This is a genomic window from Stenotrophomonas maltophilia group sp. vghtpe118 (assembly GCF_052605195.1).
Genome location: NZ_CP199672.1, coordinates 2,037,610 through 2,485,687, shown reverse-complemented (window position 1 = coordinate 2,485,687; position 448,078 = coordinate 2,037,610). Strand labels below are relative to the sequence as shown.

Sequence of the window (448,078 nt, the reverse complement as noted above, 5' to 3'; positions counted from 1 at the left end):
CAAGAGCTATCGTGTGCTGGCGGGCGCACGTGGCAACGCGGGTGACTGGAACTGGGAAACCGCATTCGCCAGCGCTGGTACCCACTCCACCACCTACCAGACGATCAACGTCAACACCAAGGGTTTCGAGAAGGCGTTCGGGCCGTACACGATCGATCCGGGCACCGGTCGGGTGATCATCTCCGACCACCCGGCGTACAAGTTCGGCGAGATCAGCGAAGCCAACGCCGCGTTGATCCGTGAAGCGTTCCCGACCTTCGACATCCAGTCGTGGACCCGCCTGCATACCCTGGACGGCAAGATCGAAGGACCGCTGTTCCAGCTGCCGGCGGGCGAGATGCGCGCCGCGTTCGGCTTCAACGCCAGCCGTGAGACCTTCTACACCCCGGGCAATGCCGATGCGGCCAATGGCCTGATCACCCAGCAGGGCGGCTCGTGGTTCGACGGCAAGCGCAACACCTACGCGCTGTTCGCCGAGACCGTGGCGCCGATCACCGACAAGCTGGAAGTGGATGCGGCGGTGCGCGTGGACAAGTACCCGAACTTCAGCGCCAACATCGCGCCGAAGATCGGCTTCAAGTACCAGGCGTTCGATCAGCTGATGCTGCGCGGCACCTATTCCACCGGCTTCCGCGCACCGAGCCTGGCCGAGTCCGGCAACGGCGGCGTGTTCGCCCAGCTCGGTGGCTTCCGTGACGAACTGCGCTGCGGCGAGACCAACGCCATCGCCAACCTGCTGCTGAAGTCGCAGCGGCCGGGTGACGTCGACCTCGGCAAGACCCTGCTGAACGTCGACTGCAGCCGCACCGTGGCGCGCATGACCCAGCCGAACAAGGACCTGAAGCCGGAAAAGGCCAAGATCGCCACCCTCGGCTTCGTCTACGAGCCGGCAACCTGGCTGTCGGTGTCGGCCGACTACTGGTTCATCTACCGTGACAACGAAATCGTCGCGCCGGACTATCGCCGCATGGAAGACATCATCTCGATGTCGCGCTCGCCGATCACCGACAGCGACCGCGCCAACCTGGCGCAGCTGGCGGCAATGTGCGCCGATCCGGCCAGCGGCGTGAGCTGCCCGGCCACCCTGCCGGGCTACTCCGCCGGTAACGTGGCCAGCGTGGTCGGCCAGTACAAGAACCGCGGCAAGACGCTGATCGACGGCTTCGACATCGACGCGCGCAGCCGCTTCTCGCTGGGCGACTGGGGCAACCTGAACATCGGCCTGGCCGCCACCATCGCCAACCGCAACCGCTTCTACATGGACGCCGAGAACGGCTGGTACTACGGCGACGTGGTGGGCTACTACAACAATCCGCGCCTGCGTGCCACGCTCAATGCAGACTGGACCTACAAGCAGGTGACCACCAGCATGTTCGTCAACTACGTGGGTGGCACCAAGTGGGCTACCGACCAGATCGACGAAGAGAGCAACAACAAGGAAACCTGCACCGGCGGCTACCTGGCCCTGCAGAAGAGCAAGTGCGATGGTGCACCGTCGTGGTGGACCGCCAACATGAGCGTCACCTGGCGCCCGGACGATGCGTGGAACCTGAGCTTCACCGTCAAGAACCTGTTCAACCGCCTGCCGTTCTACGATCCGAACAGCTTCCTGGGTGACTCCAGTGACTACGCCACCATCTTCGGCCGTGGTTACAGTGTGACCATCGGCTACCGGTTCAAGTAATTCCGTTTGCGTGACCTGGCGTGCCGGCTGCGGCCGGCACGCTGCCAAGAGGAGAGATGTCTGCCATGAAGCGTAGGGAATTCATCGCGGCCAGTGCCGCTGTCGCCGCCAGCAGCCTGCTGCCGCAGACCCCGGCATGGGCACGCGGGCGCAAGGTGCGCCTGGCCATGATCGGTACCGGCATGCGCGGGCTGGTGCTGCTGAAGGAGCTGGTGCGCCGCGACGACGTCGAAGTGGTTGCCCTGTGCGACGTCGAGCCGATCATGCTGGGCCGTGCCACAGAGATGGTGGCGAAGGCCGGCAAGCCCGCGCCGAAGACCTATGGCCAGGATCGTGATACCAACGCGTGGAAGCGCCTGCTGGAACAGAAGGGCATCGATGGCGTGATCATCGCCACGCCGTGGGAGTACCACGCACCGATGGCGATTGCCGCCATGCAGGCCGGCGTGGCCGTGGGCTGTGAAGTGGTGGCCGGCATCACGCTGCAGGACCACTGGGACGTGCTGAAGACCCAGCTGAGCACCGGCACCCCGTACATGCTGCTGGAGAACGTCTGCTACCGCCGCGACGTGATGGCCGCGCTGCAGATGGTGCGCCAGGGCCTGTTCGGCGAACTGGTGCATCTGCAGGCCGGCTACCAGCACGACCTGCGCGGCGTGAAGTTCAATTCCGGCGACCCCAACCAGCCCTACGACAGCGGCGTGGAGTTCGGTCCGAAGGGCTGGAGCGAAGCTCGCTGGCGCACCGAGCATTCGGTGGAACGCAATGGTGAGCTGTACCCCAGCCACGGCATCGGCCCCTGTGCGATGTACACCGGCATCAACCGTGGCAACCGCTTCACCCACATCAACGCCTTCGCGACCAAGGCACGCGGCCTGCACGAATACACCGTGGCCAAGAGTGGTGGCACCACCCACCCCAGCACCCAGGTGAAGTTCAAGCTCGGCGATATCGTCACCACCACGCTGGCCTGCGAGAACGGCGAGACCATCCTGCTGCAGCACGACACCTCGCTGCCGCGCCCGTATTCAATGGGTTTCCGTGTGCAGGGCACCAAGGGCCTGTGGATGGATGTGAACCATTCGATCCACATCGAAGGCCGCAGCCCGCCGCACCAGTGGGAAGAGTTCAAGAAGTACCAGGACGAGTACGAGCACCCGCTGTGGAAGCAGAATGCCGACACCGCCGCCAGCGCCGGCCACGGCGGCATGGACTGGTTCGTCATCCATGCATTTGTTGAAGCGCTGAAGGCCAAGGCACCGATGCCGATCGACATCTACGACGCAGTGACCTGGAGTGCGATCACCCCGTTGAGCGAGCAGTCGATCGCCAACAGCTTCCAGACGCTGGAGTTCCCGGACTTTACTGCTGGTGCGTGGAAGACGCGCAAGCCGATCTTCGCGTTCGACGGTAAGTATTGAGGTTTACACCCTTCCACGCTGTGACGGAGACGCCGGGCACTGCCCGGTGTTTCTGTTTCTGGAGGCATTCGCCTTGTAGAGCCGAGCCCACGCTCGGCTGAATTTCCGACACGCTCCCCCCCCTGCATCAGAAAACTCTGAAATCCGACCCACTCCACACTTTCTGACTTGAATGTGTAAACGACATCGGAGATAACGTCCCCCATGCGGTCAGACCGCATTCCGGACCAGGGACGATCCGAAGCATGACGTGGTGAGGCAACCGCCCCACGTTCTCGTTCCTGCCGGTGCTGTGTTTGTCCAGGAAGGAGAACAGGGATGTTGGAACGACTGAAGACCATTTCGTGTGCCGCACTGGCGATGATCGCGCTGGGGAGCTTGGCTCCTTGGGCTGCGCAGGCGCAGGAGGTGCAGAAGAAATGGGAGAGCTACCTGTCGATGGGCCAGCCGCGAGCTACCGAAGCGGCGGTGCAGAAGGACATCAAGTCGCTCTTTTCCCAGTACGAAAAGGACAAACCCTTCAATTGGCATGTCAAACGCCAACGCGTCCTTGGAAAGAAGGTCATCTACGATTACCGGGTGAGACCCGAGAAGATCGTTACTACCGACTGGGTCTACATCCACTCAGGGCAGGAGTACTCATCCGAAGATCAGATTCGTAGCGTGATCCTCGCTACCCGCGTCAGCGACCCGCAGTGCCCGGCGACTTCACTCACGGAGGATCCTTGGGTGGAGCTCCTTGGACTTGGCAGGGGCGACGACGGTAGCGTCACCAACGAGGAGAAGAATTTCCATTACACCTTGAACTTCTATCATCAGAGCACTCAAGAATGCTCGTCGATAGTGGGGTGGGAGCATGTGCGCCGGGCCAGAACGGCGCTTTGTCCGAATCGACCGTCCCTGACGTGGAATGAGGCCCTGCAGATGTGCTCTCTGGTCCAGCAGGACGAGCCGCACATGTCGCCCATGCTCTCCTACACAAGCGGGCCGCTGCCGCCGCAGCAGTGTCCTGTTGGTAACCCGTGTGATCCGACCACTGGCGATAAATCCCAGCCTGAGCCGGATTTCAATCTAGGATGGGTGAGCTTCCAACGCCACTATCACTCCCTGACAAGCACGGCGGGCGGCGCGTTGGGCACGGGCTGGACCCATTCCCACAATCTGCGGCTTACCGCAGGCGTAGACGATTCCACCTTCCCTCCCAGCTCCGAACTGAAAGTTGGGCTGATCGGCGCCGATGGCGGGCAGACCGCATTCCAGAAAGTGGGGGCAAGCTACGAAGCCATGGACGGAAGCGGCGATCGCGCGGTCCAGCAGGGCACCAACTGGCAACTTTCACGTGCCGGAGAGCGCATCTATTTTGATGCTGATGGCTTGATGCAGCGCCGTGATTTCGAAGACGGTACTTCGCTGACCTATGCACACGACAGCCGCGGTCGCCTGCTCAGCATCACCCATTCAACCGGTCGGCGCGTGGATGTCCAGTACCTCGCGCCGGGCGACGATTCACTGATCTCGGCCCTGGTAATCGCCGGCCAGCCTGTGGTGAGCTACGCCTATTCTCCGGCCGGGGAACTGATCACCGCGACCTATGCCGACGGTGCCAGCCGTACGTATCACTATGAGGACGCCCGCTTCCCGGGCTACCTGACCGGCGTGACCGCCGAAGACAGCCAGCGCTACAGCTGGTACGGCTATGACACGCAAGGGCGAGTCACCTGCAGCCGCCATTCCGGCGATTGCAGCCAAGCCGACGTGGGCATTGATGGCGTGCGCCTGGAGTACACCCCGGCAGGCACCACCATCGTCACCGACGCACTAGGCAAGCAGAGTACGTACGCATTGACCGCCAGCGGCACCAGTGGCCTTCCGCGCAAGGTCAATGGCATCACCGAGAGCAACGGCAGCATCAGTCGCACCTATCTGCCCGAGGGCACCGATTTCCGGCGTCGGCTGCAGTCGGTGACCGATCGCCGTGGCGTTGTTACCAACTACGCCTATGCGGAGGCCAGCGACGCTGCCGCAGGTGCTGTCAGTGTGACCACCACCACCGAAGCGGCCGGTACTCCGGATCAGCGCGTCAGCGAAACGCGCGTGGCCATGGACAGCAATCGGCTGGTGCAGCAGGCCATCGGTAACCGTGAGATGCGCATCGCACGCAATGCGCGCCTCCAGCCAACCACCATCACCGTGCGCGACAGGGTGACCGGTGATACCCGCATCACCACGCAGACCTACTGTGAGGCCGAAGGGCCGGAGTGCCCGCTGGTGGGACTGCTGCGTAGCGTGGATGGCCCACGCAGTGATGTGGCGGATGTGTCCACCTATGCCTACTACACTGCGGACGACGCGGGATGCGCGGCCAATGGTGCCTGCAGTTATCGCAAGGGCGACCTGCGCAGCGTGACCAATGCGCTGGGCCAGACGGTCGAGACTCTGGCCTACGACGCGTTCGGACGGCCGTTGTCGGTCAAGGATGCCAACGGCGTGGTCACCGACTACACCTACCATGCGCGCGGCTGGCCGACCTCGGTCACCGTGCGCGGTGCCACCACAGCCGAGGATCGGGTGACCCAGATCAGCTACTGGCCGACCGGCCAGGTGCAACAGATCACCGAGCCTGACGGCAGCAGCGTTACCTATGTCTATGACGCCGCCCAGCGGCTGACGGACATCGCGGACAGTGCGGGTAACACCATTCACTATGCGCTGGACAACGCCGGCAACCGCCTCAAGGAAGACACGCTGGATACTGGCGGAACCCTGCGCCGTACCCTGGCACGGACGTTCAACACGCTCGGCCAGTTGACCGCGCTGAAGGATGCGGGCAACCACGCCACCGGCTTTGCCTACGATGCCAACGGCAACCCGCAGACGGTCACCGACGCCCTGCAGCGCGTGACCAGCCAGCAGTACGACCCGCTGAACCGCCTGGCCCAGACCCTGCAGGACGTGGGTGGCGTGGCGGCGGAGATCCGCAGCCAGTACAACGCACTGGACCAGGTCACCCAGGTCACCGACCCGAAAGGTCTGCATACGACCTATGCCTACAACGGGTTCGGTGACCTGACCGGGCAAGTCAGCCCAGATAGCGGCGCCAGCAGCTACACCGTGGACGCGGCTGGCAATCGCAAGACGGCCACCGATGCACGCGGCGTCACCGCCACCTATCACTACGATGCACTCAACCGCCTGATCGGCATCGCCTATCCGGACCCCAATCTGGACGTGGGCTACAGCTATGACGTTGCGCCGGCCGCCTGTGCCGCCGACGAGCGCTTCGCCAAGGGGCGCCTGGGGCAGGTGCTGCACGCCAATGGCAGCACCCAGTACTGCCATGACCGTTTCGGCCAGGTCACCCGCAAGGTGCAGACCGTCAACGGCGTTGCCAGTACGCTGCGCTATGCGTACAGCAAGTCGGGTCGCCTGACGGCATTGACGTATCCCGATGGCAGCGTCGCCGACTACGTGCGCGATACTCAGGGGCGCATCAGCCAGATCGGCCTGACCCGGCCCGGCCAAGCCCGCCAGATCGTGGTGAACAACGTGACCTACGCGGCCTTCGGCCCGGCGACCGGCTGGACCTATGGCAACGGCCGCCAGCTGCAGCGTCCGCTGGATCTGGACTATCGCCCGCAGGCGGTGCATGACCCGGCGGCAGGCGGCCTGTCGCTGGGCTATGGCTATGATCCCGTCGGTTCGATCACCGAGTTGAAGAACGGCACAGGCTCGACGGTGCTGGCCAAGTACGCCTACGACGCGCTGGGTCGCCTGACCCAGACCCAGGACGGCGCGACCGGCACGCCGATTGAAACCTATGCGTATGACGCCACCGGCAATCGCACCGCGCTGACCACCTCGGCAGGCACTGCCAGCTACACTTATCCCGCAACCAGCCATCGCCTGACTGCTGTGGATGGCGAGGCACGCAGCCATGACGCAGCGGGCAATACCACCAGCATTGGCAGCAAGGCGTTCACCTACAACGATGCCAACCGCATGAACGCGGTGAAGCAGGGTAACGCCACACTGGAGAGCTACGGTTACAACCATCGCGGCGAGCGCGTGCTGCGCACCCCGGCTGGTGGCGATGCGCAGGTCACGATCTATGACGAAGCCGGGCAGTGGGTTGGCAACTACTCGGCGACCGGGCAGGCGCAGCAGCAGGCCATCTGGCTGGACAACTATCCGGTAGCGCTGATCAATGTGCCGGCTACCGGCGTGCCTGAACTGACCTACGTGCAGCCGGATCATCTGGGTACGCCGCGCGTGGTGATCGATCCGGTGCGCGATGTCGCGATCTGGGAGTGGAGCAACAAGAGCGAAGTGTTCGGCAACCAGATTCCGAGTGCCGACCCGGATGGCGATGGTGTGGCATTCGAGCTGGCACTGCGCTTCCCGGGCCAGCAGGCCACGGATGCGAGTGGGTTGTTCTACAACTACCAGCGTGAGTATGAACCAATGGTGGGGCGGTACTCGCAGAGTGATCCGATTGGTTTGGTTGGAGGCATCAGTACTTATTCATATGTGAGTGGGAACCCTGCGTCTGCTTTGGATCGTCTTGGCTTACAGTCCGGTGCAGCTCGGGCTATGCGATTGCCACCTCCAGCGTATCGGCCTGGAAGTGGTTACCAGCAGTGGAATCCTGACCTCCCGGGCTATGGGGAAGGGCAAGCTCCTGCGCCATACATTGATATGAGTCCGATCCACTCGCCAATCGATGCTTTCATTGGTGCGACGGTAAGTTTGCCAGTAATCGTGGATGCTCTCGCCAACCTCTACTTCAGCAAGAAAAAGGACGGTGCGCGATCCAAGCCTACGAACTGTCCAGTAGGAACACTCCCTATAGACACGGCCAAAAAATCCTTCGGGCTTGATCATGGTGCCGTTGAAACCATTAAGGAAGGTTCCGCTGCTAGCCCGACGCACTGGACTGGTATAGCCCCAAATGGCGATATTTGGGTTGGGACGCAGGACGGCAAAGGTAGAATGGAGGGGAATATTAGTGATTATGGTTTTGGGAGGTGATGCGTGAGTGGTCTTTTGGTGAATATTTCACTTAGGTTTTTCCATCCCTCTGTTTCTGCTGAATCCATTAGGGAGGAAATTGGTTTGGAGTCCCGCTTTGCCCGCAGTGCAGGTGAGCCTAGACCAGCTCGGCAGGGTGAGGATCAGCAGCTCTATGAATTTACCTATCTATCTATTCCTCTCGCGAGGAAGGTGAATGTCGAGTTGGATGAGGAGATCTCCCGTTGGTGCGATTTTCTGATAAACAAGCGTGAGTTCATTGGCCACATCACAGATACGGGAGGGAGGGCAGAATTCTATATCAGCATCTTTGTGGGCGGACTTGGCGGATTTGAACTGGATCGTGCAGTTCTCACCAGAGTCACAACTTTGGGCCTCGGTTTGGCGGTGGAAATTTACCCGCCTTCGGGCGACGAGACGTAGAGCGCCTCGGGTGCGCGGTCGAATCGGCTGCATCGGGAATGTGGTCGGCAGAGGGGATGTCATCTATCTCCCCCTGGATCCAGATGCGGTTCTGGAGGGGGAGGTCTTGGAACTGGCCGCACTGTTCAGGAGGTATCGGATTCCACTGGCCCAGCTGCGAACGCTGGAGGCAGGCAGGTACTCTCGAGCGCTGCGCGATGCCTTGCGCGAGTAGGGCGCCAAGCGGGAGGCAAGGTGCATGAGCTCCCGCACTCCTCCACAAAAGAACGCGATCGAGCTGCACGCCCTCGGAGAGGTACAAGATGAAAGCCAGGCAGATTCTTCGGTACGGGCTGGCCTACGCGGTGTCGTGTGGAGCACTCTGGCTGTTCCTGCACTTTGTGGGCAGGGCGCTTTACGCCTTCGACTCACATCAGGTTTTCTTCTGGTTGTATGCCGTCAGCCTTTTGTTGCTGGGAATCTGCGCACGGGTTCCCGCCGCGGGCCGCCTTACGATCAGGCGGCTTGCCCAGGGGGCTGGCTTGGGGCTGCTCGCGGGCCTTCTGGCCCAGGTCGTGGTGCTTGTACTGGAAGCCTATAGATTCAGCGGATTCAGCCGATCGCTGCTCTGGCAGGTACTGGTTTCGCTGACGGTGATGAGCGTCGTGCTGCTCACGCCGCTCTGGGGCGTAGTGCTGGTTGCCCTCACTGCCGAACACCGCCGCGACAACCACCCACGTCAGGCCTCGAAGCCATGAAGCACCTGAACGCCTTTTGCCTCGTGGTTGCACTGACATCCTGTGCGGCGCATCCGAGCCGCACCACGAAGTGTCCGCCGGCCCATTTCACCTACGTCGGCACCGAGAGCGTCGACGGACTGACCTACGGGCGCTTCCAGGTCACCCACAATGCTGATCAGCCGCTTCAGCTGTGGGTGGATGAGAGACGCAGGTTGAACCCAAGGACCGCTCGCGCAGAGATGAGGCGCACAGGCGAGGATGCCTGGCGGCCTTACAACGTGATCCTTGAGGAAATCACACCGGGAGCGATCGGGCTGTCGATCGGGCAGGATGAACAGCAGAGCGTTCTGTTCGATGGTGATGGCCTGTTCCTGCCCGGCGCATCCAGCGCGGGCGCGAATTACTCCATCGTGGTACAGGACGCTGCCGGTTGCGAGCATCGCTCGGCAACGTTCATTCCCTGACATTTCTGGCGGCGCGCCGGCCAGGCAACGAAGGAAAAATGGCGCGCCCGGAGGGATTCGAACCCCCGACCAATGGCTTCGGAAGCCACTACTCTATCCGGCTGAGCTACGGGCGCGTTGTAGAACCGCCGCGCCGTCGGCCAGTGCCGGGGCGGGCATCGCACCGCCATGAAGCGGTGCGGGACGGGCATTCTATCCAGTTTCGCCGAACAAATCTCCCCCCACCGGCAAAGCCCTGCCAGAAGGGCAGGAGTATCCTATCGCCATGGCTGATACCCCCCTCACTTCGCCGCAGTCGCCGGCGACGCCGCGTTGGCGGCATTACTGGAGTCTGATGCGCGCTGATCGCCCGATCGGCACGTTGCTGCTGCTGTGGCCCACGTGGTGGGCGTTATGGCTGGCTGCCGGTGGCCTGCCGCCGCTGTGGACGCTGTTCGTGTTCACCGCCGGCGTGTGGCTGACCCGCTCGGCCGGTTGCGTCATCAACGACTACGCTGACCGCTGGCTCGACCCGCATGTGGAGCGCACCAAGGCGCGGCCGCTGGCCACCGGCGCGATCAGCGGCCGTGCCGCGCTGGCGTTGTTCGCCGTGCTGATGCTGGTGGCGTTCGGCCTGGTGCTGACCCTGAACGGGCTGACCATCGGCCTGAGCTTCATCGGCGTGTTCCTGGCCGCCAGCTATCCGTACCTGAAGCGCTACACCCATCTGCCGCAGGTCTACCTGGGCATGTCGTTCGGCTGGGGCATCCCGATGGCGTTCGCCGCCGTGCAGGGCGAGGTGCCGATGCTGGGCTGGCTGCTGTATGCCGGCAACATCCTGTGGTCCACCGCCTACGACACCTGGTATGCCATGGTCGACCGCGAGGACGACCTGAAGATGGGCTCGCACTCCACCGCGATCCTGTTCGGTGATCTCGATCTGGTCATCCAGGGCGTGCTGTACGCGCTGTTCCTGGCCACCATGGCGCTGGTTGGCGTGCGCGGCGGGCTGGGTGGCTACTACCTGGCCGGCGTGGCCGTGGCCACCGCGCTGGTGGTGTACGAATTCTGGATCTGCCGCAACCGCGAGCGCGGCCCGTGTTTCAAGGCGTTCCTGCACAACAACTGGGTCGGCGCCGCGCTGTTTGCCGGTATCGCCGTGGACCTGGCGCTGCGTTGAGAAGCGCAGCCGAGCGTGGGCTCGGCTCTACAGCTGACAGTGCTTCTGTAGCGCCCGAGCCCTTGCTCGGGCGGCGGCGCACAGCGCCGGGCCTTCCGCCACCTACGACCAATAGGTGGCTGACAGCCCACACCCCACCGCCCAGAATCGATCCATCGAACCTGGGAGGGTAGGCGATGGCCTCGACGGCAGCAGTACAGGACGGCTGGATGGCGCGCGCAGCGCTGCGCTCGGCGGCCTGGGCGGAAAAGTGGTTCCCTGACGCGTACGTGTTCGCGGTGCTGGGCGTGGTCATTGTCGCGCTGGCCGCGATGGGCTTCGGTTCGACCCCGCAGGCCACCGCCAGCGCCTTCGGTGACGGCTTCTGGAGCCTGATTCCCTTCACCATGCAGATGGCCTTCGTGGTCATCGGCGGCTACGCCGTGGCCACCGCGCCGGTGGTCGCACGCTTCATCGACTTCCTGGCCCGGGTGCCGCGCACCGGTCGCGGTGCGGTGGTGTACGTGGGCCTGGTCAGCATGCTCGCCTCGCTGCTCAGCTGGGGCTTCTCGCTGGTGTTCGGTGGCCTGCTGGTCCGCGCGCTGGCCCGTCGCACCGAACTGCGCATGGACTACCGCGCCGCCGGTGCGTCGGCCTATCTCGGCCTGGGCGCAGTGTGGGCGATGGGGCTGAGCTCGTCGGCCGCACAGTTGCAGGCCAACCCGGCCAGCATGCCGCCGGGCCTGGTGGAGATCACCGGCGTTCTGCCGTTCACCGAAACCATCTTTCTGTGGCAGTCGATCGCCCTGACCGCAGTGCTGATCCTTGTCTCGCTGCTGATCGCCTGGCTGACCGCGCCTGCAGCCGGCAGTGCGCGTACCGCCGAGGAATTTCCCGGCGCTGCGCAGGCCGAGCCGGAACCGCTGCAGCGACGCACGCGCCCAGGCGAATGGCTGGAATACAGCCCGTTGCTGACCGTGCTGCTCTCGCTGCTGGCGTTCGGCTGGCTGTTCAACGAATTCGCCAACAAGCCGGTGGTCACTGCCATCGCCAACCTCAACACCTACAACTTCCTGTTCATTTCGCTGGGCCTGCTGCTGCACTGGCGCCCGCGCAGCTTCCTCAACGCGGTGGCCAAGGCGGTGCCGAGCACCACCGGCGTGCTGATCCAGTTCCCTCTGTACGGCGGTATCGCGATGATCCTCACCCACGCCGCCGGTGGTGACGGGCAGACCCTGGCGCACCGGCTGTCGAGCCTGTTCGTGCACGTGGCCAGCACCGATAGCTTCGCGCTGGTAATGGGCGTCTACTCGGCGGTGCTGGGCTTCTTCGTGCCGTCCGGTGGCGGCAAGTGGATCATCGAGGCGCCGTACGTGATGCAGGCCGCCAACGAACTGAAGGCGCACCTGGGCTGGGCCGTGCAGGTCTACAACGCGGCCGAAGCGCTGCCGAACCTGATCAATCCGTTCTGGATGCTGCCATTGCTGGGCGTGCTGGGGCTGAAGGCACGCGACATCGTGGGCTTCACCTTCATCCAGTTGCTGGTGCACATCCCGCTGGTGCTGGGCCTGTTGTGGCTGCTGGGCATGACCCTGGCGTATGTGCCGCCGGTGATGCCATGAGTGCAGGGCTGGCGTCCGTGCGCGAGCAGGACGCCAGCTCCGTTCAGCGCGTGTTTCCAGCAGAGCACGCCATGAATGCGCGCAGTCGGGCTGACGGCATGAGCACATGCCGAACCCATATGAATCCTTCATCGGCTTGTGCCGCAAGGGGCATTGCCCGTTCATTCACGCGCGTACACACCGATGTAGCCGCCCACCAACGCGCGATTAACTCTTCGCTGCAGACGATGGTCCCGTCCACCGCATTCCGCGTGTGGCTTTGGAGATCGGACATGGCACAGCAGAACCAGAACCCGAACCAGAAGCAGCAGGGCCAGCAGAACCAGCAGGATCAGCAGCAGGGTCGTGGCCGCGACCAGCAGCAGCAACAGCAGCAGGAACAGCAGCAGCGCAGCCAGCGCAACCAGCAACAGGGTGGGCAGGACGAGGAGGAGTGACTTCGGTACCCACTTCCTGTGATGCGCGAAGCCCCGCCCCGTGCGGGGCTTCGCTTATTCCAGCACGCCAATGCGTTGCAGCACCGGCGCTGCTGACATGTCGTTCGGATTGGTGCCCGGCTGATCCTGCGGCACCTCCATGCCCATGCCGCGGTAGAGATCGACCCAGTGCTGTGCGATCTGCCCGGTCTTCGGGTTGCGGAAGTTCATCGGCTGCAGTGCGAACACATGATGCGCACGGAACGCGCGCTCGATGAAGTCCGAGCAGTAGTAGCTGTCCTCGTTCAACACGTATGACGTGTTGTAGGGTTTGCCCAGCATCGTGCGTGCGGTCGCGATCGCATCCTTGATGGCAGCCTGCTGCGATGCGTGCAGGCGATAGACCACGATCTGCCGCTGCTTGCCTCGGGCGTCCTCGCGGAACTGATCCAGCGCCTGCCGGCGCGAGCCTTTCTCGTCCGCATGCAGTACCTCCCAGCCGTCTGGCGCCGCAGCGACCAGGGCCACGTGATCGAAGCTGAGGGCGCCCTGCTTGCCGGTGGCATCGTCGATGGCCGCGCTCAGGCCGGCATGGCCGGCGGTGACGAACAGCAGATCGCCTTCCCGGACCTCCAGCGCCGCCACACCACCTGGCCACAGCATTGGCAGCAGCAGGGAGAGGGCAAGCAGGAATGCGCGCATGGGGCCAGGATCGAAGCGTGTGCGGCGTAGTCTAACGGCTGCTGCGATGACGTTGATTTCAGTATTAGTGTGATATTAGTCTCAATTCAGCATGTCGGGATATTCCTGACAGCGGATGTTGAAACTGAATTGACCGAGGCATGGCTATCCTTGCCTCCCTACCGCGCCGGAACCGCGCGCGACCGCCCGGAATCAGGAGGATCCCGTGAACCAGCTCCGCCCCGTTGCCCTGCTTGCGCTTGCCCTGGGGCTTGCGCTGTCCGGCTGCAAGCCTGCGCCCCAGGCAGCCCCCGCTGACGCCGCCGCACCGGCTCCGACCAGCACGGCCGGCGCCACGGCGCCGGCCACGCCGGTTGCCGCAGCCCCGGCAGACGCGTCTGCCAGCTGCCCCCATCCGGTCTTCGACGACTTCCTCAAGCATTTCGGCAACGAGATCGCGCTGCAGGAAACGTCCACTGCCGATCCGCTGCTGGACAGCCACATCGACAGCGAAGCCGAGCCGGAGCCACGCAAGGTGGAGGAGAAGGTGCCGCTTGCCAAGGTCGAATGGCCGGTGATGCCGGACCCGGCCACGCTGCAGCGCCAGGGCCGCGAGATGCAGGTCACCCGCCTGCCCGATGGCCAGGTACAGGTGCAGATGCGCACTCCCGATACCAGCGACCAGCAGATCTACACCTTTGCCCAGAAGCCGTGCTGGCAACTGGTCAAGCGTGAGGACGAATCGATCTGACCCCTGAGCAACCGCCTGCGGGCGGTCGTGTGATTTACCCAAGGAGCCCCGCATGCGTCTGTCTCCCGTTGCCCCCGTACTGGCCCTGATGCTTGCTGCCTGCAGCGGCCCTGAGGCGGCTGCACCGGCGGCCCCTGCTTCCACTGACCCGGCAGCGACGCCGGCCGCACCTGCGGCTGCCGTTGCGGACCATTCCACCTCTCTTACGCGCGACGAGACCGGCATGCATATCGATTGCCAAGGCACCCGCCTGCACCTGGCGGCCCAGCCCACCCAAGACACGGACGCTTCCCGGCTGACCACGCTGGAAATTGAAAAGGACGGCGCACGCCAGGCCATTGCTGCGCCCAAGGAGATGGACGGCTATACCGCCGTTGGCCTGGCCTGCGTGCAGGACCGCAGCGGTACGCCGTACTTCGTCGTGCAGTACGGTGAACTGCCGTTCGGCTGCAGCTTCTGCGAGTGGTACTACCTGTACGACGCCAGTGGCCGCCAGTTGACCCACAGCACACCGCCGCTGCGCGGCGCGGAAGGCGAGGAGCAGGAGCCCAACAACGACGAGTACGAGAAGTTGATCGACTCGCTCGGCATCAAGCACCCGGAGGTGAACTACATCGAAGACTGAGCGCAGCGGCAGGACGTCGCACGCGCGCTGTGAACGCAGCACTGCAGTACCGCAGTACCAGAAGTACCAGGAGCAGTACCCCTTAAGGAAATTCCCTTTTTCATAGAATGGATAGCACAGACATGGCAGACATCTACCAGGACATGGTCCAGCCCCGCGGGGCGGCCTACAGCAGTGACCGCATCAAATCGTGGAGCCACTACCGCGAGCCGATCGACCAGAGCGACGGCCGCCTGCATGGCAACTCCCGCCGGTGGGGCGATGCGACCCCGGAAGTACAGTCACGGGTGATCGACACGATCATCGAGTCGGCGCGCGAGAAGGGCCTGACCCCGCGCGAAACCGCGCACGTACTGGCCATCGCCCGCGTTGAATCGGGCTTCAACCCCGATGCCGCCGCTGGCACCACCTCGGCCTCGGGCCTGGGCCAGTTCATCGACAAGACCGGCAACCACTACCACCTCAACAACCGCAACCGCTTCGACGTCGGCGCACAGTCCGACGCACTGGTTGACCATTACATCGATAACCGCACGCTGGCGCACAAGCGCGGCCAGGGTGAGGAGTACATCTACAAGTACCATCACGACGGCCCGACCCGTGATTACGGCGGCCTCGCCCTGTCTGAAAAGAAAGTGATGCCGTACGTGGACAAGTACGAGCGGTTCGTGGAGCAGCGCCTGGGACTGACCCACGGCCAGTCCCAGGGCAGCCACGCGGCCCCCGCCGTAGCTGCGGCCACGCACGCGCAGGCCAAGCCGGCAGCGGTGCATGCCGAAGGCCAGACCCGCACCTTCGAGCAGACGATGCAGGTGATGCTGCCCCCGCAAAACGGGGTCAAGCCGCACATTACCGGTGAGTTCGGCGAACACCGCGCGCACAAGCCGCACGGTGGCACCGACTTCAACTATGTCGGCGGCCAGCACGGCCGTAATCTGCAGCACCCGACCGTCAACGCGCCGATCTCCGGAACGGTGACGTTCGTCGGTGGCGACTACGGTACGGTGAAGATCAGGGATGCACAGGGCAACTCGCACGAGATCCTGCACCTGCAGTCGACCCAGGTGAAGGAAGGCCAGCCGATCAAGGCGGGTGAGCCGATCGGTACCATGGGCGGCCGTGGCCCGGGCGGTGCGGGTCAGTATGCCCAGCACGTGCATTACCAGTTGAAGGATCCGCACGGCAAGCTGATCAGCCCGCAGGACTTCTGGGACCACGGCAAGCTGAAGGAAACCGGCAAGGGTGGCCATTCGCATGACGCCGACCACAACGGTGTGCTGCGCCAGGGGGCCAAGGGCGAGGAAGTGACTGCGCTGCAGAAGGAACTCAACCGCCTGGGCGTGCGCGACGGCCAAGGCAACCCGCTGAGCGAGGACGGCAAGTTCGGTGCCAATACCAGGGACGCACTGATCGCCTACCAGAAGCAGCACGGGCTCTCCGCCGATGGCGTGGCGGGTCCGGCGACGCTGGGCAAGCTGGCCGAAGGCCGCAGCCATGCCGAGGCGGCGCCGAAGGGGCCGCAACTGGGCGACAAGGCGCATCCGGATACGCCGCTGCACAATGCGATCCGCGGCCACATGCCGGGCATGATCTGCAACGAGATGAGCGCGCATGTGACCGCCCAGGCCAAGGCCGCCGGCATCGATTCGCCGGAAAAGCTGCAGGGCGTCACCGTGCAGGATGGCAAGGCCTTCGTCGTGGGCACCGTTCCCGGCTTCCGTACTGCGGTGGACATGACCCAGACGGCACCGAGCCTGCAGGAGACCAGCGCTGCAATGCTGGCCAAGCACGAGCCTTCGCAGCAACACGTGCAGGACGAGCAGCAGCGGGTGGCCATGGGCCGTTAACCACTGCGTGTGAAGAAGTGTGTGGTAAAGGAGGCCGGCCGGAGTAATCCGGCCGGCTTTTCCGTTCATGGGGCAAGGACATACACGGATGCCGTTTCGCATGATGCACAGCACCGCCATTGCAAGGCACGGCGTCCACATGAGCCGGGTGCTGCGGTGGCGCAACGCATGGCAGTGGGGAGGGCTGGCACTGCTGCTCTGGCTGTTGCCACTGCCAGTGCTGGCGGCGGTCCCGATTCCGGCACTGGACGACCCGGTGGTGGACACCGCCAACGCGCTGTCCGCCAGCACCCGCGCAACGCTGCGCGAGCAGGCATTGCAGCTGCAGGCACGCAAAGGCGCGCAACTGCAGGTGCTGGTGGTGCCCAGTGTTGGCGATGACGGCATCGAAGCCTTTGCACAGCGTGTCTTCGACCAGTGGCAGCTGGGCCGCGCCGGTGTCGATGACGGGGTGTTGCTGCTGGTGGCGGTGCAGGACAGGCGCGTACGCATCCAGACCGGCTATGGCCTGGAAGGCACCATTCCCGATGCCTATGCCGCGCGCATCATCGACAAAGCGATCGTGCCGCGCCTGCGCGAAGGAGACCTGGACCAGGGCATGCTGGATGGCAGCAAGGTGCTGGTGGCGCTGATCGATGGCGAGCCGCTGCCGGCCCAGGAGGATTCATCCGCACGCAACCTGTTGCCAGCGGATTGGCGCACAGGGGATTCGGTCGTTGCCCTGACGTTGCTGGTGGGGTTCCTGGCCGGTCTGTGGCGATCACCGCCACGCCTGCTGGCCACCAGGACCGAGGCCGAGTTCAGCGGTAAGCGCCGTGAGCGGCGGCGCAAGGCACTGGCAGCCAATGCGGCAATGCCCAGGCCGAAACGGCCGACATTGCCTGCCTGGGGCAGACCGTTGCTGGTAACGGCAGTGATGGCCGCTGGGTTGGTTTCGGCGACGCTGCTGCTGCCGCGGCATGTGCTGCCTGCGCTGTTCTTCGTGCTGTTACCGGCCGTACCGGTGGCGGCGCTGCTGGGGTGGTGCTGGCGTCGCAGCCGTGGTGTGCGCATCGTGCTGTCCGGCATGTTGGCCGTCAGTATCGGTTTCTTCATGGTGATGCTGGTCCGTGGTCAGTTGCCGCCCAGCCTTGCCCTGCACACGTTGCTGAACCTGGCGGTCGCCATTGCCGCCATGCTGGTGTTCTTCCTGGTGCAGGCCGGCCGCGCGCGCTGGCGGAAGAACCGCAACAGCTTCGCCGTGCGCCTGGTGGTGCTGGTGCTGTTGACCGGCGGCTATGCGCTGGGCGCGCTGCTGGCCATCGACCGGGCCGGCGACGAGAACGCACGCGTGTTGGCGACGATCGTGTCCTGCGCAAGCACGCTGTTCCTGTACTTCATCTGGGTGTTCACCCTGCTGCCCGGCGAAAAAGCACGCAGCGGACAAAGGTCGTCCCAAGGCTACCGTTCCTCGTCCAGCACCTCGTCGTCGAGTTCGTCCTCGAGCAGTTCCGGCGGCTGGTCCGGTGGCGGTGGTCGCAGCGGCGGCGGCGGCGCTTCGGGCAGCTGGTAGCTCAGGCCGCCCACACCCGCCAGCCCAGCGCCGCATCGCGCAGCTCGCCGCTGCCGCTCACATCACTCACCTGCAGCTGCACGCCCTGCGCATTGGGCAGGTCCTTCTGCTCGGGGAACCAACGACGGTCGGCGGCGACGATGATCAGCAGGCCCTCGTCGTCGCCCATCGGCGCGAACTGCGGCGACGGCGGGCTGATCGGCTGCAGGCCGAAGCGCTGGCTGGACTGTTCGCGCACCGCATCGACATCGTGGCTGGGCAGGCCAACCTCGCTCAGGCAGGTCAGCTCGCTGCCATGGAACACGCCTTCGCGCGCGCTGGCCGGCAAGCGACGGCGGCCGATCAGTTCAAGGATCAGGCCGTCCGGGCCGGTGAAGTACACCGACTGCGACTGCCAGCTGCTCTCCAGCGCGAAGTAATCCAGGCCCTCAGGATTACGTTGCAGCGGGGTACGTTCGCGCAACCAGGCCATCGCCTCGCCGAAGCGGTTGTCCGGTACGTTGAAGGCCAGGTGCACGCCACCGACGGGGTGATCACCCGCCGCCTGCAGTTCGATCGTGCTCCAGCCGATGTGCACATGGTTGCCGACCACGCGCTGCTGCAGCACATCGTGGAAATACGCGGCGACGGTGGCGACGTCGGACACCGGCAGGGTGAGGTGAAGCAGGCGCATGACCGATTCTCCATGGACGCGCTCACTGTAGCGCTGGGGACTGCCCGGCGGCCACTAGCGCAGTGACTGGTTGAAGAATCGTATTGCGGCGTCCACTGCCTGCGCGTGGGTCTGCGCCTTCGGCACCGATGTGCTGCACAGGTCCTGCAGCCGCTGTTGTCCGGTCGGGGTGCATGCGGCGAGGAAATCGTAATGGCCGACACCGGGCAGCACCTGCAGTGCAGCGCCCGCAATCGCCGCACGCGCAGCCTCGCCATTGGTCTGTGGTGGCGCGACCGTGTCCGCTTGGCCCAGCACGACCGACACCGGCTGTTCCAGCGAGGAGAGCTGCTCGGGCGCAAAGGCCTGCACGATTGCCGGCGCCAGCAGGAACACCGCGCGCACGCCGGGAATGGCGCGTGCGTCGTTGGCGTGGGACATCCATGGCGATAGCTCGGGCGACGCCGCAGCGGCAACGCGCGCCTCCATCGTGTGCGTTGCCGCCTCCTGTTGGGGCCGGCAGACGCCGTCATCCGGATGTGCGGTACAGAAGTCCCGCAATCGCTGCAGGTCCGGTCGCGCACCGGCTGCCAGCAGCGCGGTGTAGCCACCGGCCGAGAAGCCGGCGACCCCCAGGCGCTCAGGATCGACATGCGGGCCCAGCACCGGATCAGCTTGCACGGCCGCCAGTGCGGCACGCAGGTCATCGGCGCGCAACCAGGTCAGAAGGCTGCCGGGCAGGGTCATGGTGTCAACGCCGTTGTTGCCTGGATGATCCACCGCAATCACCAGATATCCGGCCCGCGCCAGCGCCGTGCCCAGCCAACCCATCATGCGCGCGCTGCCGCCGTTGCCATGCGAGAGCAGCAGGGTCGGCAGGCGATCTCCCGCGACCGGCGCATCCTTGGCCGACCGGCCGACGTGGAACAGCGGCGCGTCGGGTGGACCGATGGTCAGCGCGCTTTCGCGGCTGCCGGCCTGTGCCGGATACCAGACCGTGTAGCGCAGCGCGTCGCGGTGCCCTGCGTCGCGCACGGCGGCGCTGGCCAGCGTCGTCGTGCCGTGGCGCTCGCCGGCGACGCCGCTTTCGCGGGCGGCGCCGGTGATTGTAAACGCCATCAGCATCGCTCCCAGCACAGCAGCGGTCATGCGCATCTTCAACTCCTTGTCAGTGGTGACGTTCTTCCACCGGCAGCCAGATCTCCACGCCGCCGTTGCCGCTGTGCTCGTCGAACCGGGCGTCGTAGCGCTCCAGGTCCGGCGCATCGGCAAGGCTCAGGTTGGACGCAGGGAGATAATGATCCAGCAACCAGAACCAGGTCGAGCGGATGGCCGAGATGTGTCCGCCGTGCCAAGCCACCAGGTAGCGGCGCGCCGGGATGTCCACGCGTCGCCAGTGCGCAGGCACGCTCGGCACCGTGCTTGCCGGTAGTGCCGCAATGTAGTCGAAGCCACCATCGTCATCACTGTTGCAGCACACGCCGAAGCTGACCGGTGCCGGCGTCGGCCACTCGCGGTTGAGCTGGGCCCATTGGCCCGGAATCGCGCCGCTGCTGTCGCGGGTATGCCGCATGCCGACGCCTGCCAGCTGGAACGCGGGCGTATCGAGCAGCCGGGGGGCTTCAATGCAGGCTGACGGGGCCTCGTCCAGGCGGATCGCCTGCACCAGCGTCAGCCCATCGGTGCCCTGTTCGCGTACCCGTTCCGGTGTCTGCCCGAACTGTTCGCTGAAGGCACGGGTGAAGGCAGCATGGGTGGTGTAGCCGGCCCCCAGCGCCACCTGCAGGATGTCGCCCGCGCCGTTGGCCAACCGCTGCGCGGCAGCGGTCAGGCGGCGCCCGCGAAGGTAGCGCACCACCGAGGTGCCGGTGCGGGCCTGGAACAGGCGTGACAGATGAAACGGCGACAGGCCGGCCGCAGCGGCGATGTCGGCCAGCGCCAATGGCTGGTCCGCATGGGTTTCGATGTACCACAACGCCTTGCCTGCCGCGCTCATCCTGCCGTTCCCCGCATCCAATGCCGGCACAGTAGCGGATCGGCAGGCGCGGCGTTTAGCAGTTCTTGCGCTGCCGGGGCTTTGCGTCTGCCTGCGTACCGGCAACAATGCGTGCTTCATGGACGTGATGGGGGGCAGGGAGATGCGATCGACGACGGGGGATGCCAGGCCAGCGGAGCCCGGCCGATGATCGAGATGATCGAAATGCTGCTTGCCCTCTGGGTACTTCCCAGTCTGTTGACCCTGGCGCTGATGCTGCTGATGTTGTTCGGCGCGCCACGGTGGCGCGGCAACCCCTGGGTGTACCGTGTCGGCTTCGCGTTGCTGGGTGGGTTTCTGACACCGACGTTGTTGGGGGCCGGTCACGGTGGGTTGCCGTGCGCGACTATCGGCGGGCTGGTGATGATACTGACGCAGCTGCAATGGATCGGCGATCTGCAGGTCGACTTCATGGGGATCGGGATTCGCAACAGGGGCATCTGGATCATGTCCACCCCCGCCTTGGTGGTGTTCGCCGCCATGATGTTCGTTCCGCTGCGAACGGCACGGCCGGCCCGATTCGGCTTTGGCGACGACGCCAACGGCTAGCCGCTGTGTGCGGGGTGGGGCGTGGGTCTGCATTGCCACCCATGCATGGCGTGGATCTACGGATGAGTCCTGGCAGGGGCCAACCTTGGTTGGCGCATCAAGCTGTCGTACTGACGTCATGCCTCCTTCACACATCGCGCCGAGACTGCGCGCCTTGTCCAGGCCTGTTGTGTGCGCACAGGTGCTGGCCCTGTCGCGCCCTCCCGGAGCCCTGCCGTGCATCGTTCGAAGCTTTCGCGTTCCATCCTCCTTGCCCTTTGCATGGCCAGCGCAGGAGGCGCGATTGCAGCGGAGGCCGATGCGGTCGATGCCGCCGGCGGCAGCCGCGCCGTGCCCACCCAGCTCGATGCGATGCTGGTCACCGGTACCCGCGCGTCCAACCGCACCCAGTTCGAAACGCTGGCGCCGGTGGACGTGTTCACCAAGGAAGACATCAGGTCCGTTGAATCCACCGACCTGAAGGACGTGCTGGCGCAGCTGGTGCCATCGTTCGTGGTGCAGCGCCTGCCGATGGCGGACGGCCAGGTGTTCGTGCGCCCGGCGACGCTGCGTGGCCTGTCGCCGGATCAGACCCTGGTGCTGGTCAACGGTCGCCGCTTCCATCGCAGCGCGCTGCTCGGCAACCGCGGTGCGCAGGCCGCTGATCTGGCACAGATTCCCACCAGCGCGATCAAGCGCATCGAGGTGCTGCGTGATGGCGCGTCGGCGCAGTACGGCTCGGACGCCATCGCCGGTGTCATCAACGTCATCCTCGAGGATGGCCCGGGTAGCGAGATCACCGCCGGCTATTCGCAGTACGCGCAGGGCGACGGTGCCTCGCGCGATTTCAGTGCGCGCACCGGTTGGTCGCTAGGCGACTATGGCAGCCTGGTGCTGTTCGCCGAATCGTCCAACTCCGACGCTACCTCGCGCACGCGCCAGCGCCCGGACGCGATCGCCTTCCAGGCTGCACATCCGGAGCTGGACGTGCCCAATCCGGTACAGCGCTGGGGCCAGCCGGAACTGGAAAGCCACCGCGTCGGCTTCAACGTGAAGGCCCATGCCAACGACACGCTGGAGCTGTATGCGTTCGGCCTGTACAGCCACAGCGATGGCGTCAGCGATTTCAACTGGCGCAACCCGGACACCACCACCGGCGCCTATCGCACCACCGCCATCTTCCCGGGCTGGAACCTGCGCTCGCTGTATCCAGTCGGCTTCAGCCCGCAGTACGGCAACGTGCAGAACGACCTGCAGCTGGTCGGTGGCCTGCGCGGCGAGATCACGCCGAAGCTGCGCTGGGATGTCAGCGCCTCGTATGGCCGCAACGCCATCGACTATCGCCTGAAGAACTCGATCAATGCCTCGCTCGGCCCGGCCAGCCCGACCGACTTCGATCTCGGCCGCCTGACCCAGACCGAGAAGAACGCCAACGCCGACTTCAACTACGAGTGGGACGTGGCCGCGCTGTCCCAGCCGATCAACGTCGCCTTCGGTGGCGAGTTCCGCCAGGAGACCTACCAGGTGCGCGCCGGTGATCCGGCCTCGTACGCGGTGGGTCCGGGCGCGGCCGCGGGCCTGGAGGCCAACTCCAATGGCGCGCCGGGCTTCTCGGCCAGCCAGGCCGGGCAGTGGAGCCAGCGCAGCAAGGCCGCCTACGTGGACATGGAAGTGCCGCTGGGCGAGCGCTGGAGCATCGGTGCAGCCAGCCGCTACGAGGACTTCTCCAGCTTCGGCAGCACACTGGACGGCAAACTGTCGGCGCGCTTCGCGATCACCCCGGACGTCGCCCTGCGCGGCACCGTGTCCACCGGCTTCCGCGCGCCGACGCCGGCGCAGCTCAACACCACCAGCACCACCCAGGGGTTGGATACGCGCACGCTGCAGATCTTCACCAGTGGCCGTCTGTCGCCGAACGATCCGCTGGCGCAGCTGCTCGGCGCCAGGCCGCTGAAGCCGGAAGAGTCGCGTACCGCGTCGCTGGGCCTGACCTGGCGCACCGACCTGGGCCTGTCCGGCTCGGTGGATGTCTACCAGATCAAGCTCAGCGACCGCTTCAGCCAGTCGGCCAGTTTCGCCATTCCGGCCGGTACTGCCAATCCGCTGGGCTATACCTCGGTGAACTATTTCACCAACGACTTCGATACCACCACCACCGGCGTGGACGTGGTCGGCAACTACCTGCGCGACCTCGGCGCCGGCCGCATGACGCTGACCCTGGCCTACAACTACAACCGCACCCGCGTGGACAACGGCAGCACCTCGGTGGCCACCAACGAGACCCAGCGCGTGCTGTTCGAGGATCGCCTGCCCGAGCACAAGGGCAGCCTGACCGGCAGCTGGGACATCGGCGCCTGGTCGCTGATGGCACGCATGCGCTACTACGGCGCCTGGACCGATTCCAGCGGCAATGCAGTGGGCGATATCTACCAGCGCTTCGGCGCGATGAGCTTCCTCGACCTGGCCGTCGGCTATCGCATCAACGAACATCACAGCCTGCGCGTCGGTGCCGACAACGTATTCGACCGCTATCCGGACGAAGCCACCTTCCAGGCCAGTCGCGGCCTGGTCTACTCGCGCAACGCGCCATACGACACCGACGGTGCCAACCTGTACGCACAGTACCGGCTGAGCTTCTGATGGACCCGGCCCGCCGCTCCCTGTTGCGTGCCGGCACCTTGCTGCCGGTCGCAGCCGCACTTTCTTCACTGCCGGCCATGGCTGCCACGCGTTACGCTGCGTCCATGCAGATTCCCGCAACGACCGCGGCGCCGGACGTGCTGGCCCGCGATGAAAACTACTGGGCCGCCGTGGCCAGCCACTTCGATGTCACCGACGAAGTGAACCATCTGGAGAACGGCTACTGGGGCGCGATGGGCCGCGAGACGCTGGCCAGCTACCAGCGCCACACCGCGGAAGTGAACCGAGGCAATGCCTGGTATGGCCGCCGTGAGTTCCCGGCGCAGTACATGGCGGCGCAGCGGCAGGTGGCCGAACTGCTGGGCGTGGGCGCCGACGAGATCGCACTCACCCGCGGTGCCACCGAGGCGATGCTGGCGCTGATCGGCGGCTACAACCGCCTGCAGCCTGGCGACCAGGTGCTGTACGCCGACATCGACTACGACAGCATGATCGGCGCGATGCGCTGGCTGCAGCAGCGCCGCGGCGTGCAGGTCGAGCGCATCGCGCTGCCGGCCGTGCCCGACCATGCGCAGATCCTGCAGGCCTACGAGGCCGCGTTCGCGCGGCTGCCACGCCTGAAACTGATGCTGCTGACCCAGGTCAGCCATCGCCATGGACTGGTGCTGCCGGTGGCCGAAATCGCCGAACGTGCGCGCGCACGCGGCATCGACGTGATCGTTGATGCAGCACACGGGTTTGGCCAGATCGACTACGCGGTGCCGCAGCTCAAGGCCGACTTCGTTGGCATCAACCTGCACAAGTGGATCGGTGCACCGGTCGGCGTCGGCGCGATGTATGTGCGCAAGGGCCGCGTTGCGGACCTGGAGCCGTACATGGGCGAGACCGACGATGGCCGCGTGGGCAGCCGTGTGCACACCGGTACGGTCAACTTCGCCGCTTACCTGGCGCTGCCGGAAGCGATCGCGCTGCACCAGCGCATCGGCGCGGCCAACAAGCAGGCGCGCCTGCGCTACCTGCGCGAGCGCTGGACCGTGCCTGCGCGGCAGATGGCGCATATCGAAGTGCTGTCGTCGCCTGATCCGGCGCTGGCCAGCGCATTGGCCAGTTTCCGCCTGCGCGGCCACACCTCGGTAGAACAGAATCAGGCACTGCAGAAGCGCTTGCTGGATGAGCATCGGATCTTCACCACCCATCGCGATGGCCTGGAGTCGGGCGCCTGCGTGCGGGTGACACCGTCGGTGTTCACCCGGCCGGCGCAGATGGATGCGCTGGTGCAGGCTCTCGCGGCCCTGGTCTGACCCTGCTTTGGTAGGTGCCAACCTTGGTTGGCACATTCCCACTGTGCGGTGAAACCTTCCGCCGGCCAGCGGCCGGCACTACCGACCGGGTAGGGGCCGACCGTGGGACGGCACATCACCCTGCTTTGGTAGGTGCCAACCTTGGTTGGCACATTCCAACCGCACCGGGGAATCGTCCGCCGGGCAGCGGTTACCGCTCGATCGCCGGCAGCGCGTTCGACAGCAACCGGTCAATCCTTCCGTTGATGCAGAACTGTAGTGCCGAACATCGTCTGAGCTCTACAGTCGCAACGCACACCAATCCCCCGGCCGGCCAGGAGAGCCAACCGGCCAGGGGCACCACTCAACGCCTTACTTGGTCTCTTCCCACTGCACCACGTCCGGCTCGGTGGCGCGGATACCGGCGGTGGACAGCAGCCTGGTGGTCGCATCCAGCGCAGCGTTTACCGACGGGTACTCCACGATGGCCTGGCCCGAAGCCTTCGACACCTTCACCACGGTGCCACCGGTGGCCGTAGCCGCGCGCTGGGCCGAGGCTGCATCGGTGAAGAACACCTTGACCCGCGACGTCGCCACTACCGGCGCGCCGTCACGGGAGACCGCTGCGGCGAACTTGCCGGCGCCGGCATCGGCAGGTGCCGCCGTTGCGCCATCCAGCGAGCGCTTGGTGCGCGAACTGGTGGTCGCCGCCGCCTGCGGGGTGATCGTGAACTGGCCGCCGCTGGCCTGCTTCACGGTGGCCGAGGGGGACAGTTGGAATCGCGTGCCGCCCACATCGAACGTGCGGCCGGTAGCGGACGCCTTCAGTTCCTGCGCATCCACGGTCGACAGGGTCCTGGCTGGAGGGGTCTGCCCCGAGCTCTGCGCCCAGGCAGGGGAGGTCATCGCCGCGAAGGCGAGCGTGCTCAACAGAATGGTGGTCTTCATCATCAGTGCCCCAGAACGCGGATCTTGAAGAATTCGAGGTTGCCGCGCGATGCTGCGGTCGCGGCCTGCCCCATGTCGGTGACTTCCAGCGTCCAGGTGCCGCTGGCATTCTCATCCAGGAAGGCATTGCTGGACAGGAGGTCCCAGCTGGTGAAATTGCTCTGCGCGCCACCCGTGCCCGAACCGATCGCGGTGAACGCCGGTTGCACCACGCTGCGGGTGCCGCTGGGCGACACAAGCACGAACTGCAGCTGGCGCGTGTTGCGGTGGTTGACCCGGAAGCCCAGCTGCACGCTTTCGATGTTGCGCGCGCCGTTGGCCAACTGGAAGGTCAGGCGTGCGGCGGCAGCCGAGGTGTTGCCGATGGCCACGGTACGCGTCGTGTTGCGCCAGCCGCTGTCGACCAGCGGGCCCAGCGACTGGAAGTTCTCGGCCACCTGCACTGCACGCGCAGCGTTGACCACGCCGAAGCCATACCAGTTGCTGTAGGCACGGCCGGCAGCATTCACCGTCCAGCCCGGCACCAGCGTGCGCCCGTCGGCCAGCGTCACCGCCGGCTGGTTCGGGTGGTTGCGGGTGGCGGTGGTGGCCAGGATGTACTTCACATCGCGATAGGACAGGTTCGGATTGGCTTCCAGCACCAGTGCCGCCACGCCCGATACCATCGGCGCCGACGCCGAGGTGCCGTTCATCTTGGCGGTGTAGTTGCAGGTGCTGTCGATGGCCGACAGATTGCTGTCCAGGGTGTTCTGGCGGTTGGTGTTCTTGTTGCTGCCCTGCGCGCACCCGGTCACGTCGGTGGTGACGATCGCCGGGTCGTATGCGCGCGCCACCAGGCCGGGCGCAAACTGTGCCTGCAGGCCGTACTCACCACCAAAGGCCGACACCCACAAGGCCGAGCCGGTGGAGGAGTAAGACGAGCGCACGCCATCGGCGCGCACCGCGCCTACCGTGATCACGTTGAACAGGTTGTTGCGCGGATCACGGCCGGCCGGCACGCAGCCGGTGTTGCGGTTCTTGGTGTCGGTGGTGCAGACATCCTGGGTCTGGCTGATGGAGGCATTGTTGAAGTTGTTGCCGGCCGACTTCACGTAGATGCCGCCGCGGCCACCGCGCGTACCCGACAGTGCCTGCTCGTACGACCGTATCGTGTTTTCGCTGTACGCCAGCGGCAGGTTCGGATTGCCCGGGCCGGCGCCCCAGCTGTTGTTGAACACCTGCACGTCGGCCGATTCCGCGCCGTCCCACCAGGCGTACTCGATGTTGCTCTGCTGGTTGCCCAGGGCCGAGCGCGAAATCGGGTTGAAGCCCTTCAGCGTCGCCGCCGGGGCTACGCCGCGCACGCCCAGGTTGTTGGCGCCCACCGCACCGGCGATACCGCCGACCATGGTGCCGTGGTTGTCGACATCGGGATTGGTCGGGGTGGGGTTGTTCGAGCCATTGGTGAAGTTCTTGCCGGCTACAGCGGCCACGTTGGCCGCAAGGTCCGGGTGCGCGATCTGCAGGCCGTCGTCGACGATGGCGATGGTGACGCCCTGGCCACGGATGCCATTGCGGAACAGGCCATCCACGTTCAGGTCGTTGCCTGCCACCGGCAGTGTGTCAGCCGGGACCGTCTGCCCGGTGTTGAGCAGGTGCCACTGTATCCCCGCCAGTGGATCGGCCTGTTGGGCCTGGGCGGTGACGGCCAGGCTGCCCAGTACCAGGGCAGTGGCGAGGGCCAGGCGCGCAGAGCGCGGTGGCGCGGAGCGTTGCGTGTGTCGCTTCATACACGAATCCTTCTGTTGTGAATCGGCATGGCAGGACGGCGGGGCGGAACTGCCCCATCGCAACGAGCCAAACGCGACACAACGAACAACCCCCTACCTCTTCACACCCGCAATGTGCGAATGTGCCAATTGCGTCACAAACGCTTAGTACGTCAAGTTATGACGGGGCACTCGAATGCCTTCACGCCATCATCGCGTGCTTGCTTCGAGGTACGGGAAACCTGGGTAATCGCATGCAGGTGAAGTCACACATGAAGAAGGCACGCCAGCGTGCCCGTGCACGCGCGGACCAGACTCCGCTCTCGGTTGCCGTCATCCGCAAGGTGGTGCTGTCCGTGCATACGCGCAGCCACGACTATGGCGACGATGCCGATATCGCCGAGTTGCTGCCCGAACTGGCAGCATTCGGCATCACCACGGTGAAACCGCTGCGCCTGCTGATGAAGAAATACCGTCGCGCACTGCTGCAGGAGGAACGGATCGTCATGCGACGCGCAGAGACGCTGCATCTGCGCACCGAGTGGCGGCCCGGTGGCATAGACGTGCATGCCAACACCAGCCGCTACGCCATCGGCGGCCTGGTCCGCACCAGCATGGAACACGAATTCGGCTTCGAGACGATGCTGCCCTTCCACGAGGTGCGCGAGGACGAGCCCGCGTAGCGCGGTGCCTGCCCGGTGGGTGTGGAAGCCCCGCCGGGGCATCATCGCGCGCCCTCACATCGCGCTGTGCTACTACAGCCCGTGCACCCTTCCGCACGGAGCACGATGATGGTCAATCCGCTCGCCCAGGCCCATCGCGGCCTCGGCACCACACTGTTCAGCCTGTTGAACCCGATACCCTTCGGTTTCTTCGTCGGCGCACTGATCTTCGACGCGATCTACCTCAACAGCGCCGAGGTGATGTGGGGCAAGGCAGCCGCCTGGCTGATCACCTTCGGCCTGCTGATCGCCATCGTGCCGCGCCTGATCAACCTGTTCGCGGTCTGGCGCCGCAACGGCACGGCCACCCGCATCGACCGCATCGACTTCTTGCTCAACCTGGTCGCGGTGGTGCTGGCCATCTGGAACGCCTTCGTGCACAGCCGCGATGCGTACGCCGTTGCGGTGCCGGGCACGATCCTGTCGGCGCTGACCGTGGCCCTGATTGCCCTGGGCCTGATCCTGCTGTCACTGCAGCCGCCGGTGCTGCAGGGAGGTCGTCATGGCTAAGCACATCCTGCCCACCATGGGCGCCCTGGCGCTGGCCGTGATGCTGTCGGCCTGCGCCGGCAAGGCTGAATACCATCCCGCCGACCAGTCGGGCCCGCAACCGCCACTGCCCAAGCCGGCCAACTTCCTGATGCCGCCGATGCAGGTGCCCAAGGGCGTCGGCTGGGCTGATGGACAGACCCCCACGGTGGCCGAGGGCCTGAAGATCGAACGCATCGCCGCCAACCTGCAGCATCCGCGGCGGCTGCTGACCCTGCCCAATGGCGATGTACTGGTGGTGGAGGGCAACGGCCCCGGCGAAGAACCGGTCACCACGCCCAAGCAGTGGATCGCCGGCAAGGTGAAGGCGCGCTCGGGCAAGGCCGGCAAGGGCGGCAACCGGGTCACCCTGCTGCGCCGCTCGCCGGGAACGAACACCTGGACCCAGCATGTCTACATCGAGGGCCTGCATTCGCCGTTCGGCATCCAGCTGATCGGCGACACGCTGTACGTGGCCAACACCGGCAACATCATGCAGTACCACTACGTGCCCGGCGAAACCCGCATGTCCGACAAGGGCCGCGAGTTCACCGACCTGCCTAGCACCATCAACCACCACTGGACCAAGGAACTGCTGGCCAGCCGTGATGGCCGCAAGCTGTATGTGGGCGTGGGCTCCAACAGCAACATCACCGAGAACGGCCTGGCCGTCGAATACCGCCGTGCGGTGGTGCTGGAAGTGGATGTGGCCACCCGCGGCAGCCGCATCTACGCCTCGGGCATCCGCAATCCGACCGGGCTGGACTGGGAGCCGAGCACTGGCCAGCTGTGGGCCGTGGCAAACGAGCGCGATGAGATCGGTGCCGACCTGGTGCCGGACTACCTCACCTCGGTGAAGGAAGATGGCTTCTACGGCTGGCCCTACAGCTACTACGGCCAGCACGTGGACGAACGCGTGCAGCCGCAGCGGCCGGACCTGGTGGCCAAGGCGATCGTGCCGGACTATGCCATCGGCTCGCACGTGGCACCCCTGGGCCTGTTGTTCTACACCGGACAGGCACTGCCGGCGCAGTACCACGGCGGTGCCTTCATCGGCGAGCACGGCAGCTGGGACCGTTCACCGCTGAGCGGCTACGAAGTGGTGTATGTACCGTTCAAGGACGGCAAGCCGACCGGGCGCCCGCAGACCGTGGTGAGCGGCTTCGCCTCAAAGGACGAGAAGACCCTGATGGGCGCACCGGTGGGCATGGCCATGGACGCCGAGGGCGCGCTGCTGGTCGCCGACGACGTGGGCGACGTGGTGTGGCGGGTGTCGGCCAAGTAATTCTGTAGAGCCGAGCCCATGCTCGGCTTACGTGCGCAGCGCGGGGTTTCCGCGTACAGGTTGAAGAGAAGCCGAGCGTGGGCTCGGCTCTACAGTTCCGCGGTACTGCTGCGGAACCCGCTGAACACCGATTCCGCAGCAAATCCCACGCCGCCCAGCAGCACGCCGAAATACACCACCGTGGCCACCACGAAGCCGTAACCGGCCGCCACCGCCGCACCATCGCGCTGGATGAAGCCAATCGCAAACGACATCAGCGCCAGCGCCGGCAGCGTGTTGCTGAAGGGAATCGGTCCGGCCGGCGCCATCAGCAGCAAGGTCGCGAACACCAGCATCAGGTTGTTCAGGCGCATCATCTTCTTCGAGCGCACCATCACCGCAAGCCGCATCGGCCGCGACAGCCGCTCCATGCGGTGCACCCATTTCAGCGCACGGCTGAGGTTGGCCTTCAGCTTGTCGGTGGCGATCTCGCGGCGGGCCAGCTTCTGTGGCACCCACAGCGGGCGGTTGCGCACCCGGCTCAGGCCGATCAGCAGGATCGAGGCGCCAAACACCGTACTCAGCCCGGGAATCGACACCGGAATGATGAAGATGGCCGAGAGCAGGATCACGATCAGCAGCAGGCCCTCATCGCCCAGCGCGCTGAGCAGGGTGCCGACGCTCACCTGGTCGCCGGGCAGCTCGTCGATCATCTGTTCGATCTGCTGGGCCAGGGGCGCGCTGTCATTGGTTTCGGGGGCACGGTAGGTCATGCGTCGCAAGGTTCTCCAGGGAAGGGCGGTCAACGGGCCGTCCTGCGGTGGGGGACGCACAGGCTCCCGCAGTATCCCGGCCAACGTGGGCAAAGAGGTGAACCGGGCATGAGGGGGTAAACTGGCGTGCCCCGCACGAGTTGAACGCAATGGACATGGGCCGCCGGCAATCGACCATCGAACTGGTCGCCATCGACATGGATGGCACGCTGCTGGACACGTCGCACCAGCTCACCGCACGCGCTCGGCAGGCCATCGCGCAGGCGCGCGCACTGGGCGTGCACATCGTGCTGACCAGTGGCCGCCCGGTCCCCGGCCTGGCGCCGTACCTGCACGAGCTCGGCATCAACGGCAACGACGACTACTGCATCGCCTGCAATGGCGGCCTGGTGCAGCGCATCGGCACGCGCGAAACCGTGGTCGAGTATCCGCTCAGCTTCGACGACTTCCTGTTCTGCGAGCAGGTCGCCCGCGACCTGGGCGTGCACTTCCAGGCGCTGGACAGCCGGCGCATGTACACGCCCAACCAGGACATCAGCTACTACACCGTGGCCGACTCGCATCTCTCGCGGATGCCGCTGTCGTACCGCCGCGTGGAGGACATGGATCCATCGATGTCCTTCATCAAGCTGATGATGATCGACGCGCCGGACGTGCTGGATGCCGCCATCGCGCGCCTGCCGAGCGAACTGACCGAGCGCTTCGCGGTACTGAAGAGCGCGCCGTTCTTCCTGGAAGTGTTCGACCACCGCGCCGGCAAGGGCCCGAGCCTGCAGAAGCTGGCCGAGCACCTGGGCATCGACCGTGCCAACGTGATGGCCATCGGCGACCAGGAGAACGACCTGACCATGCTGCAGTACGCCGGCACCAGCGTGGCGATGGGCAATGCCATCGACGCGGTGAAGGCGGTGGCGCGGTTCGAGACCAGCAGCAATGCCGATGAAGGCGTGGCGCGCGCCATTGAGACCTACGTATTGCGTTGAGGCGCCAAGCGGCGCTCAGCGCCTCAGGCCCAGCACGCAGTGCGGAGCATCGCGCTGGCTGCGGACGATGATCTCCTGCGCTCCTACGGTGAGCGAATGGTGCTGCTCGTGGTTCCGCGCGATCAATGGCGCACCATGGCTGGGTGGATAGATGAATGGCTGCAGGGTGTAACGCATAGCCAACCGCTCCAGTGGGAAGCATGGCGTATCCACGAACGTGACGAACAGAAGGCGGATTTCATCGTCCTTGCCGCGTATAACGCGATACTCCACGTTATCGATGGCAAAGCCATCGGCGGTCAGCATCGGCTGTGACCGGTAGATGCGCGGTCCTGCATCCTTCTCAAATGAAAACGGCGCGATGATGCCCAGCTCATGCAACTGGGCCGGGCTGATCGGCGACGGCGTGGTGACGAGCGCGTCGATCAGGACATCCAGACGCTGTGGGGAACGCACTTCAACTCTGTCGTGCGATAGCGCAGTTTCCATGCACGAAAGCGACATCATGCCAACGGTGGCTATTGCTTTCCAGGTGGTCCAGCGGATCATCAAGGCTCCTGTCAATCTGGAATCGGGTATCTGAAGATACCGGACAGGACGATACCCGCGTATAGCCGCGCTGTACCACCGTGCAATAGCGAATGCGGCAGTGCGATGCAAGAATTTCGCACGTCGAAATCACTCCATCGAATTTTGAGGCAGAGGATCGTCTTCCTCTGCTGACCGTCGCGCACCGCGCCGTCACTCCCTCAACGCAATCGCACCGCCAGCCAGGGTACCGACACCGGTGCTGCAACGCGCTGGGCGTGCGCCTGCGCCGCTCTCTCCCTGCACCTGGATCTGCCCATGAACACCCCACCCACGACGCGCCTTGCCCTGGCCATCATCGCGGCCATCACCACACCTGCGTACGCCGCAGAAACGCACGACGCCGCGCTCGACACGCCCACCACGCTCAACGCCCTGCAGGTCATCGCCACACCGCGCGGTGCGGCCGTGGCACCGACCCAGGTGGTTGGTCCCAACCGCTACATCATCAAGGCCGAAGACCTCGACGCGATGGTCACCGGCAACAACGGCTTGGCCATGCTCAAGCAGGTGCCGGGCGCCAGCTACACCGCCACCGACGGGCTGGGCCTGGATATCTCGGCCACCAGCCTGTTCGTGCGCGGCTTCCACATGAATGAAATGGGCATCACCTTCGAGGGCGTGCCGCTGAACGACAACGGCTTCCTCTCGCTTACCGGCACCAGCGTGGTGAACGTGGGCGTGCCCGATGGCATCGGCGCGATCACGGTCAGCCCTGGCGGCGCACCGGTCGGCGTGTTCTCCAGCAGCGTCAACGGCGGCAGCCTGGAATACCGCCTGCGCGACCTGCAGGACACGCCCAGCCTGCGCGTGAAGCAGGGTGTGGGCAGCAACAACACGTTGGTCACCACCGTATCGGGGCAGACCGGCCAGCTCGGCGAGCAGGGCCCGAAAGTGCTGGTCGACCTGCAGCGCGTGTCCGCCGACAAGTATCAGGGCGAGGGCACGCAGAATTTCCTGCGCGGTGACCTGAAGCTGCAGCAGGACGTCGCCTGGGGCGATGTCACCGTGTTCCTGTCCGACAGCAAGGCCAAGGTCTGGGGCTACAACAACATCTCCTTCGACATGATCCGCAAGCTGGGCTGGAAGGCCGACATCTTCTATCCCGATTATGCGTGGGCCTGGTACGTGGCCTCACCGGAGAATGCGGACCAGTCCTGCGGCGCCTACACCTGCGGTGAGCTGTCCGAACTGATTCCGTACGACACCGGCCAAATCACCCGCGACCGCGTTTCCTCGATCAACCATCGCTTCCAGATCACCCCGGCACTGAGCGGCAACGTGCAGCTGTACAACGCGAACAGCCACACCCAGGCCACGCTGGCCGACCCGACCGTACCGTCACCCAACGGCGCACCGTTCTCCGAACAGGTGCAGACGCCGCGCCTCAACCGGCTGGGCGGCATGGTCAACGTGCAGTTCGAGACCGGCGCGCACACCTTCACCGCCGGTTTCTGGCAGGAGAAGAGCAAGGCTGCCGCCAAGACCGAGTGGTACCAGCAGCCACTGCTGGGCGAGGGCCCGCCGCTGAAGGCCACCGGTCCGTTCGATGTGTACGGCCCCGCGTTCAAGACCGACAACGCATCGAGCTGGGTAACCCGCTCTCGCCAGTTCTACCTGCAGGACGACATCGTGTTGAACGACACGCTGAAGCTGGGTGTTGGCTTCAAGGCCGTGGACTTCCGCACCCGCGGTGGCGGCCTCGGTGATGCCAGGGATCGTCCGGTGAACGGCACGCTGCGCGCGAAGAGCAACTTCCTGCCGCATGTCTCGCTGTTCTGGAGCCCGACCGAATCCACCGATGCCTTCATCGACCTGGCCAATACCATGAACGGCTACCGCGTGGCCCAGCGCGGCAACATCGGCTACACCGCCTCGGCGTGGACCATCACCGACCAGGAGGAGTTCGACCGCGTGGCCGGCACGCTGCGCCCGGAGAAGAACTGGAACCTTACCGTGGGCGCATCGCATCGCTTCGACCGGCTGACGATTACCGGCGACGTGTTCTACAACGACATCCGCAACCGCCTGCTGTCGGCCGCCATCGGCACCCAGTTCGCGCAGATCAACACGGTTCGGCTGATGCCGAAGATGCACGTGATCGGTGCCGACCTTGGCATCACCGCCGACCTGAGCGATCACCTGCAGTTCTACCAGGGCGTGGCCGTGGCCCGTTCGTACTACGACAGCGATTTCGCGGTGGGTGACACGGTGTACCCGATCAAGGGCAACGCCCAGCCGGGCTACCCACAGATCTCGCTGGTCAGCGACCTGTCCGCCCACTTCGGTGACTGGCGTTTCGGTGCCACCAGCACCTCGTACCTGCGCCAGCCCTTCACCTACGAGAACGACATCCGCGTGCCCACGTTCTGGCAGGTCAACACCTATGCTGCGTATCGATTCGGTGCGGACAGCCCAGTGCCCGGGCTGGAGCTGCGGCTGGACGTGAGCAACCTGTTCAATCGCCACAACATCGGCACCGCCACTATCGCCGGCTCGTCGTTTTCGGGGGACTACCAGACTCTGCAGCGCAGCGCGCCACGGCAGCTGATGTTCAGTACCTCGATGGCGTTCTGACCCCCTAGAAACGCCCAAACCCCGCCTTGCGCAATCAACAGGGATTTTCTGGCGGCGACGCAAGGTTCCCACAATGTTGCTGGGTCATCCTGTGCGCATGGCACAGCAGACCCCGCCAACCCGGTTGTTCGGCATCCGAGGCCCAGGACGGCCCCGGCAGGCGCCGTCCGTGGCACCTGTGATCGACCTGCAGGCCGAGTACCAGTTCTGGCACGTCTACGAACGCGTGGTCCGCCCGCTGCCCGGCGGTGGGCTGCGCCGGGCCTGGCTGGTGTGCCAGAAGGTGTATCGCGACCGCTGGCAGCACCCGCACGACAGCGACGAGGCGGCGTTGTCGCGGGTGTTGTTCGGCGACAACATGACGGCTGGCCGGGCATCGGAGCTGGCGGAGCTCCATGCGCTGGTCAGCCGTCGGGTGGCGTTGCTGGCGAAGCGGGGACGGGTGCATTCGGCAGCCTGATGCCTGCCCTTGGTGGGGTCGACTGTTAGTCGACCGCTCTTCGCATCTACCTCTCAGAAGGCCGCGCTTCGCGCGAGAGTCGACCAACGGTCGACTCTACCAATAGCCAACCCGACCGGCATTTCTAAGGCTTTCCCCGATCCAACTGCCGATACCCGATCGCCTCAGCCAGATGCGCGGTCTGAATACCCTCACAACCCGCCAGATCCGCAATCGTGCGCGCCACGCGCAGAATCCGGTACATCGCACGTGCGGAAAGCTGCAGACGCTCGATGGCCTGTTCAAGCATGTCCTGATCGCCCTCGCTCAGTCGGGTACACGCCCGCAGCGCCGCTGGCGGGAGATGCGCATTGAGCCCGCCACGCGCCTGCTGCCGGGCATGGGCGGCTTCCACCCGTGCACGTACCGCAGCACTGGGCTCACCCAGTGGCGTGCTCTCCCGCAACTCCACTGCGTCCATACGCGCCACACTGATATGCAGGTCGATGCGGTCCAGCAGCGGGCCAGAAACCCGCGCACGGTAGCGGTTGATGCGCTCATCACTGCACAGGCAGCGGTTACTGCGGTCGCCGGCCCAGCCACAGGGGCAAGGATTCATCGCAGCCACCAGCTGGAAGCGCGCCGGGTACTGCACGCTGCGTGCCGCGCGGGCGATGCGGATGTGGCCGGATTCCAGCGGCTCTCGCAGGGTTTCCAACGCACTGCGGTTCCACTCTGGTAGCTCATCCAGGAACAGCACGCCGTGATGGGCCAGCGAGATCTCGCCGGGGCAGGGCGGATTGCCCCCACCCACCAGCGCCGCCGCACTCGCGCTGTGGTGCGGCGCCCGGAACGGACGCTGTCGCCAGCGCCGCGGGTCCAGCCCTTCGCCACTCACCGACGCAATCGCGGCCAGCTGCAGCGCCTCGGCTTCCTCGGTGTCCGGCAACAGGCTGGGCAGGCGTGACGCCAGCAATGTCTTGCCGCAGCCAGGGCTACCGATCAGCAGAAGATGGTGACCACCCGCTGCGGCCACTTCCAACGCACGACGTGCGTGCGCCTGCCCGCGCACGTCGGCCAGATCGGGCAGTGGCAACGGTGTCGTGTCCACGCGCTCCACGGACGGCAACAGACGCGGATTGCCCAACCCGGCGCAGCACTCCAGCAGCGTGCGGGCCACGCGCACATCGGCGTGCTCGGCCAGGGCCGCCTCGGCGGCATTGCCCGGCGGCACCACCAGGATGCGCCCGGCATCAGCCGCCGCAATCGCCGCCGGCAGCGCGCCGGCCACCGGCCTCAGCTCGCCGGTCAGGCCAAGCTCACCCAGGAACTCGTATTGCAGCAGCGACTGCGGATCGATCTGGCCACTGGCTGCCAGAATGCCCAACGCGATGGCCAGGTCGTAACGCCCGCCTTCCTTGGGCAGGTCAGCGGGCGCGAGGTTGAGCGTGATGCGTCGCTGCGGAAAGTCGAAGCGCGCGCAAAGAAGGGCGGCACGCACGCGCTCACGGGATTCACGCACGCTGGTCTCGGCCAGGCCGACAATCTGGGTGGCGGGCAGGCCACCGGAGAGATGCACTTCCACCCGCACCAGCGGGGCATCGACCCCGGCGCGGGCACGGCTGTGGACCAGCGCCAGGCTCATGTGTGGTTTCCTGCGGAGGGGCGCTTGATGGTGCGGCAGGCGTTCCGCGTGGGATATCGGGGATTTCAGGTGAAGCGGCTAGGGGGATTCCGGCAGACCGTTGGAGTGCGCCTGCGCGCTTCATAGCGGCCGGTGTCCGCGATCGAGTGTCGGAACTCAACCGATATGACGTGGAACAACGCCGGGGAATAGGCCGTTGCCGCTCGCCCGGGCCGGCCTTTCACCTCACTGTATCTGCGCCCAGGAGACTGCGGAAATCCAAGAAAATTCCCCATGAAGTGCTTTTCGTACAGGCATTTACATTTCACCAGAACTACACACATTTACTTGAAGGTAAGCAAAAGGGGCGCTAAAATTCACCCAACACACCCGCCAAGCCTCTGACGCGCTAGTTCGCGACATGCTCAAATTGGCGGGTTTTTTTTGCCTGCTGATTGGAGTCGGGATGACCCGCTACCGCAAACCGCCCCTGTCGATTCAGGAACAGTTGGATCTGCTCCAGCAGCGCGGGCTTGCCATTGGTGATACCGCCAATGCCAATCGATACCTGCAGCGTGTCGGCTACTATCGTCTTATGGGCTATCTCTACACACAGCGCATGCCCGGTAGCGACAATTTCCGCGATCAAGCGACATTCGAAGAAGCGATAAGCCTCTATGAGTTCGATAGAGCGCTTAGAGACCTGGTGATGGAGGCCGTCGGCCATATCGAGGTCGCAACGCGGACCGTGCTCACGTACCACTTTGCGCATGCGAGCGGCGCCTTCGGCCATCTGGAAGCGTGTAATCTGACCTTCGCTGGACAGGAGCATGCAGATTGGCTGGATGGCGTCGAAAGTGAAGTGGTGCGCTCCAGGGAGACGTTCATTCGGCACTACCGGGACAAGTACACCTCACCGGCGTTTCCCAAAGTACCGGTTTGGATGGCAACGGAAGTCATGTCGCTGGGGTCGCTCTCCCGCCTCTACAAAGCGCTTCGTACCCGTGAGCAGAAAGCTGTTGCGGGTGAGATGGGCCTGGCAGCCCCCGTCTTCGCGAACTGGCTGCATGTCACCAGCGTGGCGCGAAACGTCGTTGCACATCACAGCAGGCTTTGGAACAAGGAGCTCGGTGTTTCGGCGGTTCGTCCTCGGTCGGCGGGATGGTCTGAACATGAGGCACCGTATGCGCCGAACCGCTCCTTCTTTCTGTTGCTCCTGCTTCGCAAACTTCTGGAAGCGACAACCGCTGATTCCAAGGATTGGCGTGAACGTGTCGATGCCCACCTCGCGGCTGGCCTGACGAACGAAGTTCGAGTGAAGAGCCTCGGGGCTGCGGCAGGATGGCAGGGGCACCGCCTGTGGCGCGGGTGAGACCAGGAGTCGCCTTTGCTGTCGAGAGAGCTTTCGGTGGCTTCGTGTTATGGATGGCCGGTCGGGGGGATTCTCGTCAATCGCGGTGCGGCGCCCCAAGTAGACACCGCTGCTCATCAGGCATCGCCCCATTGAAGCGCCCAAACCGCGCCTCAACCCACGAAGGCCCCGCACTTTCCACCAGCAACCGCCCCTGGCTCTGATGCAGATCCAGCCAGCGCTCGAAGCTGGTGCGCAGACGCTCGATGTCCGGCGCCCGCCACCGTGCATCGGCGGGCATGCGGATCAGCACGCGCGAGGGCGCATTCTCCACCTCCATCACCAGCACGCGCTTGCATCGGATCTCGAAGGACGTTGCTCTGGCATGGCGTGTATGCAGTTCAAAACCCTCGTGGGCCTTCGCGGTCACGAAGCCGAGCGCATCACTGTGCAGCAGGCGGTAATCGTCCGGCTGCAGCTTCTGGTAGGCCCACACCTGATCGCTCGCAGGCTCAGGCCACTCCACCCACATCGCGCCGATCACCGCGATGCACACCGCCGCAGCGGCAAGGCCGTGCATCTTCATTCGTCACCCCGCACACAGGCAGAAAGGTCCGCGCCATAAGCGCGCTCAGTCCTTGGGTCGCATCCGCTCGTGGATGAAGGCGGTCAGCGCGAGATCGGCCATCACCAGCCCCTCCATCACCCGGTCGCCCACGTACTGCTCCGGCTCGCCGTTCTGGCGCGTGCGCTCGGCCGCCAGCAGGATCTCCTGCACGATGCGCTGGCCGGTGAGTGCGCAGTCGGCGTCGGACAACGCCATCTGCCGGCTGCGTAGATGGTGCCGCTCGGGCCAGGGCTGGCCGTCGGCCGCAGCGCCCGCACCGATGGCGTGCAGGATGGCGATGAGGCTGTTGGGGTCCAGCGCGGGCGCGGGTGACGGCGCTTCCTGGATCGGGCGCGGGGGCGGGGAGTGCGGTGTGGTCATGGCGGGCTCCGTGCAAGCAGGCGGACGCCGCCACCGATAAAGGTGGCGGGCAGAGCGTGGCTCGAAAACCGGATGTTGGGAACCGGCGGGTACAGGACCCCCACGCCCCGCCCGCCATAGCCGGCAGACGGATTGCCAGCCGGCACCACGCGCGGTGGTGCCGGCTGGCAAGCGCAAACTACTTCCCAACAAAACGGGCTTTCGAGTCCCGACCACCGATGCACGGTGGCGCAGTAACGATTACCTGCTTTTGTTCGGAATGCCAACGGGTAGGGGTCAATGCCGCCAAAACCCGAGACGTTTTTGGCATTGTCGCATAGCGAGGAAAGCGGCGAGAGCCTTGGCGTGCTTGGCGCAGCGGCACTTCTGGGACGGAGTCGTCAGAACCTTCCGCCAGAGACGCAGGGAGCGGCAAATGCGACAGCATTGGTCCGACGGTCGCTGATGGATGCCACGTATTTCGCCTCTATGCGTGAGTGACTTTCTGCCTATTGACCCCGCGGGGCGCCACGCAGAATCTGACTACCGCTGTAGTCACTCAGAACTGTTCTGCCCGCAGCAGGAAGGTTCTGCGGCGTTTGAACGGACTCCACCCACTGGCGCAGGCCGCTACAAGGATCACTTTACGTGTTACGCCGCAATCGACTTCTTCTGTCTGCGGGTCTGCTCCCGCTCCCGTGGTTCCTGTTCTGGACCAGCGTTGCCGCCGTGTTCGCGCCGGGCTACAACCCGCTTGCACAGCACGCCAGCGAGCTGCTGCAGGCGCCGACGCTTGCAAGCATCGGCGCCAGGATTGCCGCCATCGGCTCTGGCGTAGGCTTCGTGGCGTTCTCCATCGGGGTATGGCGGGAGTCCGGTCGCCGGATTGCCGTAGGCGCGATCTGCTGGATGGTATTTGGCATCTCCATGCTGACCAACGGGCTCTGGCCCATGGGCCATCCGATGCACGGCTTTTACACCATCGGTATCGCCAACATCATTGCACCGGCGATGTCACACATCGAGTTGAGTGCATGGTCTGCCAACCGAAGGGCGTACGCCGTGACCGCTGTGGTGAGCATCGGGGGCATCGTCTATCTCTGGTTGAACGTGGTGGGAGCGGACCCGGAGGGGTTCAGGGGATTGACCCAGCGCGTGTTTTCGTCGATCAACTCGCTGTGGCCGTTCTTGGTTGCGCTGTACCTACTGCGAAGGGATTCAAGCGCGCTGAAGGCGCAGCCGGCGCTTTGATGGAAAGGCATTCTGGTGTACGGACGGCGTGCAGCGCACTCCCCGCGAGTTCCTGGGCGGGCCCCTTAGCTGGAACCCACCCAGTACCAAAATTGATCAATTCAGTTCATAGCGCTCTTCGATTACGGCGAACAGCTGGGCAGCCTCTTCTTCGGCGCGCCTGTTCTCATCGGCTGCAAGGGGCACCAATTCGATTCCATCCTCTCCCCCAACATACGCTGGCCCGCCCACATCGTCGTCGTACGGCCCACCGTATTCGTCGATCGCTTCAAATCGATCCTGGCTCAGGTCTCGACCCAGCATACGCGAGAGATGTATCCAGACCCAAGCGCGGAACGGCGTCTCGTTGTGGTTTTCAATAAGTGTACGCATGGCAGATAGGTCTCCCGAGCGCGCGCGTACGGCCAGCCATTGATGGGCCAGCTCGGGTCGACCATTCGCATCGGCCAAGTCAGCCATTTCATATGCATCCATATCATCCGACGGCTCAAGCTCGAGCACACCGGGATCTCCGTAGCGCTCCGCTGTGAGCAACAGCGCACGCCTGTCCTTGCCCCGTGCCGCCTCAAGGAGGTGGTACCGATGCTTGGTCACGACCTGAATGAAGCTGTCTACGCCGTCGGCGATCTCTGCGAAACTCACGGGCTCGGTCGACCACTGGCCACGTCGGCGCAGCTCCCGACCGAAACGGTCGCCGTCTTCTTCTGACAGATCGCCATACGCATCGAGTACGTACGCAGTTGCCAAGTGCGCTGCGGGAACGCCCCGCGCCGCGGCTGCCTCCAATCCCTCGAGCAGCAGAGGGAGCTCGCCGCGCAGCGCATCAAAGTCTTGCAGGATGCGGCTGCTCAGGATGGTCGAGATCCAAGTGTCGACGACAGGCGACTCCCGCTCGTCGATCTCCATCCACTCCTCTTCATCGCTTGCCAGCGCTGCAATGATCTCGTCAAAACGGACCGGTGCGTAGCCGGATGCTTCGAGGAAGTTGGCTAAGCACGGGGCCACGCGCTTTGCCTCCTCGGGTGAGATCCCAAACTGCAGACATCGCTGGATGATCCTGCCTTCATCCGCCACGAGCCCGGTGTCGCGCCAAGCGACGTCGCACCATGCGGCCTGGTGATGGAAGGCTGCATGGGTAGAGAAGCCAGCGGCGGCCGCCAGCAGTTCGTGGACTTGGCTACGGGTAAGCGACGTACAGCCCTGCGCCCGAAGGTGCGCATGGACAAGAAACGCATATTGCTTGATGGTCATGACTCATCCTCGACGGCCAAGCCGATCCGGGGCTGGCGCACACGTTTAAGTCCCCGGCAGCTGGCCAGAAGTAGAGTCGATCATGGGTACGGCCTGTTTTTGCTCGTGTGCAAGCAAGGCGGGCGCCGCAGTCAGCGTATGCCCTTTGCTACAGGAATTACAAGGGCTCGCTAGAACTTCTTCGTAGGTCCCTTGAGCGAAATTCTGGGATTCCCAAGCTGGGACTGCGCCCATGACTCCAGTGGACCTACTGGCCTCTGGGGCCTATCGCGACTATCTACTCGGCTTTGACGCGTACGTGAAGAAGCAGCCCCTCAAGTATGAGGCACTGATCGAGCCGATCATCGTCCGTGTGCAGGTAATGGGGAAGGGATTGGTCGATGTCCGCATCTGTGCTGGCTTGTTAGCCGGGCGGCAGCCGGCCTAAGATCGTGGTGTATAAGGGTGGAAAGTCCCCATACGCTGCCTTGTGGGTAAGTAGCACAACCGGACCCAGGGTCCTTCTATTGGGTAGTTCACCGCCAAGGAGGAGGCGTGGCGATCAACAGAACAAGCACACTAATTCACTGGAACTACTTCCTCGCGTTGGAGGAAGACTTGGATCGGCTCGCCCGGTACGTTGATCTATCGGGCCAGAACGACGGCACCTTTTCCATTGAGATAGCTCGTCTGTTTCTGAGCGCTAGTGCCGAGGTCGACGTCGTCCTCAAGCAGATAGCCTTAAAGCACAATCCAACCTCAAAGGCTTCGAGCATCAACGCTTACTACCCGGATATCGTGCCGCATTGTCCAAATTTTATTGGCTTTAGCGTCCTTGTTCCTCGGTATGGTCTTACGCTCAACCCATGGACAAGCTGGACGGCCAATACACCGCCGTTCTGGTGGCAGGATCACAATAAGGTAAAGCATCACCGACACAACCACTTCGACAAGGCCACGTTGAAGAACTGCCTAAACTCCGTCGCAGCACTCTTTGTCAGCGTTATCCACCTATATTCTACTGAGGCCGCGCAAGGAGGATTGCTATCACTTCCTCGCATTCTTAACGTGGATGATGCGCATTTCGGTGGGACAAGCATGGGCCGCTACGGGCATAGCTTCCGTTACAACGTGACTTAGCGGCTAAAGAGCTCATTACTGCCGAAGCCGCTTCGCAGCTGGGCCTGAGCTCTGCTATTAACGATCGCTTCCGGTTGATAGCTGACCTTGCGTCGATGAGGCGTGTGGATTGGAAGAGATTCCGAAAGGACAATTGGATTCCAATGGCCGCATTCGATCATTCCCTGGTAACCCTCAGATTCTTCGGAGACGACCTCCTGCCTGAAGAAGTCAGTGCCTTGCTCGGGGCGACTCCAACCGCATCGCATCACAAGGGCCAGGAACTCAGAGGCAACCAATCAGGCACCGTGCGTATCGCCAGGACCGGCAGCTGGCGACTTGATGCGGAGCATCGTGAGCCTGAAGATCTGGAGGCTCAGATCTTCGAGATCCTCGATCAGCTCACCGGCGATCTCGCCGTATGGCAGTCATTGGCACGGTTCCGGCCTGACTTGTTCTGTGGTCTCTTCATGGGCAGCAGCAACGACGGTGTCTCGCTTTCACCCCGCGCGCTGCTCGCATTGGGAGAGCGCGGCATTGAGCTCGGGCTGGACATCTATGAAGCCGATGAAGAGGTGTGCAACGCCCAACGCCAGTAGGTCATCAATTGATGATCTCCCCACTGCCCGAAGCAACAAACGCCTTCAACTGCCGAACGAACTCCGAGTCATACAGCTCCCACTCCACAATCTCCCCCACCACCCGCAACGGCTGCGCACTCCGATACGACCGCGTCGGGTTCCCGGGAAACTTCTTGTTGGTCACGTTCGGGTCGTCTTCAAACGGCCCGGTCGGCTCCACCACATACACACGCGGCCGCCCTTCACCGCGGGCCATCTCTGCAGCCAACCCGGCGCCCTTGGCAATGGTGGTGAAGTAGATGTGGTTCATCACCACACTGTCGCGATAGTTGGAGCGGAAGCCCGCGCTGAGCAGCTCGCCCACCGCCAGATCAGCGCGGGTGCCGTGATAGAACGGCCCGGCGATCTGGTCGCAGGTGTCATGCGAAACGGGTGTCCATTCGGTGTCCTGCGCCATCGGCACTGCCCCTGCGTGTCCTGCCGGATCGACAGGCCGGCGAGTCTAGGGCGCCCGGTGGGCCTTGCTGCAAGGCCCCATCCGGGAAATAATCTGTAAACGGGAGGCGCAGTGCGCCTCCTTTTTTCATTCTGCGGCGCCGCGCCCTTCCAGCTCGCGCACGGCGGTTTCCAGTGCGTCCAGCTTCTGGCGGGTCTTCAGCAGCACGGCGCGCTGCACTTCGAACTCCTCGCGGGTGACCAGGTCGAGCTTGGCCAGGCCGGCGTGCAGCGCGCTCTTGAAGGTGGCCCGCAGTTCCTCGCGCGACTCGCGCAGGCCCGGCGGCACCAGGTCGCTGAGGCGACGGGCGAGATCATCGAGTTGATTCAGGTCGATCATGGGGAGGGGGCCGTGGGGTAACAGCCGGTTCGATCTTCAGCCCGCCGAGTTAAACCACGCATGAAACCTTGTGATGGCTTCCTCAGTCCATTCCCTAGGACTTTTCGAGCACAAAGGCAGTGGCTGGCGGGGCTTGTTAGGAAAAGGGCTACAGGTCATTGACCGGGCGTACGATGCGCGCAACAGGATTTCGACGCTAACGTTCCCCGATAGGAACGGAAGCCAGACTTGGAGTTACGCCGCAGATGGGCTTCCAACACAGGTAGTCACGCTCGCCAATACCAATCAGAAGGGGACAGTCACTGTCGGTCTCAGCAAGGTCGACAGCCCAAAGACGGGGGTGCAGGTGATCGCCCAAGAAGATCAGCACGATATTGATACGGCGGAGCGTGGACGCGCCGCGGCCACCAGTGATGAGGTTCGTGCCACAGAGCGGAGTGCTTACGGCACGGAGGCGGTTGTTGCTAAAGGCCTTGGGATCAACATCAGCAAGGGTGAACAGGCCAAGGGGGGAGGGTTCTGTTGCAAACTGGGAAGCGCGTCAGCCCAAGACCGAGAAGGACAAATGACTATGAAATCTGCGTCATTGGTGCCCATGCTGGGCCTGCTGCTATCTGCATATGCCAGTGTAGGGGCGGCAGCGGTAAAAGACGATCCTTATGAAGAAGTGCTGTGTGCCATCACTAAGAATCCCGGCAAATATGATCGGGATGAGGTCGTGTTGTCAGCTCGATATGTAACGGATAACCGCCACGAAGAGGTTCTGCGCAACTCCCGCTGTAGCGATGGCGCACGAATCCTCGATATCGGCAAGCATGGGGCCGCCAGTTCGGTCGCACGTTTTTACGCCGAACAGAAGCGCATATGCCTGGAGCGTAACAGTCCTGGCCTGTGCAATGTCTCTGCCAGCGTGCAGGTGTCCGGCCGGATTCGGCTGACGCAGGATCGTGCCGTGTTCGATCTCGAGGACGTGAGGCACTTCGCGTTTGACGATGAGCGGTAGTCTGCTTTTCGCCTCGCTGTCTGGCGAAAGTGGCGTCAACTCAAATCTGATGTCGAGCGCCTTTCCAGCTCACGCACGGTCGCTTCCAGTGCATCCAACTTCTCGCGGGTCTTCAACAACACAGCACGCTGCACTTCAAACTCTTCGCGCGTCACCAGGTCCAGTTTGGCCAGCCCCGCCTGCAGCGCGCTCTTGAAGGTGGCCTGCAGTTCCTCGCGCGACTCGCGCAGGCCCGGCGGCACCAGGTCGCTGAGGCGGCGGGCGAGGTCATCGATTTGGTTCAGGTCGATCATGGGGTGCTCCGTGGGGGTGGGCCCGTGCATCCGGCGCGGGCAGGCCGTTCGCACACAAGGATACTGCTGGCACCCACTGCCCGGACAGGCCGCAGCGGCTTCGCACGGGCCACGTTCAGGCGCTATCCTCCACGCCGGAAGACAGGAGATAGACGATGAAGATGGTCATGGCGGTGATCAAGCCGTTCAAGCTCGACGACGTGCGCGAAGCACTGGCCGAGCGTGGGGTTACCGGCATCACGGTGACGGAAGTGAAGGGCTTTGGTCGCCAGAAGGGCCATACCGAGCTGTACCGTGGCGCGGAGTATGTGGTCGATTTCCTGCCGAAGGTGAAGCTGGAAGTGGCGGTGACCGATGACCAGGTGGAGGCGGTGGTTGAGGCGATCGTGAAGGCCGCCGGCACCGGCAAGATCGGTGACGGCAAGGTGTTCGTGTACGACCTGGGCAGCGTGGTGCGTATTCGTACCGGTGAACTGGACGCTGACGCGTTGTAACCCGTTTGGCGGGATGTTGTAGAGCCGAGCCGATGCTCGGCTGCATTTCGCGCGATGCAGGAACAGCAGCCGAGCGCGGGCTCGGCTCTACAAAGAGCGGTAACGCGGTCGAGCGAGCTCGACCCCTACCGCCGCTTGGCCCACTTGTAGAACCGCTTCCAGCCCTGGCGCACCGCGGCGACCCAGCCCGGGTCGGCCACCAGCGCGGCCTGCGCGGCACTCGGGGCCTGGCCGGTTACGCGCTGGCGGATCTTCAGCAGGTTCTTCATGTCGCTGCGGCTGAGCTGGCGGCTGAGTGGGTTGCGGCGCAGCCAGCGCGGTACGCGCCAGGCCGAGGTGAAGTCCAGCAGCACCGGCACGCCGCCGCTGACCACCACGTTGGTGCCATGCAGGTCGTTGTGGGTGATGCCGGCGGCGTGCAGGCGGCTGAGCGCGTGCTGCAGCTGCTCGAACACTTCATTGCCGACGGCCTGCGCGGTGCTGAGCGTCTGGCCGGGGATGAACTCCATGCCCAGCGCCAGGCCGCCCAGGGTGCCGAGCAGTGCGGGGGCATGCTTCCAGCCGCCGAGGCGCTGCAGCATGCGTGCTTCACGGCGCACCATCAGCCGCGCGATCAGCGAAACGGGGGTGCCGCGGTAGCGGGAGTAGTCCTTGATGACCGCCTCGCGCCCGTCCAGGCAGGTGCGGTAGACATCCGGGGCCAGGAAACGCTCGCCGCGCTTGAGCAGCAGCGGGGAGGCGGCGTCATCGCCGCAGGAAGAGGATGGCAGGGCAGGAAGGTGCATGTCGGGGTCTCGGACGACCCGGTGGGTGGCGCAAAGCGTCAAGCGAACCGGTGTTACAGGGAGTTACTAAGTTTTCGTTAATTTTAGTACTCGCCAGTTCGCTATTCCACGATTTGTCGGAGAAATGTCGGGGCCGTGGCTGGAACAGTTCGTCGCGCAGAATCGGACAATTCTGTCTCACTTATTCCAGTTGGCCTTTAGTATCAACCGCTTGCGCGCTCAGCCCTGCGCCTCGTCCACAACCGGCTGAACGCGGCGCACGGGCAACTTGACCCCGGCGCACGGCCTGCCGACCATAAGCTGTTAGCCCGCGACATCGGCGGCCGCCCCCCTCCGGCACGTCCCCGTCCCCTGCCGCGTTCCCCACCGGTGCTGGCCGCCTGGCCGTGCATCGCCCCGTTTCCCGTTCCGGCCGCGGCTGGAGGAAAGTGCTTTGATCATCAAAATCGTCATTGCAGCGCTGTTCGTGGCCTGCGTGCTGTACATCCACTTCCGTGGCAAGGTCCGCGCGCGCTGGTCGCGCCAGCTGCTGGACCACTCCAGTTTCATGGCCCCGATCAACGTGGTCATGTACATGTTCTCGAAGGTGCCGACCACGCCGTTCCTGGACCCGGGCAAGGAGTTCCCGCAGCTGGAGCCGCTGCGCCAGAACTGGCAGATGATCCGCGACGAGGCGCTGGCGCTGCGCGACGCGCAGAAGATCGCCGCCTCCAGCACGTTCAACGATGCCGGCTTCAATTCGTTCTTCCGCCGAGGCTGGAAGCGCTTCTACCTGAAGTGGTACGGCCCGTCGCACCCGTCGGCGAAGACGCTGTGCCCGAAGACCACGGCGCTGATCGAGTCGATCCCGGATGTGCGTGCGGCGATGTTCGCGCAGCTGCCGCCGGGCAGTGAGCTGCGCCCGCACCGCGACCCGTTCGCCGGCTCGCTGCGCCTGCACCTGGGCCTGAGCACGCCCAACGACGATGCCTGCTACATCGAAGTGGACGGCATCAAGAAGAGCTGGCGCGACGGCGAGTGGATGATGTTCGACGAGACCTACATCCACCATGCGCACAACGAGACCCAGCAGGACCGCGTGATCCTGTTCTGCGACATCGCCCGCCCGCTGCGCTTCGGCCTGCCGGGGCTGTTCAACCGCGCGGTGGCGGCCACGCTGCTGGCCGGCGGCGCCTCGCCCAACCTGCCGGGTGACCCAACCGGTGGCGTCAACAAGGCATTCGGCAGCGTCTACAAGGTGCGCCTGAAGGCCAAGGCACTGCGCGAGCGCAGCGTGGTGGCCTACCAGCTGATCAAGTGGGGCCTGGTGGTGGCGGTGATCGCGGGTATCTGGGCGCTGTAACTGTAGAGCCGAGCCCATGCTCGGCTTGGTTTACCGCAACCTGTCCGAAGAGCAGCCGAGCGTGGGCTCGGCTCTACAGAAAGCAGAAAACCCGCGCTGTCGCCAGCGCGGGTTTTTGTTTGGATCAACCCTTCAATGCAGCCTGCACGAACGGCGGGGTCACCAGTACGCCGGTGTGCAGCGCGGCGGTGTAGTACAGGGTGTTGAAGGCCTTGGCGGCCGAGTCGGCCTGGCGGAAGTCGAAGCTGCTGTCGCCCTTGCGCGCCATGGTCACGCTCCACCAGCCGGTGGGGTAGCACGGCTGCGGGAACGGCAGGGTCTTGAACGAACCGAAGCCGGCCTTGCCCATCTCGGTGCGCATTTCGTTGATCAGCGCCAGCTGCATCAGCGGCGACTCGGACTGCTGCACCAGGATGCCGTCGTCCTTCAGGGCCTTGAAGCAGCTCTCGTAGAAGGCCTTGTTGAACAGGCCCTCACCCGGGCCGACCGGGTCGGTCGAGTCCACGATCACCACGTCCACGCTGCCGGCCGGGCAGTTGGCCATGTAGGCCACGCCGTCGTCGAACAGCAGCTCGGCGCGGGCGTCGTCGTTGGAGTCGCACAGTTCCGGGAAGTGCTTGCGCGCCATCACGGTGACCTGCTCGTCGATATCGCACTGGGTCACGCTCTCCACGCCGGTGTGCTTGAGCACTTCGCGCAGGGTGCCGCAGTCGCCGCCACCGATGATCACCACGCGCTTGGGCGCGGCGTGGGTGAACAGCACCGGGTGGCTGATCATCTCGTGGTAGAAGAAGTTGTCCTTGCTGGTCAGCATGATGGCCCCGTCGATGGTCATCAGGTTGCCCCAGTCGGTGGTCTGGAAGATCTCGATCTTCTGGAACGGCGACTGCACCTCGTCCAGCTTGCCGGTGATGCGGTAGCCGATGGCCGAGCCGGTGCGCTCGAAGTGTTCGATGTACCAGTTGTTGCTGTCAGTCATGGGAAAACAGTCCTGTTCGGAGGGGTGGAGCCGGGCTGGCGGGCGGGGCCGCGTGGCACAGATGCCACATCCGGACGGATCGGCCCGTTCAGGTTGGAACCTGTCACGGGCGCGGGCGCGCATGATAACGAACCTGTGGGCACATAGGCGTTATCATGCCCCCCCTTTTATTGCCAACAAGGCCGACTGAAATGACCGATTGGTCCCTCGACCAAGCCCGCAAGACCTACTCGATCCCGCATTGGGCGGACGGTTACTTCGACGTGGATCAGGCCGGGCACATGGTGGTGAGACCGACCGGGGCGGACGGCCCGGTGGTGTCGCTGCCCAAGGTGGTCGACGCGGCGCGGGCGGCGGGCGCCAAGCTGCCGCTGCTGGTGCGCTTCCCGGACATCCTCGGCCAGCGCCTGGGCAAGCTGCAGGCGGCCTTCGCCCAGGCCCAGCAGGACTGGGAGTACAGCGGCGGCTACACCGCCGTGTACCCGATCAAGGTCAACCAGACCCGCGGCGTGGCCGGCACCCTGGCCAGCCACCACGGCGAGGGCTTCGGCCTGGAAGCGGGCAGCAAGCCCGAGCTGATGGCCGTGCTGGCGCTGTCGCGCCCGGGCGGGCTGATCGTCTGCAACGGCTACAAGGACCGCGAGTACATCCGCCTGGCCCTGATCGGCCGCAAGCTGGGCCTGCAGACCTTCATCGTCATCGAGAAGCCGTCCGAGCTGAAGCTGGTGCTGGAAGAGTCCAAGGCGCTGGACGTGAAGCCGGGCCTGGGCGTGCGCATGCGCCTGGCCTCGCTGGGCGCCGGCAAGTGGCAGAACAGCGGTGGCGACAAGGCCAAGTTCGGCCTGTCGCCGCGCCAGCTGCTGGACCTGTGGAAGTCGCTGCGTGACACCGAGTACGCCGACTGCCTGAACCTGCTGCACTTCCACATGGGCTCGCAGATCTCCAACGTGCGCGACATCGCCAACGGCATGCGCGAAGCCACCCGCTACTTCGTGGAGCTGTCGCGCCTGGGCGCGAAGATCACCCACGTCGATGTGGGCGGTGGCCTGGGCGTGGACTATGAAGGCACCCGTTCGCGCAGCTTCTGCTCGATCAACTACGGCCTGCATTCCTACGCCAGCAACATCGTGCAGCCGCTGGCCAATGCCTGCGAAGAATTCGGCCTGACCCCGCCGCGCATCGTCACCGAGTGCGGCCGCGCAATGACCGCGCACCACGCGGTGCTGATCGCCAATGTGTCGGAAGTGGAAGAAGCGCAGGAAGGCCGCGTGCCGGACCAGCACGACGACGAGCCGGCGGCGATCCGCCACCTGCGCGAGATCCACGACGAGCTGGACGTGCGCCCGGCGGTGGAGCTGTTCCAGGAAGCGCAGCATTTCCATGCCGAAGGCCTGGCCAGCTACGCGCTGGGCCAGATCGACCTGCCGCAGCGCGCGCGCATCGACGATCTGTTCTACGCCATCGCCCACGGCGTGCGTGCGCGCCTGAGCTATGACGAGAAGAGCCATCGCCCGGTACTGGATGAACTGAACGAGCGCCTGGTCGACAAGTACTTCGTCAACTTCAGCGTGTTCGAATCGATCCCGGACGTGTGGGCGATCGACCAGGTGTTCCCGATCGTGCCGATCGAGCGCCTGGATGAAACCCCGGACCGCCGCGGCATCATCGCCGACATGACCTGCGATTCGGACGGCATGGTGGAAACCTATGTCGAGAACGAGAGCCTGGACAGCTCGCTGCCGCTGCACAAGATGAAGCCGGGCGAGAGCTACCGCATCGGCTTCTTCATGGTCGGCGCCTACCAGGAAATCCTGGGCGACATCCACAACCTGTTCGGCGATACCGACGCGGTGGAAGTGCTGGCCGATGCCGATGGCTATGCCATTACCCAGCAGCGCCGTGGCGATACCACCGACGTGATGCTGGACTACGTGGGTTACCGCCTGGACGAACTGCGGGCGACCTATGCGCAGCGCGTGGCTGCAGCGCAGCTGTCGCCGGAACGCGCGCAGGAACTGTCGGACGCGCTGGAAGCCGGCTTGACCGGTTACACCTACCTGTCTGACGAACCGCTGGTCTGATGGACAGCGCCGGGCTTGCCCGGCGCTACCGTTGCGATGAGCGCGCGCGCGATCTTCCACCTGTTCCTGCATGCCGCCGTGCCAGCGTTGCTGGCATCGCTGTTCTGGCGCAAACGCTTCGCCTCGGCGTGGTTGTTGATGCTGCTGGGCTGGATCATCGACCTGGACCATCTGCTGGCCGACCCGATCTATGCACCGAACCGCTGCAGCATTGGTTTCCATCCGCTGCACACCGCACCGGCCATCGCGGTCTATGCGGGCCTGTGCGTACCGAGGAAAACGCGGTTGTTCGGCATCGGTCTGATCATCCACATCGTGCTGGACGCAATTGATTGCTGGTGGATGCATCACCGTTGATGCTTGATGCACGGCGACCGGTCGGATTGGCGCTTGGTAGAGCCGGCCGCTGGCCGGCTTCCGCAGGGTGTTCCTGGTGACCACGTGGTTGCCGGCCAGCGGCCGGCACTACCCACCGTCAGGTTGGTCGTTTCACCCCACCGGCAGCCACAACGTCGCGCGCAGGCCCAGCTGTACATTCTCCAGCGCCACGCGTCCGCCATAACTGGCGGCGATATCGCCCACGATCGCCAGCCCCAATCCACTGCTGCCCACGCGCTCATCCAGCCGCACGCCACGCTGGGTGACCCGTTGCAGGGCGTCTGCGGCCAGGCCGGGGCCGTCGTCGCGGACCTCAATGCGCAACTGGCCGTCGTCGGCTTCCGCGCTGACCTGGACCTGCCGCTGTGCCCAGCGCCCGGCATTGTCCAGCAGGTTGCCCAGCATCTCCTCCAAGTCCGCACTGGCACCGGCGAACTGCAGCGCCGGTTCGATACCGGCCGCCGTGAACGTGATGCCACGTTCGCCATGCACGCGTGCCATCAGCCGGCACATCGCCTGAGCGACGGCCGCCACGCCGGTCCGCTGGCGATGGTCGGCGGCCAGTCCTGCAGCCAGGTAACGGTCGACACTGGCCTGCATACGCGCACTCTGCTCGCGCACGGTGGCCCGCCAGTGCGCGCCATCGCCGTCGGCTTCGGTGGCCAGTACGCTCAGCGGGGTTTTCAGCGCATGCGCCAGATCCTGTGCACTGGTGCGTGCGCGCGCGACCATGCGTTGCTGGTGGTCCAGCAGCGCGTTGAGTTCTTCCCCCAGCGGTGCGACTTCCGCGCCCAGCCCTTGGGTTTCGATGCGCTGCGCATCGCCGCGCCGTACCCGTTCCAGCTGCGCACCGAGGCGATGCAGTGGGCGCAGGCCGAAGTGCACCTGGCTGGCCAGCACCGCCAGCCAGGCGGCGACCAGCACGCCCAGCGCGATGGCGGTGCGCTTGCGGAATGCAGCGACATCCGCATCCAACGCACTGCGATCAGTGGCAACCACGGCCACGAACGGTTCGCTGGCGCGTGGCAGGCGCACCTGCTGCACGCGTGCGCGCAGGGATTGCTGCAGCGGCCCGGGCAGGTTGCGGGTGGCCGGCCCGGCAACCGGCGCCGGCAGGGTTTCATCCCACAGCGAGCGTGACTGCAGCAGCACGCGGCCATCGGCACCGGCGATCTGCCAGTAGGCACCGGAGAACACGCGCTGGAAGCGTGCGTCATTGGGTTCCTGGCGCAGGCGCAGCTGTCCGTCCGCATCCACTTCGGCCTGCGCCAGCAGGGTCAGCATGTCCTGCTGCAGTTCGTGGTCGAGGCGGTCGCGCGCGCTGCGCTTGAACAGCTCGCCCAGCAACGCGCTGGCCAGCAGCGAGACCAGCAGCAGGCCGACGCCGCCGGCCAGCAGCAGGCGCCGTCGCAGCGATGGTTGCCGGCTCACGGCGCGGCCAGCCGCCAGCCCTGGCCGCGCACGGTCTGGATCAGGTCGATGCCGAGCTTGCGTCGCACGCGTCCGAGCAGCACGTCCAGTGCATTGGAGTCCGGGTCGTGGCCACCGTCGAACACCTGATCGCCCAGCCGGTCGCGGCCGATCACCTGTCCGCTGTGATGGATGAAGTAGCTGAGCAGGCGGAACTCCTGCGGACTGAGCGGCAGCGCCTGCCCATCCAGCTCAAAGCGGCCGGCGTTGACGTCCAGCTGCAGCGGGCCGCAGTGCAGGCGCGGGCTGGCGTGGCCATGGCTGCGACGGATCAGTGCACGCAGCCGCAGCACCAGTTCGTCGGCCTGGAACGGTTTGGTCAGGTAGTCGTCGGCGCCGGCATCGAAGCCAGCCAGCTTGTCGTGCCAGCGCGCCCGCGCGGTCAGCACCAGCACCGGAAAGCTGCGGCCATTGCCGCGCCAGCGCTCGATCATGCTCAGTCCGTCCAGCCCGGGCAGGCCCAAGTCGACGATGGCGGCCTGCAGGTCTTCGACCTGGCCGATCTCCTCGGCCTGGCGGCCGTCAGCGACCACCGCCACCACATAGCCGGCCTGTTCCAGCAGGGGCACCAGGCGCTGTGCCAGTGCGGCATCGTCTTCGGCCAACAGGATGCGCATCAGTCGTCGAGCTCCGTCTTCAGCAGCTTTCCGCTGCGCGCATCATAGTCCAGCTCCACTACTACGCCGTCGCCGCGCAGGATCTCCACTTCGTAGACGCCGTCGTCCAGCTCCACTTCCAGGAGCTGGCCCGGGTAGCGCTTGAGCGCATCGCGCACCACGCTTTCCAGCGGCACGTAGCGGCCCTGCTGCACGGCACGGCGCGCGACCTGCTGCGCCGGGTCCTGTACGGGCGCGGCGGCGATCGGGGAGCCGGCCAGGGCCAGCAGCAGGGGCAGGGTGGGAAGCATGCGGGTGCAGAAAGAAAGAAGGAGGGGTTCAGGCGCGAGTGTGCCGGGGATGACTAACAGCCGGCTAACAGCCATGGCTAAGGCGCTGTTAACCGAGGCATGCATCGTGGCGTTGCCGGGATGGTCCGGCCACGAACACGAACAGGAGAACCCCCATGTTGAAGTCGCTCACCCTCGCCACCGTTGCCCTGCTGGCCATTGCACCGGCCGCACAGGCCGCACCGCTGGGCATGGCCCAGGTCGAACAGACCCTGCGCAAGGCCGGCTACACCCAGATCCACGAGATCGAACGCGATGACGGCCTGTGGGAAGCCGACGTGAGCCGCGCCGATGGCCGCTTCAGCGAAGTCTACGTGGACCCGAAGACCGGCGAGATCTTCGATGAGCACAGCGGCCGCGCGCTGCTGACCACCGAGCAGGTGCTGGCACGGGCGCAGTCGCATGGCCTGCGCGAGATCCATTCGCTGGAACGCGATGGGGCGACCTGGTCGCTGGAAGCCCGCAATGCCCGCAACCAGAAGGTGGAGGTGCGCCTGAGCGGTTACGACGGCCGCATCCTGCACAGCGAGCGCGATGGCTGGCTGGATTGACGTTGGCCTCTGTAGAGCCGAGCCCATGCTCGGCTTTGCGGCCAACCGTAGCCGAGCATGGGCTCGGCTCTACAGAGGCTGGCCTACCAGCCGTACGGCGGCGGGTAGTCCCAATAGCCCGGGCCGCGGCCGTAGTAGCCGCCATACGGGCCGAAGAAGCCCGGGCCCTTGCCCTCGCTCACATGGATGTTGAGGTTGACCCCGTGGGTCTTGCCCTCATCGGTGGTGTAGTTCTTGCTCAAATTCAGCGTGGCCGCGTTGTAGTGGCTGTTGCCGCCGTTCTTCGAATAGCCGATGCCGGTGGTGAAGCTGCCGGACACCTTGACCTTGTCGTCGGTGACGTCGGCGATCTTCGCGTCGTCGTGCACGCGCGGGCCGCTCTTGTCGCCGTAATAGGTGCCCGGCGGGTCCTGCTGCAGGGCCGGGTCGTTGAGGTAGCGCAGCGGCGCCTGCGGCAGCGTCAGGTCCAGGCCGGCAGCCTGCGGCGCGGTAGCGCCAGCGGCGGACTGGGCCAGCACGGTTCCCGGCAGGGCCAGGCACAGCAGCAGGGTCAGGGGGCGGATCATGACGGCGCTCCAGCGGACAGGTGGCCGCGCAACACGCGGCGGTACAGGCCGACGCTAGCAGGGGTTGCTTGAATGATGCCTGTCGGCGCCGGATTGGGGTAGAGCCGGCCGCGGCCGGCTGCAGGTCACAACCGCCCGAACCCGAACAGCCCTTCCAGCGCATGCTTGCGCCGCTCGATCCGGGCCCGCAGCAGCTGGGCGCCGATCATCGAATAGGTGATGCCGTTGCCACCGTAGGCCATGGCGAAATGCACCCGCGGGCCCCACTGCGGGTGCGGGCCGAAGAAGGGCAGGCCGTCGGCGGTTTCGGCGAAGGTGCCGGCCCAGGAAAAGGCGGGCACCGGGTCTAGGCGCGGGAACCAGTGCAGGAGCTGATCCATCAGCTTGTCGGCCTTGCGCTGCACGCGCCGGTCGCGCCGCGCCGGGATATCGATGGCGTCGTCCAGGCCACCCACCAGCAGGCGGCGGTCGCCGGTGGCGCGCAGGTACAGGTACGGGCGTGCGCTCTCCCACACCATCGTGCGCTGCAGCCGGCCCAGCGTGTCCGCATCGATCGGGTCGGTGATGAAGGCGTAGCTGCTGCGGTTGCGCGCGACCCGCTGTTCAAGCCAGCGCTGGTTGGCGTAGCCCATCGCCAGGACCACGTGGCGGGCGCGGACCGTGGCGCCGGCCTCGGTCATCGCGGTTACGCCCTGCGCGCCAGGCTTCAGCGTGTGCAGCACGGTGCGGTCGTGCACATGGCCGCCGCGGCGGCGCACTCGTTTGAGCAGGCCGTAGGTGAGGCAGTAGGGATCGACCCGCGCTGCCTGGCGGGTCAGCAGGGCGCCGCCGGCGTCCACGTCGAAGCGTTCGCGCAGGGCTTCGCGGTCCAGCCAACGCGCGTCCAGTCCAATATCACGGCGTGCAGCTCCTTCGGCCATCAGTCGCGGCACGTCGCGCCGCCGGCTGGCCAGGTACAGGCTGTCCATCTGGCGGAAGTCCACCTCCTTCAGCCCGCGTGCCACTTCAGCCAGTGCCGGGATCGCGTCAGCACAGGCAAGGTAGGCCAGGGCGGCGGCATCCTTGCCATAGCGCTCGGCCAGTTCCAGCAGATGGGTATCGATCTCATACTGCAACAGCGCGGTGCTGGCCGCCGTGCTGCCCCAGCCGATGTCGCGCTGCTCGATCACCGCCACCTCGTGGCCGTGGGCGGACAGTTCGTCGGCGATCAGCGCACCGGTGATGCCGCCACCGACCACCAGCACGTCGCAGCGCAGATCCTGCTTCAGCGGGGGAAACGCCTGCAGCAGTCCGTTGCGCACTGCCCACCAGGGGTAGCCACTTTTCAGGTCCATGCGTGGTCGTGCTCAGGCGGTGGGGTGGCCGGTATGCGGGGTCTGGATCAGTTCGGACAGATCGAAGCCCTGTAGGCGGGCCGCGGCCAGATAATGGTCCTGCACGGTCGCGTCCAGGCGTGGCTCGCGCGCCAGCAGCCACAGGTACTTGCGATCCGGGCTGCCGACCAGCGAGACGCTGTAGTCCGGGGCGACCTGGATCACCCAGTAGTCGCCCTTGGCGAACGGCAGCCAGCGCAGGCCCTTGGGCAGGAAGCTGACTTCCAGGCGCGCGCTGTCGTTGTCGACGGCGCAGGCCTCGCCGGTGGCCTCTTCGATCTCGCCATCCATGCGGCAGCGGTTGGTGACGCCGACGTTGCCGTTGTCGAGCAGGGTGTAGTGCGCCGATACATCGGTGCAGCCTTCCGGCTCGTGGCGCATCGGCAGGCGCGCGATCTCGTACCAGGTGCCCAGGTAGCGCGGCAGCTTGAGGTCGGCGACGGTCTTCAGCGGCGGGTGCTCGGTCATCGGTCATCGTGGCAGGGGCGGGCCTCCACGATGCCGATGGGCTCGCCATGGGCGGGTGAAGCCGGGGCGATGGCCGCGTCCAGAACGATCCGTCGCCGATGCGACGTGCCTGTTGTCACCGGCATGGCGGTATCCTGCCGCCAGCGCCGTGTTTTCCTGATCCAACCGAGGTGGAGGTGCCGATGTACCAGGTGATCCTGTTGAAGAGTGAATCCGCGTTCGCGCGCGAACAGTGGCCGCAGGTCGACGACCTGGTCGACTACGAGGGCGTCAGCTACAGCCTGCGAGCCGGCCCGCGCCAGCCACTGCCGACCGACCACGAGTGGCACCCGGTGGCGGTATATGCGCCCGATGAGATCACCGAGGAAGAGTTCCAGGACTGGTACGCGCTGCAGCAGCCGACCGTGGAAGAGCTGCGCCTGAAGTACTGATACTGCTGCACGTCCCCCATCCGCCGTTTACCGCCTGTGCCGTATAGTCGCGCGCAGGCGCGGTGGTCCGCGCGAACCGGTGTGGCTGCGTGTCTTCTTTCCTGCGATCGATCCGTGCACGGGGGCCCTGGTGGGTCCTGCTGCTGTGCACTGCCTTCCTGCTGTCCGCGCCGGTGCTGGCACAGGAGGAGGACCCCACGCCCAAGCAGCAGCTGGCGGACATCGATTCGCGGTTGAAGGATGTCGAGCGCAAGCGTGGCGATGCGGAAGCCACCGAGACGCTGGCGATGCTGTCCGAGAATGCCTCGCAGGCACGGCGTGACGCCGAGGCACTGGAAAAGGCACTGCAGCCCCAGCTGGATCGCATCAACGAGCAGCTGGCGCAGCTGGGAACGCCTGCCGAGGGCACCACGGAGCCGCCGGAGCTGGCAGCGCAGCGACGGGCCATAACCAGGCAGCGCGACGGGCTGGCCGCGTCGGTGGCCCAGGCCAAGGCCAGTGCCGTGCGTGCACAGCAGCTGGCGACCGACATCGAACAGCAGCGCACCGCACAACGCACGGAAGAACTGGGCCAGAAGGTCGCCTCGCCGCTGTCGCCTGCGTTGTGGAGCAAGGTGGCCGAGCGTCTGCCGATCGATATCGCGCGCGTTGCGCCGTTGGCCGAGCAGGGGCGTGACGCGCTGGTCGCCGGCATCCGCGCCCATGGCTGGGGCACGCCGTTGCTGGGCCTGCTGGCCGCGCTGGTGATGATGTTCCCGCTGCGGTTGTGGCTGCGCAGGCTGGGGCGGCAGTTCGCCGCGTCCGAGCGCGCGCCTGATGGACGACTGCGCCGGTCTGGCCTGGCGATGTGGCTGCTGCTGGTGGGCACGCTGCTGCCCGGTTATGCGGTAGTGGTGCTGATGGCGGCGCTGGATGCGATCGATGCCATCGCGCCGCGCCTGCAGGTGGTGGCTGACGGCCTGGAGACCGCCACCTTCCGTGCGGCCTTCATTGCCGCGCTCAGCGCCTGCCTGCTGGTGCCCAAGCGCCCGTCATGGCGGCTGTTGAACCTGGACGACACCGCCGCGCTGAAGCTGCGCAAGTATGCCTGGGGCGCGGCGGTGCTGGCCTGGCTGAGCACGGTGCTGGTGGCCCTCGACCAGGCTACGCGCACCAGCGACGTCACCACGGTGGCGTTGGACGGCCTGATTGCCCTGACCTACCTCGGCCTGATCATGGCCATGCTGGTGACCCTGGCGCGCCTGCATCGGCGGCAGACCGCCGAGGCCGAGGCCAAGCTGGAAGCACAGGCCGATGGCGTGGGAGCAACCACGCCCGTGCGCCGCAGCAGCTGGCTGGTACTTGCCCGAGTAGCGGGCAACATCGCGGTGGTGGCCGCCATCGTTGCCACGTTGCTGGGCTACCTGAATTTCGCCAAGTTCGTGAACCAGCAGCTGATCGGCGGCAGCATCGTAGTGCTGGCCGCAACCCTGCTGTTCAAGTTCGTCGATGACCTGAGCACCTGGATGCTCAACGCCGACAGCAAGGTCGGCCAGACCATCCTGCTCAGCACCGGCCTGAGCGTATCGCGGCTGGAACAGGCGGGCGTGCTGCTGTCGGCGGCGTTGCGCACCATCGTCGTACTGATCGCGCTGCTGGCGTTGGTGGCACCGTTCGGCAACATCGGCGCGGTGGTGGAGCGCTTCTCCTCGCTGTTCACGTCTGGATTCGACATTGGCGGAACCAAGCTGGAGCCGGTGCGCATCGTGCTGGCGGTGCTGGTGCTGCTGGCTGGCCTGGCCGTTACCCAGCTGGTACAGCGCTGGCTGACCGACACCTACCTGCCCAAGACCGAGCTGGACCTGGGCGCGCGCAATTCGGTGAGTACCGTTGCCCGCTATGTGGGGATCATCATCGCGGTGATCTGGGCGCTGAGCGCGATGGGGCTGCAGCTGAGCAAGCTGGCCCTGCTGGTCAGCGCGCTGTCGGTGGGTATCGGTTTCGGCCTGCAGGTGATCACCCAGAACTTCGTCTCCGGCCTGATCCTGCTGGCCGAGCGGCCGGTGAAGATCGGTGACTGGGTGAAGCTGGGTGACCAGGAGGGCGACATCCGCCGCATCAGCCTGCGTTCGACCGAGATCCAGGTGGGCGACAAGTCGACGTTGATCGTGCCCAACTCCGAGCTGGTCACCAAGACCGTGCGCAACATGACGATGGGCAACAACCAGGGCCGCATCCAGATCCAGTTCGCGGTGCCGCCCAGCACGGATGTCGGCAATCTGCGGCAGGCGCTGCTGGATGCGTACACCGCGCACACGAATGTGCTGAAACAGCCGGCACCGACGGTCTACATCGACAGCATTGCCGGTGGCCAGATCACCATCAACAGCTTCGCTTACGTTGCCAGCCCGCGGCAGGTGTACGCCACCCGCAGCGACCTGTACTTCAGCCTGCTGCAGATCCTGGCCGAGCGGAACATTCCGCTGTCGACCCCGACCGACATCCACATCATCCGCGATCCGCAGTAGTGCCGGCCGCTGGCCGGCAAGCTCAGCAGCAACAGCAACAGCAACAGCAACAGCAACAGCGTGCATTCCGTGGGATGGCGGGGCGGTGCCGGAGTGCGGGGACGCCGTGAATCCTTCCATGGAGGCTTGGCAGCCGCATCCATGCGGCTGACACCCCACACTCCGGCACCGCCCCGCCTTCGACAGATTTCCGCGATCTGTTGGAATTGCTTTTGGGGTCAGATCCGTTTTCCGGAGGAAAACGGATCTGACCCCAGATTGATTTCGATATCTGACAAAAGTGTCGACCAAGGTCGACACCTACCGACAGCACACGGAATCTGTCAAAGGTGGGGCGGTGTGGGTTGGCAGGACCGTTGGCGCCATGGATGGCGCCATCGAGCCCCATGGACGGGTTTACGGCGTGTCCTGCCAACCCACACCGCCCCGCCATCCCACGGAATGCCAGCTGTTGCTGTTGCTTCTGAGGTTGCCGGCCAGCGGCCGGCACTACCACGGGCGGCAGGGCGCAGCCCTGCAAATAGCCCTACCCCCGCGGTCGGCTGCGCGAGGGCACCAGTGCGAATGTATCCACCGCCAGCTTCTCGGCGTGGTTCAACCACGCGCGGATCTCCAGATCGTCCACTTCGTGATCCAGCCCGAACGACACGTTGATCTTGCCGTTGGCATCGGGCTGCACCCACTGCTGGGCCAGCACCACCTTGCGCTGCGAGGACACCGCTTCGATCCAGAAGCCGCGGTCCGGGCGAGTGCTCGCCACCAGTTGCAGCATGTACTGGCCGGCACGCGTACGGCGTCCCTTCTGGGTGATCATGTGTGCCTGGCGCACGCTCGGGCGCGGGCCCTGGAGCGTATCCAGCGGTGCATCCACCGCGATGCCACCGCGCAGGTCGTTGTCGCGGTACAGCTTGATGCCATTGTCGCGGTTGACGAGCAGGGCGCACCAGTCGCCGTCGGCCGAGCCGTCCTCGAACGCGGTACAACGGTCGACGTAGGCCAGGGTGTTGTCCGGGTTGGCATCATCGAACTGGCGCGAGGTGTTTTCCAGATACACGGACTTCAGGCCCCAATCCTTGTCGTACTCCAGCAGCACCGGCGGTTGCACGTGCTGCAGGCCAACGACCACCTGGTCATCGCCATCGATCTTCAGCTCGCGGGTCGGCTGGCCCAGCCACAGCGAACGGGCGAAGGCCAGGTACTGCGGGTAGTCGCGGCCATTATCGCGGCGTGCGGCCACGCTGGCGCTGGGCGCGCGCTGCGGGTCGATCAGCGAACGGCCAAAGCCCATCGTCTTCAGGTTCGGGTCCAGCAGGCTGAGCAGGGTCGCACCGGAATCCAGGGTGGTGCCAGCGTCGGCACTGAGCTGCTGCGGGGCAATGCCGTCGCCAAGGAACAGCAGCAGGTTCTCGCGCTTCTGCTTGGCCAGCACGTGGCTGAGATCGTTGGGCATCGCCAGGTGGTCGGAGGCGATCACGATCAGCGTGTCCTTCCCATACGGGCTGGCCTGGATGCGCTCGACCAGCTGTGAGATCAGGCGGTCGGTGCACTTGAGTGCATTGAGCAGGCCGATGTTGCCGTACCCGCTCCGGTAGCGCTCGCCCTTGCACGACACCGGCAGGTGGCCCGCCGGGTGGTGGGTGTCCATGGTCAGCGTGGTCAGCATGAACGGTGAACCGGCGCGCGAGAGCTGCTCGAAGCGCTGGTAGGCGGTGTCCAGCAGCACGTCGTCGTGCACGCCCCAGGCCGAGTAGTGGATGCGGCCGATCTTCTTCTGCTGCTTGAACCATGCCAGGTCATGCACTTCGTCAAAGCCATGGCTGGCCAGGAACTGGCCCTTGCCAGCGAACTGGCCGTTGGCGCCGCCCAGGTAATGGTTGGTGTAGCCCTGCTGCTTCAGGTAGTCGCCCAGGCACACCGCCTTGGGCAGGAAACTGCCCATGCGGTCCATGCTGTTCTCGTCGCCCTGCGAGGTGGTCAGCGGCACGCCGCACATTGACGACACCAGGCCGGCGATGGTCCAACCGCTGCCTTCGGCCGAGGCCAGGCCACGCACGTCAAGCGACTTGGACGCCAGGCGGTTGAGGTTGGGCATCAGGCCGGGAAACACGGCCTCGTCCAGATAGGTGCGTTCCAGGCTTTCACCGTAGATCCATACGATGTTGCGCGGGCGCTGCAGCGGTTGAGTCGGCACCTGGTACTCGGGGGCGATACGGGCGAAATCGACCGGGCGCAGCTGCTGGTAGAGGCGTTGGCCGTCACGGGCCAGCGGGCTGATCAGGATCGTGGCCACCCACACGGTCGCGAAGCCGGCGAACAGCGCGCCACCGTGGCCGGGCCGGCGCCAGCGCTTCACCCGCGTGGCAAACAGCGGCAGCAGCGAGACCAGCGCCAGCACGATGAAGCCGGCGATGTAGCCCTTGAAGTCGGAGACACCAGCGCCTTCCATGTCGGCGCCGAGGTGATAAAGCGTGGCGGCGTTGAGCCCATCACCGGACAGCTTGTCGATCAGCCACCACGCGCTGAGCATCAGCAACAGCAGCGAGAATGCACCGGCCTTCCACCACACCCACTTGTCGGACGCGAGGAACAGCCAGCACAGCAGCAACAACGACAACAGCAGTATCCAGAGCATAGGCAGCTTCGGCAGTGACGGGGTGGTGGCGATGGACGTCGTACCGACGCGTGTCCATCCGACCGGCGCTGCTGCAAGCACATCCACATGACAGGCCGATGACCCGATAGTGCATGCACGAAGCTGACTGAAATGTTTGTTGAAAGGATGCGCGTGCAATCACGCCGCGAAGGTAAAACGAGCGTGAAAGGCTTCGTTGGATTGCATTAAAAACCGCATGAATACGCGGCTTTTCGCCAAAGCATCAGCGGTGCCCGCGTTCCTCGCGCGCCCGTGCGCGACGATCGAACAGCAATGCACTGGTAACGATGCCCAGCCCCAGCACCACGCCGATCAACAGCAGTAACAGTGCGATGAGGGGATAGCCGAACAGGTGCCAGCCGGTGTCGATCTTCATCATCATTGCCGCAGCCATGATCAACGCGGCGCTGATGATGCCGGCCGCCACGCGGTTGGCGATCTTCTGCAGGTTCTCCATCAGGCGTGATTCTTCCAGCCCGGTCACCTTCATCTGCAGGCGGTTCTCGGCCAGCAGCGCCATGATGTCCGACAGCTTGCGCGGCCCGTCGCGCAGCAGCTGCTGCAGCTCCATCGCCTCGCTGGCGATGTTGGCCGCCGACAGGGATTTCTTCAGGCGCGCGCGCATCACGTGCTGCAGCTGGCGCTCGACGATGCGCCGCGTGTCCAGCTCCGGCGCCAGCAGCCGGCACACGGTTTCCAGGTTGAGCAGGGCCTTGCCCAGCAGGCTCAGTTCCGGCGGCGTGCGCAGCCCGCAGGCAGTGGCGATGCGCACCATGTCCAGCACCACGCGGCCTTCGGAGAAACTGCCACTGGCGGCGTAGCGCGCGATCAGCTGGCCGGTCTCGCGCAGGTAGCGCTCTTCGTCGAAGGCCTCCAGCCGCGTACTGATGCTGATCAGATCGTCGGCCACTTCTTCGCCGCGGCCATCGACGGCGGCGAACAGGATCTTCAGCAGCCGCTCGCGCAGGCGCGGCGGCATGTGCGCGACCATGCCCAGGTCGAAGATCGCCAGCCGGCCATCGGGCATCACCCGCAGGTTGCCCGGGTGCGGGTCGGCATGGATCTCGCCATGCACGAAGATCTGGTCCAGGTAGCCGCGGATCAGCGCCGCTGCCAGCGGATCCATGTCCTGCTCGGTGCGGCGCACGCCAGAGATCGCATCCACACGCACGCCGGTGGCGAGCTCCATGGTCAGCACGCGCTGGCTGCTGTAGTCCCAGATCGGCTGCGGTACCCACAGGCGGCGGAAGGGCCGCAGATGCCGTCCGAAGCGGGCCAGGTTCTCGGCCTCGGTGTGGTAGTCCAGCTCCTGCATCAGGGTCTTGGCGAACTCGTTGAGCCAGTCGCGCAGGCGCACGCGGCGGCCCACCTGGGTCAGATGATCGGCGGCCAGCGCAAAGCTGCGCAGCGCTTCCAGGTCCGAGCGCAGCTGCGCGGCCACTTCAGGCTTCTGCACTTTCACTGCCACCTGGCGGCCATCGTGCAGCACCGCGCGATGTACCTGCGCGATCGACGCACAACCCAACGGCTCGGGATCGAACGAGGCAAACAGCTTGTTCACCCCCACCCCCAGCTCCTGCTCGATGATGGCGTGGATGCGCTCGACCGGGATCGGCGCCACCTTTTCCTGCATGCGTTCCAGGGCGGTGGCGAACTCCACCGGCACCATGTCCGGGCGGGTGGACAGCATCTGGCCCAGCTTGACGAAGGTCGGCCCCAGGGCCTCCAGGTCACTGACGAACTGTTCCGGGTTGCCATCGGCGGGCACGTCGGCCTGGTTGCTGGCGGCGTCCAGATTCATGCCGGAGAACACGCCCGAATGGCGGTAGCGCAGCAGCAGGCGCAGGATCTGGCTGCGCCGGTTCATGCCTTTGACCAGCGGAGGATTGCCATTGGCGGTGGGCGGATTGCTCAAGCGGAACTCCCATGCGGCAAGGACGGTAGTGCCGGCCGCTGGCCGGCTATGTCCGGATTCGGCAGTGTCGCCGGGGGAAGGTGGGCATGCGGTGAACCCCGCAGCTATCGCAGAGGCCGGCGGATCGGTCAGAATCCGCTCATTCCCATTCTTGGACGCCCCATGGCCGGTGCCAGCCTGTTTGCCCTGCTCGACGATATCGCCTCCCTGCTCGACGATGTCTCGGTCCTGACCAAGGTCGCGGCGAAGAAGACCGCCGGTGTGCTGGGCGACGATCTGGCGCTGAACGCGCAGCAGGTGACCGGAGTCAACGCCAACCGCGAACTGCCGGTGGTCTGGGCGGTGGCCAAGGGCTCGCTGGTCAACAAGGTCATCCTGGTGCCGGCGGCGCTGGCGATCAGTGCGCTGGAAGCCTGGCTGCACAGCCGCGGCTGGAACGTGCCGCTGATCGTGCCGCTGATGATGATCGGCGGTGCCTTCCTGTGCTTCGAAGGCGTGGAGAAGCTGGCGCACCGCTTCCTGCATTCCTCCGATGACGATGCCGAGCGCCAGGCCGAACGCCGCAAGGCGCTGGCTGACGCGCAGGTGGACATGGTCGCGTGGGAGAAGGACAAGGTGAAGGGCGCGATCCGCACCGACTTCATCCTTTCGGCCGAGATCATCGTGCTCACCCTGGGCGTGGTCGCCACTGCGTCGTTCACCAACCAGATCCTCACGCTGAGCGTGGTCGCACTGGCGATGACCCTGTTCGTCTATGGGCTGGTGGCGGGCATCGTCAAGCTCGATGACGTTGGGCTGTACCTGTCGCGCAAGGGCGGTGCCATTGCCGCCTTCGGTCGCGGGCTGGTGGCGTCGGCGCCGTGGCTGATGAAGTTCCTGTCGGTGGCCGGCACCATCGCCATGTTCCTGGTCGGCGGCGGCATCCTGGTGCACAACGTGCCGGCCCTGCACCACGCGGTGCAGGCGCTGGGCGGCGAAGGGCAGTGGGGCTGGCTGGTGAGCGCGGTGGGCAACATGGTGGTCGGCATCATCGCCGGCGCCATCGTGCTGGCAGCGGTGACCGGGTTCCAGAAGCTGCGCGGGAAGTGATCTGTAGAGCCGAGCCCACGCTCGGCTGCTCTACGGCGCTGCGCGCCGCCGTCCGAGCATGGGCTCGGGCGCTACAGCGTCCGCACGCTGGATCATCAGCCCGCTTGCACCCGGTTCTTGCCCTGCCGCTTGGCAGCATACAGCGCGTCATCGGCGCGCCGCAGCAGGGTTTCGGTATCGTCACCGGGCTGCCACTGCGCCAGCCCGGCGCTGAAATGCACCGGCACGCGCTGGTCCTGCACGGTCAGCACGCGATGGGCCAGCGAGCGCTGCAGGCGCTGCACCGTGGCCATGCTGTCGGCGCCCTGGGTTTCCGGCAGCACCAGCACGAACTCGTCACCGCCCAGCCGTGCGATGCCGTCGGTGGCGCGCAGCAGCAGCTTGCACACGGCCACCAGGTGCTGCAGCAACGCATCGCCACCGGCATGCCCGTGCGCGTCGTTGGTCTGGTGGAAATCATCCAGGTCGATCACCGCTACGCCCAGCGGTGAGTTGTTGCGCGCGGCTCGGGCCAGCTCGCGCTCCAGCAGTTCGTCCAGGCCACGGCGGTTCAGCGCCTGGGTCAGTGGATCGATGCGTGCCAGGTCACCAGCGGCGCGCAGTTCCTGCTCCAGCTCGGCAATGCGCTGCTCTGCACGCTCCACTTCCTGCCGCGCATTGGCCAGGTGATCGCGGGCCTGTGCGGCCTGCTGCTGCACTTTGCCGGTATCGCGCATCACCTCCTGCAGCAGCTGGTTGAGGTCGGCGATGCTGCGCGCCTCGCGCAGCTGCAATGCGTAGCTGCCAATGCGGTCGTGATACTCGCCGGTACTGGTCGCCATGCCGTCCATGCGCTCGATGAACTCGCCCATCAGCCCACGCATCGCCGCCTTCGAATCGTCGATGCCCTGGCGCAGCAGACCCTGCTTGTAGATCACTTCGCGCAACTCGGCGCGGGTGCGCTCGACTGCCTCGGCTTCCAACGGACCGTCCAGCAACTGGCGCACCGCCGCGATCTGGCCCTGCAGCCAGCTGCGGTCATCCAGCAGCTCGCTGACGTTCTCCAGCAGCAGCGCGAACAGCTCCAGCAGCAGCGCCTGCTGCTCCTGCCAGCTTTCGGCACGCACGCCGACCTGGTGGCCAAGTTCGCGCACGCCCTGTTCGATTGGTTCCAGGGCCGTGCCCGGCTGCCATTGGCGCAGGCGCAGGGCCAGCGCCTGCGCCTGCTCGCGCAGGTCCGGGTCGTGCTGCAGCAGGGCCACCACCGCACCGCCCAGCAGCAGCCGCAGCTGCTCGGACAGGCGCAGGCTTTCCGGCTGCCCGTCCGGCGAATGCTGCTCGATGGTACGGATGTACTTGTCGATCAGCTGCCGCATCGCGCGCCCATAGCGCGGCCAATCGGCGCTGGCCTGTGCCGACTGCAGGCGGTCGCCCATGTCGCCCAGTTCGCCGGGCAGGGTGGCCATGCCGTTGGCGAACGCCGCCAGCAGCGGTTCCGGCGCATCGGCGCCCGCGAACAGCTGCTGCAGGGCCACGCCACCGCCGCCCTGCAGCACCACGCGGTCACCCCGCCCATCGTCCACGACCGCGCGCACGCGTGCCGGCGGCCCAAGGGCGGTACCGGGGGCAGGGCGGTGGTCGGGCTGGTCCGTCATGGAGCGAATCCTGGGGCTGGCAGGGACTGGTTCCAGCATATCGGCGCGGCCGCCGAGGGCTTGAACGGCTAGGATGGGCGACAGGATGCCGCAGTGGAGGTGGTGATGCGCGTGATGTTGCTGGGGGCGACCGGCCTGGTCGGTGGGCTGACCCTGCGCAGGCTGCTGGACGACCCGCGCTGCGGCGCCGTGGTTGCCCCGACCCGCCGCCCCCTGGCGTTGACTCACGGGAAGCTGGAGAACCCGGTGCTGGCATTCGAAGCGTTGCCCACTTCGCCAGAATGGGCGCGCGTTGACGCGGTCATCTGCGCGCTGGGCAGCACCATCGCCCAGGCCGGCAGCCGCGAGGCCTTCCATCGCATCGATCATGACTACCCGTTGGCGTTCGCACGCCTGGCAAAAGCACAGGGGGCGCAGACCTATGTGCTGAATTCCGCAGCCGGCGCCAACCCACAGTCGTCGATCTTCTACAGCCGGGTGAAGGGGGAGCTGGAGCGGGACCTGCGCGCGCTGGGCTTCAATTCGTTGACCCTGGTCCGCCCAGGGCTGATCGGGGGCGAGCGCAACGAGGTGCGTCGTGGCGAGCGCCTGGCGCTGACGGTGCTGGGCGCTTTGGGGCCGGTCTTGCCGCGTGCGTGGCGGATCAATCCGGCCACCGAGATTGCCAGGGCGCTGGTCGAGGCTGCGTTGGCCCCGCAGCCGGGCGAGCACGTGGTGGCGTCGCGCACGCTGGTCGGCTGATGTCGCGAGCGCTGCGCCTGACCCAGCTGCTGCAGCTGCTGCGCCGTCATCGACGGCCGGTGGCCGGGCAGGCGCTGGCCGAAGCGCTGGGCATCAGCCTGCGCACGCTGTACCGCGATATCGAGACCCTGCGCGAGCAGGGCGCCGACCTGCGTGGCGAGGCCGGCGTCGGTTACCAGCTGGCACCCAGCGATACCTTGCCTCCCATGACCCTGCCACCGGCCGAGATCGACGCGCTGGTGCTGGGCCTGCGCTGGGTCGCCGCGCGCACCGAGCCGGCGCTGGCCGAGGCCGCACGTGATGCCCTGGCGCGTATCGCCCATGTGTTGCCTGCGGCACGCCGCGAGGCATTGCGTGACAGTGGCCTGCGCGTGGGACCTTCGCGTGCTGCGGCCAAGGTGCCGGCAGCACGCCTGCAGGCTGTGCGCGAAGCCGTGGGATCGCAGCAGCGCCTGAAGTTCGCTTACGAGGATGCGCACGGCCAGCGCAGCGCGCGCGTCGTCTGGCCGTTCGCGCTGGGCTACTTCGATGAGGTGCCGATGCTGGCGGCGTGGTGCGAGAGCCGCGAGGATTTCCGCCATTTCCGGCTGGATCGCATCCGCCAGGTGCGTGTGCTGGAGGACTGCTACCGCGTGCCGCGCGCCACCCTGCTGCGGCGCTGGCAGAAGGCCCAGGGCATCGCGCCGGACTGGCTGGATCGCTCATAACCACAGCAACAGCCGAGAGCGGGGGGTAGAGTCGACTCTACCGGTAGTCCCCTCTACTGACAGAATGTGTCAGCAGGCCCATACCACCATGAATGCTCCCAACAACGGAGCTTCCCCATGTTCACACCCAGCACCCTGCTGCAGTACGTGCACGACGTCGCCACCAGCGCAACCTTCTACAGTGGCATCCTCGGCAAACCACCGGTTGAACAGTCGCCCGGCTTTGCGCTGTTCCTGCTCGGTGATGGTGCCGCACTCGGCCTGTGGCAGCGCGATGACGTGCAGCCTCCGGTGTCCGCGCAGGCCGGTGCCGCCGAACTGGCGATGGTGGTCTCCAACCCCGACGCCGTGCAGCAGATGCACGATGCGTGGCGCGCACTGGGCGTGCAGATCCTGCAGGCACCAACAACGCTGGAATTCGGCCACACCTTCGTCGGCGCCGATCCGGATGGTCATCGCCTGCGTGTGTACAGCCGTGCCGAGGGTATGGTCGCGCGCGATTGATCGCAGGCGATCTGTAGCCGAGCCCATGCTCGGCTTGCTTCTTGCCTTCATCCACGCATGACGTGGATACATTGCAACGCAGCCGAGCATGGCTCGGCTCTACAGTAGAGCGGCACAAAAAAACGCCGGGCATTGCCCGGCGTTTTCTCCAAGTCATGTGCCAACCAACGGTTGGCACCTACCGGTCAGGTGGCCGATCAGCTGACCAGCGCCAGGTCGTCCATCATCGCGCGCAGGAAGCGGGCGGCTTCGCCGCCGGTCGCCGCGCGGTGGTCGAAGGTGACCGACAGCGGGATTACCTTGTGCGCTTCCACGCCGCCCATCACCGGGGTCATCTGGTGGCGGGCACGGCCGGCACCGACGATGGCCACGCACGGCGGCACCACGACCGGGGTCGCGTAGCGGCCGGCGAACATGCCGAAGTTGGACAGCGAGATGGTGTAGCCGCTCAGTTCCGAGGCGGCGATCGAACGCGATTCCACCTGCTCGCGCAGGCGGTTGACGCCTTCGCGGATGCCGCGTGCGTCGAGCATGTCGGCATTGCGCAGGGCCGGCACGAACAGGCCGTCGTCGGTGTCCACGGCGATGCCGATGTCTACCTGCGCGTGCAGGGTGCGGGTCAGTGCTTCACCGTCGAACCAGGCGTTCATGGCCGGCACCTTCTGCGCGGCAACGACAATGGCGCGCACCAGGCGGGCGGTGACGTCGTTGCCCGGCAGCCAGGCGTGGATGTCGGCGTCGTCGTTCAGCGTGGTCGGCACGACCTTGCTGTGCGCATCGGCCATGACGCGGGCCATGTTGCGGCGCACGCCCTTCAGCGGTTCCGGCTGGCCCTTGGCGACCACGCCCGGCGGCTGGGTGCGCATCGGCTTGCCGGCGGCGGACAGCGGGGTGCGGGCTTCGCTCTGCACCGGAGCAGACACCTGCGCCGGGGCCGGCGCGGCATACGCGGCAGCAACCGGTGCCGGGGCGGCGCCGAGTTTGGCGGTGCCGTTGGCGGCGGCCTGCTTGACGTCGGCCATGGTCACCGCGCCATCGGTGCCGGTAGCGGCCACGCGGCTCAGGTCCACGCCCAGCTTGCGCGCCATCGCACGCACGGCCGGCACGGCCTTGACGCCACCGACGGCCAGTGCTTGTTCGGCGTGCACGGCGTTGGAGCTCTGCATCGCGCCGACCACGGTACCGGCGTCGTCACGCTCGGCAGCGGCGGGCTTGGCTTCTTCCGCGACCACCGGTGCGGCTGCGGCAGGCAGCGGCGGCGGGGTCGGCGCCGACGGTGCGGCGTGGCCATGGCTGTGGCCGGTGTCCTGGCCATCGGCACGCTGCGGCAGGTTCGGGTCCAGTTCGAAGCTGGCCAGCACCGAGCCGGTCGGGATGATGTCGCCGGCGCCGCCGGACAGCTTCAGCACCTTGCCGGAGAACGGCGAGGGCACTTCCACCACGGCCTTGGCGGTCTCCATCGACACCAGCGGCTCGTCCAGCTTGATCACATCGCCTTCCTTGACGAACCACTCGACGATGGTCGCGTCCGGCAGGCCTTCGCCCAGGTCGGGCAGGTTGAAGTTCTTGGTCTGGCTCATTTGCAGTTCTCTTCCAGCAGTTCCAGTTCGCGGGCCGGCAGCCAACCCGTCGCGCCATTGGCGCGCTCGGACCACCACCACCCGCCGTGTTCGTGATGAAGCTTCACCATCTCGCCGCTTTCCACATCCAGCTCGCGGGCGTCGTAGTCGCACAGGGCTTCGGCGCGACCCTCGTCCAGCAGCTGCAACCAGGCGATGGGCGCCCATCCAGCGCGCCCATCGTTGGTGCGTACCCAGGCAAACGCCGGCCATTCCTCGTCACGTACACCTACTTCGACGATCTGGCCGGTGTGGAACCGGAGCGGGTTGGGATACTGGCTGCGGTAAGCCCCCAGAAGGCGGGCCCGCATGTCAGCCGGCCGCCACCGCGCGCTTGGCCGCCGCCACGATCCGCTCAACGCTCGGCAGGTACTTCATTTCCAGGCGGAACAGCGGAATGTGGGTGTCGTAGCCAGTGACGCGCTCGACCGGGGCCAGCAGGTCGTAGATCGATTCCTCGGCCAGGCGCGCGGCGATCTCGGCGCCGAAGCCCGCGGTCTTCGGGGCCTCCTGCACGATCACGCAGCGGCCGGTCTTGGCCACCGATTCGGCGATGGTGGCGAAGTCCAGCGGGCGCAGCGTGGCCACGTCGATGACTTCGGCACTGATGCCTTCGCCGGCCAGCTTGTCGGCCGCCTCCAGGGCTTCCTTCACCTGCGCGCCCCAGGTCACCAGGGTCACGTCGGTGCCGTCGCGCAGCACGAAGCAGACGTCCAGCGGCAACGCTTCGCCGTCGTTGACGACCACTTCCTTGTACTGGCGATAGATGCGCTTGGGCTCCATGTAGATCACAGGATCCGGCTCGCGGATCGCAGCCAGCAGCAGGCCGTAGGCACGCTGCGGCGACGACGGCAGCACCACGCGCAGGCCCGGCACGTTGGTGAAGATCGCCTCGTTGGCTTCGCTGTGGTGTTCCGGCGCGCGGATGCCACCGCCCCACGGCACGCGCAGCACCATCGGGCAGTGCAGGCGGCCACGCGTGCGGTAACGCAGGCGTGCGGCGTGGCAGACGATATGGTCGACCATCGGGTACATGAAGCCGTCAAACTGGGCTTCGGCCACCGGCTTCATGCCCTGTGCGGCCAGGCCGATGGTCAGGCCGGCGATGGTGGTTTCGTCCAGCGGGGTGTCGAGGATGCGGTCCGAGCCGAAGCGCTGCTGCAGGCCGGCAGTGGCGCGGAACACGCCGCCGTTGACGCCCACGTCCTCGCCCAGCACCAGCACCGACGGATCGTGTTCCAGTTCCCAGGCCAGGGCCTGGGTGATGGCTTCGATGAGGGTGATCGGGGTGGTGGTCATGCTGTCATCTCCGCGCGCGACCGCAGCGCTGTCGGCGGCGTTGGTGTGCGCGCCGGGCGCGCCGTTCTTGATCTCATCCATGGCGCTTCTCCAGGGCGATCGCCTGGGCACGCTGGGCCAGCAGGTCCGGCGGCGGATCGGCATACAGGAAGTCGAACATCGCCTCGACCGGCTGCACCGGCGTGTTGAGGTACAGGTTCACTTCCTCGTCCACGCGCGTGCCGCACTCGGCGACCCAGGCGGTTTCCTCTTCTTCGCTCCACACACCGGCGTTGATCAGGTACTTGCGCAGGCGCAGCATCGGCTCGCGCTGCCAGGCATCCTTCACTTCGGCGTCGTCGCGGTAGCGGCGCGCGTCATCGGCGGTGGTGTGGTCGGACAGGCGGTAGGTCATCAGTTCCAGCACGGTGCCACCGTCGCCGGCCAGCGCACGTTCGCGCGCCTGTTCCATTGCCGCCAGCACCGCGATCAGGTCGTTGCCGTCCACCTGCAGGCAGTGCAGGCCGCCCGCCAGGCCCTTCTGCGCCAGCGTTTCGGCACCGGTCTGGGCCGAGCGCGGCACCGAGATGGCCCAGCCGTTGTTGACGATGCACAGGATCAGCGGCAGCTTGTAGGCGCCGGCCGAGTTCAGTGCCGCGTAGAAGTCGGTCTTGGAGCTGCCGCCGTCGCCGCACACCGCCACGGCGATCTGCGGTTCCTTGTTGAGCTTGAACTTCAGCGCAGCACCTGCCGCATGCAGGCACTGGGTGGAAATCGGCACGCAGAACGGGAAGTCCCTGGCCGCGTTGCCGCCGTAATCGTTGCCGCGTTCGTCGCCGCCCCAGTACATCAGCACGTCGTGCGGGCGCACGCCACGCATGAACATCGCGCCATACTCGCGGTACGAAGGCGCGAACACGTCGTCCTTCTGCATCGCCGCGCCGATACCCACGTGCGCGGCTTCATGGCCCAGGCAGGCGGCATACGTGCCGAGCTTGCCGGTGCGCTGCAGCGCGATGGATTTGCTGTCGAACGTACGTACGAACAGCATCTGCTTGAACAGCGGTACCAGCACCTTGGGGTCGCGCAGCGACGCGGGCAGGTCGTCACGGACGAGCGTGCCGTCCGTGTCCAGGTACTGCAGGTATTCGATCTTGAATTCAGCGGCAACCGTCATTGCGTACTGCACCTTCGACAGAGAAGTTACAAATGATATGAATCGCCATGTTAAGGAACGCGTACGGAATAGCCTTCCTGCGCCGCAACACGGAGATTCCCCGTTTTACCCCTGCCGGCGGGTGGGGGGCCAATAACAACAACGTATTCAGTCGTTGCTGCAAAGCATCAGAATACGCCTCTGGCTGACCGCCCGTACAACGGCGCAGACGGTTCCACGCGCAGGCCCGGCATCGGCCGATGCTCCACGGCCAGCCGCACGCCCCGGTATGGACCGGGCGGCTGCCAGCGCGGCGGCAACGCGCTACCCTTGCCGCCCCCGATCTGGTCCCGCCCATGTCCGTCGACAACAACCAACGCGATCTCGAAGCCGGCATCCACACCGACCTGCAGGGACGCCTGACCTACGGCGGCTACCTGCGGCTGGACCAGCTGCTCAGCGCGCAGCAGCCGCTGTCCAGCCCGCCGCACCATGACGAGATGCTCTTCATCATCCAGCACCAGACCTCGGAGCTGTGGCTGAAGCTGCTGGGCCATGAGCTGCGTGCCGCAATCGGCTTCCTGCAGCGCGATGAAGTCTGGCAGTGCCGCAAGGTGCTGGCGCGCAGCAAGCAGGTGCTGCGCCAGCTGACCGAGCAATGGTCGGTGCTGGAAACGCTGACCCCGTCCGAGTACATGGGCTTCCGCGACGTGCTGGGCCCGTCGTCGGGCTTCCAGTCGCTGCAGTACCGCTACATCGAATTCCTGCTGGGCAACAAGAACGCGCAGATGCTGCAGGTGTTCGAGCATGACCCGGCCGGGCAGGCGCAGCTGCGCACCGTGCTGGAGGCGCCCAGCCTGTACGAGGAATTCCTGAAGTACCTGGCCCGCTTCGGCCATGCCGTGCCGGCGGTCTACGAGGCCCACGACTGGACCCAGCCACACGTGGCCGACGACGCATTGCAGCCGGTCTTCGAGCGCATCTACCAGGACACCGACCGCTACTGGCGCGAGTATGCGCTGTGCGAGGACCTGGTGGATCTGGAGACGGCCTTCCAGCTGTGGCGATTCCGACACATGCGCACCGTGATGCGGGTGATCGGCTTCAAGCGCGGCACCGGCGGTTCGTCCGGCGTGGGCTTCCTGGCCAAGGCGCTGGAACTGACCTTCTTCCCCGAGCTGTTCCAGGTGCGCACCAGCCTGCAGGCCGTGCCCCCGGCAGCGCTGGGCTGATCCCCATTCAGCTTGGTTCCCGGCCCGCGGCTGGATCGTTTCAGATGCAAGTTCAGGGAGCAGGCTGCCACCTGCCTCAAACGGCGTGTATTTGACGTGAACGCCAGAAGTCGGTGATCCTCGCGCGTTGCTCCAACTGCACAGCGGACGTGCTCGTCATCCACCGAACCAGGAAATCCGCATGAGCGTAAACGCCACTGCGAACACCCCAGAGCCGGCACTGCCGGACTTCAAGACCACGCTGGGCCACCCGCGCCCGTTGTGGATGCTGTTCATGACCGAGTTCTGGGAACGCTTTGCGTTCTACGGCATCCGCTGGGCGTTGGTGCTCTACATCGTTGCCCAGTTCTACAACGGCAGCGCTGCCGGTGAAGGCGACGCCAGCCGCATCTATGGCGCCTACCTGGCCCTGGTGTACGCCGCGGCCATCTTCGGCGGCTACGTGGCCGACCGGGTACTGGGCTACCAGCGCTCGATCCTGACCGGCGCGATCATCATGGCCGCCGGCCTGTTCATGATCTCGCTGCCGCAGGAGCACATCTTCAAGCTCGGCCTGGCCACGATCATCGTCGGCAACGGCCTGTTCAAGCCCAACATCTCGACCATGGTCGGCAAGCTGTACGGCCTGAAGGACGAGCGCCGCGATTCGGGCTTCACCATCTTCTACATGGGCATCAACATCGGCGCGATGATCGCCCCGGTGCTGACCGAGTACCTGGCCCGCAAGGTGTTCGGTACCGATGCGATGCCGTCCTACAAGGTCGTGTTCATCGCCTCGGGCGTGGGCATGCTGATCTCGCTGGTGTGGTTCTACATCGGTCGTGCCGGCCTGAAGGGCATCGGCGCACCGCCGGCCGGCGCTGAAGGCTTCGGCCGCATCATCATGGTGCTGGCCGGTGCCGTGGTCGCCATCCCGGTCGCGTACTTCCTGCTGGCCACCGGCGCCACCGCGCTGGCCTGGATCCTGGGCGCGATGTTCACGGCCCTGGCCGTGCTGCTGCTGGTCGAGGGCATCCGCGAGGGCAAGGTGCAGCGCGACCGCGTGATCGCGATGCTGATCATCTTCGCCTTCAACGTGATGTTCTGGATGTTCTTCGAACAGGCCGGCAGCTCGTTCACCTTCCTGGCCGAGAACATCGTCAACCGCCAGTTCGGCGACTGGACCTTCCCGACCGCGTGGTTCCAGTCGGTCAACTCGGTGGCCATCATCACCCTGGCCCCGGTCATCGCCTGGATCTGGGTGGCGATGGGCCGCGCCAATCCGTCCATTCCGCGCAAGTTCGGCCTGGGCCTGCTGTTCAACGGCGCCGCCTTCGCGCTGCTGATGTTCGCCCTGTCGCAGATGGTCGTGGACGGCAAGATCCCGTTCTGGACCCTGTTCATGGTCTACGTCATCCAGTCCGTGGGTGAGCTGTGCCTGTCGCCGATCGGCCTGTCGATGGTGACCAAGCTGGCCCCGGTGCGCCTGGTCGGCTTCGGCATGGGTGGCTGGTTCCTGTCCACCGGCATCGGCAACAACCTGTCGGGCATCTTCGCTGGCGTGGTCAGTGGTGAAGGCGGCATGACGGTCGAGTCGGCCCTGAAGGGGTATACCTTCGGGTTCTGGGCCCTGATCGGCTCCGGCGTGGTGCTGTTCCTGATCGCCCCGCTGATCAACAAGCTGATGCACGGCGTCAAGTAATGATGAGAGGGTAGAAGGCATGCGTAGCAAGCTCGGTGGTGCAATGGTGGTGGTCTGTGCGGCGCTGATCGGCGCCTGTTCCCAACCGCAACCGCCTGCCACCGCCGAGCCCACGCAGCCGCTGGATACCCGACCCACCGAGCCACCGGTCGCTGACCCCAGCGAACCGGTGGCCTCGGGCAACACCCCGGTGGCGGCAGATATCGCCGCCATCGCCGGGCTCGGTGCGCAGTTCGACCCGGCCCGCAACCCCGCCGATGACCTGGCCACCGCCAAGGTGGAAGCCCAGCGCGGCAAGAAGCGCATCCTGCTCGAGATCGGCAACGCCGCCTGTGAGCGCTGCCGGGCGCTGGATGATGTGGTGGAAGGCAACGGCGACCTGCGCCGCTTCCGCGACGCCCACTACGTGTGGGTGAAGGTCAACGCCAGCGACGAACAGCCCAACACCGCCTTCTTCGCCCAGTTCCCGGTGATGGAGCGCGACTACCCGCACCTGCTGGTACTGGACGCCGATGGCAGCCTGCTGGTCTCGCAGGCCACTGCTGAGCTGCGCAAGGGCGAAGCCTTCCAGCCTGCGCGGGTGAGCGCGTTCCTCAAGCAGTGGGCACCTGACCGGTAGTGCCGGCCGCTGGCCGGCAGGGTGGGGAGGGGCCGGCCGCTGGCCGGCACTGATGCCGGGTCGCATCCACGCATGGCGTGGCTCTACTGCGCGCGCCGTCACACTCCCTGAATCGGCATCTCAACTTCGCAACGCGCTCGCCGTTACCGGCAAGGACCTCAGTCGACATCCCGTCGATGCTACCTACCGGAACGCCCATGCACAGCGACCACGCCGAACGATTGCCCGAACCTGCCAGCCACCTGGCCGAGGGTGGGGCAGGCGAGGGCGTGACTTTGCCGGCGCAGGAAACCCTGTTGGACGACGCCGGCACCGGCGAGGACACCGTCGAACTGGCCCCGCCGCGCCATCGCCTGCCGCAGATCGCGCTGCCCGATAACGTGGTGCTGAAGGGTGCGGTGCAGAAACTGGTCGAGCAGAAGGCGCGGCTTGATGCGCTGGCCGCCGAAGGCCAGCTGGCCGGGCTGCTGCCGCCGGAATGGCAGGGCCATGGCGCGCGCGCGATCGAGCTGTCCACCTTCATCCAGGGCGTGCTGCCGTTCCTGCAGACCGGGGAGCGTGGCGAAACCGCGCCTGCCCGTCTGCCGGTGCGGCACGTGCTGGGGGATGACAGCCGATGGGGCCTGGAGGATGTCACCGAGCCGAAGTCGTTGGCGTGGTACCTGGCCAGTGACGAGCGCGCCACGGCGGGCAGCAAGGACGTGGCGGAGGCGTACCTGGTGGGTGCGCTGGGCCTGGCGTGGATGCAGGAAGGGCGCAGCCGCCCGGGCTTCCTGCGTGCGATGGGCCAGGACAGTCTGGCGGCGCGGGTGACCATGCTGGGTTATCCGCCCGCCAACGAACTGGCGCTGTACAACGTCACCGCGCAGGGACAGCCGCAGATCTGGTGCGTGCATGGCCGCCGCCGCATGCGCCCGCTGGTGGCGCCGTGGCTGAGCGTGCCGCTGCTGACCGCTTACGGCGTGCCGGCCCCGGTGGCGTGGCCGTCCAGCTTCCCACCGGTGGAGGCCGTGGCCGAACTGCTGGCGACCGCCCGCCTGGGGCGCGCGCTGCCGGAAGTGGATCTGGGCAAGGTGGTGGCGAAGATCGCCGAGGATGCCGCGTCCGACGCCTGGCAACCGGTCAGCCTGCTGCAGCTCAATACCTGGTCACCGCGCTGGCATTTCTTCCTGGGCACCTTCGTCGGCCTGCCGTCGCTGCTGCTGGTGGCTGCGGCGCTGGCGCTGCCCGGGGCCGTCGAAGCCGCCACGGTTGCCGCCTCGCTGGGCTTCGCCGGCGGCGCCATCGCAGCACTGGCCGTGCCGTGGATCCACGCACGGCGCAAGCACTTGAGCTGAAAAAAGGGGACGGAGGGGATTAAGTCGTTTCAGGCACACCTGTGCTCATTACGACTTAATCACCTCCGTCCCCTTTTTCGTTCACACCCCTTCGCCCATCCGCTCCAGACCTTCGCCGGCCAGGCGCAGGATCAGCTTTTCCAGCAGTTGCTCTTCCTCGTCGCTCAGGACCGACATCAGCTTGCGGGTGATCTCGATCACCATCGGCGCGATGGTCTCGTACACTTCGAAACCGGCGGCCGACAGCGCCAATACCGAGCGGCGGCGGTCGTCGCCATGCGTCTCGCGCTTGATGAAGCCGCGCTCCAGCAGGCGGGCCACGGCGCGGCTGACCGCCACCTTGTCCATCGCCGTGCGGTCGGAGACCTCGCTGGCCGAGGAGCCCGGGTACAGCGCCAGGATGGTGATCACCCGCCACTCGGGGATCGCCAGACCGTAACGATCGCCGTATAGCTTGGCGATGTTGCCGCTGACCCGGTTGGACAGCACGCTCAGCCGGTACGGCAGGAACTGTTCCAGGTCGAGCAGGACGTGCGAGGCACGCAGGCGGGTCGAGGCAGGATCGGCGGGGCTCATGTTGCGGTGCACCTTGCTGGTGGTTTCAAGTGTAACTATAAGGGGTGGGTCCAGACCCTGCATTCTCGCCGGGTCCCTACCTGCCCGCATCTGGTTTGTACCGATGCGGTACCGATTCGGAGCCACGCCATGAATACCGCAGTCCCGACCGCCTCGCATCCCAACCCCGGCATGCAGGTCACCACCTTCGAGAACCCGATGGGCATCGACGGCTTCGAGTTCGTCGAATTCGCCGCCCCGGCCGGCCGTGGCCAGGAGCTGCACGAGTACTTCCGGAAGATGGGCTTCAGCGCGGTGCTCAAGCACAAGCAGCGTCCGATTACCGTCTATCGCCAGGGCGACGTCAACTTCCTGGTCAATGAAGACCCCGCTTCGTTCGCCGCCGACTTCACCGAAAAGCACGGTCCGTGCGCCTGCGGCTTCGCCATCCGCTTCAAGAAGCCGGGCCAGGAGGTCTACCAGGCCGCGCTGGGCAACGGCGCCGAAGCCATCGCCTTCAAGCCGGACAGCAAGGCGGTCAGCGCGCCGGTCATCAAGGGGATCGGCGATTGCATGCTGTACCTGGTCGATCGCTACGGCGCGGCCGGCAGCATCTACGACGGCGACTACGAGCCGATCGCCGGTGCCGACCTGCACCCGGTGGGCTTCGGCCTGACTTTCATCGACCACCTGACCCACAACCTGTACTTCGGCAACATGCAGCAGTGGTCGGACTACTACGAGCGCCTGTTCAACTTCCGCGAGATCCGCTACTTCGACATCAAGGGCCTGAAGACCGGCCTGGTGTCCAAGGCGATGACCGCGCCGGACGGCATCGTGCGCATCCCGCTGAACGAATCGTCCGACCCGAAGAGCCAGATCAACGAGTACCTGGACGCATACAAGGGCGAGGGCATCCAGCACATCGCCTGCTTCACCGAGAACATCTACGACACGGTCGAAGCGATGCGCGCGCAGGGCGTGGACTTCCTCGACACGCCGGAGACCTACTTCGACGTGATCGACCAGCGCGTGCCAAACCACGGTGAAGACGTGCCGCGCCTGGCCAGGAACAAGATCCTGATCGATGCCGATCCGGAAACCCACCAGCGCAAGCTGCTGCAGATCTTCACCCAGAACTGCATCGGCCCGATCTTCTTCGAGATCATCCAGCGCAAGGGCAACGAGGGCTTCGGCGAAGGCAACTTCACCGCGCTGTTCGAGAGCATCGAGCGCGACCAGATCCGCCGCGGCGTGCTGTAAGGTCCTGGGCAGCGCCGGGTCACGCCCGGCGCCTGCTTGCCTGTAGAGCCGAGCCATGCTCGGCTGCTTTCCGTTCCGGTCTTGCCGTTTTTCAGGAGCCCCCATGTCCCCCGCCCTCACCGCCCGCGGCTACCAGTCCGGCTTCGGCAACGAATTCGCCACCGAGGCCGTCGCCGGCGCGCTGCCGGTCGGGCAGAACTCGCCGCAGAAGGTGGCCCACGGCCTGTACGCCGAACAGTTGACCGGCACCGCCTTCACCGCGCCGCGCGGCAGCAACCGCCGCAGCTGGCTGTACCGGATCCGTCCGGCGGTGACCCATGGCGAGTTCACCCCGTTCGCGCAGTCGCAGCTGCAATGTGATTTCGGCGCACAACCGGCCTCGCCGAACCAGCTGCGCTGGAGTCCGCTGCCGCTGCCGGAGCTGCCGACCGACTTCGTCGAAGGCCTGTACACGATGGGGGGCAACGGTTCGCCCGATGCGCATGCTGGCGTGGGCATCCACCTCTACGCTGCCAACCGCGACATGGTCGGCCGCTACTTCTACGATGCCGACGGTGAGCTGCTGATCGTGCCGCAGCTGGGCGCGCTGCGCCTGCTGACCGAGCTGGGCGTGATCGAGATCGAGCCGCAGCAGATCGCGGTGATCCCGCGCGGCGTGCGGTTCCGCGTTGAACTGCCCGATGGCCCGAGCCGCGGCTACATCTGCGAGAACTACGGTGCGCTGCTGAAGCTGCCCGACCTTGGCCCGATCGGTTCCAACGGCCTGGCCAATCCGCGCGACTTCGAAACCCCGCACGCGGCGTTCGAGGATGTCGATGGCGATTTCGAGCTGATCGCCAAATTCGAGGGCCGCCTGTGGCGTGCGCCGATCGACCATTCGCCGCTGGACGTGGTGGCCTGGCACGGCAACTACGCGCCGTACCGCTACGACCTGCGCCGCTTCAACACCATTGGCTCGATCAGCTACGACCACCCGGATCCGTCGATCTTCCTGGTGCTGCATTCGCCCAGCGACACGCCGGGAACCAGCAACATGGATTTTGCGATCTTCCCGCCGCGCTGGCTGGTGGCGCAGAACACGTTCCGCCCGCCGTGGTTCCACCGCAACATCGCCAGCGAATTCATGGGCCTGGTGCACGGTGCCTACGATGCCAAGGCCGAAGGCTTCGTGCCGGGCGGCGCATCGCTGCACAACTGCATGAGCGGCCACGGCCCGGACGCACCGACCTTCGACAAGGCGTCCAATGCCGATCTGTCCAAGGCGGACGTGATCAAGGACACGATGGCCTTCATGTTCGAGACCCGCGCGGTGATCCGCCCGACCGCACAGGCCCTGGCCGCCGGCCACCGTCAGGGCGACTACCAGCAGTGCTGGAACGGCCTGCGCAACAACTTCCGCTGACCCGAAAAAGGGGACGGAGGGGATTAAGTCGTTTCAAGCACACGTGTGCTGATTGCGACTTAATCCCCTCCGTCCCCTTTTTCTTCAGGCCACCTCGGCGAACGCGTCGCAGTGCTCCAACGGCAGCGCCTCCAGCAGGCGTTGGCGTACACGCTGGCAATAGCCCACCGAAGTCAGGCCGGGCAGCATCTGCATCGCCGAGTGCAGCACCTGCAGTACGTCGCTTTCCGCGCGGGCCTGCTGCAGGTCGCGGAACAAGGCCGCCGCCTGCGGGTGGCGTTGCATTTCCAGGATGCCCAGCACGTAGATGCGCGCAGCCACCAGCGAGCGGCGGCGTTCGACTGCTGTGGCCGCGGCTGCGGCAGGTGTTGCGGGCTGCGGCGCTACCGTGGCTGCCGGCGGCGGTGGCGGGGCTGCGGCACCGGTACCGGTGCTCAGGTAGCCGGCCTGCACCAGCTGGATGACCATCGCGGGCGCATCCTGGCCGAGCAGGCCGGTCAGGTCGGTGATGCTGCGTTGGCCGTCGCACAGGATCAGCAACCGGCGCTGGCGCATGTCCAGCGGCGCGCGATGGGCCTGCAGCGCGGTTCGGGCGAGTTCGGTCTTGCGCGGTTGCATGGAAGGGACAGCCAGGTCGGTGCACGCCGAGCCTGAACGAGGGCGATGAAACCGCGATGACAATGCAGCGTCTGCACGCGCGCTGCGCTAGCGTGCAGCTACCTTCGTGCCAGGGAACCGCACCGATGAAGCACCTCCCGATTGCTGGTCTGTTGCTCCTTTCGCTCGCCGCCTGCAGTGGCGGCCCCGACAAGCAGGGCGCCGCCGGCAGCGGCAGCGATACCCCGGCGGAAACCGCCTCGGCGACCGGTCCGGCCCAATCGACGGATCCTGATCTGGCGGCCCGCCCGGCGAACGACCTCCGCAAGGACAGCCCGGCGCGCCTGGATGGCTTCGGCGGCGTCACGCTGGGCGCCAGCATCGCCGAGGTCCGCAGCGGCTTCGGCACGCCGCTGCAGGGGCTGGGCACCGATGCCGCCGGCAAGCCGCTGCCCGCGGACGACGGCAACGACGGCTGCTACTTCCTGCGCCCGCAGGATGCCGAGGACCCGCGGTTGATGATCGAAGGCCGCAAGCTGGTGCGCTACGACGTGCGCAGCGCCGCCATCACTGCACCGGGCGGCGGCAAGGTCGGCATGACCCTGGGCGAGCTGCAGGTGCTGTATCCCGAGCGCGCTGACGTCGGTCCCGACAAGTACGACGAGAAGGCCCAGCACCTGCGCGTGCGGCCGGTGCAGGAGGGCGGGGCAGTGATCGACTTCGCGCTCGGTGCCGATGGCCGGGTGGGGGCCTGGCGGGTCGGGCAGACCCCGCAGGTCGACTATGCGGAAGGCTGTGGCTGATCCTTGATCCACCGCCCAGCCATGCGCTCGGGCCAAGCGTAGAATCGCGCCACCACTGCTGGGAAGTGCTCGATGATCGCCATTGCCATTGCCTGGTTCCTGCTCGGCCTGCTGCTGCTGGCACTGGGCGGGGACTCCATCGTCAAGGCCGTCTCTGGCCTGGCCCAGCGCTTCGGGGCCAGCCCGTTCACTGCCGGGTTGCTGCTGCTCGGCGTGACCACCTCGTTGCCGGAACTGGCGGTCAACGCACGTGCGCTGGCGGTCGGCCAACCGGAGCTGGCGCTGGGCAATGCAGTGGGCAGCAGCATCGTCAATCTGGGCTTGACCCTGGCGGTGGCCGCCATCGCCGCCCCCCTGCTGCTGCGCGCGCGCCTGCAGGCGGTGCTGTGGTGGTCGCTGCTGGCGGCCGGCGTGCTGCTGATCCTGTTCGGCCTGGATGGTCGCCTGGTGCGCTGGGAAGGCGGCGTGCTGGTGGCGGGCTTCATCGTCATGCAGGTGCTGCTGCTGCGCCGCGGCCGCGTCGAGAGCGCCGAGGTGCAGGCAGCCATCGCCGAATCCGCGCTGAGCCGCACCAGCCTGCCGTTGAACGTGCTGCGCGTGCTGATCGCCGCACTGACCCTGTACTGGGGCGCGCGCCTGGTGGTGGGTGCTGCGGCCGACTTCGGTGCCGCACTGGGCTGGACGCCGTTGCTGGTCGGCCTGTTGCCGGTGGCGATCGGCACCGCACTGCCCGAGGTGGCCACCGCCATTGCCGCCTCGCGTCGCGGGCATGGTGACATGGTGCTCGGCCACGTACTGGGTTCCAGCGTGGTCAACCTGCTGCTGGTGATCGGTGCGATGGCGGTGTTGCAGCCGTTGGCCTTGCCGGCCTCGTTCGTGCGCCTGGAACTGCCGGCGCTGTTGGCGTTTGCGCTGGTGCTGTACCCGATGCTGCGCGGCGACCTGAAGATCAGTCGTGGCGAAGGCGGGATCCTGCTGGTCGCGTTCGTAGGCTGGTTCGTGCTGGAGCTGCTGCTGGTCGGCGCACCGGCGCTGTAGAGCCGAGCCCATGCTCGGCTGCTGTTCGTGCCGACCAGCGGTCGGCACCTACCGGGCGTCACATTGCCGGCCAGCGGCCGGCACTACCGGTTCTGCGTGGTTTCTTCTTCCCGCACCGGTTCCGGCGGCGGCAGCTGCTCCTCGGCGGCCGGCTCGTTGCCCGGCAGGCTGGGGCGGGTCTCCATCAGCAGCGACAACGCCGCCTTGGCCATCATGTGCGCGCTGATCGGTGCGGTGATGAACAGGAACACGGTGATCAGCAGCTCGCGTGGCTGCGGGTCCTGGCCGAGGAAGATGTGGTAGCACACCGAGCACACCAGCACGCAGCCCACGCCCAGCGTGCTGGCCTTGGTCGGTGCGTGCAGGCGCTTGAAGAAGGTGGACAGCTTCACCAGGCCCAGTGCGCCGACCAGGATGAAGAAGCAGCCGAACAGCAGCAGGATCGACAGGACGATCTGGATCGCGGTGATCATTCGACGATGTCCCGGCGCAGCACGAACTTGCTCAGCACCACGGTGCTGCCGAAGCCGAGCATGGCGATGATCAGCGCCGCCTCGAAGTAGATCGGTGAGTTGAGGTACATGCCGAACAGCATCAGCTCAGCGATCGCGGTCACCGACAGCGTGTCCAGCGCGAGGATGCGGTCGGGCACGGTCGGCCCGCGCAACAGCCGCCAGGTGGCCAGCAGCATCGCCAGGCCGACCACGTGCATGCACACCACCAGGGTGGTCTGGATGACTTCAAAACCGGTCATGGGAAGATCTCCATCAACGGCGCCTCGTAACGGCGCTTGATCGTATCGATCAGGTCCTGCGGGTCCTCCAGGTGCAGCACGTGCACCAGCAGGTACTTGCGGTCGTCGCTGAGCGCGGCCGAGACCGTGCCCGGGGTCAGCGTGATCATGCTGGTCAGCGCAGCGATGCCATGGATGTTGGCGATGTCCAGCGGCAGCCAGATGAAACCGGGGTGGATGTTCTTCTCCGGCCCCAGTACCTGCAGGGCGACACGGATGTTGGACATCAGGATGTCCCACAGGGTCACGCACAGCAGTTTCGGCAACGGGCGCAGGGTGCCGATGCGGGCGAACTCGCGGTCCAGGCGTGCGGCGAACAGCGGCACCACCACGCCCAGCAGCAGGCCCAGCACGATCTGGCCGAGGGTGAAGCTGTCGGACATCAGCAGCCAGAACGCCACCACCATGATGCTCAGCATCGGCGACGGAATCAGGCGACGGAACAGGGAGCGCTGGGCGGTCATGGCTGGCGGATCTCCGGTGCAGTCGCACGCAGCTGCTGCACGTACTCGCTGGGGTGCAGCAGCTGCGCGGCGGTGGCGTCGGTGTAGCGCATCAGCGGTGCTGCGGCCAGGGTCATGCCGATGCCGTAGGCCAGCAGGATGCAGGCCGCGTACAGCTCGACCCGGCGCAGCCGCGCCTTGCGCGGTACCGGCGTTTCCGGATCGACCGGCGGCACGCGCCAGAACAGGCGGATGCCCCCCCGGGTCAGGCCCATGATCACCAGCAGGCTGCTGACCAGCACAGCGGTCCAGACCGGGGCGGTGTACTGCACCGGCATGCCGGCCAGCAGCGCAGCCTTGGCCAGGAAGCCGGACAGCGGCGGCAGGCCGGCCACCGACACCGCGCCGATCAGGAACAACACGGCGGGCGTCTCCTTGCCCGGCATCGGCGCGACCACTTCCTTGCGGTCGCTGGCGCTACCGCGACGGCGGCGGATCAGATCGGCAACCAGGAACAGCGCGGCAGCGACGAAGCTGCTGTGCGGCAGGTAGTACAGGCCAGCCGAGAGCACCTGGGGCGTGCCCACCGAGAAGGCGATGAACAGCGTGGCCGCCGACACGATCACCAGGTAGGAGATCAGCACGCGCAGGCGGGTGGCGGCCAGTGCGCCGAGGCCGCCCAGCACCAGCGTCGCGACGCCCGCCCACAACATCCAGTCGCGGCCATAGCCGGCCATCGCGCCGGCATCGTCGCCGAACCACAGCATCTGGATGCGCAGCACCGAGTACAGGCCGACCTTGGTCATGATCGCGAACAGCGCAGCCACGGCCGCCGGTGCGCGCGAATAGGCTTCCGGCAGCCACAGGTACAGCGGCATCAGCGCGGCCTTGGCGCAGAACACCAGCAGCAACAGGCCCATGGTCGCCTTCACCAGGGTCAGCTGTGCCGGCGGTACCTCGGCGATGCGCTGCGACAGCTCGGCCATGTTCAATGAGCCCAGCGAGGCATACAGCAGGCCCAGCGCGACCAGGAACAGGGTCGAGGCGGTGACGTTGAACACCACGTAGTGCAGGCCGATGCGCATGCGCAGGCCGCGGCCGCCACTGAGCAGCAGGCCGTAGGAGGCGATCAGCATCACCTCGAAGAACACAAACAGGTTGAAGATGTCGCCGGTCAGGAACGCGCCGTTGAGGCCGACCAGCTGGAACTGGAACAGCGCATGGAAGTGCGGCGCGCGGCGGTCCCAGCCCGAGCAGGCGTGCAGCAGGCAGGGAATGGCCAGCAGCAGGGTGGTCAGCAGCATCCACGCCGACAGCCGGTCGGCCACCAGTGCGATGCCCAGCCGCGACGGCCAGTCGCCAAGCAGGTAGACGTTGATTTCACCACTGGCCGTGGTGGCAAACAGCAGCCCGACCGCCAGCGCCAGCGCCGACAGCGCGGTCCAGGCCACCGCCCGCTGCACCCTGGGGCCATAGCGGCGGTGTTCGACGAACAGCGACAGCGCCGCACCCAGCAGCGGAATCAGGATCGGCAGGATCACCAGGTGGTTCATGCGCGGTCCTCGCCCCGGCGCGGCGGCACGCGCTCATCCTGCAGGTCGTCATCCGGCTCGTGGGCATCCACGTGGTCGCTGTGGTTGTCGCTGCGGCTGCGCATGGCCAGCACAATGCTCACCGCGGTCATCGCAAAGGCGATCACGATAGCGGTCAGCACCAGCGCCTGTGGCAGCGGGTCGGTGTAGTTGCCCAGGTGGCTGTCCACGCCTTCCTGCAGCACCGGCGCCTTGCCCAGTACCACGCGGCCGCCGGCGAAGATCAGCAGGTTGGTGGCGTAGGACAGGAAGGTCATGCCGAGGATCACATCGAAGCTGCGCGCACGCAGCAGCAGGTAGATGCCGATGGCGGTCAGCACGCCGATCGCGGTAGCCAGGGCCAGTTCCATCAGTGCATCTCCCCGGTGCGTGCCGAGCGGCGTTGCAGGTCGATCTCACCCTTGCGGGCGGTGCGGGTTCGCGACGGCTTGATCGTGCCCATCATCGACAGCATCAGCATGGCACCGCCGAACACCACCAGATAGACGCCGATGTCAAAGCCGATCGCGCTGGCCAGCGGTACGTCGCCGATCAGCGGCAGGTGCAGGTCGAGATGGCCGCTGGTCAGGAACGGCACGCCGAACAGCATCGAGGCGCTGCCGCTGAGCAGGGCGATCAGCAGGCCCATGCCGATGCAGCGGATGTAGTCGAAGCCGAAGCGCGACTCCACCGATGCAGTGCCCTGGATCACGTACTGGATCAGCAGCGGCACTGCCAATACCAGGCCGGCGATGAAGCCGCCACCCGGTGCGTTGTGCCCGCGCAGGAACAGGAAGATCGACACGGTCAGGGTCAGCGGGAACATGATCTGCGCCAGGTCGGCCGGCACCGGCAGCTTGATCGGCGGGCCGGGCATGATCTGCTCCGGTGCCATCCGCGTACGCCGCAGCAGCGCATGCACCACCAGCGCGGCGATGCCGAACACGGTGATCTCGCCGAAGGTATCGAAGCCGCGGAAGTCGACCAGGATCACGTTGACCACGTTCTGGCCGTAGGCCTCGGGCAACGCGCGGGCGAGCAGCTCGCCGGCCATGGTGTTCGGCGGCAGGGTCATCGCCGAATAGGCCAGCGCGCCAAGCCCGGCACCGGCGATGATCGCGATCACCGCGTCGCGGCGCTTGCGCCAGCGCGGCCGCTCAGGCCCGGACTGCGCGGGCAGGTAATTCATGCCCAGCAGCATCAGCACCAGCGTCACCATCTCCACCAGCAGCTGGGTGAGGGCCAGGTCGGGCGCGGACAGGAACACGAAGGTCAGCGCCACCATCAGGCCGACGCCGCCGACCAGCAGCACCGCCAGCAGGCGCTGCTTGTAGATGCGCAGGGTGGCGACCGCGCAGGCCATCATCACCAGCCACAGGGCCCAGCCCAGCAGCGGAATCGGCTGCGGCGCGGTCCAGTTCGGCGAGGCTGGGTTGGCCACGAACGGCGCAGCGGCAACCACGATCGCCACCAGCACCAGGCCCAGCAGCATGCGCTGCAGGCTGCCATTGGCGATGCCGCTGGTCAGGCGCATGGCCAGCGCGGACACGGCGTCCAGCTGGGCGTGGAACACATTGCGGCCCGTGCTGACATTGGTCACGGCATGCAGGTTGATCAGCCTGCGCAGGCCGAAGTACAGCGCCACGCCACCGACCACGCCGATCGCGCTCATCGCCAGCGGCAGGTTGAAGCCGTGCCACACCGCCAGGCTGTATTCGGGCATGGCGGTGCCGAGGATCGAGGCCGCAGCGGCGTGCAGCACCGGCGCGACGGTCAGTGCGGGTGCCACGCCCACCGCCACACAGATCACCACCAGCAGCTCCACCGGCACCTTCATCCAGCGCGGCGGCTCGTGGGGCACGCGGTCCAGGTCGTGCGGGCCAGTGCCGAAGAAGGTGTCGTGCACGAAGCGCAGGCTGTACGCCACGCCGAACACGCCTGCCAGCAACGCAGCGATCGACACCGCCGTGCGCATGATGCCCGGGCCGCCGGCCGTAATCGCTTCGGCGAACAGCATTTCCTTGGACAGGAAGCCGTTGAGCAGCGGGATCCCGGCCATCGCCAGCGAGGCGATGATCGCCAGCGCGCTGGTGAACGGCATCAGCCTGCGCAGCCCCCCCAGTTTGCGCATGTCGCGGGTGCCGGTTTCGTGGTCGATGATGCCGGCGGCCATGAACAGCGAGGCCTTGAAGGTGGCGTGGTTGAGGATGTGGAACACGCCGGCGACCACCGCCATCGGCGTGGACAGGCCGAACAGCAGGGTGATCAGGCCCAGGTGGGAAATGGTCGAGTACGCCAGCAGGCCTTTCAGGTCGTGCTGGAAGATCGCGTTCCAGGCACCGATCAGCAGGGTCAGCGCGCCGATGCCGCTGACCGTATAGAAGAACAGGTCGCTGCCGGCCAGCGCCGGATGCAGCCGCGCCAGCAGGAACACGCCGGCCTTCACCATGGTGGCCGAGTGCAGGTAGGCCGAGACCGGGGTCGGCGCTGCCATCGCGTGCGGCAGCCAGAAGTGGAACGGGAACTGCGCGCTCTTGGTGAAGATGCCGGCCAGCACCAGGAACAGGGCGTACGGATACAGCGTGCTGGCGCGGATCTGCTCGCCGGCGGCCAGCACCACATCCAGGTCGAAACTGCCGACGATACGGCCGATCAACAGCACGCCACCGAGCAGGGCCAGGCCGCCGCCGCCGGTGATCACCAGCGCCATGCGCGCGCCTTCGCGTGCGTCCTGGCGGTGCGACCAGAAGCCGATCAGCAGGAACGAGCTGATGCTGGTCATTTCCCAGAAGATCATCAGCAACAGCAGGTTGCCCGACAGCACCATCCCCAGCATCGCGCCCATGAACAGCAGCAGGTAGCAGTAGAAGCGGTGCGCGTTGTCCTGCTGGCTCAGGTAGTAGCGCGCATACAGCACCACCAGGGCGCCGATGCCCAGCACCAGCCCGGCGAACATCCAGGCCAGCCCGTCCAGGCGCAGGGTGAAGTCCAGGCCGATCTGTGGAAGCCAGGGGACCAGGGTGCGGACCACCTGGCCATCGAGCACCGCCGGGGTCAGCCAGCCGAGGATGGCCAGCCCGCCCAACGGCGCCAGTGCCGCCAGCCAGGCAGCAGCCGAGCGCGAACTACGGGGGAAGGCCGCAACAGCCGCTGCCATCAGGAACGGCAGGGCCAGCAGCAGGGGCAGGCTGGAGAGCATGCAGGGAATCCATGATTCACGAGCAGGTCAGGGAGAATAACAGGCTGCGAAATGTCGCCGAAACCCATCAAACAGCGATCAATTGCATGTAACGTTCGCTGATTCATTTTTTCCGCGGCGCAACATCACGTTCCTGCGGTCCCTCCCGGTTGCCCTCGGGGGACACCCTACGCCCACGCAGGGAGACCGCAGGCCCTGTCGCACAGGGGCTGCCGTCAACGGACGGGAAGCGGGGAGCGAGTCACCGGCGCAGGCTGGCAGGGCCGCCGTGGAGTGTGGGTGATGGAATTCGCCCGTTCAGGAAACGACAGCCGCTGTCGGCCGCCGGCGATCAGTAGCGCCAGTCGAGCTTGCGATAGAACTTGGCCATCACCCAGGCCGGGCCGATCAGCAGGTAGGTCAGGTCGGTCAGGAAGCTGGGCTTGCGGCCCTCGAACGTGTGGCCGATGAACTGCGCGATCCAGGCCACCACGAACACCCCTACCGCCAGCCAGCGCAGCCCCTGCAGGCCGATCTCGGCCTCCAGCAGGCGGCACAGGCAGCCGAATACGAAGAACTGGACGAGCATGCCGATGCCCAGGGGGCGCGACAGCTTGTTGTAGAAGCACCAGGCGCTGAACATCGCGAACGCCGACCAGATGCCGTACTGGAACCAGGTGATCAGCGGCGGCAGGCACCACAGCAGGGCCACCACCGACCACAGGATCGCCGGCACCGCCACCACGTGGATGCGCTGGTTGATCACGTTGCGGTGGTCGTCGGAGTAGCTGGCGAAATAGCGGTCGATCGGCCGCGCAAGCTCGGTGGATGTCTGCATGCTGCGTCGCTTCCTCGGACAACGGTAGTGCCGGCCGCTGGCCGGCAAACCAGAGCATAGCCGAGTTCGCGACGTCGCCGGCCAGCGGCCGGCACTACCAGGACCAGGCCATGCCTGGTTGCAGGTTCACCGAAGCGCCGGCCAGCGGCCGGCACTACCGAACGCGCCCCCCGCCTTTCCGGCCAGGGGCGCAGGCGGATCAGTCGACGCTGATCCCGGCTAGGCGCTGCAGCGCCTCGGCGTACTTGGCGCGGGTGCGCTCGATGATGTCGGCCGGGATGTTCGGACCCGGGGCGGTCTTGCCCCAGTCCAGCGTCTCCAGGTAATCGCGCACGAACTGCTTGTCATAGCTCGGCGGGCTGGTGCCCACTTCGTACTCGTCGGCCGGCCAGTAACGCGAGGAATCCGGCGTCAGCATCTCGTCCATGATGTACAGCCGGCCATCGGCGTCGGTACCGAACTCGAACTTGGTGTCGGCCAGTATGATGCCGCGCTCGCGGGCGTAATCGGCGGCGAACTTGTAGATGCGCAGGGTGGCGTCGCGCACCCGCTCGGCCAGTTCCGCACCGACCTGCTTCACCATCGCGTCGAAATCGATGTTCTCGTCATGGTCGCCGACCGCGGCCTTGGTCGAGGGTGTGAAGATCGGCTCGGGCAGCTGTTCGGCCTGGCGCAGGCCGTCGGGCAGGTCGATGCCGCTGACCTTGCCGGTGCGCTGGTAATCCTTCCAGCCGCTGCCGATCAGGTAGCCGCGGGCGATCGCTTCCACCGGCACCGGCTTCAGCTTGCGGGTGACCACCGCGCGCTTGGCGTACAGCGCCGGGTCCACGCCTTCGGGCAGCACGCTGGCCACGTCGATGCCGGTCAGGTGGTTGGGCATCAGGTGCGCGGTCTTGGCAAACCAGAAGTTGGAGACCTGGCAGAGCATCTCGCCCTTGCCCGGGATCGGGTCGGGCAGGACCACGTCGAACGCCGACAGGCGATCGGTGGCCACCATCAGCAGGTAGTCGCCCGGCGGGGTTCCGGCTGGCAGCCGCTCGCGCGGGATATCGAACACATCACGCACCTTGCCGCGATGGCGCAAGGGCAGGCCGGGGAGATCGGATTGCAACAGCGTGGTTGGCACGGGCACTCCTGGGGCGTTGTCGATACGGCTGCTGCCCAACGGACCCGGCGGGCCCGCTGACCAGCGGGCGGCCTAGTGTAAAGCCGTCCGGGCCCGCTGTGACGTAAAATGAGCGTCCATTTCGTCGGTCGACCCCGGAGCGCCATGCGCTGGTACGGAAAACTGCTCGGATTCATCGCCGGCGCCCTGCTGTTCCGGCCCAATCCGCTGTTCGGCGCGGTGGTCGGCCTGCTGATTGGCCACGCCTTCGATTCGGACTGGTTCCGCCTGAACAAGGAGAACCCGTACCGGGAGCTGGGGCTGACCTCCGAGGCCACCGATGCCGAGATCGAGCGCGCCTACCGCAAGCTGATCTCGCAGTACCACCCCGACAAGCTTGGCGGCGCCGCCCCCGAGCTGCAGCAGCAGGCCGAGCAGAAGTCGCGGCGGATCAATGCCGCCTACGACCGCATCAAGACCCTGCGCAAGCGCTGACCCACTTTCCCCTCGTTGCAAGGCCCGGCCATGTCCCACTGCCTCATCGCCCCCTCCATCCTGTCCGCCAACTTCGCCCGCCTCGGCGAGGAAGTCGACAACGTCCTCGCTGCCGGTGCGGACTGGGTCCACTTCGACGTGATGGACAACCACTACGTGCCGAACCTGACCATCGGCCCGATGGTCTGCCAGGCCCTGCGCAAGCACGGCGTCACCGCGCCGATCGACGTGCACCTGATGGTCGAGCCGGTGGACCGCATCATCCCGGACTTCGCCGAGGCCGGTGCCACCTACATCAGCTTCCACCCGGAGGCGAGCCGGCACGTGCACCGCACCATCCAGCTGATCCGCTCGCTGGGCTGCAAGCCGGGCATCGTGCTCAATCCGGCCACCCCGGTGGACATCCTCGACTGGGTGCTGGATGACCTGGACCTGGTGCTGCTGATGTCGGTCAACCCGGGCTTCGGCGGCCAGGCCTTCATCCCCTCGGCGCTGGACAAGCTGAAGGTGGTGCGCAAGATGATCGATGCCAGCGGCAAGGACATCCGCCTGGAGATCGACGGTGGCGTGAAGGCCGACAACATCGGTGAGATCGCCGCCGCCGGCGCCGACACCTTCGTTGCCGGTTCGGCCATTTTCAACGCCAGGACCAGCTACCAGGACGTGATCGCGCAGATGCGCGCCAACGTCGCTGCGGCACGGGGCTGAGCCATGAGTACGGTGGCCGTGTTGAACATTCGCCCGGCCACCGTGGCCGATGCTGGCCTGATCCTGCATTTCATCCGCGAGCTGGCGATCTACGAGAAGGCCGAGCATTCGGTGCAGACCGATGAGATCGGCATCGCCGAGAGCCTGTTCGGCGCCGACGCCACCGCCCGCGCGCTGATCTGCGAGGCCGACGGCGAGGCCATCGGCTATGCGGTGTACTTCTACAACTACTCCACCTGGCTGGGCCGCAAGGGCATCTACCTGGAAGACCTGTACGTCAGCCAGGAAAAGCGCGGTGCCGGTGCCGGCAAAGCGTTGCTGAAGTACATCGCACGCCAGGCCGTGGCCGAAGGCTGCGGCCGTTTCGAATGGTCGGTGCTGGACTGGAACACTCCGGCCATCGAGTTCTACACCGCCGCCGGTGCCAAACCGCAGGACGAGTGGACCGTGTACCGGCTGCAGGGGCAGGCGCTGCACGATTTCGCCAACGGGTGAGGCGTGTGGTGGGTGCGAACCGCAACCCGGTGGGTGCGAACCCTGGTTCGCACTCCCTGCGCCCCCCCCCAAAAAAAAAGCCACGCCAATCACTGGCGTGGCCTCGCTGCATGCGTGGGAGGCTGATCCTGCCTCCATCCGTCGTCCCTGCTATGGCCTTCCATTCTCCAGCAGCTGAATGACACCTGCGTGACATTCACTGCGGGCAAACAGTGCATTGCTAGCCTGTGCCGCCCCGACCTGGAAGTACCGCATGACCACCCCGCGCTGGCGCCTGATCCTCAATGGCAAATCCGCAGGCAACGAAGAGTTGCGCGACGCCGTGGGCCATTGGCGCGGGCAGGGCGTGCAGCTGGAGGTGCGGGTGACCTGGGAAGACGGTGACGCTGAACGCTACGTTGCCGAGGCCATCCATCATGGCGTGGACGTGATCGTGGCGGCCGGTGGCGATGGCACGCTCAGCGCGGTGGCCGAGACGCTGGCCCATCGTGAGGAACCGGCAGAAGCGCTGCCTTCGCTGGCGTTGATTCCGATGGGGACCGCCAACGACTTCGCCACGTCGGCAGGCATTCCCACCGAGCCCGGCGATGCCCTCGCGCTGATCGGCCAGGTGCCGGCACGGCCCATCGACCTGTTGCGCGTGGATGCCGATGGCACGCCCTGGTGGTGCGCCAACCTCGCCAGTGGTGGCTTCGGCACGCAGGTGACGGTGGAGACCGATGCCGGCTTGAAGAAGATGCTCGGTGGGCTGGCCTACGTGATCACCGGCATCGCCAAGCTGGGCCGCATCGAGCCGATCGCCGCGCGGCTGTCCGGCCCGGACTTCGCCTGGGAAGGTGACTTCATCGCGCTGGGCATCGGCAACGGGCGCCAGGCCGGTGGCGGCCAGCAGCTGTGCCCGCAGGCACTGATCGATGATGGACTGCTGGATGTGACCGTGCTTCCGGAACTGGAAGGGGAGGTCACCGCCACCCTCGGCCAGATGCTGAAGTCCGGTACCCAGGCCGCACTGGAACAGCTGGCCACACGGGCGCGGTTGCCGTGGCTGCAGGTGGAATCCGAGCGTCCGTTGACGCTCAACCTGGACGGCGAACCGGTGCAGGCCCGTCGCTTTCGCGTCGAGTGCGTGCCGGGCAGGGTGCGGATGCATCTGCCGACCGGATGCCCGTTGCTGGAGGGGCAGGGGTAGAGTCATCGGTCCCCGTGGCCACTGCGGGCGTCCGGTGGTTCAGTTTCCCAGGGTTCCCCTGCCGCGCAAGCTGCGATACAGTCAAGGGGTGTCCAGCCTGACGACCCCGCATACTCTTTCTTCCGCACGCCGTTGGTGGCGATGGTGGCCCGTTGCCGTCGTCCGCCCCCATAACGCTGTGTCCCGGAAGGAAAGTCGTCTTGAACTCGCACGCTCAGTTTCAGCAGCAGGCCGCTGAAGGCCACACCCACATTCCCGTCGTCCGCGAAGTGCTGTCCGACCTGGACACGCCGCTTTCGGTCTATCTGAAGCTCGCCGACGGCCCCAATACCTACCTGTTTGAATCCGTCGAAGGCGGCGAGCGCTTTGGTCGTTACTCGATCATCGGCCTGCCGGCGCGCCGCGTGTATGCCTTCCACGGCCATACGCTGACCGTGCGCGAAGACGGCCAGGTGGTGGACACCCGCGAGGTAGCCGATCCCTTCGCCGAAGTCGAGGCGCTGCGCAGCGCCCACTCGGTGCCCAAGCTGGAAGGCCTGCCGGGCTTCACCGGCGGCCTGGTCGGCTGGTTTGGCTTCGAGTGCATCGGCTACATCGAGCCGCGCCTGGCCCCGCCGGCCGGCCGTGATGAGCTGGGCACGCCGGACATCCTGCTGCTGGACTCCAACGAGCTGGCGGTATTCGACAATCTCAAGGGCCGGCTGTACCTGATCGTGCACGCCGACCCGCGTGTCGACGGTGCCTTCGAACAGGCGCAGGCGCGCCTGGACGCACTGACTGCGAAGCTGCGTGCACCGGGCGCCGGCTATCCGGCACCGCTCAACAGCGACGTGCTGGACGAATCGGATTTCGTCTCCGGCTTCACCCGCGAAGGCTTCGTCGATGCGGTCCAGCGCAGCAAGGAATACATCCGCGCCGGTGACATCTTCCAGGTGGTGCTCAGCCAGCGCCTGAGCGTGCCGTTCAAGGCGCGCCCGGTGGATGTGTACCGCGCGCTGCGCGCGTTGAATCCCTCGCCGTACATGTATTTCCTCGATGTCGGCGACCTGCAGGTGGTCGGTTCCTCGCCGGAGATCCTGGTACGCCTTCAGGATGGCGAAGTCACCGTGCGCCCGATCGCCGGCACCCGCCCGCGTGGCGCCACGCCCGAGCTGGACCTGGCACTGGAAGCCGAGCTGCTGGCCGATCCGAAGGAACGCGCCGAGCACCTGATGCTGATCGACCTCGGCCGCAACGATGCCGGCCGTGTCTCGAAGGCCGGCACCGTGGAAGTGGGCGAGCAGTTCGTGATCGAACGCTACAGCCATGTCATGCACATCGTCAGCGAAGTGACCGGGCAGCTGCAGCCGGGCCTGAGCTACGCCGACGTGCTGCGTGCCACGTTCCCGGCCGGCACGGTCAGTGGCGCGCCGAAGATCCGCGCGCTGGAAGTGATCCGCGAGCTGGAACCGATCAAGCGCAACGTCTACGCCGGCAGCATCGGCTACATCGGCTGGCACGGCGATGCCGATACCGCGATCGCGATCCGCACTGCGGTCATCAAGGATGGCCGCCTGTACGTGCAGGCCGGCGCCGGCATCGTCTACGACTCGGACCCGGACAAGGAATGGGACGAGACGATGAACAAGGGCCGTGCGCTGTTCCGCGCCGTCGCCCAGGCCGCCAAGGGCCTGTGACGCTCCCCGTGCCGTGGCCTGCGCCGCGGCATCTTCCGCTGTTCCCGTTGAAGACAAGGAGTACCGCATGAAGCTGCTGAGCGCATTGCTGTGGTCGTCGCTGCTGGCCACGATGGCCCCGTCTGCGTGGGCGCAGGCCAATACCATTCCGTCGCAGCCGCACCTGCTGGTGAAGGGCGAGGCGCGTCGGGTGGTGATGCCGGACCGGTTCGGCCTGCAGTTGAACATCGAAGAGACCGACATGGACGCCGACGCCGCGCGCCGCCGCGTGCAGGACAACGTGGCGCGCGCGCTGGCGCTGTTCAAGCAGCACAAGGCGGTGGACGGCAGCGTGCGTGCGGACAACCTGCGGATCGGCCCGGCGACGCGCTATGAGCAGAACCGGCAGGTCTTCATCGGTACCCGCGTATCGCGCCAGCTGCGTGCGAGCTTCGCCAGCGTGAAGGCGATGCAGGATGTGCTGGGTGCGTTGAAGGCCGACGAGAACGTACAGGTGAGCAGCCTGGCGCCAACCTATTCGGGTGAAGTGGCGCTGCGCCGCGAACTCAAGGGTGAGGCGGCGGCCCGGACCCGCGAGTCCGCGCAGGGCCTGGCCAAGGCCTACGGCACCCGGCTGCGCGGCCTGTACAGCATTTCCGACGTAGCGCCGAACTTTGCCTATGGCATCCAGGCCGGCAGTTGGCCGAGCAGTGGGGATCTGGTGACGCCGCCTTCGCCGCCCGCGCCCGAGGCACCGATGAACAGCATCGAGACCACGGGCTCCCGCCTGCCCGAGTCGGTCGAAGCCGGCCCCATCACCTACACCGAAAACGTGTACGCCATTTTCCTGATAAGCGACGGAACCTGACCATGTTGTGGATGATCGACAACTACGACAGCTTCACCTACAACCTCGTGCAGTACCTGCAGACGCTGGGCGCTGAAGTGAAGGTGGTGCGCAACGATGCAATGAGCGTGGACGAGATCGTCGCGCAGAAGCCCGAGCGCATCGTCATCTCACCCGGCCCGTGCACGCCCAACGAAGCGGGCGTGTCGCTGGAGCTGATCCAGCGGCTGGGCCCGACCACGCCGATCCTCGGCGTGTGCCTGGGCCACCAGGGCATCGGCCAGGTCTACGGCGGCACCGTGATCCGCGCCGGCAACATCATGCACGGCAAGACCTCGCCGATCCGCCACGAAGGCAAGGGCGTGTTCGCCGGCCTGCCGGACCGCTACCAGGCCACCCGCTACCACTCGCTGGTGGTGGACAAGAACAGTCTGCCGGACTGCCTGGAAGTGACCGCCTGGACCGAGAACGAGGACGGCTCGATCGAAGAGATCATGGGCCTGCGCCACCGCCAGTTCCCGGTGGAAGGCGTGCAGTTCCACCCCGAATCCATCCTCACCGAACACGGCCACGCCCTGCTGCGCAATTTCCTGCAGCGCCCGGCGGCCTGATCCAAGGAGCATTCCCATGAGCTTCTCCCCCCAGGAAGCCCTGCAACGCACCATCGAGCACCGCGAGATCTTCTTCGACGAGATGGTCGACCTGATGCGGCAGATCATGCGCGGCGACGTGTCGCCGATGATGACCGCCGCCATCCTCACCGGCCTGCGGGTGAAGAAGGAGACCATCGACGAGATCGCCGCCGCCGCCACGGTCATGCGCGAATTCGCGCTGGCGGTGCCGGTGGCCGACAGCACCCACCTGGTCGACATCGTCGGCACCGGTGGCGATGGCTCGCACACCTTCAACATCTCCACCTGCGCGATGTTCGTGGCGGCTGCGGCCGGTGCGCGCGTGGCCAAGCACGGCAACCGCAGCGTGTCGTCCAAGTCCGGCAGCGCCGATGCGGTCGAGGCGCTGGGCGCGGCCATCGAGCTGCAGCCAGCGCAGGTGGCCGCTGCCATCGAGCAGACCGGCATCGGCTTCATGTTCGCGCCGATCCATCATCCGTCGATGAAGGTCGTCGCGCCGGTCCGCCGCGAGATGGGCGTGCGCACCATCTTCAACATCCTTGGTCCGCTGACCAACCCCGCCAGCGCGCCGTCGGTGCTGATGGGCGTGTTCCATCCTGATCTGGTGGGTATCCAGGCGCGCGTGCTGCGCGAGCTGGGCACCGAGCGCGCCATGGTGGTCTGGGGCCGCGACAACATGGATGAGATCTCGCTCGGCGCCGGCACCCTGGTGGGCGAGTTGCGCGACGGCAAGGTGCGCGAGTACGAGATCCACCCGGAGGACTTCGGCATCGCCATGTCGGCCAGCCGCAACCTGCGCGTGGACAGCCCGGAGCAGTCCATCCAGATGCTGCGCGCGGTGCTGGACAACGAGCCCGGCCCGGCGCTGGACATCGTCGCGCTCAATGCCGGCGCCGCGCTGTACGTGGCCGGCGTGGCCAGCGACATCGGTGATGGCCTGGCCCGTGCCCGTGCTGCCATCGCCAATGGCAGCGCCCGCCAGCGCCTGCAACAGTATGTGGAGACCACCCGCGCGCTGGTTGCCTGAGCGCGCGGTTCAGCCTGACCCCGTCGATGGCCGATAATGGCCGTCCTCAGCGCCCCCGCACCGAATCGAAGACGATGAGCGACATCCTGCAGACGATCCTGGCCCGCAAGGCCGAAGAAGTGGCCCAGCGCCGCGCCCAGCGCCCGCTCGAGGAGCTGCAGGCCGCCGTGGCCAGCGCCCCGCCGGTACGTGGCTTCGTACGCGCGTTGCAGGCGGCCGTGGCCAACGGCGACCCGGCGGTGATTGCCGAGGTGAAGAAGGCCAGCCCGTCCAAGGGCGTCATCCGCCCCGATTTCCGACCGGCCGATATCGCGGTCAGCTACGAGTTCGGTGGTGCCAGCTGCCTGTCGGTGCTGACCGACGTGGACTTCTTCCAGGGCGCCGATACCTACCTGCAGCAGGCCCGTGAAGCCTGCACGCTGCCGGTGCTGCGCAAGGACTTCGTGATCGACGCCTACCAGGTGTACGAGGCGCGCGTGCTGGGCGCCGACTGCATCCTGCTGATCGTCGCCGCGCTGGACGACACCCAGCTGGCCACGCTGTCGGAACTGGCGCTGTCGCTGGGCATGGACGTGCTGGTGGAAGTGCACGACATCGACGAGCTGGAGCGCGCGCTGCAGGTGCCGGCGCCGATGATCGGCATCAACAACCGCAACCTGCGCACCTTCGAGGTGTCGCTGCAGACCACGCTGGACATGCAGCAGGCGGTGCCGCGTGACCGCCTGCTGGTCACCGAGAGCGGCATCCTCGGCCCGCAGGACGTGGCGCTGATGCGCGATGCAGGCATCCATGCCTTCCTGGTCGGCGAGGCCTTCATGCGCGTGGAAGAGCCGGGCGAGGGCCTGCGTCAGCTATTCTTCGCAACATGACAACGCACTATCCGACGCCGCGCGAGGATGCGCCGCTGGTGGTCTTCGACTTCGACCACACCCTCTACGACGGCGATTCGGGTACCCACCTGTTCGCCTCGCTGATCAAGCGCAACCCGTTGCGCATGCTGGCGGCGCTGCTGGTCACGCCGATTGCCGGGCCGATGGTGGCGATGCTGCCGACCCGTCGCGCGGGCATCTCGGTCTATGTGTGGATCGGCAGCTTCGGCCTGCACCGTGCGCGCGATTTCAACAAGGTGATCGACGCCTACGTGCTGCGCAACCAGGCGCAGATGCGCGCCAAGCTGCTGCCGCAGGCGCTGGAGGTGTTCGCCGCGCACCGCGCCAAGGGCGATCGCGTGGTGGTTGCCACCGGCGCGCCGCCGGAGCTGGCCCGCGCGATCCTGGCCTTCGTCGCCCATCAGGACGTACCGGTGATCGGTACCGAGGTCGGCCCGCGGCTGGGCGGTGTTGGCCCGACCCGGCACTGCCACAACGAAGAGAAGATGCGCATGCTGCGCGAACGCGGCTATGGCGACATCGATATCGCCTACTCCGACAGCACCGCCGACCTGCCGCTGCTGCTGGCGGCCAAGGCGCCGGTGGTGGTGAACCCGAAGCCGGGGCGGGTGGCGTTTTTCCGCCGCGTGCTGCCGGCCGGCACCCGCATCCTCAACTGGGGATGCGTGGATCGCGGCGGCGACAAGGCCTGACCCGCGCCTGTTGTAGAGCCGAGCCATGCTCGGCTGCTCTTCGTTGCGGGATCCGTGTGTCCTCAGCCGAGCATGGCTCGGCTCTACAGGGGATGCTTCAGCGGTAGAGGTGCCCGTACACCGCATGCCCGATCTGGAACAGGCTGATGCCCAGCACCAGCACGCCGACGGCCACCAGCACCCAGCGCTCCTTCACCCGCTTGACCAGGATCGCCGCCACCGGCGCGGCCATCATGCCGCCGATCAGCAGGCCGGCGACGATCTGCAGATGCTGCACGCCCATCGACAACAGGAAGGTCGCTGACACCGTCAACGTGACCACGAACTCGGCTGCGTTGACTGTTCCGATGGTGGTGCGCGCCTGGCCGCCGCGGGCGAGCAGGGTGGACGTCGCGATCGGCCCCCAGCCACCGCCGCCGCTGGCGTCGAGCAGGCCGGCGAAGAAGCCCAGCACCGGCACCCGCCGGATCTCGCCCTTGGGCATAAAGCGCCCAGCGGCGCGGGCCAGGATGATGATCGCCAGCACCAGCAGGTACAGGTAGATCAGTGGCCGGATGATCTCGCCCGGGAGCTGCGTGAGCACGTACGCGCCCACGGCACCGCCCACTGCGCCGGGCAGGGCCAGGCGCACGAACAGGCGTTTATCGACATTTCCGGCTGCGAGGTGCGACACCCCCGAGGCGCCAGTGGTGAACACTTCAGCGGTGTGGATGCTGGCGCTGACCTGTGCCGGGGGCAGGCCCATGCTGAGCATCACCGACGAGGACACCAGGCCGAACGCCATGCCCAATGCACCGTCCACCAGCTGTGCGCCCAGGCCGATGAGGATGAACCACCAGAATTCGCTGCTCAGCTCCATGTACCGAGCCTAGCCCAGCGGGCCGCGCAGGGGCCGTGTAGAGCCGAGCCCTTGCGCGGCTGCCTTTGACGTACCGCAGCCGAGCGTCGGCTCGGCTCTACAGGATGGCTCGGCAGCGTTGGGTTGCCTTGCAATCAACGGGTGCCGTACAGCACCACGGTCTTGCCGCGGGCATGCAGCAGGCCGTCGGTCTGCAGCTTCTTCAACACGCGGCCGGCCATTTCGCGCGAGCAGCCGACCAGTCGCGCCAGTTCCTGTCGCGAGACGCGCAGCTGGCTGCCCTGCGGGTGGCTCATCGCCTCCGGTTCCTGCGCCAGGTCGTGCAGGGTGCGCACGATCCGGTCGGTAACGTCCAGGAATGCCAGGCGGCTGGCCTTGCGGCTGGTGTCGAGCAGGCGCTTGGAAATCTGCTGGCCCAGCGCATACAGCAGGCGCGGGGCATCGGCCGACAGCGGGCCGAGGAACAGCTGATGCAGGCGCTCGTAGCTGATTTCAGCCAGCTCGCAGGCGGTACGGGTCCGCAGGATCACCTCGCGGCGGTCCGATTCGACGAACAGGCCCATCTCGCCGACGAACTCGCCGGCACCGAAGTAGCCCAGCACAAGCTCGCGATCGTCATCTTCCTCGGCCATGATCGAAACCGAGCCGCTGATGACGTAATACAGGGTTCCCGCCGGGTCTCCGGGCCGGAAGACGTCGGTACGGGTGGGATATCGCCGCCTGTGGCTGTGCGCCAGGAAACGATCGATTGTGGCGATATCCAGGGCCAGTGGACTGCTAGCTAGGCGCACGGTTGACACGATAGGAGCGCTCCCTCTGCGCATGAACGGATTCACGGGGTCGATAGCGGAGCTTAACCAGCGCAATTGTTAAGGGCAAACAGTGTGCCAGAACTCTTGCGTCTTCACGTTCCCCCCGGGGGCAGTTTGCCCCATAATTCCCCCTTTCCCTTCTTACACAGGAATCGACCGCCGTGGTCAAGCCGTTGCCTCGCCTGAGGCTGCAGGGTTTCAACAACCTCACCAAGGCGCTGAGCTTCAACATCTATGACGTGTGTTACGCGCGCACCGAAGAGGAGCGTCAGCGTTACATTGAATACATCGATGAAGAGTACAACGCCGACAGGCTGACTCAGATCTTGACCGATGTCGCCGAGATCATCGGCGCCAACATCCTGAACGTGGCCCGCCAGGACTACGATCCGCAGGGTGCCTCGGTGACCATCCTGATCTCCGAAGAACCGGTGATCGACAAGAAGCTGGCCGGCAAGGAGCTGATCTCCGACGCCGTGGTCGCGCACATGGACAAGAGCCACATCACGGTCCATACCTACCCGGAAACCCATCCGCAGGAAGGTATCGCCACTTTCCGCGCGGACATCGACGTGGCCACCTGTGGCGTCATTTCCCCGCTGAAGGCCCTGAACTACCTGATCGAGAGCCTCGAGTCGGACATCGTGATCATGGACTACCGCGTCCGTGGCTTCACCCGCGATGTGAAGGGCAAGAAGCACTTCATCGACCACAAGATCAACTCGATCCAGAACTTCCTGGCCAAGAACATCAAGTCGCGTTACGAGATGTTCGACGTCAACGTCTACCAGGAGAACATCTTCCACACGAAGATGCACCTGAAGGACTTCGACCTGGACCAGTACCTGTTCGAGGAAAAGGCCAAGAACCTCTCGTTCAAGGAACGCATGAAGATCGAAGCGCTGCTCAAGCGCGAGATCGAAGAGCTGTTCCACGGCCGGAACCTGTCCGAGTAAGTCCCATGTGCGATGCCCGCAGGCATCGCCACCCAGGCGGGACGACCCGCCCCGTGGAACCAGTGCCCCACACACGTTACAGTTCCACGGTGATGTACCGACCCACGGCCCGGTGTGAAAACACCGGGCCGTTTCGTTTTTCTCAAGAAAGGTAAGGAGCCCCCACCCATGCCCTGGATCTACCTGCTGCTGGCCGGCCTGTTCGAGATCGGTTTCGCCCTCGGAATGAAGTACTCCGAAGGCTTCAGCAAACCCCTGCCCACCGTTGCCACGGTGGTATCGGCCCTGATCAGCCTGTACCTGATGAGCCAGGCGATGAAGAGCATCCCGGTCGGCACCGCCTATGCGATCTGGACCGGCATCGGTGCCATGGGCGTGGCTGTGCTCGGCATCTACCTGTTCAATGACAGTGCGTCGCCGGCCCGCCTGGCCTGCGTGGGCCTGATCGTGGCCGGCGTGATCGGCCTGAAGCTGGTGTCGCCCAACTGATGGATGGCCCGACCAACGGTCGGGCCCCACCGTCGCCCCCCGCACCTCCTGGTAGGCCCGCACCGTTGGTGCGGGCGACCCTTCAAATGCGGTAGGCGATGGTCTTCATCACCCTGGAGGCCAGCGCCATCACGCCCGGGATCGGGAACGGCAGGCGGCGTGCGCCGGCCTGCTCGGCGTGCTCCGCATGGCGGGCTTCGTCTTCCTTCATCACCTGGATGACCGCACGGCTGCGCAGGTCGCCGGCCGGCAGGTCGACCAGGTGCTCGTCCAGATGGGCTTCCACCTGGCGCTCGGTTTCGACCACGAAACCGAGGTTCCAGCCGTCGCCGCGCAGCCCGGCCAGGGTGCCGATGGTGTAGCTGCCGGCGTACCACAACGGGTTGAACAGGCTCGGGCGGCTGCCCAGCTCGCCCAGCCGGGTGGCGCACCACGCCAGGTGGTCGGTCTCTTCCTGGGCCGCTTCCAGCAGGTGTTCACGCGTGGCAGGGTCGCGGGCCACGGCGGCCTGGCCGAAATACAGGCCCTGTGCGCAGACTTCGCCGACGTGGTTGATCCGCATCAGCCCGGCCGCGTGGCGGCGTTCAGCGTTGTCCATGCCCGGCTCGCTGGTGTCCGCGGCCGGGTAGGGGCGGGCCGCCGGCGGGTTGCCGAACACCGTGTCCAAGGCGCGCTGCGCTTCGGTCAGCAGGTGGTCCAGCGGTGTGGTCTGGCGGAGCACGGTCATGGCGGTACGCGGTGGGACGGAAGACCCCTCGATTCTCCCCCGGCTCCGGCCCCCTGCCAACCCGGGACATGGCCGGCTTGCACCGGGGGCTTGACCTGCGTACAATCCCGCCTCTTACGCTTCACCTTTCACAACGCGTGGCAGAGTTCCGGCGAGCCGTTCGCCGCAATGAGCCCGACCTAACATAGAGTTCTTCATGAGCACTTTCACTGCCAAGAACGAGACCGTCCAGCGCGACTGGTACCTCGTCGACGCCGAGGGCAAGACCCTGGGCCGTCTCGCCACCGAGCTGGCCCGCCGTCTGCGTGGCAAGCACAAGCCGGTCTACACCCCGCACGTTGATACCGGCGACTACCTGGTCGTCATCAATGCAGAAAAGATTGCCGTCACCGGCAAGAAGCTGCAGGACAAGATGTATCACCGTTTCACCGGTTACATCGGCAACCTGAAGACCGAGTCCCTGGCCCAGGCGCTGGAGCGCCACCCGGAGCGCGTGATCGAGATCGCCGTCAAGGGCATGCTGCCGAAGGGCCCGCTGGGTCGCCAGATGTACCGCAAGCTCAAGGTCTACGCCGGCACTGAGCATCCGCACGCCGCACAGCAGCCGCAGGTTCTGGATATCTAATCATGGCTATCACTCAAAACTACGGCACTGGCCGCCGCAAGTCCTCCACCGCTCGCGTGTTCCTGCGCAAGGGTTCGGGCAACATCACCGTCAACGGTCGTCCGCTGGACGAGTTCTTTGGTCGTGAGACCGCGCGCATGATCGTGCGCCAGCCGCTCGAGCTGACCAAGAACACCGAAAGCTTTGACATCCTGGTCACCGCCGCTGGCGGCGGCACCACCGGCCAGGCCGGTGCGATCCGTCTGGGCATCGCCCGTGCTCTGGTCGAGTACGACGAAACCCTGAAGTCCGAGCTGCGCAAGGCTGGCTTCATGACCCGTGACGCCCGTGAAGTCGAGCGTAAGAAGGTTGGTCTGCACAAGGCCCGCCGCGCCACCCAGTTCTCCAAGCGCTGATCTACCGCGCCTGGTTGGGCTCCTTCAGGAGCCCGCTGGATGGGAAAGCAAAAGCCCGGCTTCGGCCGGGCTTTTGTCGTTTCGGGGGGATGCATTTCCGGGTTGCCGGCCAGCGGCCGGCACTACCCATGGTTTCGCATCTCGGAAGGGGTGGGGTCAGAGCCCTTTCCTTTGGAAAAGGATCCGACCCCGGGCCTCTCTCTGGAGAAGAGCCCCCTTGTTGTTCAAGGGGGCGCGCCGACAGGCGCGGGGATAAGGTGGAATGCGGGACCAAATCAAAAGCAAAAGGCCAGATCTTTCTGATCTGGCCTTTTGCTTTTGATTTGGCTGCCCCGGATGGATTCGAACCACCGAATGCCTGAGTCAGAGTCAGGTGCCTTACCGCTTGGCGACGGGGCAAAACGTGCAACTATTTTCTCACTTTTCACACTGAAAAACAACTTGATTTTCAATGTGGTGGCTATGGGTGGACTCGAACCACCGACCCCAGCATTATGAGTGCTGTGCTCTAACCGGCTGAGCTACATAGCCTTGGTGAGCCCGCTATTCTGCGGATGTGTATCGGCCCTGTCAACACTTTTGTGCCGTGCTTGTGGGCCGACAGAGGGCATGGGATAGTCCCGACCAGTAGATTTTCTTAGGAGTCCGCATCGTGATCGATCCGGACGGCTATCGACCGAACGTCGGCATCGTGCTGATGCGGCAGGACGGCCAGGTGTTCTGGGCACGACGCGTGCGCCGGGACGGCTGGCAGTTCCCGCAGGGTGGCATGAACACCGACGAGACGCCTGTCGAGGCCATGTATCGTGAACTGCAGGAAGAGACCGGCCTGCTGCCTGAGCACGTGGAAGTGCTCGGGGCGACGCCCGGCTGGCTGCGCTACAAGCTGCCGGCACGGGCCATCCGCCGCAATGAGCGGCAGGTCTGCATCGGGCAGAAGCAGGTCTGGTTCCTGCTGCGCCTGACCGGCGATGAATCGCATGTGCAGCTGGACCATACCGACTCGCCCGAGTTCGACCACTGGCGGTGGGTGGACTTCTGGTACCCGGTGGAGCACGTGGTGATGTTCAAGCGTGGCGTCTATGCGCGCGCGCTGCGACACCTGGCGCCGTTGGCGCGTGGGGTGGCCGGGCAGGGCGTCAGCGCCATGCCCAAGAGTGCCGCCGAGGCCTGGATGCCGGGCCACGCAGCCGGCCACGACAGGCCCCGGAAGCGCACGCCCAAGCGCGGCGGCTACTGGCCGCGCAAGGCCAAGGGGGAGTCCGGGGCGGTTTGAATGGGAGGCCACGCAGGCTGTGGGCCGATTCGTCACAACGCGTCCCCCCCGGCTGTTTCCAGCAGGACCTGGCTGCCCGCCGGGCCGGTCAATCCGACTCTGAACGGTATCGAGAATGGTTCAGGTCTCTGATTGACAACCATTCTCGTTTCCATTGGAATACGCAACAGGCCGCTTCTGGCCTGTCAGCCCGGTCCCCGCCTGTGTACGTCTGCATCTGCAACGGAGTCACCGACCACCAGATCCGCGAAGCCGCCAGCCATGGCGTCAGCACGGTGGCGGAACTGACCATGCGTACCGGTTGCGGTGCCACCTGCGGTTCGTGCCTGGACATGGCCGGCGACCTGCTGGCCAAGGCACGCGCGACGCACGATCTGCCGCTGCCGGTATTGGGCCTCGCCCAGGTCGCCTGATCGTTTCCTCGCGGCCTGTTGACGCCGCGCTTTCGCGTCCTTCACCTGCAACCGCGCAGGCCAATGCGCACGATTCGCGTTCCTTCACCACCGCACGCAAGGCGTTACAGTGCCTGCGTTTTCAGCGTGCAGGAGCATCCCCATGAAGGGCGACACCAAGGTCATCGAATTCCTCAACAAGGTCCTCTACAACGAGCTGACCGCGATCAACCAGTACTTCCTGCACGCCAAGATGCTGAAGAACTGGGGCATCAAGGAACTGGCCGAACACGAGTACAAGGAATCGATCGACGAGATGAAGCATGCCGACATGCTCGCCGACCGCATCCTGTTCCTCGAAGGCCTGCCGAACTTCCAGGCGCTGGGCAAGCTGCGCATCGGCGAGAACCCCACCGAAATCCTGCAGTGCGACCTGTCGCTGGAACGCGATGGCGTGGTCACCCTGCGCGAGGCGGTGGCCTATTCCGATTCGGTTGGCGACTATGTCAGCCGCCAGCTGTTCGTGAAGATCCTCGACTCGGAGGAAGAACACATCGACTGGCTGGAAACCCAGCTCGACCTGATCGAGCGTATCGGCGAGCCGAAGTACCTGCTGAGCAAGCTGGAAGAGTGAATCAGCGGTCCTGGCCGGCGCGATGCTGTGCCAGGTAGCCCGTCAGTGCAACGCGCGCCCGGGCGAATTCCGCAACCAGCAGCGCCACCGCCACTGCGGGGCGCTGCAGGCTGCCACTACGGGTCTCGTGCTCGATCCGCTGCGCGATCGCCGACAGCGACAACGCCCCCACGTTCGCGCTTGATGATTTCAGGCTGTGCGCGACGGCCTGCATGCGCGGTTCATCGCTGTTCCGCGCGGCCAGCTGCAACTGCTGCACCATCGCCGGCGCATCTTCAAGAAATGCCGTGACGATCTGGGTGGCAGCATCGCCGATCACCGCGTGCAGTTCATCCAGCACATCGCGGTCGAGCACCGGTTGTGGTGCTGGCGCCACCTGCTTTTCCGGATTCTGTAGAGCCGCGCCATGCTCGGCTGATGGCGTGCGACTGCAATTGGCCGTCAGGCGAGCATCACCCGGCTCCACAGAAGGCCGTGCAGGTGCTGCGGCTTTACCGCCACCCCAGCGCTGCAGCAGCGCATGCAGCGTTGCGCGCGCGATCGGCTTGGACAGGTAATCGTCCATGCCGGCCTGCAGGCAGCGCTCGCGGTCGCCGGCCATCGCATTGGCGGTCATCGCGATGATCGGCAGTCGCGCACGCCCGGTTTCCGCTTCTTCGGCGCGCCAGCGGTGCGTGGCGGCGTAGCCGTCCAGCACCGGCATCTGGCAATCCATCAGCACGATGTCCAGCCCGCCTTCGCGAAGGGCGGCCAGGGCCTGTTCGCCATCGGCGGCGTTGCGCACCTCGCACTGGAACACCCGCAGCAGCTGCTCGGCCACCATCCGGTTCACCGTATTGTCCTCCACCACCAGTACGCGCAGATGCAGCGGCGGCAGCGTGGCAGCCGGTTGCTCGTGTTCCGCGCTGGCCAGCAGCGCAGCGGGGCGGGCAGAGGCGACCGGTGCCGCCAGCAGTGCATGCAGGGCGGCGTCGTCGAAGTGGGAGGGCAGCTGGCGCTGGCGGGGGCGTTGCGCAATCGCATCCTCCTGCAGCCACAGTACCTGCAGTGCATCGTCGTCGTCGCGTTCCCCCAGTGCGAGCTGCAGCGTGGCCTCGCCGTTGCGGCGTGCGCGCGCATCGACCAGCAGCCAGGCGGGTGCCGGTTTTCCGGGCCGCGCGGGAGCGCGCAGGCGCTCGACCACGCTGTCCAGTTGCGCCAGCACCTCCACCTGCAGTCCATGGTGGGCAGCGATGCGCTCGATGCGTGCCTGCAGCGTTGCATCGGCACTGAACAGCAGCAGCGGTGCCGGCGCGCGCGTCATCGCCGGCAGGTCGCCAGGAACCTTCAGCAGCGGGATCTCGAACCAGAACGTAGCACCCTGGCCGGGCGTGGACTGCACACCAATACGCCCATGCATCAGGTCGATGATGCGCTTGCAGATGGCCAGGCCCAGGCCGGTGCCGCCGTAGATGCGCGTGGTGGATGCGTCGGCCTGGCTGAAAGACTGGAACAGGCGTGCCTGCAGCGCGTCGTCGATGCCGATGCCGGTATCGATGATCTCGAAGCGCAGCTGGTGCTGCGCGGCACCTTCGCCCAGGCGCAGCACACGCAGCTGCACCTGGCCGCGGGCGGTGAACTTGATCGCATTGGCCAGCAGGTTGCTCAGCACCTGGCGCAGGCGCACCGGGTCGCCGCGCACCGGCAGGCGCACCGATGGATCCAGCTGCAGGCCCAGTGCCAGGCCCTTGGCGTCGGCGGCGCGCTGCATCAGCTGCACCACGCCGTCGAGCAGATCGCGGAGGTTGAAGCTGGTGATTTCCAGCTCCAGCGCCTGTGCTTCCAGCCGGGAGTAGTCGAGGATGTCGTCGACGATGCGCAGCAGCTGCTGCGAGCTGGCCGAGGCGGTGGCCAGCATCTGCCGCTGGTCCTCGCCCAGTGGCCCGCGTGCGATCAGCTCCAGCATCGGCAGAATGCCATTGAGCGGGGTGCGGATCTCGTGGCTCATCGTGGCCAGAAACTCGCCCTTGGCAAGCACGGCCGCCTCGGCGGCCTGCTTGGCCTGCAGCAGCTGTTGTTCCAGCTGGCCCTGGCGTTCAGTGGTATGGCGTAGCTGGTCCCGTTCAGCGGCCAGCGCGCCGTGCGTGCGCTGCAGCTGCGCCAGCGCACGGTCGCGCGCACGAAGCCGCAGGCCCAGCGCCATCAGCGCGATGGTGGCCGCGGCGAGGGCAACCAGCAGCACGCCCCACAGCGGCACGTCAGAGCACCGCGTTGTGGAAGTCGAAGTTCAGGTCGCTGCCGGCCGACTGCACCATGTTGCCCTGGATGTAGTCGACGCCGCCGACCCACATCGCCGCCGCAGCCTGCGGATCCTCGATCTGCTGGCCGATGATCTGCAGCCCGGCGGCATGGGCCTGATCGATCGCCTTGCGCAGCTCCTCGCGCGTGGCCGGATTGGCATGGCTGCTGGAAAAGCGCGCAGCCATGCGCACGAACGACAGCGGCAGCTGGTTCAGCAGGGCATCGGCCTCGCCGCTGGGTTCGAACTGGCTCAGGCAGAAGCGCACCCCGGCACTGGCCATGCGCTGGCAGAACTGCTGCAGCGGCACGGTGTGGATCAGTGCGTCCGGCAGGCGCACGTCGATCACCAGTGCACTGCCCGGCAGGTCGCGCTGCTGCAGTGATTCCAGCAGCCAGTCGGCGAAGGCGTCGCGCTGCAGGGTGCGCAGCGACTGCGAGACGAACAGGTTCAGTGGCTGCGTCGCGTGGCGGTACAGGTCCAGCAGCCCCAGCGCGTGGTCCATCACCTGCTGATCGAGATCGGCGATGCGGCCTGCGGCTTCCGCGGCCGGGATTACCTGCCCGGCCGCCAGCACGGTGCCGTCGGCCTGGCGAAGGCGCAACAGCAACTGGTACTGCGCGGTGTTGCCGCCGGCAACAGCGACGATCGGCTGATAGGCCAGTTCCAGCTGTCCTTCCAGCAGCGCCAGGTGTTCCTGTTCGGTGACTGCCTGGCGGTGCACATGGCCGGCCACCCCGGCGCTGAGCAGGCGCGCCTGCAGGGTGGTGCGCTCGACGGCTTCCAACGCACTGCTGGCATCGTCGAAGCCTGGTGACAGCGGTGCATAGCCGACTACGCCGCGCAGGTGCACGGATTCGTCGTCGCGGATCACGAAGGCACGTGCCGACAGCTGCTCGCGCAGGCTGGCAGCGATGCTGTCAAGGGCGTCCTCGTCGGCGCTGCGGGCCAGCAGCAGGAAGCTGTTGTCGTTCAGGCGTGCCAGCAGGTGCGGATGGCCGGCTTCGGCCAGGCGCTGCCCGGCCTGCACCATCAGCCGTTCAAACGCGGCATAGCCATAGCGTTCGCGCAGGCCCAGCGCGCTGGCCACTTCGATGAAGAACACGCCGCCCTGATCGCGGTGGGCGAGTGCGGTGTTGAGCTGCTGCAGCACGTGGTGGCGCGTCGGCAGGCCGGTTTCCGGATTGCTGGTGGCCGGTGCGCCGGTGGCGCCGGGCAGGGTCGCGGCCTGGGCTCGTGCGCGGCGGATGCGGTTGGCCACCGCTGCGATCAGGTGGCGGGGCCGGATCGGCTTGCTCAGGTAGTCGTCCGCGCCGCTGTCGAGGACTTCGAACTGGCGCTCCGGATCCGGATCACCGCTGAGGAACACGATCGGAAGCAGCTGCAGGCCGGGCTGCTGGCGGATCAGCGCGGTCAGGCGCATGCCGTCCAGGCCGGGCAGGTGAAGATCCATCAGGATCAGGTCGGGGCGGTGCTCCTTGATGGCCTGCAGCGCGGCATCGGCATCGTTGTGGACGATCGCCTGCATGCCGGCGCCGTGCAGCACGCTCTGCGCGAACAGGGCCTGCGCGCGATCGTCTTCAACGATCAGCACGCGGTAGGGCGAGTCCGATGGCGACGGGGCCAGATCGTTGTTGTCGGCGTCGGCCAGTGCGACCGGGCCGGGCAGCGGCGGCGGCGCGCTGTTGGCCGGCGTGGACGCATCGGCCGCGACAGGGGATGGGCTCGCCGCCATCGGTGGGACCACGGCCGGAGACGCCGTCTCGGGGGCCCAGCGTTGCCAATGGTCGGCCGGAGGGGTTTCAGCGCGTCCCGGGCGGGCGCCCGCGGGGGATTCGTTTGCGGCCATCGGTGCTCCTGGTGTTCGCGTCCATTATGCGACAAGCCCGGCGCTCAGCCGGTACCGGTGTGCCCTGGCGGTGCTGCCGATGCACCGCGCGCCAGCCAGCGCACGCCCTTCCACAGGGCGCGCCAGACCAGCCACACCAGCAGCGCACCGGCCAGGCTGCAGGCCAGCACCACGACCAGCGCGATCCACGGGTGTGCCAGGGCGAGGGCCAGGCCACCGATCACGACGGTGTCTTCGGCCGCAGAGGCGACCCAGTTGCTGGCCGGTTCCGGCGAGGTGTTGAGCAGGGCGCGGGTACCGGCCTTCAGGCCATGGCTGGCCAGGGCGACGCCGGCACCGGCGGCGAGCGCACCGGTGCCCAGCTGGCCATCCGGCGACAGCGTGGCCGCCGCAAGGAATGCGCCGGCGGGTACGCGCGCGAGCGTCTGCACCAGGTCCCACACCGAATCCACGCCAGGGATCTTGTCGGCGAAGAACTCGGCCACCGCCAGCGCCGCCGAGGTGCCCAGCACCCACCATGATTCGGTGGCCTGCAGGGCGGGGGGCAGATCGACCCAGCCAAGCAGCCCGGCCAGGCCGACACCGAACACGGTGAGGTAGACGCGGATACCGGCCAGCCAGGCCAGCAGGATGCCGATCACGAACAGGTGGGCTTCGGTCATGGCGATGCTCCGGCGACGGAACTGTGCAGGGGGCCACACTATCGACGATGGCGTGCCTGAACGCCACCGACCGTGGCCGGCCACTGCGCAGGAAACCCACCCGTCCTGTCATACACTAGCCCGTCGTTTGCCACAGGGGCCGTACCGGTGTCGCCCTTGCGATACCCCGGAAACCACCCATGACCAACCGTCCTCCCATGCGCGTGCAGGTCCGCCTGCCCGGCGCGCCGCAACCGCCTGCCGACCGTCGCCGCCTGCTGGTGATCGGCGGCATCTGGCTGCTCAGCCTGGTGCTGGCGGTGCTTGGCGGCTGCTGGATGGCCACCCCGCGCGATGCCCAGGGCCAGCGCCTGCAGGCCGCCGAGAAGCGTGCCGAGGCGCTGCAGGCGCAGCTGACCGAGCTGCGCCAGAAGCAGGCCACGCTGGAAGCCTCCGACCGCATCAGCCGTGCCGCAAATACCGAGGTGCAGTCCTCGTTGGCCGAGCGCGATGAGGAAATCGCCGGGCTGCGCGCCGATGTTGCCTTCTATGAGCGGCTGGTCGGCTCGACCAGCCAGCGCAAGGGCCTGAACACCCATTCGATCGAGTTCAGCCCGGAAGCGGCCGGCACCTGGCAGTACACCGCCGTGCTGACCCAGAACCTCAACCGCGGGGCCATCAGCCAGGGGCAGATGCGCTTCACCGTGGAAGGCGTGAAGAACGGCAAGCTGGCCACGATCAGCTGGGATGATCTGCACCAGCGCAGCAAGGTGCCGGGACAGGACTACTCGTTCCGGTACTTCCAGCAGCTCACCGGCAGCGTGATGCTGCCGGCTGACTTCACCCCGCAACGCGTGCGGGTGACATTGGGGAGTGGTACGGGGGGTACCACCCAGGTATTCGACTGGAAACAGGCCGGTGCGCCGGCCAGCAAAGGGGAGTAGGCAGATGTTCGGAAGCAGCAAATCCAACCGTGAAGGCCAGCTGGTGGTGGATGCCCTGATCGGCAACCAGGTGGTGATCCGCGGTGATGTGGAATTCAGTGGTGGCCTGTATGTGGAAGGCCGCATCCACGGCAAGGTGATCGCCGCCGAAGGCGCCAGTGGTGCGACCCTGACGGTTGCCGAGCACGGCGTGATCGAAGGTGAGATCCGGGCCCAGGTGGTGGTCATCAGTGGCCGCCTGGACGGCGATGTACACGCTACCGAGAAGGTCGAGTTGACCCCGAGCGCACGGGTCAATGGCAACGTCCATTACCAGGTGGTGGAGATGAACGCGGGCGCGCAGCTGAACGGCCGCCTGATCCATGCCAGCGCCCCGATGGCAGCCTTGCCGGCGCCGGAAGGCGAAGACGCCCATGATGGCAAGGGCGATACCGCCGCGCGTCGCAAGCTGGCCGAGGCGATGGCTTGAAAGCCGTCGTCGGCACCCCCATGCTGGCAGCATGAGCACGCTAGTCTCCCTGCCCGGCGCCACCCCGGTTGCCGCGCCCGATTACCAATCGCTGGAGCGCCCGCTGAACTTCACCGAGTCGGCGGCCGCCAAGGTCAAATCCCTGATCCAGGAAGAGGGCAACCCCGACCTGGCCCTGCGTGTGTACATCGAGGGAGGCGGCTGTTCGGGCTTCCAGTACGGGTTCGAGTTCGACGAGAACCGTGCCGAGGATGACCTGGCGGTACAGACCAGCGGTGTGACCCTGCTGGTCGACCCGCTGAGCCTGCAGTACCTGATGGGCGCGGAGGTGGATTACACCGAGAGCCTGACGGGTGCCCAGTTCGTGATCCGCAACCCGAACGCAAAGACCACCTGCGGCTGCGGCAGCAGTTTCAGCATGTAAGCAGGGCGCGGGGCCTGTGTCCCGCGCGACAAGGTGTGTGGAGCAAGCTCCACACCCACAGACGGTTTCCGCAAAGCCTGCGGCTTGCCACCTGCATCGATTGGCGGCACGCTTGGCGGATGCCCAATACTCCTTCGCCGCTTTCCGGTTTTGCCTTCGTTGGCGAACCGTTGGAGCGCGCCGATGCCCTGCGCGAAGATGCCGATGCACTGGCGCGCCTGTGGCCGGGCGCGCGCATCCTCGTCCTCGATCACGATGGCAGCGCCTTCACCGGCGATGACGACCAGCCGCTGGCGCTGACCGGCGCCGACGTCGGCGGTGGCCCGGGCGCCGCAGTTTTCCTGGGGCTTCGCGGTGATCAGGCATGGTTCTCGGTCGAAGCCACCCATGTCACCGTGAGCGCGCCACGCCGACTCGATCTGCGCCAGGCTGCATTGTTGTGGCCGATGGCCGATGCCACCGCTTTCAGCTATGCCCGTGGCATGTCCTACTGGCACTCGCGCACCCGCTTCTGCGGCGTATGCGGCGGCGCGGTGGCGTTTGCCCGTGGCGGCTTCGTCGGCCGTTGCGCGCAGTGTTCCACCGAACACTATCCGCGCGTCGATCCGGCGGTGATCGTCGCCGTGGAAAACCAGGGCCGGCTGCTGCTGGGCCGACAGTCGAACTGGGCCCCGCGCCGTTACTCGGTGCTGGCCGGCTTCGTCGAACCTGGCGAGACCTTCGAGCAGACCGTGGTGCGCGAAGTCCATGAGGAGAGCAAGGTGCGGGTGACCGCCTGCCAGTACCTCGGTTCGCAGCCGTGGCCGTTCCCCGGCGCGCTGATGGTCGGCTTCCGTGCACAGGCGCATGACGACCTGCCGACCGTGGATGGCGAGCTGGAAGACGCGCGCTGGTTCAGTGCCGACGAGGTCGGCGCCGCGTTGGCGCGCGATGTGGAGGACGACGGCCAGGGCATCCGCCTGTCGCCACCGATCTCGATTTCGCGGAGCCTGATCGAACACTGGTACCGCCAGCAGCGGGGCTGAGCCGGCGTTTCGGCCGGGCCGATCGTGGCAGCTGTATTGCCGCCACCTGAACACGGCCCGGGTTACAGTCCGGTTCACCCGCGAGGGCACCACTGCGACAGGTAAGGTAGCGGCGCCGAGCGTTCTGTTTCGTAGGGAGACCTGCCATGTTCACCACTCTGGCCGCCGTGCTGGTGGCGCTGGCCCTGGGCCACGTTGCCCCGGCCGCTGCCGCCTCGATGCGCCGTTTCGACGGCTTCCGGCGCTGGCTGGGCTGGCTGGACGCGCGTGGTGGCAAGGCCTGGCAGGGACCGGCTGGAGTGGCGCTGGCGCTGCTGCCGCCGTTGCTGCTGATGGGGCTGCTGGCGTGGCTGCTGCGCGGAGTGCTGTTCGGCCTGCCGTCGCTGCTGCTGGGTGTGGCCGTGCTGGCCTGGTGCTGGGGGCCGCGCGACCTGGATCGCGATATCGAAGCCATCATCGATGCGGACGACGCCGCGACGCGGCAGGCAGCCGTACGCAACCTGCAGGCCGCCGGTGGCAGCCTGCGCGAAGACGTGCCGTCGCTGGTCGAAGCGACCGTGCTCAATGCGCTGCGTCGCTGGTTCGCGGTGCTGTTCTGGTTCCTGCTGCTGGGCCCGGCCGGTGCGCTGGGCTACCGCTTGCTGGCGCTGATGGCGGAAAGCCCGATGCGTGCACGCGTGCCGGTGGAGCCGCTGGCGCTGGCGCAGCGCCTGCTGGGCTGGATCGAGTGGCCGGTAGCGCAGCTGATGGCGTTCTCGATGGCGCTGGTCGGCAACTTCGATACGGCGTGGAAGGCCTGGCGCCAGGCCCATGGCGAACGCCTGGTCGGCACCATCGGGTTTCTGGGCGCGGTGGCGCGGGCCAGCGTCAACGCCGAGCTGCGCGAGGACGCGCACGATTACACCGAGGCGGGGCTGTTGCCGGTGTGGCAGCGGCTGCCGGACCTGCGTGATGCGATGAGCCTGGTGTGGCGGATGCTGCTGCTGTGGCTGGCGATCCTGGCGTTGCTGGTGATTGCAGGCTGGGTGACGTAGTTGTTTTGCAGGGCTTGCAGCCCTGCACCTGCAGAGGCAACAGCAACAGCGGCTCTGGGTTGCTGACGGTTGGGCGGGGAGGTGTGGGGCTGCAGGACACGCCGTAAACCCCCAAACCGGCCCAGCCGCTGGCGGCTGTGCGTTCAGGCGCTTGCGAAGCAGTGCTTCGCAAGCAAAGCGCCCTCACCCCTGGAGGCTCGATGGCGCCATCCATGGCGCCAACGGTCCTGCGGCCCCACACCGCCCCACCCCCGACAGTTTCCCGGTGACGGTGGGTCAACTGCGACTGCCGGTGGGTGTCGACCTTGGTCGACACGGTAGATCCACGCCATGCGTGGATGCAGAGCGAAGCGATCCGCTTCCGCTTTTGATCTTCTCTTTCTTTTCCGTGGTGGACGCACACGGAAACTGTCCGTGGCCGGGCGGGATGGGTTTGCGGGGGTGTCCGCGGCATGGATGCCGCGGCCAAGCCTCCACGGACGGATTCACGGCGTCCCCCGCAAACCCATCCCGCCCGGCCGACCCCAAGGCTTCTGCCTTCAAACGCCGCCCACCACGAGGGGCTGCGCCGTCGGCTGGAAACCTAGATCGGTGCCAGCGCGGTGAATGGCGCCCACGGCAGGTTGCGCAGCAGCGCATAGCCGGGAAGCACCCAGAGCCAGAACATGGGATTGCCCAGTATCCGCATCAGCGGATCGAGCACACGCGGACGGATGCCGGCGACGTTCAGCAGCATCAGCAGGAGGAAGGGCAGGCTGATGACCAGCAGCGGGTTCATCGCCATCGCGCCGGGCAGGTCGAAATGGACCAGCGAATACAGGCAGCGGGTGCTGCCACAGCCCGGGCAGTACAGGCCGGTCAGCGCGTACAGCGGGCAGCTCGGCAAGGGATTGCCGGCGGCATACGGATTGACGTTGCGCAGCACCAGTGCGGCACCGGCGGCCAGGCCGGTGGCGGCCAGCAGTGGTGCCCAGCGGGCCATTCGGGATCGGGTGGGCAGGGCGGACATGCAGCAACGGATCCGGCGCAGGCGCCGGATCCGTCCACGCGGATCAGTAGCCGCTGTTGCTCATCGCACCCATGCCGCCGAGAGCGACGATCAGGATGCCGTACAGCACGCCGACCACGACGGCGGCAATGGCCGACCAGATGGCCCACTTCTTGGCCTTGGCCGAGGATTCCTGGGCACCGGCGATGTCGCCAGCGGCCAGCTTGCCGTTGACCTGGGCGGCGTAGACGATCGACACGATGCCGGCCGGCAGGCAGCAGAACAGGGTGCTCAGGATGGCCCAGACCAGATTGTTCGGGACCTGCGGAGTGGCGGTATTCATGGGTTCAAGCTCCTTGATGGGTGGTGGTGGTGAATCATTGGTCGGAAAGAGCGCCCAGTACGGCCAAGCCGCCGAACAGCCCGAACCACAACAGCAACAGGACCGGCAGGGCCACGGCCGAAGCCACCGCCCACCAGCCCGCCTTGCGCGACGCGCTGTAGGCCCCCGGCAGGTCGCCGGCCGCGCGGCGGCCATCGACCTGGGAGGCATAGACGATCGACACCACGCCCAACGGCAGGCAGCAGAACAGCGTCGTCAGGATCGCCCAGACCAGATGGTTGGGGATGTAGACGGGACGGCTGAGCGGTGGCGGTTGATTCAAAGCAAGACTCCATTCCTTGGTGGCCGGCCTTGGTGCATTGGCCGAACCTCCCCCCTGTGGGTGCGTAATCTACCTCAACCTGCGCTGCATGTATGCGTTTACAGTCAGATGGTGGTGTGTGTGGCCCTTGACTGGGCGCTATTTGACGGGCCTATGTCATGAGACAGAGGCCGTCATTCCGGGGATTGGGGCTATCGCCTGGAAGCGCTACCGACGGCCGCCGGGCCGATCAGGCGTGATCGCCACGCAGGGCCCGCACCTGCGCCTCCAGCACCGGGGCGCGGGTGGCGTGGCCATCGACGGCCGGTGCCGCCACGACCTCGACGGTAGCGCGGAAACGGCGCGGCACCCGCATGCGGCCGAGGCGGCTGTCGCGGCGACTCCACATGCTCGACCACATGCCGCGCAGCGCCATCGGCACCACCGGCACCGGCCGGCGCTCGAGGATCTTCTCGACGCCGGACTTGAACGGCGCCATCTCCCCGTCGCGGGTCAGCGCACCCTCGGGGAAGATGCAGACCAGTTCGCCTTCGGCCAGCGCAGCGTCGATCTCGTCGAACGCCCGCTGCATCAGTGCCGGGTCTTCGCGCGCACCGGCGATCGGGATTGCCTTGGCGGTCCGGAAGATCCAGCGCATTACCGGGATGTTGAAGATCCTGTAGTACATGACGAAGCGCACCGGGCGCGGAATGGTCGCCGACAGGATCAGCGCGTCCATGTAGCTGACGTGGTTGCAGACCAGCAGCGCGGCGCCTTCGTCGGGCACGTTGGCCTCGATGCCGTGCGGGCGCAGCCGGTACAGGGTGCGCACCATCAGCCAGCTGAGGAAGCGCATCAGGAATTCAGGGACGATGGTGAAGATGTAGATCGCCACCAGCGCGTTGGCGATGGCCAGCGCCAGGAACTGCTGCGGAATGGTCCAGTGCAGCAGCGTGTGCGCGGCCAGCGACAGCAACGCCGCAGCGACGATGAAGCCCGAGTTCTGGATGTTCAGTGCGGCGAACACGCGCGACATCTGCGCCTTCGGCGTGCGGCTCTGGATCAGCGCGAACAGCGGCACCACGAAGATGCCGGTGAACAGGCCGATGCCGATCAGGTCGATGACGATGCGGATGCTGCCGGGCTGCTGCAGGAACGGCGCGATGGTCAGTCCGTGCACCGTCGCTTCGCCGCTGCGGGCGAAGTACAGGTCGAGCAGGAACGCGGTCATGCCGAACGCCCCCAGCGGTACCAGGCCGATTTCCACCGTACGGGCTGACAGCTTCTCGCACAGCAGCGAGCCGACGCCGGTGCCCACCGAGAACAGGGCCAGCGCGAAGATGTACAGGGTCGGCTCGCCGCCCAGGTTGGTCACCGCGTAGGCCGGTAGCTGCGAGGTCAGCACGGTGCCAACGAACCAGAACCAGGACACGCCCAGGATCGAGTTGCGCACGGCCTTCTGCTGGCGCGCCATGCGCAGTACCGCGAGCGATTCCGGCAACGGGTTCCAGTTGATCTTCAGGGTCGGGTCGCCTGCATCGACCCTGGGAATCAGGCGCGCGGCGATGTTGCCGCAGATCGCCAGGGCGATGATCGCGCACGCAGCCACCACCGTGCCGTGGCTCCCGGCCACGGTGAACACCAGGCCGCCGACGATCATGCCGGAGAGGATCGACATCGAGGTCCCCATCTCGACCAGGCCGTTGCCGCCGGTCAGTTCCTCGGGCCTGAGCACCGACGGCAGCACCGAATACTTCACCGGGCCGAACAGGGTCGATTGCATGCCGGTGCAGAACAGGGCGACCAGCAACACCGGCAGGCTCTGGGTGAGGAAGCCGGCCGCCGCCAGCGACATGATCACGATCTCCATGGTGGTGGTGATCACGATCAACCGCGATTTTTCCAGTTTGTCGGCGATCTGCCCGGCCAGTGCCGAGAACAGGAAATACGGCAGGATGAAGATGGCCGGTGCCAACGTGGCGTACAGCCCGAGTTCCTCCTCTGGCACGGCCATGAACAGCAACATGCTGATGATCGCTTGCCGGTACACGTTGTCGTTGAAAGCACCGAGCGCCTGTACCACGAAGAACGGCAGGAAACGGCGCTGGCGGAGCAGGGCAAACTGGTTGTGACCGGACATGGAACCTCCTTGACCGGCGCAGCCTAGCATTCCTGCCCATCCGCTGTGGGTGCGGACCTGTGGGTGCGGACCGTTGGTCCGCACACCTGCCGTCGGACTCAGACGATATCGTCGACCACGCCACCATCCACGCGCAGTGCCGCACCGGACGTGGCCGAAGCCTGCGGCGACGCCAGGTACACCACCATGTTGGCCACTTCCTCGACCGTGGCAGTGCGCTGGATCACCGAGGACGGCCGGTGTGCCATCACGAACTCGCGGCCGATCTGCTCCAGCGGCTTGCCGCTGCGCCGGCGTTCATCCTCGAACATCGCCGCGAAGCCATCGGACAGGGTCGGGCCAGGCAGCACCGCGTTGACGGTGACGCCGCTGCCGGCCACGCGCTTGGCCAAGCCGCGCGACAGTGACAGCTGCGCGGTCTTGCTGACCCCGTAATGGATCATGTCGACCGGGATGTTGCGCGCCGATTCGGACGAAATGAACAGCACGCGGCCCCAGCCGGCATCGACCATCGCTGGCAGCAGCGCACGCGACAGGCGTACGCCGGACATCACGTTGGTCTGCCAGTAGCGCTCCCAGGTGGCGTCATCGGTCTGGAAGAAATCCTCTGGGCCGAAGATGCCAGCGTTGTTGACCAGGATGTCGACCCTCGGCAGCCCAGCCAGCAGCGTATCGACACCGGCCGCATCGGAGAGGTCGGCGGCGACACCCAATACGTCGGCTCCCGGCACGGCCGCGAGCAGATGCTGGCGGGCGCGCTCGACGCTGCTGGTGCTGCGGCCATTGACAATGACCCGCGCACCAGCGCTGGCCAGGCCTTGGGCGATGGCCAGGCCGATGCCGGCGGTGGAGGCGGTGACCAGCGCGGTGCGGCCGCTGAGTTCGATTTTCATGGTGATGATCCGGGGCGGGAGCTGCCCAGTATCCGCGTGGCGGCGTGATCGAACTGCATCGCCCGGTGCAACGCGCCGTTGCACGCGGCGCAGCAGATCCACGCCATGCGTGGATGGGATGCCCGATCAGCGATGAGGGATCAGGTCAGGTTGGTCACCGCCTCATTGGCCGCGGCACGCACCTTCGGCAGCATGCGCAGTACCAGCGCCATCTGGGTACGGATCAACTGCAGTTTCGGCGGCATCGCCTCGTCGATCTGCTCCAGCTCGGCAGCCACCGCGCGGTCGGCGTCGTTGTCATCGTCCGCGACGGGTTGCCGCGCGGTCAGCGCCGTCGCCAGCTGCTGAAGTGCCTTGCGCACGCGATCGCCCGCGGCCAGCGCCAGTGGATCGCCTGCGTAGCTGTCCACCTGGTCGCGGTGCGCACCCAGCGCCGACAGATGCCCCAGCAGCGTGTTGGACAGCGCCAGGAAGCGGAAGCCGGCATCCAGGTTGCGGCGCACGTGGCCGGGTTCGCGCAGCATGTTCGACAGTGCGGTGGACAGCGCGGCGTCGGCGTTGTGCATGTCGCGGCGGGCGATGCGGTAGGCCAGGTCGTCGCGCATGCCGCTGCGGTACTGGCCCAGCACCGAATCCAGGTAGCGAGCGGCAGTGTCCAGCACGCGTGCCAGGACGAGATGCAACTGGCGGCCCTGCCAGTCGGGCAGGATCAGGAACGCTGCCGCCGCTGCGATCGCGCAGCCCAACAGCGTATCGACCATGCGCGGTACGATCAGCACGAAGCCATCGCCGATCAGGTTGAAGCAGGTCAGCGCCATCACGGTGATCGCGGCTGATGCCACCAGGTAGCGGTCGGTGCGGGTGAAGAAGAACAACAGTGCCGACAGCAGTGCGATCAGCAGCTGTACGTGCAGCTGCGGGAACAGCTGCAGCAGTGCCCAGGTCAGCACCAGTCCGGCGACGGTGCCGACGATGCGCTGTGCCAGGCGCTGGCGGGTGGCGCCGAAGTTGGGCCGGCACACGAACACGATGGTCAGCAGTACCCATGAACCGTTCTGCGCATTGAACAGCCGGATCGCTGCAAAGCCGGCGATCAGTGCCAGTGCCATGCGCAGGCCATGGCGGAACAGCACCGAGCCGGGCGTGAGCTGCTGGCGGATGCGCACGCCCATCTCGCGCAGGGTATGCGGGTTGCTGTCGCGCAGGCGGGTGTCGACGTTGTCCAGGCTGGCTTCGGAACGTTCGGCATCCAGCAGGCGGCGCTCGATGCTGCGCAGGTTGTGAACCAGCAGGTCCAGCGAGCCGAGCAGGCGCTGCCACTGCGGGCGCTGCTGGTCACGCAGGTAGGCGAGCGCGTCGGCCAGGTCGCGCCCGGCCTGCTGGTTGCTTTCGCCGTATACGAACGGACGACGCAGCCGGATCGCCTCGCCCAGGCGGGCACAGGCCTGGCCCTGCAGGTCGAGCAGGCGCTGGCAGCGGTAAAGCACATCGCTGTGGAAGAAGGCGTCCACCAGCGCGCCATACGGGTAGTGCGAGGAACTGGCGCGCTCGTGGAAATCCTGTGCCATGTAATACAGGCGCAGGTACAGGCCGGAGTTCACGCCCGGCCGCCCGGAACGGCCGAAGCGGGCCAGGATCGCGGTCTTGGCCTCGTTCAACGCACCGACCACGCGCCGGTTCTGTTCCGCCAGGTCGAGCTGGCGACGTTGCAGGTCGGCTTCGCGCACCGGCTCGAACAGCGCAGCCTTCAGCTGCAGGTAGCGGCCCAGCTCAACGTACAGCCGCGCCACGCGTTCGCGCACCGGCCGGTTGGCGAACAGCGCAGTCCACAGGATCGACAGCAGCCCGTACCAGGCTGCACCGGCCAGCAGATGGCTGACCGCGTCCAGCGCGCTGTGCAGGTCGCTGGCGCCATGCTGCTCCAAGCCGATCATGGTGTAGATCGCCAGCGTCACCGTGGCCTGGGCAATGGATGCGTAGCGCTCACCGAGCGCGCCAAGCAGGGTCAGGCCGAAGGTGGACAGTGCCAGCGCGCCGATGAAGATCCACGGCCACGGGAACAGCCAGATCACCGAGGCTGCCGCAATGCAGAAGCACAACAGTGACAACACCACGGCCTTGATCCGGCCCCACCAGTTGTCGTCCGTTTCTGCGATGGCGCTTGCGATGATGCCGAGGAATACGCCGGGCAGGGCGGTCAGCGCGTCGAACTGCCAGCACACGGCCACGGCCGCGGTCAGCGCGATGAACACGCGCAGGCCGTAGCTGGCCTTTTCGTGGGCCCACAGGCGGCTGAGGCGGGATTGGCGGGCGGACATGCAGGCTCGGTGGAAGGGTCTTCCACCATTATTGCGGGCTGCGCGTGAAATATGGAGGGCGGACCAACGGTCCGCACCCACGGTGCTGCCGGGCCCTACATGTCGAACCGCACGCTCACAGCGAACGTGCGTGGCAGGCCTGTGCCGGCGTTGGACCAGTACCTCCGGTTGGCCAGGTTCTCGACGCTGGCGCGCACGGTCACCGGATGACCGGAGGCGAGCAGGCGGTAGCCGATGCCTGCATTGACCAGCGTGTAATCGGGCAGCTTCAGGGTGTTGTCGGCGTCGTACCAGACATCGCCGTAGTAGCGCACCGCGGCGTATGTTTCCAGGCCATCCACCCACGGCAGCTGGTAGGTGGCGTGCACGACCCCGCTCCAGCGTGCCGCACCGGCGGTACGGTTGCCCTCCTGTGCAGCGCTGGCCGGGGACAGCCTGTCGTAGGTCGGGTCCAGCCAGGTGACGCCTCCGCCAATCGTGAGGACATCGCTGAGGTGCAGGTCGGCACTGGCCTCGATGCCTTCGTACAGCGTGATGCCGTCCTGCACCAGGCGCTTGCCGGCCGGTGTGAATTCATCGATGTTGGCGCCACGCTCCAGCCGGAACACCGCCACGTTCGCGTTCCAGCGCGCGGCCTCGGCCTTCGCGCCGATCTCGTACTGCTTGCTGAGGGTCGGGTCGAGCACATCACCGGCGTTGATGTAGTTGTTGCCTACGCGGCTGCCCGCTTCCAGCGATTCGATGTAGCTGGCGTAGAGGGTGACCGCCTCGCTGGGCTTGAACATCACGGCATAGGTCGGTGTGACCGGATAGGTGTGGTAGCGGCCCTTGGTCTCGTAATCGTTGTAGCGCCAGCCCGCCAGCACCGACCAGCCGCTGCCGAGATCGACGGTATCGCTTGCGAACACGGCCTGCTGCACGGTCTCGTCGCCGCGGGTCATCACCCGTGAACCGACGGCGTCATGGCGGATGGCATGGCGCTGGTACAGGTTGGCGCGGCCGATCAGGCTCCATTCGTAGGGACGGTCCCAGCCCAGCCCGGTCTGGTGACTGATGCCTGCCACCACCTGATGCTGCAGCGGACCGGTGTGGAAGCTGCCCTGCAGCATCGCCTGCGCCAGCTTCCACTCGCTCTTGCCACCCAGTTCATAGACGTTGACGTCATAGTCGCCATTGGGCGAATCGATGTAGGCGAAGATCTTGTTGACGTCATTCCACGAGGTGGTGACGCCATAACTCAGGCTGGTTTTCCAGTCGCTGTTGATCTGCCAGTCCAAGCGGGTCGACAACAGGCTGGAACGAGTGTCGTAGTAGGTGCCGGGGACACTGTTGCCGGAATTCCCGGCGATCGGTCGTGGCAACGAGGTCAGTCCGCGGAAGTAGTACTGCGGCGATTCCTCGCGCAGGTCGCGTGACTGGAACACGCCGTCGAAGGTCCAGATCAGTGCGTCGCTCAGGCGCGCGTCCAGCGACAGTGCGCCCACCTTTCGATCGACGTGGCCACCGTTGAAGGTTTCGCCCTTTTCCCGGTAGGCGTTGAAACGATAACCGAACATCTGCTCGTTGCCGAAGCGGCCGCCGACGTCCATCCCGCCGCTGACGATGCCCTGCTCGCGCCAGCCCAGCTGGGCGGAGAAGGTGGGCGTATCGGTCGGCTTCTTGGTGATGTAGTTGACGATGCCACCGGGGGCACCGAAACCGTAAAGGAATCCGCCCGGGCCTTTCAGCAGATCGACCTGTTCCATCACTTCCAGCGGCCACTCGGTACCCCACGAGGAGACCTGCAGGCCATTGACCCGATAGCTGTCGAAGTTCAGGTCGATGCCACGGTTGCGGATCGGCGAACTCCAGCCACTGGCATAGGCGCTGACCTGGGTGGTGACCGAAGGGTCGAGCAGGAACGCTTCGCCCAGCGAGACCACTTGGCGCTGCTCGATCTGCTCGCGGCCCACGGCGGTGATCGCAAACGGGGTATCACGCAGCACGCGATCACCAAGGGCGCCAGTATCGGCGTGGGTGCGTTCGGCGGTGACCTTCACCGCATCCAGATCGGTGGCACTGCGGTTCCGATGGGTGCGCTCGGGAACGGACTGGGCATGCGCGGCGCAGGCCAGTGACAGGGAAACGGCAAGCAGGGCCGGGCGGCAGAGTGGGTGCAGGAGCATGGTTCAGTCATCCTCGGCGAACGGCCACGCGCCATCCGCCCGCATGGGGGAAAGGTTGATGGCTGGGATCACGCAGGCTTGCCGGAGAGGGCAGCGGGGCGCCGCGAAGGGGCGCAGGACCATGGCTGGAGGGGAATTGTTCTCTTTTCGTTACAGCACGTCAAACCCGGAGGCGTGCGGACCAACGGTCCGCACCCACCCTCCGTGCCGGTGGTAGTGCCGGCCGCTGGCCGGCAGATTCGCTGTACGGAGGAAGCCGGCCAGCGGCCGGCTCTACCCGTAGATCCACGCCATGCGTGGATGGGCTCTACTACGCCCGCTGCGCGCGCTTGAGCAGCTTCGCTTCGCGCCTGCGCACGCGACGGGCGCGCCAGCGCTCGGCCAGGCAGGAGAAGATCACGTACAGCGCCGGCGTACTGAGCAGGGTCAGGCTTTGCGAGAACAGCAGGCCGCCGATCATCGCGATGCCCAGCGGGCGGCGCAGCTCGGACCCTTCACCCAGGCCGATCGCCAGCGGCACTGCGGCCAGGATCGCGACCATCGTGGTCATCATGATCGGGCGGAAGCGCACGATGCTGGCCTCGCGTGCGGCATCGCGCGGCGCCAGCCCATGCTCGCGCTGCGCCACCAGTGCGAAGTCGATCATCATGATCGCGTTCTTCTTGACGATGCCGATCAGCAGCACCAGCGCGATCATCGAGATCACCGACAGCTCGGTGTTGGTGCCGAACAGGGCCAGCAGCGCACCGACACCGGCCGCCGGCAGCGTGGACAGGATGGTGACCGGGTGGATCAGGCTCTCGTAGAGCATGCCCAGTACCAGGTACACGGTCAGGATTGCGGCGAACACCAGGATCAGCATGTCGCTGGGATCGGAGTTGAAGCCGAAGCCCGCATCGTCGGCCAGGCGGATGTCGCCGGGCATGCGCATGCCGGCCACGGTCGCGTCGATGATCGCCTTGGCCTCGCCCATGCTCACGTTGGGAGCCAGGTTGTAGCTGAGGTCCATCGTCGTGTACTGGTTCTCGTGGGTGATCTGCGATGGGGCCAGGCCAGGCATCTGCGTGGCCACCGCGGTGATCGGCACCATGTCGCCGTTGCGCGCACGCACGTACACCTCATCCAGCGCCGCCGGGGTGGCGGTCTGCGAGGGCAGGGCATTGACCACCACGCTGTACTGGTTGATGTCCGAATAGATGGTGGAGATCTGGCGCTGGCCGAACGCACCGTACAGCGCGCCGTCGATGGCGCCCACCGTGATGCCCAGGCGCGCGGCCTTTGCGCGGTCGATCTGGATGTTCTGGCGCAGGCCGGCATTGTCCACGTCGGTCCCGACGTCGCGCAGCTTCGGGTTCTTCTTCAGTTCCGCCTGCAGCTTGGGCAGCCATTCCTGCAGTGCGGCCAGGTCGTTGCCCTGCAGCGAGATGCGGTACTGCGCGCCCTGGCTGGAACCGCCGCCATCGTTGCTGGGCAGGTCCTGGATGGCGCGCAGGCGCAGCTGCAGGTCGGGATAGCGATCGGCCTTGGCGCTGAGGCGCGCCAACGCATGCGCGGTGGTTTCGCGGCGGCCGTCGCTGCGTGATTTCAGCTCGATGTTGAACTGTGCACTGGAGCCCTGGCGGCCGCTGCCCAGGCGTACACCCACCGTCTTCACCGCCGGGTCGGCCATCAGCATGTCGGTGATGCGGCGCTGGCGCGCGACCATGTCCTCGAACGACACGGTGGCACTGGAGTTGGCGCGGCCCCAGATCAGGCCGGTGTCCTGCGGCGGGAACGCGCCCTTCTTCACCGCGCCGAACAGGAAGATGGTGACGCCGATCAGGATCAGTGGCGTCAGCGACAGCAGCAGCGCGTGGCGCAGCGAGAAATCGAGGAACACGGTGTAGATGCGCAGCATCCGCTCGTGGCCGGCGTCCAGCCAGCGGCCGAAACGCGACGGCGGCGCGCTGTGGTCGTGCGCGCTGAGGAAGCGGCTGCACAGCGCCGGGGTCAATGTCAGCGAGACGATCATCGAAACCACGATGGCCGCCACCAGGGTGACGGTGAACTCGCGGAAGAACGCGCCCATCATGCCACTGGCGAACAGCAGCGGGATGAACACCGCCACCAGCGAGGCGGTGATCGAGACGATGGTGAAGCCGATCTCGCGCGCACCGGTCAACGCCGCCTGCATGCGCGGCATGCCTTCGTCGAGGTGGCGCATGATGTTCTCGATCACCACAATCGCATCGTCGACCACGAAGCCGATCGCGATCACCAGCGCCAGCAGGCTCAGATTGTTCAGGGTGAAGCCCATCACGTACATCACCAGCGCGGCGCCGGCCAGCGACAGCGGCACGGTCACCGCCGCGATCAGGGTGGGGGCCAGCCGGCGCAGGAACAGCGCCATGGTCAGCACCACCATCGCCAGGCTGATCAGCAGGGTGACCTGCACTTCATGCAGCGACGAACGGATGGTCGGCGTACGGTCGAAGTACGGCGTCATCGTGGTGCCCGGCTGCAGGTAGTCGCGCAGGGCCGGGATCTGCGCCTTGACCCGGTCTACGGTCTCCACGATGTTGGCGCCGGCGCGGGTGAACACGTACATCACCACCGCCGGCTTGTGGTCGAACCACGCCGCCTGGTAGGCATCCTGCTGGCCGTCGTAGACGTTGGCGATGTCCTTCAGCCGGATCACCCGGCCGTCGCCCTGGGTCTTGACCACCAGGTCGGCGAAGTCGGCGGCGCGCGCCACCGAGTCGTTGGCGATGATCGCCGTGGTGGTGTTGCCATCGCTGAGGAAGCCGGTGGGCGAGGTCACGTTGGCCGCGCGCACTGCGTTGCGCAGGTCATCGGCGGTCAGGCCCAACGCGTTCATCAGGCGCAGGTTGACGTCCACGCGCACCGCTGGCGTCGACGCGCCAGCGATGTCGACCGAGGCGACGCCGCTGATCTGGCGGATGCGCTGCGCCAGCAGCGAGTCGGCCACGTTGTAGAGCTCGTCGGCCGACTGCGTCTGCGAGGTCAGCGCGATGGCGATCACCGGGTCGTCGTTCGGGTTCGCCTTCTGGTACATCGGCGAGCCCATGCCCGAGGGCAGGTCGGCCTGAGCCGAGTTGATCGCCGTTTGTACATCCAGTGCCGCCGAATCGATGTTGTGGCCGCTCTGGAAGATCATGAACACCAGCGAGCTGCCTTCCGAGCTCGACGAGCGCATGCGATCGATGCCCGGCAGCTGGCCGAGATGGCGTTCCAGCGGCGCGGTGACCGTCGAGGCCATGGTCGCCGCGTCGGCGCCGGACTGGCTGGCATGCACGAAGATCACCGGGATCTCGATGTTCGGCAGCGCCGATACGCCCAGGCGCAGGTAGCAGATCAGGCCGACCATGAACAAGCCGATGGCCAGCAGTGCGGTGCCGATCGGGCGGCGGATGAAGGGGCCGGACAGGTTCATCGTGCGGCCCCCCACGGCAGCGGGGCGTGGATCATGCCTGCGGCTCCTGCAGCGAACCGTCGCGCAGCGCACGCTGTTCGCGGCGGCGCGCCAGCCACTCGGAGAAGCGCTCCATGTACAGGTAGATCACCGGCGTGGTGTACAGGGTCACCAACTGCGACAGCAGCAGGCCGCCAACGATGGCGATACCCAGCGGGCGGCGCAGCTCCGAACCGATGCCGGTGCCCAGCGCCAGCGGCAGCGCGCCGAGCATGGCCGCGGCGGTGGTCATCATGATCGGGCGGAAGCGCAGCAGGCAGGCGCGGCGGATCGCCTCGTGCGCGTTGGCGCCGGCGCGGCGGGCTTCGATGGCGAAGTCGACCATCATGATGCCGTTCTTCTTGACGATGCCGATAAGCAGCACGATGCCGACGATGCCATCCACCGACAGGCTCAGCCCGCACAGCATCAGCGCCAGCAGCGCGCCGACACCGGCCGGCGGCAGGGTGGAGATGATCGTGATCGGGTGGATGTAGCTCTCGTAGAGCACGCCCAGCACGATGTAGATCACCACCAGCGAGGCCAGCAGCAGCCACACCACATCGGTCTGGCTGCCGGTGAATTCAGCGGCCTTGCCGATGAATTCGGCATGCAGGTGTGCCGGCATGTCCAGGCTGTCCTTGGTCTCCTGGATCGCTCGCACCGCTTCGGACAGCGAATAGCCCGGCGCCACGTTGAACGACACCGTCACCGCCGGCAGCTGCTGCTGGTGGCTGACCACCAGCGGTGCGCTGCTCACCTTGCCTTCGGCCAGCGCCGACAGCGGAATGATGTTGCCGGCGCCGACGGTGATGCCGGTGTTCTGCGCGCCGATGCCGGTGGCGGTGGACGAGTTGGAGGAGGTGACCTGGCCGAAGCTGGTGGCATTGGTGCCGGTCAATGCGCCGGCGCCGTTGGAGGCGACCGCCAGCTGTTCCATCAGCGCGGTGCTGGTGCGGAACTCCGGTGCCACTTCCAGCACCACGCGATACTGGTTGAGCTCGGTGAAGATGGTCGAGATCTGGCGCTGGCCGAACGCATCGTAGAGCGTGTCGTCGATGGTCTGCATCGGCACGCCCAGCACGCTGGCCTTGTCGCGGTCGATGTTCAGCTCCAGGGCGCGGCCCTGGTTGGACAGGTTGTTGTCGACGTCGGCCAGTTCCGGGCGCTTGCGCAGCGCTTCGGTCAGGCGCGTGGCCTGGGTCGCCACCGTCGCCGAATCCACGTCCGACAGCGAGTACTGGTACTCGGTGGCGGCCACGCGGGTATCCAGGGTCACGTCCTGTACCGGCTTCAGGTACAGCGCCACGCCCGGAATGCCCGCCACCGCCTTCTGCAGGCGCGGCAGGATCTCATCCAGGCCATCGCGCTCGCCGCGTTCCTTCAGCACGATCGACAGCTGGCCCTGGTTGAGCGTGGGATTCATGCTGCCCGCGCCAATGAAGGCCGACACGCCGGTCACATCCGGGTCCTGGCGCAGCGCTTCGGCCACCTGCCTGGTGCGCTGCTCCATCTGCGGGAAGGCGATGTTCTGGTCGGCCTGCACCACGCCGGTGATCAGGCCGGTGTCCTGTTCGGGCAGCAGGCCCTTGGGGATCAGCACGTACAGCAGCACGGTCAGCACCAGCGCGCCACCGGCCACGGCCAGGGTCAGGCGCTGGTGGCCCAGCACCCAGTCCAGGCTGTGCTCGTAGAGGCCGACGGTGCGCGTCCACAGGTTCTGCTTGCCGGCCGCTGCCGCGCGCTCATGCGCGTCCTCGCCCTCGGGCAGGGCGTCGGGCTTGAGCAGGTAGGCGCACATCATCGGGGTGAGCGTCAGCGAGATCAGCATCGACAGCACCACGGCGATGCTCAGCACCCACGCGAACTCGTGGAACAGGCGGCCGGTGACGCCGGGCATCAGCAGCAGCGGCAGGAACACCGCCACCAGCGAGACCGTCAGCGACAGCACGGTGAAGCCGATCTGGCGTGCGCCGATCTCGGCCGCTTCCTTGCCGCTCTTGCCCTGCTCGATGTAGCGCACGATGTTCTCGATCATCACGATCGCATCGTCGACCACGAAGCCGGTGGCCACCACCAGCGCCATCAGCGACAGGTTGTCCAGCGACATGCCGGCGAAGGCCATCACCGCGAAGGTACCGGCCAGCGAGAGCGGTACTGCCACCGACGGGATGATCGTGGCCCACAGGCGGCGCAGGAACACGAAGATCACCGCCACCACCAGGCCGATGGTGAGGATCAGGGTGAACTGCACCTCATGCACCGAGGCGCGGATGGTCTCGGTGCGATCGTTGAAGATTTCCAGGTGCACGTCGGCCGGCAGCACGCCCTGCAGCTGCGGCAGGATCGCGCGGATGCGCTCGACGGTCTGCACGATGTTGGCGCCCGGCTGGCGGCGCACTTCCAGCAGCACCGCCGGCTTGCCATCGGCCCAGGCGGCCAACTGGTCGTTCTCCACGCCATCGATCACCTCGGCCACGTCCGACAGCCGCACCGGGCGGCCGTTCTTGTAGCTGATGATGGTGTCGCGGTACTCGGCGGCGCTGGCCAGCTGGTCGTTGGTGCCGATGCTGTAGGACTGGGTCTTGCCGTTCAACGAACCCTTCGGCGCGTTGACGTTGGCCTGGGTCAGCGCGCTGCGCAGCTGTTCCAGGGTCAGCCCCATGTTCGACAGCTGCGCCGGATTGACCTGGATGCGCACGGCGGGCCGCACGTTGCCGGCAATCGAGACCAGGCCCACGCCCTGCACCTGCGACAGGCGCTGGGCCAGGATCGAGTCGGCGTAGTTGTTGACGTCGCGCAGCGGGCGCGTGTCAGAGGTCAGCTTCAGGGTGACGATGGCCGCGTCGGCCGGATTCACCCGGTTGTAGACCGGCTGGTAGGGCAGCGATGAGGGCAGGGTGGCTTGACGGATTGCCGCCTGCACGTCCTGCGCGGCGATGTCGATGTCGCGGTCCATCGAGAACTGCAGGATGATCGTCGACAACCCGGCCGACGAGTCCGACGTCATCAGTTCCAGCCCGGAGATCTGCCCGAACTGGCGCTCCAGCGGGGTGGTTACCAGCGAGGCCATGGTGGTGGCATTGGCGCCGGGGTACTGGGTGGTGACCACCAGGCTGGGCGCATCGATTTCCGGCAGCGCCGACACCGGCAGCTTGCGGTAACCGAGGATGCCCAGCAGCAACAGGCCCGCCATCAACAGCGAGGTAGCGATCGGGCGGCGGATGAAGATCGTCGAAAAGCCCACGGACTGATCCTTGCTGGCACTTCAATGTCGGCGCCGGCAGGTCCGCCGGCGCGAGGGAGAACCGTGGCCTGCGCTCAGCGCGGGCCACCACCGCGACGGCCACCGCCGCCCGCGTTCTTCTGTTCGGCCGCCTTCAGTTCGGCCTCGGTCGGCGCGGCCGGGGTCTCGCCCGGCTTCAGCGCGGTGACCTTGCTGCCCGGCTTCAGGCGGAACTGGCCTTCGCTGACCACCCGCTCGCCACCCTTGAGGCCTTCGGCGATCTGCACCTGGCTGTCGCCCACTTCCACGCCGCTGCGCACGGTCTGCATCTTCACCGTGTTGTCGCCCTGCACGACATAGACGTACTCGCCGTCCGGGCCACGCAGCACCGCCTGGGTCGGAATGACCACGCCGCCGCCGATGGTGCGCAGCTGCATGCGCACGTTGACGAACTGGCCCGGCCACAGGCCGTTGTCGGTGTTGTCGAATACGGCGCGCGCCTTGAACGTGCCGCTGTCGGCACTGATCAGGTTGTCGACCACATCGAGCTTGCCGTCGCCGGACAGCACGTGCGAATCGGCGCGGTCCAGCGCCGCCACCGGCACCGTGCCGGCGGCCTGCGCCTGGCGCACATCGCCGAGCTGGCGCTCGGGCAGGTTGAACAGCACGTGGATCGGATGGATCTGGGTCAGCGTGACCAGCGCGGTACCGGCGCTGACCACGTTGCCGGCGTCGACCGCACGGATGCCGGCGATGCCTGAGATCGGCGCGGTGACCCGGGTGTACTGCAGCTGCACCTGCGCCGAGCGCATGCTGGCCTCGTTGGCGGCCACGGCGCTTTCGTACTGTGCCACTTGGTTTCGCTGTGTATCCAGATCGGTCTTGGCGACGTACTGGCGATACTCCGGCGCGTTCGAGCGCTGGTAGTTGGAGCGCGCGGTGGCCAGCAGGGCCTCGTTCTGGCGCTTGGCTGCCGCGGCCTGGTCGTAGCTGGCCTGGGCGGTGCGCGGATCGATCACCGCCAGCACATCACCCTGCTTCACTTCCTGGCCTTCACGGAAATTCAGGCTCATCAGCTGGCCGCCGACCTGCGGGCTGACAGTGACGGTGTTCATCGCGGTCACCGTACCCAGCGCGCTGGCATACACCGGCACGTCCTGGCGCGTGGCCTCCACCACGGTCACCGGCACTGGACCGGCATTCGGATCTTCGCCGCCCTGGCGCGCGCCCGCAGCAGGTTTTCCAGCCTTGTCCTTGCCCCCGCCGATGACGCGCAGGCCGACCACGGCCAGCACCAGGATCGCCACGACCAGCAGCACGATCTTCCAAACACGTGACATTACGAGGACTCCGAGAGGGCTGGACCGGACGGGACGCCGGGACAATGCGCAAAGCATACCTGTGCCACATCACGTTTCCTGCATGACGGATGGGACGGGCGCTAAGACCGGATGCGGCGCCGGAGGTTCCCGTGGCGCCGGTGTTGCCCTACATTCAGCTGGAACCCTCTTGCTGTGGAGATTGCGATGCGCCGTTCGCTGCTGCTGTCCGCCCTGCTGCTGGCCCTGCCGGCGCTTGCCCATGCCCAGGACGGGCAACGCCCGGAAGTGACCGCCGCCGCGCAGCGGCTGCAGGCCCGGGTGGTCGAATGGCGCCGTGATTTCCACCAGCACCCGGAGCTGTCCAACCGCGAGGCGCGCACCTCGGCCGAGGTCGCCAAGCGCCTGCGTGCGATGGGCCTGAAGCCGAAGACCGGCATCGCCCACCATGGCGTGGTGGCGATCATCGAAGGCGGCAAGCCGGGTCCGAAGATCGCATTGCGTGCAGACATGGACGCGTTGCCGGTGACCGAGCAGACCGGCCTGCCGTTCGCCTCCAAGGCCACCGACCAGTACCGCGGGCAGACCGTGGGCGTGATGCATGCCTGTGGCCACGACGCGCATACCGCCACCCTGCTCGGCGTGGCCGAAGCGCTGGTATCAATGAAGAAGGACCTGCCGGGCCAGGTGATGCTGATCTTCCAGCCGGCCGAGGAAGGCGCGCCGCCGCCGGAAGAGGGCGGTGCGGCACTGATGCTGAAGGAAGGGCTGTTTGCCGACTTCAAGCCGGAGGCAGTGTTCGGCCTGCATGTGTTCTCCAGCGTGCAGGCCGGCCAGATCGCGGTGCGCGGCGGCCCATTGATGGCCGCCTCGGATCGCTTCGGGATCAAGGTGATCGGTCGCCAGACGCACGGCTCGGCACCGTGGAACGGTGTTGACCCGATCGTCGCCACCGCTGATCTGGTCGGCACCGCGCAGACCATCGTCAGCCGCCGCGCCAACCTGTCCAAGCAACCGGCGGTGCTGACCTTCGGCGCGATCAACGGCGGCATCCGCTACAACATCATTCCTGATGAAGTGGAGATGGTCGGCACCATCCGCACCTTCGACGAAGGCATGCGCCAGCAGATCTTTGCCGACCTGCGCAACGTGGCCGAACACACCGCCGCCGCGCACGGTGCGAAGGCGGTGACCGACATCTACGAATCGGAAGGCAATCCGGCCACGGTGAACGACCCGACGCTGACCGCGAAGATGCTGCCGAGCCTGCAGGCGGTCGTGGGCAAGGACAACGTGTACGAGCCGCCGTTGCAGATGGGCGCGGAGGATTTCTCGCTGTACGCGAAGGAAGTGCCGGGCATGTTCTTCTTCGTTGGATCCACCAGCGTGGGCATCGACCCGGCGACGGCGCCGGCCAACCATTCGCCGAAGTTCCTGCTGGATGAGAAGGCGCTGGATGTGGGATTGCGGGCGTTGCTGCAGGTGAGCCTGGATTACCTGCACGGTGCCGGCTCGCCTGCGGGGTGAGGGTTGCCGGCACGGCTTGCAGCCCTGGGTACGCGACATCGCATGCGCGCTGTCGCTCCCACGGTTCGCTGCGCGAACGGTGGGCTCCCCTTACCAGCTTCCAGACCCCTGCCGCTTCGCGGCCGCCCCCTGACTCAGGGGGCTTTCCTCCAGACCCGATCCCGTGGCTTGCCGGTAGATCCACGCCATGCGTGGATGGCAGACATCGAAAATGTCCGAAGGATCGGATTTTGATTTTCTGATCTTTCCCGTGGTGGATCGGCGGCAGAAATGTGTCGGGGGGCCGGGCGGGGTATCCGCGCCATGGATGGCGCGGCTAAACCTCCAGGGACGGATTCACGGCGTCCCCGCCAGCCCCATCCGCCCGGCCCACTCCCGGGAATCCAGGCTTTCGACGACCCAACACCCCACCACGGAGGGGCTCCGCCGTTGGCCGGCCAGGCCGAAGGCCCGCCCTCCGCGCGATACAATGCCCACCATGAACACCCCACAGGATTCCAGCCTCGGTCGCGAGGTCAGTTACCCGTCGCAGTACGATCCCGGCCTGCTGTTCCCGATCCCCCGCAGCGGTGCCCGCGCCGAGATCGGCCTCGATGACGCAGCGCTGCCGTTCGTCGGCCACGACCGCTGGCACGCCTTCGAGCTGAGCTGGCTCGATCCGCGCGGCAAGCCGCAGGCGGCCGTCGCCACCGTGCAGGTGCCGTGCACCTCGCCGCAGTTGATCGAATCGAAGTCGTTCAAGCTGTACCTCAACTCCCTCAACAGCACCCGCATCGACAGCGCCGAGGCGCTGCGCGCGCGCATCGTGGCGGATCTGTCGGATTGCGCCGGTGCGCCGGTCCAGGTCGAGTTCGGCCTGCCGGGCCTGCGCGAGACGCCGCTCGGCGAGTCCATCGACGGGCTGGAACTGGAGATCGACTGCTACGGCCCGCCGCAGGCGGACTTCCTCGCCGCCGATGCGGGTGAGGTGGTGGAAGAGACCCTGGTCTCGTCGCTGCTGAAGTCCAACTGCCCGGTCACCGGCCAGCCGGACTGGGCCACGGTCAGCCTGCGTTACCGCGGGCCGAAGATCGATCGCGCGGGCCTGCTGCGCTACTTGGTCAGCTACCGTGAACACGCCGAGTTCCACGAGCAGTGCGTTGAGCGGATCTTCAGCGAGGTATCTGCGCGCTGCCGGCCGCACTGGCTCGAGGTTGAGGCCCGCTACACCCGCCGTGGTGGCCTGGACATCAACCCTTGGCGTGCCAGCCCCGGCATCGCCGCCCCGGCTGCGACCTACCGCGAGCTGCGGCAGTAACCGCCGCAGTCGGATACCCATTGTGCCGGGCCATGCCCGGCGGGCGCCGGCCAGCGGACGGCACTACCGGGCGTCCATTCCCCCGATTGTTCAGCCGCCCCGGGGGCGGCTTCACATCTGCACCATCCCCATTTAACAACCGCCATGGCACCGTGCCAATCACGTAGTCATGCAGACGGGAGTTGTGGATGAGTACCGAGAAGAAAGCCGATTTCTCCGGCGTCAGCAGCAGCGTCGACAGTACCGCCGAACAGGCACCGAAGGCGGACTTCTCCGGCGTCAGCGCTTCGGTGGACAGCACCGCAGACGTTGTCAGCGGCGGCACCTATACCGTGCAGAAGGGTGACTCGCTGTCGAAGATCGCCAAGCAGCATCTGGGCGACGCCAATGCCTGGAAGAAGATCTTCGAAGCCAACCGCGATGTGCTTGATGACCCGGACAAGATCTTCCCGGGCCAGACCCTGAAACTGCCGCCGAAGTAAGCCGGCCAGAGTGCCGTCCAACAATCCCTGGGAGGAACCCCGAATGATCAAGACCACCCCGCTCCAGACCGCCCTGATCGCCGCCCTGCTGGGCAGCGTCGCCCTGGTCGGTTGCAAGAAGAAAGAAGAGTCGACCGACAACAATGCCGCTCCGGCAGCGACTGCTCCGGCCGAACCGGCAGCACCGGCCCCGATGACCGGCGCGCCGCCGCCGATGGCCGAAGCCGCTGCTGTCAGCGTCTCGTCGGTCACGGTCGGCAAGACCGCAGCCGCCGACAAGTCGGTTGCGACGACGGCTTTGTTCGCGCCGAAGGACGACATCATCGTCTCGGTCAAGACCGACGGTGCTGCCAACAACGTCGCCGTTGGCGTGAAGCTGACCTACCAGGACGGCCAGGTGGCCGGCGAACAGAATGCCACGCTGAACACCAGCGGTGCGGAAACCACCAACGTCACCTTCAAGAATGCAAAGGGCTGGCCGGCCGGCAAGTACCGCGCCGAAGTCACCGTCGATGGCAAGGCGGCCGGAACGCCGCAGGAGTTCGAGGTCAAGTAAGTCCAGCCGACTCTCTCCCGGCAGGGCTCACGATGGACGCAGCCGCGAGGCTGCGTCCTTTTTTGTTGGGCGATGGTTGGCTTCATCCAGGCGTCGATGGATCACAGCGTTGCCGGCATCCAGTACCGCCGCGTATGGCGTGGCTTTGCCCCGCGCGACTGAAAACGCGACAATGCAGGGGTTTCCCCGCCGCGCGCCCACCCTGACGGCGACGGGGGAAAGCGTGGGGCCCCGCCTCGCGCGCGACACGGTTGCACGTGGCCCGGCGCTGGCGCCGGCCTTCCCCTGAGCATTGCTACAGAGTCCAAGTCCCCCATGTCCAAGATCCTCTACACGCTGACCGACGAAGCACCGTTCCTGGCCACCCAGTCGCTGCTGCCGATCGTTGACGCCTACACCGCCACGGCCGGCATCGTGGTGGAAACCCGTGACATCTCGCTGTCCGGCCGCATCCTGTCGCAGTTCCCGGAACTGCTGTCCGACGCGCAGAAGGTCAGCGACGACCTGGCCGAGCTGGGCCAGCTGGCGACCACCCCGGACGCCAACATCATCAAGCTGCCGAACATTTCCGCCTCGGTGCCGCAGCTGAAGGCGGCCATCAAGGAACTGCAGGACCAGGGCTACCCGCTGCCGGATTACCCGGAAACCCCGGCCGACGACCAGCAGCGCGACTACAAGGCGCGCTACGACAAGGTCAAGGGCAGCGCGGTGAACCCGGTGCTGCGCGAAGGCAACTCCGACCGCCGTGCACCGCTGTCGGTGAAGAACTACGCGCGCAAGCACCCGCACCGCATGGGCGCCTGGTCGGCCGATTCGAAGTCGCACGTCGCGCACATGGCCGCCGGTGATTTCTACGGCAGCGAGAAGTCGGCCACCCTGACCAACGCCGGTTCGCTGAAGATCACTTTCCATGGCAACGACGGCAGCACCGTCGTGCTGAAGGAAAAGACCGCGGTCAAGGCCGGCGAGATCGTCGACGCCGCCGTGATGAGCCGCAAGGCACTGGCCGCGTTCCTCGGTGAGCAGATCGCCGATGCCAAGGCCCAGGGCGTGCTGTTCTCGCTGCACCTGAAGGCGACCATGATGAAGGTCTCCGACCCGATCATGTTCGGCGTGGCGGTCAATGAGTTCTACAAGGACGTGCTGGCCAAGCACGCCGACGTACTCAAGCAGGCCGGTTTCGACGCCAACAACGGCATCGGTGACCTGGCTGCGCGCCTGCCGTCGCTGCCGGAAGCCACCCGTGCTGCGATCGAAGCCGACCTGGCTGCCGAGTACGCACAGCGCCCGGGCGTGGCCATGGTCAACTCGGACAAGGGCATCACCAACCTGCACGTGCCGAGCGACGTCATCGTCGACGCCTCGATGCCGGCGATGATCCGCGACTCCGGCAAGATGTGGAACGCCGAAGGCAAGCTGCAGGACACCAAGGCCGTCATTCCGGACCGCTGCTACGCCGGCGTGTACCAGGCCGTCATCGACGACTGCAAGGCGCACGGCGCCTTCGACCCGGCCACCATGGGTTCGGTGCCCAACGTCGGCCTGATGGCACAGAAGGCCGAGGAGTACGGCTCGCACGACAAGACCTTCCAGATCGCTGCCGATGGCGTGGTCAAGGTCACCGACGATGCCGGCACCGTGGTGTTCGAGCACGCCGTGGAAGCCGGTGACATCTGGCGCATGTGCCAGACCAAGGACGCGCCGATCCAGGACTGGGTCAAGCTGGCCGTCGAGCGTGCCCGCCTGAGCAGCACCCCGGCCGTGTTCTGGCTGGATGCCGCCCGCGCCCACGACGCGCAGGTCATCGCCAAGGTCGAGCAGTATCTGAAGGACCACGACACCAACGGCCTGGACATCCGCATCCTGCCGCCGGTGGAAGCGACCGCGTTCTCGCTGGACCGCATCCGCAAGGGCGAGGACACCATCTCGGTGACCGGCAACGTGCTGCGCGACTACCTGACCGACCTGTTCCCGATCATGGAGCTGGGCACCAGCGCCAAGATGCTGTCGATCGTGCCGCTGATGGCCGGTGGTGGCCTGTTCGAGACCGGCGCCGGTGGTTCGGCCCCGAAGCACGTGCAGCAGTTCGTCGAAGAGGACTACCTGCGCTGGGATTCGCTGGGTGAGTTCCTGGCCCTGGCCGCGTCGCTGGAACACCTGGGCAACCGCTATGACAACGCCGCCGCCCGCGTGCTGGCCAAGGCGCTGGACGAAGCCAACGGCCAGTTCCTGGACAACGACAAGTCGCCGTCGCGCAAGCTCGGCGGCATCGACAACCGTGGCAGCCACTTCTACATCGCGTTGTACTGGGCGCAGGCCCTGGCCGCGCAGGACGAGGATGCTGCACTGAAGGCACGCTTCGCCCCGCTGGCCAAGGCGCTGACCGACAACGAGCAGAAGATCGTCGACGAGCTGATCGCGGTGCAGGGCAAGGCCGTGGACATCGGTGGCTACTACCGCCCGGACCTGGCCAAGGCCAGCAAGGCAATGCGCCCGAGCGCGACCTTCAACGCCGCGCTGGAGCAGCTGCGCGGCTGATCCTGCGCCGTTCGCCTGCTGCAACATGGAAACCCGCGCTTCGGCGCGGGTTTTCTTTTTCCGGGGCCGTGGGGGGTCAGATCCCTTTTGCGCGCAAAAGGGATCTGACCCCAGGCGATGAAACCGTGACATCCGTCAGCTGTCGGACTGCCGTCAACGGGGCATGAAACTTGCCCGCGATGGCTGTCGCAGAACCGACAGAAGGGGGCGTGCAACCGCCTTCAATCTGAGTAGTCGATCACGACGGTCTTCGTCGGCTATATCCTAGCCTTGGCGACGCGAGACCACCGGGGAGGTGGTCGCCCGGGGACACGGATGGCACGCGTGCTGGTAGTGGGAACCGATATCCAGGGCGAGCAGGCCCTGCTGCAACGGCTGCGCCTGGCGTCGGCACTGCCGGACGGCCAGGTCCGCCGCAGCCGGGACCTGGACGATTGCGACCTGCTGGTCATCCGCGATACCCCGGCACTGCGCAACGCGGCCCAGCGCATGCGCCAGCAGCGACCGCGCCTGCAATGCTGGATCGAGGACAACGGCGGCCAACTGCGCGACGGCGACGGACACCAGGATGTTCTCGACGACGGTGCCATCGGCCGCGCGCTGCGTCGCATGCAGTTGGCACCGGAGCCCCTGGCCATGCCCGCACCCGCGCTGATACGTCTGGCCGATGGCGCACACGCCATTACCCGCCTGCTGCGCGAGCGGTTGCCGCTGCGCCATGGCCAGGCACTGTTGAGTGATGCGGGCGAGCCTTTGCTGCTGATGGATCTGGAGCACGACCAGGCCGTGCTGTTGCAGGAACCCGCGAGCGCGCTGGTGGAGCGCCTGGCCGATGCTTTCGAACGCCTGCAGCTGGATGCACTGACGCCAATGCGCCTGCAGGCGCTGGCTGGTGAGCGAACACGCCAGCCGCTGCGGCCGCTGTTGTGGCAATGGGCGCAACGCAGCCGCCACTGGCAGGCACTGGACGAACGCCTGCGCGGCGCTTCGGTGAAGCTGCTGCGCTGGCCGGATTTCCGCGTACTGGGACACGACCACGATGGATTCCGCCTTTGCTCGTTGCTGCTCAAGCGCGCGTGCACGGTTGAAGAATGCGCGATGCTGCTTGAGCTGCCGGCGGCGGCCGTTCGCGATTTCATCCACGCGGCCTACCTGTGTGGCTACGCGCAGCTGCAGGCCGCCCCGGCGACGCCGATGATGGCGACCGGTGGCACCCGCACCGACAACGGACTGCTTGCCCGCCTGTGGCGGCACTTGCGCGGGAGTGAGCGCAATGCGTGAGCACAAGGTGGTGGTGCTGGGCGGCATGGGCAGCGGCAAGTCGACGCTGGTGCGCAGCATCGCGGCCGGCGCGGTAGTCGACACCGATGTGGCCAACAGTGATCGCCTCGGTGCCGACAAGGCCTCCACCACCGTCGCGCTGGACTATGCGGACATCGACCTGCCCAACGGAGAACGCCTGCGTCTGTACGGAACGCCCGGCCAGCAGCGTTTCGATTTCCTGTGGCCGATCCTGCTGCAGGGTGCACGGGGCGCGGTGCTGCTGCTGGACGCACGGCGCGCCGGCATTGCCAGCGAGCTGCAGGACTACCTGCAGGTGCTGCAGCCGTTCGCATCATCCCTGGCACTGGTCGTGGCCGTCACCCACCTGGACCAGGCACCACAGGCGGCGCTGGATGACTGGGCCACGCACGCCTGCCTTGACGACCAGCCACTGCCGTTGCTGGCCGTCGATGCCCGTGACCGCGAACAGGGACTGCTGCTGATGGATGTACTGATGAGCGAAATGGAAGCGCACGCACTGGTGGCTGCGCATGGGTGACGGGCAGATGGCGGTACTGCCCGACGCGGGCCAGCGTGAGCGCCTGCAGCCGCTGCTGCAGGACCTGCAGCAGCGGGTGGAAGGCGTGCGCACGGTGGTGCTGGCCAGCGTCGATGGCTTTGCCCTGGTCAGCGCCGGTGCCGACGGGCGCGGCGAACGGCTGGCGGCGATGACCAGCGCGATGCTGGCGTTGGCCGCAGCGGTGGGGCGCGAACTGGTGCTGGGCGATCTGCAGACGCTGATGCTGGAAGCGATGGGCGGGAAGGTGCTGATGCTGGCGATCCAGGCCGAAGGGCGTGCGCCGCTGCTGCTGATGGCGGCCTGCGACCAGCGCAGCGTGATCGGGCAGGTGCTGTGGCAGAGCAGGGAATGTGGCCAGGCGATCCTGGCCGAACTCGGCGGATCGTGAGCCCGGCCGCAGGGGAACGAGGGGCTCGAACCAACATCGACAAGGGGTGCGACGTGGCTGGATTGAATGAATCGTTGAACGCACTGATGGGCATCGACGGCGCGCAGGCAGTGGCGCTGGTCGACTACGAAAGCGGCATGCTGCTGGGCGAAGCCGGTGCCGGCATGGACATGGAAGTGGCCGCCGCCGGCAACACCGAAGTGATCCGGGCCAAGATGAAGACCGCTGCCTCGTTGAACCTCAATGACAGCATCGAGGATATGCTGATCTCGCTGGGCAAGGCGTACCACATCATGCGACCGGTCGCGAAGAAGAAGGGCCTGTTCTTCTACATCGTGCTGGACCGGACCAAGTCCAACCTTGCACTGGCCCGACGCAAGGTGCAGGACGTAGAGGCCGAACTGGCGATCTGAGCCGGTAGTGCCGGCCGCTGGCCGGCGTCTGCATCGATCCATCGACGGTCCAGGTGCTGCCGGCCAGCGGCCGGCACTACCTTCGCACTCGACGCCATTGCACACGCCAGCGTATGGTGAAGCCGGTCCTCCCGGCTGAGTCCTGCATGTCCGAGCCTGATATCGATGCCGAGCTGGCGTCGCGCATCGCTGGTGCCATCCACGCTGGCTTCGAGCAGTACCACGCCCGCTTTGCGGCGATCACCGCCCGCGCGCGGCAGCGTTTCGAGCAGCGCGACTGGGCGGGCGCGCGCCGGGATGCAGTCGAGCGCATCGCGTTGTACGATCTGTGCATTGCCGAACAGATGGATGCACTGCGGCGCCTTGCCGGCGAAGCGATCGGGGAGCGCGCACTGTGGCTGCAGGTGCATGCACGCTACAGCGCATTGCTGCGGGGGCTGATCGACGCCGAACTGTACAAGACGTTCTACAACACCCTGTCGCGGCGCTTGTTCTCCACCCGTGGCGTGGACCCGGCGCTGGAGTTCATCGCCTTTGACGTCGAGCCGTCCGATGCGATCACCCATCCGGTCGCGCGGCATACCTACGCGGTTTCACCGACGCGGCCGGTGGAGGCCCTGCAGCGCGTGTTGGCCGATTACCGCTTCGACATTCCGTATGCGCACCAGTTGCGCTGCGCGGCGGCCATTGCCGTGCGCCTGCAGGATGATCTGGCCCACTGGGGCGATACGCCGGTGCGCAGCATCGAGCTGCTGGACACCGTGTTCTATCGCGAGCGCCGTGCCTACCTGGTGGGCCGCGTGTTCGGCGAGCACCGCTTCTCACCCTGCGTGATCGCGCTGGTCAACGATGAGCGTGGCTTGCGTGCCGACGCGGTGCTCACCCGGCGCCGCGACGTCGCCCACCTGTTCGGCGTGTCGCGCAGTTATTTCCAGGCCGACCTCGCCACGGTGGGCGATGCAGTGGTGTTCCTGCGCAGCCTGCTGCCGGGCAAGCCCATCGATGAGATCTACACCGTTCTGGGCCGTGCCAAGCAGGGCAAGACCGAGCGCTACCGGACCTTCTTCCGCCACTTCAACGAGCATCCGCAGGAGCGGCTGGTGCCCGCCGAAGGCACACCTGGCATGGTCATGGCAGTGTTCACCCTGCCCAGCTATCCGCTGGTGTTCAAGCTGATCCGCGACCGCTTCGCGTGGCCCAAGGCGATGTCGCGGCAGCAGGTGGAAGAGAAGTACGCGCTGGTGTTCAACCTCGACCGCGTCGGCCGCCTGCTAGATGCGCAGCCGTATCGCCACCTGCGCTTCCCGCGCGACCGCTTCGCACCGGCCTTGCTGGAGGAGCTGCTGCAGCAATGCGCGCAGACCGTGCGGGTCGATGGCGACCATGTGGAAGTCGCACTTTGCTACGTACAGCGTCGCTTCCGTCCATTGAACCTGTACCTGCGCGAGCAGGGGGGCGAGGCGGTGCGCGCAGCGGTACTCGACTACGCGCAGGCGATCACCGACATGGCGCGCAACAACATCTTCCCCGGCGACATGCTGCCGAAGAACTTCGGCGTATCGCGGCATGGCCGGGCCGTGTTCTACGACTACGACGAGCTGTGCCTGGTCAGCGACTGCGTGTTCCGCGCCTGGCCGCAGCCGCGTACGCCGGAGGAAGCCATGGCCGATGAACCCTGGTTCCATGTCGGTCCACGCGACGTGTTTCCCGAGCGCTTCGGCCCGTTCATGGGCCTGCCCGCCAGCGAACTGGCGGCGGTGAGGGAGCACTACCGGCACCTGTTCGATCCGGCGTGGTGGCAGGACCTGCAGGCGCGCTTCGCCGAGGGGAACTATCCGGATACGCCGCCCTACGCGGCGGCCCATCGCCTGGCCTGAACGGCGTGGCGTGAAGCACGTGCCGGTCCGGTCAGGACTGCGGTACGCTCGGTGCTCACTTCATCACCACGGATCCGGCAATGATGCGTTCCCCCCTGTTCCTTGCCCTGGCCCTGGCGTTCTCCGCCGGTGCCCCCCTGCTGCCAGCCGAGGCCGTCGCCCAGAACGCGCGCGCCGTGCGTGCCACCGCCGAGATGAGCATGGCGCTGTCGGGCAGTATCGACGTGGCGGCCGATGGTTCGGTCAGCGCGCTGGTCCTGGACCAGCAGGCGATGCTCGCACCGGGTATCGCCTCATTCGTGGAGGGCACCATCCGTGGCTGGCAGTTCGAGCCGACGCTGCGCGATGGCAAGCCGGTGGCGGTCCACGCACCACTGCGGGTGCGCCTGCGTGGCAAGCAGCAGGAGGACGGCAGCTACCAAGTCAGCATGACCAGTGTCGACTTCAGTGAGTATGACCCGAAGGCTACCGATTCGGTGACCCGGAAGAGCATGCCGCCACCGCGCTACCCCGAGGATGTCTTCCGCAGTGGTGGGCAGGGTGATGTGCTGCTGCTGGTCAAGGTAGCCCGCGATGGGACCGTGGCCGACGTCATTGCCGAACAGGTGAACATGACCGTGGTCGCGCCGGAGCGGACCCTGGCCAAGATGCGTGACCTGCTCGCCAAGGCCAGCATCAGCGGCGCGCGCAAGTGGACCTTCATCCCGCCGACCACCGGCGAGAACAGCACGCGCGACTTCTGGACCGTGCGCGTGCCGGTGAACTTCGCCCTGAACAGCGACACCGGCAGCAACGGCAATGCCCAGCCGGAGCGCTATGGCCGCTGGCGTGCCTACATCCCCGGCCCGCGCCAGGCCGCACCGTGGCGCAGGCCGGATGCCGTCGAACAGGCGGGCAGTGATCTGCTGCCGGCCGGGGGCGTGTACATGGTCGATGGCACCCAGCGCGGCCTGCGCCTGCTGACACCGTTGGCGCAGCGCTGAGCCCGGCGCGGTGAAGCGGTCGGCCAGGCCGGCCGCTTTTCAGTCCGCGTACGGGTAGACCACCACCCGGTTGCGGCCCTGTTCCTTGGCCATGTACAGGGCCTTGTCGGCCAGCCGCAGCGCCTGCTCGGCATCGACATGGAAGCTGGGGAAGTGGGCCACGCCCAGTGACACGGTGATGGTGCCGACCGGCTCGAACGGGTGATCGGCGATGTGCTGGCGCAGGCGCTCGCCAGCCTGGCGCGCCGAGTCGGTGCTGATGCCCGGCAACAGCAGCAGGAATTCCTCGCCGCCGGCGCGGCAGAGGATGTCGCTGTCGCGCGAGTAGCGGCGCATCTGGTCGGCGATATGGACGATGGCGGCGTCACCGACGTCATGGCCGTGGCTGTCGTTGATCGATTTGAAGCGATCGATGTCCAGCGCCAGGATCGCGAACGGAATGCCCTGCACCTGCAGCGCATCCAGCGCCTGCTGCAGGCCGCGGCGATTGAGCAGGCCGGTCAGCGGATCGGTACGGTTGGCGCGGCTGAGCGTGCCGATGCGGTCCTGCAGCGCGTTGAAGCTGTGCAGCACCGCCTGCTTGAGCTGGGCCACCTCGAAGTACCAGGCGCGGATGCCGCTGACGTGGCTGATCGCGTTGCCGGTGTCCTCGCCACCCTGCACGTTTCGCGCCAGCTGCCACAGCGGCATCGAGATGCGACGGGCGAACCACCAGGTGACCAGCAGTGACAGCAGGCCGAGCGGGATCGCATTCCAGATCACCGCGGTCATCAACCGTGACAATGGCTGCAGCGTGGCCTCGGTCGGCCGCTGGGCGATGATGCCCCAGCCGGTGGCCGGCACCGGTGCATAGCCAGCCAGCATCGATACGCCCAGGTTGTTGCGGACCTGCTGCGCACCGCGTTCACCGCGCACGACTGCCTTCACCGCCGGGTTGCCGACCACGTAGTCGCCGACCCGCTTGCCATCGGCGTGGTACAGCAGGCGGCCATTGCGGTCCACCACGTACAGGTACGAGCCGTCGCGGTAGTAGTGCTTGCCCAGCAGCGTGTGCAGCGCACTGCGCTGGCGCAGGTAGAGGGTGCCGCTGACGTAGCCGCGATAGCGGCCCTGGCGATCGAAGATCGGGTGCGACAGCGAGACCAGCAGCTTGCCGGTGGTCGACTGGTAGGGATCGCTGATCATCGGCTGGCGCGCGGCCAGTGCGGCGTTGTTGCCGGCGCTGTGCAGGATCTCGCCCTGCAGCTGCAGGGTCTGCGGCGAGGTGGCGATCACCAGGCCGTCGGCGTCGACCACCAGCGAGGAGTTGAAGCTGTTGGTCTGCAGCTGCAGCCGGCTGGCTTCATCCTGGGCCTGTGCCGGATCGAGATCATTCTGGCCGAGCCGGGTGGCGGCGTAGGCCAGCTCCTGCTGCGCGGCCAGCAGGAAGTTCTGGGTGGTCTCGGCCAGCTTGGTGGCATAGACGCGGTTGGCCTCCAGCGTGTTGCCGACCAGCTGGTCGCGCTGCACGCGGTAACTGGCCAGCAGGGTATTGGCCAGGGCAATGATGGCGCTGAGCAGGGCCAGGGCGAGGATCAGCTTGCCCAGGTTGAGGCGGGGGGACAGCGTTCGCATGCGTCGACGGATCCGGCAGGAGGCTGGACCCGACCGGTTCTCCGGAAGGGGCGACAGCGGGAATCGGTGGCCACGCCCTTGGGGCCGGGCAGGGTATGGGGCGAATTATCGCCAAAAGTCAGCGGCGGCAAAGTGAAGCAGGTCGCCCTGCAGGCAAAAAAAAACCTGCCGCAGCGGGCGGCAGGTTCTTTTCGATGCAATGGCGCGGATCAGCGCTTCATCGAACCGAAGAACTCGTCGTTGGACTTGGTGTTCTTCATCTTGTCGAGCAGGAATTCCATCGCGGCCATTTCATCCATCGGATGCAGCAGCTTGCGCAGGATCCAGATCTTCTGCAGCAGTTCCGGTTCGATCAGCAGGTCTTCGCGGCGGGTACCGGAACGGTTGATGTCGATGGCCGGGAACACGCGCTTTTCAGCGATACGACGGCTCAGGTGCACTTCGCTGTTGCCGGTGCCCTTGAACTCTTCGTAGATCACCTCGTCCATCTTCGAGCCGGTGTCGACCAGCGCGGTGGCGATGATGGTCAGGCTGCCGCCTTCTTCCACGTTGCGCGCGGCACCGAAGAAGCGCTTCGGGCGGTGCAGGGCGTTGGCGTCCACACCACCGGTCAGCACCTTGCCCGAGCTCGGCACCACGTTGTTGTAGGCGCGGGCCAGGCGGGTGATCGAGTCGAGCAGGATCACCACATCCTTCTTGTGCTCGACCAGGCGCTTGGCGCGCTCGATGACCATTTCGGCCACCTGCACGTGGCGCGCGGCCGGCTCGTCGAAGGTCGAGCTGATGACCTCGCCGCGCACGGTGCGCTGCATTTCGGTCACTTCTTCCGGGCGCTCGTCGATCAGCAGCACGATCAGGTGCACGTCCGGATGGTTGGTGGTGATGGCGGTGGCGACCTGCTGCATCATCATCGTCTTGCCGGCCTTGGGCTGCGACACGATGAGCGAGCGCTGGCCCTTGCCCTGCGGCGCCATCAGGTCGAGGATGCGGCCGGTGATGTCTTCCGACGAACCGTTGCCACGCTCAAGGGTGAAGCGGCGGCGCGGGAACAGTGCGGTCAGGTTCTCGAACAGCACCTTGTTCTTCGACGCTTCGATCGGCTCGCCGTTGATGGTGTCGACGATGTTCAGCGCGAAGTAGCGCTCGCCGTCCTTCGGGAAGCGGATGCGGCCGGAGATGTGGTCGCCGGTGCGCAGGTTGAAGCGGCGGATCTGGCTGGGCGAGATGTAGGTGTCGTCAGGGCCGGCCAGGTAGCTGGCTTCGGCCGCGCGCAGGAAACCGAAGCCATCCGGCAGGATTTCCAGCACACCATCGGCGGCGACGCCGTCACCGTGGCGGGTCAGCACCTTCAGCAGGGCGAAGATCACGTCCTGCTTGCGGGCACGGGCCACGCCTTCGGAGATCTGCAGCTGCTCGGCGATTTCCAGCAGCTTCTGTGCCGGCATGCGCTTGAGGTCGCTCAGCGAGTACACCGGGAAGCCCTCGGGCACGTTGGCGTGCGGGCGCGGCACGAACGGCTGCTGTTCGCCGCCGTCATTGGACATGCCATCGTCGCGGAAGCGGTTGTTGCGGTCACGGTCGCGGCGGTTGCGGAAGCGGTCGCGGCGGTTGCCCTGACCTTGCCCCTGGCCCTGCTGGCCGTTCTGGTTGTACGGGTTCTGGCCCTGGTTCTGGCCACCCCCCTGGTGATTCTGCTGCCGCGGCTGGCCGGATTCGCGGCCCTCGCCACCCTCGCCACCGCCACTGCTGGCAGGGGCCTCGGCGGCGGGCGCGCTCGGCGCAGGTGCTGCGGCCGGCGCCGGTGCTTCGGGCGCGGCGGCCAGCGGCAGGGTCGGCTGCGCCGGAGCGGCGCTGGTTTCTGCGGCTGCCGGGGCGGCGGCCTTGCTCACGCGGGGCTTGCGCACGCGCTTTTCGGCGGGCGCATCAGCGCTGCCGGTTTCGGAAGTGTTATCGGACAAGAGCGTTATTCCTCGCTTGACGGTGCGAGCGCCCGGCTGGGGCGGCGAACGTTGGGAATGGGTCTGGAAGAAACTGCGTCCAGAGGGTGCGGCACGCGAACGCGGCCGGATATGCCGACACTATCATCGGCCTGCGGCGCCATGCAAGGGTCGCCGGGAACAGCATTCATCATGGGCGTGGTGCGCCCGCCGGCAGCCGCGCTCGGCGGCTGCCGGAGACCGGCAGGATCAGGCCAAGGCCTTGTCCAGCAGGCCGGCCAGCTGGGCCTTGCCCACCGCACCGATCTGCTCGCCGACCTTCTCGCCATCCTTGAACACGACCAGGTACGGAATCGAACGCACGTGGTACTTCGCGGCCAGCGCACGGTTGTGGTCAACGTTGACCTTGGCGATCTTGGCGCGGCCCTGGTAGGCATCGGCCAGCTCGTCCAGCGCCGGGGCGATCATCTTGCAGGGGCCACACCACTCGGCCCAGAAATCGACCAGCACCGGTTCCTTGGAATTCAGCACTGCGCTATCAAAGTCGGCGTCGCCGACATGTACAACCTTGTCGCTCATCTTGGTTTCTCGTCTTGGATTGCACCCGGCGATGCCGGAGGTGGGTGAACTGGGCCTTGCCCGGTGGCGCGACCCTCGTCGTTGCCTCGCGGCGCACTGCCGCGGTGCGTTCGGCGGGATGCCTGGACGCTCACGGCCGGCAGTGTACCCCTATCGCGGGGCAGGGACAGGCGCCGTCTGGAACCCAGCGTATCGTGATCGCTTCGATGGCCGGTATGTGTCGGATTTCACTGTCTTCCTGAAGATGGGGCTGGCAGTGGGCGACACCAGCGCCCCCGTGCAGGCCGTTCAAGTCCGGTGTGGCTGGGTGAAGGTGACGTCTCTGGATGCCATGAGACGTCGCATTCCGGTTTGCCTGCCCGAGTGCGTTAAACTGGGACATTGTGCGGCGCACGGACCGAGGGGTCCCGGCCTGCCAACCCGCCGCAGGGGCCGCAGTTTGCGACGGTTCCCCTAGACGCTGAAGTGCCAGCCGCCCCAAGGGCCGGCGGCCATACCAAGACGGACTCATGAGCGACAAACCGCTGACCGATTTGACCTTCTCCTCCTTCGAGCTGCACCCGGCCCTGCAGGCCGGCCTTGAAGGAGCCGGATTCACCCGCTGCACCCCGATCCAGGCGCTGACCCTGCCGGTCGCGCTGCCCGGTGGTGATGTTGCCGGCCAGGCCCAGACCGGTACCGGCAAGACCCTGGCCTTCCTGGTCGCTGTCGTGAACCGCCTGCTGACCCGTCCGGCGCTGGCCGACCGCAAGCCGGAAGACCCCCGCGCCCTGATCCTCGCCCCGACCCGCGAACTGGCCATCCAGATCCACAAGGATGCGGTGAAGTTCGGTTCCGACCTGGGCCTGCGTTTCGCGCTGGTTTACGGTGGCGTGGATTACGACAAGCAGCGCGAGCTGCTGCAGCAGGGCGTGGACGTGATCATCGCCACCCCGGGCCGCCTGATCGACTACGTCAAGCAGCACAAGGTGGTTTCGCTGCATGCCTGCGAGATCTGCGTGCTGGACGAAGCCGACCGCATGTTCGACCTGGGCTTCATCAAGGACATCCGCTTCCTGCTGCGCCGCATGCCGGAACGCACCATCCGCCAGACCCTGCTGTTCAGCGCCACCCTCAGCCATCGCGTGCTGGAGCTGGCCTACGAGCACATGAACGAGCCGCAGAAGCTGGTGGTCGAAGCCGAGACCATCACCGCTGCCCGCGTGCGCCAGCGCATCTACTTCCCGGCCGACGACGAGAAGATCCCGCTGCTGCTGGGCCTGCTGTCGCGCAGCGAAGGCGCGCGGACCATGGTGTTCGTCAACACCAAGGTGTTCGTCGAGCGCGTTGCCCGCTCGCTGGAAAAGGCCGGCTACCGTGTCGGCGTGCTGTCCGGCGACGTGCCGCAGAAGAAGCGCGAGAGCCTGCTCAACCGCTTCCAGAAGGGCCAGCTGGAAATCCTGGTGGCCACCGACGTCGCCGCGCGCGGCCTGCACATCGACGGCATCAAGTACGTCTACAACTACGACCTGCCGTTCGATGCCGAAGACTACGTGCACCGCATCGGCCGTACCGCGCGCCTGGGTGAAGAAGGTGATGCGATCAGCTTCGCCTGCGAACGCTACGCGATGGGGCTGCCGGACATCGAGGCCTACATCGAGCAGAAGATTCCCTCCGAGCCGGTCACCAAGGAACTGCTGACCCCGCTGCCGCGCCCGGAACGCCCGGCCCCGGCTGCAGGCGAGGAAGGCGAGGACAACGAAAGCGTCGGCCAGATCTTCCGTGAAGCGCGCGAAGCCCGCGCCGCCGAGGAAGAGCGTCGGGGCGGTGGCCGCAGTGGCGGTCGTTCCGGCAGTGGTGGTGGTCGTGGTGGCCGTGACGGCGAGCGCAGCGGCGAACGCCGTTCGCGCGGCCCGCGCAAGCCGCGCGTGGAAGGCGAGCAGGGGGCTGCGGCCCCGGTCGCCGGTGCTGAAGGCGCCGCTGCCCAGGCCCCGCGTCCGCCGCGCCCGCCGCGCGCCGAAGGCGCACCGGAAGGTGCCGTGGATGGTGAACACAAGCCGCGCAAGCGCCGTCGTCGTCGCCATGGCCGTCCGGTCGAGGGTGCCGAGGGCGTGCAGGCCAACGCCGGCAACGGCGCGAGCCCGGTGACCCCGGTGCAGGTGGTGGCCAAGCCGGTGCGTACCGCCGCCGATACCGGCGATTCGTTCCTGACCCGCATCGGCCGCAAGATCCGGCGGATGCTGTCGGGCAACTAAGCCGCCGATGGTGCGTGCGGTCCTCAGTCCGCACTGAGCCGAGCATGGGCTCGGCTCTACAGCCCCCATGCCGCCCTGTAGAGCCGAGCCTACGCTCGGCTGCTCCTGCGGCTACCACCAATCGCCCCACCATCTCCACGCCGTCGCGCCGGTCCTGCATAATCGGGGCATGAGTGTCCTGCGCTTCGACAATGTCAGCAAACAGTACGCCGGTGGCCACGAGGCACTGACCGATGTCAGCTTCGAGGTCGCGCCGGGCGAGATGCTGTTCGTCACCGGCCATTCCGGTGCGGGTAAAAGTACGCTGCTCAAGTTGATCCACCTGGACGAGCGGCCCAGCCGTGGCGCGGTGGTGTTCGACGAGCGCAACCTGCTGAAGGTGCGCGGCGGCGACGTGCCGCGCCACCGACGCGCGGTGGGGGCGGTCTACCAGGACCACCGCCTGCTGATGGACCGCTCGATTGCCGAGAACGTGGCGCTGCCGCTGATCCTGCGTGGTACCCGCCGTGGCGACATCAACAAGCGCGTGCGTTCAGTGCTCGAGCGCATGGGCCTGGGCCATCGTGAGAAGGCACTGCCCTCGCAGCTGTCGGCCGGCGAGCAGCAGCGCGTCGGCATCGCCCGCGCCATCGTCGGCGAGCCCAAGCTGCTGGTGGCCGATGAGCCGACCGGCAATCTCGACCCGACCCTGGCAGCGGAGATCATGGCCCTGTTCGCCGAGCTGCCCTCGCGCGGCACCAGCGTGCTGGTGGTCAGCCACGACCTGCCGCTGCTGCGCCGCATGCGCAAGCGCGTATTGATCCTCGACCACGGCCGGCTGGTGGATGACATCTCGCCGCAGGACCTGGCGGAGTAACCGATGGCGAAGAACGAAAACAGCGAAGCCGCCGCCCCGTCGCGCGTGGGCGTCTGGTTCCAGCACCACGTGCACAGCGTGGTGTTCAGCCTGGGCCGCGCCTGCCGCAAGCCGTGGGCGACCCTGCTGACCGTGATGGTCATGGCGCTGGCCCTGGCGTTGCCGCTGGGGCTGTCGATCGCGCTGGACAACCTCAAGCAGTTCGCCGGCAGCGTGCAGCAGTCGCGCGACATCAACGTGTTCCTGAAGGGCAACATCGATGGTCCCGGTGCGCTTCGCCTGGCCGGCCAGCTGCGCGACCGCGATGACGTGGCCGAAGTGAATGTGCGCACACCCGAGCAGGGCCTGCAGGAACTGCGTGATGCCGGCCTCGGTGAGGCGATCGATGCGCTCAACGACAATCCGTTGCCCTCGCTGCTGGTGATCACCCCGGGCCAGGGCAAGGACGACGCACGCCTGGCGCGCGCGCTGGAAAGCCTGCCCGAGGCCGATCTGGTGCAGCACGATGCGCTGTGGCGCCAGCGCCTGGACGCCTGGCTGGCGTTCGGTGCACGTCTGGTGCAGGTGCTGTCGGTGCTGCTCGGCGTGGGCGCCGCGCTGGTGGTCGGCAACACCGTGCGCCTTGACATCCAGGCCCGTCGCGAAGAGATCGGCGTGCTGCAGCTGCTCGGCGCGAGCGATGGCTTCATCCGCCGCCCGTTCCTGTACCTGGGCGCGTGGTACGGGCTGGGCGCCGGCGCGGTAGCGCTGGCCCTGATCGGCGCCGCCGGTGCCGCCCTGCGCGTGCCGCTGGCCGAACTCTCGCGCAGCTACGGCAGCCCGTTCGTGCTGCATGGCCTGGACCTGCTGCACGGCGGCCTGGTCCTGGTCGGCACGCTGCTGCTGGGCTGGCTGGGCGCCTGGCTGGTGACCGGCCACTTCCTCCGCCAGACCCGTCCGACCGACACCTGAGACCGGCATGCAACCGCAAGCGCTGAAGCACCTTGAAGGGCCCGCGACGCGGGTGATGGTGGTCGATGGTTCGAAGCTGGTCCGCAAACTGATCGCCGATGTCCTGCAGCGTGACCTGCCGGGCGTGGAGGTGATCGGCTGCGACAGCATCGAGGATGCGCAGCAGGCGCTGGCGCAGGGCCCGGTGGACCTGGTGACGACCTCGCTGACCCTGCGCGATGGCGACGGCCTGGCGCTGGCGCGGATGGTGCGCGAAGCCGCCGGCCAGGCCTATGTGCCGGTGATCGTTGTGTCCGGCGATGCCCAGCAGCACCTGGAGCAGCGACGCTTCACCGAGTACGTCACCGACTATTTCGACAAGGCGCTGGGCCATGAGGCACTGGCGACCTTCATCCGTGGCTATGTGCAGCCGCAGACCATCCCCGGCGCCACCATCCTCTATATCGAAGACAGCCGCGTGGTGGCCGAGGCCACCAAGCGCATGCTCGAGCGCCAGCAGTTGAACGTACTGCACGTGGTCAGCGCCGAAGAGGCATTCACCCTGCTCACTGCCGAGTCGCTGGGCCGCAGCCGCCACCGCATCGACCTGGTGCTGACCGATGTCACCCTGAAGGGCGAACTGAGCGGGCGCGACGTGGTGCAGCGCGTGCGCGTGGACTTCGGTTACGGCAAGCGCCGCCTGCCGGTGCTGGTGATGACCGGTGATGGCAACCCGCACAACCAGACCGGGCTGCTGCAGTCCGGTGCCAATGACCTGGTGCTCAAGCCGATCGAAGAGCGGCTGCTGGTCACCAAGGTGTTGTTCCAGCTGCGCCTGGCCCGATTGAACGATGGACCCCTGATCCGATGATGGATGAAGTAGCCGACACCCCGACGATCCAGCTGGAACCGAGCTGGAAGCAGCATGTCGGCGATTACCTGCTGCAGCCGCAGATGCGCGAGCTGTCCAGCTTCCTGCGCCAGCGCAAGGCCAGTGGCGCGGCGGTGTTCCCGCCCGGCCCGCAGATCTTCGCCGCGTTCGACGCCACGCCGTTCGAGCAGGTGAAGGTGGTGATCCTCGGGCAGGACCCGTACCACGGCCGCGGCCAGGCGCATGGCCTGAGTTTCTCGGTGCCGCCGGGCGTGCCGGTGCCGCCGTCGCTGCTGAACATCTACAAGGAGATCGAGAGCGATCTCGGCATCCCGCGCCCGGACCACGGCTGCCTGATTCCGTGGGCGCAACGTGGGGTGCTGCTGCTCAATGCCGTGCTGACGGTGGAAGAGGGCAAGGCTGGTGCCCACCAGGGGCGTGGCTGGGAGGGCTTCACCGATCACGTGGTGGACGTGCTCAACCGCGAACGCGAAGGCCTGGTGTTCCTGCTGTGGGGCGCCTATGCGCAGCAGAAGGGCAAGGTCATCGACACCCGTCGCCATCGCGTGCTGAAGTCGCCGCACCCGTCGCCGCTGTCGGCCCATCGTGGCTTCCTCGGCTGCCGGCATTTCTCGATGGCCAACGAGTACCTGCAGCGCCGCGGCCAGGCCCCGATCGACTGGTCGCTGCCGCCGCGTTCGGCGCTCTGAGCACCGGCGGGCTGCTGGGCCTGAACATCGGGCAACGTCTCCGGGCCTGAATGGGCCTTCAGAACGGCCCGTTCAGCTCCGCTTGACTGAAATCGGCAGGTTTCTGCCAGGTAATTGCTTGAATTCCAAGGGATTGTGAATCCCGAAAAGCATGCTCGCCACTGTCATCAAATCGCGCTACGGTAGGGCTCTGTTTGGGACCAGTGTTGCATCAATAGGATGCTGGAACTTTTTCCTCCTTTAGCAGTCCAAATCCCGGACTGCTAAGATGGGTGCCTATGAGCCAGAACACCTCTACTGCCCTTGTGGCAAACAATCTCCCGATTCCCAGTGCGCTCGGTTCGCTGGACGCCTACATCGGTGCCGTGCACCAGATCCCGGTGCTGTCGGTCGATGACGAACAGGACCTGGCCCGTCGCTTCCGCGACGGCAACGATCTGGACGCCGCCCGCGAGCTGGTGCATTCGCACCTGCGCTTCGTGGTGCACGTGGCCCGCGGCTACAACGGCTACGGCCTCGCGCTGGGCGACCTGATCCAGGAAGGCAACATCGGCCTGATGAAGGCGGTCAAGCGCTTCGACCCGGACATGGGCGTGCGCCTGGTCTCCTTCGCCGTGCACTGGATCCGTGCCGAAATGCACGAGTTCATCCTGAAGAACTGGCGCATCGTGAAGGTCGCCACCACCAAGGCGCAGCGCAAGCTGTTCTTCAACCTGCGCAAGTCGAAGACGCGCCTGGGCTGGATGAACGCGGCGGAAGTGAGCGCGGTGGCCAAGGACCTGAACGTGTCCGAGCGCGAGGTCATGGAAATGGAGTCGCGCCTGTCCGGTCGCGATATCGGTTTCGATGCGCCGACCGACGAGGACAACGAGCACGCCCCGCCGTCGCCGGCTGCGTTCCTGGTTGCCGATGACGAAGACCCGTCGATGGCCTACGAGCGCGAGGACAGCGAAGACAACCAGATGCAGCTGCTGCGCGAAGGCCTGGCCGAACTGGATGCGCGTTCGCGCGACATCATCCGTCGTCGCTGGCTGGATGCCGACAGCAAGGTGACGCTGCAGGAACTGGCCGACGAGTACGGTGTGTCGGCTGAGCGCATCCGCCAGGTCGAGGCGAACGCGCTGAAGAAGATGAAGGCGCTGTTCACCGCGTAAGCGGGAAGGCGTCGCAATTGTGAAAGGCCCGGCAGCAGTGCCGGGCCTTTCTTGTCTGCGCGGATGCCCCCGCTCTGCTACACACTGCGGTCGGACGTCAAAGGCGGTGGCCTGTCAGCGGCGCAGCCCGTACAAGGAGTCCACGATGAGTTACGAGTACAGACTGGTGTTCGATCACACCTCAGCAGCGAAGCGCGTCATGGACGTACTGGCTGAGGACGCCAGCTGCGTAGGGCGTCAGGGGCCGGATCTCTGGTTGAAGGATCGAGCGCTGCATAATGGCGCGGACTACGATGTGGGGCTGACGTACGAAGGTGACTGCTCGCTGTGGTTGCAGATCCAGACCGGCTCCCCGTATCTGCATGCACGCCTGCAGGACGCGCTGGACGGCGCGTCTGTGGTCTGCCTGGAAGACGGTGATATCAGTGACGCCGTAACGCTGCGCACCGCATTTCGCATCCGGTGACAACGACCCGGCTGTGCCGGGTCGTTCCGTTCGGCCAGTAGATCCACGCCACGCGTGGATGCCTGATCTGCATTCACGCTTCGCGTGTGATCGCGCGCCAGCCGATGTCGGTGCGGTGGTACTCGTTTCACCGCATAAGCAGGAAGGCGTTGGAATGAAGAAAGGCCCGGCAGTGATGCCGGGTCTTTTTGTTTTTGGAGCACATCCACGCATGGCGTGGATCAATCCTGACGCCAGGGCGGCAGCTGCGCCGACCGGAGCATGCGCTGGTTGCTGACTTTCACGCCGTACCACTCGGTGGCACGGTATGATCATGTCACGTGTCTTCCGCACTCGAAGCTTCAACCGCAGTACACGACGTTCTTCACTGACCGATAGAGCCTTGTGCCACGCGGTGGTGGAAATGCGTCAAGGACTGATTGATGCAGATATAGGGGGCGGCCTTCTCAAAAAGCGAGTTGCGCTGCCGGGCCGCGGAAAGCGCGGTAGCGCCCGCGTTATTGTCGCAACTAAGGTGGGGCGCTACTGGTTCTTTCTCTTCTGCTACGAGAAGAACGCGCGCCCGACCATCAGTAGTGCGGAACGGGATGCCCTTCAGCTGTATGCGTCTGAGTTCTTGAGAATGTGCCCTGCACAGTTGGACAGGGCAGTTATCTGCGGAGAACTGCAGGAGATTTGCCATGACAAAGACGGTTGAACATAGACGTGCAAAGAGTGCGATCCTCGATGCGGTGCATGAAGGCGCGGCGGGCCTTTACGCCAGCGGCTTCATCGACAAGCGGCGCATGAGCATGTACGAGGCGCTTTGTCTGGAGCCTGTGCCCGAATACAGCAGCGCCCAGATCCGTGCACTTCGCACGTCGTTGGAACTTAGCCAGCCGGTGTTCGCAGGTGTGCTCAACACCAGCGTTTCGACGGTCCGTAGCTGGGAGCAGGGCGAGAAGAAGCCAAGCGGGCCGTCGCTGAAGCTTTTGAACCTGATCGACCGTAAGGGCCTGGACGCCGTTCTCTAGAGCAAAGGCCCGGCATTGCCGGGCCTCCCTCGTTGGTGAGATTCATCCACGCCACGCGTGGATGCCTGATCCACATTCACCCCTCGCGTGCGATCGCGCGCCAGCCGATGTCGGTGCGGTGGAACGCGTTGGCCCAGGTCACCTTGGCGACGCCGGCATAGGCATTGGCCTGCGCGTCGCGCACGCTGTCGCCCAGTGCCGCCACGCACAGCACGCGGCCACCGGCACTGACCACCTGGCCCTGCGCATCCAATGCCGTACCGGCATGGAACACCTTGGCGCTGGCCGGCACGTCGCCCAGGCCGGAAATCACGTCACCGGTGATCGGCGCTTCCGGGTAGGGCTTCGCGGCCAGCACCACGCCCAGTGACGGGCGCGCATCCCACTGCGCTTCTACCTGGTCCAGGCGGCCATCAATCGCCGCTTCGACCAGTTCGACCAGATCGGACTGCAGGCGCAGCATCACCGGCTGGGTTTCCGGATCGCCGAAGCGCACGTTGAATTCAATTACCTTCGGCGCGCCGCTGGCATCGATCATCAGGCCGGCGTAGAGGAAACCGGTGAACGGGATGCCGTCGGCGATCATGCCCTGCACGGTCGGGTTCACCACTTCGCGCATCACGCGTGCATGCACCTCCGGCGTCACTACCGGCGCTGGCGAGTACGCGCCCATGCCACCCGTGTTGGGGCCGGTGTCGCCGTCGCCGACGCGCTTGTGGTCCTGCGAGGTGGCCATCGGCAGCGCATGCACGCCGTCCACCATCGAAATGAAGCTGGCTTCCTCGCCATCGAGGAATTCCTCGATCACCACGCGGGCGCCGGCATCGCCGAACGCGTTGCCGGAGAGCATGTCACGCACCGCGTCTTCGGCCTCGGCCAACGTCATTGCGACGATCACGCCCTTGCCGGCGGCCAGGCCATCGGCCTTGACCACGATCGGTGCACCCTTCTCGCGGATGTAGGCCAGGGCAGCGTCCACGTCGGTGTGCACGGCATAGAACGCGGTGGGGATGTTGTGGCGGGCCAGGAAGTCCTTGGCGTAGGCCTTGCTGCCTTCCAGCTGCGCGGCGGCGGCGGTCGGCCCGAAGATGCGCAGGCCGGCGGCGCGGAAGCGGTCGACCACACCGGCCACCAGCGGTACTTCCGGGCCGACCACGGTCAACGCCACGCCTTCAGCCTGGGCCAGCGCCAGCAGGCCGTCGATATCGGTCACCTTCACCGCCACGTTGCGGCACTTGTCTTCGCTGGTGGTACCGGCGTTGCCGGGCGCCACGATCACGTCGGTGACACGGGAGGACTGGGCCAGCTTCCATGCCAGGGCGTGTTCGCGGCCGCCGGAGCCGATGACGAGGATCTTCATGGGACAGGGTTCTCGGATACGGAAAAGAAAAGCCGGGCAGGGCCCGGCTTGGTGATGCGGATCAGTGGCGGAAGTGGCGCACGCCGGTGAACACCATGGCCAGGCCATGTTCGTCGGCGGCGGCGATCACTTCGGCATCGCGCATCGAACCGCCCGGCTGGATAACCGCCTTGATGCCGGCGGCAGCGGCGGCATCGATGCCGTCGCGGAACGGGAAGAACGCATCGGAGGCCATCACCGAACCCTCGACCACCAGGTTCGCGTCGGCGGCCTTGATGCCGGCGATGCGGGCCGAGTACACGCGGCTCATCTGGCCGGCGCCGACACCGATGGTGCGGTTGTCCTTGGCGTAGACGATCGCGTTGGACTTCACGAACTTGGCTACCTTCCAGGCAAACAGCAGGTCGGTGAACTGCTTGTCGGTCGGCGCCAGCTTGCTGACCACCTTCAGCTCGTCGCGGGTCATGCCGCGGTTGTCTGACGACTGCAGCAGCAGGCCCGAGCCGACGCGCTTGCTGTCGAAGTTGTTCAGACCGTCGCCATGCGGGATGCGCAGCACGCGTACGTTGGCCTTCTTCTGCGCGTACTCCAGCGCGGCCGGCTCGTAGTCCGGGGCAATCAGCACCTCCACGAACTGGCGGTCCAGGATCACCTTGGCGGTGGCGGCGTCCAGCGGCGTGTTGAAGGCGATGATGCCGCCGAAGGCGCTGGTCGGGTCGGTGGCGTAGGCCAGCTCGTAGGCATCGCCGTTGCCGGCGCCGACGGCCACGCCGCACGGGTTGGCGTGCTTGACGATGACGCAGGCCGGCGCATCGAACTGGCGCACGCATTCCCACGCCGCATCGGCATCGGCCAGGTTGTTGTAGCTCAGCTCCTTGCCCTGCAGCTGCTGGAAGGTGGCCAGCGTGCCCGGGACCGGGTACAGGTCGCGGTAGAACGCGCCGCTCTGGTGCGGGTTCTCGCCGTAGCGCAGGTCCATCACCTTCACGAAGGTGGAGTTCATCTGCGCCGGGTATTCGGCACGGGCCGGCACGGCGGCGTCGGTGGCGGTGACCGCCGACAGGTAGTTGCTGATCGCCGCATCGTACTGGGCGACGCGGTTGAACGCGGCCACCGAGAACGCGAAGCGGGTGGCAGCCGTCAGCTGGCCGCTGTTGGCCTCCAGCGAGGCCAGCAGCTCGGGGTACTGCGACGGGTCGGTGGCCACTGCCACGCGGGCGAAGTTCTTGGCCGCCGAACGCAGCATGGCCGGGCCGCCGATGTCGATGTTCTCGACCGCGTCGGCCAGGGTGCAGTCGGCCTTGGCGGTGACCGATTCGAACGGATACAGGTTCAGCACCAGCAGGTCGATGGCGCCGATGCCGTGCTCGGCCATCACCGCGTCATCCAGGCCGGAGCGGCCCAGCAGGCCGCCGTGCACCATCGGGTGCAGGGTCTTGACCCGGCCGTCCATCATTTCCGGGAAACCGGTGACCTCGGCCACGTCCTTCACTGCCAGGCCCGCCTCGCGGATCGCCTTGGCGGTGCCGCCGGTGGACAGCAGCTCCACGCCGCGTGCCGCCAGCGCAGTGGCCAGCTCGACCAGACCGGTCTTGTCGGAAACGGAGAGGAGGGCCCGGCGGACGGGCAACAGATCAGCAGTCATGGGACGGAATCGGCAGCGGAGCGGGGCCGATATTGTAGGCGGTGGGGGCCGGTGGCGGGCGCTGGTGGTGGTAATCAACCCGCACCGATGGCCTGTGGCCGCCTTCAGCACCGTCTGGCCGGGGGGGCCGCAATCAATTCGATGGGGCGCGCTGCCCCAATCGGGTAGGCTGTGCGGGAACTGCCAAGGATCAGCGGGTTCGGATCGTGTCGATCTATGCATTGAAAGGACGTTTTCAGGACCTCCTGCGTCCGGCCGTACGCGGCCTGTACCGCGTGGGGATCACCGCCAATGCGGTGACCGTGGCCGCTGCCGTGGTCTCGCTGCTGGTGGCCGGCGCCGTCTGGTGCTGCGCGCCGGCCCAGCCATGGCTGTACCTGTTGCTGCCGCTGTGGATGCTGCTGCGCATGGCGCTCAACGCCGTGGACGGCATGCTGGCCCGCGAATTCGGCCAGCAGTCGCGGCTGGGTGCCTATCTGAACGAATTATGCGATGTGATCGCCGATGCGGCGCTGTACCTGAGCCTGCTCAGCGTGCCGGGCGTGCGCCCGGAGGCGCTGTGGCTGCTGGCCTGGACCGCGGCGCTGAGCGAATACGCCGGCGTGCTGGGGCTGATGGTCGGCGCCAGCCGCCGCTATGACGGCCCGATGGGCAAGAGCGACCGCGCCTTCGTGATCGGTGCGCTGGGCCTGCTGCTGGCGTTTGAGTGGGTTGGCGCGTTGACGGTCACGGGCGTGGCCGCGGCCATGGCGGTGCTGTGCGTGCTGACGATGGTCAACCGGGTCCGTCGGGGACTGCGGGAAACCGCAGTTTCGCCAAATTAATCAAGCAGATAGAAAAAGACAATCAGGAGATTGCATGCGTCAGGCGAAGGAACGGGAATTCCACAGCTTCGACCAGGTACCGCTGTTCTACCGGTACTGGGCCGGCACCACCGCCACCCCGGCCACCCGGGCCATCGTGCTGCTGCACCGCGGGCACGAGCACTCCGGGCGTGTTACCCACCTGGTCGATGAGCTGAACGTGCCTGACACCGCCTTCTTCGCCTGGGATGCGCGCGGCAATGGCCGCTCGCCGGGCGCGCGTGGCGATGCACCGGGCTTTCCGGCGCTGGTGCGCGACCTGGACAGCTTCATCGCCCACATCGGCGCCGAGCACGGGATCGCGGTGGAAGACATCGTGGTGATCGCGCAGAGCGTGGGTGCCGTGGTCGCCGCCACCTGGGTGCACGACTACGCGCCACGCCTGCGCGCGCTGGTGATGGCCTCGCCGGCGTTCAAGGTGAAGCTGTACTTGCCGTTCGCGCGGCCGGGCCTGGCCTTGATGCAGAAGCTGCGCGGCAACTTCTTCGTCAACAGCTACGTCAAGCCGCAATGGCTGACCCATGACCCGGCGCGGGTGGGAAGCTACCGCACCGATCCGCTGATCACCCGGCCAATCTCGGTGCGGGTGCTGCTGGGCCTGTACGAGGCGGCCGATCGCATCGTCGCCGATGCGCAGGCGATCAGCGTGCCGGTGCAGCTGCTGGTGTCCGGCTCGGACTTCGTCGTGCACCGTGGCCCGCAGGACCGCTTCTACGAGCGCCTGTCCAGCCCGATCAAGGAGCGCGTGCATCTGCCGGGCTTCTTCCACGACACGCTGGGCGAGCGTGATCGGGCACCGGCACTGGCGCGCATCCGCAGCTTCATCCAGGCGCGTTTCGCCGAGCCGTTGCGCGAGCTGTCGCGCCGCGATGCGCACCGCCATGGGCCGACATTTGAAGAGTCTGAAATCCTGGCCTGGCCGCCCGAGCGCAACAGCCTGGCCGATCTTCGCTGGCGCGTGGTGCGCGGTGGCCTGCGCTTTGGCGGCAGACTGTCCGAAGGCATTGCACTGGGCCTGCAGACCGGTTTCGATTCGGGCAGCACGCTGGACTACATCTATCGCGACGAAGCACGTGGCAAAGGCCCGTTGGGTCGCCTGGTCGACCGCAACTACCTGGATGCGATCGGCTGGCGCGGCATCCGCATTCGCGGTCGGCACCTGCAGGAACTGCTGCGCGATGCCGCCCAGCGCCTGCGTGGGCAGGGCATGCCGGTGCGCGTGCTGGACGTGGCCGCTGGCCATGGCCGTTATGTACTGGAAGCGCTGGGCCAGGGCGAGCAACGCGCCGAGCGCATCGTGCTGCGCGACTTCAGCGGTCTGAACGTGACCCAGGGCCAGGCGTTGATCGAGCGCCTCGGTGCGTCCGACATCGCCCGTTTCGAACAGGGCGATGCGTTCGATCCGGTGCAGCTGGCGCAGGTCGACCCGGCGCCGACGCTGGCGGTGGTATCGGGCCTGTACGAACTGTTCCCCGACAACGACGCCGTGCTGCGCTCGCTGCAGGGCATCGCCGCAACGGTGCCGATGGGTGGCTACCTGGCCTACACCGGCCAGCCCTGGCACCCGCAGCTGGAGTTCATCGCCCGCGCGCTGACCAGTCATCGTGGTGGCGCTGCTTGGGTGATGCGCCGCCGCACCCAGCAGGAAATGGATGAACTGGTGCGCCTGGCCGGGTTCGAGAAAGTGACGCAGCGCATCGATGACTTCGGCATCTTCACTGTGTCGCTGGCACGCCGGACCGCGTGATGGCGACGCTGGCTGCAACTCCGCTTGCCACGGCGGGGCGCCCCTGGCGGCGCGCGCTGCTGTGGCTGGCCCTGCTGGGCCCGTTCTTCTTTGCCAGCTACGGCTTCGCCAACTGGATGGCCGGCCGCCACGCCGAACTGCCGGTGATGGCGTTCGGCTGGGAAACGCAGATTCCGTTCGTGCCATGGACGATCGTGCCGTACTGGTCGATCGACCTGTTCTACGCGGTCTCCTTCTTCCTGTGCCGGCAGCGCCTCGAACTGGACCGGCACGCATTGCGGCTGTTCAGTGCACAGCTGATCGCCGTGAGCTGCTTCCTGCTGTGGCCGCTGCGCTTCAGTTTCGAGCGGCCGGAGATCGGCGGTGTGTTCGGCTGGCTGTTCGATGTGCTGCTGGGTTTCGACAAGCCGTTCAACCAGGCGCCATCGCTGCACATCGTGCTGCTGATCGTGCTGTGGGTGAAGTTCGCGCAGTACCTGCACGGTGCCTGGCGCTGGGTGCTGCATGTGTGGGCGCTGCTGATCGGCGTCTCGGTGCTGACCACGTTCCAGCATCATTTCATCGACATCCCGACCGGCCTGCTGGCCGGCTGGCTGTGCGTGTGGTTGTGGCCGGAGCAGGGCACGCCACCGCTGCGTGCCTGGCGCATCGTGCGGCATGCCAAGCGGTGGCGATTGGCTGCGCTGTACCTGCTGGGGGCCGCTGTGCTGCTGGTGCCGGTGGTCCTGCTGCGGGGTACGGCGTTGTGGCTGCTGTGGCCGGTGGTGTCGCTGCTGCTGGTGGCGCTGGCGTATGCCGGTCTGGGTACGGCGGTGTTCCAGAAGCGCGCCGATGGTCGCCTGACCATGGCGGCACGCTGGCTGCTGGCACCGTACCTGGGCGCCGCCTGGATCAACTCGCGGCTGTGGACACGGCGTGCGCCGCAGCCGGTGCCGGTGCTGGACGGCGTGTGGCTGGGCCGGATTCCCTGCACGGTATTGCCGGCACCTTTGGTGGGCGTGATCGATGCCTGCGCCGAGCTGTCCTGCCGCGCGCCGGGCGCGGCGTATGCCAGCGTGCCGATGCTGGATCTGGTGGTGCCCACGCCGCACCAGTTGCGCGAGGCCGCCGAGGCCATCGAACGGCTGCGGGTACAGGGACCGCTGCTGGTGTGCTGCGCATTGGGTTACTCACGCAGTGCCGCCAGCGTGGCGACGTGGCTGCTGCGCACGGGCCGTGCCGTGGAAGTCGAGGCGGCGGTCGCCATCGTGCGTGCGGCACGCCCCGGCATCGTGCTGGGCCCGGAGCATCTGCAAGCCATCACCGCAGCGGCTGGAGGGCGCGCATGAGTGCCGTTCCCGATCTGGCGACCATGCAGTTGCTGCTGCGCCAGGGACGCTGGCCCGCGCTGCTGTCACTGGGGCTGCTGCTGGTGGCGCTGCTGCTGCTGGGCATCGAACCGGGGCTGGCGATGATCGCCGCAGGGCTGTTGCTGCTCAGTGTGGGCGCTGGGCTCATGCAGGCCTACCATGCATGGCGGGTCGGGCTGGACGCGAGCCTGCTGCAGCTGTTGCGCGATGAAGGCCTGGATGGCGAAGCCGCTGCACGCCGTACCGACCAGCTGCTGCAGGACAGTGGCCTGCGCCGCACACCGGCCGATGCGCCGCTGCGCGGCTGGGACGTGCGTTGGGCCGGCATGCGCCGGCTGCTGCTGCGCCAGTACCTGCTGACGGCAGTGCAGGCCGCACTACTGGTACTGGCCGTAGTGTGGCCGCAGACGTGAACGGGAGGGACCGATGTTCGCCGAACTGATTGCACGCGCCTGCAGTGGCGCGATCCACGTGGTGACGGGCGCCCGTGCGCTGTGGATCGGCTGTGCGCCGTCCAGCGAGCGCCGCGTGTACTACGGCAACCACGCCAGCCATGGTGACTTCGTGCTGATCTGGTCGTCGATGCCGCCCGCGCTGCGGCGACAGGTACGCCCGGTGGCCGCCGCCGAATACTGGCAGCGCGACGGCCTGCGCCGCTACCTGATCGATGCGGTATTCAACGGTGTACTGGTAGAGCGTGAGGCCGGGCATCGCCAGCAGGACCCGTTGCAGGTGCTGCGCGATGCGGTCGACGAAGAGTGCTCGCTGATCCTGTTCCCGGAAGGCACGCGCAATGTGGGCGATGAGCCGCTGCTGCCGTTCAAGAGCGGCATCTACCACCTGGCGCGGCAACGACCGGAGCTTGAGTTCGTGCCGGTGTGGATCGACAACCTGAAGCGGGTGATGCCGAAGGGCCGGTTCCTGCCGCTGCCGCTGCTGTGCACGGCCACGTTCGGCACGCCGCTGCGGCTGCAGGCCGACGAGGACAAGGCCGCATTCCTGGCCCGCAGCCGGCAGGCGCTGCTGGACCTGGCGCCGAATGGAGGGCGCGCATGAGCTATCTGATGGACGTGTCCGGTGACCTGGCCGCGCGCAGCGTGGGCCAGCAGACCGGCCTGCTGTTTGCCGGCGTCGGCGCGGTGCTGGTGCTGGCCACGCTGGTGGCCGAGACCCTGCGCTGGCGGCAGCGTGGGCAGCCCAGTGCAGTGATCGCCAACCTGGTGTCGCGCATCCGCGCCTGGTGGGTGATGGCGATCGTGGTCGGGCTGGCGCTGTTCTTTGGTCGCGCGGGGGTGATCGTACTGTTTGCGATCATCTCGCTGTTCGCGCTGCGCGAGTTCATCACTCTGGCACCGACCCGCTCGGGCGACTACTACGCGCTGCTGGCCGCGTTCTACATCGTGCTGCCGTGGCAGTACTACCTGGTGTGGATCGACTGGTACGGCATGTACACGCTGCTGATTCCGGTCTACGCGTTCCTGTTCCTGCCGATCCTGTCCACCATCGGTGGTGACACCACGCACTACCTGGAGCGCACCGCGAAGGTGCAGTGGGGGCTGATGATCTGCGTGTTCTGCATCTCGCACGTGCCGCTGCTGCTCAACCTGCATGTGCCCGGGCATGATCCGGCGCGCAACGTGCTGCTGTTTGCCTTCCTGGTGATCGTGGTGCAGTCCTCGGATGTGCTGCAGTACATCTGGGGCAAGCTGCTGGGCCGGCACCTGATCGCCCCGAAGCTGTCGCCGTCGAAGACGGTGGAGGGCTTCGTGGGCGGCGTGCTGAGTGCCAGCGCGCTGGGAGCGGCGCTGTGGTGGATCACCCCGTTCACGCCGCTGCAGGCGTTCGGCCTGTCGCTGCTGATCAACCTGATGGGGTTCTGGGGCGGCCTGGTGATGTCGGCGATCAAGCGCGACCGTGGCATCAAGGACTGGGGCCACATGATCGAGGGCCATGGCGGCATGCTCGACCGGCTGGATTCGGTGTGCTTCGCCGCGCCCGTGTTCTTCCATGTGGTGAGGTACTACTGGAAGGCGGGCGGAGGCGGTTGATTCTGCCGGGCTTCGATCCACGCATGGCGTGGATCCACCGGTCCTGCCATCGTTCATGGGATTGCCGGCCAGCGGCCGGCACTACCCACGCGCGCTTACGCGCTGATGCCGTATTCCTTCAGCTTCTTGCGCAGGGTGGCGCGGTGGATGCCCAGCATCGCCGCGGCACGGCTCTGGTTGCCTTCGCAGTGGTTGAGCACTTCCACGAACAGCGGGATTTCCATCTCGCGCAGCACGATCTCGTAGACATCGTCCGCGTCGCAGCCATCAAGGTCACGCAGGTAGCGGCGCACGGACTGGGCGACGTGTTCACGCAGCGGTGGCCGGGGAGCGCCACGACTGTTGTCAGGACGAGAGAGGACAGCGTTCAAGGGGATTCCCGATTCGGTTGGCCCGTGCGCGCGGAGCGCGCGGCCGGACGAGGTGGTGGCGGCCAGTCTAGCGCGAGCGTGCCCGACCTGCCACGGCTGGTCGCCTCTATCCTGCTCAGAGGAAGTCGAAGGTGAATGCGACGGTGGATGCGGCGGGTTCCTGCACGCGGAACGCAATGCGTGCACTCTGGCCCGGTTCCAGCACGGCCGCGCCGGGGTTTTCGCCAAGGTACTGCGCCGGTGCGAACACGCCACTGCCGATCACCCGGCCATCGGCATCGGACAGCGACAGGCGCAGATCCGGCCAGGCCTGTGCCCAGCGTGCATCGTTGCGGATGCTGGCCTGCACCTGCAGTACGCCGGCCTGGCCCGGCAGGGGGCGGATCTCGCGGCTGGTCATGGTGAACGCGGTGGGTTCATGCCAGGCCGGCAGGCTGCAGCGCAATACGCCGCACAGTGCGCCCAGCCAGGCGCGGTTGCCGGCGTCGGCGGCCAGTCGCGCTCGATCGGCCAGCACGCTCTGCAGGACCAGCAGCAGTGCCAGTCCGGCGACCAGCCCCCAGTGCCAGCGTGGCGTCGGCAGTGCGCGTGGCCGCGAGGTGCCCAGGAAACTGGGTGCATCCCCAGCCACGGCCTGCGGGGCCGGAACGGCAAGGACGGGTTCGATCACGGCCGCTTCGTCGGGGTTGACGATGTCATCGCTCGGTCGCGTTTCCGCCATCGGTGGCAGCGCCGCTTCGAGGGGGGCGCGGGCTTGGGCTGGCGGGATGTCCTGCATCGCCGGGTCGGGCGTGCGTGAATCGGTCGCAGGTGCAGCCTCGCCTTCCGACGTGGGGCGCAGGAAGGTGGCCAAAGGGCGGCGCGGCGGGTTCGGCTCGGACATGCTCAGGGTGCGGGCTCGGATCCAGCGGTCATTCAATCACGATCAGGCGCGGCGTATGCCGGTGATGCGCATCCAGTCGCCATCCCGGGTCGCCTGCAGGTCGTCGAACCACGCGGCGTAGCGCTGCAGCAGTTCGCCTTCCTGGCCATGCAGGATGCCGGACAGGGCGATGCGGCCGCCGGCAGCGACGCGCGCGGCCAGCAGCTCGGCCAACGCGTCCAGTGCCGAGGCAAGGATGTTGGCGACCACGATCGGGTAGGTGGCGACCGGTTCGTCCTGCGGCAGGTACACGTGCATGCGCGCCTGCTCGCCGTTGCGCTCGGCATTGTCGGCGGTGGCGACCAGCGCCTGTGGATCGTTGTCCACGCCGACCGCTTCGGCGGCACCCAGCTTCAGCGCGGCCAGGGCGAGGATGCCCGAGCCGCAGCCGAAGTCGAGCACGCGCTGGCCCTGCAACTGGCCGTCCACGGCCAGCTGGTCCAGCCAGCGCAGGCACAGGGCGGTGGTCGGGTGGGTGCCCGAGCCGAAGGCCAGGCCCGGGTCCAGCCGCACCACGGCGGCATCGGCGGCCTGCGCGGCGTCCGGCAGTTCATGGTTCCACGGCACGATCCAGGTACGGCTGCCGAAATCCATCGGCTGGAACTGGTCCAGCCAGGCGCGTTCCCAGTCTTCATCCTCGACGGCGCGGAAGCTGCCGTTGCTCCAGTCCAGTTCCGGATCGAACGATTCCAGGGCGGCCAGCAGCAGCAGCGCATTGCTGTCGGCGGGGAACAGTGCGCTCAGCACCAGGGTGTCCCACAGCGGCGTTTCACCCACGCCGGGTTCGAGGATGGCCTGTTCGTTGCTGGTGTCGGCTTCGGCATCAAGCAGGGTCACGGCCAGTGCGCCGACGTCCTCCAGCGCATTTTCATAGCGGGGCTGGGTGGCTTCGGTGCAGCGCAGGGTCAGTTCCAGGAACGGCATGGCGGTGGAGGCAATCACGGGAAAGGGGGCCATGCTAGACCATCGGAGCGTCTCCGTATCGTGTGAGATGCCACCTTGAGATGAACGGGGGCAGTTCAGACAGGCCTGCCGGGCCTTGCTAAACTCGGCACTTTCCTGTGCGCCGTGAACGCTCACCGCCGCCGATGGCCTTCGCCCCGACCCTGAAAACCTGGTTGCTCGTGCTGCCGGCGGTGGCCGTGCTGGGCGTGGCCGGGTACCGGGCCAGCGGCCATGCGGCGGGCGTGGCATCACCGTCGCCGGATCTGCCGACCGTCGTGGCCAGCCGCGACAGCGGAGCGGCGTTGCCGGTGGTGCCGGAGGCCCTGGCGCGCCGGCTGGCTACCGTTGAGCGCGGCAACACGCTGCCGTCGGGCCTGCCGCTGGACCTCCGCGCCGACATCGAAGACGCCAGCGATCTGTATGCCTTCGCCCAGCGCCTGCGCGTACAGGCCGATACCGGCAACCATGAAGCGCGCTGGATGCTCAGCCGCGTGTATGACTATTGCGCGCAGTACGCGCTCGATCCGGGTGGCTACCGCCTGGACAACAACGTGTTGAGCGGGTTGGGCCTGACCGCGGCGCCGGCGATGATCGAGGCCCGCGAGCGCGTGGCGAAGCGGTGTGGCGGCTTCGTTCCGGGCGACAAGCTGGGCGCTGCGCTGGTGCTGGCCGAACGCCGCAAGGCGGCCGCGCAGGGCAATCTGGCCGCAGAAGCATCGCTGTTCGCCGAGGGTGAGCCGTTGCATGACAGTGCCGAGTACCGCCGCGACCTGGTCGAGCGCGTGCGCACTTCGCGTGATCCGGAGGCCTATATGGCGATCGCGCCGGGCATGGGCGTGCGTGCCGCCGGTGACAGCGCACTCGACGGCCTGGTGGCGGGCGAACAGCTCAGTGAGCTTGCATGGCGGCTTGCGGCCTGCGAACTCGGTCTACCGTGTGGAGCGGACAGCGTGCTGGTCAACAGTTTTTGTGCGAATGGAGGGATCTGTTCGCAGGATGGAGCGCAGGATTTCCGGGATTTCGTGTATGACGCTGCGGTATCGCGGCAAGGTGCTGGGAAAATGAAGGAATGGATCAAGCGATTGATTGGAAAGAGGGACGGGCGATGAATTACCGTCGATTCCTGCATGGGGCCAAGTTCTGGTTCTGGGTTGCGCTGTTCGTGGCCTACTCTGCCGGTGCGGTCGGCCTGCTGATGATCGATACCTACGAGGATCGCTACCGGCATCTGTCGAAGGTGGAACTGACCACGGTGAAGGCGCAGGAAGACGTGCGCCGCGCCGGCGCCAGCCAGGTCGCTGCGGTCTATCGCGCGCAGACGGGCATGCCGTTCGCTTCACTGCCGGCTGGCAGCACCTTCCAGGTAGTGTGGCCGGATGGCTCGACCGAGACCATGGTGATCGTCGATCCAGCCTCGCCCAATGGCGTGCGGCCGCTGGCCAATTCGCAGATTCCGGCGACGGCGGCGGACGCGCGCTGAGGCCGCATCAGTAGAGCCGAGCCATGCTCGGCTGCACTCGCCCGCAAGCCGGGAACGGCTCGGCGCTGCCGGAAGGAAAACAGAAAAGGGCGGGGATATCCCCGCCCTTTCCTTGTCCAGCATCGGGTGACGATCAGGTCAGCGCGATCGGCTTGTTCTTGCGCTCGGCAAGGCGCTTTTCCAGGTAGTGGATGTTCTGTCCACCGGCCTGGAAGCCCTTGTCGCGCATGATCCGCTGCTGCAGGGCGATGTTGGTCTTGATGCCATCGACCACCATCTCGCTCAGCGCCACCCGCATGCGGGCGATGGCGGTTTCGCGGTCCGGGCCGTGCACGATCAGCTTGCCGATCATCGAGTCGTAGTTGGACGGCACGCGATAGCCACTGTAGATGTGGGTATCCACGCGCACGCCGGGACCCCCCGGCGGATGGAAGCCGGTGATGGTGCCCGGGCTCGGCACGAAGGTCTCAGCGTCTTCGGCGTTGATACGGCATTCGATGGCATGGCCGGTCAGCACCACGTCGCTCTGCTTGATCGACAGCTTCTGGCCAGCGGCGATCTTCAGCTGCTCGGCCACCAGGTCGATGCCGGTGACCATTTCGGTGACCGGATGCTCCACCTGGATGCGGGTGTTCATTTCGATGAAGTAGAAGCGGCCGTCCTCGTACAGGAACTCGAAGGTGCCGGCGCCGCGATAACCGATGCGGATGCAGGCTTCCACGCACACCTTGCCGATCTGCTCGCGCTGTTCGGCGGTGATGCCCGGTGCCGGTGCTTCTTCCACCACCTTCTGGTGGCGGCGCTGCATCGAGCAGTCGCGTTCGCCGAGGTGGATGGCGTTGCCCTGGCCATCGGCCAGCACCTGGATCTCCACGTGGCGCGGGTTCTCCAGGAACTTCTCCATGTAGACCTCGCCATTGCCGAACGCGGCCTTGGCCTCGCTCTTGGTGGTTTCGATCGAGGTCTTCAGCGAGGCTTCGGCGTGCACGACGCGCATGCCACGGCCACCACCGCCGCCGGCCGCCTTGATGATGACCGGATAACCGATCTCACGGGCGATCTTGGTGTTGGCGACGATGTCATCGCCCAGCGGGCCGCCCGAGCCGGGCACGCACGGCACGCCGGCGGCCTTCATCGCGCGGATGGCTTCGACCTTGTCACCCATCATGCGGATGGTGTCAGCCTTGGGGCCGATGAAGATGAAGCCCGACTCTTCCACGCGCTCGGCGAAGTCGGCGTTCTCCGACAGGAAGCCGTAGCCCGGGTGGATGGCCTGGGCGTCGGTGACTTCAGCGGCGGCGATCAGTGCCGGGATGTTGAGGTAGCTCTGCGGCGACGGCGCCGGACCGATGCAGACCGACTCGTCGGCCATGGCCACGTGCTTGAGGTTGCGGTCGACCGTGGAATGCACGGCCACCGTGCGGATGCCGAGGGTGTGGCACGCGCGCAGGATGCGCAGCGCGATCTCCCCTCGGTTGGCGATGACGACTTTGTCGAGCATGGCGCGCCCCTCAGCCGATCACGAACAGCGGCTGGTCGAACTCCACCGGCTGGCCGTTCTCGCCGAGGATGGCGACGATGGTGCCGGACGTGTCGGCTTCGATCGGGTTGAACATCTTCATCGCTTCGATGATGGCCAGGGTTTCGCCTTCCTTGACCTGCTGGCCCACGGTGACGAAGGCCGGCTTGTCCGGGGCGGACGAGGCGTAGAAGGTGCCGACCATCGGCGAGCGCAGCACGTGGCCTTCCGGCAGTGCCGGGCCCGGCTTGGCGCTGCCGCCGGTGGAGGCTTCGGTCGGCGACTGCATCGGCATCGCCTGCGGCGCCGGGGCGGCCGGAGCGGCATACACCGGCGCGGCGACCGGGGCGGCATAGCCGGCCACCGGGGCGCGCGACAGGCGCACCGACTCTTCGCCTTCCTTGATTTCGATTTCAGCCAGGTTCGACTCTTCCAGCAGGTCGATCAGCTTCTTGATTTTGCGCAGATCCATGAGGGCCTCTTTGGTTTCTATCTAGGTGAGGAGAGCGCCGTGGGCGCCCGGGTCGACAATCAGGTGGCGGATACGCGCAGCAGCGCCGCGTCCATCGCGTAGCGGTAGCTGTCGGCACCGAAGCCGCACACCACGCCCACCGCCTTGTCACTGAAGTAACTGTGCTGGCGGAAGGGTTCGCGGGCATGCGGGTTGGACAGGTGGATCTCGATGAACGGCACCGCCACCGCCGCCAGCGCATCGCGCAGGGCCACCGAGGTGTGGGTGAAGGCGGCGGGGTTGATCAGGATGAACGCGGTTCCGTCGTTGCGCGCGGCCTGCACGCGGTCCACCAGGACATGCTCGGCGTTGGACTGCAGGCTTTCCACCGCGTGCCCGGCAGCGGATGCCTGCGCGGCCAGGGCCTGGTCGATGTCGGCCAGCGTGGTGTGGCCGTACACCTCCGGCTCGCGGGTGCCGAGCAGGTTGAGGTTGGGGCCGTGCAGGACCAGCAGCTTCGCCATGGGATCCGGAAGACGGGAAAGGGCGGCAGTCTGGCGGAACCGGCGGATGCTGTCCAGTTCGGCGAAGTTTGCAGCGTTTCAATCGTCCGTTTGAAATTCGCTGCAGGGCTTGTCGCCGTACGGCGGGCGCTGGATCAAGGCGCGCTGAACGGCGTGCTTGCGGTGGATGCGAGCACGTAGGCCGACGATCACGCCCGGGCCGCTCATCGGCAGAGCCGCACCCTGCGTGGATGAGGAGGCGTAGGGCGCAGCCGCTGTGCCCTTACCAGGGAGTTGCCTGTCAGCTGATCGCTCAGGTCTCCAACGGTACCGTCGGCACCACGTTCGGGAATACCTCCTCCAACGGCTCCTGTTCCCCCGGCTGCGGCGCCGGCCAGTTGTAGGCGTTCACCGGCTGAGCGCGGTTCACCCACAACGCGTAGTACAGGTGATCGGCGCGACCGTCGCCGGTATTGGGGTGGATCAGGATGGTCAGCCCCAGGCTGTTGAGCTGCAGCCAGGGCACCAGCACCGGCAGCAGGTCGTTGGTGAAGCCGAAGTAGAAAGAGGGGGTGACGTGCGGGCCACGCGGCTCCAGGTTCCAGTTGCCCAGCTCCACCGGGAAGCGCTCGGCGGCCCAGCGCCGCAGCAGGGCTGCCTTCTCGAAGCTGTCCTCATCGAAATAGATATGGGCGTGGTAGCTCTTGATGTCGGTGTAGGCGCGCGGGGCGGTGGGCAACGTGGCCTCGCCGGGGCGCACGCTGGCCGGGCGCGGGGTCGGTTCGCTGGCCGTGGCCTGGCCCCAGGGGCTGCGGCCCTTGGACGCTGGCGGAACGATGGCGCGGAAGCCGGGTCGTCCGGGCTCGGTGGTGTTCACGGCGCTGCCGACGCGCGCGGCGGCGGTGGCGGTGGACGCGCTGGCCAGGCCGCCGGCGGCCAGGCCGGCCGACGCGATCAGGCGCCGGCGGGCGGGCGAAAGCACGTCGGCCCAGTGGGCGTCATCGTCGCCCGGGTCGATGAGGGGCTGCGGGTCCGGGTGCATGAGGTGCTCCGTGGCGGCATTGGGGGGGCAGGCGTCCACGCTCGGGCACGGCTGCCGGTGGCGTCCAATAAGCAGCCGGCATCACTTCATGCACGGCTGCCTTCGTCGCCTTGAGCGCGACCGAACGGCGGGCTAGGGTGCAGGTTTGCCGCCCCGGAGCCCGCCATGGCCTCGCCTGATGCCGACACCCTGCGCAAGCGCGCCAGCTTCCGCCAGTTGCATGCAGCAGGATGCTTCGTGCTGCCCAATCCGTGGGACGTCGGCAGTGCGCGCTATCTGCAACGGCAGGGCTTCCAGGCCTTGGCCACGACCAGTGCCGGCTGCGCCTGGAGTGAGGGGCGGCCGGACGGCGCGGTATCGCTGCAGGCCACGCTGGAGCACCTGCGACTGATGGCGGCGGCGACCCCGTTGCCATTGAATGCCGACTTCGGTGATGGTTTCGGCGCTACGCCACAGGCGGTGGAGGAGGCGGTGACCGCGGCGCTCGATACCGGCATCGCGGCGTTGTCGATCGAGGACGCCAGCGGCCTGGCCGATGCACCACTGAGGCCCATCGAGCAGGCGGTCGAGCGATTGTGCGCGGCGCGTGCGGCCATCGACCGCGCGGGCGGCGACGTGCTGCTGGTCGGGCGAGCGGAGAACTTCTTCGTGGGCGTACCGGATCTGCAGGACACCCTGCGGCGCCTGCGTGCCTATGCCGAGGCCGGAGCCGATGTGCTGTATGCACCGGGCATCAGTACGCGCGAGCAGATCAGTGCGGTGGTCGCCGCCGCGGGCTCCAAGCCGGTGAACCTGCTGGTCGCTGGCCCCACAGCACTGAGCCTGCAGGACATCGCCGCACTTGGCGTTCGCCGGGTCAGCCTGGGCGGTGCGCTGGCGCGTGCCGCGTGGGCTGGACTGATGCAGGCGACCCAGCCGATCGTGCAGGACGGACGCTTCGATGGCCTGCAGCAGGCGGCGTCCGGGGCGGCCTTGAACGCGTTGTTCCAGTAGCCCCGCGCCCTGCATGGCGGGAAGGGCCGGCGACTACAACGCCTCGATCTCCCGCTTGGGCAGGATCACGCCGGGTTCCAACGCTGGCAGCAGTTGGCGAAGCAGGCGTGGATTGTCCTGCAGCCCCGTGCCGTCCAGATATGTCCACCCGGAACCGCCAATGCGGCGCACGGCCACCATGAACGTGGTGCTGCGCATCGGGGTTTCACGCACCCGTACCAGGGATTGGCGTGGCACGAAGCAGACTTCTTCCTCCCCAGCCGCATAGGTCCGGGTCGGCACACCGACGTCTTCGCTGATGACCACCACGCCGCCGCTGTGCTGCTTCTTCAACGCATCGCGGGTGATCGCCTGGAAGGCCTCATCGCCGCCGGCCAGCCGCTTGAGGCTGGGATGCGTACGCTCGATGAGGAAGTCCGCGTCGCCGCGGGCGTAGGCAGTCATCAGGGCGCGCACATCTTCGCGCAGGGCCTTCGCGTCACTGGGACTGAGTTCACCCGCGAAGGCGGATGGCAGCAACAGCGACAGCAGCAGCGTCAGTATCGCCAGGGGCAGGCGTCGATCCATGTCCGGATGTCCCACAGGGCATCGCTGCACTATACGTTGGACGCGAAAACAGCGTCCCACCGGTGGCGCTGGTTTCCCCGGAATCGCTACTTACCATTAGTAAGTATCGATTCCTGGAGATCTCCATGCACAGCCTCATTGTCATCGCCCACCCTGAGCCCGGTTCGCTGACCCACGCGATGGCGCGTCGCATCGGTGATGCCATTGCCGCGGCCGACACCGGCAACACCGTGGCCTATGCCGACCTGATGGCCGAAGGCTTCGATCCGCGCTTCAACCCGCAGGACCAGGCGTTGTTCCGCAGCACCGGCGCGGTACCGGCCGATGTCGCTGCCGAGCACGCGCGGCTGGATGCCACCGATACGCTGGTGCTGGTGTTCCCGTTGTACTGGTGGTCGTTCCCGGCGCTGCTGAAAGGCTGGATCGACCGTGTGTTCACCAACGACTGGGCCTACGCACAGGATGCGCAGGGCAGGCTGGTGAAGAAGCTGCAGCGCCTGAATGTGCATCTGGTCGGCTTGGGCGGCGCCGACGCAGCCATGGTCGAACGTCGTGGCTACGACGCGGCAATGAGGACCCAGATCGACATGGGCATCTTCGACTATTGCGGCGCGCGCGTGCTGTCGTCCCACCTGCTGTTGGACGCCGATACCGGTGCCGCTGAAGCGCATCTGCAGACCGCGCTGGCGATCGGCCGTAAAATTGGTGTTCCGATGCGCTGATCGCCGTGCTCCGCCGATGCCCGCCAACGCCACCCCCACGCGCCGCCGAATGACCCGGGAGCAACGCACCCGCCAGTTGCTGGATGTGGCCTGGGCACTGGTCCGCGAAGAAGGTACCGGAGCGTTGACGCTGGGGCGGCTGGCCGAAGCGGCGGGCGTGACCAAGCCTGTGGCCTATGATCACTTCGTGACCCGCAATGGCTTGCTGGCGGCGCTCTACGATGACTATGACGGACGCCAGACCGTGGTCTTCCACGAGCGTATCGGTCGCGCCCGGGCGCAACTGGTCGATCGGGCGGCGGCTATCGCCTCCGGCTACATCGACTGCGTCCTCAGCCAGGGCAGTGAAGTGCAAGGCATCCTCGCCGCGCTGGTGGGGGCGCCGGAACTGCATGAGGTGCGGCGGCGCTACCAGCAGGATTTCATCGACAACTGCCAGGTCTGGCTGGGCCCGTTCGCGGCCGACGGCACGGTGTCGCTGGCCGGGCGCTGGGCCATCCTCGGTGCGGCTGAAGCCCTTTCAGAGGGTGTGGCTGCCGGCGCGCTGGACAAGGCCGGTGCCGTGGCCGAGCTGCAGCGGCTGATCGTGGCGACGGTCAAGCGGCGCTGAGCCGCACGAGCGGTCAGCCGCCGGCCAGGGCGGCGAATCCCGCGGCCAACTGGTCGCGCACCAGTGCGTCGCGCGCGTCGCGGCTTGCAGAGCCCAACACCACGGTGATCAGCCGTACCGGCTGGTCCCGCCCGGGTACTGGCCGGCACGCGGTGGCGGCCAGGCAGAAGCCTGCGGCCTGGGTGTAGCCGGTCTTCAAGCCGTCCACGCCGTCTTCGCCGAGCAGGGCGTTCTGGTTGCTGCGGTTGAAGCTGCCATGGGCGAACGCGCGCTGCGCGGTGATCGCCAGGATCTGCGGATGATCGTTCAACAGGCGGGCGGCCAGCACCGCCATGTCGCGCGCGCTGGAGACATGGTGCGGTGTGGTGATGCCGGACACGCTGGCAAACCAGGTGCTGCGCAGCCCGAGCTGGCGTGCGTGCCGGTTCATGCGTTCCAGGAATGCGGCCTGCGATCCGTCCAGGTGGCGCGCGATCGCCAATGCAGCGTCATTGCCGGACACCACCATCAACCCTTCCAGCAGGCGCGCCAGGGTGATTGTCTCGCCGGGCGCCAGGCCCATGCGCGTTTCATCATCGGCCACGGCATGCACATCGTCGGCGGCGATGGTGACCGGGTCGTCCCACGAGCGTCCGTTCTCTTCGACGCACGCATAGGCGGCGTAGGCGGTCATCAGCTTGGTCAGCGATGCCGGTTGCCGCGCGGTTTCAGCGTTGTGCTGGTGAATCACCGCAGAGGTTGCCGCTTCCAGGGTGATGGATGAAATCGGTAGGGGGGCGGGCGCAGCAGACGGCATGGCGGGCGGAGATGGCAGCGACAGTCAGCAAGAATAGTTCGTGCCGGCTGCACGAAGCCGCACTGCCGGTGCGCTGCAGCGTGCACGGTAGCGCCCGGTTGCGCCCGGGCTGAGGTGGAGGCAGCCTGCGCACATGCAATCGGATATCCGCATCGATGGTCGTGTCTTTACCTACGTCTTCCCGTGTGCGTGGGAGGACTACGCGAAGATCGGCTTTTCACGTGATCCGCTCGGACGCATCAGCGCATTGCATCGGCGCTGGTTCGAGTTCTTCGACCTCGATGCCGGTGCGCTGGTGGAAGCGGAGGGCGAGCGTGATGCACGTGATCTGGAGCTGCAGCTGCGTTCGCCGTTCAAGGCGCACCGCGCACCGGCACCGATGACGATCCAGCACAAGGCTGGGGGTCGTACTGAATGGGTACGTGGTGCCAACCAGGCCTTGTCGCTCGCAATTGCTGCGTTGGGTGAACAAGGCTATCGCTGTTACCCGCTGAAGGCGTGGCTGCAGGTGGCGATGCGCCTGCGCATGGACCGGCTGCACGACTGGGCTGTGGTGCAGCTTCCGGAAGAGGAAGGACTGCGGATTTCCGGTGGCCCCGGCGAGGGCGTGCTGCGTGACACGCTCGACGGTTGCCGGGCACTGGATATCGATCCAATGCCCTGGCTGCCTGAATACGTCCAACGCTGGTACACAGGTTGAGCCGCGTTCAACGGGTCCCCGGCTGCTGAACCGGCGCGGCCGGTTGCGCCGCGCACGCAGGGGAGTCGGTGGACGGACTGGCCAGCTGGCGTGCCAGCTCGGCGTTGGCCACATGGCCGTGCAGGAACAACAGGCTGCCGAAGATGTTCATGAGCGTGCCTCCACTTGAGTGGATTGCACGATACGGGCAGCATGGGCGGGCAAAAAGCGACATTTCCGCAAGCATGCCTTGAGAGGAATTCAAGCCTGATGTCCCGTCCGCCCCTTCATGCCCTGCAGGGTTTCGTGGCCGCCGCGCGGCTGGGCAACCTGTCACGGGCAGCGGCATCGATGAACCTGACCGTCAGTGCGCTCAGCCATCAGATGCGCCAGCTGGAAGAGCGGCTCGGGCAGCCACTGCTGGTCCGCCAACCGCGTGGCGTCGCCCTCACCCTGGAGGGGCAGCGCCTGCTCGACCAGGTCGGCCCGCATCTGGATGCGATCAACGAAGCCTTCCAGCCCTATGCGGCCCGCGCCGAGCACGTGCTGACGATCAGTGCGGTGCCGTCGATGGCGTCGGCGTGGCTGGTGCCGCGCCTGGGGCATTTCGTGGCTGAGCACCCACAGATCGAGATCAACCTGCAGTCGAGTGAGCGCCTGATTGATTTCGAGCGGCAGCGCCAGTTCGACGCCGCGCTGCGGCTGGGCAGCGGGCAGTGGCCGGGCCTGGTGGTTGAGCCGCTGTTCGACGAGTGGCTGCTGCCAATGGCGAGCCCGGCGCTGATCGAACGCATGGGAGGGATCGACCGGGTGCCACTGAACCAGTGGCCACTGCTGGGGGACCCCGATGGCGCGTGGGGGGCCTGGTTCGCGTTGAGCGGGCAGACCCCGCCGTCGCGCTTCGTAGCGGTGCTGGATGATTCGGAGGCACACCACCGTGCGGCGCTGGACGGGGTGGGCGTGGCGCTGGGGCGGGTGACGCGGGCGCGCTTGTTGCTGGATTCCGGCCAACTGGTTGCGCTGTCCAACCTGCGCCTGAAAACCGCCTGGCCGCATTGGCTGGTCTACCCGCAGCGTTCGGCCCGCCACCGCGGCTTTCTTGCCTTCCGCGACTGGCTGCACGCGCAGGCTGCCGAACACGTGCGGCACATGGCGGACGCTACACTCATCGCACCAGCGTGACCGCCTGCCCGGCGCGCGCGAATGCCTCCTCCAGCAGCGAGCCGGCCTTGATCGCCTCCACTTCTTCGAACAGCGCCTGCAGCGCGTCGGCGGGGCGGGATGCCGGCGCCGCCACCGCCTGCTGGATCGCGGTGAAACGGTCAGCCAGCACGCGGTGGCCGGGATGCGCCCGCGCCCATGCTTGCAGCGGCTGGCGCACGCCGGCGGCGGCATCCAGGCGCTGCAGATCGAACAGGGTGATCGCAGCCGCCGACGTCTCGGCCCGTTCGATCGTGGCGTGGCGCAGTTCGCGGCTGAGAAACAGATCGTAGGCTGCACCGCGGCCCACCGCGATGCGCAGCCCCTCGCGGTCGAGGTCGGTCACCTGCTGCGCGGGACTGTCCTCGCGCACCAGATAGGTGCCTTCGATCTCCACGTACGGAGCACTGAAGGCGATGCGGTCGGCACGTGCCGGATCGATGGCCAGGAAGGCCAGATCCCAGCCGTCTTCGCCTGCCGCAGCGACCACCGAGGCTGCGGCATCGTGACAGGTGAAGCGTGCCTGCACACCCAGGCGCTGCGCCAATATCGCGGCCAGCTCCACCGACGGTCCGCGCGGCGAGTGCGCATCGCCCTGCGCCAGCACCGGGTTGCCCAGGTTGATCGCCACGCGCAGGAAGCCCTGCGGTGCCAGCGCACTTTGGTGATCGGCCAGGGACATGCAGGACTCCGCGAGGAAAGGGGCACCCAGCATGCCAGCGCTGCCCTGCAAGGAGTGTCATGCTGCACGACTGCAGGATGGCCTACCTTCCGTTTGCCGACGAGGCCGCAGGTGTGGGCATGGACTTGGAGGTGAGCCTGGAGCGTGGCCGAGATCTGCGAAAGTGAAGGCAACCGGATTGCGTTGCAGGCGCGCACGGTTCCGTAGAGCCGAGCCCATGCTCGGCTGCTGTTGACCCAGCCGCCCAAGCTCAGCCGGGCATGGGCTCGGCTCTACAAGGTCGCGGCGCGTGAGCGCTGCAGCCAGTCGTTGATCGCCGGATCGAGCCGCGGGTCTTCGGGCAACTGCATGCCGAAGCGTTGCTGCAGCACGTCGCGCACGTCGGCAACATCGTGCAGCGGACGCTTGTCCGGTGCCTGGCCGGGGCGGTACTCGGTGTAGTTGCCGCTGCCGATGGTGCGTCGCCAGTCCGGCCCGGTCAGCGACGCGCGCAGTTGGCCAGGGAAGCTGGAGTCGGGATGGGTGCACACGTACCAGTTGCCCACCACGTTGTCGATCGGTGCGGGCACGTGCAGGTCGAAACGGTACATCGCCCGCCAGCCGTCACCGGATTCGGCGTACAGCACGAAATCCCCCTCGCCAGGCAGCCGCTGCAGCAGATAGCGTTCGTGCGGCGTGGCCTGCGGCTGCGGATCATGCAGCCGCAGCGGCACGGTCGGGGTCAGGCTGCCGAAACCGGCATCCACCAGCCAGTCATCGCCGTCCACCTGCACGCGCAGCAGCAGGTGGGTCCGTGCGGTCAGTTCGCCGTCCTGGGCAGCCAGCAGCACGCGCGCGGTCAATGGCTGCGCATCGAAGCCCAGCGCCTGCAGCAGCGACAGCAGGCCCCCATTGAGTTCGAAGCAGTACCCGCCACGGCGCTCGTCCAGCAGCTTGCGCTGCACGCTGTCCAGGTCGATCGGTACCGCATCGCGCAGCAGGCAGCTGAGGGTCTCGAACGGCAGCACTGCGTTGTGGCGCTGCTGCAGCAGGGTCAGGCCGGCCAGCGTCCGCGGTGGCGGTGCATCCAGCTGCAGGCGCTGCAGGTAGCGGGGGACATCGAGCGTCGTCATGGCGGCACCGGGCGGGGAGGAACGTCCACTGTGCTCCCCCAACCGGGGTTGAGGTCAAGCGCGGCGGCGCGGCATAGCGTCAATTGATGCCGGCTTGAGAGAGGAGGGGCTCTGGTTTTTTGCCTCGGGGATTGGGATCAAAAGAAACTCATTACGCTCGTTAGGCTGGATAACTTTCCCAATTGCATCGTAGCTCTGCAGAGGGAACAGGGATACGCGCGTTGTGAAAGCGCCAAGTACTGCGACCGGAACCCCCAGAACGATTCCCGCCCAAGAGCCATGCATGGCGGAAAGCAGGCCTTCAACCCAAAGCATGCTGCCGAACAGATAGAAGATCATGCCAGTAGCACCGGCAGCGTATCGCCAGCGGCGCTCTCGCTTGGGCATGTGAAATTCAATGCTGGTGCCATCCATGCTGCGCCGTGCCAGTGTACTTATGCCCCTGATATGGCGCCATTTGATGCTTGGCGAGTAGCAGCGCATGAGGCTGAAGTAGGCCCGGCGCTCCTCGCGCCCGACCAGGAGGCCATAGCGCCCTCGAAATGCCTCCTGCAATGTGGACTCCTTTACCCAGCTTGCTTCCAGATCATCCTCTGAATGATCCGCGATCTTCAGCAAGTACTCGCGATCCCGATGCTTTGACTCTCTCCAGCGGTGGAAGCTGTCCATAGGAGGTCCGAAGAACCAGCGCACGATGGTTGCGAGGACCACTATGACAGTACCGATCCCGACAGGGATGCCAAGCGTCTGAATCTGACTCAGTACCGTGCTGATGAGCATGGCTGCAGTTGCTCCGAGGTAATTGTGTGAAACGTAGTTCTATCAGTCGGGATTCTCAGGAGATGAGAAATGGAGATGTTCTCTGTCATCGCATCGTCGCTTGTTGCCGGTACAAGAAGCGAGATCGGATCCGCGAGGAAGAAGATTGGACCTAAAGTTTCTTCGCATACGGCCGATACAGGTGCGTCCCTCTACCTGGAGCCTGTCATGTCGGCCGTTGTCCCCCACCTCCGGTCCCTGCGCACGCAGCTTGCGGCGCTGCGCCCGGCGTCCTCCGGCCTGCTGCTGTGGCTGCAACCGCATCGGCTGAGCGTAGCCAACAAGCTCAAGGCGACCTTGTGGGTCTGTGGCCTGGGACTGGTCGCAATCGCAGCCGTCTACGCCTGGACCGGGCATGCCAGCACGCAGGCTGCGCGCAGCCAGGCCAGCTACCAGCGCGGCAGTGACCTCGCCGCGCGCCTGGCCACGCGGGTGGCCGAAGCGCGCCGCCTGCAGATCCAGTATGCACGCAGTTTCGATGATGCCGACCGCGCGCAGCTGCTTGCCACGCAAAAGGCGCTGCAGGACGATCTGCGGGCGCTGCGCACGATGCCGATGGATGCAGGCCGGCGCAAGGCCCTGCAGGCGCTGACCGAAGCTGCAGGCGCGTTCTCGCAGGGTGTTGCCGCCCTGTTCGAACGGGTCGACGAGATGGGCCGTGGTGAGGCCGGCCTCGCCGCGCAGCTGCAACAGGCTGCAGACACGCTGCAGGGGCAGGTGGATGCGCAGCAGCGGGATGCGCTGGCGTTGTCCCTGCAGAAGATGCGGCGGCAGGAGGCACTGCTGCTGCTCGACGGTGATTCCACCCACGCCGACCGCGCCAGCGAAGAAAAGCTGCCGTTCGATCTCGCGCTGGCGGGCCTGCCCGCGGATGCGCAGGGCACCCTGCGCACCGGAATGGAGGCGTATCAGACCGCATTGCTGGGGTATACCGCTGCCCGTGTCGGCCTGGATGTGGAAGCGCAGTCGCTGCTGGATACCGCTGCGGGCGTAGCGCCTGCGCTGGCCGCATTCCAGCAGGCACAAGCCGCGGCACTGGCCCGTGCCCAGGCCCGCCAGCAGGCTGGTGCGCGCACGATGAGCGTGCTGTTTGCATTGACCGTGCTGCTGGTCGCCGGTGTGCTGATCACCAGCCTCGTGCTGGTGCTGCGTGCAGTGCGCCAGCCGATCCAGGACACCCTGCACTTCGCCAGCGACATCGCCGACGACCGCCTGGACACCACCCTGCGCGTCTACAACGCCAACGACGAGATCGGCCAGCTGGCGCAGCGCCTGGTCGACATGCAGCAGCGCCTGCGCGCGCGTATCGAGACCGAGCGTGCCGTGGCGCGCGGCAACACCCGGGTGCGCCAGGCATTGGACAGTGCGCAGACCGGTTTGATGGTGATCGATGCGGAAGGGCAGGTCGCCTACGCCAACCCGGCACTGCTGCAGCTGCTTGACCTGCGGAACGAAGCGCTGGTGGGCAGCGACGCGGTACGCCTGCATCCGGCGTTGGCCAGCCTGGCCGGCGTGCGCCAGCGCGAAGAGCGCGAGATCGGCCATGCTGGCACGCGTTACCAGCTGATTGCCAACCCCGTCATCGATGAAGGGCAATTCCTCGGCGTAGCGGTGGAATGGCGCAGTCGTGCGCTGGAGACCCTGCTGGAAACCGAGGTCGCTGCGCTGGTCGATGCTGCAGCACACGGCGACCTGCACGGTCGCATCGCGCTGGAGGGCAAGCAGGGCTTCGTGCGCACGTTGTCGACCAGCATCAACCGCCTGCTGGCGACGTTTGAAACCAACCTCGGCGACCTGCAGGCATTGCTGGCCGCGCTGGCCCGTGGTGACCTCAGTGTGCGCATGGAGGGTGAGCTGCAGGGCGTGTTCGCGCGCATGCGCGATGATGCCAACGCGACGGTCGCTCAGCTGGGCCGCATCGTCACCCGCATCCAGCACGCCACCTCCAGTATCGATACCGGCGTTGGCGAGATCGTTGCCGGTCATCAAGATCTGTCACAGCGCACCGAGCAGCAGGCCGCGAACCTGGAAGAGACCGCCGCTTCCATGCACGAACTGACCGATACGGTCGGTCGCAATGCTGATGCCGCAGGCCGTGCCGACGCGCTGGTCAAGGGTGCGGCTGCGGTGGCGCAGCGCGGCGGCGAGGCTGTCGGTCAGGTGGTGGCGACCATGCAGGGCATCAGCGAGGCATCACGCCGCATCGGCGACATCACCCAGCTGATCGACGGCATCGCCTTCCAGACCAACATCCTGGCGCTGAATGCTGCGGTGGAAGCGGCGCGTGCCGGTGAGCAGGGCCGCAGTTTCGCCGTGGTGGCCGCGGAAGTGCGCCTGCTTGCACAACGCAGCGCAGAGGCGGCCAAGCAGATCAAGGGCCTGATCGAGGATTCGGTGGCGCGTGTGGGACAGGGCAACCAGCAGGCCGAACAGGCCGGCATCACGATGGGCGAGATCGTCGGCAGCGTGCAGCAGCTGGCCGAGCTGCTGGCGGGTATCCGCAGTGCGTCGCAGGACCAGCATGCCGGCATCGCACAGGTGAACCAGACCATCGTGCAGATGGAAGCCAGTACCCAACGCAACGCCAGCCTGGTGGAAGAGGCCGGTGCCTCCACGGCGCAGATGCAGGTCCAGGTGCGTGCCCTGGCCGACGCGGTGGGCGCGTTCCGGTTGCAGTCGATGCCGCAGGCGCGCGCCGCGGCGGCCTGGTCAGCCGAGCGTAGGCTCGGCGCTACATCGGCTGCAGGAACACTGTAGAGCCGAGCCCATGCTCGGCTCACACCAGCGTTCGGCGGCAGGAATCAATACACGTCGCGGCGGTAGCGCCCGTTTTCCAGCAGCGTTTCCACCGCTTCATCACCCAGCGCGGTTCGCAGCACCTGGTCCACGCCCTCGGCCATGCCCTGCAACGACCCACAGACATGGATCACCGCACCGCGCTGTATCCAGTCGCGCAGCGTTCCGGTGGCCGCCTGCAGGCGATCCTGCACATAACCGCCGTCGCCATCGCGCGAGAACGCCAGGTCCACCCGGGCGAGATGGCCATCGGCCTGCCACGCTTCGATCTCGTCGGCGAACAGGAAATCGTGTGCACGCTGGCGTTCGCCGAACAACAGCCAGTGCCCGTGTTCGCCTGCACGGGCGGCTTCGCGCAACAGGCTGCGCAGGCCGGCGATGCCGGTGCCGTTGCCGATCAGCACCATCGGCGCGCCAATGACACGATGGAAACCGGGGTTGCGATGCACGCGGGCGACGATGCCGGCACCGATCGGCGCATGCAACGACAGCCAGCCCGAGCCCAGCCCGGCTCGACCGGAGGCGTCATGCACCAGCCGCACCACCAGCTCCACCACGCCATCATCCGTGCAGGAGGCGATCGAATACTCGCGGCTGGGCAGCAGCGGCAGCCCGGCCAGCCACAGGCAGGCATCCTGCACCGCCAGCGCAGCATCGGCCTCGGGCAGCTCGCGTTCACTGGCCAGCGCCAGCAGCGTGCGCGGATGGCCATCGACCAGCAGGGGCTGCAGCGGATCCAGCCCATGCGCCTTCAACACGGCACCGGCGTGCTGGGCATTGTGGCGGGGCGCGATGTGCAGGATGTCACCCGCCTGCCACTGCACGTCGGCCGGTGCGGCAAGACGGATACGCCAGATGGCTCCGCCGACGCTGCCAGGGTTGAGGCGGTCGCGGCCGAGCAGGCGCCACTCATGCATCTGCGTAGCCGCAGGCAGCACGCTGTCATCGGTGACGATGCCGGTGAGCGCACCCAGCTCCTGCTGCCACCGGCGCAGCGCCGGGACCGAGGCGGCATCGACGTCGACGCGCTCGAACAGTGCACGCGCGCCGTTTCCGATCAACCAGCCATCGACCCGGCGGCCGAAGCCGCAGTAGTGCGGGTACTGGCGGTCACCCAGCGCGAGCAGGCCGAACTGCAGGCCCGAAAGGTCCAGCGCTTGTGCAAGCAACTGCCGCGCTGCGCGCCGGGCGGCATCGGGCGGCTCGCCGTCGCCGAAGGTGCTCAGCACGAACAGCGCGCTCGATGCACGCAGCAGGAGCGCGGCATCGATGCGCGCCAGCGGCAGCACCTGCACCGCATGGCCGGCCGCCTGCAGCTGGGCCGCCGCGCGCCACGCCAGCTGTTCGCCCAGTCCGCTCTGGCTGGCATGCACCACCAGCCACGCTGCGTTGCCGGCGTCGCTGGCCGGCATCGGTAGCGCCTGGCGCAGCCCGCGCGCGGCACGCTGGCTGCGGCGGCGGTCCAGGTACAGCATCCAGCCGGTGATGAAGAACAGGCTCATGCCCAGGCTGCTGAGCATCACCACCACGCGCCCGGGTACACCGAAGTAGCTGCCCGAATGCAGCGCGAACACGCTGGTGGCCAGCTGTCCGCCCGCGCCCTGGCGTGCGTACGGGCGGGCATCGAGAACCGCACCGCTGGCCGGATCGAGCTGCAGCAGGTCATGCGCACGATCGTGGTGGCCGCCGCGCTGCGACGGATCACCGGCCATCACCCGCACGTTCAGCGCCTGCCCGGGCTTCTCCGGCAGGCGCAGGTCAATGAAGCCGGCGCGCACGCCCGGCAGCGCGTACAGCGTGGCTTCAATGCGGTGCAGGTCCAGCGACGCATCGGTGGCAACCTGGTGCTTGGCCGCCGGTGGGACGCCCAGCAGCGTGCTGGCCGCACTGCGATACCCGTCGAACGACCACCACAGGCCGGTCAGCGCACTCATCAGGTAGATCAGCAGCACCCAGGTGCCGACTACCGAGTGCAGGCTCCACAGGAAGCCGCGCCCGCTGCGTTTCCACTCCACTGCCAGCCAGCTGCGCCAGTGCCACCAGCGTCGTGGCCAGCGCAGGTAGAGGCCGGACAGGGTGAAGAACAGCAGGGCGATGGCACAGCTGCCGGTGATCCACTTGCCGCGTTCGCCCGCGGCAAGGTGGCGATGCAGGTCCTCGACGAAGTCGAAGAACGCCTGGCCGCGCAGGGCGCTGAAGCGCTCACCGCTGTACGGGTCGAAGTACACCCAGTGGTCCTTGCCGCCGGCAAAGCGCGCGACCGACGGCCGCTGTCCGGTGGCATCGATACGCAGGCGTTGCAGGGGGCGTTCGCTGCCGGCCTGGAGCAGCGGCACCAGTTCACTGAGTGCAAGGGGATGCTGTCCGTCGGCATGGTGCTCGGCGATCTCGGCAAAGCCGGGATTGGCGGCGCGCAGCAGCTCGTCCTCGAAGGACAGCACGGCGCCGCTGAGGCCCATCACGGCCAGGACGGCACCGGCGGTAATGCCCAGCAGCCAATGCAGTTGGAACAGGACGTTCTTGAACATCGAAGGAGAGGGGCCCGGGAGGCTGCCGCCCGCATCCTGCGCAACAGCAAATGAGAATTAGTCGCGTAATTCTCCGTGGCGCCCCGGCTGCGGTCAAGCTGGAGGTACCGGCCGGGCGGCACCCGGCACCCGCGGTAGTGCCGGCCGCTGGCCGGCAACCTCAGAAGCAACAGCCGAAGCAACAGCGGGTTTCCTGTGAGGAGGCGGGGGGGGGCGGTTGCGGGGGACGGCGCAAGTACGTCCCTGTAGCCTTGGTCACGGCATCCATGCCGCGGACACCCCCTCAACCGGAGCCACCCCGCCTTCGACAGTTTCCTGCGATCTGTCGGAACGGCGTTCTGCTTTGGTGGGTGCCGACCGTTGGTCGGCACGGGGTCTGATTCCGTTCTGAATATCGATATCTGACAGATGTGTCGACCAAGGTCGACACCTACCAACAGCCGCGAAGATCTGTCAGAGGTGGGGCGGTGTCGGAGTGCGGGGTGTCAGCCGCATGGGCCCGAGGCATGCCTCGGGCGGGTTGGGCAGGACGCCCAACCCCGGTCTTGACGTGTGCGCAGGACAGCGCACACGAGCAAGCGGCTGCCAAGCTTACGGGGACGTACATGCAGCGTCCCCCCACTCCGACATCGCCCCGCCAACCCGCGGAATGCCCGCTTTGGCTGTTGGCGTTGCACTGAGCCGGGTGCAGGGCTGCAAGCCCTGCAAAAAACACCCTCACTTCACCCAGCTGTCGATCTCGCCGTGGGCGAACGGTCCCAGCTTCGCTTTTACCATTCGCCCCTGCGCATCGAACAACACGCTGTAGGGCAGCAGGCCTTGCGCGTTGCCGAGCTGCACGCTGGCATCGCGCGGGCCCGGTGTCTCGATCACGATCGGGTAGTCCACCGGCACCTGCTGCAGGAAACCGCGCACGTCGTCCGTCGTGTCCAGCGCCAGACCCAGCACCTGCACACCGTTGTCGCCCTGGGCATCGGCGAAGCGCGCCAGTTCGGGCATCTCTTCCACGCAGGGCGCACACCAGCTGGCCCAGACGTTGATCAGCAGCGGCCGGCCGGCAAAGCGATCGCGCAGGACCAATGGCTGTCCCGCCAGGTCCGGCAGTGTCAGCGCGGGCAACTGATCGCCCACCTGCAGCGTGGGCTTCATGGCCGTCGCCCTGGAAGCCGTCGCTGGCACGGCAGGTGATGATGGGCCGGGGGCCAGGCGGTGCCCGGCCCACAGGCCGAGGCCGGCGGCCAGCACCGCTGTCCACAGCAGCGCTGGCCGTTGCCACTTCATCGTGCGGTGCGCAGCAGCGCTTCCTCGACCACCGCCTGGGTCAGCAGGGTCGGCAGCACGGTCGGCGGCGCGCCGGGGCCGTACACCACGTACAGCGGTACGCCCACCGCCTTGTGCTCTTCCAGGAACGTGGTGATCTGCGGGTCGACGTTGGTGTAGTCACCGCGCATGTACACCGCATTGGTGCGCTTGAGCAGTTCCTTGAACTCCGGCCGTGACAGCACCGCACGTTCGTTGGCCTTGCAGCTCACGCACCAGTCGGCGGTCATGTTGACGAACACCACGCGGTTGTCGGCGCGCAGGCGGTCCAGCAGCTGCGGCGAATACTCGACCACGTTGTCGCTGGCGGCCTGTGCGGCCCTCGCCGGCGGTGCCAGCTGGGTCACGCCCCAGGCCGGAACCAGTGCACCGATCGCCAGCAGCACGCCGAGCAGGGTCCCCGCACGCGAGCCGGTCCAGCGGTTGCGTTCAAACAGCCACAGGCCGAACGCGAACAGCAGCAGGCCACCCAGCACCAGCGCCATGCCGTCCACGCCGCGCTGCTTGCCCAGCACCCACAGCAGCCACAGCGCAGTGGCGTACATCGGGAAGGCCAGCACGTGCTTGAGCGTTTCCATCCACGGGCCGGGCTTGGGCAGGCGGCGTGCCAGCGCTGGCACGAAGCCGATCAGCAGGAACGGCAGCGCCAGGCCCAGGCCGAGGAACAGGAACACGGTCATCGCCTTCAGCGGCGGGGCAATGAAGGCGTAGGCGATCGCACCGCCCATGAACGGGCCGACGCAGGCACTGCCGACCACGCAGGCCAGCGCACCGGTGAAGAAGTCACCGGCCGGGCCGCTGCGGCTGGCCAGCGACTGGCCAAGGTTGCCGATGCCGCCGCCGAGGGTGAACACGCCGGACAGGCTCAGGCCCACCGCGAACATGATGTAGGCCAGTGCCGCCACCACGCCCGGGTGCTGCAACTGGAAGCCGATGCCGACGGCGTTGCCGATCGCGCGCAGGCTGACCATCAATGCGCCGATCACGGCGAACGCGACCAGCACGCCCAACGTGTACCAGAGCGCGTGGCTGCGGGCGCGCTGCGGGCTTTCGCCGCTCTGCGCCAGGCTCAGCACCTTCAGCGACAGGATCGGCAGCACGCAGGGCATCAGGTTCAGCACCAGTCCACCGGCCAGCGCCAGCAGCAGCACCCAGACGAACGAACGGTCCGGGTTCGGGGTGGTCGCCGGCGGACGCGTGCGAAGCGCATTGTCACCACGCGCGTCGGTGGCGAACGCGTTGCCTGCGCCCTGGCCGCCCGTGGCGGCGGGAGTGGCGTTGCCGTCGTTGGGTACGGTCGGCAGCAGGCGCAGCGGTACGCCATTGGCGGATTCACGCGGCGCACCGGCAGCGTGCAGCGCATTGACGGCTTCCTCGCGCACTGGCGCCTGGCCGGTGCCGGCGGTGAGCTTGCCGGCCGGAATCGACAGCTTCACCCGACGGGTCATCGGCGGGTAGCAGATACCATCGGTCTGGCAGCCCTGGAAGGTCACCACCAGGGTGCTGTCGACCGCATCAGTAACAGTGCGGCGCAGCGGCAGCGGCACTTCCACCTGGTTGAAGTACACCGAGACATCGCCGAAGTGCTCGTCGCGATGCGACTGCGCGGCCGGCCAGCGCGGCTTGTCGGCGAGCACGCCGGCGCTGCCTTCCAGCTTCAGCGAAGTGCGGTCGCGGTACAGGTAGTAGCCGGGTGCCGGGCTGAAGCGCAGCAGCAGGGTGTTGCCGTCGCTGGCGATGGCATCGAAGCCGAACGCCTGTTCCGACGGCAGCGGCAGCGCCTGGCTGTTGTTGGCCGCGCCCGGCAGGCGCAGGCCACCGCTGTTGCCGGCACCGGCCAGCGGGTTGTTGAACGGACTGGCGGCACCGGTACGCGCGGCAGGCACCGCGGCCGCCGCACCGGCACCCGGCAGGGTGACCTGCACCACGCGCTTCTGCGGCGGGTAGCAGACGCCGGCATCGGCGCAGCCCTGGTAGCGGACTTCCAGGCTGATGGTGCCGGCGGCGTCCGTCGGCGTGCCGGGCAGGGTGGCCTGCAGGCGCTCCCGATAGGTTTCGACCTCGCCGAAGAAATCATCGTGGTGCCTGTCACCCTTGGGCATCTGCAGCGTGCCGGCATTGAATGCCGGATCCGCCTTGACGCTGGTGCGGTGGCGATACAGGTAGTAGCCCGGTGCGATCTTGAACTGCAGTTGCACCTGGCCCCGTTCGGGGGCCGTGGCGGTCAGCGCGAACGCCTGGTCCACCGGCAGCAGGTCCTTCTCATCCAGGGCCAAGGCGGGCAGCGAGAGCCACAACAGGGCGCACAAGGCAGCGCCACGCGCAAACAGAGTCTTCAATCAGTGTCCTCCCGGGTCTGTGCCCGGATCCAGTCCAGATACGCCGGCAGGCCGGCCCGGGTTTCGACCGCGATGCACTCCGGGAGTTCATACGGATGCAGTTCGACGATCCGGGCGATTGCGTCATCGATGCGGCTCGCGGTGGTCTTTACCAGCAGCTGCAGCTCGGCATCGGTGGTCACCTCGCCCTGCCAGCGGTAGGTGGACTGCGCGCCATCAAGGCGGGTCACGCACGCGGCCAGGCGCTCGCCGACCAGCGCGTGCGCAATGCGCTCTGCACTGGCCCGGTCCGGGCAGGTGGTCAACAGCAGCAGGACGGGATCGACGATCGGCATGACCGCCGAGTATAGGGCCGCCGCCGGGTCAGGGCCCGGCGGCGGCAGTGGACCGCTGCGTTGCGCGGTCAGTTGGCCAGCTGGCAGGTGGCTGGCTTGGCCGAGGTGAACAGGGCCGGGGTCGCCCACTCGGGGTGGTCGATGAACGGGTTGCGATTGCCCTGGAAGCTGTAGACCACGTCATTGCGGGCACGCTCGGCATCATCCGGCGGATCGGACAGGTGCCAGTCGATCAGCGTCGACAGCAGGCCCATGTAGGCCGGCGAACTGCTGGTCTTGACGATCTTGCTGCGGTCGTCGGTCAGCTCCAGGTCCGGCTCGGACTGGCCGGTGGCCGCATCCTTGCCGCCCTCATAGCGGATCGCCATGTACATCACCGCACGCGCCATGTCGCCCTTGCGCTTGCCCCACACCTCGAAGGTGCCGGTGTTGCCGTCCGGCGTGCGCACCCAGTTGGAATTGCCCGGGTAGCCACCGCTGCCGCCGCCCTGCCCATTGTTGGCTTCGGTGGCACGCTCGCCGCAGCTGGCATCGCACTTGGCGAACGGCTTGTTGCCACGGTCGGCGTTCCACTGCGCGTCGGTCAGGTACAGCATGTGGGTGTCGGTGTACGGCGCGTAGGGCAGGCCCTTGTCACCGGTGGTGGTGGCAAAGCCCAGCGAGTTCGGCCAAGTGTGCTCGCGGTTGTAGGTCAGGCCGCTGCCGGTGCCCGCACGATCACTGACCTTGGCGTAGCTGCGGTTGCGGTAGGCATCGAGGATGCGGTTCGGATTGTTCGGATCCTCGTCGGCGATTTCCAGGATGGTCCAGGTGCTGGTGCCCGAGCCGCTGTACGGGTAGGCGGTATGGCCCTTGATGGTGGCGTGCAGCGAGCAGCGCAGCTGGCTGGGGCTGCTGGTGTTGACCCTGGAGTAGTAGCCGGCCGGCACGCCCGGGTTGCCTGGGTCCGGATTGCCGCCGGTGCTGGCCACGGTGAAGGCGATGCGGCTGTCGGCGGCCGGATGCGCGCCCTGCAGGTCGGTGATGCGCGCAGCGCGGATGTCGAAGCGGCAGGCTTCACCGGCCACCAGCGCGGTGTTGGTGGACAGCTTCACGCTGCGGCCGCTGGCCGGGAAGGTCAGCGGCACGGTGCCGGAGGTGCCGCAGCTCAGGGCGAAGGCGCCACTGGCCAGGTTCACCGTCTCGCTGAACACCACTTCCAGGTCGGCGGCAGCCGGGAAGGTGCTGCTGCCCTGCGCCGGGGTGGTGGTGGAGACTGACGGCGGCGTGTTGGGGCCTGGCGTGCCGCCGCCGCTGAAGGTCTGGCCGTTGTTGCAGCTGCCGAACGTCTGGCCGGCCGATTCGGCCCAGGTGAAGTGGGCGTACTGGCTGCCGCTGCCGGTCAGCTGCAGCGAGGTGCCCGGCGCGGTGCTGTTGCTTTCGGCCACCGGGATGTTCTGGCTGGTCATGCCCGCGGCAGGGCCACCGGAGGCGGTGATGGCGCCCTCGTAGCTGAGGAACTGGACCACCTTGCCGCTGGCATCGACCAGGGCGATGCCGTCGTTCGGACCATTCTGGAGGCCGTTGGTCGGATAGTTGACCACGGCGATGGTGGCGCTGCCGCAGCCGGCGGCGGTGCCGGCCGGGACCGGATTGTTGGCGTAGACGGTGGCGGCCGACGGGTTGCTGCCGTTGTAGAGGTACAGGCGGTAGCCGGACAGGTCCTCACCGGCAGTGGCTACGACCTCGATCGCTTCGCCGACGTCACCGGCGGCGGTGCTGTCGTCGTAGTGCAGTTCATTGATGAAGACCTCGGCCTGGACCGGCGCAGCGGCCAGCGCCAGCAGGCAGGCGGCGGCAAGCGGGGACAGCAATCGCATCGACTACTCCTTGTGATTGGGAATGCCTGACCGAGCCTAAGGCCGATCCAGTGACACTTTGTCGTAAATGAACGTCAGATATCTGACAGTGCGACGCTTGTCACCGAAATTGATCTGGACCGACGCCCTGGCCGAGGCGTGCGGGCGAAAAAATTTTTTCATTCCGCCCTTGAAAGGGGGCGGCAGGGCTCCATCTCTGCCCTGCTCCCGACGTTGTCGGGTTTCTTCACGTGCGGTTCTGGCACTCGCCTGGGGTGAGTGCTAACATCGCCGGACTTTTTTAGACCAATCAATCACTTAAGAGGTCTCCTATGAGCATCAAGCCGCTGCACGACCGCGTTGTGGTCAAGCCGATCGAAGCCGACGAAATCTCCGCCGGTGGCATCGTCATCCCCGACTCGGCCAAGGAAAAGTCCACCAAGGGTGAGGTCGTGGCCGTCGGCCCCGGCAAGCCGCTGGACAACGGCAACGTGCGCGCGCCGTCGCTGAAGGTCGGCGACAAGGTCATCTACGGCCAGTACGCCGGCAGCTCGTACAAGAGCGAAGGCGTCGAATACAAGGTCCTGCGCGAAGACGACGTGCTCGCCGTCATCGGCTGAGCCCCGGCGCGACCTGTTTCAACCTGATCCCAAACTCCCAGCCGCCGGGCATCGTCCGGCGCTACCAATGAGGTAAATGCAATGGCTGCCAAGGATATTCGTTTCGGTGAAGACGCCCGTTCGCGCATGGTGCGCGGCGTCAATGTTCTCGCCAATGCCGTCAAGGCCACCCTGGGCCCGAAGGGCCGCAACGTCGTGCTGGAAAAGAGCTTCGGCGCCCCGACCATCACCAAGGACGGCGTCTCCGTCGCCAAGGAAATCGAACTGGCTGACAAGTTCGAGAACATGGGCGCGCAGATGGTGAAGGAAGTCGCGTCGCGCACCAACGACGATGCCGGCGACGGCACCACCACCGCCACCGTGCTGGCCCAGGCCCTGATCCGCGAAGGCGCCAAGGCCGTTGCCGCCGGCATGAATCCGATGGACCTCAAGCGCGGTATCGACAAGGCCGTTTCGGCTGCCGTCGCCGAGCTGAAGAACATCTCCAAGCCGACCGCCGACGACAAGGCGATTGCCCAGGTCGGTACCATCTCGGCCAACTCGGATGAGTCGATCGGCCAGATCATCGCTGACGCGATGAAGGAAGTCGGCAAGGAAGGCGTCATCACCGTTGAAGAAGGCTCGGGCCTGGACAACGAGCTGGACGTGGTCAAGGGCATGCAGTTCGACCGCGGCTACCTGTCGCCGTACTTCATCAACAACCAGCAGTCGCAGACCGCTGACCTGGATGACCCGTTCATCCTGCTGCACGACAAGAAGATCTCCAACGTCCGTGACCTGCTGCCGGTGCTGGAAGGCGTCGCCAAGGCCGGCAAGCCGCTGCTGATCGTGGCCGAGGAAGTTGAAGGCGAAGCGCTGGCGACCCTGGTGGTCAACACCATCCGTGGCATCGTCAAGGTCGTGGCCGTCAAGGCCCCGGGCTTCGGCGACCGTCGCAAGGCGATGCTGGAAGACATGGCCGTGCTGACCGGCGGCACCGTGATCTCCGAAGAAGTCGGCCTGTCGCTGGAAAAGGCCACCATCAAGGACCTGGGCCGCGCCAAGAAGGTGCAGGTCTCCAAGGAGAACACCACCATCATCGACGGCGTCGGCGACAAGGCCAACGTTGATGCACGCGTGGCGCAGATCAAGACCCAGATCCAGGACACCTCCTCGGATTACGATCGCGAGAAGCTGCAGGAACGCGTGGCCAAGCTGGCCGGCGGCGTTGCGGTGATCAAGGTCGGCGCCTCGACCGAAATCGAAATGAAGGAAAAGAAGGATCGCGTCGACGACGCCCTGCACGCCACCCGTGCAGCCGTTGAAGAAGGCGTGGTCCCGGGCGGCGGCGTTGCCCTGGTCCGCGCGATCACCGCGCTGGCCGGCCTGAAGGGTGCCAACGAAGACCAGAACCACGGCATCCAGATTGCCCTGCGTGCGATGGAAGCCCCGCTGCGCGAGATCGTGGCCAACGCTGGCGACGAGCCGTCGGTCATCATCAACAAGGTCAAGGAAGGCACCGGCAGCTTCGGCTACAACGCGGCCACCGGCGAGTTCGGCGACATGCTGCAGTTCGGCATCCTGGACCCGACCAAGGTGACCCGTTCGGCCCTGCAGAACGCGGCCTCGATCGCCGGCCTGATGATCACCACCGAAGCCATGGTTGCCGAAGCTCCGAAGAAGGACGAGCCGGCCATGGGCGGCGCTGGTGGCATGGGTGGCATGGGCGGCATGGGCGGCATGGACTTCTAAGTCCACGCCTCCGGCGGTCGTTGCCGGCCTCGGTCGGCACGCCTTCCCGATGTGATGTAAAGAAGAACCCCGCCGCAAGGCGGGGTTTTTCGTTGCCCGGTTGCCGTCGCCGCAGTGCATCGCTACGCTCGGTAACCATGCCTACCTCGTTCATCGTCGTTGACGACTTCCTTTCTCCCGCCGATGCGCAGGGGTTGCGCCAGGCGGCACTGGGCCTGGACTATCCCGTCCAGGAGGGCGCATTCCCCGGCCGCAATTCACAGCAGCGGCTGGAGTTGGAGGGACTGTCCGGTGCGGTCTCGCGACTGGTCAACGAACCGCTGCGGCCGGTCAACCCGCTGCAGTCGCACGGCAAGTTCCGCCTTACCCTCGCCGGCGACATCGGCCGCGCCAAGGTACACGCCGACCACTCGCACTGGTCGGGCATTCTCTACCTGAGTGCACCGGAGCACTGCGAGGGCGGCACCGAGTTCTTCCGCCATCGCCGTACCGGCACCGAGCGCATGGCCCTGGACGCGGCGGAGCTGGCCGCATTGGGCTACGCCAACGGCGGCGACATGCATCGCGACATCATCGAGCGCGACAGCAACGACGACAGCCAGTGGGAAATGACCATGCGCATTCCGATGCGCTTCAACCGGCTGGTGCTGCTGCGGCCCTGGTTCTGGCACACCGCCGGGCCAGCGTTCGGTGATCGACCGGAGAATGGCCGGCTGGTATACCTGATGTTCTTCGAGCAGGCGCGTTGAAGAGTGCCATCCACGCTTGGCGTGGATGCTCCTCTCCCAGCCGCGTTCGCCATGCAGGCGTCATCGCACCCTCATTCGACGAATGCCTTCGCCGCACCATACTCCCACTGCCACGGCACGCCGGTATCGCCCAGTACGAATGCCACCAGTGCCGGGAACGCAGCTTCCGCCCGTACATCGTTGCCCAGAATCACCACGCAGCGTTTGTGCCGTTCGATGCACACCAGCGTGTTGCCGACCGCATCGTCGTGGCCGCCCTTGTAGAAACCTGCGCCCTGCGGGCCGCGGAACGTCACCACGCCCAGGCCCGCGGCAAGATCCTTGCGTTGCTGCGCCACGGGCAGCTCCGGCTGCAGCGTGGGGAACTGGCTGGCGGTGGTGATCGGCAGCTGCGGCCGCACCAGTTCCCTGCGCATTGCAGGCGACAGCCCATCGCCGCGGACATAGCCGGCGGCGAAGCGCGCCATGTCGGCGATGGTGGTATCCATCGAACCGGCCGCACGCACGCGGCTGCGTTCATCGTGCGGCTCGACCGTGCCTTCCGCTGTCCAGCCATCGGCCAGGTTGGCGGCGAAATCCTCACGCCACATCATGCTGGTGCGGACCATGCCGAAGCGGTCGAATACCTGCCGCTGCATCAATGCACCCACGTCCTGGCCCAGCCGTCCACGCTCGATCACGAACTGCAACAGGATCAGCCCTTCGCCGGAATACCCATAACGACTGCCCGGATCGAAGTGGAACTTCAGGCGGCCATCCGGTTCGAGAAAGCCGAAGTTGGCGAAGCCACTGGAATGGTTGAGCAGCAGGCGCGGGGTGAGCTGGCGCCAGCGCGCATCATCGGCCAGTACGCTGTAGTCGGCGTACTTCTTCGGCTCTGGCGGGTAGTCCGGCAGCGGCTTGTCCAGCGCCGTGGCGATGCTGGCGTCCAGCTCGATCCGCGCGTCCTGGGCAAGCTGTGCGACCAGGTGGCCGAACGCCATCTTGGTCAGCGAGGCGGCGTACATCACGGTATCGGTGCGCAGTGGCTCGCCTGCGGCGTTGCGTTCGCCGTAGGCGGCCACGTGTACCACCTTGCCGCCATCGATCACCGCCAGCGCCATCCCGCGCGCATGCGCCGCCTGCATCAGCCGCTGTGCTTCGGCATCGATGCGCGCGGGCGAGGGTAGCGGCGGCGCGGCCAGCACGGCCGGCGGGAGCAGCGTCAGCAACAGCAGGACAGCACGGCGCATGCGTGGAACTCCTGGCGGGACGTGGCGCGATGCTACGCCTGCCAGCTCCCGCCGTCATGCGCCGGATGTCAGCCGGGTCGGCGCAGGCAGATCCGCGCGGCACCCGCACCGATGTCCACCTGGCCACCGCGCATCGCGTCGGCACCGAGGATTAAGGCCGGTCGCGCCTCCAGGCCGATCGCCCTGAACACCGGCAGTTCGCTGATCCGGACCTCCATCGGCGGGTGCTGCCAGTTGCCGCCGGTCATGCCGGGCAGGGTGTACAGCCAGGTTGCCTGCGCACCGCCACCCAGCCCCTCGGTGCCCTCTTCACGTGCACGCACCCGAGCATCGCTGCCGTCAGTGCGCAGGCCCAGTGCGCGGGCTGCTTCGGCGTTGAGGACGGTCTGCGCGGCACCGGTGTCGACCACGGCGATGGCGTCCACGCCGGGCGTACCCAAGGCAAGCGTGATGAAGCCGAACTGGCGCAGGCCGTCATCGCGGCCGGGCAGCGCATTGGGTTGGCAACCCGGCCCTTCCAGGTCCAAGCCGCCGGGTGTCCACAGCGCCAGTTGATTGCGGCCGAAGTCCCAACGGGTGTCCCAGCGCCCGGTCAGGTCGTTGCCGATCAAGCCGTCAATGGCCGGATCATCGCCCTTCGCCAGCGATGACAGGTCGACCTGCATGCCGCTGGCCTTCAATTGCCAGCTGCCCAGCTGCCACGCTGTGCTGCGCATGCGCTGCAACTGCGCCGCCTTCGCGCTCGCGCCCTGGGCCTGCGACACTGCCGCTTCCGCATCCTGCAAACCGTAGCGCCGCACTACGCGTGCATCGACCAGGGTTGCCCCGGCGGCACTGTCGACCACGAAGCGCAGCGGCTCTGAACGCCCGTCCAGCGAGACGGCCACTGCCGGATGACCGCCCTGCATCCACATCGGCAGGACGTGCTCGGCGGCATCGGAGGCGAGCGCCGGCAAGGGGATGGCGAACAGGGGCAGCAGGAACAGGCGCAAGGGGAGACTCCGCAGTGATCGTGGGCGGCCATTGGCGCGCAGCGGCGTATCACTGCGATATCGGCATTGATACCGTCCTGATACACAGGTGCGGGATACTGAGGCAATGAACACTCCCATCCGCGTCATCGTCGTCGATGACGATGCCAGCATTCGTGACGCCATCGCCGACCACCTGCTGCTGCACGGCTACCAGGTGCGTGTGGCGGCGGATGCAACGGCGCTGGACGTGTTGCTGCAGGTTGAACGTCCTGACCTGATCATCCTCGACTGGATGATGCCCGGTGAGGATGGCCTGTCGGTATGCCGCCGGCTGCAGGCGCGGGCGATCCCGATCCTGATGCTGTCGGCGATGGGGGCCGCGCCGGATCGCGTGATCGGCCTGGAGATGGGCGCGGACGACTACCTGGCCAAGCCGTTTGACCCGCGCGAGCTGTTGGCGCGGGTACGCGCGCTGATGCGCAGGCAGGACAAGCTGCGCGCACAGGTGGCCAGCGAGCTGCGGTTTGATGGCTGGCGATTGCTGCCTGACCAGCGTCGCCTGTTCGCGCCGGATGGCGCCGAACTGGTGCTGAGCCGCGGTGAATTCTCCCTGCTGCTGGCACTGGCTGAACGTCCCGGGCGGGTGCTGGCGCGCGAACAGCTGCTGCAGTTGAGTCGCGGCGAAGCCAGCGACAGCGTGGACCGTGCCGTCGACCTTGCGATCAGCCGCCTGCGCCGCAAGCTCGGGCAGGCCGCGTCCGGCGCTGAAGCCCTTGTGCAGACACTGCGTGGCGAAGGGTACCGCTTCAACGCGGAGGTAGGGGTGTTGTGAGCAGCCGGTGGTCAACCACCCGCTGGATCGCGATGCTGGCCTTGGCCAGCCTGCTGCTGGCAACCCTGGTCAGCGTGGCGGTAGTGGGGTGGATGCCCCGGCCCGCGCCGCCACCGATGCGGCTGGACTATGCGATGCAGGTGCTGCGTGGGGAACAGGCGCCGGCGCCACTGGGATTGCATATGTCGACGCAGGACGCGCCACCCCGGGGCAGCGCCAGTGACTGGCTCACCCAGTTGGTGGCGCTGCAGATGGACCTGCCGGCCAGAAATGTACGCCTGGTGTGGACGGGGCAGGGCAGGGCGCCCGATGTGCAGGTCATCGAGGGTGGCGCGGTACTGGACGCCTCCGCTCGTGCTGGCGTGCTGAAATCGCAGGCCGCGTTGCTGACCGCCATGCAGTGGCCGCCGTTCGAACTGGGGATGCGGCAAGCCGATGGCCGATGGCGGGTGGTCGGCAGCGACCACAGTGACCTGGCGGCCTGGCGCCGCCAGGTGATGCTCGCCCTGCTGGGCGGTGCGATCCTGCTGGCCCCTCTGGCGGCGTGGGCGTCGATCCGGTTGGGGCGCCCGCTGCGACGCCTGGCTGAAGCCAGCGCACGGGTCGACCTGCAGGCCGAAACGCCATTGCCTGATGACGGTCCACGCGAAGTGCAGGTACTGGCCACAGCGATCAGCACCGGTCGCGAACGTCTGCGCGCCCAGGCACGGGACATGACGCATATGCTGGCGGCCGTGGCGCATGACCTGCGCACGCCCTTGACCGGCCTGCGCCTGCGCGCGGAGTTCGCTCCCGCGCCACAGGCCGCCAGGATGGTGGCAGACATCGAGCGCATGGATACGATGATCGAGCAGGTGCTCGACTACGCACGCGGTGAGCTGCAGCCGTTGCAGATGCGGATGCTGGATCTTTCAGCGCTGCTGGAGGACTGCGTGCAGGCGGCGCTGCTGCGCGGGGTCGACATTTCCCTTCAGGGCCCGGATACGTTGCCGTGGCATGGCGATGCGCTGCTGCTCCGGCGCGCGGTCGACAATCTCATCGACAACGCCGAGCGCTACGCGGGCGCCGTGGAGCTGTGGGTCGCCACGGCGGGTGATGGAGTGCAGCTGGACGTGATGGACCGCGGCCCTGGCATCGCCGAGATCGATCGCGCACGCCTGCTGCAACCGTTCCAGCGCAGCGAGGGCTCGCGTAGCCGCGCCACCGGGGGCGCCGGACTTGGACTGGCCGTGGCTGCCAACGTGGCGAAGCGCCACGCGGGCGAACTTCAGCTGTTGCACCGCGAGGGCGGGGGGCTGATCGCGCGGCTGCTGCTGGGACGCACTTCCTGAGTCAACTCCGATTTGCTTCCACTGGCCACTCCTCCATATGATTAGGCGCCTAATCATGAAGTTAGGAAAGGATGATCGAAGCCAAGCATCAGGCGTTGCTGGAGGAAGCGCAGCGGCGCGGCCACGCCAACATCGCGCAGCTCCGCCTGTGCTTCCAGCTGCTCTCGTTGTCCTCGTCGATCGATCGCGACTGCGCTGCACGGTTGGCACCGCACGGGCTCAGCGAGGGTCGCTTCATCGTGCTGTTCCTGCTGCACGGGGCCGGCGGCGCACTGGCGCCGCACGCGCTGGCCGAGCGCGCTGGCGTGACCCGGGCCACCATCAGCGGCCTGCTCGATGGCCTGCAGCGCGAAGGCCTGCTGCAGCGTCGCAGCGATGACGAGGATGGCCGTCGTCTGCAGATCGTGTTGACCGCACCGGGCAAGCGTTTGGCCGAGTCGCTGTTCGAGCGGCACACTCAATGGATCAGCGGCCTGTTCAACGGCCTGGATGCTGATGAACGGCAGCAGCTGTCACAACTGCTGCACAAGGTCTGGCAGCACACGGACACCGGGCGGGAAGCCGCCGCATGAGCACGCCCATTCCCGCGGAACGGCTGCGTGCACTCAACAGCAGTGGTGCCGCTGCCACGCATCTGGCCGAATGCCTGGCAGTGGATTTCGCCGCGCTGTTGCAGGGGGTGGCACCTGTGCTCGAGCCGGAAGCGCTGCAACGTATGCGCGACGCCTCCGGCAAGGGCATCACCCAGCGCATGGCGCTGGCGGCGCGGTTGCTGCACGAAGCCGGCCAGGGTGATCCCGCGCACTGGCAGGCACACGCATCAGACACCGTGCGTGGCTGGGCCTGCTACCTGATTGGCAGCGATGCCAGCGCGGCGCTGCCGGCCAAGCTGCGGGCGATGCGTCCGCTGGCTGACGACCCGCACTTCGGCGTGCGCGAATGGGCATGGCTGGCGCTGCGCAGCGACATCGTTGCCGCACCGTTGCAGGCGCTTGAGTACCTGCAGGTGTGGACGCAGGAAGCATCGCCTTACCTGCGCCGCTTCGCCTGCGAAGCGCTGCGCCCACGAGGCGTGTGGTCCACGCATATCGCGCTGTTCAAGCAGCATCCAGAACTCGCGTTGCCGATGCTGGAAGCAATGGCCAACGACCCGGAGCGCTACGTGCAGGACTCGGTCGGGAACTGGCTCAACGATGCCGGCAAGACTCAACCGCAGTGGCTGCGTGAGCTGTGCGCACGATGGCAACAGCAGCACCCTGGCGATGCCAATGCCTACATCCGCAAACGCGCCATGCGCTCGTTGCGGTAGTGCCGGCCGCTGGCCGGCAACCTCATCAACCTCAAGGAAGGCCTTCCATGTCCTACACCCTCATCGAGCTCTACACCGCTCTGGCCACCTTGTAACAGCGCCTCCGGAGGCGCACGGCACATGCGTCTGTCACCCGGACGCGGTAAACAGGACATTGCCCATGTCCATCCGCAGGGAAGTTGATCATGCAGAGCACGCTCCAGGTAACGCTGTACGGCCCGCAGGGCGATACGCCGGCACTGCAGCTGCCGCAGATGGAAGGGCCCTCGGTGGCCATCCCGGAAGCGGTACTGCGCCGGCTGGTGTCCGATCTCTACACCACCCGTTCCCTGCTCAATCCCGAGCAGCTGGACGAGGCCCGGCAGGAGCTGGACCGCGTGCTGGAGCGCTGGGCCGACATCCACGAAGGCCTGCTGCTGGACGTGGAAGTGCATGGCAGATGAGCGACCTTGCACGGCGGCCACCGCGTGGGCTGCGCGGTCAGGCGCATCACTGAACCGCGCGCCCAGTTGCGGATGAAACATTTTGCACTGCGCAAAAGCTGTGCTATCAATAGATCCCATGAACGCAGCCGCCACCCGCTTTTACTGGTATTACTTTCCGAAGCCACTGGCGGAGGAAGGACTGCGCTCACCCTGAAGAAAGCTTCAGACGCATTCCCGAAAGCCGCCAGCGAACCTGGCGGCTTTTTTCATGCCGCCACGCTGGGGACCCCCAACGTTCCGGAGATCTCCTGCAATGCCCCCGCACACCGACGACCTGCGTATCCGCACCATCGAACCGCTGACACCGCCCGCCCAGCTGCTGGCGATGCTGCCCTGTGACGATGAGGCTTCCGACACCGTCAGCGCCTCGCGCGCGGCCCTGCACCAGATCCTGCACGGCCGTGACGACCGCCTGGCGGTGGTGGTGGGCCCGTGCTCGATCCACGACCCGAAGGCCGCCATCGAGTACGCCCAGCGCCTGAAGCCGCTGCGCGACGCGCTGGCTGGCGAGCTGGAAATCGTCATGCGCGTGTACTTCGAGAAGCCGCGCACCACGGTGGGCTGGAAGGGCCTGATCAACGACCCGGACCTGGACGGCAGCTTCAGGATCGACAAGGGCCTGCGCGTCGCCCGTGGCCTCCTGCGCGACATCAACAAGCTCGGCCTGCCGGCCGGTGTTGAATTCCTCGATGTGATCTCGCCGCAGTACATCGCCGACCTGGTGGCATGGGGCGCGATCGGCGCACGCACCACCGAAAGCCAGGTGCATCGCGAGCTGGCTTCGGGGCTGTCGTGCCCCGTCGGCTTCAAGAACGGCACCGATGGCAACGTGAAGATCGCCGCCGACGCGGTGGGTGCGGCATCCAACCCGCATCATTTCCTGTCGGTCACCAAGCAGGGTGGCACTGCCATCGTGTCGACCACCGGCAACCCGGATTGCCATGTGATCCTGCGCGGTGGCAAGCAACCGAACTACGACGCTGGCAGCGTGGCTGAGGCCTGCCAGGTGCTGGCCAAGGCCAAGCTGCCGGCGCGCCTGATGATCGATGCCAGCCATGCCAACAGCCTGAAGAACCCCGAGAACCAGCCGAAGGTGATCGACGACATCGCCGCTCAGATGGAAGACGGCGAACAGCGCATCGTGGGCGTGATGATCGAGAGCCATCTGGTCGGGGGCCGCCAGGAACTGGTGGAAGGCCAGCCGCTGGTCTACGGGCAGAGCATCACCGATGGCTGCATCGACTGGGACACCACCGTGACCGTGCTGGAGCGACTGGCTGCGGCCGTGCGTGCCCGTCGTGAAGTGAAGGTGTCCGAAGCGGCGTGAATGAAGCCGCCTGATGGCGGCACGTGTGTGGATGGCGGCCAGCGCCTGCGGGGGTGCGGCCGCGATCAGGGCCGGCCGGAGTTGGAGACCGGCCCATCTGCACCGGCGATGCGCCTGGCGCTGCGCATGAGCGACAGCGCCAGGTACATCGCCGGGGTGGTGCAGTCGATCCGCGCCCAGCATGGAACCCCAGGCGAACGCGAACCTCAATGCACTTCGTCGTGGTACACGAACTTCGGCATTTCCCAGCGGTAGTGGATCGCCATCAGGCGCAGCGCGAAGCCGCCGCCGAGGCAGCACAGGATCGCGGTGGCGTCGGCCACGCCCCACTGCAGCAGCAACAGATACGCCGCGCCGGTCAGCAGCGCGATGATCGCGTACAGCTCCTTCTGGAAGATCAGCGGCACCTCGTTGCAGAGGATGTCGCGCAGCACGCCGCCGAACGCCCCGGTCAGCATGCCGGCGATCAGCACGATCGGCATCGCATGGCCGGCTTCGCGCGCGATCGAGCAGCCGATCAGGGTGAAGGCGATCAGGCCCAGTCCGTCGAGTACCAGGAAGGTGCGGCGGAAGTGGTGCATCCAGCGTGCCACCCAAGTGGCGATCAGCGCCGCGCATACGGTGAACCCCAGGTACTCGGGATGCTTCACCCAGCCCAGCGGGTAGTGGCCGAGCAGGATGTCGCGCAGTGATCCACCACCGAGGGCAGTGACACAGGCGATCATGACCACACCGAACAGGTCCATGCGGCGGCGGCCGGCAGACAGTGCACCGGTCATGGCTTCGGCGGAAATGGCAATCAGGTAGATGATGGACAGCAGCATGGAACAGGCTCCGGGCGCGGTGGGGCCGGCCATGCGCAACTGCCACCACTGCCTGCGCAATGACGGGATGACGATGACCGGTGCCGCTCCCGCTGTCCTTTTGCCTGAGAGTTCAGCGGCGTTGGCCGCGTGCCCCTTCGGCGGATCGTCCCGGGCATGCCCGGTGACCTCTCTCCAGCTCGGCGAGTCGAATGCATGGTTGGTGGGATTCCAGCCCACCGGCCTGAGCGATCATGGGAGCCTGCGCCTTCGGCGGGCGCCAGCGCGGCGCCTCTCTCCTGCATTCGGGCGCCAGTATATCCGCTGCAGTGCAGCACGGCATAATCCAGGCATGGCCCCTTCCGCCCGCCCGTGGTTCCTGTACCTGCTCGAATGCCGCGATGGCAGCTATTACGCCGGCATCAGCACCGACGTGGACGCGCGTTTCGCCGCCCACCAGGCCGGCAAGGGCGCGCGCTACACCCGGGCCCGGCCACCGCTGCGCGTGCTGGCCGTGCGCGAATACCCGGACCGGGCCGCCGCCTCACGCGCCGAGTGGCAACTCAAGCAGCAGCCCCGCGAACGCAAGCTGGCCTGGCTGCAGGCGCCGGTCCTGTAGATCCACGCCACGCGTGGATGGGCTACCCGGCCCATGCGATGATCGCCCCGCGCCCAGAGCTGGAGACCCGGATGTCCACGATCGCCCTGCTGTTCGCTCTTTCCGCAGCAACGAGCCCTGCCGCCGACCCGGCCACCATCGCGGCCATCGAAGCCACCTGCCACGACTACGTCGACGGCCAGCTGGAGGCCGACCCGCAGCGCGTCGCCCGCTCCCTGCATCCGGACCTGGCCAAGCGCGCTGTGCTCGGCGATACACCCGACGAACGCCTGGGCCTGCGCCGGATGTCGAAGGAAGAACTGGTCTCGCTGACGAAGCAGGGCGCGTTGAAGACCCCGAAGGATCAATGGGATCGTCGCTGCACGGTGCTGGACGTGACCGGCAACGCGGCCTCGGTGCGGCTGGAGACCCCCTGGTTCGTCGATTACTTCCACATGGGGCGCTTCGACCAGCGCTGGGTCATCGTCAACGCGTTGTGGTATCCAAAGCCGAAGGCACAGTGAGCGATGCGTGCCGCCGGCAAAGCATGGATCTCCGTCGTCGTGCTGGTCGCCGGCATCGCGCTGCTGCCTGGCCTGCTGTACCTGCTCGGGCTGGCATTGGCAGGCGGTCGGCCGAAGCCGGCCGACCGTGCGCCCAGTGGTGTGGCTGCGTGTAGCAGCGAGCCACGGGCGGGATACCAGCCGATGAACCCCTGGCGCTTTACCGCCCAGTTCTTCGACAAGGACGCGATGAAGAAGGTGCCTGAAGTGGAGCGGGAGGCCTTCTGGATTGCCGGCGCTACCTGTGGCGGCAACCGCAGCGCGGCATGCTGCGCTGGCATCTCAGCAGTACCGCACTGACGATCTGGATCACCCGGCATTGGAGTGCCGCGCAGATTGCCGACACCGCGAGGAAGGAGGACTTCTGCCGGACCTGGTCGAAACGGCGGGTGTCCGGTGGCCCGATGAACCAGTAGATCCACGCCATGCGTGGAGGGTGTTGACGAGGTCAGAGCCCTTTCCTGCGGAAAGGGATCCGACCCCGTTGCGTGCAGCCCTACCGCCTTGGCCGCCGGTCGTCGCGGTCATCACCGAAGATGATGCGCGCACTGCGCTGGTAGCTCCAGTACGCGACCGCCCAGTTCAGCAGCACCACGATGCGGTTGCGGAAGCCGATCAGGAAGAACACATGCGCGGCCAGCCAGAACCACCACGCCAGCACACCCGACAACTGCAGGCGGCCCGAGTGCACGATCGCGGCCATGCGGCCGATGGTGGCGAGGTTGCCGTAGTCGGCGTACTTGAACGGACCGGGCTCGGGCTTGCCGTGCAGCCGTGCGCGGATCACCTCGGCCACGTATTTGCCCATCTGCTTGGCGGCCGGTGCCACACCGGGAACCGGCTTGCCGTCGGCCTGGCTCAGTGCGGCCAGGTCGCCGGCCACGAACAGCTCCGGGTGATCGGGCAGGGTCAGGTCCGGTTGCACCGGCACGCGTCCGGCGCGGTCCAGTGGCACGTCCAGCGTGCGCGCCAGCGGTGAAGCGGCCACGCCGGCGGCCCAGACCACGGTGCGCGCCGGTATGAACTGTTCGCCGAGCTTGAAGCCCTGGCTGTCGATGTCGCTCACCGGGGTTCCGGTCAGCACTTCCACGCCCAGCTTTTCCAGTTGGCGGCGCGCCTTCAGCGAAAGCACATCCGGGAACGAGGACAGCACGCGCGGCCCAGCCTCGACCAGCCGCACCCTGGCGCTGGCCGGGTCGATGTGGCGGAATTCGTTGCGCAGCGTGTGGCGCGCGATCTCGGCCAGGGTGCCGGCCAGTTCGACACCGGTGGGACCACCACCGACGATGGCGAAACTCAGCCACGCCGCCTTCTTCGCCGGATCCGGTTCAGCCTCGGCGCGTTCGAACGCCAGCAGCAGCTTGCGGCGCAGCGCGATGGCATCGTCCAGCGTCTTCAGGCCGGGCGCATCATCGGCCCACTGATCGTTGCCGAAGTAGGCGTGGGTGGCGCCGGTGGCCAGCAGCAGGCTGTCGTAGTCCAGCGTGCTGCCATCGGCCATGCGGATCTGCCGCGCCTGCTTGTCGATGGCCACCACTTCGCCGAGGCGGACTTCCACATTGCGCTGGTGGCCGAGGATGTGGCGCAGCGGTGCGGCGATATCCGGCGCGGACAGGCCGGCGGTGGCCACCTGGTACAACAGCGGCTGGAACAGGTGATGGTTGCGGCGATCGACCAGGGTGATGCGTATGCGCTCGCGGGCCAGGGCACGGGTGGCCCAGAGACCGGCAAAACCGCCGCCGACAACGACCAGGTGGGGAACGCGTTCGCGACTCATCGACTCACTCCAGTGGGGGCATCGGGGGAAGCGCCTGGCATCTTCGCACGGCGGCCACCTGTCACGTCAGCGCCGGCCCGGATCGGCGATACTCGGGTTCAGGCAACGGCCCGTGAGGAGCCCATGAGCGAACCGGAAAAGCGCATCGCCCTGTTGATCGACGCCGACAATGCGCCGGCCTCGAAGATCGACGAGGTCCTGGCGGAAGTCGCCCGCTACGGCGTGGCCAACGTGCGCCGTGCCTACGGCAACTGGAAGAGCCCGCGACTGAAGGGGTGGGAAGCGGTGCTGCATGAGTATGCGATCCGCCCGATCCAGCAGTTCGCCTACAGCAAGGGCAAGAACGCTTCGGACATGGCGATGGTGATCGATGCCATGGATCTGCTGTACGCGCGCAACCTTGATGGCTTCGCCATCGTCTCCAGCGATGCGGACTTCACCCCGATGGTGATGCGCCTGCTGACCGATGGCGTGAAGGTATATGGCTTCGGCGAGAAGAAGACGCCCGAGCCATTCGTCAATGCGTGCTCGAAGTTCACCTACCTGGAGGCACTGGGCCAGACCCATGCCAGCGTGCCGGATGCCGAACAGGCGTCCAGCGAGCAGGCCTCGAACGAGCCGGTGGCCAACGACGATGCCCGGCCACGCAAGAGCGGTGCGGAAATGCGCAGTGACACCCGGCTGGTGAAGATGCTGCGCCGTGCGGTGTCCGCGGCCGAGGGTGAGGATGGCTGGTCGCACCTCGGCCCGGTCGGCAGCCAGATCGGCAACCAGGCTTCGTTCGATCCGCGCAACTATGGCTACGGCAAGCTCAGCGACCTGCTGGCGGCGATCGGCCTGTTCGAGCTGAAGAAGGATGGCAAGTCCTCCTACGTGCGCGCGCTGCCAAAAAAGAACCGGTAGTGCCGGCAAAAGAACCGGTAGTGCCGGCCGCTGGCCGGCATGCTACAGACGCAAGATCCCGCATCCGGCACGCACACACCCGTAACGATCAGGCGTATCGTTGCCGCTCGCATTGCCAGCAAAGGAAACCCGCATGTTGAAGATCTGGGGCCGCCGCAATTCCAGCAACGTCCGCAAGGTGCTGTGGTGTGCTGAGGAAATCGGCCTGCCGTACGAATCCATCGAGGTCGGTGGCAGCCACGGCGGCACGCAGACGCCGGAGTACCAGGCGATGAATCCCAACGGCCTGGTGCCGGTGATCGAAGACCACGGCCTGCCGCTGTGGGAATCGAACGCCATCGTGCGCTACCTGAGCGCCCGCTACGCGCTGGGCACCCTGTACGCCGAGGACCCGATGGAACGCGCCCAGGCCGAGAAGTGGATGGACTGGAGCACTTCGCGGATGGCGCCGCTGTACAGCGACCTGGTCTGGGGCATCATGCGCACCGCGCCGGCCGACCGCGACGAAGCGCGGATCAATGCCGCCATCGTGCGCGCCGGTGACTACCTGGCGATGGCCGACGCCACCCTGGCCAGGCAGCCGTGGCTGTCGGGCGAGACGTTCGCGATGGGCGACATCCCGCTGGGCTCGCTGGTCTATGCCTGGTTCGAACTGCCGATCCAGCGACCGGAGCTTCCGCACCTGGCGGATTGGTATGCGCGCCTGCGCGAGCGGCCGGCCTACCAGCGCGGCGTGATGTCGCCGCTGACGTAAGCACTGCCCGGTACTGAAACGCAGCCGAGCACGGCTCGGCTCTAAGGTAGTGCCGAGCCATGCTCGGCAGTGCTCTACGGGATCAATACAGGTCCGTTGGATCCACATCCAGCGACCAGCGCACCTTGCGCGCTTCCGGCAGCGCATAAAGCTGCGGCACCAGCTGCGCGAGCACGCCATGCAAGGGTGGCCGCTGCGGCGCCGACAGCAGCAGCTGTGTGCGCTGGTAGCCCGCGCGCCGCGGCATCGGCGCCGGCATCGGGCCGTACGCCTCCACCACGTTCTGCTCGCCCAGCAGCTGCCGCGCAGCCAGCAGGAACGCATTGGCATGCTCCACCTGCTGCGCTTCGGCGCGCATCAACGCCAGGTGCGCGAACGGGGGGAACCCTGCGGCTTGCCGCTGGTTCAACTCGGCCTGCGCGAACGGGTGGTAGCCACCGCTCACCAGGGTTTCCAGCAGCGGGTGACCCGGGTGATGGGTCTGCAGCCAGACCTCGCCGGGGTCACGTGCACGCCCGGCGCGACCGGCCACCTGGATCAGCTGCTGCGCGAGTTTCTCACTGGCGCGGAAGTCAGCGGAGAACAGGCCTTCGTCGATGCCGACCACCACCACCAGGGTCAGCTTCGGCAGGTCGTGGCCCTTGGCCAGGATCTGCGTGCCGACCAGGATGCCGGGCTGGTCGCCCAGTTTCGCCAGCTGCTGTTCCAGCGCATCGCGGCGTGAGGTGGTGCCACGGTCGATGCGCACCACCGGGAAATCGGCGAAGGCGGCGGTGAGGTGTTCTTCCAGGCGTTCGGTGCCGATGCCCTGCGGCTGCAGCGCCAGGCTGCCGCAGGCCGGGCATGCCAACGGCGCCGGTTGGCGCGCGCCACAGTGGTGGCACTGCAGGCGTCGGCCGCCACCATGCACGGTCATCGGCGCATCGCAGCGCTGGCACGGCGCGGTCCAGCCGCAGTCGTGGCACAGCAGCACCGGTGCATAGCCGCGGCGGTTCTTGAACACCAGCACCTGCTGGCCACGCTGCAGGTGTTCGCCGATGCCGGCCAGCACATCGGCCGAGAGGCCATCGTGCAGCGGCCGCTTGCGTACATCGAGGATGCGCACGCGCGGTGGCCGTGCATCGCCGGCGCGCTGCTTCAGGCGCAGGTGCGTGTAGCGCCCGGCGTAGGCGTTATGCAGCGTTTCCAGCGAAGGGGTGGCACTGCCGAGCAGCACCGGAATGCCCAGTGCCTTGGCCCGGACCAGGGCGAAATCGCGCGCGTGGTAACGGATGCCGTCCTGTTGCTTGTAGCTGCCGTCGTGTTCCTCGTCGACGATCAGCAGGCCAGCCTGCGGCAATGGCGTGAACACCGCCGAGCGGGTGCCGACGATGACCCGTGCTTCGCCACGCGAGGCGGCCGCCCAGACGCGCGCGCGCTCGTTGTCGTTCAACCCCGAATGCAAGGCGTGCACGGCGATGCCCAGGCGGCCGCGGAAACGTGCCAGGGTCTGCGGGGTCAGGCCGATTTCCGGCACCAGTACCAGCGCCTGCCTGCCCTGCGCCAGGCAATGGATGATCGCCTGCAGGTAGACCTCGGTCTTGCCGCTGCCGGTCACGCCGTCCAGCAGGAACGGCTGAAAGCCGTCGGCAGCGTTGATCGCAGCCACCGCCCCGGCCTGGTCCGGGTTGAGCGTGGGGCCGGGCAGCGGCTGCGCATGCTGCGGTGCCACCGTCATCGCCACGCGCTCGGCCAGCGCGCGCTTGGCCAGGCTGCGTGCAGCGGTGCGCCAGTCGGCCATGCGTTCGCCGAGCACGTCCTCATCCACGATCGCTCCGGCCAGCAGCTCGGCCAGCTGCCGCGGACGGCTGCCGGCGCGCAGCTTTTCGCGCTGGGCGTGGCCTTCGGTGGTCAGCTGCCAACCCCAGTGATGTGTGTCGGGCAGGGCCTCGCCATGGCGCAGCGGTCCGGGCAGGGCGGTGCTCAGCACCTCACCCAGCGGCGCATGGGTGTAGCGCGCCAGCCACTGCAGGCTCTGCCAGAGTTCGCCCTGCAGCAGCGGCTGCCGGTCGCACCAGGCCAGCGCCTGGCGCAGTCCCTGGCCGTCGTCGGTCTGGCCGTGGCCAGCCACCACGCCGACCAGCTCGCGGTTGCCGAACGGCACCTTCAGGCGGCAGCCGACCGCGGCCGTGGGGCCATCGCCCTCCGGCGACAGGTAGTCGAACAGGCGCGGCAGGGGGACGGGCAGGGCGACCTGCAGGGTCGGAATGGGCGAAAGCATCGGGCCAGTGTAACGGGCCATGCGCGCGCGAATGGCAGGGGAGACGTGCCCGGGCGACGACCGCTGAATCATAAATGTCACCTAAATATCGGTGTCCATTGGAGATTCAGTCTTATCCACATGTTCTGTGGATAACGTTGTGCGTTACCGGTCGGCGGCAACCCAGGAGGCCGATGGCGACGAGCTCACGCTTGTGTTGGTCAAAAAATCGCCACACTTGAAAGGCATTCAAAATCAACAACTTGAGTGTGAAACATTGCTGAAACAGAGTGAATTCAGCTGCATGCCGCAATTTCCCGCGCGGGGAGCGTGGTGCTGTGCACAACCTGCAGCACGAAGTGCCTGTGGGCGCAAGTCCTACGGGTGCCGATGGGCTGCCGCTATCATGCCGGCAGACCTTTGGAGTGACCGATGACGGCTGTGCCCGCCCCTGTTTCCTCGACCGCGGCCGGCGCGCTGTCGGCGTTCCTGCGTGGCGTCGAACGCCGCGCCCTGGTGGTGGCTGAACTGCAGTGCGGCGATGCCGCGCGTGCCGAGCAGACCCTGGTGGCAGTGATGCGCGCGTTTGCGGCGGTCGCCAGCGACCTGCCGATGGCGCAATGGCCGACCCGCTTCTGGACCCTGCTGGGCCAGCGCCAGGCGCTGCGCGAGCCGGCGGGCGGGCAGTGGGCGCCGTCGTTGGCCGCGTTGGGCGCGATGCCGCCACTTCCACGACTGGCGCTGCTGCTGCGGGTGGGCGGCAGCCTGGACGAGGGCATCGCCATGCGCGTGCTCGACCAGGACGAGGCCGGCTACCAGCACCTGCTGGCCGATGCCTGCCCGCGTGACGCCCAGGGCCGGCCCGATGCCGTGGCCTGGCGCCAGTTGGCCGAGCAGGTACAGGCGCGTGTCCGTGACCTGCCGGCCGCGCGCCTGCAGCAACTGCAGCAGCCGGCCGCACCCACCACCCACAATGAAGCACCGGCCTCCAGCTGGCGCGCACCGCAGCGGGACGAGCGTGCGGCCGCCAACGCCAAGCGCCGTCGGGCGAGTGCCAAGCCGCGCTGGCGCGGTCCGCTGATCCTGTTGGCGACCGTGGCGGTGCTGCTGGCCGCGGCGCTGGGTTGGCGCTACCTGCAGGGACATTCGTTCGGCAGCGATGCACCCTTGCCGGAGGGCGTGGTGGGCGAAGCCGGTCCGGTGACCGTGGAAGCCCTGCCAGCGAGCAAGGTCGACGCCACACCGGACGCGGGCCAGGCGCAAGCCAATGATGACGCAGCGATGCTGGCAGACCGCGACTACCCGCTGGTCGCCGATGCCGACCTGTACGCGTGGATTGCCGCGGGCGGCCCGCTGCCGGTGGATGAATCGCAAGCCAAGCCGAGCCGGCCGGAGCCGGCCAGTGCCACGCTGGAAACGGCTGCCGCCGATGAATAAGTCCGTGCTCGCCAGCCTGCTGCTGGCCCTGCCGCTGTCGCTGTCCGCCGCACCGCAGCCGTTGAGTGTGCCGTTGCCGCCACCAGTTCCGGGCAGTTCGCCGGCCACGCCGGCGTCGGCCGCTGCAACAGCACCTGCGGAATTCGCCCAGCTGGATACGCAGCAGCAGCGACAGCGCCGTGCCGACTACGCCGCCTGGCGCGCATTGCCGGAAGCAGAGCGCGAGCGCATCCGTCAGGCGGCTGCGCGCTTCAATTCGCTGCCGGCCGATCAACAGCAGCGCATGCGGCAGCAATTCCAGGCGCAGGATCAGGCGTTCCGCGACGGATGGCGGCTGGGCCCGCAGCTGGGCCTGGAATTCCCCAAGCTGCACGGACTGTTCGGATTCGTGCCACCGGAGCAACGCGAGACCGCGCTGGCCGTGCTGCGCCAGCTCAACCCGGCGCAGCTGGCCCAGCTGGCCCTGGTCGCGCAGCGCACGCCGCCGCAGGAACGCGACACGGTACGCAGCGCCTTCCTCGCCGTGCCCGCCGCCGAGCGCGACAGCTGGCTGAAGCGCCAGGCCGGCCAGTAGAAAAGGGGACGGAGGGGATTAAGTCGCATTCGGCACTGACTGGCCTGATACGACTTAATCCCCTCCGTCCCCTTTTTTGTGTGGGGCGGCTGAAACCCAGCATTCACGCCATGTCATGGGAATGCAGGCGCCGCCCGCGTAAGATGGGCGCCCGCAACCCGGTGCCTGTGCCCTTCGCGCGCAACCGCAGTTCGCGTCAAGCACCTTATGTCTACTGCAACCTCCACGCCGCGCTTCAGCAAGGAAGTCGGCGCCACCGGTCTGCTCGCCCTGCCGCTCGTGCTGGGCCATGTGTCCACCGGTCTGATCTCCTTCGTCGACAACGTGATTGCCGGCCACCACGCTACGGCGACCCTTGCCGCAGTCACCATCGGTACGGCGCTGTTGTGGCTGCCGATGTTGATTCCGATCGGCACCCTGATCTCGCTCACCGCCTCGGTGTCGCAGCTGCATGGCGCCGGCCGCGAGCGCGAGATCGGCCCGCTGTTCCGCCAGGCACTGTGGCTGGCGCTGGGGCTGGGGCTGATCATGTTCACCTTCCTCACCGTGGTGCCGCCGCTGCTGCCGGCCTTCGGCATCGCGCCGGACATCGTGCCGGGGGCGACCGCGTTCCTGCATGCGGTGCGCTGGGGTGGCCCGGCGCTGACCCTGTACTTCTGCATGCGTTATCTCAGCGAGGGCATGCACTGGACGTTGCCGACCATGCTGCTCGGCTTCGGTGGCCTGCTGGTGCTGGCACCGATGGGCTACGTGCTGGCCAATGGCAAACTCGGCTTCCCGGAGTTGGGGGCCGAGGGCCTGGGCATCGCTTCGGCGGTGATGATGTGGCTGCAGGCAACCGCATTCGCCCTGTATCTGTGGCGGACCAAGCGCTTCGCCCATCTGCAGCTGTTCTCGCACTTCGAGGGACCGCGCTGGAAGGCGATCTGGGAGCTGCTGCGCACCGGCCTGCCGATCGGCATCACCGTGCTGATGGAAGGCGGCCTGTTCATCGTCACTGCCTTGCTGATCGGCCGCCTGGGCGCCAATGAAGCGGCGGCACACCAGATCGCGATCAACGTCGCGCAGCTGTGCTTCATGATCCCGATGGGCGTGGCCGAGGCCACCACCGTGCGCGTCGGCCATGCGGTCGGCCGTGGTGACGGCTTCGGCGTGCGGCGTGCGGCCTGGGCCGGCTACGCGATCATCATGGGCACGCAGACGTTGTCAGCGGCGGTGCTGCTGTTCGGCCACGATGCCATCGTCGGTGTGTACACCAACGACCTGGCAGTGGCCGGCCTGGCCTCGACCCTGCTGCTGTACGCGGCCACCTTCCAGTTCCCGGACGGCATCCAGGTGCTGTCGGCGGGCGCGCTGCGCGGCCTCAAGGACACCCGCGTGCCGATGTTCATCGCCATGTTCGCGTACTGGGGCCTGGGCATGCCGCTCGGCGCCGGGCTCGGCCTGGGGCTGGGCATGGGCCCGCAGGGCATGTGGATCGGCCTGATCGTCGGCCTGACTGCCGCTGCCATCCTGATGGGCTGGCGCCTGCGCCGCAGCAGCCAGCGCATCGGGCAGTCCGCGCTGTCCTGATCTTCCTGCCCGCCATGCCGACCCATGGCGGGCGATCCCCTGACTTGTGTCCGATGCCGCATCACGCGGCACCGGCTATGCTGGTACCACGGCAAGAAGCCATCCGGAGCGTTCCATGAATCAACCCGTGCCCCCGCTGCCCCCGGCGCGTCGCAACCCCGTCGCCAGTTTCTTCATCGGGCTGTGGGACGTCATGAACTTCACCCGCCGGTTGATCCTCAACCTGGTGTTCTTCGGCCTGCTGTTCCTGCTGCTGGTGATGTTCGTCATCGCCGCCGGCATGGGCGCCGGTGCCAGCAAGTCGCTGCAGGACCGCACCACCCTGGTGATCGCGCCGGAGGGCCGCCTGGTCGAGCAGTTCAGTGCCGATCCGGTCAGCCGCGCACTGGCCAAGGCAGTGGGTGACAACGGCGCCGAAGAGATCCAGCTGCGCGATCTGCTGCGGGTGATCGAGTCGGCCAAGGACGACAAGAAGATCGAGCGCGTGGTGCTGGAGCTGGACAAGCTGCAGCCGTCCGGCTTCGCTTCGCTGCGCGAAGTGGCCGCCGCGCTGCAGGATCTGCGTGCCTCCGGCAAGCAGCTGGTGGCCTACAGCGAGAGCATGGGCCAGTCGCAGTACCTGCTGGCCGCGCAGGCCGACGAGGTCTACCTGGACCCGATGGGTTCGGTCGTGCTCGAAGGCCTCGGCCGCTACCGCCAGTACTTCCGCACCGGCCTGCAGGACAAGCTGGGCGTGGACGTGCACCTGTTCAAGGTGGGCGAGTACAAGTCCGCGGCCGAACCGTACGTGCTCGACGCCGCGTCGCCGGCCTCCAAGGAAGCCGACCTGTTCTGGATGAACGATGTGTGGCAGCGCTATCTGGGCGACATCGCCAAGGCGCGCCGCCTGGATCCGGCGCAGCTGGCTGCCGGCATCGACACGCTGCCGGAAGGCATTGCCGCCGCCGGTGGCGACCTGGCCAAGTTCGCGCTGCAGCAGAAGCTGGTGACCGCGCTGAAGACCCGCGAGGAGTTCGAGGATCTGATGATCGAGCGCGGCGTGGCCGACGAAGACGCCGACGGTGGTTTCCGCAACGTCGACTTCGGGCGTTACCTGGCCCTGCTCGACGCGCGCCGCAACCCGGTGGACTCGCGTCCGCAGGTGGCCGTGGTGGTGGCTGCCGGCGAGATCAGCGGTGGCGACCTGCCGGCCGGCCGCATCGGCGGCGAGTCGACCTCAGCGCTGTTGCGCGCCGCGCGCGACGACGACAACGTGAAGGCCGTGGTGCTGCGCGTCGATTCGCCGGGCGGCGAGGTGTTCGCCTCCGAGCAGATCCGCCGTGAAGTGGTGGCGCTGCAGGCTGCCGGCAAGCCGGTGGTGGTGTCGATGGGCGACCTGGCTGCCTCCGGTGGCTACTGGATCAGCATGAATGCCGATCGCATCTACGCCGATCCGTCGACCATCACCGGTTCGATCGGCATCTTCGGCATGGTGCCGAACTTCAGCCGCGCGCTGGACAAGATCGGCGTGCACACCGATGGTGTCGGCACCACCCGTTTCGCCGGTGCATTCGATGTCACCCGCCCGATGGACCCGGCCGTGGGACAGGTCATCCAGTCGGTGATCAACAAGGGCTACGCCGACTTCACCGGCCGCGTCGCCGACGCCCGCAAGAAGCCGGTCGAGGCGGTGGACGAGGTGGCTCGCGGCCGCGTGTGGAGCGGTGCGCAGGCCAAGGAACGCGGCCTGGTCGATGCCTTCGGTGGCCTGAAGGATGCCGTGGCCGACGCTGCCAGCCGTGCCAAGCTGGGCAAGGCCGACGCTTATCGCGTGCGCTACATCGAGAAGGCGGCCACGCCGTTCGCACAGTTCGTCAGCGGTTTCGCCGGCAGCCGCGCCGGTGCCTGGATGCTGTCCGATTCGGGCATGGCGCGGATGATGCTGGCACGCACGATGCCGGAAGTGGACACGCAGCTGCGCTTCGTCGAGAACGCGGCCCGCGAGAAGGGCAATGGCGCACCGGTGAAGGCGCTTGCTTACTGCTTCTGCGGGTTCTGACGGAAGCCATCCACGCAGGGCGTGGAACTACTGGACAGCGAAACGCCCGGCCTTGGCCGGGCGTTCTCGTTCATGGGGTCTGATCCCTTGGCTTCGCAAAGGGCTCTGACCCCATAGGCCACTCGTCATCGCGCCGCGTCGGCCTCGGCCTTGCGCTCGCGTGCGGCGGCTTCATCCACGGCCTTCTGCGCGCCCTTGGCGCGGTCCAGCGGCTCCTGCATCGCATGCGACATCGCTTTGGGTACCGGTGGCTTCTCCGGGTTCGGCGTCGGCGGACGCTGGCAGGCCACCAGCTGCACGATGGCCAGCAGGGACAAGAACAGGATCAGGATGCGCATGGCGGTACTCCGCGGTGGGCGTTCGCGCAGTGTCGCATCTCCGGCAACGCCCTGCCGTGAGCGCGTATCCTTGCGGCATCGAAACACAGCGGGCGCGGCCCCGGAGGACACATGACCCAGCAACGGTGGCGCCTGGACGGCCAGACTGCCCTGATTACGGGCGCCAGCGCCGGCATCGGCCTGGCCATCGCGCACGAACTGGCCGGCCTCGGTGCCGACCTGATGATCGTGGGCCGTGACATCGATATGCTGGAGACGGCGCGCGACGAACTGCTGGACGTGTATCCGCAGCACCAGGTGCACGCGCTGGCTGCCGATGTCTCCGATGACGAGGACCGCCGGCAGATCCTGGACTGGGTGGAAGACCACAGCGATGGCCTGCACATCCTGGTCAACAACGCTGGTGGCAACGTCACCAAGGCGGCCACGGAGTATTCCGAGGACGAATGGCGCAAGATCTTCGAGACCAACCTGTTCTCGGCCTTCGAGCTGTCGCGCTACGCGCATCCGCTGTTGGCGCGGCATGCGTCGTCGTCCATCGTCAACGTCGGCAGCGTGTCCGGCCTGACCCACGTACGCAGTGGCGTGGTCTATGGCATGACCAAGGCCGCGATGCACCAGATGACGCGCAACCTGGCCGTCGAGTGGGCGGAGGATGGCATCCGGGTCAACGCGGTGGCGCCCTGGTACATCCGCACGCGGCGCACGTCCGGTCCGTTGTCGGACCCGGACTACTACGAGGAAGTCATCAATCGCACGCCGATGCGTCGTATCGGCGAGCCGGAGGAAGTGGCTGCCGCGGTAGGCTTCCTGTGCCTGCCGGCGGCCAGCTATGTCACCGGCGAGTGCATCGCCGTGGATGGTGGTTTCCTGCGCTACGGGTTCTGATCTTCCAGCGGATAGTGCCGGCCGCTGGCCGGCAACTGGAACCATTTTTGAAGATCCTGCGATTGCCGGCCAGCGGCCGGCACTACCGCATGGCAGTCACCCCGGTACCGGGCAGTTGCTGGCCTCCAGCACGCCCTGCAACCGTTCGCGTTCGCCCCGGGCCTTGTCGCGGTTCACCGGCGAGGCGAACCGCTCGCGGCCACGTGCGTCGCGGAAGCGTTGCTGCCAGCTGCTGCAGCGCTGCGCGTCCGGCAGTTCCTCGCAGCGGTCGCGCACCACTTCGCAGCCTGCAGCGTTGACCGGTGTGGCGCCGCCCAGGCCCTGCACGGTCATCAGTTCGCAGCGGCCGGGGGCAGCCTCGTATTCGTGCAGGTAGCCACCGCCCTGGCTGTCGGTGCACTGGAAGATGGGCGGCAGCGGCGGCTTCGGCGGCGCATTGCTGTCCGGCGCGGCATCGGCCTGGCGTGGCAGCGATGCACTGTCGAGTATCAGATCGCCGCCTTCGCGTTCGACCATGCCGGCTTCCATGATCGTGCGTCCTTCGCCGGGGCGGCGGGGGCTGGGCGCGGAAGCCGGCGGCATACCCGCCGCCGCCGGTTCGGGTGGCGACGGCACAGGGGCCGGCGTGGGCGACGCACTGGCAGCGGCCGGAATCCGCACCACCTGCTGCTTGCTGCCGCCAGGGCAGGGCGTACGTTGCAGGGTGGGCACATCGCTGTTGCTGGAGGTGCAGCGGTAGATCACCCCGTCGTCGGCCACTGCGTTGCCGGCGAACAGGCCCAGGGCCAGCCAGATCAGGTTCTTCATGCGCACAGCGTACATGCCACGGCAGGTGCTGCGCTCAGCGTTCGCAGTCGCGCGACAGGCGCGCGTCGATGCCACGCTGTTCGTTGCTGATGGCGGTGCGTTCACTCTGCAGCGCGCTGTTGTAGCGGCGGTCCAGTTCCCAGCGGCGGTCGCGCAGGCGCGCGCAGACTTCCTGTGGCGGCAGCGCGTGGCAGCTGTCGCGGACCAGCACGCTGCCGGCCGGAACCTGTACACCGACACCTACCGCTGGCGGCCGGTAGCCGGTTCCTTCACCGATGGGGGGGGCGACCGGCGTGCCGAAGGCGGGGCGTGGGCCGGGATGGACCGGGCCGTGGTGCCCATGCGGGAGCCAGACGCTGGTCCACAACGGCACCCAGCGCGGATTGCCCTCGTTGTTGTCGCTGGTGTAGCGGCGACCGTCGTCGCTTACGCACTCGTACAACGGTTGTGGTGGCTGGAGGTAGACGTGGCGGACCTCACGATCACGCATCACCGGAACCTCGTCCGGCCGGGCGGGTGCCGCGTCGCTGCGCACCACCCGGGGGGCCGGGTCGCGCGGGCGCTGCAGGTCACGCACTTCCTGCCGGCCACTGCTGCATGGCTTGTCCTGCAGGGCCACGGCGCCGTTGCTGGCGACACAGCGGTACACGCGCACGTCCTCGGCGGCGGGTGCGGTCCATGGCAGCAACAGGCACAGGCCCAGGGCGGTGCGCAGCAGGTTCATGGCGGCAGGGTGCGTGATTGTCCGCGGCAGTGCAATCGTCGGTTCAGGAGCGCAGCACGTTGCCGCTTAGCGCGTCGCGGATCGGGGTTGGCTGGGCCAGGCCGCCGGTCTCGCCGTCGAGGAGGCCATCGAGCAGGCGCAGCAGGCGCGGATCGAGCTCGGCACGGCTGCGGGCCGGTGGTTCACCGGCCAGGTTGGCGCTGGTGGAGACCAGCGGGCCACCCCAGGCGCGGCACAGGGCGGCGACCAGCGGGTGGGCGCTGATGCGCACCGCGATACCGCTGTGTTCGCCGGTGACCCAGGGCTGCGCGTGCGGACCGGCCGGCAGGATCCAGGTGTTGGCGCCCGGCCAGCTGGCCAGCACCGCGCGCTGGCGGGCGTCGGGCAATGCCTGCAGGCGGACCCAGCCCTCCAGCTGCGACAGTTCGGCGGCGACCAGGATCATGCCCTTTTCGATCGGGCGCTGCTTCAGCCGCAGCACCGCGTGCACCGCGGCTTCATGTGACGGATCGCAGCCCAGGCCCCAGACCGCTTCGGTCGGATAGGCAATCACGCCACCGGCGCGGAGCGTGGCGACAGCAGAGTTCAGGGTGAGTTCTTTCATGACGGCGACCGGCCCGGCGTGGGCCTCCATTATCCCCCCGCTGCGTGCAGAAGGGGTGGAACGCGCCCGCTCGGTAGTGCCGGCCGCTGGCCGGCATCCGAGGCTTCCAGGTGTTGCCGGCCAGCGGCCGGCACTACCCCTCATCCGCGCATCGCGTGGATCTACTTCTTTGCAGCGGTCTTCTTGACAGCCTTCTTCGCCGGTGCCTTCTTTGCGGCAGCTTTCTTCACCGCCTTCTTGGCCGGCACTTTCCTGGCCGTGGCCTTCTTCGGCGCTGCTTCCTTCTTCACTGCAGCCTTCTTGGCCGGCGCCTTCTTCGCGGCGGCTTTCTTGGCGCCGAAGCCCTTGCGCACCGGCTTGCCGGTTTCTTCCATCAGCTGTTGCACTTCGGCCAGGGTCAGCGATGACGGCTCGCGATCCTTGGGGATCTTGCCGTTCATCTTTCCATCGCTGATGTACGGGCCGAAGCGGCCGTTCAGCACCTGGATGTCGCTGCCCTCGAACTCCTTGATGATCCGGTTGCGCGCGATCTCTTCCTTCTCTTCGATCAGGAATACGGCGCGGGCCAGGTCGATGGTGTACGGGTCATCTTCCTTCTTCAGCGAGGCGTAGGTGCTGCCGCGCTTGGCGAACGGGCCGAAGCGGCCGATGCCGACGCTGACCGGCTCACCATTGTCCTCGCCCAGCGCGCGCGGCATCAGGAACAGTTCCAGCGCGTCTTCCAACGAGATGGTGTGCATCGACTGGCCGGGGCGCAATGAGGCGAACTTCGGCTTTTCCTCGGCGTCCTCGGCGGTGCTGCCGATGGCAGCATACGGCCCGAAACGACCCAGCCGCACGCTGACCGGCTTGCCGGTCTTGGGGTCGGTGCCGAGCTCGCGCGCACCACTGGCCTCGGCGCGGTCGACCGATTCCTTCTTGTCTTCGACCAGTTCCTTGAACGGCTCCCAGAAACGGGCCATCAGCGGGATCCATTCTTCCTCACCGCGCGAGACGGCATCGAGCTCGTCCTCAAGCCTGGCGGTGAAGTCGTAATCCACGTACTGGGTGAAGTGGCTGGACAGGAACTTGGACACCGCGCGGCCCACGTCGGACGGGCGGAAGCTGCGGCCTTCCATTTCCACATACTTGCGGAACAGCAGGGTCTGGATGATCGAGGCGTAGGTCGAGGGACGGCCGATGCCGTACTCTTCCAGCGCCTTCACCAGCGCCGCTTCGGTGTAGCGCGGCGGTGGCTGGGTGAAATGCTGTTCGGCCAGGATGCGTTCCAGCGGGATGCGGTCGCCCGGCTTCATCGCGGGCAGCTTGCGGCCCTCATCTTCGTCCTCGGCGCTCTTGTTGTCCTTGCCTTCCTCGTACACGGCCAGGAAGCCGGGCACGACCACGGTGGTGCCGCTGGCGCGGAACACGTGTTCGCTGCCGGCCGACAGGTCGACGCTGACGGTGTTGAGCGTGGCCGGGATCATCTGGCAGGCCACCGCACGCTTCCAGATCAGCTCGTACAGGCGCCGCTCGTCGTCGGTCAGGAAGCGGGCGACCTGCGACGGCGTGCGCAGGGCCGAGGTCGGGCGCACCGCTTCGTGCGCTTCCTGGGCGTTCTTCGACTTGGTCTGGTAGGTGTTGGGCTGGTCCGGCAGCGAGGCGATGCCGTAGTCGCGGGCGATCACGTCGCGGATTTCCGCCAGCGCGTCCTGCGACAGGTTCACCGAGTCGGTACGCATGTACGAAATCAGGCCGACGGTGCCTTCGTCGCCGATGGCCACGCCCTCATACAGCTTCTGCGCCACCTGCATGGTCTTGCGGGTGGTGAAGCCGAGCTTGCGCGAGGCTTCCTGCTGCAGGGTGGAGGTGGTGAACGGCGGCGCCGGGCGGCGCTTGCGCTCCTTGCTGGCGACGTCGGTGACGTGCAGCGAACCCTGCGCGGCCTGCTGGATGCGCATGCGCGCCGCTTCAGCGGTGTCGCCATCGGTGACGGTGAACTGCTCGAACTTCTGCCCGTCCAGCTTGACCAGCTTGGCATTGAAGTGCTGGGACGGGTGCGCGCACTCGGCAGCGATCGACCAGTACTCGCGGGCGATGAAGGCTTCGATCTCTTCCTCGCGCTCGACGATCATGCGCAGCGCCGGGCTCTGCACGCGGCCGGCGGACAGGCCGCGCTGCACCTTGCGCCAGAGCACCGGCGACAGGTTGAAGCCGACCAGGTAGTCCAGCGCGCGGCGGGCCTGCTGGGCGTCGACGAGGTCGCTGGCGATCGCGCGCGGCTGGCTGATCGCTTCCTTGATGGCGCGCGGGGTGATCTCGGTGAACACCACGCGCTGCATCGGCTTGTCCTTGACCAGCCCGCGTTCCTTCAGGATCTCGGCGATATGCCAGCTGATCGCTTCACCCTCGCGATCCGGGTCAGTTGCCAGCAGGATGTCGTCGGCGCCCTTGGCGGCCTTGGCGATCGCATCGACATGCTTTTCGTTCTTGTCGATCACGTCGTAGTGCATGGCGAACCCGTTGTCCGGGTCGACCGCGCCTTCCTTCGGGATCAGGTCACGCACATGCCCATACGAGGCCAGGACGGTGTAGTCCTTGCCGAGGTATTTGTTGATCGTCTTGGCCTTGGCCGGCGATTCGACGATGAGCAGGTGCTTGGGCATGGCAGCAGTGTCTGTGGGGCGAGCCGCAGGGAAGGGGCCGCTAGGGTGGAGCAAACGGCCGCATTAGTGAAGCGGCCACGGACAAATCAATACGCTGAACGCCCGGTAGTGTGCCGGGCGTTCAGGTTTCACCTTATTAGAGGAATCACGCCCGGCCAGCCCCTGTCAAGCAGCCAGACGTGAGGATGGCCGTTCATGAGGCCATCTTGGCGATGAAGCCGACCGCAGCCACCAGCAGCACCAGGCCCGCCACCGTCAGCAGGCCGGTCAGTACCAGGATCACGATGGTGACCGTACCCAGCTCATGGCGCTGCAGCTGCGGCTGGTCGGTATAGGCCCAGCGGTCGACCACCAGGGTGTCGCAGATCATGTCGTGCAGGCCCTGCTTGCGCTCGGTGAAGGCGGCCATCAGGAAGCCGATGCCCAGGGTGAAGCTGCTCAGCAGCATGGCCCAGTAGCGACCGAAGGCGCGGCCCCGGGTCAGGCGGTCACCGTTGCTGCGCACGACCTTGATGCCGACCGCCATCTTGCCCAGCGTGGCGCCGCCCGGCGAGGAATGGAACCAGGTGTAGTAGGCCACGCCGATGGCCATGTTGATCAGCGCGCTGGCCAGCTGCGCGACGATTTCGATGGAGGTTTCGCCACTGCCCACCGCGCCCATGCTGGCGCCAAGCACCACGCCGATGATGGCGCCGATGATGCCGCCCGGCACGGCCAGCACGAAGTAGTCGATCATGTAGGCCGCGACGCGCTTCCAGAAGCCGGCGTAGACCACCTCGCCGCCGATCACCGGCCGCGCGCCACCGGCAGCGGCGGCGGCCGGGGCGTTGTAGGGCGAGCTGCTGAGCGCGCCCGTGCCAGGCAGCGGCGCAGTGCCGTTGTCGATGGCGGCGTAGTCGCTGCGCAGGTCGAAGCCGCCACTGGCAGTGGCGGTGCTGGCGTCGGCCAGCGTCTGCAGGCCCAGTTCATCGACCACCTGGCGCAGTGCAGCCCACTGGGCCATGCCTTCGCGCCAGACCAGGGTGTCCAGGTTCAGTTCGCCGCGCTGGAAGCGCTGGCGGATCTCCTGGACCGACAGCGGGCCCTGGCGTTGCTGTCCTACGGCGTAGTACCACTCAGTCATTGCATGTTCCCTGTTGGATCGTCCTTGGAGGTGCTGCCGTGCGCGTGGCTCAGCCGCGGCACGACGTCGGCAGGTACTTGTCGTCGCTTTCACCGCTGCATTCCCAGCGGCCGCTGTCGCGATCATATTCCAGCCACAGCAGGTCGCCATCGAGGCTCTTGCCGGGCACGGCCAGCGTTGCTTCGATGCCACAGTGACCGTTGTTGAAGCGGCCGATGTTCACCGCCGACAGGCCGGCCTGGGTGAAGTCACCCGGGGCCGGGAAACCGGCATCGTTGGCGCCGGGGCAGCGGCCTTCATCGTCGGCGAAGTGCTGCACCTGCTGTTTCAGCGGCTGCAGGGCATTGACCGCGGTCGCGATCCTGGCACGCACGGTGTAGTCGTTGTATGCGGGCAGGGCGATCGCCGCGAGGATGGCCATGATCGGTACCAGTACCAGCAGCAGGCCGCCGCCGATGATCGCGGTCAGGGCGCAACCGGAGAGCTTCTTCTTCGGCGGTGGCAGAACCCCGGCTGCCGCTTGGGTGGCATAGGGCGTGGACGGCGGCAGCACAGGCGGCTGCGGCGGAGGGGGGGCCACCGGTTCCGGTTCCGGCTCGGGTTGCTGGGCCGGCGCAGCAACGTCCAGTGCCGGCACGATCAGGCCCAGCTCGTCGACCACGGTACGCAACGGCTACCATTGCGGCAGGCCGTCGCGCCAGACCAGGGTGTCCAGGGAGATCTGGTTGTTTCGGAACAACTCGACCAACTGTTCCGCCGGCAGCGGGCCTTGCTGCCGGTTGCCTTCTGCATGGAACCACTCGCTCACGGGGACGCTCCTGAATGCGCTATGCCCCCAAGTGTACGGTCAGTGAAGGGGTTCTGGCTCGTCCATGAACATCTGCGTCTCCATCCAGGCATAGGCCGCTTCGGAGCCGGGCTGGTTGAACAGCACCATCAGCACGACCCATTTCAGGTCGTCCAGGTCCAGTTCGTCCTGGTCCAGGGCCATCGCCCGGTCCAGCACCAGCTCGCGCTGGTCGGCGTCGAGGATGCCGTGCTGTTCCAGGTACAGCAGGAAGCCGCGGCATTCCACATCCAGCTTGTCCAGCTCGGGGCCATGGTAGATGCGCACGGGGCCGTCGACCCGCGCCTGGGCCACGCTCGGCCGCTGGGCGGCCAAGGCATCGAGCCAGTCGAACGCCTTGTTGATCTCGGTGGGGCTGAAACCGGCCTGGATCAGGCCGTTCTGCAGCGAATCGCGGTCACGGATCAGGTCCGCATCTTCGCTGAAATAGTGTTCAAACAGGTACAGCAGTACATCCAGGATGCTCTCTTTCATTGCCCCTCGGCCTGCGTCGCGCGACGCTGTGGAGGTGAAGAAACTAGGGAGTTCGACAGTAGCGGCCGTGTACGCACACCACGATTCCCGCCAGTTCCATGGCAAGCAGCATGGAGGACACCTGGGACGCCGTCAATCCACAGCGCGTGATCAGTGAATCCATACCGCTTGGGTTGTGGTCCAGGGCTCGCCACAAGCACTGGTAGTCAGGGTCGTCGGCCCAGCGCGCCGGCAGGAGGGCCGGCAGTGCCTGTTCAGTGGGGGTGACCAGCCGCGATTGCAAGCCCGGCAGCTGCTGGCGAAGGGCGGGGGCGAGCAGTTCCAGAACCTCCTCGGGGCGCTCGACCAGCGCCGCGCCCTCGCGGATCAGGCGGTGGCAGCCCGCCGCGCGCGGGTTGAGCACCGATCCGGGCAGGGCACAGACCTCGCGGCCTGCCTCGGCGGCCAGGCGCGCGGTGATCAGCGCGCCCGAACGCTGCGCGGCCTCGACCACCACGGTGGCCAGCGCCAGCCCGGCTACCAGCCGGTTGCGCGCGGGGAAGTGGCCTGGGCGGGCCGCCGTACCCGGCAGGTACTCACTGAGCACCACGCCCTCGGCGGCGATGCGCGCCTGCAGCCGGGCGTGGCTGTCCGGATAGGCGCGGTCAGGGCCCGTGCCGATCACCGCCACGGTGCAGCCACCGGCCTCCAGCGTGGCCTGGTGCGCAGCCGCATCGATGCCTGCGGCCAGGCCGCTGGTCACCGCCAGGCCCGCCTCGACGAAACAGCCGGCAAAACGCGCGGCCAGTGCGCGCCCGCCCGGGGTGGGGGAACGGCTGCCGACCAGCGCCACCGACGGGCGCCAGGCCAGGCTGGGGTCTCCGGCGACGAACAGCGCCAGCGGCGGGTTGGGCACCTCCAGCAACGAGGGTGGAAAGGCCGGATCGGTGCAGGGCAGCAGGTGATGGTTGTCCTGTTCCAGCCAGCGCAGGGCGGATGCACACGCCCGGGCGTCGGGACGTTCCAGCGCGGCGCATTGCTCCGGCGTGCAGCCGTGCGCGCGCCAGTTCGCCGGGCCTTGCGCGATGGCGGCTTGCGCACCGCCCGCGGCCTGCAGCAGGGCCCGTCGTGGCGCCAGTGCGCCTCCCGCCATCAACAGGCGCAGCAGCGCCTCATATGCATGCGTGGTCATCCCCCACTATCGGCCGCACGCAACAAAGGCGCCCTAGGGCGCCTTCGCATGTGATCGTCAGGTTTTCCCGCAGACGCCTGCCGGGCAGCGGCCGGCACGCCCGGCAACGGTTACTTTGCGTCCGGGTGCAGCGCGTTGTAACCCACCTGCACCGGCTTCACGCCCTGCATCACCAGCGCGTAGCTGACGTTGTCGAAGGTACGGAACACCATCGCGTGCGCGGCATACTCGTCCGGCAGCGAGACCCGGCCCGCGCCGGTGCTGAGCGAGTCGTCCATGCGCGAGGAGCCCGGGTACTTCATGCGGTGCGCCACATGGCGGCCCGGGCGCCACAGCGAGAACACGGTACCGTTGTCCACGCCCTGGGCACGGCCGGCCGAGATCGCGATCACGTCGCGCGGGCCACCGGCGTTGAACATGTCGGTGACGGCCAGCACGCGCACGTCCACACCCTCGACACCGGCAGCGGGTACATGAGGGATGAACTGCAGGTCGTACGGCTTGGCTTCGACCGGCACCAGGCGGTCACCGGCGCGCACTTCGCGGCCGCCGTCGTTCTTGTCCAGCACCAGCGTGGAGGCCTCGACCTTGCCGCCGGCAATCTGGGTGATGGTGCCGGTAGCGACCTGGGCCAGCTCGTAGCCGAGCACGCCACGGCGGGCGTTGGGCGCGTTGTAGGCCTTCCACAGGTTGCCGCTGCCCGGGGTCACGTCGCCATTGGCGGTCAGGTCTTCGGTCGGCTTGGGCTGGGCGTACCGCACGGTCGGGCGTACCACGGCCCAGCGCTGGCCCACCTGGGCATCGGCCAGGCGCACGTAGACGGTGTCACCGCCGGACACGCGCAGGCGGCTGTCCTCCAGGCCGACCACGTAGGGCAGCTGCTTGATGCTGTCGACAACGCTCAGCTGCTTCAGGAACGGCTCGACCTGGGCCAGCGGAATGGCGTCGATCGGGGCCTCCTGGCGCGGGCCGGCCTGGGATACGGTCACCCGGTCCAGGTAGGCCAGGCTCAGCACGTCACCTGGATAGATCAGGTGCGGGTTGGCGATCTGCGGATTGGCTTGCCAGATCTCCGGCCACAGCCAAGGCTTCTGCAGGAAACGTGCGGCGATATCCCACAGCGTATCCCCTTTTCGGACCACATAGGTGTCCGGGTGCCCGCCATTCACTTCCACGGCGGTAGCATAGGCAGCCACGGTCAGCATCGCCGCGGCGACGACCGTACGAAAACGAAGCAACATAGGTGTGAAGCCCTGATTCCCCAACAGGTCCGCGCACTATAGTCCAGAAACCGGGGCGCAAGGCAAGCGTTGGAGCTAGAATCTGCGACGTATGCCGGCGTGCCGGCCCCCTATCCGGAAACAGCCATGGCCCTTCTCCCCATTCTCGAGTTCCCCGATCCGCGCCTGCGTACCAAGGCTGCGTTGATCGACGCCGCCGAAGTCACCACGCCGGCCTTCCAGGAACTGATCGACAACATGTTCCAGACCATGTACGACGCCCCGGGCATCGGCCTGGCGGCCACCCAGGTGGACGTGCACAAGCGCTTCATGGTCATCGATGTCAGCGAAGAAAAGAATGAACCGCATGTGTTCATCAACCCGGAAATCGTCGCCAGGGACGGGGGCCGGGTGTACCAGGAGGGCTGCCTGTCGGTCCCGGGCATCTTCGCCGACGTCACCCGCGCCGACACCATCACCGTGAAGTACCTGGACCGCAACGGCCAGGAACAGCAGCTGGAGGCCGGTGAAGTGCTGGCCACCTGCATCCAGCATGAGATGGACCACCTGGACGGCAAGCTGTTCATTGACTACCTGTCGCCGCTCAAGCGCGAGATGGTCCGCAAGAAGCTGGCCAAGCAGCGCAAGCACGTGGCGTGATCGCCCATCCGGGCCGCCCTTCGGGTGGCCCGTGCCTGCGCGACGCGCGCGGGCTGCACGGCGCCGGCCGACGGCGCCGTTTTCTTTCCTGCACGAATCCATCCTGCAAGTGGGGTAGCCATGAGGATTGTCTTTGCCGGTACGCCGGAATTCGCGGTGTCGTCGCTGCGCGCCGCGGCGCGCCACCACGAGGTCGTGGCCGTCTATACCCAGCCTGACCGGCCGGCCGGCCGTGGCCGTGGCCTGGCACCGTCGCCGGTCAAGCTCGAGGCCGTGGCCCGTGGCATTCCGGTCTACCAGCCCGAATCACTGAAGGACGAGGCTGCACAGCAGCAGCTGCGCGACCTGCAGCCGGACCTGATGGTGGTGGTGGCCTACGGCCTGCTCCTGCCCAAGGCGGTACTGGCGATCCCGACCCACGGCTGCTGGAACGTGCATGCCTCGCTGCTGCCACGCTGGCGCGGTGCTGCGCCGATCCAGCGCGCGATCCAGGCCGGTGACGCAAAGACCGGTGTGTGCCTGATGCAGATGGAAGCGGGCCTGGATACCGGCCCGGTGCTGCTGCACCAAGAACTGCCGATCGCTGCCACCGATACCGGTGGTCAGCTGCATGACAAGCTGGCCGAGCTGGGTGCACAGGTCCTGTCCGACGGCCTGGGCCTGCTGCGGGCCGGCATCAAGCCGATCGCGCGGCCGCAGCCGGAGCAGGGCGTGACCTATGCGCACAAGCTGGACAAGGCCGAAGCCCGTCTGGACTGGGCGCAGGGCGCCGATGTGCTGGCGCGTACCGTGCGTGCCTTCAATCCGTGGCCGATCGCCGAAGCGACGCTGGCTGGCGAACGCGTGCGCATCCATGGCGCGGTGGCACTGGATGCGGCCCACGGCCAAGCGCCGGGCACGGTGCTGGCGGCCAGCCGCGATGGCATCGACATCGCCTGTGGCCAGGGCGCACTGCGCTTGCGTACGCTGCAGCGCGAAGGCGGCAAGGCGATCACCGCCGCCGACTACCTCAACGCCCGCCGTGATCTGCGCGTGGGAGCATAAGCGGTGTCGAAGCAGAACGATTTCTCCGTGGCCAAGGCGGCGCCGGGCGCGGCCACGCGCATGCTGGCCGCGCGTGTGCTGGCACAGGTGTTCACCCGTGGCCGTTCATTGAAGGCCGAACTGGCCTGGGCGCTGCCGAAGCTGGCCGACAGCCGCGATCGTGCCTTGCTGGAAGCGCTGTGCTTTGCGGTCCTGCGTCGCCGCAGCACCTATGACGCTGCCTTGCAGTCGTGGATGCAGAAGCCGCTGTCGGCGCGCGACGCCGACCTGCGCACCCTGTTGATGGTGGGCTTTGCCCAGCTGGACGTGCTGGAACTGCCGGCGCATGCTGCGCTGTCGGCCACGGTCGATGCCGCGCGTGCGCTGGGCCGTGAGCGCCAGGCCGGCCTGGTCAATGCGATCCTGCGCCGCGCGCAGCGCGAAGGTTTCCCGGAGCAGCCGGCGCGCGATGCCTTCCCGGAATGGCTGGCCGATGCGGTGGAGCGCGATTGGCCGGCACAGGCCGACGCGATCTTCAGCGCCAGCCTGCAACCGGCACCGTTGTGGCTGCGTGCCAACCGCCAGCACGGTGGCCGTGACAAGGCACTGGCGGCACTGGCCGAGGCGGGCATTGCCGCCGAACCCAGCGCGCTCTGCGCCGATGCATTGCGCCTGGCAGCCCCCGTTGCGGTGAACCAGCTGCCGGGTTTTGCCGACGGTGCACTGTCGGTACAGGACCTGTCGGCGCAATGCGCAGCCGACGCGCTGGCGCCCGCGACCGGCGCCCGCGTGCTGGACGCCTGTGCGGCGCCCGGTGGCAAGTCGGCGCACCTGCTGGAACGTGACCCCAGTCTGCGCCTGCTGGCGCTCGATATCGATGCGCGTCGCCTCGCGCGCGCCCGCGATACCTACACCCGCACCGGTGTGGGTGAGGGCGCGCAGACCCGGGTGGCCGATGCCAGCGATCCCGGGGCCTGGTGGGATGGCACGCCGTTCGACGCCATCCTGCTGGATGCCCCGTGCTCGGCCACCGGCGTGATCCGCCGCCAGCCGGACGTGATGTTCCACCGCCGCGCCGAGGACATCGATGCGCTGGTCGGCGTGCAGGCCCGCCTGCTGGAGGCCTGCTGGTCGATGCTGCGCCCGGGAGGCGTGCTGCTGTACGCCACCTGTTCGATCCTGCGCGCCGAGAACGTCGATCAGGTGCGAGCCTTCCTGAAGTGGCATCCGGACGCAGCGGCACAGCCTCTGGATGACACATTCGGCCTCGATTGCGAGGGGATTGCGCGCCAGCGCCTGCCGGGTGACAACGATGCTGACGGTTTCTTTTACGCGCGTCTGCTAAAAACAGCCTGACCCCGCTGACGTTCCGAGTCCCATGCTGAAATCCCGCGCGTCGCGCGAGACGTGGTTGTTCGTGGTGATGGCCCTGCTGGTGCTGGGGGCCGGGCTGGGCCTTCGTGATCCGTGGCCGTCGGACGAACCGCGCTTCGCGCTGGTGGCCAAGCAGATGTTCGACAGCGGGCAGTGGCTGTTCCCGCATCGCGGCACCGAGCTGTACTCGGACAAGCCGCCGATGCTGATGTGGTGGCAGGCCACGCTGTACAGCCTGGTCGGGCAGTGGCGCGTGGCCTTCCTGCTGCCGTCGCTGCTGGCGGCCCTGGGCACGCTGTGGTGCGTGGTCGACCTGGGGCGGCGCCTGTGGACGCGGCGGGTGGGGCTGTACGCCGGCTGGGCGCTGCTGTTCGCGCTGCAGTTCACCTTCCAGGCGAAGAAGGCGCAGATCGACCCACTGCTGCTGCTGTTCATCACCCTGGCCAACTACGGCCTGCTGCGCCACCTTCTGCTGGGACCCAGCTGGCGCTGGTGGTGGCTGGGCTGGTTCTTTGCTGGCATCGGCGTGATCACCAAGGGCGTGGGGATGCTGGCGCTGCTGATGCTCGTGCCTGCGGCGATCGCCGCGGCGCTGCAGTGGCCACGGGTGGGACTGCATGCGCGCGACGCGCGTTTCTGGCTGGCGCCGCTGGCCTTCCTGCTGGCGGTGTCGTTGTGGCTGGCGCCGATGCTGCTGGCCGGCTTTGCCACCGGCTCGGACGAGTACCGGGCCTACATGGACGACATCCTGTTCCAGCAGACGGCGCGGCGCTACGCCCATTCCTGGGACCACCACCAGCCCGCCTGGTACTTCCTGGCGACGATGCCGCTGATGTGGATCCCGGCGTTCCTGGCCCTGCCCTGGGCGATTCCGGCGTGGCGCCGCCGGCTGCGCCGTCGCGACCCGCGCTACCTGCTGCCGCTGGCCTGGTGGCTGATGGTGGTGCTGTTCTTCTCGATTCCGGCCGGCAAGCGCGATGTGTACATCCTGCCGGCGCTGCCGATGTTCTGCCTGGTGCTGGCGCCGCTGTTGCCTGGATTGCTGAGGCGGCGCGACGTTCAGGCCGTGGTGGGGGTGTTCACCGGCCTGCTGTCACTGGGCCTGGCCCTGGCCGGTGCGATGGCGGTGCTGGGCGACCCGGCCTTCGAGCTGCGCCTGACCCACAGCCGCGGGCTGGGGCCCGGCGCTGTCGACGCACTGGCCTGGACAATCCTGGCGATGGGCGTGTGGGGCGGATTGAGCCTGCTGGCCTGCGGCCGTCGCCGGCATCTGGCGCTGGTGTCGACCCTGGCGATGGTCTGGGTGCTGTACAGCCTGGTCGGCTATCCGCTGCTGAACGATTCCAGTTCCGCCCGCGGCCTGATGCGCACGGTTGGTAGCCGTCTGGGCCCGGATGCCGAATTGGGGCTGGTGGCCTGGAAGGAGCAGCATCTGCTGCTGGCCGACCGTCCTGCAGCGACCTTCGGTTTCGAGACGGACTGGGACGAGCAGCTGATTGCGGCCACGCGCTGGCAGCGGCTGGCGCCCGGACGCCGCTGGTTGCTGGTGCACGAATACGCGATGCTGTCGTGCGTCGACCGCAACCGTTCTGAACTGGCCGGCGTGGCCAACCGGCGGCGCTGGTGGCTGGTGCCGGCAGCAGCGGTGAAGGTGCCCTGCGTGGTCACTGCAGAGGAGCGCGAACGTGAACGGCGTTTGCAGGAACATGACTAGCCACCACGATTCCGGCTTGTCCAGTCTGCCCAAGCGGGCCCAAAGGCAGTAAAACAGCAGGCTGGGACGGCCCCCGTTGGTCCTTCCCGTTCTTCCCGCAGATTGCAGCGATACTTCCCGACGTGCCAGCTTCACCGGACAACCTGAACCCCTTGGCCGGCGACCCGCTGGGCGTTCCCGCCGGCGGGCGTCACGGGGTGGCCCGCGGCCTGGCCCAGCTGGGCCTGTTCTGCCTGCCGGCACTGGTGCTGACCGTGCCGATCAACCTGCTGCCGTATGGCCTGCTGCTGCTGCTCAGCACGCTGCTGGCGCCGGAGCTGCTGTGGCGCGCGCGCGGCATGGCCGGTCAGCCGGTGAAAGTGCTGGCCTGGCTGATGCTGGCGGTGCTGGCGCTCGGCGTACTGTCGGTGGTGTTGTTCGAGCAGGGCCTGCGTGACGTCGACAACCGCTCGCGATTCGTGGTGATCCCGTGGATCGCGCTCTGGGTCTGCGCGCTGCGTCCCAACCTGCGGTGGCTCTGGTACGGATCATTGACAGGCCTGCTCGCCACCTTCGCGATGTCGCTGTGGCAGGTGCTGGGTGGCGCCGCGCGCGCAGAGTTGTTCACCAACGCCATCGTGCTGGCCGACATCGTGATGGTGTTGATGGTGCTGCTGGTGTTCTGTCGCCCGTCGCGGCGCTGGTCGCTGGTGATCCTCGGCATGGCCGCCGGCTGCGGCACCATCGTGCTGACCGGCAGCCGCGGCGTGTTCGCCGCCCTGCTGGCGCTGCTGGTGGTGCTGGCACTGAGCCTGCGCTGGCGCACCGGTGCGGCGCGCCTGTCGGTGCTGGCCGGCATGCTGGCGATCGGTGCGACCCTGCTGCTGTCGGTACCGGAGCTGCGTCACCAGGTGCGCCTGAGCGAGCTTCACAGTGACGTGCAGCGGATGGAGCAGGGCGACAGTGATTCTTCCGCCGGTGCCCGCGTGGAACGCCTGCAGGTGGCCTGGGAGACCTTCCTCGATCACCCGCTGGTGGGCGTTGGCATCGGGCATTTCGACAGCGCGATGCTGCGCGTGCCGGTCTGCCGTGAGAATCCGGAAGAGTTGCGTTGCCACCTGGGGCATGCACACAACGATGTTGCCGAATGGGCAGCGACCCAGGGCGTACCGGGCCTGCTGCTGTTGCTGGCGGTGTATGGCATCCCGCTAGGGGTGTTCGTGCGGCTTCATCGCCGCAGCGGACGGACGACCTTCCGGGGGCCGGCCGCAGCCGGCATCATGCTGGTGATCACCTATGCGCTGTGCGGCCTGACCCAGTCGATGTTCGCGCACCAGATGACGGCCAGTTTCTATGTGACCCTGGTCGGCCTGCTGACCGGCCTGTCGATCGTCGAAGGCGCGCGCCACCGGGCAGTCACCGGGGCGTGACGCATCGGCGCGCCGGGCAGGGCCCGGCGATCAGGGGTTCGGCGGGTCGGCCACGGCCTGGCCGTTGCCCAGCATCCACAGCATGATGGTCTTCTGGCGCACGTAGTTGGCGCGCACATAAGCGTAGACCAGGCCATGCCAGCCGTCGCGGAAGCCGCCACGGAACACGAAGCCGCGCCAGAACCGCCAGGCCGGTGCCAGCACCAGCTTGCCCAGCGTGGCCCGCTTGCCGCGCGCGAACTCGTGCTCGGCCATCATCCGCGCGTACTTCTCGGTCTTGGCCAGCTGCTGCTGCAAGGAGCGGTAGGGATAGTGGACCAGGTCGCCGCGCAGGGTACCGACACTGCCATCGACGCTGGCGGCCTCGTGGATCTCGCGCTTGCCGCGCCAGCCGCCACGGCGGCGGTCGAACAGGCGCATCACCCGGTCCGGGTAGGCATTGCCATGGCGCAGGAACTTGCCGAAGTACTCCGACAGGCGTGCGAAGCGATAGCCGGCATGGCCAGCGAAGCCACCGTCGCGGGCCTGTTCGATGGCCTCACGCAGTTCCGGGCTGATCCGCTCATCGGCGTCCAGGCACAGCACCCAGTCGTGGCCGGCCTGCTCGACGCAGTACGCCTTCTGGCTGCGGAAGCCGTCGAACGGGCGCTGCAGCACGCGGGCGCCTGCGGCCTCGGCGATGGCCACGGTGGCATCGGTGGAGTAGGAGTCCACGACGACGATCTCATCGCAGAAGGCCAGCGAGGCCAGGCAGTCGCCGATGCGGCCGGCCTCGTTGAACGCGATAATGCAGGCCGAGATGCGAGGCCGTTCGATGGGAGCGGTCGTGGAGGACATGATGGCCGGGTACCTGTTGTTTGCGACGGAGCGCTATGCGCTGCCTATTCTCGCCCCGTTGGCGCAGGCCTTGCACGTCTCCGGGCAGGAGGTGGCGGCCTGGTTCGAGGGCGGCGCGGCCGGCAGCCAGCTGCCGGGCGTGCCCAACATCGGCCTCAAGCAGGCGCTGGCAATGCGGCCGCGAGCGGTGTTCAGCGCCGCCAACTGGGTGCCGACCTTCCTTTCGGGAGCCAAGGTGCAGCTGTTCCATGGCTTCAACGTGGAGAAGCGGGACAGTGCGCGCGGCCACTTCCGGGTGCGCGGCATGTTCGACCTGTACTGCACGCAGGGGCCGGCCACCACCGGGCCGTTCCGTGAGATCGCGGCCCTGCAGGGCCACTTCGCGGTGGCCGAGACCGGCTGGCCGAAGCTCGATCCGCTGTTCCGCGACGATGGTGGCGAGAGCGCCGCGCTGCGCGCCGCCGCTGGAGGACGCCCGGTGATCCTGTTCGGTTCGACCTTCACCGAACGCCTGAGCGCAGCCCCGCACCTGCATGCGCAGATTGCTGCCGACATCGCCGAGGGCAGCCGCTACTGGCTGCTGACCCTGCACCCGAAGTGCCCACCGGAATTGTTCGAACGCTACCGCGCGCTGGCCGGTGCCAATGCACGCTTCATCGAGCCGGAGCAGGTGATGGCCGCACAGCGCGCCGCCGATGTGCTGGTGTCCGATACGTCCTCGATCGTTTCGGAGTTCATCGTCCAGCACAAGCCGGTGGTGACCTTCCGCAACCGGGTGCCCAAGCCGCACATGATCGACTTCGACGACCCGGTGCAGCTGCCGGCGATGCTGCAGCGCGCGCTGCATCCCGACGCCGCGCTGCAGGCGGAGATCGTGCGCTACGCCGATGCCATCCATCCGTACCGCGATGGCCTGTCCAGCGAGCGCGTGATTGCGGCTACCGAGGATTTCCTGTCCGGTGAAATGGGCGTGCTGCGGCGCAAGCCGTTCGGCAGCTGGGTGCGCGACCTGCAGATCCGCAAGGACCTGGGGTATTGGGGGCCGTCGCAGCGGTAAGCCGAGCGTGGGCTCGGCTCTACAGTAGATCCACGCCATGCGTGGATGCGCGGCCCCCGGCCGCGGTAGTGCCGGCCGCTGGCCGGCAACCTCGGGGATGTCTGCGGTTGCCGGCCAGCGGCCGGCACTACCTACCAGCGCAGCTTGCGCCGCGCCAGCGCGGCCGCCAGTTGATCCATCACCTGTTGCGCCTGCGCCTGCGGCAGGTAGTGCAGGATCAATGCCACATCGCCATGCGCGCCGGCGGTATCCAGCTGCAGGCTGCTGGTGCCCAGCAGCTTGTCCAGTGGCGAGCGCAGCAGGCGCAGGCCCTGCACCTTGTCCAGCTCGGCCCAGCGCCACCAGCGCTTCCACCAGCCGCCGCGCACGGCGACGTAGTGGTCATCCAGATACCAGCCCATGCGCGCCATCTGCCGGTGGGCCACAAGCAGCGCCAGCGGCAGCCAGGCCAGCACGATCAGGCCCCATGATCCCCAGCGCCAGTACGCGGCGGCGGCCAGCAGGGGAACCAGCAGCAGCGCGCCCAGGCACAGCCGCCACCAGCCACGCTGCGGAATGGACTGCCATTGCGCCGGCGGCCACTGCAGTTGAGGCAACAGGTGCTGCACCAGCTGCTCGCAGCGCATTGCCGGGGCCAGCGGTGCCAGCTCGCGCAGAGCGCGGTCCTGATCCCGCGAAGGGCCGCCGGCGGCGCTGTCGACGCGCAGCTGGCGCAGGCCGAACCAGCGATGCAGGGTGGTCTCGTACAGCGTCCAGGCCTGGATGCGGCGACGCGCGACACTGCTGCGGGTTCGGCTGACCAGGCCAGCCGAGACGGTCAGCCGGCGATCCTGCTCGCTGAGAGTGAAGCCGTGATAGCGCAGCAGGGTCAGCACCACCGACAACGCCCGCAGCGCCAGCCAGCCCAGCAGCAGGGCTGCGGCCAGCAGCAGGAAGGCGCCGGCCACGCCGGGATGCAGGTGGCTTGCGTAGCCGAAGGCCTCCCTGCCGCCACGCTGGATGGCCGCGTCCATCACCGGCCGCGGCACGGTCTGGAACAGCACGCCGAAGGCGGCGATCGCCAGTGCCCATCCGCGGTTGGAGAGCAGGCCCATGCGCACCACGTCCCAGCTCGACAGGCGCAGCAGCACCTGTTCGGTGTCGGTCCCGGTGATCGAGGGCGTGGCGACGACGCCGGCGGGCTGCGGTGCCTGCCCACGCTGGCGCACCAGCCGTTCCAGCGCCAGCGCCTGGTCCAGCCTCAGTACCCGCATCTCGGCTTCCGGCCGCACGCCGCCGGCCGATTCCAGGCGCAGCTCGGCCACACCGAACAGCCGGTGCAACGGGTTCTGCCGCACTTCCACGTTGTGGATGCGGGCGAACGGGATCTCGCGGCGGTTGCGCGCCAGCAGCCCGCTGCGCACGGTGATGGCATCGCTGCCGATGCGGTAGCGGTAGCTGAGGTACTGCAGCACCGAGACCAGCACCAGTGCCGCGATCGCCGACAGTGGAATCAACTGCGCCCACATCGGGTCGCGCTCGCCACGCTGGCCGAACACCAGCAGCGCGACCAGCGGCAGGAAGTAGTGTCGCAGCTGCATCAGCAGTACGAACAGCCACGACCACGGGTGCAGGCGATGGTCCTCGCCACCGGCAGGCAGCGATGCGGGCAGGGGCGGCGGCAGGCTCACAGGGCGTCGGCGTCCTGGTCGAGCTGGTGCGAGAGGGTGTCGCGCAGGCGCTCGGCGTCGGCTTCATCCAGGCCGTTGACGGTGACCGCGCTCATGCGGGTGCCGGCAGTGTGCACGATCAGCGTGGCCAGGCCGGCACGGCGCTCCAACGGGCCCCGGCGCAGGTCCAGGTGCTGTACGCGCGATATGGGAATGCGGGTTTCCAGCTGCCACATCAGGTCGCGGCGCAGGCCCAGGCCCTGGTCATCCAGGCGCCAGCGGGTGCGGGTCAGTCGCCGGCGGCCGAGCCAGGCGCCGAAGAGGATGCCGATCAGCAGCCCCAGGGCGGCAGTCCACAGGCCGCCGGGCAGATCGAAGAACCAGGCAGCTGCGGCCAGTGGCAGACCCGGTACGAACAGTCCGCCGAAGGCGCCTTCCAGTGCGGCCAGGCGGGCGGCACGTTGCGGCAGCGATTGCCAGGCTTCGGTGGTCGGGGCGATAGGGGCGACGTCGGTCACGCGGGCTCCGTCAGGTGGCAGGGCGAGCGGCGGCGGCGGTGGCCGCACCGCGCAGACGGTAGCAGGTCGGCTGCGTTACTGGGCAGCCTGGATCAGCGCATCGACATCCAGCAGGTGGCCAGCACGATCGGCCTTGGTGCGCAGGTAGTGTTCGTTTTCGGCGGTGATCTCGCCGGTGACCGGAATGCAGTCCAGCACCTCGATGCCGGCATTGCGCAGGCGCTGTGCCTTGGTCGGGTTGTTGCTGAGCAGAGCCACGCGCGAAATGCCCAGGCCATGCAGCATCGCCACCGCACTGCCGTAGCGGCGTTCGTCGGCACCGAAGCCCAGCTGCGCATCGGCGTCGATGGTGTCCAGGCCGTCGTGCTGGTAGCCATAGGCGCGCATCTTGGCGGCGATGCCGGTGCCGCGGCCTTCCTGGTCCAGGTACAGCAGCACGCCACCGCCCAGTTCCTTCAGCTTGCGCAGCCCGCGCCGCAGCTGGTCGCCGCAGTCGCACTTGAGCGAGCCGAACAGGTCGCCGGTCAGGCACGAGGAGTGCACGCGTACCGGTACCACCGACGACAGGTCCGGTTCGCCGACGATGATCGCGACCTGGTCGCGCTGGGCCACGCCGCCGCGGAACACCGCGAAGGTGGTCATGCCGACGTCGCGCAGCGGTACCGGCGAACGCGCCACCAGTTCGTAGTCGTGGGCCGCATGTGCTGCGCCTTCGGCCAGGTCGCACAGGGCCACCTCGGCGGCACCGTCGAACGTGTGGTCATCCACGTCCAGGCGCACCGCGACCATCGCCGGCAGCAGCAGGCCCAGGCGGGCCAGCTCCACCGCGCCGGCATCGAAGGCGTCGCCGGCCGCCCAGTCGTCGGGCATGGGGCCGGGCTCGCGCAGGTAACCCAGCGAGGGCAGGGTATCGAAGTCAATGCCGGCCAGCGGCAGGCGCGCGCCTTCCGGTGCTTCCACGCCGAGCACGCGGGCGCGGGTGGCGGTCAGGAACAGGTAGTGGCGCTCGCGCGCGGCAGCGGCGAACGTGGCAAAGCTGCTGGCAGTGGCGCTGTCCAGTGCAATCACCGCCAGGCGCTGGCCCTGGCCATCGTGGAGCAGTACCGGGCGACCGGCACGCAGTTCGGCCACCGCGCGTTCGCAGCGGATCGCGGCGGGGTCGCCGAACAGGGAAGAGGCAGCAGGCATGGCAGGACCGGGGGAGGCGGACATCGCAGTCTCTATGGGGGCGACGGCGTCGTATTCAACGTGGTGCGGCCGCCGGTCGCAGGGGCCGGACGGGCCCGCGTGGTGCGACCGTCAGTGCGGATGCTCTTCGGTCGCGTACGGGTCTTCCTCGCCGCTGCCCGGTGGCCGCAGCGTATAGCGCTTGTAGGTCCACTGGTACTGCGTCGGGTCGCGGCGGGCGATGCGCTCGATGCCGGCGTTGAGCGCTGTGGCCGCCACCTGCGGGTCCGGGTCGGCCACGGCCGGGTCGGTCGGCTCGATGTGCAGGGCGAATTCCATGTCCGGCCCGATGCGCTCGCACCAGCCATACAGCACGGTGGCGCCGGTGCGCTCGGCCAGCCGGTTGACCAGGGTCATGGTCAGTGCCTGCACGCCGAAGAACGGCACGAACACGCCGTCGCCGGCCTTGGGTTGCTGGTCGGGCAGGATGCCGGTGGCACCGCCGTCCTTGAGCACCTTGAACAGCTGGCGCACGGCGGGGCCCTCGGCGCGCACCTGCTGCACGTTCTGGCCGCCCCGCACCAGCTGCAGGAAGGCGTCGCTGGCCTCGTCCTCCGGTGGCTTGTAGACGATGGCGATGTGCCCGCGCGAGGCCAGCCACTGGTTCAGCAGCTCCCAGTTGCCGAAGTGGGGTGCGGCCACGATCACGCCCTTGCCGCTGGCCAGCGCCGCGTCGTACAGGGCTTCGCCGTGGCGCTGCTTCAGGTGCAGGCGCAGGTTGTCGGCGGGCCTCTGGCTCCACAGCCGCAGCGTCTCGATGGCCTGCAGGGCGGTGGAGCGTAGCAGCTCGCGGTGCAGGCGGTCGCGCGCCGGACCGTCCAGTTCCGGGTAGGCCAGTTCCAGGTTGCGACGGGTGACGCGGCTCTCGCGAGCGTTGAGACGGACCCACGTCCACGCCAGGGCATGCGCGAATCCCCGCAGCACTGGCCAGGGCAGGCGGGCGAACAGGGTGGTGGCGCGGTAGACCAGCCGGGCTTTGCGTTGCGGATTCATCGGCGCCAGTTTAGCCAAGGGCGCTGCTATCGTGGCCGGCCCTGTTCATTGGAAGCCCACGATGCTCGTCCTGATCCAGCGCGTCAGCCAGGCCGCCGTCCACGTCGACCAGGAAGTGGTGGGGCAGATCGGCCCCGGCCTGCTGGCCCTGGTCGGCATGGAACCGGGCGATACCGAGGCCCAGCTGCGACGGATGGCCGAGCGCCTGCTGGGCTACCGGGTGTTCGCCGACGAGGCCGGGAAGATGAACCGGTCGCTGCGCGACACCGGCGGCGGCCTGCTGCTGGTCAGCCAGTTCACCCTGGCCGCCGATACCCGTTCGGGCATGCGCCCCAGTTTCACGACCGCCGCACCGCCGGACGAGGCTGAACGCGGGTTCAATCGATTTGTCGAGATCTGTCGTGAAAATCACGCGCCCGGGGTGGAAACGGGCCGATTTGGTGCCCATATGGTCGTCAGCCTGGTCAATGACGGTCCCGTGACCTTCCTTCTCAGGCCCTGAGCCTGCGGGACCACCGCCCGGCAGGCGGGGCCCCGGGCTGGTATAATGCTACGTTCCCTATTTCTCCCTAGCCGGTGGCGCGAGCACTACATGGCCAACGAACGTCCTGCCCAATCCGAAATCAAGCAACTGATCAGCAAGGGCCTGGAACAGGGCTACCTGACCTACGCCGAAGTCAATGACCATCTGCCGGACGACATGGTCGACCCGGAACAGATCGAAGACATCATCGGCATGATCAACGGCATGGGCATTGATGTCCATGAAGTTGCGCCGGATGTGGAAACCCTGCTTCTCAACGATGGCAACACCGGCAACCGCGAAGTCGATGACACTGCGGCTGAAGAAGCTGCCGCCGCGCTGAGCGCGCTCGACACCGAAGGTGGCCGTACCACCGACCCGGTGCGCATGTACATGCGCGAAATGGGCACCGTCGAGCTGCTGACCCGCGAAGGCGAAATCGCCATCGCCAAGCGCATCGAGGAAGGCCTTTCGCAGGTCCAGGCCGCCCTGGGTCAGTTCCCGGTTTCGGTCGAGTCGCTGCTGAACGACTACGAAGCCCACAAGGAAGGCAAGAAGCGCCTGGCCGAAGTGATCGTCGGCTTCAACGACCTGGTCGACGAAGAGCCGGCACCGCCGGCGGTCATTGCCGATGACAGCGCCGATGCGGACGCCGAAGGCGACGAGGACGAGGACGACGATGTCGACGGTGGCGATGAAGAAGCCGCACCGACCGGTCCGGATCCGGAGGAAGTCGCCGCGCGCATGCAGGCACTGAGCGATGCCTTCAACGCTTTCAAGAAGGCCGCGACCAAGGGCGACAAGAAGAACCTGCCGCGCCTGCGCGAAGAGATGTCGGCGGTGTTCGTCACCCTGAAGCTGCCGCTGCCGCTGACCGACGTGCTGACCAAGCAGCTGCGCGACACGATGGCCGACATCAAGTCGCATGAGCGCCGTGTGCTGAACCTGGCCACCGTCACCGCGCGCATGCCGCGCAAGGACTTCATCCGTTCCTGGGAAGGCAACCAGACCAACCTGGAGTGGGTGGAAGACGCACTGAAGCGCAAGCAGAAGTGGTCGTCGGCCCTGCGCGAAGTGAAGGACCAGATCATCGCCGAACAGCAGGCGACGATCGACATCGAGAAGCTGACCCAGCTGGACCTGGAAGAGCTGAAGGAAATCAGCCGTGCCATGGCCTACGGTGAAGCCAAGGCGCGCAAGGCCAAGAAGGAAATGGTCGAGGCCAACCTGCGCCTGGTGATCTCGATTGCCAAGAAGTACACCAACCGTGGCCTGCAGTTCCTCGACCTGATCCAGGAAGGCAACATCGGCCTGATGAAGGCCGTGGACAAGTTCGAGTACCGCCGCGGCTACAAGTTCTCGACCTACGCCACCTGGTGGATCCGCCAGGCGATCACCCGCTCGATCGCCGACCAGGCGCGCACCATCCGTATTCCGGTGCACATGATCGAGACGATCAACAAGTTGAACCGCATTTCCCGCCAGATGCTCCAGCAGTATGGCCGCGAGGCTACGCCGGAGGAGCTGGCCAAGGAAATGGACATGCCGGAAGACAAGATCCGCAAGGTGATGAAGATCGCCAAGGAGCCGATCTCGATGGAAACCCCGATCGGCGACGACGAGGATTCCCATCTGGGCGACTTCATCGAGGACACCAACGTGGAGTCCCCGATCGAGAACACCACCAACATCAACTTGTCCGAAACCGTTCGCGACGTGCTGGCCGGCCTCACCCCGAGGGAAGCCAAGGTGCTGCGCATGCGCTTCGGCATCGACATGAACACCGACCACACGCTGGAAGAGGTCGGCAAGCAGTTCGACGTGACCCGCGAGCGCATCCGCCAGATCGAAGCGAAGGCCCTGCGCAAGCTGCGTCACCCGAGCCGTTCGGAGCAGCTGCGCAGCTTCCTGGATATCGATTGATAGCCAGCGGCTGTTGAAGCGTTGAGAGAAACCCCGCCTGGTGCGGGGTTTTTCTTTAGTAGCTCCCGGCCATGCCGGTCGGATCCTGACGATGTCGCATCTGCCATTTGATTACGTCCCGCGGCGGTCGCACGCTGACCGTGCAGATGCTCAACACATCGCGTAGGCAGGCCGATCTTCATCGGCGCTGATGCAAGCGCGCAGCAGGTCACGTACATCACATGCGGCCTGCGGCACTGATTCGTCATGCATCTGGAGTCACGCCATGAATGATGTGGAGCACGATATGCCTGAGCCCGTGCAAATCGATTTCCCGCCGCTGCTGAACTGGGATGAGGTGATGCGGGATGAGTGTGAGGATCCGTTGGGGTTTGCACGTCGGACGACGTATGCGCTGCTGACGCTGCCTGAAGCTGGGTTGCTTGCCGGCTTCAGCGGCGGCAACCAGAAGGGACTGGAAGAGGCCAGGCGGACGGTGGCGCTGTTCCAGGCACATCTGCGGCGGCAGATGTGGTTTGCGGAAGCGGCGGAGAAGCGGTTGGGGCGCGTTGCTGAGGCTCTTGCTGCTGCCGGGTAGCCGATCGTGGGCGGCCTCCACTACACTGTGGCGCTGCGCAGGGCCTATAGCTCAACGGTTAGAGCAGGGGACTCATAATCCCTTGGTTCCAGGTTCGAATCCTGGTGGGCCCACCATAAAAAAAAACAGGCACTTAGGCTTACGCCCAAGTGCCTTTTTTGTGCCGGCGGGAAAATTCGCGGGAAAACTCAACGCTTGCGAGGTGGTTTCACGACTGGCAAGTCGTGATCGTAGCGGCCCGTAGTGGTGGGCGATTGTGCCCGGCCGCATCCTGCTTGTCGCCACGGTTGCCCTCGGTGTTGGACGTGAGCCATGCGCGCCTGATGGGTGGCAGGCCCTGCGAGGACGCCATCTGGCGCCAGATCGTGACCGTGCTGGACGCGGCGGACCGTGGCTGTGACCTGTTCGATATCGAGGAACTGCGCCGTGACTACAGCGCCGAGGAGTTCGCCAACCTGCTGATGTGCGAGTTCGTGGACGACAGCGCCAGTGTGTTCCCGCTCACGATGCTGCAGCCCTGCCAGGTCGATAGCTGGGTCGAATGGGCGGACGACCACAAGCCGTTTGCCGTCCGGCCCTACGGCGACCGCGCCGTGTGGATCGGCTACGACCCGGCTGAGACCGGCGACAGCGCGGGCATCGTGGTTGTGGCCCCGCCGCTGGTGCCTGGGGGCAAGTTCCGCGTGCTGGAACGCCACCAGTTCAAGGGCATGGAGTTCAAAGACCAGGCGGCGTTCATCGAGCAGATCACCAAGCGCTATTGGGTGACCTACATCGGCGTGGATGCGACCGGCATGGGCACCGGCGTTGCTCAGCTGGTGCGCCAGTTCTTCCCCGGCGTGACTGTCTTCAACTATTCGCCCGAGGTGAAAGCGCGGCTGGTGCTGAAAGCCTATGACGTAATCAATGACGAACGGCTGGAATACGACGCCGGCTGTATCGACCTCACGCAGTCACTGCTGGCGATCCAGAAAACCATCACCCCGAGCGGGCGCCAGGTGACCTACACCGCCGGGCGCTCGCGTACCACCGGCCATGCTGACTTGGCTTGGGCACTCACGCACGCGCTGCAGAGCGAGCCGCTGGAAGGCGGACGGGCTGCGCGCGGCACCATGGAGATTTTCTGATGACCGACACCGACCAGAGCGCCATCGCCGCGCCGCCGGTGAGTATCGAAGCCTTCACCTTTGGCGAGGCCAGCCCTGTGCTGGAATCACGCGGCTTCCTCGACTACCTCGAATGCTGGCGCAATGGCCGCTACTTCGAGCCACCGGTGGATCTGCAAGGGCTGTCGCGCACAACGCGCTCCAACCCGTACCTGCACAGCGGCCTGACATTCAAACGCAACATGCTGGTGCGCACGTTCCGACAGCACCGGCTGCTGAGCCGTGAGGCGTTCTCGCAGCTGGCGCTGGACTACACCACCTTCGGCATGGGGTATGTCGAGCGTCGCCGCCCCATGTCAGGAGCCGCGCACAGTCTGGCGGTGCCGCTGGCGCAGTACGTGCGCCGTGGCGTGCAGCCCGGTGAGTTCTTCCCGGTGCGTGCCGGACGGGTAGAGCATGAGTTTCCCGCCGGTGAGGTGTTCCAGCTGCGAGAGGCAGATGCTGATCAGGAGATCTACGGCCTGCCGGAGTGGATGCCAGCCGTACAGGCCGCGCTGCTGAACGAGTCGGCCACGCTATTCCGCCGGAAGTATTACAACAACGGTTCGCACGCCGGCTACATCCTCTACATGACCGACCCTCAACCCGAGGGCTTGGACGTGGACGCGTTGCGCGACGCGCTGCGGCAGTCGCGCGGGCCGGGCAATTTCAAGAACCTGTTCGTGCACTCGCCCAATGGGAAGAAGGACGGCTTGCAGGTGATCCCGGTCAGTGAGGTGGCGGTCCGAGATGAGTTCACCGGGATCAAGAGTGTGACCCGCGATGACATGTCGGCGGTGCTCCGGGTGCCACCGCAGCTTCTGGGTATCGTGCCGCAGAACAGTGGCGGGCTTGGGTCGATCCGCGACGCGGCGGGCGTGTGGGCGGCGATGGAACTGGCGCCGCTGCAGACGCGCATGGCAGCTATTAACGAGTGGCTGGGCCAGGACGTGATCCGCTTCGAACCCTTCGAACTGGAGGCGACCGCATGATGATTCGAGAGCGCCCGAGCTGCAGCGTGGGCGCTCACTTTTGGGCCAAGGCGGTGGAATGAATGGCGCCGATAGCACAGTGACGGCTTTATCTCGAGAACGATGGCCCGTCTCGCGTATGTGCCTGCTGTGCCGGTTGTTGTTCAAGGCTCGCTGCTTGTGATTGGCTCAACGCATCAGCGCGATGGAGCGATTCCGCCTCCGGTGCGCGAAGCGCATCCATCGTATTCATATGGCCTCGACGATGGGCGGGATCGTCCATTGCTCCCTCGACTATGAAGACCCTCTCACCTCGAGCTAGGTTCTCTGTCGGGTTGTTCAAGACAACATGGTCAACCCGTGAAAGGCCCTGCTCCTTCGCCAGTACCAGCAAGCTTGCAGACATGCGCTGACTCGACTCGTCCCAGGGTTTCCCATGCTCTGCGTCCAGGCGTTCCACACCTGCCCTAATCTGCATGTAGAGAGAGCGGTCAGCATCGCCGAGTTCAGGGGCTGAGGAGGATGCTCGCTGCCGTGAGGGCGAGTCGTCGCTGTCCGAACCGACTCTTCCCGCAACCGCAATGCGCTCGGCGTCAAATTCTGGATCTGGCCTACGCCGCCGTTGCGTGGGTGCTATTTCCCGATCGTAGTAGTCGCCATAGTAGAGTTCGTATGTCGCATGAGGACCAACAGACGGCGCCTCTGTCTTGAACACCTCAGCGATCTGCCCAAGTGCTTGGTTACGGTTGATCCGTCCGGCCTGGAGTTCCGCCGCAATGGTTCCGTATTGTTGTGGACGATTACCTGTGCCGGAAACGCCAATATCTGGACCGCCAGCTGCAACGATCTCACGCTGGACCTGGACATTGTTGAGAGTCGCGGCGGCTTCTCCTCGCAGCTCGCTGTTCACATAGGCTTGCTTAGAAGTTCGATTTTCGGGTTCGGTGAAGAGATGGTGCCCAACTTCATGAGCAAGAGAACTTGCGATCCTTGAGCCTTGCCCAATCGCATTCTCGTCAATAACGATCTTGACGCCGGGTATAAGATAAGTGCCTTCACCGGCTGCCCCCCATTGGATAACGATACCTTCACGCCTCGCCTGGGTGAGGCCCGCCTGAAGTGTTGGGGATTTTGCTAGAAGCGGCGCCAAGGAGGGGTCGTCCAATGGCGATGCGGGACGCCGTGTGGCTCCTGGGCGGCCTCCCTCCTGCGGCTGTGGCAGTCCAGATTCTTCAGTACGCTCCATGCTCCGGCTCCTTCGCAATAACAGGGATCAGCGCTGACTGATCGATATGTAGGTCAGCGTCACGTTATCGGAATCGAGTCCGAGCACGACCTTTGCATCGTTCACCTGCGCAGACCAGTAAGGGCGAGAGCCAGGCGCGTCAGGCCGAGGTGGATGTTTGGTCGAGTTTTCCCAGATGATTTCCTTGAGCGCAATGCTTGGTGGTGCGATCTCAAAGATCAGGTTCGCGAGTGCAGGATCGTCAGCAGCACTTCTCAGCCTGATGTTCCGGACCTCAAGGTCGCCCAACATTCCGTGTTCTGCGATCCGTTCGTCCATCACGTCCTGGCGTGTCGGCTCTCCCAGATGCGTGTGGAGCTGTTCATTTAACGCGTCGACATCATCAAAACGTACACTAGACAGGCGCTCGATGTCGTTCTTGAATCGCTCCATACCAATTTCACTCCCTGATTTGACGGACTGTCTTTGATTAGATTTATGCGATGGGGTTGGTGAGGCACCGCTCGAACACGCTGACAGTATCAACGCTGAAACGGCTATTGAGAGGCAGCGATACGCTGCAAGCCGGAGGTGACTCCGATCTCCGCGCCTTGATGAAGTAGCGCATTTGTTGAGCCATGCATCCATGAAGGTACCTCTCGCGCCAGGAACACTGTCCCGAATCTAGCACAGCGTCTTGTGATGCACGGGTCGGAACCCCCACCTGATAGCGAATCTGGGAGATTTCGCGCAGTGTTAGATTGTTCGTTTAGTTGGAAGGGGCGAGCTATGGGGGCAAGAGGAAAACGTTGATAGGACTGCGAAGTAAGGTTGCCGCAAGTTGAGCATTCGAGCGACTTGGGATCATGAGCAGTTCCGCTTCATATCTGAGCTGATGTCGGTGATGGACGGTGGACTGGGCATCTGGTGTAGATCATGTTGCTGGAATGGAGAGGCGAGTATCGGCGGTGCTCTTCTCGAGACAAGGGCAATTATTCTGGCAGGAAGCGTGTGCACCCCAACCTTCATGCTTGGATCATCATGAGGTAGCAACGCTCGCCCCGTTCTGGAGTCACTTGCAGCGGATGCTTGCTTGGACCAGGACGGTGCGGCCAAAGTATCGTCTGGTCGTATCGGTGACCGAGGACCGGAGTTTCGCTAGGCTAGTCGAACCGCAGTTGGATGAGCGGAACGCGCTCCTCATCAATGGGTGTCGGTCGAGCTTTGATCTCTACGAACTAGAACGCGAGCCAGATGGCTGGCGCGAGCAGCGGGATCTTGAGTGGCAAAAGTGGTGATTGCGAGCATTTGGTAGGGTGATGTAGTGCACTGCGCGCACACCCATTGCCTATGCCCCCCCCCCCTACTTGCGGGACGTGGTGATCCCGCTTGCCTGATCTGTTCTGCGTTTCCAAAGCTACCTCGGGCGAATAGGAGTAATCGGTTTGACCGTTACCCTTCCGCTGCCGCTGCCTCCGCAGTTGCCGTGGCAGCCTCCACCCAGATTGGCTCCGCCCGTGCCACCGCTACCTCCTCCGCTGCCGGCGCCAGCGCCGCCGCGACTGGAGGGTGGACGCGTGATGGGCTCCTGGTTGGTTCCATTCCAGTCATTGCTGTCTGTCAACTCGTAGGTAGCGCAGTGCGTCGCGTTGCAGACGATGACTTTGGAACCTGCCTGAATTGAGAATTCGAATCCCCCCTTTCTCTGCTGGTTTGTTACATCTCTGTATCTATTCAGGAACGCCTTCGTGGCATTGTCTGGAATTCGAGCCTGCAACTGACACGTACCACAGCTGACTGGGCCAAAGACGGTGGGGGCAGGATCAAAGGGCCAAATCGCATAAGCCACGGGAAGGGCGGCAATTGCGACAACCAGGGAGGTTGCAATCAACCATTTCTTCGAAATAATTGCTTTCATCGTGCGCCATGTTGGGTGAGTAGGAAACTTCTGTTGGGTTACAAGCAGCAGGATCTGTATATAGCCTCAGACATCTCGTTGGATCGCTCTATCTGGTTGGGCTGCAACAGTTTGGAGAGTCTCGCAATGGATGCCGTCGATTGGCTATTGGGGTGCGCGCGCTGATATGCGAGCCAGTATGCAAGGCTATTTTCAGGGGATTTATCGGCAATGATCCCTCGGTCATGGATGTCAGCAAGGGCTTCAATCGAGTCGACGCTTCCCTGTGAAACCGACTCATTTAGATAATCAATCGCATCCCTTCGATAATTGGTTATTCGTTCCGGATCCTTGAGCGCTTCGGTCAAGTTTCCAATGATGGCTTTCGGGTCTTTGGCGAAGATCAGTCTCGCTTCGACCGACCCTTGGGCGGCAGCTAGAGAGAGCCAATTCTCATCTCCGAGTTCCGTTCGCCCTATCAGCCCTTGGCAGTGGTCAATCTCCTGATCGATTTTCCTTGAGTACTGCTCCCCCAGGCCCACTGATGCGTAGGCCTTGTACTCATCGGCATCACCTGAGTTAAGCGCTCGCTTGCAACTGGCAATGCGGTTATGGATCTCATAGCTCGACTGGGCATCGCCCGCCCGTGCAGCCGTGATGCGCCTGTCAATGTGAGGCGTCGCCTTCGTAGTGAGGTGTTTCGATCTTGAGCAGAAATGCCTTGCCACCCAAAGCCACTGTTGATTCGATGGATTGGTGTGGTGAACGCAAGGATTGATGAATGCTTGATTCAGATGCGACATGCGTTGGCGAAGTGCTTTTTTCACTGGGAGGAACCTCATCTCCTTTGCTTCCTGTGACATCGGATGGTCTGCAGGTCGACCAGGAAATGGTTGCGACTACGCCGATGACGAACATTCCATATGTGAGACTTCTACTGATCTTCACCTGATTCTTTTTCCCTTGTCGTGGCGGAGCTTTGCGATGGACTGGACCTCGGGCCGTGGTGATAACTGATTTCGGCGCTGATCCCCTGCCTCTCGATTCCCGGGGTTTCATATTGCGGGGTGAAATTCACTGTCAACCAGAAATTCGTTGCAGCTGGCTACGCTTGGCTCTTGGGTGTTCTCAATCACGCATCGGTGGACGTAAAGCGACAAATACCCTTCCTCGGAAGGCGAGCGCATGAGTGGCAAAATGGCCATTCCGTGCCGCGGTAGCAATTGGCTTGTTCTCTCGCTAGCCCGACGGCGGCCGCCGCAGTTGCGATCTCACCGCGAAGGTTGCGCCCTCCCTCGTGGTGCGGCCGCGACGCGATCGCGTTGACCGTTGGCCTTGGTGTATCTGCAGCGGAACCTGAGCCCACCGCCGGCGAGCTTCCGCACATCCGGGCAGCCCACACCATGCGACGCTGGATCCAAGGCCCGTTTGCCGATCGGCAAGGTGGCCAGTCCGTTCTCTCCGAGCATTCCCTTCATTGCGCCCATTGGCGACCGCTCGGCGACCTTTTGTCAGCGGAAGGAGGTGCACAAAGATGAGCGAAGATGGTCGCGGGGCCTGGGAATCAGCCGCGTGGACTACGGCCGGAAGGTCTGTGGAGGCGCGTGGAAGCGCTGTAGAGGTCCCATACTCCGTCGATTCCAGATTCGAATCGTGATGGGCCCCCACGCGACCTCGCACGACTTGTTGCAGATCTCATTGCCCCCGCCCCCCACGCACCCTGCAGCGTCGGTACCATCTGATCCGCACACAGGGATCGACCATGCCCAACACCGATACACCGGTGGAAGACTTCGCCACCGAAATCGAAGACAGCCGGCACCTGTTCGCCTGGTGCCTGGTCCACTATGGCCAGGTGCCCGAGGCGCAGGCGCTCGAACAGGCACGGAAGCGCTATCCCGACCAGAGCCCCGGCCGCGAATACGAACACGCGCTGATCTTCCACGACGAGCCCTGGCACTGGGCGATGCTGCACGTGAAGGGCGAAGGGTATTGGCAGCAGCACCCGGAACTGGCGCATCCGTCGCTGGACTACGAAGCCGAATCGGACGCACTGTGCCTGGCCCGCGGTGAGCAGGTGCCGCTGCTGGATGAGGACGAGTACCTTGGCGCGCTTGCGCATGCACGCCACATGCGTGCATGGACGCTGGTCCATCAGGCGGGTCGTTCGCCGGATGAAGCGCGCCAGGAGGCGCTTGGCCACTACGCGTATCATCCGCGCCATCATCGCGGGCGATTTCAGGTTCACGATCCGCGTGACGGCTGGTGCCATGTGATGAGCGCGTTGCATGGCAACGACTACTGGGCGCGACCCGAGCTGCGGGAACCGCCACAGGCCTATTGGAGCGAGTCCCGCGCCTTTGTTTTGGCGCAGGGAATCCGCTTGCCGCCCCCTCCGGGCTGAGGCCTGCGCAGCCGGCGAAGGTGCAGCTTCATCGATCACCGCACTCTGTGCCGAATGACACATGGCCTGCCATTTCTGCTGGCGGGAAGATGGCGGCATCCTGAAGTGGAGTGATCTGATGCCTGGTACGCTCAGTCGTCGCACCTTCCTGGCCAACGCCGCTGCCGTTCCGGCGGCCACGCTCATGCCCACCGGCGTTGCTGCGGTGACGCAGCCAACCGTCACCACTGCGAGCCTGATCGACGCGGAACGCGGCGTGATCCGCTCGGCCATGGACGGCAGCGGCATCGGTGCCGTTGCCGTCTGCCTGGTCGAAGGCGGGCAGGTGCGCTGGACTGAAGGCTTCGGTCACGTATCAGGCCAGGGCAGCGTGCCCGTAGACGCCAGCACGATGTTCAGCATCCAGTCCACCTCGAACAACTTCGCGGCGGTGGCGGTGCTGTTGGCCGTGCAGGACGGCATCCTTGATCTGGACGCGCCCATTACCCGCTATCTGCCGTCGTTCACGGTGCGCAGCCGCTTCGAGCATGCTCCACAGGGGCGCATCAGCCTGCGCCTGCTGCTTGCCAATCGCGCGGGATTCACGCACGAGGCGCCACTGGGCAACAACTACGAACCGGCGTCGCCGGGCTTTGATGCGCACGTCCGCAGCATCTCGCAGACATGGCTGCGCTTTCCGGTGGGTACGCGCTATCGCTACTCCAACCTGGGCTTCGACCTTGCCGGTCATGTCCTTGAGCAGGTTGCGGGCATCAGCTATCCGGCCTGGCTGCAGCGCCGGATCTTCGAGCCGCTGGGAATGCACGACAGTACGGCCGATGCGTCGGTCTACCTGGCAAGCAAGGTGCGGGCACTGGGAACCCAGGAAGGCCATACGCAGGTACCGCCGGTGACGCCGCTGGTGGTGTCGGGAGGCGTGTGGACCAGTGCCGCCGACATGGCGAAGTATCTTGGCTTCCTGCTCGGTGGCGGCCGATCCGGTGCGCAGCAACTGCTCGAGCCTCACCTTTGGGACGAGATGCATGGTTTCGGCTTGGGCGGTGACTACGGGCTCGGTGTCATGCGCAGCGAACGCCTCTACGGCAGTACACCGGTGAGGCTGCTGCACCACCGCGGCGGGGGCTTCGGATTCGGGTGCGTGTTCACCTACTGCAGGCAGGCAAACGCTGGATTTGCCGCGATGTTCAATCGCGCGACGTCTGCGGGGTACGGCATCGGCGAGCGTCTGCTCGATCAGCTGTTGTCGGCACGTTTCGGGCCCCGTCAGCCGCGCGTGCCCCTGTCTTCCCTGGCGCCGATCAGGTTGAACCAGGACCAGGTACAGCGGATGGCGGGAAGCTGGATCGGGCGCAGCGGCAAGGCGAAGATCGGGGTTGCCGGAAACGGCGAACTGCAACTGCATCGAGGGGCGCACGCCGAGGGTACCCGCTTTGCGGCCATCGACGGCGATCAACTGTTCACTGTGGACACCGATGGAGAGGTTGCGACGTACCGCTACCATGCGGCGACGGACATGCTGCCGGCGCACCTGGAATGCAGCAACGGCGAGGACGGGCTGGACCATAACGATCCCATCGATGGGACCACCGGGCCGCACGCGCCCCATTGGCAACCCTGGCTGGGACGCTATCGCGTTGACCAATGGGGCAAACCATCGATGTTCGTTGTGCTGGAGCAACGACACGGCTGGCTGTACATCGATGGCATCCGCCTGGTTGCTGAGGTGGAGCCAGGATTGTTGTTCACCAGCGATGGCGAGGCGCTGGATTTCCGCAGCTCCCAGCCGACATGGCGCAACCTGCGCCTGCAGCGCGTCGCGCCCGTGGACCAGGGGTGATGGCGGCATGCCGCGTGCTCATCCGCGCCGCTCACGCCCATCGATGCTGTAGCGTCCCGCCCCGGTGCAGGCCAGCAGCAGGAAGCCGCCGGCGAGGCCCAGGTTCTTCAGGAACATGATCTGCTGGGTCTGGTCGGCGAAGTTGTGGTGGAAGATGAAAGCGGTGACCAGGCTGAAGCCTGCGAGCACGACCGCCACCAGCCGGGTCTGGAAGCCGAGCAGGATGCACAGGCCGCTGCCGATTTCGAACGCGATGGTCGGCCAGAGCAGGATGCCGGGTACTCCCATCGCCTCCATGTAGCCCTGGGTACCGCTGAGATCGCCGAGCTTGCCCAGCCCGGAGACCAGGAACAGGGCCATCAGCAGGATGCGTGCAAGCAGGTAGGCGAGCGAATGCGATGAAGTGCTCACGTCGAGGTCCTCGGAGATGGCCGACGCAGGCGATCGGAGCCCACCGGCGGTGAAGCCCGTGTCTACGCGCCGGGCCAGGCGCCTTGACAGCTGCCGCGCTGCAGTAGACCTTTCCCGCATGACGATCGATATTGAATCGCTCAGCCTTCGCGAGCTGGGTGCCCTGGTGGTTGCCGCTGAACAGCGGAAACAGCTGATTTCCAGCCGCCGTCCGGCCAGTGCGGTGCGGCGGATGCTGAAGGCCGCCGCCGCCGAAGCCGGCTACACCCTTGAAGAACTCTTTGGCGGCCAAGCCTCGGAAACACCTGCGCCCGCCCGAAAAGCCGTCCGCCGTAAATCCGGCAAAGTCGCGCCCAAGTATCGCGACCCGGAATACAAGCGCCTGACCTGGACCGGTCGCGGGCGCATGCCGCGTTGGTTGGCGTCCAAGGTGTCGATGGGCCACAAGGTCACCGATTTCCTGATTCCTGGCTTGGCCAGGCCGACCGCTGGCAAGACCAGCACCATCGGCAAGCGGACCGTCATCAAGAAGGGATGAGGCTGCAGCACTGCTACCCTGCCCGGGTCTTTCAACCAAGGAACACGGGATGGCACACGAGAGTGGCATGACGATCACGCCGAAAGTCCTGCACGCCGCCGCAGGCGCGGCCGTGCTGGTCAGCCTGCTGGCCTGGGCGGTGGAATGGAGCGGGATGGCCTATGTCTGCCCGTACTGCCGCGTGCAGCGCACGGTCATCGGCGTGCTCGGCCTGCTGACGCTGTTCGCGCGCCCGGGGAGCCTCATCGTGCCCTGGTTGTCGTACACAGCGGGTGGCTTCGCCTTCGTGGTCGCAGCGATGCAGCACTTCAACGGTTGGAAACGCATTTCCGCAGGCGACTTCAGTTTCAATGAGCAGTGGTACATCGACCCTTGGCTGTTGTCGGGCTGCGCAATGCTGATCCTGGTGGCGCAGCTGATGCTGGTGCAGGCCGCCTGCCGGCGCAGCTTGCGCTGAGTGTTTCCACGCATGGCGTGGAACTACCCGTTCTGGAATACCGCCAGCTGCGCGGCGAAGGCGCGCTGGTAGGCGGGCCGCTGCGTCGCGCGGGCCACATAGGCGGCCACCGTCGGATACTCGTCGAGCAGCCCGCTGCTCTTCAGGCGCAGCAGCACCGAGACCATCATCAGGTCGCCCACGCTGAAATCGCCGTCCAGCCACGGCGCCTTGGCCAGCCATGTCGACAGTTGCGCCAGTCGCGCCCGAACCCGCTCATCCAGCATCGGCAGCCGCTGTGCGTACCACGGCTGCTCGCGCTCCAGCACCCAGGCCATGGAGCGCTCAACGATGGGGGGTTCCACCGTGTTCAGCGCAGCGAACACCCACATGATCGCGCGCATGCGGGCGTCCGGATCGCGCGGCAGCAGGCCGGGGTGCTGTTCGGCCAGGTGCAGGACGATGGCGCCGGATTCGAACAGGGTCCGGTCGCCCTCCTGCCAGGTGGGAATCTGCCCGAACGGATTCCGTGCCAGGTGCGCGGGCTGCTTCATTTCGGTGAAGGTGAGCAGTTGTACGTCATAGGCTACGGCCAGTTCCTCCAGTGCCCAGCGCACGCGCATGTCACGGGCCAGGCCCTGGCCGCGGTCGGGGGAGGTGGCGAAGGCGGTGAGGATGGGAGGCATGGGAGCGGTCCGCGGTCAAGGAGGGCTTTGATGATCTGACGAGCGAGTGCGCCGTAAATCGACATGCGGGCGGTGCCCTGCACGTTGCCTGCACGTGTTCTGCACGCACGCACTGTCCTGGATACATCAGTCTGCCGGGGTCATCCGCAGAGACAGGTAACAGGCATGAATACCCCCGGAAAACCGAAGCCCAGTTGGCGCCAGAGAAACGTGCTGATGGGAGCACTCGTTGCGGTCTTGGTGATCGTGCTGATCATCCTCTTTGTTCCTTGGTGACCCTGCCCAGGATCGCTCGATGTGATCCACGCGCCACCGCCGCGTGAAAAAGTCAGTGCGGGTTGGGTGAAGTGATGTACGTATCAATCGTTGCTCACCTGCGAACCACACGAGCGTGTCCAGAGTGGATCCACAGGCAGCGCAGTCGAGGCTGCTTTTCTCCCCCGAAACGACGATACAGGAGCAACGCCATGAGCACCCAGTCCACCATCGAACATCGTCTCAACGACCTGATCGAGATCGCCCGTGACGGCAAGTCGTTCTATGAAGAGGCCGCGACCAAGGTGAAGGATGCCGAGCTGTCGGCCCTGTTCACCCGCATTGCCGGTGTCAAGGGTCGCATCGTGGCCGCATTGAGTGGCTCGGTGGCCGCCAGCGGCGGCAAGCCGGCTGAGCACGGCACCGTGGTCGGCTCGATGCAGCAGTTCTACGGCAAGGTGCGTGCAGCCTTCGGTGATACCAACTACGGCTATGTTGCCGAGCTGGAAGAATCGGAGGACCGCCTGCTGGCCGCGTTCAAGGACGTGCTGCAGGACAACGAGCTGCCGCCGGCGGTACGCCAGGAAGTCACCCAGCTGTTGCCGGAAGTGCAGGAGTGCCACAACGTGATGCGCGCGCGCAAGCATGCGATGAAGGCGGCCTGACGATCAGCGGCGTCCCACTCCCCAGGGGCGCCGCGGCCGGGGCGGCACCGCTGCCCCGGCCACCCTGAATCGGTCGCTGCTACACTCTTGCCGGTTCCGCACTGCCAACAATGAGCACCATGAACAACGGGAACGGTCCGCAGACAGTTCGCTGAGCCGCAACAACGACGCAGACGTTGTTGCGGTGAACATCCCTGCGATACATGCGAAGTGGATGGATCACCGCCGGACTCACTCTGGGCGGAGACTCCCCATGTTCAATCGACAGGCCCCGCGTTGGGCCCATACTCTGCCATCGGCCATTGCGCTGATGGCGCCGTTCGACCTCCTGGCCTCGCTGGCCATGGATATCTATCTGCCTGTAGTGCCCTTGATGCCCGGCGCGTTGGGAACATCGCCTGCGCGGGTGCAATTGACGCTGAGCATCTACCTGCTGGTGCTCGGCGTCGGCCAACTGTTGTTCGGCCCGTTGTCGGACCGGATCGGGCGCCGCCCCGTGCTGTTGCTGGGGGCGCTGCTGTTCACCGTTGCCTCGTTCGCGCTGGCGCTGTCCAGCAATAGCGGGTTCTTCCTGGCCTGGCGCACAGTGCAGGCGATTGGCGCGTCGGCAGCGCTGGTAGCGACATTTGCCACGGTCCGCGACGTATACGCGGATACACCGCAGGGGGCGTCCTTGTATGGACTGTTCGCTTCGATGCTGGCCTTCGTACCGGCGCTGGGGCCGATGCTGGGTGCACTGGTGGCTGCGGCAGCAGGCTGGCGTGCGATCTTCGTGCTGCTGGGTGTGCTTGGCCTGGTCGCCGTCCTGCGCGCGCAACGCCTGTGGCAGGAAACCCGACCCGCAGGGCGCAGAGACGCTGGACCGGCACTGCAGAGAATTCTTCGCAGTGGTGCCTTCTGGGTCTACACGCTGGGATTCAGTGCCGCGATGGGCGCGTTCTTCGTGTTCTTCTCGATCGCACCGCGCGTGCTGGTCGAGCGCATGCAGTACTCCCAGATCACCTTCAGCCTGGCGTTCGCGACGGTGGCACTGATGATGATCCTCACGTCGCGCATGGCGAAGACGTTCATCGCGCGCTGGGCGGTGCCTGGCACATTCGTGCGTGGCCTGTGCGTGATGGTGGGGGGTGTGTTGTTGATGGCGCTCGCTGCGGAGTTGCCACTGTCATTCGCCAGCGTCGTGCTGCCCATGTGGGGCATCGCGGCGGGGCTGGTGATGGTGGTTTCGGTGGCTGCCAACGGCGCGTTGAGTGAGTTTGCCGATGCGTCGGGTATGGCGGTGGCGCTCTACTACGCGATGCAGAGCCTGATCGTGGCCTGCTTCGGAACACTGGCTACGGTGCTGCTGCCGGGCGATACGGTATGGCCGCTGGTGGCGTATGGGCTGTTGCTGCCAGTGGCCAGCCTGGTCGCCGCGGCGATGTTGCGCGGCCGCCGCTAGCCTCGGCCAGTGGAAAAAAGGGGCGGCCATGAGGCCGCCCCAATCTTTCATGAGAACACGTGACGGGAACTAGAACCGCACCGACCAGCGCACATTCGCACTGTGGTCGCGGCTTTCACTGCCGTACTGGCCGCTGTAGCCCAGTTCCAGCTGCTGGCGCTCGGTCAGCCAGGCCGACAGGCCCAGTTCGGCCACCACCGCGTTGTCGGCGATCGGCGCGCCGTTGACCGCAAACGTCGTGCTTCCGTTGGCGAAGGCCAGGTTGGCGACCTGGCTGCGATCACCGGAAGCGCGGCGATAGCCGACGCCACCGCGCAGGTGCAGCCAGCTCTCCTGCTGGAACGAAGCCTTCAGTCCCTTGTCGAAGCGCAGGCCGGCAATGGCGATCGTGGTTCCGGTATCGTCCACCTTGCCCTGCAGTGCCGCTGCTCCGCCGCGTTCGTTGACGCGCTTGAGGTCCACTTCGACACGTGCGACCTGCAGGTAGGGCTCCAGCCCGGCTTCCGGGCCACCGAAGCGGTAGCCGGCTTCGATGAAGGCTTGGCGGGTGCGGGCGTCGTAGCGTGCGCTCAGGCTGTCGCTGAAGCCTGCGAAGGCGACATCACGCGTGCTCTTCACCTCGTGCTTGCTCCACGCCACACCACCGCGCAGGCCGAAACCGCCCCAGTTGTGGCTGGCGTAGGCACCGAAGTGCGTGTTGTCGATCTTCGACTTGGCGCGACGGTCCTGCTGCTTCACGTCGGTTCGGCCCGTACCGGCCAGCACGCCGACCTGCCAGCCGGAGAACTCGCGGTCGATGCCGACCAGCAGGCCGTTGCTGTTGGCTTCGGTGCGGGCAGTGTTGACGTCACCGTCCAGCTTGCTGTTGCCACCGATGGCCTGCACCCATGCACCCGTCGCGTCACCCACGTCGCTACCGGGTGCGGCGGCGCCGGCACGGCGTGACAACGCGGCATCGCGCACGTAGCGGCTGCCCTCGACCAAGGCGATGGCCGTGGCCGGATGCAGCTCGCCGCTGAGGCCATCGAGCACGCCTCCAACCTGCTGCGGGAACAGCTGGGTCAGTGGTTTGGGCAGGCCCTGGGCGATCGGCAGCAGGTCGGCGGCGGCCGCCACGGCACGCTGGTTGGGCGTGTGCGCGGCGGTGGTCAGTGAAGCGCCACGGGCGACGTCGATGCGCGTGCCGTTGGTGCCGTAGGCCAGGCTGAACTGCAGGAATGGGGAGAACGCGCTGAAGTCGGTCTTGGCGAACTGGCCGTTGATGCCTCCGTCGGCACGCAGGAAGTTGAACTGCTCGCCGAGGTAGTACACACCCGGCTCCGGCAGCGCGACCAGCGTGCCGCCAAGGGTGGCGGTGCCGGTCACGTGCAACTGGTCACTGCGGCCACCCGGGGCCAGCTCGGCGGCATAGACGCCGGTGGCGCCCTGCACGTAGTTGCCGTTGATGGTCAGCGTGCCGATCGAGTTGCCCGGCGCGATGAGGCCGTCCACGCGGGTATTGCCGAGCGTGCCGACGCCCTTCAGCAGGCCATTGGCGCCGACCGTGGTGGTGCCGCCGGTCTGCGTGCCGTTGAAGGACACCACGCCGCCGTTGATCACCAGGTTGCTGTTGTTCAGCACGCCGCTGGCGCTGACCGTGCTCACGCCACCGGTAGTGGTCAGTGCGGTGGAGACCAGGCTGCCGTTGAGCAGCAACTGGCCGCCCTGTACTTCGACCGCCGATGCAAGCGTGTTGGCGCCGTTCAATTCCAGCGTACCGTCCTGCAGTACCGCGCCGTTGAAGCTGTTGTTGCCGCTCAGGCGCAGCCAGCCGATACCGGATTTGGTCAGCTTGCCAGGGCCACCGATGTCGTTGGTCCAGTTGTCCCAGGCATCGCCTTCCCAGACTTTCAGGCCGCCGGCCTTCTGGTTCATCACCACGTTGGTGTCCACGCGCAGCGAGCCGTAGCCCTCGATGGCCTTCTTCAGGTCCACCATGCCCCAGCCGTAGATCGGATCGATGCCTGCTGCACCCAGGTCGCGTGCGGTGGTCAGCAGCACGTCGCGCACCTGCGCGTTGTCCAGATAGGGGAAGCGCTCCATCAGCAGGCCGAGCGCGCCGGTGATGTGCGGCGCCGCCATCGACGTGCCGGTCTTGGTGCCATAGACGTACTGAGTGTTCTCGCTGTCGATGATCAGCCGCACATAGGCGGAGGTGTTCTCGACGCGGCCCTGGATATCGCCGGACACGATGGTGCTGACGATGTCGGTGCCGGGTGCCGAGATGCACCAGTTGGCGGCAACGCCGCAGATGCTGGAACTGCCATCGATCACATAGTCGGTTTCGCCCGCAGCGGCGTTGGGCCGGCGGACGTTGGCCACGGCAAGCCAGTACGGTTCCAGTTCGGGCTTCCAGCGCGGCATGGCGGCCGTGATTCCGGCGACCGCGCCGCTGCCGTTGCCAGCCGACCACACCTGGATGAGGGTGGAGCCCGGGGTATCGCCATTGCTGGCGTAGATGCTGCCGTACACGCCGTAGTCGGCCCCGATGTTGGCGTACTGCTGGTCCAGCGCGGCGGCGGTCATGTTGCGCGTGGAGATGCCCCAGCTGTGGTTGATGGCACGCACGCCCTGCGCCTGGATCTGTGCATACATGTCCAGCGTGGCGGCGTCATCCGGATCGGTGCGGTACACCGCGCGCGGGCGATAGTACTTGTCCGGATCCAGGCGCCACTCATAGTAGGTGTCGCCGAACACGCGGGCGGCGGTGAGATCCGCACCAAAGGCCACGCCATGCATGCCGGTGCCATTGCGGTTGGCGCCGATGGTGCCAAGTACATGCGTTCCGTGGTCGGCGTAGCTGAAGCCATAGGGCTGGCCGGCCGCGATGAGGCGTGCCGCGAGTGCGGCCGGAACGCCGGCACCGAGGCCGTAGTAGTTGTAGCCGGGCTGTTCGCCGCGGGTCTGCCCGCAGGCACCGGTCCCCGCGACCACACCCGGCGTCGCGCAGTGGGCACCGATAGTGATGCTGGAGGTATTGCGTCCTGCAAACTCCGGATGCGCCAGCGCGGAGCCCGAATCGAAAAGCGCCAGGCGTACGCCCTTGCCGGTCAGGCCGCGTGCATAGGCGTAATCCGCGCCCATCGCAGCCAGGCCCCAATCGGCGTTGAATTCATCGCTGCGCCAGCTGGCGGGATCGCCCGGGTTGCCAAGAACGGCGGTGCTGCTGGCGGCAGGCGCAGCGGTTGTCGCTGCGGGTGCCGTGCTGGCAGCGGGCTGCGCCCACGCGGCCTGCAGCTGGCGCTGCTGCTGCCAGGCCTCGAGTGATTCGCTGGCTATGGCTGGCAGTGCGGTGGCCAGCAGCAGCGAGCTGGCGACGGCGAGCGCCAGCGGGCGGTGCGACAGGGAGCGGGACGAACGGCCGTACAGCGGGTGATTCATCGGACAACTTCCTTGGTTGACGGACATCAAGGCCGTTAACGCCAAGGCATGGCGATATCCCCCAGCAATGTGAAAGGAATTTTATGAACGCGTTAATCATTTGTGATCGGTGCATGACGTGGTTCCGCCGGGCCGGGCATCGCGATCCTTCTTTCCGAGGCCTTGGAGCCGTCCATGCGTAACGCGTTGCGTAAACCACAGTTGGCGATATTGGGTAGTGCCGATCCTGGCAGCGACGCGTTCGAGCGCGCAGCTGAAGCAGGGCGTTTCCTGGCCGTGCAGGGCATCACGCTGGTCAGCGGCTGTGGCAGTGCCGCTACGCGGGTAGCTGCCGAGCAGGCGGTAGCGGCCGGTGGCCAGGTGCTCAGCGTGATCCCGGAAAGCGGCATGCCGGCAGCCGATTGGCCCGCCACGGTGGTGGTGCCCTGTGGCATGGGCGATGCGCGCAACCTGATCATGGCCCTGGCCGGTGATGCCTGCATCGTGATCGGCGGGCGCGCCGGTACGATCTCGGAGGTTTGCCTGGCCTGGCTGCACAAGCGGCCGCTGCTGCCGCTTGTCGGGGCCGGTGGCTGGTCCGATGCGCTGCCGGACAACCCGCCGGACGAGCGCGGCAATTCGCCGATCCTGCCGTGGCGCAACATTGATGAGTTGGCCGGGCAGCTGCGTGTGCTGGGGTTGCTGCACCGCTGAGTCGAGCGGCATCGGCCTTCACCCAGCGTCCCGTGTGCAGCGCTAAGGTGGCCCGGCCTGGGATCACCAGGCTTATCAAGGAGCGATGTCGATGCGTACTTTAGGGAAAGTGATCGCCGGTGTTGTGTTCGCGTTGGCCTGCAGCGGCTCGGTGGCCGTGGCCGGACCGGTCCAGCCCTGCGATCTACCCTGCTGGAAGGCTTACCAGTCATGTGTGTCCGGTGGTGGTGATGCCATGGAATGCCAGTACGAATACGATCGATGTGTCATGGAGCGCTGCGGCGCGGTGTAAGACGGGCCCCGTCCGTGACGGGGCTCTTCTGTTCGTGCGCAAGGTCGGGCAGTCTCGACACATTCTTCCTGGTGGAGTGGAACATGGCCGTCAAGCGTGTCGTCGCCAACATCGCCACGCCCGATCCCTCACGTGCCGCTGCGTTCTATGGCGAGCTGCTCGGCATGCCGGTGGTGATGGACCATGGTTGGATCGTCACCCACGGCGCGCAGGGCAGTGCGCTGGCGCAGGTCAGCTTCGCCAGCGAAGGGGGTTCGGGCACGCCGGTGCCGGACCTGTCGATCGAAGTGGACAATCTGCAGGACGTGCTCCAGCGCATGCGCGCGGCCGGCATCGCGCTGGAATATGGCCCGGCCGACGAACCCTGGGGCGTGCGGCGCTTCTTCGTCCGCGATCCGTTCGGTCGGCTGTTGAACATCCTCGCCCACGCCTGAGCGGTGGATGGTGCCTCGCCACGCCTGACGGTGCGCGCGGGACGATGACCGTCTACCGGCGTGCTGGCCCTGCTCGCGGCATCCGGGCTGCTCCGGCAGCCCAGGCGCGCCTGGACGCGCCGCGGTCAGCCCTGCTGGCGTTGTGGACCGTCCCTCGTTGGCGTCGCTTCGGCCGCTTGCCGCTGCTGCCGTGCATTGGCGTGGCGAGCGTGCCCGCCTTCGCGGCCGATCGCTGCCATGTGCTGTCGGTTGCGGCTGATCGCCTCGCCGCCCTTGCGGCCGGCCACGCGTGCCTCGGCCGGGCTGAACTCGTGTGCATTGCCGGACGCATGCGCGGCGCGTCCTCCCTTCGCGGCGATCGCGCGCTGCTTGTCCTGGTCCATCGAGGCGAAGCCACGATGGGAAGTGCCGTGGTGCTGGTCGGCCATGGGAAGGCTCCCGTTGCATGGAAGGGAAGCTCATCCTTGCCGGTGCCCGGCTAACGGAGTGTCCGCACCGGTGCGGCTGCCTTCACGCCGCACCGTACTGCTTTTCACGGCGCAGGTACGCCGCTGCGCGCATCGCCCTGAGTGGCTAGGACGAACTGCACCCTTCACCCAGGCCGGCGTGATGGGCTCGACCGAAGAGGAGTACGTGCTCGGCAATACAGCCCCTTTGGCCGCGCAGTGCCGCACGATGGAGCTGCGCCTGGGCAACGGCGGCTGGACCTTCCCCAGCGAAATCGAAATGGCCGCAGAGCAGTAAGGCTTCAGCGCCGGCGGGCGTCCTGCAGGCGCTGCGCGAAGGGCCGCTGTGCGAGCGCTGCAAGGGCGTCGCGCAGTACCTGCTCCAGCGGCTGGCCCAGATCGGCATCGAGGCTGCGCGCCGCTACGGCAGTGGCCTGCCATTGCGCCTGCAGCGCAGGCATCGCGCGCTGTGCGCGGGGGCTCAACTGCAGGATGCGTTCACGACCATCGTCGCCGCTGGACGCGTGCAGCCAGCCATCGCGCACCATCGCCGCCACGGTCTGGCTGAGCGCCGAATGGCTGAGCCCGCAGGCCGATGCCAGGTCCTTGATCCGGCAGGGGCCCTGCGCCATCAGCGTGCGCAGCACCGGTGTGTAGCGGGGCCGGTAGTCCAGTTGCAGGTCCCGGTAGGCCTGCTCGACCGCCGGGTCCAGCTGGTCGAGCAGGGCGCGCAGCAACGTGCCGAGCGTGGCGTGTTGGAGATCCATGACCAGGATGATATATAAGCGCTTATATATCTTCAACGCGGAGGTGGTTGATGGCCGTGTCCTGGATGCTCGCTGCGTTGCTGGCAGGGGCCTGCCCGGCGCAGGACGGAGTGCTGCGCGCGGCGGCCACCGCCGTGCAGGCGCAGTACCTTGACGAGGCGGAGGGCGCCCGTATCGCCGATGCCCTGCGCACCTGGTCGGTGCAGCAGCGCTATGCGGACAGCTGTTCGGATCCGGTTGCGTTCAGCGCACGCCTGAACCAGGACCTGGACATGTTCGATGGCCACTTCCATGTTGAACGCGTGGACGCAGCGGCCGGCCAGGACGATTGGTTGATGGCCTGGCGCGCCGATGCCCGCGGCAATGGTGCCGGCGTGCGCGAGGTGCGGGTGATGGAGGGCAACATTGGCTACCTGCGCCTGAGTACCTTCTATCCGCTGGATCTGGCGCGCCCGAAGTTCGCTGCGGCCCTTGCCCTGCTGGCCGACACCGATGGCCTGGTGCTGGATCTGCGCCAGAACGGGGGCGGCGACGATGCAAGTGCCGACCTGCTGGTACGCACGCTGCTGGACGCGAAGATCGACGCGGTGCAGCAGCTGGACCAGCGCGGCCGGCGCACGCCGGTCCCGCTGCCGCCTGCCAGCCTGCCTGCGTACCTGAAACCGCTGGTGGTGCTGATCGACCGCCGCACCGGTTCGGCGGCCGAGTTCGTCGCCTATTCGCTGCAGGCACTGGGCCGTGCGCGGATTGTCGGTACGCGCAGTGGCGGTGCCGCGCATATGTTTGGTGATCCTGTGCTGCTGCCCGATGGCTATCAGGTCAGTATTCCCGACCGGCAACCCATCAATCTGCGCACCGGTGGAAACTGGGAACGTACTGGCGTGAGGCCTGATGTGGCCGGCGGCGACGATCCGCTGTTCATCGCGCGGCAACTGCTGGCGCCTGCGAAGTCGTCAAGATGAACGCACGATTGCATGGCTGTCCTATCGCGGATGCGCGATTGCATGCCTAGAATCGAAGCATCCCGGTAGTTCCCGGGCGCTTCGAGTGAATGGACTCAATGAAGATTCTGTTGACCGGCAGTTCCGGCCGCATCGGGCGCGCGATCTTCGGTGCGTTGGCGGCTGCCCACGAAGTGGTGGGGCTGGACCGCAGTCCGTTTGCCACCACGCGCATCATTGCCGATGTCAGCGATCGGCAGGCCGTCGCGCGCGCGGTGCAGGGCGTGGATGCGGTCATCCATACCGCGGCCCTGCATGCCCCGCATGTCGGCCTGGTGCCGGATGCGGTGTTCCAGCAGATCAACGTGGAGGCCACCGCACACCTGCTGCAGGCGGCACGCGAAGCCGGTGCACGGCGCTTCGTGCTGACCAGCACCACTGCGTTGTATGGCCATGCCGTGGTGGCCGGTGGCTGCCGTTGGATCGACGAAGACACCGAGCCGCTGCCGCGCACGATCTACCACCGTACCAAGCTGCAGGCAGAGACCCTGGCCGAAGCCGCCGCCACGCCGGGCTTCAGCGTTCGCGTGCTGCGCATGGGCCGGTGTTTCCCGGAACCGCCCGAACGGATGGCGATGTTCCGCCTGCATCGCGGCATCGACGCCCGCGATGTGGCCAGCGCACATGCTGCACTGCTGCTCGACGAAGGCGCCCGGTTCGCGCGCTACCTCGCCTGTGCCCCGACGCCGTTCCGGCGCGAGGACTGCCTGGAGCTGGCCACCCACCCGCGTAGCGTGCTGGCCCGTCGCGCGCCACAGCTGCTGGCCGAATTCGAACGCCGTGGCTGGCCGCTGCCATTGAGTATCGACCGTGTCTACGACAGTGCCCGCCTGCGCGGCGCGCTGGGCTGGAAACCGTGCTTCGGGCCCGACGACGTGCTTCAGCAGTATGCCGTCGGCAGCATCGAGGTACTGCCGCGGGCACAGTGGATCAAGGACCGCGTGGCCGAGTGAGGGCATCGCGAGGGGGGGGCGCTGAGCCGAGCCTGAGCGGATTCAGGAATGTGCAGGCCGCCCGCCTCAACCTCGTTGGCGGGCGGCCGCTAACCCAGTGCGCTTCCAGCGCCGGGCGCGCCCCGGCGGCCGGTGGCCTGCGCGACGGATCGCGCGCCTGCGCGGTGCCCTCGTGGTGCCGGTCGTCCTGAACTGCCTTGCGGACCCTCCCATGTCTTCTTCCCGCTCTGCCGCTGCCCAACGCCCGGGCAGCATCGCCCACAAGTTGATGCTGGGCACCGCTGTGATCGCGCTGCTGTGCTTCGGCCTGACCGCCTTCCTGATCTACCGGCAGGCCAGCGCCAGTCTGATCAGCGCCTCGCGCCAGACCATGACCAGCGAGGCCAACGCTGAGGCACGCCAGGTGGCGGCTGATCTGGGCACGGCTTTCGCCAGCAATGACGCCATGGTCGAGGCCGTGCTGGCCCAGCGTGCCCGTGGTGACATACCCGACCGCGCCAGCCTGGCGGCGGTGCTCGGCGAACAGCTGCGTGCTCATCCTCAATGGCTGGGCAAGAGCACCATGTGGGAGGCCGATGCCTTCGACGGCAAGGATGCGGAGTTCGTCAATACCGAAGCACACGATGCCACCGGCCGCTACATGAGCTACTGGGCCTGGCAAGACGGCAAACCGCAGCAGTCGGTGATGACCGACTACACCGAGACTGCCAGCGGTTCCGGTGACTGGTACATGGTGCCCAGCCGCGACAAGCTGCCCAAGGTCAGCGAACCTTACGCCTATGACATCGCCGGCCAGAAGGTGCTCATGAGCACCCTGAGCACGCCGATCATCGAGAACGGCAGATTCCTGGGCGTGTTCACCGTCGACTTCTCGCTGGCAGCGCTGCAGAAGCACCTGTCAACGCTGAAGCCGATGGGGGCTGGCCGCGTCGAACTGCTGTCGCCCAAGGGCGTGGTGCTGGCCTCGGCCAATGCCGCCGAGATCGGCAAGCCGCGCAACGATGCACTGACCCGCAGCATGCTGGCCGACATCGCCGCCGACCGTCCGTTCGAGGCCTTCAGCCCCGACGCGGCCGGCAACGTACGCGTGTATGTGCCGCTGCGCGTGGGCGACGCCCCGCAACGCTTCGCGCTGGGCGTGGTGATGCCGCATGCGGTGATCGTGTCTGAGGCACGCCAGCTGCTGTGGCTGACCCTGCTGGTCGGCGTGATCGCCGCGCTGACCCTCAGCGCCGGCGTCTACGTGCTGCTGCGCCGCCTGGCAATCCGCCCGTTGGCCGAAGCGGTACGCGTGGCCGGTGATGTCGCCGCCGGCAAGCTGGACAGCACGCTGCCGGCGCGCAGCAACGACGAAGTGGGGCGCCTGCTGGACGCAATGCAGGGCATGCGTGGGCAGCTGCAGTCGGTGATGGCTGCGCAGGCCGAAATGGCGCGCCGCCACGATGCCGGTGAACTCAGCTATCGCATGGATGCTGCGGCCTTCCCGGGCGAGTACGGCCGCATGGTGGCCGACAGCAACCAGCTGGTGGCCTCCAGCAATGCGGTCACCCAGCGCCTGGTTGAAGTGATGCAGCGCTATGCCGTGGGCGACCTCAGCGTGGACATGGAAGCGCTGCCGGGCGAGAAGGCGGTATTCACTGCCGCAATGGCGACCACCAAGCGCAACCTTGCCGCGATCAACGAGCAGATCCAGCAACTGGCCGCCGCCGCCGCCGCCGGTGACTTCGCCGTGCGCGGTGATGCACTGCGCTTCGAACATGATTTCCGCCGCATGGTGGAGACCCTGAACACAATGATGCAGGTCAGCGACCACAACCTGGCGGCACTGTCGACGCTGCTGCGCGCGATCGCCGCCGGTGACCTCAGTGCCCGCATGCAGGGCGACTTCCACGGCGTGTTTGCGGTGATGCGCGACGATGCCAACAGCACCGTGCAGCAGCTGACCCAGATCGTCGGCCAGATCCAGCAGTCGGCGGCCAGCATCCGCCTGGCCGCCGGTGAGATCGCCGCCGGCAACAGTGACCTGTCGCGCCGCACCGAGCAGCAGGCCGCCAACCTGGAAGAAACCGCCGCGTCGATGGAAGAACTGACCTCCACCGTGCGCCAGAACGCCGACCATGCGCTGCAGGCAAACACGCTGGCCGGTTCCGCAGCCAGCGTGGCCAGCGAAGGCGGCCAGGTGGTCAGCCAGGTGGTGCACACCATGGAGCAGATCGAGGCGTCTTCGCAGCGCATCGCCGAGATCATCTCGGTGATCGATGGCATCGCGTTCCAGACCAACATCCTGGCGTTGAACGCCGCAGTGGAAGCGGCGCGCGCCGGTGAACAGGGCCGTGGCTTCGCAGTGGTGGCCAGTGAAGTGCGGGCGCTGGCGCAGCGCTCGGCGGGTGCTGCCAAGGAGATCAAGGAGCTGATCGACGCCTCGGTGGCCCAGGTCGGTGCCGGCGCGCAGCTGGTGCACGGTGCGGGGCGCACCATGCAGGACATCGTCGGTCAGGTCGGCCGGGTCAACGAGATCATGGCCGAGATCTCGGCCGCGTCGCGCGAACAGTCTGCCGGCATCGAGCAGGTCAACCAGACCGTAGTGCAGATGGACGAAACCACCCAGCAGAACGCCGCGCTGGTGGAGGAAGCCAGTGCCGCCGCCCGTGCGATGGAGGAGCAGGCCGAGCAGCTGGCAGTGGCGGTGTCGCGCTTCCGCCTGCAGGCCGAGCCAGAGGGCATGGCCCGCCGCGCGGCCTGATGCCGGAAACGAAGACGCCCGGCGGCTGCCGGGCGTCGCATGCATCCTTGCCGCGCATCCTGCGCAGGTCTGATGGCTCAGAACATTCCTTCAAACGGATTCCAGCTGGCGCGTCCTTCCACCTTTTCCAGGTAGTAGCTGTAGTTGGTGCTGGAGGCGACCAGCAGGTTCATGGCGATGAACACCATGCGCCCGACGACATCCGGCAGGAACATGCTGACGATGGCCAGCGCGATGTTGATGCCGATCACCACCAGTGCCTTGCGCCACATGCCGAGAATCAGCAGGTAGATGGCACCGAAGAACAACGCGAAGAAGTTCAGGTTGATCTTCAGGCGGTCACCAAAGGACAGTGCCTTCCAAGCCTGCTTGAAGCCGGGGTTCTTGGGGGCGCCGTGCTGGCGGAAGAAGTTGAAGCGGAACTGCCACTTCGGGCTGAACTGGGACAGGTCGGTGGTATTCATTGGGAAACATCCCTGTGAGAAAACGTTTTCATGATAGGACAAGTCCTATTCAGGATCCAAGCGCTAGCGTCAAGAATGTGACGCCTGCCTTGTTCCCGCGCCTGCGCCTAAGCGCCGCGCCGTCACCCACCCGCCTTGTTTTTAGGATAGGGTGCGCAGTTCCGCTGCCGCCCCGGCTGAGCCCGTGCGGTGGCGGGATGTCCATGGAGGTTGCATGACTACAGCTGCTACACCGGAAAACGCACCGGGACCGGTGCTCCTGCCGACACCTGAAGTGGTGCAGGCACAACAACTGCTCGCACGCCAGCAACTGGCGGTGGCGATGGACCGTGCGCGCACGGCCGCCACGCGGGATGCGGCACCGACCGCGCTGGAAAGCGAGTAACCCGCAACACCGTCGATCGCGCTGGCATGTCGCCAGCGCGATCACGGCGCGTGCCGCCGGTCAGAACCGCGCGGTCACGCTCAGGAAGTAGCTGCGCCCGGCGACGAAGTAGTCGGTGGAGCCTTCCGCATACAGCTTCTTGTCGGCCAGGTTGCTGACGCCACCGCGCAGGGTCAGCACTTCGTTGACGTTCCATGCCGCGGTCAGGTCATACAGCGTATAGGCCTTGAGGAAGGTCGTGGCGGTGCCGGTCTGCCTGCCGGTGTACTGCGCCGACAGGCTGCCGGAAAACACCGTGCTGGGCGCCCAGTCCAGCGACGAATAGCCGGAGAACTCCGGTGTATCGATCAGGTTGCGGCCGGTGGTCAGGTTCCTGGCTTCCTTCATCCAGGTCGCCGAGGTGCGCCAGCGCCACTGCTCGCCGAAGCGGACGTTGAGGTTGCCTTCCATGCCGCGGGTGCGCGCGCGCTGTACGTTGCTCATGCGCGTCCACCAGATGCCGTTGAACCGGCCCAGCGGTGCGTACTCGATCTTGTTCCGGAAGTCGGTGTGGAAATAGGTCACGCCGACATCGATCAGGTCATTGTCGAAGCTGATGCCGATCTCGCGATTGGTGCTGGTCTCCGGATCGAGGTCCGGGTTGCCGGCCATGTAGCACCCGCCGCGGGTATAGCCCAGCGGAATCAGCGAGGTGCAGCCGCGGCCCCCGGACTGGGTAGCGGCACTGGCCGAGTTCTCGGTCAGGCTGGGCGCACGGAAGCCCTTGGAGACGCCACCGCGGATCGTCCATTGTTGGGCCGGGTGCCAGACCAGGTACGCACGCGGGCTGACGTGGCCGCCGAACTGCTCGTGATGGTCCAGGCGCGCGCCCACGGTCAGGGCCAGGGTGCGGTGCAGTTTCAGCTCGTCCTCGGCAAACAGCGCCCAGGTGTCCACGTCCAGAGTGGAGCCGCTGACCGCGTTGCCGGCATAGTCGATCGGTGCGCGGCCGATGGTGTCGGTGTTGGTCAGCTCCTGCCGCTTCCATTGGCCGCCTACGGCGAACTGGTGTTCAACGCCGAGGGTGAACGGCGTGGTCAGGCTGCCGTCGATGATCGTATCGGTCGCTTCGGAACGGCCGGCAGCACCGATGTCGTTCCTGTACTCGGTCCAGTACGCACTGATCTTCGAATTGCCGAAGCGCCACTTGCCATCGTGGTTGAGCGCCAGCGAGCTGCGCTTGAGCTCACTGGCACCCCACGCACCTTCGTCCTGCTTTTCCAGCGACGCATCGATGAAGGCCTGCTGCACGCCGTGCCCGGCTTCCAGCGACAGTTCCTGTGCGTCGCTCAGCTTCCACTGCAGCAACGCATCGACATTGCGGTCCTTCTCGCCGGCATAGGCGTTGCCGTAGACACCGCCGTTGGAGCGGTCCGAATCGCGGCGCATGCTGTTGGCGCCGATGCGCAGGCCGAAACGTTCGCCCAGCGGTCCGGAGAACGTGGCGCCGATCTGCTGGGTATCGCCGCGCTTGCCGTCAGCCGGGCGGGTGTAGCTGTGGGTGGCGCTGCCGTTCCATTCGTCGCCGATGCGCCGGGTGATGATGTTGATCACCCCGCCCATCGCATCGGAGCCATACAGCGACGACATCGGCCCGCGCACCACTTCGATGCGCTCGATCTGGTCCGGCGAGATCCAGTTCAGGTCCTGGCGGCCGAGGTCGGGGCGATAGTTGGTCGAGGCCGAGCTGCCCATGCGCTTGCCGTCCACCAGCACCAGCGTGTAGTTGGACGGCATGCCACGCAGCTTGATCTTGGACTGCTCGCCGACGGCGCTGAGGCCGCCGGTCACGCCCGGTACGCGGCTGAGCAGGGCGGCCAGGTCCGGTACCGGCTGGCGCTCGATGTCCTCACGACTGATCACGCTGATGCTGGCCGGGGCATCCTTGATCCACTGCTGGCTGCCTGAAGCCGTGACCACCACGGTATCCAGGTCCTTGGTGGAGGCATCGGCGGCGGCCTCTGCGGCGGCCAGGCCGGGCAGGGCCAGCAGGCAGGCGGTGGCCAGGCGGGTGCGCGGCAGGCGCGCGGAACGGGAACGGGACGACAGGGACATGACGGCTTCCATGGGAGGTGGGGTGACCCGGTGGAAGCAGCAGGCGCAGGCAGACAGCAGGCAGCCCCCCCTTCCGTGGGTCGTCGGGTGCGCGGTCTGGACCGGCGCAGCTGGGTGGGTCGCGGCCGTGCGGAGGACGGTGACCTGCCTGGTTAATTAAATGATAACCGTTCGCGTTTGTTACGATCCAGTACCGGGGGCGATGCAGTGACATCTGGCCATGCCCTGGCGTGATCGCCTGCTATTTGCTGAATGGGGACAAATCCCGGTGTAGACCTTCGCACCCGGCTTACATTCTGGGCCCTAGACTGGGCCGCATTTTCGATTCCGCCCCGTTGGAGATCGTGTGGGTTCCGGTAGTGACAGACATCGACTGTGCGGCGTGAGGCCGACACAGCCAGGACAAGTGCGGGCGCCGGGAAAGCGCGCCGGGAACCTTGGTGCATGCAGCCCGGCCGGGATGGCCGGCCGTGCCGACGGCGCGGAGTAAGCGACGATGGGGGTGCAGACCATCCAAGCGGAAGCAGGAACGCCCCGGCTCGATGCCGGCTGGGCGCTGCTGCCCGCTGAATCGCCGTTGCCGATGCCCGAACAGACCCTGCGCGAAGGCGCGCTGAAGGTCCGGCGGCATCGCACCTCGCCGCGCTTGATCGGCCTGCGCCGGCTGTACCTGTTTGGTGGCACGCTCGGCATGACCGCCGTGGCTACGCGGATGATGTGGCGGGTGCTGTCGGCCAATGGCATCAGCGTGCTCGAAGCCTGCCTGCTGGTGCTGTTCGTCGGCCTGTTTGCCTGGATCGCGCTCTCGTTTGCCAGCGCCCTGGCCGGCTTCCTGACCGCTGTGTTCGACCGGGGCTATCGGCTCGGCATCGACCCGGACAAGCCGTTGCCGGCCGTGCACAGCCGTACTGCGCTGTTGATGCCGACCTACAACGAAGACCCGCGCCGCCTGCTGGCCGGCCTGCAGGCGATCTACGAGTCGGTGGCGGCCACCGGCCAGCTCGACCGCTTCGACTTCTTCGTGCTCAGCGACACCCGCCGCGAGGACATCGCCGCTGCCGAGGAACAGGTGTTCGCCGAGCTGCGCGAGCGTGTGCCGGAGGGGCAGACGCGCCTGTTCTATCGTCGACGTGGTGACAACAGCGGGCGCAAGGCCGGCAACATCGCTGACTGGGTCCGCCGCTTCGGCGGTGCCTATCCGCAGATGCTGATCCTTGATGCCGACAGCCTGATGACCGGCGACAGCATCGTGCGCCTGGTGGCCGGCATGGAACACAACGCCGACGTCGGACTGATCCAGACCCTGCCGTCGGTGATCGGCGGCCGCACCCTGTTCGCGCGCATGCAGCAGTTCGGTGGCCGCGTGTACGGGCCGGTGATCGCCCGCGGCGTGGCCTGGTGGCACGGTGCCGAGAGCAATTACTGGGGCCACAACGCCATCATCCGTACCCGTGCCTTCGCCGACCACGCCGGCCTGCCGGCGCTGCCGGGGCGCAAGCCGTTCGGCGGCCACGTGCTCAGCCACGATTTCGTCGAAGCGGCGCTGATGCGTCGTGGCGGCTGGGCCGCGCACATGGTGCCCTACCTCGGTGGCAGTTACGAGGAAGGCCCGCCGACGCTGACCGACCTGCTCGTGCGCGACCGTCGCTGGTGCCAGGGCAACCTGCAGCACGGCAAGGTGGTCGGCAGCCGCGGGCTGCACTGGATCAGCCGCACGCACATGCTGATCGGCATCGGCCACTATTTCACCGCACCGATGTGGGCGATGCTGATGCTGATCGGCATCGCCATCCCGCTGTTCCAGGAAGGCATCGATTTCAACGCCCTGCTGCACCTGTCGCCCAGCGTGTACTGGCGCGCACAGGATGAAGAGCAGGTGGTGCGCCTGTTCGCCGCCACCATGGCGGTGCTGCTGCTGCCCAAGGTGCTCGGCTACCTGGCAATGCTGCTGGACCCGGTCGACCGCCGCGGTTGTGGCGGTCCGATCCGTGCCTTCGTATCGATGCTGGTGGAAACCGTGCTCGCCGCGCTGATGGCGCCGGTGGTGATGTACGTGCAGTCACGCGGCGTGGCCGAAGTGTTGTCCGGGCGCGATTCCGGCTGGGACGCGCAGCAGCGTGACGACGGCGGCATCTCGTGGATGGCGTTGATCCGTGGCTACGGTGGCTTGGGTGTGTTCGGCGCCTTCATGGGCGTGCTGGCCTGGGCGGTATCGCCGTCGCTGGCGGCCTGGATGGCGCCGGTGGTGATCGGCATGGTTCTGGCCGTTCCGGTGGTGGCGCTGACCTCCTCGCGCGGCCCCGGTGCTTTCCTGCATCGCCTCGGCCTGCTCGATATTCCGGAAGAGAACATTCCGCCACCGGTGCTGGTACGCGCCGCGCAGCTGCGGCGGGAAGCGGCCGAGCAACCGCCGCTGTACTGATTGCCCCGCGCCAGCGGCATAATGCGGCTCGAACTTGAAGGAGCCGCATCATGCTGCAAACGGTGGAACAGGAAACCGGCGCCTCGCCGCAGTGGTCGGTGATCTGGTTGCACGGCCTCGGCGCCGACGGCCATGATTTCGCGCCGATCGTGCCGGAACTGGTGCGGCCGCACTGGCCGGCGCTGCGCTTCGTGTTCCCGCACGCACCCGTGCGGCCGATCACGATCAACAACGGCGTGCCGATGCGCGGCTGGTACGACATCGTGGGCATGGACTTCCGTTCGCGCGCCGACATGGCCGGCGTGCAGGAATCGGTGGTGCAGCTGGACGCACTGATCGCGCGCGAGATCGAGCGCGGCATCGCGCCGGAGAAGATCTTCCTGGCAGGCTTCTCGCAGGGTGGGGCGATCATCCTGACGGCCGCGCTCTCGCGTACCGCGCCGCTGGCCGGCCTGATCGCGCTGTCCACCTATCTGCCCGAAGCCGACAGCGCCACGCGTGTTGACGGCGCGGTGCAGGTGCCGGTGTTCATGGCCCATGGCAGTGGCGACCCGGTGATCCCGCAGGCCGTCGCAGCGCACAGCGCGCAGGCGCTGCGTACGCTGGGCCTGGATGTGGCGTGGCACAGTTACCCGATGGCCCACCAGGTCTGTGCCGAGGAGATCCAGGCACTGGGTGACTGGCTGCAGGAACGCCTGGGCGCCGCCTGAGCCATGTCGCCGGCCAGCACACCGCCGTGGATGCCGGAACTGTGCCGCCTGCCACGGCTGGCGGCGATGCTCGGCCTGGCCGAGCTGGTGGTGGTGGTACTGGCGCTGGCGCCGGACGGCAGCCGTCACTGGACCTTCGGCGAACTGCTGTCGGCCAGCGGATTCGCGCTGTGGCTGGCGCTGGCGGTGACCGCCAGCCTGTGCCTGCTGCGGCAGACCCTGTCGCGGCTGCCGCCGGTGCTGGGCGCTATTGCGGCGACCGTGCTGGCCACCCTGATCGCGGTGGTCTGCGCTGGCATCGTGCACGCGCTGTACGCGGTGCTGGGCGACAGCTTCGCCAGCGGCATCAGCTTCTGGCGTTTCACCCTCGGCAGCGCGGCAACCACGGCGCTGATCGCCGCGCTGGCGCTGCGCTACTTCTACGTAAGCGATCGCTGGGCCGCGCAGGTGCAGGCCAACGCGCGCGCGCAGGCCGACGCGCTGCAGGCGCGTATCCGCCCGCATTTCCTGTTCAACAGCATGAACCTGATCGCCAGCCTGCTGCATCGTGACCCGGCAGTCGCCGAGCGCGCGGTGCTGGACCTGTCCGATCTGTTCCGTGCCGCGCTGGGGGCGGGCGAGGGCGATTCCACCCTTCGCGACGAATGCGAGCTGGCCGAGCGCTACCTGTCGATCGAATCGCTGCGCCTGGGTGAACGCCTGCAGGTGCGTTGGCAGCGCGACGAGCCGCTGCCATGGGACCTGCCCTTGCCAAGGCTGGTACTGCAGCCGCTGGTGGAAAATGCCGTGCTGCATGGCATCTCGCGCCTGCCCGACGGCGGCACCATCGAACTGCAGCTGGCGCGCGAGGGCAATGAACTGCAGATCCGCGTACGCAACCCGGCACCCGATCCGCAGGCGCCGGGGCTGGCGCTGGCACGCGGCGCCGGCCATGCCCAGCACAGCATCGGCCATCGGCTGGCCTGGCGCTTCGGCAGCACCGCGCGGATGACGGCTGGCTGGAGCGAGGGCTACTATGCCTGCCAGGTGACAGTGCCGATCCAGTGAGGGAACGATCGTGAGGGTAGTCATCGCCGACGACGAACCGCTGGCGCGCGAGCGCCTGCGCAGCCTGTTGGCGGCACAGGACGGCGTGGACGTGGTGGCCGAGGCCGGCAACGGTGAGCAGGCCCTGCACGCGTGCGCGGAGCTGCAGCCGGACCTGGTCCTGCTGGATATCGCGATGCCCGGGCTGGATGGCCTGGAAGCGGCCCGCCACCTGGCCAGCTTCGAACCCCGGCCAGCGGTGGTGTTCTGCACCGCCTACGACGCGCATGCGCTGTCGGCGTTCGAGGCCGCGGCGATCGACTACCTGATGAAGCCAGTGCGTGCCGAACGGTTGGCGGCGGCGATCGCGCGTGCGCGCACGTTCCTGGCCGGCCGCGGTGGCCGGCCACAGGAGCACAGCGGGCAGCAGGCACGCAGCGTGCTGTGCGCACGCCTGCGCGGCAGCCTGCGCCTGATTCCGCTGGACGATATCCACTACCTGCAGGCCGAGGAGAAGTACGTGGTGGTGCACCACGCGCGCGGCGAGGACCTGATCGAGGAATCGCTGAAGTCGCTGGAAGAAGAGTTCGCCAGTCGTTTCATCCGCATCCATCGCAACTGCCTGGTGGCACGCCACGAGCTGGTGGAGCTGCGTCGGGGCTCGGGCGGGCAGGTGCAGGCGGTATTGCGGCATGGCAAGCAGCCGCTGGAAGTCAGCCGCCGGTGCGTGGCGACGCTGAAGCAGGAACTGCGGCATCTGTGAGTGTTCCGCGCGGCCTGCGGCCGCGACTGCTGCGAAATCAACAGCAACAGCAACAGCAACAGCGGGTTGTCGGCTCTGTGTTGTTGCGTGTTGGGTGAGGCGGGATGGGCGGGCGGGACACGCCGTAAACCCATCCATGGGGGCTCGATGGCGCCATCCATGGCGCCAACGGTCCCGCCCGCCCATCCCGCCTCACCCTCGCGAATTTCCCGGTGACGGACGGCAAAGGCATTGTTGTTATCGAGGGGGGAAGAGGGGTCAGATCCTTTTCCTGCGGAAAAGGGATCTGACCCCGGAAGCGGCCGGCTGTTGCTTTTGCTTCTGCTCTTTTCTTTTGATCTTCCGTGGCTGGCGCACACGGAAACTGTCAGAGGTCGGGCGGGAGGGGCTGCGCAGGGGCGTGAGCCGCATGGATGCGGCGACCGAGCTTACATGGACGTACTTGCAGCGGCCCCTGCGCAGTCCCTCCCGCCCGGCCAAGCACGGCTGTTGCTTTCACGCCCCCCAGCCAGCCACGAGGGGCTCCGCCGTTGGCCGTATCCGCGCCGAAGGCGCGATAATGACCGGATGGAAACTGTCCGCATCGCTACCCGCAAGAGCCCGCTCGCCCTCTGGCAGAGCGAACACGTCGCCGACCGCCTGCGCCAGGCCGACCCCGGCCTGCACGTGGAACTGGTGCCGATGAGCACCCGCGGTGACGAGGTGCTGGACCGCTCGCTGGCCGCCATCGGTGGCAAGGGCCTGTTCCTGAAGGAACTGGAGCTGGCCATGCTGCGGGGTGAGGCCGACTGCGCCGTGCACTCGCTGAAGGATGTGCCGATGGAACTGGATGCGCCCTTCGCGCTGCCGGCGATGCTGACCCGGCACGACCCGGCCGATGGTTTCGTCTCCAACCTGTACGCCTCGCTGGACGCGCTGCCGATCGGCGCGCGGGTCGGCACCTCGTCGCTGCGCCGCCAGGCCCAGCTGCGCGCGCTGCGCCCGGACCTGGAACTGCTGGACCTGCGCGGCAACGTCAATACTCGCCTGGCCAAGCTCGACAACGGTGGCTACGACGCCATCGTGCTGGCGGTGGCCGGCCTGGAGCGCCTGGGCCTGGGCGAGCGCATCGTCGCGCGCCTGCAACCGCCGCAGTGGCTGCCGGCGCCGGCGCAGGGCGCGGTGGCGGTGGAGTGCGACGGAGGCAACACGCGCCTGATGGCGCTGTTCGCCACGCTTGATGACGCCGCCACGCGCGCCTGCGTGGAAGCCGAGCGGGCCATGAACCGCGCGCTGCATGGCAGCTGCCACGTGCCGGTGGCGGCGATCGCGCAGTGGCAGGGCGACGACCTGCACCTGCAGGGCCTGGTCGGCAGCGCCAGTGATGGCCGCGCCGTGCGTGCCGAAGCGGTGGGTCCGGCCCGCGATCCGGAAGCGCTGGGCCAGCAGGTGGCGAAGCTGCTGCTGGACGATGGTGCTGGCGAACTGCTGAACGTCTGAGCCATCGCAGGTAGTGCCGCGGCCAGCGGCCGGCACTACCGGAAGAAGAACGGGCGCCCTGGGCGCCCGTTCTGCTTATTTGAACTTGTAGACCACGTTCATCGTGGTCAGCGTATCGGTCTTGCGCTTGTCGACAGCGACGTCGCTGTTGTAACGCGCCTGCCAGCCGGCCTTCAGCGCCAGGTGCTCGTTCATGCTCACCGAGACACCGAAGTCGTTCTGGCCGAAGGTGTTGTACGAACCGGACTCGACCAGCAGCGTGTTCACCAGGTCGGTGTTGTCGGTCAGCGAGTACTTCAGGTCGAACAGGCCACGGCCGATCATGCCGGTACGGGTGCGGTCATCCTCGGTGCTGTGGGTACGGCGCACGCCGGGGCCGATCTGCGCGTCGAACGAAAAGCGCTCGGTGTTCCAGAGGCGGGTGCCGTAACCCAGACCGAACGAGCTCTGGCGGTCGTAGGTGGCGAAGTCGTCGCGCTCGGTACGCACCGTGGCCGTCAGCTGGCGGTGCTCGCCCAGCTGCAGCGCGCTGCCCGCACTGCCGGTGTAGCGGTTGGCGGTGGTGTTGCTGCGGCGGGTGGTGGTGCCGTCGTCATTGGTCTCGGTCACCTTGGAGCTGGAGCGCAGGCCGAACAGGTCCATGCTGTGCACCCAGTCGCCGTCGGTGTAGCGCAGGCGCAGGCGGCCGTTGAAGCTCTCGGTGCTGCTGTTGCCGCGTGCCGAGGCAAAGCCGAGCTCGCCGCCGCTGCCACTCCACGGCGAGGACATCGCCGCCAGTTCGGAGGCATCCTGCGCGTATGCAAGCGGCGCACACAGCAGCAGGGGGATCAGCAGGGACACGCGCAGGGACATCGAGGCTTCTCCGGAACGGTTAACAGCCGGTGATGATACTGGAAGCGTGATGGCGGTCCGAATCGATCCAAAGCGTGCTTCAGCGAACGTTGCCGCGATCGCCTGTTCAGGGCAGATCGACACGCAATGCGGGGTCGTTGAAGCGCGAATAGCGCAGGCGCAGCTGGAAGCTGCGGCCATTGCTGCTGCCGCTGCGCACGATCTGGCGTGGCAGGCCCTGGGCATCCACCCAGTACTCCAGGCGTTCGCCGGGCTGGCTGCCGCGCAGCCGGTAGTGACGGGTCTCGACCCCATCCAGCGCCTGGCTGCCGAGGTCTTCGGCCTTCAGGTCGGCGGGCAGGGCGTCGGCCGGCAGCGGGTTGCGCCACTGCTCGAGCAGGCCGGGCGGGGCCGGCACCTGGCGGATCGCACCGTCGGCCTGCAGGAACAGGGTGTCGCCGATGATGGTCTGCGGCCCGGCCGGGGTCTCCACCCGGAAACGGTCGGGTGCAACGAAGTCCATGGCGCTGCGTACCCGCTGCGGCGCGCCCAGCACCTCCAGTTCGGCGTGGAAGCTGCGCAGGGCGGCGAAACGCTGGCTGGCGCCCAGCACCGCCTGTGCCGGATCGGCGGCGGGTACCGGGGCCTCGGGGCCCGCCGGCGCCGGCGCGCGATCGCAGGCGGCCAGCAGCAGGCAGGCCAGCAGGGACAGGGCAGGCAACCGGCGCATCGGGCATTCCACGGGGTGGGGGCGACCACGATAGCCCAAACGTTCCACACAAGACCCGCGACTCGGACATAATCGGGGGTATGGACCGATACGAACGCATCACCGCCCTGCATCGTCTGCTCAAGTCCGCGCGCTATCCGGTGACGGTGGCGACCCTGCAGGACAAGCTCGGTTGTTCCCGTGCCACCGTCTATCGCGACCTGGCCTTCCTGCGCGATGCGCTGATGGCACCGATCGAGGGCGACGGCGAGGCCGGCTTCCGCTACCAGGCCGACGAGAGCGACCGCTTCGAGCTGCCCGGCCTGTGGCTCAGCTCGGAGGAGCTGCATGCCCTGCTGGCCTCGCAGCACCTGCTGGCGCGTACCGGCGGCGGCGTGCTGTCGTCGGTGCTGGCGCCGCTGCAGCAGCGCATCGAGAGCCTGCTGGCGGCGCAGGCCGGTGTTTCCAGTTGGCCGGTCGACCGCGTGCGGGTGATTCCGCACCGTGGCCGCAAGTTCGACGAAGGCAGCTTCCGCAGCGTGGCCTCGGCGGTGCTGGAGCGCCGCCAGCTGGCGTTCGAATACCGCGCCCGCTCCACCGACGAGCCGACCAAGCGCACCGTCTCGCCGCAGCGCCTGACCCATTATCGCGACAACTGGTACCTGGATGCCTGGGACCACGACCGCGAGGCGCTGCGCAGTTTCGCGGTGGACCGCATCCACAAGGCACGGGTAATCGACAATGCCGCCCGCGATGTCGCCGACAGCGAGCTGGACGAGCAGCTCGGCGCCAGCTATGGCATTTTTTCGGGTGCCCCGAAGGGCTGGGCGACCATCCTGTTCAGCGCCAAGGCTGCGCGCTGGGTGGCCGACGAGCACTGGCATTCCAAGCAGCAGGGTCGTTTCCTGGCCGATGGCCGCTACGAACTGAAGGTGCCGTACAGCGTCTCGCGAGAGTTGCTGATGGACGTGCTGCACTATGGTTCGGATGCCGAGATCATCGAGCCGATCATGCTGCGCGAGCAGGCCAAGGCGCTGCTTGAGCTGGCCCTGAGCAACTACGAAAAATCCTGACACTCCCCCCGAGAACCCCGTCCCCCATGAAGAAGACCCTGTTGCTGTCCCTGCTCGCCGCTGCGCTGGCCCTGACCGCCTGCGGCAAGTCCGGCGAGCCCTCGCAGAAGCTGGTGGTGGCCGCCACGGCCGTGCCGCATGCCGAGATCCTCGAGGTGGTCAAGCCGATCCTCAAGCAGGAAGGCGTGGACCTGGACGTGCGCGTATTCAACGACTACGTGCAGCCCAACGACCAGCTGGTGCAGAAGCAGGTGGACGCCAACTACTTCCAGACCGAGCCGTACCTGGATGCCTACAACCGCGACCGCAAGACCGACCTGGTGAAGGTGATCGGCGTGCACATCGAGCCGTTCGGTGCGTACTCGCGCAAGGTCAAGTCGCTGGCCGAGCTGCGCGACGGTGCCGACGTGGTGATCCCGAACGATCCGAGCAACAACAGCCGCGCGCTGATCCTGCTGCACAAGGCCGGCGTGATCGAACTGAAGGACCCGGCCAACGCGCTGTCGACCCAGCGTGACATCACCGCCAACCCGAAGAACCTGAAGTTCCGCGAGCTGGACTCGGCGATGCTGCCGCGCGTGCTGGACCAGGTCGATCTGGCCCTGATCAACACCAACTATGCGCTGGACGCCGGCCTCAACCCGACCAAGGATGCGCTGGCGATCGAGAGCAAGGATTCGCCGTACGTGAACTTCCTGGTCGCGCGCCCGGACAACAAGGACGACGCCCGTGTGCAGAAGCTGGCCAAGGCCCTGACCAGCCCGCAGGTGAAGGCCTTTATCGAGACCAAGTACAAGGGCGCGGTGCTGCCGGCGTTCTGATTGCGGCTGATCTGTTGATTTGAATGGTGGGTGTCGACCTTGGTCGACACTGCCTTCCCTGTAGAGCCGAGCCCACGCTCGGCTCTGCTGTTTCCGGCATTTCACCAACGGCAGCCGAGCATGGCTCGGCTCTACCGTGTCACTCCACGTGCCGCAGCAGGGCAGGGCATTGCAGTTTCAATCGACGTGGAAGGCGAGGGTGGCGGCAACCGCCTGCTGCCATCCCGCATACAGCTTCTCGCGCCGCGACACCTCCATCTGTGGCTCGAAGCGCCGGTCCAGGCCCCACTGTGCAGCGATCTGTTCGCGGCTGGACCAGAACCCGACGGCCAGGCCGGCCAGATAGGCCGCACCGAGCGCGGTGGTTTCGGTCAACCGCGGCCGCAGCAGCGGCACACCGAGGATGTCTGCCTGGAAGCTGGCCAGGAAGTCGTTGCCGATCGCACCGCCATCGGCGCGCAGTTCGGTCAGCGCGATACCGGCATCGGACTGCATGGCATCGAGCACGTCGCGGGTCTGGTAGGCCATCGCTTCCAGCGCGGCGCGCACGAAGTGCGCCTTGCGCGTGCCACGGGTCAATCCAAACATCGCACCGCGCACATCACTGCGCCAATAGGGTGCACCCAGGCCGACAAACGCCGGCACCAGATAGGCGCCGCCGCTGTCGGGCACCTGCGCGGCCAGTGCCTGGCTGTCGCTGGCGCGTTCGATCATGCGCAGTCCGTCGCGCAGCCACTGCACCACCGAGCCGGCGATGAAGATCGACCCTTCCAGCGCATACTCCACGCGCCCGTCCAGGCCCCAGGCAATGGTGGTCAGCAGGCCGTTGCGCGACCGCACCGCCTGCGCGCCGGTATGCATCAACATGAAGCAACCGGTGCCATAGGTGTTCTTGACCATGCCCGGCTGGAAACAGGCCTGGCCGAACAGTGCCGCCTGCTGGTCACCGGCGATGCCGGCGATCGGGATCGGGTGGTCGAAGAAGAACTGCGGCCGGGTGTGTGCGTACACCGCACTGGAGTCGCGCACCTGCGGCAGCATCGCGCGCGGGATGTCGAGCAGGGCCAGCAGATCGTCATCCCAGTCCAGCGTGTGGATGTTGAACAACAGCGTGCGCGCCGCGTTGCTGTAGTCGGTCACATGCGCCTGGCCGCCGCTGAGGTTCCACACCAGCCAGCTGTCGATGGTGCCAAACAGCAGCTCGCCACGTTCGGCGCGCTGCTGCGCACCTTCCACGTGGTCGAGGATCCAGCGCACCTTGGTCGCAGAGAAATAGGCATCGATCAGCAGGCCGGTCCGCTCGCGGATCAGCGCTTCATGGCCTTCGGACTTCAGGCGTTCACAGATGGCGTGGCTCTGCCGCGATTGCCAGACGATGGCGTTGTGGATCGGCTGGCCGGTGGCACGGTCCCAGACCACGGTGGTTTCGCGCTGGTTGGTGATGCCCAGTGCGGCGATATGACGCGGGTCGATCTGCCCGCGGCTGAGCAGTTCGGTCAGCGTGGCATAGACGCTGGTAAGGATCTCGCGCGGGTCATGCTCGACCCAGCCGGGTTGCGGGAAGATCTGCGCGAACTCGCGCTGCGCGCTGCCGATGATGTCGCCGGCACGGTCGAACAGGATCGCGCGCGAACTGGTGGTGCCCTGGTCGATGGCCAGCACGTAGCGGGGCGTCATGCAGCGTCTCCGGTAGAGCAGTCAGGGTAACTTACCTTTCTCTCTGTAGAGCCGAGCCATGCTCGGCTGCATTTGCACAACGCAGCCGAGCATGGCTCGGCTCTACACAGTGGAGTGTTCCATCCACGCCTGCAGCCGTGTCACCTGCGCAGCGTCCAGCCGCAACCCCAGCTTGCTCCTTCGCCACAGCACGTCCTCGGCAGTGCGCGCCCACTCTTGCTCGCGCAGAAAGGCCACTTCCCGGGCATGCAGGCCGCCGCCAAACGCCTCGCCAAGATCGTGCAGGCCCCGTACACCCTGCAGCAGTTCCGCGCTGCGACTGCCATAGGCCCCGGCCCAGCGTCGCGCGATACCTGCGGGCAACCAGGGTGCCGATACCTGCAGATGCGCGCCCGCCTGCGCGGCGTCGCCCCAGTCGCTGCCTGGCAGCGGGTCTCCGTTTGCCGTCCACGCCGCTCCCATCTGCGGCAGGGCGGGCCGCAGCAGCTCCAGCGCTTCCTCGGCCAGCACCCGGTAGGTGGTCAGCTTGCCGCCCAGCACATGCAGCGCCGGTGCCGGGTCCACCTGCAGCTGCAGGCGGTAATCGCGGCTGAGTCTTGCCGCGCGCGGATCGGGATCGGCCAGCAGCGGGCGGACACCGGCGAACTGCCAGACCACATCTTCCGGCGCGATGGGTTCATGCAGGTAGCGATTGGCCGCTTCGCACAGGTACGCCACCTCTGAAGGCAGCACGCTGCAGCGCGCCGGGTCGCCGCGATAGTCGGTGTCGGTGGTGCCAACCAGCAGGTGGTCGTGGGCGAAGGGCAACAGGAACACCACGCGTCCATCGGGTTGCTGCAGCAGGCACGCGCTGTCATCGGGCCAGGGCCGGTGCAGGACGATGTGGCTGCCTTGTACCAGCCGCAGCGCGGGGCCGCCACTGCGTGCCTCCATCCGTTCCAGCAGGCCGCCGGCCCACGGCCCTGCCGCATTGGCGACGGCGCGCGCGGTCACCTGCTGCTGGCCATCAGCGGATTCCAGCACGGCCTGCCACCGGCCCTGTAAGGGCTGCAGGTCGATGCAGCGGCTGCGTACACGCACCTGTGCGCCCCGCTGCGCGGCATCCAGGGCGTTGAGCAGCACCAGTCGCGCGTCATCGACCTGCGCGTCGGCGTAGCTGAAGGCCTGCCGCAGATCCGGGGAAAGCCAGGGGCCGAGCGGATCGCGCTGAAGGTCCAGGGCGCGCGAGGCGGGAAATGCCGGGCTGCGACGGCCCAGGTGGTCATACAGCCACAGTCCCGCGCGTAGCATCCAGCGTGGGCGCAGATGGGGTTCCCACGGCAGCACAAAGCGCAATGGATGGACCAGATGGGGCGCCTGCCGGCGTACCACCTCGCGTTCGCCCAGCGCCTTGCGCACCAGCCCGAGCTCGCCCTGTTCCAGGTAGCGCAGGCCGCCGTGGATCAGCTTGCTGCTGGCGCTGGAGGTATGCGCGGCCAGGTCGTGCTGCTCGCACAGCAGCACGCGCAGGCCGCGGCCGCTGGCGTCACGGGCGATGCCGGCACCGTTGATGCCGCCACCGATCACCAGCAGGTCGACGTCGTCCATCGTGTCTTCGCGTCCTGTTTGTGTAGAGCTGAGCCCATGCTCGGCTGCTTTTCGGGTCAGCCGGGCAAGCTCGACTCTACAAAAAAGCAGCCGAGCGCGGGCTCGGCTCTACACGCGGAACGCCGGTGACGGAAACGACGACGGGCCCCGAAGGGCCCGTCGCGTTGCATCAGTGAAGCGGGTGCAGCCTGGATCAGAAGCGGGCGCCGATGCCGAAGCCGACGGTCCACGGATCCATCTTGGCTTCGCCGATCTTCTCGCCGCCAACCTTGATGTCCGGGCGGGCGCGCATGTAGCGGGCGTCAGCACGGGCGAACCAGGTGGAGTTGATGTTCATGTCGACGCCGACGGTGCCGATCACGCCCTTGGCATCCTTGAAGCGGATGTCGGTGTCAGCGCCGTTGCCCAGCTTCTCGTTGCTGAAGCTCGACTGGTAGTAGCCGACGCCCACGAACGGACGGAACACGTTGTCAGCCTGGCCGAAGTGGTACTGGCCGCTCAGCGCGACCGGCTGCTGCTCGACCGAGCCCAGGCGGGCGTTGTTCGGGCCCTTGAACTTGTTGTCGAACTTGTCAGCGGCGCCCCACAGCTCAACGGCCCAGTTGTCGTTGATGTAGTAGCTGAAGCTGACGGTCGGCGCCGGGCCACCATCGGTCTTCTTCACGCCGGAGATCGGATCGTTCTTCGGTTCCAGCAGCGAGATGCCGCCAACAACGGCAAAATGCTTGCCCGACGCGGTGTCGGTGCTGCTGCTGTCCTGGGCGAAAGCGGCCGGCGCGAAGGCGGCGGAGGTCAGCAGGGCGAGACTCAGGATACGGATGGAGCGCATGGGGGTATCTCCTAATGTTTCTTGTTTTGGGCCCCCGGTTGCGGGGCGAGCACACCGTAGTCGCCCCAACATGAATCGAATCCGACGCACGTTAAAAAATAGTTTCCCTTGTTCAGCGACGGGTACGGAACGCCTTTATTCATGGGGTTTCTGGCGCTCGGGGACATTCATGCAGTTGGAGAAGATGTGAGCACAGCAACGTTGTGCATTGGCCTGCAAGCGCAGGTGAACGTGGAGTGCCGGGTGCTGCTGCTGGGCTCGATGCCGGGCGTGGCGTCCCTGCAGGAGCAGCGCTATTACGCCCATCCGCGCAACCGCTTCTGGCCGCTGATGGCCGACATCTGTGGTTTCGACGCGGATCTGGCCTACGCCGCGCGGCTGCAGGCATTGAATGCCGCGGGCATCGGCCTGTGGGATGTGATCGGTCGCTGCGAGCGCCGAGGCAGCCTGGATGCGGACATCGTGCGTGGCACGGAAGTGGCCAATGCACTGCCGGAACTGATCGCCACGTTGCCTGAGCTGACGCTGATCGGCTGCAATGGCGCTGCATCATGGCAGGCGTTCCAGCGCTGGGTGCTGCCGCAGCTGGAGGCCCCGCCACAGGTGGTTGCATTGCCCTCGACCAGCCCGGCCAATGCGGCGTGGTCGTTGCCGCGCCTGCGCCAGGCCTGGCAGCCGGTTGCAGACGCACTGGCGACATGAAGCGGACATCGTCCGGACAATACGCTACCGACTGGTCGCGGCCGGGACCCGTGGGCAACAGCCTGTCCCGGCTGCGTGCGTACTGAAAACACCTGTAACGGTTGGCGCTGGACCCCGCTGGCCGCACAATAGACGTTTCCCTACACCAGATTGCCGGAGTTATCCCCATGGCCGAAATCAAGGAAGCACTTGTCCCCGATATCGGTGACTACAGCGATATCCCGGTAATCGAGGTGCTTGTCGCCGTCGGCGACACGGTCAAGAAGGACCAGGGCCTGGTGACGCTGGAAAGCGACAAGGCGACCATGGAAGTGCCGTCCTCGGTGGCAGGCGTGGTCAAGGAACTGAAGGTCAAGGTGGGCGACAGCCTGTCCGAAGGCAAGGTCGTGGCGCTGATCGAAGTGGCCGAAGGCGAAGCCGCCGCGCCGGCCGCCGCCGCACCGGCACCGGCCAAGCCCGCTGCCCCGGCTGCCGCCACCCAGAGCGCGCCGGCCCCCGCCGCTGCTGCGGCGGCCGCTCCGGCCACTCCGGCCGCCAGCGGTGGCGCAGTGGAAGCGCTGGTGCCGGACATCGGCGACTACGCCGGAATTCCGGTCATCGAAGTGCTGGTCGCCGTCGGCGACACGGTCAAGAAGGACCAGGGCCTGGTCACGCTGGAAAGCGACAAGGCCACGATGGAGGTGCCGTCGTCTGTGGCCGGTGTGGTCAAGGAGATCAAGGTCAAGGTGGGCGACAATCTGTCGCAGGGCGACGTGGTTGCCATCATTGAAGCCGAAGGCGCTGCCGCGCCGGCACCGACCAAGGCGGCGGCTGCCGCTGCTCCGGCTGCCGCCGAGACCGCCACCAAGGTCGAGCCGGTCGCTGTGCCGGCACAGCCGGACAAGCTGGCGGCGCGCGAGATCGCCTCGGCCGGCACCCCGTCCAGCCCGCCGGTGCAGTTCAACGCCGATGGCGTGCTGCCGGCCAAGGTACCGTACGCCACCCCGGCGGTGCGCGTGTTCGCCCGCGAGCTGGGCGTGGACCTGCTGCAGATCAACGGCACCGAGAAGGGCGGCCGCATCACCAAGGGTGACGTGCAGAAGTTCGTCAAGGCCGCGCTCAGCGGTGGTGTGCCGGCTGCCGGTGGTGCTGCCGTCGCTGCCGGCGGTGGCCTGAACCTGCTGCCGTGGCCGAAGGTCGACTTCAGCAAGTTCGGCGAGACGGAAGTGCAGCCGCTGTCGCGCATCAAGAAGATCTCCGGCGCGAACCTGGCCCGCAACTGGGCGATGATCCCGCACGTCACCCAGTTCGAACAGGCCGACATCACCGACCTGGAAGGCCTGCGCGTGGCGCTGAACAAGGAAAACGAGAAGGCCGGCATCAAGCTGACCATGCTCGCCTTCCTGATCAAGGCCAGCGCCGCGGCGCTGAAGAAGTTCCCGGAATTCAACGCCTCGCTCGACGCCAGCGGTGAAAACCTGACCCTGAAGAAGTACTTCCACATCGGCTTTGCCGCCGATACGCCGAACGGCCTGGTCGTGCCGGTCATCCGCGACGTGGACAAGAAGGGCGTGGTGCAGATCGCGCAGGAAACCGGCGAACTGGCCAAGAAGGCGCGCGACGGCAAGCTGGGCCCGGCCGACATGAGCGGCGGCTGCTTCTCGATCAGCTCGCTGGGCGGCATTGGCGGCACCGCGTTCACTCCGATCGTCAATGCACCGGAAGTGGCCATCCTGGGCGTGTCCAAGTCCTCCATCCAGCCGGTCTGGAATGGCAAGGAGTTCGCGCCGAAGCTGATGCTGCCGCTGTCGCTGAGCTACGACCACCGCGTCATCGACGGCGCCCTGGCCGCACGCTTCACCACGTACCTGTCGCAGGTGCTGGCCGACATGCGCCGCGTGCTGCTGTAAGGCATCGCTTCGCCCCCACCGTGCGGCCGCTGCCCCTGGCGCGGCCGCGTGAACAGATGCAGTGACAGCCCGCCGGCCCTGCCGGCCGGGCACAAGGAAAACCACCATGGCCACGATTGAAGTCAAGGTTCCCGACATCGGCGATTACAGCGATGTTCCGGTGATCGAAGTGTTGGTCGCCGTCGGCGACACGGTGAAGAAGGACCAGGGCCTGGTGACCCTGGAGTCGGACAAGGCCACCCTGGAAGTGCCGTCCTCGGCGGCCGGCGTGGTCAAGGAGATCAAGGTCAAGCTGGGCGACACCTTGTCCGAAGGCGCCGTGGTCGTGGTACTGGACGCTGAAGGCGCCGCCGATGCCCCGGCCAAGGCCGCTGCGCCGGCTCCGGCTGCGGCCGCTCCGGCCAGCAAGCCGCCGGTGACCCCCTCGCACCGCGCCCCGGCCGAGCCGGTGGCACCGAAGCCGGCGCTGTCCAGTGGCAAGCCGGCCGACATCGAATGCGAAATGGTCGTGCTGGGCTCCGGCCCGGGCGGCTACACCGCCGCCTTCCGCGCCGCCGACGTCGGCCTGGACACGGTGCTGGTCGAGCGCTACGCCAGCCTCGGCGGCGTCTGCCTCAACGTCGGTTGCATTCCGTCCAAGGCGCTGCTGCACGCCGCCGCGGTGATCGACGAAGTGGCCCACGCCGGCGATTTCGGCGTCGAGTTCGGCAAGCCGACCATCACCCTGGACAAGCTGCGCCAGTACAAGGAAAAGGTCGTCAACCAGCTGACCAAGGGCCTGGCCGGCATGGCCAAGCAGCGCAAGGTCCGCAACGTGCAGGGCGTCGGCAGGTTCATCTCGGCCAACGAACTGGAGATCACCGCCGCAGACGGCAGCACCCAGCTGCTGCGCTTCCAGAAGTGCATCATTGCCGCGGGTTCGCAGGCGGTGAAGCTGCCGAACTTCCCGTGGGACGACAAGCGCGTGATGGATTCCACCGACGCGCTGGAGCTGGCCGAAGTGCCGGGCTCGCTGCTGGTCGTCGGCGGCGGCATCATCGGCCTGGAAATGGCCACTGTGTACAGCGCACTGGGCAGCAAGGTCACCGTGGTCGAGTTCATGGACCAGCTGATGCCGGGCGCCGACAAGGACCTGGTCAAGCCGCTGGCCGACCGCCTGAAGAAGCAGGGCATCGAAGTGCACCTGAAGACCAAGGCCTCGGGCGTCACTGCCGATGCCAAGGGCATCACCGTGACCTTCGAGGCGGCCGAGGAAGGCCAGGCGCCGGCGCTGGCGCAGGGCACTTTCGACCGTGTGCTGGTGGCCGTCGGGCGTTCGCCGAATGGCAAGAAGATCGATGCCGAGAAGGCCGGCGTGCAGGTCACCGAGCGTGGCTTCATCCCGGTTGATCGCCAGATGCGCACCAACGTGCCGCACATCTTTGCCATCGGCGACATCGTCGGCAACCCGATGCTGGCCCACAAGGCCACGCACGAAGGCAAGCTGGCCGCCGAAGTGGCCGCTGGCCACAAGAAGGAGTGGGTGGCCCGGGTGATTCCGTCGGTGGCCTACACCAACCCGGAAATTGCCTGGGTGGGCGTGACCGAGACCGAAGCCAAGGCCAAGGGCCTGAAGGTCGGCGTGGCCAAGTTCCCGTGGGCCGCCAGCGGCCGCGCGATCGGCATCGGTCGCACCGAGGGCTTCACCAAGCTGATCTTCGATGAGGAGACCCACCGCATCATCGGCGGCGCGATCGTTGGCGTGCATGCCGGTGACCTGCTGGCCGAGATCGGCCTGGCCATCGAGATGGGTGCCGAAGCCGAAGACATCGGCCACACCATCCATGCGCACCCGACGCTGAGCGAATCGGTGGCGATGGCCTCGGAAATCTACGACGGCACGATCACCGATCTGTACATGCCGAAGAAGAAGTAAGGCGCCTGCGCCTTCACGAACGAAAAGCCCTGGCATCTGCCGGGGCTTTTTGTTTCTTCGTTCGACGCCGTTGCGAGCGTTCGGGCCGCTGCGCGGGTGGCAGGCATTTGGACAAATGTCCCCCGTCGCCCGCCTGCGGCGGTCGCCTCCTCCTTTACTTTGTCCAAATGCCTGCCACCCGCGCAGCGGCTCGGCTTGCGGAAAGTCGAGAGTCGGTGCTCAGGCCGCCTGGATGCATGACACGCGGAGGGAGTGGGGCTGTGTGCGAAGTAAAGGAGGAGGCGTCGGCCTCAGGCCGGCGCCGGGGGACATTCGCACGCAGCCCCGCTCCCTCCAGCGCTCGACCCAGCTTGCATCTGCGGCAACTGCCACCGCTCGCAGCGGCTCGGCTTGCTGAAAGTAGAGCCACTGCCACTGCAAAGGCCGCGTGGATGCCTGATACGCGGGGGGAGAGGGGCTTGTGTGCGAAGTAAAGGAAAGAGGCGTCGGCCGTAGGCCGGCGCCGGGGGACATTCGCACGCAAGCCCCTCTCCCCCCGCGCTCGACCAACCTGCTTCTCTGCTCGACGATGCCACAAAAAACGCGGCCCCGATGTTCCGGAGGCCGCGCCAGGAGAGAGAGCGTGGAAGGGACGAGGGATCAGAACACGAAGCTGACGCCGGCCACCGGGCCCTTGAATTCCTGCTTCAGGCCGATGGTGCCGTCGCTGCCCTTCTTGTCCGCATCGAGCTTGAACCAGTCGTAGCCGGCGAACACACCGAAGTTCCTGGTGAAGCGGTAATCGACGATGGCGTTGGCGCGGCTCAGATCGCCCTTGTAGTCATCGAAGCTGCCCCAGCGCGTGTTGAGGTACTGGCCCTGCAGGGTGATCATCCACTTCTCGGACGGGGTGAAGCTCAATCGCGCACCGACCACCGGCGCCACGCCGTCGGTCTTCTCGTTGAGGAACTGGCCTTCGTACACGGTGCCCAGATCGGCGTAGGCCTTGGTGCTGACCTTGGCGTACTCGGCACCCAGCTGCAGGCCGAGGTCGAACGTATCGGTGTCCACCACCGAGTAGTCATAGACCAGGCTGGCCACCTGGTACTTCAGTTCGCCCTTGACGAAGCTGCCGGACGGCACGTTGACGTCACCGAAGGAGATGTCCTGGCCGAGGGTCTCGCGGCGGTCCTTGTCGTACTTGAAATAGTTGAACAGCAGGCGCTGGCGGTTGCTGATGCGGAACATGCCGTCAATGCGCGGCTCCCACTCCTTGCCACCCAGCTTGAAGTCCTCGGAGAAGCCGATGTCCTGCCCGGCGACATTGGTCTTGCCGCGGAGCGTGTTGTCCGAGTCGATGTTCATCGCACCCAAGCGCAGGGCAAAGCGGTCGTCGCCTTCGGCGGCGTGGGCAGCGGTGGCGAACGAGGCGCCGGCGGCGATCAGGGAGAGAGCGAGCAGGGTGGGTACGGGGCGCATCGAAGAGTCCTTGCAGTGGTTCATCAGAATGAAGACCACTGTGCCGGACAGGCCCGTCCACCATCCGTGAACGTATGGTCCACGGCATGTGCACGGTTCAGTGCTGTCGCGGCGATGCAAAAAGATGGCCCCGGAGACGGGCTTCGGGGCCATCGTGGGACCTGCGGGGTGGAGCCGACGAGGATGCTGCAGGCAGGTCGAAAGATTGGACCCGCGTATCCGGCGAAAGTTCCTCGCCTGCGACCAAAGTTCAATACTGCGGTGCAGCATCATGCGGACGTCATTGTCCCCCGGGTGGTACGCAAAAATGTAACCGTTACCGCAACTTGCGGCTTCCCGGGATGAACAGGCAGCGGTTGTCTCGCAAATTGTCCCATTGCTATAATTTGGCGGCTCGATGAGGCCCCCCCCTGCTGTAGCCGCCTCAGCCTTCCACTTGCAACCACGCGGGACGTCCTGTGCTGAACTCCGTTGATGCGGGTCGGCGACTGATGCTGCGCGCCGCGGTCTACCCGCTGGCCGCGGTCGCTGTCCTGGCCCTGGCCTTCCTGCTGGTCGGTCCGAAATATGCCCTCGGCGCGCTGGCGTCCGGTGTGGCCATTTCGGCCGGTGGCTGGGTGGCGGCAAGGATGGCGCTGGGGGGCGGTGCGGTGGCCGCAGGATCGGCGATGGCTCGCCTGATCATTGCGATCGTGGCCAAGTGGGTCGTGGTTTTCGGCGTCCTGCTGGTGGGGTTCCTGGTCTTCAAGCTGCCTGCATTGGCGCTGTTGGCCGGTATCGCCGTCGGCTTGATGTTCCAGGTCCTGGCGATGGCCAGGCGTTGACAGAATTCAATTAACTGAAGGTTCCGGACACATGGCGGGCGAGGCTCTAACCCCTACCAGCTACATCCAGCATCACCTGCACAACCTGACCGCGCCGGTCGGCAAGGGTGAGGGTATGTTCTGGCATATCCACGTCGATACCTTCCTCACTGCGGTCCTGATGGGCCTGGTGATCGTTGTCGCGTTCTGGCTGGGCACCCGCAAGGCCACCGCCGGCGTGCCGGGCAAGTGGCAGGCCTTCGTCGAGATCTGCCTGGAGTTCGTCGACCGCCAGGCCAAGGACACCTACCACGGCAAGAGCAAGCTGGTCACGCCGATCGCCATCACCATCTTCTTCTGGATTCTGCTGATGAATCTGCTGAAGATGATCCCGGCCGATTTCATCGCCAAGCCGCTGGAATGGGCGGGCGTGCACTACTGGAAGCCGGTGCCGACCGCTGACGTCAATGCCACCCTGGGCATGGCCATCAGCGTGTTCTTCCTGATGCTGTTCTTCGCACTGAAGTCGAAGGGCCTGGGCGGCTTCATCAAGGAATTCCTGACGGCGCCGTTCGGCAAGTGGATGATGCCGTTCAACCTGATCCTCAACATCGTCGAGTGGCTGAGCAAGCCGATCTCGCTGGCGATGCGACTGTTCGGCAACATGTTCGGCGGCGAAATCGTGTTCCTGCTGATCTGGGTGCTGGGTGGTGCCGGTTTCTTCGGTGCCATTGCCGGTGGTGTGTTCGGCCTCGGCTGGATGCTGTTCCACCTGCTGGTGATCCCGCTGCAGGCCTTCATCTTCATGATGCTGTCGATCGTGTACCTGAGCCTGTCGGAAGACGCTCACTGAGTTTCAAGCTTCAACGCGTTTCAACCTTCATCCGTTTCATCACCCTTAGCAACTTAAGTTCCTGGAGATAACCATGTACTTCGCCGTCCTGACCAACTTCGCGCAGATTCAGAGCTCCACCGCCCTTGCCGTCGGCATCATGATCGGCCTGGCCGCGCTGGGCGCCGGTCTGGGTCTGGCCATCATGGCTGGTAAGTTCCTGGAGTCGGCCGCCCGCCAGCCGGAACTGATCCCGGTCCTGCAGGTCCGCATGTTCATCACCGCCGGCCTGATCGACGCCGCGTTCATCATCTCGGTCGCCGTTGGCCTGCTGCTGGCCTTCGCCAACCCGCTGTCGGCTGCCTTCGCTGGCGCCGTCACCAAGGCTCTGGCCGGCTGATACAGCGGTTTGAGACGACCGGGTGCTGATGCACCCGGTTTCGGATGAAGGCCGGATGTGCCGCTTCGGCGGCGCGTCCACCCCGAAACCAGCGATCGAGCTAACCATGAATATCAATTTCACCCTTCTTGCGCAGGCGCTGGCCTTCGCTGGTCTGATCTGGATCATCGCGACCAAGATCTGGCCGCCGCTGATGAACGCGATCGAAGAGCGCCAGCAGAAGATTGCTGAAGGCCTCGCTGCTGCCGACCGCAGCCAGAAAGATCTGGCCCAGGCGCAGGAGAAGGTCAACGAAGCGCTGAAGGAAGCCCGCACCAAGGCCAACGAGATCATCGATCAGGCCCATGCGCGTGCCAACCAGATCGTTGATGCTGCCCGCAACGAAGCGATCACCGAAGCCACCCGTCAGAAGGAACTGGCCCAGGCTGAAATCGACGCCGCCGCCAACCGTGCCCGTGAAGATCTGCGCAAGCAGGTGTCCGCGCTGGCCGTGACCGGTGCCGAAAAGCTGCTCAAGCGCGAAATCGACGCCAACGCCCACAAGGCGCTGCTCGACGAGCTGGCCTCGGAGATCTAAGGATGAGCCAGGCCCTCACGCTTGCCCGCCCGTACGCCCGCGCCGCGTTCGCGACCGCGCGCGACGAAGGCGCGTTCGCGCCGTGGTCGGACGCCCTGGCGTTCTCCGCCCACGTCGCCGCCGACCCGCGCGTGGCGGCCCTGCTCGCCAACCCGGAGCTGGGTCGTGACGACGCCGTCGCCCTGCTGGCGCCGGTGTCCCACGGCGAGACCTACTCGCGCTTCCTGGCCATCCTGGCCGAATCGCATCGCCTGCCGCTGCTGCCGGAAATCTCCGGCATGTTCGACGCCCTGCGCGCCGAAGCCGAGCACGTGGTCAAGGCCACCGTCACCTCGGCTGCCGAACTGTCGGCCGGTGAACTGGACGCGATCAAGGTCGCGCTGCGCAAGCGCTTCAACCGCGAGGTCGACGTGACCACCGCGGTCGATGCCTCGCTGATCGGCGGCGCCGTGATCGACGCCGGCGACGTGGTCATCGATGGTTCGCTGAAGGGCAAGCTGGCCCGTCTGCAGACCGCGCTCGCTAACTGAATTCATTTAACGTCCGGCCCCGCTGCCGGCACTAGGACTTGACGATGGCAACCACGCTCAACCCCTCCGAAATCAGCGAACTGATCAAGAACCGCATCGAGAAGGTCAAGCTGGCCGCGGAATCGCGCAACGAAGGCACCGTGACCAGCGTGTCCGACGGCATCGTGCGCATCTTCGGTCTGGCCGACGTGATGCAGGGCGAAATGATCGAACTGCCGAACAACACCTTCGCACTGGCCCTGAACCTGGAGCGCGACTCGGTCGGCGCCGTGGTCCTGGGTGACTACGAGCACCTGCGCGAAGGCGATGTCGCCAAGACCACCGGCCGCATCCTGGAAGTGCCGGTCGGTCCGGAACTGCTGGGTCGCGTCGTGAACGCGCTGGGCGAGCCGATCGACGGCAAGGGCCCGCTGGGCACCGACCTGACCGCTCCGGTGGAGCGCGTTGCTCCGGGCGTGATCTGGCGCAAGTCGGTCGACCAGCCGGTGCAGACCGGTTACAAGTCGGTCGACTCGATGATCCCGATCGGCCGTGGCCAGCGCGAGCTGATCATCGGTGACCGCCAGACCGGCAAGACCGCCATGGCGATCGATGCCGTGATCAACCAGAAGGGCACCGGCATCAAGTGCGTGTACGTTGCGATCGGCCAGAAGGCGTCGACCATCGCCAACATCGTGCGCAAGCTGGAAGAGAACGGCGCGCTGGCCCACACCATCGTGGTCGCCGCGACCGCTTCCGAATCGGCTGCCATGCAGTACATCAGCGCCTACTCGGGCTGCACCATGGGTGAGTACTTCATGGACCGCGGCGAAGACGCGCTGATCGTGTACGACGATCTGTCCAAGCAGGCTGTCGCCTACCGCCAGATCTCGCTGCTGCTGAAGCGCCCGCCGGGCCGCGAAGCCTACCCGGGTGACGTGTTCTACCTGCACTCCCGTCTGCTCGAGCGTGCAGCCCGCGTGTCCGAGGAATATGTCGAGAAGTTCACCGAAGGCAAGGTCACCGGCAAGACCGGTTCGCTGACCGCGCTGCCGATCATCGAAACCCAGGCCGGCGACGTGTCCGCCTTCGTTCCGACCAACGTGATCTCGATCACCGACGGCCAGATCTTCCTGGAAACCGACCTGTTCAACGCCGGCATCCGCCCGGCCGTGAACGCCGGTATCTCGGTGTCGCGCGTCGGTGGCTCGGCCCAGACCAAGATCATCAAGAAGCTGTCGGGCGGCATCCGTATCTCGCTGGCCCAGTACCGTGAACTGGCTGCCTTCGCGCAGTTCGCCTCGGACCTGGACGAAGCGACCCGCAAGCAGCTGGAGCGTGGCCAGCGCGTCACCGAGCTGATGAAGCAGAAGCAGTACGCGCCGATGTCGATCGCCAACCAGGCGCTGTCGATCTACGCCGTCAACGAGGGTTACCTCGACGACGTGCCGGTCAACAAGCTGCTGGCGTTCGAAGAAGGCCTGCACGCCCACTTCGCCAATACCCAGGGCGAGCTGATCAGCAAGGTCAACGCCACCGGCGGTTGGGACAACGACATCGAAGGTGCCTTCAAGAAGGGCATCGCCGAGTTCAAGACCACCGGCAGCTGGTAATCGCGGTCCTGTAGAGCGGAGCCCCAGGCTCCGCTGGACCAGATGACAAACGGTTGAACAACGCGGGGCATCAGCCCCGCGCCACGGGAAACAAGAGATGGCAAGCGGACGCGAAATCAAAACCAAGATCAAGAGCGTGCAGAACACCCGCAAGGTGACGCGCGCCCTGGAAATGGTCTCGGCCTCCAAGATCCGCAAGGCGCAGGATCGGATGAAGACCTCGCGTCCGTACGCGCAGGCGATGAAGCAGGTGATCGGTCACCTGGCCCAGGCCAGCACCGACTACCAGCATCCGTTCCTGGTCGAGCGTGAGCAGGTCAAGCGGGTCGGTTTTATCGTGATCTCCTCCGATCGCGGTCTGGCCGGCGGCCTGAACAACAACCTGTTCCGCAAGATGCTGGGCGAAGCCAAGGCATGGCAGGACAAGGGTGCCGAAGTGGACCTGGTGACCATCGGCCAGAAGGCTTCGACCTTCTTCCGCCGCGTGAAGGTCAACATGGTCGGCAGCGTGACCCACATCGGCGACGTGCCGAAGCTGGAATCGCTGATCGGTGTGATCAAGGTCATGCTCGACGCCTTCACCGAAGGCAAGATCGACCGCGTGTACCTGGTCTACAACCGCTTCGTGAACACCATGGTGCAGAAGGCCAGCTTCGATCAGCTGCTGCCGCTGCCGCCGGCCGAGAAGCAGGTCGCTCACCACGACTGGGACTACCTGTACGAACCCGATGCCGCGACCGTGCTGGAGCACGTGATGACGCGTTACATCGAGTCGCTGGTGTACCAGGCACTGCTGGAAAACGTCGCCTCCGAGCATGCCGCACGCATGGTCGCGATGAAGGCGGCGAGCGACAACGCCAACAAGCTGATCGGCACTCTGCAGCTCGTCTACAACAAGGCGCGCCAGGCAGCGATCACCCAGGAAATCTCCGAAATCGTCGGCGGCGCGGCAGCAGTCTGACCGCGTTCGTTCAAAGCACACATTAGAGGATGCAGCAATGAGTCAGGGCAAGATCGTTCAGATCATCGGCGCGGTCGTCGACGTCGAATTCCCGCGTGAATCGGTGCCGAAGGTGTACGACGCACTGAAGGTCGAAAACACCGAGATCACCCTCGAAGTCCAGCAGCAGCTGGGCGACGGCGTGGTGCGTACCATCGCCCTCGGTTCCACCGACGGCCTGAAGCGCAACCTGGTTGCCGTCAACACCGGCCGCGGCATCTCGGTGCCGGTCGGCGCCGGCACCCTGGGCCGCATCATGGACGTGCTGGGCCGTCCGATCGACGAAGCCGGCCCGGTCGCTGCCAGCGACAACTGGGAAATCCACCGCGCTGCCCCGTCGTATGAAGACCAGTCTCCGGCCACCGAGCTGCTGGAAACCGGCATCAAGGTCATCGACCTGATGTGCCCGTTCGCCAAGGGCGGCAAGGTCGGCCTGTTCGGCGGCGCCGGCGTCGGCAAGACCGTCAACATGATGGAGCTGATCAACAACATCGCCAAGGCGCACAGCGGCCTGTCCGTGTTCGCCGGCGTGGGTGAGCGTACCCGTGAGGGCAACGACTTCTACCACGAAATGAAGGACTCCAACGTCCTGGACAAGGTGGCGATGGTGTACGGCCAGATGAACGAGCCGCCGGGCAACCGCCTGCGCGTCGCGCTGACCGGCCTGACCATGGCCGAGTACTTCCGCGACGAGAAGGACGAGAACGGCAAGGGCAAGGACGTCCTGTTGTTCGTCGACAACATCTACCGCTACACCCTGGCCGGTACCGAAGTGTCGGCACTGCTGGGCCGTATGCCGTCCGCGGTGGGTTACCAGCCGACCCTGGCCGAGGAAATGGGCGTCCTGCAGGAGCGCATCACCTCGACCAAGAACGGCTCGATCACCTCGATCCAGGCCGTCTACGTTCCCGCGGACGACCTGACCGACCCGTCGCCGGCGACCACCTTCGCCCACCTGGACTCGACCGTCACCCTGTCGCGTTCGATCGCCTCGCTGGGTATCTACCCGGCCGTCGATCCGCTGGACTCCACCAGCCGCCAGATGGATCCGCTGGTGATCGGCCACGAGCACTACGACACCGCCCAGCGCGTCCAGCAGACCCTGCAGAAGTACAAGGAACTGAAGGACATCATCGCGATCCTGGGCATGGACGAACTGTCCGAAGAGGACAAGCAGGCCGTGTCGCGCGCCCGCAAGATCGAGCGCTTCTTCAGCCAGCCGTTCCACGTGGCCGAAGTGTTCACCGGTTCGCCGGGCAAGTACGTGCCGCTGAAGGACACCATCCGTGGCTTCAAGGCCATCGTCGATGGCGAGTACGACCACCTGCCGGAGCAGGCGTTCTACATGGTCGGCGGCATCGAAGAAGCGGTCGAGAAGGCCAAGAAGATGGCCGAGAAGGCCTGATCCGGGACGGGCAGGAGCGATCCTGGCCGACCTGACGCCGGCGCCGGGCAACCGCCCGCGCCGGTGGACCCCCACGGTGGCATTGCGCCACCGCGAACAGCGAAGAGATTTGCATGAGCACGATCCGTTGCGACATCGTCAGCGCCGAGCAGGAAATCTTCCGTGGCGAAGCGACCCTGGTCGTGGCCACCGGTGAGCTGGGCGAACTGGGCATCGCGCCCAAGCACGCGCCGCTGATCACCCGCCTGAAGCCGGGCAAGGTGGTGGTGACCACGCCGAACGGCGAGCAGCTGGATTTCGCCATTTCCGGCGGCATCCTGGAAGTGCAGCCGCAGGTGGTGACCGTGCTGGCCGACACCGCGATCCGCGCGCAGGACATCGACGAAGCCTCGGTCCGCAAGGCCAAGGAAGAAGCCGAGCGCATCCTGGCCAACCGCGGCGAAGCGATGGAAGTGGCCGAAGCCCAGCAGAAGCTGGCTGAAGCCGTCGTCCAGCTGCAGGCACTGGAACGCCTGCGCAAGAATCTCAAGCACTGAGGTTCGCGCGTCATCAAGCACAGGCGCCGGCTAGCTGCCGGCGTTTTTGTTTGTTCGCCACAGGAGCAGGGAATGCAGCACTACTCGACAGCGATTGAAGGCGGCAGCTCGCAGCGGCCGTGGCGCACACCGGCAGGCGTGTTCCTGATTGCGTGGATCGTTCTGTGCCTGCCATGGCTCAGTGGCATCAAGACCATCCCCTTCGATGCCGTGCAGCAGTTCTTCCCGGCGGTCAGTTTCAGTGCCGAGCAGCTGCGTCACCTGCAGGCCCCCTGGTGGAATCCGTATCTCTACGGTGGCTACCCGCAGGTGGCCGATCCGCAGATGATGACGCTGCAGCCGACGATGCTGCTGCCGATGCTGCTGGCGCCGGGCTCCCTGCACCTGTTCACGGTGGTGGTGCTGCTGCATGTGCTGGCAGGCGGCCTGGGTGCACTGCGGTTGAGCCGCGTGCAGGGCATGCCGCCGCCGGCGCAGCTGCTGTTCGCACTCACGCTGATGTTTGGAGGCGTGGCCGCGTCGCGCCTGCAGCACACGCCGATGATCATCAGCTACTGCCTGCTGCCCTGGCTGTGGCTGGGCCTGGAGCAGGTCCGCCGGCGGGGACGGATGCGCGACATCCTGCTGGCCGGTGTGGCCGGCGGGATGTGTACGCTTCAACTGACCCAGGTCACCTATTTCATCATCCTCGCGTGCGTGATCTACGCAGTAGCTGCTGTCGTGCTGGCACAGGGGCAGCGCATGCGCCTGCTGTGGCAGCTGGGCGTGGTGGCCATTCTCGCCGGCGTTGTCAGTGCGCCGCAGTGGCTGTCCACGCTGGCTTGGCTGGACCAGACCAATCGCAATGGCTTGACGTTGGAAGCCGCGCTGCCGGGTGCCATCCACTGGCAGACACTGGTGACACTGCTGTCGGGCAACGTGTTCTCGCAGGGGCGCGGCGACAGCTGGGCCTTCGGTGATATCAGCGCCGATTACCTCTATGTGGGGGCAGTGCCGCTGGCGCTGTGGCTGCTCTGGGGCGGTGAGGTGCTGCGGCGCAAGCCGGCGGCGACGCGCATCGCGCTGTGTGCGCTGACGCTGGCGATCATGGTCGCGGTGGGTGGCGCGACGCCGCTGTTTCCTTGGTTGTTTGGCTGGCTTCCGGGGCTGGACCTGTTCCGGCGCCCATCCGATGCGCTGTTCCTTACCGTGCCTCCGGCGGCGTGGCTGGGTGCCAATGCCCTGCAGGTTGCCCTGCAGCGGCAGCCATTGCGATTGCATCGGGTGTCCGTGGCGGTCGTCGCAGTGCTGGGTGCGTGCGCTGCATGGCTGGCGATCGATCATTGTCATCCGCTCGCTTTCGCCTGGCTTGCGGTCAGCGCCGCGCTGGGCGTAGCCGCGGTGCGGGTGCTGCGCCGCCACCAGGCGCCTGCGCGCTGGGTGCTGGTACTGGTGCTGTTGGACCTGCTGCTGTTCAACGTCGGCACCAGGTTCAACGCGGGCAGCGGCACAAAGTCGGTGCTCACCGCCGATCGTGCGGGTCCTGCGCAGCGCGCCTATGCGCTGCTGGCGGCAGAGCGGCATGTCGGCATACCCGAGCGCGCGGTGGTCTTCGGCATCGGCGGACTCACCAACGGCGCGGCGGTGCATGCCATTGCGCTGGCAAACGGCTACAACCCGCTGCTGGCAAGCGACTATCTGCAGATGACCGGGATGCCGGGCGAGCCGGTGGATACCTTCCAGCAGAAGGTCCCCACTGCCTGGATGCCAGACACCGCTGCTCCCCTGTACGACCTGCTGGGCGTGCGTTGGCTGCTGGCTCAGGAGCCGTTTCCGGGCTCCAGCGCGCACGGCGACCAGGTGGAACTTGCGCGGCGTGACAGCGTGCTGCCACGTGTACTGAATCCGCGGCAGGTGCGCCGCCATGAGGAGCGTCTACCGCCTGCGCCGCTGTTCAACCAGACCGATTTCAACCGGCAGCTATGGCTGCCGGCAGCCGCCAGCAGCCACTGTGCCGAACAGGATGCCGGCGAGGCCACGGTGCAGGTGCTGCACTACCAGCCGGGACGCATCGAGCTGACGGTGGTGGCCGACCACGCAGCATGGGTGGTGATCAACGAAACCACCGGTCGTGGCTGGCAGGCGCAGCTTGAGGATGGCCAGGTACTGCCGCTGCTGCGCGGCAATGGCCTCTTCCATGCGTTGTGCGTGCCGGCCGGGCAGCATCAGGTGCGGTTGCGCTACAGCGCGCTGCAGCTGTGGCGTGAGGGACTGGGCGCGCCTGTGCCAGAGCCGTGACGCTGACCGCTGACCGCGATCAGCGATACACCACATGGCGCATCAACAGGAACGACACGCACGCCAGCCCGCCTTCCACCAGCGGCTTGGCCAGCCACGTGTACTGCAGGCCCAGCGCCTGGTCGACCAGGCTGACCAGCAGCGTGCTCGCTGCCGTCAGCAGCAGCCACAGCCCGAAGAAGCGTGCGAAGCGCTTCCATCCCAGCTTGCCGGCACCGGCCTCGGCAAAGGTGTAGCGGCCGTTGAGCCAGAAGCCCAGCAGCATGCCGGCCAGGCGACCGGCGATGTTGGCCGGCGCGACCGGCATGCCCAGCGCGGTGGCGACCACGAACACCAGCCAATCGACCAGCAGCTGCACGAGCCCGATCACAAGGTAGGTGCTTCCCTGGCGGAGCAGGCTCATCGGCATGGTGAAGGAGGAGGGATGCCCATGTTAACGGCCCACGCTCTAGAATCACCGGCAACGAACTACGGACTGCTGCTCCCATGACCCAAGCCCTGCACGTCATCATCCTCGCCGCCGGCGCCGGCAAGCGCATGAAGTCGGTGCTGCCAAAGGTGCTGCAGCCGATCGCCGGCCAGCCGATGCTGGCGCACGTGATCGATGCGGCCCGCGAGCTGCAGCCGGCGGCCATCCACGTGGTTTACGGCCATGGTGGCGAGGCGGTGCGTCGGTACTTCGCCGGCCAGCCCGACCTGCAGTGGGCCGAACAGGCCCAGCAGCTCGGTACCGGCCACGCAGTGGCGCAGGCAATGCCGCAGGTTCCCGACGCTGCGCAGGTGCTGGTGTTGTACGGCGATGTGCCGCTGATCCGCGCGCAGACCCTGCGCGACCTGCTCGCGCAGCCGGGCCGGCTGGCAGTGCTGGTGGCCGATGTCGATGACCCGAGCGGGTACGGCCGCGTGCTGCGCGATGCAGAGGGCAAGGTGGGCTCCATCGTCGAGCAGAAGGACGCCACCGACGACCAGCTGCGCGTGCGCACGATCAACACCGGCATCATCGCCGCAGAGTCGACCGCGCTGCGCCGCTGGTTGTCGCAGCTGTCCAACAGCAATGCGCAGGGCGAGTACTACCTTACCGATGTGTTCGCGTTCGCCGCGCATGAGTACACCCCGGCCGAGATGGCCCTGGTCGCCGATGCACAGGAGGCTGAGGGCGCGAATGATCCGTGGCAGCTGTCGCAGCTGGAACGCGCCTGGCAGCGCCGTGCGGTGCGTGCTCTGTGCGCTCAGGGCGCGCGCGTGCGCGACCCGGCACGCCTGGATATCCGTGGCACCGTCACCGTGGGCAGCGATGTGCTGATCGATGTCGACGTTGTTCTTGAAGGCAACGTCGTGCTCGGTGACGGCGTTACCGTAGGCCCGTTCAACCGGCTGAAGGACGTCAACCTGGGGCCCGGCACCGAAGTGCGCGCGCATTGCGACCTGGAAGGCGTGGTCACCGAAGGTGCCGCGCAGATCGGCCCGTTCGCACGCTTGCGGCCGGGTACCGTGCTGGCCGATGGCGTACACGTCGGCAACTTCGTCGAAACCAAGAAGGTCACCCTCGGCGCCGGCAGCAAGGCGAACCATCTCACCTACCTGGGTGACGCGGTGATCGGCAGCAGGGTGAACATCGGTGCCGGCACCATCACCTGCAACTACGATGGCGTGAACAAGTCGACCACCACCATCGGCGACAACGCCTTCATCGGCTCCAACACCTCGCTGGTGGCGCCGATCACCATCGGCGAGGGCGCGACCATCGCTGCCGGGTCGGTCATCACCCGCACCGCGCCGGACGGCAAGCTGACGCTGGCACGTGCACGACAGGAAACCATCGATGGCTGGAAGCGCCCGGTCAAGAAGTCCTGAGCCACGGGTGCCGCGCACCGATGAGCTGGGTGTGCTGCCGACGATCGAACAGCGTGCCGGTGAACTGCTGAGGGGCCACGAGGCCTATCCGGTGTTTGCCGGCCACGGCCTGGACCTGCCGACGCTGCAGGAAGGCCGTGAGCGTGGACAGCTCTGGGTGGTGGATGGCGCCGGCGGCGGCATTGCCGGCTACCTGCTGGCCGGCGACCTGGCAGGCGAGTTCCATGTCCTGCAGATGGATGTGGATCCAGCGCGCGCGCGTCGTGGCCATGGCCGTGCATTGCTGCGGCATGCCTTGGCGCAGGCCAGGGCCACCGGCTTTGCTGCAGCGGTGCTGACCACGTTGAGCGATGTACCGTGGAATGCAGCCTTCTATGCCAGCGAAGGATTCGTTGAAGTGCCGGAGGCGGAGTGGAACGATGGCCTGCGCGCCGTCATGGCCGAAGAGGCTGCGCTCGGGTTTCCGATGCACCTGCGGGTGGCGATGCGGCGGGTCTGGTAGGTGCCGACCCTGGTCGGCACATCCACGCATGGCGTGGATCTACCCGATTGGCCCGCTCACCCCACCGGCAACAGGATCGACACGCACAGCCCGCCATCACCGCGGTTCTGCAGCGACACCCGCCCACCGTGCGCCTCCACGATCTCGCGGGTCAGTGCCAGTCCCAACCCGGTACCGTTGCGCTTGGTCGAATAGAACGGCATCAGCGCGTTCTGAAGCACCTGCTCGTTCATGCCCTTGCCACGGTCCAGCACATCCAGGCGCAGCCATTGCGGCAACCGCGTCAGCTGCACCTGCACGTCATCATTGGGCGGATCGGCTTCGGCACAGGCTTCATGCGCGTTCTTCAGCAGGTTCAACAGCGCCTGCCCGAACTGCGCGATGTCGATCCGGCTGCTCAGTTCCTCGTCCGGTTCACGTTCCATGCTGAACGGAATCTGCTGGCGCAGGCTGGACAGGAAGGGCGCCCAGTGCACGGTCTGCAGTTGCGGTTGCGGCAGCTTGGCGAAGCGCGCATAGCCACGGATGAATCCTTCCAGGTGGCGCGCGCGGTCTTCGATGGTGGTGAAGATCTCCGGCAGCCGATCGAAGCGCTCGCGCTGCACCAGCACGCCACCGGAGTGGGCCAGCGAGGCGATCGGTGCCAGTGAGTTGTTGAGCTCGTGGCTGATCACCCGGATCACCTTCTTCCACGTCTGCACTTCCTGGCGGCGCAGTTCGGCGGTGAGCAGGCGTACCAGCAGCAGGTCGTGCGGGCGGCCGTTGAGCTGGAAAGATCGGCGTGAAAGGTGATAGACCTGTTCGTCGTCCTCATCGCCGTCTTCGCCTTCCGCATGCACCGCAAACAGGCTGTCGCCGCCACGGGCGATGGCATCGCGCAGCTCCACCGGCACCTGTTCCAGCACCTCTTCCAGGCGCTGGCCTTCCAGCTTCCAGCCGCCATGCAGCAGCTTGCGCGCGGCCAGGTTGGAGAACACCACGCGGGCGATGCCATCGCCGCCGGAAGCAATCAGCAGCATCGCCACCGGGGTGTTCTGTACCATGGTGTCCAGCAGCAGTTCGCGCTGCACCAGGCCCTGCCGCTGCTCGCGCAGCACGTCGCCCAGTTCGCGGTGCGCCTGCACCAGGTCACCCAGTTCGTCGTTGCCCGGCCAGTACACACCGAAGTTGTACTCACCGTCGCGGTAGCTGCTGGTGGTGCCGGCCAAGGCGCGCATCAATGAACGTACCGGCGCGGTGGCACGGCGCAGGGTCCACCACATCAGCGACAGCAGGATCAGCGCCGACACCGTGGTCACCACCCAGCCATGGTCCATCCAGTAGGCCAGCAGCCACGGCAACGCGGCGGCCAGCGCCAGCACCGGCAGCAGGCGCAGGAACAGGCGGAAGGTGAACGAGCGCCGTTTCATTCGCGTGGGATGCCGTGCCGGTCCATGCGCCGGTACAGTGCCTGGCGGCTCAGGCCGAGTTCGGCGGCGGCCTGGGCGATGACGCCGTGGTTGCGCGCCAGCACATCCTCGATGCGCGCACGGTCGGGATCATTGCCGGCACTGGGTGCCGGTCGCGGCGCAGGTGCGGCACGCGGCAGGTTCAGGTCGGCCACTTCGATGCGGTTGCCGGTCGCCAGCAGCTCGGCCCGCTGGATCACGTTGCGCAGTTCGCGCACGTTGCCGGGCCAGGGGTGCCGTTGCAAGGCCGCGGTGGCGGCGCTGGAAAGTGGCTTGCCGGCGGTCAGGAAGCGCTCGGCCAGGGGCACGATGTCGCCCGGGCGCTCGGCCAATGGTGGCAGTACCAGTTCCACCGTGTTGAGGCGGTAGTACAGGTCTTCGCGGAAGGTGCCGTCGCGGATCATCGCCGGCAGGTCGGCATTGGTCGCGCTGACCACACGGACTTTGACCTGGCGCTCGCGATTGGAGCCAAGACGCTCGAAGCGCCCTGTTTCCAGCACACGCAGGAGCTTCATCTGGCCGCCCAGCGACAGGTTGCCGATCTCGTCCAGGAACAGCGTTCCGCCGTCGGCGGCTTCGAACTTGCCCTCGCGTGCCTTGTTGGCGCCGGTATATGCGCCGGCCTCGGCACCGAACAGTTCGGCCTCGATCAGTTCCGAGGGCAGGGCGCCGCAGTTGACTGTGATGAACGGGCCCTTGGCCACCAGCGAGTTGGCCTGGATGATCTGCGCGATCTTCTCCTTGCCGGCACCATTGGGGCCGGTGATCAGCACCGGCAGTTCGGAGCGCGCGACCTGGCAGGCCAGCGCGATGATGCGCTCGCTGGCCGGATCGGCGAAGACCGCACCACACAGCTCGTACTTTTCTTCCAGCGCATTGCGCTGGCGCAGCTCACGGCTGCGGCGGCGGTCCAGCTCGCGCCGCGCCTCGGACAGCTCGAGCAGGTTGTTGACCGTGGTCAGCAGCTTGCGGTCGTCCCAGGGCTTGGCCAGGTAGTCGGCGGCACCGGCCTTGACCAGGTCCACCGCGCTGCTCAGGTGGGTCCAGGCGGTGAGCAGGATCACCGGCAGGTCCGGGTGGCGCGCGCGGATCTGTGCGAACAGGTCTTCGCCTTCTTCGCCGGAGGTGGTGTCCTCGCTGAAATTCATGTCCTGGATCACCAGGTCGACCGGCTGCGACTCGAGCAGGGCCAGCCCTTCGGCCGGGCTCTGCGCCTGCAGGGTGTCGATGTCATGCAGGGAGAACAGCACGTCCAGCGCGGTGCCCACGCTGGCGTTGTCGTCGATGATCAGGATCGAAGGCATCAAGCAGTTCTGCAGAAAGGGATGGGCGGCGCCGATGGAGCCGTGTTCGTATCCATACGCCGGGAGAGCCCGGCGCCACCCATCAAGCATAGCCAAAGCCGTGGCGACGAGGGCGGGCTGGTTTCAGCGCCGCGCTGGTGGAGGCGGTGGTGCCGGCGGTGGCGGAGCGACCAGCGCCAGCCGCCACGAGGCGGCGTCCACCGGCACGGTGAGCTCGCGTTTGTCGCGGCGCAGCAACAGGTACGCAGTCGGGGCACTGGAATGCCGCAGTGCATCGGCAAGATGCTCGATCCGCCGCACAGCCGTATCGTCCAGGCGCAGGATGCGGTCGCCGCTGCGCACGCCGAAGCGGGGGCTTCCGGACGCGCGGCTTCCACCCGTACCTGGCCCTCGGTCGAGCGGAGCGCCAGGCGGGCATCATCCTGGCGCCATTCCAGCGTCTGCGAGCTGCCACCGCCGGCCAGCGCCGGCAGTGGCAGCAGTGCCATCAACAGCATCCGGCAGGCACGCATCTCACGCGCCCCGCGTTGCAACTGCGGGCGGGACCGCTGCTGCGCGCCTGGCCGGCCCGAACACCGCGACCTGGCCCAGCACCCACAGCAGCAGCGCGCCCAGCGGCAGGTAGTACAGGGGCATGCGTGGCAGCTCGTACAGGTTCATCAGTGCCAGATTGATCGCGTAGGCCGCCAGCATGCCCAGCACGATCCCCAGCGAGGCCAGCAGGAAGTTCTCGGTCTGGAAGTAGCGCAGGATCTGCCCGCGGGTGGCACCGAGCGCGCGGCGGATGCCGATCTGCTTGCTGCGCTGCTGCACCCAGAAGCTGGCCAGGCCGATGATGCCCAATGCGGTGACCACCAGCAGCGAGATGCTGACGGTGATCAGCAGGCCAACCATCGCGCGGTCGTTCTTGAAGAAGTCCTTGCGCTGGTCTTCATAGGTCAGCTTGTCGCGCATCAGCCGGTTGGGGTCGTTGCGCTCCAGCGCGACTGCACCGGCGTCGAGCACTTCCTGGCGGCGTTCCGGCGAGGTGCGCAGCATGTAGGTGCCACCGTCGTCGAAGGTGCGCCGCACCGGCAGCAGCATCGAGTTGGTCCAGTTGTCATTCCAGCCATTGGGCGTGCTGAGCGTGTCGACGATGCCGACCACGTGCAGCGGCTGCTTGCCCATGTAGTAGGTCTTGCCCAGCGCGCTGCCGTTGGGTTCCATCTTGGCGGCAGTGGACTGGGTGAAGATCACCGGGATGGCCTTTTCCTTGGCGCCGCCCTTGCTGACGTCTTCGAAGTTCTGGTACTCGCCGGGCAGGAAGTCACGGCCGGCGATCAGGTTGATGCCCAACGTGGCCAACCCGTTCTCCGAGAGGGTGTACATCGAAGCGTTGGTGGTCGGCCGTTCCTGGTCGACCTCGCGCGAGATGCTGCTGCTGGACGAGCCGTTGCGGAAAGGCACCTGGTTGATGATGGTGACGTTGCTGACGCCGGGAAGCGCACGCAATGACGCCAGGTCCTCACGGGTGCGGGCCATGGCATCGGTCTGCTTGCCGATGCCGCTGACGCGGAGCATCACCAGTTCGTTCTCGGCGATGCCGCTGGGCATGCTGATCTTCTCCACGCGCTGGCTGACCAGGAACAGCGCGTTGCAGACGATGGCGCAGGTCAGTGCGACTTCCAGCACGATCAGGGCAGCGGCAGTCTTGTGCCGGCGCAGCGTGCTGAGGATGGGGCGGATGTCCATGGGAGTCCTCGTTCGGGTGCTTACTGCGACTTGAGCTGGATGGCCGGAGTGACCTGCATGGCGCGCCAGGCAGGCAGGAAACCGGCGGCAAGGCTGGCGAACAGGGTCAAGCCCAGCGCGAGCAGCAGCATGTTGCCGTCCAGGTGGGCCAGCTTTGCGTACTCCACCGGTTGCTGGCGCACCGCGAACAGGCCCAGCAGGGCCAGGCCGATGCCCAGCACGCCCCCGACCACGCCGACTGCGCCGGCTTCCACCAGGCACTGCAGGAAGATCTGGCCGCGGCTGGCACCGAGTGCGCGGCGCACGCCGATCTCACCACTGCGGCGCAGGAACTTGGCCAGCAGCAGGCCCACCGTGTTGACCAGGCAGACCCCCAGGAATCCCAGTGCCAGCCACAGCTGCAGGCGCACGTCGCTGGGCACCGCGCCGTTGAAGTCCAGCCATTCCATCACGGTGCGCAGGCGCACGTTCGGCGGGTGCTTGAAGCGGCCGGCCTGGCGCTGCTGGCTCGAATAGTTCTCCAGGTAGCGGCGGTAGTCGGCGGCCTTGGCCGGGTCCATCTCCACCCAGTACTGCAGCCACGCGCACGGCGCATTGAGCGAGTAGCTGTTGCCGTCGGGATTTTCGCCGAAGCAGTTCATGTTGCCGTTGCTGCCCAGTTTCAGGTCGAAGGACGTGGAAATCGGCAGCAGCAGGTCCTCGTTCTTGCCGTAGCTGCCGGTGGTCAGGTCGTAGAAGTGCGGCTCCGGGCTCCACTCCTTCATCACGCCGACGATGCGGTAGCTCTGGCCTTCCATGCGCAGGTCGCGGCCTACGCTGTTGGCGCCCTGGTAAAGCTTGTCGTTGAGCGCCTTGGAGATGACCACCACGCGTGCTCGGCCTTCGTCGTCCTCGCGCGTCCACGGGCGGCCGTACTGCATGGGCACCTCGAACATCGGGAAGAAATCGGCCGAGGTCCAGCGGGTGTCGATGCTGAAGGGCTTGAGGGTGCTGTTGTCCGGTTCGATGGTGCCGCCACCGCCGCTCATCAGCGCCTGGCGCTCGCCCCTGGCTTCGCGCAGCAGGGCTTCCCCGTCGAAGCGGGTCAACTGGGTTTCCGGCTCCTCGCCCGCGACATAGGCGCCGGTCGCGGCATCGAGCTGCACATAGAACAGCCGGTCACTCTTGCCGGGGATCGGGTCGCCGGACAGCACGTGGAACACGGTCAGGGTGGTCATCGAGGCACCGATGCCAAGGGCGATGGCCACCACCATCAGCGCAGTCAGGACCTTGTTGCGGCGGAAACTGCGTACCGCCAATCGGGCGTAGTAGGCGAACATGGGAATGCCCTCACTCGTTGACGGCGACGATGTGGCGTGGCGTGGCCAGTACCGGCTCGCGCACAAGGTCGGTGACCTGGCCGTCGACGATATGCACGTTGCGCTGCGCACGCGCGGCCAGTTCCGGGTCGTGGGTGACCATCACGATGGTGGTGCCGGCGGCATTGATCTCCTCCAGCAGTTCCATCACGCCGCGCGCCATCTGCGTGTCCAGGTTGCCGGTCGGTTCGTCGGCCAGCAGCAGGCGCGGGCTGCCGGCCAGGGCGCGTGCGATGGCCGCGCGCTGCTGCTGGCCGCCGGACAGCTCGTTCGGGTAGTGCTTCATGCGCGAACCGAGGCCGACCTGGGTCAGCGCCTTCTCGATGCGCTCTCGGCGCTCGTTGGCGCTCATCTTCCGATAGCGCAGCGGCACGTCGACGTTGTCGAACAGGTTCAGGTCGGGGATCAGGTTGAAGCCCTGGAAGATGAAGCCGATCTTCTGGTTGCGCAGGCGGCTGCGGGCGTCGTCGCCCAGCGTGCTCACATCCTGCCCGTCCAGCATGTAGGTACCGCTGGTGAAGGTTTCCAGCAGGCCGGCAATGTTGAGGAAAGTGGTCTTGCCGGAACCGGACGGGCCGGTGACGGCGACGAACTCGCCTTCCTTGACCTGCAGTTCCAGTGAGCGCAACGCGTGGGTCTCCACCTGTTCGGTACGGAAGACCTTGGCGACCGAACGCATTTCGAGCATGTACATGGGGTGTCCTCTCTCCAGGATTCAGGTATCAGTTGACGGAGACGCGTTCGGCGTCCTTGAACAGGTCGCTGCCGGAGACCACGATGCGGTCGCCCGGCTGCACACCCGACTTGATTTCCACTTCGCCCAGGCTGCTGACGCCCAGTTCCACCGGGCGGCGCACGGCGGTGCGGCCATCCATCACGTAGGCCATGCCGTTGCCCTGTTCGACGAACGGGCCGCGCTCGACCTTCAGCACGTTCTTGCGGGTATCGAGCAGCACGCGCACCGACATCCGCTGGCTCTGGCGCAGGCCTTCCGGCTGCGCGCTGGCAAAGCGCACGCGGGCGTTGACCTCGCCGTTGACCACTTCCGGCGACACCGCGCTGATCTCGCCCGGGAACGGTTGGCCGTTGCCGCCGGTCAGCTGCGCCGGCATGCCGATCGCCAGGTCGCGGGCGAAGCTTTCCGGCACCTTGATCTCGACCTCGAACTTGGACAGATCGACAACGCCCAGCACCGGCGCGTTGGCGGCCAGGTTGGTGGACTGCACGGCCTGCACCTGGCCGACCTGGCCATCGAACGGCGCGCGCAGGGTCAGCGCATCGACCTGGCGCTGCACTTCGGCCACCACCGCTTTCTGGCGGTCGGCCAGCAGGCGCTTGTTGCGGGCATCCAGGTCGGCGCCCTGGCTCTGCAGGCGCGCATCGGTGGTGGCATTGGCCAGGGCGATGTCGGCTTTCTTCAGCGAATCCTTGGCCTTGGCCAGGTCGATCTGCGGTACCGCGCCGCCGTCGTAGCCGCGCTGGTAGCGCTGCAGGTCGCGGTCGGCGGCCTGACGTTCGATGGTGGCCTGGTCGGTTTCCTTGCGTGACTTGGCACGGGCCAGGGTCGCGTCCAGCGCGGCGCGGCTGGCCTCGGCTTCCAGGCCGGCCAGCGTTGCCTGTTCCTGGGCCAGCTTGCTGCGCAGTTCCGGGCTGTCGATGATCGCCAGCTCCTGGCCCTTCTTGACCACGTCACCGGCGACGACCTTCAGGTCCACGGTACCGGCCGAGATCGCGTACAGGATCGGGCTGTTGGCGGCGATCACGCGGCCGTCGGCAGCGATGTCACGGACCAGGTCGCCCCGCTTCACCTCGGCGATGCGCACGCGGCTGCTGTCGAAGGAGCGGCTGGCATTGGACCAGGCATGGACCGCCCAGCCGATGCCGGCGAGCAGCGCGATGGCGCCCAGCGCCGGCCAGCGGTAGCGATGCCAGCTTGCGCGGGTGGTGCCGGCCGGGGCGGAGGAAACGATCTGGTCCTGTGCGGAAGTGTCGCGGATCATCGGGTGCGTGCCTGTCGGTGGTAGCCAATACCAAGCACGTAGCGTGCCAACTTTATTTCCTTTCAGGTCAAGGGGTTGGGGTTTTCGGGGAAGTGTCCGGGTGTCCGCGGACACCTTTCCGGACACTTTCATTAAGCGGACAGGAGGGGGAAGCCGGACACGCAGGCTAGAATGCGGCAATCGTCTTCAAGGAAACGCGTGACATGTGTGGAATCGTGGGTGCAATCGCCGATCGCGATGTGGTGCCGGTACTGATCGAAGGCCTGAAGCGGCTCGAGTACCGTGGTTACGACTCCTCGGGCATCGCGGTGATCGACCAGGCCGAGCGCCCCGAAGTCCGTCGTGTCCGTCGTACCGGTCGAGTGTCGGAAATGGCTACGGCGGCCGAGGCCGAGGGCTTCAATGCGGTGCTGGGCATCGGCCACACCCGCTGGGCCACCCACGGCGGTGTCACCGAGGCCAATGCACATCCGCACATCAGCCACGGTGTGGCCCTGGTGCACAACGGCATCATCGAGAACCACGAAGAGCAGCGCGAGAAGCTGCGCGCGCTGGGCTACACGTTTGAATCGCAGACCGATACCGAAGTCATCGCGCACCTGATCCATCATCATCTGAAGGATGGCGACGATCTGCTGGTGGCACTGCAGCACACGGTGAAGGAACTGACCGGTGCCTATGCGCTGGCCGTGGTCAGCCGCGCCGAGCCGGAGCGCTTCGTCTGCGCGCGCATGGGCTGCCCGCTGCTGGTCGGCCTGGGCGAGGGCGAGAACTTCGTCGCTTCGGATGTCTCGGCGGTGATCTCGGCCACCCGCAAGGTGATCTTCCTGGAAGAGGGCGACACCGCCGAGATCCGCCGCGATGGCGTGCGCGTCTTCGACGAGCACGACCAGCCGGTCGAGCGCGACGTGCATCTGTCCGACGTATCGCTGGCATCGCTGGAGCTGGGCCCGTACCGCCACTTCATGCAGAAGGAAATCCACGAGCAGCCGCGCGCGCTGGGCGACACCATCGAGGCGGCGATCGATGCCGGTGGTTTCCCGGCCGGGCTGTTCGGCAAGAACGCCGAAGCGGTGCTGTCGGGCATCGAAGGCGTGCAGATCATTGCCTGCGGAACCAGCTACTACGCCGGCCTGACCGCGCGCTACTGGATCGAAGCCATCGCCGGCCTGCCGTGCAGCGTGGAGATCGCCAGCGAGTACCGCTATCGCGCGGCCTACGCGAACCCCAAGCATCTGATCGTGACCATCTCGCAGTCCGGCGAAACGCTGGATACGATGGAAGCGCTGAAGTACGCCAAATCGTTGGGCCACCAGCACACGCTGTCGATCTGCAACGTGCCGGAAAGTGCGATCCCGCGCGCCAGCGAACTGGTCTGCTACACCCGCGCCGGCGCCGAGATCGGCGTGGCCTCGACCAAGGCCTTCACCACCCAGCTGGCCGCACTGTTCCAGCTGACCGTGGTGCTGGGCAAGCTGCATGGCCGCATCGACGCGGCGCAGGAAGCGGACTACCTGGAGCAGCTGCGCTTCCTGCCGGGCAGCGTGCAGCACGCCCTGAACATGGAGCCACAGATCGCCGCCTGGGCCGAGCGTTTCGCGCGCAAGAGCAGCGCATTGTTCCTGGGCCGCGGCCTGCATTACCCGATCGCGCTGGAAGGCGCGCTCAAGCTCAAGGAAATCTCCTACATCCACGCCGAGGCCTACCCGGCCGGTGAGCTGAAGCATGGTCCGCTGGCGCTGGTGGACGAGGACATGCCGGTGGTGGTGATCGCGCCGAACGACAGCCTGCTGGAGAAGGTGAAGTCGAACATGCAGGAAGTGCGTGCGCGTGGTGGCGAGCTGTTCGTGTTCGCCGACCAGGACAGCAACTTCAATGAGTCCGAAGGCGTACATGTGATCCGCACGCCGCGCCATGCCGGCGTGCTCAGCCCGATCGTGCACACCATCCCGGTGCAGCTGCTGGCCTACCACACCGCGCTGGCACGCGGCACCGACGTGGACAAGCCGCGCAACCTGGCCAAGAGCGTGACGGTGGAGTAAGGCATTCCCGGAGTTGTGGGATGCTGCATGCGAAAGGGGCCTGCGAGGCCCCTTTCGTTTGTGCCGGACGCAGTGCGAAGTGGGACAGCTGCCGGGCGTTCTGTCCGTCGTCGGCAGCAGGCAATCATTCTTTAATGCGCGAAGCCGCCTGTATTCAGCGGCGGTTTCAGCCGCGGTGCCATTCTCTGGATCGTCAGTTGGTTCCCACGACGAACTGTCCTATCGATGCCGGTAGTGACCGAGGGTCGCAGTCGTAGAATCGATCTGGCCGAGGTTAGGGTTGAGCGATTGAACCCGCCTCGTTCGCGTTGCAGCACATCGTCTGCCGAGTGATTCCAAGCGGCAGACGGGTGCGCCAGACGTGCGCTGAAAGGTCTGTTCCCGGGGAGGGGGCGTATCGGAAGAGCACACTTTTTTGACTTCAGTGACCTGCACCAGGAAACAAGAATGAACGTCCGCGAACTCCTGCAATCCAAGAAAGAAGCTGTCATCACCATCGATGCCGAAGACACGATCGGTGCCGCCGCCCACAAGATGAGCGCGAACAGGATCGCTGCGCTGGTGGTGATGAAGGACGATGCCCCGGTCGGCATCATTTCCGAGAAGGACATCGTGCGCACCCTGGCCGACGACGGCCCGCAGGCCGGCCGCCGGGTGATTTCCAGCCTGCCGTCCACCGGTCTGGAGGGCATTGCGCCGGAAGCCACGCTGAAACAGGCCATGTCGTTGATGACGTACTCGCGGCGCCGTCACCTGATGGTCACCGAAGGCACCCGCCTGGTCGGCATCCTCAGCCTGGGCGATATCGTGAAGAACCTGCTGGGCGAGCTGGAACTGGAAAAGGCCGTGCTGCAGGACATCTACATGGCCGCCCACTGAGGGCCGCAGCGCTGGAAGCAGAGAAGCCGGGCATTGCCCGGCTTCTTCATTCACCGCGCCGGTGATATCAGAAAGTGACCTTCACCGAATCGGCGCTGTAGTTCGCCGGCCCGTGATAGACCACTTCGATGTTGTTGCCATCGGGGTCGAGCACGAAGGCGCCGTAGTAGCCCGGGTGGTAGGGGCGTTCGCCTGGCGCGCCATTGTCGGTACCGCCGGCGGCGATCGCGGCAGTGTGGAAGGCATCAACAGTTGCGCTGTCGCGCGCCTGGAAGGCGAGATGGTGGCGGCCGGTCAACTGGCCGGCGGCGGCACGGCTGCTGGCGCTGGAAATGAACAGCTCGTCGGCCCAGAAGAAGTCTGGCCCTTCGCCGCCCAGTGGGATGCCGATCGTATCGAACACTGCCTGGTAGAAGCGGCGGCTGGCGGCCAGGTCACGCACCACCAGCTGGATGTGGTCGATCAGGCGGCCACGGTGCAGTTCCATCGTTTCCATACGAACCTCACAGAAAAAGGGGACGGAGGGGATTAAGTCGCTTCCAGCACAATAGTGCCAGAAACGGCTTAATCCCCTCCGTCCCCTTTTCGGGGTCAGACGTTGGCGATGATCTCGACCCAGTAGCCGTCCGGGTCCTTGATGAAGGCCAGGTTCTTCATGCGGCCGTCGGTCAGGCGCTTCTGGAAGGTTACCCCGAGGTCCTCGAAGCGCTGGCAGGCCGCCTCGATGTCCGGCACCGACACGCAGATGTGGCCGAAGCCGCGCGGGTCGCTGTTGCCGTCGTGGTAGACCGCGCCGTCCTGGCTCTCGGTGCCGTGGTTGTGGGTCAGTTCCAGCACGCCCGGCAGGCCGGCCATCCACAGGCGGCGCTGGCTGTCATCTTCCGGAACCGCCACGCCAGCTGGGACGTAGGCCAGGAAGTACAGGCTGAACTGGGCTTCGGGAAAGTCGCGCTTGTCGATCAGCTGGTAGCCGAGCACGCGGGTGTAGAAGTCCAGCGAGGCGGTGATGTCCTTCACCCGCAGCATGGTGTGGTTGAACACGAAGCCGGTGGTTTCGGCCGGGGCCTGGGCGGCGACGCCGGGGACATCGCGCAGGGCGGGAATGGTCATGGGGGAGGTCCTTCAGACAGGGCCGTTGCCGGCCGGATGGGGGCATTCTACCGGCCAGCACCTGACGGTACCGCGACGTACAATGGCCGGATCGCACCGTTCCGTCCTGACAACGATTGCCCGCCATGTCGCAGCGTGAATGGGTGGCCGCCGCCATCCGCAAGATTGAAGCCGATTTCAACCGCTCCGCCGATACCCACCTGATCCCGCTGGCGCTGCCCGGGTTCGAGGGCATCGATGTGTACCTGAAGGATGAGTCGAGCCATCCCACCGGCAGCCTCAAGCACCGGCTGGCGCGCTCGCTGTTCCTGTATGCGCTGGCCAATGGCTGGCTGCGCGAAGGGCGACCGGTGATCGAGGCGTCCAGCGGCTCGACGGCGGTGTCCGAAGCCTATTTCGCGCGCCTGCTCGGCCTGCCGTTCATTGCAGTGATCCCGGCCACCACCTCGCCTGAAAAGATCGCCGCGATCGAGTTCCAAGGCGGCCGCTGCCATCTTGTCGAACGCGCCTGCGACCTCAACTGTGATTCGGAAAAGCTGGCCCGTGAAACCGGTGGCCACTTCATGGACCAGTTCACCTACGCTGAGCGCGCGACCGACTGGCGTGCCAACAACAACATCGCCGAGTCCATCTTCAAGCAGATGGCCGAAGAGCCCAGCCCGGTTCCGGAATGGATCGTGTGCAGCCCCGGCACCGGCGGTACCGCCGCCACCCTGGGCCGCTATGTCAGCTACCGCCGCCACGACACCCGCATCCTGTGCGCGGACCCGGAAGTGTCGGTGTTCTTCGACGGTTACCGGGCCGCCGTGGCCGGTGAACAGGACTGGCGCGACCTGACCTGCAGTGGTGGTTCGCGCGTGGAAGGCATCGGCCGGCCACGGGTGGAACCGAGCTTCATCCCGACCAGCGTCGATGCGATGGTCAAGGTACCCGACGCACTGAGCCTGGCGGCGATGCGCCATGTCAGCCGCCAGCTCGGCCGCCGTGTCGGTGGCTCGACCGGCACCAACTTCATCGGCGTGCTGCAGGCCGCGCAATGGATGCGCGAGGCGGGCCACCAGGGCAGCATCGTCAGCATCCTGTGCGACAGCGGCGAGCGCTATGCGCAGAGCTATTACGACCCGGCGTGGTACGCGCGCCAGGGCATCGATGTCGATGGCGCCGATGCACAGCTGGCCGCTGCGGTGGCCGGGCAGGGCTTGCCCGAGCTGCCATGGTGCAGCCTGGAAGCGCTGTAGCACGGACGAAGCTCGCGCCGGGCCATGCTGGCGTCCGCGACGGTGTCTCAGTACCCCGCTGCGGTGAAGGCGTCTAGCACCGCGTCGCGAAGCGCATCAGGCAACGCCTCGATGTCCATCGCACGGTCATCCAGGTGCAGGGTGGGATCCAGGATGCTGGCGCGGCCCTGGGCCAATGCCTGCAACCACAGCAGCACGCAGATCACGAACTCGCGCTCATGGCCCAGCTGCAGCTGGCTGGCGCCGCGCTCGACCACTTCGAACGGGTACCACTCCTGGCTTTCATTGAACGTGCCGCCCTGCTGCAGCACCGCCTGCAACTGCTGCAGGTGGCGCGGGGCGTCGTCGCCGGCATCGCACAGCGCGGCGATCCAGGCCAGTTCGGCCGCGCTGGCAGACAGTGCCAGCGACCGCGCCGGTGAGGCGGATGCAACTGCAGCCAGACCTTCCATGTTGGGCCTCGTTCGGTACGTGCCGCTGCGGACTCCCCCGCACCCAGAGCTTCGGGGGGCATGCGTAAGGCCGATGTGAATGCCGTGCCCCCTTGTCAGCGATGCCTGGCAGCGCCATATCTACCGGGCTGCCCGCCTGCCGGGCCCGTACCCTGGAGACCTGCCGTGACCGTTGCCAACCCCCTGCTCGATTTTTCCGGCCTGCCGCGCTTCGAGGCGATCCGCCCCGAGCACGTGGCGCCGGCGCTGGATGTGCTGCTGGCCGAGGCCGCAGCCGCCGTCAGCGCAGCCGAGCAGGTGCAGCCGGTCACCTGGCAGACCTTCGTGACCCCGCTGGACGATGCCACCGAGCGCCTGTGGCGCGCCTGGGGCCTGGTCGGCCACCTGCAGGGCGTGGTCAACACCCCGGAGCTGCGCGAGGCCTACAACAGCAACCTGCCGCGGGTGACCCGCTTCGCCAGTGCGCTGGGGCAGAACCTGGCGCTTTACCGCCAGTACCAGGCGCTGGCCGCCAGCCCGGAGGCGGCGCATTTCGATGAAGCCCAGCGCAAGGTGCTGGACAACACCCTGCGCGACTTCCGCCTGGGCGGCGCCGAGCTGGCGCCCGAGGCGCAGCAGCGTTTTGCTGCGATCAAGGAAGAACTGTCGGCGCTGTCGGCGAAGTTCTCGCAGAACGTGCTCGACGCTACCGATGCCTGGTCGCTGTTCATCGAAGACGAAGCGCGGCTGAAGGGCCTGCCGGAAGACGTGAAGGCCGCCGCGCATGCCGCAGCACAGAAGGACGGCAAGGCCGGCTGGAAACTGACCCTGCAGATGCCGTGCTACCTGCCGGTGCAGACCTGGGGCGAGGACCGCGACCTGCGCGAGATCCTGTACCGCGCCAGCGCCCAGCGTGCGTCCGAATTCGGCGATGACGCACTGGACAACAGCGGCAACATCGACCGCATCCTTGCCCTGCGCGCCGAACTGGCTGCGTTGCTCGGCTTCGATTCGTACGGCCATTACTCGGTGGCGACCAAGATGGCGCAGGACCCGGCCGAAGTGCTCGGTTTCCTGCGTGACCTGGCCGCGCGTGCCAAGCCGTTCGCCGCCAAGGACCGCGCCGAGCTGGAGCAGTTCGCGCGCGAACAGCTCGGCATCGACAGCCTGCAGGCCTGGGACCTGGCCTTCGCCGCCGACCGCCTGAAGCAGGCGCGTTACAGCTATTCCGAGCAGGAAGTGAAGCAGTATTTCACCGAGCCGAAGGTACTGGGCGGCCTGTTCTCGGTGATCGAGCAGCTGTACGGCCTGCGCGTGCAGGAGGACAGCGCGCCGGTGTGGCACGAGGATGTGCGCTTCTTCCGGTTGGTCGATGCGCAGGGCGCGCTGGTTGGCCAGTTCTACCTGGACCTGTACGCCCGCGAGGGCAAGCGCGGCGGGGCGTGGATGGATGATTGCCGCAACCGTCGCGTGCGCGCCGACGGCAGCGTGCAGACGCCGCTGGTCTACCTGGTGTGCAACTTCGGCCGCGGTGCCAACGGCAAGCCGGCCACCTTCAGCCACAACGAAGTGACCACGCTGTTCCATGAGATGGGCCACGGCCTGCACCAGCTGCTGACCCGCATCAGCGAACTGGGCGTGGCTGGCATCAACGGCGTGGAATGGGATGCGGTGGAGCTGCCCAGCCAGTTCATGGAGAACTTCTGCTGGGAATGGGACCACCTGCAGGCGATGACCGCGCATGTGGACAGTGGCGAGCCGCTGCCGCGCGCGCTGTACGAGCGCATGCTGGCCGCGCGCAACTTCCACAGCGGCATGGCCACCGTCCGCCAGCTGGAGTTCGGCCTGTTCGACATGCTGCTGCACAGCCAGTTCGAACCAGCGCAGGACAGCGTGCTGGCGCTGCTCGACCGCGTGCGCGCGGAAGTGGCGGTGAACCACCCGCCGGCCTGGAACCGCTTCCCGCACCAGTTCAGCCACATCTTTGCGGGCGGTTACGCCGCGGGTTACTACAGCTACAAGTGGGCCGAGGTACTCAGCGCCGACGCCTATGCCGCCTTCGAGGAAGCGCCGCAGGCACTGGCTGAAACCGGCGCACGCTTCCGTGATGAGATCCTGTCGCGCGGTGGCAGCCGCCCGGCGGCGGACAACTTCAAGGCCTTCCGCGGCCGTGCTCCGCAGATCGATGCGCTGCTGCGCCACTCGGGCATGGCGTAATCCATGGTGGTGGGTGCCAACCTTGGTTGGCACTTCACCGCCATCCACGCATGGCGTGGATCTACCGGAATGCCGGCCAGCGGCCGGCACTACCGGTGGCGGGTCATTCGGCGTAGATCATCTTCCGGGTCATGCCGCCGTCGACGATGAAATCCTGGCCGGTGCTGAAACCGGACAGTGATGACAGCAGGTAAACGGCCAACGCACCGATGTCCTCCGGCTGGCCGACGCGGCCGACCGGGTGTTGCGCATGGTCGGTGGCCGAATACTCCGGTGCGTGTCGGCGTGAGGGTGCCTGCCACTCGCAGGTGCCGATCCAGCCGGGACTGATGCTGTTCACCCGCACCGCCGGGCCGCTGCTGATCGCCAGCGCATGGGTGAACGCGACCAGTCCGCCCTTGGCTGCGGCATAGGCTTCGCTGTGTGCCTCGGATTGCCAGGCGCGGGTCGAAGCGATGTTGATGATCGCACCGGCGGCGCTGGCGGTCAGCGCCGGCAACGCATGCTTGCTGCACAGGAACGCGCCGTGCAGCGAAGACAGCCGGCGCTGCCACTCGTCCCAGTCCATGTCCTGCAGCAGCGTGCCGTGCGGGCTGGCAATCCCCGCGTTGTTGACCAGGCCGTCGATGCAGCCGAAACGCTGCAGGGCCACGGCGATGAGGGCGCGCACGCTGGCTTCGTCGGTGATGTCCAGGCGCTGGAACACGGCATCCTCACCACGCTGCCATTCCGCCAGGCACGCCTCGCCGGCCTCCACGTCGAGGTCGCCGATCAGCACGCGGCCACCGGCGCCGAGCACGGCCTGCGCGATGCCACGGCCGATGCCGTTGGCGCCGCCGGTGACCAGCACCACCTTGCCCGACAGCGGCGCGGCCGGCCAAGCGGCAATCGGCGGCACCGTGCTCACGACAGGTCTTCGCCACGCAGGCGGCGATGCCAGCCGTCCACGCCGATGCGGTCCAGGGTCTGGATGTTGCGCTCGACGATCACGTCCGGATCCGGATAGACGTCCACCGCGCGCGCCACGCTGTCTTCGCGCAGCAGGTGCAGGGTGGGGAAGGGCGCGCGATTGGTGTAGTTGCTGGCGTCGTCCGCGGCCACGCCGTCGAACTGGTAGTCGGGGTGGAAGCTGGCCACCTGCAGGATGCCCTGCAGGTCCAGCGCCTCGATCGCCGCGTCGGCGTTGTCGAGGAAGTCGTTGTAGTCGAGGAAATCGGTCAGCACCTGCGGATGCACGATCAGCGTGGTATCGATCTGCTCGGCCGGCGTATCGCGCAGCAGGACCAGTTCCTCGGCCAGCTGCTCAACCAGGGCTTCCGTCGTGGTCGCATCGCTGAGCACGATGCGGACCTGGTCCTTCACGTAGACCGCCTTGGCGAACGGGCACAGGTTCAGGCCGATGACGATGCGTTCCAGCCACAGGCGGGTGGCGGCGATCGGGTCCTCGGTGGGTAGTTGGGCGTCGGTCATGGCGGGCACGTCGGCTGGCGGGGCGGACATTGTAGGCGCGTCGCTTGCAACGCACCGTCTTACCGCAGGTGCCGGCGCCGGGCCATGCCCGGCGGCCAGATCAATCGCGGAAATTGTTGAACTGCAGCGGCAGCTCGAACTTGCCGGCCTTGAGCACGGCGATGGCGTCCTGCAGGTCATCACGCTTCTTGCCCTGCACGCGCAGCTTGTCGCCATTGATCTGGCTTTCAACCTTCAGCTTGGCCTCCTTCAGCGCAGCAGCGATCTTCTTGGCGATCTTCTGCTCGATGCCCTGCTTGACGGTGATCTTCTGCCGGGCCTGGGCCAGGTTGGTCTCGATGTCGCCGAATTCGAGGCTGAGCACATCGATGCCGCGCGCGGCCAGGCGTGCACGCAGGATGTCGTTCATCTGCTTGAGCTGGAACTCGGTCGGCGCGAACTGGTTGATCACATCGCCATCGCGTTCGAACTTGGCATCCACGCCCTTGAAATCGAAGCGGGTGGCCAGTTCGCGGTTGGCCTGGTCGATGGCGTTGGTCAGTTCGTGGGTGTCGACTTCAGACACGACGTCGAAGGAAGGCATGGGCGATGCTCCGCAGGATTCAGTGGCGGCCATTCTATCGCGAGGGCCCCACGCCCGCCCTTTGTAGAACCGAGCCATGCTCGACTGCTCTTCACAAGGCAGTCGAGCATGGCTCGACTCTACAATCCCGTGCGGTCGGCGATAATGGGCCATGAACGTGCAACGCTCCCCCTCGCGCGCAGTGGCCTGGATGGTCGCTGCGGTCGCCTGCTTCTCGCTGATGGATGCTGGCATGAAGCAGCTGTCGGCCAGCTACCCCACCCTGGAAGTGACCTTCCTGCGCGGCGCGGCCTCGTTGCCATTCGTGCTGGTCTGGGTGCTGGCCAGCGCCGGGCCGCGTTCGCTGGTGCCGCGCCGCTGGGGGCTGCACCTGCTGCGTGGTGCGCTGGGCATGGCGATGATCGGCTGCTTCGTGTTCGCCCTGCGCGACCTGCCGCTGTCCACTGCCTACACGATCTATTTCGTTGCCCCGCTGCTGATCGCCGCATTGTCGGTGCCGCTGCTGGGCGAGCGGGTCGGGCCACGGCGCTGGGTCGCCATCGGGATTGGCCTGGTCGGTGTGCTGGTGGTGCTGCGGCCGGGCGTCGATGGCTTCATCTCGGTGCCGGGGCTGATGGTGCTGGCCGCGGCCACTGCCTATGCCGTAGCCGCGATCACGGTCAGCCTGTTGACCCGCACAGATACTTCGCAGTCGATGGTGGTCTGGTTCCTGGTGATCATGGCCATCGGTGCCGGGCTGCTGGCCCTTCCCGGCTGGGTGCCACTGCAGCTGGCACATGCGCCGCTGATCGGTGGCATGGGCCTGGCCGGGGCGCTGGGCCAGATCGCCCTGACCAGGGCCTTCCAGCTGGGCGAGGCCTCGATGATCGCGCCGTTGGAGTACAGCGGGCTGGTCTGGGTGATCGGTTGGGACCTGGCCTTCTGGGGCCAGCTGCCCGATGGCTATACCTGGGTGGGCGCGGCAATCATCGTGGCTTCGGGGCTTTACCTGCTGCACCGCGAGCGGGTGAACAGGCAGGAGCCGCCGAAGCCGCTGGATCATCCCTGAACCGGTTTGGCCGGGAAGCGGGGTCAGAGCCCCTGCGGGGATCCGACCCCGGAACCCGCGCCGGAGCAGGTACGTTAGAACCAAAAGGAATAACATTCTGGCCCATGGCGCGGGCGCGCGACCGCCTGCGCTGGTAGGCTGCACGCCCCCTTCCGTCACCCAGCCGGTGAGCCACGCCCGTGATCGAGTTCCAGCGCCTGCACAAATCCTATGCCGTTGCCGGCCGCGAGATCAGCGCGCTGCAACCGTTGGACCTGACCATCGAGGCCGGTGAGGTTTTCGGCATCATCGGCCATTCCGGCGCCGGCAAGTCGACCCTGATCCGCATGATCAACCGCCTGGAAGAACCCAGCGGTGGCCGGCTGCTGATTGGTGGTGAGGATGTCACCGCGCTGGACGCCGACGGCCTGCGCGCGCTGCGCCGGCGCATCGGCATGATCTTCCAGCATTTCAATCTGCTGTCGTCGCGCACGGTGGCGGGCAATGTCGCCTTTCCGCTGGAACTGGCCGGCACGCCGAAGGCGGAAATCGACGCGCGTGTGGCCGAGCTGCTGCAGACCGTGGGCCTGGAAGCGCATGCGCAGAAGTATCCGGCGCAGCTGTCCGGTGGCCAGAAGCAGCGCGTCGGCATCGCCCGCGCGCTGGCGACCCGTCCGCAGATCCTGCTGTGCGACGAGGCCACCAGTGCGCTCGACCCGCAGACCACTGCTTCGGTGCTGTCACTGCTGTCGAAGATCAATCGCGAGCTCGGCCTGACCGTCGTGCTGATCACCCACGAGATGGACGTGATCCGCCGTGTCTGCGACCGCGTTGCGGTGCTCGATGCCGGCCAGATGGTCGAAACCGGTCCGGTCACCCGGGTGTTCCTGCACCCGCAGCATCCGACCACGCGCCGGTTCGTCAGCGAGTCGGAGCATGTGGACGAGGGCGCGCTGCACCGTGATTTCGATGCCGTTGGCGGCCGTATCGTGCGCCTGACCTTCCTCGGTGGCGACACCTACGAACCCCTGCTCGGCAGCGTCGCGCGGCAGACCGGGGTCGACTACAACATCCTGTCCGGCCGTATCGACCGGATCAAGGACACCCCGTATGGCCAGCTGGTGGTCGCCCTGGTGGGCGGCGACCAGTCCGCCGCGCAGGCTGCCTTCGTGGCCGCCGGCGTGCACGTCGAGGAGCTGCGTCGATGATCATTGCTGCTGCTGGCGGCTTCTTCCGTCACCTGGATGCGGGCAAGTGGGCCGACATCGGCCAGGCCACCCTCGACACGCTGCTGATGCTGCTCGGTTCGCTGCCGCTGACGCTGGCCATCGGCCTGCCGCTGGGCGTGCTGCTGTACCTGTTCGGCGCGCCACAGATGAAGCGGAGGCCGTTCGCCTATGGCGCGCTGGCACTGGTGGTGAACCTGCTGCGCTCGGTGCCTTTCATCATCCTGATGATCGTGCTGATTCCGGTCACGTTGTTCCTGATGGGAACCTCGCTGGGCGTGCGCGGCGCGATCGTGCCGCTGGTGATCGGCGCAGCGCCGTTCTATGCGCGCCTGGTCGAGACCGCGCTGCGCGAAGTGGATCGAGGCGTCATCGAGGCGACCCAGGCGATGGGCGCCACCACCTGGCAGCTGGTGACCCGCGTGCTGCTGCCGGAAGCGCGCCCCGGCCTGATCGCCGGTGCCACCGTCACCACCGTGGCCCTGATCGGCTTCACTGCGATGGGCGGTGCGATCGGTTCCGGCGGCCTCGGCGACCTGGCGTTCCGCGATGGCTACCAGCGTTCGCACACCGACGTGGCCCTGGTCACCGTGGTCCTGCTGCTGGTCCTGGTGCAGCTGCTGCAGATGCTCGGCGACCGCCTGGTCGCGCATTACAGCCGCAAGTAACCGCTACGCCTGCCGGTAGCCGGCCAGCGGCCGGCTCTACCCCATTGCCTGGAAACGGTAGTGCCGGCCGCTGGCCGGCAATTCCACGTGCGGTCAACGCGCGTTCGGTACTTCGTAGCCCAGCTTGCCGACCTGCTCCGGGTGCTGCGGCACGCGCTTGAGCTTGTCGGTGTTCACCCCGTACTCGTCACGCAGGCGCTCGGCCAGCTCCTTGTACAGGGCTTTGTCCATGTCCGGCGTGCGCGAGAAGATCCACGCCATCTCACGGCCCGGATAACCGATCAGCGCCCACGAGTAATCCGGGGCGACGTCCAGCACCCGGGAGTGGGTCGGCACCACGCGGTAGAACCAGGTGCGCCAGCCGTGGTTGCCGCTGTCCGGGTCGACGCTGGCGCGTGCGCGGATCTCCTGCAGGGGTTCGCCGAAGCCGTCGCGGTAGCGGTAGGTGATGCCGACCTTGTGCTCGTCGCGCAACTCGTACTCGTTGACGCTGGCGACGTGCCCGCGTTCGATGAAGTTCGGCACGCGGCCGATCACGTACCAGGTGCCCATGAAGCGCTTGAGGTCGATCGGGGCATCCGGATTGGCGCGCGGGGCGCTGGCACGGGGTGATGGCGGCTCACCGACCGCCATGGCGGGGCCCGCCAGGGACAGGGCCAGCAACACGGCGCAGAGCGGGCGGATCGAAGTCATGCGGGAGCGGGCTCAGGAGGGCTTTGCCTGAGCATGGTCGACTGAGCGTGCGCGATCCGTCAATGGTGTCGCAATCTGTGAGAAGGGGCTTGCCCAAGCTGTGTTGCATTGTCTACCGGAGAAGGCTCATGAACACACGTTCCGTCCGTCACTCTGCAACTGAACGCATCATCGAACGCGCCGACCCGCGCCTGCTGCGTGGCGTGCGGCAACTGGTGCTGGCCGGACTGGCGCTGGTACTGGTCTGGCCAGCGGCACGTGGCAGCAGCGCGTGGTTGGGCTGGCTGCCGATGTGGCTGATCGGCATGCCGCTCGCGGCCTGGTGGGCGCTGTTGCGCTTCCCGCTGCCGCGCCTGTCGCGGCTGCCGAAGGTGCGGCGTACCGGTGGACAGGCGCGTCGCCGGCGCGGCCCGGCGGCCACGGCCTGACCTTCGACACGGGGGAGGCCGCGGCATTCCGTGCTAGCGTTCCACGGCTTATGACTGCCTGGAGCTGCAATGTCACGACTCGCTTCCGCCTGCCTGTTGGCCGGCATGATGACCGCTGCCTCGGTGGGGACCGCCGTGGCCGCTGAAGATACCGACCGCTACGCCTGGCTGGAGGACGTTACCGGCGACAAGCCGCTGTCCTGGGTCAAGGAACAGAATGCCAAGTCCGAGGCGCGCCTGGCGCAGACCCCGGCCTTCAAGCAGATGGAGACCCGCATCCGCGAGGTGCTCGATTCCGATGCCAAGATTCCGGGCGTGCAGAAGATCGGCGACTACTACTACAACTTCTGGAAGGACCAGCAGCACGAGCGCGGCCTGTGGCGGCGCACCACCCTGGCCGAGTACCGCAAGGCGTCGCCGCAGTGGGAGACCGTGCTCGACCTGGATGCGCTGAACAAGGCCGAGGGTGAGAACTGGGTCTGGCACGGCGCCGATTGCCTGCGCCCGGATTACAGCCGTTGCCTGATCGCGCTGTCGCGCGGCGGCGCCGACGCCGACGTCACCCGCGAGTTCGACCTGGCCAACAAGACCTGGATCAAGGACGGCTTCTTCCGTCCGGAGTCGAAGGGGGGCCTCAACTGGGTCGACCGCGACACCGTGTTCGTCTACACCGACTTCGGTGCCGGCACGATGACCACGTCCGGCTATCCGCGCGTGGCCAAGCTGTGGAAGCGCGGCACGCCGATGGCCTCGGCCACCGTGGTGTACGAAGGCAAGCCGGAAGACATGTACATCGCGGCGATGCACGATGACACCCCGGGCTTCGAGCGCAACCTGGTCAGCCGTACGCTGGCGTTCTACAACAACGAACTCTACCTGCGTGGCGACGACGGCACGCTGACCAAGATCGACGCGCCGAATTCGGCCGAGAAGGGCCTGCACAAGCAGTGGCTGACCCTGGAGCTGCGCGACCCGTGGACCGTGGGCGGCAAGACCTATGCGTCCGGTTCGCTGCTGGCGATCCAGCTGGACGACTTCCTTGCCGGCAAGCGCGACTTCGAGGTGCTGTTCACCCCGACCGCGACCACCTCGCTGGCCAGCGCCACCTGGACCAAAAGCCACCTGGTGCTGAACGTGCTGGACGACGTCAAGAACCGCCTGTCGGTGCTGACCCCGGGCGCCAATGGCTGGCAGACCAGCCGCTTCGTCGGCGCCCCGGCCTTCGGCACGCTGGGCGTGGCTGCAGTGGACAGCAATGACAGCGACGCGGTGTGGCTGACCGCCACCGATTACCTGACCCCGACCACGCTGGCCCTGGCCGAGATCGGCCAGGCCCCGGAAACGCTGAAGACCATGCCGGCCTTCTTCGACGCCAAGGGCAAGGTGATCGAGCAGCACTTCGCCACCAGCAAGGACGGCACCCGCGTGCCGTACTTCGTGGTGCACGACAGGGCGATGAAGCTCGATGGCTCCAATCCGACGTTGCTGTACGGCTACGGTGGCTTCGAGATCTCGCTGACCCCGAGCTATTCCGGTGGCATGGGCCGCGCCTGGCTGGAGAAGGGCGGCGTGTACGTGGTGGCCAACATCCGTGGCGGCGGCGAGTACGGCCCGCGCTGGCACCAGGCGGCGCTGAAGCAGAACCGCCATAAGGCCTACGAAGACATGGCCGCGGTGGCGCGGGACCTGGTCAAGCGCAAGATCACCAGCGCCAAGCACCTGGGCGTGCAGGGCGGCAGCAACGGTGGCCTGCTGACCGGCAACATGCTGACCCAGTACCCGGAGCTGTTCGGTGCGGTGGTGGTGCAGGTGCCGTTGCTGGACATGAAGCGCTACAGCCACCTGTTGGCGGGTGCCTCATGGATGGCCGAGTATGGCAACCCGGATACCAGTGACTGGGAGTTCATCAAGACCTTCTCGCCGTACCACCTGTTCAACGCGAAGAAGAACTACCCGCCGGTGCTGTTCACGACCTCGACCCGCGACGACCGCGTGCACCCGGGGCATGCCCGCAAGATGGCGGCGAAGATGATCGACGCCGGCAAGGACGTGACCTACTACGAGAACATTGAAGGAGGGCACGGCGGCGCCGCCAACAACGCGCAGGCCGCGCACATGTCGGCGCTGGCGTACAGCTTCCTGTGGGAGCGGTTGGGCGGCAAGTAAGCAGAACGGAAAACGCCGCCCCAGGGCGGCGTTTTTCTTTGCCCGGTGGTGCCGGCCGCTGGCCGGCAAACCTGCCATGCGTGGATGATGCCGTCGCCGGCCAGCGGCCGGCACTACCGTCAACGTGATCCCTGCCAACGCTTCAATCCGCGCGCAATCCGCGCCACCGCCTCCTGCAATCGCGGTACCTCCTGGGTATAGGCCAGGCGCACGTGCTGGTTGGCACGATGGAAGCCGAAATCCAGGCCCGGGGTGAACGCCACCTGCTCGGTTTCCAGGAAATGCGCGCAGAATGCCTGCGCGTCGTCGGTGAATGCACTGACGTCGGCGTACAGGTAGAACGCGCCCTGTGGCTCGACTTCGATACGGAAGCCCAGCTCACGCAGTGCCGGCAGCAGGAAGTCGCGACGCTGGCGGAACGCGTCGCGGCGCTGCTCGAAGATCGCCATGGATTCCTCGCTGAAGCAGGCGAGCGCGGCGTGCTGGGCGATGCTCGAGGCGCTGATGTACAGGTTCTGCGCCAGCTTCTCCAGATCCGGTACTGCGGACGGCGGCGCCACCAGCCAGCCCAGCCGCCACCCGGTCATGCCGAAGTACTTGGAAAAACTGTTCAGTACGAATGCGTTGTCGTCCACCTGCAGCACGCTGGGCGCGTCCAGGCCGTAGGTCAGGCCGTGATAGATCTCGTCCACCACCAGGTGGCCGCCCCGCGCGTGCAGGGTCTGCGACAGTGCAGCCAGTTCGTCGGCGGAGAGCACGGTGCCGGTCGGGTTGGCCGGCGAGGCAACCAGCGCGCCGACGCTGTCGGCATTCCAATGCTGTTCCACCAGCGACGGCGTGAGCTGGTACGCAGTGTCCGGGCCGACCGGCACCAGCTGTGCGCCGCCTTCGACGAGGCGCAGGAAGTGGCGGTTGCAGGGGTAGCCGGGGTCGGCCAGCAGCCAGTGGCGGCCGGGGTCGACCAGCAGGCTGCTGGCCAGCAGCAGCGCACCGGACCCACCCGGGGTGACCAGAATGCGTTCAGGGTCGATGTCCAGACCGTAGTGGCTGCGATAGAAACCGCTGATCGCCTGGCGCAGGGCCGGCAGGCCACGTGCGGCGGTGTAGCGGGTATGGCCGGCGGCCAGTGCGGCCTGGCCGGCCCGCACGACCGGTTCGGCGGTAGTGAAGTCCGGTTCGCCGATTTCCAGGTGGATCACATCGTGGCCGGCCTGTTCCAGCGCCTGCGCGCGGGCCAGCAGGGACATCACATGGAACGGAGCGATTTCATGGCTGCGCCGGCTGTAGCCCGGCGTGTGGGGCAGGGTACTCATGGATCCATGGTACGCCGGTCGGCATGGCCCATGACGATCCGCAGGGTTGCCGCTTGGCTGCGATTGGGGTCAGATCCCTTTTCGGGAAAAGGGATCTGACCCCGCCGAAGACCATTGCATTGATGCGCCAGGAACCCTACTTCATGAAGTCCACCCTCTGCCTGTTGCTCGCCAGCCTGATGACCACGACTGCTACCGCCGCCACTCCGCCCGTTCCGCCGGACGCCGCCAGGCATCCGCACGTGGTCAAGGCGCCGTTCGGCGCGACCCGCAACGATGACTATTACTGGCTGCGCGATGACAAGCGCGCGGACAAGGACATGCTGGCCTACCTGCAGGCCGAGAATGCCTACGCCGACCAGCTGCTGGCACCGCTGAAGCCACTGGAAGACACCCTGTACAAGGAGATTGTCGGCCGCATCAAGCAGGACGATTCCAGCGTGCCGGCGCGCGAGCGCGGCTACTGGTACTACAGCCGTTTCGAGACCGGCCAGGACTACCCCATCCACGCGCGCCGCAAGGGCAGCATGGAGGCCGCCGAGGAAATCCTGCTGGACGTCAATACGATGGCTGCCGGCAAGGGCTACTTCAGCGTCGGCTCGATGGAGGTCAGCCAGGACAACCAGTTGCTGGCCTGGGCCGATGATGATGTCGGCCGCCGCCAGTACACGATCCGCTTCAAGGATCTGGCCACCGGCAAGGTGCTGCCCGATGTGATCACCGGCAGCTCCGGCGACCTGGTCTGGGCCGACGACAACCGCACCGTGCTGTATGTCGAGAACGATCCGGAAACGCTGCTCACCGTGCGCGTGAAGAAGCACGTGCTGGGCACTCCAGCCAGCGCCGACACCGTCGTCTACGAAGAGAAGGACGACAGCTTCTACATGGGCATCGGCCGCACCCGCGACGATCGCTTCATCACCATCGGCGTGCACAGCACTGTGTCCTCGGAAGAGCGCTACGCACCGGCCAGCGATCCGACCACCTTCACCGTGCTGGCCCCGCGCCAGCGTGACGTCGAGTACGACGCCGACCACTACGACGGCCGCTGGGTGATCCGCACCAACGACGGTGCGAAGAACTTCAAGCTGGTCACCGCACCGACCGATGCCACCTCGCGTGCGCAGTGGAAGGACTGGATCGCGCATGACGATGCGGTGTTCATCGAAGGCTTCGAGCTGTTCGACAGCTACACCGCCATCGCCGAACGTTCCGAGGGCCTGGAGCGCATCCGCCTGCTGTTCAAGGATGGCCGCAGCGACTACGTGAAGGCTGATGAGCCGGCGTACTCGATGGGCCTGGGCGACAACACCGAGGCCAATACGCCGTGGCTGCGCTACGTCTACACCTCGATGACAACCCCGACCACCGTGTTCGAGCTGAACACCGCCACCGGTGAGCGTCGCCAGCTGAAGGTGCAGCCGGTGATCGGCTATGACGCCTCGAAGTACGAAACCGACCGCGTCTGGATCACCGCGCGCGATGGGGTGCAGGTGCCGGTGTCGCTGGTCTACCGCAAGGGCTACCAGAAGGATGGCAAGGGCGCGCTGTTCCAGTACGCCTATGGCAGCTATGGCATGTCGATGGATCCGTACTTCAACCAGACGGCGGTGAGCCTGCTCGACCGCGGCGTGGTGTATGCCATTGCCCATATCCGTGGTGGCCAGGAAATGGGCCGCGACTGGTACGAGAACGGCAAGCTGCTGCACAAGCAGAACACCTTCAACGACTTCATCGACGTCACCCGCGGCCTGGTCGCACAGGGCTGGGCGGCGAAGGATCGTGTCGCCGCGTCCGGCGGCAGCGCAGGTGGCCTGCTGATGGGCGCGGTGGCCAACCAGGCCCCGCAGGATTACCGGGTGATGGTGGCCCAGGTCCCGTTCGTCGACGTGGTCACCACCATGCTCGACCCGACCATTCCGCTGACGACCAACGAATACGATGAGTGGGGCAACCCGGAGCAGAAGCCGTATTACGACTACATGCTGTCCTACTCGCCCTACGACAACGTGAAGCAGCAGGCGTACCCGGCGCTGTTCGTGGGTACCGGCCTGTGGGATTCGCAGGTGCAGTACTGGGAGCCGGCCAAGTGGGTGGCCAAGCTGCGTGATCACAACACCGGCCCCTACCCGATCCTGTTCCGCACCAACATGGAAGCCGGCCACGGCGGCAAGTCGGGGCGCTTCCAGCGCTACCGCGAGCTGTCCGAGTCGTACGCGTTCGTGCTGCAGCAGCTGGGCATCGCCCAGCCGTAACGGCGAAGGGGTGCCGGGCGTTGCCGGGCACCCCGAACCGTTATCCTTGCGGCCATGAGCCTGCCCGAGCCCTCCGCATCCCGCAATACCGCCACGCCACCGCGCGTGGTGCGTTTCCGCTGGGCGTGGTGGCTGCTGGCCTACGTCAGCCTGGGCACCGGCATCGTCGGCATCTTCGTGCCGGGCCTCCCGACCACCGTATTCATCCTGATCTCGGCGTGGGCTGCATCACGTGGGTCCGAACGTCTGCACACCTGGCTGCTGCAGCACCCGCGCTTCGGCCCGGCCATCGCCAACTGGCAGGCACATGGTGCGGTCAGCCGCTACGGCAAGTGGATGGCCACGATCACCATGGCGGTGTGCGCCTGCATCATGCTGTGGTGCGTGCCGGTCGCCTGGGTGAAGTGGTTCTCGATCGGCAGCATGACCGTGGTGGCGATCTGGCTGTGGACGCGGCCGTTGCCACCGCCCGCGGATTGAGCGCCTGCGGTAGTGCCGGCCGCTGGCCGGCAACCCGATCCCCTGCACGAACCGCTCAGCCGCCAATGGCTATACTCGGGGCATGAAGATCCCCCATCGAAACGCCATCCTGATTCCGCTGGCAGCGGCCTCGCTGCTGCTCCTCGCCGCCTGCGGCAACAAGGGCCCGCTGGTACTGCCGCAGAAGCCGGTGCCGGTGGAAGAAACCGTCGAACCGGCCGCCGAGCCCGCCACCGAGGCGACCCCGGCCGAGGGCCAGGGCGCCGTTGCTCCGGCCACGACCGTCGACCCGGCTGCAACGACCCCCCAGCCGGCACCCGCGCCAGCGAAGAAGGCGGGCAGCGGGAATGAGTAAGGCCGGTTCCAGGGCCTTGCGCTTCAGCAAGATGCATGGCGCGGGCAATGATTTCGTAGTGATCGACCTGCGTGACGGTACTGCGCCGCCCACGCCTGAACTGGCCGCGCGCCTGGCCGACCGCCACACCGGCGTCGGCTGCGATCAGATCCTGACCATCGAGGCGCCGCGTGCGGAAGGCTCGGTGGCCTCGTACCGCATCTGGAACGCCGACGGTTCCAATTCCGAGCAGTGCGGCAATGGCGCGCGCTGCATCGCGGCCTGGCTGGTGCGCGAGGGCAGTGCGCAGGGCGATGCGTTCGTCATCGACAGCCCGCTGGCCAGCCATGAAGTGAAGGTGCTCGGTGATGGGCAATTCGCGGTAACCATGGGCGTGCCCGCGTTCGAGCCGGCCAACGTGCCGCTGATGGGCTTCGCCCATCCGCGCGAGGAATACCTGCTGCCGCTGCAGGGGGAGAGCGTCCGCTTTGCTGCGGTGTCGATGGGCAACCCGCATGCGGTGATCGAAGTGGGCCTGATCGATGCCGCTCCGGTTGAACGCGTCGGTGCGCTGCTGCAGCAGCACGCGTCGTTCCCGCGCTCGGTGAACGTGGGCTTCGCCCAGGTGATGGGCCCGGCGCACGCCCGCCTGCGCGTGTTCGAGCGCGGTGTCGGCGAGACCCTGGCCTGCGGCAGTGGTGCCTGCGCCGCCGCCGTGACCCTGATGCAGCGCGGCCGCCTGCAGCGCGATGCGCGCATCAGCCTGCCCGGAGGTGACCTGCGCATCCAGTGGCCGGGCGATGGCCAGCCGGTGGTGATGGCGGGCCCGACCGCATTCGTCTTCGAAGGGGAGTGGATGGCATGACCGAAACCGTCGACAAGCTCGGGGCCCATGAAGTCGCTGCCTGGTTGCGGCGACATCCCGGCTTCCTCAAGCAGTTCCCGGACCTGGCCCTGACCCTGGTGGTGCCGCGCGATGACGGCCCGACCGCATCACTGGCCAGCTACCAGCTGGAAGTGCTGCGCGAGAAGAACCGCGAGCTGGCACGACGGTTGGCCGACCTGGGCGCCACCGCCCAGGTCAATGAACGCCTGGCAGTGCGCACGCACCAGCTGACCCTGGCACTGATGAAGCAGGACAACGCGGCCGATACCCTGCGCGCGATGGCCGCATCGCTGCAGGAAGACTTCGCCGGCGACCTGGTGCGGCTGGTGGTGCATGCGCCGGTGGCCGGGCTGGAACAGGCCGACTGGCTGCAGGTGATTGCTGCCGATGATCCGCAACTGGGCCCGTTCCGCGATTGCCTGAACGACGGCGAGCCGATCTGCGGCCGCCTGCAGCCGGAAAAGAATGCCGTCCTGTACGGCGTGCGCAGCGAGGAAGTGCAGACCACCGCGCTGCTGCCGTTGCCGGGCGTCGGCCTGATCGCAGTCGGCAGCCACGACCCGAACCGCTTCTACCCGGGCATGGGCACGCTGTTCCTGCGCATGATGGGCGACGCCCTGGCCACTGGCCTGAAGCGCTTCCACGACTGAGCAGGACCGGACGACGATGAGCGCGGTACAGGCCTTCCTGCAGCACCTGCAGGTGGAGCGGCGGATGTCGGCGCATACGCTTGACGCCTACCGCCGCGACCTGGACGCGCTAGCGGTCTGGGCCGAACCGCGTGGCGTAGCGGTGGAGGCGCTCGATGCCGATGCGTTGCGCCAGTTCGTCGCCGACGAGCATCGCCGCGGCCTGTCGGCCAAGAGCCTGCAACGCCGCCTGTCGGCCTGCCGCAGCTTCTATGCCTGGCTGCTCAAGCACGGGCGCATCGAGGTCAGTCCGGCAGCGACGCTGAAGGCACCGCGCGCGCCGCGCCGGTTGCCGCAGGTCCTTGACGCCGATGAGGCGGTGCAGCTGGTCGAACTGGAGCCGGAAGGTGAGCTCGGCCGCCGTGACCGCGCGCTGCTGGAACTGTTCTATTCCTCCGGCCTGCGCCTGAGCGAAGTCTGCGCGCTGACCTGGCGCGACCTGGATTTCGACAGCGGGCTGGTCAACGTGCTGGGCAAGGGCAACCGCCAGCGCCGGGTGCCGTTCGGGCGGCCGGCACGCGAAGCGCTGCAGGCGTGGCGCGCGGAAAGTGGCGGTGGTCCGGCATCGCCGGTGTTCCCCGGTCGCAACGGGCCAATCAGCCAGCGTGCGGTGCAGATCCGCATCCGCCAGCTGGCGCAGCGCCAGGGCCTGTTCAAGCAGGTGCACCCGCACATGCTGCGGCATAGTTTCGCCAGCCACATCCTGGAATCGTCCGGCGACCTGCGTGGTGTGCAGGAGCTGCTGGGCCATGCCGACATCGCCACCACGCAGATCTATACCCACCTCGATTTCCAGCACCTGGCCAAGGTCTACGACGCCGCGCATCCGCGCGCCAAGCGGCGACGCAGCAACGAGGGCAGCGGAGAAAGCTGAACGTTGCCCCTGCGTCAGCCGGTCGCGGGTGGCTTGAAGGGCGCAGCGCAGTCCCCACCTCTGGTTCTGTCACCCCGGAGGCATCATGGACCCCAGTCAGAACCCCAACGTTTTCCACGCCACCACCATCGTCTGCGTCCGTCGCGGCGAGCACGTGGCCATTGCCGGCGACGGCCAGGTCACGCTGGGCCACACCGTGATGAAGGGCAACGCGCGCAAGGTGCGCCGCCTTGGCCGCGACGGCCAGGTGCTGGCCGGTTTCGCCGGTGCCGCCGCCGATGCCTTCACCCTGTTCGAGCTGTTCGAAGCCAAGCTGGAAAAGCACGGCCAGCTGCAGCGCGCCGCGGTCGAGCTGGCCAAGGATTGGCGCACCGAGCGCCGCCTGGGCAAGCTCGAAGCCCTGCTGGCAGTGGCTGACAAGGAAACCTCGCTGATCATCAGCGGCACCGGCGATGTGATCGAACCGGAGGACGGCATCATCGCCATCGGCTCCGGTGGTTCCTATGCACTGTCGGCCGCGCGCGCGTTGATGGCGCACACCGAACTGGATGCACGCACCATCGCCAGCGAGGCGATCGGCATCGCCGGCGACATCTGCATCTACACCAACCGCAACGTGGTGGTCGAGGAGTTGTGACCGCTCTTCTGTAGTGCCGAGCCATGCTCGGCAGGGCTGCCCGTCAGCCGAGCATGGCTCGGCTCTACATGCATCTGAATCCGTGAGCACATCCATGTCGAAGATCGAAGTTTCCTCCGCCACCATGACCCCGCGCGAGATCGTGCAGGAACTGGACCGGCATATCGTGGGCCAGCACGACGCCAAGCGCGCGGTGGCCATTGCCCTGCGCAACCGCTGGCGCCGCATGCAGCTGGCGCCGGAGCTTCGCAATGAAGTGATGCCGAAGAACATCCTGATGATCGGCCCGACCGGTGTCGGCAAGACCGAGATCGCGCGCCGCCTGGCCACGCTGGCCAACGCACCGTTCGTGAAGGTCGAAGCCACGCGCTTCACCGAAGTGGGCTACGTCGGCAAGGACGTCGAGCAGATCATCCGTGACCTTGCTGATACCGCGGTCAAGCTGTACCGCGAACAGGCCAAGGTGCGCGTGCGTACCCAGGCCGAAGAACGCGCCGAAGACCGTATCCTCGATGCGCTGCTGCCGCGTCGTAGCGGCGGCATCGGTTTCGATCCTGAAGTCGCCCGCAACGAACCGTCAGCGCAGGACAACGAGACCCGCATCAAGTTCCGCAAGATGCTGCGCAACGGTGAGCTGGACGCGCGTGAGATCGAGCTCGACCTGGCCGCCAATGTCAGCATGGACATCATGACCCCGCCGGGCATGGAGGAAATGGGCCAGCAGCTGAAGTCGATGTTCGCCAATCTCGGCGGCGGCGCGAAGGCGCACAAGCGCACGCTGACCATCAAGGCTGCGCGCCCGCTGCTGATCGAGGAAGAAGCCGGCAAGCTGGTCAACGAAGACGATATCCGCACCGCGGCGATCGAGGCCTGCGAGCAGCACGGCATCGTCTTCATCGACGAGATCGACAAGGTTGCCAAGCGCGGCGACAACGTGGGCGGTGGCGATGTCTCCCGCGAAGGCGTGCAGCGCGACCTGCTGCCGCTGGTGGAAGGCTCGAACGTGTCCACCAAGTACGGCACGATCAAGACCGACCATATCCTGTTCATTGCGTCGGGCGCGTTCCACCTGGCCAAGCCCAGCGACCTCATTCCGGAGCTGCAGGGCCGTTTCCCGATCCGCGTGGAACTGGGTGCGCTGAGCAAGGGTGATTTCGTGCGTATCCTGACCGAGCCGAAGGCTGCGCTGACCAAGCAGTACGAAGCGTTGCTGGCCACCGAGGGCGTCAAGGTCAGTTTCACCGCCGATGCCATCGAGCGCCTGGCCGAGATCGCGTTCCAGGTGAACGAGCGCCAGGAAAACATCGGCGCGCGCCGCCTGCATACGGTGCTGGAGCGCCTGCTGGATTCGCTCAGCTACGAGGCACCGGACCGCGATGGCGAAACCCTGGCCATCGACAGCGCCTACGTCGATGCACACCTGGGTGAGCTGGTGCAGGACCCGGACCTGAGCCGCTACATCCTGTAACGCCCGATCCGGCCGGATCCCTCGCCACGGCGAGGGCCCTGACTCCATCCGCTGCAACAGAAAAGGCCGCCGCAGGGCGGCCTTTTGCGTTGGCGCTCAGCACGATTGCCGGGCGCGGTAGTCCTGCGGTACCTGGTCGATCACCGCGCTGGTGCGGGCAGCACTGATGCCGGTCGAGGGCGAACGGCCGCTGCCGCGCAGCTCGTCCACCAGATGCGCGATCAACGGTTGCTGGATCGACGACGGGTTGGGGATGTCGAACGTCTGCACACCGGCTTCGGTCTCCAGCACCACCGGTACATCCTCGAAGGTGGCAAAACGCAGCTGGCCGCGGTCGCCGGTGATCTCGATCTCATCCTGGCGGCGGAACGCGCAGAAGCTCCATTGCGCGATGCCATGCACGCCTGGCCCGATGCGGAAGCACATCGAGACGCTGTCCTCGGCGGCGTAAGCGCCGGCCAATGAACTGGCCAGGCCGCGCACATCGCTCAGCGGCCCCAGTAGATGATCGAGCAGGTCCAGGGTGTGCGAGCCCAGATCGACGAACAGCCCGCCGCCGGAGATCGCGGGATTGGTCCGCCAGAAGTCCGGCGATGCGGCATTCACCGAATGCGGCCGATGCAGGGTGGCGCGAACGCTGCGCGGTGTACCGATCGCGCCGCTGTCCAGCAGCTGCTTCACCTGCGCGAATCGGGGCAGGGCGCGGCGGTAGTAGGCGACGAACACGGGCACGCCACGGCGTGCACTGGCTTCCAGGATGCGCTCGCATTCGGCGAGGTCCAGGGCCATGGGTTTCTCGATATAGACCGGCTTGCCCGCCGCAATCGCCTGCAATGCGTACTGCATGTGCGTGGAGGGCGGTGTTGCAACGTATACAGCGTTCACGTCCGGATCGCCGATCAGCGCGTCGGCATCCGTGTACCAGCGTGGCACCGCGTGGCGCCGCGCATAGTCTTCGGCCAATGCGGCATTGCGGCGCATGACCGCCGCCACCCGTGAGCCGGGTGTGCTGGCCAGGGCGGGGCCGCTCTTCTTCTCGGTGACGCTGCCGCAGCCGATGAAGCCCCACACCACGTTGTCCAGGATCATGGGTCTGTCCTCACAGTGGGGCTGCGGTGGCGGCAGCGACCCCGCTCATGCCTCGGGCAGCGGCTCGGGCACGGTGCCGGGAACGAACACGCCGTCCTTCACGTAGGCGGCCAGGGTCATGTCCAGTGCGAGCATGCCATCGCGCTTGAGGTCCATCAGTTCCGGTTCGACCATCGCACCGTGCAGTACGCCCAGCACGGTGGCATGCAGCATGCGTGCGGCGATCTTCGGGTCTGCACCCTCGCGCAGCTGGCCCAGGTCCTTTGCCCGGCGCAGGGCACGTTCCATCCGGTCCAGTCCATCGCGGAAACCGGCCTGCTGCAGTTCGGTCAGCACCCGGGTATCAGCCGACGCATCGCTGCGCAGCATGATCTCCATGGTCTTGCGCAGGCGCTCGTCCTCGGACAGTTCGATGAACGAGTGGATCATCACCGCGCGCAGGTCGTGCACCGGCGTGTCGCGCTGGTCGGTCGAGGTGCGCTCCAGCTCCTGCATGAAAGGCAGATGCACGCGCTCGACGATCGCGGCCAGCACCTCGCTCTTGTTCTTGAAGTGCCAGTAGACCGCACCGCGGGTATAGCCGGCGCGGGCACCGATCATCTCCAGCGTGGTACGGGCCACGCCGTGTTCATGGAAGCAGGCTTCGGCGGCGTCAAGGATGCCTTCCCGGGTTGCCTGGGTGTCCTCTTTGGTCTTGCGGGCCATGGATGGGTACGAGTGCGGGTGAAACGTGGCTGAATTGTACCGGTTTACAAACAAACAATCATGTATGTATATTTCGCTCCCATCATTCCCGTCGTGTGCGTGGCAGGCCGGTCCGGCTTCCACTCCCCGCTGGTGAGCGTTGCCTGCTGGCGCTTTCGGCCTGTATCAGCGCGATTTGAGATTCCTTCCCCTAAGAGCCTTTCTGTCATGTTGCTGAGCCGAATCCGACCCTTTGCGCTGTCGCTGGCGATCGCCGCGACCGTGGCTGCCTGCGGCGGCCAACCCCAGGCCCCCGAGCAGGGCCCGGGTGACGTCACTGTGGTCACGCTGAAGTCCGAGACCGTGGGCCTGACCCGCGAACTGCCGGGCCGTACCAACGCCTTCCTGGTCGCCGAAGTGCGGCCGCAGGTCAGTGGCATCGTCGCCAAGCGCCTGTTCTCCGAAGGTGGCATGGTCAAGGCCGGCGAGGCGCTGTACCAGATCGAGGACGCCAGCTACCGCGCCCAGGCCAACAGTGCCCGTGCCCAGCTGGCCCGCGCCGAGGCCACCGCCAACGCCGCCCGGCTGAGCGCCAAGCGCATCACCGAGCTGGCCAAGGTCGATGCGGTCAGCCAGCAGGACCTGGAAAATGCCGTGGCCGCGCAGAAGCAGGCCGAGGCGGATGTCGGTGCCGCGAAGGCATCGCTGGACGCAGCCAACGTCACCCTGGGCTACGCCCGCATCACCGCGCCGATCAGCGGCCGCATCGGCAAGTCCAGCGTCACCCAGGGTGCGCTGGTCAGCGCCGGCCAGGCCAATGCACTGGCTACGGTGCAGCAGCTGGATCCGATCTATGTCGACCTGACCCAGTCCTCGGCCGAGCTGCTGCAGCTGCGCCGCGAACTGGCCGCCGGCCGCCTGCAGGACAACCAGACCCTGCCGGTCAGCATCCTGATGGAAGACGGCAGCACCTTCGAGCACAAGGGCACGCTGGAGTTCTCCGAAGTCAGCGTCGATCCGACCACCGGCAGCTTCGGCCTGCGCGTGAAGGTGGACAACCCGGACGGCCTGCTGATGCCGGGCATGTACGTGCGTGCGGTGATCGGCGGCGGCGTGCGCAGTGATGCCGTGCTGGTGCCGATGCAGGGCATCGCCCGCGATCCGAAGGGCGATACCACGGCGATGGTGGTCGGCAAGGACAACAAGGTCGAAGTACGCCCGGTCAAGGTCAGCCGCACGGTTGGCGACAAGTGGCTGGTCGAGGACGGCCTGAAGGCCGGTGACAAGGTCATCGTGGAAGGCCTGCAGAAGATCGGCCCCGGCATGCCGGTCAAGGCCACCGAAAAGGGCGACGTACCGGCCAAGCCGGCGGCCGCCGCCCAGCCTGCCGCCCCGGCCGGCGACGCGAAGTAAGCGGAGAACCCCATGGCACGCTTTTTCATCGATCGACCCATCTTCGCGTGGGTGATCGCCATCATCATCATGCTCGCCGGCGGCCTGGCCCTGTTCAAGCTGCCGGTCTCGATGTACCCCAACGTCGCGCCGCCAGCGGTGGAAATCAGCGCCACCTACCCGGGTGCATCGGCCAAGGTGGTCGAAGACTCGGTGACGCAGATCATCGAGCAGAACATGAAGGGCCTTGATGGCCTGATCTACTTCTCCTCCAACAGCTCGTCCAACGGCCAGGCCACCATCACCCTGACCTTCGAGAGCGGCACCAACCCGGACATCGCCCAGGTGCAGGTGCAGAACAAGCTGCAGCTGGCCATGCCGCTGCTGCCGCAGGAAGTGCAGCGGCAGGGCATCAACGTGGCCAAGTCCAGCTCGGGCTTCCTGAACGTCATCGCGTTCGTATCCGAGAACGGCAGCATGGACGCCAACGACATCGCCGACTACGTCGGTTCCAATGTCGTCGACCGCCTCAGCCGCGTGCCGGGCGTGGGCAACATCCAGGTATTCGGTGGCAAGTACGCCATGCGCATCTGGCTGGACCCGAACAAGCTGCATACCTATGGCCTGTCCGTCGCGGAAGTGACTGCGGCGATCAAGGCGCAGAATGCCCAGGTGGCGATCGGCCAGCTCGGCGGTGCGCCGTCGGTGAAGGGCCAGCAGCTCAACGCCACCATCAACGCGCAGTCGCGCCTGCAGACCCCGGAACAGTTCCGCAACATCATCGTGCGCGGCGCGCAGGACGGTGCCGAGCTGCGCCTGGGTGATGTCGCCCGCGTCGAACTGGGTGCCGAGTCCTACGACTTCGTCACCCGCTACAACGGCCAGCCGGCCAGCGGCCTGGCGGTCACCCTGGCGACCGGCGCCAATGCGCTGGATACCGCTGCCGGCGTGGATGCTGCGCTGGACGACATGAAGAGCTTCTTCCCGACCGGATTGAAGGCCGAGATCCCGTACGACACCACCCCCTTCGTGCGCGTGTCGATCAAGGGCGTGGTGCAGACCCTGCTCGAAGCGATCGTGCTGGTGTTCGTGGTGATGTACCTGTTCCTGCAGAACTTCCGCGCCACCCTGATCCCGACCATCGCCGTGCCGGTGGTGCTGCTGGGTACCTTCGGCGTGCTGGCGATGCTGGGCTTTTCGGTGAACATGCTGACCATGTTCGCGATGGTGCTGGCGATCGGCCTGCTGGTGGACGACGCCATCGTGGTGGTGGAGAACGTCGAGCGCATCATGTCCGAGGAAGGACTGTCGCCGCTTGAAGCGACCCGCAAGTCGATGGGCCAGATCACCGGTGCGCTGGTGGGTATCGGCCTGGTGCTGTCGGCGGTGTTCGTGCCGATGGCCTTCATGAGCGGATCCACCGGCGTGATCTACCGGCAGTTCTCGGCCACGATTGTCTCTGCAATGGCGTTGTCGGTACTGGTGGCGATCGTGCTGACGCCGGCACTGTGCGCGACCATGCTCAAGCCGTTGAAGAAGGGCGAGCATCATGTTGCCCACCGCGGCCTGGCCGGTCGCTTCTTCAACGGTTTCAACCGCGGCTTCGACCGCACCAGCGAAAGTTACCAGCGTGGTGTGCGCGGCATCATCCATCGTCCGTGGCGCTTCATGGGCATCGTGGCGGCACTGTTCGTGCTGATGGGCGTGCTGTTCGTGCGCCTGCCCAGCTCGTTCCTGCCCAACGAAGACCAGGGCGTGCTGATGGCGCTGGTGCAGGCCCCGGTCGGCGCCACCCAGGAGCGCACGCTGGAATCGATCGCGGCATTGGAGAACCACTTCCTGCAGAACGAGAAGGATGCGGTGGATTCGGTGTTCTCCGTGCAGGGCTTCAGCTTCGCCGGCATGGGCCAGAACGCCGGCATGGCATTCGTCAAGCTGAAGGACTGGAGCGAGCGTGACGCCAACAATGGCGTGATGCCGATCACCGGTCGTGCGATGGCAGCCCTGGGCCAGATCAAGGATGCCTTCATCTTCGCCTTCCCGCCGCCGGCCATTCCGGAACTGGGTACCGCCTCGGGCTATACCTTCTTCCTGAAGGACAACAGCGGCCAGGGCCACGAGGCACTGGTGGCCGCACGCAACCAGCTGCTCGGCCTGGCCGCCGGCAGCAAGAAGCTGGCCAACGTGCGCCCGAACGGCCAGGAGGACACGCCGCAGTTCCGCATCGACATCGACGCGGCCAAGGCGACCTCGCTGGGGCTGTCGATCGACCAGATCAACGGCACGCTGGCCGCTGCGTGGGGCAGCTCGTACATCGACGACTTCGTCGATCGTGGCCGCGTCAAGCGCGTGTTCGTGCAGGCCGACCAGCCGTTCCGCATGGTCCCGGAGGACTTTGACCTGTGGTCCGTGAAGAACGACAAGGGCGAGATGGTGCCGTTCAGCGCGTTCGCCACCAAGCACTGGGATTACGGTTCGCCGCGCCTGGAGCGCTACAACGGTGTGTCGGCGATGGAGATCCAGGGCGAACCGGCCCCGGGTGTTGCCTCCGGCGATGCCATGGCCGAGATCGAGCAACTGGCCAAGCAGCTGCCTGCGGGCTTCGGCATCGAGTGGACGGCGATGTCCTACCAGGAACGCCAGGCGGGCTCGCAGACGCCGTTGCTGTACACGCTGTCGCTGATGATCGTGTTCCTGTGCCTGGCCGCGATGTACGAAAGCTGGAGCGTGCCGACGGCGGTGCTGCTGGCGGCCCCGCTGGGTATCCTCGGCGCAGTGCTGGCCAATACCTTCAAGGGCCTGGAGCGCGACATCTATTTCCAGGTGGCGATGCTGACCACGGTGGGCCTGACCAGCAAGAACGCGATCCTGATCGTCGAGTTCGCCAAGGAAAACCTGGAGAAGGGCGCCAGCCTGGTCGACGCGATCATGCACGCCGTGCGCGACCGCCTGCGCCCGATCGTGATGACCTCGCTGGCCTTCGGCATGGGCGTGGTACCGCTGGCGATCTCCACCGGTGCCGGCTCCGGCGCCAAGCAGGCGATCGGCACCGGCGTGCTCGGCGGCATGATCGTCGGCACCGTGCTCGGCGTGTTCTTCGTACCGCTGTTCTTCGTAGTGGTGCAGCGCGTGTTCAAGCGCAAATCCACGACGTGATCGAAACGGCAGTGCCGGCCGCTGGCCGGCACTGCCTCCTGCCATCCGGCAGTACCGATGGAAGTCATTCCCATGAAAAGTGCATCCCTGTTCCTTTCCATTGCCGCCGCGCTCGCGCTGGCCGGCTGCTCCACTCTGGTGCCGAAGAACACCGCCGTCGCTCCGGCAATTCCGGCGCAGTGGCCGGCCGAGGCTGTACAGGGCCAGGTGGCTGATGTCGCCGCCGTCGGCTGGCGCGATTTCTTCACCGATGCGCGCCTGCAGCAAGTGATCGAGCAGTCGCTGCAGAACAACCGCGACCTGCGCGTGGCCGTGCTCAACGTTGAACGCGCGCGCGGCCAGTACCGCGTACAGCGTGCCGACCGCGTGCCCGGCGTGGCCGTCACCGGCCAGATGCAGCGCGAGGGCACCGACGCTGGCGTCACCGAGCAGTTCACCGCCGGTGTCGGCGTGGCCGAGTTCGAGCTGGACCTGTTCGGCCGCGTGCGCAACCTCAGCGAAGCGGCACTGCAGCAGTACTTTGCCGTAGCTGCCAATCGTCGCAACGCGCAGCTGAGCCTGGTGGCCGAGACAGCGACGGCGTGGCTGACCTACGGTGCCGATGCCCAGCGTCTGAAGATCGCCGATGCCACGCTGAAGACCTACGAGGATTCGTTGCGCTTGGCCGAGGCCCGCCACGAGCGTGGTGGCAGTTCGGCACTGGAACTGACCCAGACCCGCACGCTGGTCGAGACCGCGCGCACTGATGCCGCGCGCCTGCGTGGCCAGCTGGCCCAGGACCGCAACGCGCTGGCGCTGCTGGCCGGTGGCCAGTTGGATCCGGCGCTGCTGCCGGACGGCATCGAACCGCAGTTGCTGGCACTGGCGCCTCCGCCGGCCGGCCTGCCCAGCGATGTGCTGCTGCAGCGCCCGGACATCATGGCCGCCGAACACCAACTGCTGGCCGCCAATGCCAACATCGGCGCGGCACGTGCCGCGTTCTTCCCGAGCATCTCGCTGACCGGCAGCATTGGCAGTGGCTCCAGCGAATTGTCCAGCCTGTTCGACAGCGGCACTCGCGTATGGAGTTTCCTGCCGAAGATCACCCTGCCGATCTTCCAGGGCGGCAAGCTGCGCGCCAACCTGGCCGTCGCCAACGCTGATCGTGATATCGCACTGGCGCAGTACGAGAAGTCGATCCAGGTGGGCTTCCGCGAAACCGCCGATGCGCTGGCGTTGAATGTCAGCCTGGATGAACAGGTCAGTTCACAGCAGCGCCTGGTGGAAGCGGCCGAACAGGCCAACCGCCTGTCGCAGGCACGCTACGACGCCGGCCTGGACAGCTTCGTGACCCTGCTGGACGCACGACGTACTGCCTACAACGCGCAGCAGACCCAGTTGCAGGCTCAGTTGGCCCAGCAGGCCAACCGCATCACTCTGTACAAGGTACTGGGCGGCGGCTGGCACGAGCGCGGCTGAGGGAAGGCCGGCCGGCGGCCGGCTCTACCTGGATGATCGATGGCAGTGCCGGCCGCTGGCCGGCATTGTCATTCCGGGGCCTGCTACACCGCTTCATCGTCGCGCCGCGCCGCATGGCAGGCGCGGACGCGCGCCAGCGCATCGCCTGCTTCGCGGGCCATCTGCTCGTACTCGGCACGGATCTCTTCCAGGCGCGCTTCGTCCAGTTCTTCCAGATCCAGCAGTTCGTTGTTGGCTTCGGCCGTCGCCCGGATCAGCTCGTCCAGCTTGATCTGCATCGCGGCGGTGTCCGCGTTCTGCGTGTGCTGGATCAGGAACACCATCAGGAAGGTGATGATGGTGGTGCCGGTATTGATCACCAGCTGCCAGGTGTCGTTGAAACCGAACACCGGACCACTGATGCCCCAGATCACCACGATCCCTACCGCAGCCAGGAAGGTCCACGGTGAGCCAGTGGCTGTCGCGGCCTTCTTGGCGATCGTATTGAACAGGTTGCGCGCTTTCATCGTCGTCGTGTTCCCACTCAGGTGACGAGGATGATCGGCAGTGACCCGTGCAGGCGCCGTGCAGCGCCGGTCAGGCGCGCATGCGCTGCAGTCGTGGCGCCTGCAGGCTGCGCACCGGGCTGCTCTGGTAGACGTGCTGCCAGCAACGGTCGACGAACTCACGGGCCTGGGCTTCGCTCAGCCGCGGCATGATCTGCAAGGCATACTGGGTCTGGAACATCTCGTCACGTTCGGCCTCGCTGGCGCGCGGCTGGGTGATCAGCGAATCACAGGCGAACTTGATCCACGGCACGTACGAGCCGAACGAGTTGTGCGGCAGTGCGCCTTCGGCATGCTGGCGGCGCCAGTGGTCAAGCTCGGCGTCTACGTTGATGACCGGAGGAATGGTGGGGACTTCAGCGTGCATGACAATCCAGTTCGGTTGAGTGGAAAGGGAGTGGGGGTTCATCGGAGTGTGGCGTATGTGGCGGTGCATGCCGCGTCAGCGGGATGTGGAGCCGGCGTGGCGATTGCCGATCAATTGCGCATGCTCGACCGCACCGAGGTCCTCGGCCATGTCGGCCATCGCATTGCACAGGCGCTCCTGATCGAGCGGATGGTCGCGCACCAGTTCCAGCTGCAGGCCCTGGTAGGCGGTCCAGAACCTGGCGCCACGCTGGTGCAGCGCGTACTGCTGCTGCAGGCGCTCGCGGATGGCATCGAGGATCGGGTCGGGCGGGGGACGTACGGCATGCGCGCACATGGCTGGCTCCGCCGGGGAAAGGGACCCCGGTAACCCCACCCTAGGCGCCTCGGCCGGATGGGGTGTTACCGCAGTGTATGCACGCAGCGCAGCTGACTGTGCACGGGTTCACGGCATCGGCCGCAAACGCTGCAGGCACTAGAGCGTGCCCGCGCTGAAGCGTTCATTAAACGGGTTCAATGACACGTTGCACGGTGCTTATTCACCGATGTCTTCGTTCCAGATCTCCGGATGCTGCGCAATGAAGCCACCCAGCAGGTCAACGCATTCCTGGTTGTCGAGGTCGATCACGTTGACGCCGTTCTCGCGCAGCCAGTCGATGCCGCCCTGGAACGTGCGCGATTCGCCCACCACCACGGTGCCGATGTTGAACTGGCGCACCAGGCCCGAGCAGTACCAGCACGGCGCCAGGGTGGTGACCATGATGGTGTCCTGGTAGCGGCGCTGGCGGCCGGCCTTGCGGAAGGCGTCGGTTTCGCCGTGCACCGACGGGTCGCCTTCCTGCACGCGGCGGTTGTGGCCGCAGCCGAGCAGGCGGCCGTCGTTGTGGTACAGCGCCGCGCCGATCGGCACGCCGCCCTCGGCCAGGCCCTGGCGGGCTTCGGCGATGGCGGTCTGCAGCAGGGCCTGGTAGTCGGGCGTGGTGATCATGCGGGGGCTCCGGTCAGTCGTGGCCCGCCATCATACGGGCAGGGGGTGCCGCTCGCCCCCGGCGGTGCGATAATCGGGGCCATGAGCGAATCCCCCTACAAAGCCGGTACCACCCATTTCGGGTTCCGCGACGTCGCCGCCAAGGACAAGCAGAAGCTGGTCGGCCAGGTGTTCACCTCGGTCGCGCGCAACTACGACCTGATGAACGACCTGATGAGCCTGGGCGTGCACCGGGCGTGGAAGCGCTACTACGTCGCGACCGCGCAGGTGAAGCCGGGCGACCGCGTGCTCGATCTGGCCGGCGGCACCGGCGACATCGCCGCCCTGCTGAAGGAACGCGTCGGCGCCGAGGGCTCGGTGGTGCTGGGCGACATCAACGCCGGCATGCTGTCGGTCGGCCGGGACCGCCTGACCAACCGCGGCCTGGTGCTTGGCCTGGACTACGTGCAGTGCAACGCCGAAGCCCTGCCGTTCCCGGACAACAGCTTCGACCTGGTCACCATTGCCTTCGGCCTGCGCAACGTGACCGACAAGGACGCCGGCCTGCGCGAGATGTACCGCGTGCTGAAGGTGGGCGGCCAGGCCCGCGTGCTGGAGTTCTCCGAGGTCACTGCGGACTGGTTCAAGCCGATCTACGACTTCCACTCGTTCAAGATCCTGCCCAGGTTGGGCAAGTTGTTCGCCAACGATTCGGACAGCTACCAGTATCTGGCCGAGAGCATCCGCAAGCATCCGCCGCAGGACGAACTGAAGGCGATGATGGGGCAGGCCGGCTTCGAGCGCTGCCACTACAAGAACCTGACCGGCGGCATCGTGTCGATCCATTCCGGCTACAAGCTGTAAGCCCGGTGTTCCGGTAGTGCCGGCCGCTGGCCGGCACCTGCGCGGGCAACCACCGGGCGACGGGGTTGCCGGCCAGCGGCCGGCACTACCGGCGCTGTGCCTGCCATTACCCCGCACCGCGTAACGCCTGCCGGGCCGGAGGGAGGTACCATTGGGGTTTGATCCCCGTAACGGTCCCGATTCATGCGTAATCCGCTGATGCTCCTTCCGCTGGCCGTGGCCCTGGCCGCCGGCTGCTCCCAGGAGGCGGCCGCGCCCGCCGCCGCCCCGACTGCCGCAAAGGCCCCTGCCGCCCCCGTGAACGCCGAGAACCGCAGCCACGACGAGAGCTCGTACGCCGAGCCGGACAAGGTCGTCATCAAGGACATCGCGCTGGATCTGAAGCTGGACTTCGACCAGAAGCAGATCGGCGGTACCGCCACCTACACCCTGGAATGGAAACAGAAGGACGCCAGGCAGCTGGTGCTCGACACCCGCGAGCTGACCGTGTCCAAGGTCGAGGCCGTTGCCGCCGACGGCGCGCGCAGCCCGCTGAAGTTCGAACTGGCCCCGGCCGACAAGGTGTTCGGCAGCAAGCTGACCATCGAGGCTGCGGAACAGCCGGCCAAGGTGGAAGTGACCTACCACACCGCACCGACCGCCTCGGGCCTGCAGTGGCTGGCGCCGTCGATGACCGAGGGCAAGAAGCTGCCCTTCATGTTCAGCCAGTCGCAGGCCATCCATGCCCGTTCCTGGGTGCCGCTGCAGGACACCCCGAGCGTGCGCTTCACCTACAGCGCGCACGTGGTCTCGCGCCCGGACGTGATGGTGCTGATGAGCGCCGACAACGATCCGAAGGCCGCGCGTGATGGTGACTACACCTTCAAGATGCCGCAGCCGATTCCGTCCTATCTGCTGGCCATCGCCGCCGGCGACCTGGTGTTTGAGCCGATCTCCGGCCGCTCCGGCGTCTGGGCCGAGCCGACCATGGTCAACAAGGCCGCCAAGGAATTCGAAGACACCGAGAAGATGATCGGTGCCGCCGAGAAGCTGTACGGCGAATACCGCTGGGGCCGCTACGACATGCTGGTGCTGCCGCCGTCGTTCCCGTTCGGTGGAATGGAGAACCCGCGCCTGACCTTCGCCACCCCGACCGTGATCGTCGGCGACAAGTCGCTGGTCTCGCTGGTCGCCCACGAACTGGCGCACAGCTGGTCGGGCAACCTGGTGACCAACGCCAGCTGGAAGGACATCTGGCTCAATGAAGGCTTCACCACCTACGTCCAGGGCCGCATCACCGAAGCCCTGTACGGCAAGGAAATGGCCGAGATGGAGAAGCAGATCGACCAGACCGACCTGCTGGCCGAAGTGAAGGACATGAGCCCGGCCGACCAGGCACTGGCGCTGCCGCCGCTGAACGAGCGTGATCCCGACGAAGCCCTCAGCCAGGTGGCCTACGTCAAGGGTGCGTGGTTCCTGGAATTCCTGGAGCAGCGCTTCGGCCGCGAGACCTTCGATCCGTTCCTGCGCGGCTGGTTCGATGACCATGCTTTCCAGAGCGCGAACACCGACCAGTTCGTCGACTACATGAAGAAGAACCTGCTGCCGAAGAATCCGTCGGCAGTGACCGAGGCCGAACTGAAGGCATGGCTGGACGAGCCGGGCATTCCGGCGTTCGCGGCCAAGGCGCAGTCGCGCAACTTCAGCAGCGTCGATACCGCGCGCATCGCCTTCGCCAGCGCCGGCACTGTGCCGAGCAGCCAGGTCATCGCCGACTGGAGCACGCAGGAATGGGTGCGCTTCATCGATGGCCTGGGCGCGACCCAGCCGCTGGACAAGCTGGCCACGCTGGACAAGGCCTTCCACTTCACCGGCACCCCGAATGGCGAGATCGCCATGCGCTGGTACCCGCTGGCAATCCGCAGCGGCTACGAGCAGGCCAATGAAGGCGCGGCGGCATTCATCGAGCGCGTCGGCCGTCGCAAGCTGATCCTGCCGATCTACGCCGAACTGGTGAAGACCCCGAAGGGGCTGGAGCTGGCCAAGCAGGCCTTCGAAAAGGCCAAGCCGGGCTACCACCCGATCACCACCGCCTCGGTCCAGGACATGCTGGCCAAGGCTGAAGCCAAGTAAGCGGTAGTGCCGGCCGCTGACCGGCAACCGGTCACTGCTTCACCACCAACGGCGGGGAAACCCGCCGTTGGTGTATCCGCTTTTCGCTGCCGATAGAATCGGGATGCACTCGCAAAGGACCTCCGCCATGAAACGACTGATCCTGCTCACCGCCTGCACCCTGGCGCTGGCCGCCTGCAGCAACCCCGAGGAAGAACGCAAGGCGCAGGAAGCCGCCGCGGCCGCCGTGCAGGCGCAGAAGGAGGCCAAGGCCGAAGACCTGGCCAAGCAGTACGACATGGCCGTGGCCGCGCAGGACTGGGAGCGCGCGCGCCTGCACGGCGCCTCGCTGCTGGACCAGTACAAGGACACCGCCGCCGCCGAGCGCATCGCTGCAGGCTTCGACGAGGTCAAGGCCAAGGGCGATGCCGCGCGCGACCTGCGCCGCATGCAGGCGCTGTGGCAGTACAACCAGATCCCGGTGGGCAACAAGGGCAACCAGGTGTCGGCGCAGATCTACAGCAAGGAACGGGTGGACGTGGATGGCAGCGGCGCGAAGACGGTGCAGCTGGTGTTCCGCGATCATCCGGAGTGGAAGCGGCATGCCTACCTGGTGCTGCAGGCCGGCGATTTCCGTTGCCCGCAGTGCACGGTGAAAGTGACCGTGGACGACGGCAAGCCGGTGTCGATGGCGGCGTGGCGCCCGAAGACCGATGAAGCCATCGCCCTGTTCATCACCGACCAGAAGGCGCTGTGGAAGCTGGCGCGCAAGGGCAAGTCGATCAGCATCGAGTTCCCGGTCAAGGCCGGCGGCACCCGCACGGCGGTGTTCGAAACGGGTGGTGTAGACGCCAGCCGCATGCCGCAGTGGTGGCAGTGACGGGGGCGGCGGGCAGCGCAGTGCACGCGTTGTCCGCGATCCGGCACTGGGTGTTCGACATGGATGGCACGCTGACCGTCGCCGTGCATGATTTCGCCGCGATCCGCCGTACGCTGCAGATCGCCGCGGAGGAAGACATCCTCGACCATATCGCGGCGTTGCCGGATGCATCGGCGCAGGCCAAGCGTGAGTGGTTGCTGGATCACGAGCGCGCGCTGGCCGAGGACGCGCTGCCGGCGCCGGGTGCGGTGAAGCTGCTGCGCGCGCTGGCGGCGGCTGGCTGCCGGCTGGGCATCCTGACCCGCAATGATCATGCGCTGGCGAAGCTGACGTTGGACGCGATCGGGGTCGGGGCGTTGTTCGACGATGCCGACATCATTGGTCGCGATGAAGCGGTGCCCAAGCCCTCGCCGGAGGGCCTGCAGCAGCATCTGCGGCGATGGGGCATCGGGCCTGCGCAGGCGGTGATGGTGGGTGACCACGCCTACGACCTGGAGTGCGGCCGCGCCGCGGGCGCCCATACCGTACTGGTCAACCTGCCGGAAAACCCATGGCCGGGCCGCGCCGACTGGCATTTCGCCGATTGCCGCGCGCTGTTGGCTGCCTGGCAGGCCGCATGACCGGCGCGCGCAAGCCGAGCATGGGCTCGGCTCTACAGAGAGCAGGCAACGTGTCGGTCGGAAGTTCCGGTAGTGCCGGCCGCTGGCCGGCAGTGTCGACCAAGGTCGACACCTACCAACAGCATTCCCAGCGGCGCATCGGGTGGAAAGCCCCCTTGTTGTTCAAGGGGGCGCGCTGAAGGCGCGGGGATAAGGTGGAATGCGCGAGCAATTTGGTTACGCGCCAAGCGCGTAGCCAAATTGCTGCTTGAACTGCTCGTTGAACTCATCGAAGGTGAAACGTTGGTTCTGCGTGCCCGGATGCTCGACCTTCAGCGCGCCCATCAGGTTGCCCATGCGGCCGATGGTCAGCCAGTCGTAGCCCTTCTGGATGCCGTAGATCAGGCCGGCGCGGAAGGCGTCGCCACAGCCGGTCGGGTCGACCACGCGGCGCTCGTGCGCCGGCGGGATGTCATAGCTCTTTTCCGGGGTGTGGATGACCGCGCCTTTCGGGCCACGGGTGGTGATGTAGGCCTTGACCCGGCTGACGATCTCCTTTTCGTCCCAGCCGGTGCGCTCCTGCAGCAGGTTCGACTCGTAGTCGTTGACCACCACGTAGTCGGCCTGCTCGATGAAGGCGCGCAGTTCCGGGCCGTTGAACAGCGGCATGGCCTGGCCCGGGTCGAAGATGAACGGGATGCCGTCTTCGTGGAATTCCTGCGCGTTCTGGATCATGCCTTCGCGGCCGTCCGGGCCGACCAGGCCCAGGGTCACGCCCGGCACCCCACGCACGTGGTTCTCGTAGGAACGCATCATCGCGCCCGGGTGGAAGGCGGTGATCTGGTTGTTGTCGTGGTCGGTGGTGATGAACGCCTGCGGGGTGAACAGCTCATCGATCACGCGCACGCGCGACAGGTCGATGCCCAGGCCTTCGAAGTATTCGCGGTACGGGCCGAAGTCCGAACCCACGGTGCCCATCGGGATCGGCTGGCCGCCCAGCAGGTGCAGGTTGTAGGCGATGTTGCCTGCGCAGCCGCCGAACTCGCGGCGCATGCGCGGCACCAGGAAGGACACGTTCAGGATGTGCACCTTGTCCGGCAGGATGTGATTCTTGAACTGGTCCGGGAACACCATGATGGTGTCGAAGGCAAGAGAACCACAGATCAGAGCGGACATCGATGTAAGCCTATGCGGTGAATTTTGGGGTGGGCCGGCCCGGTTCATCGGGCAAGCAAACGGCGCCCTTGGGCGCCCGACGGCGCAAAGGTTACCCGCTGGTGCCGCTCAGGGCCAGAACCGGGTGAGACCCGATCAGGCCGAAAGCCTGTGAAGACGCGGGTTCAGCTAGTTTTTTCCTTGCTCGGCGGCAGGCGGGTTGCTAGGCTTGTCGGCCTCGATTTCTGCCCATTTTTTCGCCATCCCGCGGCGGGCACGACACCCCTCAGGACTCCTTCCTCAGATGTTCAAGAAACTCCGTGGCATGTTCTCCAACGACCTGTCCATCGACCTGGGCACGGCCAACACCCTCATCTACGTGCGCGGGCAGGGGATCGTGCTGAACGAGCCGTCGGTCGTGGCCGTGCGCCAGGACCGTGCCATCGGTGGCACCCGCTCGGTGGCAGCCGTCGGCGCCGAAGCCAAGCAGATGCTGGGCCGTACCCCAGGCCACATCACCACCATCCGCCCGATGAAGGATGGCGTCATCGCCGACTTCACCTATACCGAGGCGATGCTCAAGCACTTCATCAAGAAGGTGCACAAGTCGCGCGTTCTGCGCCCGAGCCCGCGCGTGCTGGTCTGCGTGCCGGCCGGCTCGACCCAGGTCGAGCGCCGCGCAATCAAGGAATCGGCCGAGGAAGCCGGTGCCCGTGACGTGTTCCTGATCGAAGAACCGATGGCCGCCGCGATCGGCGCCGGCATGCCGGTCACCGAAGCCCGTGGCTCGATGGTCATCGACATCGGCGGTGGCACCACCGAAGTGGCGGTCATCTCGCTCAACGGCATCGTCTATTCGGCCTCGGTCCGCATCGGCGGCGACCGCTTCGACGAGTCCATCACCAACTACGTGCGCCGCAACCACGGCATGCTGATCGGTGAAGCCACCGCCGAGCGCATCAAGGTCGAGCTGGGCTGCGCCTACCCGCAGGCGGAAGTGATCGAGATGGAGATCTCCGGCCGCAACCTCGCCGAGGGCGTGCCGAAGATGATCAAGATCAGCTCCAACGAGGTGCTCGAGGCCCTGCACGAGCCGCTGTCGGGCATCGTCAGCGCGGTCAAGCTGGCGCTGGAGCAGACCCCGCCGGAACTGTGCGCCGACGTCGCCGAGCGCGGCATCGTGCTGACCGGTGGTGGCGCCCTGCTGCGCGACCTGGACCGCCTGATCTCCGAGGAGACCGGCCTGCACGTGCAGGTGGCCGACGATCCGCTGACCTGCGTGGCGCGCGGTGGCGGCCGTGCGCTGGAGCTGGTGGACATGCACGGCAACGAGTTCTTTGCGCCGGAATAAGCCGTCCCGGCCGTTCCTGCCCGCCGCGCCCTTCCGGGGTGCGGCCCGCCGTGATGGCGGGCCGGCACCGGCGGGGCGCCCGCGTGTTTCCCTTCCGCCTTCTGCCAGTTGAATCGTTGCCGTGCCGCCCTACGCCGGTCCTCCCGTCGCCTCCCGATCCGGTGATGCCGCCAGCCCCCTGCGGTTGCTGGCCTATCTCGCGTTGGCCATCACCCTGATCGTGCTTGATGACCAGGCCGGCTGGCTGGCACGCCTGCGCGAGCAGGCCAACAGCCTGGTACAGCCGGTATGGGCACTGGCTGGCCTGCCCGGCAAGCTCGGCAACCAGGTCAAGGACTCCGCCGCCAGCCATACCCAGCTGGTCGCCGAAAACCGTGAACTGCGCAACCAGCTGCTGCTGGCCAACGCGCGCCTGACTCGCCTGCAGACCGCCGCGCTGGACAACGCCCAGCTGCGCGAACTGCTGAACGTGGCCGAGCGCAGTGGCCTGGACGTGCAGCTGGCGCCGATCCTGGACATCGACCTGGACCCGGTGAAGCAGCGCCTGGTGCTCGACGCAGGCAGCCGCGAGGGCGTGCACGTCGGCCAGGCGGTGATCGACGCCGGCGGCCTGATGGGGCAGGTGATCAGCGTCACCGGTGGCACCTCCACCGTGCTGCTGCTGACCGATCCCGACCACGCGGTGCCGGTCACCGTGGCCCGCAACGGCGTGCGCCTGATCGTCTATGGCCGCGGCGACACGCTGGAACTGCGCGACATCCCGCTCAGCGCTGGCGTGGAAGTGGGCGATGAGATCGTCACCTCCGGCCTCGGCGGGCGCTTCCCGGCCGGTTTCCCGGTCGGCACCATCACCGGCCTGCGCCCGGACGACACCCACGCCTTCCTGGTCGGCGAACTGAAGCCGGCGGCCCAGCTCGACCGCGGCCGCGACGTGCTGCTGCTGCGCCCGGGCGCGGCGATCCGCTTGCCTGCGGCCAGCGAACCGCAGCCGACTGCACCTTCGGCGCAACCGGCCCGCGCATCTTCCCTTACCCCCCCGCCTTCGGCGCGCCCCCCTCAACAAGAGGGGAGCTCTCCACCCGCCGGGTCCCCGGTAGTGCCGGCCGTTGGCCGGCAACCGCAACCCGCCCAGTCCATCCAACCCGCCGCGCAGGAGCCCGCACGATGAGCCGCCTGCGCGACAACCCGTGGGTGCTGCCGGCCAGCCTGGTGGTGGCGCTGCTGCTGGGCCTGCTGCCGCTGCCGGCGCTGCTGCAGCCGCTGCGCCCATACTGGCTGGCGCTGGTGCTGGCGTACTGGGTGATCGAAGCTCCCGAACGCGTCGGCCTGGGCATCGCCTTCGCCAGCGGCGTGGTGGCCGACCTGCTGTACGGCGGCGTGCTGGGCGAACAGGCACTGCGGCTGGTGATGCTGGCCTTCATCCTGCAGCGCTTCCGTGCCCGCATCCGCTTCTTCCCGATGTCCCAGCAGATGCTGGCCATCGGCGGCCTGCTGTTCAACGATCGCATCGTCAGCGCGCTGGTCCACATCGTGGTGGATGAGCCAACGCTGCCCTGGTCGTACTGGTGGGCGCCTCTGCTGGGCATGGGCCTGTGGCCGCTGGTGTTCGTGCTGCTGGACGCGGTGCGCTTCGGCAAGCGCGGGCGCTGAGCCATGATCCCGCGCCGCCAGGTCAAGAACCCGCACGCCGAAGCCGAACAGTTCCGCCGCCGCGCGGCGCTGGGTTTCCTGGGCGTGCTGGTCTGCCTGCTGGGCCTGGGCGGCTGGTACTTCAAGCTGCAGGTGCTGGACCACGACGTCTACGCCACGCGCTCGGAGGCCAACCGCATCAAGCCGCGACCGGTGGTGCCGGGGCGCGGCATGATCTACGACCGCAACGGTCGCCTGCTGGCCGAAAACGTGCCGGCCTTCCGCCTGGACGTGACCCCGGACAAGGTCAAGGACATGGATGCCACCCTGGAAGGGCTGGCGAAGATCATCAACATCAGCCCGGAAGAGCTGGAAGCATTCAACAGGTCGCGCAAGGCGCGCCGCAAGTTCCTGCCGGTCACGCTGAAGCTGCGCATGAGCGATGAGGAGATGGCGCGCTTCGCCGTCGACCGCTGGCGCTTCCCCGGTGTCGAGCTCGAACCCTACCTGACCCGGCGCTACCCGTACGGCGATCTGTTCGCGCACATCATCGGCTACGTCGGCCGCGTTGATGACAAGGATCTGGAGATCCTCGGCGAAGGCAATGCCGCGCTGACCCACATCGGCAAATCCGGCCTGGAGCGCTATTACGAGCAGCAGCTGCGCGGCAAGGTCGGCTACGAGCAGGTCGAGACCAACGTGCAGGGCCGCGCGATCCGCACCATCGGCCGCGTCGCCGCGCAGTCCGGCGCCGACCTGCGGCTGTCGATCGACGCCGACCTGCAGCGCGCGATGGTGGCCGCGTTCGGCGACCAGGAAGGTTCGGCGGTGGCGATGGATCCGCGCACTGGCGAAGTGCTGGCGATGGTCAGCCTGCCGTCCTACGATCCCAACCTGTTCGTCAACGGCATTTCCCATGCCGACTTCAAGGCCTTGAACGAAAACCCGTCGCGGCCACAGTTCAATCGCCTGGTGCTCGGTGGCGTCGCTCCCGGTTCCACGCTGAAGCCGCTGATCGGCCTGGCGGGACTGGACTCCGGCGTGCGCCGCCCGGAAGACAAGGTGCTGTCCACCGGCATGTTCTACCTGCCGGGCACCTCGCGCGGCTGGGGTGACGCCCACCGTGGCGGCCACGGCTGGACGGATCTGCGCAAGTCCATCGCCGAATCGGTCAACACCTATTACTACAAGCTGGCGCTGGACCTGGGCATCGAGCGCTTCGACCATTACATGGAGTACTACGGCTTCGGCCAGCCGACCGGCATCGACCTCACCGGCGAGATCGGCGGCATCCTGCCGTCGCCGGCCTACAAACGGAAGACCCGCAAGGAAGCCTGGTATCCCGGCGATACGGTCAACATCAGCATCGGCCAGGGTGACTGGAAGGTCACCCCGCTGCAGCTGGCGCGCGGCGTCAGCGGCCTGGCCGACGGCCAGCTGCGCACCCCGCACCTGGTGATCCAGCAGCGCGCCGGCTTCGACAGCGACTGGACGGCAATGCCGGCCGGCGAAAGCAAGCCGATCAGCCCCAACCCCAACAACGTGCAGGCCGTGCGTGAGGGCATGATGGCGACCATGCGGCCCGGCGGCAGCGGCTGGCGCGTCGCGGTCGGTGCGCCGTACGTGATGGCCGGCAAGACCGGTACCGCACAGGTCATCAGCCGCAAGGGCACTGCTGCAGTGAACCCGAAGAGCCTGCCGATGCACCTGCGCCACCGCGCGCTGTTCGTTGGCTTCGCGCCGGTCGAGAGCCCGGTCATCGCGATTGCGGTGGCAGTGGAAGGTGGTGGCTATGGTGGTTCGGCCGCGGCGCCGATCGCGCGCAAGGTGTTCGACGCTTACCTGTTGGGCAAGATGCCCGAAGGCATGCAGCCGCTGGACAGCGAGCGCGGCACCACCGCCATCGGCGCCACCGCGTTCGACAACGAAGACGCGGGCGCACGTCAGGCCGGTGACCTCGCCGCTGCACAGGTGGGAGAGCATCCGGTGCTGATCGGTGCACCCGCACCGGAGCCGGCGCCTGCGCCGCAGCCGGGTGCGCCGACCGCCGCGCTGCCCGCCACGCCCCGCCCGACCCCTGCGGAGCCTGCACGATGAGAGTGTTCCTGCGCTGGGCCGGCGACATGCTGCGCCGCTTTTTCAGCACGCTGGACTGGGTGCTGTGCCTGGCCCTGGGCGCGCTGATGGTGATTGGCCTGGCGACCCTGAAGAGCGCTGGTGGCGACAGCCTGGTGATGGCGCAGGGCGCGCGTTTCGCGGTGGGCATGGCCGCACTGTGGGGCATCTCGCGGGTGCCGATCCTGCGCATCCGCTCGGCCACGCCGATGATCTACGCGATCTCGATGATCCCGTTGCTGGCGGTGTTCGTGCTGGGCACCGGTAAATATGGCCGGCAGTGGCTGGACCTGAAGTTCTTCTACCTGCAGCCGGCCGAACTGCTGAAGGTGAGCCTGCCGATGATGGTGGCGTGGTACCTGCACAAGATGCCGCTGCCGCCGCGCTTCAATACCGTGCTCGTGGCCTTGATCATCATCGGCGTACCCACCGGCCTGGTGATGCTGCAGCCGGACTTCGGTACCGGCGTGCTGATCGCCGCCAGCGGCGTGTTCGTGCTGCTGCTGGCGGGCCTGCCGTGGTGGTGGGTTGGGCTGGGCGTGGGCGGCGTGGCAGCGGTTGCGCCGGTGGCCTGGTTCTGGTTGCTGCGGCCGTACCAGAAGGACCGCATCATGATGTTCCTGGACCCGGAGATGGACGCGCTGGGCGCCGGCTGGAACATCATCCAGTCGAAGATCGCGATCGGTTCCGGCGGCTTCGATGGCAAGGGCTGGGGCGAAGGCTCGCAGTCGCACCTGAACTTCATTCCCGAGCAGACCACCGACTTCGCGTTCTCGGTGTTGAGCGAGGAATTCGGCTGGATCGGCGTGGCTACCGTGCTGGCTTTGTACCTGGTGGTGATCGGGCGCTGCCTGTGGATCGCCAGCCAGTCACGCGATTCCTATTCGCGCCTGCTGGCGGGTGCCACCGGCCTGGCGTTCTTCGTCTACGTGCTGGTGAATGGCGGGATGATTTCCGGCCTGCTGCCGGTGGTAGGCGTGCCGATGCCGCTGATCAGCTACGGTGGTACTTCGGCGGTGTCGCTGCTGGCCGGTTTCGGCCTGGTAATGGCGGTGCGCAGCCACAACCCGGTGCACGGGGGTTACGGGTAACATCGGCTGCGCGCTTCTGTAGAGTCGAGCCATGCTCGACTGCCGGAAATGCAGTCGAGCATGGCTCGACTCTACAAACGCAGGACCACAATGACAGCTTCACGCAAGCACCCGTTGCTACCGTGCCCGCGTGAAATGGAAACGACTGCTTGGCGGCTGCCGTGAGGCGCTGCGCACGATCGATCTGCCGTTGCTGGGCGCGTTGTTGATCCTGATGGGCGCCGGCCTGGCGGTGCTGCACAGCGTGTCCGGCCCGGTGGCCGGGCAGGCGGCACGCTTTGCCGGTGGGCTGTTGGCGATGTGGCTGCTGTCGCGTGTTTCGCTGCTGCGATTGCGTGCATGGACCCCTGCGATCTACGCGCTGTCGATGCTGCCGCTGATGGCGGTGTACGTCATCGGCACCGGCAAGTACGGGCAGCGCTGGCTGAACCTCGGCGTGTTCTACCTGCAGCCGTCCGAGCTGCTCAAGCTCAGCCTGCCGCTGATGATGGCGTGGTACCTGCATCGGCAACCACTGCCGCCCTCGCCGCGCACGGTATTGACTGCCGCGCTGCTGATCGGCATGCCGGCGGTACTGATCCTCATGCAGCCCAACCTCGGCACCGCCACGTTGGTCACTGCCAGTGGCGTGTTCGCGTTGTTGCTGGCGGGCTTGCACTGGGGCTGGTTGGCGACCGGGGCGGCAGGGCTGGCAGTGGCTGCACCCCTGGCGTGGTTCGGCTTGCTGCGGCAATACCAGAAGGATCGTGTGCTGACCTTCCTCGACCCGGCGGCCGACCCGCTTGGTACCGGCTGGAACATCCTGCAATCGCGCATCGCGATCGGTTCCGGGGGCTGGCAAGGACGTGGCTGGGGGCAGGGCACGCAGGCCACGCTGGATTTCCTGCCCGAGTACACCACCGACTTTGCGTTCTCGGTGCTGGCCGAAGAGTTTGGCTGGATCGGCGTGGCGACGCTGTTCGCGCTGTACCTGTTCGTGGTGGGGCGTTGCCTGTGGATTGCGGTGCACGCGCGCGACACGCACGCGCGATTGCTGGCCGGTAGCCTGGGGCTGGCGTTCTTCGTCTACGTGCTGGTGAACGGCGGAATGATTTCCGGCCTGCTGCCGGTGGTGGGCATTCCGATGCCGCTGATCAGTTATGGCGGGACCTCGGCGGTTTCGCTGTTGGCCGGCATCGGGCTGGTGATGGCGGTACGCGGGCATCGGCCCGTGCACGGGGGATAGCGTTTCCAGCCAACGGCGCAGCCCCCTCGTGGGTGGTGTCTGGGTGGTCGCGGAAAGCAGAAGCCGCGGGTGGGCCGGTCGGGTTGGGTACGCGGGGGACGCCGTGAATCCGTCCCTGGAGGCTTGGCAGCCGCATCCATGCGGCTGACACCCCCGCGTACCCAACCCGACCGCCCTCTGACAGATTTTGGCGGTCTGCCACCCACGGAGAAGCAAGAGAAAATCAAAAGCGGGTCACGGCGCTGCGCTTGCTCGTGAGCCGAGCATGGCTCGGCTCCACACAAGGCAATGAAGCGACCCGCCAAACCGCTTTTGCTTTTGATCTTCTCTTTTCTTCTCCGTGGGTGAACGCGCCCGAAAACTGTCAGCGGCCGGGTGGGTGGGCAGTGCGGGGTGTCCGCGGCATGGATGCCGCGGCCAAGCCCCCATGGATGGGTTCACGGCGTCCCCGCACTGCCCACCCACCCGGCCAGCTCCCAGCAATCCGGCTTTCTGCGACCACCCAGACACCACCCACGAGGGGGCTGCGCCGTTGGCCGGAGACTTCCTGGCGCTGCGCAATGCCCGTTGTGGAAGCGTTCTCACAACAATGCGACGCAACACGCTCTCCGACCAAAGTCCGCGAAAAACGTTAGCTGGTTCACATTTTTACACCGCGTTGATCTTGATCAATGGACTTGTCGTAATCGGCCTGCACAATGGCGGCCCGTTCGGTACGGCGCGCCGTCAATCGATGCAGCGCGAGGGGGCGTCGGGCGGGAGCAGTACTGATCCAACGGGTACAGGGAGCGCGGGGAACTGCCACTGGGGAGCGGCAGCCGCGCAGGTACCGACCGGATCCGGTCGCCGGTTGCGTCTGCGGGGATGGGGACGCAACCGGCCACCTCTATCTGAATGGGGAAGCTTGATCACGACGTCTTCACATTTCCCGCTAAACGCGGGCAAATCGTTGTGATTCATGGTGTTAGGGGTTTTAATTCATCCATGACCTGCTAACCTGCGACGATGATTCGACGCACTCTGGCCTGCATGCTCACCCTCGGCCTGGTCGCCTGCGCGACCCAGCCGAAGTCCCCACCGTCTCCGCCCCAGGCCAGCAGTACGCCGCGCCAGCCCGCCACCAAGGCCCACGGCCCGGCCGAGGCCGCGCCCGAAGCGGCCGCTGCTACAGCGCCGCCGGTCGATCTCACCCCGGTGCCGTTCGAGGTCGCACGGGCCCGCTTTGTTGCCGATACGGCCAAGCGCTATGGCCTGAAGCCAGAGCAGATCAGCAGCGTGCTCGACCAGGCGCAGGTGCGCCAGCCGATCATCGCCGCCATGTCGCGCCCGGCCGAACGGGTCAAACCGTGGAACGAATACCGGCCGATGTTCATCAGCAAGGCACGCATCGATGGCGGCCGTGCGTTCCTGGCCCAGCATCGTGCCGAACTGGATCGCGTGCAGCAGCGCACCGGCGTGCCGGCCGAAGTGATCGTGGCGATCATCGGCGTGGAGACCAGTTACGGGAAAAATGCCGGCAACCACCGCGTGCTCGATGCGCTGTACACGCTGGCGTTCTACTACCCGCGCAGTGGCGACCCGGCCAAGCTGGAACGCGAAGTGCGTCGCGAGCTGTTCTTCCGCGATGAGCTGGCCAAGCTGTTCGAGCTGGGCCGTGAGGAAAAGCTGGACATCACCACGCTCAAGGGCAGCTATGCCGGTGCGATGGGCATGGGCCAGTTCATGCCGTCCAGCTATCTCGATTACGCCGTGGACGGTAATGGCGATGGCCGTCGCGACCTGTTCACCAGCTACGACGATGTGTTCTCGTCCATCGCCAATTATTTCGTGAAGAAGGGCGGCTGGGTCCGTGGTGGCCAGGTGGCCGTACCGGCCACGCTGGCGCCGGGGCGCGAGGAGTTCAACCCGACCGAATGGATGCCGACCTGGTCGCTGGCCGACCTGGCGCAGCGCGGCTACCAGCCCAGCGCTGCGGTGCAGCCGGGCGCCACCGCAACGCCGATCACGCTTGAGGGCAGCACCGGCAAGCAGTACTGGCTGGGCTTCCAGAATTACTACGCGATCACCCGCTACAACCTCTCGAAGATGTACGCGATGGCCGTGTTCCAGTTGTCCCAGGCCATCGCCGGACAGGAGCTGCCCCCGGCATGAACATCAGATGGCTGGTCCCGAGCTTGATCGTCCTCGCGCTCGCTGCCTGCAGCAGTGCGCCGAAGAAGCCGGCCACGGCCGGCCACGGTGGCAAGCCCAGCGGCACGGTGGTGCAGGGTCGCGGCTCGCGCCCGGCGCATTGCCCGGAGGGCTCGCCCTATGCCGCGGCCAAGGAAGACCCGAACACGCGCGGCAACTACACCGCCGGGGGGCTGTACAAGCCCGGCGTGCGTGACAGCACCCCGGACTACATTCCCAACGTCGCCTGCATTCCCGAGCCGGAAGTGACCGCCGAAGAGCGTTCGGCCATCGGCAACAAGTCGCCGTACGTGGTGCTGGGCAAGTCGTACAAGGTGCTCGACGACACCCGCAACTATGTCGAGCGCGGTACGGCCTCGTACTACGGCGCCAAGTTCCACGGCCGCCTGACCTCCAACCGCGAGGTCTACGACATGTACCAGTTCACCGCCGCGCACAAGACGCTGCCGCTGCCCAGCTTCGCCCGCGTCACCAACCTGGACAACGGCGAGTCGGTGATCGTGCGCGTCAACGACCGTGGCCCGTTCCATGATGGCCGCGTGGTCGACCTCAGTTATGCCGCCGCGGTGCGGCTGGGCATCACCCAGCGCGGTACCGGCAACGTGGAAGTGCGTGCGCTGCAACCGGGCGAGAGCAACCTGCTGGCCCAAAAGCCGTCGCGCCGCGAGCGCCGTGCCGCCGAAACGGCTGTCGCGGCGGCCAGTACGCGCCCGGTAACGGCTGCGCGTGCCACCGCCGACAGCGACATTGATCGCCTGGTCAAGCGCCTGCCGGCCGACGCCATGCCTGCGCGTGGCCAGCCGGCCACCACCCAGGGCGTGGCCAGCGCCGTGCCGGACGTGGCGGTCAGCAGCCTGCCGCCGAGCGCACCGCCGGCGCGCAGCGCCCCTGTGGCACCGGTTGCCGTCGCCAGCGCGGCGCCGCGCGCGGTCACGCCGGCGCCGGCGCGTACGACGCCGGCCACACCGACGGCCCCCAGCCTGTCGCAGCAGGTGGTAGGCGCAGTGATGGTGCAGGTCGCCAGCTTCTCCAGCCGCGACAATGCCAACCGCGCAATGGGCCAGCTCAACGCCGCCGGCATCGTTGGCGCGACCATCAGCGACATCGCCGCCGGTGGCCGCACCCTGTTCCGCCTGCGCGTTCCCGCCAGCGACCATGCCAGTGCCGCGGAACTTGTCGGCCGCATTGCCGGTCTGGGCCTGGGTTCGCCGCAGATCGTCAAGGATTGACCCGCCCGGGCCGGTGCTGCCGGCCCATGCTGCCCCGGCCTTACAATGGCCACTACGTTCCACCCTCCATTCCTGGCCGTCCCCTGGAGCCTGCTGTCCAATGAATTTCCGTTCCGCCGCCACCGCCCTGGCCGCCACCCTGGTGGTGGGCCTGGCTTCCGCCCAGACCCCGCTGCCGACCCCGGCCACGCCGGCGCCCGCCGCCGCCGCTGCCGCCCCGGCCACCGTTGCCACCCCGCCGGCGCCGGTGCCGAGCGTATCCAAGGCCTGGGTGCTGATGGACTACGCCACCGGCCAGGTGCTGGCCGGCGAGAACATCCACGAGCAGCTCGCGCCGGCCAGCATCACCAAGGTGATGACGTCCTACGTGGTTGCCGCCGAGGTCAAGAACGGCAAGGTCCGTGCGGATGACCAGGTGATGATGAGCGAGCGCGCCTGGCGCGAAGGCGGCGCCGGCACCGATGGCAGCTACAGCGGCTTCCCGGTCAACCAGACCGCACGCCTGGAAGACATGGAAAAGGGCATGGCGATCCAGTCCGGCAATGACGCCGCGATCGCCCTGGCCGAGCACGTGGCCGGCAGCGAAGAAGCCTTTGCGTCGCTGATGAACAGCTACGCCGCCAAGATCGGCATGAAGAACTCGCACTTCGTCAACGCCCACGGCCTGACTGCCGAAGGCCACCACAGCACCGCCTACGACCTGGCGCTGCTGGGCCGCGCGATGGTGCGTGATTACCCGGAAACCTACGCGTACAACAAGATCAAGGAATTCCAGGTCGGCAACATCAAGCAGCCGAACCGCAACCTGTTGTTGTGGCGCGACGGCAGCGTGGACGGTATCAAGACCGGCCACACCTCCGAAGCCGGTTACTGCCTGATGAGTTCGGCGCAGCGTGGCGACCAGCGCCTGATCGCCGTGGTATTGGGCGGTGCGTCGGAAAAGCAGCGCGCCGATGACAGCCTGGCCCTGCTGAACTGGGGCTTCCGCTTCTTCGAGACCCACCGCCTGTACGAGCCGGGCAAGGCCGTTGCCGAGCACAAGGTCTGGAAGGGCACCACCGACAAGGTGCAGCTGGGCGTGGCCCAGCCGATGCTGGTGAGCGTGCCGCGCGGCCGCTACAACGACCTGAAGCCGAGCATCGATGTGCCCAAGACCCTGGAAGCACCGTTCACCGCCGGCCAGCAGATCGGCACCGTGAAGGTCACCCTGGATGGCAAGGTCGTCGCCGAAGCGCCGCTGGTGGCCGTGGCCGCCGTCGAGCAGGCCGGCTTCTTCAAGCGCCTGTGGGACAGCTTCTGGATGTGGTGGGAATCGGAATGATCCACGCCCCGGCGTGGTGAACGAAAAGGCCGGCGAATGCCGGCCTTTTCTGTTTCGGGATGCCGGTTGCGTGCGGATGCGGGTAGTGCCGGCCGCTGGCCGGCTCCGCTTGAACCCATCCGGATGTGCCAACAGCCGGCCAGCGGCCGGCACTACCCTCAGCCGCTCGCTTACAGCGAGCGATGCAATAACCGGTGTGCCGACCAACGGTCGGCACCTACCCGCTTCACCATCAGCCCCTCGCCTACAGCGACCGGCTGATGGTGAAGCTGCCGAACACCGGCGCCTCGCGCTGGCCGTTGAACTCGCGCGTGCTGTGGTAGCGCGCGGCGGCGAACTTCCAGCGGCCGTACATCACCGCCACGCCGTACCCGCCGTAGGCCACCACATGGCGCTTGTCCACGCTGTGACTGTTGCGGAAGGTGTTGCCATCGAGGGTGATATCGCGGATCACCCAGGCAGCGTCCGAGGTCGCGAACAGGTGCCAGGACCACCCACTGGGGCGGCCGCGGCGGGTCGGCGCGGTGTTCTCGCCGGCCGGGCGCAGCGGCGTGCTGCCGAAGTCGTCTGGCAGCTTCCAGCCAAAGCGCACTTCACCGCCGAAATTGGCCTTGGTTTCCAGGTTGCCGATCGACCCGCCGTAGTGGCTGATGGCGTCCCAACCCCAACCGTCGGCATTGACGCTGGCATCGCCCGGCCAGCGGCGCATGCGCTCATGGGTCAGCATGAACAGTGGTTCGTTGTGCAGCTGGTTGTCCCAACCCTTGAATTTTTCGTCGCCCAGCACGTCGTGCACGGCATTCTGCACCTGCTTGCCCTGTGCCCACGGACCGACCACGCCCAGTGTCAGCTGGGTGGTCTGCAGGCGGTCGCCGCTGCGCGCATTGAAACCGAAGTTCGCGATCAGCACGCCGGCGTAAGGGCGGTCGTCCTCGATCAGGTCCCTGCGAGTGAAATCGGTCGGGGTGAAGATCCCCTGGCCGATGCTGAAGATCATGTTCTGCTGTTCGAACTTGCCCGGATGCAGCCCTTCCAGGTACCGGTTCACCCAGCGCGCCATGCGCGGCAGGCAGGGGTCGTCGGTGTAATCGACCAGATTGGGGGAAACCAGGGTCAACAGCGCACCGTTGGTATAGCCCTGATCCTGGTGGCGGCCGCCGAACAGGTCGTTGTCGACGCGGAAATTAACCTGCGGCGGGTGGTCGCGCATGGCGTCCGGGCCACATTGTTCGGCCGCCTGGGCGGCAAGGGGGAGGGCAGAGGCCAGCAGGCCGGCGAGCCCGAGAGCTGCGACACTACGCATGGATGGAATGCTCATGGGGAAGGGGGCGGTTTTCAGTCGTTTTCTGCAACGCTACGGTACTCGTGCCCGCGCGTCGGAACGAGCACGTCCGGATCACTTGTCTGTTCCGAAAACAACATTGTCCGGCGGGCACAATTTGTTACCCGCGTACGCGCCGCAGGCCGGGCGTGAAGGCGGTCGCGGGCCGCCCGTACGATGTTCGCGTTGGTGACGGTCAGGAGATTGCAGTCAGCTGCCGTTGGGCCTCAGGCCCGTCCCTTGGGCTGCCTGCAACGCAGCAGACCGCCGGTGCGGTCCTGGCGTTGATGAATACTCTTGGGTTTGTTGCCCTGCGGCCCGATAATGGGGCCATGGAAATCAAGTCCGACAACCCCGACCACGGCTTCCAGTTCCCCGGCCAGTTCGAGCTCAGCGCCATGGGCCCGGCCAACCGCGGCCTGGAGCATGAGCTTCCCCGCCTGTTGCTGGCCGCCGGCATCGATGTGGTGAACGAACGCATCAGCTGGAAGCACTCCTCCAACGGCAAGTACGTGTCCGTCCGCATCGTGTTCAAGGCCGGGAGCCGCGAACAGTACGACCTGGCGCACCAGGCGCTGCGTGACCACCCGGAAGTGAAGTGGACGCTGTAGCCGACTCCTGCCCGGCCGAAGCCGCCCCGGAGGACCGTGCGCCGCGTCCGGCGCTGGTCCGTGACCTCGGCCGCCAGCCCTATGAACCGGTGTGGCGCGCCATGCAGCGCTTCACCGACCAGCGCAGCGACGCCGATGCCGACGAGCTGTGGGTGGTCGAGCACGATCCGGTGTTCACCCTGGGCCAGGCCGGCAAGGACGAGCATGTGCTGGCGCCGGGCGACATCCCCGTGCTGCACGTGGACCGCGGCGGCCAGGTGACCTATCACGGTCCCGGCCAGATCGTGATCTATCCGTTGCTGCGCCTGCCACGGCTGGGTATCGGTGTGCGCGACTACGTGTGCCGCATCGAGCAGGCGCTCATCGATACCCTGGCCGAGTGGAACATCGGCGCCGAACGCCGCGAGGGCGCCCCGGGCGTCTACGTCGGTGGTGCCAAGATTGCCGCACTCGGCATCCGCGTGCGCCGCGGCTGCACCTTCCACGGGCTGGCCTTCAACGTGGCCATGGACCTGGAACCCTTCCACCGCATCAATCCCTGTGGCTATCAGGGGTTGCAGGTGACCTCGGTGCTGGACTTGGGCGGCCCCTCCGGGATGGAGGCCGTCAAGCCGGTGCTGCTGGACCACCTGGCCCGCCAGTTTGGCCTGCTGCTGCAGCACACGCCCGAACTGCCCGATCTTTCTGCGGCCGCCTGACCGCCCCCCGGAACTGCCATGACTGAAACCACCGCCCGTTCCATTCCCCTGCAGATCGTGCAGGGCGATTCTCCGTCCACCGCGCCGTTGCAGGCCGGGGTCAAGCAGCTGGGCGGTGACAAGATCAACCGTTCGCCGGTGCAGTTCGCCGACGCGCCGGTACTGCGCAAGCCGTCCTGGATCCGCGTGCGCATTCCTTCGGGCAATGCCGTGCAGAACCTGAAGGCCAAGCTGCGCGAGAACCGCCTGGTGACCGTATGCGAGGAAGCCAGCTGCCCGAACATCCACGAGTGCTTCGGTCATGGCACCGCCACCTTCATGATCCTCGGTGAGGTCTGCACCCGGCGCTGCTCGTTCTGCGACGTGGCCCATGGTCGCCCGAAGCCGCCGGATGCCAACGAGCCGGCCAGCCTCGGCCAGACCGTGGCCGACATGGGCCTGAAGTACGTGGTGGTGACCAGCGTCGACCGCGATGACCTGCGCGACGGGGGTGCCCAGCACTTCGTTGACTGCATCACCGCCATCCGCGAGAAGTCGCCGGGTACCCGCATCGAGGTGCTGACCCCGGACTTCCGCGGCAAAGGCCGCATGGAACGTGCGCTGGAGATCCTGGCGCAGAACCCGCCGGATGTGTTCAACCACAACATCGAGACCGTGCCGGACCTGTACCGCAACGTGCGCCCGGGTGCGGACTACCAGTGGTCGCTGAACCTGCTGAAGAACTTCAAGGCGCAGCACCCGGACGTGCCGACCAAGAGCGGCATCATGCTGGGCCTGGGCGAGGACTTCGAACAGATCAAGGCCACGATGCGTGACCTGCGCGCGCACGACGTGGACATGATCACCATCGGCCAGTACCTGCAGCCGACCGCGCACCACCACCCGGTGCTGAAGTACTGGACCCCCGAGGACTACAAGGCGCTGGAAGACTACGGTTACGAGCTGGGCTTCAGCCATGTGGCGTCCGGCCCGATGGTGCGCTCCTCGTACCACGCCGACGTGCAGGCCAAGGGCGCAGGGGTTTCCTGACACCCTCCCGGTGGGTGGGAGCTGCTTCTCCTGTGGGTGCGGACCGTTGGTCCGCACACCTCTGCCTGCGGTAGAGCCGAGCCCATGCTCGGCTGCTTGCTGCCGGCCAGCCGAGCATGGGCTCGGCTCTACATGCATTCACAATTTGCTACACCGGCCCGGCTAGGCTGGTTTTCCACCGAGCGCGGCCGGGTGACAAACCCGGCAACTTTCGGCACTGTCGGGGTGTCTGAACACCCTGCAGTCTCCCCCTTGGCAAGGCGCCTTCGAGCACGTCAATGAAATTCAAAGCCCCCGCATTCCTGATGGCCCTGGCGCTGGTCGCGCCGCTGGCGCTGGCGGCCAAGGCCGACTCGCCTGCATTGCCCGCTGCGGCAACTGCCGATCAGGTGACCACCTCCAAGCTGGTATATGGCCTGTTGTCCGACAGTCGTTACGCCTACCGCCCGCGTGCGCTGGACGAGGCCACCTCCAAGGACGTGTTCAAGCGCTATCTGGAGACGCTGGACGGCGCCAAGCAGTATTTCACCCAGGCCGACGTGGCGCGCTTCGCGCCCTTCGAAGCCAACATCTCCTCGGCCATCCGTGGCGGCGAACTGGAACCGGCGTTCCAGGTGTTCGCGGTCTACAAGCAGCGTGTCGGCGAACGTGTGGCCTTTGCGCGCAAGCTGCTCAAGCAGGAGCCGGACTTCACCACCGACGAGCGCTTCGAGTACGACCGCAAGAAGGTGCCGTGGGCGGCCAGCAGCGCCGAGCTGGATGAGCTGTGGCGCAAGTCGGTGAAGAACGACTGGCTGCGCCTGAAGCTCGCAGGCAAGAAGCCGGACGATATCCGCAAGACGCTGGACAAGCGCTACGCGACGCTGGAGAAGTCGGTCAATGAGCTGAAGGGCGAAGACGTCTTCCAGTTCTTCATGAATTCGTACACCAGCGCGGTTGATCCGCACACCGATTACTTCACCCCGCGCACGGCCGAGAACTTCAACCAGGCGATGTCGCTGTCGCTGGAAGGCATCGGTGCGCAGCTGCAGCGCCAGGACGACGTGGTGGTGATCCGCGAGATCATCGCCGGCGGCCCGGCTGCGGTGGACGGCACGCTGAAGCCGGGTGACCGCATCGTCGGCGTTGGCCAGGGCAAGTCTGGCCAGGTCGAGGACGTGATCGGCTGGCGCATCGACGATGTGGTGGCCAAGATCCGCGGCGCCAAGGACACCCAGGTCAAGCTGGAGTTCATTCCGGCTGCCGAAGGTGCCGACGGCAAGCACCACACCCTGGTACTGACCCGGCAGAAGGTGCGCCTGGCCGAACAGGCCGCCAAGGGCGAGACCATGACCATTCCGGCCGCCAACGGCGAGCCGGCACGGAAGATCGGCGTGATCAAGCTGCCGACTTTCTACCAGGACTTCGAAGGCCGTCGCCGCAACGCCGCCGACTATGCTTCGGCCACCCGCGACGTGGCCAAGCTGCTGGCTGGTTTCAAGAACGACAAGCTGGACGGCGTGGTGCTGGACCTGCGCAACAATGGCGGCGGTTCGCTGGATGAAGCCATCGAACTGACCGGCCTGTTCATCGAGCAGGGCCCGGTGGTGCAGGTGCGTGAGTCTGGTGGCCGCGTCACCGTCAACAGCGACCGCAACCAGGGTGTGGCGTGGGATGGCCCGCTGGCGGTGCTGATCAACCGCGGTTCGGCCTCGGCCTCGGAGATCTTCGCCGGTGCGATCCAGGATTATGGTCGTGGCCTGGTGATCGGTGAAACCAGCTTCGGCAAGGGCACCGTGCAGAACATCGTCGACCTCGACCGTTGGCCGAGTGGCGAGACCCAGCGCTTCGGCCAGGTCAAGCTGACCATCGCCCAGTTCTTCCGCATCAGCGGCAGCAGCACCCAGCACAAGGGCGTGGTGCCGGACCTGGCCTTCCCGGCCAGCGTCGATGCCACCGAGTTCGGCGAGAGCACCTACGATAACGCCCTGCCGTGGACCCGCATCGCCGCCGTGCCGCACACCCAGTACGGCAACTTCGCGCCGCTGCTGCCGAAGCTGGAGGTCCGCCACGACGCGCGAATCGCCACCGACAAGGAATTCCAGTGGTGGAACGAGGACGTGCAGCAGTTCCGGACCGAGGCGGCGAAGAAGTACATCTCGCTCAACGAGGCCACCCGTCGCGCCGAACGCGAGCGCCAGGACGCCCAGCGCAAGGAACGCCAGCTGCAGCGCAAGGAGCTGGGCCTGGCCCTGGACCCGCTGGCCGATGACAGCAGTGATGATGGCCTGACCGGCAACGAACGCGACATCGTGAAGGATGCCGCCCGCGAGAAGGCCGCCGAAAAGCGTCCGGACCCGCTGCTGCGCGAGTCGGCCTCGATCCTGGCCGACGCGGTGAACCTGCTGGCCAATGACCGTCCGCTGTCGGCCCAGGTGCTGCCGCAGTCCACCGGCGCGGGGCGTTGGGCGGACTGAGCCGGAGGCGGCGCACGACATCCGCAGGGGCCGGCATTGCCGGCCCCTATCTGTTTGGGAAGCCCATTCCCGGTCGCGCCGGGCCATGCCCGGGCCAATGAAGTGCCGCAAACGACTTGATCCCCTCCGTCCCCTTTTACGTGCATGAACCGGGAGCAACGTGGGGGGGCATATCGACCTGCCGCACACGGGGGCGGGACTACCCTTGGTGCTTCCGTCCTCGCAGGAGTACCCATGCGGGCCTCCCGTCTTTCCCGCGCTGCCATGGCCTGCGCCAGCGCCTTGATCCTTTCGGCCTGTGGTGGCCGCGCCGCCGACAGCACCGTGCTGCGCGAGTCTTTCGATTCCGGCGATACCTTCTCGCGCACCGTTGAGGGACGCCCCGGCGAAGCCTGCGAGGCCGCGCGCCGCACGCTGCTCAGCCAAGGCTATGCCATCGCCCGCTCCGATGACGCACAGGTGGAGGGCAACAAGAACTTCCAGCCGCGCGAGGATGACCATGAGCAGCTGGTGCTGCGCATCTCCTGCGCCCCGCGCGGCAGCCAGACGCTGGTGTTCGTCAGTGCCGTGCAGGACCGCTACGCGCTGAAGAAGAGCCCGACCTCGGCCAGTGTCGGCGTGGGTGCGCTGGGCTCGGTGTCGCTGCCGTTCGGCAGCAACGACGACTCGCTGGTGAAGGTGGCCAGCAGCACGGTCACGGATGCCGAGTTCTATCGTCGCTTCTTCCAGCGCCTGCAGCAGTATCTGCCGGCCGCGGCTGGCACGCCATCGCCATCGCCGTCGCCGGCAGCGGCGCCGGAACCCGCACCGGCGGTCACGGACCAGGGCTGAGTGTGCGCGGCAGGTGGCTGATTGCAGCCCTGCTGGCGCCCGCGTGGGTCGTGGCAGCGCCATCCCCGGACTGTACGCAGGGCCTGCTGCAGCGGTTGGGGTGGCGCTTCGAAGAAGCGTCCCTCACCGCGCCGCAGGTGCGCGGTGGTCCCGTATGTACGCGTGCCTCGCTGGCTGATTCACAGGCGGCCGGCGACCTGCAGGTGCGGTGGCCGGCGGCGCTGCCCGCTGCCGCTCGGCAGGCACTGCTGCAGCAGCTGCTGGATGACCCCGCCACCGTCTGCGCCTATGCCTTCGAGCTGGGGGCGGCCACGCGGCGCGCGACTTCGGCATTGCAGGGCAATCCCACGTTCCGCTTCTCCGGCCCGCAGCTGGGATGGATCGGCTTCGGATTGCAGGGCGCACCGGCACAGGGTTGGCAGCGTACGCGCAGTTTCGGTCGTGGCTTCGTGCCCCGCGCGGGCAACAGCCATGCGCTGCAGGCGTTCTACAGCGGTGCCGTGCGTGCCGAATGCGGTGTCGGCCGCCAGGTCGCACAGCTGGCCACCCAGCGCGAGCTGTATGGCGATGCTGCGTTCGACACCGGGTTCGCAGCGGAGGAACTGTCGATCGGCACCTTCCTCGCGCTGCACGACACCGACAGCATCCTGCTCGGCGCGCATGCGGGCGACCTCTTCGCCGATGGCAAGGCGGTGCGCACCGCGGCGATGGGGCGGCAGGCGTTCGTGGGCGTGCCCGGTTTCATCGAACATGTGTACGACAAAGGCACGCTGGACGACCTGAGCAACCAGGCCGAGAACTTCGTGGTGGTCGAGGTGGGCGAGGGCGCTGCGCAGGCGCTGGCGCTGCACGCCGGCCTGGCCTGGTACGACCAGCGCAATGCCGAGCTCTGGAAACTGGCGCAGGACATTCCGCGCGCCGGCCAGCGCTATTTCGAGCGCCTGCTGTTCGAGCGCGATCCACAGCTGCGCGCACGCCTGGCACCGCGCTACCACGCGGCTCTGGTGCGCATGGATCAGCTGCTGGACGATCCGTTCTACCAGCAGTTCGTGATCTACGTGCATCCGCGCGGTATACGTCCTATCGGCTACCACATCGTCCGCCTGCTCGATCGCAACCCGAGAACGCCGTTTTCGATCGACCTGGCGGTGCACAATCTGCATACCACGCTCTACCGGCGTTGGCGCGAGGCGCAACTGCGCCACTGCGCGGCTACCGGCAGGCCAGGCAGCCTGACCCTAGACCCCAACTGAAGGTGAAACAATGGATATTGCAATGATCGGCCTCGGCCGCATGGGCGCCAACATGGCCCAGCGCCTGCATCGCGGCGGCCACCGCGTGGTCGGCTACGACCCGGGCGAAAGTGCGCGCCAGCGCGCTGCAGAAGCCGGCCTGGAAGTGGTTGATTCGCTGGCCGCCGCCGTGGCCGCGCTGCCGGTGCCGCGCGTGGTGTGGCTGATGGTGCCGGCGGGTGAAACCGTCGACCAGACGCTGGGACAGCTGACCCCGCACCTGGCCGAGGGTGACATCGTCATCGACGGCGGCAACTCCAACTACCAGGACTCGATCCGTCGCGCCAAGGCGCTGGCGGAGGACGATCTGGGCTACGTCGACTGCGGCACCAGCGGCGGCGTGTGGGGCCTGCAGGAAGGCTACAGCCTGATGGTCGGTGGCGAAGCGCCGGTGGTGGAGCAGATCGCACCGCTGCTGCGCACGCTGGCTCCGGCGGAGGATCGCGGCTGGGCGCGTGTTGGTCCATCCGGCGCCGGCCATTTCACCAAGATGGTCCACAACGGCATCGAATACGGAATGATGCAGGCCTATGCCGAAGGCTTCGCGCTGATGGAGCGCAAGCAGGAAATGGAACTGGACCTGGCCCAGGTGGCCGAAGTCTGGCGCCACGGCAGCGTGGTGCGTTCGTGGCTGCTGGACCTGAGTACCGAAGCACTCAAGCGCAATCCGTCGCTGGATGGCATCGCGCCATACGTGGAGGATTCCGGCGAAGGCCGCTGGACCGTGGCCGAAGCCATCGCGCTGGACGTGCCGGCACCGGTGATCACGTTGTCGCTGCTGGAGCGCCTGCGTTCGCGCGAATCGAATTCGTTCACCGATCGCCTGCTGTCGGCGATGCGCAATGAATTCGGCGGCCACGCCATCAAGAAGTCGTAAGCACTGCGGTGGGGTCAGAGTCCTTCGGCGTTGCCGAAGGGATCCGACCCCGGGCAGATCGGGGTCGGATCCCTTTCCGCAGGAAAGGGCTCTGACCCCATGCAGCCAGTCGAGCATGGCTCGACTCTACAAAAGCCGTCTCTGATCGTTGCCACGTCATCCACGCATGGCGTGGATCTACTGGTCAGTCCAACGCGATCCGCCGCCCTTCGCGCGCGCTGTCCATGCCGGCCTGCAGCAGCCGCATCAACTGCAATGCCTGCATCGGGCTGACCGTCGCTTCGCCGTCGCCGTGCATCGCCGCTGCGAACTGCGCATACAACCGACGATAGTCGCCGGGCAGGTTGTCGACGGTGCTGCGCAGAACATTGTCTTCTGCATCACAGCGCACCAGTTCGCCATGCCGGGGATCGATGCCCCAACCGGGCGCACCCGGCGCTACGCCGCGGCGCAGCTGGGCCTCCTGCACATCCAGGCCGTACTTGATCCAGCTGGCCTTGCTGCCATGCACGCTGAAGTGCGGGGCAGGGGCAGCCACCAGCGAACCGGCATGCACGATGGCGCGATGCCGCGGGTAGTGCAGTACGGCGTGGAAGTAGTCGATGCCGGCGCCACCTTGGCGCTGCACGGCCAGATCCGCATCGATGGCGTCGGGCCAGCCGAACAGCACCAGCATCTGGTCCAGCAGGTGCGGGCCGAGGTCGTACCACAGGCCACTGCCTGGCCCGTCCTGTTCGCGCCAACGGTCGCAGACCTGCGGCCGGTAGCGGTCGAAATGCGCATGGCATTCGGCCACCTCGCCCAGCGTGCCTTCGGACAGCAGCGCCTGCAGCGTGAGGAAGTCGGCATCGAAGCGCCGGTTCTGGAACACGGTGGCGATGCGGCCGGCGTCGCGTGCTGCGGCCAGTACTGTTTCCGCTTCGGCCACATCCAGCGCAAAGGGTTTGTCGACCAGCACGTGCTTGCCGGCGGCCAGCGCGGCCATCGCCAGTGGCACGTGCTGTTCGTTCGGCGTGGCGATCACCACCGCATCCACCGCTGGATCGTCGAACACGTCCTGTGGCGTTGCACGCACGTGTACGTTGCTGAACGTGCGCAGCAACGTGTCGCGCTGCGAGCTGACGATGCTGTGCAGGACCAGGCCGGGCGTGTGCTGGATCAGAGGGGCATGGAAGACGCGGCCGGCGAGGCCGTAGCCGATCAGGGCCAGGTGCAGGTCGGGGCGCATGGCAGAGCTCCGGCTGGGGGGGAAGGGCAGGGTAAACGACGGATGCGGACAGCCCAAAACTGAACCGTTGCCGTTGGAAACGCTTCGATTCACGGCGGCATGACCGCGACGCCACGCCTGCTCTACGTGCGCTTGTCCAGACTGGCAGCACATCCCGAAGGAGAACGACACGATGAGCAATACCACTCGCACGCTGATTGCTTCTGCCCTGACGCTGGGCCTGGCACTGTCCTCCTCGGCCGCCTTCGCCAAGGACCCGGCCGCGAAGAGCCCGCCGGCCACCAGCGCACATCCGGCTACCCATGCGGATCGCCATGATTCCAACGAACCGGTGACCGACAGCTGGATCACCACCAAGGTGAAGGCGGACCTGCTGACCAGCAGCAACGTCCCCGGCACCGAGATCAAGGTGGAAACGGTGAACGGCGTGGTCAGCCTGAGCGGCACCGTGGCCACCCAGGCCGAGAAGGACAAGGCGGTCACCACCGCCAAGGGCATCAAGGGCGTGACCCGCGTCGATGCCGCCGCATTGAAGGTCAGCGCTGCCGCCAAGCGCTGAACCGGTTGGGCGCCCCCGCGTGGGGCGCCCGGTGACCTGTAGAGCCGAGCCACGCTCGGCTGGAACTCCAAGGCAGCCGAGCATGGGCTTGGCCCTACAGGTCGGATTGCCAACCCGTTCAGCCGACCGCGCTGGAAATTCCAGAGTTGTGACCGCCTGCGCTATATTGCCGGTTCCGCCGCAACCGGGTTCGGCCCGGCCAATGCGTCGCGGCAGAGCTGAAGAGGAACTATGGCGCTGGTTTTCAGTGACGACATCTGGGACCGCTGGCGGTTGCCGGCCTTGGCGCTGGCCGCCGCCGCGATCATCGTGGTGCCGTGGTTGACCCTGCGTAAACTGCAGCAGGACAGCGAACAAGCGATGGCCTGGGTCAACCACACCCAGGCCGTGGGCGTGGCACTGCAGCAACTGCAGGCCGATGTGCGCGACGTTGAATCGGCCGCGTTGACCCTGTCCAAGGGCGTGGATGCCCCCGGCCTGCGCGAGCGCATGGCCCGCGCCGATGAAATTCCCGGGCGCCTGGCCGAACTGGGCCGGATGACCCGCGACAATCCCGACCAGCTGATCCGCATCGGTCGGATCGAATCGATGCTGGAAGGCCGCATGAAACTCGCCCGCGAGCTGGCCAGGTCCGAGCCGAACAGCGACCAGCGCGAGCTGGTGCAGGACCTGAGTACGCGCTATCCCATCCGCGGGCTGGTGGAAGAACTGCAGGCCAGCGAGCAGAAGCTGCTGGCGCTGCGCGCCGAGCAGGCGGCGCGCCAACGCAAGCAGACCGAACTGGTGTCGTGGAGTTCGCTGGTGATCCAGCTGGCGCTGCTCGGCCTGGTGCTGTGGCTGCTGCAGCGGCAGATCGGCCGTCGCCTGCATGCGGAGCGGCAATCGCTGCGCTCGGCTGCACGTGCGGCGTCGGTGCTGCAGACCGTGCGCGAACCGATCGTGCTGCTCGACCGCGACCTGCGCGTGCAGCTGCACAATCCAGCATTCGCTGAGCTGTACGGCCTGCAGGACGAGCGTGCCGACGGCCTGCTGCTGGAAAACGTTGGCGACAATGCATGGCAGGACCCGGTGGTCCGGCAGCGCCTGGCCGACGTACTGTCGCGCGGTCGCGAACTGTGGGACTTCGAGCACGAGCAGCGCACCGCTGACGGCGTGGTGCGCTACATGCTGCTCAACGCGCGGCGCATGCCGCTGCCCGACAGCGATGACGAGGTAGTGCTGCTGACCATCAGCGACGTCACCATGCAGCGCGCAGTGCAGCTGCGCGTGGAAGAGCTGAACCGCCAGCTGGAAGGCAAGGTTGCGCAGGTATCCGAGGTCAACCGCGAGCTGGAGGCCTTCAGCTATTCGGTCTCGCATGACCTGCGTGCACCGCTGCGCCACGTGGCCGGATTCTCCGACAAGCTGTCGCGCCACCTCGGCGATCAGGCCGATGACAAGAGCCGCCACTATCTGGACGTGATTTCCAGTTCGGCCCGGCGCATGGCAGCGTTGATCGACGACCTGCTGGTCTACTCGCGCCTTGGCCGTGCGGCGATGCGGCAGCAGGCGGTGGACATGCAGTCGCTGGTGGCCGACACCCGGGCCATGCTCGATTCCAACCTGCAGGCCGAGGCCGAGAACAGCGGCCATGTGCACCAGGTGGAGTGGAACATCGCGCCGCTGCCGATCGTGGTGGGCGACGAAAACATGATCCGCCAGGTCTGGCTCAACCTGCTCGGCAACGCAGTGAAGTACTCGGGCAACCGCGAGCCGGCGAAGATCCGCGTTGACTACCAGCAGCAGCCCGACGGCGGCCATCAGTTCACGGTCAGCGACAATGGTGCAGGCTTTGACATGGCCTACGCCGGCAAGCTGTTCGGTGTGTTCCAGCGCCTGCACAAGGCCAGCGACTATCCGGGGACCGGCATCGGCCTGGCCAGCGTGCGCCGCGTGCTGACCCGCCATGGTGGCCGTATCTGGGCCGAGGCCGAACCGGACGTCGGCGCTGCTTTCCACTTCTACCTGCCCCCCGCGACCGACGCGGACAAACAAGGTCCCTCTGCATGACGACTCTGCGCACCATTCTTCTCGCCGAAGACAGCCCGGCGGATGCCGAAATGGCGATCGACGCCCTGGAAGAAGCGCGTCTGGCCAATCCCATCGTGCACGTCGAGGACGGCGTGGAAGTGATGGACTACCTGCTGCGCCGCGGTGCCTTCGCCAACCGCGAGGAAGGCTTGCCGGCGGTGCTGCTGCTGGACATCAAGATGCCGCGCATGGATGGCCTGGAAGTGCTGCGGCAGATCCGCGAGCACGAAGAACTCAAGCGCCTGCCGGTGGTGATCCTGTCGTCCTCGCGCGAGGAAAGTGACCTGGCCCGCAGCTGGGACATGGGCGTGAACGCCTACGTGGTCAAGCCGGTGGACGTGGACCAGTTCTTCGGCGCGGTGCAGACCCTGGGCAAGTTCTGGGCATTGATCAACCAGGCACCGGAACTCGAGTGAGCCCATGCCCCTGACCGGTCCCGCCCTGGGGGCGCTGCGCATCCTGCTGGTGGAAGACTCAGCGGAAGATGCCGAGCTGATGTCCGAACAGATGCTCGACGCGGGCCTGGAGGCCCGCTTCGAGCGTGTGGAGAGCGAGGCGGAACTGCGCCAGGCACTGGCTGTGTTCCAGCCGGACATCGTGCTGTCCGACCTGAGCATGCCGGGGTTCTCCGGTGACGACGCGCTGCGCATCGTGCGCGAGACCTCGCCGGAGGTGCCCTTCATCTTCGTCTCCGGCACGATGGGTGAGGAGAATGCGGTGGCGGCGCTGCAGAAGGGCGCCAACGACTACATCATCAAGCACCAGCCTGCGCGCCTGCCTTCGGCGGTCGCGCGTGCGATCCGCGATGCACGCAGTGCTGTCGAGCGCGCACGCGTGGAAACCGAACTGATGCGTGCGCAGCGGCTGGAAAGCCTGTCTCTGCTTGCCGCCGGGCTCAGCCACGACCTGCGCAACATCCTGCAGCCGTTGCTGATCATGCCGGACCTGCTGAAGGCCCGCACCGAGGATCCGCAGCTGCACCACCTGGCCGACGTCATCGCCGAGTGTGGCCGCCGCGGCCATGAGATGGCCGAGTCGATGCTGTCGTTCGTGCGTGGTTCGCGCAAGCCGAGCGAGCGCATCGAGATCGATGGCCTGTTCGATGCGGTGGCGCTGCTGTTGCGCAGCAACGTGCCCGATGCCGTGCGCCTGGAACTGCAGGTGCTGGACGAAGGCCTGGTAGTCGACGCCAACTACACCGAACTGCAGCAGGTAATGCTGAACCTGGCGCTCAACGCGATCCAGGCGATGCCCAACGGTGGCCGCCTGAGCCTGACCGCCAGCCATGCCGGCCAGCGCGATGGCGTGGACTGGATGCAGATCTGCGTGTCCGACGAAGGCATCGGCATGGATGCGGACACGCTGTCGCACCTGTTCAATCCGTTCTTCACCACCAAGGCCGATGGCACCGGCCTGGGCCTGATTTCCTGCAAGCGCATCGTCGAAGGCGCCGGCGGCAGCATCCATGTCAGCAGCCAACCAGGGCAGGGCACCTGCTTCGAGCTGCGCTTGCCGATGCACGAAGCCAGCGACGGCAGCGAGCCGATCGAGCAGCTGGTGGCCCTGGGCAGTGGCCAGTCGATCCTGGTGGTCGACGGCGAAGCCACGCGCCTGTCGCTGCTCGGCAACGCGCTGTCCAGCCAGGGGTATCAGCTGCAGCTGGCCTCCGATGGCCCGGCGGCGCTGCGCTGGATGCAGCAGGAGGCGATGCCGGCGCTGGTGATTGCAGACGCCGGCTCAAAGCTGCTGCCGGCCAGCCAGCTGCTGGGCGAGATGGCTGCGCTGGGCTATCGCGGCCCGGCGCTGGTGCTGGAGGACGCGGCGGTGGCGGTGCCTGCCGATGCATTCCCGGCCGGCGTGGACGTCCATGTACTGCGCAAGCCGCTGCAGATGCAGCAGGTGTTCCGGGCAGTGGCCGAGGCGCTGGGCTGATGCCGCTGGGGTTCTGTGGAGCCGAGCCTATGCTCGGCTGCTGTTCGCATTGACCTCGACAGCCGAGCATGGGCTCGGCTCTACAGGGCGGTTTCCCAGGGGAACCGCGGCAGCGCGTCCACCGCCTGTTCCAGCCGCCGCGACCAGTTCTGGTGGATGTCGGCATACAGCGTGGAATCCGCGCCCAGCCGCAGCTGCTGGCCGATGCGCAGTTCACCGTCGCGCAGCAGCGCCAGGTCGATCGGCAGGCCTACCGACAGGTTGGAACGGATGGTGGAGTCCAACGAGACGATCGCCGTGCGGGCAGCATCCTCCAGGCGCGTGGCGGGGCTGAGGATGCGGTCGAGGATCGGCTTGCCGTACTTGGATTCACCGATCTGCAGGTAGGGCGTCTCCGGCGAGGCGGCTATGGCGTTGCCGAGCGGGTAGATCATGTACAGCCCGGGCCGCTCGCCGGCGATCTGGCCGCCGAAGATCAGCGTGGCCTGGGTGTTGACCCCGTCATGGCCGTGTTCGCTGTGGCTGCTGTGCACCTGGCTGTCCACCAGCAGCTGCCCCACATACGCGGCGGCTTCGAACAGGTGGGTCATGTCGCGCAGGTTGGGCACGCGCCGCTCTGCGGCGTCGCGGCCCAGGCGCGACACCAGCAGCTGGGTGGTGGCCAGGTTGCCAGCCGCCATCAGCACGTAGGCTGCCTGGCCGGGATATTCGAACACGTGCAGCTTGCGATGCACGCGTACATCGTCCAGCGAGGCATTGGTCCGGGTGTCGGCAGCGAAGACCAGGCCCTCGTCCACCTCGATTCCAACGCAATAGGTCATGTCGGTGCCCTATCATGTGCGTCCCGGATTGTAGGCAGGCCGCCGTGACGACGGCATGTCCACGCCCCCCTCGCTGCCACCTGAACCGCATGACGACCGTGCTCCTGAGCCTGGGCAGCAATGTCCAGCCCCGCCGCTACCTCCACGCCGCGGTGGCGGCCCTGCGCGAGCGCTTCGGCGCGCTGCAGGTCTCGCCGGCCTACCGTACCGCCGCGGTCGGCTTCGACGGCCCGGCCTTCCTCAACAACGCGGTGGCGATCGAGACGGACTTGCCGCTGCAGGAACTGGACGACTGGCTGCATGCGCTGGAGGACGCGCACGGCCGCGACCGTAGTGGGCCGCGCTTCTCCGACCGGACCCTGGATATCGATGTGGTGTTCTACGGCGACCTGGTGGTGGAAGGTCCCGGCCACCTGCGCATTCCCCGTCCCGAACTGAAGCATGCCTTCGTGCTGAAGCCGCTGGCCGATATCGCGCCCGACTTCATCGATCCGGTCAGCGGGCTGGGCCTGGCCACGCTGTGGCGCGCGCACGCGCAGTTTGGCGAGGCGTTCGAGGTGGTTGACCTGGATTGATGGAGGTTGCCGGCAGCGGCCGGCATGACCGGTAGCGCCGGCCGCTGGCCGGCAACCTCTCAGCTGACCGTGCGCCCGCCATCCACGCGCAGCGTGTGGCCGGTGACGAAGCTGGCTTCGGCCACCAGCCAGTACACCGCTTCGGCGATCTCCTCGACCGTACCGATCCGCGCCAAAGGCGTGCGCGCCAGCAGGGCCTCGCGGGCGAAATCGTCCTTGCCCTGTTCCGGCCACAGGATCGCGCCGGGCGCCACCGCATTGACCCGCACCTTGGGCGCCAGCTCCAGCGCCAGCGAGCGGGTGGCCATCTCCAGCGCGGCCTTGGCCATCGTGTAGGCGATGTGGTCGCGCATCGGGTCGGTGCCGTGCAGGTCGGTCAGGTTGACGATGCAGCCCTGCTGGCGGCGCAGGTAGGGCGCGGCTGCCTGTGACAACAGCAGTGGCGCGCGCGCATTGACCGCATACAGCTCGTCCATCGCCTCGGCGGTCACCTGGCCGAGCGGGGTGGCATAGAAGTTGGAGGCGTTGTTGACCAGCGCGTCCAGGCGGCCGAAGTGGGTAACGGCCTGTTCCACCAGGTCGGGCAGGGCGTCGGCGTCACGCAGGTCGGCCTGCAGCGCAAGCACGCTGCCCGGCCGCACATTGTCGAAATCGAACGCGGCCTGCTGCAGTTCGGCGCTGGAGGTGTTGGCATGCAGTACCACCGACCAGCCACAGGCGTGGAACTGGCGGGCGATGGCCGCACCGATCCGGCGCGCGCTGCCGGTGATCAGGACCACGGGGTGGGTATCGCTCATCGAGGGTCCTCCAAGGCTCGGCTATCCTGTGCACCATTGTCACCGCATTCGAAGACGCCATGCAGCCCACCTTCCCCCTGCCCGAAGCCGATGCCCTGGCCCACAGCGACCAGCTGGCGGCCGCCCTGCGCGCCGAAATCCTTGCGCAGGGCGGGGCGATGCCGTTCTCGCGCTTCATGGAGCTGTGCCTGTACACCCCAGGCTGGGGCTACTACAGCGCCGGCGCCAGCAAGTTCGGAGGCAGCGGCGACTTCACCACCGCACCCGAGCTCGGCAGCCTGTTCGCCGGCAGCGTGGCCAATGCGCTGGCGCCAGTGTTCGCCCAGCTGGGCGCGCAGGCCCGCATGCTGGAACTGGGCGGCGGTACCGGCGCCTTCGCCGAGGCCGTGCTGCTGCGCCTGGCCGAACTGGACGCGCTGCCATCGCGCTACGCCATCCTCGAACCCAGCGCCGACCTGCGCGAGCGCCAGCAGCAGCGCCTGCAGCAGAACCTGCCGGCCGAGTTGGCCGCGCGCGTGGGCTGGATCGACCGCCCGTTCGAGGAGGACTGGGAGGGCGTGGTGTTCGCCAACGAGGTGATCGACGCGCTGCCGACCCCGCGTTTCCTGATCCGGGACGGCGAGGTCTATGAGGAAACCGTCGAGCTTGATGGCGAAGGCAACTTCATCCGTGGCGCGCAGCCGGCTGACATCCTGCTCAACGGTGCGGTGCGCCACATCGAGCGCTACCTGGAAAAGCCCTTTGCCGACGGTTACCGCTCCGAGGTGCTGCCGCAGCTGCCGTACTGGCTGCAGGCAGTGGCTGGCGGCCTGCAGCGTGGTGCGATGCTGTTTGTCGATTACGGTTACAGCCGCAGCGAGTTCTACCAGCACGACCGCGACGATGGCACGGTCCGCGCGTTCTACCGCCACCACGTGCACAACGACGTGCATCGTTGGCCCGGCCTGCAGGACATCACCGCGTCGGTGGATTTCACCGCGATGGCCGAGGCGGGCATGCACGGTGGTTTCGAATTGGCGGGGTACTGCAGCCAGGCCAGTTTCCTGCTCGGCAACGGCCTGGACCAGGTGCTGCTGCTGGCCGAAGAGCGTACGGATGAGGTCGGCCGCATCCAGCTGCGTGACCAGGTGAAGAAGCTGACCCTGCCGACCGAGATGGGCGAGCGCTTCCAGGCCATCGGCCTGCAGCGTGGTGTCGATTTCGAGCCGGCGTTCGAACTGGGCGACCTGAGCTGGCGCCTGTGAGCAATGCGTTGCCGCTGATCAAGCCGCTGCGGCGGCCGCGGCTGTGGACCGCGCTTTGGACATTGGCGGTGTTGCTGGTGATCGTGGTCTGCCTGATCCCACCACCGCCGATCCCGCTGCCGGAAAACAGCGACAAGGGCGAGCACTTCCTCGCCTACTTCCTCCTGGCCGGCAGCGCGGTGCAGCTGTTCCGGCCGGGGCGCCCGCTGCTGTGGGTGGGCGTGGGGCTGGTGCTGATGGGCGTCGGCATCGAGTTCGCGCAGGGTACGCTGACCAGCAACCGCACTGCTGACCCGATGGATGCGCTGGCCAACACGATCGGCGTGCTGGCCGGCATGGCCACGGCACTGACCCCGTTGCGCGATCTGCTGATGCGCTGGCGGGGCTGAGGTTCCTGTAGCGCCGAGTCCGTGCTCGGCTCCCTCCCGAAAGGCAGCCGAGCATGGGCTCGGCTGTACAGTAGATCCACGCCATGCGTGGATGGATTGCGCCAGGACAGGCTTGCGGTTACTTCTTCAGCGTGACCTCATCCAGCACCCACATCGCCGGGCGCGTATCGCCGGTGAAGTTGATGCACAGGTCACCCGTGCCCTGCGTGCCCTTCGGCAGCGCCGCACGCAGGGTCACGAAGCCATCGGCATCGGGCGTGGCCGGCAGCGGTACCTGAGCCAGCACCTTGCCCGTGCAATCACCGCGGCGGATCAGCATTTCGCCGTGTGCGCTCCGGGCCTTTTCGAAGCGACGCTTGGGTTCATCGTGGGCCAGCTGGAAGTAGTACGGAATGCGGCCCGCGCGGACCTCCACGCTGCCGATGCCGTCCAGCTGCGCCTGCGGCCAGCGCCAGCATGGCTGGAAGATGTCGACGTTGAACACCGCACGCGTTCCCTCGCGCGGGCCGTCGTCTTCCAGGCGCAGCACCAGCCCCTTCTTGCCCACACAGCTGAGCAGCGCATCGCTGCGGCGGCTGAGCAGCGACTGCGCGGTGAACGTGGCGATGGTCGGCTTCGCGGCCAGCATCTGGCCCTGGTAGAACGCGGCGGCCTGCACGGTGGTCGGCAGCGTCGCGGTCAGCGGCTGCTGGTACAACGGCGACTGCGCGGTCACCGGCTGGCCATCGGTGCTGTAGCGCACTTCATAGCCCAGCGGGTTGGCCAGCGATAGGGTCACGGAGTTTTTCGCGCGATCATCGGTGTAGTCCACGCCCACTTCGAACGGGGTCTGCGCGTAGGCCAGGCCCCAGGCACGGTAGCGCTGCAGCTGCGCGGGCAGGCGCGCGAGGAAATCGCGGAAGTCGCGATGTTCCGGCGTACTCCAGCCGGTCTCGGCCACGGCGGCCAGGCGCGGGAACAGGTTGTGCTGCAGGCGCGCGTAGGTGCGCGTGTGCTCGGTAAACATGTTGGCCTGCAGGCCGAGAATGTGCTGGCGCTTGTCGGCCGCCAGCTCGGCCGGCACCGGCTCGAAGTTGTACAGCTTGCCGAGGTTGACCTGGGCCGGGCGGCCCGGCGGTTCATTCGGCGAGGCCGTCTGCAGGTAATCCAGGTACAGGTACCCCACCGGCGACATGACCACGTCATGGCCGGCACTGGCTGCAGCCAGGCCACCTTCGGTGCCCTGCCACGACATCACCGTGGCCTGCGGTGGTAGGCCGCCTTCGAGGATTTCGTCCCAGCCGATCAGGCGCCGGTCGTGCTGCTCCAGGAAGGTCTCCAGGCGCTTGATGATGTGGCTCTGCATGGCCATTTCATCCTTGATGCCCAGCGCACGCATGCGCTGCTGCACCTGTTTCGAGGCTTCCCACTGGTCCTTGACTGCTTCGTCGCCGCCGACGTGGACGTACTTCGCAGGGAACAGCGCGATCACTTCTTCCAGTACGTTCTCGAGGAAGGTGACGGTGCTGTCTTCCACGTTGAACAGGTTCGGGAACACGCCCCATTCGCTGATCGGCTTCAGCGGGGTGTTGATTGAACCCAATTCCGGGTACGCGGCGATCGCCGCGGTGGCATGGCCGGGCACGTCGATTTCTGGAATCACCTGGATATGCAGCCTGGCGGCATAGGCGATCACTTCGCGGATCTGCTCCTGCGTGTAGAAGCCGCAGTACGGATGCTCCTTGCCACTGGCCGGATCGATGCCACCGTCGCCGGCCGGCAGGCGGCAGCTGCCCACCTCGGTCAGCTTCGGGTAGCGCTTGATCTCCATGCGCCAGCCCTGGTCATCGGTGAGGTGCCAATGGAAGGTATTGAGCTTGTGCGCGGCCATGGCATCGAGCACGCGCTTGATCTCGTCCAGGCTCTGGAAATGCCGCGCCGAGTCGAGCATGAAACCGCGCCAGCCGAAGCGCGGCGCGTCCTGGATCTGCACCGCCGGCAGCACGCCGTTGCTGCCACCCGTGACCAGCTGGGCAAGCGTGGTTGCGCCGTAGAACAGGCCGGTTTCGTTGCCGGCCTGCACCAGTACGCCCTGCGCGGTGCTTTCCAGCGTGTAGCTCTCACCGCTGTCGCGGAAGGTCGGAACGATCTGGAAGCGGATGCTGCCCGACGTGCCTGCCGCCTTGCCCTTGGCCGGTATGAGTCGCGGACCGCCACTGCGGGCCAGCAGGTCGGCGAACTGGGTGGCGACGCGCTGCGCGGCTTCGCCTTCGGCGTGCAGCGCGGTATCGGCGCGTACGGTGATGCCGCTGCCCTGGCCGTGCTGCACGGTAGCGGGCGCGGGAATCAGCATCAGGCTGCCGGCACGCAGCTGCGGACCCGGTGCTTCAGCGGCCGGCGTGGGATCGGCGGCGAGTGCGGGCAGTGCCGGCAACAGGGCGAGCAGGCTGCCCAGCAGCACTGCGCTGCGCATCCGGGCGCGGGAAGGCTTGACCATCGGAACGACTCCTTGGAACGGTGCGATGAACGCTATACATGAAAAACGCCGGGCCCGGAATGACCCAGGCCCGGCGTGCGTGCACGACTCGGCGATGTTGCTGCCGCTGGATCAGTACTTGAAGCGGAAGTTGAGGTAGTACTGGCGACCGTTGCTGTAGAACGAGGTCGGGATGGCCGCGGTCTGGTAGTACTTGTAGGTCGGGTTGTTGAGGTTCAGGCCATCCAGGCTGATGCTCAGCCAATCGGTGGCCTTGTAGCTCAGCGATGCCGACAGCGTGCCGAAATCATCCTGATAATACGGGTTGGTGCCCGACAGGCTGATCAGGAACGAGGAACGGCGGGTGTAGCTGACCCGGGCGCCAAAACGCTCGTTCTCGAAGTAGGCACCCACGTTGTAGGTGTTCTTCGAGGTGCCCAGCAGGTTGTGCGAACCATCCGACCAGGTGTGCGAGGTGGTGCCGTTGGCGTAGGTGTAGTTGGCGTTGATGCCGAAGTACTCGCCGATCGGCTGCTCGTAGGCCACTTCCACGCCGGTGACCTTGCCGTCGGCATTGATCGGGGTGGAGATCTGGTAGGTCTCAAGCTGGTTGGTCAGTTCGCTGTAGAGCTGGCGCGAGACCACGTCGAAGGCGATGTAGTCCTTCAGCTTCATGTGGTACGCACCCACCGACAGCAGGCCGCGCGGCATGAAGTACCACTCCAGGTTGGCATCCAGGTTGGTCGACAGGGTCGGCTTGAGGTTCGGATTGCCGCCGCCGCCGGTGCGGTTCAGGTCCGAGCCGTACGAGGACGCGCCCAGTGCCGAGTAGTCCGGCAGGGTCTGGGTCTGCGAGGCGGCGACACGCAGCACCAGCGAGTCGTCCAGGTCGAACTTGATGTTGGCGCTGGGCAGGACACGGTTGCGCTTGTTCTGGAAGGCCAGGCGCTCCCACATGCCGAACAGGCTGCTGACATCGGCATCTGCGGCCTTGCTGACGGCGTTGTAGGTGTCGATGTCCTGCTTGATGTTGACGTAGCGCAGGCCGACGTTGCCGCTCCACCAGTCGCCGCGGAAGTTGGCCTGCACGTAGCCGGCGAAGTTCTTTTCCTTCACCTTCCACTCGGCGCCATAGTTGTGGCGACCGGTCGGGCCGTCATTGCCGGCCAGCCAGGTGGAGTTGTTGGTCACCGCGTCCTTCAGCGCGCCCGGGGTGAAGTACCACAGGTTGCGCGGGAAAGTGCCGCCGATGTCACCGGCAAAGCCGCTGGGATAGTTGGCCGTGGCACCGTTCTTCAGCGCGCTCCAGATGTCACCCGGGGTTGCACCTTCCGGCGACAGCGCTTCGCGCTTGTGGTCGGCGAAACGCAGGCCGAAGTCGATCGAGCTCAGTACGCCGCCATCATTGAAGTACTGGTTGAAGTCGAGCGTGGCCCACTTCTCCTTGTCTTCAGCGGTGACCTGCTGGTTGCCCCAGGTGCCGAAGCTGGTCACGCCGTTGGGCGAGAGGTCGCCGCCGACGTTCCAGTCGATCGGCGAGCCATTGCCGTGGGTGGCCCAGCTGGCGCCGCCGCCGTTGGCGAGGGTGACCTCGGCGATGTACTGGCGCGGCGTCTCGCCGGTGCCCTTGGTGCTGCCGGCCTGGAACGTGGCGGTCAGGCTGTCGCTGATCTGCCAGTCGGCATCGAAGGTGACATAGCTCGACTTGGCCTTCGACTCGCGGTAGATCATGTCGTACACCGCATAGTCGGTGCCCGGCACGCCCCTGTAGGTGGCGTTGGTCAGCACGCCGTCCTTGACCACATAGCCCGGATCCGGCGCCTGCGACTTGGCGAAGCTGTTGCCGAACATCATGAAGTTGCGGTTGTAGTTGTTGGCCTTCAGCTCGGAGCTGAAACCATTCAGGCCCAGGGTGAGGCTGTCGCTCGGCTTGAACTGCAGCGAGACCAGGCCGCCCTTGCGTTCGCGGGTCTGTTCGAACAGGGTCGAACCCAGCAGGCCCGGCACGTTGACGCCGATCAGGTCCGGATTGGTCCTGGCGACCGGGTCGCCGGCGCCGATCTTGAAGAAGCCGCCCGGGATTTCCTGCGCTTCACGGCGCAGTTCGCGCTTCTGGCTGAAGCCCTGCACCATCACGCCGAAGGTGCCTTCGTCGTTCTTGTAATTGAACAATGCCGAGTACTGCGGATCGGTCGATTTGGCCAGGTCCGAACGCACCGCACCGATGGAGCCTTCCGCGGTGAACGGCTTGGAGAATTCCAGCGGCTTGCGGGTGATGATGTTGACGGTACCGGTGGTGCCGCCGTCCTGCAGCTTGGCCTGCGAGGACTTGTTCACTTCCACCGAGCTGACCAGTTCCGACGGCAGCAGCGAGTAGCTGACGCTGCGGCCGACGTTGTTGCCCTGGCTGAGCACGAACCAGTCGGCCGAGCCGACGGTGTGGCCGTTGATCAGGGTCTGGGTCAGGCTCGGGCTGGTGCCGCGCAGGCTGACACGGTCGGCTTCGTCGAAGCCACCTTCGTCGGCGCTGGACGAGCTGATGTTCACGCCCGGCAGGCGCTGCAGGGTATCGGCAACGTTGTGCGCGGGCAGCTTGCCCACGTCTTCGGCGGTGACCACTTCCACGCGCGCATTGGCTTCGCGCTTGGTGTCCAGCGACTTTTCCATCGAGCCACGGATGCCGGTAACGGTCACGGTGTCCAGATCGGTGGCGGTCGGGGCCGCCTGCTGCGCGTGCGCACTGAAGGCGATGCAGCTGACGATGGCGGCCGAAAGCAGGGTCTTGCGGGTGTTCATGATGTCTCTCCTCATCACTCGATTGGGTGCCGGCGGCGGTGTTCGGTTACGGTTGCGATGACATGCGCGGGGCGGCGGCGAAGTCCCGTGCGTTGGCGTGCCACGTACTGCGTGCTGCGATTGCGTTGAAGCCTGTTGCGGTGTCAGGCGGCCGATTGCTGCAGGTACCAGCTGGCAGCGCCGACCACGCCCAGCTGGCCGTGTTCGACGACCTTCACCGGGATGCGTGCCAGCGCTTCGCCCATCGGCCCCTTCTGCAGGTAGCGTTCGACGAAGGTGCTGGCGTGCAGGTATTCGCGGATCTGCGGCAGGATGCCGCCGGCCAGGTAGACGCCACCGTGGGCGCCGTAGAACAGCGCCATGTCGCCGATGGTGCTGCCGAGCAGGCCACAGAACACGTCCAGCGCCTGGCGCGCATGTGCATCGGTATCGGCCATGGCGGCGGCGGTGACTGCGTCGGGGCTTGCCAGGGTCGGCGCCTGCCCCTGCAGTGCACACACCGCACGGTACAGGTTCATCAGGCCGGGGCCGGAGATCGCATGCTCGATCGACACGTGCGCGCGGTCGCGCTGCATGTAGCGGACGATGGCCATTTCCAGTTCGGTGCTGGCCGCCAGGGTCGGCTGGCCGGCTTCGGTGGGCAGCACCACCGGGCCGTGCGCGGTGGGGATCCACAGCGCGGCGCCCAGACCGGTGCCGGGGCCGACCACCAGGGTCGGGCCACGCGCGGCGGTCTCCGGCCCGCACAGGTGCAGCACGCCGCTGGCGTCCACCTGCGCGGCGGCGTAGGCCACCGCTTCGAAATCGTTGACGATGTAGACCCGCTGCAGGCCGACGTCGGCCTCCACCTGGCGCGCCGACAGCGGCCACGGCAGGTTGGCGGTGATCACCGTGCCGTCTTCGCGGGCATAGCCGGCGCTGGCGACCACGCAATGCGTGGGCCGCGGGCCTTCGCCCAGGAAGTCGGACAGGATCGCGCTGAGGCCGGCATGGTCGGCATTGCGGTACTTGCGGTACTCCAGCACCTGCACCGGATGGGCGGCGTCACCGCTGGCCTGGACCCGGGCCACGCGCACATGGGTGCCACCGACGTCGGCGGCCAGGAACGAGGGCGCGACGCGGGACAGGACATGCGACGGGGCGGGGTGGCTGGCGGTCACGCGGGCTCCTGCTGCAGGTGGGCCGGCCCGGGGATCGGGGGCGGCGATTGGGGCGGAGTCTGTAACCGCGCTGACAACGATGTCAACGAGTTCGTGACACTTTCGTTGCTGCGTCGCAACGAATGCGGCGCGCAGTAAACGTTTACACGGTGTGAGTGCGGGTTTCACATGGGAACCATTGGCGCACGGGGCTCTAGGCCTGCCGCGCATTCAGCGGGGCGTACCGCGGCGGACTTGCGCAGTGCAGCACAAGGTTCAGGCAGGCGTGCATGGAAGTTGACAAACCGCCGTTGTCCATCGAAAGAATGTGACAACGTTGTTCCCAGCCACTCTCCGACGCCGCGTTCTGCGGCCGTCGCCGCAGGAGCCCTCCTGATGTCCGCCGTCCCCGCTGCAAGCGCGCGCCCGAACGTGGCCACCTCCATCGCCATCGTTGGCGTGTTGTTCTTCCTGATCGGCTTCTTCACCTGGCTCAACGGCCCGCTGATCACCTTCGTCAAGTTGGCCTTCGAACTCAGCGAGGTCGGCGCCTTCCTGGTGCTGATGGTGTTCTACCTGTCCTATTTCTTCCTGGCCCTGCCGGCGTCCTGGATCCTGCGCCGCACCGGCATGAAGAAGGGCCTGAGCCTGAGCCTGCTGGTGATGGCCGGTGGTGCCGCGCTGTTCGGTGAATTCGCCACCCAGCGCTGGTACCCGGGCGCGCTCGGCGGACTGTTCGTGATCGGCAGCGGCCTGGCGCTGCTGCAGACCGCGATCAATCCCTACATCTCCATCCTTGGTCCGATTGAAACCGCGGCACGCCGCATCGCGCTGATGGGCATCTGCAACAAGATTGCCGGCATGCTGGCGCCGGTGCTGATCGGCACTCTGGTGCTGCATGGCATCGGCGATCTGGACAAGCAGGTGCAGGCTGCCGACGCGGTCACCAAGGCCGCGCTGCTCAACGAATTCGCCGCCAAGATCCATGCGCCGTACCTGGCGATGGCCGCGCTGCTGGTGGTGCTGGCGGTGGCCGTGCTGTTCTCGCCTCTGCCCGAGATCAAGTCCTCCGAAGCCAATGCAACGCCGTCAGGGGCACCGGGAACGGCCGAGCGCCGCAGCATCTTCCAGTTCCCGCATCTGTGGCTGGGCGTGCTGTGCCTGTTCGTGTACGTAGGCGTGGAAGTCATGGCCGGTGATGCGATCGGCACCTACGGCCACGGTTTCGGCTTGCCGCTGGACCAGACCAAGATGTTCACCTCGCTGACGCTGGGTGCGATGTTGGCCGGCTACGTGGTCGGCCTGCTGGCGATCCCTGGCCTGGTCTCGCAGTCGCGCTACCTGACCATTTCGGCAGTGATGGGCGTGGTGTTCTGCCTGGGCGCCTGGGCTACGCACGGCTACGTCTCGGTGGCTTTCGTGGCGCTGCTGGGCTTTGCCAACGCCATGATGTGGCCGGCCATCTTCCCGCTGGCGATCCGCGGCCTGGGCCGCTTCACCGAGACCGGCTCGGCCCTGCTGGTGATGGGCATCGCCGGCGGCGCGATCATTCCGCAGCTGTTCGCCGTGCTCAAGCAGCACATCGACTTCCAGCTGGTGTTCGTGCTGCTGATGGTGCCGTGCTACCTGTACATCCTGTTCTACTCGGTGATCGGCCATCGTGCCGGCCTGCCGCAGGACAAGGCCTGATCGGCGATGATGGACGGCAGCCAACCCCAGGGAAAACCCATGCGCAGAGCGACCATCAAGGACGTTGCGGAGAAGGCCAAGGTCTCGCTGAAGACGGTCTCGCGGGTGATTAACAACGAGCCCTCGGTGATGCAGGCCACCCGTGCGCGGGTGCTGCGTGCCATCGCCGAGCTCGACTACGAGCCCGATCCGTCCGCGCGCAACCTGCGCAGCGGCACTACCTTCGTGATCGGGCTGGTCTACGACAACCCGAACCCGTACCACATCATCGGCGTGCAGAACGGCGTGCTGGCCGCGTGCCGCGAGACCGGTTTCGGCCTGCAGATCCATCCCTGTGATTCGAGCTCGCCGTTGCTGGCCGATGAACTGGCCGACTGGGTGCAGCGCTCGCGGCTGGCGGGGCTGGTGCTGACCGCGCCGATGTCCGAGCGCCGCGACCTGATCCAGGCGCTGACCGCGCGTGGCATCAAGCTGGTGCGCATCATCGCCGCCACTGAAGACCCGGCCGACGGCGCCTGCGTGTTCGTCGACGACCGCGAGGCGGCCTACGAGATCACCGAGCACCTGATCCAGCTGGGCCACCAGCGCATCGGCTTCCTCTGGGGCGGCAGCTCGCACCGCTCCTCGGGCGAACGCTACGCCGGTTACGAAGCCGCGCTGAAGGACTACGGCATGACCGTGGACAAGCACCTGGTGGTGCAGGGCGATTACACCTTCGACGATGGTTTCCGTGGGGCGCGCCGCCTGCTGGCGCTGCGCGAACCGCCCACCGCCATCTTCGGTTCCAACGACGAAATCGCTGCCGGCGTGCTGGCCGCCGCCAAGTCGGCCGGCATGAACGTGCCCTACGACCTGTCCATCGCCGGTTTCGAGGACAGCCCGTTCTCGCGCCAGTCGTGGCCACCGCTGACCACCGCCAAGCAGGCCACCGAGGACATCGCCCGCCACGCCGCGCGCCTGCTGATCGCACAACTGCGCAGCGACGCCTACGACGATGCGCCGGCACCGCTGCACAACCAGGGCTTCGTGCCGCAACTGGTGGTGCGCGGTTCGACCGCGCCGATGCGCCCGGCCGGCGCACGCCCCCTTCCTTCCGATCCTGCCTGAGCCTGCCATGTCGCTGTCAGACCCCACCGCCACCCTGATGTTCGCCGAGGCCGCTGAAGCGGCAGACGTGGTTGCCCGCCAGTTCTCGCGCAACCACGCCACCATGGAAACCCTGGCCGCCAGCCTGCGCGCCGCGCCGCCGCCGTTCGTGGTCACCTGTGCACGCGGCAGCTCCGACCATGCCGCCACCTACGGCAAGTACCTGCTGGAAACCCAGCTGGGCCTGGTGGTCGCCTCCGCGTCGCCGTCGGTAGGCTCGGTCTACGCCGCACCACTGCAGCTGCGCGGTGCGCTGTTCATCGTCATTTCGCAGTCGGGCAAGAGCCCGGACCTGCTGCGCAACGCCGAGGCGGCCAAGGCCGCTGGCGCACGCGTGATCGCGCTGGTCAACGTCGAGGATTCGCCGCTGGCGCAGCTGGCCGACACGGTCATTCCGCTGCATGCCGGTGCCGAAAAGAGCGTGGCGGCAACCAAGAGCTACCTGGCCTCGCTGGCTGCACTGCTGCAGCTGGCCGCCTACTGGAAGCAGGACAGCAGCCTGCGCAACGCGCTGGACCTGCTGCCGGACGCGATGCGTGAAGCCTGGCAGTGCGACTGGAGCGCGGTGACCGAAGGCCTGGTCGAGGCCACCAACCTGTTCGTGCTCGGCCGTGGCCTGGGCCTGGGTGCGGCGCAGGAAGCGGCGCTGAAGTTCAAGGAAACCTGCAGCCTGCACGCCGAAGCCTACAGCTCGGCCGAGGTCAAGCACGGCCCGATGGCACTGGTCGACCGTGGCTTCCCGGTGCTGGCCTTCGCGCAGCCCGATGAAACCGGCGCCGGCACCCGCGCGGTGGTCGAGGAATTTTCTGCACGCGGCGCGCAGGTGTGGCTGGCCGGTGCCGGCGGCAACTTGCCGGTGGCGCCCGCGCCACACCCGCTGTGCGCACCGCTGCTGACCGTGCAGAGCTTCTATCGCGCGATCAACGCGCTGGCGCTGCGCCGTGGCTTCAACCCGGACCTGCCGCCGCACCTGAACAAGGTCACGGAGACGGTGTGATGGCAACCGTGCTGCGCAATGCCCGCATCCTGGCAGGCGATGAATTCCGCGACGATCTGGCTGTGGTGATCGAAGAGGGTCGCATCAGCGCGCTGTTGCCCGACGCCGCACCGCAGCTGGGCCACGCTGCCGAGCAGGTGGACCTGGGCGGCGGCTGGCTGCTGCCCGGCTTCATCGACGTGCAGGTCAATGGGGGTGGCGGTGCGCTGTTCAACAACACGCCGGACGTGGCGGCGCTGCGCACCATCGCGCAGGCACACCGCCGCTTCGGTACCACCGCGATGCTGCCCACGCTGATCAGCGATGACGTGGCGGTGATGCGCGAAGCCATCGGTGCGATGCGCGAGGCCATCGCGCAGGGCGTGCCGGGCGTGATCGGCATCCATCTGGAAGGGCCCTACATCGCGCCGGCGCGCAAGGGCACGCACGATGCCAGCAAGTTCCGCGTGCCTGACGAAGAAGAGATCACGCTGGCCGCGTCGCTGGACAACGGCGTGACGCTGCTGACGCTGGCGCCGGAGCGCGTGCCACTGGAAACCATCCGTGCGCTGGTCGAACGTGGCGTGATCGTGGCCGCCGGCCATACCGCAGGCACGTACGAAGAGGTCCGCGCCGGCCTGGATGCCGGCATACGCGGCTTCACCCACCTGTACAACGCGATGTCGCCGCTGCAGGGCCGTGAGCCTGGCGCAGTGGGCGCTGCGCTGGAAGACCGCGACAGCTGGATCGGCATCATCGTCGATGGCGTGCATGTGCATCCGGCCAGCCTGCGCGTGGCGCTGGCGGCCAAGCCGCGCGGTCGCCTGCTGCTGGTGACCGATGCGATGCCGCCGGTCGGTGCCGACGATCCCAGCTACGTGCTGTATGGCGAAACCATCACCGCCATCGATGGCGTGGTGCGCAATGCCGCTGGTTCGCTGGCCGGTTCTGCGCTGGACATGGCCACGTCGGTGCGCAACACCGTGCAGCTGCTGGGCCAGCCGCTGGCCGAGGCCGCGCGCATGGCCTCGACCTACCCGGCGCAGTTCCTCAACGTCGACGACCGCCTGGGCCACATCGCCGAGGGCTACCAGGCCGACCTGGTGCTGCTGGATGACGCCCTGCAGGTGCGTGGCACCTGGATTGCAGGACAGTACGAGGCCGCCTGATGAACAGTACGCCGCCGCGCCGTCTGGGCTCGATCGATGCCCTGCGCGGCATCACCGTGGCGGCGATGCTGCTGGTCAACAACCCAGGCGACTGGAGTGCAGTGTTCGCACCGCTGCGCCATTCGGAATGGCATGGCTGCACGCCCACCGACCTGGTGTTCCCGTTCTTCCTGTTCCTGGTGGGTGTGTCGATGGCCTTCAGCGTGGCACCGCGCGCGTTGGATGCCGCCGCACGCCCGGTGTTGGCGCGCGGCGTGCTGGAGCGCGCACTGCGCATCCTGGTGGCCGGCGTGCTGTTGCATCTGCTGATCTGGTGGGCGCTGCATACGCACCACTTCCGCATCTGGGGCGTGCTGCAACGGATCGCCGTGTGCGCGGCATTGGTGGGCGTGCTGGCGGTGTATGCACAGCCGCGCATGCAGGCCGGCGTGCTTGTTGGATTGCTGGTGGGATACACGATGTTGCTGCTCGGCATGGGTGACCTGGCGCCGTGGATCAACCCGGCCAGCCGCTTGGACACCGCGCTGTTCGCGCCGTGGATCTATCAATGGCATGCCGATACCGGCCTCGGCCATGACCCGGAAGGATTGCTGAGCACGCTGGGTGCACTGGCCAGTACCGTGCTCGGCCTGTTGGCCGGTGGCCTGCTGCGCAGCGGGCGTTCGACGGCACTGGCCGGGCTGGGCGTGGCGACCGCCGTGCTGGGCCTGTTGCTGGCCGGGGTGTTGCCGTTGAACAAGCCGCTGTGGACGCCCAGCTACGTGCTGTGGACCGGCGGCCTGGCCGCGCTGGCGCTGTGGCTGGGCCACGTGCTGATCGACAAGAAGGGATGGCCGCCGCTGGGCCGGCGTTTCGGGGTCAACGCGATCACCGCGTATCTGGGGGCCTCGGTGATGTCGGTGGCGTTGATGGCCAGCGGTGCCTGGGGCTGGATCTGGCAGCAGCTGGCCAACGCGATGCCGCAGGCGCTCGAGCTGGCATCGATGCTGCAGGCACTGGTGTTCGTCGCGCTGTGGTGGGGCGTGGCCTGGTGGCTGGATCGTCGCAAGATCTACCTGAAGATCTGAGCAGTCCCGGGGTCGGACCCTTTTCCGCAGGAAAAGGCCCTGACCCGATCCGCCAACGGCATCCACGCATGTGCGGCTCCCAACGCCCAGAAAAAATGAACGATTTCAGCCACATCACATTGGCGTGAGGGCCCGGCGATTTCACATCCGAAATGTGATTTTCCGCACGCAAGTTCATCTATCGAAACGATTCACATCACGGCAGACTGCATACGCAGCAGCGTGCATTTGCAGTTCCTGATTCTCGGTCCAGGAGGACTGTATGACCCGTGCCGTCCCGCGCGCTTTCCGTCCGCGCCGCCTCACCGTTTCCGTGCTTCAGGCACTGGCAGTCCCGTCCATGGTGCTGTTGACCGCCAGCGCCGCCTGGGCCGGCTGCAGCACCGTCGCTCCGGTCGCCGGCCAGACGGTCACCTGTGACGCCAACGCGCCGAATCCGCAGACGGTGCCCATCTCGGCCAGCGGCGAAGCGGGCATCACCGTCAACGTCGCCAGCGGTGCCCAGTTGCAGCAGAGCGGTGGGGCGTCGGCCGTTACCCTGGTCGGTGCAAGTGGTCACCTGTTGACCAACCAAGGCACGATCAGTTCGGTGGGGGGTGTGGCGGTCCAGCTCGGTGGTGGCAGCCGCGTCGAAAATGCGGGCAGCATCAGCACCGGCAACAACACCGCGCTGCAGTTCGTCGGAGCGGGCGACAGCGTGCTGGTCAACCGCGGAACGATCAGTGGGCGTACCGGCGTACAGTTCGATTCAGGTAACGACCGCCTGGACATGCAGGCCGGCAGCATCAGCGGCGGTGTCCTGCAAGGGGATGGCAACGACGTGCTGCTGCTGGGCAATGGCACCATCGACAGCGTCGACCAGGGCAGTGGCGATGACCGGATGACCGTCACCGGCGGCACCGTCACCGGCCTGGTAGCGCAGGACAGTGGCCGCGATGATTTCGTCATGAGTGGCGGCACGATCGGCGCGCTGCAGCAGGGCGACAACATCGATACCTTCCGCATGAGCGGTGGTCGCATCATCGGCGCGTTCGAGGATGGCGACCAGGCCTGGATGACCGCTGGCCGCATCGGCCGCGTCAACATGAAGCTGGACAAGAACCTGTGGGACCAGTCCGGCGGCACCGTGGATGGCAACGTGGTGACCGGCTTCGACACCGACACCATCATCATTTCGGGCACGGCCTACATCGGCGGCAACATCAGCGTCAGCGGCGGCAACGACAGCGTGACCATCACCGACGGCACCGTGCGCGGGCAGGTACTGCTCAGCACCGGCGATGACACCTTCAACTGGAACGGCGGTGGCATCGTCTACGGTGCGATCGACATGGGCCCGGACAACGACGTGGCCAACCTCAGCAACCTCAACCAGGGCAACCTGGGTGCGGTGCCGCTGTTTGACGGGGGGAGTGGCATCGACCAGCTCAACCTGAGCAACGTCAAGACCGCAGGCGTGGGCCGCTTCCAGAACTGGGAGGCGATCAGCCTGGCCAACAGCACGGAGCTGAGCTTCGATGGCGACCTGGTGCTGGGCGACAGCGCAACCGGCACCGGTACGCTCACGGTGGACGACACCAGCACCGTCTACGCGGGCAGTGGCGGCCATGCCATCCGCCCATTCAACAGTGCTGCACTGGTGGAGATGGTCAATGCCGGGCGCATCGACCTGACCGGTACCGGCGCCGGCGACGTGTTCACCGTGCGCGGCAACTATCGCGGTGACGGTGGTGGCCTGTACCTGCGCACCGTGCTGGGCGCGGACAACTCCCCCAGCGATCGCCTGGTGATCGATGGCGGTACCGCCACCGGAACCACCGGCATCGGCGTGCTGAATGCCGGCGGCAGCGGCGCGGCCACGCTGGCCGATGGCATCCTGGTGGTGCAGGCCTTGAATGGTGGCCGCACCGCGCCGGGCGCGTTCTCGCTGTTCGCACCGGTCGCGGCCGGCGCCTACGAGTACTTCCTGTTCAAGGGCGGTGTCAGTGCCGGTACCAGCGAGAACTGGTACCTGCGTTCGACGCTGGTGACCGGCCCGACGCCGGCACCCAACGGTGGTGGCAGTGCCGCCCCGCCGCCGCTGACGCCGCCGGTGGCACCCCCGCCCCCCATTGCCCCGGCACCTCCGCCGCCGCCGGAAGGCGCCACCGATCCGGACCTGACCGCAGGCGAGACCGCACCACCACCACCGCCGCCGGAACCGGCGCCGGTGGCACCGCCCAGCGATCCGGCGGTGCCGGACGTGCCCGTGGCCGGCGGTGCATTGCCCGGTACCGGCGCGCCGCCGACGCCGGGTGCACGCCCGGCCGAAGGCGCGGTGGTACCGCTGTACCGCGTGGAGACCGCCGCCTACGCGGTGGTGCCGCCGCTGCTGCGCGAGACCTCGCTGGCCAGCCTCGGTACCTTCCACGAGCGGCAGGGCGAACAGCGCCTGCTGTACAACCAGGGCGCATTCCGCACCGCCTGGGGTCGCCTGGTGGGGCAGAGCAGCGAGATCCATTGGAAGGGCGATGCACAGCCCGGCTTTGATGGCGACGTGATGGGCCTGCAGGCCGGCCTCGACGTATGGGCTGCGGCGTCGGACAACCACCGCAACCAGATCGGCGTGTTCGTCGGCCGCACCCGCGCGCAGGGCAAGACCACCGGCCTGGCACTGGGCTGGGAGAACGTACAGGTGGGCCAGAACCGCCTGGACGACAAGCACGTGGGCCTGTACTGGACGTTCACCGACAGCAGCGGTGCCTACATCGACGCCGTGGCGATGCAGAGCCGCTACGACGGCCGCGCGCGTTCCTCGCGCGGGCTCGGCTTCGGCCTGAGCGGCGACGGCACCAGTGTGTCGGTGGAGGCTGGCAAGCCGCTGCTGCACTTCGGGCAGTCCGCATGGTGGCTGGAACCGCAGGTGCAGGTGATCTGGCAACGCACTTCGCTGGATGACCGTCGCGATGAAATATCGAGCGTGCGCTTCGACAACGACAACGCCTGGACCGGCCGTGTGGGCCTGCGTTTGGCCGGCCATTACCAGCTGGCCGACAACGGCTGGCAACCGTATTTCAAGCTGAATTACTGGCATGGTCGTTCCGGCGAGGATCGCATCCGCTTCGACGACGACGTGATCATCAATTCGCAGCGTTCACGCGCGCTGGAAGCCGGCGTGGGTGTGGTCGGGCGCTTCAACCGCACCATCAGTGCGTACGCCGTGGCCGACTACACGCGCGAGCTGGGCGGCGACCGCAACGAGAAGCGCCGCATCATCGAAGGCAACATCGGGCTGCGCGCGGACTGGTAGCGCCCTTGCGCTCGGGGGACCCTGCTCTGGTAGGTGCCGACCTTGGTCGGCACTGAACCTACCGACGCCACGAGCACAGTGCAGCCGAGCATAGGCTCGGCTCTACGACAACGGCGCGCACGCATCCGGCTCCACCAACGCCCCGGCATGATCGGCCAACACCACCACCGCATGCAGCAACCCTTCCTCCACCTGTGGCGGACACTGCACCTGCGCATCATCCATCTCGCGCGCCGACTGCGCCGCCAGCAACACACCGCCGCAGGCGGACAATGCGGCAAGACAGCGCGTCGCCTCGGCCAGTTCCCGGCCGCGCGCCTCGCTGAGTTGCCGCTCGCGCCACGCCTGGCCGTCGGCTCCGTGGCTGTGTGCGATGCCGCGCAACCGGGCGAAGAACGCCGACTGCGGCGCCTGTTCGTCGGCTTCGGTGAGCGCATCTTCCAGCGCTTCGGCTGCCGTAGTGGACAGCTGCAGGTCGGGCAATGCAGCACCGAGCAGTGCCTGCAGGCGCGGATAGGTGGGGTAGGGCGTGTTCATGGCAGCAACCTCACAAGGCAAGGCCACCTGCGGGATGCAAGGTGGCGGGCGGTGCGGGTTGGCGTGCCGGTCAAAATCAAAGCGAAAAAGCCGACGGATCACGAGGATCCCCACGCACCGCCCACCATGGGCAAGCCGGTGCATTGTCGCGACTGCCGCTGATGCGGCAAATCGATCGCTTCGATGTTTGATTCGGGACGGCAATCCCGGTCAGCGCAGGAAGCGCCGACGGGGGCCACCTTGGCGCGTTGTGCGCCGCGATGACATGGGCAAAGTTGCAATGTAGTGACTGCACGCAAGCCGCCTTGCTGCAACCAGCGACCGGGCCGGATACGACGGTTCGCGCGTGGCGCAAGCGATCATGCCCCGGTTATGCTGCGGTCCTGACTCAACGACAAGGAAGCGTCGCATGCAGGTTCGCAAGGGAGTGCGTCGCATCGGCGCGCTGATGTTCGTGTTGCTGGCGACCGGCGCCATGGCCGATACGCCAAGCACGGTCGAGGTGCCCTCGCCGGAGGCCCTGGCCGAGATCCTCAGCCTGCTTGAACGCCAGGCGCTGTATCGCGATCGGGTGGACTGGCCCGCCATCCGCATCCGCCTGCAATCGGCGCAGGCCGACCCCGCGCAACGGCTGGCCGTTCTGCGCGAAGCCATTGCGCTCAGCACCGGCCACCATGGTGCATGGACCACGACCCAGCGCCAGCGTGAATCCCTTGCGCGCGCGCAGCAGGCCGGTGCCGCCGCCGTGGACCAGGCCAAGGCCGTCGATGCGGTGGATGCGCGCATCGGCTGGGTGGTCATCGAGGGCTATGCCCCTATGCCCGGCGCGACGCCGCAGGAGAAATTCCGCCAGGACATCCAGCGCGCCGCGCGGTGGCAGCAGGTAATCCGTAGCAAGGACGACGGCATGCGCTGTGGCTGGATCGTCGACCTGCGTGACAACAGCGGTGGCAACATGTGGCCGATGCTGCTGGGCATGGCACCGTTGCTGCGCACCTCGGTGGTGAACAACGAAGATGTGGGAGCGTTCGAAGCCGCACAGGGGCCGGAGCGCTGGACGTTGACCGCGACCGCTGTACAGCGTGCAGGCAAGTCGGTGCTGGACTTCGGCCAGTCCGGCTATGTGCTGCGGCAGCCCGGCGCGCCGGTGGCGGTGCTGTTCGGGCCGCGCACCGGCAGTTCGGGCGAGGCCTCGGTGCTGGCGTGGCGTGGTCGTCCGCAGACGCGGAGTTTCGGTCAGCCTACTGCGGGTGTATCCACTGGCAATGTCGTGCACACGCTTGCCGATGGCAGTCGCCTGCTGCTTACCACCAGCGTGATGCGGGACCGCAATGATCGTGGTGATGGCTTGAAGATCGAGCCCGACCAGCGCGTCGACGGGGACGCCGCCACCGTGGCCGCCGCCCAAGCCTGGCTGCTGGCCCAGCCCGCCTGCCAAGGCACCCGGTCATGATCCTGATCGGTCAACAGGAACGGGTGCTGATCGTCGGCCCCACCGAAGCCCACCACTGCCTGCGCTGCCAGACCGAAACCGAATTCGCCCCGCAGCTGCGCTACAAAATGGCGCGCATCGACCTGCTGTTCGGCTTCACCTACCAGCGCCGCTACGAACTGGCCTGTACCCGTTGCGAGCACGGCTGGGTGCTGGATACCGAGACCATGGACCAGCAGCTGGGTGGGGTGCCGATCCCGTGGCGGCACCGCTTCGGCCTGCCGTTGATGCTGGTGGTGGTGGCGGGGCTGGCGGTGGCCGGATGGATGTGGCGGCACCTGTAGGCCTCCTAGAGAGAGAGGGCGGGCCGACATGGCCTCAGCAGGTCGTTCCAACGGGCGCCGGCCTCAAGTAGGGCCAAGCAATCACGCTGGCCTAGCCCATGCGCATCGCGGTTCGAATCTGCTCTTGGGTTTGCTCGTGCTGGGCGACCTGCTGTGCCTGCGAAGTCTGCTCGGCCTTGGCGAGCGACTGTTCTACGGGTGTATTGACGGCCTCGCTGACCGCGATCGACGCCCGGAAGTGTGCCGGATTGTCGAGCGCTCCCTGCACGACGAACATGCGAGGGCCTGAACCATCGCTGGGAGGATCGCCCAAGACAACATGATCGACGCGTTCCAGGCCGCTGTGCTTGGCCTTTGCAAGCAGGCTGGCCGTCATTCGCTCGCTGGTTTCATCGAAGCTGCGCCCGTGCTTGGCATCCACGGCAGATACACCGTCGCGAATCTGCCGGTAGAGCGCATGGTCGGGGTGGCCGTCCGTTCGGGGATCCAGGCCTGCCTTGTCCAAGGTTGATTCGATGCTTTCCTGCAATGGACTCTTGGGAGCAAAGCCTGGGTGGCTTAGAGAGGGCGAGCCCTTTTCGGTTGTCTCATGGACCAGACGCTCCCCAGGTTTCAATGCACTTTCTGCGCGCTGCACGGCTTCGGCTTCGCGACGGGCGTACGCTCCGGCTTCCTCAGTGCCGCGAAGGTGATTGACCCCGTCGCGCAGGAGTCCAGGGCCACCGCCGACAAGTACGGTCGCCCCCAGCCGCAACTGGTGGATGTCTTTGCGATACTCCGCTATCCGGCGTAGGTCCTCGGCATCAGTGATCCGCGCCTCGGGGTCGTCCAGTACGGACTGCACTGGGCCCTTGTCGGTCATACGGTCAATGAAGTGAACCATTCGATGGGAATCACCCAACTGGACCGCAACCGCAGCGGACATGACATGGCCGCTTTTCATCCCAAGCGATACGAGCGAGGCGATGCGCTGGCCCTGCTCGGCATCGCGCAAGACTCCCAGTTCCTTGGGGAGTGCGTACATCTCAACCTTGCCGTAATGAGGGCCGGCCGCACTAACCAGGTCGCCCGCCATCACATGGTTGGTGAAGGGCGCCGCATTGGCCGGCTGGCCTTCAGGCAGGCGATACGCCAGCCCGGCAGCGCCGTAGGGGTTGAAGGCGTCGCCAGGAAGATTGTAGTGGTGGGCAGTGATCTGCGCGAGTGCGCCGCCTAGGGAATGTCCAGTGACGTACACCGGGCCATATCCGTTTTCCTCAGCTTGCTTGATTGCCTGCTTGGTCAGTACGAGGGCATCATTAATCTGTGCGTTGACTCTGGCGCTGACCATCGCTGCGTCGACGCCGCCATCAAGTATGGCCTGGCGATCAAACTCGGTGCCTCGGTGGGCGATGATGATCTCGTTGGTCTTGATGTTCCGGTACACAACGCCTTGATAGCCGCTGACTGCGTCACGTCGCCCTAGAACTTCGAAGTCTTCACCATCAACGCGCAGCGATTCCTTATCGCCTGGAGCTGGATGTGACGGTGGGGAGTAGGCTGCATTGGCCAGGGCTGCATTGGTTAGAGGTCTCATGGGACGATTCCTTTCGAAGGAGACGATATCTCTATGGCAAAGTACTTCTGCTTCTCGATATCAGACAATCTGTTGTAGCTATACTGGGACTGCGTTCGCACCCACCCAGGCGTCGAACTCTTTGTTTGCAGGGTCATTTGACTGTCTGCGTACGAAATCGATGTGAGTAGTTTCTTCAGTTCGAGATGGTGGACGGCAACTGATATGAAGCCTTCGCGTCCCTCGGAAATGACTGGGAATGAAGCTCGAATGATGCTGGGTTTCCATTCGCATGGCCCACGCCCGTAATAGTCAGCGACTGCCATGCCGTCCTCGAACACGGTGCTGCTGAACTCGGTTGCACTGACGCGTTGTACTGGGAACTCTACTGACTGCCGTTGGGGGGCGTACTGCACACCCTCGTAGTTGTTGATCGGTGGGAGGCAGAGCGGATCTATCTCGTAGGAGACGAAAACCTTCGGGAGGGTGAGCTCCACAGGCGCATCGTGGACCCGGATCACAATCGGTAGTGCATCCTTGGGTGCAGGATTCTCGCGATAGACCGGGTATGAGCGTTCCTTGTTGCATCCAGTAACGGCCAGTGTGATCAAGGCGATCAACGCCACGTGAGTGAGGGGGGGGGAGGGTTTCAGCATGAGCGGTCCATGTCGCTGATTGAGGTAGGCGCCTCTTCAGGGTTACTACGGGGCACGGTTCTCTGCGCGTGACGATACCGGCAGGATTGCCCTGATCCTTGATCGGCTGGACAGGAGGGAAGGCCGAGGAAGACGGCGCCATGTACCGCGCTACGGTGCACATCTGACAGGTTGCGCTGCTCGTGCTGCCAGCTTCCTTGGCCTTCATCCATGCATGCCTGTGGCGCGAGGCCTTGCGAGGTAGCGTTCATCGGCGTTCCGTTGCTCTACGTCATCCGACTATACGATCCGCTCCAGCCGTGCTCAAAGCTCTCGGTCATGCCAGTCTCAACGTCCTTCCAGGATTGAGTGAAGCGACGCCGGCACAGGGTCAGAAGCGAATCGGACACATTGACGATTTCGTCAAACTGTTGGAGCAGGGTCTTAACAATTACCTCGTCGAACGGCTCAGGGGGGAGCAGCGTTCGCAGAATCAGCGGCCGGCCGTATCCTGCCCGCCGTGCTTTCCTCCCAAGGCCATCAAGATTTCCGCGGCCCCGATTCCCTTTGGCTGGATCCAGACCGGTGAGCGCTGGGCGCTTTGGAATAACGGTCGCCGACGCCCTGCGTGTCCCTGCCAATGCGCTGTCGTGCCTCACCCTAGGCCTGTTAAAGTCTGCCCTGCAACCACGTACCGGAACCGACCATGGACCACGACACCCCGTTCGAACCCCTCAACGACCTCGAGGTGCGCCTGCTGCAGGCCCAGGACGGTACGCTGACCGCAGCGCAGTTCCTCGACGGCCTGCTGACCTCGACGGCGTTCGTGCTGCTGGACAAGGCCATCGGCGAAGATGGCGCCTGGGACGAGAGCATCTCGCCGCTGGTGCTGACCAGCGAGAGCGGTGAGCCGATGTTCGCGGTGTTCACTGCCCCCGAGCGCGCGGGCCTGTGGCACGAGCAGCTGCCGCAGTTCGCGCATGCCATGCCGATCGCGGTGCACGCGCTGCTGGCCGGCATCGGCGAGGGCGTCGGCCTGGTGCTGAACCCGGGCCTGGACGTGGGCATGGAGATGATTCCCGATGCCGTGGCCCAGCTGAAGCAGCGTGCGGCGGCGATTACCCGTGGGATGGCGCATTGAAGCCAGTGATATAGGGGTGCCGGCCAGCGGCCGGCACTACCAGGTGCTTCAGCGGGCGGCGGCAATCGCCTTCACCCGCGCCTTGGCCAGCGCTTCACCGATGGCCGGGCCCTTCAGATGGGTGGTATCCAGATCCCGCGCCTGCACTGACAACGCCGCCTGGTGCAGTCGCTTGAGCGTTTCGCCCTGCGGGTAGTCGGCGTCCTCGAAGCCGAGACGGCCACGCTTGTCGGCTTCGCAGCACAGTGCGATGCGCGCCACGCGCTCCGGCCGGCGCAGCGCATCACAGCGGCCCAGCAGTTCCAGCACGGTGGCATCGCGCAGTTCGTCGATGCGGTGCACGTTCAAGTGCTCGCGACACACCGCTTCAGCCAGCTGCTGGTGCTCGGCTGGAATCTTCAACCGCGCACACAGTGCCTTCAGCGGCTTGATGCCGCGCTGCTCGTGCATGATGTGGCGCGGCCATTCCTCCGGCGGGGTCAGGCCCTTGCCGAGGTCGTGGGTGAGCGCGGCGAAGCCGACCAGGTCATCGCCGGGGGCCAGCTTCGCGGCCATGTCGCTGACCATTTCCTGGTGGATGCCGGTATCGACTTCCGGGTGGAACTCAGCACGCTGCGGCACGCCGTACAGCGCTTCCAGTTCGGGCAGGATCGGGCCCAGGGCATGCGCATCGTGCAGTGTGCGCAGGAAGGCGGAGGGCCGCTCACTGACCAGCGCCTTGCGCAGTTCCTGCCAGACGCGCTCGGGCACCAGCGCGTCCAGCTCGCCACTGGCGGCGACCTCGCGCATCAGCGCCATGGTCTCTTCGGCGACGGTAAAGCCCAGCGGCGCAAAGCGCGCCATGAACCGGGCCGCGCGCAGCACGCGTAGCGGATCCTCAACGAAGGCCGGGCCAACGTGGCGCAGCACGCGTTGCTCGATATCGCGCACACCGCCATAGGGATCCACCAGCGTGCCGGTGTCTTCGTCACAGGCAATCGCGTTGATGGTGAAGTCGCGGCGCTGCAGGTCTTCGTCCAGCGTCACCGCCGGATCAGCATCGACCACGAAGCCGCGATAGCCGCGGCCGGATTTGCGCTCGGTGCGCGCCAGTGCGTATTCCTCGCCGGTCTTCGGGTGCAGGAACACCGGGAAATCGCGGCCAACCGCTGTGTAGCCCTGCGCTTCCATCTGCGCAGGCGTGGCGCCAACCACCACCCAGTCGCGGTCGCCGGCAGGGCGCTGCAGCAGGCGGTCGCGCACGGCGCCGCCGACAAGATAGATCTTCATGGGGGAATGATCGCACGGTAGGCGCAGATGTTCCGGTAGTGCCGGCCGCTGGCCGGCAACCGCAGTCACCCCGAAGCTGCCGGCCAGCGGCCGGCACTACCGATGCAGCGGCCAGCCCGAGCCAGGCCAGCAGGCTCATCGTTTCCCTCCCCACGGAATGGATACCGGGGAATGCCGGCCAGCAGCCGGCAGTACCGTGTTGCGGTCAATCGCCACCCTGCTCGGCGTCGGCCGCGCAGCTGAATTTCTTGCGCTTGTCCACCAGGCGCCCCATCAGGCGGTCGCTCAGCGGCAGGGCATCACCATTGAGGCGCCAGTCGTAGATCACGCTGAAGGCCAGAACGCGGGCAACGTACTCGCGGGTTTCCTTGTAGCTGATGGTCTCGATCCACAGGTCCGGATCGAAGCCCGGGCGCTGGCCCTGCCAGCGTGCGGTCGGGGTCGGGCCGGCGTTGTAGGCGGCGATGGTCACGTACGGCAGACCGTCGTACTTGTTCATCAGCTGGCGCAGGTAGGCGGTGCCGATGGCAATGTTGGTGTCCGGGTCGTACAGGCTGTCGGCGCCGCCGTAGCCGGTCAGGCCGATCGACTTGGCCACGCTGGCACCGGTGGCCGGCAGCACCTGCATCAGGCCCATGGCATTGGCAGGCGAGCGCGCACGCGGAGTGAAGGTACTCTCGGCGCGGATCTCCGCGGCCACCCAGGCCGGGTCGATCGCGTTGCGTGCCGATTCGCGGCGGATGGTGGCGTCGTGATGCAGCGGGAAGCGCAGGTCGTACAGGCGCTGTTCCTGCGGCTGCTTGCCGAGCGCGAACACGGCGCGGTCGAACCAGCCGTTGTCCTGCGCCACGCGCACGGCGAGGCGGCGCTGGGTGTCATCGAAGCGCGACAGCGCGCTGTTCCATTCGGCCACGGCCCAACCGGCGCGGTCGATCTGGTACAGCGCCATCGCGCGCTGGATGGCCGGGTCGCGCGCGATCACCGCCTGTGCCTGTGCGCTGTCGTTCGGCTTCCACGGGCACAGGGTGTAGCCCTGCTGCAGCTTGTCGGCGGCCAGGAAACCGTGGAAGGTCGGTGCGCGTGCGGCTTCGCGGAACAGCGGCTGCGCCTGCTGGGCCTGGCCGGTTTTTTCCAGCATGCGGCCTTCGAAGTAGCGCCAGCGCGGGTCGCTGCGCTGCTTGCTGCCCATCTTGCGGATCGCGGCCAGCGCTGCCGGCCAGTCGCCGCGCGACATCGCTTCGCGCACGCGCCATTCGTGCAGGCGCTCGTCGTAGGCCGATTCGGGTACCGCGTTGAGGCGGCGTGCCGAATCGGGCAGGTAGGAGGCCACCGTCCACAGCGCGATCTGGTACAGCACCTGGCCCTGCTGGTCGGCACTCAGGCCGAGCGCCTGGGCGTACTGCGGCAGCTGCTGCTCGGTGGCGCCGGGGTCGGCCTTGGCCAGCTTGGCCAGGCCATCGGTGGCGATGCGCCGGCTGCGCTCGTTGCGCGGCCAGTTCAACGCGCTGGCATTGGGCTTGTCGACAAAGGCTGCGTAATTGTTCGCCAGCGCCAGGTCGGCGGCGGGCAGGCCGCGTGCGGCGCTGCGCATCACCGCCGGTTGCTGGGCATCGGCGGCGGCATCGATGCGTTCCCAGCGCAGGGCGTCGCTCAGGCCACCCTGTGCCTGCAGTACGGCAAAAACGGCATCACAGCCGTCCGGCAGCGACTTGCCGTTCTTGCGCCACAGATCCTGCGCTTCACTGATCCACTGCGGATCGACCCTGCCCGTCACCTGGCGCGCGGTCAGCTGCGCACAGCGCAGGCCGGGGTTGTCGGTGGGCGCCCAGTTGGCCAGCAGGGTCGGCCAGTCCTGGCGGCGTGCGAGCGAGGGCAGCCACACGCTGCGGAAGGTGCTGGCCACGGCCTGGCCGTCATAGCGCTTGAGGAAGGCCTGCGCCTGCGCGGTATCGACGGTGTCGATGTTGCGCCGCAGGTCGGCGTACTCCAGCCAGCCATAGGCCGGATGGCGGCTGAGCGCAGCGGCCTGGCCAGGATCGTACTGGCCGCGTTCGGCGGCTGCGATCGCGGCTTTCAGCTGCGCGTTCTGGGCATCGAGGGACTGGGCATTGGCGCAGCCGATCAGCAGCGTGGTGGCCAAGGGCAGCAGGGACAGGGCGGTCGAAGTGCGTCGGGTCATGGCGACCAGCATAGCGGGCGATGGCTGAATTCAGTTTCGCATTGCGTGCACGCCCGGCGTCGGCAACGACAGCTGAATGAATCCGCGCAGGCCCCTGCCGCACGGGGTCGCAGGCGTCGTAACGTCGGCCCTGGGCGAACGGCCCGGCTGCAGGGAGCGGCACATGGCGTTCAGTAGCGCAGGAGGAAGCGGCCCGCTGGCGGACATCAATGTCACGCCACTGGTGGATGTGATGCTGGTGCTGTTGATCATCTTCATTGTGACCGCGCCGATCGTGGCCCGGCCGATTGCCGTGCAGTTGCCGCAGGCCACCGATCGCGTGGTTGACCGTCCCGAACCGCCCCCGCCGATCGAGCTGCGCCTGGACGCTGGCAACCAGCTCAGCTGGAATGGCCAGCCGATGGCGATCAGTGAGCTGCAGGCGCGCCTGCAGGCACAGGTGGGCGAACATGCCGGCAATCTGCCGGAGCTGCGCATCGCCACCGATCCGGCGGCCGAGTACGAAGGCATGGCGCGGATATTGGCTGCGGCCGAGGCGACCGGCATGGAGCGGATTGCCTTCGTGCGATAGAGCGTTGTCTCACTGCCGCTCATGCGGTGATTGCAGCATGAGCGGCGCTTGCCCTGCTGACAGCGTCGCATCCAGGATCCGCAGAAAAGCCATTTCAATCTGCGCCGGAACCGGGGTCGGATGTGCTCGCCACCTTCTGGTCTCAGAGTCATGTTCAACGTCGAAAGCGGTCAACTCGGCTCTCTCGAAATCCACCACAACCGTCCACCCCTCTCCTGAGGCCGAGGCCGCATCGCTGGGAGAGAGGCAGTTGTTGCACTCGATCACGCCGCCTGCCCTCGATTCGCCTGCCAGAGGAAGAAGCAGCGTGATCACCATCATGACGCTCGGCACGGCAGTTAGTGCTTTCATGATCGATCCGCCCGCGAATGGCTGGAGGTGCGAGTCTGCACCGGGTCGATCAAGCGGGCCTTCTGAATGAAGGAATTTCAGACTATTCCTGAAATGGTTCGGCAAAGGCACTTTCATGCGCGCGGCAGTTTCCGGCGCGCGCTGTCGCGGCCAGCATCAAAGCGAAGCGGCGGAACATTACCGTCCGGTTCTAAACGGCATTCATCTGACGCAAATGTCATGCAATTGCGTCAATTCCGCGTGAAAGAGTGTCGATCGTCACGCCGTGATTTTTACCGCTTGTTTACAAAGGAGACGCTGCCGCCATGCAGGGGGAGCGCGGCAGTCCATGTCCCGACATTCCTTTGGAGAGAGAGCGAATGAATCACCTGCACCACCGCCCGTTGGCGGTTGCCGTCACGCTGTGCGTGATGGCCCTGGCCCCATTGGGTGCCGCTGCACAATCCACCACCAACCTCGACGCGGTGGAAGTCACCGGTACCCGCATCAAGCGCGCTGAAGTCGAAGGCCAGGTGCCGATCCAGACGCTGACCCGCGGTGATATCGAACGCACCGGCCTGACCTCGATCGGTGAAGTGCTGCAGCAGCTCACGGGTTCCGGCTCTGCGCTCAACGCCAAGTTCAACTCGTCCGGCAACTTCGGTTTCCCGCCCGATGGCAGTGGCGTGGGTGCCGGCTCGGCGCAGGTCGATCTGCGCCACCTGGGTGCCAAGCGCGTGCTGGTGCTGGTTGACGGCATCCGCTGGGTCAACGAGTCGTCCGCATCGGGCGTCGGTGCGGCCACCGACCTCAACACCATTCCGCTGGCCATCGTCGAACGCATCGAGGTGCTGGAAGACGGCGCGTCGTCGCTGTACGGCTCCGATGCCATCGCCGGCGTGGTCAACATCATCACCCGCCGCGACTTCGATGGCGGGCAGGTGACGCTGAACTATGGTGAGTACAGCAAGGGCGACGGCACCCAGAAGGGCGTGGACCTGGCGTGGGGCAAGAGCGGTGATCGCTTCAGCCTGTTCCTGGGCGCCAGCTGGACCAAGCAGGACCCGGTATTCGCCAAGGATCGCGAGCAGTCACGTTTCCCGATTCCGGGCACCGGCCTGGCCTTCGGCAGCGGCGGCATTCCACAGGGCCGCTTCGCCTTCGTCGACCCCAACACCGGCGCCGAGCAGGACATCGTGCCCAACAGCGGCGTGCCAAACCCGCGCTACGACGGCAGCGCCGGCTGCAACCGCAGCGATGACTACCACTGCTTCACCAGCGCCGACCGCTTCAACTTCGCCGAATACAACATGGTGCTCACGCCGTCCGAGCGCAAGGGCCTGTTCGGCCAGTTCCGCTTCGACATCACTGACAACATGCAGTGGTACATCAAGGCACTGGGCAACCGCCGCGAGTCGACCAACCAGGCCGGCCCCGAGCCGCTGTTCTTCGGCCCCGATGGCGCCACCGGTAATCCGTTGGCCGACAACATCGTGGTCTCGCGCCTGAATCCGTACAACCCGTTCGGCTTCGACCTGGTGTCCTCGGGCAACATGAGCCTGATCGGCCGTCGCCCGGTGGAAGGCGGTGCGCGCGTGTTCAAGCAGGAGGTCAACACGACCTACGTGGCCACCGGCCTGGTCGGCAACTTCCAGGCGGCCGACCGCAGCTGGTACTGGGACGTCAACGGCATGTACAGCAAGAACAAGGCCGAACAGACCAACTACGGCAGCTACAACATCTACAACGTCAACATGGCGCTGGGTGACCCGGCGGTGTGCGCGGCTACCCCGGGCTGCGTGCCGTTGAACATCTTCGGTGGCGTCGGTTCGATCACCCCGGACATGCTGAAGTGGATCCAGCCGGTGGTGCGCGACCGCAGCCAGAACGAGCTGAGCCTGTTCACCGCCAACCTGTCCAGCGAGCTGTTCTCGCTGCCGGCCGGCCCGGTGTCCTTCGCCACCGGTTTCGAGTACCGCAAGTACGAGGGCTGGTACCAGCCGGATCCGCTGACGGTGATCGGCCACTACAACGGCGTGCCGTCGCAGCCGACCTCCGGTTCCTACGACGTCAACGAGGCCTACCTGGAGTTGAGCGTGCCGATCTTCGCCGACTCCTCGTTCGGCAAGAAGCTGGACCTGAGCCTGGCCGGCCGCTATTCGGATTACTCCACTTTCGGTGGCGAGTTCACGCCCAAGTACGGCCTGCGCTGGCAGGTGACCGATGACTTCGTGCTGCGCACCACGTACGCCGAGGGTTTCCGCGCACCGTCCATCGGCGAACTGTACGGCTCGGCCGCACGTGCCGACCTGCAGCTGTTCGATCCGTGCTCGGTGGGCCTGGGCGGTACGCCGCCACGTGGCAGTGCCGCCAATTGTGCCGCGCTGGGCGTGCCGGCCGGCTTCCAGCAGGCCAACTCGCAGATCTCGGTGACCACCGGCGGCAATCGTGATCTGGAACCGGAGCGCTCGCGCAGCTTCAGCACCGGCTTCGTGTGGAGCCCGTGGTTCGGCAACAACGCGTCGTGGTCGGAGCGCTTCGATGTGGAGGTGACCTTCTACCGCCACGCCATCGATGGTGCGATCCAGGCCATCAACGCGCAGACCCAGCTGGACCTGTGCGTGGACACGCTCGACCCGCTGTACTGCGATGGCATCACCCGCGCCAGCACCGGTGCGGTCAGCAGCTTCAACAACCGCCTGACCAATCTGGGCTCGATCAAGACCGACGGCTGGGACGTGGACCTGTTCTGGACGTTGCCGCAGACCTCCTTCGGCCAGTTCAAGCTGGCGTGGAAGAACACGTTCGTCGGTCGTTACGAAGCCACCGGCGCGGCCGGGCAGAAGCAGCCGCAGAAGCCGGGCGTGGAAGTGGCCGACAGCTCCATTCCGGAGTGGACCAGCAACGCCAGCATCGCCTGGACGATGGACCGCTGGAGTGCGAACTGGACGGTGCGGCACATCTCCGAGCTGACCGAGAACTGCGGCGATGCCGTGGCATTCCCGGTGTGCAGCAACCAGGCCGACGGCACCAACACGCTCTCGGCCACCACCTTCCACGACATGCAGGTGGGCTACAAGATCGACTGGATGAAGGGGCTGCAGCTGACCGCGGGCCTGAACAATGTGTTCGACAAGGATCCGCCGATCTGCCTGTCGTGCTCGTTGAACGGGTATGACGCCTCGACCTACGACATCCCGCGTGGCCGTTACTGGTACCTGCGCGCGGACCTGCGGTTCTGATGTGAGGGGGGCAGCGCCGGTCAGTTCCGGCGCTGCCTTGCGGATGTAGCGCCGAGCCCGCACTCGGCTGATTCTCTGAGCCGAGCATGGGCTCGGCTCTACAGGTGCGGGGCGGTCGTACCCCGCGTCTGATCAGAACGCCCAGGTGAACGTCAGCGAGCCATTGCGGCCATCGCCGTACGCACCGTAGCCGTTGATCTGCGAGAAGTACTTCTTGTCCAGCAGATTGTTCAGGTTGGCCTGCACGCTCCATTCCGGCGACAGGCGGTAACGCACGAAGGCGCTGACCAGGGCGTAGCCGCTCTGTTCGATGCGGCCGTAAGCCGGCACCGCGTAGTAGATGCGGTTCTGCCAGTTGGCGCCGCCGCCGACGGTCAGTGCCTGCAGCGACTGCGGGGTGTAGCTGGTGAACAGTTTCAGCGCGGTCTGCGGCAGGTTGGTGTTGATGTCGGCGCCGTTGATGTCCTTGGCCACGTAGCGCGAAGCACCGAAGGTCGCGTTCCAGCCGGGTGCCAGTTCGCCGTTCAGTTCGAACTCGAAGCCACGGCTGACGGTGCCACGCGCGGCCACGTAGGCCGTTTCGCCGCCGGTGCCGCCGATGACCGGCTCGCCGGTGGACTGGCCGACGTTGTCCTGCTCGATGCGGAACACCGCCACCGAGGCATTCAGTCGGTTGTCGAACCAGGCACCCTTCACGCCCACTTCGTAGCTCTTGCCGTCCACCGGGTCCAGGTAGCTGCCGTTGCGGTCCTTCAGCATCTGCGGCTGGAAGATCTCGGTGTACGAGGCATAGGTGGAGTAGGTGTCGTTGATGTCGAACACCAGGCCCGCATACGGGGTGGTGACTTTGTGCGAACGGTCGGCGCCTTCGCCTTCGCTCTTCCAGTCGGTGTAGCGCGCGCCCACGATCAACTTCAGCGGATCAGCCAGCGACAGGCGTGCTGCAGCATAGGCGGCCTTCTGGGTGATGGTGCCTTCGCTGGCCAGGGCCAGCGGATTCCAGTTCGGTTCGCTGATGTTGCCGTTCCAGTAGCTGGAGAAGGGGTCCCAGGCGAGGCCGGCGCCGCCGATCTGGTAGTCGCCGTAGTTGGCGTACTCGCGCCTGTTGTAGCTCAGGCCGCCCATCACTTCGTGCTTCAGGCCAAACAGCTCGAACGTGCCACTGAAGTAGCCGTCCACCGCATTGACCTTGCGTTCGGTGTTGTAGAAGCCGGCCGACGGCGAAATGCCGGCACCGGTGTTCTTGTCGAAGAACGAAGCGCCGGTGACCCAGTCGTTGTAGGCCGGGTAGAACAGCTTGTCGTCGGCCCTGGTTTCGTCGTGGGTGGCGCCGATGCGGACTTTCCAGTCATCGTTGAAGGCGTGTTCCAACGTGGCGAACGCGCGCTTGCTGGTGGTGTCCCAGTAGGTCCAGCTCGGGTTCGGATTGAACGATTCGTCGTAGCCGGTGCTGGTTCCATCGGAGAACAGCATCGGGAAACCACCCCAGGTGGCGCCGTTGGCGCGCTTCTGCTGGTAGTCGTAGCCCACGCTCAGCTGGGTGTCCGGGGTCAGGTCGGCGTCGATGACGGCGTAGCCCAGCGTCTTGTGCTGGTTGTAGCGGTCCATCTGCGCGTCGGTGTCCAGGTAGCTGCCGATCACGCGGGCGCGCACCGAACCGCTCTTGTTCAGCGGGGTGGTCACGTCCACGGTGCTGCGGGTGCGGCCCCAGCTGCCGACGTTCACCGAGACGCTGCCGGTCAGTTCGGCGCTGTCGGCGTGCTTGCGCACCAGGTTCACCGACGCCGACGGGTTGCCGGCACCGGTCAGCAGGCCGGTGGCGCCACGCACCACTTCCACGCGGTCATACAGCGCCAGGTCCAGGCCGGAATCGCCGTAGCTCCAGTTCTGCACCATCTGCGTCGGCAGGCCATCGAACTGGTAGCTGTCGATGTAGAAGCCACGCGAATAGAACTCGGTGCGCTCGCTGTCGGACTGGGTGCTGCTGACGCCGGTGGTGTTGGCCAGCACGTCGATGATGTCGTCCAGGTTCTGATCTTCGATGCGCTGGTGGCTGATGATGCTGAGCGACTGCGGGATCTCGCGCGGCGCCAGGTCGAAGCGGGTACCGGCCGAGGTGCGGCGCACCGAATAGCCTTCGGCGCGTTCGCCCTTGACCACCACTTTGTCGAGCGTGGTCGGGTCGGCGGCGGTGTCGGCGAAGGCGGCCGGGGCCACGGCGCAGAGTGCAGCGAGCACGGCAACGGACAGCCGTTGCGGCTGCGGGATACGGAAGGCGGAACGGTTCATGGGGGTCCTGGACGAGCACGCGCGCTCGGCCAGCATCCAGAAGGCGAGGCGCTACGGGTGGGAAACGGGCGGGCAGGCCGTCCTGGCACCACCGGAAACGAAAGAAATGGTAATACGAACTATTCCTATTTACAAATGATGAACGCGGAAGGCGCTCGCGCAGGACTCGACGCAGCACACGGCGTTCAGCGCAGCAGCGGCAGTGGATCGCGGGCGCCGTCGGCGCCGTAGATGCCCCAGTGCAGGTGCGGCGGCGTACCCTTGGCGTTGCCGCTGTCGCCGACGTGGCCGAGAAGGTCGCCGGCCTGGACCACCTGGCCGCGCGCCAGGCCCTCGGCCCAGTCGTCCAGATGGGCGTAGTAGTAGCGCTCGCGCCCGGGCCCGATCACCCACACCTGGCGGCCACCGAGGCCGCGGTCGCTGACATCCACGACGACGCCGGCGGTGGCACTGCGCACCGGGGTGCCGCGCCTGGCGAAGATGTCGATGCCGGCGTGGGAGCGGTCACGGCCGCGCGGAGCGCCGAACGTATCGGCGATCTGGCGGGGCCGCACGCCTTCCACCGGCACCGGAAGCTCGGTGGCCGGAGGCATCCGCGACAGTGTCCACAGCAGTTTCGGTGCAGCAGCCCATGGGCTGTTCCACAGCGCCATCGCGGCAACGATCGCGATGACCAGCCACAGGCCGCGCAGCAGCCAGCGGCGCAGGCGACGGGCGGGGGAGGGCGGTATGTTCATGGTCTCCGACTGTAGCGCCGAGCCATGCTCGGCGGCTGTTACTTTGTGGTCAAAGCGCAGTCGAGCATGGCTCAGCGCTACAGAACCGGGGCCAGCGGCACTTCGAAACTGCGCTTCAACGTTCCCAGTGCCACCGAGGTGCGGAAGCGCTCGATGTTGTCATCGTCACCGAACAGGCGCTCGGTGATCGCTTCGTACTCCTCCATCGACGCGGCCGAAAGCAGCAGCAGGAAATCGCCATCGCCGGTGATCGAGTAGCACTGCTGCACGGCCGGGTCGTCCTGCACGCGGCGCTTGAACGGCGCCACGCGTTCACGCAGTTCGCTGACCACGCGCACCTCGACGATGATGGTCAGCGGCCGGCCGATCTTTGCGGCATCGATCACCGCCACATTGGCCGCGATCACGCCGCTGTCCTGCAGCCGCTTGATGCGTCGCTGCACGGCCGGGGTGGACAGGTGCACGGCCTCGGCGATCTCGCGCTGCGGCAGGGTGTTGTCCCGCTGCAGCAGGTCGAGGATGGCGCGGTCGAAGCTGTCGAGCACGGGGGCGGTGGCCATGGCGAGCAGAAGTTGCACGAACAGGCTGTCAATTGAGCCAAGTGCTCGGCGCCGGCGCAATAGACTTTGCCCATGCAGACCTCACGACTTGCGCCGATGTTGCCGGCGCTGGCGGTGCTCGGCTCGGTCACCTCGTTGGCCATCGGCACCTCCTACGCCAAACACCTGTTCCCGCTGATCGGCGCACAGGGCACCAGTGCGCTGCGCGTGGGCTTCTCGGCGCTGTTGCTGCTGCTGTTCTGGCGGCCTTGGCGCTGGAAGACCCGCCGCGTGGATGCCATCACCCTCCTGCGCTACGGGCTCACCCTGGGCCTGATGAACCTGCTGTTCTACATGGCCCTGCGCACGATTCCCTTCGGCATTGCGGTGGCCATCGAATTTACCGGGCCGCTGACGGTAGCGATGCTGTCATCACGACGCCCCATCGATTTCGTCTGGGTGGGGTGCGCGGCGGTGGGGCTGTTGCTGCTGCTGCCGATTGGCGGCGGGCCGGCACTGGATCCGGCAGGCGTGCTGTATGCGATGGGCGCAGCGGCGTGCTGGGGCCTGTACATCGTGTTCGGCAAGCGTGCCGGCCACCTGCACGCTGGGCATTCGGTGTCGCTGGGGCTGCTGGCGGCTTCGCTGGTGGTGGTGCCGGTGGGCGTGGCGCATGCCGGTGCCGCGCTGCTCGATCCGAAGATCCTGGCGGCCGGCCTGCTGGTGGCGCTGGTGTCCAGTGCGATCCCGATGTCGCTGGAGATGATGGCGCTCAAGCGCCTGCCAAAGGAGACCTTCGGCATCCTGATCAGCATGGAGCCGGCGGTGGCCGCGCTGTGGGCGATGCTGCTGCTGCACGAGCACCTGCATGGATTGCAGTGGCTGGCGATCGGTTGCACGGTGCTGGCCTCGGTGGGCAGCACGATGACGGCGCGGCGATTGAAGGTGCCGGTGGTGCAGGCAGGGTAGCGCCGGAGAGCGTGCGGACCTACGGTCCGCACCCAGCAGAGCGGCGTGCCAACCAAGGTTGGCACCTACCGGGAGCGTTCAGCGCAGGGCGTCGGCCGGGACGTCGATCTGCATCGCCAGGGCGAGGTGATCGGAAAACGCGGCCGGTATGGCTTCCACGGTGCGGGTCTGCAGGCCACTGCTGACCAGGATGTGGTCGATGGCGCGGTCGGGGCGCCAGCTGGGGAAGGTCGGCACGATGCAGCCGGGCGGCTGCAGCCGGGTCTTCTGGTACAGCACCTGCATTTCCGGGCGTTCTGCCAGGCAGTTGAAGTCGCCCATCAGCACCGCGTTGGGGTGGTCGGACAGCAGCTCGGCGATGAAGCCCAGCTGCGACATCCGCGATCCCGCGCCCAATGACAGATGCGCCACCGCCACCGCCAGGCCGTCGGTACCGTCGCCGAACTTGGCCAGCAGCACGCCGCGCCCGCCGATGCGGCCGGGCAGGGCGTGGTCCTGCACTTCCACCGGTTCGAGCTTGCTCAGCAGGCCATTGGCGCTGGACGCGACCCCGCCCATGCGCCGGTTCGGCTGGTGGCTCCAGTAGTTGAAGCCGGCGCGCTGGGCCAGGTAATGGGTCTGGTTGGTGAAGCCCGAGCGCAGGCTGCCCGGGTCGGCCTCCTGCAGGCCGACGATGTCATGTTCGCGCGCCAGGGTGGCGATCGCGTCCAGGCTGCTGCGCTTGCGACCCGCCGGCAACGCATGTGACCAGCTGCGGGTCACATAGTCGCTGTAACGGCGGGTACTTGAGCCGGCCTGGATGTTGGCCGTCAGCAAGCGCAGGGTCCGTGTACGGGGGGAATTCACGGCCGGGAAATGCTTCTCTTGGATCAGTGAGCCTGGGCCGCACCGCGTTCGCGGGCGATCAGGTGGTCGGCGATGCGCAGCATGTCCGGGAAGCTCTTGCCCTTCACCAGGTACTTGCCGTTGACGATGATCGACGGGGTGCCGCTGATCTGGCTGCGCTGGGCGAACTGCTTGGCCGAGTTGGTCTTGGCATTCACCGCGAAGCTGCCCATGGTGGCCGCGAACTGCTTCGGATCGACGCCGTAGGCGGCGTAGAACTTGGCGATGTCTTCTACCGAGTCACGGCCGCGCTCGCCCTTCAGGGTCTTCTGCGAGTGGATGGCGGCGTACAGCGCTTCGTGGGTCTTCTCCTGCACGCCCAGGGTCTGCGCGGCGTAGAAGGCACGGGCGTAGTCATCCCAGGTGCCGCCGAACATGGCCGGCACGTAGACGAAGTTCACGTCGCTGGGCAGACCGGCCTTCCACGGGCCGACCAGCGGCTGGAACGCGGCGCAGGCCGGGCAGACGTAGCCGAAGATCTCGGTCACTTCGATCTTGCCGGCGGCCGGCTGGAACGGCTGGCCGTTCGGGATCACCTGGTAGTCGGCACCTTCCACCGGAGCCGGGCCGGTCAGTGCGGCGGTGGTCGGGGCCGGTGCGGCGGCCGGCGCCGCTTCGGCCGGGGCCTTCTCGCCTTCAGCGGCAGCCGGCGCGGCGCCTTCGCTGCCCGCTGCCGGCGCAGCAGCCGGTTCGGTGGTGGCTGCCGGGGTGGCTGCCGGTTCGGCCGGGGCCGCGGTGGTGTTGGTGCTGCCGTCGTCGGCCTTGCAGGCGGCCAGGATCGGCAGCAGCGCTGCGAGGGCGAGGGCGTAACGGATCTTCATGGAAACGTCTCCAGCATCTGGAAAGGTGGGGCCGGCGGCAAGCGCCGGCCAAGGGGAAATGATGACATGCGGCGGCGACAACGCCGTGTCGGTGGTGGGTGTTGGTTCAGCGGCCGCGGGCGGCGCGCGCCTGCGCGATCAGCGCCGAGGCAATGCGCAGCTGGTCGTCGAAGCTCTCGCCGCGCACCAGGTATTGGCCGTTGATGATCAGGGCCGGGGTGCCCGGGATCTTGGTGCGCTGGGCGAACGCGCGCGCGGCGTCGACCTTCTTCTGCACGGCATCGCCGCGCAGGGCCTGGATGTAGCGGTCCGGGGTCACGCCGTAGGCCTTGTAGAAGGTGGCGAGCTCATCGGCCGAGACGTTCTGCATCGGCAGCGACCCCTGCTCGTGCAGGGCCTTGAACACGGCGGCATGGCTGCGCTTGGCCACGCCGACTTCATCGGCGGCGTAGTAGGCCAGGGCCCAGGCATCCCAGGCACCGCCGAAGGCCGCCGGGACCGGGGTGAAGCGCACGTCGGCCGGCAGCTTGGCCGCCCAGGCTTCCAGCTGCGGTTCGAAATGGGCGCAGTGCGGGCAGGTGTAGCCGAAGACTTCGACCACCTCGATCTTGCCGGCCAGCGGCTGGAACGGGCCCGGCTGGGCGATGCGCTCGTAGTCTTTGCCCTCGACCAGCGGGGCATTGGCGGGGGTGGCGGCGCAGGCTGCCAGCGGCAGCAGCACCAGCACGGACAACAGCAGGCGGGAAATCAACCTCATCGACACGCATCTCCGTTGAAAAAAGCAACGCCGGCGCAGCCGCCGGCGTGAAGGAAACATACCGCAGCCGTGGGCCGTCGTCGCGGCCCGGGCCGACCAGTGGTGGTCAGGGGGCGGCAGCCGGTTGTGTTGGCGTGGCCGCGCCGGCCACATCGTCGGCCTTGTTGTGCAGGCCCTGCAGGTAGCTCGACAGCGCCTGCACCTCCTGCTCGCTGAGCTTCTGCGCGACCGTGGCCATGATCTGGAAGTGCGCCTTGTCGGTCTCGTTGGTCTGGCCGGCCTGGTACTCCTGCAGGCGGCGCGCGACATAGCTGGCGTGCTGCCCACCGAGGTGCGGATAGGCCGGACCGGGATTGCCGGCACCGCTGGGGCCATGGCAGGCCATGCAGGCCGGCAGGCCACGCTTGGCATCGCCGCCGCGGTACAGCTGCTGGCCGATCTCGTAGAACTTCATGCCTTTGTACGGGCCCTCGGTCACCGCCGTGTCATCGGCGATGCCGGCGTTGGCTTTCTGCGTGGCGAAGTAGGCGCCGATATCACGCATGTCCTGCGGGGTGAGGTTCTGCACGAACGGCACCATCGCCACTGCCGCGCCGGAACTGCGCTGGCCATTGGCGATCAGGGCCATCTGCTGGGCCACGTAGCGCTCGCTCTGGCCGGCAATGGACGGATACATGTCCACCGTGGAATTGCCGTCGACGCCATGACAGGCCGCGCAGGCCGAGGCCTTGGCCTGGCCGGCCTTGGCATCGCCCCAGTGGGTCTTGCTGAAATCCACCTCCAGCGAGGCGGTGTTGATCGGCCCATTGTCGGGCAGCGGGGTCAACGTGGTCTGCGCGAACGCAGCAGCGGCAACGACTACAGCAGTGGCAAGGGCGGATACGGCAAGAACGCGAGCGTGGCGCATGCTGAAGCTCCGTATGGACCGGGCCGGGCGGTGGCCGCCGGCATCGCTCGGATTATCAACGCCGTTTCCGCGCACGGTCAACGCAGCAGTGCAGCAAAATGCCCGCAAAGGCCGCCGGCACGGGCGCGCGGCGCCGCAACATGCGATCCTAGGCACATGTCATTGCTCATCGAACGCGCCCGTTACCACCTTTCGGCCCATAACGTGCGGCAGCTGCCGCCCGACGAAGGGGCCGAAGTGGCCTTCGCCGGCCGCTCCAACGCCGGCAAGTCCAGTGCGCTCAACGCGCTGACCCGCCAGAACGCCCTGGCGCGTGTCTCCAAGACCCCCGGCCGTACCCAGCAGCTGGTGTTCTTCCAGGTCACCCCGGAGGCGCATCTGGTCGACCTGCCCGGTTACGGCTACGCCAAGGTGCCGCTGGACCTGCAGGCGCACTGGCAGGCCTTCATCGACAAGTACTTCCGCACCCGCGAGGCCCTGAAGGGGCTGGTGGTGGTGATGGACATCCGTCATCCGCTGAAGGACTACGACCGGCAGATGCTGTCCTATGCCGTGCAGCGCGGCCTGCCGGCGCACGCCCTGCTGACCAAGGCCGACAAGCTCAGCCGCAGCCAGCAGATGCAGTCCCTGCAGAAGGTGCGCAAGGAGCTGCAATCGGCTTACGGTGACAGCGTCAGCGTGCAGGTGTTCTCCGGCGAAGACCGTACCGGCGTGGACGAAGCGCGCGCCGTGATCGGCGGCTGGCTGGGGCTGGAATAAGGCCTTCCCTGCCTTCCTGTAGAGCCGAGCCTACGCTCGGCTGCGGAATCCCGGCACGCTGCGCGTGGTAGCCGAGCATGGGCTCGGCGCTACACGAGGTCATTTCAACGGCGAATACTCCGCCGGGACCCACGCATAGGCCTGGCCTTCACTGCGGACGTGGCCCAGGCCGGGGAACGGCAGGTGCGCACCGGCCACCCACCAGCCGTTGGCGGTGGCCTGCTGCAGCAGCCCGCGACGGCTGGCGATGGCCGCCTTGCGGTCCGAATCGGCCTCGAACGCGGCCTCCGGGTGCGCGAACTGCACCGCATGGAAGTGCAGCACGTCGCCCCACACCAGCAGTGACTGGCCCTGGCTGTCGAACCGGTAGGAGACGTGGCCGGGGGTGTGGCCATGGGTGTCCATTGCCACCGCGCCGCCGGGCAGGGCATCGCCGGGGTTGAACGTGCGCAGGTGGCCACTGGCCTGGTACGGCGCCACCGCGTTGCGTGCCAGCGGGAAGGCGAAGCGCACACCCTTCGGCGCAGAAGCCTCGCTGGCCGGGTTGAGCCAGTAGTCGGCATCGGCCCTGGACAGCCACACGGTGGCATTCGGGTAGGCCGGCTTGCCCTGCGCATCGAGCACCCCGCACAGGTGGTCCGGATGGGCGTGGGTCAGCAGCACCTCGTCCACCTCGGCCGGGTCCACGCCGGAGGCGCGCAGGTTGCCCAGCACCTGGCCCAGGCCGGGGCCGAAGCACTGCGCGGTGCCGGTATCGACCAGGGTCAGGTGGTTGCCCTGGCGCACGAGGAAGGCGTTGATCGCGGTCTGCAGGCCCTTCTTGTCTTCGGGCACGTAGCGGCCTTCCAACAGGCGGCTGACCAGTGTCGGCGGCACGTCGACCACTTCCTGCCGGCCCAGCGCGACCACGCCGTCGAACAGGGCGGTGACCTGCAGCGCACCGACGCGCTGGTGGTAGACGCCGGGCACCTGCTGGGTGGGCGCGGGCGAGGTGGCTTCGGCCAGCGCGGCCAGTGGCAGGGCGGACAGGGCCAGCAGCAGGGCGGAGCGCAGGGGAAGGTGGCGCAGGGTCATGAGGGTTCTCGGTGGATGACGGGGGTTCCGTTGGCCTAGCGTGCCGTGACTGGCGTGCGCACGGCGCTCAAACCACTGCGTGGAATGCTCAGGGAAGGGGGTGTTGTCTGCAGGGCTGCGCCCTGCACCCGCTACGAGCCAGAGCAACGGCCGAAGCAACAGCAACAGCAACAGCAACAGCGGGCTATCCGTGGGATGGCGGGGTGGGTCCGGTTGCGGGAGACGCCGTAAACCCGTCCATGGGGGCTTGGCCGCGGCATCCATGCCGCGGACACTCCCGCAACCGGACCCACCCCGCCTTCGACAGTTTTCCGTGATCTGTTGGAAATTCTCTTGGGGTCAGATCGATTTCGATGTCTGACAGATGTGTCGACCAAGGTCGACACCTACCAACAGCCGCGACGATCTGTCAGAGGTGGGGCGGTGTCGGAGTGCGGGGTGTCAGCCGCATGGATGCGGCTGCCAAGCCTACAGGGACGTACTTGCGGCGTCCCCGCACTCCGACACCGTCCCGCCACCTCACGGAATGCACGCTGTTGCTGTTGCTTCGGCTGTTGCCGTCGCGTCTGCAGGTGCAGGGCTGCAAGCCCTGCCGAACCCCCTCAAATGTCTGTGGGAGCCAGCCCGTACTGCTCGGCGAAGCGCTTGCTGAAACTGGCCGCAGACCGGTAGCCCGCGCGTGCGGCCACGGTCTTCAGCGGCAGGTCGGTGGTGTAGAGCAACTGCATGCCATGCGCCAGCCGGGCCTCGGTGAGCAGCTGGCGCAGGCTGGTGTCCTCGGCGGCGAGCCGACGGCGCAGGGTCGCGCCGCTCAGCGCGAACAGCGCTTCCACATCACGCGATTGCCAGTCGCGAGCCGGTTCGGCGGCGATGCGGTCGCGGATCTGTTCGCCCAGGCTCGGCGCCTGCGGCAGCAGCAGGTTGCCGTGGCCCTGCCGGCACAGGGTCAGTACCAACGAGGCCAGGGCCAGCCGCGCTTCGCTGTAACGGCCGTCCTGCAGTGATTGCCGCCACTGGCGCAGCACCACGCCATGATCGATCAACGGCAGTCGCGCCATCGCATGACCGGCGGCGGGAAGCTCCCCGCTCCACAGCGTACGTGCGGCCGCCAGCACTTCGGCACACAGCGGCACGATGGCGCTGAGGTAGCGGCCACTGCGTGGGTCGGGGGTGTTGACCACATCGATGCGGCAGCGCTGGGTCAGCAGCAGGATGTCGCCGGGGATGAACTCCAGCGACTGGTGCGCGGTACGCACCTGCTTGCGGCCTTCCAGCAGGATCGCGAACTGCGGTTGTGGAATCTCCACCGAGCTGGCGCCATGTTCGCGCCGAGCGGTGATGCACGCATAACCTTCGGCGCGTGCGCAGCCGGCCAGGCTGGCCATCTCGGCCAGCAGTGCGGTGGCCGGTGGCAGCATGGCGGTCATGACACGTGGGCACCGAACAGGCGACCGACGCCGGCCGCCGCGGCCATCGCCAATGCGCCCCAGAACATCACCCGGATCGCGCCGCGAACCGGCGGTGCGCCGCCGGCCCTGGCCGCCACTGCGCCGGTCAGGCACAGGCCGAGCAGGGTACTGGCCGTGGTCATCAGTGCGACCCTGTCGACCGGTGCGAGCAGGGCGGTCAGCACAGGCAGCACCGCGCCGCAGGTGAACGCACCGGCCGAGGCCAGCGCTGCCTGCAGCGGGCGGGCGCGCAGGGTATCGGTGATGCCCAGTTCGTCGCGGGCGTGGGCACCCAGCGCATCATGGGCGGTGAGCTGTTCGGCCACCTGCCGTGCCAGCGCAGGCTCCAGGCCGCGGTGGCGGTAGATCGAAGCCAGCTCCTCCAGCTCGCTGTGCGGATTTTCGCGCAGCTCGCGCCTTTCCATTGCCAGGTCTGCGTCCTCGGTGTCGGCCTGGGTCTGTACCGAGACGTACTCGCCGGCGGCCATCGACATCGCGCCGGCCACGGTGCCGGCCACGCCGGTGGCGAGGATGGTGGTAGCGGAGGCGCCGCCGGCGGCCACGCCGACCACCAGGCCGGCCACCGAGACGATGCCATCATTGGCGCCCAGCACGGCGGCACGCAGCCAGCCGACGCGCTCGGAGCGGTGCAGTTCGGGGTGTCGTGAATGGCGGCTCATGACGTTGAGTGTACGAGGGTCAAGAGGGCGTCGGTAGGATGCTGAAACCCGTCACCGTCGCATGACGCAACGAGGTGCCACGCTATAGTGCGCCCTTGCGATGGAAGGCCGCGAGCCCCACATCCCCCGCCACCGTCCAGCGAGCCTTCCCCTTGTCGAGCCCCAGCCACGTCGCCGATACCCCCATTACCGACCGCTCGCAGCTGGTGGAGGTGATCGCCTCCGGCGAGAAGCCCCGCGCGCAGTGGCGCATCGGCACCGAGCACGAGAAGTTCGGGTTCCGCCTGGATGACCTGCGACCGCCGACCTTCGAGGGGGAGCGCGGCATCGAAGCACTGCTCAACGGCCTGGTCCGCTTCGGCTGGGAGCCGGTACAGGAGAATGGCTGCACCATCGCCCTGCTGCGCGATGGGGCCTCGGTGACGCTGGAACCGGCCGGCCAGCTGGAGCTGTCAGGTGCGGCGCTGGAGACCATCCACCAGACCTGCGTGGAGACCGGCACCCACCTCAACGAAGTGGCGCAGGTGGCCGGCGAACTGCAGCTGGGCTTCCTCGGCATGGGCTTCCAGCCGAAGTGGAAGCGCGATGAAATGCCGTGGATGCCGAAGGGCCGCTACAAGATCATGCGCGCGTACATGCCCAAGGTCGGTTCGCTGGGCCTGGACATGATGACCCGTACCTGCACGGTGCAGGTGAACCTGGACTACGCCACCGAAGCGGACATGGTGAAGAAGTTCCGCGTGTCCCTGGCGCTGCAGCCGATCGCCACCGCGCTGTTCGCCGATTCGCCGTTCACCGAAGGCAAGCCGAACGGCTACCTGAGCTATCGCTCGCACATCTGGACCGACACCGACGCCGACCGCACCGGCATGCTCGACTTCGTGTTCGAGGATGGATTCGGCTACGAGCGCTATGTCGATTACCTGCTCGACGTGCCGATGTACTTCTCCTATCGCGACGGCACCTACCACGACGCCAGCGGGCAGAGTTTCCGCCACTTCATGCAGGGCAAGCTGCCGGTGCTGCCGGGCGCGTTGCCGACACTGCGCGACTGGTCGGACCACATGACCACCGCGTTTCCGGAAGTGCGCCTGAAGAAGTACCTGGAAATGCGCGGCGCCGATGGTGGCCCGTGGAGCCGCCTGTGTGCGCTGCCGGCGTTCTGGGTGGGCCTGCTGTACGACGACACTGCGCTGGACGCTGCCTGGGACCTGGTGCGTGACTTCACCCTGGCCGAGCGCCATGCGCTGCGTGACGGCGTGCCGAAGCATGCAATGAACCTGCCGTTCCGCAACGGCACGGTGCGCGACCTGGCCCGGGAAGCGGTCAGGATTTCCGTGGAAGGCCTCAAGCGCCGTGCTGCGCGCAATGCCGATGGCCAGGACGAGAGCAAGTTCCTGGACGTACTGCAGGAGATCGTCGAATCCGGCCTGACCCCGGCCGAGCGCAAGCTGGCGCTGTTCCATGGCCGCTGGCATGGTGACGTCGATCCGGTGTTCCGCGAGTTCGCGTACTGACCGTCATGCGGGGTTGCCGGCCAGCGGCCGGCACTACCAGAAGAAAAACCCCGGCATTGCCGGGGTTTTTCATTTCCACATCTGCCTTGGCTCAGGCCGCGTTCTTCAACGTCGCCATGTCGATCACGAAGCGGTAGCGCACATCGTTCTTCGCCATGCGCTCCCAGGCTTCGTTGACGTTCCTGATGTCGATCATCTCCACATCGCTGACGATGCCGTGCTCGGCACAGAAGTCCATCATTTCCTGGGTTTCGGCCATGCCGCCGATCGCCGAGCCGGTCAGGTGCTTGCGGCCGAAGATCACGCTGCCGCCGGTCAACGGCGGGTCCAGTTCGGTCAGCACGCCCACCAGGCACATGGTGGCTTCGCGCTTGAGCAGGCCCATGTACGGATTGGTGTCATGGCTGACCGGGATGGTATTGAGCAGGAAGTCGAAGCTGCCGGCGTGCGCCTTCATCTGCGCCGCATCGCGCGAGACCAGCACCTCATCGGCGCCCAGGCGCTTGGCATCGGCGCCCTTTTCCGGGGTGGTGGTGATCATCACCACGTGCGCACCGAGCGCCTTGGCGAACTTCACGCCCATGTGGCCGAGGCCGCCGAGGCCGATCACGCCGACCTTCTGGCCCGGGCCGACCTTCCAATGGCGCAGCGGCGACCACGTGGTAATGCCGGCGCACAGCAGCGGTGCGGCCGCCTTCAGGTCGAGGGTGTCGGAGACCTTCACCACGAAGCGCTGCTCGACCACCACGTGGTCGGAATAGCCGCCGTAGGTCGGTGCGCCGCTTTCGCGTTCACGGCCGTTGTAGGTCCAGGTCGCGCCCTCGGCGCAGTACTGCTCCAGGTCGTGCTGGCAGGCGTCGCAGTGGCGGCAGGAGTCGACCATGCAACCCACGCCGGCGTGGTCGCCGACCTTGAAGCGGGTGACGTTGCTGCCGACCTCGGTGACGCGGCCGATGATCTCGTGGCCCGGCACCATCGGGTAGATCGAGCCACCCCAGTCATCGCGGGCCTGGTGCAGGTCGGAGTGGCAGATGCCGCTGTAGAGGATCTCGATGCGCACATCGTCGGGACCGACCGCACGGCGTTCGAACTCATAGGGGACCAGCGGAGCAGTATGGGAATGGGCGGCGTAACCACGGGCGAGGGACATGGGGAATCCTTGGCAGGGTTTATCGAAAGGCGCTTTACAATATGCCGCGTTCCCAATGGCAAGAAGCGTGGATATCGGCATGATTCATCAAGTGAAACTGCACAATCATGGCCACTGACAACCTTTCCCACCTGGCCGCGTTCGCGGCGGTTGCCCGCCACCGCAGCTTCCGCCGCGCTGGCGCCGAGCTGGCGCTGTCGACCTCGGCGGTGAGCTATGCGATCCGCGCGCTGGAAGAACGACTGGGCGTGGGCCTGTTCCACCGCACCACGCGCAGCGTGGCCCTGACCGAGGCCGGGCAGCGCCTGCTGGAGCGCTTGCAGCCGGCGCTGGGGCAGGTGCATGACGCGTTGGAAGAAATGAACCACTTCCGCGCCGCCCCGGCCGGCCTGCTGCGCATCAACGCCACCCGCGCGGCGGTGGCGACCCAGCTGCGGCCTCGGCTGGCGCGCTTCCTGCACGCTCATCCCGACGTGCGGGTGGAGCTGACCGAAAATGATGGGCTGGTCGATATCGTCGCCGAGGGCTACGACGCGGGCGTGCGCCTGCACGAGTTCGTGCCCGAGGACATGGTGGCGGTGCCGATGGGGCCACCGCTGCGCGGGCTGATCGTCGGCTCGCCGGATTACCTGCGGCGGCATCCGGCGCCGCTGCATCCGCGCGACCTGGCCGCGCATGAATGCATCCGCTTCCGCTTTGCCAGCGGGCATCTGTACAAGTGGCAGTTCGAGCGCGGTGGGCAGGCGCTGGAAATCGACGTGCCCGGACGGCTGACGCTGAGCGAGCAGGGCACCGTGGTCGGCGCGGTGCTTGATGGCATCGGCCTGGCCTACGTGCTGGAAGACACCGCGCGGCCGTACATCGAATCGGGGCAGATGGTGGCGGTGCTGGAAGACTGGAGCGAACCGTTCGCCGGGTTTGCGCTGTACTACCCGAAGCAACGGCAGATGCCCGGTGCGTTGCGTGCGTTCGTGGATATGTTGCGGGAGTGAGGTGCTGCAGGAGTGCCGACCAACGGTCGGCATCTACCGGATGGCGTCCACCAGGACCAGACCAGTAGATCCGCGCCATGCGTGGATTGGCGCCCGCAATGCAGACGGCAATTCATTCGACCAGCGCGTCGTAGCCTTCGCCACTGAACTGGATCAGGCAGAAGCCGTGCCCGAACGGATCGGCCAGCACGGCGATACGGCCCCAGCGGCGCTCGCGCACCGGTTGCTCGAGCATCGCCCCGGCCGCGACCGCACGCATCAACGCGGCGTCGATGTCCTCCACCACCCAGTCCAGGTGCAGCGGGGTCCAGTGGCGCTCGTAGTCACGCACGTCGCCGTCTTCGGTGGCGGCGCTGCCGGCGTCGTTCTGCAGTAGGTACAGTGGCGTGGGTCCACCGAGCAGTTCCACCGCGCCGGGGCCGAGCCGACGACCGATGCGCAATCCAAACGCGGCCAGGTAGAACGTTTCGGCGGCGGCCAGGTCGGGCACGTCGATGTTGATGATGAAGTTGCGGGCAGTGGCGTTCATGGCAGTGATTTCCTGCATCCGGTGGTTGCAGTCTAGTCCCGCCACCTGTTGCTGCCGGTTCATCTCCTGCGAGGATTCGGGCAAGCTGGGCGACCTCTATCGACAAGGACTTCCATGAGCGCACTCTCTGACATCGAACAGGCCACCGGGCAGGCCTTCCCCCCTTTGTTCAAGCAGTTGCAGACAGCAGGCCGATTGAGCTGGGGCAGTCCGCATCCGGAATGGTCCGAGGTGGTGTTCCCGACGCTGCAGGCGGATCCGCCGGTGCTGCTGTACGCGCAGGAATACGAACCACTGGAACACGATGAGCTGCTCGAAGCGTGGCAGGAGCTGACCGCCGAGGACCACTACAATCCCCTGCGTTCCGACCTGCAGCTGCTGCCGTTCGCGCGGACCGGCGGCGGCGACAGCTACTGCTTCTGGAGCAACGCGCCCGATTCTGCCGAGCCGCCCGTCGTGCTGGTGTGGCATGACGATGATCGTGCCGATGTGCTGGCCGCCAACTACCAGGATTTCCTGTTCCGCAAGATGGTCGAAGCCGTTGCCGACTACCAAGCGCCGTATACGCTGCTGTCGCATGGCGAGCTGGCCGGCAATCTGCAGCGCTGGCTGCAGAGCCACCAGTCGTTCCTGCGCGGCGACCAGTTCGCGGCGTTGCAGCGGTTGTTCGCCCGCGTTGACGATATTGAAGAAGGAAACATCAGCGAAGACGACGCACAGGCCATCGTCGCTGATGTGATCGGCTTCGAGCGGTTGGACGAGTCGTTCGCTTACGTGCGCGAGGAGGCCTGAACCCGGTAGGCCGGAGCGCCGCCATCGGTCGTGCTCCAGCTACCTATCATCGAACGACCAGATGGCATGGGCCGGCGGCAGCTGGGCCAGCTCGCGGCGGATGACGTGCATCTAGGACAGTGCGGTGGCTGCATCTGGTTTCTGCAGGCACCCGGCGTAGAGCTGCCAAGCAGCCTATTGCGTCAACCCTTCTGCTTTTTGCGTATATACTATCCCCCAGTATAGTTCCGAGCTGGCCCGCCATGCCGCACTCCCCCGAAGAGAAGAAGAAGGTCCTGGCCCGCGTGCGCCGCATCCGCGGCCAGTGCGATGCGCTGGACCGCGCGCTGGAAGCCGGCGCCGACTGCGGGCCGGTGCTGCAGCAGATCGCCGCCATCCGTGGCGCGGTCAACGGCCTGATGTCCGAGGTGATGGAGGCCCATCTGCGCGAGGAATTCGGCCAGCCCGCCGCCTCCGACGAACAACGCGCCGAACGCGTGCGCGACATGAGCGCGTTGATCCGCTCGTACCTGAAATAACGACGGCGCGACGTCGCGCCGCTCACGCTGTATCCCATTTCCGCCTGATCCTGGAGAAGCCATCATGAAGTCACGTGCCGCCGTCGCCTTTGGTCCCGGCCAGCCGCTGCAGATCGTCGAGATCGACGTCGCCCCGCCGAAGAAGGGCGAAGTGCTGGTGAAGATCACCCATACCGGTGTCTGCCACACCGATGCGTTCACCCTGTCCGGTGATGACCCGGAAGGCCTGTTCCCGGTGGTGCTGGGCCATGAAGGCGCCGGCATCGTGGTTGAAGTGGGCGAGGGCGTGACCAGCGTCAAGCCGGGCGACCACGTGATTCCGCTGTATACCGCCGAGTGCGGCGAGTGCCTGTTCTGCAAGAGCGGCAAGACCAACCTGTGCGTATCGGTGCGTGCCACCCAGGGCAAGGGCGTGATGCCCGATGGCACCAGCCGCTTCAGCTACAACGGCGAGCCGCTGTACCACTACATGGGCTGCTCGACCTTCAGCGAGTACACCGTTGTGGCCGAAGTCTCGCTGGCGAAGATCAATCCGGACGCCAACCCGGAACACGTCTGCCTGCTCGGCTGCGGTGTCACCACCGGCATCGGCGCGGTGCACAACACCGCCAAGGTGCAGGAGGGCGACAGCGTGGCGGTGTTCGGCCTGGGGGGCATCGGCCTGGCGGTGATCCAGGGTGCGCGCCAGGCCAAGGCCGGCCGCATCATCGCGGTGGACACCAACCCGTCCAAGTTCGAGCTGGCGCGCGAATTCGGCGCCACCGACTGCATCAACCCGAAGGACTTCGACAAGCCGATCCAGCAGGTCATCGTCGAGATGACCACCTGGGGCGTGGACCACAGCTTCGAGTGCATCGGCAACGTCAACGTGATGCGCGCGGCGCTGGAATGCGCGCACCGTGGCTGGGGCCAGAGCGTGGTGATCGGCGTGGCCGGTGCCGGGCAGGAGATCTCCACCCGCCCGTTCCAGCTGGTAACCGGCCGCAAGTGGATGGGCACTGCCTTCGGTGGCGTGAAGGGCCGCAGCCAGCTGCCGGGCATGGTCGAGGACGCGATGAAGGGCGACATCGAACTGGCCCCGTTCGTCACCCACACCATGGACCTGGACAAGATCAACGACGCCTTCGACCTGATGCATGAAGGCAAGTCGATCCGTTCGGTGGTCCACTACTGAGGCGCGGCGTGGGCTGGTTCGATGCCTTGCGCAGGCCGCGTGCGGAAGATCCGCGCGCGGCGCTGGTCGACCCGATCGAGCAGGCGTTGCGTGCGCTGGGCTGGGTCGACGGCGAGGTGGGGCCACCGCGTGCGGTGACTTCGGCCTTCGGCAGCGACGATGGCATGCCGTTCGAGCAGTGGCTTGCGCAGGTATTTCTGCCGCGCCTGCACGAAGCCCGCGCCGACGGTCAGTGGCCACCGCGCAGCGACGTGGCGGTGGCGGCGTACCGCAATCTGGATGGCCAGCCTGGCGTCGAATCGCTTCTGCGCCTGCTGTCGCGGCTGGATGAGTTGATCAACACACGTGACGGCTGACGCCGGCACGCAGGAGAGCACCATGGAACGCATTGAACACCGCGCCTGTTTCGGCGGCTGGCAGGACGTCTACCGGCACCATTCCACCACGCTGGGCTGCGACATGCAGTTCGCCGTGTACCTGCCGCCGCAGGCGGAAGTGCAGCCGCTGCCAGTGCTGTACTGGCTGAGCGGCCTGACCTGCACCGAGCAGAATTTCATCACCAAGGCCGGCGCGCAGCGCTATGCGGCCGAGCACGGTGTGATCATCGTCGCGCCGGATACCAGCCCGCGCGGTGATGACGTGGCCGATGCCGAAGGCTACGACCTGGGCAAGGGGGCAGGCTTCTACCTCAATGCCACCCGTGCTCCGTGGGCGAAGCACTACCGCATGCACGACTACGTGGCGCAGGAACTGCCGGCGCTGATCGAGGCGAACTTCGCGGTGACCGATGCACGCGCGATCAGCGGCCATTCGATGGGCGGCCATGGTGCGCTGGTGATCGCGCTGCGCAACCCGGGGCGCTACCGCAGTGTGTCGGCGTTCTCGCCGATCGTCGCGCCCAGCCGTGTACCGTGGGGGCAGAAGGCGTTCACGGCTTATCTGGGCGACAACCCGACCGACTGGGCGCAGTGGGATACGTGCGCGCTGCTGGAGGCGGCCAGCGAGCGCCTGCCGTTGCTGGTCGACCAGGGCGAGGCGGACGAGTTCCTGCAGACCCAGCTGCAGCCGCAGCGCCTGCAGGAGGCCTGCGCGGCCGCCGGCCATCCGCTGACCCTGCGCCTGCAGCCGGGCTACGACCACAGCTACTATTTCATCGCCAGCTTCATCGGCGAGCACGTCGCCCACCACGCCCGCGCCCTGCACGCCTGAGGGCTTTCCGGTAGTGCCGGCCGCTGGCCGGCAATCCCAGGGGATCACAGGGCTGCGGGTTGCCGGCCAGCGGCCGGCACTACCATGGTGATGCACGCGGAGTGTCGTTTCGCCGCAGTGGATCACGCCGCTGTGGCGTGCCGGTCCATCACCCCCACGCGCTCCACGCCTGAGGGCTTTCCGGTAGTGCCGGCCGCTGGCCGGCAACCCGCAGCCCTGCAATTCCCTGGGATTGCCGGCCAGCGGCCGGCACTACCATGGTGATGCACGCGGAGTGTCGTTTTGCCGCAGTGGATCACGCCGCTGTGGCGTGCCGGCGCGCTATCGTGCGCTCAGACGGCCTTGCGGATCGGGGGGATGCATGCCGGTAGTGCTGGCGCTGCTGTACGTGCTCTGCCATGGGCTGGCCGTGGCGTTCTGGCCGAGCCCGGCGGGCGTGGGTTCTTTCCTGTTCCTGACCGGCGCACCGCTGCTGGCCGCCGCCGCGTGCCTGCTGCGGGCGCAACGTGACCGCGCCGCTCTGGGCTGGCGTTCTACCGCGATGGCACTGCTGCTGTGGGCCGGTGGCATGACGTTCAACATGGTGGATGCGCTGGGTGCCGGCCGGGCTGACTTCACCCCACGCGTCAGCCTGTTGTTGTACGTGCTGTATGGCGTGCCGCTGGTGTTTATCCTGGCCCGGGCACGCCGCGAGCGCCCGAGCATCAGCCTGATCGACGCGGCGATGGCGGCGCTGCTGGGTGTGCTGTTCTTCGTGCACACCGCATCGTTCGCCGCCCGTGTCGAGGTCGACGCCCATGCCATGTCCAACATGCAGCGCATGTTCGACATCCAGAACCTGTGTATCGCCGCGTTCGCCGTGGTGCGATGGCTGGCCGGCGACGTGCCCGAACGGCGCAGGTTCTTCCGTGCACTGGCGCTGTACGCACTGGCCTATCTGCTGGTGGCCTACTACATCAACCACTACACCTCCGATGATGCATTCGGTGCGTTCAACGACCTGCTGATCGACGTCCCTTTTCTGCTGATCGCCTGCATGGCGCTGGACACGGCGCCGGACACAGGCACCACGGCACACCCGCGGCTGGCGAGGACGGTGCAGGCCGCCGGTCCGATCATCCTGCCGTTGCTGCTGCTGGTGGTCGGCACGCTGGTGGTCGATCATGCGCGGCCGTTGGCCGTCGCGGGCTTCGTCGTAGCCACCCTTGGTTTCGGCCTGCGCAGCGTCCTGCTGCAGACCGATCTGCTGGAGCGTCAGGCGGCGCTGGATCAACTGGCGCGGCAGGATGGCCTCACCGGCGTGGCCAATCGCCGCGAGTTCGACGCGCGGCTGACCTCCGAGTGGAATCGCGCGCGGCGCAGCGGCACCGAGCTGGGCCTGCTGCTGGTGGATATCGACCACTTCAAGGCCTTCAACGACCGGCACGGCCATCCGGCCGGTGATCGTTGCCTGCAGGCGGTGGCCGGGGTGCTGAAGGGCGTCGCGGGTCGCGGCGGTGACAGCGTTGCGCGTTATGGCGGTGAAGAATTCGCTGTCATCGTGCCTGGAAGCCCACTGTCGGGCGTGCTGGCGCTGGCCGAGCGCCTGCGCGAAGCGGTCGAAGCGCTGCCATTGCCGGAAGGCCCGGTCAGCATCAGCGTCGGCGTGGGCTACCTGCACCCACCGGCGCTGGCCAGTGCCGACCAGCTGCTGGCCGATGCCGATGCCGGCCTGTATGCCGCAAAGCGTGCCGGCCGCAACCGGGTGGTCCTGCATGCGCGCGTGCTGGATGACGAGGGCAACGCGCACGGCACCATGGACTGTTGAGCGGACCAGCCCATGGCGTGCCGCCCGTCCAGGGACATCGCACTGGGTAGTGCCGGCCGCTGGCCGGCATCTCCTCGGTTGCCGGCCAGCGGCCGGCCCTACCACGGCGTGGCCTCAACGCACGTCGCGCAGTTCCCAGTGGTGGCCGGCCAGCAGGCGCAGGCGCTGCTTGAACACGTCACTGTCGATACGGGTGGTGGCGACCAGGTTGATGCGCAGGTCCTTCTGCTCGCCAGTCACGGTGGCGTCCGGATCGGTCACGCCCCACTGCGGTTCCACCGCATCCGGGTCGGGTTGCTTGGCTTTCCAGCGCTCGAACAGCGTGCCGCTGCGCAGGGCGTCCTGCAGCTCTTCGGCGAACCCGGCGGCGCCCTGCGAATGGAAGGACAGGTCAGGGTCGTTGCCGCGGGCTTTGGACGGGTCGGGCAGGCTGATGTGGTACTGCGCGGGCATGAAGTTCTCCTTGAAGTGCGGCAAGACTGGCACAACCGCGGTGGAATCGATGTGCAGATTCCAGCCACGGTCGGCCTTCATTCAAACCGATGTGGCCCATCGGCGAAACCCACCGTGACCGCGCCCTTGCCGACATTGACCATGCCGGTCAGGCTCATCACCGATTCGTACACGGTCACGCCATGGCCGGCGCAGACCTCTTTCAGCTGTGCGTAGCCGGGCAGGGCACGCAGCTCGTCCAGTTCTCCGCCGTAGCTGACGCACACCGTCGGCGTCATCAGCCCCGCACGTACGCGCTGGCCGACCACCGCGAACAGCTTCTGCACGGCGCTGTCGAAGCCCTTGATCTTGGCGACCGGCCCGGTTTCGCCGCGGTAGCCGTGCAGCACCGGCTTGATGTCCAGTGCGCTGCCCAGCGCCGCACTGAGCAGGCCGACGCTGCGGTCGCCCTTGTGCCGGGCGCGCGCACGCATGTAGTACAGATCACGGGTGACCATGTAGCCGTGCACGTTGCCGGCCAGTTCTTCCAGCCGCTCGCGGATCTGCTGCACGCTGGCGCCACTGTCACGCAGGCGAACCGCCTCCACCGCAGTCACCGCCTGCGCGGCGAACAGGTTCTGGGTATCGAGCACGCGCAGCGCGAACGGCGAGTTGTAGCCCGCCGCCTGCCGCACCGGCTTGTAGTCGTTGAGGATGGCGAAGCTGGCCTGCAGCGCATTGTCGTGGATCGGGCTGCGGGTCTTGGTGATGGTCATGCAGAACACGTGGTCGTAATCGATCACCAGCTGCTGCAGGAACAGGTCGCGGATCTGGTTGACACTGAAGGGGATGGTCTCCGCCTCGGCACCGTGCTCGGCCACGTGTGCATGCAGGAAACTCAGCGTGGCCTGCTCATCGCGATGATCAGCCAGCACGGCTTCGCCGATGCGGACGGTGATCGGCAGCAGCACGATGTTGTGCTCGGCAATGAAGTCCTGCGGCAGGTCGCAGGCCGAGTCGACGACGATTCCGATGCGCATCCGCGGCTCCCCCTCCAGGGCGGTTGTAGGTTCGGAAACGTGAAATCTATCTCAAATTCCGGCGTGGCGCGCGAGGGAAACGCGCCAGGCCCTGTTCAGCGACTGCGCTGCACGGCCACCGGAAGTTCGGCCAGGCGCTGCCATTCGGGCTGCTGCAGCAGGGCGGGATCGGCCAGCACGGCGGCCATCAACGGATGGGCGTCGTTGCCCCAGAACAGTTCGTCATCGATGGCCAGGGTTGGTACGCCGAACACGCCGGCAGCAATGGCGGCCTCGGTGTTCCTCCGCAGCTGCTCCTTGACCGCGGGGGCCGCGATGGCGCTGGCGACATCCTCGATCCCCAGCCGCGCAGCCGGTTCGCGCAGGGCCTCGGCGCTATCGGCGGCATTGCCGTCGCGCCAGATCCAGTCGAACAGCACGTCCACCGCCTGCACGCTGCCACCGGCGGCCAGGCACAGCCGCAGGGCAGACAACGGGTTGAACGGGTGGCCCGGCGGGAACCGCAGCCGTGTTCCTTCGGCCTGCGCAGTCCACAGCAGCTGGCGGTACATGAAGCGGCGCTTGGCCGGAATCTCGGCCGGCCCGAGGTTGCCCAGGTGATGCAGCACGGCACCGAAGGCGATCGGCACGGTCTGGATCTGTGCGAACTGGGGTAGCTGCTTCAGCTTCTGCCAGTGCAGGTAGGAATAGGGCGAGACGAAGTCGAAGTACCAGCGCAGGGTGGCCATGCAGGTTTCCTTGAATAACTGGAGGTCAGGGCTGCGCGTTGCGCTGCAGGTAGCGGTCGCGCAGTTCGGTCTGGCGCGAGCGCATCGGCATCGCCCGGCCGCCCAGCCAGACCTGTTCGGCATAGTGCGCCACGTCCAGCGGGTCGCCCTCCCACAGCACCAGGTCGGCACGCTTGCCCGGCTCGATGCTGCCGATCTGGTCGGCCACGCCGAACGCCTGCGCCGGCACCCGGGTCAGGCCGGCCAGGCCGTCGGCCCAGGGCAAACCGTTGGCCACGGCATTGCCGGCCAGCTGGCGCATCTTGCGGGCGTTGTGCGAGGCGTCGCCACGCTGCACGAACGAGACCGCCACGCCGGAACGTTGCAGGCGTGCCGCATTTTCCAGCGTGGCGCCGATCTGGTCGAAGCTGGCCGGCAGGTTGGACAACACATCGACGAAAACCGGTACCTGTGCGGCGGCCAGCTCCGGCGCGAGCTGCCAGGCTTCGCTGCCACCGGCGATGGCGATCTTCACCTTTTCGCGGGCGGCCCAGCGCAGCAGCTGGCGAATGTCCGCCGCGCGGTCCACCTCCACCACGATGCGGCCGTGCCCGGCCAGGTAGCGGCTGAGCGTGCGGCGCCCGGCCGGCGTCAGCAGCGCGTGCGGTGAGTCCGCGGCAACCTGGCCACGCGCCTCGTCCACCATCTGCTGCAGCAGCATCCATTGCGCTGCACGCGACTGCCCGGTCAGCTCCACTACGGCCGACCCCAGGCGCAGGAACAGCGCGCGCGGCCCGAGGGGATCGGCGCTGCCGTCCAGCCGCATCACGCCACCCTGGCCTGCAACGAAGCCGCCACCGGTGGCCGCCCCCAGGGCGGTGAAGCCGATGCCGTCCAGGCGTGCCACCGGGATCAGCACCGAGGCCGGGTTGTACGCCAGGGTGACATCGAACTCGGGGCGCAACGGTTGTTCGCCGATCTTCAACGTGCTGTCGACCGTGCTCGCTTCACCGGAGACCTCTTCGATGCCGATCTCGGTGATGCCCCCGAACAGCGCCGGTGTCAGCGGGCGGCCATCGGCCTCGACCACGCTGGCGCCGGCCGGGGCGGACAGCCCGCTGCCGACTGCGCGGATGATCCCGCCCTGCACCAGCACATCGGCGTGCTGCAGGCTGCCGCGCGTGCTGGCCGTATGCACGGTCGCGTTGCGCACCAGCAGGTCCTGCGCCTGCGCGGATGCGGAGAGGCAGGCCAGCACCATGACCGTAGCGCCGAGCCATGCCCGGCGACGCTTGTTCAACGCGCGCATCAGTGCACCTCCTGGCCAAGCTGGAAGTCGGAACGTGGCGTGGCCGCAGGTGCGCTGCGGTCGTACAGGCGGCGGCCGTCGATGAAGACCTGCTCGGCCAGCGCGTACGAGCTGAAGGGGTTGCCGTTCCACACCACCACGTCGGCCATCTTGCCGGCCTCCAGGGTGCCGGTCTGGCCTTCAATCCCCAGCGCCCTGGCGGCGTTGGCGGTCATCCAGGTGATGGCGTGTTCGGGGGGGATCTCCGGCATGCGTGCGCGGCGCGCGGCGGCAATCACCTTGGCCGCTTCCTGGTTCAGGCGCTGGATGCCTTCGGGGGAGTCGGAATGGACGATGGCGCAGCTGTTCTTCGGCCGATCGACCAATGCGATGTTCTCCGGAATACCGTCGAAGGCTTCCATCTTGAAGCCCCACCAGTCGGCCCACAGCGCGCCGCAGACGCCGTCGGCGGCCAGCCGGTCGGCCAGCTTGTAGGCCTCCACGCCGTGGTGGAAGGCGGCCACCTTGAAGCCGAATTCCTTGGCCAGGTCGAGCATGGTGGCCATCTCGTCGGCGCGATAGCAGTGGATGTGCACGCGGATGTCGCCTTCGATCGCGCCGGCCAGCGTGTCCAGCTTGAGATCGCGCTTGCCGCCGGCATCACCGGCGCTGTCGCCCTTATCGCTGCCGAACCAGCCCTTGCGCTTGGCCGGCCTCGGTTTGTTCTTGGCGATGTAGTCGGCGGCATCGATGAAGGCGGCGCGGTAACCGGCAACGTTGCCCATCCGCGTGGCTGGGGCGACGCCCTTGCCTCCGCCGTAGACCCGCTTCGGGTTCTCGCCACAGGCCATCTTCAGCCCCCACGGTGCGCCGGGAAACTTCATCGCCTGGTAGGTGATGGCGGGGACGTTCTTCAGGGTCACACCACGACCACCGACCAGGTTGGCCGAGCCCGGCAGCACCTGCATGCTGGTCACGCCGCCGGCCAGTGCGGTGGCGAAACCCGGGTCCTGCGGCCACACCGAGTGTTCGGCCCAGACGTTGGCGGTGACCGGCGCGGTCATCTCGTTGCCGTCGCTGTGCGCGCCGACGCCCGGGCTGGGGTACACGCCCAGGTGCGAGTGCACGTCGATCAGGCCGGGTGTGACCCACTTGCCCTGCGCATCGATGCGGGTGACACCGGCATCGGCCTGCAGCTGGCGGCCGACGGCAACGATGCGGCCCTCGCGCAGCAGCACGTCGGCGTTGTCCAGGCGCTGGCCGGTGCCGGTCAGCACGGTGGCGTTCTGGATCAGCACCGGTGCATCGGGGTGTGCCTGGTAGGTGCTGGGGTAGGGATCGGCGACGAAGCGCGAGGCGCCCACCGCCGGTGCCGTGCTCAATGAAACCAGCGCCAGTGCCACCCCGGTGCGCAACAACGTCGATGCCATGCAGTTCCCCTCGCCAGAAACATGAATCCACCGACGCTAGCCGGGGCCGGTGTGGCTTGCCAAGTGACCTTGGACAGGGGCGTGGGGGGTAGGAATTTTCTGATGGAGGATTTGTGAAGGAAATATTAACGTTGGATGAAGCGATGGGCTGATTACGTCTTGCGCTGACCTGTATCACCAGCTTACGCACCTGCTCCAACGACGGAGCCGGGCCCGTACCTTTCATGGAATCAAGGACGCAACCGATGACTGCTGCAAAGCTCCGCCGTTCGACCGTTTCGCGCCGTTCCTTCCTGCCCTCGCCGCTGGCGTCGGCCATTGTCGGTTCCTTGCTGGTGGCCACCGCACTACCGGTCCTGGCCCAGGACAGTGACGACGCCCTGGCCCGTTACCAGCTGCAGCGCAGCCTGCAGTCGGCGTTCGCCGCGCAAAGCGGGGTGAGCGCCTCCGCTCCCGCGATGATCGCTCCCTCGGTAGCGATTCCGGTGGCGGCGCTGGCTCCCAGCGCCGGTGCTTCCGCGAAGCCGGTCATGGGCAAGCCCGGCGACGCAGCGAGCTGGCGTACCAGTGAATTCGAACTCGACTGGGGCCTGGCTGCGATCAATGCCGACGTGGCCTATGCGCGCGGGCTGACCGGTGCGGGCATCCGCCTGGGCGTATTCGACAGTGGCACGGGTCTGGACCATCCGGAATTCGCCGGCAAGGACAACCGCAGCATCCGCATCGCCGATCTGATGGCTGACGGCACGCGCTGCACCAACACCACCGCAGTGCGTGGGCCGGCGGCCTGCTTCGCCAGTGATGGCGATGACGTCCAGATCAGCTATGTCGGGTACAACGCCAACGTGCCCGACAACATCCGCAGGATCATCGAGTCGGGCCCCTATGTGCAGCCGGGGATGCAGTTCGAGATCCATGGCACGCACGTTGCTGGCACCATCGCGGCGAACCGGGACGGAAGCGGCATGCACGGTGTGTCCTTCGGTTCGGACCTGACCGTTGGCCGGCTGTTCTCCGACAGCATCCGCGAGTGGCAGCGCACGGCGACTGGCTACTCGGTCGTGACACTGGGCGCGATCGGCCCGAAAGTCAGCGCCTTCCAGGACCTGTATGCCCAGATGAACGCGCAGGGCGTGCGTGCCATCAACCATAGCTGGGGCCTGGTCACGGAACCGACGACAGCGACGGACATGGACGCGATCTACAACGACCCGGACGACCGCCAGTACCTGAACACCTTTGCCGACGGATCGCGTGCGCGCGGGATGATCCAGGTGTGGGCGGCCGGCAATACCAGTTCGGTCATTCCGGCGCCTGCGCAGAGCCCCATCGCCGGCCTCTACGCCACGCTGCCGCGCGCATTCGCCGACATCGAGCCGTACTGGTTGAGCGTGGTCAACGTCGGTACCAATCTGACCCTGAGCAATCGTTCCAACAAGTGCGGCCTGAGTGCCAACTGGTGCCTTGCCGCACCGGGTTCGGACATCGTATCGACCGCCTATGGTGATGATTCCAGCCTGGCCGGCAGCGTCGGCATCGACGCCAACGGCAACGTCAGCCTGGACATCCAGCAGCGCGTGCCTACCTATGGCTATGCGCTGCTGAGTGGAACCTCCATGGCCGCGCCCCACGTCACCGGCGCGCTGGGCCTGCTGTTTGAACGCTTCCCCTATCTGGACAGCGCTCAGGTGCGCGATGTGCTGCTGACCACGACCACCGATCTGGGCGCGCCCGGCATCGACGACATCTACGGTTGGGGCCTGTTGAACCTGGCCAAGGCCATCGAGGGTTACGGTTCGCTGCGCGTCGACACCGACGTGGTGATGAACCAGCGTGCCGGTGGCCTGAAAGTGTGGGAAGGCGATGCCTGGGACAACTGGACCAACGACATCGGCGGCCCCGGCAAGCTGACCAAGAGCGGCATCGGCTGGCTGCGCTTGAGCGGCGACAACAGCTTCAACGGTGCGCTGGTGCGCGAGGGCGTGCTTGAACTGGATGGTGTCAATACGCTCACCGGAGCGGTGGACGTGGCCGGCGGCAGCTTCCTGCTCAATGGCACATTGAAGAACACTGCGCTGAACAGCCAGGGGGGCTCCAGCCACATCAACGCACGCGGTGTGCTGGATGGCTCCGACCTGAACGTCAACGGTGGCGTGGTCATCTTCGACGGCGTGCAGCGCGGCGCCCAGACCTCGGTGGCCGCGCAGGGGACGTTCGAATTGAACGGAAGGCTGGAAAACAGCGCGTTGACCAGCCTGGGCAACAGCCGTGTGAATGCAGGCGGGTTACTCGCAGGCTCCGACCTGACCGTCAACGGTGGCGTGCTGTCGTTCAACGGCACGCAGACCGGTGGTCACACCCTCGTTGGCCGCAACGGCACACTGAAGGGCATCGGCCAGCTGGGCGATACCACCGTGGCCGGTATCGTTGCACCGGGCAACTCGATCGGCACGCTGACCATCAACGGCGACTACGTGCAGACCGCCACCGGTGTGTACCAGGCCGAGCTGGCCCCGGGCGGGCACAGTGACCAGTTGCGCGTCACCGGTACCGCCACCCTGGGCGGCACCCTGATCGCCCTGCCGGAAGCGGGCACCTATTACCTGGGTGAGCAGTTCAACTTCATCCGTGCCGACGGCGGAATCCGTGGCCAGTTCGCCACCACCGACTTCAGTGCGTTCTCGCCGTTCCTGAAATTCGGGCTGTCCTATGGCACCGGTGGCGCGCGCATTGAAGTCACCCGTGGCAATCCGCTCGCCAGTGCCGCCAGTACCGACAACCAGCGCGCGGTGGCCACTGTGGCCGACCGGCTGGCGGTCAACCAGGGCCTGCCGCGCCCACTGACCCTGCTGTTCCCTCAACAGGTAGGCGCTGCACTGGACGGCCTCAGCGGCGAGCTGCATGCGGCCACCGCGATGGCCCTGGTCGAGGGCAGCCGCTACGTGCGTGATGCCGCACTGTCGCGCCGCGTCGGTGTACGCGCGCCGGGAGCAGACGGCGACGCCGCCGCGGGGGTCTGGGTACAGGCCATCGGTGGCAGCACCACGCTGGACGGCAATGGCAACACCGCACGCACCGAAGCCAACAGCAGCGGCCTGCTGGCAGGCGTGGACCGCGAGATCAACGGCTGGCAGGTGGGCATGCTGGCCGGTACCGGCCGTACCGATGCCAAGCAGCAGGAAGGACGCCGTGCGCGTGCCAAGGTCGACAATACGCACCTGGGGGCCTATGCCAGTCACGACTGGGGCGCCTTCGGCCTGCGGGGTGGCCTGGCCTGGAGCGAGCATGAGGTGAAGAGCACCCGTGAGCTGGCCTTCTCCGGTTACAGCGATACGCTGGCGGCACGCTATGACGGCCGCACCCGCCAGGCGTTCGTCGAGGCAAGCTATCGCTTCGGCGGCCGCGAGGCGGGGCTGGAACCTTACCTGCAGCTCGCACGTGTGGAAGTGGACATGAAGCGCGTCAACGAGCGCGGCGGTGCGGCTGCACTGCAGGGTGAGGTGGACGATCTGCGTACCACCGTGGCCACGGCCGGCCTGCGTTTTGACAAGGGCCTGAAGGCTTCGTTCCAGCAGGACAGCTGGCTGCACCTGCGCGGTGGCGTCGGGTACCGCCATGCCAGCGGGGATCGCGACCCGGCGGCCCGCTTCGCCTTTGCCACCGGCAGCGACAGCTTCGTGGTCAGCGGTGCCCCGATGGCTGACAGGACGGTGGTGGCCGAACTGGGGCTGTCGGCATGGTTGACCGCACGCCAGCAGCTGGAGCTGGGCTATAGCGGCCAGTATGGCGACGAAAGCCGTGACCACAGTGCCAACCTGCGCTGGTCGGTGCGCTTCTAAGCCGCCGGTGACCGCAGGGAAACCAGGAGGGCGGCCGCAGGGCCGCCCTTCTTCGTTGCCGGCCCAGGTGTGGGTTGGCCCGTGCACGCCTACAATGGCGGCCCCCACGCCGTACCGGACCGCCCATGAAGAGCAAGCAGGAAATCGTCGACAACTGGCTGCCGCGCTACACCGGCGTGCCGCTGGACCAGTTCGGCCAGCACATCCTGCTGACCAACTTCGGCGGCTACCTGCACACCTTTTCCGAGCTGACCGGTGCGCCCATCATCGGCCTGGACCGGCCGATGGCCAGTGCCACCATCGACGGCATCACCATGATCAACTTCGGCATGGGCAGCCCCAATGCCGCGATCATCATGGACCTGCTGTCGGCAGTGATGCCCAAGGCGGTACTGTTCCTGGGCAAGTGCGGTGGCCTCAAGCGCAAGAACCAGCTGGGTGACCTGGTGCTGCCGATCGCGGCGATCCGCGGCGAAGGTACGTCGGGCGACTACCTGCCGCCGGAAGTGCCAGCCTTGCCGGCGTTTGCGCTGCAGCGTGCAGTCTCGACCATGATCCGCGACCTCGGCCACGACTACTGGACCGGCACCGTCTACACCACCAACCGCCGGGTCTGGGAGCACGACGAGGCCTTCAAGGAGCGGCTGCGGGCGATGCGCTGCATGGCCATCGACATGGAAACCGCCACCGTGTTCGCGGCCGGTTTCGCCAACCACATTCCCAGTGGCGCGCTGCTGCTGGTCTCGGACCAGCCGATGATCCCCGACGGGGTCAAGACCGAGGCTTCCGATGCCAAGGTCAGCTCCCAGTTCGTGGAAAACCATATCCAGATCGGTATCGAGGCGCTTAAGCTTATCCGGCGCAACGGCAAGTCGGTCCGCCACCTGCGCTTCGATGAATGATGATGATGGCCTGGCGCGGCGCGCCGGCCCTGGGGAGTAGGTGATGGACGTTGCCGCGCAAGTGGTGGATTTCTGGAAAGAAGCGGGCCCTGCGAAGTGGTTCGCCCGCGACGATGCGTTCGACGCGCAGTTCCGCCAGTTGTTCCTGGATGAGCATTTCGCCGCCGCTTCGCGTGGGCGTGAACACTGGCTGGGCAGTGCCGAGGGCGCACTGGCGCTGATGCTGCTGCTGGACCAGTTCCCGCGCAACTGCTTCCGCGGTACTGCCCATTCCTATGCCACCGATGGCCTGGCCCGGCACTACGCCATGCGCGCCATCGAGGAAGGCCTGGACCTGCAGCTGGTGCCGAAGCTGCGCGCCTTCATCTACCTGCCGTTCGAGCACTCCGAGGACCCGTTGGACCAGGACCGTTCGGTGGCGATGTTCGATGTGCTGGGCGACAAGGAATACCTGCAGTACGCCGAGCTGCACCGCGACATCATCCGCCGCTTCGGCCGTTTCCCGCACCGCAACGCCGTGCTGGGGCGCATTCCCTCGCCGGAGGAACTGGACTACCTGGCCGAAGGCGGTTTCGCCGGCTGAAAAAAGGGGGACGGAGGGGATTAAGTCGTTTGTGGCATAAACGACTTAATCCCCTCCGTCCTCTTTTTTCGGGGCCAGATCCGCTTTCCGCAGGAAAGGGCGCTGACCCCGCGCCGTCAATCAGTACTTCGGCACGCCGTTGTCGACGTCTTCCGACCAGGCGTTGATGCCGCCGGTCACGTTGAACACCTTGGTGAAACCCAGGGCGCGGAACTGCTCGGCGGCCTGCGCGCTGCGGCCACCGTGGTGGCACATGAAGGCCAGTGCAGTGTCCTTCGGCAGGGCTTCAAGCGCGGCACGGCCGTTGCCGTCGAAGGTCTTGAACGGCACGCCGACGGCGGCGATCTCACGTTCGTCGGCGGGGCGCACGTCGACCAGGGTGATGTTGCCGGCACGCACCAGGTCGTCGGCATCGCGCACGCTGATTTCCTGCACCGGCTTGGGCGCATTCGGGTTGTCGATGGCCAGGCCCTTGCCGCGGATGTCGTCCACCCAGTCGATGGTGATGCCGTTGGCGCGACGGGCACTGGCCAGGTCGAACTGCACGCGCAGGCCATTGGACTCGGCAGCGATGGCGCCTTCGTCGTGCGGGGCCAGCTGGAAGTTCGGCTGGAAACCGGCGTCGATGGACAGCTGCAGGGCCGCGCCCGGGGCATCGGCCAGCGCGCCCTTGAGCATTTCCACGGCGGCCGGGGTGACGGTGATGCTCGGCGGGGTACGGTCCGGCGCAGCCAGGCCCAGCACGCTGCTCAGCTCGCCGCTGGCGGCCATCTGCAGCACGATGTCGCTGCCGCCGACCAGTTCGCCGTCGATGTACAGCTGCGGGATGGTCGGCCAGTCGCCATAGGCCTTGATGCCTTCACGGATTTCCTGGTCGGCCAGCACGTTGACGTGGGCGAACTCGACACCCAGGTCCTGCAGGGCGCCCACGGCCTTGGCCGAGAAACCGCACTGCGGCATCGACGGCTGGCCCTTCATGAACAGCACGACGCGGTTGGCGTTGAGGATGGATTCGATGCGCGAACGCAGGGCGGGATCGAGGGACATGGACGTCGGGGTTCCGGGAATTCGAACCATCGATTCTACCCCTCATGGCATCATGGGGGATGAGCAACGCAGGAACATTGCATCGCATTCCGACCCGGCCCTGGCGCTGGCTGCCCTGGCTGGTGGCGTCGCAGCTGCTGGTGATCCTGGTCTGGGCCCTGGCGGGCTGGCACTGGGGGGTGCCGCTGATGGTGGCCAGCCACGCACTGTTTTTGGTGCCGGTGTTCCTGCCCAACAGTCGCTTGTATGCGCCGGTGCTGAGCCGGTTGCCGGATGCCGGCAACAGCGTCTGGTTGACCATTGATGACGGTCCTGGCCCGGAAACCCGTGCCGTGCTCGACCTGCTGGACCGCCACCAGGCCCATGCCACCTTTTTCCTGGTGGGCGAGCGCGCGCTGGCGCAGCCGGAACTGGTGCAGGAGATCCTGCGCCGCGGCCACGACCTGGGCAACCACAGCCACAGCCATCCGCAGGCGCGCTTCTGGCGGCTGGGCCCGGCGGCGATGCGCGCCGAGATCGAGGGCTGCCAGCACGCGCTGCAGGCGGTAAGCGGTCGCCCGGTGCGCTGGTACCGCTCGGTGGTGGGCATGACCAATCCGTTTGTGGCGCCGGTGCTGCAGCGGCTGGGCCTGGTCCGGGTCGGCTGGAGCGCGCGCGGCTTCGACGGCATCGGTTGCACGGCGCAGGGGGTGCTCGACCGCCTGCTGCCGGATCTGCGACCGGGGGCCATCGTGCTGCTGCATGAGGGGGCCGCCCACGGCCACAACCTGGCGATCATTGAGGGCGTGCTGAAGGCACTGGACGAGCGCGGGCTGAAAGCGCGGCTGCCGGTCCCGTAACGCCGGCCTTGGTGATGTAGAGCAGCCGGGCATGGGCTCGGCTCTACAAGGGGGGCGCTACTGTAGCGCCCGAGCCGATGCTCGGGCGGCGGTGCGCAGCACCGGAAAAACGTCGCAGCGCAGCTCTACAGCGCGGGGCGTTGGGCCACCAGCAACCAGCTGTTGAATGGCGTGCGCCCATGCAGGGGACGCGGCGCCGTCACCTGCAATCCGGCCTCGGCCAGTGTCGCTTGCAGCACGTGCGGGTCGGGGTAGTGGCGCGGCCGCGTGCCCATCCAGCCGACCAGCCAGGCCAACCGGTCCGCCACCCGCGTGGTGCGGTCGCGACCATCGCCGGTGGCCAGTGGCGTGCGCAGCAGCAGGCGGCCACCGGCGGCCACCCGCGCGCTGGCCGCACGCAGCAGTGCCAGTTGTGGGCCCGCGTCCAGGTACTGCAACACATCCAGCAACAGGACGTGTCCGGGCTGCGCCGGCAGTGGCGCCTGCACGTCCAGGCAGTCGAAGCGCACAGCGTGCAGGCCGGTGGCGGCACGCTGGGCACGGGTGATCTTGCTGGCATCCACGTCCACGCCGAGGTAGGGGTGGGTGCCGCCGCGCTGGCGCAGCACATGGGCGAACAGCCCCAACCCGCAGCCCAGGTCCAGCACCGGCTGCCCGTCGTCGCGCAGATGCTGCAGCACGCCGTCATACAGAGGGTCGCTGCCGAGCTTGCCGCGGGTGTAGTAGTAGTCGCGACGGCTGCCCCAGGCCCGTGCCGGGCGGAACGCTTCGGCGATCGCGCGGGCCTGCGGGGCGGTCAGCGGTGTGCAGGGCAGGGGCGGGCCGTTCCGTGGCTTACCATCCATCGTATCAGTCCGTTCCACCGAGCAGGCGTGCGGCGACCGGCAGCGCGCGCGCGCTCCACAATGCGTACATCCGCGCCGACGGGTGCAGGCCGTCTTCGGCGATCATTGCCGGGTTGCCGCCCTGGTCACGGCTGATGTCGGTGATGTCGACGAAGGCCACGCCCTGCTGGGTGCTGATCACCTCGGCAGCTGCGTTGAACTCGTCGGTCTCGATCTCGATGGTGGCCAGGTCGCGGCCGCTGCCGGCACCGAACGGCGTCGCGCCCCAGTCGGGGAAGGACAGCACCAGCACGCGCCCGGGGCGGCCCCCGGCAAAGCCGATCGCCCGCTGCAGCAGGGCCTGGAACTGTACGCGGTACTCGTCCAGCGGCCGGCCGCGGTACTGGTTGTTGACGCCGATCAGCAGGCTGACGAAATCGAACGGGCCCTGGGGTGCAGCCGCATCGATGCCGGCGTCCAGCTCGTCGGTGGTCCAGCCGGTGGTGGCGATGGTCTGCGGGTCGGCCAGCGCCACATCCTGCGCACGCAGGGCGGCGGCCAGCTGGTGCGGCCAGCGGCCTTCGACGGCAACGGCTTCTCCGACGGTGTACGAGTCGCCCAGCGCCAGGTAGGACAGCGCCACCGCTCAGGCCACCGAACGGCGCGGCTTCAGCGGCACGACCTTGGTCGCGTCCTCGGCACGCCGGGCCAGCACGCGGTCGATGCGGGCGAACACATCGCGCATCACCGAGGCTTCCGGCAACAGGGTCACGCGGAAATGGTGGCGGTAGGGCACGTTGAAGCTGGAACCCGGTACCACCAGCACGCCTTCGTTGTTCATCAGGTCCAGCGCGAAGGTGTGGTCGTCAAAGCTCTTGGCAGCGGCACCGACTACGGCCGGGAACGCATACAGCGCACCGGCTGGCGCGACCAGCGACAGGTGCTCGCTGGCTTCGCAGGCGTCGATCACCGCGCGGCGGGTTTCATACAGGCGGCCGCCCGGGGTGCACAGTTCGGAGATGGTGTCCGGGCCGTTCACTGCGGCCTCGATGGCGTACTGGCCCGGCACGTTGGCGCACAGGCGCAGCGCGCCCAGCAGGTCCAGCGCGGCGCGGAAGTCGCCCAGGCGCGCGTCGTCGCCGCTGAGATGGGCCCAGCCCACGCGCCAGCCGCAGGCACGGTGCACCTTGCTCAGGCCGCTGAAGGTCAGGCACGGGTGGTCGCCGGCCAGCGGCGCGACCGGTTGGAACACCGCATCGTCGTACAGGATCTGGTCGTAGATCTCATCGACCAGCAGCAGCAGGTTGTGGCGGCGTGCGATCTCGACCACGCGCTCCAGCAGTTCGCGCGGGTAGCTGGCGCCGCTGGGGTTGTTCGGGTTGATCAGCACGATGGCGCGGGTGCGCGAGGACACCAGCGTCTCGATCTCGCTCGGGTCCGGCTGGAAGCCGTTCTCGGCGGCGCAGCGGTAGTACACCGGTCGGCCATCGTTGAGGATGGTGGAGGCCGACCACAGTGGGTAGTCCGGCGACGGCACCAGCACCTCATCGCCCGGATTGAGCAGTGCGCGCAGCGACAGGTCGATCAGCTCGCTGACACCGTTGCCGACGAACACGCGGTCCGGGTGTGCATCCGGTGCGCCGCGGCGGGCGTAGTAATCGGCGATGGCTTC

General features: G+C 66.7%; 409 protein-coding genes, 4 tRNA genes, 4 pseudogenes and 2 riboswitches (2 of these 419 running past the window's edge). Of the genes and pseudogenes, 242 read left to right on the top strand and 175 right to left on the bottom strand.

Annotation, left to right across the window (positions count from 1 at the left end; genetic code table 11):
- From ACUDTM_RS11420 to ACUDTM_RS11395, 6 genes are all read left to right on the top strand, one after another.
- Positions 1–1,684, top strand: the 3' portion of a protein-coding gene (locus ACUDTM_RS11420; protein WP_438914887.1) for a TonB-dependent receptor domain-containing protein. The gene continues 1,292 nt to the left of window position 1, outside the view; only the last 1,684 of its 2,976 coding nucleotides appear in the window; the start codon falls outside the window, past its left edge; its stop codon occupies positions 1,682–1,684.
- 65 nt (positions 1,685–1,749) lie between these two features.
- Complete coding sequence (locus ACUDTM_RS11415) at positions 1,750–3,105, top strand: Gfo/Idh/MocA family protein (protein WP_438914888.1); 1,356 nt, start codon at positions 1,750–1,752, stop codon at positions 3,103–3,105.
- Positions 3,106–3,423: 318 nt separating this feature from the next.
- Positions 3,424–8,133: an RHS repeat-associated core domain-containing protein gene (locus tag ACUDTM_RS11410; protein WP_438914889.1), complete on the top strand. Its 4,710-nt coding sequence runs from the start codon at positions 3,424–3,426 to the stop codon at positions 8,131–8,133.
- A gap of 3 nt (positions 8,134–8,136) precedes the next feature.
- On the top strand, positions 8,137–8,556 hold the full coding sequence (locus ACUDTM_RS11405; RefSeq protein WP_134955282.1) for a hypothetical protein: 420 nt from the start codon (positions 8,137–8,139) through the stop codon (positions 8,554–8,556).
- Positions 8,557–8,858: 302 nt separating this feature from the next.
- Positions 8,859–9,293 carry a hypothetical protein gene (locus ACUDTM_RS11400; RefSeq protein WP_438914890.1) on the top strand — a complete coding sequence of 145 codons (435 nt, stop codon included), beginning with the start codon at positions 8,859–8,861 and terminating at the stop codon, positions 9,291–9,293.
- Entirely contained in the window at positions 9,290–9,739 is a 450-nt protein-coding gene (locus tag ACUDTM_RS11395; RefSeq protein WP_188238981.1) for an adhesin, read from the top strand. Before ACUDTM_RS11400 ends, ACUDTM_RS11395 begins: the two co-directional genes overlap by 4 nt.
- Before the next feature lie 39 nt (positions 9,740–9,778).
- Here the strand turns inward: ACUDTM_RS11395 and ACUDTM_RS11390 are convergent.
- A tRNA-Arg gene (locus tag ACUDTM_RS11390) sits at positions 9,779–9,855 on the bottom strand.
- Between the two features lie 149 nt (positions 9,856–10,004).
- Between ACUDTM_RS11390 and ubiA the strand changes: the two genes are divergently transcribed.
- The 3 genes from ubiA to ACUDTM_RS11375 all read left to right on the top strand — a co-directional run bounded on the left by ubiA (position 10,005) and on the right by ACUDTM_RS11375 (position 12,936).
- Positions 10,005–10,898: a 4-hydroxybenzoate octaprenyltransferase gene (gene ubiA, locus ACUDTM_RS11385; protein WP_005411493.1), complete on the top strand. Its 894-nt coding sequence runs from the start codon at positions 10,005–10,007 to the stop codon at positions 10,896–10,898.
- Positions 10,899–11,074: 176 nt separating this feature from the next.
- Positions 11,075–12,499, top strand: coding sequence for a short-chain fatty acid transporter (locus tag ACUDTM_RS11380; RefSeq protein ID WP_180869447.1), 1,425 nt, complete (start codon positions 11,075–11,077; stop codon positions 12,497–12,499).
- A 272-nt stretch (positions 12,500–12,771) separates the two neighbouring features.
- Positions 12,772–12,936, top strand: coding sequence for a hypothetical protein (locus ACUDTM_RS11375; protein WP_188240534.1), 165 nt, complete (start codon positions 12,772–12,774; stop codon positions 12,934–12,936).
- A gap of 54 nt (positions 12,937–12,990) precedes the next feature.
- On the opposite strand, the gene ACUDTM_RS11370 is transcribed toward ACUDTM_RS11375, so the two are convergent.
- Positions 12,991–13,617, bottom strand: coding sequence for a YiiX/YebB-like N1pC/P60 family cysteine hydrolase (locus ACUDTM_RS11370; RefSeq protein ID WP_434556937.1), 627 nt, complete (start codon positions 13,615–13,617; stop codon positions 12,991–12,993).
- A 205-nt stretch (positions 13,618–13,822) separates the two neighbouring features.
- Between ACUDTM_RS11370 and ACUDTM_RS11365 the strand changes: the two genes are divergently transcribed.
- The 4 genes from ACUDTM_RS11365 to ACUDTM_RS11350 all read left to right on the top strand — a co-directional run bounded on the left by ACUDTM_RS11365 (position 13,823) and on the right by ACUDTM_RS11350 (position 18,371).
- A complete protein-coding gene (locus ACUDTM_RS11365) occupies positions 13,823–14,347 on the top strand; it encodes a hypothetical protein (RefSeq protein WP_180882389.1) in 525 nt (174 codons plus the stop codon).
- Positions 14,348–14,399: 52 nt separating this feature from the next.
- A complete protein-coding gene (locus ACUDTM_RS11360; RefSeq protein ID WP_227836791.1) occupies positions 14,400–14,972 on the top strand; it encodes a hypothetical protein in 573 nt (190 codons plus the stop codon).
- Positions 14,973–15,094: 122 nt separating this feature from the next.
- A complete protein-coding gene (locus tag ACUDTM_RS11355) occupies positions 15,095–16,819 on the top strand; it encodes a peptidoglycan-binding protein (RefSeq protein WP_227836792.1) in 1,725 nt (574 codons plus the stop codon).
- Positions 16,820–16,958: 139 nt separating this feature from the next.
- Positions 16,959–18,371, top strand: a complete 1,413-nt coding sequence (locus ACUDTM_RS11350; RefSeq protein WP_445391322.1) for a TPM domain-containing protein — start codon at positions 16,959–16,961, stop codon at positions 18,369–18,371.
- A 1-nt stretch (position 18,372) separates the two neighbouring features.
- On the opposite strand, the gene ACUDTM_RS11345 is transcribed toward ACUDTM_RS11350, so the two are convergent.
- The 3 genes from ACUDTM_RS11345 to ACUDTM_RS11335 are packed head-to-tail and all read right to left on the bottom strand — an operon-like array spanning position 18,373 to position 21,019.
- Positions 18,373–19,044 carry a VOC family protein gene (locus ACUDTM_RS11345; RefSeq protein WP_445391321.1) on the bottom strand — a complete coding sequence of 224 codons (672 nt, stop codon included), beginning with the start codon at positions 19,042–19,044 and terminating at the stop codon, positions 18,373–18,375.
- A 54-nt stretch (positions 19,045–19,098) separates the two neighbouring features.
- Complete coding sequence (locus tag ACUDTM_RS11340; RefSeq protein ID WP_445391320.1) at positions 19,099–20,178, bottom strand: alpha/beta hydrolase family protein; 1,080 nt, start codon at positions 20,176–20,178, stop codon at positions 19,099–19,101.
- 13 nt (positions 20,179–20,191) lie between these two features.
- A complete protein-coding gene (locus ACUDTM_RS11335) occupies positions 20,192–21,019 on the bottom strand; it encodes an AraC family transcriptional regulator (RefSeq protein ID WP_072167982.1) in 828 nt (275 codons plus the stop codon).
- A gap of 186 nt (positions 21,020–21,205) precedes the next feature.
- On the opposite strand from ACUDTM_RS11335, the gene ACUDTM_RS11330 reads away from it, so the two are divergent.
- From ACUDTM_RS11330 to ACUDTM_RS11320, 3 genes are all read left to right on the top strand, one after another.
- Positions 21,206–21,607, top strand: a complete 402-nt coding sequence (locus ACUDTM_RS11330) for a hypothetical protein (RefSeq protein ID WP_014648738.1) — start codon at positions 21,206–21,208, stop codon at positions 21,605–21,607.
- A 216-nt stretch (positions 21,608–21,823) separates the two neighbouring features.
- On the top strand, positions 21,824–24,226 hold the full coding sequence (locus tag ACUDTM_RS11325) for a TonB-dependent receptor plug domain-containing protein (protein ID WP_151354626.1): 2,403 nt from the start codon (positions 21,824–21,826) through the stop codon (positions 24,224–24,226).
- Positions 24,226–25,527 (top strand): aminotransferase class V-fold PLP-dependent enzyme, encoded by a 1,302-nt coding sequence (locus ACUDTM_RS11320; protein WP_445391319.1) that lies wholly within the window; start codon positions 24,226–24,228, stop codon positions 25,525–25,527. Before ACUDTM_RS11325 ends, ACUDTM_RS11320 begins: the two co-directional genes overlap by 1 nt.
- A 351-nt stretch (positions 25,528–25,878) precedes the next feature.
- Here ACUDTM_RS11320 and ACUDTM_RS11315 read toward each other — a convergent pair whose 3' ends face one another.
- Positions 25,879–26,457: a DNA breaking-rejoining protein gene (locus tag ACUDTM_RS11315; RefSeq protein WP_088497382.1), complete on the bottom strand. Its 579-nt coding sequence runs from the start codon at positions 26,455–26,457 to the stop codon at positions 25,879–25,881.
- Entirely contained in the window at positions 26,457–28,223 is a 1,767-nt protein-coding gene (locus ACUDTM_RS11310; RefSeq protein ID WP_088497381.1) for a S8 family serine peptidase, read from the bottom strand. Before ACUDTM_RS11310 ends, ACUDTM_RS11315 begins: the two co-directional genes overlap by 1 nt.
- Positions 28,224–28,474: 251 nt before the next feature.
- Between ACUDTM_RS11310 and ACUDTM_RS11305 the strand changes: the two genes are divergently transcribed.
- From ACUDTM_RS11305 to ACUDTM_RS11295, 3 genes are all read left to right on the top strand, one after another.
- A complete protein-coding gene (locus ACUDTM_RS11305) occupies positions 28,475–28,885 on the top strand; it encodes a hypothetical protein (protein ID WP_227836799.1) in 411 nt (136 codons plus the stop codon).
- A gap of 108 nt (positions 28,886–28,993) precedes the next feature.
- A complete protein-coding gene (locus ACUDTM_RS11300; protein ID WP_021201954.1) occupies positions 28,994–29,434 on the top strand; it encodes a DUF2231 domain-containing protein in 441 nt (146 codons plus the stop codon).
- Complete coding sequence (locus tag ACUDTM_RS11295; protein WP_445391318.1) at positions 29,427–30,737, top strand: PQQ-dependent sugar dehydrogenase; 1,311 nt, start codon at positions 29,427–29,429, stop codon at positions 30,735–30,737. The genes ACUDTM_RS11300 and ACUDTM_RS11295 overlap by 8 nt, the downstream gene beginning before the upstream one ends.
- A gap of 89 nt (positions 30,738–30,826) precedes the next feature.
- Here the strand turns inward: ACUDTM_RS11295 and ACUDTM_RS11290 are convergent, their stop codons facing one another.
- A complete protein-coding gene (locus ACUDTM_RS11290) occupies positions 30,827–31,489 on the bottom strand; it encodes an exopolysaccharide biosynthesis protein (RefSeq protein ID WP_151354622.1) in 663 nt (220 codons plus the stop codon).
- A gap of 149 nt (positions 31,490–31,638) precedes the next feature.
- Here ACUDTM_RS11290 and yidA point away from each other — a divergent pair, with 149 nt between their 5' ends.
- Positions 31,639–32,472: a sugar-phosphatase gene (gene yidA / locus ACUDTM_RS11285; protein ID WP_445391317.1), complete on the top strand. Its 834-nt coding sequence runs from the start codon at positions 31,639–31,641 to the stop codon at positions 32,470–32,472.
- 15 nt (positions 32,473–32,487) lie between these two features.
- Here the strand turns inward: yidA and ACUDTM_RS11280 are convergent, their stop codons facing one another.
- Entirely contained in the window at positions 32,488–33,021 is a 534-nt protein-coding gene (locus ACUDTM_RS11280) for a hypothetical protein (RefSeq protein WP_227836801.1), read from the bottom strand.
- Positions 33,022–33,318: 297 nt separating this feature from the next.
- Between ACUDTM_RS11280 and ACUDTM_RS11275 the strand changes: the two genes are divergently transcribed.
- A complete protein-coding gene (locus ACUDTM_RS11275; protein WP_445391316.1) occupies positions 33,319–35,637 on the top strand; it encodes a TonB-dependent receptor in 2,319 nt (772 codons plus the stop codon).
- A 73-nt stretch (positions 35,638–35,710) separates the two neighbouring features.
- Positions 35,711–36,097, top strand: a complete 387-nt coding sequence (locus ACUDTM_RS11270) for a hypothetical protein (protein ID WP_445391315.1) — start codon at positions 35,711–35,713, stop codon at positions 36,095–36,097.
- Positions 36,098–36,221: 124 nt separating this feature from the next.
- Here the strand turns inward: ACUDTM_RS11270 and ACUDTM_RS11265 are convergent, their stop codons facing one another.
- Positions 36,222–37,721: a YifB family Mg chelatase-like AAA ATPase gene (locus ACUDTM_RS11265; protein ID WP_445391314.1), complete on the bottom strand. Its 1,500-nt coding sequence runs from the start codon at positions 37,719–37,721 to the stop codon at positions 36,222–36,224.
- 445 nt (positions 37,722–38,166) lie between these two features.
- Between ACUDTM_RS11265 and ACUDTM_RS11260 the strand changes: the two genes are divergently transcribed.
- A complete protein-coding gene (locus ACUDTM_RS11260) occupies positions 38,167–39,072 on the top strand; it encodes an Abi family protein (RefSeq protein WP_049440011.1) in 906 nt (301 codons plus the stop codon).
- A gap of 76 nt (positions 39,073–39,148) precedes the next feature.
- Here the strand turns inward: ACUDTM_RS11260 and ACUDTM_RS11255 are convergent, their stop codons facing one another.
- Both ACUDTM_RS11255 and ACUDTM_RS11250 read right to left on the bottom strand, forming a co-directional pair.
- Positions 39,149–39,637, bottom strand: a complete 489-nt coding sequence (locus ACUDTM_RS11255; RefSeq protein ID WP_227836804.1) for a cold-shock protein — start codon at positions 39,635–39,637, stop codon at positions 39,149–39,151.
- A gap of 45 nt (positions 39,638–39,682) precedes the next feature.
- Positions 39,683–40,039, bottom strand: coding sequence for a hypothetical protein (locus ACUDTM_RS11250; RefSeq protein ID WP_021201939.1), 357 nt, complete (start codon positions 40,037–40,039; stop codon positions 39,683–39,685).
- Between the two features lie 627 nt (positions 40,040–40,666).
- Here ACUDTM_RS11250 and ACUDTM_RS11245 point away from each other — a divergent pair.
- A complete protein-coding gene (locus tag ACUDTM_RS11245) occupies positions 40,667–41,269 on the top strand; it encodes a DUF998 domain-containing protein (RefSeq protein WP_353088952.1) in 603 nt (200 codons plus the stop codon).
- Between the two features lie 96 nt (positions 41,270–41,365).
- Here the strand turns inward: ACUDTM_RS11245 and ACUDTM_RS11240 are convergent, their stop codons facing one another.
- Complete coding sequence (locus ACUDTM_RS11240) at positions 41,366–42,520, bottom strand: hypothetical protein (RefSeq protein WP_445391313.1); 1,155 nt, start codon at positions 42,518–42,520, stop codon at positions 41,366–41,368.
- Positions 42,521–42,752: 232 nt separating this feature from the next.
- Between ACUDTM_RS11240 and ACUDTM_RS11235 the strand changes: the two genes are divergently transcribed.
- From ACUDTM_RS11235 to ACUDTM_RS11225, 3 genes are all read left to right on the top strand, one after another.
- On the top strand, positions 42,753–42,947 hold the full coding sequence (locus ACUDTM_RS11235) for a hypothetical protein (protein WP_146257826.1): 195 nt from the start codon (positions 42,753–42,755) through the stop codon (positions 42,945–42,947).
- A 107-nt stretch (positions 42,948–43,054) separates the two neighbouring features.
- Complete coding sequence (locus ACUDTM_RS11230; protein WP_111201373.1) at positions 43,055–43,639, top strand: hypothetical protein; 585 nt, start codon at positions 43,055–43,057, stop codon at positions 43,637–43,639.
- 143 nt (positions 43,640–43,782) lie between these two features.
- Positions 43,783–44,217, top strand: a complete 435-nt coding sequence (locus ACUDTM_RS11225) for a DUF4279 domain-containing protein (RefSeq protein WP_346607393.1) — start codon at positions 43,783–43,785, stop codon at positions 44,215–44,217.
- A 4-nt stretch (positions 44,218–44,221) separates the two neighbouring features.
- On the opposite strand, the gene arr is transcribed toward ACUDTM_RS11225, so the two are convergent.
- Both arr and ubiK (ACUDTM_RS11215) read right to left on the bottom strand, forming a co-directional pair.
- On the bottom strand, positions 44,222–44,656 hold the full coding sequence (gene arr, locus ACUDTM_RS11220; protein ID WP_053497430.1) for an NAD(+)--rifampin ADP-ribosyltransferase: 435 nt from the start codon (positions 44,654–44,656) through the stop codon (positions 44,222–44,224).
- Between the two features lie 126 nt (positions 44,657–44,782).
- Positions 44,783–45,034: a ubiquinone biosynthesis accessory factor UbiK gene (gene ubiK, locus ACUDTM_RS11215; protein WP_088497368.1), complete on the bottom strand. Its 252-nt coding sequence runs from the start codon at positions 45,032–45,034 to the stop codon at positions 44,783–44,785.
- 73 nt (positions 45,035–45,107) lie between these two features.
- On the opposite strand from ubiK (ACUDTM_RS11215), the gene ACUDTM_RS11210 reads away from it, so the two are divergent.
- The gene (locus ACUDTM_RS11210) at positions 45,108–46,037 is read left to right on the top strand and encodes a hypothetical protein (protein ID WP_353088948.1); all 930 of its coding nucleotides are present in this window, start codon (positions 45,108–45,110) and stop codon (positions 46,035–46,037) included.
- A 35-nt stretch (positions 46,038–46,072) separates the two neighbouring features.
- Here ACUDTM_RS11210 and ubiK (ACUDTM_RS11205) read toward each other — a convergent pair whose 3' ends face one another.
- Positions 46,073–46,330, bottom strand: coding sequence for a ubiquinone biosynthesis accessory factor UbiK (ubiK, locus tag ACUDTM_RS11205; protein WP_069138732.1), 258 nt, complete (start codon positions 46,328–46,330; stop codon positions 46,073–46,075).
- Positions 46,331–46,485: 155 nt separating this feature from the next.
- Here ubiK (ACUDTM_RS11205) and ACUDTM_RS11200 point away from each other — a divergent pair, with 155 nt between their 5' ends.
- Entirely contained in the window at positions 46,486–46,824 is a 339-nt protein-coding gene (locus tag ACUDTM_RS11200) for a P-II family nitrogen regulator (RefSeq protein WP_005411374.1), read from the top strand.
- A gap of 125 nt (positions 46,825–46,949) precedes the next feature.
- Here the strand turns inward: ACUDTM_RS11200 and ACUDTM_RS11195 are convergent, their stop codons facing one another.
- Complete coding sequence (locus ACUDTM_RS11195; RefSeq protein ID WP_353088946.1) at positions 46,950–47,609, bottom strand: RIO1 family regulatory kinase/ATPase domain-containing protein; 660 nt, start codon at positions 47,607–47,609, stop codon at positions 46,950–46,952.
- A gap of 436 nt (positions 47,610–48,045) precedes the next feature.
- Here ACUDTM_RS11195 and ACUDTM_RS11190 point away from each other — a divergent pair, with 436 nt between their 5' ends.
- Complete coding sequence (locus ACUDTM_RS11190; protein ID WP_032954620.1) at positions 48,046–48,951, top strand: aspartyl/asparaginyl beta-hydroxylase domain-containing protein; 906 nt, start codon at positions 48,046–48,048, stop codon at positions 48,949–48,951.
- A 124-nt stretch (positions 48,952–49,075) separates the two neighbouring features.
- On the opposite strand, the gene speE is transcribed toward ACUDTM_RS11190, so the two are convergent.
- A complete protein-coding gene (gene speE, locus ACUDTM_RS11185; RefSeq protein WP_111008176.1) occupies positions 49,076–49,930 on the bottom strand; it encodes a polyamine aminopropyltransferase in 855 nt (284 codons plus the stop codon).
- A gap of 191 nt (positions 49,931–50,121) precedes the next feature.
- On the opposite strand from speE, the gene speA reads away from it, so the two are divergent.
- Positions 50,122–52,011 (top strand): arginine decarboxylase, encoded by a 1,890-nt coding sequence (gene speA, locus ACUDTM_RS11180; protein WP_061480252.1) that lies wholly within the window; start codon positions 50,122–50,124, stop codon positions 52,009–52,011.
- A gap of 36 nt (positions 52,012–52,047) precedes the next feature.
- On the top strand, positions 52,048–52,368 hold the full coding sequence (locus ACUDTM_RS11175; RefSeq protein WP_445391472.1) for a DUF6122 family protein: 321 nt from the start codon (positions 52,048–52,050) through the stop codon (positions 52,366–52,368).
- Between the two features lie 132 nt (positions 52,369–52,500).
- Here the strand turns inward: ACUDTM_RS11175 and ACUDTM_RS11170 are convergent, their stop codons facing one another.
- The 3 genes from ACUDTM_RS11170 to ACUDTM_RS11160 are packed head-to-tail and all read right to left on the bottom strand — an operon-like array spanning position 52,501 to position 54,766.
- A complete protein-coding gene (locus tag ACUDTM_RS11170) occupies positions 52,501–53,820 on the bottom strand; it encodes a sensor histidine kinase (RefSeq protein WP_072167933.1) in 1,320 nt (439 codons plus the stop codon).
- On the bottom strand, positions 53,817–54,476 hold the full coding sequence (locus tag ACUDTM_RS11165; protein WP_353080610.1) for a response regulator transcription factor: 660 nt from the start codon (positions 54,474–54,476) through the stop codon (positions 53,817–53,819). Before ACUDTM_RS11165 ends, ACUDTM_RS11170 begins: the two co-directional genes overlap by 4 nt.
- A complete protein-coding gene (locus ACUDTM_RS11160) occupies positions 54,476–54,766 on the bottom strand; it encodes a PepSY domain-containing protein (RefSeq protein ID WP_072167931.1) in 291 nt (96 codons plus the stop codon). The genes ACUDTM_RS11165 and ACUDTM_RS11160 overlap by 1 nt, the downstream gene beginning before the upstream one ends.
- 155 nt (positions 54,767–54,921) lie before the next feature.
- On the opposite strand from ACUDTM_RS11160, the gene ACUDTM_RS11155 reads away from it, so the two are divergent.
- A complete protein-coding gene (locus tag ACUDTM_RS11155) occupies positions 54,922–55,356 on the top strand; it encodes a PepSY domain-containing protein (protein WP_072167930.1) in 435 nt (144 codons plus the stop codon).
- A gap of 83 nt (positions 55,357–55,439) precedes the next feature.
- On the opposite strand, the gene ACUDTM_RS11150 is transcribed toward ACUDTM_RS11155, so the two are convergent.
- The 3 genes from ACUDTM_RS11150 to ACUDTM_RS11140 all read right to left on the bottom strand — a co-directional run bounded on the left by ACUDTM_RS11150 (position 55,440) and on the right by ACUDTM_RS11140 (position 57,763).
- On the bottom strand, positions 55,440–55,922 hold the full coding sequence (locus tag ACUDTM_RS11150) for a hypothetical protein (protein WP_061480247.1): 483 nt from the start codon (positions 55,920–55,922) through the stop codon (positions 55,440–55,442).
- Positions 55,923–56,047: 125 nt separating this feature from the next.
- Positions 56,048–57,256, bottom strand: coding sequence for an NAD(P)/FAD-dependent oxidoreductase (locus ACUDTM_RS11145; RefSeq protein WP_445391312.1), 1,209 nt, complete (start codon positions 57,254–57,256; stop codon positions 56,048–56,050).
- A gap of 12 nt (positions 57,257–57,268) precedes the next feature.
- Positions 57,269–57,763 (bottom strand): lipocalin family protein, encoded by a 495-nt coding sequence (locus ACUDTM_RS11140; protein WP_005419954.1) that lies wholly within the window; start codon positions 57,761–57,763, stop codon positions 57,269–57,271.
- Positions 57,764–57,945: 182 nt separating this feature from the next.
- Between ACUDTM_RS11140 and ACUDTM_RS11135 the strand changes: the two genes are divergently transcribed.
- Together ACUDTM_RS11135 and ACUDTM_RS11130 are read left to right on the top strand one after the other, a co-directional pair.
- Positions 57,946–58,194: a hypothetical protein gene (locus tag ACUDTM_RS11135; RefSeq protein ID WP_005419952.1), complete on the top strand. Its 249-nt coding sequence runs from the start codon at positions 57,946–57,948 to the stop codon at positions 58,192–58,194.
- Between the two features lie 89 nt (positions 58,195–58,283).
- Positions 58,284–60,701, top strand: coding sequence for a DUF3772 domain-containing protein (locus tag ACUDTM_RS11130; RefSeq protein ID WP_445391311.1), 2,418 nt, complete (start codon positions 58,284–58,286; stop codon positions 60,699–60,701).
- 526 nt (positions 60,702–61,227) lie between these two features.
- On the opposite strand, the gene ACUDTM_RS11125 is transcribed toward ACUDTM_RS11130, so the two are convergent.
- Positions 61,228–63,333: a phosphoglycerol transferase I gene (locus ACUDTM_RS11125; RefSeq protein WP_151354837.1), complete on the bottom strand. Its 2,106-nt coding sequence runs from the start codon at positions 63,331–63,333 to the stop codon at positions 61,228–61,230.
- A gap of 244 nt (positions 63,334–63,577) precedes the next feature.
- Positions 63,578–65,224, bottom strand: a pseudogene (locus tag ACUDTM_RS11120) (ABC1 kinase family protein); the annotation flags it as partial.
- Between the two features lie 207 nt (positions 65,225–65,431).
- Between ACUDTM_RS11120 and ACUDTM_RS11115 the strand changes: the two are divergent.
- Positions 65,432–66,358, top strand: coding sequence for a DUF808 domain-containing protein (locus ACUDTM_RS11115; RefSeq protein ID WP_111008320.1), 927 nt, complete (start codon positions 65,432–65,434; stop codon positions 66,356–66,358).
- A 95-nt stretch (positions 66,359–66,453) separates the two neighbouring features.
- Here ACUDTM_RS11115 and ACUDTM_RS11110 read toward each other — a convergent pair whose 3' ends face one another.
- Positions 66,454–67,992: a GGDEF domain-containing protein gene (locus ACUDTM_RS11110; protein ID WP_005419936.1), complete on the bottom strand. Its 1,539-nt coding sequence runs from the start codon at positions 67,990–67,992 to the stop codon at positions 66,454–66,456.
- A gap of 105 nt (positions 67,993–68,097) precedes the next feature.
- Here ACUDTM_RS11110 and ACUDTM_RS11105 point away from each other — a divergent pair, with 105 nt between their 5' ends.
- From ACUDTM_RS11105 to ACUDTM_RS11095, 3 genes are all read left to right on the top strand, one after another.
- A complete protein-coding gene (locus ACUDTM_RS11105) occupies positions 68,098–68,733 on the top strand; it encodes an NAD-dependent dehydratase (RefSeq protein ID WP_172412147.1) in 636 nt (211 codons plus the stop codon).
- A complete protein-coding gene (locus tag ACUDTM_RS11100) occupies positions 68,733–69,440 on the top strand; it encodes a helix-turn-helix transcriptional regulator (RefSeq protein WP_072168896.1) in 708 nt (235 codons plus the stop codon). The genes ACUDTM_RS11105 and ACUDTM_RS11100 overlap by 1 nt, the downstream gene beginning before the upstream one ends.
- 117 nt (positions 69,441–69,557) lie before the next feature.
- Entirely contained in the window at positions 69,558–69,944 is a 387-nt protein-coding gene (locus ACUDTM_RS11095) for a VOC family protein (protein WP_072168897.1), read from the top strand.
- Between the two features lie 197 nt (positions 69,945–70,141).
- Here ACUDTM_RS11095 and ACUDTM_RS11090 read toward each other — a convergent pair whose 3' ends face one another.
- Genes ACUDTM_RS11090 through pdhA form a run of 4 tightly spaced genes read right to left on the bottom strand, consistent with a single transcriptional unit; the run spans position 70,142 to position 74,018 of the window.
- Positions 70,142–71,524 carry a dihydrolipoamide acetyltransferase family protein gene (locus ACUDTM_RS11090; RefSeq protein ID WP_445391310.1) on the bottom strand — a complete coding sequence of 461 codons (1,383 nt, stop codon included), beginning with the start codon at positions 71,522–71,524 and terminating at the stop codon, positions 70,142–70,144.
- Positions 71,521–71,874, bottom strand: coding sequence for an SH3 domain-containing protein (locus tag ACUDTM_RS11085; protein WP_005411349.1), 354 nt, complete (start codon positions 71,872–71,874; stop codon positions 71,521–71,523). Before ACUDTM_RS11085 ends, ACUDTM_RS11090 begins: the two co-directional genes overlap by 4 nt.
- A gap of 1 nt (position 71,875) precedes the next feature.
- Entirely contained in the window at positions 71,876–72,943 is a 1,068-nt protein-coding gene (locus ACUDTM_RS11080; RefSeq protein WP_005419896.1) for an alpha-ketoacid dehydrogenase subunit beta, read from the bottom strand.
- A complete protein-coding gene (gene pdhA / locus ACUDTM_RS11075) occupies positions 72,936–74,018 on the bottom strand; it encodes a pyruvate dehydrogenase (acetyl-transferring) E1 component subunit alpha (protein ID WP_010482685.1) in 1,083 nt (360 codons plus the stop codon). The genes ACUDTM_RS11080 and pdhA overlap by 8 nt, the downstream gene beginning before the upstream one ends.
- 335 nt (positions 74,019–74,353) lie before the next feature.
- On the opposite strand from pdhA, the gene ACUDTM_RS11070 reads away from it, so the two are divergent.
- The 4 genes from ACUDTM_RS11070 (at position 74,354) to ACUDTM_RS11055 (ending at position 78,866) form a co-directional block, all read left to right on the top strand.
- The gene (locus ACUDTM_RS11070) at positions 74,354–75,229 is read left to right on the top strand and encodes a tryptophan 2,3-dioxygenase (protein ID WP_061480234.1); all 876 of its coding nucleotides are present in this window, start codon (positions 74,354–74,356) and stop codon (positions 75,227–75,229) included.
- Between the two features lie 181 nt (positions 75,230–75,410).
- Positions 75,411–76,910 (top strand): peptide MFS transporter, encoded by a 1,500-nt coding sequence (locus tag ACUDTM_RS11065; protein ID WP_005411345.1) that lies wholly within the window; start codon positions 75,411–75,413, stop codon positions 76,908–76,910.
- Between the two features lie 19 nt (positions 76,911–76,929).
- Complete coding sequence (locus ACUDTM_RS11060) at positions 76,930–77,529, top strand: thioredoxin family protein (protein ID WP_072168899.1); 600 nt, start codon at positions 76,930–76,932, stop codon at positions 77,527–77,529.
- Positions 77,530–77,726: 197 nt separating this feature from the next.
- Entirely contained in the window at positions 77,727–78,866 is a 1,140-nt protein-coding gene (locus tag ACUDTM_RS11055) for a hypothetical protein (protein ID WP_072168900.1), read from the top strand.
- Positions 78,867–78,947: 81 nt separating this feature from the next.
- On the opposite strand, the gene ACUDTM_RS11050 is transcribed toward ACUDTM_RS11055, so the two are convergent.
- Entirely contained in the window at positions 78,948–79,442 is a 495-nt protein-coding gene (locus tag ACUDTM_RS11050) for a MarR family winged helix-turn-helix transcriptional regulator (protein WP_072168901.1), read from the bottom strand.
- A gap of 129 nt (positions 79,443–79,571) precedes the next feature.
- On the opposite strand from ACUDTM_RS11050, the gene hppD reads away from it, so the two are divergent.
- Together hppD and hmgA are read left to right on the top strand one after the other, a co-directional pair.
- Positions 79,572–80,684 carry a 4-hydroxyphenylpyruvate dioxygenase gene (hppD, locus tag ACUDTM_RS11045; RefSeq protein ID WP_445391309.1) on the top strand — a complete coding sequence of 371 codons (1,113 nt, stop codon included), beginning with the start codon at positions 79,572–79,574 and terminating at the stop codon, positions 80,682–80,684.
- 103 nt (positions 80,685–80,787) lie between these two features.
- A complete protein-coding gene (hmgA, locus tag ACUDTM_RS11040) occupies positions 80,788–82,086 on the top strand; it encodes a homogentisate 1,2-dioxygenase (RefSeq protein ID WP_072168902.1) in 1,299 nt (432 codons plus the stop codon).
- Between the two features lie 84 nt (positions 82,087–82,170).
- Here hmgA and ACUDTM_RS11035 read toward each other — a convergent pair whose 3' ends face one another.
- Positions 82,171–82,704, bottom strand: coding sequence for a hypothetical protein (locus ACUDTM_RS11035; RefSeq protein ID WP_072168903.1), 534 nt, complete (start codon positions 82,702–82,704; stop codon positions 82,171–82,173).
- Between the two features lie 125 nt (positions 82,705–82,829).
- On the opposite strand from ACUDTM_RS11035, the gene ACUDTM_RS11030 reads away from it, so the two are divergent.
- Together ACUDTM_RS11030 and ACUDTM_RS11025 are read left to right on the top strand one after the other, a co-directional pair.
- Complete coding sequence (locus tag ACUDTM_RS11030; protein WP_072168904.1) at positions 82,830–83,486, top strand: hypothetical protein; 657 nt, start codon at positions 82,830–82,832, stop codon at positions 83,484–83,486.
- Positions 83,487–83,558: 72 nt separating this feature from the next.
- Positions 83,559–84,524, top strand: a complete 966-nt coding sequence (locus tag ACUDTM_RS11025; RefSeq protein WP_049415459.1) for a sodium:calcium antiporter — start codon at positions 83,559–83,561, stop codon at positions 84,522–84,524.
- A gap of 83 nt (positions 84,525–84,607) precedes the next feature.
- Here ACUDTM_RS11025 and ACUDTM_RS11020 read toward each other — a convergent pair whose 3' ends face one another.
- From ACUDTM_RS11020 to ACUDTM_RS10985, 8 genes are all read right to left on the bottom strand, one after another.
- A complete protein-coding gene (locus ACUDTM_RS11020; RefSeq protein WP_005419868.1) occupies positions 84,608–84,997 on the bottom strand; it encodes a Na+/H+ antiporter subunit G in 390 nt (129 codons plus the stop codon).
- Positions 84,994–85,278 (bottom strand): K+/H+ antiporter subunit F, encoded by a 285-nt coding sequence (locus tag ACUDTM_RS11015; RefSeq protein WP_005411334.1) that lies wholly within the window; start codon positions 85,276–85,278, stop codon positions 84,994–84,996. Before ACUDTM_RS11015 ends, ACUDTM_RS11020 begins: the two co-directional genes overlap by 4 nt.
- Positions 85,275–85,781: a Na+/H+ antiporter subunit E gene (locus tag ACUDTM_RS11010; protein WP_005419867.1), complete on the bottom strand. Its 507-nt coding sequence runs from the start codon at positions 85,779–85,781 to the stop codon at positions 85,275–85,277. Before ACUDTM_RS11010 ends, ACUDTM_RS11015 begins: the two co-directional genes overlap by 4 nt.
- Entirely contained in the window at positions 85,778–87,313 is a 1,536-nt protein-coding gene (locus ACUDTM_RS11005; protein ID WP_445391308.1) for a monovalent cation/H+ antiporter subunit D, read from the bottom strand. Before ACUDTM_RS11005 ends, ACUDTM_RS11010 begins: the two co-directional genes overlap by 4 nt.
- Positions 87,310–87,702: a Na+/H+ antiporter subunit C gene (locus tag ACUDTM_RS11000; RefSeq protein ID WP_072168906.1), complete on the bottom strand. Its 393-nt coding sequence runs from the start codon at positions 87,700–87,702 to the stop codon at positions 87,310–87,312. Before ACUDTM_RS11000 ends, ACUDTM_RS11005 begins: the two co-directional genes overlap by 4 nt.
- Positions 87,702–90,530, bottom strand: coding sequence for a monovalent cation/H+ antiporter subunit A (locus tag ACUDTM_RS10995; RefSeq protein ID WP_072168907.1), 2,829 nt, complete (start codon positions 90,528–90,530; stop codon positions 87,702–87,704). Before ACUDTM_RS10995 ends, ACUDTM_RS11000 begins: the two co-directional genes overlap by 1 nt.
- A gap of 331 nt (positions 90,531–90,861) precedes the next feature.
- Positions 90,862–91,347, bottom strand: a complete 486-nt coding sequence (locus ACUDTM_RS10990) for an Mpo1 family 2-hydroxy fatty acid dioxygenase (protein WP_072168908.1) — start codon at positions 91,345–91,347, stop codon at positions 90,862–90,864.
- A gap of 199 nt (positions 91,348–91,546) precedes the next feature.
- A complete protein-coding gene (locus tag ACUDTM_RS10985; RefSeq protein WP_032954595.1) occupies positions 91,547–92,473 on the bottom strand; it encodes a phosphoribosylaminoimidazolesuccinocarboxamide synthase in 927 nt (308 codons plus the stop codon).
- Between the two features lie 144 nt (positions 92,474–92,617).
- On the opposite strand from ACUDTM_RS10985, the gene ACUDTM_RS10980 reads away from it, so the two are divergent.
- The 10 genes from ACUDTM_RS10980 to ACUDTM_RS10935 all read left to right on the top strand — a co-directional run bounded on the left by ACUDTM_RS10980 (position 92,618) and on the right by ACUDTM_RS10935 (position 101,082).
- A complete protein-coding gene (locus ACUDTM_RS10980) occupies positions 92,618–92,947 on the top strand; it encodes a J domain-containing protein (RefSeq protein WP_008265098.1) in 330 nt (109 codons plus the stop codon).
- A 30-nt stretch (positions 92,948–92,977) separates the two neighbouring features.
- Positions 92,978–93,655: a ribulose-phosphate 3-epimerase gene (gene rpe, locus ACUDTM_RS10975; protein WP_072168909.1), complete on the top strand. Its 678-nt coding sequence runs from the start codon at positions 92,978–92,980 to the stop codon at positions 93,653–93,655.
- Positions 93,656–93,667: 12 nt separating this feature from the next.
- On the top strand, positions 93,668–94,150 hold the full coding sequence (locus ACUDTM_RS10970; protein WP_065178874.1) for a GNAT family N-acetyltransferase: 483 nt from the start codon (positions 93,668–93,670) through the stop codon (positions 94,148–94,150).
- Positions 94,151–94,403: 253 nt separating this feature from the next.
- Positions 94,404–95,339 (top strand): lipid kinase YegS, encoded by a 936-nt coding sequence (gene yegS / locus ACUDTM_RS10965; protein WP_353080424.1) that lies wholly within the window; start codon positions 94,404–94,406, stop codon positions 95,337–95,339.
- Between the two features lie 200 nt (positions 95,340–95,539).
- Entirely contained in the window at positions 95,540–97,015 is a 1,476-nt protein-coding gene (trpE, locus tag ACUDTM_RS10960; RefSeq protein WP_012481441.1) for an anthranilate synthase component I, read from the top strand.
- Between the two features lie 67 nt (positions 97,016–97,082).
- Positions 97,083–97,862 (top strand): SIMPL domain-containing protein, encoded by a 780-nt coding sequence (locus ACUDTM_RS10955; protein ID WP_065197061.1) that lies wholly within the window; start codon positions 97,083–97,085, stop codon positions 97,860–97,862.
- Positions 97,863–97,864: 2 nt separating this feature from the next.
- Positions 97,865–98,452, top strand: coding sequence for an anthranilate synthase component II (locus tag ACUDTM_RS10950; RefSeq protein ID WP_065178878.1), 588 nt, complete (start codon positions 97,865–97,867; stop codon positions 98,450–98,452).
- A 16-nt stretch (positions 98,453–98,468) separates the two neighbouring features.
- Positions 98,469–99,500, top strand: coding sequence for an anthranilate phosphoribosyltransferase (gene trpD, locus ACUDTM_RS10945; RefSeq protein ID WP_049443905.1), 1,032 nt, complete (start codon positions 98,469–98,471; stop codon positions 99,498–99,500).
- A 74-nt stretch (positions 99,501–99,574) separates the two neighbouring features.
- On the top strand, positions 99,575–100,369 hold the full coding sequence (gene trpC, locus ACUDTM_RS10940) for an indole-3-glycerol phosphate synthase TrpC (RefSeq protein ID WP_005419828.1): 795 nt from the start codon (positions 99,575–99,577) through the stop codon (positions 100,367–100,369).
- Positions 100,366–101,082 (top strand): haloacid dehalogenase-like hydrolase, encoded by a 717-nt coding sequence (locus tag ACUDTM_RS10935; protein ID WP_005419826.1) that lies wholly within the window; start codon positions 100,366–100,368, stop codon positions 101,080–101,082. The genes trpC and ACUDTM_RS10935 overlap by 4 nt, the downstream gene beginning before the upstream one ends.
- Positions 101,083–101,179: 97 nt before the next feature.
- Here ACUDTM_RS10935 and ACUDTM_RS10930 read toward each other — a convergent pair whose 3' ends face one another.
- Together ACUDTM_RS10930 and crp are read right to left on the bottom strand one after the other, a co-directional pair.
- On the bottom strand, positions 101,180–101,941 hold the full coding sequence (locus ACUDTM_RS10930) for a sulfite exporter TauE/SafE family protein (RefSeq protein ID WP_072168911.1): 762 nt from the start codon (positions 101,939–101,941) through the stop codon (positions 101,180–101,182).
- Positions 101,942–102,075: 134 nt separating this feature from the next.
- Positions 102,076–102,765 (bottom strand): cAMP-activated global transcriptional regulator CRP, encoded by a 690-nt coding sequence (gene crp, locus ACUDTM_RS10925; RefSeq protein WP_010482649.1) that lies wholly within the window; start codon positions 102,763–102,765, stop codon positions 102,076–102,078.
- A 149-nt stretch (positions 102,766–102,914) separates the two neighbouring features.
- Between crp and speD the strand changes: the two genes are divergently transcribed.
- Both speD and ACUDTM_RS10915 read left to right on the top strand, forming a co-directional pair.
- A complete protein-coding gene (gene speD / locus ACUDTM_RS10920) occupies positions 102,915–103,709 on the top strand; it encodes an adenosylmethionine decarboxylase (protein WP_005411315.1) in 795 nt (264 codons plus the stop codon).
- A gap of 168 nt (positions 103,710–103,877) precedes the next feature.
- A complete protein-coding gene (locus ACUDTM_RS10915) occupies positions 103,878–104,198 on the top strand; it encodes a DMT family transporter (RefSeq protein ID WP_005419816.1) in 321 nt (106 codons plus the stop codon).
- An 82-nt stretch (positions 104,199–104,280) separates the two neighbouring features.
- Here ACUDTM_RS10915 and coq7 read toward each other — a convergent pair whose 3' ends face one another.
- Positions 104,281–104,925, bottom strand: coding sequence for a 2-polyprenyl-3-methyl-6-methoxy-1,4-benzoquinone monooxygenase (coq7, locus tag ACUDTM_RS10910; protein WP_072168912.1), 645 nt, complete (start codon positions 104,923–104,925; stop codon positions 104,281–104,283).
- Positions 104,926–105,121: 196 nt separating this feature from the next.
- Between coq7 and rplM the strand changes: the two genes are divergently transcribed.
- Positions 105,122–105,550: a 50S ribosomal protein L13 gene (rplM, locus tag ACUDTM_RS10905; RefSeq protein ID WP_005414692.1), complete on the top strand. Its 429-nt coding sequence runs from the start codon at positions 105,122–105,124 to the stop codon at positions 105,548–105,550.
- Positions 105,551–105,552: 2 nt separating this feature from the next.
- A complete protein-coding gene (gene rpsI, locus ACUDTM_RS10900; RefSeq protein ID WP_005411311.1) occupies positions 105,553–105,945 on the top strand; it encodes a 30S ribosomal protein S9 in 393 nt (130 codons plus the stop codon).
- 324 nt (positions 105,946–106,269) lie between these two features.
- On the opposite strand, the gene ACUDTM_RS10895 is transcribed toward rpsI, so the two are convergent.
- Together ACUDTM_RS10895 and ACUDTM_RS10890 are read right to left on the bottom strand one after the other, a co-directional pair.
- Positions 106,270–106,344: transfer RNA gene (locus ACUDTM_RS10895), tRNA-Gln, on the bottom strand.
- Between the two features lie 55 nt (positions 106,345–106,399).
- A tRNA-Met gene (locus ACUDTM_RS10890) sits at positions 106,400–106,476 on the bottom strand.
- 121 nt (positions 106,477–106,597) lie between these two features.
- On the opposite strand from ACUDTM_RS10890, the gene ACUDTM_RS10885 reads away from it, so the two are divergent.
- The 3 genes from ACUDTM_RS10885 (at position 106,598) to bfr (ending at position 108,247) form a co-directional block, all read left to right on the top strand.
- Positions 106,598–107,221, top strand: coding sequence for an RNA pyrophosphohydrolase (locus ACUDTM_RS10885; RefSeq protein ID WP_005419809.1), 624 nt, complete (start codon positions 106,598–106,600; stop codon positions 107,219–107,221).
- A 203-nt stretch (positions 107,222–107,424) separates the two neighbouring features.
- A complete protein-coding gene (locus tag ACUDTM_RS10880) occupies positions 107,425–107,634 on the top strand; it encodes a (2Fe-2S)-binding protein (RefSeq protein ID WP_005411309.1) in 210 nt (69 codons plus the stop codon).
- Between the two features lie 142 nt (positions 107,635–107,776).
- Positions 107,777–108,247 carry a bacterioferritin gene (gene bfr / locus ACUDTM_RS10875; protein WP_005419804.1) on the top strand — a complete coding sequence of 157 codons (471 nt, stop codon included), beginning with the start codon at positions 107,777–107,779 and terminating at the stop codon, positions 108,245–108,247.
- A gap of 1 nt (position 108,248) precedes the next feature.
- Here bfr and ACUDTM_RS10870 read toward each other — a convergent pair whose 3' ends face one another.
- The 3 genes from ACUDTM_RS10870 to ACUDTM_RS10860 are packed head-to-tail and all read right to left on the bottom strand — an operon-like array spanning position 108,249 to position 113,036.
- Positions 108,249–110,483, bottom strand: coding sequence for an ATP-binding protein (locus ACUDTM_RS10870; RefSeq protein WP_088497352.1), 2,235 nt, complete (start codon positions 110,481–110,483; stop codon positions 108,249–108,251).
- A gap of 1 nt (position 110,484) precedes the next feature.
- Complete coding sequence (locus ACUDTM_RS10865) at positions 110,485–112,374, bottom strand: EAL domain-containing protein (protein WP_252744861.1); 1,890 nt, start codon at positions 112,372–112,374, stop codon at positions 110,485–110,487.
- Positions 112,375–112,418: 44 nt separating this feature from the next.
- Entirely contained in the window at positions 112,419–113,036 is a 618-nt protein-coding gene (locus ACUDTM_RS10860; protein ID WP_252744862.1) for a DUF4126 domain-containing protein, read from the bottom strand.
- 179 nt (positions 113,037–113,215) lie between these two features.
- Here ACUDTM_RS10860 and ACUDTM_RS10855 point away from each other — a divergent pair, with 179 nt between their 5' ends.
- From ACUDTM_RS10855 to ampE, 5 genes are all read left to right on the top strand, one after another.
- Entirely contained in the window at positions 113,216–113,959 is a 744-nt protein-coding gene (locus ACUDTM_RS10855) for a DUF6776 family protein (protein WP_005419791.1), read from the top strand.
- A gap of 4 nt (positions 113,960–113,963) precedes the next feature.
- Positions 113,964–114,428: a bactofilin family protein gene (locus tag ACUDTM_RS10850; protein WP_053497672.1), complete on the top strand. Its 465-nt coding sequence runs from the start codon at positions 113,964–113,966 to the stop codon at positions 114,426–114,428.
- A 31-nt stretch (positions 114,429–114,459) separates the two neighbouring features.
- On the top strand, positions 114,460–114,852 hold the full coding sequence (gene erpA / locus ACUDTM_RS10845; protein ID WP_005419789.1) for an iron-sulfur cluster insertion protein ErpA: 393 nt from the start codon (positions 114,460–114,462) through the stop codon (positions 114,850–114,852).
- A gap of 119 nt (positions 114,853–114,971) precedes the next feature.
- Entirely contained in the window at positions 114,972–115,877 is a 906-nt protein-coding gene (gene nudC / locus ACUDTM_RS10840; RefSeq protein WP_088497350.1) for an NAD(+) diphosphatase, read from the top strand.
- A 146-nt stretch (positions 115,878–116,023) separates the two neighbouring features.
- A complete protein-coding gene (gene ampE, locus ACUDTM_RS10835; RefSeq protein ID WP_072168916.1) occupies positions 116,024–116,911 on the top strand; it encodes a regulatory signaling modulator protein AmpE in 888 nt (295 codons plus the stop codon).
- A 583-nt stretch (positions 116,912–117,494) separates the two neighbouring features.
- Here the strand turns inward: ampE and ACUDTM_RS10830 are convergent.
- From ACUDTM_RS10830 to ACUDTM_RS10785, 10 genes are all read right to left on the bottom strand, one after another.
- Positions 117,495–117,920 carry a DUF2752 domain-containing protein gene (locus tag ACUDTM_RS10830; RefSeq protein ID WP_151355416.1) on the bottom strand — a complete coding sequence of 142 codons (426 nt, stop codon included), beginning with the start codon at positions 117,918–117,920 and terminating at the stop codon, positions 117,495–117,497.
- A gap of 43 nt (positions 117,921–117,963) precedes the next feature.
- Entirely contained in the window at positions 117,964–118,242 is a 279-nt protein-coding gene (locus ACUDTM_RS10825) for a CD225/dispanin family protein (RefSeq protein WP_005419785.1), read from the bottom strand.
- Positions 118,243–118,276: 34 nt separating this feature from the next.
- Positions 118,277–118,564, bottom strand: a complete 288-nt coding sequence (locus ACUDTM_RS10820) for a CD225/dispanin family protein (protein WP_005419784.1) — start codon at positions 118,562–118,564, stop codon at positions 118,277–118,279.
- Positions 118,565–118,793: 229 nt separating this feature from the next.
- A complete protein-coding gene (locus ACUDTM_RS10815; RefSeq protein ID WP_061478191.1) occupies positions 118,794–120,683 on the bottom strand; it encodes an MFS transporter in 1,890 nt (629 codons plus the stop codon).
- A gap of 98 nt (positions 120,684–120,781) precedes the next feature.
- Positions 120,782–121,576 carry an SDR family NAD(P)-dependent oxidoreductase gene (locus ACUDTM_RS10810; RefSeq protein ID WP_111200489.1) on the bottom strand — a complete coding sequence of 265 codons (795 nt, stop codon included), beginning with the start codon at positions 121,574–121,576 and terminating at the stop codon, positions 120,782–120,784.
- Positions 121,577–121,716: 140 nt separating this feature from the next.
- Positions 121,717–123,894, bottom strand: coding sequence for a YccS family putative transporter (gene yccS, locus ACUDTM_RS10805; RefSeq protein ID WP_072168920.1), 2,178 nt, complete (start codon positions 123,892–123,894; stop codon positions 121,717–121,719).
- A 95-nt stretch (positions 123,895–123,989) separates the two neighbouring features.
- Complete coding sequence (locus tag ACUDTM_RS10800) at positions 123,990–126,059, bottom strand: TonB-dependent siderophore receptor (protein ID WP_445391307.1); 2,070 nt, start codon at positions 126,057–126,059, stop codon at positions 123,990–123,992.
- Positions 126,060–126,369: 310 nt separating this feature from the next.
- Positions 126,370–129,492, bottom strand: a complete 3,123-nt coding sequence (locus tag ACUDTM_RS10795; RefSeq protein WP_188240562.1) for an efflux RND transporter permease subunit — start codon at positions 129,490–129,492, stop codon at positions 126,370–126,372.
- 31 nt (positions 129,493–129,523) lie between these two features.
- Positions 129,524–132,757: an efflux RND transporter permease subunit gene (locus ACUDTM_RS10790; RefSeq protein WP_072168924.1), complete on the bottom strand. Its 3,234-nt coding sequence runs from the start codon at positions 132,755–132,757 to the stop codon at positions 129,524–129,526.
- A 74-nt stretch (positions 132,758–132,831) separates the two neighbouring features.
- Entirely contained in the window at positions 132,832–134,076 is a 1,245-nt protein-coding gene (locus ACUDTM_RS10785) for an efflux RND transporter periplasmic adaptor subunit (RefSeq protein WP_069140039.1), read from the bottom strand.
- A gap of 186 nt (positions 134,077–134,262) precedes the next feature.
- On the opposite strand from ACUDTM_RS10785, the gene ACUDTM_RS10780 reads away from it, so the two are divergent.
- From ACUDTM_RS10780 to ACUDTM_RS10730, 11 genes are all read left to right on the top strand, one after another.
- Entirely contained in the window at positions 134,263–135,582 is a 1,320-nt protein-coding gene (locus ACUDTM_RS10780; RefSeq protein WP_072168926.1) for a M20 family metallopeptidase, read from the top strand.
- Between the two features lie 478 nt (positions 135,583–136,060).
- Positions 136,061–136,879, top strand: coding sequence for an NADPH-dependent 7-cyano-7-deazaguanine reductase QueF (gene queF / locus ACUDTM_RS10775; protein ID WP_065186292.1), 819 nt, complete (start codon positions 136,061–136,063; stop codon positions 136,877–136,879).
- Between the two features lie 188 nt (positions 136,880–137,067).
- Entirely contained in the window at positions 137,068–137,361 is a 294-nt protein-coding gene (locus ACUDTM_RS10770) for a LysM peptidoglycan-binding domain-containing protein (protein WP_049410686.1), read from the top strand.
- Positions 137,362–137,404: 43 nt separating this feature from the next.
- Positions 137,405–137,917, top strand: coding sequence for a hypothetical protein (locus ACUDTM_RS10765; protein ID WP_445391306.1), 513 nt, complete (start codon positions 137,405–137,407; stop codon positions 137,915–137,917).
- Positions 137,918–138,232: 315 nt separating this feature from the next.
- Positions 138,233–140,455 carry an NADP-dependent isocitrate dehydrogenase gene (locus ACUDTM_RS10760; RefSeq protein ID WP_445391305.1) on the top strand — a complete coding sequence of 741 codons (2,223 nt, stop codon included), beginning with the start codon at positions 138,233–138,235 and terminating at the stop codon, positions 140,453–140,455.
- Positions 140,456–140,770: 315 nt separating this feature from the next.
- Positions 140,771–141,736 (top strand): hypothetical protein, encoded by a 966-nt coding sequence (locus ACUDTM_RS10755; RefSeq protein WP_088497440.1) that lies wholly within the window; start codon positions 140,771–140,773, stop codon positions 141,734–141,736.
- The gene (locus ACUDTM_RS10750; protein WP_134970516.1) at positions 141,729–142,277 is read left to right on the top strand and encodes a GTP-binding protein; all 549 of its coding nucleotides are present in this window, start codon (positions 141,729–141,731) and stop codon (positions 142,275–142,277) included. Before ACUDTM_RS10755 ends, ACUDTM_RS10750 begins: the two co-directional genes overlap by 8 nt.
- Entirely contained in the window at positions 142,270–142,686 is a 417-nt protein-coding gene (locus tag ACUDTM_RS10745; RefSeq protein WP_061478181.1) for a roadblock/LC7 domain-containing protein, read from the top strand. The genes ACUDTM_RS10750 and ACUDTM_RS10745 overlap by 8 nt, the downstream gene beginning before the upstream one ends.
- Positions 142,687–142,739: 53 nt before the next feature.
- Positions 142,740–143,099, top strand: coding sequence for a hypothetical protein (locus ACUDTM_RS10740; protein ID WP_353080421.1), 360 nt, complete (start codon positions 142,740–142,742; stop codon positions 143,097–143,099).
- 146 nt (positions 143,100–143,245) lie between these two features.
- Entirely contained in the window at positions 143,246–144,976 is a 1,731-nt protein-coding gene (gene aceK, locus ACUDTM_RS10735) for a bifunctional isocitrate dehydrogenase kinase/phosphatase (protein WP_445391304.1), read from the top strand.
- A gap of 80 nt (positions 144,977–145,056) precedes the next feature.
- The gene (locus ACUDTM_RS10730; RefSeq protein WP_072169177.1) at positions 145,057–145,959 is read left to right on the top strand and encodes a TonB-dependent receptor; all 903 of its coding nucleotides are present in this window, start codon (positions 145,057–145,059) and stop codon (positions 145,957–145,959) included.
- Positions 145,960–145,998: 39 nt separating this feature from the next.
- Here the strand turns inward: ACUDTM_RS10730 and ACUDTM_RS10725 are convergent, their stop codons facing one another.
- The 3 genes from ACUDTM_RS10725 to trxA all read right to left on the bottom strand — a co-directional run bounded on the left by ACUDTM_RS10725 (position 145,999) and on the right by trxA (position 150,089).
- The gene (locus ACUDTM_RS10725) at positions 145,999–147,573 is read right to left on the bottom strand and encodes a sensor domain-containing diguanylate cyclase (protein ID WP_005419756.1); all 1,575 of its coding nucleotides are present in this window, start codon (positions 147,571–147,573) and stop codon (positions 145,999–146,001) included.
- A 209-nt stretch (positions 147,574–147,782) separates the two neighbouring features.
- Positions 147,783–149,531, bottom strand: coding sequence for a transcription termination factor Rho (gene rho / locus ACUDTM_RS10720; protein WP_053498291.1), 1,749 nt, complete (start codon positions 149,529–149,531; stop codon positions 147,783–147,785).
- 228 nt (positions 149,532–149,759) lie between these two features.
- Positions 149,760–150,089, bottom strand: coding sequence for a thioredoxin (gene trxA / locus ACUDTM_RS10715; protein WP_005411275.1), 330 nt, complete (start codon positions 150,087–150,089; stop codon positions 149,760–149,762).
- 509 nt (positions 150,090–150,598) lie between these two features.
- Between trxA and rhlB the strand changes: the two genes are divergently transcribed.
- The 9 genes from rhlB to ACUDTM_RS10670 all read left to right on the top strand — a co-directional run bounded on the left by rhlB (position 150,599) and on the right by ACUDTM_RS10670 (position 158,323).
- Positions 150,599–152,323 (top strand): ATP-dependent RNA helicase RhlB, encoded by a 1,725-nt coding sequence (rhlB, locus tag ACUDTM_RS10710; RefSeq protein ID WP_072167299.1) that lies wholly within the window; start codon positions 150,599–150,601, stop codon positions 152,321–152,323.
- A gap of 169 nt (positions 152,324–152,492) precedes the next feature.
- Entirely contained in the window at positions 152,493–153,179 is a 687-nt protein-coding gene (ftsE, locus tag ACUDTM_RS10705; protein WP_005419728.1) for a cell division ATP-binding protein FtsE, read from the top strand.
- A gap of 3 nt (positions 153,180–153,182) precedes the next feature.
- Positions 153,183–154,130: a permease-like cell division protein FtsX gene (ftsX, locus tag ACUDTM_RS10700; protein ID WP_005419726.1), complete on the top strand. Its 948-nt coding sequence runs from the start codon at positions 153,183–153,185 to the stop codon at positions 154,128–154,130.
- Positions 154,131–154,137: 7 nt separating this feature from the next.
- Positions 154,138–154,980, top strand: coding sequence for a response regulator (locus ACUDTM_RS10695; protein ID WP_005411271.1), 843 nt, complete (start codon positions 154,138–154,140; stop codon positions 154,978–154,980).
- Positions 154,977–155,690 (top strand): uracil-DNA glycosylase, encoded by a 714-nt coding sequence (gene ung, locus ACUDTM_RS10690; RefSeq protein ID WP_088497438.1) that lies wholly within the window; start codon positions 154,977–154,979, stop codon positions 155,688–155,690. The genes ACUDTM_RS10695 and ung overlap by 4 nt, the downstream gene beginning before the upstream one ends.
- Positions 155,691–155,968: 278 nt before the next feature.
- Complete coding sequence (gene rpoH / locus ACUDTM_RS10685) at positions 155,969–156,844, top strand: RNA polymerase sigma factor RpoH (protein WP_005411269.1); 876 nt, start codon at positions 155,969–155,971, stop codon at positions 156,842–156,844.
- A gap of 145 nt (positions 156,845–156,989) precedes the next feature.
- A complete protein-coding gene (locus ACUDTM_RS10680; protein WP_088497437.1) occupies positions 156,990–157,310 on the top strand; it encodes a hypothetical protein in 321 nt (106 codons plus the stop codon).
- Between the two features lie 313 nt (positions 157,311–157,623).
- The gene (locus ACUDTM_RS10675; RefSeq protein WP_227836824.1) at positions 157,624–158,007 is read left to right on the top strand and encodes a type II toxin-antitoxin system RelE/ParE family toxin; all 384 of its coding nucleotides are present in this window, start codon (positions 157,624–157,626) and stop codon (positions 158,005–158,007) included.
- Entirely contained in the window at positions 157,991–158,323 is a 333-nt protein-coding gene (locus ACUDTM_RS10670; RefSeq protein ID WP_053461555.1) for a helix-turn-helix domain-containing protein, read from the top strand. The genes ACUDTM_RS10675 and ACUDTM_RS10670 overlap by 17 nt, the downstream gene beginning before the upstream one ends.
- 76 nt (positions 158,324–158,399) lie before the next feature.
- Here the strand turns inward: ACUDTM_RS10670 and purD are convergent, their stop codons facing one another.
- Together purD and purH are read right to left on the bottom strand one after the other, a co-directional pair.
- Positions 158,400–159,683 (bottom strand): phosphoribosylamine--glycine ligase, encoded by a 1,284-nt coding sequence (gene purD, locus ACUDTM_RS10665; protein ID WP_445391303.1) that lies wholly within the window; start codon positions 159,681–159,683, stop codon positions 158,400–158,402.
- Positions 159,684–159,744: 61 nt separating this feature from the next.
- Positions 159,745–161,328, bottom strand: coding sequence for a bifunctional phosphoribosylaminoimidazolecarboxamide formyltransferase/IMP cyclohydrolase (gene purH, locus ACUDTM_RS10660; protein WP_072167297.1), 1,584 nt, complete (start codon positions 161,326–161,328; stop codon positions 159,745–159,747).
- 206 nt (positions 161,329–161,534) lie between these two features.
- Here purH and ACUDTM_RS10655 point away from each other — a divergent pair, with 206 nt between their 5' ends.
- From ACUDTM_RS10655 to ACUDTM_RS10630, 6 genes are read left to right on the top strand one after another with little or no spacing between them, the layout of a single operon-like run.
- Positions 161,535–162,152 carry a CDP-alcohol phosphatidyltransferase family protein gene (locus tag ACUDTM_RS10655; RefSeq protein ID WP_111008094.1) on the top strand — a complete coding sequence of 206 codons (618 nt, stop codon included), beginning with the start codon at positions 161,535–161,537 and terminating at the stop codon, positions 162,150–162,152.
- 34 nt (positions 162,153–162,186) lie between these two features.
- A complete protein-coding gene (locus tag ACUDTM_RS10650; RefSeq protein ID WP_445391302.1) occupies positions 162,187–163,938 on the top strand; it encodes a bifunctional alpha/beta hydrolase/class I SAM-dependent methyltransferase in 1,752 nt (583 codons plus the stop codon).
- Positions 163,938–165,266 (top strand): phosphatase PAP2/dual specificity phosphatase family protein, encoded by a 1,329-nt coding sequence (locus ACUDTM_RS10645; RefSeq protein ID WP_095378196.1) that lies wholly within the window; start codon positions 163,938–163,940, stop codon positions 165,264–165,266. Before ACUDTM_RS10650 ends, ACUDTM_RS10645 begins: the two co-directional genes overlap by 1 nt.
- Positions 165,263–165,700, top strand: coding sequence for a hypothetical protein (locus ACUDTM_RS10640; protein WP_095378195.1), 438 nt, complete (start codon positions 165,263–165,265; stop codon positions 165,698–165,700). Before ACUDTM_RS10645 ends, ACUDTM_RS10640 begins: the two co-directional genes overlap by 4 nt.
- Before the next feature lie 13 nt (positions 165,701–165,713).
- Entirely contained in the window at positions 165,714–166,343 is a 630-nt protein-coding gene (locus ACUDTM_RS10635; protein WP_005419712.1) for a lysophospholipid acyltransferase family protein, read from the top strand.
- A complete protein-coding gene (locus ACUDTM_RS10630; protein ID WP_061478167.1) occupies positions 166,340–167,335 on the top strand; it encodes a phosphatidate cytidylyltransferase in 996 nt (331 codons plus the stop codon). Before ACUDTM_RS10635 ends, ACUDTM_RS10630 begins: the two co-directional genes overlap by 4 nt.
- A gap of 95 nt (positions 167,336–167,430) precedes the next feature.
- Here ACUDTM_RS10630 and fis read toward each other — a convergent pair whose 3' ends face one another.
- The 3 genes from fis to prmA form a co-directional block, all read right to left on the bottom strand.
- Complete coding sequence (gene fis, locus ACUDTM_RS10625; protein ID WP_005419706.1) at positions 167,431–167,706, bottom strand: DNA-binding transcriptional regulator Fis; 276 nt, start codon at positions 167,704–167,706, stop codon at positions 167,431–167,433.
- A gap of 115 nt (positions 167,707–167,821) precedes the next feature.
- A complete protein-coding gene (locus ACUDTM_RS10620; RefSeq protein ID WP_111008096.1) occupies positions 167,822–168,589 on the bottom strand; it encodes a DUF3426 domain-containing protein in 768 nt (255 codons plus the stop codon).
- Between the two features lie 42 nt (positions 168,590–168,631).
- The gene (gene prmA / locus ACUDTM_RS10615) at positions 168,632–169,552 is read right to left on the bottom strand and encodes a 50S ribosomal protein L11 methyltransferase (RefSeq protein ID WP_111008102.1); all 921 of its coding nucleotides are present in this window, start codon (positions 169,550–169,552) and stop codon (positions 168,632–168,634) included.
- Positions 169,553–169,716: 164 nt separating this feature from the next.
- On the opposite strand from prmA, the gene ACUDTM_RS10610 reads away from it, so the two are divergent.
- Both ACUDTM_RS10610 and ACUDTM_RS10605 read left to right on the top strand, forming a co-directional pair.
- A complete protein-coding gene (locus ACUDTM_RS10610) occupies positions 169,717–170,682 on the top strand; it encodes a hypothetical protein (protein ID WP_445391471.1) in 966 nt (321 codons plus the stop codon).
- Positions 170,679–171,053 (top strand): hypothetical protein, encoded by a 375-nt coding sequence (locus ACUDTM_RS10605; RefSeq protein ID WP_072167288.1) that lies wholly within the window; start codon positions 170,679–170,681, stop codon positions 171,051–171,053. Before ACUDTM_RS10610 ends, ACUDTM_RS10605 begins: the two co-directional genes overlap by 4 nt.
- Before the next feature lie 133 nt (positions 171,054–171,186).
- On the opposite strand, the gene accC is transcribed toward ACUDTM_RS10605, so the two are convergent.
- The 4 genes from accC to ACUDTM_RS10585 form a co-directional block, all read right to left on the bottom strand.
- Complete coding sequence (accC, locus tag ACUDTM_RS10600; protein WP_065178826.1) at positions 171,187–172,554, bottom strand: acetyl-CoA carboxylase biotin carboxylase subunit; 1,368 nt, start codon at positions 172,552–172,554, stop codon at positions 171,187–171,189.
- Positions 172,555–172,564: 10 nt separating this feature from the next.
- Entirely contained in the window at positions 172,565–173,044 is a 480-nt protein-coding gene (gene accB / locus ACUDTM_RS10595) for an acetyl-CoA carboxylase biotin carboxyl carrier protein (RefSeq protein ID WP_005419696.1), read from the bottom strand.
- A 59-nt stretch (positions 173,045–173,103) separates the two neighbouring features.
- Entirely contained in the window at positions 173,104–173,547 is a 444-nt protein-coding gene (gene aroQ, locus ACUDTM_RS10590; RefSeq protein ID WP_111200453.1) for a type II 3-dehydroquinate dehydratase, read from the bottom strand.
- A gap of 292 nt (positions 173,548–173,839) precedes the next feature.
- Positions 173,840–174,568, bottom strand: coding sequence for a DOPA 4,5-dioxygenase family protein (locus tag ACUDTM_RS10585; RefSeq protein WP_180890728.1), 729 nt, complete (start codon positions 174,566–174,568; stop codon positions 173,840–173,842).
- 165 nt (positions 174,569–174,733) lie between these two features.
- Here ACUDTM_RS10585 and ACUDTM_RS10580 point away from each other — a divergent pair, with 165 nt between their 5' ends.
- Positions 174,734–175,561, top strand: a complete 828-nt coding sequence (locus ACUDTM_RS10580; RefSeq protein WP_227836829.1) for an isocitrate lyase/PEP mutase family protein — start codon at positions 174,734–174,736, stop codon at positions 175,559–175,561.
- A 33-nt stretch (positions 175,562–175,594) separates the two neighbouring features.
- Here the strand turns inward: ACUDTM_RS10580 and ACUDTM_RS10575 are convergent, their stop codons facing one another.
- Complete coding sequence (locus ACUDTM_RS10575; RefSeq protein ID WP_151355412.1) at positions 175,595–176,128, bottom strand: hypothetical protein; 534 nt, start codon at positions 176,126–176,128, stop codon at positions 175,595–175,597.
- Between the two features lie 125 nt (positions 176,129–176,253).
- On the opposite strand from ACUDTM_RS10575, the gene ACUDTM_RS10570 reads away from it, so the two are divergent.
- Both ACUDTM_RS10570 and ACUDTM_RS10565 read left to right on the top strand, forming a co-directional pair.
- A complete protein-coding gene (locus ACUDTM_RS10570; RefSeq protein ID WP_072167285.1) occupies positions 176,254–176,850 on the top strand; it encodes an NAD(P)H-dependent oxidoreductase in 597 nt (198 codons plus the stop codon).
- A gap of 16 nt (positions 176,851–176,866) precedes the next feature.
- Entirely contained in the window at positions 176,867–177,460 is a 594-nt protein-coding gene (locus ACUDTM_RS10565; protein WP_065178823.1) for a TetR/AcrR family transcriptional regulator, read from the top strand.
- Between the two features lie 13 nt (positions 177,461–177,473).
- Here ACUDTM_RS10565 and ACUDTM_RS10560 read toward each other — a convergent pair whose 3' ends face one another.
- Complete coding sequence (locus ACUDTM_RS10560; protein ID WP_072167284.1) at positions 177,474–178,256, bottom strand: D-alanyl-D-alanine carboxypeptidase family protein; 783 nt, start codon at positions 178,254–178,256, stop codon at positions 177,474–177,476.
- A 133-nt stretch (positions 178,257–178,389) separates the two neighbouring features.
- On the opposite strand from ACUDTM_RS10560, the gene ACUDTM_RS10555 reads away from it, so the two are divergent.
- Entirely contained in the window at positions 178,390–178,956 is a 567-nt protein-coding gene (locus tag ACUDTM_RS10555; protein ID WP_072167283.1) for a GIY-YIG nuclease family protein, read from the top strand.
- A 7-nt stretch (positions 178,957–178,963) separates the two neighbouring features.
- Here the strand turns inward: ACUDTM_RS10555 and ACUDTM_RS10550 are convergent, their stop codons facing one another.
- Complete coding sequence (locus ACUDTM_RS10550; protein ID WP_176698770.1) at positions 178,964–179,107, bottom strand: hypothetical protein; 144 nt, start codon at positions 179,105–179,107, stop codon at positions 178,964–178,966.
- Positions 179,108–179,205: 98 nt separating this feature from the next.
- Here ACUDTM_RS10550 and ACUDTM_RS10545 point away from each other — a divergent pair, with 98 nt between their 5' ends.
- Positions 179,206–180,117, top strand: a complete 912-nt coding sequence (locus tag ACUDTM_RS10545; RefSeq protein WP_032954576.1) for a LysR substrate-binding domain-containing protein — start codon at positions 179,206–179,208, stop codon at positions 180,115–180,117.
- Here the strand turns inward: ACUDTM_RS10545 and ACUDTM_RS10540 are convergent.
- From ACUDTM_RS10540 to ACUDTM_RS10530, 3 genes are all read right to left on the bottom strand, one after another.
- Entirely contained in the window at positions 180,101–180,817 is a 717-nt protein-coding gene (locus ACUDTM_RS10540; protein WP_061478210.1) for an ABC transporter substrate-binding protein, read from the bottom strand. The two genes, ACUDTM_RS10545 and ACUDTM_RS10540, sit on opposite strands and share 17 nt — an antisense overlap.
- Before the next feature lie 272 nt (positions 180,818–181,089).
- On the bottom strand, positions 181,090–181,929 hold the full coding sequence (locus tag ACUDTM_RS10535; RefSeq protein WP_072167282.1) for an arylamine N-acetyltransferase family protein: 840 nt from the start codon (positions 181,927–181,929) through the stop codon (positions 181,090–181,092).
- A gap of 54 nt (positions 181,930–181,983) precedes the next feature.
- Positions 181,984–182,709, bottom strand: a complete 726-nt coding sequence (locus ACUDTM_RS10530) for a hypothetical protein (RefSeq protein ID WP_188240571.1) — start codon at positions 182,707–182,709, stop codon at positions 181,984–181,986.
- 207 nt (positions 182,710–182,916) lie between these two features.
- Between ACUDTM_RS10530 and ACUDTM_RS10525 the strand changes: the two genes are divergently transcribed.
- Positions 182,917–185,505 (top strand): methyl-accepting chemotaxis protein, encoded by a 2,589-nt coding sequence (locus ACUDTM_RS10525; RefSeq protein ID WP_445391301.1) that lies wholly within the window; start codon positions 182,917–182,919, stop codon positions 185,503–185,505.
- A 44-nt stretch (positions 185,506–185,549) separates the two neighbouring features.
- Here ACUDTM_RS10525 and ACUDTM_RS10520 read toward each other — a convergent pair whose 3' ends face one another.
- From ACUDTM_RS10520 to ACUDTM_RS10500, 5 genes are all read right to left on the bottom strand, one after another.
- Positions 185,550–188,072, bottom strand: a complete 2,523-nt coding sequence (locus ACUDTM_RS10520) for a PepSY domain-containing protein (protein WP_445391300.1) — start codon at positions 188,070–188,072, stop codon at positions 185,550–185,552.
- Positions 188,073–188,789: 717 nt separating this feature from the next.
- Positions 188,790–189,353, bottom strand: coding sequence for a TlpA family protein disulfide reductase (locus ACUDTM_RS10515; RefSeq protein ID WP_445391299.1), 564 nt, complete (start codon positions 189,351–189,353; stop codon positions 188,790–188,792).
- The gene (locus ACUDTM_RS10510; protein ID WP_072167278.1) at positions 189,350–191,731 is read right to left on the bottom strand and encodes a protein-disulfide reductase DsbD family protein; all 2,382 of its coding nucleotides are present in this window, start codon (positions 191,729–191,731) and stop codon (positions 189,350–189,352) included. Before ACUDTM_RS10510 ends, ACUDTM_RS10515 begins: the two co-directional genes overlap by 4 nt.
- Positions 191,728–192,066, bottom strand: coding sequence for a divalent-cation tolerance protein CutA (gene cutA / locus ACUDTM_RS10505; protein ID WP_065196842.1), 339 nt, complete (start codon positions 192,064–192,066; stop codon positions 191,728–191,730). The genes ACUDTM_RS10510 and cutA overlap by 4 nt, the downstream gene beginning before the upstream one ends.
- A gap of 68 nt (positions 192,067–192,134) precedes the next feature.
- On the bottom strand, positions 192,135–193,925 hold the full coding sequence (locus ACUDTM_RS10500; protein WP_065196843.1) for an endonuclease: 1,791 nt from the start codon (positions 193,923–193,925) through the stop codon (positions 192,135–192,137).
- Positions 193,926–194,236: 311 nt separating this feature from the next.
- Between ACUDTM_RS10500 and ACUDTM_RS10495 the strand changes: the two genes are divergently transcribed.
- The 3 genes from ACUDTM_RS10495 to ACUDTM_RS10485 all read left to right on the top strand — a co-directional run bounded on the left by ACUDTM_RS10495 (position 194,237) and on the right by ACUDTM_RS10485 (position 197,004).
- Positions 194,237–194,524, top strand: a complete 288-nt coding sequence (locus ACUDTM_RS10495) for a co-chaperone GroES (RefSeq protein ID WP_005411227.1) — start codon at positions 194,237–194,239, stop codon at positions 194,522–194,524.
- Positions 194,525–194,605: 81 nt separating this feature from the next.
- Complete coding sequence (groL, locus tag ACUDTM_RS10490; protein WP_005411226.1) at positions 194,606–196,255, top strand: chaperonin GroEL; 1,650 nt, start codon at positions 194,606–194,608, stop codon at positions 196,253–196,255.
- Positions 196,256–196,392: 137 nt separating this feature from the next.
- Positions 196,393–197,004: a DUF6445 family protein gene (locus tag ACUDTM_RS10485; RefSeq protein ID WP_061478148.1), complete on the top strand. Its 612-nt coding sequence runs from the start codon at positions 196,393–196,395 to the stop codon at positions 197,002–197,004.
- A 71-nt stretch (positions 197,005–197,075) separates the two neighbouring features.
- Here ACUDTM_RS10485 and ACUDTM_RS10480 read toward each other — a convergent pair whose 3' ends face one another.
- Together ACUDTM_RS10480 and ACUDTM_RS10475 are read right to left on the bottom strand one after the other, a co-directional pair.
- Complete coding sequence (locus ACUDTM_RS10480) at positions 197,076–198,236, bottom strand: serine hydrolase domain-containing protein (RefSeq protein ID WP_111008363.1); 1,161 nt, start codon at positions 198,234–198,236, stop codon at positions 197,076–197,078.
- A 68-nt stretch (positions 198,237–198,304) separates the two neighbouring features.
- Positions 198,305–199,228, bottom strand: coding sequence for an aspartyl protease family protein (locus ACUDTM_RS10475; protein ID WP_069139652.1), 924 nt, complete (start codon positions 199,226–199,228; stop codon positions 198,305–198,307).
- A 106-nt stretch (positions 199,229–199,334) separates the two neighbouring features.
- Between ACUDTM_RS10475 and ACUDTM_RS10470 the strand changes: the two genes are divergently transcribed.
- The 6 genes from ACUDTM_RS10470 to ACUDTM_RS10445 all read left to right on the top strand — a co-directional run bounded on the left by ACUDTM_RS10470 (position 199,335) and on the right by ACUDTM_RS10445 (position 204,494).
- Positions 199,335–200,042 (top strand): response regulator, encoded by a 708-nt coding sequence (locus ACUDTM_RS10470; protein ID WP_065178812.1) that lies wholly within the window; start codon positions 199,335–199,337, stop codon positions 200,040–200,042.
- A 32-nt stretch (positions 200,043–200,074) separates the two neighbouring features.
- On the top strand, positions 200,075–201,373 hold the full coding sequence (locus tag ACUDTM_RS10465) for a sensor histidine kinase (protein WP_072167275.1): 1,299 nt from the start codon (positions 200,075–200,077) through the stop codon (positions 201,371–201,373).
- 71 nt (positions 201,374–201,444) lie between these two features.
- The gene (locus ACUDTM_RS10460; protein WP_072167274.1) at positions 201,445–201,945 is read left to right on the top strand and encodes a MarR family winged helix-turn-helix transcriptional regulator; all 501 of its coding nucleotides are present in this window, start codon (positions 201,445–201,447) and stop codon (positions 201,943–201,945) included.
- Complete coding sequence (locus ACUDTM_RS10455; protein WP_445391298.1) at positions 201,942–202,682, top strand: DNA alkylation repair protein; 741 nt, start codon at positions 201,942–201,944, stop codon at positions 202,680–202,682. Before ACUDTM_RS10460 ends, ACUDTM_RS10455 begins: the two co-directional genes overlap by 4 nt.
- Positions 202,683–202,867: 185 nt before the next feature.
- The gene (locus ACUDTM_RS10450; RefSeq protein WP_005419663.1) at positions 202,868–203,125 is read left to right on the top strand and encodes a hypothetical protein; all 258 of its coding nucleotides are present in this window, start codon (positions 202,868–202,870) and stop codon (positions 203,123–203,125) included.
- Positions 203,126–203,420: 295 nt separating this feature from the next.
- Positions 203,421–204,494 carry a 3-deoxy-7-phosphoheptulonate synthase gene (locus ACUDTM_RS10445; RefSeq protein WP_072167272.1) on the top strand — a complete coding sequence of 358 codons (1,074 nt, stop codon included), beginning with the start codon at positions 203,421–203,423 and terminating at the stop codon, positions 204,492–204,494.
- A 206-nt stretch (positions 204,495–204,700) separates the two neighbouring features.
- On the opposite strand, the gene ACUDTM_RS10440 is transcribed toward ACUDTM_RS10445, so the two are convergent.
- Positions 204,701–205,318, bottom strand: coding sequence for a trimeric intracellular cation channel family protein (locus tag ACUDTM_RS10440; protein ID WP_072167270.1), 618 nt, complete (start codon positions 205,316–205,318; stop codon positions 204,701–204,703).
- 84 nt (positions 205,319–205,402) lie between these two features.
- Positions 205,403–205,506: riboswitch (glycine riboswitch) on the bottom strand.
- A gap of 13 nt (positions 205,507–205,519) precedes the next feature.
- Positions 205,520–205,609, bottom strand: a riboswitch (glycine riboswitch).
- A 40-nt stretch (positions 205,610–205,649) separates the two neighbouring features.
- On the opposite strand from ACUDTM_RS10440, the gene ACUDTM_RS10435 reads away from it, so the two are divergent.
- The 3 genes and pseudogenes from ACUDTM_RS10435 (at position 205,650) to ACUDTM_RS10425 (ending at position 206,874) form a co-directional block, all read left to right on the top strand.
- Positions 205,650–205,916, top strand: coding sequence for a GIY-YIG nuclease family protein (locus tag ACUDTM_RS10435; RefSeq protein ID WP_111200433.1), 267 nt, complete (start codon positions 205,650–205,652; stop codon positions 205,914–205,916).
- A 71-nt stretch (positions 205,917–205,987) separates the two neighbouring features.
- Complete coding sequence (locus ACUDTM_RS10430) at positions 205,988–206,419, top strand: nuclear transport factor 2 family protein (RefSeq protein ID WP_100450679.1); 432 nt, start codon at positions 205,988–205,990, stop codon at positions 206,417–206,419.
- A 3-nt stretch (positions 206,420–206,422) separates the two neighbouring features.
- A pseudogene (locus ACUDTM_RS10425) lies at positions 206,423–206,874 on the top strand (hypothetical protein).
- Between the two features lie 80 nt (positions 206,875–206,954).
- Here the strand turns inward: ACUDTM_RS10425 and ACUDTM_RS10420 are convergent.
- On the bottom strand, positions 206,955–208,235 hold the full coding sequence (locus ACUDTM_RS10420) for an NAD(P)/FAD-dependent oxidoreductase (RefSeq protein WP_445391297.1): 1,281 nt from the start codon (positions 208,233–208,235) through the stop codon (positions 206,955–206,957).
- A 123-nt stretch (positions 208,236–208,358) separates the two neighbouring features.
- On the opposite strand from ACUDTM_RS10420, the gene ACUDTM_RS10415 reads away from it, so the two are divergent.
- Both ACUDTM_RS10415 and ACUDTM_RS10410 read left to right on the top strand, forming a co-directional pair.
- Positions 208,359–209,138, top strand: coding sequence for an NYN domain-containing protein (locus ACUDTM_RS10415; protein ID WP_049470953.1), 780 nt, complete (start codon positions 208,359–208,361; stop codon positions 209,136–209,138).
- Positions 209,139–209,271: 133 nt separating this feature from the next.
- Positions 209,272–209,892: a glutathione S-transferase family protein gene (locus tag ACUDTM_RS10410; protein ID WP_072167265.1), complete on the top strand. Its 621-nt coding sequence runs from the start codon at positions 209,272–209,274 to the stop codon at positions 209,890–209,892.
- Positions 209,893–209,974: 82 nt separating this feature from the next.
- On the opposite strand, the gene ACUDTM_RS10405 is transcribed toward ACUDTM_RS10410, so the two are convergent.
- Positions 209,975–212,152, bottom strand: a complete 2,178-nt coding sequence (locus ACUDTM_RS10405) for a primosomal protein N' (RefSeq protein ID WP_072167302.1) — start codon at positions 212,150–212,152, stop codon at positions 209,975–209,977.
- A 411-nt stretch (positions 212,153–212,563) separates the two neighbouring features.
- On the opposite strand from ACUDTM_RS10405, the gene ACUDTM_RS10400 reads away from it, so the two are divergent.
- The 4 genes from ACUDTM_RS10400 to sppA all read left to right on the top strand — a co-directional run bounded on the left by ACUDTM_RS10400 (position 212,564) and on the right by sppA (position 217,752).
- Complete coding sequence (locus ACUDTM_RS10400) at positions 212,564–213,568, top strand: hypothetical protein (RefSeq protein ID WP_445391296.1); 1,005 nt, start codon at positions 212,564–212,566, stop codon at positions 213,566–213,568.
- Positions 213,561–214,142: a DUF3106 domain-containing protein gene (locus ACUDTM_RS10395; RefSeq protein WP_072167263.1), complete on the top strand. Its 582-nt coding sequence runs from the start codon at positions 213,561–213,563 to the stop codon at positions 214,140–214,142. The genes ACUDTM_RS10400 and ACUDTM_RS10395 overlap by 8 nt, the downstream gene beginning before the upstream one ends.
- 207 nt (positions 214,143–214,349) lie before the next feature.
- The gene (locus ACUDTM_RS10390; protein WP_005419642.1) at positions 214,350–215,714 is read left to right on the top strand and encodes an MATE family efflux transporter; all 1,365 of its coding nucleotides are present in this window, start codon (positions 214,350–214,352) and stop codon (positions 215,712–215,714) included.
- 115 nt (positions 215,715–215,829) lie between these two features.
- The gene (sppA, locus tag ACUDTM_RS10385; RefSeq protein ID WP_061478137.1) at positions 215,830–217,752 is read left to right on the top strand and encodes a signal peptide peptidase SppA; all 1,923 of its coding nucleotides are present in this window, start codon (positions 215,830–215,832) and stop codon (positions 217,750–217,752) included.
- Positions 217,753–217,877: 125 nt separating this feature from the next.
- On the opposite strand, the gene ACUDTM_RS10380 is transcribed toward sppA, so the two are convergent.
- A complete protein-coding gene (locus ACUDTM_RS10380; RefSeq protein ID WP_005419638.1) occupies positions 217,878–218,090 on the bottom strand; it encodes a hypothetical protein in 213 nt (70 codons plus the stop codon).
- A gap of 111 nt (positions 218,091–218,201) precedes the next feature.
- Between ACUDTM_RS10380 and ACUDTM_RS10375 the strand changes: the two genes are divergently transcribed.
- Positions 218,202–218,978 (top strand): SDR family oxidoreductase, encoded by a 777-nt coding sequence (locus ACUDTM_RS10375; RefSeq protein ID WP_014038643.1) that lies wholly within the window; start codon positions 218,202–218,204, stop codon positions 218,976–218,978.
- 96 nt (positions 218,979–219,074) lie between these two features.
- On the opposite strand, the gene ACUDTM_RS10370 is transcribed toward ACUDTM_RS10375, so the two are convergent.
- From ACUDTM_RS10370 to ACUDTM_RS10330, 9 genes and pseudogenes are all read right to left on the bottom strand, one after another.
- Positions 219,075–219,785: a hypothetical protein gene (locus ACUDTM_RS10370; protein WP_445391295.1), complete on the bottom strand. Its 711-nt coding sequence runs from the start codon at positions 219,783–219,785 to the stop codon at positions 219,075–219,077.
- A 34-nt stretch (positions 219,786–219,819) separates the two neighbouring features.
- On the bottom strand, positions 219,820–220,509 hold the full coding sequence (locus tag ACUDTM_RS10365; RefSeq protein WP_188240578.1) for a DUF4124 domain-containing protein: 690 nt from the start codon (positions 220,507–220,509) through the stop codon (positions 219,820–219,822).
- 43 nt (positions 220,510–220,552) lie between these two features.
- Positions 220,553–221,143: a Sua5/YciO/YrdC/YwlC family protein gene (locus ACUDTM_RS10360; protein ID WP_005419629.1), complete on the bottom strand. Its 591-nt coding sequence runs from the start codon at positions 221,141–221,143 to the stop codon at positions 220,553–220,555.
- Between the two features lie 131 nt (positions 221,144–221,274).
- On the bottom strand, positions 221,275–223,758 hold the full coding sequence (locus ACUDTM_RS10355; RefSeq protein WP_188240579.1) for a DNA topoisomerase I: 2,484 nt from the start codon (positions 223,756–223,758) through the stop codon (positions 221,275–221,277).
- 193 nt (positions 223,759–223,951) lie between these two features.
- Positions 223,952–224,881 carry an RDD family protein gene (locus ACUDTM_RS10350; RefSeq protein WP_061478133.1) on the bottom strand — a complete coding sequence of 310 codons (930 nt, stop codon included), beginning with the start codon at positions 224,879–224,881 and terminating at the stop codon, positions 223,952–223,954.
- Positions 224,882–224,930: 49 nt separating this feature from the next.
- Positions 224,931–225,689 (bottom strand): annotated as a pseudogene (locus ACUDTM_RS10345) (pilin).
- A gap of 39 nt (positions 225,690–225,728) precedes the next feature.
- Entirely contained in the window at positions 225,729–226,202 is a 474-nt protein-coding gene (locus tag ACUDTM_RS10340) for a DUF494 family protein (protein ID WP_005419622.1), read from the bottom strand.
- A 43-nt stretch (positions 226,203–226,245) separates the two neighbouring features.
- A complete protein-coding gene (gene dprA / locus ACUDTM_RS10335; protein WP_072167259.1) occupies positions 226,246–227,373 on the bottom strand; it encodes a DNA-processing protein DprA in 1,128 nt (375 codons plus the stop codon).
- Positions 227,374–227,483: 110 nt separating this feature from the next.
- Complete coding sequence (locus ACUDTM_RS10330; protein WP_072167258.1) at positions 227,484–228,614, bottom strand: LysM peptidoglycan-binding domain-containing protein; 1,131 nt, start codon at positions 228,612–228,614, stop codon at positions 227,484–227,486.
- 126 nt (positions 228,615–228,740) lie between these two features.
- On the opposite strand from ACUDTM_RS10330, the gene def reads away from it, so the two are divergent.
- The 5 genes from def to ACUDTM_RS10305 all read left to right on the top strand — a co-directional run bounded on the left by def (position 228,741) and on the right by ACUDTM_RS10305 (position 234,773).
- Positions 228,741–229,253 (top strand): peptide deformylase, encoded by a 513-nt coding sequence (gene def / locus ACUDTM_RS10325; protein WP_005419619.1) that lies wholly within the window; start codon positions 228,741–228,743, stop codon positions 229,251–229,253.
- Between the two features lie 120 nt (positions 229,254–229,373).
- Entirely contained in the window at positions 229,374–230,297 is a 924-nt protein-coding gene (gene fmt, locus ACUDTM_RS10320; protein WP_088496603.1) for a methionyl-tRNA formyltransferase, read from the top strand.
- A gap of 3 nt (positions 230,298–230,300) precedes the next feature.
- A complete protein-coding gene (gene rsmB / locus ACUDTM_RS10315) occupies positions 230,301–231,632 on the top strand; it encodes a 16S rRNA (cytosine(967)-C(5))-methyltransferase RsmB (protein ID WP_065196856.1) in 1,332 nt (443 codons plus the stop codon).
- Between the two features lie 22 nt (positions 231,633–231,654).
- Positions 231,655–233,364: an ArnT family glycosyltransferase gene (locus ACUDTM_RS10310; RefSeq protein WP_353762022.1), complete on the top strand. Its 1,710-nt coding sequence runs from the start codon at positions 231,655–231,657 to the stop codon at positions 233,362–233,364.
- Between the two features lie 152 nt (positions 233,365–233,516).
- A complete protein-coding gene (locus ACUDTM_RS10305; RefSeq protein WP_334271793.1) occupies positions 233,517–234,773 on the top strand; it encodes an O-antigen ligase family protein in 1,257 nt (418 codons plus the stop codon).
- A gap of 30 nt (positions 234,774–234,803) precedes the next feature.
- Here ACUDTM_RS10305 and ACUDTM_RS10300 read toward each other — a convergent pair whose 3' ends face one another.
- A complete protein-coding gene (locus tag ACUDTM_RS10300) occupies positions 234,804–235,610 on the bottom strand; it encodes a glycosyltransferase family 2 protein (RefSeq protein WP_061478126.1) in 807 nt (268 codons plus the stop codon).
- Between ACUDTM_RS10300 and ACUDTM_RS10295 the strand changes: the two genes are divergently transcribed.
- Positions 235,609–236,667 carry a CDP-glycerol glycerophosphotransferase family protein gene (locus ACUDTM_RS10295; RefSeq protein ID WP_445391294.1) on the top strand — a complete coding sequence of 353 codons (1,059 nt, stop codon included), beginning with the start codon at positions 235,609–235,611 and terminating at the stop codon, positions 236,665–236,667. The two genes, ACUDTM_RS10300 and ACUDTM_RS10295, sit on opposite strands and share 2 nt — an antisense overlap.
- 131 nt (positions 236,668–236,798) lie before the next feature.
- Here the strand turns inward: ACUDTM_RS10295 and ACUDTM_RS10290 are convergent, their stop codons facing one another.
- The 4 genes from ACUDTM_RS10290 to ACUDTM_RS10275 form a co-directional block, all read right to left on the bottom strand.
- Positions 236,799–238,337 (bottom strand): PH domain-containing protein, encoded by a 1,539-nt coding sequence (locus tag ACUDTM_RS10290; RefSeq protein ID WP_072167252.1) that lies wholly within the window; start codon positions 238,335–238,337, stop codon positions 236,799–236,801.
- Positions 238,334–238,834: a PH domain-containing protein gene (locus ACUDTM_RS10285; protein ID WP_005419594.1), complete on the bottom strand. Its 501-nt coding sequence runs from the start codon at positions 238,832–238,834 to the stop codon at positions 238,334–238,336. The genes ACUDTM_RS10290 and ACUDTM_RS10285 overlap by 4 nt, the downstream gene beginning before the upstream one ends.
- Before the next feature lie 75 nt (positions 238,835–238,909).
- A complete protein-coding gene (gene ribA, locus ACUDTM_RS10280; RefSeq protein WP_088496103.1) occupies positions 238,910–240,046 on the bottom strand; it encodes a GTP cyclohydrolase II RibA in 1,137 nt (378 codons plus the stop codon).
- Between the two features lie 87 nt (positions 240,047–240,133).
- Positions 240,134–241,054 carry a lauroyl acyltransferase gene (locus ACUDTM_RS10275; RefSeq protein WP_005419590.1) on the bottom strand — a complete coding sequence of 307 codons (921 nt, stop codon included), beginning with the start codon at positions 241,052–241,054 and terminating at the stop codon, positions 240,134–240,136.
- 61 nt (positions 241,055–241,115) lie between these two features.
- Between ACUDTM_RS10275 and dtd the strand changes: the two genes are divergently transcribed.
- The 6 genes from dtd (at position 241,116) to ACUDTM_RS10245 (ending at position 246,214) form a co-directional block, all read left to right on the top strand.
- Complete coding sequence (gene dtd, locus ACUDTM_RS10270; RefSeq protein ID WP_005419588.1) at positions 241,116–241,556, top strand: D-aminoacyl-tRNA deacylase; 441 nt, start codon at positions 241,116–241,118, stop codon at positions 241,554–241,556.
- 90 nt (positions 241,557–241,646) lie between these two features.
- Positions 241,647–243,500, top strand: coding sequence for an RNA polymerase sigma factor RpoD (rpoD, locus tag ACUDTM_RS10265; protein ID WP_088496104.1), 1,854 nt, complete (start codon positions 241,647–241,649; stop codon positions 243,498–243,500).
- Between the two features lie 265 nt (positions 243,501–243,765).
- The gene (locus ACUDTM_RS10260) at positions 243,766–244,077 is read left to right on the top strand and encodes a hypothetical protein (protein ID WP_088496105.1); all 312 of its coding nucleotides are present in this window, start codon (positions 243,766–243,768) and stop codon (positions 244,075–244,077) included.
- Between the two features lie 40 nt (positions 244,078–244,117).
- A tRNA-Ile gene (locus ACUDTM_RS10255) sits at positions 244,118–244,193 on the top strand.
- 207 nt (positions 244,194–244,400) lie between these two features.
- Positions 244,401–245,204 (top strand): phage terminase large subunit family protein, encoded by an 804-nt coding sequence (locus ACUDTM_RS10250; protein ID WP_194433868.1) that lies wholly within the window; start codon positions 244,401–244,403, stop codon positions 245,202–245,204.
- Positions 245,204–246,214: a phage portal protein gene (locus ACUDTM_RS10245; RefSeq protein WP_088496106.1), complete on the top strand. Its 1,011-nt coding sequence runs from the start codon at positions 245,204–245,206 to the stop codon at positions 246,212–246,214. Before ACUDTM_RS10250 ends, ACUDTM_RS10245 begins: the two co-directional genes overlap by 1 nt.
- Positions 246,215–246,302: 88 nt before the next feature.
- Here ACUDTM_RS10245 and ACUDTM_RS10240 read toward each other — a convergent pair whose 3' ends face one another.
- The 3 genes from ACUDTM_RS10240 to ACUDTM_RS10230 form a co-directional block, all read right to left on the bottom strand.
- Entirely contained in the window at positions 246,303–247,439 is a 1,137-nt protein-coding gene (locus tag ACUDTM_RS10240) for an XVIPCD domain-containing protein (RefSeq protein WP_353762361.1), read from the bottom strand.
- 27 nt (positions 247,440–247,466) lie between these two features.
- A complete protein-coding gene (locus tag ACUDTM_RS10235) occupies positions 247,467–247,871 on the bottom strand; it encodes a hypothetical protein (protein WP_065196868.1) in 405 nt (134 codons plus the stop codon).
- Positions 247,872–249,374: 1,503 nt separating this feature from the next.
- Positions 249,375–250,178 (bottom strand): hypothetical protein, encoded by an 804-nt coding sequence (locus tag ACUDTM_RS10230; RefSeq protein WP_445391293.1) that lies wholly within the window; start codon positions 250,176–250,178, stop codon positions 249,375–249,377.
- Between the two features lie 899 nt (positions 250,179–251,077).
- Here ACUDTM_RS10230 and ACUDTM_RS10225 point away from each other — a divergent pair.
- Positions 251,078–251,719, top strand: a complete 642-nt coding sequence (locus ACUDTM_RS10225; RefSeq protein WP_088496110.1) for a hypothetical protein — start codon at positions 251,078–251,080, stop codon at positions 251,717–251,719.
- A gap of 61 nt (positions 251,720–251,780) precedes the next feature.
- Positions 251,781–253,556 (top strand): serine hydrolase domain-containing protein, encoded by a 1,776-nt coding sequence (locus ACUDTM_RS10220; protein ID WP_445391292.1) that lies wholly within the window; start codon positions 251,781–251,783, stop codon positions 253,554–253,556.
- 18 nt (positions 253,557–253,574) lie between these two features.
- Here ACUDTM_RS10220 and ACUDTM_RS10215 read toward each other — a convergent pair whose 3' ends face one another.
- Positions 253,575–253,967, bottom strand: coding sequence for a DoxX family protein (locus ACUDTM_RS10215; RefSeq protein WP_069139686.1), 393 nt, complete (start codon positions 253,965–253,967; stop codon positions 253,575–253,577).
- A 118-nt stretch (positions 253,968–254,085) separates the two neighbouring features.
- Here ACUDTM_RS10215 and ACUDTM_RS10210 point away from each other — a divergent pair, with 118 nt between their 5' ends.
- Positions 254,086–254,505, top strand: a complete 420-nt coding sequence (locus ACUDTM_RS10210; RefSeq protein ID WP_069139687.1) for an H-NS histone family protein — start codon at positions 254,086–254,088, stop codon at positions 254,503–254,505.
- 49 nt (positions 254,506–254,554) lie between these two features.
- A complete protein-coding gene (locus tag ACUDTM_RS10205) occupies positions 254,555–254,962 on the top strand; it encodes a hypothetical protein (RefSeq protein WP_111200393.1) in 408 nt (135 codons plus the stop codon).
- A gap of 23 nt (positions 254,963–254,985) precedes the next feature.
- Here the strand turns inward: ACUDTM_RS10205 and ACUDTM_RS10200 are convergent, their stop codons facing one another.
- On the bottom strand, positions 254,986–255,627 hold the full coding sequence (locus tag ACUDTM_RS10200) for a glutathione S-transferase family protein (protein WP_151354724.1): 642 nt from the start codon (positions 255,625–255,627) through the stop codon (positions 254,986–254,988).
- Between the two features lie 467 nt (positions 255,628–256,094).
- On the opposite strand from ACUDTM_RS10200, the gene ACUDTM_RS10195 reads away from it, so the two are divergent.
- Positions 256,095–256,547 carry a PA2169 family four-helix-bundle protein gene (locus ACUDTM_RS10195; RefSeq protein WP_188240586.1) on the top strand — a complete coding sequence of 151 codons (453 nt, stop codon included), beginning with the start codon at positions 256,095–256,097 and terminating at the stop codon, positions 256,545–256,547.
- A 253-nt stretch (positions 256,548–256,800) separates the two neighbouring features.
- A complete protein-coding gene (cml, locus tag ACUDTM_RS10190) occupies positions 256,801–257,988 on the top strand; it encodes a CmlA/FloR family chloramphenicol efflux MFS transporter (protein WP_188240587.1) in 1,188 nt (395 codons plus the stop codon).
- A gap of 69 nt (positions 257,989–258,057) precedes the next feature.
- Here cml and ACUDTM_RS10185 read toward each other — a convergent pair whose 3' ends face one another.
- Complete coding sequence (locus ACUDTM_RS10185) at positions 258,058–261,408, bottom strand: autotransporter domain-containing protein (protein WP_353080406.1); 3,351 nt, start codon at positions 261,406–261,408, stop codon at positions 258,058–258,060.
- Between the two features lie 174 nt (positions 261,409–261,582).
- On the opposite strand from ACUDTM_RS10185, the gene ACUDTM_RS10180 reads away from it, so the two are divergent.
- The 3 genes from ACUDTM_RS10180 (at position 261,583) to ACUDTM_RS10170 (ending at position 262,827) form a co-directional block, all read left to right on the top strand.
- The gene (locus tag ACUDTM_RS10180; RefSeq protein ID WP_032954557.1) at positions 261,583–262,101 is read left to right on the top strand and encodes an SLOG cluster 4 domain-containing protein; all 519 of its coding nucleotides are present in this window, start codon (positions 261,583–261,585) and stop codon (positions 262,099–262,101) included.
- Positions 262,102–262,192: 91 nt separating this feature from the next.
- The gene (locus tag ACUDTM_RS10175; protein ID WP_423172897.1) at positions 262,193–262,393 is read left to right on the top strand and encodes a hypothetical protein; all 201 of its coding nucleotides are present in this window, start codon (positions 262,193–262,195) and stop codon (positions 262,391–262,393) included.
- 83 nt (positions 262,394–262,476) lie between these two features.
- Entirely contained in the window at positions 262,477–262,827 is a 351-nt protein-coding gene (locus ACUDTM_RS10170; protein WP_353080404.1) for a VOC family protein, read from the top strand.
- A gap of 125 nt (positions 262,828–262,952) precedes the next feature.
- Here the strand turns inward: ACUDTM_RS10170 and ACUDTM_RS10165 are convergent, their stop codons facing one another.
- Positions 262,953–263,255, bottom strand: a complete 303-nt coding sequence (locus ACUDTM_RS10165) for a KGG domain-containing protein (RefSeq protein WP_188247798.1) — start codon at positions 263,253–263,255, stop codon at positions 262,953–262,955.
- 181 nt (positions 263,256–263,436) lie between these two features.
- On the opposite strand from ACUDTM_RS10165, the gene ACUDTM_RS10160 reads away from it, so the two are divergent.
- Positions 263,437–263,571, top strand: coding sequence for a hypothetical protein (locus ACUDTM_RS10160; RefSeq protein ID WP_255299123.1), 135 nt, complete (start codon positions 263,437–263,439; stop codon positions 263,569–263,571).
- Positions 263,572–263,575: 4 nt separating this feature from the next.
- Here the strand turns inward: ACUDTM_RS10160 and ACUDTM_RS10155 are convergent, their stop codons facing one another.
- Positions 263,576–264,040: a MarR family winged helix-turn-helix transcriptional regulator gene (locus ACUDTM_RS10155; RefSeq protein ID WP_072167236.1), complete on the bottom strand. Its 465-nt coding sequence runs from the start codon at positions 264,038–264,040 to the stop codon at positions 263,576–263,578.
- 50 nt (positions 264,041–264,090) lie between these two features.
- On the opposite strand from ACUDTM_RS10155, the gene ACUDTM_RS10150 reads away from it, so the two are divergent.
- From ACUDTM_RS10150 to ACUDTM_RS10140, 3 genes are all read left to right on the top strand, one after another.
- Complete coding sequence (locus ACUDTM_RS10150; protein ID WP_072167235.1) at positions 264,091–265,002, top strand: S41 family peptidase; 912 nt, start codon at positions 264,091–264,093, stop codon at positions 265,000–265,002.
- 98 nt (positions 265,003–265,100) lie between these two features.
- Positions 265,101–265,994: an NAD-dependent epimerase/dehydratase family protein gene (locus ACUDTM_RS10145; RefSeq protein WP_072167234.1), complete on the top strand. Its 894-nt coding sequence runs from the start codon at positions 265,101–265,103 to the stop codon at positions 265,992–265,994.
- Positions 265,995–266,205: 211 nt separating this feature from the next.
- Positions 266,206–268,737 (top strand): methyl-accepting chemotaxis protein, encoded by a 2,532-nt coding sequence (locus tag ACUDTM_RS10140; protein WP_088496119.1) that lies wholly within the window; start codon positions 266,206–266,208, stop codon positions 268,735–268,737.
- A 77-nt stretch (positions 268,738–268,814) separates the two neighbouring features.
- Here ACUDTM_RS10140 and ACUDTM_RS10135 read toward each other — a convergent pair whose 3' ends face one another.
- Positions 268,815–269,201: a DUF2628 domain-containing protein gene (locus ACUDTM_RS10135; RefSeq protein WP_088496120.1), complete on the bottom strand. Its 387-nt coding sequence runs from the start codon at positions 269,199–269,201 to the stop codon at positions 268,815–268,817.
- A gap of 214 nt (positions 269,202–269,415) precedes the next feature.
- On the opposite strand from ACUDTM_RS10135, the gene ACUDTM_RS10130 reads away from it, so the two are divergent.
- Entirely contained in the window at positions 269,416–269,586 is a 171-nt protein-coding gene (locus ACUDTM_RS10130) for a hypothetical protein (protein WP_172412093.1), read from the top strand.
- A gap of 60 nt (positions 269,587–269,646) precedes the next feature.
- On the opposite strand, the gene ACUDTM_RS10125 is transcribed toward ACUDTM_RS10130, so the two are convergent.
- On the bottom strand, positions 269,647–271,680 hold the full coding sequence (locus tag ACUDTM_RS10125) for a TonB-dependent receptor domain-containing protein (protein ID WP_252744764.1): 2,034 nt from the start codon (positions 271,678–271,680) through the stop codon (positions 269,647–269,649).
- 496 nt (positions 271,681–272,176) lie between these two features.
- Between ACUDTM_RS10125 and mdoH the strand changes: the two genes are divergently transcribed.
- The 5 genes from mdoH to hemC all read left to right on the top strand — a co-directional run bounded on the left by mdoH (position 272,177) and on the right by hemC (position 278,080).
- A complete protein-coding gene (gene mdoH, locus ACUDTM_RS10120) occupies positions 272,177–274,102 on the top strand; it encodes a glucans biosynthesis glucosyltransferase MdoH (RefSeq protein WP_072167230.1) in 1,926 nt (641 codons plus the stop codon).
- 50 nt (positions 274,103–274,152) lie between these two features.
- Positions 274,153–274,812: an alpha/beta hydrolase gene (locus tag ACUDTM_RS10115; protein WP_005419549.1), complete on the top strand. Its 660-nt coding sequence runs from the start codon at positions 274,153–274,155 to the stop codon at positions 274,810–274,812.
- 3 nt (positions 274,813–274,815) lie between these two features.
- Positions 274,816–275,859, top strand: coding sequence for a sensor histidine kinase (locus tag ACUDTM_RS10110; RefSeq protein ID WP_005419547.1), 1,044 nt, complete (start codon positions 274,816–274,818; stop codon positions 275,857–275,859).
- Between the two features lie 10 nt (positions 275,860–275,869).
- Positions 275,870–276,601 carry a LytR/AlgR family response regulator transcription factor gene (locus ACUDTM_RS10105; RefSeq protein WP_061478104.1) on the top strand — a complete coding sequence of 244 codons (732 nt, stop codon included), beginning with the start codon at positions 275,870–275,872 and terminating at the stop codon, positions 276,599–276,601.
- Positions 276,602–277,168: 567 nt separating this feature from the next.
- On the top strand, positions 277,169–278,080 hold the full coding sequence (gene hemC / locus ACUDTM_RS10100; RefSeq protein ID WP_072167227.1) for a hydroxymethylbilane synthase: 912 nt from the start codon (positions 277,169–277,171) through the stop codon (positions 278,078–278,080).
- Between the two features lie 75 nt (positions 278,081–278,155).
- On the opposite strand, the gene ACUDTM_RS10095 is transcribed toward hemC, so the two are convergent.
- Positions 278,156–278,932: a DUF481 domain-containing protein gene (locus ACUDTM_RS10095; protein WP_049413237.1), complete on the bottom strand. Its 777-nt coding sequence runs from the start codon at positions 278,930–278,932 to the stop codon at positions 278,156–278,158.
- Positions 278,933–279,038: 106 nt separating this feature from the next.
- Positions 279,039–279,641, bottom strand: coding sequence for a hypothetical protein (locus tag ACUDTM_RS10090; protein ID WP_188240593.1), 603 nt, complete (start codon positions 279,639–279,641; stop codon positions 279,039–279,041).
- Positions 279,642–279,721: 80 nt separating this feature from the next.
- Between ACUDTM_RS10090 and ACUDTM_RS10085 the strand changes: the two genes are divergently transcribed.
- Together ACUDTM_RS10085 and ACUDTM_RS10080 are read left to right on the top strand one after the other, a co-directional pair.
- Positions 279,722–280,693, top strand: coding sequence for a helix-turn-helix transcriptional regulator (locus ACUDTM_RS10085; protein WP_061479894.1), 972 nt, complete (start codon positions 279,722–279,724; stop codon positions 280,691–280,693).
- Positions 280,694–280,719: 26 nt separating this feature from the next.
- The gene (locus tag ACUDTM_RS10080; protein ID WP_049413241.1) at positions 280,720–281,514 is read left to right on the top strand and encodes a MetQ/NlpA family ABC transporter substrate-binding protein; all 795 of its coding nucleotides are present in this window, start codon (positions 280,720–280,722) and stop codon (positions 281,512–281,514) included.
- A gap of 177 nt (positions 281,515–281,691) precedes the next feature.
- On the opposite strand, the gene glpK is transcribed toward ACUDTM_RS10080, so the two are convergent.
- The 3 genes from glpK to ACUDTM_RS10065 all read right to left on the bottom strand — a co-directional run bounded on the left by glpK (position 281,692) and on the right by ACUDTM_RS10065 (position 285,607).
- On the bottom strand, positions 281,692–283,191 hold the full coding sequence (gene glpK / locus ACUDTM_RS10075) for a glycerol kinase GlpK (protein ID WP_049413243.1): 1,500 nt from the start codon (positions 283,189–283,191) through the stop codon (positions 281,692–281,694).
- A 102-nt stretch (positions 283,192–283,293) separates the two neighbouring features.
- Positions 283,294–284,778 carry a glycerol-3-phosphate dehydrogenase gene (gene glpD, locus ACUDTM_RS10070; protein WP_088496545.1) on the bottom strand — a complete coding sequence of 495 codons (1,485 nt, stop codon included), beginning with the start codon at positions 284,776–284,778 and terminating at the stop codon, positions 283,294–283,296.
- A 193-nt stretch (positions 284,779–284,971) separates the two neighbouring features.
- A complete protein-coding gene (locus ACUDTM_RS10065; RefSeq protein ID WP_005419535.1) occupies positions 284,972–285,607 on the bottom strand; it encodes an OmpW/AlkL family protein in 636 nt (211 codons plus the stop codon).
- A 186-nt stretch (positions 285,608–285,793) separates the two neighbouring features.
- Here ACUDTM_RS10065 and ACUDTM_RS10060 point away from each other — a divergent pair, with 186 nt between their 5' ends.
- The 3 genes from ACUDTM_RS10060 (at position 285,794) to lpdA (ending at position 290,113) form a co-directional block, all read left to right on the top strand.
- Positions 285,794–286,309 carry a DNA-deoxyinosine glycosylase gene (locus tag ACUDTM_RS10060; protein ID WP_065178007.1) on the top strand — a complete coding sequence of 172 codons (516 nt, stop codon included), beginning with the start codon at positions 285,794–285,796 and terminating at the stop codon, positions 286,307–286,309.
- A 167-nt stretch (positions 286,310–286,476) separates the two neighbouring features.
- The gene (gene aceF, locus ACUDTM_RS10055; protein WP_188240595.1) at positions 286,477–288,198 is read left to right on the top strand and encodes a dihydrolipoyllysine-residue acetyltransferase; all 1,722 of its coding nucleotides are present in this window, start codon (positions 286,477–286,479) and stop codon (positions 288,196–288,198) included.
- A 106-nt stretch (positions 288,199–288,304) separates the two neighbouring features.
- Positions 288,305–290,113, top strand: a complete 1,809-nt coding sequence (gene lpdA, locus ACUDTM_RS10050; RefSeq protein ID WP_065178009.1) for a dihydrolipoyl dehydrogenase — start codon at positions 288,305–288,307, stop codon at positions 290,111–290,113.
- A 639-nt stretch (positions 290,114–290,752) separates the two neighbouring features.
- On the opposite strand, the gene ACUDTM_RS10045 is transcribed toward lpdA, so the two are convergent.
- Complete coding sequence (locus ACUDTM_RS10045) at positions 290,753–291,571, bottom strand: hypothetical protein (protein WP_005419516.1); 819 nt, start codon at positions 291,569–291,571, stop codon at positions 290,753–290,755.
- Between the two features lie 458 nt (positions 291,572–292,029).
- Here ACUDTM_RS10045 and ACUDTM_RS10040 point away from each other — a divergent pair, with 458 nt between their 5' ends.
- The 10 genes from ACUDTM_RS10040 to ACUDTM_RS09995 all read left to right on the top strand — a co-directional run bounded on the left by ACUDTM_RS10040 (position 292,030) and on the right by ACUDTM_RS09995 (position 301,523).
- On the top strand, positions 292,030–292,395 hold the full coding sequence (locus ACUDTM_RS10040) for a hypothetical protein (RefSeq protein ID WP_014648497.1): 366 nt from the start codon (positions 292,030–292,032) through the stop codon (positions 292,393–292,395).
- A gap of 31 nt (positions 292,396–292,426) precedes the next feature.
- Positions 292,427–293,227 carry a F0F1 ATP synthase subunit A gene (gene atpB / locus ACUDTM_RS10035; protein ID WP_005411134.1) on the top strand — a complete coding sequence of 267 codons (801 nt, stop codon included), beginning with the start codon at positions 292,427–292,429 and terminating at the stop codon, positions 293,225–293,227.
- A 73-nt stretch (positions 293,228–293,300) separates the two neighbouring features.
- Positions 293,301–293,606 (top strand): F0F1 ATP synthase subunit C, encoded by a 306-nt coding sequence (gene atpE, locus ACUDTM_RS10030; protein ID WP_005411133.1) that lies wholly within the window; start codon positions 293,301–293,303, stop codon positions 293,604–293,606.
- A gap of 106 nt (positions 293,607–293,712) precedes the next feature.
- The gene (locus ACUDTM_RS10025; protein ID WP_005419512.1) at positions 293,713–294,183 is read left to right on the top strand and encodes a F0F1 ATP synthase subunit B; all 471 of its coding nucleotides are present in this window, start codon (positions 293,713–293,715) and stop codon (positions 294,181–294,183) included.
- 2 nt (positions 294,184–294,185) lie between these two features.
- Positions 294,186–294,713: a F0F1 ATP synthase subunit delta gene (locus ACUDTM_RS10020; RefSeq protein ID WP_005411131.1), complete on the top strand. Its 528-nt coding sequence runs from the start codon at positions 294,186–294,188 to the stop codon at positions 294,711–294,713.
- A 44-nt stretch (positions 294,714–294,757) separates the two neighbouring features.
- Positions 294,758–296,305, top strand: a complete 1,548-nt coding sequence (atpA, locus tag ACUDTM_RS10015; protein ID WP_005419511.1) for a F0F1 ATP synthase subunit alpha — start codon at positions 294,758–294,760, stop codon at positions 296,303–296,305.
- 97 nt (positions 296,306–296,402) lie between these two features.
- Positions 296,403–297,266, top strand: coding sequence for a F0F1 ATP synthase subunit gamma (gene atpG, locus ACUDTM_RS10010; protein ID WP_005411129.1), 864 nt, complete (start codon positions 296,403–296,405; stop codon positions 297,264–297,266).
- 37 nt (positions 297,267–297,303) lie between these two features.
- Positions 297,304–298,710, top strand: a complete 1,407-nt coding sequence (gene atpD / locus ACUDTM_RS10005) for a F0F1 ATP synthase subunit beta (RefSeq protein WP_005419510.1) — start codon at positions 297,304–297,306, stop codon at positions 298,708–298,710.
- 113 nt (positions 298,711–298,823) lie between these two features.
- Entirely contained in the window at positions 298,824–299,246 is a 423-nt protein-coding gene (locus tag ACUDTM_RS10000; protein ID WP_005419509.1) for a F0F1 ATP synthase subunit epsilon, read from the top strand.
- A gap of 72 nt (positions 299,247–299,318) precedes the next feature.
- Entirely contained in the window at positions 299,319–301,523 is a 2,205-nt protein-coding gene (locus tag ACUDTM_RS09995) for a hypothetical protein (RefSeq protein ID WP_111007815.1), read from the top strand.
- Between the two features lie 19 nt (positions 301,524–301,542).
- On the opposite strand, the gene ACUDTM_RS09990 is transcribed toward ACUDTM_RS09995, so the two are convergent.
- On the bottom strand, positions 301,543–301,926 hold the full coding sequence (locus ACUDTM_RS09990) for a GtrA family protein (protein ID WP_061479886.1): 384 nt from the start codon (positions 301,924–301,926) through the stop codon (positions 301,543–301,545).
- 83 nt (positions 301,927–302,009) lie between these two features.
- Between ACUDTM_RS09990 and glmU the strand changes: the two genes are divergently transcribed.
- Both glmU and ACUDTM_RS09980 read left to right on the top strand, forming a co-directional pair.
- Complete coding sequence (glmU, locus tag ACUDTM_RS09985; protein ID WP_353080365.1) at positions 302,010–303,377, top strand: bifunctional UDP-N-acetylglucosamine diphosphorylase/glucosamine-1-phosphate N-acetyltransferase GlmU; 1,368 nt, start codon at positions 302,010–302,012, stop codon at positions 303,375–303,377.
- Positions 303,346–303,879 carry a GNAT family N-acetyltransferase gene (locus ACUDTM_RS09980; protein ID WP_088496543.1) on the top strand — a complete coding sequence of 178 codons (534 nt, stop codon included), beginning with the start codon at positions 303,346–303,348 and terminating at the stop codon, positions 303,877–303,879. Before glmU ends, ACUDTM_RS09980 begins: the two co-directional genes overlap by 32 nt.
- Positions 303,880–303,935: 56 nt before the next feature.
- On the opposite strand, the gene ACUDTM_RS09975 is transcribed toward ACUDTM_RS09980, so the two are convergent.
- From ACUDTM_RS09975 to ACUDTM_RS09945, 7 genes and pseudogenes are all read right to left on the bottom strand, one after another.
- A complete protein-coding gene (locus ACUDTM_RS09975) occupies positions 303,936–305,288 on the bottom strand; it encodes a sensor histidine kinase (protein WP_005419497.1) in 1,353 nt (450 codons plus the stop codon).
- Positions 305,285–306,631: a sigma-54-dependent transcriptional regulator gene (locus ACUDTM_RS09970; RefSeq protein WP_049411106.1), complete on the bottom strand. Its 1,347-nt coding sequence runs from the start codon at positions 306,629–306,631 to the stop codon at positions 305,285–305,287. Before ACUDTM_RS09970 ends, ACUDTM_RS09975 begins: the two co-directional genes overlap by 4 nt.
- 123 nt (positions 306,632–306,754) lie before the next feature.
- A pseudogene (locus ACUDTM_RS09965) lies at positions 306,755–307,128 on the bottom strand (PDZ domain-containing protein).
- Positions 307,129–307,144: 16 nt separating this feature from the next.
- Entirely contained in the window at positions 307,145–308,362 is a 1,218-nt protein-coding gene (locus ACUDTM_RS09960) for an ABC transporter permease (RefSeq protein ID WP_072167217.1), read from the bottom strand.
- A gap of 20 nt (positions 308,363–308,382) precedes the next feature.
- On the bottom strand, positions 308,383–309,681 hold the full coding sequence (locus ACUDTM_RS09955; RefSeq protein WP_072167216.1) for an ABC transporter permease: 1,299 nt from the start codon (positions 309,679–309,681) through the stop codon (positions 308,383–308,385).
- Positions 309,682–309,691: 10 nt separating this feature from the next.
- Positions 309,692–310,414, bottom strand: coding sequence for an ABC transporter ATP-binding protein (locus ACUDTM_RS09950; RefSeq protein ID WP_005419487.1), 723 nt, complete (start codon positions 310,412–310,414; stop codon positions 309,692–309,694).
- 28 nt (positions 310,415–310,442) lie between these two features.
- Positions 310,443–311,720 carry an efflux RND transporter periplasmic adaptor subunit gene (locus tag ACUDTM_RS09945; RefSeq protein WP_072167215.1) on the bottom strand — a complete coding sequence of 426 codons (1,278 nt, stop codon included), beginning with the start codon at positions 311,718–311,720 and terminating at the stop codon, positions 310,443–310,445.
- Positions 311,721–311,923: 203 nt separating this feature from the next.
- Here ACUDTM_RS09945 and glmS point away from each other — a divergent pair, with 203 nt between their 5' ends.
- On the top strand, positions 311,924–313,762 hold the full coding sequence (gene glmS / locus ACUDTM_RS09940; RefSeq protein ID WP_111007814.1) for a glutamine--fructose-6-phosphate transaminase (isomerizing): 1,839 nt from the start codon (positions 311,924–311,926) through the stop codon (positions 313,760–313,762).
- Positions 313,763–314,209: 447 nt separating this feature from the next.
- Positions 314,210–314,641, top strand: coding sequence for a CBS domain-containing protein (locus tag ACUDTM_RS09935; RefSeq protein ID WP_005411115.1), 432 nt, complete (start codon positions 314,210–314,212; stop codon positions 314,639–314,641).
- A 67-nt stretch (positions 314,642–314,708) separates the two neighbouring features.
- On the opposite strand, the gene ACUDTM_RS09930 is transcribed toward ACUDTM_RS09935, so the two are convergent.
- Positions 314,709–315,137, bottom strand: coding sequence for a VOC family protein (locus ACUDTM_RS09930; RefSeq protein WP_019660719.1), 429 nt, complete (start codon positions 315,135–315,137; stop codon positions 314,709–314,711).
- Positions 315,138–315,232: 95 nt separating this feature from the next.
- Positions 315,233–315,751, bottom strand: coding sequence for a lactoylglutathione lyase (gloA, locus tag ACUDTM_RS09925; RefSeq protein ID WP_033834977.1), 519 nt, complete (start codon positions 315,749–315,751; stop codon positions 315,233–315,235).
- A 125-nt stretch (positions 315,752–315,876) separates the two neighbouring features.
- On the opposite strand from gloA, the gene ACUDTM_RS09920 reads away from it, so the two are divergent.
- The gene (locus ACUDTM_RS09920) at positions 315,877–316,989 is read left to right on the top strand and encodes a PLP-dependent cysteine synthase family protein (protein ID WP_019660717.1); all 1,113 of its coding nucleotides are present in this window, start codon (positions 315,877–315,879) and stop codon (positions 316,987–316,989) included.
- A 47-nt stretch (positions 316,990–317,036) separates the two neighbouring features.
- Here the strand turns inward: ACUDTM_RS09920 and ACUDTM_RS09915 are convergent, their stop codons facing one another.
- Positions 317,037–317,441, bottom strand: coding sequence for a hypothetical protein (locus tag ACUDTM_RS09915; RefSeq protein WP_005419475.1), 405 nt, complete (start codon positions 317,439–317,441; stop codon positions 317,037–317,039).
- A gap of 165 nt (positions 317,442–317,606) precedes the next feature.
- Here ACUDTM_RS09915 and ACUDTM_RS09910 point away from each other — a divergent pair, with 165 nt between their 5' ends.
- Positions 317,607–319,637, top strand: a complete 2,031-nt coding sequence (locus ACUDTM_RS09910) for a M3 family metallopeptidase (RefSeq protein WP_445391291.1) — start codon at positions 317,607–317,609, stop codon at positions 319,635–319,637.
- Positions 319,638–319,740: 103 nt separating this feature from the next.
- On the opposite strand, the gene ACUDTM_RS09905 is transcribed toward ACUDTM_RS09910, so the two are convergent.
- From ACUDTM_RS09905 to ACUDTM_RS09895, 3 genes are all read right to left on the bottom strand, one after another.
- Positions 319,741–320,544, bottom strand: coding sequence for an SDR family oxidoreductase (locus tag ACUDTM_RS09905; protein ID WP_072167210.1), 804 nt, complete (start codon positions 320,542–320,544; stop codon positions 319,741–319,743).
- Entirely contained in the window at positions 320,541–321,107 is a 567-nt protein-coding gene (locus ACUDTM_RS09900; protein ID WP_061479870.1) for a DUF1415 domain-containing protein, read from the bottom strand. Before ACUDTM_RS09900 ends, ACUDTM_RS09905 begins: the two co-directional genes overlap by 4 nt.
- A 100-nt stretch (positions 321,108–321,207) precedes the next feature.
- The gene (locus tag ACUDTM_RS09895) at positions 321,208–321,690 is read right to left on the bottom strand and encodes a YajQ family cyclic di-GMP-binding protein (protein WP_005419468.1); all 483 of its coding nucleotides are present in this window, start codon (positions 321,688–321,690) and stop codon (positions 321,208–321,210) included.
- 151 nt (positions 321,691–321,841) lie between these two features.
- Between ACUDTM_RS09895 and ACUDTM_RS09890 the strand changes: the two genes are divergently transcribed.
- The 3 genes from ACUDTM_RS09890 (at position 321,842) to ACUDTM_RS09880 (ending at position 324,611) form a co-directional block, all read left to right on the top strand.
- Positions 321,842–322,738 carry a DMT family transporter gene (locus tag ACUDTM_RS09890; RefSeq protein WP_019660712.1) on the top strand — a complete coding sequence of 299 codons (897 nt, stop codon included), beginning with the start codon at positions 321,842–321,844 and terminating at the stop codon, positions 322,736–322,738.
- Positions 322,739–322,917: 179 nt separating this feature from the next.
- Entirely contained in the window at positions 322,918–323,925 is a 1,008-nt protein-coding gene (locus tag ACUDTM_RS09885; protein ID WP_072167209.1) for a methionine ABC transporter ATP-binding protein, read from the top strand.
- Positions 323,922–324,611, top strand: coding sequence for a methionine ABC transporter permease (locus ACUDTM_RS09880; RefSeq protein WP_065196496.1), 690 nt, complete (start codon positions 323,922–323,924; stop codon positions 324,609–324,611). Before ACUDTM_RS09885 ends, ACUDTM_RS09880 begins: the two co-directional genes overlap by 4 nt.
- Before the next feature lie 93 nt (positions 324,612–324,704).
- Here ACUDTM_RS09880 and ACUDTM_RS09875 read toward each other — a convergent pair whose 3' ends face one another.
- Positions 324,705–325,304, bottom strand: a complete 600-nt coding sequence (locus ACUDTM_RS09875) for a lipocalin family protein (protein ID WP_088496542.1) — start codon at positions 325,302–325,304, stop codon at positions 324,705–324,707.
- A 128-nt stretch (positions 325,305–325,432) separates the two neighbouring features.
- Between ACUDTM_RS09875 and ACUDTM_RS09870 the strand changes: the two genes are divergently transcribed.
- Both ACUDTM_RS09870 and ACUDTM_RS09865 read left to right on the top strand, forming a co-directional pair.
- Entirely contained in the window at positions 325,433–325,732 is a 300-nt protein-coding gene (locus tag ACUDTM_RS09870) for a hypothetical protein (protein ID WP_088496541.1), read from the top strand.
- A 69-nt stretch (positions 325,733–325,801) separates the two neighbouring features.
- Positions 325,802–327,898 (top strand): prolyl oligopeptidase family serine peptidase, encoded by a 2,097-nt coding sequence (locus ACUDTM_RS09865; protein ID WP_072167207.1) that lies wholly within the window; start codon positions 325,802–325,804, stop codon positions 327,896–327,898.
- 119 nt (positions 327,899–328,017) lie between these two features.
- Here the strand turns inward: ACUDTM_RS09865 and ACUDTM_RS09860 are convergent, their stop codons facing one another.
- Positions 328,018–329,211, bottom strand: a complete 1,194-nt coding sequence (locus tag ACUDTM_RS09860) for a pyridoxal phosphate-dependent aminotransferase (protein WP_088496540.1) — start codon at positions 329,209–329,211, stop codon at positions 328,018–328,020.
- A gap of 143 nt (positions 329,212–329,354) precedes the next feature.
- On the opposite strand from ACUDTM_RS09860, the gene ACUDTM_RS09855 reads away from it, so the two are divergent.
- The 8 genes from ACUDTM_RS09855 to hslU all read left to right on the top strand — a co-directional run bounded on the left by ACUDTM_RS09855 (position 329,355) and on the right by hslU (position 336,834).
- Positions 329,355–331,466, top strand: a complete 2,112-nt coding sequence (locus tag ACUDTM_RS09855; RefSeq protein ID WP_445391290.1) for a S9 family peptidase — start codon at positions 329,355–329,357, stop codon at positions 331,464–331,466.
- Between the two features lie 54 nt (positions 331,467–331,520).
- Positions 331,521–331,946 carry a YbaN family protein gene (locus ACUDTM_RS09850; RefSeq protein WP_072167205.1) on the top strand — a complete coding sequence of 142 codons (426 nt, stop codon included), beginning with the start codon at positions 331,521–331,523 and terminating at the stop codon, positions 331,944–331,946.
- An 82-nt stretch (positions 331,947–332,028) separates the two neighbouring features.
- Positions 332,029–332,301, top strand: coding sequence for an LPS translocon maturation chaperone LptM (lptM, locus tag ACUDTM_RS09845; RefSeq protein ID WP_072167204.1), 273 nt, complete (start codon positions 332,029–332,031; stop codon positions 332,299–332,301).
- Entirely contained in the window at positions 332,294–333,145 is an 852-nt protein-coding gene (gene dapF / locus ACUDTM_RS09840) for a diaminopimelate epimerase (RefSeq protein ID WP_088496538.1), read from the top strand. Before lptM ends, dapF begins: the two co-directional genes overlap by 8 nt.
- Positions 333,142–333,816 carry a DUF484 family protein gene (locus ACUDTM_RS09835; RefSeq protein ID WP_005419445.1) on the top strand — a complete coding sequence of 225 codons (675 nt, stop codon included), beginning with the start codon at positions 333,142–333,144 and terminating at the stop codon, positions 333,814–333,816. The genes dapF and ACUDTM_RS09835 overlap by 4 nt, the downstream gene beginning before the upstream one ends.
- A gap of 16 nt (positions 333,817–333,832) precedes the next feature.
- Positions 333,833–334,729: a tyrosine recombinase XerC gene (gene xerC / locus ACUDTM_RS09830; RefSeq protein WP_072167202.1), complete on the top strand. Its 897-nt coding sequence runs from the start codon at positions 333,833–333,835 to the stop codon at positions 334,727–334,729.
- Positions 334,730–334,814: 85 nt separating this feature from the next.
- Positions 334,815–335,366 (top strand): ATP-dependent protease subunit HslV, encoded by a 552-nt coding sequence (gene hslV / locus ACUDTM_RS09825; RefSeq protein WP_005411093.1) that lies wholly within the window; start codon positions 334,815–334,817, stop codon positions 335,364–335,366.
- A gap of 94 nt (positions 335,367–335,460) precedes the next feature.
- Positions 335,461–336,834 (top strand): ATP-dependent protease ATPase subunit HslU, encoded by a 1,374-nt coding sequence (gene hslU, locus ACUDTM_RS09820; RefSeq protein WP_088496537.1) that lies wholly within the window; start codon positions 335,461–335,463, stop codon positions 336,832–336,834.
- A gap of 96 nt (positions 336,835–336,930) precedes the next feature.
- On the opposite strand, the gene ACUDTM_RS09815 is transcribed toward hslU, so the two are convergent.
- Positions 336,931–337,923, bottom strand: coding sequence for a Gfo/Idh/MocA family protein (locus ACUDTM_RS09815; protein ID WP_445391289.1), 993 nt, complete (start codon positions 337,921–337,923; stop codon positions 336,931–336,933).
- A gap of 45 nt (positions 337,924–337,968) precedes the next feature.
- The gene (smeT, locus tag ACUDTM_RS09810) at positions 337,969–338,628 is read right to left on the bottom strand and encodes an efflux transporter SmeDEF transcriptional repressor SmeT (protein ID WP_088496536.1); all 660 of its coding nucleotides are present in this window, start codon (positions 338,626–338,628) and stop codon (positions 337,969–337,971) included.
- A 207-nt stretch (positions 338,629–338,835) separates the two neighbouring features.
- Between smeT and smeD the strand changes: the two genes are divergently transcribed.
- From smeD to smeF, 3 genes are read left to right on the top strand one after another with little or no spacing between them, the layout of a single operon-like run.
- On the top strand, positions 338,836–340,020 hold the full coding sequence (gene smeD / locus ACUDTM_RS09805; RefSeq protein ID WP_072167198.1) for a multidrug efflux RND transporter periplasmic adaptor subunit SmeD: 1,185 nt from the start codon (positions 338,836–338,838) through the stop codon (positions 340,018–340,020).
- 12 nt (positions 340,021–340,032) lie between these two features.
- Entirely contained in the window at positions 340,033–343,155 is a 3,123-nt protein-coding gene (gene smeE, locus ACUDTM_RS09800) for a multidrug efflux RND transporter permease subunit SmeE (RefSeq protein ID WP_445391288.1), read from the top strand.
- A 57-nt stretch (positions 343,156–343,212) separates the two neighbouring features.
- Complete coding sequence (gene smeF, locus ACUDTM_RS09795) at positions 343,213–344,613, top strand: multidrug efflux RND transporter outer membrane subunit SmeF (RefSeq protein WP_252745254.1); 1,401 nt, start codon at positions 343,213–343,215, stop codon at positions 344,611–344,613.
- 83 nt (positions 344,614–344,696) lie between these two features.
- Here the strand turns inward: smeF and ACUDTM_RS09790 are convergent, their stop codons facing one another.
- The 4 genes from ACUDTM_RS09790 to ACUDTM_RS09775 form a co-directional block, all read right to left on the bottom strand.
- Positions 344,697–345,119, bottom strand: coding sequence for a low affinity iron permease family protein (locus ACUDTM_RS09790; RefSeq protein ID WP_069139167.1), 423 nt, complete (start codon positions 345,117–345,119; stop codon positions 344,697–344,699).
- 70 nt (positions 345,120–345,189) lie between these two features.
- The gene (locus ACUDTM_RS09785; protein ID WP_005411085.1) at positions 345,190–345,525 is read right to left on the bottom strand and encodes a hypothetical protein; all 336 of its coding nucleotides are present in this window, start codon (positions 345,523–345,525) and stop codon (positions 345,190–345,192) included.
- A gap of 75 nt (positions 345,526–345,600) precedes the next feature.
- Positions 345,601–345,861, bottom strand: coding sequence for a hypothetical protein (locus ACUDTM_RS09780; protein ID WP_053497535.1), 261 nt, complete (start codon positions 345,859–345,861; stop codon positions 345,601–345,603).
- A gap of 198 nt (positions 345,862–346,059) precedes the next feature.
- On the bottom strand, positions 346,060–346,512 hold the full coding sequence (locus ACUDTM_RS09775) for a nucleoside deaminase (protein ID WP_049399252.1): 453 nt from the start codon (positions 346,510–346,512) through the stop codon (positions 346,060–346,062).
- 81 nt (positions 346,513–346,593) lie between these two features.
- Between ACUDTM_RS09775 and ubiE the strand changes: the two genes are divergently transcribed.
- The 4 genes from ubiE (at position 346,594) to ACUDTM_RS09755 (ending at position 350,946) form a co-directional block, all read left to right on the top strand.
- Positions 346,594–347,355, top strand: coding sequence for a bifunctional demethylmenaquinone methyltransferase/2-methoxy-6-polyprenyl-1,4-benzoquinol methylase UbiE (gene ubiE / locus ACUDTM_RS09770; RefSeq protein ID WP_005419407.1), 762 nt, complete (start codon positions 346,594–346,596; stop codon positions 347,353–347,355).
- A 183-nt stretch (positions 347,356–347,538) separates the two neighbouring features.
- Positions 347,539–349,467, top strand: coding sequence for a M1 family metallopeptidase (locus ACUDTM_RS09765; RefSeq protein ID WP_111098682.1), 1,929 nt, complete (start codon positions 347,539–347,541; stop codon positions 349,465–349,467).
- A 127-nt stretch (positions 349,468–349,594) separates the two neighbouring features.
- Positions 349,595–350,326 (top strand): hypothetical protein, encoded by a 732-nt coding sequence (locus tag ACUDTM_RS09760; RefSeq protein WP_072167194.1) that lies wholly within the window; start codon positions 349,595–349,597, stop codon positions 350,324–350,326.
- Complete coding sequence (locus ACUDTM_RS09755; protein WP_111007807.1) at positions 350,314–350,946, top strand: HAD family hydrolase; 633 nt, start codon at positions 350,314–350,316, stop codon at positions 350,944–350,946. Before ACUDTM_RS09760 ends, ACUDTM_RS09755 begins: the two co-directional genes overlap by 13 nt.
- 216 nt (positions 350,947–351,162) lie before the next feature.
- Here ACUDTM_RS09755 and ACUDTM_RS09750 read toward each other — a convergent pair whose 3' ends face one another.
- Entirely contained in the window at positions 351,163–352,101 is a 939-nt protein-coding gene (locus ACUDTM_RS09750; protein WP_005419403.1) for a carbohydrate kinase family protein, read from the bottom strand.
- A 283-nt stretch (positions 352,102–352,384) separates the two neighbouring features.
- Between ACUDTM_RS09750 and ACUDTM_RS09745 the strand changes: the two genes are divergently transcribed.
- The 9 genes from ACUDTM_RS09745 to ACUDTM_RS09705 all read left to right on the top strand — a co-directional run bounded on the left by ACUDTM_RS09745 (position 352,385) and on the right by ACUDTM_RS09705 (position 364,231).
- The gene (locus tag ACUDTM_RS09745) at positions 352,385–353,431 is read left to right on the top strand and encodes a rod shape-determining protein (RefSeq protein ID WP_005419402.1); all 1,047 of its coding nucleotides are present in this window, start codon (positions 352,385–352,387) and stop codon (positions 353,429–353,431) included.
- A 121-nt stretch (positions 353,432–353,552) separates the two neighbouring features.
- The gene (gene mreC / locus ACUDTM_RS09740) at positions 353,553–354,599 is read left to right on the top strand and encodes a rod shape-determining protein MreC (protein WP_111007806.1); all 1,047 of its coding nucleotides are present in this window, start codon (positions 353,553–353,555) and stop codon (positions 354,597–354,599) included.
- Positions 354,596–355,081, top strand: coding sequence for a rod shape-determining protein MreD (gene mreD / locus ACUDTM_RS09735; protein WP_005419400.1), 486 nt, complete (start codon positions 354,596–354,598; stop codon positions 355,079–355,081). The genes mreC and mreD overlap by 4 nt, the downstream gene beginning before the upstream one ends.
- 3 nt (positions 355,082–355,084) lie before the next feature.
- The gene (mrdA, locus tag ACUDTM_RS09730) at positions 355,085–357,157 is read left to right on the top strand and encodes a penicillin-binding protein 2 (RefSeq protein ID WP_111201660.1); all 2,073 of its coding nucleotides are present in this window, start codon (positions 355,085–355,087) and stop codon (positions 357,155–357,157) included.
- A complete protein-coding gene (gene rodA, locus ACUDTM_RS09725) occupies positions 357,154–358,266 on the top strand; it encodes a rod shape-determining protein RodA (protein ID WP_005419392.1) in 1,113 nt (370 codons plus the stop codon). The genes mrdA and rodA (ACUDTM_RS09725) overlap by 4 nt, the downstream gene beginning before the upstream one ends.
- A gap of 130 nt (positions 358,267–358,396) precedes the next feature.
- Positions 358,397–359,491 (top strand): rod shape-determining protein RodA, encoded by a 1,095-nt coding sequence (gene rodA, locus ACUDTM_RS09720; RefSeq protein ID WP_151355351.1) that lies wholly within the window; start codon positions 358,397–358,399, stop codon positions 359,489–359,491.
- Positions 359,492–360,496: 1,005 nt separating this feature from the next.
- A complete protein-coding gene (gene mltB / locus ACUDTM_RS09715) occupies positions 360,497–361,642 on the top strand; it encodes a lytic murein transglycosylase B (protein WP_061479687.1) in 1,146 nt (381 codons plus the stop codon).
- On the top strand, positions 361,639–362,910 hold the full coding sequence (locus ACUDTM_RS09710; protein ID WP_053498246.1) for a septal ring lytic transglycosylase RlpA family protein: 1,272 nt from the start codon (positions 361,639–361,641) through the stop codon (positions 362,908–362,910). The genes mltB and ACUDTM_RS09710 overlap by 4 nt, the downstream gene beginning before the upstream one ends.
- A gap of 100 nt (positions 362,911–363,010) precedes the next feature.
- Positions 363,011–364,231, top strand: a complete 1,221-nt coding sequence (locus tag ACUDTM_RS09705; protein ID WP_061479685.1) for a D-alanyl-D-alanine carboxypeptidase family protein — start codon at positions 363,011–363,013, stop codon at positions 364,229–364,231.
- A gap of 244 nt (positions 364,232–364,475) precedes the next feature.
- Here ACUDTM_RS09705 and ACUDTM_RS09700 read toward each other — a convergent pair whose 3' ends face one another.
- On the bottom strand, positions 364,476–365,534 hold the full coding sequence (locus ACUDTM_RS09700; protein ID WP_080376906.1) for a lipid A deacylase LpxR family protein: 1,059 nt from the start codon (positions 365,532–365,534) through the stop codon (positions 364,476–364,478).
- A 350-nt stretch (positions 365,535–365,884) separates the two neighbouring features.
- On the opposite strand from ACUDTM_RS09700, the gene ACUDTM_RS09695 reads away from it, so the two are divergent.
- The 7 genes from ACUDTM_RS09695 (at position 365,885) to gnd (ending at position 373,346) form a co-directional block, all read left to right on the top strand.
- Positions 365,885–366,163, top strand: a complete 279-nt coding sequence (locus tag ACUDTM_RS09695; RefSeq protein ID WP_065196483.1) for a YbeD family protein — start codon at positions 365,885–365,887, stop codon at positions 366,161–366,163.
- The gene (gene lipB, locus ACUDTM_RS09690) at positions 366,151–366,861 is read left to right on the top strand and encodes a lipoyl(octanoyl) transferase LipB (RefSeq protein WP_065186232.1); all 711 of its coding nucleotides are present in this window, start codon (positions 366,151–366,153) and stop codon (positions 366,859–366,861) included. Before ACUDTM_RS09695 ends, lipB begins: the two co-directional genes overlap by 13 nt.
- An 18-nt stretch (positions 366,862–366,879) precedes the next feature.
- The gene (gene lipA, locus ACUDTM_RS09685; protein WP_072167187.1) at positions 366,880–367,890 is read left to right on the top strand and encodes a lipoyl synthase; all 1,011 of its coding nucleotides are present in this window, start codon (positions 366,880–366,882) and stop codon (positions 367,888–367,890) included.
- Positions 367,891–368,168: 278 nt separating this feature from the next.
- Complete coding sequence (locus ACUDTM_RS09680) at positions 368,169–370,346, top strand: carboxy terminal-processing peptidase (protein WP_072167186.1); 2,178 nt, start codon at positions 368,169–368,171, stop codon at positions 370,344–370,346.
- Between the two features lie 234 nt (positions 370,347–370,580).
- Entirely contained in the window at positions 370,581–371,177 is a 597-nt protein-coding gene (locus ACUDTM_RS09675; RefSeq protein ID WP_111007679.1) for a DUF2242 domain-containing protein, read from the top strand.
- A gap of 2 nt (positions 371,178–371,179) precedes the next feature.
- Positions 371,180–372,430, top strand: a complete 1,251-nt coding sequence (locus ACUDTM_RS09670; RefSeq protein ID WP_088496531.1) for a hypothetical protein — start codon at positions 371,180–371,182, stop codon at positions 372,428–372,430.
- Positions 372,431–372,440: 10 nt separating this feature from the next.
- Entirely contained in the window at positions 372,441–373,346 is a 906-nt protein-coding gene (gnd, locus tag ACUDTM_RS09665) for a phosphogluconate dehydrogenase (NAD(+)-dependent, decarboxylating) (RefSeq protein ID WP_072167183.1), read from the top strand.
- 184 nt (positions 373,347–373,530) lie between these two features.
- Here the strand turns inward: gnd and ACUDTM_RS09660 are convergent, their stop codons facing one another.
- Positions 373,531–374,574, bottom strand: a complete 1,044-nt coding sequence (locus tag ACUDTM_RS09660) for an oxidoreductase (protein ID WP_445391287.1) — start codon at positions 374,572–374,574, stop codon at positions 373,531–373,533.
- A 172-nt stretch (positions 374,575–374,746) separates the two neighbouring features.
- Between ACUDTM_RS09660 and ACUDTM_RS09655 the strand changes: the two genes are divergently transcribed.
- The 4 genes from ACUDTM_RS09655 (at position 374,747) to ACUDTM_RS09640 (ending at position 379,135) form a co-directional block, all read left to right on the top strand.
- Positions 374,747–375,133 carry a BON domain-containing protein gene (locus ACUDTM_RS09655; protein ID WP_072167181.1) on the top strand — a complete coding sequence of 129 codons (387 nt, stop codon included), beginning with the start codon at positions 374,747–374,749 and terminating at the stop codon, positions 375,131–375,133.
- 231 nt (positions 375,134–375,364) lie between these two features.
- Positions 375,365–377,182, top strand: coding sequence for a sensor histidine kinase (locus tag ACUDTM_RS09650; RefSeq protein ID WP_252744844.1), 1,818 nt, complete (start codon positions 375,365–375,367; stop codon positions 377,180–377,182).
- The gene (locus tag ACUDTM_RS09645; RefSeq protein WP_005411057.1) at positions 377,179–377,619 is read left to right on the top strand and encodes a response regulator; all 441 of its coding nucleotides are present in this window, start codon (positions 377,179–377,181) and stop codon (positions 377,617–377,619) included. The genes ACUDTM_RS09650 and ACUDTM_RS09645 overlap by 4 nt, the downstream gene beginning before the upstream one ends.
- Before the next feature lie 4 nt (positions 377,620–377,623).
- On the top strand, positions 377,624–379,135 hold the full coding sequence (locus ACUDTM_RS09640; RefSeq protein WP_088496527.1) for an ATP-binding response regulator: 1,512 nt from the start codon (positions 377,624–377,626) through the stop codon (positions 379,133–379,135).
- An 80-nt stretch (positions 379,136–379,215) separates the two neighbouring features.
- On the opposite strand, the gene ACUDTM_RS09635 is transcribed toward ACUDTM_RS09640, so the two are convergent.
- Complete coding sequence (locus ACUDTM_RS09635) at positions 379,216–379,956, bottom strand: 20S proteasome subunit A/B (RefSeq protein ID WP_061479677.1); 741 nt, start codon at positions 379,954–379,956, stop codon at positions 379,216–379,218.
- Between the two features lie 89 nt (positions 379,957–380,045).
- Between ACUDTM_RS09635 and folK the strand changes: the two genes are divergently transcribed.
- Entirely contained in the window at positions 380,046–380,531 is a 486-nt protein-coding gene (gene folK / locus ACUDTM_RS09630; protein ID WP_088496526.1) for a 2-amino-4-hydroxy-6-hydroxymethyldihydropteridine diphosphokinase, read from the top strand.
- 59 nt (positions 380,532–380,590) lie between these two features.
- Here folK and ACUDTM_RS09625 read toward each other — a convergent pair whose 3' ends face one another.
- Positions 380,591–381,328: a pteridine reductase gene (locus ACUDTM_RS09625; RefSeq protein ID WP_005419347.1), complete on the bottom strand. Its 738-nt coding sequence runs from the start codon at positions 381,326–381,328 to the stop codon at positions 380,591–380,593.
- 59 nt (positions 381,329–381,387) lie between these two features.
- Between ACUDTM_RS09625 and ACUDTM_RS09620 the strand changes: the two genes are divergently transcribed.
- Together ACUDTM_RS09620 and ACUDTM_RS09615 are read left to right on the top strand one after the other, a co-directional pair.
- Positions 381,388–382,572 (top strand): class I SAM-dependent methyltransferase, encoded by a 1,185-nt coding sequence (locus ACUDTM_RS09620; RefSeq protein ID WP_065178045.1) that lies wholly within the window; start codon positions 381,388–381,390, stop codon positions 382,570–382,572.
- Positions 382,569–382,961: a hypothetical protein gene (locus tag ACUDTM_RS09615; RefSeq protein ID WP_072167177.1), complete on the top strand. Its 393-nt coding sequence runs from the start codon at positions 382,569–382,571 to the stop codon at positions 382,959–382,961. Before ACUDTM_RS09620 ends, ACUDTM_RS09615 begins: the two co-directional genes overlap by 4 nt.
- Before the next feature lie 118 nt (positions 382,962–383,079).
- On the opposite strand, the gene ACUDTM_RS09610 is transcribed toward ACUDTM_RS09615, so the two are convergent.
- The 3 genes from ACUDTM_RS09610 to ACUDTM_RS09600 all read right to left on the bottom strand — a co-directional run bounded on the left by ACUDTM_RS09610 (position 383,080) and on the right by ACUDTM_RS09600 (position 389,372).
- Complete coding sequence (locus ACUDTM_RS09610; protein ID WP_445391286.1) at positions 383,080–385,437, bottom strand: family 20 glycosylhydrolase; 2,358 nt, start codon at positions 385,435–385,437, stop codon at positions 383,080–383,082.
- A 111-nt stretch (positions 385,438–385,548) separates the two neighbouring features.
- Positions 385,549–388,212: a TonB-dependent receptor gene (locus ACUDTM_RS09605; protein WP_088496524.1), complete on the bottom strand. Its 2,664-nt coding sequence runs from the start codon at positions 388,210–388,212 to the stop codon at positions 385,549–385,551.
- 143 nt (positions 388,213–388,355) lie between these two features.
- Entirely contained in the window at positions 388,356–389,372 is a 1,017-nt protein-coding gene (locus ACUDTM_RS09600) for a glucokinase family protein (protein WP_088496523.1), read from the bottom strand.
- 375 nt (positions 389,373–389,747) lie between these two features.
- Between ACUDTM_RS09600 and ACUDTM_RS09595 the strand changes: the two genes are divergently transcribed.
- From ACUDTM_RS09595 to ACUDTM_RS09570, 6 genes are all read left to right on the top strand, one after another.
- Positions 389,748–391,040 (top strand): sugar MFS transporter, encoded by a 1,293-nt coding sequence (locus ACUDTM_RS09595; protein WP_072167173.1) that lies wholly within the window; start codon positions 389,748–389,750, stop codon positions 391,038–391,040.
- 39 nt (positions 391,041–391,079) lie between these two features.
- On the top strand, positions 391,080–392,147 hold the full coding sequence (locus tag ACUDTM_RS09590) for a LacI family DNA-binding transcriptional regulator (protein WP_005411045.1): 1,068 nt from the start codon (positions 391,080–391,082) through the stop codon (positions 392,145–392,147).
- A 7-nt stretch (positions 392,148–392,154) separates the two neighbouring features.
- The gene (locus ACUDTM_RS09585; RefSeq protein ID WP_072167172.1) at positions 392,155–393,183 is read left to right on the top strand and encodes an SIS domain-containing protein; all 1,029 of its coding nucleotides are present in this window, start codon (positions 392,155–392,157) and stop codon (positions 393,181–393,183) included.
- The gene (nagA, locus tag ACUDTM_RS09580) at positions 393,183–394,331 is read left to right on the top strand and encodes an N-acetylglucosamine-6-phosphate deacetylase (protein ID WP_445391285.1); all 1,149 of its coding nucleotides are present in this window, start codon (positions 393,183–393,185) and stop codon (positions 394,329–394,331) included. The genes ACUDTM_RS09585 and nagA overlap by 1 nt, the downstream gene beginning before the upstream one ends.
- Complete coding sequence (locus ACUDTM_RS09575; RefSeq protein ID WP_072167170.1) at positions 394,331–395,398, top strand: acyltransferase family protein; 1,068 nt, start codon at positions 394,331–394,333, stop codon at positions 395,396–395,398. Before nagA ends, ACUDTM_RS09575 begins: the two co-directional genes overlap by 1 nt.
- 262 nt (positions 395,399–395,660) lie before the next feature.
- Positions 395,661–398,687, top strand: a complete 3,027-nt coding sequence (locus ACUDTM_RS09570; protein WP_445391284.1) for an autotransporter family protein — start codon at positions 395,661–395,663, stop codon at positions 398,685–398,687.
- Between the two features lie 102 nt (positions 398,688–398,789).
- On the opposite strand, the gene ACUDTM_RS09565 is transcribed toward ACUDTM_RS09570, so the two are convergent.
- Positions 398,790–399,224 carry a hypothetical protein gene (locus tag ACUDTM_RS09565; protein WP_072167168.1) on the bottom strand — a complete coding sequence of 145 codons (435 nt, stop codon included), beginning with the start codon at positions 399,222–399,224 and terminating at the stop codon, positions 398,790–398,792.
- A gap of 409 nt (positions 399,225–399,633) precedes the next feature.
- On the opposite strand from ACUDTM_RS09565, the gene ACUDTM_RS09560 reads away from it, so the two are divergent.
- Together ACUDTM_RS09560 and ACUDTM_RS09555 are read left to right on the top strand one after the other, a co-directional pair.
- The gene (locus ACUDTM_RS09560; RefSeq protein WP_438915071.1) at positions 399,634–400,677 is read left to right on the top strand and encodes a S41 family peptidase; all 1,044 of its coding nucleotides are present in this window, start codon (positions 399,634–399,636) and stop codon (positions 400,675–400,677) included.
- Entirely contained in the window at positions 400,674–401,000 is a 327-nt protein-coding gene (locus tag ACUDTM_RS09555) for a hypothetical protein (protein ID WP_072167166.1), read from the top strand. Before ACUDTM_RS09560 ends, ACUDTM_RS09555 begins: the two co-directional genes overlap by 4 nt.
- 91 nt (positions 401,001–401,091) lie before the next feature.
- On the opposite strand, the gene ACUDTM_RS09550 is transcribed toward ACUDTM_RS09555, so the two are convergent.
- Both ACUDTM_RS09550 and ACUDTM_RS09545 read right to left on the bottom strand, forming a co-directional pair.
- On the bottom strand, positions 401,092–402,576 hold the full coding sequence (locus ACUDTM_RS09550) for an XVIPCD domain-containing protein (RefSeq protein WP_445391283.1): 1,485 nt from the start codon (positions 402,574–402,576) through the stop codon (positions 401,092–401,094).
- The gene (locus ACUDTM_RS09545; RefSeq protein WP_072167164.1) at positions 402,573–403,211 is read right to left on the bottom strand and encodes a hypothetical protein; all 639 of its coding nucleotides are present in this window, start codon (positions 403,209–403,211) and stop codon (positions 402,573–402,575) included. Before ACUDTM_RS09545 ends, ACUDTM_RS09550 begins: the two co-directional genes overlap by 4 nt.
- Before the next feature lie 685 nt (positions 403,212–403,896).
- Between ACUDTM_RS09545 and ACUDTM_RS09540 the strand changes: the two genes are divergently transcribed.
- Positions 403,897–404,331: an SseB family protein gene (locus tag ACUDTM_RS09540; RefSeq protein ID WP_072167163.1), complete on the top strand. Its 435-nt coding sequence runs from the start codon at positions 403,897–403,899 to the stop codon at positions 404,329–404,331.
- Positions 404,332–404,379: 48 nt separating this feature from the next.
- Here the strand turns inward: ACUDTM_RS09540 and ACUDTM_RS09535 are convergent, their stop codons facing one another.
- Positions 404,380–405,600 (bottom strand): multifunctional CCA addition/repair protein, encoded by a 1,221-nt coding sequence (locus ACUDTM_RS09535; RefSeq protein ID WP_072167162.1) that lies wholly within the window; start codon positions 405,598–405,600, stop codon positions 404,380–404,382.
- Between the two features lie 205 nt (positions 405,601–405,805).
- Positions 405,806–407,791, bottom strand: coding sequence for a transglycosylase SLT domain-containing protein (locus ACUDTM_RS09530; RefSeq protein WP_088497184.1), 1,986 nt, complete (start codon positions 407,789–407,791; stop codon positions 405,806–405,808).
- 151 nt (positions 407,792–407,942) lie between these two features.
- Between ACUDTM_RS09530 and ACUDTM_RS09525 the strand changes: the two genes are divergently transcribed.
- Complete coding sequence (locus ACUDTM_RS09525) at positions 407,943–408,350, top strand: ExbD/TolR family protein (protein ID WP_088497183.1); 408 nt, start codon at positions 407,943–407,945, stop codon at positions 408,348–408,350.
- A 9-nt stretch (positions 408,351–408,359) separates the two neighbouring features.
- Here ACUDTM_RS09525 and ACUDTM_RS09520 read toward each other — a convergent pair whose 3' ends face one another.
- Positions 408,360–408,818: a hypothetical protein gene (locus ACUDTM_RS09520; protein ID WP_353080355.1), complete on the bottom strand. Its 459-nt coding sequence runs from the start codon at positions 408,816–408,818 to the stop codon at positions 408,360–408,362.
- A 293-nt stretch (positions 408,819–409,111) separates the two neighbouring features.
- On the opposite strand from ACUDTM_RS09520, the gene ACUDTM_RS09515 reads away from it, so the two are divergent.
- A complete protein-coding gene (locus tag ACUDTM_RS09515; protein WP_425520596.1) occupies positions 409,112–411,922 on the top strand; it encodes a TonB-dependent receptor in 2,811 nt (936 codons plus the stop codon).
- Between the two features lie 132 nt (positions 411,923–412,054).
- Here the strand turns inward: ACUDTM_RS09515 and fhuE are convergent, their stop codons facing one another.
- The 3 genes from fhuE to ACUDTM_RS09500 all read right to left on the bottom strand — a co-directional run bounded on the left by fhuE (position 412,055) and on the right by ACUDTM_RS09500 (position 415,508).
- Positions 412,055–414,211 (bottom strand): ferric-rhodotorulic acid/ferric-coprogen receptor FhuE, encoded by a 2,157-nt coding sequence (fhuE, locus tag ACUDTM_RS09510; RefSeq protein WP_334271274.1) that lies wholly within the window; start codon positions 414,209–414,211, stop codon positions 412,055–412,057.
- A gap of 185 nt (positions 414,212–414,396) precedes the next feature.
- Complete coding sequence (locus ACUDTM_RS09505; protein ID WP_334271273.1) at positions 414,397–414,948, bottom strand: M23 family metallopeptidase; 552 nt, start codon at positions 414,946–414,948, stop codon at positions 414,397–414,399.
- 77 nt (positions 414,949–415,025) lie between these two features.
- Positions 415,026–415,508 carry an Lrp/AsnC family transcriptional regulator gene (locus ACUDTM_RS09500; protein ID WP_334271272.1) on the bottom strand — a complete coding sequence of 161 codons (483 nt, stop codon included), beginning with the start codon at positions 415,506–415,508 and terminating at the stop codon, positions 415,026–415,028.
- A gap of 72 nt (positions 415,509–415,580) precedes the next feature.
- On the opposite strand from ACUDTM_RS09500, the gene ACUDTM_RS09495 reads away from it, so the two are divergent.
- Entirely contained in the window at positions 415,581–416,456 is an 876-nt protein-coding gene (locus tag ACUDTM_RS09495; protein ID WP_072167156.1) for an EamA family transporter, read from the top strand.
- 78 nt (positions 416,457–416,534) lie between these two features.
- Here the strand turns inward: ACUDTM_RS09495 and ACUDTM_RS09490 are convergent, their stop codons facing one another.
- The 4 genes from ACUDTM_RS09490 to ACUDTM_RS09475 all read right to left on the bottom strand — a co-directional run bounded on the left by ACUDTM_RS09490 (position 416,535) and on the right by ACUDTM_RS09475 (position 419,826).
- Positions 416,535–417,272: an endonuclease/exonuclease/phosphatase family protein gene (locus ACUDTM_RS09490; protein WP_172412138.1), complete on the bottom strand. Its 738-nt coding sequence runs from the start codon at positions 417,270–417,272 to the stop codon at positions 416,535–416,537.
- A 53-nt stretch (positions 417,273–417,325) separates the two neighbouring features.
- The gene (locus ACUDTM_RS09485; protein WP_072167155.1) at positions 417,326–418,162 is read right to left on the bottom strand and encodes a thiol:disulfide interchange protein DsbA/DsbL; all 837 of its coding nucleotides are present in this window, start codon (positions 418,160–418,162) and stop codon (positions 417,326–417,328) included.
- Between the two features lie 106 nt (positions 418,163–418,268).
- Complete coding sequence (locus ACUDTM_RS09480; protein ID WP_072167154.1) at positions 418,269–418,919, bottom strand: thiol:disulfide interchange protein DsbA/DsbL; 651 nt, start codon at positions 418,917–418,919, stop codon at positions 418,269–418,271.
- A 106-nt stretch (positions 418,920–419,025) separates the two neighbouring features.
- A complete protein-coding gene (locus ACUDTM_RS09475; protein ID WP_111007821.1) occupies positions 419,026–419,826 on the bottom strand; it encodes a c-type cytochrome in 801 nt (266 codons plus the stop codon).
- A 156-nt stretch (positions 419,827–419,982) separates the two neighbouring features.
- Between ACUDTM_RS09475 and yihA the strand changes: the two genes are divergently transcribed.
- Entirely contained in the window at positions 419,983–420,585 is a 603-nt protein-coding gene (gene yihA, locus ACUDTM_RS09470; RefSeq protein ID WP_049414655.1) for a ribosome biogenesis GTP-binding protein YihA/YsxC, read from the top strand.
- A 99-nt stretch (positions 420,586–420,684) separates the two neighbouring features.
- Here yihA and ACUDTM_RS09465 read toward each other — a convergent pair whose 3' ends face one another.
- The 3 genes from ACUDTM_RS09465 to ACUDTM_RS09455 form a co-directional block, all read right to left on the bottom strand.
- Positions 420,685–421,659, bottom strand: coding sequence for an MBL fold metallo-hydrolase (locus ACUDTM_RS09465; RefSeq protein WP_072167151.1), 975 nt, complete (start codon positions 421,657–421,659; stop codon positions 420,685–420,687).
- 602 nt (positions 421,660–422,261) lie between these two features.
- Positions 422,262–423,086, bottom strand: a complete 825-nt coding sequence (locus ACUDTM_RS09460; protein WP_061479605.1) for a helix-turn-helix transcriptional regulator — start codon at positions 423,084–423,086, stop codon at positions 422,262–422,264.
- Positions 423,083–423,787 carry a VIT1/CCC1 transporter family protein gene (locus ACUDTM_RS09455; RefSeq protein WP_072167623.1) on the bottom strand — a complete coding sequence of 235 codons (705 nt, stop codon included), beginning with the start codon at positions 423,785–423,787 and terminating at the stop codon, positions 423,083–423,085. Before ACUDTM_RS09455 ends, ACUDTM_RS09460 begins: the two co-directional genes overlap by 4 nt.
- Positions 423,788–423,939: 152 nt before the next feature.
- Here ACUDTM_RS09455 and ACUDTM_RS09450 point away from each other — a divergent pair, with 152 nt between their 5' ends.
- Positions 423,940–425,304 (top strand): glutamate--cysteine ligase, encoded by a 1,365-nt coding sequence (locus ACUDTM_RS09450; RefSeq protein WP_072167622.1) that lies wholly within the window; start codon positions 423,940–423,942, stop codon positions 425,302–425,304.
- A gap of 91 nt (positions 425,305–425,395) precedes the next feature.
- Here the strand turns inward: ACUDTM_RS09450 and ACUDTM_RS09445 are convergent, their stop codons facing one another.
- Positions 425,396–426,454, bottom strand: a complete 1,059-nt coding sequence (locus ACUDTM_RS09445) for an NAD(P)-dependent alcohol dehydrogenase (protein WP_061479602.1) — start codon at positions 426,452–426,454, stop codon at positions 425,396–425,398.
- Positions 426,455–426,561: 107 nt separating this feature from the next.
- Between ACUDTM_RS09445 and ACUDTM_RS09440 the strand changes: the two genes are divergently transcribed.
- Complete coding sequence (locus ACUDTM_RS09440) at positions 426,562–427,446, top strand: LysR family transcriptional regulator (protein WP_061479601.1); 885 nt, start codon at positions 426,562–426,564, stop codon at positions 427,444–427,446.
- A gap of 112 nt (positions 427,447–427,558) precedes the next feature.
- On the opposite strand, the gene ACUDTM_RS09435 is transcribed toward ACUDTM_RS09440, so the two are convergent.
- Positions 427,559–427,975: a VOC family protein gene (locus ACUDTM_RS09435; RefSeq protein ID WP_088497890.1), complete on the bottom strand. Its 417-nt coding sequence runs from the start codon at positions 427,973–427,975 to the stop codon at positions 427,559–427,561.
- 114 nt (positions 427,976–428,089) lie between these two features.
- Here ACUDTM_RS09435 and ACUDTM_RS09430 point away from each other — a divergent pair, with 114 nt between their 5' ends.
- From ACUDTM_RS09430 to ACUDTM_RS09405, 6 genes are all read left to right on the top strand, one after another.
- Entirely contained in the window at positions 428,090–428,767 is a 678-nt protein-coding gene (locus ACUDTM_RS09430; protein ID WP_151355393.1) for an SMI1/KNR4 family protein, read from the top strand.
- Between the two features lie 242 nt (positions 428,768–429,009).
- The gene (gene frmR / locus ACUDTM_RS09425; RefSeq protein ID WP_005411009.1) at positions 429,010–429,285 is read left to right on the top strand and encodes a formaldehyde-responsive transcriptional repressor FrmR; all 276 of its coding nucleotides are present in this window, start codon (positions 429,010–429,012) and stop codon (positions 429,283–429,285) included.
- 64 nt (positions 429,286–429,349) lie between these two features.
- Positions 429,350–430,459, top strand: a complete 1,110-nt coding sequence (locus tag ACUDTM_RS09420) for an S-(hydroxymethyl)glutathione dehydrogenase/class III alcohol dehydrogenase (RefSeq protein ID WP_134970494.1) — start codon at positions 429,350–429,352, stop codon at positions 430,457–430,459.
- An 8-nt stretch (positions 430,460–430,467) separates the two neighbouring features.
- Positions 430,468–430,815, top strand: coding sequence for a YqcC family protein (locus ACUDTM_RS09415; RefSeq protein WP_100478753.1), 348 nt, complete (start codon positions 430,468–430,470; stop codon positions 430,813–430,815).
- Between the two features lie 22 nt (positions 430,816–430,837).
- On the top strand, positions 430,838–431,668 hold the full coding sequence (fghA, locus tag ACUDTM_RS09410; RefSeq protein ID WP_227838253.1) for an S-formylglutathione hydrolase: 831 nt from the start codon (positions 430,838–430,840) through the stop codon (positions 431,666–431,668).
- Between the two features lie 361 nt (positions 431,669–432,029).
- Positions 432,030–433,475 (top strand): GGDEF domain-containing protein, encoded by a 1,446-nt coding sequence (locus tag ACUDTM_RS09405; RefSeq protein ID WP_072167618.1) that lies wholly within the window; start codon positions 432,030–432,032, stop codon positions 433,473–433,475.
- A 114-nt stretch (positions 433,476–433,589) separates the two neighbouring features.
- Here ACUDTM_RS09405 and ACUDTM_RS09400 read toward each other — a convergent pair whose 3' ends face one another.
- From ACUDTM_RS09400 to ACUDTM_RS09380, 5 genes are all read right to left on the bottom strand, one after another.
- Entirely contained in the window at positions 433,590–433,928 is a 339-nt protein-coding gene (locus ACUDTM_RS09400; RefSeq protein WP_006469105.1) for a hypothetical protein, read from the bottom strand.
- A 77-nt stretch (positions 433,929–434,005) separates the two neighbouring features.
- The gene (locus ACUDTM_RS09395; protein ID WP_019662081.1) at positions 434,006–434,947 is read right to left on the bottom strand and encodes a DegV family protein; all 942 of its coding nucleotides are present in this window, start codon (positions 434,945–434,947) and stop codon (positions 434,006–434,008) included.
- A 95-nt stretch (positions 434,948–435,042) separates the two neighbouring features.
- A complete protein-coding gene (locus tag ACUDTM_RS09390) occupies positions 435,043–435,675 on the bottom strand; it encodes a 2-hydroxychromene-2-carboxylate isomerase (RefSeq protein WP_111202285.1) in 633 nt (210 codons plus the stop codon).
- A 25-nt stretch (positions 435,676–435,700) separates the two neighbouring features.
- Positions 435,701–436,963 carry an amidohydrolase family protein gene (locus ACUDTM_RS09385; RefSeq protein WP_188240615.1) on the bottom strand — a complete coding sequence of 421 codons (1,263 nt, stop codon included), beginning with the start codon at positions 436,961–436,963 and terminating at the stop codon, positions 435,701–435,703.
- Complete coding sequence (locus tag ACUDTM_RS09380; protein ID WP_188240616.1) at positions 436,963–438,372, bottom strand: amidohydrolase; 1,410 nt, start codon at positions 438,370–438,372, stop codon at positions 436,963–436,965. The genes ACUDTM_RS09385 and ACUDTM_RS09380 overlap by 1 nt, the downstream gene beginning before the upstream one ends.
- Positions 438,373–438,617: 245 nt before the next feature.
- Between ACUDTM_RS09380 and ACUDTM_RS09375 the strand changes: the two genes are divergently transcribed.
- From ACUDTM_RS09375 to ACUDTM_RS09365, 3 genes are all read left to right on the top strand, one after another.
- On the top strand, positions 438,618–442,211 hold the full coding sequence (locus tag ACUDTM_RS09375; RefSeq protein WP_188240617.1) for an autotransporter domain-containing protein: 3,594 nt from the start codon (positions 438,618–438,620) through the stop codon (positions 442,209–442,211).
- Positions 442,212–442,336: 125 nt separating this feature from the next.
- The gene (locus tag ACUDTM_RS09370; protein ID WP_049415280.1) at positions 442,337–443,113 is read left to right on the top strand and encodes an AMP nucleosidase; all 777 of its coding nucleotides are present in this window, start codon (positions 442,337–442,339) and stop codon (positions 443,111–443,113) included.
- A gap of 43 nt (positions 443,114–443,156) precedes the next feature.
- Complete coding sequence (locus ACUDTM_RS09365) at positions 443,157–443,696, top strand: DUF924 family protein (RefSeq protein ID WP_005419210.1); 540 nt, start codon at positions 443,157–443,159, stop codon at positions 443,694–443,696.
- Between the two features lie 120 nt (positions 443,697–443,816).
- Here the strand turns inward: ACUDTM_RS09365 and grxD are convergent, their stop codons facing one another.
- Positions 443,817–444,743 (bottom strand): Grx4 family monothiol glutaredoxin, encoded by a 927-nt coding sequence (grxD, locus tag ACUDTM_RS09360; protein ID WP_032956577.1) that lies wholly within the window; start codon positions 444,741–444,743, stop codon positions 443,817–443,819.
- A gap of 59 nt (positions 444,744–444,802) precedes the next feature.
- Here grxD and ACUDTM_RS09355 point away from each other — a divergent pair, with 59 nt between their 5' ends.
- Entirely contained in the window at positions 444,803–445,582 is a 780-nt protein-coding gene (locus tag ACUDTM_RS09355; protein ID WP_445391282.1) for a polysaccharide deacetylase family protein, read from the top strand.
- Positions 445,583–445,707: 125 nt separating this feature from the next.
- Here the strand turns inward: ACUDTM_RS09355 and ACUDTM_RS09350 are convergent, their stop codons facing one another.
- The 3 genes in view from ACUDTM_RS09350 to ACUDTM_RS09340 are tightly spaced (at most 4 nt apart) and all read right to left on the bottom strand, a layout consistent with a single transcriptional unit that may run on beyond the window.
- A complete protein-coding gene (locus tag ACUDTM_RS09350) occupies positions 445,708–446,427 on the bottom strand; it encodes a class I SAM-dependent methyltransferase (protein WP_072167611.1) in 720 nt (239 codons plus the stop codon).
- A gap of 4 nt (positions 446,428–446,431) precedes the next feature.
- Positions 446,432–447,049 carry an SGNH/GDSL hydrolase family protein gene (locus ACUDTM_RS09345; RefSeq protein WP_065196456.1) on the bottom strand — a complete coding sequence of 206 codons (618 nt, stop codon included), beginning with the start codon at positions 447,047–447,049 and terminating at the stop codon, positions 446,432–446,434.
- A gap of 3 nt (positions 447,050–447,052) precedes the next feature.
- On the bottom strand, positions 447,053–448,078 hold the 3' portion of the coding sequence (locus ACUDTM_RS09340; protein WP_072167610.1) for a pyridoxal phosphate-dependent aminotransferase. The gene runs 249 nt beyond the window's last position; the window shows 1,026 of its 1,275 coding nt (coding positions 250–1,275); its start codon lies off the right edge, out of view; it ends in the stop codon at positions 447,053–447,055.

Bases quoted from the DNA above. Each gene is read 5' to 3' on its own strand.
- atpA (WP_005419511.1), top strand. From the start codon at position 294,758: ATGGCAACCACGCTCAACCCCTCCGAAATCAGCGAACTGATCAAGAAC.
- ACUDTM_RS11145 (WP_445391312.1), bottom strand. From the start codon at position 57,256: ATGGACCTGAAAAGTGGCTACCCCTGGTGGGCAGTGCGCAACGGACTG.
- ACUDTM_RS10110 (WP_005419547.1), top strand. From the start codon at position 274,816: ATGTCGCCGGCCAGCACACCGCCGTGGATGCCGGAACTGTGCCGCCTG.
- ACUDTM_RS11035 (WP_072168903.1), bottom strand. From the start codon at position 82,704: ATGCAACCGCGCAAGACCGAACTCGCCCGAACCGCGCTGCAGGCCCAT.
- ACUDTM_RS10780 (WP_072168926.1), top strand. From the start codon at position 134,263: ATGCGCCGTTCGCTGCTGCTGTCCGCCCTGCTGCTGGCCCTGCCGGCG.
- glmU (WP_353080365.1), top strand. From the start codon at position 302,010: ATGACCCAAGCCCTGCACGTCATCATCCTCGCCGCCGGCGCCGGCAAG.
- ACUDTM_RS11135 (WP_005419952.1), top strand. From the start codon at position 57,946: ATGTACCAGGTGATCCTGTTGAAGAGTGAATCCGCGTTCGCGCGCGAA.
- ACUDTM_RS09620 (WP_065178045.1), top strand. From the start codon at position 381,388: ATGCAGCCCACCTTCCCCCTGCCCGAAGCCGATGCCCTGGCCCACAGC.
- ACUDTM_RS09780 (WP_053497535.1), bottom strand. From the start codon at position 345,861: ATGTGCGCGCATGCCGTACGTCCCCCGCCCGACCCGATCCTCGATGCC.
- ACUDTM_RS11345 (WP_445391321.1), bottom strand. From the start codon at position 19,044: ATGCGCCTGCTTCACCTCACCCTGCCGGTGTCCGACGTCGCCACCGTC.
- ACUDTM_RS09760 (WP_072167194.1), top strand. From the start codon at position 349,595: ATGAAACGACTGATCCTGCTCACCGCCTGCACCCTGGCGCTGGCCGCC.
- coq7 (WP_072168912.1), bottom strand. From the start codon at position 104,925: ATGACCGTGCTCCGCCAGACCACACCGCTGGACCACCTGCTGACCGAA.
- ACUDTM_RS11295 (WP_445391318.1), top strand. From the start codon at position 29,427: ATGGCTAAGCACATCCTGCCCACCATGGGCGCCCTGGCGCTGGCCGTG.
- ACUDTM_RS10440 (WP_072167270.1), bottom strand. From the start codon at position 205,318: ATGCTGCTGTCCATCATCTACCTGATTGCCATTTCCGCCGAAGCCATG.
- ACUDTM_RS10525 (WP_445391301.1), top strand. From the start codon at position 182,917: ATGTCGGCCGTTGTCCCCCACCTCCGGTCCCTGCGCACGCAGCTTGCG.
- ACUDTM_RS11275 (WP_445391316.1), top strand. From the start codon at position 33,319: ATGAACACCCCACCCACGACGCGCCTTGCCCTGGCCATCATCGCGGCC.
- ACUDTM_RS11335 (WP_072167982.1), bottom strand. From the start codon at position 21,019: ATGAGCGCGGCAGGCAAGGCGTTGTGGTACATCGAAACCCATGCGGAC.
- trpC (WP_005419828.1), top strand. From the start codon at position 99,575: ATGAGCGACATCCTGCAGACGATCCTGGCCCGCAAGGCCGAAGAAGTG.
- accC (WP_065178826.1), bottom strand. From the start codon at position 172,554: ATGCTCGACAAAGTCGTCATCGCCAACCGAGGGGAGATCGCGCTGCGC.
- glpD (WP_088496545.1), bottom strand. From the start codon at position 284,778: ATGGACGACGTCGACCTGCTGGTGATCGGTGGCGGCATCAACGGTGCC.
- smeF (WP_252745254.1), top strand. From the start codon at position 343,213: ATGGAAGTCATTCCCATGAAAAGTGCATCCCTGTTCCTTTCCATTGCC.
- ACUDTM_RS10205 (WP_111200393.1), top strand. From the start codon at position 254,555: ATGGCACACGAGAGTGGCATGACGATCACGCCGAAAGTCCTGCACGCC.
- ACUDTM_RS11115 (WP_111008320.1), top strand. From the start codon at position 65,432: ATGGCCGGTGCCAGCCTGTTTGCCCTGCTCGACGATATCGCCTCCCTG.
- ACUDTM_RS11000 (WP_072168906.1), bottom strand. From the start codon at position 87,702: ATGGAACTGGCCCTGGCTACCGCGATCGGCGTGCTGACCGCCATCGGC.
- ACUDTM_RS11410 (WP_438914889.1), top strand. From the start codon at position 3,424: ATGTTGGAACGACTGAAGACCATTTCGTGTGCCGCACTGGCGATGATC.
- ACUDTM_RS10380 (WP_005419638.1), bottom strand. From the start codon at position 218,090: ATGCGCATCCTGATCCTGTTCTTGTCCCTGCTGGCCATCGTGCAGCTG.
- ACUDTM_RS09495 (WP_072167156.1), top strand. From the start codon at position 415,581: ATGCAGACCTCACGACTTGCGCCGATGTTGCCGGCGCTGGCGGTGCTC.
- ACUDTM_RS11090 (WP_445391310.1), bottom strand. From the start codon at position 71,524: ATGAGCCAGACCAAGAACTTCAACCTGCCCGACCTGGGCGAAGGCCTG.
- ACUDTM_RS10585 (WP_180890728.1), bottom strand. From the start codon at position 174,568: ATGCACCCGGACCCGCAGCCCCTCATCGACCCGGGCGACGATGACGCC.
- ACUDTM_RS10165 (WP_188247798.1), bottom strand. From the start codon at position 263,255: ATGGCCGACCAGCACCACGGCACTTCCCATCGTGGCTTCGCCTCGATG.
- ACUDTM_RS09550 (WP_445391283.1), bottom strand. From the start codon at position 402,576: ATGAGACCTCTAACCAATGCAGCCCTGGCCAATGCAGCCTACTCCCCA.
- ACUDTM_RS09660 (WP_445391287.1), bottom strand. From the start codon at position 374,574: ATGCGCCCCGACCTGCACCTGGCCCTGATCGGCTACGGCCTCGCCGGC.
- lptM (WP_072167204.1), top strand. From the start codon at position 332,029: ATGAAGATCCCCCATCGAAACGCCATCCTGATTCCGCTGGCAGCGGCC.
- ACUDTM_RS11060 (WP_072168899.1), top strand. From the start codon at position 76,930: ATGCGTAGCAAGCTCGGTGGTGCAATGGTGGTGGTCTGTGCGGCGCTG.
- ACUDTM_RS09645 (WP_005411057.1), top strand. From the start codon at position 377,179: ATGACGACTCTGCGCACCATTCTTCTCGCCGAAGACAGCCCGGCGGAT.
- hslU (WP_088496537.1), top strand. From the start codon at position 335,461: ATGTCGAAGATCGAAGTTTCCTCCGCCACCATGACCCCGCGCGAGATC.
- ACUDTM_RS11375 (WP_188240534.1), top strand. From the start codon at position 12,772: ATGGCACAGCAGAACCAGAACCCGAACCAGAAGCAGCAGGGCCAGCAG.
- ACUDTM_RS10090 (WP_188240593.1), bottom strand. From the start codon at position 279,641: ATGCGCCGGTTGCCTGCCCTGTCCCTGCTGGCCTGCCTGCTGCTGGCC.
- ACUDTM_RS09485 (WP_072167155.1), bottom strand. From the start codon at position 418,162: ATGAAGATCCGTTACGCCCTCGCCCTCGCAGCGCTGCTGCCGATCCTG.
- purD (WP_445391303.1), bottom strand. From the start codon at position 159,683: ATGAAGATCCTCGTCATCGGCTCCGGCGGCCGCGAACACGCCCTGGCA.
- ACUDTM_RS10365 (WP_188240578.1), bottom strand. From the start codon at position 220,509: ATGAACCTGCTGCGCACCGCCCTGGGCCTGTGCCTGTTGCTGCCATGG.
- ACUDTM_RS10620 (WP_111008096.1), bottom strand. From the start codon at position 168,589: ATGTCCGAGCCGAACCCGCCGCGCCGCCCTTTGGCCACCTTCCTGCGC.
- atpG (WP_005411129.1), top strand. From the start codon at position 296,403: ATGGCAAGCGGACGCGAAATCAAAACCAAGATCAAGAGCGTGCAGAAC.
- ACUDTM_RS10145 (WP_072167234.1), top strand. From the start codon at position 265,101: ATGAAGATTCTGTTGACCGGCAGTTCCGGCCGCATCGGGCGCGCGATC.
- rpoH (WP_005411269.1), top strand. From the start codon at position 155,969: ATGAGCCAGAACACCTCTACTGCCCTTGTGGCAAACAATCTCCCGATT.
- ACUDTM_RS09595 (WP_072167173.1), top strand. From the start codon at position 389,748: ATGTCCGCCGTCCCCGCTGCAAGCGCGCGCCCGAACGTGGCCACCTCC.
- ACUDTM_RS09700 (WP_080376906.1), bottom strand. From the start codon at position 365,534: ATGCGTAGTGTCGCAGCTCTCGGGCTCGCCGGCCTGCTGGCCTCTGCC.
- rpsI (WP_005411311.1), top strand. From the start codon at position 105,553: ATGGCTATCACTCAAAACTACGGCACTGGCCGCCGCAAGTCCTCCACC.
- ACUDTM_RS09565 (WP_072167168.1), bottom strand. From the start codon at position 399,224: ATGAACACGCCCTACCCCACCTATCCGCGCCTGCAGGCACTGCTCGGT.
- cml (WP_188240587.1), top strand. From the start codon at position 256,801: ATGTTCAATCGACAGGCCCCGCGTTGGGCCCATACTCTGCCATCGGCC.
- ACUDTM_RS11065 (WP_005411345.1), top strand. From the start codon at position 75,411: ATGAGCGTAAACGCCACTGCGAACACCCCAGAGCCGGCACTGCCGGAC.
- ACUDTM_RS10000 (WP_005419509.1), top strand. From the start codon at position 298,824: ATGAGCACGATCCGTTGCGACATCGTCAGCGCCGAGCAGGAAATCTTC.
- ftsX (WP_005419726.1), top strand. From the start codon at position 153,183: ATGGCGAAGAACGAAAACAGCGAAGCCGCCGCCCCGTCGCGCGTGGGC.
- smeD (WP_072167198.1), top strand. From the start codon at position 338,836: ATGTTGCTGAGCCGAATCCGACCCTTTGCGCTGTCGCTGGCGATCGCC.
- ACUDTM_RS10990 (WP_072168908.1), bottom strand. From the start codon at position 91,347: ATGCAGACATCCACCGAGCTTGCGCGGCCGATCGACCGCTATTTCGCC.
- ACUDTM_RS10235 (WP_065196868.1), bottom strand. From the start codon at position 247,871: ATGGAGCGATTCAAGAACGACATCGAGCGCCTGTCTAGTGTACGTTTT.
- rplM (WP_005414692.1), top strand. From the start codon at position 105,122: ATGAGCACTTTCACTGCCAAGAACGAGACCGTCCAGCGCGACTGGTAC.
- ACUDTM_RS11005 (WP_445391308.1), bottom strand. From the start codon at position 87,313: ATGAACCACCTGGTGATCCTGCCGATCCTGATTCCGCTGCTGGGTGCG.
- yidA (WP_445391317.1), top strand. From the start codon at position 31,639: ATGGACATGGGCCGCCGGCAATCGACCATCGAACTGGTCGCCATCGAC.
- ACUDTM_RS10995 (WP_072168907.1), bottom strand. From the start codon at position 90,530: ATGCTCTCCAGCCTGCCCCTGCTGCTGGCCCTGCCGTTCCTGATGGCA.
- ACUDTM_RS10810 (WP_111200489.1), bottom strand. From the start codon at position 121,576: ATGAAAATCGAACTCAGCGGCCGCACCGCGCTGGTCACCGCCTCCACC.
- ACUDTM_RS11100 (WP_072168896.1), top strand. From the start codon at position 68,733: ATGTCGCGAGCGCTGCGCCTGACCCAGCTGCTGCAGCTGCTGCGCCGT.
- trxA (WP_005411275.1), bottom strand. From the start codon at position 150,089: ATGAGCGACAAGGTTGTACATGTCGGCGACGCCGACTTTGATAGCGCA.
- pdhA (WP_010482685.1), bottom strand. From the start codon at position 74,018: ATGACGGTTGCCGCTGAATTCAAGATCGAATACCTGCAGTACCTGGAC.
- ACUDTM_RS11280 (WP_227836801.1), bottom strand. From the start codon at position 33,021: ATGATCCGCTGGACCACCTGGAAAGCAATAGCCACCGTTGGCATGATG.
- ACUDTM_RS11310 (WP_088497381.1), bottom strand. From the start codon at position 28,223: ATGAAGCGACACACGCAACGCTCCGCGCCACCGCGCTCTGCGCGCCTG.
- ACUDTM_RS11370 (WP_434556937.1), bottom strand. From the start codon at position 13,617: ATGCGCGCATTCCTGCTTGCCCTCTCCCTGCTGCTGCCAATGCTGTGG.
- ACUDTM_RS09875 (WP_088496542.1), bottom strand. From the start codon at position 325,304: ATGACTTCGATCCGCCCGCTCTGCGCCGTGTTGCTGGCCCTGTCCCTG.
- ACUDTM_RS10150 (WP_072167235.1), top strand. From the start codon at position 264,091: ATGGCCGTGTCCTGGATGCTCGCTGCGTTGCTGGCAGGGGCCTGCCCG.
- folK (WP_088496526.1), top strand. From the start codon at position 380,046: ATGACGACCGTGCTCCTGAGCCTGGGCAGCAATGTCCAGCCCCGCCGC.
- ACUDTM_RS10175 (WP_423172897.1), top strand. From the start codon at position 262,193: ATGCGTACTTTAGGGAAAGTGATCGCCGGTGTTGTGTTCGCGTTGGCC.
- smeT (WP_088496536.1), bottom strand. From the start codon at position 338,628: ATGGCCCGCAAGACCAAAGAGGACACCCAGGCAACCCGGGAAGGCATC.
- gloA (WP_033834977.1), bottom strand. From the start codon at position 315,751: ATGACCATTCCCGCCCTGCGCGATGTCCCCGGCGTCGCCGCCCAGGCC.
- ACUDTM_RS10195 (WP_188240586.1), top strand. From the start codon at position 256,095: ATGAGCACCCAGTCCACCATCGAACATCGTCTCAACGACCTGATCGAG.
- yihA (WP_049414655.1), top strand. From the start codon at position 419,983: ATGTCATTGCTCATCGAACGCGCCCGTTACCACCTTTCGGCCCATAAC.
- ACUDTM_RS10535 (WP_072167282.1), bottom strand. From the start codon at position 181,929: ATGACGACGCTCGATGTCCCCCGCTACCTGCAGCGCCTGCAGCTGGAT.
- ACUDTM_RS09640 (WP_088496527.1), top strand. From the start codon at position 377,624: ATGCCCCTGACCGGTCCCGCCCTGGGGGCGCTGCGCATCCTGCTGGTG.
- ACUDTM_RS10550 (WP_176698770.1), bottom strand. From the start codon at position 179,107: ATGAACATCTTCGGCAGCCTGTTGTTCCTGCACGGCCATGTGGCCAAC.
- ACUDTM_RS11255 (WP_227836804.1), bottom strand. From the start codon at position 39,637: ATGAAGATGCACGGCCTTGCCGCTGCGGCGGTGTGCATCGCGGTGATC.
- ACUDTM_RS10140 (WP_088496119.1), top strand. From the start codon at position 266,206: ATGTCTTCTTCCCGCTCTGCCGCTGCCCAACGCCCGGGCAGCATCGCC.
- ACUDTM_RS09420 (WP_134970494.1), top strand. From the start codon at position 429,350: ATGAAGTCACGTGCCGCCGTCGCCTTTGGTCCCGGCCAGCCGCTGCAG.
- ACUDTM_RS10955 (WP_065197061.1), top strand. From the start codon at position 97,083: ATGAAGCTGCTGAGCGCATTGCTGTGGTCGTCGCTGCTGGCCACGATG.
- ACUDTM_RS11175 (WP_445391472.1), top strand. From the start codon at position 52,048: ATGAGCGCGCGCGCGATCTTCCACCTGTTCCTGCATGCCGCCGTGCCA.
- ACUDTM_RS10760 (WP_445391305.1), top strand. From the start codon at position 138,233: ATGTCCAAGATCCTCTACACGCTGACCGACGAAGCACCGTTCCTGGCC.
- ACUDTM_RS10340 (WP_005419622.1), bottom strand. From the start codon at position 226,202: ATGAAAGAGAGCATCCTGGATGTACTGCTGTACCTGTTTGAACACTAT.
- ubiK (WP_088497368.1), bottom strand. From the start codon at position 45,034: ATGATCGACCTGAATCAACTCGATGATCTCGCCCGTCGCCTCAGCGAC.
- ACUDTM_RS09385 (WP_188240615.1), bottom strand. From the start codon at position 436,963: ATGCGCGCGTTGAACAAGCGTCGCCGGGCATGGCTCGGCGCTACGGTC.
- ACUDTM_RS09785 (WP_005411085.1), bottom strand. From the start codon at position 345,525: ATGCACGCTGAAGTCCCCACCATTCCTCCGGTCATCAACGTAGACGCC.
- ACUDTM_RS10610 (WP_445391471.1), top strand. From the start codon at position 169,717: ATGGCCTTCGCCCCGACCCTGAAAACCTGGTTGCTCGTGCTGCCGGCG.
- ACUDTM_RS09515 (WP_425520596.1), top strand. From the start codon at position 409,112: ATGGCCCTGGCCCCATTGGGTGCCGCTGCACAATCCACCACCAACCTC.
- ACUDTM_RS11125 (WP_151354837.1), bottom strand. From the start codon at position 63,333: ATGCTCTGGATACTGCTGTTGTCGTTGTTGCTGCTGTGCTGGCTGTTC.
- ACUDTM_RS11300 (WP_021201954.1), top strand. From the start codon at position 28,994: ATGGTCAATCCGCTCGCCCAGGCCCATCGCGGCCTCGGCACCACACTG.
- ACUDTM_RS09705 (WP_061479685.1), top strand. From the start codon at position 363,011: ATGAATTTCCGTTCCGCCGCCACCGCCCTGGCCGCCACCCTGGTGGTG.
- atpB (WP_005411134.1), top strand. From the start codon at position 292,427: ATGGCGGGCGAGGCTCTAACCCCTACCAGCTACATCCAGCATCACCTG.
- ACUDTM_RS10565 (WP_065178823.1), top strand. From the start codon at position 176,867: ATGCCCGCCAACGCCACCCCCACGCGCCGCCGAATGACCCGGGAGCAA.
- crp (WP_010482649.1), bottom strand. From the start codon at position 102,765: ATGCGCAGAGGGAGCGCTCCTATCGTGTCAACCGTGCGCCTAGCTAGC.
- ACUDTM_RS11210 (WP_353088948.1), top strand. From the start codon at position 45,108: ATGGCTTCCTCAGTCCATTCCCTAGGACTTTTCGAGCACAAAGGCAGT.
- grxD (WP_032956577.1), bottom strand. From the start codon at position 444,743: ATGTCCCTCGATCCCGCCCTGCGTTCGCGCATCGAATCCATCCTCAAC.
- ACUDTM_RS10640 (WP_095378195.1), top strand. From the start codon at position 165,263: ATGAGTGCCGTTCCCGATCTGGCGACCATGCAGTTGCTGCTGCGCCAG.
- ACUDTM_RS10695 (WP_005411271.1), top strand. From the start codon at position 154,138: ATGCAACCGCAAGCGCTGAAGCACCTTGAAGGGCCCGCGACGCGGGTG.
- ACUDTM_RS10745 (WP_061478181.1), top strand. From the start codon at position 142,270: ATGGGTGACGGGCAGATGGCGGTACTGCCCGACGCGGGCCAGCGTGAG.
- ACUDTM_RS09560 (WP_438915071.1), top strand. From the start codon at position 399,634: ATGCAGGTTCGCAAGGGAGTGCGTCGCATCGGCGCGCTGATGTTCGTG.
- ACUDTM_RS10450 (WP_005419663.1), top strand. From the start codon at position 202,868: ATGCAGAGCACGCTCCAGGTAACGCTGTACGGCCCGCAGGGCGATACG.
- ftsE (WP_005419728.1), top strand. From the start codon at position 152,493: ATGAGTGTCCTGCGCTTCGACAATGTCAGCAAACAGTACGCCGGTGGC.
- ACUDTM_RS09505 (WP_334271273.1), bottom strand. From the start codon at position 414,948: ATGAACATACCGCCCTCCCCCGCCCGTCGCCTGCGCCGCTGGCTGCTG.
- ACUDTM_RS09650 (WP_252744844.1), top strand. From the start codon at position 375,365: ATGGCGCTGGTTTTCAGTGACGACATCTGGGACCGCTGGCGGTTGCCG.
- ACUDTM_RS11155 (WP_072167930.1), top strand. From the start codon at position 54,922: ATGTTGAAGTCGCTCACCCTCGCCACCGTTGCCCTGCTGGCCATTGCA.
- ACUDTM_RS10980 (WP_008265098.1), top strand. From the start codon at position 92,618: ATGCGCTGGTACGGAAAACTGCTCGGATTCATCGCCGGCGCCCTGCTG.
- ACUDTM_RS09370 (WP_049415280.1), top strand. From the start codon at position 442,337: ATGAAGAGCAAGCAGGAAATCGTCGACAACTGGCTGCCGCGCTACACC.
- yegS (WP_353080424.1), top strand. From the start codon at position 94,404: ATGACCACCCCGCGCTGGCGCCTGATCCTCAATGGCAAATCCGCAGGC.
- ACUDTM_RS11200 (WP_005411374.1), top strand. From the start codon at position 46,486: ATGAAGATGGTCATGGCGGTGATCAAGCCGTTCAAGCTCGACGACGTG.
- ACUDTM_RS09890 (WP_019660712.1), top strand. From the start codon at position 321,842: ATGAACGTGCAACGCTCCCCCTCGCGCGCAGTGGCCTGGATGGTCGCT.
- ACUDTM_RS11110 (WP_005419936.1), bottom strand. From the start codon at position 67,992: ATGACGGACCAGCCCGACCACCGCCCTGCCCCCGGTACCGCCCTTGGG.
- ACUDTM_RS10275 (WP_005419590.1), bottom strand. From the start codon at position 241,054: ATGAATCCGCAACGCAAAGCCCGGCTGGTCTACCGCGCCACCACCCTG.
- ACUDTM_RS10370 (WP_445391295.1), bottom strand. From the start codon at position 219,785: ATGAAGAACCTGATCTGGCTGGCCCTGGGCCTGTTCGCCGGCAACGCA.
- ACUDTM_RS10520 (WP_445391300.1), bottom strand. From the start codon at position 188,072: ATGTTCAAGAACGTCCTGTTCCAACTGCATTGGCTGCTGGGCATTACC.
- ACUDTM_RS10355 (WP_188240579.1), bottom strand. From the start codon at position 223,758: ATGCCCAAGCACCTGCTCATCGTCGAATCGCCGGCCAAGGCCAAGACG.
- speA (WP_061480252.1), top strand. From the start codon at position 50,122: ATGACCGATTGGTCCCTCGACCAAGCCCGCAAGACCTACTCGATCCCG.
- ACUDTM_RS10080 (WP_049413241.1), top strand. From the start codon at position 280,720: ATGAAGAAGACCCTGTTGCTGTCCCTGCTCGCCGCTGCGCTGGCCCTG.
- ACUDTM_RS11085 (WP_005411349.1), bottom strand. From the start codon at position 71,874: ATGCGGGCCCGCCTTCTGGGGGCTTACCGCAGCCAGTATCCCAACCCG.
- glpK (WP_049413243.1), bottom strand. From the start codon at position 283,191: ATGACGCCCCGCTACGTGCTGGCCATCGACCAGGGCACCACCAGTTCG.
- gnd (WP_072167183.1), top strand. From the start codon at position 372,441: ATGGATATTGCAATGATCGGCCTCGGCCGCATGGGCGCCAACATGGCC.
- ACUDTM_RS10480 (WP_111008363.1), bottom strand. From the start codon at position 198,236: ATGCGCCGTGCTGTCCTGCTGTTGCTGACGCTGCTCCCGCCGGCCGTG.
- ACUDTM_RS10860 (WP_252744862.1), bottom strand. From the start codon at position 113,036: ATGACCGAAGCCCACCTGTTCGTGATCGGCATCCTGCTGGCCTGGCTG.
- dprA (WP_072167259.1), bottom strand. From the start codon at position 227,373: ATGACCACGCATGCATATGAGGCGCTGCTGCGCCTGTTGATGGCGGGA.
- ACUDTM_RS10725 (WP_005419756.1), bottom strand. From the start codon at position 147,573: ATGCGAACGCTGTCCCCCCGCCTCAACCTGGGCAAGCTGATCCTCGCC.
- ACUDTM_RS10455 (WP_445391298.1), top strand. From the start codon at position 201,942: ATGAGCACGCCCATTCCCGCGGAACGGCTGCGTGCACTCAACAGCAGT.
- ACUDTM_RS09530 (WP_088497184.1), bottom strand. From the start codon at position 407,791: ATGCTGGTCGCCATGACCCGACGCACTTCGACCGCCCTGTCCCTGCTG.
- ACUDTM_RS09900 (WP_061479870.1), bottom strand. From the start codon at position 321,107: ATGACCGACGCCCAACTACCCACCGAGGACCCGATCGCCGCCACCCGC.
- ACUDTM_RS11010 (WP_005419867.1), bottom strand. From the start codon at position 85,781: ATGACCGCCCAGCGCTCCCTGTTCCGTCGCCTGATTCCGTCGCCGATG.
- ACUDTM_RS10465 (WP_072167275.1), top strand. From the start codon at position 200,075: ATGCTGGCCTTGGCCAGCCTGCTGCTGGCAACCCTGGTCAGCGTGGCG.
- ACUDTM_RS09835 (WP_005419445.1), top strand. From the start codon at position 333,142: ATGACCGAAACCGTCGACAAGCTCGGGGCCCATGAAGTCGCTGCCTGG.
- ACUDTM_RS09745 (WP_005419402.1), top strand. From the start codon at position 352,385: ATGTTCAAGAAACTCCGTGGCATGTTCTCCAACGACCTGTCCATCGAC.
- ACUDTM_RS09680 (WP_072167186.1), top strand. From the start codon at position 368,169: ATGAAATTCAAAGCCCCCGCATTCCTGATGGCCCTGGCGCTGGTCGCG.
- ACUDTM_RS10830 (WP_151355416.1), bottom strand. From the start codon at position 117,920: ATGTCCGCCCTGCCCACCCGATCCCGAATGGCCCGCTGGGCACCACTG.
- ACUDTM_RS10240 (WP_353762361.1), bottom strand. From the start codon at position 247,439: ATGGAGCGTACTGAAGAATCTGGACTGCCACAGCCGCAGGAGGGAGGC.
- ACUDTM_RS11080 (WP_005419896.1), bottom strand. From the start codon at position 72,943: ATGGATGAGATCAAGAACGGCGCGCCCGGCGCGCACACCAACGCCGCC.
- ACUDTM_RS09995 (WP_111007815.1), top strand. From the start codon at position 299,319: ATGCAGCACTACTCGACAGCGATTGAAGGCGGCAGCTCGCAGCGGCCG.
- ACUDTM_RS10635 (WP_005419712.1), top strand. From the start codon at position 165,714: ATGTTCGCCGAACTGATTGCACGCGCCTGCAGTGGCGCGATCCACGTG.
- ACUDTM_RS09750 (WP_005419403.1), bottom strand. From the start codon at position 352,101: ATGTCCGCTCTGATCTGTGGTTCTCTTGCCTTCGACACCATCATGGTG.
- ACUDTM_RS10770 (WP_049410686.1), top strand. From the start codon at position 137,068: ATGAGTACCGAGAAGAAAGCCGATTTCTCCGGCGTCAGCAGCAGCGTC.
- ACUDTM_RS09975 (WP_005419497.1), bottom strand. From the start codon at position 305,288: ATGAAACGGCGCTCGTTCACCTTCCGCCTGTTCCTGCGCCTGCTGCCG.
- ACUDTM_RS11320 (WP_445391319.1), top strand. From the start codon at position 24,226: ATGGACCCGGCCCGCCGCTCCCTGTTGCGTGCCGGCACCTTGCTGCCG.
- glmS (WP_111007814.1), top strand. From the start codon at position 311,924: ATGTGTGGAATCGTGGGTGCAATCGCCGATCGCGATGTGGTGCCGGTA.
- ACUDTM_RS09955 (WP_072167216.1), bottom strand. From the start codon at position 309,681: ATGTTCGCCTACTACGCCCGATTGGCGGTACGCAGTTTCCGCCGCAAC.
- ACUDTM_RS11140 (WP_005419954.1), bottom strand. From the start codon at position 57,763: ATGACCGAGCACCCGCCGCTGAAGACCGTCGCCGACCTCAAGCTGCCG.
- ACUDTM_RS09440 (WP_061479601.1), top strand. From the start codon at position 426,562: ATGGCCACTGACAACCTTTCCCACCTGGCCGCGTTCGCGGCGGTTGCC.
- ACUDTM_RS11015 (WP_005411334.1), bottom strand. From the start codon at position 85,278: ATGACCGGTTTTGAAGTCATCCAGACCACCCTGGTGGTGTGCATGCAC.
- ACUDTM_RS11395 (WP_188238981.1), top strand. From the start codon at position 9,290: ATGAAGCACCTGAACGCCTTTTGCCTCGTGGTTGCACTGACATCCTGT.
- aceK (WP_445391304.1), top strand. From the start codon at position 143,246: ATGTCCGAGCCTGATATCGATGCCGAGCTGGCGTCGCGCATCGCTGGT.
- ACUDTM_RS10210 (WP_069139687.1), top strand. From the start codon at position 254,086: ATGACGATCGATATTGAATCGCTCAGCCTTCGCGAGCTGGGTGCCCTG.
- hslV (WP_005411093.1), top strand. From the start codon at position 334,815: ATGGACCCCAGTCAGAACCCCAACGTTTTCCACGCCACCACCATCGTC.
- ACUDTM_RS11095 (WP_072168897.1), top strand. From the start codon at position 69,558: ATGTTCACACCCAGCACCCTGCTGCAGTACGTGCACGACGTCGCCACC.
- ACUDTM_RS10950 (WP_065178878.1), top strand. From the start codon at position 97,865: ATGTTGTGGATGATCGACAACTACGACAGCTTCACCTACAACCTCGTG.
- purH (WP_072167297.1), bottom strand. From the start codon at position 161,328: ATGACTGCTGATCTGTTGCCCGTCCGCCGGGCCCTCCTCTCCGTTTCC.
- ACUDTM_RS10915 (WP_005419816.1), top strand. From the start codon at position 103,878: ATGCCCTGGATCTACCTGCTGCTGGCCGGCCTGTTCGAGATCGGTTTC.
- ACUDTM_RS09765 (WP_111098682.1), top strand. From the start codon at position 347,539: ATGCGTAATCCGCTGATGCTCCTTCCGCTGGCCGTGGCCCTGGCCGCC.
- ACUDTM_RS10260 (WP_088496105.1), top strand. From the start codon at position 243,766: ATGAATGATGTGGAGCACGATATGCCTGAGCCCGTGCAAATCGATTTC.
- ACUDTM_RS11360 (WP_227836791.1), top strand. From the start codon at position 14,400: ATGCGTCTGTCTCCCGTTGCCCCCGTACTGGCCCTGATGCTTGCTGCC.
- ACUDTM_RS10580 (WP_227836829.1), top strand. From the start codon at position 174,734: ATGGCCTCGCCTGATGCCGACACCCTGCGCAAGCGCGCCAGCTTCCGC.
- aroQ (WP_111200453.1), bottom strand. From the start codon at position 173,547: ATGGCGAAGCTGCTGGTCCTGCACGGCCCCAACCTCAACCTGCTCGGC.
- ACUDTM_RS10645 (WP_095378196.1), top strand. From the start codon at position 163,938: ATGGCGACGCTGGCTGCAACTCCGCTTGCCACGGCGGGGCGCCCCTGG.
- ACUDTM_RS10405 (WP_072167302.1), bottom strand. From the start codon at position 212,152: ATGCTTTCGCCCATTCCGACCCTGCAGGTCGCCCTGCCCGTCCCCCTG.
- ACUDTM_RS10250 (WP_194433868.1), top strand. From the start codon at position 244,401: ATGGGTGGCAGGCCCTGCGAGGACGCCATCTGGCGCCAGATCGTGACC.
- ACUDTM_RS10180 (WP_032954557.1), top strand. From the start codon at position 261,583: ATGCGTAACGCGTTGCGTAAACCACAGTTGGCGATATTGGGTAGTGCC.
- ACUDTM_RS10350 (WP_061478133.1), bottom strand. From the start codon at position 224,881: ATGACTGAGTGGTACTACGCCGTAGGACAGCAACGCCAGGGCCCGCTG.
- ACUDTM_RS10170 (WP_353080404.1), top strand. From the start codon at position 262,477: ATGGCCGTCAAGCGTGTCGTCGCCAACATCGCCACGCCCGATCCCTCA.
- fghA (WP_227838253.1), top strand. From the start codon at position 430,838: ATGGAACGCATTGAACACCGCGCCTGTTTCGGCGGCTGGCAGGACGTC.
- ACUDTM_RS10125 (WP_252744764.1), bottom strand. From the start codon at position 271,680: ATGTCCCTGTCGTCCCGTTCCCGTTCCGCGCGCCTGCCGCGCACCCGC.
- lpdA (WP_065178009.1), top strand. From the start codon at position 288,305: ATGGCCACGATTGAAGTCAAGGTTCCCGACATCGGCGATTACAGCGAT.
- ACUDTM_RS10470 (WP_065178812.1), top strand. From the start codon at position 199,335: ATGAACACTCCCATCCGCGTCATCGTCGTCGATGACGATGCCAGCATT.
- nagA (WP_445391285.1), top strand. From the start codon at position 393,183: ATGGCAACCGTGCTGCGCAATGCCCGCATCCTGGCAGGCGATGAATTC.
- ACUDTM_RS09980 (WP_088496543.1), top strand. From the start codon at position 303,346: ATGGCTGGAAGCGCCCGGTCAAGAAGTCCTGAGCCACGGGTGCCGCGC.
- ACUDTM_RS11305 (WP_227836799.1), top strand. From the start codon at position 28,475: ATGAAGAAGGCACGCCAGCGTGCCCGTGCACGCGCGGACCAGACTCCG.
- ACUDTM_RS10045 (WP_005419516.1), bottom strand. From the start codon at position 291,571: ATGCGCCCCGTACCCACCCTGCTCGCTCTCTCCCTGATCGCCGCCGGC.
- ACUDTM_RS10570 (WP_072167285.1), top strand. From the start codon at position 176,254: ATGCACAGCCTCATTGTCATCGCCCACCCTGAGCCCGGTTCGCTGACC.
- ACUDTM_RS10020 (WP_005411131.1), top strand. From the start codon at position 294,186: ATGAGCCAGGCCCTCACGCTTGCCCGCCCGTACGCCCGCGCCGCGTTC.
- ACUDTM_RS10130 (WP_172412093.1), top strand. From the start codon at position 269,416: ATGACTACAGCTGCTACACCGGAAAACGCACCGGGACCGGTGCTCCTG.
- ACUDTM_RS11050 (WP_072168901.1), bottom strand. From the start codon at position 79,442: ATGAGCCCCGCCGATCCTGCCTCGACCCGCCTGCGTGCCTCGCACGTC.
- ACUDTM_RS09555 (WP_072167166.1), top strand. From the start codon at position 400,674: ATGATCCTGATCGGTCAACAGGAACGGGTGCTGATCGTCGGCCCCACC.
- ACUDTM_RS09465 (WP_072167151.1), bottom strand. From the start codon at position 421,659: ATGACCCTGCGCCACCTTCCCCTGCGCTCCGCCCTGCTGCTGGCCCTG.
- nudC (WP_088497350.1), top strand. From the start codon at position 114,972: ATGCCCAATACTCCTTCGCCGCTTTCCGGTTTTGCCTTCGTTGGCGAA.
- ACUDTM_RS10515 (WP_445391299.1), bottom strand. From the start codon at position 189,353: ATGAAGTGGCAACGGCCAGCGCTGCTGTGGACAGCGGTGCTGGCCGCC.
- ACUDTM_RS10390 (WP_005419642.1), top strand. From the start codon at position 214,350: ATGTCTACTGCAACCTCCACGCCGCGCTTCAGCAAGGAAGTCGGCGCC.
- ACUDTM_RS09380 (WP_188240616.1), bottom strand. From the start codon at position 438,372: ATGGCATCGACGTTGTTGCGCACCGGGGTGGCACTGGCGCTGGTTTCA.
- ACUDTM_RS11330 (WP_014648738.1), top strand. From the start codon at position 21,206: ATGATCGAGATGATCGAAATGCTGCTTGCCCTCTGGGTACTTCCCAGT.
- ACUDTM_RS09635 (WP_061479677.1), bottom strand. From the start codon at position 379,956: ATGACCTATTGCGTTGGAATCGAGGTGGACGAGGGCCTGGTCTTCGCT.
- ACUDTM_RS11250 (WP_021201939.1), bottom strand. From the start codon at position 40,039: ATGACCACACCGCACTCCCCGCCCCCGCGCCCGATCCAGGAAGCGCCG.
- ACUDTM_RS10420 (WP_445391297.1), bottom strand. From the start codon at position 208,235: ATGAGTCGCGAACGCGTTCCCCACCTGGTCGTTGTCGGCGGCGGTTTT.
- ACUDTM_RS09895 (WP_005419468.1), bottom strand. From the start codon at position 321,690: ATGCCTTCCTTCGACGTCGTGTCTGAAGTCGACACCCACGAACTGACC.
- mrdA (WP_111201660.1), top strand. From the start codon at position 355,085: ATGATCCCGCGCCGCCAGGTCAAGAACCCGCACGCCGAAGCCGAACAG.
- ACUDTM_RS09390 (WP_111202285.1), bottom strand. From the start codon at position 435,675: ATGGCCACCCTGCGCTGGTACTTCGACTTCGTCTCGCCCTATTCCTAC.
- ACUDTM_RS09860 (WP_088496540.1), bottom strand. From the start codon at position 329,211: ATGAGTACCCTGCCCCACACGCCGGGCTACAGCCGGCGCAGCCATGAA.
- ACUDTM_RS09375 (WP_188240617.1), top strand. From the start codon at position 438,618: ATGACTGCTGCAAAGCTCCGCCGTTCGACCGTTTCGCGCCGTTCCTTC.
- ACUDTM_RS11025 (WP_049415459.1), top strand. From the start codon at position 83,559: ATGATCGCCATTGCCATTGCCTGGTTCCTGCTCGGCCTGCTGCTGCTG.
- ACUDTM_RS10930 (WP_072168911.1), bottom strand. From the start codon at position 101,941: ATGGAGCTGAGCAGCGAATTCTGGTGGTTCATCCTCATCGGCCTGGGC.
- ACUDTM_RS10680 (WP_088497437.1), top strand. From the start codon at position 156,990: ATGAGTTACGAGTACAGACTGGTGTTCGATCACACCTCAGCAGCGAAG.
- ACUDTM_RS09945 (WP_072167215.1), bottom strand. From the start codon at position 311,720: ATGATCCGCGACACTTCCGCACAGGACCAGATCGTTTCCTCCGCCCCG.
- ACUDTM_RS11055 (WP_072168900.1), top strand. From the start codon at position 77,727: ATGCACAGCGACCACGCCGAACGATTGCCCGAACCTGCCAGCCACCTG.
- ACUDTM_RS11380 (WP_180869447.1), top strand. From the start codon at position 11,075: ATGGCCTCGACGGCAGCAGTACAGGACGGCTGGATGGCGCGCGCAGCG.
- def (WP_005419619.1), top strand. From the start codon at position 228,741: ATGGCCCTTCTCCCCATTCTCGAGTTCCCCGATCCGCGCCTGCGTACC.
- rhlB (WP_072167299.1), top strand. From the start codon at position 150,599: ATGAGCGACAAACCGCTGACCGATTTGACCTTCTCCTCCTTCGAGCTG.
- ung (WP_088497438.1), top strand. From the start codon at position 154,977: ATGATGGATGAAGTAGCCGACACCCCGACGATCCAGCTGGAACCGAGC.
- ACUDTM_RS10115 (WP_005419549.1), top strand. From the start codon at position 274,153: ATGCTGCAAACGGTGGAACAGGAAACCGGCGCCTCGCCGCAGTGGTCG.
- rpoD (WP_088496104.1), top strand. From the start codon at position 241,647: ATGGCCAACGAACGTCCTGCCCAATCCGAAATCAAGCAACTGATCAGC.
- ACUDTM_RS10750 (WP_134970516.1), top strand. From the start codon at position 141,729: ATGCGTGAGCACAAGGTGGTGGTGCTGGGCGGCATGGGCAGCGGCAAG.
- accB (WP_005419696.1), bottom strand. From the start codon at position 173,044: ATGGATCTGCGCAAAATCAAGAAGCTGATCGACCTGCTGGAAGAGTCG.
- ACUDTM_RS10095 (WP_049413237.1), bottom strand. From the start codon at position 278,932: ATGTCCCTGCGCGTGTCCCTGCTGATCCCCCTGCTGCTGTGTGCGCCG.
- ACUDTM_RS10410 (WP_072167265.1), top strand. From the start codon at position 209,272: ATGTTGAAGATCTGGGGCCGCCGCAATTCCAGCAACGTCCGCAAGGTG.
- ACUDTM_RS10160 (WP_255299123.1), top strand. From the start codon at position 263,437: ATGGGCTCGACCGAAGAGGAGTACGTGCTCGGCAATACAGCCCCTTTG.
- ACUDTM_RS11030 (WP_072168904.1), top strand. From the start codon at position 82,830: ATGAAGCACCTCCCGATTGCTGGTCTGTTGCTCCTTTCGCTCGCCGCC.
- aceF (WP_188240595.1), top strand. From the start codon at position 286,477: ATGGCCGAAATCAAGGAAGCACTTGTCCCCGATATCGGTGACTACAGC.
- ACUDTM_RS10065 (WP_005419535.1), bottom strand. From the start codon at position 285,607: ATGCGCTCCATCCGTATCCTGAGTCTCGCCCTGCTGACCTCCGCCGCC.
- ACUDTM_RS10500 (WP_065196843.1), bottom strand. From the start codon at position 193,925: ATGCGATTGCTGTCCCCGCTTGCCGCCGCCTGCCTGCTGGCGCTGGCC.
- ACUDTM_RS10400 (WP_445391296.1), top strand. From the start codon at position 212,564: ATGACGGCTGTGCCCGCCCCTGTTTCCTCGACCGCGGCCGGCGCGCTG.
- ACUDTM_RS11315 (WP_088497382.1), bottom strand. From the start codon at position 26,457: ATGATGAAGACCACCATTCTGTTGAGCACGCTCGCCTTCGCGGCGATG.
- ACUDTM_RS09590 (WP_005411045.1), top strand. From the start codon at position 391,080: ATGCGCAGAGCGACCATCAAGGACGTTGCGGAGAAGGCCAAGGTCTCG.
- ACUDTM_RS10575 (WP_151355412.1), bottom strand. From the start codon at position 176,128: ATGGATCGACGCCTGCCCCTGGCGATACTGACGCTGCTGCTGTCGCTG.
- ACUDTM_RS09350 (WP_072167611.1), bottom strand. From the start codon at position 446,427: ATGGATGGTAAGCCACGGAACGGCCCGCCCCTGCCCTGCACACCGCTG.
- ACUDTM_RS11355 (WP_227836792.1), top strand. From the start codon at position 15,095: ATGGCAGACATCTACCAGGACATGGTCCAGCCCCGCGGGGCGGCCTAC.
- ubiA (WP_005411493.1), top strand. From the start codon at position 10,005: ATGGCTGATACCCCCCTCACTTCGCCGCAGTCGCCGGCGACGCCGCGT.
- ACUDTM_RS10605 (WP_072167288.1), top strand. From the start codon at position 170,679: ATGAATTACCGTCGATTCCTGCATGGGGCCAAGTTCTGGTTCTGGGTT.
- ACUDTM_RS10135 (WP_088496120.1), bottom strand. From the start codon at position 269,201: ATGAATACCACCGACCTGTCCCAGTTCAGCCCGAAGTGGCAGTTCCGC.
- ACUDTM_RS09520 (WP_353080355.1), bottom strand. From the start codon at position 408,818: ATGAAAGTGCCTTTGCCGAACCATTTCAGGAATAGTCTGAAATTCCTT.
- ACUDTM_RS09960 (WP_072167217.1), bottom strand. From the start codon at position 308,362: ATGGACATCCGCCCCATCCTCAGCACGCTGCGCCGGCACAAGACTGCC.
- ACUDTM_RS09930 (WP_019660719.1), bottom strand. From the start codon at position 315,137: ATGGAAACGATGGAACTGCACCGTGGCCGCCTGATCGACCACATCCAG.
- ACUDTM_RS10485 (WP_061478148.1), top strand. From the start codon at position 196,393: ATGCCTACCTCGTTCATCGTCGTTGACGACTTCCTTTCTCCCGCCGAT.
- ACUDTM_RS09540 (WP_072167163.1), top strand. From the start codon at position 403,897: ATGGACCACGACACCCCGTTCGAACCCCTCAACGACCTCGAGGTGCGC.
- ACUDTM_RS09950 (WP_005419487.1), bottom strand. From the start codon at position 310,414: ATGTACATGCTCGAAATGCGTTCGGTCGCCAAGGTCTTCCGTACCGAA.
- ACUDTM_RS11150 (WP_061480247.1), bottom strand. From the start codon at position 55,922: ATGATCCGCCCCCTGACCCTGCTGCTGTGCCTGGCCCTGCCGGGAACC.
- ubiE (WP_005419407.1), top strand. From the start codon at position 346,594: ATGAGCGAATCCCCCTACAAAGCCGGTACCACCCATTTCGGGTTCCGC.
- ACUDTM_RS10415 (WP_049470953.1), top strand. From the start codon at position 208,359: ATGAGCGAACCGGAAAAGCGCATCGCCCTGTTGATCGACGCCGACAAT.
- ACUDTM_RS10310 (WP_353762022.1), top strand. From the start codon at position 231,655: ATGCTGAAATCCCGCGCGTCGCGCGAGACGTGGTTGTTCGTGGTGATG.
- ACUDTM_RS09435 (WP_088497890.1), bottom strand. From the start codon at position 427,975: ATGAACGCCACTGCCCGCAACTTCATCATCAACATCGACGTGCCCGAC.
- ACUDTM_RS10430 (WP_100450679.1), top strand. From the start codon at position 205,988: ATGTCCACGATCGCCCTGCTGTTCGCTCTTTCCGCAGCAACGAGCCCT.
- ACUDTM_RS10530 (WP_188240571.1), bottom strand. From the start codon at position 182,709: ATGCTCATCAGCACGGTACTGAGTCAGATTCAGACGCTTGGCATCCCT.
- ACUDTM_RS11165 (WP_353080610.1), bottom strand. From the start codon at position 54,476: ATGCGCATCCTGTTGGCCGAAGACGATGCCGCACTGGCACAGCGCCTG.
- ACUDTM_RS10850 (WP_053497672.1), top strand. From the start codon at position 113,964: ATGTTCGGAAGCAGCAAATCCAACCGTGAAGGCCAGCTGGTGGTGGAT.
- hemC (WP_072167227.1), top strand. From the start codon at position 277,169: ATGGAAACTGTCCGCATCGCTACCCGCAAGAGCCCGCTCGCCCTCTGG.
- speE (WP_111008176.1), bottom strand. From the start codon at position 49,930: ATGACTGACAGCAACAACTGGTACATCGAACACTTCGAGCGCACCGGC.
- ACUDTM_RS10495 (WP_005411227.1), top strand. From the start codon at position 194,237: ATGAGCATCAAGCCGCTGCACGACCGCGTTGTGGTCAAGCCGATCGAA.
- ACUDTM_RS10815 (WP_061478191.1), bottom strand. From the start codon at position 120,683: ATGTCCGGTCACAACCAGTTTGCCCTGCTCCGCCAGCGCCGTTTCCTG.
- ACUDTM_RS09395 (WP_019662081.1), bottom strand. From the start codon at position 434,947: ATGCGCATCGGAATCGTCGTCGACTCGGCCTGCGACCTGCCGCAGGAC.
- ACUDTM_RS10225 (WP_088496110.1), top strand. From the start codon at position 251,078: ATGCCCAACACCGATACACCGGTGGAAGACTTCGCCACCGAAATCGAA.
- ACUDTM_RS10230 (WP_445391293.1), bottom strand. From the start codon at position 250,178: ATGTCACAGGAAGCAAAGGAGATGAGGTTCCTCCCAGTGAAAAAAGCA.
- ACUDTM_RS10295 (WP_445391294.1), top strand. From the start codon at position 235,609: ATGATGGCCGGGTACCTGTTGTTTGCGACGGAGCGCTATGCGCTGCCT.
- hppD (WP_445391309.1), top strand. From the start codon at position 79,572: ATGAATACCGCAGTCCCGACCGCCTCGCATCCCAACCCCGGCATGCAG.
- ACUDTM_RS11290 (WP_151354622.1), bottom strand. From the start codon at position 31,489: ATGACCTACCGTGCCCCCGAAACCAATGACAGCGCGCCCCTGGCCCAG.
- bfr (WP_005419804.1), top strand. From the start codon at position 107,777: ATGAAGGGCGACACCAAGGTCATCGAATTCCTCAACAAGGTCCTCTAC.
- ACUDTM_RS11415 (WP_438914888.1), top strand. From the start codon at position 1,750: ATGAAGCGTAGGGAATTCATCGCGGCCAGTGCCGCTGTCGCCGCCAGC.
- ACUDTM_RS11400 (WP_438914890.1), top strand. From the start codon at position 8,859: ATGAAAGCCAGGCAGATTCTTCGGTACGGGCTGGCCTACGCGGTGTCG.
- ACUDTM_RS09455 (WP_072167623.1), bottom strand. From the start codon at position 423,787: ATGAGCCGCCATTCACGACACCCCGAACTGCACCGCTCCGAGCGCGTC.
- ACUDTM_RS09605 (WP_088496524.1), bottom strand. From the start codon at position 388,212: ATGAACACCCGCAAGACCCTGCTTTCGGCCGCCATCGTCAGCTGCATC.
- ACUDTM_RS10185 (WP_353080406.1), bottom strand. From the start codon at position 261,408: ATGAATCACCCGCTGTACGGCCGTTCGTCCCGCTCCCTGTCGCACCGC.
- fhuE (WP_334271274.1), bottom strand. From the start codon at position 414,211: ATGAACCGTTCCGCCTTCCGTATCCCGCAGCCGCAACGGCTGTCCGTT.
- ACUDTM_RS09535 (WP_072167162.1), bottom strand. From the start codon at position 405,600: ATGAAGATCTATCTTGTCGGCGGCGCCGTGCGCGACCGCCTGCTGCAG.
- ACUDTM_RS09475 (WP_111007821.1), bottom strand. From the start codon at position 419,826: ATGCGCCACGCTCGCGTTCTTGCCGTATCCGCCCTTGCCACTGCTGTA.
- ACUDTM_RS09990 (WP_061479886.1), bottom strand. From the start codon at position 301,926: ATGAGCCTGCTCCGCCAGGGAAGCACCTACCTTGTGATCGGGCTCGTG.
- ACUDTM_RS10730 (WP_072169177.1), top strand. From the start codon at position 145,057: ATGATGCGTTCCCCCCTGTTCCTTGCCCTGGCCCTGGCGTTCTCCGCC.
- ACUDTM_RS11020 (WP_005419868.1), bottom strand. From the start codon at position 84,997: ATGATCACCGCGATCCAGATCGTCCTGTCGATCCTGCTGCTGTTCGGC.
- ACUDTM_RS11240 (WP_445391313.1), bottom strand. From the start codon at position 42,520: ATGACCATCAAGCAATATGCGTTTCTTGTCCATGCGCACCTTCGGGCG.
- ACUDTM_RS09400 (WP_006469105.1), bottom strand. From the start codon at position 433,928: ATGCCCGCGCAGTACCACATCAGCCTGCCCGACCCGTCCAAAGCCCGC.
- ACUDTM_RS10670 (WP_053461555.1), top strand. From the start codon at position 157,991: ATGACAAAGACGGTTGAACATAGACGTGCAAAGAGTGCGATCCTCGAT.
- ACUDTM_RS10395 (WP_072167263.1), top strand. From the start codon at position 213,561: ATGAATAAGTCCGTGCTCGCCAGCCTGCTGCTGGCCCTGCCGCTGTCG.
- ACUDTM_RS10360 (WP_005419629.1), bottom strand. From the start codon at position 221,143: ATGGAGGCCCACGCCGGGCCGGTCGCCGTCATGAAAGAACTCACCCTG.
- ACUDTM_RS10795 (WP_188240562.1), bottom strand. From the start codon at position 129,492: ATGAACCTGTCCGGCCCCTTCATCCGCCGCCCGATCGGCACCGCACTG.
- ACUDTM_RS10375 (WP_014038643.1), top strand. From the start codon at position 218,202: ATGACCCAGCAACGGTGGCGCCTGGACGGCCAGACTGCCCTGATTACG.
- dtd (WP_005419588.1), top strand. From the start codon at position 241,116: ATGCTCGTCCTGATCCAGCGCGTCAGCCAGGCCGCCGTCCACGTCGAC.
- cutA (WP_065196842.1), bottom strand. From the start codon at position 192,066: ATGCCGATCGTCGATCCCGTCCTGCTGCTGTTGACCACCTGCCCGGAC.
- ACUDTM_RS11270 (WP_445391315.1), top strand. From the start codon at position 35,711: ATGTTGCTGGGTCATCCTGTGCGCATGGCACAGCAGACCCCGCCAACC.
- ACUDTM_RS10200 (WP_151354724.1), bottom strand. From the start codon at position 255,627: ATGCCTCCCATCCTCACCGCCTTCGCCACCTCCCCCGACCGCGGCCAG.
- ACUDTM_RS09695 (WP_065196483.1), top strand. From the start codon at position 365,885: ATGGAAATCAAGTCCGACAACCCCGACCACGGCTTCCAGTTCCCCGGC.
- ACUDTM_RS11160 (WP_072167931.1), bottom strand. From the start codon at position 54,766: ATGCTTCCCACCCTGCCCCTGCTGCTGGCCCTGGCCGGCTCCCCGATC.
- ACUDTM_RS09970 (WP_049411106.1), bottom strand. From the start codon at position 306,631: ATGCCTTCGATCCTGATCATCGACGACAACGCCAGCGTGGGCACCGCG.
- yccS (WP_072168920.1), bottom strand. From the start codon at position 123,894: ATGTCCGCCCGCCAATCCCGCCTCAGCCGCCTGTGGGCCCACGAAAAG.
- ACUDTM_RS09570 (WP_445391284.1), top strand. From the start codon at position 395,661: ATGACCCGTGCCGTCCCGCGCGCTTTCCGTCCGCGCCGCCTCACCGTT.
- fmt (WP_088496603.1), top strand. From the start codon at position 229,374: ATGAGGATTGTCTTTGCCGGTACGCCGGAATTCGCGGTGTCGTCGCTG.
- mreD (WP_005419400.1), top strand. From the start codon at position 354,596: ATGAGCCGCCTGCGCGACAACCCGTGGGTGCTGCCGGCCAGCCTGGTG.
- hmgA (WP_072168902.1), top strand. From the start codon at position 80,788: ATGTCCCCCGCCCTCACCGCCCGCGGCTACCAGTCCGGCTTCGGCAAC.
- queF (WP_065186292.1), top strand. From the start codon at position 136,061: ATGAACACCCCACAGGATTCCAGCCTCGGTCGCGAGGTCAGTTACCCG.
- ACUDTM_RS11265 (WP_445391314.1), bottom strand. From the start codon at position 37,721: ATGAGCCTGGCGCTGGTCCACAGCCGTGCCCGCGCCGGGGTCGATGCC.
- ACUDTM_RS10935 (WP_005419826.1), top strand. From the start codon at position 100,366: ATGACAACGCACTATCCGACGCCGCGCGAGGATGCGCCGCTGGTGGTC.
- ACUDTM_RS10085 (WP_061479894.1), top strand. From the start codon at position 279,722: ATGGACCGATACGAACGCATCACCGCCCTGCATCGTCTGCTCAAGTCC.
- ACUDTM_RS09915 (WP_005419475.1), bottom strand. From the start codon at position 317,441: ATGGAAGGTCTGGCTGCAGTTGCATCCGCCTCACCGGCGCGGTCGCTG.
- ACUDTM_RS10540 (WP_061478210.1), bottom strand. From the start codon at position 180,817: ATGTCCCTGGCCGATCACCAAAGTGCGCTGGCACCGCAGGGCTTCCTG.
- ACUDTM_RS09405 (WP_072167618.1), top strand. From the start codon at position 432,030: ATGCCGGTAGTGCTGGCGCTGCTGTACGTGCTCTGCCATGGGCTGGCC.
- ACUDTM_RS10445 (WP_072167272.1), top strand. From the start codon at position 203,421: ATGCCCCCGCACACCGACGACCTGCGTATCCGCACCATCGAACCGCTG.
- rodA (WP_005419392.1), top strand. From the start codon at position 357,154: ATGAGAGTGTTCCTGCGCTGGGCCGGCGACATGCTGCGCCGCTTTTTC.
- ACUDTM_RS09625 (WP_005419347.1), bottom strand. From the start codon at position 381,328: ATGAGCGATACCCACCCCGTGGTCCTGATCACCGGCAGCGCGCGCCGG.
- ACUDTM_RS10560 (WP_072167284.1), bottom strand. From the start codon at position 178,256: ATGCCGTCTGCTGCGCCCGCCCCCCTACCGATTTCATCCATCACCCTG.
- dapF (WP_088496538.1), top strand. From the start codon at position 332,294: ATGAGTAAGGCCGGTTCCAGGGCCTTGCGCTTCAGCAAGATGCATGGC.
- ACUDTM_RS09655 (WP_072167181.1), top strand. From the start codon at position 374,747: ATGAGCAATACCACTCGCACGCTGATTGCTTCTGCCCTGACGCTGGGC.
- ACUDTM_RS10245 (WP_088496106.1), top strand. From the start codon at position 245,204: ATGACCGACACCGACCAGAGCGCCATCGCCGCGCCGCCGGTGAGTATC.
- ACUDTM_RS09500 (WP_334271272.1), bottom strand. From the start codon at position 415,508: ATGGCCACCGCCCCCGTGCTCGACAGCTTCGACCGCGCCATCCTCGAC.
- ACUDTM_RS11195 (WP_353088946.1), bottom strand. From the start codon at position 47,609: ATGCACCTTCCTGCCCTGCCATCCTCTTCCTGCGGCGATGACGCCGCC.
- ACUDTM_RS09675 (WP_111007679.1), top strand. From the start codon at position 370,581: ATGCGGGCCTCCCGTCTTTCCCGCGCTGCCATGGCCTGCGCCAGCGCC.
- ACUDTM_RS11225 (WP_346607393.1), top strand. From the start codon at position 43,783: ATGGCCGCATTCGATCATTCCCTGGTAACCCTCAGATTCTTCGGAGAC.
- ACUDTM_RS09865 (WP_072167207.1), top strand. From the start codon at position 325,802: ATGTCACGACTCGCTTCCGCCTGCCTGTTGGCCGGCATGATGACCGCT.
- ACUDTM_RS10755 (WP_088497440.1), top strand. From the start codon at position 140,771: ATGGCACGCGTGCTGGTAGTGGGAACCGATATCCAGGGCGAGCAGGCC.
- ACUDTM_RS11105 (WP_172412147.1), top strand. From the start codon at position 68,098: ATGCGCGTGATGTTGCTGGGGGCGACCGGCCTGGTCGGTGGGCTGACC.
- ACUDTM_RS09525 (WP_088497183.1), top strand. From the start codon at position 407,943: ATGGCGTTCAGTAGCGCAGGAGGAAGCGGCCCGCTGGCGGACATCAAT.
- ACUDTM_RS10650 (WP_445391302.1), top strand. From the start codon at position 162,187: ATGCGTCAGGCGAAGGAACGGGAATTCCACAGCTTCGACCAGGTACCG.
- prmA (WP_111008102.1), bottom strand. From the start codon at position 169,552: ATGCCGTTCCTGGAACTGACCCTGCGCTGCACCGAAGCCACCCAGCCC.
- ACUDTM_RS09355 (WP_445391282.1), top strand. From the start codon at position 444,803: ATGAGCAACGCAGGAACATTGCATCGCATTCCGACCCGGCCCTGGCGC.
- ACUDTM_RS09775 (WP_049399252.1), bottom strand. From the start codon at position 346,512: ATGATCACCACGCCCGACTACCAGGCCCTGCTGCAGACCGCCATCGCC.
- smeE (WP_445391288.1), top strand. From the start codon at position 340,033: ATGGCACGCTTTTTCATCGATCGACCCATCTTCGCGTGGGTGATCGCC.
- mltB (WP_061479687.1), top strand. From the start codon at position 360,497: ATGATTCGACGCACTCTGGCCTGCATGCTCACCCTCGGCCTGGTCGCC.
- ACUDTM_RS10675 (WP_227836824.1), top strand. From the start codon at position 157,624: ATGTCACGTGTCTTCCGCACTCGAAGCTTCAACCGCAGTACACGACGT.
- ACUDTM_RS09445 (WP_061479602.1), bottom strand. From the start codon at position 426,454: ATGTCCCTCGCCCGTGGTTACGCCGCCCATTCCCATACTGCTCCGCTG.
- ampE (WP_072168916.1), top strand. From the start codon at position 116,024: ATGTTCACCACTCTGGCCGCCGTGCTGGTGGCGCTGGCCCTGGGCCAC.
- ACUDTM_RS10025 (WP_005419512.1), top strand. From the start codon at position 293,713: ATGAATATCAATTTCACCCTTCTTGCGCAGGCGCTGGCCTTCGCTGGT.
- ACUDTM_RS09545 (WP_072167164.1), bottom strand. From the start codon at position 403,211: ATGCTGAAACCCTCCCCCCCCCTCACTCACGTGGCGTTGATCGCCTTG.
- ACUDTM_RS10800 (WP_445391307.1), bottom strand. From the start codon at position 126,059: ATGCTCCTGCACCCACTCTGCCGCCCGGCCCTGCTTGCCGTTTCCCTG.
- ACUDTM_RS11260 (WP_049440011.1), top strand. From the start codon at position 38,167: ATGACCCGCTACCGCAAACCGCCCCTGTCGATTCAGGAACAGTTGGAT.
- ACUDTM_RS10555 (WP_072167283.1), top strand. From the start codon at position 178,390: ATGCAATCGGATATCCGCATCGATGGTCGTGTCTTTACCTACGTCTTC.
- atpD (WP_005419510.1), top strand. From the start codon at position 297,304: ATGAGTCAGGGCAAGATCGTTCAGATCATCGGCGCGGTCGTCGACGTC.
- sppA (WP_061478137.1), top strand. From the start codon at position 215,830: ATGAATCAACCCGTGCCCCCGCTGCCCCCGGCGCGTCGCAACCCCGTC.
- ACUDTM_RS11235 (WP_146257826.1), top strand. From the start codon at position 42,753: ATGACTCCAGTGGACCTACTGGCCTCTGGGGCCTATCGCGACTATCTA.
- ACUDTM_RS10765 (WP_445391306.1), top strand. From the start codon at position 137,405: ATGATCAAGACCACCCCGCTCCAGACCGCCCTGATCGCCGCCCTGCTG.
- ACUDTM_RS09710 (WP_053498246.1), top strand. From the start codon at position 361,639: ATGAACATCAGATGGCTGGTCCCGAGCTTGATCGTCCTCGCGCTCGCT.
- ACUDTM_RS10330 (WP_072167258.1), bottom strand. From the start codon at position 228,614: ATGTTGCTTCGTTTTCGTACGGTCGTCGCCGCGGCGATGCTGACCGTG.
- ACUDTM_RS09480 (WP_072167154.1), bottom strand. From the start codon at position 418,919: ATGAGGTTGATTTCCCGCCTGCTGTTGTCCGTGCTGGTGCTGCTGCCG.
- ACUDTM_RS09365 (WP_005419210.1), top strand. From the start codon at position 443,157: ATGGACGTTGCCGCGCAAGTGGTGGATTTCTGGAAAGAAGCGGGCCCT.
- ACUDTM_RS10825 (WP_005419785.1), bottom strand. From the start codon at position 118,242: ATGAATACCGCCACTCCGCAGGTCCCGAACAATCTGGTCTGGGCCATC.
- atpE (WP_005411133.1), top strand. From the start codon at position 293,301: ATGTACTTCGCCGTCCTGACCAACTTCGCGCAGATTCAGAGCTCCACC.
- ACUDTM_RS11070 (WP_061480234.1), top strand. From the start codon at position 74,354: ATGTCCGTCGACAACAACCAACGCGATCTCGAAGCCGGCATCCACACC.
- ACUDTM_RS10785 (WP_069140039.1), bottom strand. From the start codon at position 134,076: ATGTCACGTGTTTGGAAGATCGTGCTGCTGGTCGTGGCGATCCTGGTG.
- ACUDTM_RS09935 (WP_005411115.1), top strand. From the start codon at position 314,210: ATGAACGTCCGCGAACTCCTGCAATCCAAGAAAGAAGCTGTCATCACC.
- ACUDTM_RS10460 (WP_072167274.1), top strand. From the start codon at position 201,445: ATGATCGAAGCCAAGCATCAGGCGTTGCTGGAGGAAGCGCAGCGGCGC.
- arr (WP_053497430.1), bottom strand. From the start codon at position 44,656: ATGGCGCAGGACACCGAATGGACACCCGTTTCGCATGACACCTGCGAC.
- ACUDTM_RS09920 (WP_019660717.1), top strand. From the start codon at position 315,877: ATGTCGCAGCGTGAATGGGTGGCCGCCGCCATCCGCAAGATTGAAGCC.
- ACUDTM_RS11340 (WP_445391320.1), bottom strand. From the start codon at position 20,178: ATGCGCATGACCGCTGCTGTGCTGGGAGCGATGCTGATGGCGTTTACA.
- ACUDTM_RS09610 (WP_445391286.1), bottom strand. From the start codon at position 385,437: ATGGTCAAGCCTTCCCGCGCCCGGATGCGCAGCGCAGTGCTGCTGGGC.
- trpD (WP_049443905.1), top strand. From the start codon at position 98,469: ATGAGCTTCTCCCCCCAGGAAGCCCTGCAACGCACCATCGAGCACCGC.
- ACUDTM_RS09430 (WP_151355393.1), top strand. From the start codon at position 428,090: ATGAGCGCACTCTCTGACATCGAACAGGCCACCGGGCAGGCCTTCCCC.
- lipA (WP_072167187.1), top strand. From the start codon at position 366,880: ATGACTGAAACCACCGCCCGTTCCATTCCCCTGCAGATCGTGCAGGGC.
- ACUDTM_RS09575 (WP_072167170.1), top strand. From the start codon at position 394,331: ATGAACAGTACGCCGCCGCGCCGTCTGGGCTCGATCGATGCCCTGCGC.
- frmR (WP_005411009.1), top strand. From the start codon at position 429,010: ATGCCGCACTCCCCCGAAGAGAAGAAGAAGGTCCTGGCCCGCGTGCGC.
- ACUDTM_RS10435 (WP_111200433.1), top strand. From the start codon at position 205,650: ATGGCCCCTTCCGCCCGCCCGTGGTTCCTGTACCTGCTCGAATGCCGC.
- ACUDTM_RS09460 (WP_061479605.1), bottom strand. From the start codon at position 423,086: ATGACCGCCATGCTGCCACCGGCCACCGCACTGCTGGCCGAGATGGCC.
- ACUDTM_RS09585 (WP_072167172.1), top strand. From the start codon at position 392,155: ATGTCGCTGTCAGACCCCACCGCCACCCTGATGTTCGCCGAGGCCGCT.
- ribA (WP_088496103.1), bottom strand. From the start codon at position 240,046: ATGTCCGCCTCCCCCGGTCCTGCCATGCCTGCTGCCTCTTCCCTGTTC.
- ACUDTM_RS10220 (WP_445391292.1), top strand. From the start codon at position 251,781: ATGGCCTGCCATTTCTGCTGGCGGGAAGATGGCGGCATCCTGAAGTGG.
- ACUDTM_RS10865 (WP_252744861.1), bottom strand. From the start codon at position 112,374: ATGGCCGCAAACGAATCCCCCGCGGGCGCCCGCCCGGGACGCGCTGAA.
- mdoH (WP_072167230.1), top strand. From the start codon at position 272,177: ATGGGGGTGCAGACCATCCAAGCGGAAGCAGGAACGCCCCGGCTCGAT.
- ACUDTM_RS09870 (WP_088496541.1), top strand. From the start codon at position 325,433: ATGAACACACGTTCCGTCCGTCACTCTGCAACTGAACGCATCATCGAA.
- ACUDTM_RS09850 (WP_072167205.1), top strand. From the start codon at position 331,521: ATGAGCCTGCCCGAGCCCTCCGCATCCCGCAATACCGCCACGCCACCG.
- ACUDTM_RS11350 (WP_445391322.1), top strand. From the start codon at position 16,959: ATGAGCCGGGTGCTGCGGTGGCGCAACGCATGGCAGTGGGGAGGGCTG.
- erpA (WP_005419789.1), top strand. From the start codon at position 114,460: ATGAGCACGCTAGTCTCCCTGCCCGGCGCCACCCCGGTTGCCGCGCCC.
- ACUDTM_RS09880 (WP_065196496.1), top strand. From the start codon at position 323,922: ATGATCATTGCTGCTGCTGGCGGCTTCTTCCGTCACCTGGATGCGGGC.
- ACUDTM_RS09790 (WP_069139167.1), bottom strand. From the start codon at position 345,119: ATGAAAGCGCGCAACCTGTTCAATACGATCGCCAAGAAGGCCGCGACA.
- ACUDTM_RS10300 (WP_061478126.1), bottom strand. From the start codon at position 235,610: ATGTCCTCCACGACCGCTCCCATCGAACGGCCTCGCATCTCGGCCTGC.
- ubiK (WP_069138732.1), bottom strand. From the start codon at position 46,330: ATGATCGACCTGAACCAAATCGATGACCTCGCCCGCCGCCTCAGCGAC.
- xerC (WP_072167202.1), top strand. From the start codon at position 333,833: ATGAGCGCGGTACAGGCCTTCCTGCAGCACCTGCAGGTGGAGCGGCGG.
- groL (WP_005411226.1), top strand. From the start codon at position 194,606: ATGGCTGCCAAGGATATTCGTTTCGGTGAAGACGCCCGTTCGCGCATG.
- rpe (WP_072168909.1), top strand. From the start codon at position 92,978: ATGTCCCACTGCCTCATCGCCCCCTCCATCCTGTCCGCCAACTTCGCC.
- ACUDTM_RS10155 (WP_072167236.1), bottom strand. From the start codon at position 264,040: ATGGATCTCCAACACGCCACGCTCGGCACGTTGCTGCGCGCCCTGCTC.
- ACUDTM_RS10855 (WP_005419791.1), top strand. From the start codon at position 113,216: ATGACCAACCGTCCTCCCATGCGCGTGCAGGTCCGCCTGCCCGGCGCG.
- ACUDTM_RS09815 (WP_445391289.1), bottom strand. From the start codon at position 337,923: ATGATCCTGGACAACGTGGTGTGGGGCTTCATCGGCTGCGGCAGCGTC.
- ACUDTM_RS09855 (WP_445391290.1), top strand. From the start codon at position 329,355: ATGAAGTCCACCCTCTGCCTGTTGCTCGCCAGCCTGATGACCACGACT.
- ACUDTM_RS10630 (WP_061478167.1), top strand. From the start codon at position 166,340: ATGAGCTATCTGATGGACGTGTCCGGTGACCTGGCCGCGCGCAGCGTG.
- ACUDTM_RS10545 (WP_032954576.1), top strand. From the start codon at position 179,206: ATGTCCCGTCCGCCCCTTCATGCCCTGCAGGGTTTCGTGGCCGCCGCG.